The sequence below is a fragment of the Actinomadura scrupuli genome (assembly GCF_050971785.1).
In the GTDB taxonomy this organism is placed as follows: domain Bacteria; phylum Actinomycetota; class Actinomycetes; order Streptosporangiales; family Streptosporangiaceae; genus Actinomadura_E; species Actinomadura_E scrupuli.
Genome location: NZ_JBPCCU010000003.1, coordinates 627890 through 1059025, shown reverse-complemented (window position 1 = coordinate 1059025; position 431136 = coordinate 627890). Strand labels below are relative to the sequence as shown.

Genomic DNA, 431136 nt, shown 5'->3' with positions numbered 1-431136 from the left:
CCGTTGCGCGTCGTCGCCGGGCCGCCCGGTGCCGGGCCCGGACCGCCCGGAGCGGAGCCCGGGCCGGCGGCCGGCGGGGCCGCGACCGCCACCGCCGTCGCTGTGGGGGCCGGGGTGGCGATCGGGGCGGTACCGGCGGCCCCGTGCCGCGGCGCGGCGCCCGCCCGGGCGGGGAGCGCCGTACGGGTGGGCGGTCCCGCGGGGCCGCCGGAGGTCACCATTACGGTGCCGGGCAGCACGACGCGGGCGGTGACGCCGATGAGCGGCGACTCGTGCAGCCATACCTCGATGCCGAGCCGCTGGGCCAGCCGGCCGACGACGTAGTGGCCCAGGGCGCGGGTCGGCGTGACCAGGAAGCTCTGCTCGCCGCGCAGCCGGGCGTTGGCGGTGGCCATCGCCTCCGGTGTCATGCCGACCCCCTGGTCGACGATGGCGATGTGGTACTGCGAGCCGGTGTCGCGCGCCTGGATCTCCACCTCCTGGTCGGGCGGCGAGAACGCCAGGGCGTTCTCGACCAGTTCCGCGAGCAGGTGCGAGATCTCCGCCGCCGCGCCGCCCTGGACGTGGGCGGTGTCGGCCTTGCGCAGGACCACCCGGCGGTAGTCCTCGACCTCGGCGAAGGCCGACCGGAGCACGTCGCCCACCTCGACCGCGCCCGACCAGCGGCGGGGGCTGTGCTCGCCGACCAGCACCAGCAGGCTCTCGGCGTTGCGGCGCATGCGGGTCGCCAGGTGGTCGAGCTCGAACAGGTTGGCCAGCGCGCCCGGGTCGGCCTCCTCGCGTTCCAGCGCGCTGATGAAGCCGAGCTGCCTGCGCACGAGGTTCTGGTTGCGGCGGCCCAGGTTGGCCAGGGACTCGGCGGTGTTGTGCCGGATGACCGCCTGCTCGACCGCCAGCCGGACCGCCGTCTGCTGGAGATGGTCCAGGGCCCCCGCCACCTCGGCGAACTCGTCGTCGCGCTGGACCAGGGTGGACCGTGACGAGTCGAGCACCACCTCGCCCGGCTCCTCCGCGGCCCGGATGCGGGCGACGGCGCCCGGCAGCCGCCGCTCGGCCGCCTCACGCGCCTCACGGGTCAGCATCTTCAACGGCTGCATGATCGACCGGAAGGTGTAGAGCCACAGCAGCAGCGCCAGCACGAGGGTGACGGCGGCTCCCGCGGCGTAGCAGGCCAGCAGCCATCCGGCGTCGCGGTCGATCTGCCGGGCCCGGGCCCGGGCGTCGTCGCCGATGCCGCGCTGGATCTCGCGCAGGTCGTACCCCACCGTGGTCATGGCGGCCGACCACCTCGGCGGGCTGAGGTTCAGCCTCCGCCCGGCGGCGCCGTCCAGCGCGCGCTGCTCGTAGCCGGCGGCGAAGGCCGCCTCGGGGGTCCGCTGGGCGGCGTCCAGCGCCGCCGCCCGCCGGGGTGCCGCCACCCGGCGGAACTCCGCGAGCGCGTCCAGCTTGGCGGCGCGCGTCTGGGTGAACCTGAGGTAGTCGTCCTGGCCGAACCGGCCCTGGGCGAACACGCCGTTGAGCTGGCCGCGTTCGAGCGCGGTGGCCTCCTTGGCCTCCCCGAGGGCGTGCAGGGACTCGAGCGCCCGCCGCAGCACCGCGTCGTCCTGGCCGACGTCGCCGTCGATGGACGCGGTGCTCAGCGCCACGATCGCGTGGGTGTAGAAGTCCAGCATGGCCGGCCTGGCCAGCCGCCGGCCGTCGACGGAACGGCGCACCGACTCCAGCGGATCCAGGTTCCGCAGGGCGCCGCGGACCGCCCGCGCACTCGGGCTGTCGTTGCCGGCCAGCCGCCGGCCGAGGATCGCCCGGTTCTGGTCCGACGCGCGGCGCTGCGCCTCCAGCTGCGCGCGGTACTGGTCCGCGCCCCCCAGGACCCCGCTGGTGAGGTCGCGTTCGCGCTGGAAGGAGTGGATGAGGTCCTGGGCGGACAGCACCAGCTCGACGTTGCCCGCGGCGGCGGTCGCGTCGCCGGAGACGCGGTACTGACCGGCCACCCCGAGACAGGCGAGCGCCACCAGCAGGATCGTGGGCACGCAGAGGACGAGGGCCAGCCGTGCGCGGATCGTGCGCATCCGCGCGAAGCGGCGCCGCCGCCCACCCGGGTGGTAGACGATGCCGGGGTCGGGCAGGGGAGCCGGCACGCCGGGACCGCCGGTGTCCTCCGCGGCCGGACCGCGCCCTGACCCGCGGTGGCGTGCGCTCACGCTCGCCCCTCGACGCGTGACCCGCACGCACGCTCACCGGACGGCCTTACCGACCGTTTCGTGGGATTCACGTGTTTCTTCCCAGGCTCAACGCTCATGCGTGGTTCCTTCGTCGTCCGTGCCGCGTCCGACGACCGTGGAAAAGAATCCGGTGCACCGGGAAAGGCCGGTCCCGGTAATCCAAGGCGAGGCTAGGGGTGTCGCATTGCGTCCATGTTTCCGGCAAATGATGGCCGTGTGGCGGAGCATTTCCATTGGGACGAAAGGCGACATCGCGCAGCCCGGACGGATCGCCGGCGCCCGCGGCCGGGGCGTGCCGTCCGCTCATCGTTTGAGGGCCTCGACGAAACGCGGGTCGATCAGCCTGTCCAGGCTCGGCTCGAACTGGGTCAGCCGGTTGTCGAGCAGGAAAGCCGAGAGGGCCGTGGCCTGGTAGGGGAGATGGGCCGTACCGCGGCCCGGCGCGAACGCCCGCAGGTTGTCGTCGAGGGAGAAGATCGTGGTCCCCGCGTCGTAGGTCCGGTACTCGGCCTCGGTCACCCCGGCCCGCCTGGCCATGATCCGCACCGCCTCCGCCTTGTGGGCGGCGATCCAGGCGAGGGTGTCGAACCAGGTCTTGACCAGGGCCTGTACGGATCCGGGCTGCTGGTCCAGGAAGGCCCCGGAGACCACCAGAAGGTCCGGGATCGCGCCGGGGAAGTCCCGGGAGGTCGTCAGCGCCCGGCTGCCGGGCCGCTTGAGGGCCGCGGTGGTGAACGGCGCGAACACCCCGACGGCGTCGACCTTCCCGGCGACCAGCGCGTCGGCCGCGGCGTCGGTCGCCAGCGGCTCGAAGGTCACGTCCCTGCCCGACAGCCCCGCCTTCTTCAGCGCCAGCATCAGCAGGTAGTGGTCGACGGTCCCCTCCTCGGCGGCCACCCTCTTGCCCTTGAGGCCGGCGACGGACGTGATGCCGGGCCGGGCGATGATCTGGTCGTTGCCGGTGGAGTTGTCGTTGACCAGGACGATCGTCTCCCGGGAGCCGTCCGTCACCGAGGAGAGGGTGTCGTTGAGCGTCTGGCTGTTGGCCTGGATGTCGCCGTTGGTGAGCGCCGTCAGGCTGTCGGTGTAGTTGCCGTAGTAGCGCAGGTCGACGTCGAGGCCGTTCCGCTCGAACAGCCCCTCCTCCTCGGCCACCTGCCAGGGGAACCAGCCCGGCCAGGCGCTGAACCCGAGGGTGATGGCCCTGCCCGGCGCCGGGGCGTCCCGGCCCGGGAGCGCGCAGGCGGCGACCGGCGTCAGCCCGACAAGGAGGACGCAGAGCAGCCGGAAAGTCCTGATCATCCGGCGGATTATCGTGGATATGTGTGACCTCACGGTAAACAGTGAGTTCGGCCGATGTCTCATTTTCATGATGTGGTGCCGCACCGGGTGCCGTTATGGGAATGCCGGTGAGGCGATGTTCACACAATGGTTACATCATCGAATTGAGTGCGGTACCGGTCCTTACTTCAATGATCGGCGACTCACAACGTGAGGCGCGCCTAGGGTTCCGCCGCATCGCCTGCCCGGCGAACGCGGGTCTGGTCCGAGAGGCGAGGCGGACGCCCCCGCGGCGGCCGTTCCACGGCGGGATAAAAGCCCGGGAGGTCAGCGAAGCCTGGCTTCCGGCTGGACCGGGCACCGTCATGGAGGCTCCATGCATTACCACCCCAAGCATCTTCCGGAGGAGTTCAACCCGGAGGAACTGCACGGCGACTACGGTCCCGAGGCCCGCTACGCCGTCGCGGCGGAGCGGGTTCTGCCGACCACCCGCCACCAGGAGGAGATCGCCCGTGGCCTGGAACTCGGCCTCCAGGGCGCCGACTCCATCGTCGACCGCTCCATCCCGACGTTCTCGCGGGGCGAGCTGCCGCACTTCGCGGGGATCAACACCTTCCTGAAGGCGCCGTACGTCGAGGACGTCCGGCGCTGCGGCGAGTACGACGTGGCGGTGCTGGGGGCGCCGTTCGACGGTGGCACGACGTACCGCTCCGGCACGAGGTTCGGCCCGCAGGGGATCCGCAAGATCTCCGCGCTGTACGGGCCGTACAGCTTCGAACTCGGCGTGGACCTGCGGGAGAGCATCACCATCGCCGACCTCGGGGACATCTTCACCATCCCCGGCAACATCGAGAAGACCTTCGACCAGATCAGCAAGGCCGTCTCGCACGTCTACGCGTCGGGCGCCCTGCCCGTCGTGCTCGGCGGCGACCACTCCATCGGCTACCCGACCGTGCGCGGCGTGGCCGAGCATCTGTCCGGCAACCTCGGCATCATCCACTTCGACCGGCACGTCGACACCCAGGAGACCGACCTCGACGAGCGGATGCACACCACGCCGTGGTTCCACGCCACGGACATCCCGAACGTCCCGGCGGAGAACCTCGTCCAGATCGGCATCGGCGGCTGGCAGGCCCCCCGCCCCGGCGTGAAGGTCGGCCGGGAGCGCGGCACCACGATCATGACGGTCACCGACTGCGTCGAGATGGGGATCGAGGCCGCCGCGGAGAAGGCGCTCGAGGTGGCGTGGCGCAACGCCGAGGCGGTCTGGCTGAGCTTCGACGTCGACTGCCTCGACGCCGCGTTCGTGCCGGGCACCGGCTGGCCCGAGCCCGGCGGATTCCTGCCCCGCGAGGTGCTGAAGTTCATCCAGATCATCGCCGACTCCGCCCCGCTCGCCGGGATCGAGATCGTCGAATGCTCACCCCCCTATGACAACGCGGAGATCACGTCGCTGATCGCGACGCGGGTCATCTGCGACACCCTCGGCTGTCTCGTCCGCTCCGGGCACCTTCCCAGCAGGGCCGCCGCGCGATGAGACCCCAAGAAGGAGACTGCGCGATGAGAACCCCTCTCGCCCGAGTGGCCGTCACCCGGTTGCTGCTCGCCCTCGTCCTGACCGCCGTACCCGCACTGGCCGCGTGCGGCGGCGGCTCCGCGAAGTCCGGGGCGTCCGGCGGCGCCTCCGGAAGCAAGGTCACCCTCGGGTTCAGCGCCTGGCCCGGCTGGTTCCCCTGGCAGGTCGCGCACGACCAGGGGCTGTTCGCCAAGAACGGCGTCGACGTCGAGCTGAAGTACTTCGACAGCTACACCGACAGCCTCACCGCGCTCGCCAACGGCTCGATCGACGCCAACAGCCAGACGCTCAACGACACCGTCTCGTCGGTGGCCGGCGGGGCCAAGGAGACGATCGTCCTCACCAACGACAACTCCACCGGCAACGACCAGATCATCGCCCGGCCCGGCATCGGCTCCGTCGCCGACCTCAAGGGCAGGACGGTCGCCGCCGAGCAGGGCACGGTCGACCACTACCTGCTGCTGCTCGCGCTGAAGAAGGCCGGGCTCACCGAGAAGGACATCACGTTCAAGCCGCTGCTCACCGACGCCGCGGCCGCCGCCTTCGCGGCGGGCAAGGTCGACGCGGTCGGGGTGTTCGCGCCGTTCACCGACACGGCCCTCAAGCGGCCCGGCAGCAAGGCGATCAGCACCTCCAAGGACTTTCCCGGTGCCATCCCCGACCACCTGGCCGTCGCCTCCAGCCTGGTGAAGAAGGAGCCGAAGACGGTCCAGGCGCTGGTGCAGACCTGGTTCGACACCCTGGCCTGGATCAAGGCCAACAAGGCCAAGGCGATCGAGATCATGGCCAAGCGCGGCGGAGTGAGCGTCACCGACTACCAGGCCTACGACGGCGGCACCACGATCTTCTCGCTCGACGACAACGTCAAGGCGTTCACACCGGGCACCACCGACGCCAACCTGGACTTCCAGGCCAAGAAGATCTCCGACTTCCTCGTCGGCACCAAGCTGGTGGACAAGGCGCCGTCGCTGGACGGGCTGCTGGACCCGACCTTCGTCAAACAGGCGAGCGGCGCGCCATGAGCGCCGTGGACGGCCTGACGTCGGCGGCGGCCGCGCCGGGCGCCGCCGGCGCGGCGGGGGCAGGGGCGGGCCGCGCGGACTGGCCCGACCTGCCACGGCGCACGCCGCGCAGGAGCCGCACCGGCTGGCTCCAGCCGGGCCGGGAGATCTCGCAGACCTCCCGCTGGGCGCTGCGGGCGCTCTCGCTGCTGGCGCCGCTGGCGGCCTGGATCGGGCTGAGCACCAGCGGCGCGGTGCAGCCCGAGTTCCTGCCCACGCCCGCCGCCACCTGGAGGGCCGGGCTGGAGATGGCCCGCTCCGGTGACCTGCTGACCGACACCGTGGCCAGCGTACGGCGGGTGCTGCTCGGCTTCGGGCTGGCACTGCTGATCTCGGTGCCGCTGGGCTTCGCGATGGGCACCTGGCGGTGGGCGCTGGCGCTGCTGGAGCCGGTGATCGGCCTGGTCCGGTACATGCCCGCGAGCGCCTTCATCCCGCTGCTGATCATCTGGCTGGGGCTGGGCGAGCCGCCGAAGCTGGCCGTCCTGGTGCTCGGCGTGGTGTTCTTCAACATCCTCATGGTCGCCGACACGGTCCGGCAGGTGCCCCGCAGGCTGCTGGAGGCCTCGATGACCCTGGGCGCCACCCCCGGGGTGCTGGTCCGCAAGGTGATCCTGCCGCACTCGCTGCCGGGCATCATCGACGCGGCCCGGGTCAACGCCGCGGCGGCCTGGAACTTCGTGGTGATCGCCGAGCTGTACGCGGCGACCGAGGGACTGGGCTACCGCATCGTGCGCTCGGCGCGTTTCCTGCAGAGCGACCGCATCTTCGCGGTGCTCATCGTCATCGGCGTCATCGGCATCGCCCTGGACGTGACGCTCCGGCTGCTGCGCGACCGGGTCGGGAGGTGGACGCCATGAGCCGCGGGCTGGAGCTGACCGGCGTCGTGAAGGACTTCGCCGCCGGCAGGGAGCGCAAGCGGGTGCTGGACGGCATCGACCTGCACGTCGCCCCCGGGGAGTTCGTGTGCATCGTCGGCGCCAGCGGATCGGGCAAGTCCACGCTGCTCGACCTGATCGCCGGGCTCAAGACCCCCACCGGCGGCGCGATCGGCTGGGACGGGCAGCCGGTGACCGGCCCCGGGTCCGATCGCGGGCTGGTCTGCCAGACCGGCGAGCTGTTCCCCTGGCGGACCGTCGCGGCCAACGTGGCCTTCGGGCTGGAACTGCTGCCGATCTCGCGGGCGGAACGCGCCCGGCGGGTCGCCTGGTATCTCGAGGAGGTCGGGCTCACCGCCTTCGCCGGCACCCTGCCCGGCCGGCTGTCCGGTGGCCAGCGGCAGCGGGTCGCGATCGCCCGCGCGCTCGCGTGCGAGCCGTACGTCCTGCTGCTCGACGAGCCGTTCGGCGCGCTGGACGTGCAGACCAAGCAGGACATGCAGGTGTTCCTGCGCCAGGTGTGGCGGGACACCGGCACGACGGTGGTCATGGTCACCCACGACGTGGAGGAGTCGGTCTTCCTCGGGCAGCGGGTGGTGGTGCTGGCCAGCGACCCCGGGCGGGTGGCCGCCGAGATCCCGGTGGACCTGCCGGCGGAACGCACGATGGGCACCCGGCGCACGCCGGAGTTCCTGGCACTGCGCGGCCGGATCGAGGACCTGGTGCGGGCCCACCACCGGCGGGACACCACGGCTTGAGACGGGCTCCGGCGCCCCGCGGCACGGCGATGCCCGGTGCCGCCCGGGCATCAGGGCGGGCTCCGGGGTTCCGGCGCCGGGGGGCGCCGGAACCCCGGCGCTCCCCCCACGTTCCCGCGCCCGGCGGCAGAATGCACCTGTGACCACCGAGCCGCCGCACGGGCCGCCCCCGGACGCCGCCGACTATCTGACCGGGGTCCTGCGCCGTCAGGCACTGCATCTGGAGCGGGTGCTGCACGCCGACGCGGGCCGCCTCGAGGAGGTGCACCTGCCGGCCTGGCTGCGCTCCACCCCCGGTGAGCAGCGGCTGCCGGTGATGGCGGTGGTGCTGATAGCGATCGCCCTCCAGATCGGGCTGCCCGGCCGGTTCGCGCTGCAGCCCCACCTGCTGCTGCCCGGCCTGGAGGTCGCGCTGGCGGCCGGGCTGGTGGCGGCCAACCCCACCCGGATCGACCGGGAGTCACGGCTGCTGCGGGCCCTCAGCGTGAGCCTGATCGCCGCCATCAGCGTCGCCAACATCATCTCGGCGCTCATGCTCGTCTACGAGCTGCTGCACGGCACCGCCGGTGACGACGCCCCGGCCCTGCTGGCCACCGGCGCGGCCATCTGGGGGACCAATGTGATCGCGTTCGGGCTGTGGTACTGGGAACTCGACCGGGGCGGCCCGGTCGCCCGCGCGCACGCGCGCCGGGCCTATCCGGACTTCCTCTTCGTCCAGATGCAGGCGCCCGAGGTCGCACCGCCCGACTGGGAGCCGACCTTCGTGGACTACCTCTACCTGTCGTTCACCAACGCGACCGCCTTCAGCCCGACCGACGTGATGCCGCTCAGCCGGTGGGCCAAGATGATGATGCTCGTGCAGTCGGCCGTGTCGATCGTGGCCATCGTGCTGGTCGTCGCCCGGGCCGTGAACATCCTGAAATGACCGCGGTGACGGCTCAGGGGGCCGCCGCCTCGAACCAGGCGAGGAACTCGTCGTGGCCGAACATCCGCGCGGTCTCGACGGCCGACGGCCGGCCCGCGCGCGGATCGGCACCGGCCTCCAGCAGCGCCCGGACCACGTCCGGCTCGTTCTTGAACACCGCTCCGGCGAGCGGCCGCTGTCCCCGGTCGTTGGTCCGCTCCGGGTCGGCTCCCCGGCCCAGCAGCGCGCGCACCGCCCCGGCGTGCCCGTGGTACGCGGCGAGCATCAGCAGGCTGTCGCCCTTGTCGTTGGTCAGGTTCACGGGCACGCCGGCGTCGACGTAGGCGACGAGGTCGTCCGACGCGCCGGCCCGGGCCAGCCCGAACACCTTCGTCGCGAGCTCCACCAGCTCCGGGTCGACCTCGTTCACATCTGTTACTCCCCGTATTCGATGCGAGTTTTCCCACCCTACGCCGGTGTTCTGCATACATGCTTGGCTCGGGGGGACAAGTGCCGCATCCAGAGCGGACACCCCGGAGACAGCAGTCGCGTCCGGAAGCGGATGTGACACGGAAGGGAACGCCACTGTGCCATTGCTGGCCAGAACACCGTCCTCGTCGAAGGCGAAGACGAAGACGAGGACCAAGAGCAGGACGAAGACCGACCGTAAGACCTCGTGGTATTTCACTCCGCTACGGGTGGCCGCCATCCTCATCGCTCTGGGCGCCCTCGGCGTGTTCTCCGTGTGGGCCTACCGGCTCACCCTCACCCCGGTCCACGACCACGGGCAGGCGGTCGGCAACACCCAGCCCGGCCGCACCCTGCGGTTCTACCTCGACCGGCCCAGCATCAAGGAGGCCGTGCAGCAGATCGGCGGCAACCTCGCGCTGCTCGCCCCGCTCGGCGTCCTGCTGCCCGTGGTGTTCACCCGGCTGCGCGGCCCGCTGCGGCTCGCGCTCGTGAGCGGGGTCATCTCACTGACGATCGAGACCCTGCAGGGCAACCTGATCACCGGGCGGGCGTTCGACTCCGACGACGTCATCCTCAACGTCGTCGGCGTGGTCCTGGCCTACCTGCTCATCGGCCGCAAACTCTCCCGCCTGATCCGCGGCCCCCGCTGACCACCCCCTCCCTTCCGTGATCACGGAGGGGAGGAGGCCATGGGCGGGCCCAGGGCGGGCGCTCGGGCGCCGGTGCTCAGGCGCCGGTGTCGAGGGGCACGGGTGGTCGGGTGCACGGGTGTTCGGGCGCACGGTGTTCAGTCGGTGTTGAGGCGCACCGGGGTTCAGGTGTCCGTGCCGAACCGGACTCGCAGTGCGGTGGCGCCACGGGCGGTGGCGACGTGACCGGCCTCCTCCTCCACCGCGGCACGGAGGGGGGCGGCCGGCGGAGCGAACCCGGTGACCGTGACCTCCAGCGTGCCCCGGCCGGCCAGCCGGGACCGCCAGACTCCGGCGATCTCGCCGTCCACCAGGAGCGCGCCGGGCTTGGCCAGGATCCGCCAGACGGCCTTCTGGCGTTCCCTGTCCGGGACCAGCAGGTCCCGGTCGCGGGCCTGCAGAAACGGGTCCGACGGGGGGAGCAGCCGGACCATCGGCGGCGGGGAGGCCGAACGCAGTGCCTCCAGCCGGTCGGCGGGCAGCCAGGCACGGCGTCCCTCCACCCGTACCTCGGCCAGGTCCCGCGGCCACACCCGCCGGATCCCGGCCGGGGAGGTGCCCAGGAACTTCGCGACCTCGCCGGGGCCGGCGGGGCCGAGCGACCGGAGGTAGGCGGTCACCAGCGCGGTGGGGTCCCCGGGCCGCCCGGGGACCTCCGGGCGGTCATCGAGCGGTACGAGCACGGCGGGGGAGGTACCGGGCGCGAGCCGTACCCCGGCGGGCAGACCCACCTGCTGGAACAGGCTGCCGGAGATGTGCCGCGCCTCGCAGGCCGTGCACCGGTAGGTCAGTGACCGCGGGATCCGGGCGCTCACCGCCGTGCTCACCTCTCCCCGGGGCACCGGGCCGGTGACGACCTCGCGCATCGCCCGCGCCGCGGCGGCGAACGCCTCGAGCCCGAGCCGGGCGCCCTCCTTGATCTGTCCGCCGGCGATCCGGGCCGTGGCGTCGGCGTCGCTCATCGGCCACAGTGCCGCGGCCAGCCCCGGCAGATCGGCCCAGCGGTGCAGGTGCGGCGCGCCGCGCACCGTCCACAGCAGCGCCAGCCCGTCCTCGGCGGGGGCGACCGTCGTACGCGCCGCCAGGGACTGCCGCGCGGAGCCGGACGGCGTGTCCTGCACGCCGAGGTCGAGTACCGCCAGATCCTCGGGCCGGCGGCCGGGCGGGCGGTCCAGTTCCTGCGCGGTCATCCGGTAGGCCAGCACCCGCGCGCGATCGACCTCCGGGGCGGTTCCGCCATCGCTGCTCACGCGACCATGGTGGACCACGAACCTGTCAGTTCCCGTCAGGATCCGCTCGCGCTCTCGTGGGGAGGGGTCAGTCGAGGGCGTCGACGAAGCGCTCCGCCTCGCTCTGGGTCATGCCCGTCTCGGCGCGTACCAGCGCGACGGCGGAGGCCGGGTCCCCGGCCGCCTTGAACGAGCGCACCCGCTCCGACAGCGGGCTCCGGCCCGGTGCCCCGCCCCACGGCGCCGCGGCGATCCGGCCCGCCGCCATCGCCTCGACGTAGTCCTTGGCCTCCTTGAGGCCCATCCGGGTCTCCTCCCGGACCAGCTTGATCGCATTGATCTTCTGGCCTCGCGACATCAGCGCGCGTACCCGCTCCGCTGCCGGCTCGGACAGTATGCCCGGCCCGCCCTGGTAGGGCACGGCCTGGTGGGGCACGGGGCTCACCGGCGGGCCGAAGGGGTCCGTCGGTGGCATCTGGTCCATCGGGTTCGCACGGCCGCCGCGCGAGCCACTGGCCACGCCGATGGCCACCACCAGCAGCCCGCCGCCGACGATGACCGCCACGGCCACCGCGATCACTAGTCCCGTCATGCGGACAGCTTAGGGGCGCGCGGGCGTTTCGGGAGAGGGGCTCGGATCAGGCCGCCGGGTGATCCGCCAGTCCTGTCCGTCCCGGCTGTCGGCACCCAGCCACGGCCCGGCGATCGCCAGTAACACGAAGATCAAGGTGAAGATGATCAGGGGGAGCATGATGCCACCTCATCCGGCGGGCAGTCCATTGATCGATCCAATTCGGAGGCGCACTTGCGTCGTCGGCTCCATTCTCGAATGATTGGATCGATATTTACAGTGCCAATGGGGGTGGAAGTGGACCGCTCTGACGTCGTGACCATCGACGCGCCCAAGCTGGCCGAGCTGCTGGGCGACTGGGTCACCGGAAGCGGGCCGCTCTATCGCAAGCTCGCCGCCGCCGTCCGCACGGCCATCGAGGAGGGCTCGCTGCCGGCGGGCGCGCTGCTGCCGGCCGAGCGGCGTCTGGCCGGGCTGCTGAGCGTCAGCCGGGCGACCGTCGTCGCCGCCTACGACCGGCTGCGCGAGGAGGCCCTGCTGGAGAGCCGCCGGGGCAGTGGCACCCGGATCGCCGCCGGCCTGGCCGTCCCTCCCGTCGTCGACGACGGGAGGGTACGGGGCGGCGGAGCCACGGCCATCTACCAGCGCCTGGTCGACGGGCCGGGCGAGGTGATCTCACTGACCCGCGCCGCCGGGGCCGGGGTGCCGGCCGTCACCACGGCCCTGCGGGAGGTCATGGAGTCCGACCTCGACGCGCTGCTGGCCACCGACGGCTACTACGCGGTCGGCCTGCCCGCTCTGCGCGAGGCGATCGCGGAGCACTTCACCGTCACCGGCCTGCCCACCGTCCCCGACCAGGTCCTGGTCACCACCGGCGCCCATCAGGCGCTGGGGCTGGTCAGCGAGCTCTACCTGCGCCGGGGCGGGAGCGTGCTGATCGAGACGCCCAGCTTTCCCGGGTGCACCGACGTCTTCCGGGACCACGGCGCGCAGGTGCTGTCGGCCACGCTCGACGACGAGGGCATCGACGCCGGCGAGGTGGCCGCCGTGCTGGACCGGCACCGGCCGACGCTGCTGTACGTGATGCCGACCTACCAGAACCCCACCGGGACGCTCATGTCCGCGGAGCGCCGCCGCACGATCACCGCCCTGGCCGCCCGCCATCAGGTGCCGATCGTGGAGGACTCGGCCTTCGACGCCTTCCGGTCCCTGCCCGAGCCACCGCCGCTGGCGGCCTTCGCGCCGCCCGGCGCCGACGTGCTCACCGTCGGCTCGCTGGGCAAGACGGTGTGGTCCGGGCTGCGGACCGGCTGGGTCCGCGGTCCCGCGACGATCATCGAGCGGCTCGCGCGCCGCAAGGTGCTGGCGGACCTCGGCAGCCCCGTGCTGGACCAGGCCGTCGCGGCGCGGCTGCTGCCCCGGCTGGAGGAGCTGCGGGCCGCCCGTGACGCGGAGCTGCGCGCCAGGCTCGGCCTGATGGAGGAGCTGCTGCGCGTCCATCTGCCGTCGTGGCGGTGGCGCCGCCCGGACGGCGGCCTGTCGCTGTGGGTGGAGGTGCCGGGGGTGGACACCGCCGCCTACGCCCAGGTGACGCTCCGCCATGGCGTCGAGATCGTGCCGGGCCGGGCGATGGACGGCACCGGCCGGTTCCGCGGCTTCTTCCGGCTCCCGTTCGCCTTCCCCGAGCCGGTGATCGAGGACATCGTGCTGCGGCTCGCCGCCGCCCACGCCGATCTGACCCGCCACGGGCCGGTGGAGACCTCGCCCGTGCGCGTCATCGTCTGACCGCGCGGGCGGCCCGGGCGAACGCCCCGGCCCGGGCCGGCCCGGACGGGCACCGGTGCGGCTCTCACCAGCCGCGCGACCACCACTCGGGAATGCTGGGGCGCTCCCGGCCGAGGGTCGAGTCCTTGCCGTGGCCGGGGTAGAACCAGGTCTTGTCGGGCAGCCGGTCGAAGACGCGCTCGGTGAGGTCGGTCATGAGCTGCCTGAAGTTGTTGGGGTCCCCGAAGGTGTTGCCGGCGCCCCCGGGGAACAGGCTGTCGCCGGTGAACAGGTGCGGGGTGGCGCTCAGCTCGCCGCCGGCGTCGTACAGCAGTGCGATCGAGCCGGGGGTGTGCCCGCGCAGGTGGATGACCTCGAGCGTCGCCTGCCCGACCCGTACGGTGGCACCGTCCTCCACGGGCTCGGCCACCGGCACCGGCAGCGCGGCGGCGTCGAAGGGGTGGGCCACGACGGCGGCGTTGGTGGCCTTGACCACCTCACCGAGCGCCTGCCAGTGATCCTGGTGGCGGTGGGTCGTGACGACGCGGCCGAGCGGCCCGTCGCCGACGAGCTCCAGCAGCCGCTCCGGCTCGTTGGCGGCGTCGATGAGCACCTGCTCACCGGTGACGGCGCAGCGCAGCAGGTAGGCGTTGTTGTCGTACGGCCCCACGGCCACCTTGGTGACCGTGAGCCCGGGCAGCTCCCGCACGTCGGGCCTGCCGCCCACCTGCACATCTCCGTTGTAACTCAAGCCTGCCTCCGGCCGGTAGCGGGTCCCTGTGGCCAGGGCGGTGGCGCGGGCGGCGCCGCCCCCCTCGTGATCGACAAATTCGTGCCGTCTGTACGACCCGTCAGCCAGCCCAGGAGTTCCCGTGCGGGCCCGCTGATCTCCGGACCGTCGCCGAGCCGCACCTCGAGGCCGGCGTCGGTGACGCGCACCCGCCCGGCGGCCAGCCCGCCGTGCTCGGCGAGCCAGGCGAAGGTCTCCTCGAGCTCCCAGTGCACGTAGGAGTCCGGCCAGTCGGCGTGGGAGTAGCCCGCGTCCAGGTCGGCGTGGTGCACCTCGACCTCGCGCCACCGCCGGAAGACAGTGAACCACGCGGGGTGCTCCCAGCCGTGGAACGCGCGCACGGTCGCGTGCCATGCGGGGCCGGGCAGCGTCCGGGCCTGCCGGTCGAGGCGGGCGGCGGAGTCGCGCAGATCGCGGAGCAGCTCGGTGGCCGGGAGCCCGGCGCCCAGGGCGATGCCGTCGTCACGGTGCCGGGCGCTCGCGTACTGCGGTATCTCCCGGCCGGTGCGGGCCCACTCCAGCAGGTTCCAGCACGAGTCGGCGTTGCGCGCCAGGTGGGCGACCACGTGCCCCCGGCTCCAGCCGGGCAGCAGTGACGGGCCGCGCAGGTCCTGATCGGACAGCCGGGCGGCCGTGCCGTGCAACCGCTCGGTGGCGGTGTGGAGCTCCGCGATCGCCGCGTCCCGATCTTCCACCCGATGCTCCTCCCGACGGCTCCGGCACCCATCTTGACGTACCGGGTGCGGGCCGCGCGCAGCTGCCCCGCCGATGAGGGGAGCCGTGCCCGGCCGGGCTCACCGGGCGGCGATCCCGTCCGGGCGGGGCAGGCTGAGGACCTTGGCCTCCGGGGTGAGCGGCAGGTGTGATCCGGGCGGCCGGGGCACGCCCTGCCGGGGGACGAGCGCCGCCCGCGCGCGTCCCGCGGGAACGTAGGTGTACCCCTGGTACGCCGTGCCCTTCACCTTGATGCGCAGTGCCTGGAAGCGTTCCGGGTCCAGCGCGCAGAACCCGGTCCTGACCACGTCCTGGTAGAGCGAGGCGGAGATGACCAGCGCGAGGTCCAGGTCCTGCCGCCGGGCGAGGTGGGCGCGCACCGGCCTGGCGTCGAGCAGCCGGCTGACGACGATCGGGGCGTCACCGGCGGGACCGAACGGCCCGGCGGTGAGCGTTCCGTGGTGCAGCGCCAGCCGCACCCTCAGCCGCGGCCGCTGCGGCTGCCCGAGGTTGAGCGCGCCGATCGCCCGCCCCAGTTCGCGGGTGAAGCCGCCGATGACCTGGGAGGCGTCCACGCCCTCCGGGAGGACCGAGAGCTCGCCGTCCCCGCGCACCTCCCGCTCCCAGAGCCGCCGGTCCAGGCCCGCGCGCAGGGCGGCGGTGTCGAGGGCGCGGCACAGATCGGTCTGCACGAGGAACTGCTCCCGGGCACCTCGCATGCTGTACTTCTCGATGTCCACGGCCAGCAGGAGACGGTAGATCAGACGTCCGTCGGTGCCGGCCGCCGGGCCGCTCGTCATCGGCTCGCCCACCGCTGTCGCGTCGGGTGAGGTGGTACTTCGCATGGCTGCCTCCGAGATCAGGAGCGGGCCTGCGCCCGCGTCGCCCCAAACTGGAGAGAGTGCGCTGTCGTCGAAGACCGCCACGTGCTCGGTGCTCATCGGTCCCACAAGCGGGACGCCTTCTCCGCCGCCCCCCGTTCCCCTCGGTTTTCCGGACGTGCCTTTGACGGCGGACTCCCGGCACCGGTTCGGGAGGTAAGACCAAGCTGGCCTGCAGGAAAGCCAAACTGACCTCAAGGAAAGACCGAGGCCGGCCGGATCCCGCCGCCGTAGCCGGGTGTGCGCGCACGGTGAGCCACTCGATAACGATGGTGACTCCACGCGAACGCGCAGATCACAAAAGAACGTTTAGGGCCTACCTTGGACACATGGCCACATCTGGTGTCACCGTCCTCCCTGCTGACCCCGACGGCTCCCGGACATGCCCATGTGGCGATCCAGCCGACTTCGTGGTCCAGACCCTCTGGTTCCGCGGCCGCCGCTCCAATGACGCGGTCTGCGACTACCACCTGCAGGCGGTGGTCGGCGGCATCAAGTCGGAGCTGGCCAAGCGCAACGGCGGCTAGCCCTCAGCCGACCTTGATCGAGCTCGAGGTCGCGCTGGTGAGCACGTTGCCGAGCGGGTCGGTGACCCGGATCCGGTAGGTGTGGCTGGAGCCGGTGGTGAGCCCCGTGTCGGTGAAGCTCACCGTGTGCACCCTCGCCGCCCAAAACGCCGACCACAGCGAGGTCGAGTAGACGGGGGTCTGGCCGCCGTCGCGCAGCACCTCGTAGGTCAGCTTCTCGTTGTCCTGGTCCCAGGTGGTCTTCCAGGTGACCTTGACCGTGCGGGCCGCGGGCGTCGTGAGCACCGGGGTCACCTCGGCGGAGGGCGTGGGCCCCACCTTGTTGGGCGCGAGGGACTTGACGGCGAACCGCACCAGGCCCTGCTGGCTCTTGCCGTTCACGCTGGGGAACTCCCCGCCCAGGGCGATGTAGCTGCTGTTGCCGGTGACCGTCCAGGCGGCCTGGTACTGCCCGGTGTAGCTGCCCATGGTGACCGTGGGGAACCAGTGAAGCAGGGTGGGGACGGCCGGGTGGGAGTAGTTGCTGTTGGACCCCGGGGCGGTCTTGTCCGTCCCCGTCTTGTACGTCGTCTCGGCGAGCGTCCGGTGCCACGTCTGGGGGACGGTCTCGGGGAAGGCGCCGAGCGAGGAGCAGTCGTGGGCGTGGCCGACGCTGTAGAGGGCCTTGCCGACGACCTGCACGCCGTAGGTGGCGCCGTAGCAGTTGTCCAGCCAGACGAGCGCGCCGGTGGAGAGCGTGGCCGCGAACCGGCCGTCGAACCACTTGCCGCCCTCGCCGTCGGCGGACCCGTAGACCGTCGTGCCGTCGGTCGTCAGGTTGCTGACGTAGGAGTAGCGCTCACCGACCCTGGTGGGGATCGGCTTGCTGTACCAGGTGGCGATCGCGCCGTTGGTGCCGTTCACCGCTCCGATGCCGACGTGGGTGGCGCCGTTGAGCTTCTGGAACCGGCCACCGACGATCACCCGCTTCCCGTCGGGGGACACCAGCAGCGCGAAGACCTCGTCGTCGTCGGCGACCGGCTTCCAGGTGGCCGACAGGGCGCCGTTGCTCTTGGCCGCCGCGGCCAGCCTGGTGCGCTTGGCGCCGTTGACGGAGAAGAAGTTGCCGCCGAAGTAGACCGTGGAGTTGGTGGCGGCGATGGCCCGCACCTTGCCGGAGACCGACGGCTTGAAGGCGGGGTCGAGGGCGCCGGTGGCGGTGTTGAACGCGGCGATGTGGTTACGGGTCTGCCCGTCCACGGTGGTGAACTCGCCGCCGACGTAGACCCGCGAACCGTCGGGGGAGGCGGCGATCCGCAGTCCCTGCCCGTTGAGGGAGTGGTTGAACGAGGTGATCAGCGCGCCGGTCCGGATGTCGAAGGCCAGCAGGTTGTTGCGGGTGACCTCCTTGGCGTTGCCGGGTGCGGTGCCCGGCGGCCGGGCCTTGGTGAACTTGCCGGTCGCGTAGACGGTGTTGCCCACGGTCACCGCGCTCCACACCACCCCGTTGACCTGCCAGGTCGGGAGCGGATCGGCGCTCACCGTGGGGGGTTTCGTCCCCGAGGGGACCGTGTCGGCCTGTACCGGGCCTGCCAGCGCGAGCGCGGCCAGCGTGACCGAGGTCACGGGCAGGATGGCGGGGTGGCGCAGGTCGAACCTCACGAAAGCCCTCGTTCCACATCGGCGTCGTACGGACTGCGAGAAAGCGGTCATCACCCTATTTGGTGTGAGGAGCTCGATAGGGCCGTACCGACCTCAATGATGTTGATCCGTTATCTGATCGTGGGAAGTGACACTGAGTGACCGGGGCCGCCGCGCGGAGGGTGGTGGCCCTCCCGGCCGCGGCCCCGGCTCCGGCAGGTGGTACGGCGCCGGGGCCCGGATCCGGCGGGCTCGCGGCCGTGCGGCCGGGCCTGGTGCTCCGCCGTCGCCGGCCCCCGTGGCATGGCGCGGCCGTACGGGCCATTCATCCGTATCGCGCGCGAGGTGACCGCCCTCAGGGGGTGGGAATTTCCGTTAATAAGCCGTGAATTCCACGATAATTGGCTATGTTCCGGGCCTTTTTCCGGGACCCGGCGGGACGCGCCCGGGGGTGCCGCGATCCCGGATTCCCCAGTCGGCCGCAGGACGTACGCTGGAGTGCGCAGACCCCCGTGGCGGACGCCTGCGGAGTCACCGCCGGGCTCCCGGACGTACCCCCGATTCAGGGGGTGCCCGGCTTCGAACACGTGTACGGTCTGTGCTTGGCGAGGTGGGGGTGCCGCTGTTGTGAGCGATTCTGTCGTACCCCCTCGCTAGCCTGACAGAGGTATGTCTTGCCCAGGCCCAAGGGGAACCGGAATACACCGTGCATGACCGACTCATCGTTCGTGGAGCGCGCGAACACAACCTGAAGGACGTCTCGCTCGACCTGCCGCGGGACGCCCTGATCGTGTTCACCGGGCTGTCCGGATCCGGCAAGTCCAGCCTGGCGTTCGACACGATCTTCGCCGAGGGGCAGCGGCGCTACGTCGAGTCGCTGTCGTCCTATGCCAGGCAGTTCCTGGGCCAGATGGACAAGCCCGACGTCGACTTCATCGAGGGACTGTCCCCGGCGGTCTCCATCGACCAGAAGTCCACGAGCAAGAACCCGCGGTCCACGGTGGGCACGATCACCGAGGTCTACGACTACCTGCGCCTGCTGTACGCCCGGATCGGCCACCCGCACTGCCCGGTCTGCGGCCGGGCGATCAGCAAGCAGGCCCCCCAGCAGATCGTGGACCGGGTGCTGGAGCTGGAGGAGGGCACCCGGTTCCAGGTGCTGGCCCCGGTGGTCCGCGGTCGCAAGGGCGAATACCTCGAGCTGTTCAGGGAGCTGCAGAGCAAGGGCTTCTCCCGGGCGCTCGTCGACGGCGTGGCCATCCGGCTGGACGAGCCGCCCACGCTCAAGAAGCAGGAGAAGCACGACATCTCCGTCGTGGTCGACCGGCTCGCGGTGAAGGACGGCGCACAGCGCCGGCTGGCCGACTCGGTCGAGACGGCGCTGGGGCTGGCCGGCGGCACCATCGTGCTGGACTTCGTGGACCTGCCCGACGACCACGAGCACCGGCTGCGGATGTACTCCGAGCACCTCTACTGCCCGTACGACGACCTGTCCTTCGACGAGATGGAGCCGCGCTCCTTCTCGTTCAACTCGCCGTACGGCGCCTGCCCCGACTGCACCGGGCTCGGCACCCGCATGGAGGTCGACCCCGAGCTGCTCATCCCGGACGGCGACAAGACCCTCAACGAGGGCGCGGTCGCGCCGTGGTCCAACGGCCACATCAGCGACTACTTCCTGCGCCTGCTCGGCGCGCTCGGCGACGCCATGGGCTTCGACCTGGACACGCCCTTCGACAAGCTGCCCGCCAAGGCCCGCAAGGCCATCGTGCAGGGCCATGACACCCAGGTGCACGTCAGCTACCGCAACCGCTACGGCAGGCAGCGCTCGTACTACACCAGCTACGAGGGCGTGGTCCCGTACGTGCAGCGGCGGCACTCGGAGTCGGAGAGCGACGCCACCCGGGAGCGCTTCGAGGGCTACATGCGGGAGATCCCCTGCCCGACCTGCCACGGCGCCCGGCTCAAGCCCGTGGTGCTGGCCGTCACGGTCGGCGGCAGGTCGATCGCGGACGTGGCGGGCATGCCGATCGGGGAGTGCGCCAAGTTCCTGCTCGCGCTGGAGCTCGACGAACGCGAGACGCACATCGCCGAGCGGGTGCTCAAGGAGGTCAACGCCCGGCTGGGCTTCCTGCTCGACGTCGGCCTGGACTACCTGAGCCTCGATCGCGCCTCCGCGACGCTGGCCGGCGGCGAGGCCCAGCGGATCCGGCTGGCCACCCAGATCGGTTCCGGGCTGGTGGGCGTGCTCTACGTCCTGGACGAGCCGTCGATCGGGCTGCACCAGCGCGACAACCACCGGCTGCTGGAGACCCTCGTCCGGCTCCGCGACATCGGCAACACGCTGATCGTCGTCGAGCACGACGAGGACACCATCCACGCCGCCGACTGGGTGGTCGACATCGGCCCCGGCGCGGGCGAGCACGGCGGCAAGGTCGTGGTGTCCGGCACGGTCGCCGACCTGCTGGAGTCACCGGACTCGATGACCGGGGCCTACCTCTCCGGGCGGCGCTCCATCCCGATCCCGGCCGTCCGCCGGGTGCCCGTGAAGGGCCGCGAGATCGTGGTGAAGGGCGCGCAGGAGCACAACCTGCGGGGCGTCGACGTCGCCTTCCCGCTGGGCGTCTTCACCGCGGTCACCGGGGTCTCCGGCTCGGGCAAGTCCACGCTGGTCAACGACATCCTCTACAGCGCGCTGGCCAAGCAGCTGAACGGTGCCCGGACCGTCCCCGGCAGGCACAAGCGGGTCACCGGCGTCGACCAGCTCGACAAGGTCGTGCACGTCGACCAGTCACCGATCGGGCGGACCCCCAGGTCCAACCCGGCCACCTACACCGGTGTCTTCGACCATGTCCGGAAGCTCTTCGCGCAGACCACCGAGGCGAAGATCCGCGGTTACATGCCGGGCCGCTTCTCCTTCAACGTCAAGGGCGGCCGCTGCGAGAACTGCTCCGGAGACGGCACCATCAAGATCGAGATGAACTTCCTGCCGGACGTCTACGTCCCCTGCGAGGTCTGTCACGGCGCCCGCTACAACCGGGAGACGCTCGAGGTCCACTACAAGGGCAAGACGATCTCCGAGATCCTCGACATGCCCATCGAGGAGGCGGCGGAGTTCTTCGAGAACATCCCGGCCATCCACCGGCACCTGCGGACCCTCAACGACGTCGGCCTGGGCTACGTCCGGCTGGGCCAGCCCGCGCCCACCCTGTCCGGCGGCGAGGCGCAGCGGGTCAAGCTCGCCTCCGAGCTGCAGAAGCGCTCCACCGGGCGGACGATCTACGTGCTGGACGAGCCGACCACCGGCCTGCACTTCGAGGACATCCGCAAGCTTCTCGGCGTGCTCGGCCGGCTCGTGGACGGTGGCAACACCGTCATCGTCATCGAGCACAACCTCGACGTGATCAAGACCGCCGACTGGATCATCGACATGGGCCCCGAGGGCGGATCCCGGGGCGGCACCCTGGTCGCGGCCGGCACGCCCGAGGACATCGCGAAGGTCGAGGAGAGCCACACCGGCGTCTTCCTGGCCAAGCTGCTCGGCTGAGCGGGATCCGGCCGGTCGGGGGCCCGGCCGGCATCCCGTTCACCGGCCGGTCGTTGAACCGGCCGCCGTCACCTGCCGTACCTCCCGGTAAGCGTCCACAACCCGCTCATGCCGGGCGGGTACGAGACAGAAGGAGGTCGTGCATGCGACAGGAGTCCGCACCGGATGAAGAGCGTTCCGCGCCCGCGTCCGCGCAGGACGGCTCGGGCCAGGTATCGCCGGTGGAGGGGAACAGCCGGCGGGGACTCCTCATGGGAGTGGGACTCGTCGGGGCGGCCGGAGTCCTCTCCGCCTGCGGAGGCTCCGAGGCCTCGGGAAGTGCCGACGGCGGCGCCGGGTCCGCCACCGAAGGCGCCCAGTCGCCGGGCGACGGCACGCAACCGGCCAAGGCCCCCGCGGCCGTGGCGCTGGGCAAGACCAGCTCCATCCCGGTCGGCGGCGGCAGGATCTTCAAGCGCAAGAAGATCGTGGTGACCCAGCCCGCGAAGGGCGTGTTCAAGGCCTTCAGCGCCGTCTGCACCCACCGGGGGTGCTCGGTCGGCTCGGTCTCCGGCGGCACCATCAACTGTCCTTGCCACGGCAGCAAGTTCAAGATCAGTGATGCCTCGGTGACGGCCGGCCCCGCCAAGGAACCCCTCGCCGCCAAGAAGATCAAGGTCAAGGGCGGCGAGATCCACCTGGCCTGACGCCCGGCGCGGCCGGACCGCGGCCGGGGCCTCGGGGGCTCCGGCGGCAGGTCCGGCGCCGCCGGGCCGGACGGCGGGTTCGTGGCGCGTGGACTGTCCGATGGCGGCACTACTCTGGTTGGTGTGGCAGATCCGGCGAGTTACCGGCCCGCACCCGGGTCGATCCCAGAATCGCCCGGCGTCTACCGGTTTCGCGATGAGCACGGCCGGGTGATCTACGTCGGCAAGGCCAAGAGCCTGCGTTCCCGGCTGAACTCCTACTTCGCCGACTTCGCGGGCCTGCATCCCCGGACCCAGTCGATGCTGCAGACGGCCGCGAGCGTCGACTGGACCGTGGTGGGCACCGAGGTGGAGGCCCTCCAGCTCGAATACTCCTGGATCAAGGAGTTCGACCCGCGGTTCAACGTCCGTTACCGCGACGACAAGTCCTACCCCTACCTTGCCGTCACGGTCAACGACGAGTATCCGCGGGTGATGGTCATGCGGGGGGCCAAGCGCAAGGGCGTCCGCTACTTCGGGCCGTACTCCCATGCCTGGGCCATCCGCGAGACGGTCGACCTGCTGCTGCGCGTCTTCCCGGTCCGGACCTGCTCGGCGGGCGTGTTCAAGCGGGCCGAGCAGATCGGCCGGCCCTGCCTGCTGGGCTACATCGGCAAGTGCTCGGCGCCCTGTGTCGGCCGGGTCGGCAAGGAAGAGCACCAGCTGCTCGCCGAGGACTTCTGCGACTTCATGGCCGGCAACGCGACCCGGTTCATCAAGCGGATCGAACGCGACATGCTGGCGGCCGCCAAGGTCGAGGAGTACGAGCGCGCCGCCCGGCTCCGCGACGACATCCGGGCCCTGCAGCGGGCGCTGGAGAAGCAGGCCGTCGTGCTCCCCGACGCCACCGAGTGCGACGTGATCGCGCTCGCCGAGGACCAGCTCGAAGCCGCCGTCCAGGTGTTCTACGTGCGCGGCGGCCGGATCCGCGGCCAGCGCGGATGGGTCGTCGACAAGGTCGAGGACGTCAGCACCAGCGACCTTGTCGAGCACTTCCTCATCCAGGCCTACAGCGAGAGCGAGTCGGTGCCGCGCGAGGTGCTGGTGCCCGAGGAGCCTCCGGAGCCGGTGGCGATGGCCGAGCTGCTGTCCGAGCACCGCGGCGCGCCCGTACGCCTGCGGGTGCCGCAGCGCGGCGACAAGAAGACGCTGATGGAGACGGTCGCGCGCAACGCGCACGAGGCGCTCAAGCAGCACAAGACCCGCCGCGCCAGCGACCTGACGACCCGCAGCAAGGCGCTGCAGGAGATCCAGGAGTCCCTGGAGCTGGACCAGGCGCCGCTGCGCATCGAGTGCTACGACGTGTCCAACCTGCAGGGCACCAACGTCGTCGCCTCCATGGTGGTCTTCGAGGACGGGCTGGCGCGCAAGAGCGAGTACCGGCGCTTCAGCATCCGCTGGGTCGAGGGCCAGGACGACGTCCGCTCCATCCACGAGGTGATCTCCCGCCGGTTCCGGCGCTATCTCGACGAACGCGACCGGGTCACCGAGCCCCGCCCCGACGACGCCGCCGACGAGGCCGGTGACCGCGCCGCCGCCGGCCAGGTGCTCAGTGCGTACGGGTTCGGCGATCACGACGAGGGCCGGGCGCAGCCGATCGACCCGGAGACCGGCAAGCCGCGCAAGTTCGCCTACCCGCCCAACCTGGTCGTCATCGACGGCGGCCCGCCCCAGGTGGCCGCCGCCCAGCGCGCCCTGGACGAGCTGGGCCTCGACGACATCGCGGTGTGCGGGCTGGCCAAGCGGCTCGAGGAGGTCTGGCTTCCCGCCGACGAGGACCCGGTGATCCTGCCGCGCGCCAGCGAGGGGCTGTACCTGCTGCAGCGGGTCCGGGACGAGGCGCACCGGTTCGCGATCACGTTCCACCGGGCCAAGCGCTCCAAGAGCATGACGGCCAGCGAACTCGATAACGTTCCTGGTCTCGGCCAGGCGCGGCGCACGGCGTTGCTGAAACACTTCGGGTCGGTGCAGCGGCTGCGGCAGGCGACGCCCGACCAGATCGCCGAGGTCCCCGGCATCGGGCGCCGCATCGCTGAGACGATCACGGCGGCACTGAACGCCCAGGAGACGGGCGGACGAGCGGGGGGAGCAGGATGAGCGAGGCACACGGCAAACAGATCCCGGACATCGTCATCATCACCGGCATGTCGGGTGCGGGACGCAGCACCGCGGCCAAGTCGCTGGAGGACCTCGACTGGTTCGTGGTCGACAACCTCCCGCCGGGCCTGCTCGCCACCATGGCCGACCTCGGCGGGCGGGTGCAGGGCGCCGTCCCGCGGATCGCCGCCGTGGTCGACGTGCGCAGCCGCGCCTTCACCACCGACCTGCACACCTCGATCGAGGAGCTGGAGGCGCGCGGCGTGCACCCCCGGGTGGTGTTCCTGGAGGCCAGCGACGGCGAGCTGGTGCGGCGCTTCGAGAACGTACGCCGGCCGCATCCGCTGCAGGAGGACGGGCGGCTGGTCGACGGCATCGCCCGGGAGCGGGAGCGGCTGCTCGAGGTCCGCGCCGAGGCCGACCTGGTGCTCGACACCACCGGGCTCAACGTGCACGAGCTCCGCGCCAAGATCGTGGGCTTCTTCGGCGACGACACCGGGGAGTCCAGCCTGCGCGCGACCGTCGTCTCCTTCGGCTACAAGTACGGGCTACCCGTCGACGCCGACCTGGTCGTCGACTGCCGCTTCCTGCCCAACCCGCACTGGGTGCCCGAGCTCCGCGCGCAGAACGGCCGCGACCAGGCCGTCCGCGACTACGTGCTGGGCCAGCGCGGCGCCAAGGAGTTCCTGGACGCCTACACCGAGGTGCTGCGCCTGCTCACCGACGGCTACGAGCGCGAGGGCAAGCACTACGTCACGCTCGCCGTGGGCTGCACCGGCGGAAAACACCGTAGTGTGGCGATGACCGAGCAGCTCGCCGCCCGGCTGCGGGACGAGGGGCTCGACGTGCAGATCGCCCACCGCGATCTCGGCCGGGAATAGGCCTGTCGTTGTCGGGCCGTGGCCGCCGTTGACGGTGGTCAGGGAGCACTGCGGGACCGCGGGCGACCGCGGGGGCATAAGGAGACGGGCCACCAGGTGAGCGGATCCCCCAAGGTCGTGGCGTTCGGCGGTGGCCATGGCCTCTACGCTTCGCTGTCCGCGCTGCGCCGGGTCACCGACCGGCTCACCGCCGTGGTGACGGTGGCCGACGACGGCGGCTCCAGCGGGCGGCTGCGCCGCGAGCTCGGCGTGCTGCCCCCCGGCGACCTGCGGATGGCGCTGGCCGCGCTGTGCGGTGACGACGAGTGGGGCCAGACCTGGAGCCGGCTGGTCCAGCACCGGTTCCGCAGCCAGGGAGACCTCCACGACCACGCGGTCGGCAACCTGCTCATCGTCGCCCTCTGGGAACTCCTCGACGACCCCGTGGGCGGCCTCGACTGGGTCGGCCGGCTGCTCGGCGCGCAGGGCAGGGTCCTGCCCATGTCCACGGTCCCGCTCGACATCGTCGCGGAGGTCGAGGGGGCCGACCCCGCCGCGCCGTACGACCTCAGCCAGGTCCGCGGGCAGGTCGCGTGCGCGATGACCCCCGGCAAGGTGCGCAGCGTCTCGCTGGTGCCGCCGGATCCGCCCGCCTGCCCCGAGGCGCTGGCCGCGATCGCGGAGGCCGACTGGCTGGTGTTCGGGCCCGGATCATGGTTCACCAGCGTGCTGCCGCACCTGAAGGTGCCCGAGCTCGCGCAGGCGCTGGTGCGCACCCGGGCACGGCGGGTGCTCACCCTCAACCTGGCGCCGCAGCCGGGGGAGACCGACGACTTCTCCCCGCAGAACCACCTGGAGGTGCTGCAGGCGCACGCGCCGGGCCTGCGCATCGACGTGGTCCTCGCCGACGCGGGCCTGGTGGAGGACGCGGGCGCGCTGGAGAAGGCCGTGCAGGCCCTCGGCGGCACCCTGCTGCTCGCCGAGGTGGCCGCCGACGACGGATCTCCCCGGCATGATCCCGCCCGGCTGGCCCAAGCCCTCGCCCAGATCTTTGCAGCTCCGCAAGGTTAAGGCCGGGCAGCCGAGGCCGCGATGCGGAAGACTGGCTGTAGCGTGTGTGTCAACTGGGGGAGGGGTTACATCTATGGCGATGACCGGCGTGGTGAAGGACGAGCTGAGCAGGCTGTCCATCATGAAGCCGTGCTGTCGCAAGGCCGAGGTGTCGACGCTGCTGAGGTTCGCCGGGGGGCTGCACCTCGTCAGTGGCCGCATCGTGATCGAGGCCGAGATCGACACCGGATCGGCGGCACGCCGGCTGCGCAAGGACATCGCGGAGGTGTTCGGGCACACCTCTGACGTGGTCGTGCTGGCACCGAGTGGACTGCGCAAGGGCAACCGCTACGTCGTGCGGGTCTTCCGCGACGGGGAGTCACTGGCACGGCAGACGGGTCTGATCGACAACAACGGCCGGCCGGTGCGGGGCCTGCCGCGGCACGTGGTCTCCGGGGCGGCCTGCGACGCGGAGTCCGCCTGGCGGGGCGCTTTCCTGGCGCACGGCTCGCTGACCGAGCCGGGCCGGTCGATGTCGATGGAGGTCACCTGCCCGGGGCCGGAGGCCGCGCTCGCACTGGTCGGCGCCGCCCGGCGGCTCAAGATCCATGCGAAGGCGCGGGAGGTGCGCGGCGTCGACCGGGTCGTGGTCCGTGACGGCGACGCGATCAGCGCGCTGCTGACCCGGCTCGGGGCGCACGACAGCATGATGGCCTGGGAAGAGCGGCGGATGCGCCGGGAGGTGCGGGCCACCGCCAACCGGCTCGCCAACTTCGACGACGCGAACCTGCGGCGCTCGGCCCGTGCGGCGGTCGCGGCGGGCGCGCGGGTGGCGCGGGCCCTGGAGATCCTCGCGGACGAGGCGCCGGAGCATCTGGTCGCCGCCGGGCGGCTGCGGCTGGAGCACAAGCAGGCGTCGCTGGAGGAGCTCGGCCAGCTCGCCGACCCGCCGCTCACCAAGGACGCCATCGCCGGGCGCATCAGGCGGCTGCTGGCGATGGCCGACAAGCGCGCGGGCGACCAGGGCATTCCGGGCACGGAGGCCAACCTGACGGCCGACATGCTCTCTTCCTGAGGGCGTGTCCACGTCCACGGCTTCCTGAGGGCTGCCACTGCCACTGCCACGGCGCCGGCGCCACCATGCCGCAACGGCCCGGTGGGGCCGGCGCCGCGGCCGTCCGGCGGCCGGTCGGGGCGGTTGCTCTACAGAGCGTAGTACTACAAGCGGTAGTCATCCGCGTACGGCCTCGGCGCGACGTCCGCTCGCCGGGGATGGTCTAGACCACACTGGTATAGACCAATAGGATGGGCCGCGGCCACTCGGCCGGGTGGCGGGCCCTGTGGCCAGGCCGCCCGGCGACGGCCGGTATCCCCTGCCAGGGTGAGGCCGACTCACCCCTGGTCTCACCCGGCGTCGTGTCGGGAACTGCGGTGCCGGTTAGATAGGGTCGCCTCAGGGATAAACCCCTGCTGTCAGGTTGTGAGAGGACGCCGGGCCGCTCAGCAGAGCGTCCGGGCGGAAGACGACGTACGAGGAGATCGGTGCCGTGACCATCCGGGTAGGCGTCAACGGCTTCGGCCGTATCGGCCGTAACTTCTACCGTGCCGTGAAGGCCAGCGGGGCAGACATCGAGATCGTGGCGGTCAACGACCTGACCGACAACGCCACGCTCGCCCACCTGCTCAAGTACGACAGCATCCTCGGCCGCCTCGGCGAGGACGTGCATGCCACCGAGGACGAGATCGTCGTGGGCGGCAAGGCGATCAAGGCCTTCGCCGAGCGCGATCCGGCCGCCCTCAAGTGGGGCGACCTGGGCGTCGACGTCGTCATCGAGTCGACCGGATTCTTCACCGACGCGAACAAGGCCCGGGTGCACGCCGACAACGGCGCCAAGAAGGTGATCATCTCCGCGCCGGCCAAGAACGAGGACGTCACCATCGTCATGGGCGTCAACGACGGCACCTACGACCCGGCCGCGCACACGGTGATCTCCAACGCCTCCTGCACGACCAACTGCCTCGCGCCGATGGCGAAGGTCCTGCACGACACGTTCGTCATCGAGAAGGGCCTGATGACGACGATCCACGCGTACACCCAGGACCAGAACCTGCAGGACGCGCCGCACAAGGACCTGCGCCGGGCGCGGGCCGCCGCGATCAACGTCGTGCCGACCTCGACGGGCGCGGCCAAGGCCATCAGCCTGGTGCTGCCGGAGCTCAAGGGCAAGCTCGACGGCTATGCCCTGCGGGTGCCGATCCCCACCGGCTCCGCCACCGACCTGACCGTCACCGTCGGCCGCGACACCACGGTCGAGGAGGTCAACGCGGCGATGAAGGCGGCGGCCGAGGGGCCGCTGAAGGGCTACCTCAGCTACACCGAGGACCCGATCGTGTCCTCCGACATCGTCACCGACCCGGCCTCCTGCATCTTCGACGCCGGCCTCACCAAGGTGATCGGCGACCAGATCAAGGTCGTGGGCTGGTACGACAACGAGTGGGGCTACTCCAACCGCCTCGGCGACCTCGTCACCCTGGTCGGCTCGCAGCTCTGACCCCATAGCCCGTCCCGCTGCCGTGATCATGCAATCGATCGACGATCGATTGCATGATCACGGCGGTGTTTGAGCCAGTGTTCAAGTCAGAAGGAGTCCGATGCGGACGATTGACGATCTCGACGTGAGCGGGAAGCGGGTGCTGGTCCGTTCCGACCTCAATGTGCCTCTCGAGGACGGCGCGATCACCGACGACGGGCGGATCCGGGCGAGCGTGCCGACGATCAAGGCGCTCGCCGGGCGCGGCGCCAAGGTGATCGTCTGCGCGCACCTGGGGCGTCCCAAGGGCGAGGTGAAGCCCGAGTTCTCGCTCGCCCCCGTGGCCGCGCGGCTCGGGGAGCTGCTCGGCACGGAGGTGGTCTTCGCCTCCGACACCGCGGGCCCCTCCGCGACGGCGATCAGCGCGGCGCTGGGCGACGGCCAGGTGGCGCTGCTGGAGAACCTGCGCTTCGAGGCCGGGGAGACCAGCAAGGACGACGCGGAGCGGGGCGCGTTCGCCGACCGGCTGGCGGCGCTCGCCGAGCTCTACGTGGGCGACGGCTTCGGAGCCGTGCACCGTAAGCACGCCAGCGTCTACGACGTGCCCCAGCGCCTCCCGCACGCCGCCGGCGGCCTCATCGCCACCGAGGTCGGCGTGCTGCGGCGGCTCACCGAGGACGTGGCGCGGCCGTACGCGGTGGTGCTGGGCGGCGCCAAGGTCTCCGACAAGCTCGCCGTCATCGACAACCTGCTGGACAAGGCCGACCGGATCCTGGTCGGCGGCGGCATGGTGTTCACCTTCCTCAAGGCCCAGGGCCACGAGGTCGGCAAGAGCCTGCTCGAGCAGGACCAGCTCGACACCGTCCGCTCCTACCTGAGCAGGGCCGAGGCCAAGGGCGTGGAGTTCGTGCTGCCCGTCGACATCGTCGCGGCCACCGCGTTCTCCGCCGACGCCGACCACGACGTGGTCGCCGCGGACGCCATCCCGGCCGACCGGCTCGGCCTGGACATCGGCCCCGAGTCGGGCAAGCTGTTCGCCGCCAGGCTCGCCGACGCGCGGACGGTGTTCTGGAACGGCCCGATGGGCGTGTTCGAGATGGAGCCCTACTCGCACGGCACCCGAGCCGTCGCCCAGGGCCTGCTCGACTCGCCGGCCTTCACCGTCGTCGGCGGCGGCGACTCGGCCGCGGCCGTGCGCACGCTCGGCTTCGACGAGACCGGATTCGGTCACATCTCCACCGGCGGCGGCGCCAGCCTGGAATACCTCGAGGGCAAGAGCCTGCCCGGTCTCGAAGCGTTGGAGGACTGAGCACGATGGCGCAACCCGCGAAGAAGCCCGTCTCCGGACGCCGCCCGCTGATGGCCGGCAACTGGAAGATGAACACCAACCACCTCGAGGCGATCGCCCTCGCCCAGAAGATCGCCTTCGGGCTCAAGGACCCCGACTTCGACGCCGTCGACGTCGCGGTGCTGCCGCCCTTCACCGCCATCCGCTCCGTGCAGACCCTGGTCGACGCGGACCGGCTGCGGATCGTCTACGGCTCGCAGGACGTCTCGGCGCATTCCGCCGGCGCCTACACCGGGGAGATCTCCGGGTCGATGCTGGCCAAGCTGGGCTGCACGTACGCCACCGTCGGCCACTCCGAGCGCCGGCAGTACCACCACGAGGACGACGCCGTCGTCAACGCCAAGGTGAAGGCCGCCTTCGCCGCGGACCTCGTCCCGATCATGTGCGTGGGGGAGGGGCTGGAGATCCGCAAGGCGGGCGAGCACGTCTCGCACACCCTGTCCCAGGTCGAGGCCGGTCTGGAGAAGGTCCCGGCCGACCAGGCCCGCAGGATCGTCATCGCCTACGAGCCGGTCTGGGCGATCGGCACGGGCGAGGTGGCCACTCCGGACGACGCCCAGGAGGTCTGCGGCGCCATCCGGACCCGGCTCGCCGAGCTCTACGACGGTGGCCTGGCCGATCAGGTGCGTATTCTGTATGGAGGATCGGTCAAGGCCGCCAACATCACCGGCATCATGGCGCAGCCGGACGTGGACGGTGCCTTGGTCGGGGGTGCCAGCCTGGACCCGGTCGAGTTCGTCAAGATCTGCCGTTATCGTGATCTGCCGGGCTGACATGGGTGTTCCTGCTGAAGCAGCCGGTCATTCGTCGTACCCTTCTTGTTGAACGGGTAAACCGAACGGCTTGATCCGCCGTCCTGAATACGAGAACACACCCCGCGCCCGCGGGGTCGGCCCAGAAAAGGCGCTGAACTACAGTGATCATCACAATGTCCATCGTGCTCGTCGTCACGAGCGCGCTCATGGTGCTGCTCGTTCTGCTGCACAAGGGCAAGGGCGGCGGCCTGTCGGACCTGTTCGGCGGAGGGATCTCGTCCTCCCTCGGCGGATCGTCCGTGGTCGAGCGCAACCTTGACCGGTTGACGATCGCGACCGGGGTCATCTGGTTCGCCTCGATCGTGGTGCTGGGCCTGCTGTTCAAGGGCAAGGGTGTCGGCTGAGCCGGACCCGGACCACAGACACGATAGATCGCCGTACACCGACCTGTTCGGTGTCGGCAGAAGCCAACGAGGAGTAGTCCGTGGGTAGTGGCAGCGCGATTCGGGGTAGCCGCGTCGGTGCGGGTCCGATGGGAGAGGCCGAGCGCGGGGAGGCGGCTCCTCGGGTGTGGGTCACCTTCTACTGCGCCAACCGGCACGAGATCCGGCCGAGTTTCGCCAGCGACGTGGCCGTGCCCGAGCAGTGGGATTGCCCCCGCTGCGGGTTTCCGGCCGGCAAGGACTCGGCGAACCCGCCGGCTCCGCACAAGACCGAGCCGTACAAGACGCACCTCGCCTACGTGAAGGAGCGGCGCAGCGACGCCGACGGTGAGGCCATCCTCGAGGAGGCTCTGACCAAGCTCCGCGAGAAGCGCGCGGCGGTGAAGGCCGCCATGGCGGCGGCCGCCCGCGGCTGACCTGCTCTTCCGACAGGCCCGTTCCCTCCGGGGGAGCGGGCCTGTCGCGCGTGTACGGGTCCCGCGACGCGGTCGTTCGTGTCACGTAGACCTGCCGCCGGGATCGTGTGCACCCTCGTCAGCCGCTGAGCGTGCCGTCAGGCTCCACCGTCGCCGCTCGTGTTGCCGCGTGCCTCGCGTCGCTGGGTGATCCACTCCCGGAGTTCGTTCTCCCCGACCTCTTCCATGCGGCTCTTGAGCGCTTCCCTGGCCGCCTGGTCCCGTTGTTCCTCGGGGAGCAGCCGGTAGTGGTTGACGGCGCGCCAGAGGATCACCCATCCGCTGGCCGCGAGTTCCCAGCGCCCCGCCGGGTTGAACACCTGCCTGATCCCGTTGGTGAGCAGCGTGACGCTGGCCGCGAGGGCCGTGACCAGTGCGGGCGCGCCCAGTCCGGCGGCCATCACCGTCGCCGACGCGGAGAGCAGCGCGGTCACCTCGGTGATGTAGTGCGAACGACGGGCCGCGTTACGGGTCCGCTCGTAGAAGGCCAGATCACGCAGGGCCAGGGCCAGCAGGGGATCCGGCTCCTTGGTCCACGAGTCGGGGTCGTCAGATGCGGGGCGAAGAGGCACGCACCCATCGTGACCTCGTCAGCCGGCCAGGGCAGGCGATTTCCCGAAACACGGGCATCCGCTCCGCCGCGCGGCCCGCGCCGCACGCATCGTGCGCTGCCCGCCGTCCCCGTCGCCGGCGGTCGGCTCCACGCGCGGTCGGGTCCCTCAGGCGCCGTGGACCCGCTCGCCCTCCACGAAGGTCTGCAGCACGCGGGTCGCCGCGATCTCCTCGGCCGGCCCGGCGAAGGGGTCCCGGTCGAGCACGGCGAGGTCGGCCAGCTTGCCCACCTCGATGGAGCCGGTCTCCTGGTCCAGGTGGTTCACATACGCCGAGCCCATCGTGTAGGCGTGCAGCGCGGTGGCCAGGTCCAGCCGCTGGTCCGGCAGGAAGGCCGGGCCGGTGGTGCCGGGCTCGGCCCGGTTGACCGCGACGTGGATGCCCTCCAGCGGGTTCGCGCTGCTGACCGACCAGTCGCTGCCCGCCGCGAGCCGGGCGCCGGAGGCCCGCAGATCCGCCCAGGGGTACTGCCACGACGCCCGCTCGGGGCCGAGAAAGGGGATCGTCAGCTCGTCCATCTGGGGTTCGTGGGTGGCCCACAGCGGCTGCATGTTGGCGGTCACCCCCAGCTCGGCGAAGCGGGGCACGTCGTCGGGGTGGACGACCTGCAGATGCGCGATGTGGTGGCGATGTCCGTTCCGGCCGTTCGCGGCGACGGCGGCCGCCACCGCGTCCAGCGACTCCCGGACCGCCCGGTCGCCGATGGCGTGGAAGTGCAGCTGGAAGCCGTGCGCGTCGAGTTCGGCGGCGTACTCCCGGAGCGCGCCGGGGTCGACGTAGGACAGGCCGCTGCGCGCGGTCCGGCAGCCACAGCCGTCGAAGTACGGGTCGATCATCCCGGCGGTGAAGTTCTCCGCCACCCCGTCCTGCATGATCTTGACGGTGGTGGCCCGGAACCGGCCGGCCGTGCCGTTCGCGCGGCGTTCGAGCAGGCCGTCGATCTGGGTGCCGTCGCGTTCCCGGTCCCACCACAACGCGCCCACGACGCGCGCGGTGAGGGTGCCCTCCCGCGCCGCGGTGAGGTAGACGTCGTAGGGATCGACGTTGCCCAGGTAGTCACCGATGATCGCGTCCTGCCAGGCGGTGATCCCCAGCGCGTGCAGGTGCGCCTGGCCCGCCAGCAGGCCGGCCAGCCGCTCCTGGAAGGTCGGCTGCGGCGTCACCCGGGTCACCAGCAGCGCCGCGCCCTCGTGCAGGGTGCCCTGCGGGTCGCCGTCGGCGGTCCGCTCGATCCGCCCGTCGGCGGGGTCGGGCGTGTGCCGGTCCACTCCCGCCAGCCGCAGCGCCGCCGAGTTGGCCCAGGATCCGTGCACGTCGCGGTTGGTGAAGTAGGCGGGCCGGTCCGGCACCACGCCGTCGAGCAGTTCCTTGCCGGGGGTGCCGCCGGGGAACCACTCCATGTACCACCCGCCGCCGATGATCCATTCCGCGTCCGGGTGCGCGGCGGCGTACGCGGCGATGAGCGAGAGCGCCTCCTCGGCGCTCCCGGCGGCGGACAGGTCGCAGCCGAGCAGGGCCACCCCGGCGAAGGCGGGGTGCACGTGCGCGTCCTGGAACCCGGGGATGAGCGCGCCGCCGCGCAGGTCCACCACCTCGGTGCGGGGCCCGGTCAGCTCGGTGACACCCTGGTCCACCGCGACGATGCGCCCGTTGCGTACGGCCACGGCCGACGCGCGGGGGTGCCGCGGATCGACGGTGTGCACGGCGCCACCGGTGAAGACGAGGTCGGCATGGTCCACGATGGGCCTCCCTTTGCGCGGATGACGACGCTATCGGGACGACGGTGAGTTCGGCACTTACACGGCGTCACCCGCCCGACGGATCTTCTGTCACTGTGTCATACGCGGCCGCGCGCGCATCCGGTCAGCGGCCCGCCGCGCGCCGGAAGACGGTGATCATGCGCCAGGCGTCCGGGGCGTCGAGCGGGACGTCGCCGCCGAAGTCGCCGTACCGGGCGGCCACCTCCAGCGCTCCGGACAACCGGACGGCGGCGTCCAGCTCGGTGGCGCTCCAGAAGCGATAGGGCACGACGCCCTGGATCACCTGGGTCTCGCCGTCGCGCTGCACGGTGATGGTGACGTGGTCGTCGACGATCTGGGTGATCGGGTCCAGCCTGTCCTCGGGCTCGCCCCAGCGGACCGCGCCGCGGACCTCGTCCCGCTGGAACGTCCAGCTCGTGCTGACCCGATGGTCGTCGGTGAGCCGGTCGGCGGGATGGCTCATCTCCAGGACGTAGAGCCCGCCGTCCGCCAGATGCGCGGCGGCCCGGTCCAGATGGGCGACGAAGGCGTCCAGCGTCATCAGGTGGGCCGTGGAGTCGAGCATCGTCACCACCAGGTCGAACCGGCGGCCGAGGTCGAAGTCGGTCATGTCCGCCTCGACGACCTCCAGCTCGACCCCGGTGTCCCCGGCCCGCTGCGCGGCGTAGCGGCACATCGCGGGGCTCAGGTCGAGAGCGGTCGCGGCGATGCCCCGCCGGGCGAACTCCCGGGCGTGCTCGGCGGGACCGGCGGCCAGCTCCAGCACGGTGCGCACCGGTTCCGGGGCCTTCCGGTGCCGGGCGCACCAGCCGAGCAGCGCGTCGACCTCGTCGGGGACGATCCGGAAGTCGCACGCGAGCTCGTACGCCCAGGGATTGTCGTAGATGCCGCTCACCGCACCATGGTCCCAGGCGGCCGCTCCCCGGGCACATCGGCCGGCCGGCGATGGGGTGCCGATCGGGGCCCTGGTCCGCGGATGTCCCCTCAGAACGGGCTCATGTGGTTACGCTGCAAGAGCATGGCTGCCTATTCTTCCTATGAGATTCGCCCGCCGCTCCTTGGAACGTGCCATCAACGTGCCGCGGAACGAGGCACCACCGCCACCGCGGCCGACCTTCCGTCGGGCCGCAGCTTGACCTCGATGACCCCGGGATCCCCGGTCCGCCGGACCCGGCCGCCGTAGGAGGTCAGCAGCCGCCGCATCCGCGCGTTCTCGCTGAGCAAGGTGGCCCGCAGTTCGACCAGGCCGCGTTCCCGCGCCAGCACGAGCAGCAGCTCGGTCAGCGCCCGGCCCAGGCCACGGCCCTGCCAGGCGTCCTCGACCAGGAAGGCCGGCTCCGCGACCCCCGGATCGAGCACGTGCACCAGGTGGGCCAGCGCCAGGATCGAGCCGTCCGGGCCCTCGGCGACCAGCGTCAGGCCGCGCGAGCGCTCGGTGAAGCCGTCCAGGACACGCTGCGGCAGGGAGGGCTTGACGCTGAAGTACCGCAGCCGCCGGCTCTCCATCGAGCAGCGCTCGTGCATCGCGCGTACCGCCTCGTGGTCGCGGCCCTCCAGCGGCCGCACCACGATCTCCGTGCCGTCCCGCAGCTGCACCGCGCGCGAGGTCGGGGCCACGCCGCAGTGGGGGAGCGCCGCCCGGACGAGGGCGTCGGCGCGCGCGGCCTCGGTGGCGGTGAAGGGCAGCCCGTCGCGGCGCAGCCGTACGGCCCGCAGCTGGCCGACGGGCACGGTGAGCAGGCCCGCGGGCTCCTCGGCCGCCTCGGGGCCGGACACCCAGGTCGCCTCGTCGGCCCGCAGCAGCTCGGCGAGGGTCTCCGGGAGCGCGCGGGGATCGGCGCGCAGCCTGGCGAGCAGGCTGAGCGCCCGGGTCGGCTCGTCGGTGAGGTCCTGGGGGCGGGCGGGCACGACGGCCGTCCGGGCCCCGCCCGCGACCTCCAGCGCCGCGCCGAGTGCGGAGGGCTCGGTGTGCGGGGGACAGTCGACGACGAACTCGTCCACGATGCCCTCGGTGTCGACCTGCACCGACAGGTCGAGGATGTTCGCCCCCCGCGCGGCCAGCGCCGCCGTCAGGACGGCGAGCCGGCCGGGCCGGTCCTCGATCTCCGTGCGAATGCGCAACAGCACCATGGGCCCCCTCGATCTCGTGCCCGGGACCGGCCTCCGGTGAGGCCGGTCACCACCCGCGGCGTCGGAGCAGACCCTTCCGTGGGACTGTTACGAAACCGCTACGCCGCCGTGAGCGCCCCGTTTCGGCTGATTCGCCTGGTGGTAAGTCCCGACTTCACTCCTGGTGACCGAGGTCTCCCTCCGAGGCCCAGGGACCCCTGATGTGCTCCGCCACTTCATCGCATAACGTGCCGTAGGTGATTGACGATGACCTCGATCCTCCCGGCGAAGACCTACCGACCCGGCTGCCGCTGCTGCGTCCGGACCTCCTCAGCGTGGAGCAGCGCGAGGTCTACGACGCGATCGTGGGCGGCCCGCGCGCGCAGCGGCCGCCGCTGTTCCGCATCGCCGACGAGCATGGGCGGCTGCTCGGGCCGTTCAACGCGATGCTCCACAGCCCGGTGGTGGGCCGCCCGCTGCAGGAGCTCGGCGCCGCCCTCCGGTTCCGGGTCAGCCTGACCAGGAGAGAGCGCGAGATCGCGACCCTCGTCGTCGCCGCGCACTGGCGCTCCGACTACGAGTGGTACGCCCACGAGCGGCTCGGCGGCAAGGCCGGGCTGACCGGCAAGGAGATCGCCGCGCTGAAGACCGGCCGCGATCCGGTCCTTCCCGTGCTGCGCGAGCGGATCGTCCACGAGGTGGCCCGGTCCATGGCCGCCGACCAGGATCTCAGCGACGCCCTCTACAACGAGGCGGTCGCCACCCTGGGACGGCCCGCGGTGGTCGAGCTGGTCACCCTCGTGGGCTACTACGGCGCGCTGGCCCTGCAACTGCGGGTCTTCCGGATGACCGTGCCGAAGGGAGAACCGGACGTGGACTGGGAGGATCCGTGAGCGACACCGGCGAGCTTCGGACCCAGCGGCTGGCCCTGCAGCCGCTCAACATGAGCGATCACGCGGTGCTGCTGACCCACTGGACCGGGCGGCTCGTCCGCCGGTTCCTGTTCGACGACTACGTCCTGACAACGGCGGAGGTCACCGAGACGATCGTGACCAGCCAGCGGTCCTTCGCCATGGCCGGGTTCGGGCTCTGGGCGCTGCGGCCGGCGCCCCGCCACGCGGTCCTCGACTCGAGCATGCTCGGCACCGCGCTGCTGGGCACCGCCGGGCTGCGCCCGCTGGACGACTCCGAGGACCCCGAGATCGAGATCGTCTACAGCCTGGAGCCCGATCGCTGGGGGCACGGCTACGCCGCCGAGGCCGCCGCCGCCATCCTGGACTACGCCTTCGGGACCGTCGGGCTGACCCGGGTCATCGCCGAGATCGACCGCGGCAACGCGGCCTCCGAGGCCGTGGTGCGCCGGCTCGGGATGCGGCCCGTCCAGACGGCCGCCGAGCCGCCCGAGCCGCCCGGCCCGATGATCCACGTCGCCGTCGACCGAGCCGGATGGCTCGGATCCCGTCGTTAGACGACGGATTGACAACAGATTCGTTGCCCATAGTGCGTACTTGCAACGGATCTAGCAGTATGGGCGCATGACCGCCCCCTCTTCGCCCGCCGCGCTGGCCGACGGGTTCGTCAACGGCCGGGTGTCGCACTGGTTCGACCAGATCGGCCTGCCCGAGCCCGGCGCCCGGCTGCCGGGCTCCCGCGACGCCGACGTGTGCATCGTCGGCGCCGGCTACACCGGCCTCTGGACCGCCTACTACCTCAAGCGCGAGCGGCCCGACCTGCGCATCGTGGTGCTGGAGAAGGAGTTCGCCGGGTTCGGCGCCTCGGGGCGCAACGGCGGCTGGATCGTGGGCGAGCTGGCCGGCTCCCGGGAGCACTACGCGCGGCGCCACGGCCGCGACGCCACCGTCGCCCTCCAGCGGGAGATGTTCGAAACCGTCGACGAGGTCGTCCGCACCGCCGCGGCGGAGGGCATCGACGCCGACGTGACCAAGGGCGGGGTGCTGACCGTCGCCACCAACCGGGCCCAGCTCGGCCGGCTGCACGCGATGGTCGCGCACGACGCCGAGTGGGGCTGGGGCGCCGGCGACCTGCGGCTGCTGGACCAGGCCGAGCGCGAGGACCGGGTGCGGATCGACGGCGCGCTCGGCGCCGCCTGGAGCCCGCACTGCGCACGCGTCCAGCCGGCCAAGCTCGCCCGTGGCCTGGCGCGGGTGGTCAGCGGCCTCGGCGTGGAGATCTTCGAGCAGACCCCGGTGACGGAGATCCGCCCCCGTACCGGCGCGGCCCCGGCCGCCGCCACGACCCCGTACGGCACGGTGTCGGCCGAGTACGTCATCCGGGCCACCGAGGGCTTCACGGCGGGCCTGGCCGGGCACCACCGCGACTGGCTGCCGATGAACAGCTCGATGATCGTCACGACTCCGCTGCCGCCTGAGGTGTGGGACCGCATCGGCTGGTCCCGCTCGGAACTGCTCGGCGACATGGCCCACTACTACATGTACGCCCAGCGGACGGCGGACGGCAGGATCGCCTTCGGGGGCCGGGGAAAGCCCTACCGGTACGGCTCGAAGGTCGACGACGCGGGCCGGACCCAGGACTGGACCGTCGACACGCTCTGGCACATGCTCGTCCGGATGTTCCCGGCCGTGGCGTCGGCGGGGCAGGTCGCGCACGCGTGGTCCGGGGTGCTCGGCGTGCCCCGGGACTGGTGCTCGGCCGCCGTCCTCGACCACACGACCGGCCTGGGGCACGCCGGCGGCTACACCGGCCACGGCGTCGCCACCACCAACCTGGCCGGCCGCACGCTGCGCGACCTCGTGCTGCGCCGGGACACGTCGCTGACGGCGCTGCCCTGGGTCGGCTGGAAGGTCCGCCGCTGGGAACCCGAGCCGCTGCGCTGGCTCGGCGTGCAGACGATGTACGCGCTCTACCAGTCCGCCGACGCCGCCGAGTCCCGGGGCCGGCCGGGCACCTCGCCGATCGCCCGGTTCGCCGACCGGCTCTCCGGGCGCTGAGCACGCGGGCGGACCGGGCCGACGCCCACCGGGGCCCGCCGGGTCTCCGGGCCCGGCGGCGCCTTGTTCACTCCAGGCCGCGGTACTCGAACCAGTCGAAGTCGGCGATGCCGCTGCTCGGCCGCCCGTCGCTGCTCGCGTACATGCCGAGGTAGGCGCCGATGAAGCCGCCCGCCACCTGGGTGCTCAGTACGCTGCCGTCGACCGCGGCCCCGATCGGCCGCCAGACGCCGGTCGCGTCGGCGTACCGGAACCGGTACTCCTGATCGTGGGCCTCGACCGCCAGCCGGACGCGTCCCTCCGGCACGGCCTCCTCGGCGAGCGGCTCGTCGGTCCCGGCGGCCCTCCGGATCAGCCTGACGACCCGGTGACCGTCGCTCAGGGTGACCACGCACCGGAGCTGGAAGTCGTCGTTCTGCATCAGGACCAGGCCCGCGCACTCGTTCCCGGCCCGGGGGGCGAAGTCGAGCGCGGTGTGCGCGACGAAGCGGTGATCGCGCTGCCTGCGGGCGACCAGGCTCGGGCAGGCGCGGTCCGCGAGGGTCTCGGGCCGCAGCCGCAGCCGCAGATGGCCGGGCCGCTCGGCCAGGTCCCAGAACCGCTCGCGCGGCGTGCGCAGCATGTTCCAGTGCGGGGCGAGCACGGGGTCCTCGAAGTTGTCGCAGGCGGGCTCGGCCGGCCACCGGTGCTCGGGCAGGTTCGGCCGGGTCCCCTCGGACTCCACCCGGCCCGCGCCGGGGGCGATGAGCGGCCAGCCCTCCTCCCAGGTGACCGGCGCCAGGAAGGTCTCCCTGCCGAGGTTGCCCTGGTGACCGCCGGACGGCCGGGTCGCGAGCAGCACCGCCCACCACTCGCCCGCCGTGGTCACCACCAGATCGGCGTGCCCGGTCCCGACGATGGGATGACCGGCGCCGAGGTGACGGTGGGTCAGTAGCGGATTGCGTGGGTTGCCCTCGTACGGGCCGGTGACCCGTCGCGCGCGGGCCACGGTGACCGCATGGTCGAGTGCGGTGCCCCCTTCGGCGACCACGAGGTAGTAGAAGTCCCCGATCCGGTACAGGTGCGGTGCCTCCACCCAGACGGCACCCCGCAGCGCGCCGTCCCACAGCACGTGCTCCGGGCCGGTCAGCGTCGGCCCGGCCGGGTCGAACTCGCGCAGCCAGATCTCGGTGTGCCCGTCGGCGTCGGTGGGGCGGGTCGCGTGGAACCAGGCCCGCCCGTCGGTGTCGAAGAACAGCGAGGGGTCGAAACTCCCGGTCTCGCCCAGCCAGTGCGGCGCCGACCACGGGCCGGCCGGGTCGGTGGCCGTCACCACGAAGTTGCCCTCGGCGCCGGTGCCGTCGACCAGGGTGCACACGACGTAGAAGGTGCGGCCGGAGTGCCGGATGGTCGGCGCGTACAGCCCTCCCGACGGGCGGATCCCGTCGAGCGGCAGCCGGTCCGGCCGGTCCAGGACGTGCCCGAGCGGCCGCCAGTGCACCAGGTCGCGGCTGTGGAAGACCGGCAGCCCGGGAAACCACTCGAAGGTCGAGGTCACCAGGTAGTAGTCCGGCCCCACCCGGCAGATGGACGGGTCGGGGTGCGATCCCGGCAGGATCGGGTTGCGGAAGCCCGTGCCGCTCAGCACGGGACGACCCTGGCGGGCACGGTCAGCACCCGCTCCCGGCCGGGGGCCCGGACCGGCCCGTCCAGGACGAACGAGCCGCGCAGCGGAGGGTCCTGGCTGGACGGGCCCACCTCCACCTCGATCGTCCCGGGCTCCACGATGCGCCGGAGGTCCGGGCCGGTGAACGAGGTGCGGTCGGCGTGCACGGTGAACTCCACCCGCGCGGCCTGCCCGGGGCCGAGCGGGACCCGGGCCCACCCGGCCAGCCATCGCACCGGCCGGACCACGGAGGCCACCGGGTCGCGGAGATAGAGCTGCACGACCTCGGTGCCGGGCCGCTCGCCGGTGTTGCGCACCGTGAGACCGACCTCCGCGGCGCCGTCGGTGCCCACCACCGGGGTCACCTCCAGGTCCGTGTAGCCGAAGCTGGTCCAGGTCAGTCCATGGCCGAAGGGGAACAGCGGGGTCGGGTCCGCGGCGCTCCAGCGCGAGTTCAGGCCGGTCAGCGGCTGGAGGTAGGTGCCCGGCTGACCCCCCGGGTCCCGCGGCACACCGACCGGCAGCCGGCCCGAGGGCTCGACCCGCCCGGACAGGACCCCCGCGATCGCGGCGGCGCCCTCCTCGCCCGGGAAGAACGCCTGCACCACCGCCGCGGCGCGGTCGGCGATGCCGCCCAGGGCGTAGGGCCGGCCGGTCATCAGCACCAGGACCACGGGGGTCCCGGTGGCCAGCACGGCGTCGGCGAGTTCGGCCTGGCGGCCGGGGAGGGCGAGGGTGGCCACGTCGCAGCCCTCGCCCGAGGTGCCCCGGCCGAACAGCCCGGAGCGGTCGCCGAGGGCCAGCACGCAGATCCGCGCGGCGCGGGCCGCCGCCACCGCCGCTTCGATGCAGGTGTCGGTGACCTCGAAGCCCGGCCCGGCCGTCACGGTGAGGTCCGCCTCGGGCAGCTCGGCCCGCAGGGCGTCCGCCAGCGTGGGGATCTCCACGCCGAGCGGCAGGCCGGGGTACCGGGTGGCGACATGGCTGGGAAAGGTGTAGCAGCCGAGCATGGCGAGGGGATCGTCCGCGAGGGGCCCGGTGAGGGCGAGCCGGAGACCCTGGTGCCGCGGCGTGCCGTCGCCGGGGTCGCGCAGCGGGAGCAGCCCGTCGTTGGCCAGCAGCACGACCGACTCCTCGGCGAGCCGGCGGGCCAGCGACCGGTCGCCCGGCGCGTCGAGATCGCCGGGCGCCTCGCCGTCCCCGGCGGCCGGCGGGTCGCCGTCCAGCAGGCCGAGCTGGCACTTGACGGTCAGCACCCGCCGTACGGCCCGGTCGAGATGCTCCACGGGCACGGCCCCGGTGCGCACCATGGCGGCCAGCGGCGCACCGTAGCAGCGGGCCGTGGGCAGCTCCACGTCGACGCCCGCGCGCAGCGCCAGCGCCGCGGCCTCGCCCCGCGACCCGGCGACCGCGTGCATGGACTCCAGGAAGGAGATCCCGAAATAGTCGGCGACCACCATGCCGGTGAAGCCGAGCTCGTCGCGGAGCAGGCTGGTGAGCAGCTGCTCGTCGGCCGCGGCCGGCATGCCGTCTACATCGGCGTAGGAGTGCATGACCGCCCGGGCCCCGCCCTCGCGGAGCGCCAGCACGAAGGGCTCGACGACGAGGTCGGCGAACTCGCGCGGGCCCAGCGCGGCCGGTGCCATGTTGCGGCCCGCGCGGGACGCGGCATAGCCGGCGAAGTGCTTGACCGTGGCGACCACTCCGGACCGTTCCAGTCCCCGGACGTAGGCGGTGCCGAGGACACCGACGAGGTAGGGATCCTCTCCGATGGACTCTTCGGTGCGGCCCCACCGGTAGTCGCGGACCACGTCGAGGACCGGTGCCAGGCCCTGGTGCACGCCCAGCAGCCGCATGCTCGTGCCGATGGCCGCGGACATCTCCTCCACCAGGCCCGGATCGAAGGTCGCGCCCCAGGCCAGCGGGCAGGGGAAGACCGTCGCCGTCCACGTCATGAGGCCGGTCAGGCACTCCTCGTGCGCGATCGCGGGGATGCCGAACCGGTTGCCGGCCGCCACCCGCTCCTGGAGCTCGCGCAACCGTGCGATCCCCTCCGCGGGGGAGACGGGGGCGGTGCCGAAGACGCGGGTGAGCTGGCCGAGCCCGTCGGCCAGGAGCGTCGCCAGCGGCGGCGGCTCGCCGAAGTCGTCCGGTGCCGGTGCCATCTCGGCCCCGGCCCGCCCGGACTCGGCCCAGAACCCGGTGAGCTGGCCGGCCTTCTCCTCGATGGTCATCAGGCCGATCAGATCGTCGACCCGTTCGCCGACCGGCCGGGCGGAGTCTCGCCATGCGCTGGTCGCCCAGTCGCGGGATGCGGCACGCCGGAGTGCTTCGGCCATGAGGGGTCCCGTCTGTCGAGGTGGGGGAAGGGCCACGGCCCGCTAGACCGGAGGCGCGCCGGTGGAGAGCCGGATCCGCAGCTCGGTGGCGAGCTCGACCCTGGGGCTGACCAGGGGCTCGCCGTCCAGCTGCTGGAACAGCGTCCGGGCCGCGATCCGCCCCATCTCCTCCAGCGGCTGGCGGACCGTGGTCAGCGGCGGCGACAGCCACTGGCAGAGCGGCAGGTCGTCGAACCCGACGACGCTGAGGTCGGCCGGGATGCCGAGACCGGCCTGGCGGGCCGCCTCGTAGACCCCCATGGCCTGCTCGTCGCTGCCGGCGAAGATGGCGGTGGGACGATCGGCCAGCTCCAGGAGCCGGCGGGCCGCGCGGAAACCGGCCTCGTGCTTGAAATCGCCGTACTGGATCAGGGCGCGATCGGCCTCCAGCCCGCCGCGCTCCAGCGCGGCCCGGTAGCCGTCGATGCGGGCTTGGGAGCACAGCATCTCCTGGGGGCCGCCGATCACCGCGATCCGCCGGTGCCCCAGCGAGATCAGGTGCTCCGTCGCGGCGAGGCCGCCGGCCCAGTTGGTCGCGCCGACGCTCACCAGGTCGGAGTCGGGCAGGTCGACGGGGTCGATGACCACCATGGCCACGCCCGCCCGCTGGATCTGCGCGCGTTGCTGCGGGGTGATCCGGGAGGTCACCAGGATCACGCCGTCGCTGTGGTGCTGGACGGTCAGCGAGGCCCAGCTGGGCGGCCGGGCGTCGTCGTCGCGCACCAGGGAGACGACCGTACCGGCCCCGCGTTCGGCGCACTCGGCCTCCACGCCGCGCAGGATCTCCACCGCCCAGGGGCTGTCCAGGCCGCCGATGACGAGGTCGACCAGCCCCGAGCGGCGGGCCCGCCGGCCGCCCGGCGCGAGGTAGTTGTGGGTCTTCAGCAACTCGGTGATGCGTTCCCGGGTGGTGGCCGCGACATCGGTCCGGCCGTTGAGCACCTTGGACACGGTGGCGGCGGAGACACCCGCCTCCGTGGCGATGTCCGCGAGAGTGGGGCGGGCCCGCCGGCCGGGTAGCGGTTCGGTCGTCGTGGCGACTCGGCGTCCCACAGGTGGCGCTCCTTTGCTGGTTCTGCCGTCTCTGAGCCTGGCGATTTCGAAGACTAGCGCAACTTTTCGAAAGGTCATAGTGCCGGGTTGGACGGCTCAAACCCTCTGGTTCAGGGGCCTGTAAGAAAACTGACCGCCGGGGGTTGACCTTTGTTATGGCACGTTCTTAAGGTACGGCCACGGATGAATTCCGATACTTTTCGAAAACTATCGACGCGCCATCATCACCGTTCATCTCTGCCACCCCCACTTCAAGGAGATCACGATGGGCGATCAGCATCTCTCGCGCCGCAGCTTCCTGTCCGCGGCGGCCGTGGCGGGTCTCGGCGCACCCCTCCTCGGCGCCTGCGGGGGCGGGAGCAAGGACGCGTCCGGATCCAAGAAGCTCACCCTCGAGTGGTGGAACATCATGACCACCGAGCCGGCGAAGTCGGAATGGGTGGCGCGTGCCAAGGAGTACAGCACCTTGCACCCGGACGTGACGATCAAGCCCGTGGCGATGGAGAACGAGGCGTACAAGGCGAAGATGACGGCGGTCGCGGCGTCCGGGAAGCTGCCCGACATCTTCCACACCTGGGGCGGGGGCGTGCTGCAGCAGCAGGTCGACGCGGGACTGGTGAAGGACCTCACCTCGGACATCTCCGGCTGGTCCGGCAACCTGACGCCGATCTCCATGCAGCCCTACCAGCTCGGCGGGAAGACCTACGCCGTCCCGTTCGACATCGGCATGGTGGGCTTCTGGTACAACAAGGCGCTGTTCACCAAGGCCGGGATCACGGCACCGCCGGCCACCTGGGCGGCGCTCCTCGACGACGTCAAGAAGCTCAAGGCGGCCGGGATCACCCCGATAGCGCTGGCCGGCAAGGAGAAGTGGCCCGGCCACTACTACTGGGCCTACCTCGCCATGCGCGTCGGCGGCCTGTCCGCGCTGAAGCAGGCCGCCGTCACCAAGGACTTCAACGGCCCCGCCTTCGTCGAGGCGGGCCGGCACCTCAAGGAGCTCGTCGACCTGGCCCCCTTCCAGCAGGGCTTCCTGGGCGCCGGCTTCGACACGCCCAACGGGCAGGCCGCGACGATGGGCAACGGCAAGGCGGCCATGGAGCTGATGGGGCAGTGGGCGCCCAGCGTGGAGAAGTCCTCGGGCAAGGGCATCGGCGCGAATCTCGGCTTCTTCCCCTTCCCCGTCGTCGAGGGCGGCCAGGGCGTGGTCACGGAGGTCTTCGGCGGCGGCGGCGCCAACGCCCTCCGCAAGGACGCGCCCGCCGCGGCGCTCGAGTTCCTCAAGTGGTTCGCCCAGGTCGACACCGACCGCAAGATCGTCGCGACGGGGGCGGTCATGCCGGTCGTCAAGGGGGCCGAGAACGCGCTCACCGACCCGAACCTCACCGTCGTGTCCAAGACGCTGGCCGGGGCGACCGGCTTCCAGCTCTACATCGACCAGGCCTTCCCGCCGGCCGTCGGCCAGGAGGTCAACGACAACGTGGCCGCGCTCATCGCCGGCCAGAAGACGCCCCAGCAGGTCACGCAATCGATCACCCGGACGGCCAAGAGCCAGTAGTCGACCGACGGTGACGGGAGCGAACGCGATGACCGTGACGACCACCGAGGACAGAACGCCCGGCGATGCCGCCCCCGCGGTCACCCGGGCGGCAGGGGCCGGTGGCGGACCGGCGTTCCGCCGCCGCCTGCGGGGCTGGACGACCATCGCCTTCTTCCTGACGCCGGCGCTGGTGCTGTTCGGCCTCCTGGTCCTGCTCCCGATCGCCCTCGCCCTCTACACCAGCGTGTTCAAGTGGGGCGGTTTCGGCGCACCGTCCGACTTCGTGGGGCTGGGCAACTTCACCGCGCTGTTCGCCGACGGCGTCTTCCTCGGCGATCTCTGGCGGGGCCTGGTCCTGATCCTCTTGACGATCACGCTCCAGCTGCCGTTCGCGCTCGGCATGGCCGTGCTGCTCAACCAGCGGCTGCGTGGCCGGGCGGTCTACCGGATGCTGTTCTTCGCGCCGTACGTCCTCTCCGAGGTGGTCACCGGTGTGCTCTTCAACATGATCTTCTCGCCGGGGCAGGGACTCGCCGACCACGCGCTCGGGTCGGTCGGGCTCGGGGGCCTGGGCGGTGGCTGGTTCTCCGACCCGTCGACCGTCCTGGTCACGCTGTTCCTGGTCATGACCTGGAAGTACTTCGGCTTCCACATGATGCTCTACCTGGCCGGGCTGCAGGGCATCCCGGCGGAGGTGCTGGAGGCCGCGTCGATCGACGGCGCCGGAGCCTGGCAGAGGTTCCGGCACGTCACCCTGCCGCTGCTCGCACCGACCCTCCGGATCAGCGTGTTCCTGTCCATCATCGGGGCGGTCCAGCTGTTCGACCTGGTCTGGGTGACCACCTCGGGCGGGCCGATCCACTCGTCCGAGACCATGGCCGTCACGATGTTCCAGTTCGGCTTCAAACGCTACGAGGTCGGTTACGCCAGCGCGATCAGCGTGGTCATGTTCGGCATCAGCCTCGTGTTCGCACTCGCCTACCAGCGGTTCGTCATGCGCCGCGACGTCCAGGGAGCCCTCACCGTCATGCGAGGCCGGCGATGATCCCGCGGTGGCTGCGGGGCCTTTCCCTGCACGCGATCATCTGGGTGATCGGGGCGTTCATCGTCATCCCGCTGCTCTACGGTCTGCTCTCCGGATTCAAGAGCACCGATCAGCTGTCGGGCCACCCCTTCGGCCTGCCCTCTCCGTGGGTCACGTCGAACTACACCGACATCCTCGGCTCTGGCACGTTCTGGCGGCAGATCGGCAACAGCACGCTGATCGCGGTGGCGACCGCACTCCTCACGGTCGGCGTGTCCGCGCTCGCGGCCTTCGTGTTCGCCCGCTTCGCCTTCCGGGGCCGGGAGACGCTGTTCACGCTGTTCACGATGGGGCTGATGTTCCCGTTCGCGGTGGCGATCCTGCCGCTGTTCGTCCTGCTGCGGACCTTCGGCCTGCTGGACAACCCGCTCGGGGTGATCCTGCCGCAGGCCGCCTTCGGCCTGCCCATGACGATCATCATTCTGCGCGGCTTCTTCCGGACCATCCCCGGGGAGCTCGAGGAGGCCGCGACGATCGACGGCTGCAGCGCGTTCGGCTTCTTCTGGCGCATCCTGCTGCCCATGGCCCGGCCGGCGCTGGGCACGGTGTCCGTGCTGGCGATCGTGACCAGCTGGAACAACTTCTTCCTGCCGCTGCTGGTCTTCACCGATCCCTCCTGGTGGACGATCCCGGTGGGAGTCCAGCAGTTCCAGGGCCAGTACGCGGCCGACATCGCCCGCATCCTCGCCTACGTCGTCGTCGCGATGGTGCCGGCGCTCGGCTTCTACGCCGTCGCCGAACGCCAGCTGATCGGCGGGCTCACCGCCGGCGCGACCAAGGGCTGACCCGCTCAGGGTGAGGCGATGCGCTCCATGCCGTGCGGCAGCCGGGACGCCGCCGCCCGGTCGAGCAGGAACAGCGTGCTCTGCCGGCCGCGGGCACCGGAGGCCGGCACCTGGACGGGCCCGGCGTCGGACAGCGCGAGCCGTACGGCCGTGGCCTTGGACTCACCGGCCGCCATGATCCAGACCTCCCGGGCCGTGCGGATCGCGGGCAGCGTGAGGGTCAGCCGGGTCGGCGGCGGCTTGGGGGCGCCGTGCACGGCGACCACCGGCCGCTCGTCGTACAGCGCCGGCATCCCGGGGAACAGCGAGGCCACGTGCGCGTCCGGGCCCAGGCCAAGCATCAGCACGTCGAACGACGGCACCGGGCCGTGGTCCTCGGGCCGGGTCGCGGCCCGCAGCCAGCCGGCGTAGCGCTCCGCGGCCGCCTCCGGTCTGTCGCCGTCCGGCCCGTCCGGCCCGGGCATGGTGTGCACCCGGGCCGGATCGACGCCGACGTGGTCGAGCAGGGCCTCGCGGGCGCCGGTCTCGTTGCGCTCGGGATGACCGGTGGGCAGGAAACGCTCGTCGCCCCACCAGATGTCGAGGTGGCGCCAGTCGATGGCGTCGCGCGCCCCGGTGGCGGCGACCTCGGCGAGCACCGCCGTGCCGACGCCACCGCCGGTGAGGACCACCGAGGCGCTGCCGCGGGCCGCCTGGACGTCGACCAGGCGGGTGACCAGCCGGGCCGCCGCCGCCTTGGCCAGCAGCGGCTGGTCCCGGTGGATCAGCACCGTGGGGGTGCTCATGACGCGGCCGGCTTGCGCCGGGAACGCCGGACCGGTTCCGCGGCCCCGGCCGCCGGCTCCTGCCCGGCCATCCGCATGTCCTTGGCGAACCGGGTCACCGCGTCCTCGTAGACGTCGTCGGGGTCCAGCCGGCGCAGCTCCTCGGCGAGCAGCTCCGGCATCGGGCGGCGGTGCAGCGCCACCTGGCGGTCCGGCTGCCCGGGTCGGGACAGCGAGGCCACCCGGCCGTCCGGGCGGGTGACCGCGAGGTCGCCCTCGGCCGTGGCCAGCCGCACCGCGGTCACTCCCGGGCCGCTGGAGTCGCGCCGCTCGACCGGGACGCCGAGCCGCACCGACAGCCAGGAGGCCAGCAGCTCGGCGCTCGGGCTGTCGGCCTCGGCCTCGACGATCCCGGACACGATGTCGCCGTGCGGCTGGTCGAGCGAGGCCGCCAGCAGGGTGCGCCACGGGGTGAGCCTGGTCCAGGCGAAGTCGGTGTCACCGGGCTGGTACACCTCGCCGAGCCGGACGAGGGTGCCCAGCCGGTCCCTGGCCGCGTAGGAGTCGGTCACCCGGCGCTGGGCCAGCTGGCCCAGCGCGTCCTCGCTGGGCGACTTCGGGGCCTTCCCCGGCCACCAGGTCACCACCGGGGTGTCCTGGACCAGCAGGGGGATGACGACGGTGTCGGCGTGCTCGGCGACCGGCCCGTACATGCGCAGCAGGACCGTCTCGCCCGGCCCGGTCTCGCCCATCCGGATCTCCGCGTCGAGCCGGGAGGAGGCGCCGCGGGCGTCCCGGGAGATCACGATGATCACCCGGCAGGGGTGCTCGCGGGCGGCCTCGGTGGCCGCGCGGGCCGCGTCGTACTGCGCCGACTCGTCGGTGACGATCACCAGGGTCAGCACCATGCCGACGGCCGGGCCGCCCATCAGGTGACGGGCCTGCCGCAGCGACTTCTGGATCTGCCTGGTGGTGGTGTCCGCAAGGTCGATGTTCATGTCAGAGCCTTCTCCAGGCGCGGCCCTCGCGGGCCATCATCAGGTCCGCCGAGGCGGGACCATAGCCACCGGAACGGTACTGCTCCGGGTGGCCGTGCGCGGCCCAGTACTCCTCGATCGGGTCGAGGATCTCCCAGGAGAGCTCGACCTCCTCCTGGCGGGGGAACAGCGGGGGGTCACCGATGAGGACGTCCAGCAGCAGCCGCTCGTAGGCCTCCGGGGAGGACTCGGTGAAGGACTCGCCGTAGGCGAAGTCCATGTTCACGTCACGGACCTCCATCGAGGTCCCCGGCACCTTGGAGCCGAACCGCACCGTGATGCCCTCGTCCGGCTGGACCCGGATCACCAGCGCGTTCTGGCCTAGCTCCTCGGTGTCGGTCTGCGAGAACGGCAGGTGCGGGGCGCGCTGGAACTGGACCGCCACCTCGGTCGACCGCCGGGCCAGCCGCTTGCCGGTGCGCAGGTAGAACGGGACCCCGGCCCACCGCCGGGAGTCGATCTCCAGCTTGATGGCGGCGTAGGTCTCGGTGATCGAACCGCTGGGGATGCCGTCCTCTTCGAGGTACCCCTTCACCTTCATGCCGCCCTGCCAGCCGGCGGCGTACTGGCCGCGGGCGGTGACCAGCCCCAGGTCGCCGTGGGACTGCACCGCCGACAGCACCTTCGCCTTCTCCATCCGCACGGCCTGCGCGCCGAAGGAGGTGGGCTCCTCCATCGCGGTCAGCGCCAGCAGCTGCAGCAGGTGATTCTGGATGACGTCCCGCGCCGCGCCGATGCCGTCGTAGTAGCCGGCCCGGCCGCCGATGCCGATGTCCTCGGCCATGGTGATCTGGACGTGGTCGACGTACGAGCGGTTCCAGATGGGCTCGAACATGGAGTTGGCGAAGCGCAGCGCCAGGATGTTCTGCACCGTCTCCTTGCCGAGGTAGTGGTCGATCCGGAAGATTGACTCCTCGGGGAAGACCTTGTGCACGATGTTGTTGAGCTCCTGTGCGCTGGCCAGGTCGTGACCGAACGGCTTCTCGATGACCACCCGGCGCCAGGACTTCTCGTCGTGCTCGGCCAGCCCGGAACGCTGCAGCTGCTCGACGACCTGGGGGAACGCCTTGGGCGGGATCGACAGGTAGAAGGCGTAGTTGCCGCCGGTGCCGCGGCTCTCGTCGAGCTCCTTGACCGCCATCGCCAGCGCGTCGAAGGCGCCCGGGTCGCCGAACTCGCCCGGCACGAAGTGCATGCCCTCCGACAGGTGGGTCCAGACCTCCTCCCGGAACGGCGTGCGCGCGTGCTCCTTGACCGCCTCGTAGGCGACCTGCCGGAAGTCCTGGTTCTCCCAGTCGCGGCGGGCGAAGCCCACCAGCGAGAAACCGGGCGGCAGCAGCCCCCGGTTGGCCAGGTCGTAGATGGCGGGGAGCAGTTTCTTGCGGGAAAGGTCACCGGTCACGCCGAACAGCACGAGCACGCACGGCCCGGCCACCCGGGGGATGCGCTTGTCCCGCGGATCGCGCAGCGGGTTGTTGGATGAGATGTCTGAAGCGGGCGGCCTCATGCCCGTCCTTTCTGGGCGGCTTCCAGCCGTCGGGCGTCGCCCGCCCATCGGTTGTCGGGACATTGGCGGGGGGCGGGTCCACGCTGCCTGCGCGGCGCGCGGGCCGCCCCCGGCGTCCGGGTGGTGCGCCGCGGCCGGCCCGGCGACGGATCGTCCCCGGATCGGCCGTCACGATCGGTGATGTCTTGGGTGACGTTCCCGGTCACCATCGGCTTCACGCCCTTCTCCGGACCGTCGTTCGGAATGCCGGTCAACGGGATCGGCGGTCGAACGTCGCCGGGCGTACGCTGCGGACGGTCACGCTCTGTCCCCCCGCGCCGCACCCCCGTGCCTGTCTTCCTCCCACCCTATCCCGGCCCGGAAATCACATGATCGGCATATGTGGGGTTTCCGGCGCGGACGCGTGCGGGGCGGGCGCTCACGGCGCCTCCCGGACGGCCTGCGCGAGCCGGCCGGACCCCTCCACGGGGTCGCGCAGGTGCAGCCAGACCACGGGCAGGCCCCGGCGGCGCAGGGCCCGCACGTCGGCCAGGGCCCGTGCCTGCTGGAGCTTGCCCAGGGTGTACGGCCTGCCGGGGACCGCCCGGTCGGTCAGCACGCTGCCGGTCACCACCAGGAACACCCCGCCGCCCGGCCCCTGCTTGTGGAAGGTGCCGGTGCCGTGCAGGTAGCCCGGTCCCGGGCCGTAGGTCACCGGCCGCTGGGTCCGCCGGGCCAGGCTCGGCGCGAGATAGCGGCCGGAGAAGTCACCGGACAGGTAGGTCATGATCGAGAGGTACCCCAGCGGCGGGATGCCGCGGGTGAGGGCGCCCACCACCCCGGCGAGGGTCAGGGCGCCGTACGGCCCGGACGCGGGGGACAGGTCGGTGTAGACCGCGATCCCGTCGTCGACGAACGACGGCTCGCCCGCCGGCAGCGGCCCGTCGCCGGACTCGTGCAGGAGCCGGGCGGCGTCGGTCTCGACCTCGCGGGTCATGTCGGCGGAGGTCTCGAAGGGGTTGACCCCCATCAGCCAGCCGGCCACGGCGGTGGCGTACTCCCAGATCACGAACTGCGCGCCCAGCGGCGCCCACAGCGAGGTGTCGGCGTCGGGGTTGGGGGAGCTGGCCGGGTTGAGCGTCACGCCGTGCACGTCCGCGGACGAGCCCGCGGGCGGCCGGCCCGCCGGATCGAAGGGCAGGATGCCCCGCTCCTGCTTGCCGGTGGCGGTGGCGACCAGCTGGGTGATCCAGCCGGAGAGCGCGGTGGCCCCGCCGGTCTCGCGCAGGACGAACTTGTCCCGGACGGTGCCGTCGCGGTCGTGGTTGGCACAGCCGCCGAGGATCGAGCCGAGCAGCAGGCCCGGGTTGTCCTCCGAGCGGGTCAGGGAGGGCAGCGCGGCCGCGGCCTGGTCCAGGACGGCGCCCACGTCGGCGCCGGCCAGCGCGGCGGGCACGACGCCGTACGCCGACAGCGCGCCGAAGTGGCCCGGCAGGAAGGGGTCGGTCAGGCCGAGGCGGTAGCCGCACTCGCGGGCGAAGTCGTCCAGCGGGCTGTCGTGGTCGGTGATGACGAGGAACCGGCCGGCGATCTCCCGCTCCGGCAGGCCGTGCTCGCGGAAGGCCTGCTCGAAGATCCGCCGGTAGGCGTCGCCCTCGATCGAGACGCCCTGCTTGCAGGACAGCACCACCAGGGTCCGGTCGAGCTTGGTGAGGGCCATGCCCAGCGCGGCCGAGTCGGCACCGTCGAGGACGGTCAGCGCCACCGAGGCGCTGCTGGCGATCGACTGCGCCGCCAGGCCGTCGGCGCCCACGGCGACCAGCACGATGTGGTCGAGTCCCGCCTGGCGGACCTCGGCGATCAGGCCCTCGAGCCGGTCGAGGAGCTCCCGGGAGGCGCTGGGCAGGTCCAGCCAGCCCAGCCTGTTGTGGTCGACCGCCCGCCTTCCCCACAGCCGGGGGTCCTTGGCGGCGAGCGCCGCGGGCACACCGCACGTCACCAGGTAGTCCCGGGCCTGCAGGGCAGACTCCAGCACATCGCCCCGGGTCAGTACATCGACACCGTTCACCACATGCCTCCTCGCCCCAATCGTTCCAGGGGAAAGGGGTCTGGCGCGACCTTCTGCACCATCTTCTGACATATCGAGATCTACCGGTGTTCGTTTGGGTGGCCGAACGCGAGGCGCCGCACGATCCCGGATCGTGCGGCGCCTCGGCCGTGCCGGGTCAATGTTTCAGGGCCGTCAGCAGCTGGGCCAGTCCCTCGGCCCGGTGGCGCAGGTGGACGCGCACCGCCGGGCGCCCCCGCGAGCGCAGCGCCCGCAGGTCACCGAAGGCCTGGGCCAGCTGGAGCGCCTTGAGCGTGTACGGCCTGCCCGGCACCGGGACGTCCTGGCGGACGTCCCCGGTGAGCTGCACGAACACGCCGTTCTGCGGGCCGCCCTTGTGGTACTGGCCGGTCGAGTGCAGAAACCGCGGCCCCCAGCCGAACGTCACCGGGGCGGCGACCCTGCGCACGTCCGCGGCGCGGGCGGCCAGCAGTGGCCGCAGCCCCTCCGCGGCGGACTCCCCGACCCGGTCCAGGTAGGCCATGATCGCGAGATAGCCGCGCTCCGGCACCGCCGACAGCAGGATGTCGAAGACCTCGCCCAGGTCCTTGGCGCCCTTGAGCAGGTCACCGGCCGCGTGCACCTCGACCGCCCCCTCGGCGAAGGCGGGCGAGCCCGCGATCACCGTGGGGGACTGGCCGTCCTCGACGCCGCGCAGCAGCGACGCGGTGTTGTCCTTCGACTCCTGCACGTTGGGCTGGTCGAACGGGTTGACGCCGATCACCCGCCCGGCCACCGCCGTGGCGTACTCCCAGAGCAGGAACTGGGCGCCGAGCGGCCCGGACACGCTGAGCCCGGGGTCGCGGCCGGGGGCCGGCTCGTCCGGGCGTGAGCCGAGCATGACCCGCCGGACGTCCTCGGTGGCCGCGAAGCCGGGGGCGTCCACGCCCTCGACCACCACCGGCAGCATGCCCTTGCCCTCCTTGCCGGTCGACTCGGCGATCAGCTGCTCGGCCCAGTCGCCGAAGCCGATGATCCCCGAGCCGTGGTCGGCGATGACGAGCTTGTCCCGCCCGGTCAGCACCGACGCGCCGAGCGCGGCGCCGAGTGCCAGCGCCGGGTTGTCGTAGGGCTGGCGCAGCGCCGGGGACAGGTCCGCCGCCTCGTCCAGCAGCCGGGAGACGTCCGCCCCGGCCAGCGCGCTCGGCACCATCCCGAACGCGGTGAGCGCGCTGTAGCGGCCGCCCACGTCCGGGTCGGCCAGCACCACCCGGTAGCCGGCCGCACGCGCGGCCGACTCCAGCGGCGAGCCGGGATCGGTGACCACGATGATCCGCCCGGCCGGGTCGATCCCGGCGTCCCGGAACGCCCGCTCGTAGATCCGCCGGTGGCTGTCGGTCTCGACGGTGCCGCCGCTCTTGCTCGACACCACCAGGACCGTGCGCTCGAGCCGGTCCCCGAGGACCCGCGTCACCTGACGCGGGTCCGTGGTGTCCAGCACGGTGAGCTCGACGCCCTCCGTGCGGGTGATCACCTCGGGGGCCAGCGACGAGCCGCCCATGCCGGACAGCACCACATGGTCCAGGCCCTCCGGGCGCAGCCCGGCGAGCTCGGGGAGCAGCGCACGGGAGCCGTCCGGCGCGTTGAGCCAGCCCAGGCGCCGGGACGCCGTGGAGACCGCGTCCGGCCCCCACAGGTGCGTGCTGCCGTTGGTCAGTGCGGCGGGCACCCCGTCGGAGACGAGGCGGTCGAGCACCGACTGGGCCTCCTCGACGACATCGCGCGTGGTGACCGAGACTCCGCCCGCCGTCACCACCGAGGTCATCGGGCCTTGTCCTCCAGCTCCTTCTTGACCGTGGCGAGCAGCTCGTTCCAGGAGGTCTCGAACTTCTCGACGCCCTCCTCCTCGAGGACCCGGACCACGTCGTCGTAGTCCACGCCGAGGTCCTTGAGCCGGCCGAACAGCTCCCGGGCCTCGTCGTAGGTGCCCGCGACGGCGTCGCCGCGCAGCCGGCCGTGGTCGGCCACCGCGTCGAGGGTCGCCTCCGGCATGGTGTTGACCGTGCCCGGCGCGACCAGCTCGTCGACGTACATCGTGTCGGGGTAGGCCGGGTCCTTGACCCCCGTGGAGGCCCACAGCGGCTTCTGCGGCCGGGCCCCGGCCGCGGCCAGTGCCTTCCAGCGGTCCGAGGCGGACTTCTCCTCGTACAGCGCGTAGGCGAGCCGGGCGTTGGCGATGCCCGCCTTGCCCTTGAGCGCCTCGGCCTCGTCCGAGCCGATCTTGCCGAGGCGCTTGTCGATCTCGCTGTCGACCCGGCTGACGAAGAAGGACGCCACCGAGGCGATCTTCGACAGGTCGTGGCCGTTGGCCCGGGCCTGCTCGAGCCCGGCGAAGAAGGCCTCGATGACCTGGCCGTAGCGCTCGAGGGAGAAGATCAGCGTCACGTTCACGCTGATGCCCTGGGCCAGCACCGCGGTGATGGCGGGCAGGCCGGCCAGCGTCGCCGGGATCTTGATGAACACGTTGGGCCGGTCGACCATCCACCACAGCGCGCGCGCCTCGGCGACGGTCGGGTCGGTCTTGAGGGCCAGCCGGGGGTCGACCTCGATCGACACCCGGCCGTCCTGGCCCTCGGTGCGGTCGTAGACGGGCCGCAGCACGTCCGCGGCCCACCGGATGTCGTAGGTGGTGATGGCCCGGGAGGCCTCGCCCACGTCGACGCCGCGGACGGCCAGGTCGTGCACCTGCTCGTCATAGGCGGAGCCCTTGCTCAGCGCCTTGGCGAAGATCGTCGGGTTGGAGGTCACCCCGGTGACGTTCTTCTTCCGGAGCAGCTGCTCGAGGTTGCCGCTCTGCAGCCGTTCACGGCTGATGTCGTCCAGCCAGATGGATACGCCCTCGGCAGAGAGCTTGTTCAGGATGTCGCTCACGAGTCTCTCCTCAGTTGCCGGTGGTCGAGCCGTGCCCGGTCTGCCCGGCCTTGGTGAGGCTGGCCCGGGCGGCGATGGCCACGTTGTCGGCGGTGAAACCGAACTGCTGGTACAGGGTCTTGTAGTCGGCCGAGGCGCCGAAGTGCTCCAGGCTGACCGACTCGCCGAGGTCGCCGACGTAGGTGCGCCAGCCCAGCGCGACGCCGGCCTCCACCGAGACGCGGGCGCGCACCGAGGGCGGCAGCACCTGCTGCTTGTACGCCTCGTCCTGCGCCTCGAACCACTCGACGCACGGCATGGACACCACGCGGGTGGGCACCCCGTCGGCCTCCAGCGCCTCGCGGGCGGCGACGGCGATCTCCACCTCGCTGCCGGTGCCGATGAGGATCACCTGCGGCTGGCCGTCGGAGGCGTCCAGCAGGACGTATCCGCCCTTGGCCGTGCCCTCGGCCCCGGCGGTCTCGGAGCGGTCGAAGACCGGCAGCTTCTGCCGGGTCAGGCAGAGGCCGGCCGGCCGGTCGGTGTGCTCCAGGATGGTGCGCCAGGCGACCGCGGTCTCGTTGGCGTCCGCGGGGCGTACGACGTCCAGACCGGGGATCGCCCGCAGCGCCCACAGGTGCTCCACCGGCTGGTGGGTGGGGCCGTCCTCGCCCAGGCCGATCGAGTCGTGCGTCCACACGTAGGTGACCGGCAGCTTCATCAGCGCGGCCAGCCGTACCGCCGGGCGCATGTAGTCGCTGAAGACCAGGAAGGTGCCGCCGTAGGGCCGCGTGCCGCCGTGCAGCGCGATGCCGTTGAGGATGGCGCCCATCCCGTGCTCGCGGATGCCGAAGTGCAGGGTCCGGCCGTACCGGTCGCCCGGGAACTCCTTGGTCTGGAACTCCTCGGGGATGAAGGACGGCTCGCCCTTCATCGTGGTGTTGTTGCTCTCCGCCAGGTCGGCCGAGCCGCCCCACAGCTCGGGCAGCACCGGGCCGATCGCGGTGAGCACCTCACCGGAGGCCGCGCGGGTGGCGAGGCTCTTGCCCGGTTCGAACTCGGGCAGCTTGGCCTGCCAGCCGTCGGGCAGCCGCCGCGCCGCGATCCGGTCGTACTCGGCGGCCCGCTCGGCGTGCGCGGCGCGCCAGGCCTGGTAGCCGGTGTCCCACTCGGCCCGCAGGTCCCGGCCGCGCCGTACGACCTCGCGGGCGTGCGCCAGCAGCTCCTCGGGGACGTCGAAGCTCTTCGCCGGGTCCTGGCCGAGGATCTCCTTGGTGGCGGCCACCTCGTCGGCGCCCAGCGCCGAGCCGTGCGCCTTGCCGGTGTTCTGCTTGTTCGGCGCGGGCCAGCCGATGATCGTGCGCAGTGCGATGAACGAGGGGCGGCCGGTCTCCGCCTTGGCCGCCTCCAGCGCGCGGGCGAGCGCCTCGACGTCCTCGTGGTAGTCGTCGCCGTCGGTCCAGTCCACCCGCTGGACGTGCCAGCCGTACGCCTCGTACCGCTTGGCCACGTCCTCGGAGAAGGCGATCTTGGTGTCGTCCTCGATCGAGATGTGGTTGTCGTCCCACAGCGCCACCAGGTTGCCCAGCCGCTGGTGGGCCGCGATGGCGCTGGTCTCGTGGCTGACGCCCTCCTCGAGGTCACCGTCGGAGACGATCGTCCAGATCGTGTGGTCGAACGGGGACTCGCCGGGAGGGGCGTCGGGGTCGAACAGGCCGCGCTCGCGGCGGGCCGCCATCGCCATGCCGACCGCGTTGCCCAGCCCCTGGCCGAGCGGCCCGGTGGTGGTCTCCACCCCGATGGTGTGCCCGTGCTCGGGGTGGCCGGGGGTCAGGCTGCCCCACGTGCGCAGCGCCTCCAGGTCCTCCAGCGTCAGCCCGTACCCGGACAGGTAGAGCTGGATGTACAAGGTCAGGCTCGAGTGCCCGGCGGACAGCACGAAGCGGTCCCGGCCCGGCCAGCCGGGGTCGGTCGGGTCATGACGGAGGAACCGCTGGAAGAGCAGGTAGGCGGCGGGCGCGAGGCTCATCGCCGTGCCCGGGTGACCCGAGCCCGCCTTCTCGACCGCGTCCATGGCGAGCGCGCGGATCACGTCCACGGTCCGCCGGTCCTGGTCTGACCATTCGAATGTATTGATCTCGGACTGCGTAGCCACCGGAAGCCTCAGGCTCCTCTCCAACCGAAAATTTTCACGTAGCACGATCATGTGCTGGTGGGTCATGAAACAGGTGCTCACCGTGCGGACCGCCGGGAGCGGTCTCAACCTGGTCGTCCAATGTCGGCGGCCCGTCTCGTCACCTGCGGGGGATCACGTTCCGCCGGTCCCAGCCTACTCAGAAGAAGGCCGCACCGACGGCACGCGGTGCCTGCCCCGAAGTCGCACTCCCACACTTGCCCGATCGGTTCCGCGGCTAACCCCCCACCTGGGTGATCTTCGGGGTGAGCCGAGGTCACCCGCCGGAACGGCGTGCCCGGCGACCCGGTGCTCGATCCGGTGAAGGTGCGGACTACAGTGAGTGCGCGGTCACCGCCGCTGCTGCGATTGCCGGCCGGTGGCCACGATGACGAGAGGCAGGCTCTCCAGCGACCTGCCCTGTCGCCCGGCCTCTCCCGGCCTTGGACGGGCGAGAATCGCAACGACATAAACAGGTGGACGTGGACCCGCTGTGACGGTGCTCAGTAACAAGCTCAGCAATGAGCACGCAGAAGAGGTGCCCCCGCAGGCGCCACCGGAGCCGGTCCCCGGCGACCGGCCCCTCGGCGCGCTCGTCCGCGCCTACGTGGCACTGACCAAGCCGCGGGTCATCGAGCTGCTCTTGATCACGACGCTGCCGGTGATGTTCCTGGCGGCCGGGGGGCTGCCGCCGCTCGGCACGGCGCTGGCGACGCTGGTCTTCGGCACCCTGTCGGCCGGCGCGGCCAACGCCATCAACTGCTACATCGACCGGGACATCGACGCCAAGATGCGCCGGACCCGGCGCCGGCCGCTGGCCCGCGCCCAGGTCAGCCCCCGGGAAGCGCTGATCTTCGGGGTCACGCTGGCGGTGCTGTCGACGGCCGGCTTCCTGCTCACGGTGAACGTGCTCGCCGCCGCGCTGTCGGCGTCCGCGATCCTGTTCTACATCTTCGTCTACTCGCTGCTGCTCAAGCGCCGGACCTCGCAGAACGTCGTGTGGGGCGGGATCGCCGGGTGCATGCCGGTCCTCATTGGCTGGTCCGCGATCACCGGTGGCCTGGCCTGGACCCCGTTCGTGCTGTTCGGGGTGGTGTTCCTCTGGACGCCGCCGCACACCTGGACCCTCGCGATGCGCTACCGCGAGGACTACCGGATCGCCGGGGTCCCGATGCTCCCGGTGGTCGCCACCGAGCGCCAGGTGATCGTGCAGAGCGTGCTGTACACCTGGGCCACCGTCCTGTGCTCGCTGGCCCTGTGGCCGGTCGCCGGCATGAGCGTCGTCTACGGGGCCGTCGCCGCCGTGCTCGGCGTGGTCGTGCTGGCGGAGGTGCACCGGCTGCTCGCCCACGTCCGGGCGGGGGCCACCGGGGTGGCGCTGCGCCCGATGCGGTTCTTCCACCTCTCCAACGTCTACCTGGCGCTGCTGTTCGCCGCGGTCGCCATCGATCCGCTCTTCCGCTGAAACACGGCTGACACAGACGGCCCGGGACGGTTGGACTACGCTCGCGCCCATGGCGCGTGTTGACCCGAAGGCTGTGCTGGCGGGGCGGGTCCCCGGACGTCCCCCGATCGGCCTGATGACCGGCCTCGCGATCACTTCCGCCTGCGCGCTCGTCGCGCTCGGGCTGTACGCGCTGACCGGAGGGGCCGCCGGGTTCGCCGTCGGCGTGATCATGGCGGTGCTGCCGGTGCCGCTGCTGGTCTCCCTGGTGCTGCTGCTGGACCGGCTGGAGCCCGAACCCTGGCGCGACCTGGTCTTCGCGTTCATGTGGGGCGCCGGGGTGGCGGTGCTGGGCGCGCTGATCCTCAACACCTACGGGTACGAATACCTCACCCAGCCGCGGTTCGGCACCGAGCAGGGCCATTTCCTCACCGCCACCGTGGGGGCGCCGATCATCGAGGAGTCGTTCAAGGGCGCGGTGCTGTTCGGGTTGCTGTGGTTCCGCCGCACCGAGATCGACAACCTCACCGACGGGATCATCTACGCGGCGATGGTCGCGCTCGGCTTCGCGATGATGGAGAACGTCGCCTACTACATGAAGGCCTTCGACGCCGGGGGCGGCCACCAGCTCGAGGCGGTCTTCATCCTGCGCAGCGTGCTCGCCCCCTTCGGGCACCCGCTGTTCACCGCGATGACCGGGCTGGGCGTGGCGTACGCCGCGACGGGCAGGCGCACCGTGGGGCGGTGGCTCGCCCCGATCGGCGGCCTGCTCGCCGCCATGGTCCTGCACGGGCTGTGGAACGGGTCCACCACCTTCGGCTACCGGGGCCTCATCGTGGTCTACCTCTTCGACCTGTGCATCCTGGCCCTGCTCGTGGGCGTGGTCATCTGGGAGCGGCGCCACATGGTCCGGCTCATCGGCACCTACCTGCCGAGGTACGGCGGCACCGGCCTGGTCAGCCCGCTGGACGTGCAGATGCTCGGCCGGCTGCCGGCCCGCAAGGACGCCCGGCGCTGGGCCCGCCAGGTCGGCGGCGCGGCGGGCCGGCGGGACATGGCCAACTACCAGCTGGCCGCCACCGAGCTCGCGCTGCTGCACCAGCGCGCCGACCGGGGCCTGGCCGAACAGGGCTGGTTCGAGCAGCGGCAGCGCGCCCTGCTGGAGCTGATGCGGGACGCGCTGGACCGGTTCCGCCGCGACGTGCCCCCGCCGCGGCGCCCGCAGGTGCCGCCCTGGGCGCACGGCGGCCCGACCGCCTTCCGGCCGGTGCCGCCCGCCCGGCCGTACGGCCCCCCGCTCTCCCCCTAGCGTCACCCGCGAGGACACGCCCCCGGCCCGGACCGTGCCCACTGTCACCCCGAACTCCTAGACTCCGGGCCATGGCGCGGGCTAACGACGAGGTTGCGGACCTTCTCCAGGAACTGGCCGATCTGCTGTCCATCACGGGGGGTGAGGCGTACAAGATCCGGGCGTACGAAAAGGCCGTACGGGCGATCGCCGGCTATCCCGAGGACGTCTCCCGGCTGAGCCTCGGCCAGCTCAAGAAGATCCCGACCGTGGGCGACGCGATCGCCAAGAAGATCCTGGACTACAACGCCACCGGCACGATCAGGCAGGTCGAGGACCTGCGCGCCCAGATCCCGGCCGGGGTGCGCGCCCTCACCGCGATCCCCACGCTGGGGCCCAGGAAGGCGCTGGCGCTCTACGAGGAGCTCGGCGTCTCCTCGGTGCCCGAGCTGGCGGAGGCGATCACGGCCGGCCGGCTGCGCGACCTGAAGGGCTTCGGCGCCAAGTCGGAGGACAACATCCTGCGCGGCATCGAGCTGATGAAGCAGGCGGGCGGCCGGGTGCTCATCGACCAGGCGACGGAGCTCGCCGAGGAGATCGTCGCCGCCCTCGCCCCCCTCGCCGAGCGCTGCGCCTACGCCGGCTCGCTGCGCCGGATGCGGGAGACCATCGGCGACATCGACATCCTCGCCGCCGCGCCGTCCTCGGCCGAGCTGATGGAGACCTTCGCGACGCTGCCCTACGTCAGCGAGGTGATCGTCCGGGGCGAGAAGAAGACCTCCGTCCGGACCGGGGCACGGGGCCAGGGCCTCCAGGTCGACCTGCGGGTCGTGCCGCTGGAGTCCTGGGGGGCCGCGCTGCAGTACTTCACCGGCAGCAAGGAGCACAACGTCCGCACCCGGGAGATCGCGGTGCGGGCCGGTCTCAAGCTGTCGGAGTACGGGCTCTACGAGGTGGAGTCGGGCGCCCTGGTCGTGTCGGCCACCGAGGAGGAGGTCTACCAGCGGCTGGGCCTGCCGTGGATCCCGCCGACCCTGCGCGAGGACGGCGGGGAGATCCAGGCGGCCCTGGCGGGGGAACTGCCGCGGCTGGTCGAGGTCGGCGACCTGCGGGGCGACCTGCACACCCACACCGACCTCACCGACGGGACCGCCTCGCTACAGGACATGGTCGCCGCGGCCGCCGGTCTCGGCCACGAGTACTACGCGATCACCGATCACGCGCCCAACCTGTACATGCAGCGCATGACCGACGAGAAGATGCTCGCGCAGCGGGAGGCGGTGCGGGCCCTGCAGGAGCGTTTCCCGGACCTGACGCTGCTGCACGGCACGGAGCTCAACATCGACCCCGCCGGGGAGGTCGACTGGGACGCCGGCTTCCTGGCCGGGTTCGACCTGTGCGTGGCCTCGGTGCACTCCGCCTTCACCCAGGACCCCGAGGAGATGACCCGGCGGTTCGTCACCGCCTGCGAGAACCCCTACGTCAACGTCATCGGGCACCCCACGGCCCGGCTGATCGGCCGCCGCCCCCCGGTGGACGCCGACTGGGACGAGGTCTTCAGGGCCTGCGCCGCCACCGGCACCGCGCTGGAGATCGACGCCTTCCCGGACCGCCTGGACCTGCCCGCCGGCCTGATCCGCCGGGCCCTGCGGCACGGCGTGAAGTTCTCGATCGACAGTGACGCGCACGCCGTCGGGCACCTGGGCAACCTGCGCTACGGCGTCGGCACCGCCCAGCGCGGCTGGCTCACCCCCGACGACGTCATCAACACCTGGCCCCTGGACCGGCTCCGCGCCTTCCTCCGCAAGGGCCGCTGACCCCTGCCCCCTCTTCCCTGCGTGACCGCCCACCTCGCTGTGTGATCACGGAGGGTGTGGGGTCAGGTGGTGGTGATGGGGGAGTCCTCGGCGGCCGGCGAGGGGTCTGGAGACGGCGGGGTGGGGTGCGGGGATGGCGGGGCGGGGACCGGGCCGCGCTCGCGGAGGGCGAAGAGGACCCGGAGGGCGGCGATCCAGACCAGCGCGGCGCCGAGCATGTGCGCGCCGACCAGGACCGGCGGCACGTTGGTCCAGTACTGGATGTAGCCGATCGCGCCCTGGGACAGCTCCACCAGCAGCAGCACCAGGGCCCACGTCTGGGCCCGGGCGGGCGCTCCGGTGAGCCGCAGCCCGAGCAGCAGCGCGAACGTCAGGCCGACTGTCAGCCACACCGCGTCGGCGTGCAACTGGGCCACGTGCTCGATGTCGAAGCCGTACCGCCGGGCCTCGTCGTCGCCGGCGTGCGGCCCGGTGCCCGTCACGATGGTGCCGAGGAGCAGCAGGACCGCCACCACCCCGAGGAGCCCCCGGCCCAGCCAGACCAGCTCGCCGCGCACCAGCGGCCGCGGGGCCCGGTCGCCCTCGGTGGTCCGCACGTAGAGCCAGACCGCGGCGGCCAGCAGCGCGATCGACATCAGGAAGTGCGCCGAGACCGTGGCCGGGTGCAGCTTGGTGAGCACCGTGATCGCGCCCATGATCGCCTGGGCGATGACGCTGAGCGGCTGGATCGCCGCCAGCCGCAGGACGTCGCGGCGGCGCGGCAGCAGGCGCAGCGCGGCGACGAAGACCAGCACGCCCACGGCCAGCACCAGGAAGGTGAGCAGCCGGTTGCCGAACTCGATGGCCTGGTTGAGCCCCGCGTGCGCGTTGTGCGAGGTCGGGACCAGGCTGTCGCCCGTGCACTTGGGCCAGGTGGGGCAGCCGAGCCCGGACTTGGTGAGCCGCACCGCCCCGCCGGTGACGATGATGCCGGTGTTGACGATCACTCCGAGCGCGGCCAGCAGCCGCATGGACGCGGGGGTGGGACGCCACACCGCGTCACGGGTCTTGATCAGCGGGGTTTCGGATCGCTCAGGCACGTCCACATCGTATGAGCGGCCCGCCGGTGCGCGGATCCGGGTCAGGTTCCGGCGCCGGATCCGGGTCAGGGTCAGGCGTCGAGGCTCCGCGTACCGCCGGAGCGGGTCGCGCCGACACAGGCCAGGATGACGCAGCCGACGGCCACCCACTCGCGGGCGTCGAGCACCTCGCCCAGTACCACCAGGCCCACCAGGGCGGCCACCGCGGGCTCGAGGCTCATCAGGACGCCGAAGACCTGGGCGGGCATCCGGCGCAGCGCCTCCAGCTCCAGGGTGTAGGGGATCACCGAGGACAGCAGCCCGACGCCCGCGCCGATGAGCAGCAGCTCGGGGTTGAGCAGCGCCGTGCCGCCCTGGGCGACGCCGAGGGGCAGCATCACCGCCGCGCCGACCAGGCTGGCCAGGGCGAGCCCGGTGGAGCCGGCGAACCGGCGGCCGGTCGACGCGCTCAGCACGATGTAGGCGGCCCAGCACGCCCCGGCCAGCAGCGCGAACCCGATGCCGACCGGATCGACGTGGCCTCCGCCGCGCGCCAGCAGCAGGACCCCGCAGCAGGCCAGCGCGGCCCACAGCAGGTCGCGCGGGCGCCGGGAGGCCATGATCGAGATGGCCAGCGGGCCGAGGAACTCGATCGTCACCGCGATGCCCAGGGGGATCCGGGAGAACGACTGGTAGATCGAGAAGTTCATCAGCGCCAGCGTCAGCCCGAACCCGGCCGCCACGGCCAGATCCCGCCAGGTGTGCGAGCGCAGGATGCCGGGCAGCGCCCTGCGGGCCACCAGGCACAGCACGATCGCGGAGCTGAGCAGCCGCATGAACACCACGGCGTCGGGCGGCAGCCGGTCGAACAGATGCTTGGCCAGGCCCGCGCCGACCTGCACCGAGACCACGCCCAGCAGCACCAGCGCCGGCGGCGGCACGGCGCCCAGCGAGAACGCCCGGCGCGCCCCGCGCGGGCCGAACGGCCGCTGGTAGGACCGGGGGGCGTCGGCGAGCGCCATCACGTGCCTCTTTCAGTCAGGTGCGATCGTGACCACCGGGAGAGCCGCCCCGGGACGGCCGCTATTCCCAGCGGAAGAACCGCGCGGCCAGCAGCAGCCCGGCGACCGCCCAGCAGGCCAGCACCAGCAGGTCCCTGCCCGGCAGGACCGCGCCGTGCTGGAGGACCTGGCGCAGCCCGTCGGCCAGGGCCGAGATCGGCAGCAGCTCCAGTACGGTGCGTACCCCCGAGGGGAACTGGGTCAGCGGGAACACCACCCCGCCCAGCATCAGCAGCAGCAGGTAGATCAGGTTGGCGCCGGCCAGCGTCGCCTCGGCGCGCAGCGTCCCGGCCATCAGCAGGCCGAAGCCGCTGAACGCGGCCGTGCCCAGCAGCAGGAGCAGCGCCACGGTGGCCGGGTCGCCGTGCGGGTGCCAGCCCAGCGCGAACGCCACCGCGGCGATCACCATGGCCTGCAGGACCTCCACCACGATCACGGTGATGGTCTTGGCGGCGATCAGCCCGGACCGGGGGAGCGGGGTGGCGCCCAGGCGCTTGAGCACGCCGTAGCGGCGCTCGAAGCCGGTGCCGATGGCCTGGCCGGTGAACGCGGTGGACATGACCGCCAGCGCCAGGATGCCGGGCGTGAGGAAGTCCACCCGGTGGCCGGTGCCCAGGTCGAGCAGCGAGGTGACGCTGAACAGCACCAGCAGCACCACCGGGATGATCAGGGTCAGCAGGAGCTGCTCGCCGTTGCGCAGCAGCGCCCGGATCTCGTACCGGGTCTGCGCGGCGACCATCGCGGGCAGCGGTGCCGCCCCGGGCGCGGGGGCGAAGGTCGTCACGGGCGGTCCTTCCGGGCGGGCCGTCATGAGCGCAGCTCCCGTCCGGTGAGCTCCAGGAAGACGTCCTCCAGGGTGCGGCGTTCGATCCGCAGATCCTCGGTCATGACCCCGTGGGAGGCGCACCAGGCCGTCACCGTGGCCAGCAGCTCGGGCTGCAGGTCGCCCTCGATCAGGTAGTGGCCCGCGGGGGACTCCTTGGCGGCACTGCCGATCGGCAGCGCCGACAGCAGCTCGTCCAGCCCCAGGCCGGGCCGGGCCCGGAAGCGGAGCTGGCGCTCGGCGCCGGTCAGCTCGGCGGGGGAACCGCTGGCGACCACCCGGCCGTGGTCGACGACGAAGACCTGGTCGGCCAGCCGCTCGGCCTCGTCCATGTGGTGCGTGGTGAGCACGGTGGCGACGCCGGCCTCCCGCAGCTCCTCGACCAGCTCCCAGGTGACGTGCCGCGCCTGCGGGTCGAGCCCGGCGGTGGGCTCGTCCAGGAACACCAGCTCGGGCCGGCCGACCAGCGCGGCGGCCAGCGAGAGCCGCTGCTGCTGGCCGCCCGACAGCCGTTTGTACGGGGTGCGGGCGTGCCCGGTCAGCCCCAGCCGGTCCAGGAGCACGGCGGGGTCGACCGGATGGGCGTGGAAGGCCGCGACCAGCCGCAGGAACTCCCCGGCCCGGGCGGTCGTGGGCACCCCGCCGGACTGCGGCATCACGCCGATCCGGGGCCTGAGCTCCCGGGCGTCGCGGGCCGGATCGAGCCCCAGCACCCGTACGGTGCCCGCGTCGGCCCGCCGGAAGCCCTCGCAGATCTCGATCGCCGTGGTCTTGCCGGCGCCGTTGGGCCCGAGCAACGCGGTGACCCGCCCCCGCTCGGCGGTCAGCGACAGCCCGTCGACCGCGGTCGTCGCGCCGTAGCGCTTGACCAGCATGGCCATCTCGACGGCGGTCATCGCGCGACTCGCGGGCCGGGGGGTGTCATGCCAAGGAGTCTAAGCGGGACCGCGGCCTGATCAGGGGCCGACCTGCCCGTTGCCGTCGCCTCCGTGTCGCCGTGCCGGGGGAGACGCCGACGGCAGGAGGCGCCGCCGGGAGGAGACGCGCCCGGGATCCGAGCGTTCTTGATCGGCATGAGTTTCACCGGCGTTCCCGGCGGGAACCGCAACTCCTGTCGCCGGCCCGGGGGCAGGGGCTTCGGGACGCGGCCGGCGACCGTCACACGATCAGTCACCACCATCAGCGCGGCCGGGGCCGGGGCCGCGAGCTCGGCACACCACACCAGGACGGCCACGAACCGCCGCGCCGGGAGCCGACGACGCCGTACGGGGGAACGGGCACATGCGGGTAGTGATCGCATTGGGGGAGGACGCGCTGCTCGGGCGCGGCCAGCGGCCCGACGTGGACGTCCAGCGGACCAACGTCACGCGGGCGGTCCGGTCGCTGGCGCCGCTCGCCGACCGGCACGAGCTGCTGATCACGCATGGGAACGCCCCCCAGGTCGGGGTGCTGGCGGTGCAGAGCGCCAACGACCTCGGGCTGACCCGGCCCTACCCGCTCGACACCCTCGGCGCGCAGACCCAGGGCATGATCGGTTACTGGATCCTGCAGGCCCTGCAGAACGCCCTGCCGGGCCGGCAGGTCGCGGCGATGATCAACCAGACGCTGGTGTCGGCGTTCGACCCGGCCTTCGCCGACCCGGCCACCTTCGTCGGGCCGGTCTACGAGCAGGCCGAGGCGGAGAAGCTCGCCCACGAGAACGGCTGGACGGTCAAGCCCGACGGGCAGTACTGGCGGCGGGTGGTGCCCTCGCCCAGGCCGCAGCGGGTGATCGAGATCAGGCTGATCCGCCGGCTGCTGCGGACCGGCACCGTCGTGGTGTGCGCGGGCGGGGGCGGCATCCCGGTCGTGCGCAACGACACCGGCAGGCTCGAGGGCGTCGAGGCCGTCCTGGACGAGTACCTCGGCGGGGCCGCGCTGGCCGAGGCCGTCGAGGCGGACGCCTTCCTGATCCTCACCGCGGCCTCCGGGCTCCTGCGCCGCTCCGGCACGCCCGGACGGCAGCGCATCGGGCACGCGACGCCGTACGAGCTGCGCGGCGCGCTCGTCCCGGACGGCACGGCGGAGCCGGCGATCGAGGCGTTGTGCGGGTTCGTGGAGCGCACCGGGGGCATGGCCGCGATCGGGCGCCTGGACGAGTGCGAGCACCTGCTGGCGGGCACGGCGGGCACCATCGTCACCCCGAACGCCACCTGGCCGCTGGCCAGCACCCTGTAGGACCACCGGACCCCGGCGGGGGCGCTGCGCACGACGCGTGTCCTCGCCGGCCGACCTCCCCCCGGCCGTCCTCCCCGGACGCCCTCCATGCGCCGCCCGCCGCCCGCATGGAGGCGGCACGGCGGGAGCACAGGGGACCACCGGCGACCAGGGAAGGGACGGGCGCGATGATCGGCTCACGGATCCTCGCCGGTTACCAGCCGGATCACAGCGGCGAGGACGCCCTGGCCCTGGCCGGGGTGGTCCTGCGGCACACCCTGGGATCGCTCACCGTGGCGAGCGTGCGCCCGCTCGCCGGCGCGGCCGGGCACACCGAGAGCGGCGCGGACGCCGAGTGGCAGGCCTACCTCGACGGCCAGGCCCGGGCGGCCCTCGACGGGGCCGCGGGCGTGCTGGAACAGGCCGGGCTCCCCGAGGGCACCTCGGTGGACTACGTCGTGGGGGCCAACCGGGGCAGCGGCCGTGGCCTGTCGGCCCTCGCCCGCAGGACCAGGTCCGATCTGATCGTCATCGGGTCCGCTCCGGCCGGTCCCCGCCACGGGATCTCCCTCGGGAGCACGGCCGACCAGCTGCTGCACGGCTCGACGGTCCCGGTCCTGGTGGCGCCGAAGAACTACGCCGGGCGCCGGCTGGCCGGCTTCGACCGGATCACCGTCGCCTACCTGCGGCGGCCCGGCAGCGCGGAGGCGGTGGGCTTCGCCGCCCGGATCGCCGCCGCCCGGGGGGTCCCGCTGCGGCTGCTGACCGTCGCCGTGGAGCACGCCGCGACCGGCCGCGCCGCCCGGCTGGCCGAGGAGCAGCACCGCCGGATGGTGGACCGCTACGAGTCGGAGCTGGCCCTGGCGGCCCAGGAGGCGGCCGACGGCAGCGCCCTGAGCCCGGAGCAGATCCAGACCGAGGTCGTCCAGGGGCCCGACGTGGCCCGGGCGATCGCCGCCACCGGCTGGTCGCCGGGCGACGCGCTGGTCGTCGCCTCCAGCGAGGGCGCTCCGTTGCGTAAGGTGTTCATGGGGGACATGTCACTGAAGATCCTGCGTGCCGTGCCCTGCCCGGCCGTGGTGCTCCCGCGGCTGATCCCGCGCTGACCCGGTAACGATCTCCCGCCGGAGCCGGAGCCGGAGCCGGACCGGAGCGAGGTAAGGCTTGCCTGAGTGAGTGACAACACCTTGCTTCGTTTGTGCGCGGGGAAGGAATTAGGCCACACTGATGTTGTGAAAAACGTGAGGGAGACGACGACGCAGGTACCGGCCACCGCGCCGGCCTCCGGCGTGCCCTCGCCGGCGGTGCCGCACGGCGGCCACGCCGAACGCGACACCCGCGCCCGGGTGGCGCGCCTGATTCTCGAGCACGGCCCGGTCACCGCCTCGAACCTGGGTGAACGGCTCGGGCTGACCCCCGCGGCGGTGCGCCGGCACCTCGACGCGCTGCTCGCCGAGGAGCTCATCGAGATCAGGCGGGCACGGCCGCAGGCCCACCGGGGCCGGGGCCGGCCGGCGAAGCTGTTCGCCATCACCGACGCCGGGCGCAGCACCTTCGTCCACGCCTACGATGACCTGGCGACCAGCGCGCTTCGGTTCCTCGCCGAGACGGCGGGGGAGGAGGCCGTGGCGGAGTTCGCCCGGCGGCAGATCTCCGACCTCGAACGCCGGCTGGAGCCGGTGGTGCACGCGGCGACCCCGCAGCAGCGGGTCCGGGTGCTGGCCGAGGCGCTGTCCGGGGACGGTTACGCGGCCTCGGCGAGCCAGGCGCCCGGCAGGGGGCCGCTGGCCGGCGGCCAGCAGCTCTGCCAGCAGCACTGCCCGGTCGAGCACGTCGCCGCGGAGTTCCCGCAGCTGTGCGAGGCCGAGACCGAGGCCTTCGGCCGGCTGCTGGGCACTCCGGTGCAGAGACTTGCGACCATCGCGCACGGCGACGGGGTCTGCACGACCCACGTCAGCCCGAGCGCGCCGGCCGATCCCCCGGTCCCTGGGCCGGCGGGTGGTGCGGAGGGTGATCCCTCCGCATCGGAACCACACGATCACGAGGAGTCCGGGAGGACCTCCCTATGACCACGACAGCCCACCCCGAGCTGGACGGGCTTGGAAATTACAAGTTCGGCTGGTCCGACTCCGACACGGCCGGCGCCTCCGCGCGCCGTGGCCTGTCCGAGGACGTCGTCCGCGACATCTCGGCCAAGAAGAACGAGCCCGAGTGGATGCTGGACCTGCGCCTCAAGGGGCTCCGGCTGTTCGGGAAGAAGCCGATGCCGACCTGGGGCTCCGACCTCAGCGACATCCACTTCGACAACATCAAGTACTTCGTCCGCTCCACCGAGAAGCAGGCCGAGTCCTGGGAGGACCTGCCCGAGGACATCAAGAACACCTACGACAAGCTGGGCATCCCCGAGGCGGAGAAGCAGCGCCTGGTGGCCGGCGTGGCCGCGCAGTACGAGAGCGAGGTCGTGTACCACCAGATCCGCGAGGACCTGGCGGAGAAGGGTGTCATCTTCCTCGACACCGACACGGCCCTCCGCGAGCACCCGGAGATCTTCCAGGAGTACTTCGGCACGGTCATCCCGGTGGGCGACAACAAGTTCGCCGCGCTGAACTCCTCGGTCTGGTCGGGTGGCTCGTTCATCTACGTGCCGCCGGGCGTGAACGTCGAGATCCCGCTGCAGGCCTACTTCCGGATCAACACCGAGAACATGGGCCAGTTCGAGCGGACGCTGATCATCGTCGACGAGGGCGCCTACGTGCACTACGTCGAGGGCTGCACGGCGCCGATCTACAAGTCGGACTCGCTGCACTCGGCGGTCGTCGAGATCATCGTCAAGAAGGACGCCCGCTGCCGGTACACGACCATCCAGAACTGGTCGAACAACGTGTACAACCTGGTGACCAAGCGCGCCGTCTGCTACGAGGGCGCCACCATGGAGTGGGTCGACGGCAACATCGGCTCCAAGGTCACCATGAAGTACCCGGCGGTCTACCTGCTCGGTGAGCACGCCAAGGGCGAGACCCTGTCGATCGCGTTCGCCGGCGAGGGCCAGCACCAGGACGCGGGCGCCAAGATGGTGCACGCCGCCCCCAACACCTCTTCGACGATCGTGTCGAAGTCGGTGGCCCGCGGCGGCGGCCGCACCTCCTACCGCGGTCTGGTCCAGATCCAGGAGGGCGCCACGCACTCCAAGTCCACGGTCCGCTGTGACGCGCTGCTCGTCGACCAGATCAGCCGGTCCGACACCTACCCCTACGTCGACGTCCGCGAGGACGACGTCGAGATGGGGCACGAGGCGACCGTCTCCAAGGTCTCGGAGAGCCAGCTGTTCTACCTCATGAGCCGCGGCATGACCGAGGAAGAGGCGATGGCGATGATCGTGCGCGGCTTCGTGGAGCCGATCGCCCGTGAACTGCCGATGGAATACGCGCTCGAGCTCAACCGGCTGATCGAGCTTCAGATGGAAGGAGCCGTCGGCTGATGGGGCTCGATGTCAAGCCGCTGTCGACGCTGCACGAGCACGCGTCGTACGACGTCGCGGACTTCGTGGTGCCGACCGGCCGCGAGGAGGAGTGGCGGTTCACCCCGCTGCGCCGCCTGCGCGGCCTGCACGACGGGAAGGCCTCGCCGGACGGCAAGCTGCTGGTGGAGGCCGACGCCGCGCCCGAGGTGACGGTGGAGACCGTCGGCCGTGAGGACCCCCGGATCGGCCGGTCCTACGTCCCGGCCGACCGGGTCAGCGCGCAGGCGTACTCCTCCTTCACCGAGGCGACCGTGGTCACGGTGCCGCAGGAGGCCATCGCCTCCGCGCCGACCGTGCTGCGGCTGCGCGGCGAGGACGCGAGCGGGGCCGTGTACGGCCACATCACCGTGATCGTCGAGCCGCTGGCCCAGGCCACGGTGGTGCTCGACCACGCCGGTTCGGCGACGTACGCCGGCAACGTCGAGTTCGCCGTCGGCGAGGGCGCCTCGCTGTCGGTGATCAGCCTGCAGAACTGGGCCGACGACAGCGTGCATCTCACCCACCACCACGCCCGCCTGGCCAAGGACGCCACCTTCACCAGCTACACCATCACCCTCGGCGGCGACCTGGTCCGGATCGTCCCCTCGATCTCCTACGCCGGCCCGGGCGGCAACGCCGAGCTGTACGGCGTGTACTTCACCGACGCCGGCCAGCACCTGGAGCACCGGCTGTTCGTGGACCACCAGCTGCCCAACTGCCGCAGCCGGGTCGACTACCGCGGTGCCCTGCAGGGCCAGGACGCCCACGCGGTCTGGATCGGCGACGTGCTGATCCGCGCCGAGGCCGAGGGCACCGACACCTACGAGCTCAACCGCAACCTGGTGCTGAGCGACGGCACCCGCGTCGACTCCGTGCCCAACCTGGAGATCCTCACCGGGGAGATCCAGGGCGCCGGGCACGCCAGCACCAGCGGCCGGCTGGACGACGAGCACACCTTCTATCTGCAGGCCCGCGGCATCCCCTATGACCAGGCACGGCGCATGGTCGTGCGCGGCTTCCTCGGCCAGCTCATCGAGCGCATCGAGGTCCCGGAGATCCGCGAGCAGGTCGAGGCCGCCGTGGAGGCCGAGCTGGACAAGGGCAAGGGGCTGGAGCAGGAGCGGGTCCGATGAGCCGGGACACCGGGCACGGGGAGACGGCCGCCCAGGACGACTTCGTCGAGGCCTGCCCGCTCAGCGAGGTCCCCGACGAGGGCGCCCTCGGCGTGGAGATCGGCGACACCCCGGTCGCGCTGGTCCGCACCGGCGACGAGGTGTTCGCGCTCCGCGACGTCTGCTCGCACGCGGAGGTCCCGCTCTCCGAGGGCGAGATCTTCGACCACACCATCGAGTGCTGGCTGCACGGGTCCTGCTTCGACCTGCGGACCGGCAAGCCCACCAACCCGCCGGCCACCCAGCCGGTGCCCACCTACCGAGTGAAGATCGAGGACGACACGGTGTACGTCTCGCTCACACCCCCGTCCGAGTTCAGGGAGTCATAGATGGCCACGCTTGAGATCCGCGACCTGCACGTCTCCGTCGACGGCGGCACCGACGGCGCCAAGGAGATCCTGCGCGGCGTCGACCTCACCGTCCGGGCCGGCGAGACCCACGCGCTGATGGGGCCCAACGGCTCCGGCAAGTCCACGCTCGCCTACGCGATCGCCGGTCACCCGAAGTACACCGTGACCAGCGGTTCGGTCACGCTCGACGGCGAGGACGTCCTCGCGATGAGCGTCGACGAGCGGGCCCGGGCCGGGCTGTTCCTCGCGATGCAGTACCCCGTGGAGGTCCCGGGGGTGTCGGTGTCGAACTTCCTGCGCACCGCCATGACGGCCGTCCGGGGAGAGGCTCCCAAGCTGCGGGACTTCGCCAAGGAGATGAAGGGGGCGATGTCGCAGCTGCAGATCGACCCCGCCTTCGCCCAGCGCAACCTCAACGAGGGCTTCTCCGGTGGCGAGAAGAAGCGCCACGAGATCCTCCAGCTCGAACTGCTCAAACCCAAGATCGCGGTGCTCGACGAGACCGACTCCGGTCTGGACGTCGACGCGCTGAAGGTCGTCTCCGAGGGCGTCAACCGGTTCGGCTCGGCGGGTGACACCGGGGTGCTGCTGATCACTCACTACACCCGCATCCTGCGCTACGTGAAGCCGGACTTCGTGCACGTCTTCGCGGCCGGCCGCATCGTGGCGGAGGGCGGCTCCGAGCTCGCCGATCTGCTGGAGAACGAGGGGTACGAGAAGTTCACGAAGGCAGGCGCATCGCAGTGACCTCTGTTGTCGGCCGGCCCCTGGACGGTGGCCCGCTCAGCGCTCTTCTTCCCGAGGAGCTCAAGAAGGACTTCCCGCTGCTGTCCCGTACCGTCCGGGGCGGGCGCCCGCTGGTCTACCTCGACTCCGGGGCGACCTCGCAGAAGCCCCGCCAGGTGCTGGACGCCGAGCGCGAGTTCTACGAGGTCCGCAACGCCGCCGTGCACCGGGGCGCGCACCAGCTCGCCGAGGAGGCCACCGACGCCTTCGAGGACGCCCGGGCCACCGTGGCGCGGTTCATCGGCGCGGACCCGGGCGAGGTGGTCTTCACCAAGAACACCACCGAGTCGATCAACCTCGTCGCCTACGCGCTGAGCAACGCGGCGACCGCCGGCCCCGAGGCGGCCCGGTTCGTCGTGGGCCCCGGTGACGAGGTGCTCGTCAGCGAGATGGAGCACCACGCCAACCTGGTGCCGTGGCAGCAGCTGTGCCTGCGGACCGGCGCCACGCTGCGCTGGTTCGGGATCACCGACGACGGCCGGCTGGACCTGTCCGAGCTGGACACGCTGCTCAACGAGCGCACCAAGATCGTCGCGCTGACCCACCAGTCCAACGTGCTGGGCACGGTCAACCCGATGGAGGCGATCACCGAGCGGGCCCACCGGTTCGGCGCCCTGGTGCTCCTGGACGCCGCCCAGTCGGTGCCGCACCAGCCGGTGGACGTGGCCACGCTGGACGTCGACTTCCTCGCGTTCTCCGGCCACAAGATGCTCGGCCCGTCCGGCATCGGCGTGCTGTGGGGCCGTCGCGAGCTGCTCGAGACCATGCCGCCGTTCCTCACCGGCGGGTCGATGATCGAGCTCGTGCACATGGAACAGTCCACGTTCATGCCGCCGCCCCAGCGGTTCGAGGCGGGGGTGCCGATGACCGCGCAGGCCGTGGGCCTGGCCGCGGCCTGCGACTACCTCACCGAGCTGGGCATGGACCGGGTGGCCGCGCACGAGCACGCCCTGACCGAGTACGGACTCGGGCGCCTGGCGGAGAACCCCGGGGTCCGGATCATCGGCCCGGTCACCGCCGAGGCGCGCGGCGGCACCCTGTCGTTCGCCGTCGAGGACATCCACCCGCACGACGTGGGACAGGTGCTCGACGACCTCGGCATCGCGGTGCGGGTCGGGCACCACTGCGCCTGGCCGCTGTGCCGCCGTTTCGGGGTGCCGGCGACCACCCGGGCCTCCCTGTACGTCTACAACACCCTCGAGGATCTCGACGCCCTCGCCGACGGGGTACGCGAAGCCCAGAAATTCTTCCGTACCGTCTGACGTTCGGCATTGAGTAGAACCTCCACCAGAGGAAGGGCCCATGCAGCTCGAGTCGATGTACCAGGAGATCATCCTGGATCACTACCGCAACCCCCACCACAAGGGGTTGCGGGAGCCGTACGACACCGAGGTGCACCACATCAACCCCACCTGCGGTGACGAGGTGACGCTCCGGGTACGGCTGGAGGGCTCCGACGACGGCGCCACCGTCACCGACGTGTCCTACGACTCGATGGGGTGCTCCATCAGCCAGGCGAGCGCCTCGGTGATGAGCGATCTGGTCATCGGCCGGACGGTCAAGGAGGCCATGGCGGTCGGCGACGAGTTCCTCGCGCTGATGCAGTCACGTGGTGCGCTCGAGCCGGACGAGGACCTGCTCGAGGACGCCGTCGCCTTCACCGGCGTATCGAAGTACCCCGCCCGTATCAAGTGCGCCCTGCTCGGCTGGATGGCCTGGAAGGACGCGACTTCCCGCGCTTTGGAGAGCCATGAGTGAGACCGTGCACGACACCCACGCCGCCGCACCGGAGGCCGCGCCGGCCCCGGAGGCCGCCGCGCTGGACTCCGCCGCGGTCGCCACCGGCACCGTGCCCGACGAGGAGATCCTCGAGGCCCTGAAGGACGTCGTCGACCCCGAGCTCGGGATCAACGTCGTCGACCTGGGGCTGATCTACGGGATCACCGTCGCCGACGGCGTCGCCGTCCTGGACATGACGCTGACCAGTGCGGCGTGCCCGCTCACCGACGTGATCGAGGACCAGGCGCACAGCGCCCTGGCCGACCTGGTCGACGACGTCAAGATCAACTGGGTCTGGATGCCGCCGTGGGGCCCGGACAAGATCACCGACGAGGGCCGCGAGCAGCTGCGCGCCCTCGGCTTCAACGTCTAGGGCCGGTCACCCCGGTCGCCTCGCCGTACGCGTGTACCGTGCGCCCCCACCGGAGGGTGGGGGCGCACGCGTCTCCGGGACGGCTCAGGGCGACAGCGACCGGATGAGGTCGCCGACCCTGACGATGCCCAGGCAGCGGCCGATCTCGTCGATGACCACCAGGTCGTCGTAGACCCGCTCGCTCTCCTTGCCGGCCGCCCGCAGCGCGGCGATGGCCGGGACCGTCTTGGGCACCAGCCGGGGCGCGTCCGCCAACCGGGAGGCGGGCTTGTGCGCGTGCAGCGCGTGCCCGTACGCGCCCGAGATCCTCAGCAGGAACCGGGTGCGGTCCACCGTGAACCGGGGGCGCTGCTGCTCGTCGACCAGGACGACGCTGGTGGCGCCGGGCGTGTCGTTGAGCGCGTTGAGGACCTGGTCGGCGGTCGCCGTCAGCTCCATCGTCACCGCGGGCATGGTGAACTCCGACACTCTCCGGCCGAGGTCCTGGTCGCGGTGCGACGCGGCGGAGGGGCCCGCCCGTTCCACCAGGACCGGGACGGTGACCCGCATGCCGGGCCGCCAGTCGTCGCCGGCCAGCAGTGGCCCCTGCATCATGCGCACGCCGAGCGCGCGCAGATGGACCAGCTGGTCCTCGGTGGCCACCCCGGGCGCGAGCACGTGCGTGCCGAGCCGGTGGGCGACCCCGACGAGAGCCTCCACGAGCGTGGACTTGCGGGGGTCCGAGACGGCGTGGCGGGCCAGCTCGGGGTCGAGCTTGACCAGGTACGGGGCCCCGTCCACCAGCAGGTCCAGCGGGGAGTGCACGGTTCCGAACCCGGCGAAACCGATCAGGTAGCCGGCGCGGCGCAGGCCGAGCAGCGCCGCCGAGACCACCGGGCGCTGGGCGGGGGCGAAGCCGCCCGTCATGCACACGAGCACCTCCTGCGGGCGGCGGCCGGTGTCGAGCAGGCCCTGGTGCAGCATGGTGAGCGGAACCTGCCCCTGGGCCAGGGTCTCGGTGCGCAGGAGCAGTTGGAGGGGCAGCTGGGTGCCGGCCTCGGTGGTGGCGCGGGCGGCGCGCAGCGCACGGCGTACGTCGTCCTCGGCGGGGTCGACGCGGGCCTGGGGCCCGGTCGCAGGATCGAGTTCACGCGACGGCCGGAGCGGCGGCGGCGTCGCCCCGGCGGTCCCCGGGTGCGTCTCCACGGCGATGACACTGCCCGTGTCGAGGTCGACGAGCGGGCAGAAGCTCACTCGGGCCGGGAGGAGAACATCTGTGACGGACACCGGCCGATCGTCTCTCCTGTTCGGCACGAAATCGCCGGATGTGAGGAGATGTTCACCGACTATTCGGCCTGGTGGCACGGCAGATACCTGTCCGCCGCCAAGGGGTGGCGGTGCGTGCTCGGCGCGGGCCCGCCGGGGTCGCTACATGCCCCCGCCCGCCACCGTCACCGACAGCGCGTAGGTGACGCCGGCGATGCCGGCGAGCCAGGCGTACGGGCCGATCGGCGCGTTCCGCAGGACCTGGATGATCACTGCGCAGACGATCGCCGCGATCAGCACGTCGCCGGTCATGGCGGCGGCCTTGAGATGGCCGCGGGCCCGGTGGCCGGTGCCGAACGACTCACTGATCGCCAGGCCGCCCTCTCCTCGGCGGTAGGCCAGGTGCGCGGCATAGCCGATCAGCACCGCCAGGGCGATGAGCCCGGCCGAGGTGTGCCCGCGCAGGGCGGCGGTGATCGCGACGGCCAGGCCGACGCAGGCGGCCAGGGCGGGCACCAGCCAGTGCCTGAGGCCGTGACGCTCGGGTGCGATCCACATGTGGCACATCTTCCCCCGATCGACCTCGAGATCAACGTATTCGGCGGCACCGATCCTGCGAGTCGCGGCCCGGACGCGGGCCTGGCCGGGCGGGCCCGCCGCCGGGGGCCGGGGGAGCGCGGCGGGGGACGCATAGGGTGCGGGCGTGAGCAAGGGGTGGCCCGCGAGCGGCGGCGGGCGATGGCTGGAGGTGGCGCCGGAGCGGATCGCCCGGTGGCTGGCCGGTTTCGGCGAGCGGCACGGCGGGGTGACCGGCGTCGCGCGCGGCCCGCGGACCGTCCGGTTCACCGCGGCAGACACCGCCACGGCGGAGTGCCACGTGCCCTTCCCGCCGCTGGCCCCCCGCTCCCCGGGCGAGACGGGCCCGGCCGGTTCGGCGGGCGAGGCGGACGAGGCGGGCGAGGCGGTGCGGGCGCTCGCCGGGCACGCCTGCCGTGACCGCCTGGTCGGCGTCCTGCTGGTCCGGCTCGGCGGCCACGCGGCCGGGGTGTTCGACGGGGAGCGGCTGGTCGCCTCCAAGGTGGGCGCGCGGCCGGTCCACGGGCGCAGCGCCGCGGGCGGCTGGTCGCAGCACCGGTTCGCCCGGCGCCGCGGCAACCAGGTACGGGAGGCGCTCGCGGACGCCGCGAACTCGGCCGTGCGCGTGCTGGAGCCCCACCTGGTCGGGCTGGAGGCGGTCGTGCTGGGAGGGGACCGCCGCGCGCTCGACGAGCTGCGCGCCGAGCCCCGGCTGCGGCCCGTGTTCGCGCTGGCGTCGGGGCCCGTGCTGACGGTGCCGGACCCCAGGCTGGCCGTGCTCCGGGAGACGCCCCGCAGCTTCCGGAGCGTACGGATCCGGCTCGACGAACCACCGGCCTGAGCGGGGTTCACGGCCGGGCGGCCGTCTCCGGCGCTGAGCGGCCCGTGGGGTGATCGACGATCGTGACAGGGCGCCCGTCCTCCCGGTTCCCTGCCGGGCCCGCTACGGGCCGCTCAGGTTCGCGCAGGCGGTCACCTCGGTGGCGAAGACCCGGGCAGGCCCGGCCGGCAAGGGGTTCTGTGAATCCGGGCGTGTCATCCGTCCCGTAGACTGGCCGCATGCTCCCGAGCTGACAGGTCATCTGAGCGCGCGCCGCCGCGGTAGAACGCGAACCGGGCGCGCTCTTTCGTGCCGTCGGCCTGTCCCACCACTTCCCACGCGGAGCCCCACGCTGTGATCACTGCCACTGACATCGAGCTGCGCGCCGGCTCACGCCTGCTCATCGAGAGCACCACCTTCCGGGTCAACCCGGGCGACCGGGTGGGGCTCGTCGGCCGCAACGGTGCCGGCAAGACCACGCTGACCAAGGTGCTGGCCGGCGAGGCGCTGCCGGCCGGCGGTTCGGTGACCCGTTCGGGCACCGTCGGCTACCTGCCCCAGGACGCCCGGGTCGGTGACCTCGAGGTGCCTGCGGGTGAGCGCATCCTGTCCGCCAGGGGGCTGGACGAGGTCCTGCGGGAGATGCGGGCGGCCGAGGAGCTCATGGCGACCGTGACCGGCCAGGAGCGGGACAAGGCGGTGCGCAAGTACGGGCGCATGGAGGACCGGCTGCACGTGCTCGGCGGCTACGCGGCCGAGGCCGAGGCGGCGCAGATCTCCTCCAACCTCGGGCTCCCGGACCGGGTCCTCACCCAGCCGCTGCGGACGCTCTCCGGAGGGCAGCGCCGCCGGGTGGAGCTGGCCCGGATCCTGTTCTCCGGCGCCGACACCCTCCTGCTGGACGAGCCCACCAACCACCTCGACGCCGACTCGATCGGCTGGCTGCGCGACTTCCTCAAGTCCCACCGCGGCGGCCTGGTCGTCATCAGCCACGACGTGGAGCTGCTCGAGGCGGTGGTCAACCGGGTGTTCCACCTGGACGCCAACCGCTGCGTCATCGACGTCTACAACGTCGGCTGGAAGCCGTACCTGGACCAGCGGGAGACCGACGAGCGGCGGCGCAAGCGCGAGCTGTCCAACGCCACCCGCCAGGCCTCCCAGCTGCAGTCCCAGGCGGACAAAATGCGGGCCAAGGCCACCAAGGCGAAGGCGGCCCAGCAGATGCTGCGCCGGGCCGAGCAGCTGCTGTCCGGGGTGGAGGGCGAGCGGCAGGGCGACAAGATCGCCAAAATCCGCTTTCCCGAGCCCGCTCCCTGCGGCCGTACCCCCCTCACGGCGGAGGGTTTGTCGAAGTCGTACGGTTCCTTGGAGATCTTCACAGATGTCGACCTCGCGATCGACCGCGGCAGCAGGGTCGTGATCCTGGGTCTCAACGGGGCCGGCAAGACCACGCTGCTGCGCATTCTGGGCGGGGTCGACGAGGCCGACACCGGCAAGGTGATCGCCGGCCACGGACTGCGCCTCGGCTACTACGCGCAGGAGCACGAGACGCTCGACAACGACCGGTCGGTGCTGGAGAACATGCGGTCCGCGGCCCCCGACCTGGTCGAGGTCGAAGTACGCAAGATCCTGGGCTCTTTCCTGTTCTCCGGGGACGACGTCGACAAGCCCGCGGGGGTGCTCTCCGGCGGCGAGAAGACCCGGCTGGCGCTGGCCACCCTGGTCGTCTCCAGCGCGAACGTCCTGCTCCTGGACGAGCCCACCAACAACCTCGATCCGGCCAGCAGGGAGGAGATCCTGCGGGCCCTGCGGACCTACGCCGGCGCCATCGTCCTGGTGACCCACGATGAGGGTGCGGTGGACGCTCTGCAGCCGGAAAGAGTGATTTTGCTGCCCGATGGTGTTGAAGACATCTGGAGTGACGAGTTTTCCGATCTGGTGGCACTTGCCTGACCTGCAGCGCAAGGAAGCAGATCTTTTCTGGCGTAGTGGGTAGCCGATCCGGCGGGAATGACTGATCATGGGCGGGGATAACGCAGCGGTCACCACATCACTACGGGAGGTACTCGTGGCCGAGACCCTTAAGAAGGGCACCCGCGTGACCGGTGCCGAGCGCGACAAGCTGGCGTCGGAGCTGAAGAAGCGCTACGACTCCGGCGAGAGCATCCGCGCGCTCGCCGCCGCCACAGGGCGCTCCTATGGATTCATCCACCGCATCCTGACCGAATCCGGCGTGAACCTGCGCGGGCGCGGTGGGGCGACCCGAGGCAAAAAGTCCTGACTATCCACCCCCGCAAGAGCGCATACCACCTGAACCGCCGCTGCGGCCGACCAAGTAATGTCGGGCGCGGCGGCGGGCCGGGCCACTGATCCGGACCGCCGTGACGCACGCACTATCACCCCCTGGGGAGGGAGCGTCATGACGGACCAGGCAGTGGGCGCTGCAGTGGATGCTGAGGGCCCGACGGCCGAGGACCTGTCGAAGGCGGGTCTTCGGCTCGGCGTCGAAGGCGGCGTGGCCACGGTCACGCTGAACCGTCCTGAGCGTCGTAACGCGCAGACGCCCAGGATGTGGCAGACCCTTGCCCGTATCGGCGCGACGCTGCCGGAGGAGGTACGCGTCGTGGTGCTGCGCGGCGAGGGGCCGTCCTTCTCCGCCGGGCTGGATCTGCGCGCCTTCACCCCCGAGGGGATCCCCGGTGAGAAGCCGGCGTTCTCCTCCAGCGCCGGGCCGGACGAGCTCGACAAGAACCTCGCCGGTTTCCAGGAGGGCTTCACCTGGCTGCGCCGGCCCGACATCGTCTCCATCGCGGCCGTGCACGGCCACGCCGTCGGCGCGGCGTTCCAGCTGGCACTCGCCTGTGACCTGCGGATCGTGGCCGACGACGTCAAGTTCTGCATGAAGGAGCCGGCGCTGGGGCTGGTCCCCGACCTGACCGGCACCAAGCCGCTGGTCGACATCGTCGGGCTGCCGCGGGCGATCGAGCTCTGCCTCACCGCCCGCACCATCCTGGCGGAGGAGGCCCGCGAGCTCGGCATCGCCCAGCGGGTCGTGCCCGCCGAGCAACTGGACGCCGCGGTCCAGGAGCTGATCGACGCGCTGCTCAAGATCGACGCGGGCGCCGCGACGGCCACCAAGCGGCTGTTGCAGGAGGCCCCGGGCAACACGCTCGACGAGCAGCTGGCCGCCGAGCGGCGCGAGCAGGTCGGCCGCTTCCTCAGCATCCGCGGTGCCCGCCCGGCGTGACCCGTCCCTGACCCGTCCCCGCCCTGTCCCCGCCCTCGCCGGAGGGCCGATCCGGAGGTGGACCGGCGATCCGGTCTCCAGTGGCCCGGAAAGCGGGCCGAGCCGAGGAATAGGCTCGGCACTTACATGATTACACCTGTGGAGGGCCTCTTGTGGCCATGCCCTCCACCCCCCGCGGGACAGATATCTGGAGAACATCATGGACATGCCGGGCAACGGCTTTCAGATGATGGCGTCGTTCCGCCGGGACAGCTCCGTCACCCAGGAGAAGCTGAAGCCCGGCACGGTGAAGCGGATCACCGGTTACGCCCGGCCGTACATCCGGGACCTGGTGCTCTTCCTGATCCTCAACGCGGTGGCCGCGGTGATCGTGATCGCCGGGCCGCTGCTGATGCAGGCCATCATCGACAAGGGCATCCTGCGCAAGGACACCAGCCTGGTGATCTGGCTGGCGGCCGGGGTGGCGGCACTGGCCCTGCTGGAGGCGGTGCTGTCGCTCCTCCAGCGCTGGTACTCCGCCCGGATCGGCGAGGGCCTGATCTACGACCTGCGCACGCAGGTCTTCGACCACGTCCAGCGCATGCCGGTGGCGTTCTTCATGCGGGCCCAGACCGGCTCACTGGTCAGCCGGCTCAACGGTGACGTGATCGGTGCGCAGCGGGCGCTCACGACGACCCTGTCGTCGGTGGTCTCCAACGTGATCAGCCTGGTACTGGTGCTGGGCGCCATGCTCTGGCTGTCCTGGCAGGTCACCCTGATCGCCCTGGTCCTGCTGCCCATCTTCGTGATCCCCGCCAAGCTGGTCGGGCGGCGGCTGTCGGCCATCAGCCGCGAGCAGATGCAGCTGGACGCCGAGATGAGCTCGCTGATGACCGAGCGCTTCAACGTCGCCGGCGCCATGCTGGCCAAGCTCTACGGCCGCCCCGGCGACGAGTCGGAGATGTTCTCCGGCCGGGCCGGGCGGGTCCGTGACATCGGCGTCATCTCGGCGATGTACGGCCGGATCTTCTTCACCGCGCTGACGCTGGTCGCCGCACTGGCCACGGCGATGGTCTACGGGGTCGGCGGCGTCCTGGCCGTCGACGGCACCCTCCAGCTCGGCACGCTCGTCGCCCTGGCGACCCTGCTCACCCGGCTGTACGGCCCGCTGACCGCGCTGTCCAACGTCCACGTCGACGTGATGACGGCCCTGGTCAGCTTCGACCGCGTCTTCGAGGTGCTCGATCTCAAGCCGATGATCGACGAGGCTCCCGACGCGAAGCCGCTGCGGGCCCACGGCAACGCCGTCGCCGACGGGCACTCCGCCCCGCAGGTCGAGTTCGACCACGTCACCTTCCGGTACCCGGCGGCCGAGGAGGTCTCGCTGGCCTCGCTGGAGTCGATCGCCCGCGCCGACGTCTCGCCGGCCAAGACCGTGCTGCGCGGAGTCACCTTCACCGCCGCTCCCGGCCAGCTCGTCGCCCTGGTGGGCCCCTCGGGGGCGGGCAAGACGACGATCACCCAGCTCGTCTCGCGGCTCTACGACGTGAGCGGCGGCGCGGTGCGGGTCGGCGGCCAGGACGTGCGCGAGGTCACGCTCGAATCGCTGCGCGGCACCATCGGCGTCGTCCCGCAGGACGCGCACCTCTACCACGACTCGATCCGCAACAACCTGCTCTACGCCAGGCCGGACGCCACCGAGGAGGAGTTGTTCGAGGCCCTGCGGGCCGCCCAGCTCCACGACCTGGTCAGCGACATGTCCGAGGGGCTGGACACCATCGTCGGTGACCGCGGCTACCGGATGTCCGGCGGGGAGAAGCAGCGCCTGGCCATCGCCAGGCTGCTGCTCAAGGGCCCCTCCGTGGTCGTGCTGGACGAGGCGACCGCGCACCTCGACTCCGAGTCCGAGGCGGCCGTGCAGCGGGCCCTGAAGACCGCGCTGGCGGGCCGTACGTCGCTGGTCATCGCCCACCGGCTCTCCACCATCAGGGAGGCGGACCAGATCCTGGTGATCGACGACGGGCGCATCGTCCAGCGCGGCCGGCACGAGGAGCTGCTCCTGGCCGGCGGGCTGTACGCCGAGCTCTATCACACCCAGTTCGCGCGGCAGGAGAGCGCTCCCGAGGTCCAGGTGACCACGTCCGGATGAGCGGCCCGCGGGCCGGGGCCGCCGCCGGGCGGGGCCGTCGCGGTGCGCAGTGGGTCTCTTTCGGATTGTTGCCGTCACGAGGTGTAGCGACCCGTGCGTGCGGGGTAAGGCCTGCAAGGTGACTGCTGGCACGAGTTCGCGCGCGCGGTGGCCATGGGTCGTCCTGGCGGCAGGGTGCCTGGCGGCCCTGCTGCTGGCCGCCGCCCTGACGACCGGTCCGCGCGCACCGGTCGCCCACACGGTGGCCTTCCGGGCCAACCCGGTGCTGGTCTCGCCCGGCACGGCCGCCGGGTCCCGCTATGCCGGCCGGGCGCAGGTCTTCGGGCTCGTCACCCCGGGGCCGGACACGGCCCAGGTGCTCTTCGCGCCCGCCCGCCGGATGCAGCCGGGAGCTCCGGAGACCGTGTACCCCGGGGACGTGCAGCCCTACCGCCCGCTGCGGGTCGCCCCCGACGCCCAGATCCGGGTGACGGCGCCGATCGCGCTCGGCGACCTGCCGGACTACATCCGTGGCATCACGGTGACTCCCGAACGGTTCTCCCAGCTCTACCGCGAAGCCGATCAGCGGTACGGCCCGTTCCTCGATCGCGGGCACATGTTCGAGGTGGGATTCGACGGCACGGGGCGCGTGGTGCGCATGCAGCAGATCTTCAGCCCCTGACGCCCGCCCGCGGCCGTCGCCCCGGCCCCGCCGTGACCCGGTGGAGCGTCAGAGCGCGGTGGGCCGGCCCGAGAGCTGCTCGGAGGTCTGCCGGATCAGGTCCGCCAGCCCCGCGGTGAGGTCGGGGCGGTGCCGCAGCAGGTCCTCGAGGCGCACCCGCCAGATGCCCGCCTCGACATGGATCGCGTCCGGCCGCACGTCCGCCAGCAGCAGGGCCCGGGTCTCGGCGAGCTGCCGCCGGCAGTCGCCGCCGAGCAGGCGGCCGACCTCCGCGCTGAGCCAGGGGTAGTAGTTCGACAGGGTGGCCGCGACGAACACGCGAGCCCCGTCCCACGCCACACGTGGCTGATGAATGATCGTCTGGGTCATGGCGGGCTCCCGGGGATCTGAGATGTGCGTCCATGGTCGATCACGCGCTCCCGCCGGGCAAGGGGAACGCGCGAAAAGCCCGGCGGGCGGCGCCGTCCGCGGACCTGCCGGGTGCGCTTCGCCGGACGGCGGCGTCCCGGCAACCGGGGCGTCACCCGGCGGCGGGACGCTGCGTAGACGGCCGTGCGGCCACGCGCGGCCGCGAGGAGGTGAGAACAGTGCACCTGTCCGTCAAGCGCGGCTTCGGCCGCTACACCGCGCTCTTCGTCGGGCTCGGGGCCGCCGGCCTGGCCATCGGCTGGATCGGGCCCGACGTCACCGCGGCGTTCGCCGCCCAGCGCCCGCAGTAGCCCCGCCCGCCCCGCCCCCGTCCACGCTCGCCTGCGCGTACTCGTCTCGGCGGGGAGTGAACCGCCGCGCATCGGGTAGCAAGCGGCCACCTACGAGGGAGGCTGGATGGGCGTGCGTGAGGCGTGGAGCCGGGTCGGGGGCAGGCGCCGGCTGCGCCGGGTGGCCGGCGACGTGTTCGGCTGGCAGGACCTGCGGCCGGGCCAGCTGGAGGCGATGCAGCACCTCCTGCAGGGCCGGGACGTGCTGGTGGTCATGCCCACCGGCAGTGGCAAGTCGGCGGTCTACCAGATCCCGGCTCAGCTGCTCGACGGCCCGACGGTGGTGATCTCGCCGTTGATCGCGCTGCAGCGGGACCAGGTGGCCTCGCTGACCGGCCGGGACGCCGGGGGAGCGGTGGTGGTCAACTCCGCGCAGTCCGACGGGGCCAGCGAGGCCTCGCTGGACCAGATCCGGGCGGGAAAGGCCGAGTACGTCTTCCTCTCGCCGGAACAGCTCGCCAAGCCGGAGCTCGTCGACCGGCTGGCCGCCGCCCGGCCCTCGCTCATCGCCATCGACGAGGCGCACTGCGTCTCGGCGTGGGGGCACGACTTCCGCCCGGACTACCTCCAGCTCGGCCGGGTCATCGAGCGGCTCGGCCACCCGCCGGTGATCGCGCTGACCGCCACCGCGTCGCCGCCCGTACGCGATGACATCGTGGCCGCGCTCGGGCTCACCGACGTCCGGCAGATCATCCGCGGGTTCGACCGGCCCAACCTGTCCCTGCAGGTGCGCCGGTACGTGGAGGAGGCCGACAAGCGGCGGGCGCTGGTCGAGGACGCCGCCGCGCGCGACGGCCTCGGGCTGGTGTACGTCGCCACCCGGCGCGACGCCGAGAGCTACGCCGCGGACCTGCGGGAGGCGGGCCAGGAGTCCGCCTTCTACCACGCCGGGATGAAGGCGGCCGACCGCGAGCGGGTGCACGAGATGTTCCAGAACGACAAGGTCGGCGTGGTCGTCGCCACCTCGGCGTTCGGGATGGGCATCGACAAGCCCGACGTCCGCTACGTCCTGCACGCGGCCCCGCCCGACTCACCCGACTCCTACTACCAGGAGATCGGCCGGGCCGGCCGGGACGGTGAGCCGGCCGAGGCCGTGCTGTTCTACCGCTCGGAGGACCTGGGGCTGCGGCGGTTCTTCGCCGGCGGCAGGCCGGACGAGGAGAAGCTGCTGACGGCGGCGACGCTCGTGCACGGGCACGGCGGCACCGTGCGCGCCCGTGACCTGCGCACCACCATGGAGATCGGCGCCTCCAAGCTGACCGGACTGGTCAACCTGCTGGAGCGCGCCGGGGCCATCGTGGTGACCGGACGCGGGGATCTGCGCTACGCCGGGGACGGCCCCGCCCCGGAGCAGGCGGTGGCCCGCGCCATGGAACTCGACGAGAGCCGCCGCAACGTGGACGCCTCCCGCATCGACATGATGCGCGGGTACGCCGAGACCACGGGCTGCCGGCGCCGTTTCCTGCTGGAGTACTTCGGGGAGCCCTTCGAGGGCACGTGCGGGAACTGCGACACCTGCCGTGCCGGCACCCCCGAGCGGACCGAGAGCGACACCGACGGCCCGTTCCCCGTGCACGCCAAGGTGGTGCACCCCCGCTGGGGCAACGGCATGGTCATGCGGACCGAGCCCGACCGCGTCACCGTGCTGTTCGACGAGACCGGCTACAAGACGCTGTCGCTGGAGGCGATCCGGCGCGAGGATCTGCTCACCCTGGCCGAGGGACCCGGCCGGGAGCAGGCGGGCCCGCGCTGACGCGGGGGCCGGGCCGGACGGGGTCAGGCGGGCCCGGACGGGGGCCGGTCAGGCGGGCCCGGACGGGGGCCGGTCAGGCGGGCCCGGACGGGGGCCGGTCAGGCGGGGCCGGGGGCGCTCAGCGGATATCCCAGGCGGGCGAGTTCGCGCCCGGCGATGCGCTCGACCTGCTGGGCCTGCTTGCCGCTGAGGCGGGTCCGCCAGGAGCCGACGGCGCGGTCGCGGTGCTCCCGGTCCACCATGCGGACCAGGCCGGACAGCGTGACCTTGGAGACCTGGGCGCCGAGAAAGGCCGACAGGTCCGGGGCGACGCGGCCGGGCCGGCTGACCAGATCCTCGTAGCGCACCGTGAACAGCTGCTCGTCCGGGGTCTGGGCGCGCAGCCGGGCGCTCAGCCGGACGGCGCCGCGCCAGCGCAGCGCGCATTTCACCGCCAGGGACGCGCCGGACCAGCGGTGCCGCTCGGTCTCGTCCTCGACCCCGAGGAAGGGGTTGGGGAAGACCTCGTCGAGGTTGGCGAAGCCCGGCTTGAACCACGCCAGGCACCGCTCGTCGCCGAGCATGTCCCCGACGACGTCCCGCCCGTCCCGGATGATCTGGAGCAGCAGCGCGTCGGGGAAGGCGTCCAGCAGCACGTCCGCGCTGTAGAGCAGGTCGGGCGAGGCATCGGCGAAGCGCTGCACGCCCCGCTCCTGCACGCACGGTCCCGGGCCCGGGACGCCGCTCATGTCCCGGCATTCGGCCGGGCATTCGGCGCAGGCCTGCGGGGAGATGCGCCACGCGTCGGCGTAGGCGTCGCGCAGCACCCGGGCGGCCCCGCGTTCGCGGTCGGCGGCGATGGCCGGCCGCCGTGCGAAGGCGTACGTCACGCGCAGCACGTCGGGCCGCCCGGCCGTCAGGTGGAAACCGGTGGAGCGCTTGAGCGCGCGCGCCAGGAGGTCCGTGCCGGAGTGGGGGGCGCCCAGGACGAACACCGGCTGGCTGACCTTGGTGCCATTAATCACCAGGATGTGCGACGTGGACCTCATAGTTGTCACCAAGTGTGGCACCTCACAGGGCCTGGTGTGGCACTGCGCGAGCATCCCCGCCGGTGCCTAGGCTGGACGACCATGGAGACCCTCCGCACCTGGCTCCCGCGGGCGACGGCGATCACGGTGCTCACCGGTGCGGGCGTCAGCACCGACAGCGGCATCCCCGACTTCCGCGGCCCGCAGGGCCTGTGGACCAGGGACCCCTCGGCCGCGGCGCTCTCGTCCCTCGACAGCTACCTCGCCGACCCCGACGTACGCCGCCGGGCGTGGCGGGCCCGGCGCGACCATCCGGCCTGGCACGCCCGGGCCAACCGCGGCCACGCGGCCCTGGTGGACCTGGAGCGGGCGGGCCGCCTTCGCGCGATCGTGACGCAGAACATCGACGGGCTGCACCAGGCCGCCGGGTCGAGTCCCGAGCGCGTCATCGAGATCCACGGCACGATGCGCGAGGCCGAATGCCTGACCTGCGGGCTGCGCACCCCGATGCCCGAGGTGCTGGCGCGCGTCGACGCGGGGGAGCAGGACCCGCCGTGCCCGGACTGCGGCGGCATCCAGAAGTCCGCCACGATCTCGTTCGGCCAGGCGCTGCGGACCGAGGTGCTGGAAGCGGCGATCGCGGCGGCGCGCTCCTGCGACCTGTTCCTCGCGGTCGGGACCTCGCTCACCGTCCAGCCCGCGGCCGGGCTCTGCCTGGAGGCGGTCGATCAGGGCGCGCGGCTAGTGATCATCAACGCCCAGCCGACCCCGTACGACGAGGTCGCGGACGCGGTGCTGCGCGCCCCCATCGGCGAGAGCCTGCCCACGCTCGTGGACCTCGTCGTCAACAACCTCTAGCAAAATGCATTGATATGTGATCATCTGACATTATGGCGGCGAAATCGGCTGGCGCGGTGTGAGAACAGAGGTCTTCCGTTACGGAGGTTTCTCCTGACAAGCTCTACTCCGTCGCGTATCAAGGAGGGGTCGATGGGCGGGGGCGCTCACGGCGGAGACCGCCCCGAGAAGGGCTCCGCAGAGCTTCGGGTGCGCCGGCCGGCGCACCCGATCACGGCGGCTGGTGCGTCATGACCCAGCCCCACCCCGAGGACGGCGCGCTCGACTCGCTGGTCGTGCTGGTCGCGGAGAGCCTCGGTTACTCCTGCCGCAGAGTGCCCGGGGACGTCATGCTGCTCGAGGGCGCCAACCGGCTGCACGTGAGCATGCGCAACCTCCGCCAGCTGGCCCGGCTGGTGCCCCGTGACGACTGGCCGGCGCTGGTGTCGGACCACGTCTCGACGATCGTGACGGCGATCGAGGAGCCCCTCGACCTCAGCAACTTCGACCTCGCCCAGCATCTGCTGCGCACCCGCATCTATCCCGCCGAGGCCGACAACGGGGTGCTCGCGGCCAGGCCCTTCGCCCCCGGCCTGATCGAGGCGGTGGTGGTCGACACGCCGACCACCGTCCGCACGGTGACCCTCGAGGAGGCACGGTCCTGGCCGGTGTCGCTGGAGTCGCTGTTCGTCCTCGGCCGCGCCAACGTCCGCTCCGACGGCCCGCTCCAGTGCGACGAACACGAGGCCGGTGAGGTCCGGTTCTCCGTCCTGCACGGCTGGACGTTCTACGCCGCCACCCACGCGGCGTGGCTGGAGGAGTACCTCGACCTCGGGCACTACGGAGCGCTGGTCGTGGTGCCCAGCCGGAGCATGATCGCCGCCTATCCGATCCAGGGCCCCGTCGCGGCGGAGCCGTGGGCGGCCCGCCCGGGCGGGTACGGCCCGGTGGTGCTGGCGGCGGCGGAGCTGCAGGCCCAGGCGCAGCAGGCCTACGAGGAGGGCCCTGGTTCGCTGAGCCCGCATCTGTTCTGGTGGCGGGCGGGCGACCTGACACTGCTGGAGACCCGGTACGACGGCGACTCGGTGGTGCTGCCGGAGGACTTCCTGGCCGTGCTGAGCACGCTCACCGCCGAGCCCGGCTCGTCCTAGCGGTCCCCGATCGGCGCCCACGGGCCGTCGTGCCCGTCGAGGTCGTAGGCGGTGCGGATCAGGGGGACGTGGCTGAAGGCCTGCGGGAAGTTGCCCACCTGCCGGCGCAGCCGCGGGTCGTACTCCTCCGCGAGCAGGCCGACGTCGTTGCGCAGGCCGAGCAGCTTCTCGAACATCACCATCGCCTCGTCCTCCCGGCCGATCAGGCGAAGGGCGTCCGCCATCCAGAACGAGCACGCGAGGAAGGCGCCCTCCTCCCCGACGAGCCCGTCGGCCGACACTCCCTCGGTGGTCGGGTAGCGCTTGATGAACCCGTTGTCCCTGAGTTCGCGGCCCACCGTCTCGACGGTGCCGATCACCCGGGGGTCGTCGGGAGGCAGGAACCCGACCTGCGGGATGAGCAGCAGCGCCGCGTCGACCTCGGTCGAGCCGTAGGACTGGGTGAAGGTCATGCGCACCGGGTCGTAGCCCTTCTCACACACTTCCTGGTGGATCTGGTCGCGGATCCGCCGCCAGTGGTCGACCGGGCCGGGCCTGCCGAACTCCTCGACCATCCGCACCCCGCGGTCGAAGGCCACCCAGCACATCACCTTGGAGTGCACGAAGTGCCGGCTGACCCCGCGGACCTCCCACAGCCCCTCGTCCGGCTGGGACCAGCGGGGTTCCAGGTACTTGAGCAGGGCGGTCATCATGGCCCAGACGTGCGTCGCCGGCTCGAGACCGGCGCGCGCCGACAGGTACATCGAGTCCATCACCTCGCCGGGCACGTCCAGCTGGAGCTGGCCGAAGGCGCCGTTGCCGACCCGTACGGGCTTGGAGTCCTCGTATCCGGGCAGCCAGTCGACCTCCCATTCGGCCAGCCTGCGCTCGCCCGCGACGCCGTACATGATCTGGATGTCGTCGGGGCTACCGGCCACCGCCCGCAGCAGCCACTGCCGCCAGGCCTCGGCCTCCCCGGTGTAACCGCTGCGCAGCAGCGCCTCCAGCGTCATGGTGGCATCGCGCAGCCAGCAGTAGCGGTAGTCCCAGTTGCGGATGCCGCCGACCGTCTCCGGCAGGGAGGTGGTGGCGGCGGCCACGATGCCCCCGGTCGGCGCGTAGGTGAGCGCCTTGAGGGTGATCAGCGAGCGGATGACCGCGTCCCGCCACTTGCCGTCGTAGGTGAACGACGCCACCCACTCCAGCCAGAGATGCTCGGTCTCGACCAGGGCGAGCAGCGGATCGACCGGCTCGGGCGGGGGCAGGTGAGAGGGGTGCCAGGTGAGCACGAAGGGGATCTGCTGGCCGGCGGTCACCGTGAACTCGGCGGTGTGGGCGAAGTCGTGGCCCTCGAGGTCGAGCGGGGAGCGCAGCCAGATGGAGTCCGGTCCGGCGATGCCGGCGATCACGCCCTGCTCGACGTTGCGCATCCACGGCATGATGTGGCCGTAGTCGAAGCGCAGCCGGAGCTCCAGCGTCATCGGCACCGTGCCGGTGATCCCCTCGACGATGCGCACCACGTCGGGGGCCTCGCCGCGGTGCGGCATGAAGTCGGTGATCCGCACGATGCCGGTGGGGGTCTCCCACTCGGTCTCCAGGATGAGCGTGTCGTCGCGGTACCGCCGGCGGGAGGACATCGGATCCACGTTGGAGGGGGCGATCCGCCAGTGCCCGTTCTCCTCGTCCCCGAGCAGCGCGGCGAAGAAGGCGGCGGAGTCGAAGCGCGGCAGGCACAGCCAGTCGATGGAACCGTCGCGGCAGACCAGCGCCGCGCTCTGCATGTCACCGATCAGCGCGTAGTCCTCGATGCGTCCCGGCATGGGTTCCCCTCGTGTGAACTGGACATGGATGGGCGTGACCTGGCCCTGGCGGATGGGGATGTAGGTACCGTAACGCGGCCGGACCGGCACCGCTCCGGTGGTCCACTGACCGGGGATACGACCCCGCGATGACGGAAAACAACGTTCGTCACCAACATCCCGATATGAGCTAACCGCCTTTGGACCGTTCTGACCGATATAGGAGATCTATACATGGGCAGAAACTTGCAAAGCCTTGCCTTGGTATCTGTTCGTCACGGGTCAGACGTGCGACCTTGGCAGGACAGAGCCTGCTCTTGGCGACGCGGCGACCTTGGAGCGTGATGCATGCGGATTCGTGACATTCTGCGGGGCAAAGGGGATGCGGTGGCGACAGTGCGTCCCGACAGCACGGTCCGCGAGCTCCTCGCCACGCTGGCCGAGCACAACATCGGTGCCGTCGTGGTCTCCGCGGACGGCGATGCGATCGACGGTATCGCCTCGGAGCGGGATGTCGTACGGCGCATGCACGAACGCGGAGCCGAGCTGCTCACCGGGCAGGTCTCGGAGATCATGACCACGACGGTCCGCACCTGCGGCCTGAACGACATGGTCGCCGACCTCCGGCGGATCATGACCGAGCACCGCATCCGGCACCTGCCGGTCGTGGCGGACGGCAAGCTGGTCGGCATCGTCAGTATCGGCGACGTCGTCAAGAGCGCCATCGACGAGCTCGAGACCGAGCGCGAGCAGCTGGTCGGCTACATCCAGAGCTGATCGCGGCCGGTCCGGCAGCCAGAGCGCCTCGGGCGCGGGACGCCGCTGAGACGCGCTGCTCAGACAGCTCGTTCAGACGTAGGTGGGCAGCAGCCGGGCCGGCGGGGCGCTCTCGAGGTCCTGGTAGGCGGCGCCGAGCCGTCCGACGGCGTCCCGCAGCACCGCGGGCGGCAGCACGAACGGCAGCCGCACGTAGTCGTCGAGCACCCCGTCGGTGCCGAACGCGGGGCCGGGCACGATCCGCACCCCCCGCCGGAGCGCCGTCTCGGCGAGCGGGACCGCGACCGGCGCGGGCAGCCGCGCCCACAGCGACATCCCGCCCTGCGGCAGCCTGAACCCCCAGTCCGGCAGGGTCGCGCGCAGCGCCCCGGCCAGCGCGTCACGGCTCTCCGCGAGCTGCCGCGAGCGCTCCGCCCGGACCTCGCCGACCCGCTCCAGCAGCTCTCGCACGATCAGCTGATCGAGCACCGGGCTGGCGATGTCGATGGACTCCCGGGCGATGGTCAGCCGGCGGGCGATCGGCGACGTGGTCCGGATCCAGCCGATCCGCAGCCCGCCCCAGAACAGCTTGCCCGCGGAGCCGACGCTGATCACCCGCCCGCCGGTGTCGTAGGCGGCCAGCGGCGGGGGGACCTCGGGCGGGTCGATGGCCAGCTCGGCGAAGGTCTCGTCGGCCACGACGTAGCAGTCCGCGCCGCGGGCGGCGGCGACCAGGGCGGCGCGGTCGGCGGCGCTCATGAGGTGGCCGGTCGGGTTCTGGAAATCGGGGATGGTGTAGGCCAGCCGGACGGCGGCCTGCCGCAGGCTGCTGGCCACCAGCTCGATGTCCCAGCCGGCGTTGACCCCGGCGGGGACCAGGCGGGCGCCCCGGCGGCGGACGGCGTCGAGGGCGTGCGGGTAGGTCGGTGACTCCAGCAGCACCGCGTCGCCGGGGTTCACCAGGGTCTGCGTCAGCAGGGTGAGCGCGTGCTGGCCGCCCGTGGTGACCACGATCTGGTCGGGCCGCGTGGGCAGGCCGCGCTCGGTGTAGCGCCCGGCGATGGACTCGCGCAGCGGGACCAGCCCGGCGGGCTCGTATCCGGGGCCTGAGCTGTAGCGGGGCAGCTCGGCGACCGCCGCGGCGACGGCCTCCTCGAAGATCTGCGGAGCGCCCGGGGCGGCACAGCCGAGGTCGATGTCCTGCGGCCCGGTGAGCGCGTGCGCCGTTCCGAACCGGCCGGCGTCCGGCGCGGTCATGGGGCTCGGCGGGAGCGTGGTCCAGCTGCCCGCGCCCTGCCGGCTCTCGATGAAGCCCTCCGCCCGCAGTGCGTCGTACACGGCGGTGACGGTGGTCCGGCTGACGCCCAGCACCGCGGCCAGGTCGCGCTCGGCGGGCAGCCGGACCCGCAGCGGCAGCCGCCCCTCCAGCACCAGCCCGCGCACCGCCCTGGCCAGCGCCGCGTAGTAGGGACGCTCGGCCGGGACGTCCTGGAGGAGCCGGCCCAGCTGAGGACCACTGATGTGTCGTGCGGTCATGAAAGCCACTTTTCCAGATTGGCTATACAACTTCAAGGCCACTTTCGGGCTATATAGAGGGGTCTGGTGGGCTTCGCCGTGAGGCTCGGCAGACGACAACGCGAGAGGACGCCGCAATGGCCCTGTTGGTGCGCCGGTTGGTGCAGCTCTACACCGGACTGGCCCTGTACGGACTGGGCATCGCGCTCCAGGTGTCATCGACCCTGGGCAACGACCCCTGGGACGTCTTCCACCAGGGGCTGTCGCGGCGGTTCGGGCTGTCGATCGGCACCTGGATCGTCATCGTGGGCGTCCTGGCCATGCTGCTGTGGATCCCGCTGCGCCAGCGGCCGGGGGTCGGCACGATCAGCAACGCCCTGCTGGTGGGGGTGTTCGCCGACGTCTTCCTGGCCGTGCTGCCGCATCCGGCCGGCCTGCCGCTGCGCTGGGGTTACCTGGTCGCCGCGATCCTGGTCGGCGGGTTCGCCACCGGGCTGTACATTGGCGCCGGGCTCGGCCCGGGCCCGCGGGACGGGCTGATGACGGGGCTGGCGGCCCGGGGGCACTCGATCAGGGTGGTGCGCACCGGCATCGAGCTCACGGTGCTCGTCGCGGGCTGGCTGCTCGGTGGCACGGTCGGGGTGGGCACCCTGCTGTACGCCGTGGCCATCGGCCCGCTGTCGCACTTCTTCATCCCGCTCCTGGCGATCAAGCGGCCGGCGCCAGCCCCGAGACCGGAGCCCGAGCTGGAACCGGCCGTCCCCTAGCGGTGGCGCCGGCCCGTGGGCGCCGCGGCCGTGAGCCGGCCGGTGCTGGCTCCGTGCCGCCGGGAACGCCGGCCCTGCCGCGGATCAGGTGCCCTCGGGGGCGTCGTGGGGGTCGCCGGTCGCCGAGATCTGCGCGGCGGCCTCCGGCTCGATGCCCTCCGCGGCGGGCGAGACCGGGGGACGCCCCTCCTCCCGGCGCCACGCCTCGAACGCCGCCGTGGTGGCCAGCACGATCGCCGCGCCCAGGATCCAGCCGGCGACCACGTCGCTGAGGTAGTGCACGCCGAGGGCCACCCGGCAGGCCCCCGCCACGAGGGTGATCACCGTGGCGGCCCCCCAGGCCAGCCATCGGCGAGCGCCGGGCAGCAGCGGGAGCAGGATCAGCACGATCATGGCGCAGCCCAGCGCGGCCGTCATCGCGTGACCGGAGGGGAAGGACCCGCCGGGGGCGTGCGCGATGGCGTCCAGGAGCCTGGGCCGGGACCGGCCGACGAGCACCTTGACGGCGAGGCCGATGAGGCCGCCGGCGACGACGGTGCTGGCCGCCCACAAAGCCAGCCGCCGGGCGCCGCGGTAGGCCAGCCATCCGGCCATCGCCAGGATGACCCCCCGGAACAGCCAGGGGTGGAAGAGGTAGGACGAGGCCCGCAGGGGACTCACCAGGCCGGGGTGCTGCAGCACGTAGGAGTGCAGTGACGCGGTGGCGTCGTCGTCCAGGCGGCGCAGCGGCTCCCAGTGGGTGTCGACGAGGGCCAGCAGCGCCGTGAAGGGCACCGCGACGATGAACACCGCCGCGGAGGCCAGGCCCAGCCGCATGCCCAGCTTGCCGTCGCGGCCGAATCGGGGAAGGGACAGGGAGGACATGCAGGCCCCCCTACCCGCCGACATCGGGTTCTACCGTTGTGTAGTACATCACGTCCGCTCACCCCTCGGCGGCCGCCTCCGGCGTCGGCTCGGCGACGCGCTCGGCCGGGGACGGGGCCCGGTCCAGCACCTGCCGCAACCCGGGCCTCCCGGCGTCGAGCTGGAAGGAGGCCCGGGTGAAGACCGGGGCGCCGGGGAGACTGACGTAGGGGACCACGCGGAAGTCGGCCCTCAGATGGTCCGGCGTCACCGTGCACCGGACGTAGCCGCGGTGGTTGTCGAAGAACCTCAGATGCGGGTTCTGCGCGAGGATGATCTCGGTGTCGGTGTGCGTGTCGGAGCCGTTGCCGCCGCTGCTGATCGACGTGCCCACCAGCTCCGCGCCGACGGTCGCCGACTCGGGGTCGCCGAAGTCGGACTTCAGGTCGGCCGCCCAGTTGGAGTGGACGTCCCCGGTGAGCACGACCGGGCGGATGCGCCGCTCCGCGAGGGTCCTCAGCAGCCGGGCGCGGTTGGCCGGGTAGCCGTCCCAGGAGTCGAGCTGCACCTGGTCCGCGGGAGGAAAGGCCCGCGGGGAGAAGAAGACCTGCTGGGCGATGATCTGCCAGCGTGCCCGCGACCGGGTGAGCCCGTCGGCCAGCCAGTTCTCCTGCACGTCACCGAGGATGGAACGGGCCGGGTCGTGCCGTTCCGGCCCGGGGACCGTGGCGCCGCCGGGGACCGGCGGCGCGTTGCGGTACTGACGGGTGTCCAGCACGTGCAGGTCCATCAGGTCCCCGTAGCCCAGCCGGCGGAACAGCCGCATCTGCGGCCCCCGTGGCAGCGCCGACGCCCGCAGCGGCAGGTGTTCGTAGTAGGCCTGGTAGGCGGCGGCCCGCCGGGCCGCGAAGCCCACCGGGTCGCCGCGGTCGAGGTAGTTGTTGGCGACGTCGTGGTCGTCCCAGGTCACGATCCACGGCGCGGCGGCGTGGGCCGCCTGCAGGTCCGGGTCGAGGCGGTACAGCGCGTGCCGCAGCCGGTAGCCGGTCAGGTCCACCGCCGGTCCCTGGCCGTGGCCGCGGGCGTCCCCGCCGAGCGCGGGCGGATGTTCGGCGGCGCCGTACTCGTAGATGTAGTCGCCCAGATGCAGGACGACGTCGAGGTCCTCGGCGGCCAGGTGCCGGTAGGCGGTGAAGAACCCGTGCTCGTACATCTGGCAGGAGACGAAGGCGTACCGCACCTGCTGCACGGACCGCTCCGGAGCGGTCCGGGTGCGGCCCACCGCGCTGACGTCGCCGCCGGTCAGGAACCGGTAGAAGTAGTCGCGGCCGGGCCGCAGCCCGCCGACCTCCACGTGCACGCTGTGGGCGAGCTCGGGCCGGGCGATCGTCTCGCCCCGCCGGACGACCTCACCGAACCTCTCGTCCGCCGCGACCTCCCAGCGCACCGGGACCGCCTGCGGTGCCATGCCTCCCGGGGCCGCCGGGTCCGGATGGAGCGGCATGGGCGCCAGCCTGGTCCACAGCACGACCCCGTCCGGCGTCGGGTCACCGGAGGCCACCCCGAGCTGGAAGGGGTGGGCGGGGAAGCGCGCGAGGCGCGCCGGCCGGGACAGGTACGGTCCCGTACCCATGATCAGACCGGTGCCGGAGAGACTGGAGAGAAAGGTCCTGCGATCCACAGGAGACGACACTGGCGTCCGCGCTCGCCGTCGCGGAGGCGGACACGGGAGAGCGGAGCCGGGCTTTGGTCATCCTTAACCGAAAGGCGACCGGAGAGGCGCGGAATGCGCGCCGGACGCAGGGTCTGAGATGTCCCGGTAGGTTACGCTCGCGTAATGTCCCTCCGCCGGAAAGGCGGTTCCGCGAGAGACAGGGAGATGGTTCGGCGTGCCGGACAACGAGTGGATGCAGGGTGGCCCGGACGAAGAGGCGCCGGTGGCGGGCATCGACATCTCCACGCCGAGCTTCGCCCGCGTCTACGACTACTTCCTCGGCGGCAAGGACAATTTCGCCGTCGACCGGCAGGTGGCCGACATGGTGCTGCAACTCGTGCCCGAGGCGTCCGTGGTCGCGCGCGGCAACCGCACGGCCATCGAGCGCGCGGTGCGTTACCTGGCCGGCGAGCTCGGCATCCGGCAGTTCATCGACCTCGGCTCGGGCCTGCCCACCTCCAGCAACGTCCACCAGTTCGCCAAGGACTCGATCGCGGACGCCCGGGTGGTCTACGTGGACAACGACCCGATCGTCCTGGCGCACGGCCGGGCGCTGCTCGCCGAGGAGGGGGTCGCCGCCGTCATCCAGGCCGACCTCTACGAGCCGGAGAAGATCTTCTCCGAGTCGGTGCTCACCGAGTTGATCGACCTCTCCGAGCCGGTCGGGGTCATCCTCGCCGCGATCATCCACCACGTGCCGGACGAGCGGGATCCGCGCGGCGTCGTCCAGAGCCTGCACGAGTTCGTGGCCCCCGGCAGCCACTTCATGCTCACCCACCTGCACGACTCCGGCGACGACCCGCGGGTGGAGGAGGCCAAGAAGATCCTCCAGCAGGGTCTCGGCGGCTCCTACTTCCGCAGCGTCGCCGAGATCGAGGGCTTCATGGCCGGGCTGACGGTCCTGGAGCCCGGGGTGGCGCATGTGACCGCCTGGCGTCCCGACGCGCCCGCGGGGCCGCTGGAGCATCCGCTGCACAGCCAGATGGTCGCGGTGATGGGGCGCAAGGACTGATCACGTCAGCCGGGCGGCCCCGGTGTAGACGTTCATCGACGTGCCCCGCAGGAATCCCACCAGCGTCAGCCCGGACTCCGCGGCCAGGTCCACCGCCAGCGACGACGGCGCCGACACCGCGCACAGCGCGGGGATCCCGGCGATCACCGCCTTCTGGACCAGCTCGAACGACGCCCGTCCGCTGACCATGAGCACCTTCCCGGTCAGCGGCAGCAGGTCCTCGCGCAGCGCCCAGCCCACGATCTTGTCGACGGCGTTGTGCCGCCCGACGTCCTCGCGCACCGCCAGCAGCGCGCCCTGGTCGTCGAACAGCCCCGCCGCGTGCAGCCCGCCGGTCCGGTCGAACACCCGCTGTGCCTCGCGGAGCGTGTCCGGCAGGCCCGCCAGCACCTTCGGATCGAGCCGTACGCGGTCGGCCTGCAGGTCGTAGGGGGCGCGGTGCCGGAGCGCGTCGATGCTCGTCTTGCCGCAGACGCCGCAGGCGCTGGTGGTGTAGAAGGCGCGCTCCGCCGAGCCGTCCGGGGGCGCGACCCCGTCGGCCAGGGACACGTCCACGACGTTGTAGGTGGGCTCGCTGGCCTCCCCGGTGTCCGCGCAGACCCGCATGGCGGTGAGGTCCGCGGCGGCGCCGACGACGCCCTCCGCAGTGAGGAAGCCCGCCACGAGGTCGAAGTCGTTGCCCGGGGTGCGCATGGTGACCGTCAGCGGGCGCCCGGCGACCCGGATCTCCAGCGGCTCCTCCGCCGCCAGCGTGTCCGGCCGTTCGTTCCGCCGCGCGGTCCCGTCGATGCGCAGCACCCGCCGCCGTACAGTCACCCTGCCCATGGCCCGAGCTTATGCCGCCCGGATCGGCATCCGGGCGTGCCGCCGCACCGCCTGCCCCCGGCCCGCCGCGGGGACCCCGGGATCAGTACGGGTCGTACCCGCCGGCGATGGCCGCCGGTGAGGTCATCAGGTAGTCGAGGGCCTTCTGGGTGGAGAGCACCTTCGACGGGTGGTGGCCGGGCCTGAGATAGATCGGCGCCTCGCCGAGCAGCATCCGGAAGACCCCGGGCACATGGCCCTTGCGGACCGACCTGCGGTATTCGCGCAGGAACCGCAGCTTGGTCATCTTGCCCTTGATCGTGCTGTCCTGGGTGACCAGGTAGTAGCCGCCGCCGAGCAGCGCCCAGTAGAGGAAGAACAGCGAGACCCCCCAGGCCACGACCCGCGTGGGGTAACGGCCGCCGAGGTGCTGGTAGACGTCGAAGACGACCGAGCGGTGCTCGACCTCCTCGGCGCCGTGCCAGCGCAGCAGGTCCAGCATGGTCGGGTCCACGCCGGCCGCATCGAGGTCCTTCGCCCCCATGATCCACTCACCGAGCACCGCCGTGTAGTGCTCGATGGAGGCGACCGCCGCCAGTTCGAACATCAGCAGCCGGCGGGCCTTGCGGGGCGACATCTTCGCGCGCTGGCCGGGGCGCTCGTCGTTGCCCTTGTTCATCTGGTCGGTGATCTTGCGGGTGTCGATCCCGTTGGTCTCCAGCAGGTTGTCCAGGACCCCCTGGTGGGAGCGGGCGTGCACCATCTCCTGGCCGATGAAGCCCTTGATCTCCTCCCTCAGCTTCGGGTCGGTGACCTCGGGCAGGGCGTCCTTGACGCACTGGATGAACCACCGTTCGCCCGCGGGCAGCACGATGTGGAAAGAGTTGATCAGATGGGTGCCCACCGGGTCCCCGGGAATCCAGTGCAGCGGAGTCTTCTCCCAGTCGAACGAGACCCGGCGCGCCTTGATCGGCGGATGCCGCTCGTCGATGTCGAGTACCCGCCCGTCCTGCGTCTGCCCCTCGTCCATCGATCTCCCTCGGATCCGTGTCGCCATGTGCCGCAGGGGCCGACCGATGTCAGCCGTGTCCCAGCAGGCACTATGGCGTGCCAAGGCCCCTCAAAATAGAGTATTTCCCAACAACTTCTGACCTCGATTGGCCGTTCGTCTCATAACTCCGCCGTGTGCTCTGCCAGCGGGCCCGACGTCCCGGCCGCTGTCCTCTTGTGGCCGGGACGGTTGCCACTGGTGCCCGGGACGAGAGCCGGCGGAGCATCGGGGCATATCACGACAGGCAACGACCCCCCGCCCTCAAGCGATCCGCTCTGGGACCCGGCGGTGGGCCCGGCCGTGTGCTCCGAGGGGAAGAACGACATGTGGAAGATCATTTTGGTGCCCGCCGCGCTCACGCTGGCGCTGGCGACCGGCTGCAGTTTCAGCGTCGGGGACAAGAGCGTCGACAAGGGCAAGGTCGAGCAGACGATCAGCGACAAGCTGGGCCCGCAGCTCGGCGGCGCGCCGCAGTCCGTCAGCTGCCCCGGAGACCTGAAGGGCGAGGACGGCGCCACGATGGAGTGCACGATGGTGACCGCCGGCGGCGCCTCCCGCAAGGTCGTGGTGGAGGTGACCTCGATCAGCGGTGACACGGTCAACTTCAAGCTGAAGACGGTCTGACCGGGACCCAGGGTCCCGGAGATCTTGCCACGTCCTGCGGCGGGCGGACGGTCCAGGCTGCGGTGGAGACCGCGAAATACAAACAAGAGAAAGGGGTGTCGCATGAAAGCGCTCCCCACCTGGACGCGACTCGTCGCAGACGGGACGACGACGGTCCTCGTCAACTTCGTGTCCATGTTGATGCCGCCGTTCCGCAGCGGTGTGGTGACTCACGAATTCATCCGGAAGGAGCTGGAGAGTCACCTCTCCTCTCCCGCGGTGAAAGTCGCCAAGAGGTTCGTGAGCGTCGCTTCACAGGACGACCTGCTGCCCTGTCACACCGTCCTCGTCGCGACGGACACCTCGCTGCGCCTTGAGGTGTACGCCAAGATGGCCTACTTGCGGACGTGGGTTGCTCGGGCGGCGGCTCTGATCCTGCTCTATCCCTGCGGTACCTACGCTGTCGCAGAGAATGGACCGGTGGAGGGCGCAAGGATCATCTGGGTCGAATTCCCGAAATGACGGGCTGAATCACCTGCGCCTCGGCTCTTGACCGGAGCCGATGGATGAACGCCGGGACCGGCTTCCGCTCTCTTCGAGAGCGGGGGCCGGTCTCCTTCGCCGGACCGCCTGCCGGTCGTGGCCCGTATTTGCCGCGACGTGAGCCTGTTTTGACCTGGTATCAGACCATGCTGGGAAGAGCTCATGACGTTCTTTCCCTGAGGTCGGGTGCCCAGCATGAATCAGTCTTTACGGGTCCGGATCGCGTTGCTGGCCGGCACCTTCGCCGCGCTGTTCTGCCTCGTCGTGAGCGTGTTCGTGGTGGTCGCCGTGCGCGACGGCAACTCCCGTCACGGACAGAACCAGATCATGGCGGCCATGGACCAGGTGCAGTACCACTTCAAGCAGGGCGCGCTCCCCAGCACGCTGGTGCGGAGCGGTGACGAGGCGGTCCAGGTGCTGAACCCCCAGGGAAGGGTCGTCTCGGCGACCCCGCAGCTCGCCGGCAGGCCGCCGATGGCGACCTTCGTACCGGCCCCGACGCAGGTGCGCGCCAAGCGGACCCTGTGCCCGCCCGCCGGTCTCGAGGGCTGCATGGCCGTCCTGGCGTACAAGCTCTTCCGGCCGGACGGGCCCTGGCTGATGTACGCCGCGATTCCGGTGAACCCCTGGTACGCCAACTCCACCCTGGCGTTCTCCCTGGCCGCCGGGTCGTTGCTGCTCATCGTGCTGATGTCGGTGGGCGGCTATCACGTGGTCGGCAGGACGCTGGCGCCGGTGAACGCCATCCGGGCCCAGATGGACGAGATCACGGTCGCCGGCCTGGCCGGCCGCCGGGTCGTCCCGGTGCCCAGGAACCGGGATGAGATCAGGATGCTGGCGACGAGCGTCAACGCCGCGCTGGACCGGCTGGCGGCCGCCTGCAGCCAGCTACGGCGCTTCACCTCCGATGCCTCACACGAGGTCCGCAGCCCGCTCACCGCCATGCGGGCCCAGGTGGAGGAGGCGCTGATGTACCCGGACGACACCGACTGGCCCGAGGTGGGGCAGGCGGTGCTCGCGGCCGTGGACCGGCTTCAGTTGCTCGTCACCGAGCTGCTGTTCCTCGCCCGGCTGGACGCGGGCCCCTCGCTCACCACCGAACGGACCGACCTGGCCCGGCTGGTGGAGTCCGATCTGGATCGCCGTTCCTCCCCGGTGAACGTCGTCAGGCGGCTGCAGAAGGGGGTGTTCGCCCAGTGCGACCCGCTGCGCATGAGCCGTCTGCTGGCCAACCTGATGGACAACGCCGAACGCCATGCCCGCTCGCAGATCATGGTCTCGGTGCGCGCCGACGGATCGTCGGCGATCATGGAGGTGGCCGACGACGGCCCCGGGATCGCCCCCGAGGCACGAAAGGTGGTCTTCGAGCGCTTCACCCGGCTCGACACCGCCCGTGACCGGGAGGCCGGGGGCTTCGGGCTGGGATTGGCCATCGCCCGGGAGATCGCCGAAGTGCACCGCGGCACGCTGACCATTGAGGACAGCGAGCGGGGAGCCCGCTTCGTCCTGCGCCTGCCCCGGTGCGACGTGCCCTCGGCCGGCGACGGCGCAGCGCCTTGCGGGCCGGCCGTAGAGCACGATCTTCAAAAGGCCGATCGCTCGCCGGAAGGGTGACCGCGGGCGGCGCCTCCCGCGAGGCCGTGGTGACCGTCACCTCGGGCGGTGGCCCTCCTCGAGCAAGGGCGGCGCCGGAGCCCGATGTTCTAGCCTGCCCGCATGTACCCCTACAGGCTCGAGGGCCTCGATCCAGAGTCCGGGCAATGGGTCCTCATCGCCAAGAAGTACGGCCGGTTCACCGCATACGCCGGCTTCTCCAAGGCGGTGAAGTCGGGGCGGTGGAAGGCCGTCAGGGTGATCGTGGTCTTCAGGTTCTGGCGCGCCTGACCGATGCGCCGGCATCGGGTCCCCCTCAGTCCCTGATGCCGCGGGGGCGGGGGGTCCGCCAGTCGTAGCGCATGGCCAGCATCCGCAGCACGAACGTCAGCAGCACCGCGCCGGAGGTGACCAGCGGGCCGTGCGCCTCCAGCGCCCCCGCCGTGGCGATGGTCGCGCAGCCGATCATCGCCGGAAGCGCGTACCACTGCCGGTCGTAGAGCACCGACGGGATCTGCCCGCTCAGCATGTCGCGCAGGATGCCGCCGCCGACCGCCGTGCAGACCCCGAGCATCGCCGCGTGCACGGGCGACAGCCCGTAGGACAGTGCCTTGAGCGTCCCGGTGACCCCGAACAGGCCCAGCCCCGCCGCGTCGAACACCATCATCGCCGGCAGGATCCGGGTCACCTGGGGGTGCCAGAAGAAGACGATGGCGGTGGCGAGCAGCGGCACGAGCACGTACGGCAGGCTGGTGAAGGCGGTCGGCGGCACCGCTCCGATCACCAGGTCGCGCAGGATGCCGCCGCCCAGCGCTGTCGTCTCGGCCAGCACCACCATGCCGACCACGTCGAGCCGTTTGCGCACGGCGGCCAGCGCCCCCGACACCGCGAAGACGAAGATGCCCGTCAGATCGAGGACGTCCGGGAACAGATCTCCCGACACCGTCATGGAACCCCCATGCCCGCACTCTGGCAGGCCGCGGGCCCTCCGGCGTACCGGCGCGCGGGCAGGTGCCGCTGACGAGATCTCATTGCCTCGGCGGCCTGTGCACGGACGGTGCTGGTTGCAGGCACACAAACCAGATCTGACGAAAGGAATCTCGCATGGACGAGATCCGAAAGCCGACACTGCCGGACGGTGTCAGCGAGGAAGAGCACCAGGAGGCCGTGGCGGCCGGTATCGGGCGCTACCTCGAGGGACGGGCGGCCGGTGCCTCCCACGCCGAACTCGTGGAAGCTCATGCGGCGGACTGCAACATGGGGCGCTACGTCATGGCGCGGAGCTTCGGCATCCCGCATGCCGAATCCCTGGAGGTCTGCGCGGAGGGCATCCGGATCCGCGTTTACCTCGAGACGATCGAGGCCGGCGCCTCGCACGCCGAACTCATGGAAGCCCGGCGGGCACAGGGCGTCTGGGACGACGTCTATCTCGATGCGCTCAAGGCCGGTGTCTCGCACGCCGAGATCATGGAGGCCGTTCGGGCCGGACTGTTGAACAATCGCCTGAACCTCTACGTGGAGGCCCGGGAGAGCGGTGCCTCGCACCTCGAGGTGATGGAAGCCGTTGCCAGGGATTGCCTCCTGGGTTCCTACGCAAGGGCGCGTGCGGAAGGCACGAGCCACGCGGAGGCTCTGGCGAAGTCCCTGCGGGACTGAGGTACTGAACACGTGGACCGGCTCCCCCGCGGGGGCCGGTCCATTTCGGTTCGGCCGGTCGCGGGCCCGAGCGCTTCTCCTCAGCTGAAGTGCGAGTGCGGGCGCTCCTGCAGGACGCCGTCCACGTAGATGTCGACCTTCTCGTTGTAGAAGGCGACCAGCCCGGCCACCTTCTGGCTCTCCGCCAGCGGCGCCCGGTACGACCAGGCCAGGTCGGGATGGAGCTGGTCACCGGCCCGGATCGCCCAGGTCTCGGCCGTGCCCTTGTACGGGCAGTGCGTGACCGTGTCGGTGGGCTCCAGCAGGTCCATGCGCACGTGCGGCTTGGGCAGGTAGTAGCGGACCGGCAAACCGGTCTCGAACAGCAGCCGCGGGCTGCCGGACTCCGCGACCGTCACCCCGTCGACCTCCACCCGCACCCGCCGCGAGGAGGCCAGCACGTCCACCCGCTTGTACGGGTCGCGCGGGTGGACGAAGACCTCCTCGTCCTCCTCGAACCAGCCGTCGAAGGCCTCCCACTCCAGGCGGAACAGCCCGCGCAGCTCCTCGATGGGGGAGTCGTGGTAGCGCAGCGCGGCCCCGCGGACCTCCTTGCCACCGGCCTTCACGGTGTAGAGGGCGCCGTCGCCCCGGCTCGGCGAGTGCTTGGCCTCGCCGTCGGGGGTGAACAGATCCTCCCGGACGTCCGCGGCGGGGAAGTAGTACGCCGGGTAGTAGGGGATCTCCCACACCAGGACCGGGGCGGTGGTGTCGGCGACCACCTCGCCGCCGAGATAGACCCTGACTCGCTTGGCGCTGGGTTCCAGCCGGACGCTGCCGCGGTTCGCGCTCATGTACGAACCAACGTCTCCGCCCGTACGGCTATTTCACGGCTCCGTGATCATGCAGTCGTTCGTCGATTGATTGCATGATCACGGAAGGGGTGGGAGGGGGCTTGAGTCAGCGGGACTTGAGCTGGTCGGTGAAGCGGCGGAAGGCCTCCCGGGAGAACAGCAGCGCGCCGCCGCCGGGGTCCTTGCTGTCGCGTACGGCCACGGTCCCCACCAGCGAGGCGACCTCCACGCAGTCACCGCCGTTGTCGGCGCTGCGGCTGGACTTGCGCCACACCGCCGCGACCTCCACGCAGTCGCCGCCGTTGTCGCCGCTGTGGCTGGACTTGCGCCAGTTCAGGTCCATCGTTTCTCCGCCGTCCTCGCGATGAGTTCGAGTGACTGGTCCACGGGCAACGCCCGCGACCGGAGCGCCTCGAACCGTTCGGTGAGGGTCGCCAGATCCTGGGGCTCTCCGGTGGTGATCCCGCGAGCGGCCGTCTCCACATACGCTACCTCGGAGCGATCCTGAAGTGTCGCCAGCACGAAGGAACCCGCGACTCCCCGGTGCCTGCGGGACGGGATCACGTGGATGCTGATCCGCTCGGAGGCCACCGTGACCAGATGGTCGAGCTGGGCGTGCATCACCTCCGGGCCGCCGACCTCGCGCCACAGCACGCTCTCGTCGAGCACGCAGATCACCAGCGGCGGGTCCTCGCCCCGGAGGATCTCCTGGCGGGCCAGCCGCCCCGCGACCGCCGTCTCGTCGCCGTACAGCAGGTCGCGGGCGTAGTCCTCGGTCTGCAGCAGGCCATAGATCACCGCCAGCTGGAAGGTCCGCAGCACGGAGGCATCGATCTCGTGCAGGCGCCAGTCGAACCAGGACGGGTAGACGCTGGGCTTGAGCAGGCCGTCCCAGAGCCGGGTCAGCGCGTCGCCGGTCTCCAGCGCCGGGTCCATCTTCAGCGCGAACTCGCGGCGCGGCATCTCCTGTGCCCGCTCCACCGCGCCGACGAACGACCCGGCGTAGTTGGTCCGGGCACCTAACTGTTCCTGGGACAGCCCGGCGCGCTCCCGGTAGGTGCGCAGCTCGGAGCCGAACAGCGCGAGGGGAGAGGAGGTCGGATCGAGGGGGTGGGGACGTCTGGGCATGGGTCGCGCTCCATGGGCGAGGGTTCGGGGGGAGGGTTGGCAAGCTCCGGCAAGCCCGCGGGGGCGGTTCACCGGTCTCTCGCAGTGCGTAGGCGATTCGTGACTCTGAGTATGGATCGTCGGACACGCTGACGTCACGGCAATCACGACTTCCCAGGACGGGGGCGAGACTCCGGTGGCCGATGGCGATCCGAACGACCTGTACGACGGCGGTTTCCCGGCGTGGGCGCTGCCACCGGACGAGACCGGTGCGAGGTTCGCGCGCTCGGTGGTGAAGGCGGTGTTCGGCGCGCTCGGCCTGCCGCCCGGCGTCACCTACGATACCGCCGTCGCCCTGTCCGAGCTGGCCACCAACGTCCACCGCCACGCCCGGCAGGCGGCCCCGCCGCACGCCCCCCGGCAGGCGGTGGCCCTGCCGGACGCCGCCCGGGACGCGGCGAAGCCGCCCGCCGGAGGGCCAGAGCTGTGGGCGTACCTGCGCGGGGGCACGTGCCCCGAGGTCGTGCTCAAGATGTACGACTCCGCGCCCTGGCGGGGGTCGCCCGGGCCGCTGCGCCCGCCGCCCGGCGCGGAGGGCGGGCGCGGCCTCGAGGTGGTGGCCGCGCTGACCGCCGAGCACGGCGGCCGGTGGGGGGTCCACCGGACCCGCTCGCGGCTGGGCGGCGGGGCGGTGCCGGGCAAGGCGGTGTACGTCGCGCTGCCGCTCCCGGCGGGCCGCGCGCTCCCCGCGCCGAAGCCGTACCGCGTGGTGGCCGGCGAGCTGCACGACCTGCTGGCGGCGCGGGGCCTGGGCAGGATGCACCGGTCGTGCGGCTACGGCATGGCGGTGATCTGCGTACGGGCCGGGGTGCACCTGTGGATCCGCGCGGACTCCCTGTCCTACTGCGCCCCCGGCCAGGGCACCCGCCGGTACCCGCCGGCCGACACCGTCGAGGTGGCCGAGCAGGTCGTCCGGTGCTGCGAGGACCTCGACGCGGGGCTGCCGTGCTGACGGCGTACGGGCGCGGAGCTACGGGCGGGCGGGGCGGCGCGGGGTCAGCCGAGGCGGCGGTGCCGCGGCTCGCCCACGGCCTCCAGCGCGAGGTGCCAGGGGTAGGCCTCGATCCGCTGCGCGCCGGTGCCGGGCTGGTGCGGCTCGAACTGCCCCCGGCCGACGAGCACCCGCACGCCCAGCAGCTGCAGCTCGGCGATACTGCGGGCCAGCACCGGGTTGGCGGCCAGCGCCGCGTTGAGGAACGGCAGCACGGCGGTCGGGACGCCGAGCGGCACCAGCTCGGCGAGCAGGCCGAGGGCGTAGTTGTCCGCGCTGCCGTGCGCCCACTTGTTGATGGTGTTGTACGTGGCCGGGGCGACCACGATCGCGTCGGCGCGCGGGAAGGTGCCGGGCTCGCCGAACTGGCGGTGCCGGCTGCGCGCGGGATGGCCGCTGAGCTCCTCCACCGCGAGCACGTCGAGGAACTCCACCGCCGCCGGGGTCGGGACCACCCACACGTCCCAGCCGCGTTCCTGCGCGGCCCGGATGAGCCGGTGCACGTGCCGCGCGGGCCCGGCGGCGCACACGATGGCGTACAGGACGGGACGGCGCTCGGACGGGATCACACCGGTAAGTCCAGCGCCGGACCGGCGTTTCGGCAAGGGGACCGGCACCGGGGACAGGCCTTTGTGGCCGGTCGGTCGTCCCCGGTGCCGGGCCTCGTCACCGGCTCTGCAACACCGGCTCCCGGGGCGGCGCGGGAGCGGGGTCGTCGTCGGGCGGGTCCACCGACAGGTGCGGGAGGGCGCGGTCCAGCCACCGGGGCAGCCACCAGTTGGCCCGGCCGAGCAGGTGCATCACGGCGGGCACCAGCACGGTCCGCAGGATGAAGGCGTCCAGGGCGACCGCGACCGCCAGGCCGATGCCGAACTCGGCGACGGCACGCTCACCACCACCGAAGGAGAAGGCGAAGAACACCGCGATCATGATGGTGGCGGCCGCGGTGATGACCCGGCCGGTCTGGGCCTGGCCCACCCGGATCGCCCGCGCGTTGTCCCCGGTGTGCGTCCACTCCTCGTGCATCCGGCTGACCAGGAACACCTGGTAGTCCATCGACAGGCCGAACAGGATGGAAACCATGATCACCGGCAGGAACGCCTCGATCGGCCCGGCGGCACTCATGCCCAGCGGCTCGGATCCCCAGCCGAACTGGAAGAAGGCGACCACGACGCCGAACGAGGCGCCCGCGGCCAGCAGGTTCATCACCGCCGCGGTGAGCGGCACCAGCAGGCTGCGGAAGGCGACGAGCAGCAGCACGAAGCCGAGGGCGACGATCACGGTGATGAACAGCGGCAGCTTGCCGCCGAGTACGTCGGCGAAGTCGTCGAAGATGGCCGTCGTGCCGCCGACGTGGACCCGCAGGGTGGTGCCGCGCTCCGCCGCCGGGACGAGATCGTGGCGCAGATGCCCGATCAGGTCCGAGGTGGCCTTCGACTGCGGTGAGGAGGATGGGATCACCTGCACGATGCCGACCGTGGCGCCGGGGTTCATCGGCAGCGCGGTCACCCGGGCCACCCCCTTCGTCGCGGTGACCTGCCGTACCAGCGTGTTCAGCGCCTCCCGGTCGGCGGCGGCGGGCGCCTCCGCGACGAGCTGGAGCGGGCCGTTGAAACCCGGCCCGAACCCGTCGGCGAGCAGGTCGTAGGCCTGCCGGGTCGTCGTCGAGGACGGGTTGTTGCCCGCGTCGGACGAGCCCAGCCGCAGCGACGCCACCGGCACGGCCAGCGCCGCGATGAGCACCAATGCCGCCACCGACAGCAGCTTCGGACGGTGCTCGACCACCGTCGCCCAGCGCTCCCAGACGCCGGCCCGCTCGGCCGCCGCTCCGCCCGCTGCCAGCCGGCGGCGCTCCCGGCGGCTGAGCGTGCGCAGGCCGAGGAAGCCGAGCATGGCGGGCAGCAGGGTGATCGCCGCGAGCACGGTGCACAGCACGGTGACCGAGGACGCGATGGCCAGGCCGTTGAGGAAGCTCATGCCGAGCACGAACAGGCCGAGCAGCGCGATCACCACGGTGGCGCCGGCGAACAGCACCGCGCGGCCGGAGGTGTCGATCGCCTTGACGACCGACGCCTCGACGCTCAGGCCCGCCTTCAGGCCGGTGCGGTGCCGGGTGACGATGAACAGCGCGTAGTCGATGCCGACGCCCAGGCCGATGAGAGCGCCGAGGATGGGCCCGATCTGGCCGATGGTGAGGACATGGGTGAGCAGGCCCACCGTCATGAGCCCGGAGCCCAGCCCGGCGATCGCCGTCAGGATCGGCAGCAGCATGGCGAAGAAGGAGCCGAACGCCACGAGCAGCACGATCGCGGCCGCGACGACCCCGATCAGCTCGCTGCTGGAGGGCGGGGTCCGTTCCAGCCTGCTGATCGTGTTGCCGCCCAGCTCGACCCGCAGACCGCCGGTCCGGGCCTTCTCGGCGGTGTCGACGACGCGCTGGACGTCGGCCTTGGGCAGCTTCGGGTCCTGCAGCGCGAAGGCGACCTGGGCGTAGGCCGTCCGGCCGTCCGCGCTGACCTGCCGGGCGCCGTGCGGCGTGTACGGGCTGGTCACCGAGGCCACCGACGGCAGCTTGGAGATCTCCGCCAGGGTCGCGGTCATCGGCTGCCGGACGGCGGGGTCCGTCACGGTGCCGCCTGCACCGGCCTGCCAGACCACGGTGGCGACGGCGCCCGACTGGGCGGGCAGCGACTTCTGGAGCAGCTCCAGGGCCTTGGTGGACTCGGTACCGGGCAGCGAGAGGCTGTCGTTGTAGGAGGAGCCGAGGGCGGTCGAGGTGACCCCCAGCCCGGCGAGGACACCCAGCCACAGCAGGACCACGGTGAGCCGATGCCGGTAACACCAGCGTGCGAGCGCGGACACGACAAGACCTCCAGGGGGAATGGTGCGCGGTTGCCGGGTGGGGCGCCCCGGGAATCGGCCCGGGCCACGGGGTGGCCCGGCCGGGACCGGCCGAGCAGGTGGACCGCCGATCCGAGTTCCAGCATGGTGCCCGCGCCGGGCGCGGAAGTCGGCCTGAGGGACGGTCTTGGCACTACCGCGTACGCAGTAGGGGCCCGCGCGGCTACTGCGGTCAGGGGCCGCCCGGCGTCACCAGGCCGGTCTCGTAGGCGATCATGACGAGCTGGGCCCGGTCGTGCGCGCCCAGCTTGCCCATCGCCCGGTTCACGTGGGTCTTGGCCGTGAACGGGCTGATCCGCAGCCGCCCGGCGATCTCGTCGTTGGTCAGCCCCGCCGCCACCATGATCATGATTTCGCGCTCCCGGTCGGTGAGCCCCGACAGCCGTTCTCGCGCGTGGTCCGTCGCCTCGGCGGGGCCGCTCAGGAAGCGGGCGATGAGGCCCCGGGTTGCGGCGGGGGAGAGCAGCGCGTCGCCCCTGGCCACGACCCGGATCGCCTCCTGGAGCTCCTCGGCCTCCACCCCCTTGCCGAGGAATCCGCTGGCCCCGGCCCGGAGCGCCGCGAACACGTACTCGTCGATCTCGAACGTCGTCAGCACCAGCACCCGGACGTCCGCCATGCCGCCGTCGGTGGTGATCTCCCTGGTGGCGGCGAGCCCGTCCATGTCGGGCATCCGGATGTCCATGAGCACGACGTCGGCCCGGGCGGCCCGGGCGAGGTCGACCGCCTCCCGGCCGTTCGCCGCCTCGCCCACCACCTCCAGGTCGGGGGCGGAGTCGACCAGGACCTTGAAGCCGGCTCGCACCAGGCCCTGGTCGTCGGCGAGCACGATGCGGATCGTCACGCGCACGGCCCCCGGCCGCCCCGGGCGGGTACCGGCAGCGGCAGCAGGGTCCGGATCCGGAAGCCGCCGGCGGGGCCGGGGCCCGCGGCGAAGGTCCCGCCGACGGCGAGGGCCCGCTCGCGCATGCCCAGCAGGCCGTGCCCGGTGCCCTCGGCGGCGATGTCGCCGCCGACTCCGTCGTCGCTGACCTCGACCGACAGCCCGCCCGGCCGGTAGCCGAGGCGCAGCACGGCCGAGGCGCCCCCGGAGTGCTTGCGCACGTTGGTCAGCGCCTCCTGGACCACCCGGTAGGCGGTCAGGTCCACGGTGGCCGGCAGTTCGCGGGGCTCCCCGTCGACGTGCTGCTCCACCGGCAGGCCGCTGGCCTCGAAGGAGGCGATCAGCTGGGGCAGCCGCTCCAGCCCGGGGGCCGGCTCGGTGGCCAGGTCCTCCGCGGCGTTCGGCTGGCGCAGCAGGCCCACGGTGGTGCGCAGCTCGTCCAGCGCGGCCCGGCCCGCCCCTCTGATGTGGCCGAGAGCCTGCCTGGCCTGGCCCGGATCGGTCTCCAGGACGTGCGCCGCGACGCCCGCCTGCACGTTGATCAAGGCGATGTGGTGGGCGAGGACGTCGTGCAGGTCCCGGGCGATCCGCAGGCGCTCCTCCATGACGCGGCGCCGGGCCTCGTCCTCCCGGGTCTGCTCCGCCCGCACCGCGCGCTCCTTGATGGCCCGGACATAGGCGGTACGGCTCCGTACCGCGTCTCCGACCGCGGCGGCGAGCGCGCTCTGGGCGGCCAGCCCCACGATCTCGGGGCTGCTCCAGGACTTGGCGCCGAACAGGATGCCCGCCACGGACAGCACCAGCGCGACCAGGACCGCGACGCGCACGGTGACCCGGCGGGAGCTGCCCAGGGCCACGGTGTAGACGGCGAGCATCGTCGCCAGCATGAGCGGGCTGCGCAGCCCGCCGAGCATGATGTACGCGACCATCCCGGCGGTGGCCGCCACCAGCACCGTGCGAGGCCACCACCGGCGGAACACCAGGGCGCCGCAGATCACCGCGCCCAGCAGCGCGTTCGTCGTGGTAGGCGGCTCCGACCCGGTCTCTGGATGGATCAGGGGCCCGAAGACCGCCATCAGGTACACGGCGGCGGCGATCAGCCCGTCCAGCAACAGGGAGTGCGAGAGGGCGGCCCACCGCGGCCCGGTCGGACGGCTCACGCCATCACGGTAGCCGCCGGTCGGGGACGCGCCCTCGTCCGCAGGTACGGGCGTCCGCTACTGCGATCGCGGTACGCCGCCGGATGTGGGATCAGTCCGGCCCCACGGCCAGGATGACGAGCGCCACGATGTGCGTGATGACCACGAAGCAGAGCACGAAGGCGAAGACCAGCGCGGCCGGGCGGTGCTCGACGTACTTGCCGGACTTCAGTGGCGCCCGCCCCTGCTGGTGCGCCGCGATGCGCTCCTCGAGCGGCGGACGGTTGAACATCAGTGGTGCTGCTCGGCGAGGACCACGTCGCTCATGATGTCGACCACCAGGGCGAGCACACCGCCGAGCACGACGATCCCCGCGCCGACCCAGAACATCGGCCAGCTCGGCCCCATCGGAAGCGACAGGCCGGCGACGGCGAATCCGATGAAGATCACGGCGACCGCGACCCACGATGACGGCCGTCCGGCGTGGCCAGTGCTCGACATTCGTTCAACCTCCGGTGAAGACTCGGTAGGTCTTCATTGTATGGACCTCCCGGCGGGCCCGGTCCCCGGCCCCCACCTGCGGCGCGTCCCCACCTGCGGAGCCGGGCGCCCGGGGTCCGGCGGCCCCGACCAATGGACTTTCGGCCCTGCCCGGGCGGTGGGCGGCCATGGTGGGCTGGGGAGGGTCCGGAGGGGGCCGGGATGAACCTCGACAGGGCCGGTGACGGCGGCGGAAACGCCATCGCGGTGACGGGTGAGGTCGCGCGGTACGCGATCGAGGCGGCGGCGTGCTCCCCGTCGGTGCGCGACGCCCGGCCCTGGTGCTTCGACACGTGCTCGTCGGGGACCTGCGCGGACGTGGCGGTGCGGCTGTGCGAGGACGCCGGCGCGCGGCGGCGTCCGGCCGATCCCGAGGGCCGGGGCATGCTCATCGGCTGCGGTGCGGCGCTGTGCACCCTGCGGCTCGCGGTGCTGCGGTGCGGACGCGAACCCCAGGTGCGGGTGCTGCCGGATCCCGGCAGGCCGGGCCTGCTGGCGGAGGTACGGCTCGGCGGCCCGGTGACGGTGACCGGGGAGGTGTGCGAACTGTGCGGGCAGATCCGCCGCCGGGCCGGGCCGCCGGGCCCGTTCCCGGACGGGCGGCAGGGCGCCCTGGCGCTGTCGGGGCTGCGGGACGAGGCGCGCCGGGAGGGCGCCGCCCTGCACGTCGTCTCCCCGGGGGTCCGGCTGGCGCTGGCGGCACTGGCGGAGGCGGGGGAACGGGAGGGCGGGCCGGATTCGCGCGACGCCACGGACCCGGCCGGCTGCGACGTCGGCTGGCGGCGGGACGGCGGAACGGGCGTGGTCGCGGTGCTCACCACCGAGGGCGACGAACGCCGGGACTGGCTGGCGGCCGGTCAGGCGCTTCAGCGGGTGCTGCTGCGGGCCGGTACGGCGGGGCTGGCGGCCGCCTTCCACCTGCGGACGCTCGCGGCCCCCGAGCTCCGGCAGTTCATCGGCTGCCGGCTCTTCGACGGCGCGCACCCGCAGATCATGATGCGGCTCGGCGCCGCCCGCACCGGGCACGGCCCCTGATCGGATCAGGTCAGAGTCGCCATGACGCGGGCGATGAGGTCGCGGGTCGGGTTCCGGGCCAGGGTCTCCGCCCCGATCCGGTCGAACCGCAGCCCGAACGCCCGCACCTCCGCGGGGTCACGGATGAGCCTTCCCGCGCCGCAGGTCTCGACGTACACCACGTCGCCCTCCTCGACCGAGAGGATCTTGAACGGGCCCTCCATGCCGACGTGGGCGCCGGCGCTCTTGGGAACGACCCGGACGGTCACCTGGGGCAGCTCGGTGACCTCCAGCAACCGGGCCAGTTGGGCCCGCATCATGGCCGGGCCTCCCACCGGGCGGTCCAGGGCGGCCTCGTCCAGGTGAGCCCAGATCTCCGGGGGAGTGTCACGGGTCAGGACCGCCTGGCGGGCCATCCGGTCTTCCAGGCCGGCCGGCACGTCCGGCCTTCGTGCCGCCAGGAGGAGGGCCCGGGCGTAGTCGGGGGTCTGGAAGAGCCCGGGGACGAACATGTTCTCGGAGATCTTCATCGTCGTCGCGCGGGCCTCGTAGCCGAGGTGTTCCCGGGCCCAGTCCGGGTCATGGTCGTTTCGGGCATATCTAACAAGTCGCGCGAAGTGTCCGTTCAGGTTCCATTGTTCGTCGAGCTTTGCCGCCTGCCCCTCATTGAGTTTATGACCCGGCCGGGCGGCCTCGATGTTCGATACAGAGCCCCGGGTGAGATTGACCAATTGACCGACCTCGGCCAGTGACATGCCCTCCCTGGTCCGCCAGAAATGCAGGTCAACCGCTATCCAATGACGGATCGACGAATCAGGGTCCAGTAACTCTCGGGCACGCACCTTTGACGCTCCGATGTATGGGCTGTATGGGGCATATGCCCACACGCGCCAGGCTAGATGGCGTCCGCCAATGTGGGTAGGGGAATGGCAGAAGAGGACCTGCCAAGGACGGTTCCACTGTGACCACGGAACAGATGACGACGGACGAACTGCGCTTGAACGTGCTCGCCTCGCCGGCCGCTGTCGGGGTCGTCCGGGACTGCTTCGAGCGCTGCCTCATGAGGTGGGAGGTGGCGGCGCCGCTCCGCGACGATGTGATCCTGGCCGCCTCGGAGCTTCTGACCAACGCCGTCGAGGCCGCCCCCAGCAGGGAGGTCCACGCCCGGCTGTCTCGGGACGACTGCGGGGTCCTGCTGGAGATCTGGGATCCCAGCAACGCCATGCCGAGACCCGAGCCGGTGGTCGAGCTCACCCTCCGTGACCTCGATCTCACGGAGGAGCGGTTCGACGCCAACGGCGGCTGGGGCCTGCCGCTCGTGGCCGCGCTGGCCGCCGGGTACGGCTGCAGGCCGTACCCGCCGAACGGCGGGAAGACGATCTGGGCCCGCTTCGGGGCGGCGGCCTCCCGCGCATCCGCCCCCGCACCGCGCCGCCCATAGCCAAGTCCCCGCCGGTCGCCGGTCGCCGGTCGCCGGTCACCCAGTCGCCCGGTCGACGGGCTCGACGGGGTCGCCGGTCGGCTTTCGACGCAGGTGCGGCCGCCGTGCACCGAGCCGGCGCTCCCCGCTGTGATCCGCGTTCCCCTTCATGATCACGGAGGTTGGAGGGCATTGACAAAATAGAATTTTACGTACAGGGTGATTTTTGCGATGAGAGACGTCCTGTACCTGGAAGAGATCGAGCAGGCCGAGACCCTGCTCAAGCCGCAGCGCATCGAGGTGCTGCGGCAACTGGCCGAGCCCCGCACCTGCACCGAGGTCGGAGCGCGGCTCGGCCAGACCCCGCAGCGGGTCTACTACCACATCAAACGCCTGGTGGAGGCGGGCCTGGTCGAGCAGGTGTCCGAGCGCAAGGTGCGCGGGATCCACGAGGGCATCTACCAGGCCGGCGCCCGCTCCTACTGGCTCTCGCCCCGCCTGGTCGGCCGGATCGGGCTGCGCAAGGCGCAGGACGAGCTGAGCCTGGGCTACCTGCTGGACCTCATGGAAGAGGTCCAGGCCGACATCGCCGGGCTCGACCGGACCGCGCCGGAGCTGCCCTCGGTCGGGGTGTCCGGCGAGATACGGGTGCCCCCGGAGCGTCGCCAGGAGTTCCTGGACGACCTGCAGACCCTGCTGCAAGACCTGTTCACCCGCTACGGCGGCGCCGAAGGCGACGCCTTCAAGCTCGCCGTGGCCTGCTATCCCAAGGGAGAAGAACATGAGTGAGCCGATGACCGTCCGCGTCCGCGTGCGAGCGCCGCTCGAGGACGTCCGCCATGCCCTGACCGACCCCGAGGCGCTGCGCGTATGGCTGGCCGAGCACGCCGAGGTCGACCTGCCGGACCGGTTCGCGTTCTGGGGCCGGTACACCCCCGAGGGCGACGCACCCCACCAGCGGCTTCTGCACGCCGACGACGACACGCTGCGCTTCTCCTGGCTGCTCGACGGCGAGGACACCACCGTCGAGTTCCGGCTGGAGCGGGAGAGCGACGACACGACCGTCATCGTGCTGTCCCAGAGCCACTTCAACTTCCAGGAGGCCCTCTCCGGCACCACCATCCGGGGCGTGCTGCAGACCTTCTGGGCGCTGGCCCTGGCGAACCTGGTCGACCATGTGGAAGGCCGCGAGATCACCGCCCGATGCGACTACACCTCCTCCAACCTGCGCGAGCAGGTCCTCATCGACGCCCCGGTGGAGGAGGTGTACGACTCGCTGATCGACTCCGACAAGGCCAGCCGGTGGTTCGGCATCCGGATCGACATCGAGCCGCACGTCGGCGGGCGTTTCGCGATGGGCGGCCTGGACGCCAACCCCGCGCCGGCGAAGATCATCGACCTGGAGCCCGGCCGGAGGATGTCCATCGACTGGGCCGAACCCGGCGTCATGACCTGGGAACTGGAGGGTTCCGGCGGCAAGACCCGGCTCACCCTGGTGCAGAGCGGGTTCGACACCGGGCGGCCGCCCTACGCCGCGTGGAGCGGCACCCTCGCCGGCATCGCCGAGCTGCGCCGCTTCCACGAGCTGCCCGGCTGGCAGCCGATGTGGATCAGCGTCGAGCTGCCCGGCATGAGCGCCATAGGCGGCTGACCGCGCCCGCCGGCCGGTCTCACACCTGGATGCCGATCTCGCGGGCCAGCCGCGCCAGCGGCACACTGGGCGCGGTGCCCCGCGGATGGCTGCGGACGAGCTCGGTGACGAGCGTCTGGGTGAGGGGCCGGCAGCGGACCTCCTCCTGGGCCAGTGAGTCGGCTTCCAGCACGAGGGCGACGGCCTCGTCGCGCCGCCCCCACTGGCCGTAGCCCCGGGCCACGTCGAGGAGGTGGTTGGCGCGGCGTTCGCGCGGCAGGCGGGACAGCTGCTCGGCGCCGAGCTCCCCGGCCCGTTCGACGGCCCGGCCGCCCTCGTGCAGCTCCGCCAGCGCGGTGACCCGGTGCACGCCGACGTTGGTCGGGCCGAAGGCGCTCCAGTGCTCGTTGCGGTCCCCGCCCAGCAGCCGGGCGGCGGTGGCCGCCTCGGCGTTGAGGTCGCGGGCGGTCCCGGCCTCTCCCAGCCGGGCGGCCGCGATGGAGCCCTTGAGGAACAACATGCCGTAGGCGGACAGATAGCCGGGCGAGGCGGCGCCGAGCCCGGGCTCCATCCGGGCCGCCGTGGCGCGCACGAGGTCGATCGCGCGCCGGCGGCCCGCCGCGTCGGAGCCCGCCATCATGGCGTGCACCAGCCGGCGGGTGGTGGCCCCGACGAGCGTCAGGTCCGCGGTCCACTCGGCCACCGTGATGCCGCGGTCCGCGGCGATCCAGCCCAGCTCCATCCGGCCGAACTTGAAGGAGACCTCGGCCGCCAGCCAGTACGCCTGGACCAGCAGCTCGGCCGCCGTCCACTGGGGATCGCCGTCGAGCGCGCGGTAGGCCTGCTGCAGGTTCACCAGGAGGTCGGGCAGCAGGCGGGTGACGATCTGGTAGTTCGAGGCCTGGAACGACAGCCAGCCGTAGTGCACGTCCCGGCGCAGGCGGGCGAGGTCCCGCTCGCCGTCCCCGGGATCACCGCACAGCCCGTCGTAGCGCTGCAGCGCGGCGCGGAGCTCGGCGATCTCGACCTCGTCCGCGCACTGCCCGGCGCGATCCGCCTCGTCCAGGTCGATCAGGCCGTGCAGCGGCACCCCCAGCACGTCCGCGATCTGCTCCAGCACCGAGAGCCGGTCGAGCTGGCGGTCCCCGCTCTTGACCTTGTCGACCCAGCTCACGGACCGGCCCATGCGGTCGGCGAAGATGCGGCGGGTCAGCCCTCGCCGCCGCATCCAGTACTCCACCCGCGCGGCGATCTCGCGGCGTCGGGCGGCGGCTGCGTCGGCATCGGCCTCGGGGGGTTCGACCGTACGATCACATCCCGGATCACGGGGCGGCAGGGCTAGACAAACTGTACTGCTCCTCCCGCTATCCGGCTCTAGCGTTGCGTTCTGGTTGTTGACCTCAGAGCGAACGCCCCGACCTGACCTCCCTGTCGGCCTGGAGGGCGCTCGCCCGACCGGAGACGCCCGATCCGGCGAGACGGCTCCGCAGGGAGGGCCTTCCGCCGGGCGGGCCCATCGACAGGAGAGGCACCGTGCGCAAGGGCCCTGTTCCGTACCCGGCCCCGCCCGGGAGGCAGGGGGAGCGGGTCGAGGCGCCGGACCTGACTCCTTTCGGGGAGCCGATCATGACGCAGGAGTGGTCCTTGTCCACGGTGCTGGAGCTGGGGGCGCTGCCCACGGCCACACCGTGCGCCCGGCTGCACGCCAGGATGATGCTGATGGAGTGGGGCCTGGGCGGGCTGGTCGAGACCGCGGAGCTGCTGGTCTCCGAGCTGGTGACCAACGCCGTCAACGCCACCGCGCCGCTGGCCGGCCCGGTGCGCCCGCCCGTCCGCCTGCGCCTGTCCACCGACCGGGCGCAGGTGCTGATCGAGGTGTGGGACCCGAGTGACCGGCCGCCGGTCCCGGTCGAGCCGGCGCCGACCGCCGAGAGCGGCCGCGGGCTGGTCCTGATCGGAGCGCTGAGCGACAGGTGGGACTGGTATCTCACGCCGCGGTGGGGCGGCAAGGTGGTGTGGTGCGAGGTGGGCGGGCCGGTCAGGCCCGCTTGAGGATCGCGGCGAGGATCTCGGTGGTCCTGGTGGCGGGCTCGGCCTCGACGCACAGCCGGTCCATGACCTCCATGTACGGCGTCGTCTCGTCGCGTTTCTCGAGGTAGATGGCGCTGGTCAGCTGCTCCATGTAGACCACGTCGGGCAGCTCCGGCTCGGCGAACCGCAAGATGGTGAAGGGCCCGCCCGCCGCGGAGTGGCCACCCGCCCGCAGCGGCACGATCTGCAGGGTGACGTTGGGCAGCTCGGAGATCTCGATCAGGCGCTGGAGCTGGTGGCGCATCGCGTCCCGCCCGCCGAGGGGGCGCAACAGGGCCGCCTCGTCCACGACGGCCCACAGCCGTGGCGCGCCGGGTTTGGTGAGGAGGGTCTGGCGCTTGATCCGCAGGTCGACCCTGCGCTCGATCTCGGTGGCGGACGCGGCGCCGTGGCCGAGCAGGATGACCGCGCGGGCGTAGTCCTCGGTCTGGAACAGGCCCGGCACGAACTGCACCTCGTAGGTACGGATGACCGAGGTGGCCTCCTCCAGGCCGATGTAGACCTCGAACCAGCTGGGCAGCAGATCGCTGTAGTTGTGCCACCAGCCGGGCGTGTTGGCCTGCAGGGCGAGTGACAGCAGGGCCTCACGGTCGGCCTCGTCGACGCCGTACAGGGCGAGGAGATCGGCCACGTCCCGTCGCTTGAAGCCGGTCCGCCCCAGCTCCAGGCGGCTGATCTTGGAATCGGACGAGCGGATCTCGGCGCCGGCCTCTTCACGGCTGAGACCCGAGGCGATCCGCAGCCGGCGCAACTGGGCGCCCAGCAGCATCCGCAGCACGGTGGGGCCGCCCTGGCGCAGGTCCAGCATGGAGCCGTCGACCGGATCCGTCGGCGCCGAGGCTGCCGTCATGCGCGCTCCCAAGAAGACCGAGAAATGGGCCCGGCTCACCAGGCACAACGCCCAGTGTTGCACTACCGGTGCACCGCCTGCCACTCACACCGCAGGTCAGGAAGCCGCACATCACCGGTCAACGCGGCCGGCCGGGCCGGGGCGGCGCTCTCGGGGCCGGGCCGGGAAGGCGGGCTACCCCGCGAGGAACTCCACGATCGACGCCGCGAAGCGGGGCTCCGGCACCGCGGTGAGATGGTCGCCGGGCACGAGTGCGAGCCGGGCGCCGGGGATGGCGGCGGCCAGCACCTCGGGGCGCGCGGCGAGCGGGTCGGCGTCGCCCGCCAGGACCAGGGTGGGGGCGCTGATGGCGGCGAGCGGGATGTCCAGCGGCCGGACCGCCGCGGCGTGCGCGGCCAGTGCCGCCCGGTCGGCTCCCGTCCCGTCGGCCAGCGCCCGGAACCCCGCGGCGCCGGGGTCGTCGAGGGCGGAGGGCTCGTCCGCGGTGAGCGCGGCGATGACCGCGCCGAGCGGCATCGCCCGCGTGTCCACCCCGCCGACCTCGACGATCCCCGCTCCGACGCCGCCCACGACGAGCCGCGTGATCCGCGGGTCGCGGGACGCGGCGACCAGCGAGACGACCGCGCCCATCGAGTAGCCCACCAGGTGGACCTCCGGGGCACCGAGGACGTCGAGGAGCAGCACCAGGTCCCGGGCCATGGTCTCCTCGCCGTACCGCTGCGGGTCGTGCGGCTTGCCGGAGGCGCCGTGGCCGCGGGCGTCCAGGCCGACGACGGTCCGGCCGGCCGCGCGCAGGGCGTCGACGATCCCGGTGATCACCCAGTTGACCTCGGTGTCGACCACGAACCCGTGGTGCAGGACCACGGGCGGCAGGGCGGAGTCGCCGTCCCACACCCGGTAGGCGAGGGACGTGCCGTCGAACGAGCTGAGCCGGTTCATCCGGGCGGTCTCCTAGAGATCGAGGACGAGGCGTGGGCCGCGGGCGCGGGAGACACAGATCATCATGAACTCACGGGTGTCGCGCTCCTCGCCGGTGAGGACGGAGTCGCGGTGCTCCGGCACGCCTTCCAGGACGGTGGTCTCGCAGGTGCCGCAGGTCCCCTCACGGCACGAGGACAGCACGGCGACGCCCGCCTCCTCGACGGCCCGCAGCACCGAGGTGCCCGGGGCGACGGTGACGGTCAGCCCGCTGCGGGCGAGCACGACCTCGAAACCCTGGCCGGTCTCGCGGCCGGCCTCGGGCGGCCTGGGCGCGAAGCGCTCCAGGTGCAGTGCCCCGGGCGGCCACCCGGCGCAGCGCTCCTCCACGGCGGCCAGCAGCGGCTCCGGGCCGCAGCAGTACACCGCGGTGCCGTCCCGGGGCTCGCCGAGCGGCCCGTCGAGGTCGAGGAGTCCCGTCTCGTCCTGCGGGCGGACGGCGACCCGGTCGCCCAGTGCGGCGAGCTCGCCGAGGAAGGCCATCGACCGGCGGTGGCGCCCGCCGTACAGCAGGTGCCAATCCGCGCCCGCGGCGCGGGCCGCCGCCACCATCGGCAGGATCGGGGTGATGCCGATGCCGCCCGCGATGAACTGGTAGCGCGCGGCGGGCACCAGCGGGAAGTGGTTGCGCGGGCCGCGGGCGGTCAGGAGGGCGCCGGGCCGCAGGCCGTGCACCCGGGCGGAGCCGCCCCGGCCGCCGGGCTCCAGGAGCACCGCCACCCGCCACGCGTGCCGGTCGGCCGGATCACCGCACAGCGAGTACTGCCGTTCCAGCCCGGACTCCAGCAGCAGGTCGAGGTGCGCGCCTGGTTCCCAGGCCGGCAGCGGGCCTCCGCCGGGGTCGCGCAGGGTCAGGCCCGCCACCCCGTCGGCGAGGGTGTCCCTGGCCGCCACCACCACGGTGGTCTCGGCGTCCGGCGAGGTCACGGGCTCTTCCCGTCGTGTTCGGGATGGGCCAGCAGCCACCGCCACAGCTCCGCGGGGTCCTCGGCCGTGTGCTCGGCGCCGCAGTGGCAGATCCCCAGCAGCAGATCGCTGCCGGGGCTCCAGACGACCCGGTAGCGGCTCATGTCCGCTCGGTCATCCGCCGCAGGATCCGGCGGGCGGCGAGCGCGCCGGTGTCGATGTTGATGCTGAGCTCCTGGTAGCCCTCGGGCTCGGCGGCGATCACCCGCTCCAGGATGTTGAGCGCGGTGACGTCCTGCAGCACGACGGTGCGGTTGCTGTCGGCCAGGAACCGGGAGACCTCCTCGTCGTCCAGGGCGAAGTCGCGGGCGACCATCCAGAAGTCGTGCGTGGTGGTGGCGGTCTCCGGGGTGAGCGCGTAGACGATCTCGGCGTGGCAGGCCGCGCGGTCGTCCCCGTCCGGTCCCGGCTCGACGCCCGTGGGGGCGATCCGGCTGTGCAGCAGGTACAGGCACGGCGCGTGGTACTCGATGTCCTGCCAGCGGTCGATGCGTCCCTCGATGCCCGTCGACCTCGCGTAGAAGGGCGGGCACTCCACGTCCTTCATACGGCGGCTGACGTGCACCACGCCCGCCTCCTCGTCGACCTCCGTGGTGATCGGGGTCGCGGCCACCTCGGGCGTGCCGATGTACCCGGCGTGCAGGTACGTCTCGTGCGAGAGGTCGAGCAGGTTGTCGGCGAGCAGGGCGTGGCGGGCGGCGAGCGGCTCCATGCCGCGCACGCTGACCCAGCCGGGCGCGTCCAGCCACGGCGCGCGCGGGATCGACGCCGGGTCGGCGGGCGGGCCGTCGCCGATCCACACCCACACCAGGGAGTCCTGCTCGACCACCTGGTAGGCGGGCACCCGGGCGGTGCGCGGGATCCGCTGCTGCCCGGGCACGGCCACGCAGGCGCCGGTGGAGTCGTAGGTGAAACCGTGGTAGCCGCAGACGATCCGGTCGCCGTCGCGGTTGCTCTCCGACAGCGGGAAGCGGCGGTGCACGCACCGGTCGGCGAGTGCGACGGCCGTTCCGGCGGAGGTCCGGTAGAACACGATCGGCTCGCCGCAGATGGTGCGGGCGAGCAGTTCCTCACCCACCTCGCCGGTGTAGGCGGCGACGTACCACTGGTCGCGGGGGAAGGGGCCGGTGCTCATGGGCGCTCATCCTTCGTGACTGGCTGCCGTGGGGCGGCCGGACGGCCGCCGTCCGAGGATGGCGCGGCCGCCGCGGAGGCGTCAGCGAGGTTTCCGGCCAACGGAAAGGATCATCCGGACGAGGCGCTCGGCCACCGCGTGCTCGGCGCGCCGAGGGCACGCGAGACCCCGCGCGCCGCCGCCCGCACGGCCGGCACGTACATCTGGGGATTCCGGCCCCGCGCGGGGACGACGACCGACAGGGCCGCCACGACCGTGTCGTCCCGGCCGCGCACGGGGGCGGCGACGGACAGCGCGACGAGCTCCACCTGTCCGTCGCTGACGGCCACGCCGGTCCGGCGCACCTCCGCGAGGGCACGGCGCAGCTCCGCGCCCCCGGTGATCGTCTTGTCGGTGAACCGCCGCAGCGGACCGGCGACCGCCCGCTCCTGCACCTCGCGGGAGGCGTGCGCCAGCAGGACGAGGCCCACGCCCGTGGCGTGCGCGGGGAACCGCCCGCCGACCCGGGTGAGGACGTTGACGGCGTCCCGGCCGGCGATCCGCTCCAGGAAGACCACGTCCAGCCCGTCGAGCACGGCGAGCTGCACGTTCTGGCGGGTCGCCTCGTACAGGTCCCCCATGAAGGGCATCGCGCTCTCGCGCAGCCCGAGGCCGCGCGGCGCCAGCGCGGCCACCTCCCACAGCCGCAGGCCGACCCGGTACACCCCGTGCGCGTCGCGTTCCAGCGCGCCCCACCGGGTCAGCTCGCCGGTGAGGCGGTGCGCGGTGGCGACGGGCAGGCCGGTGCGCCGGCTGATCTCAGACAGGTTCATCGCCGGGTTGTCGGGCGTGAACGCGGCCAGGATCCCGAGCACCCGCTCGGTGACCGACGGGCGGGCCGCCCAGCCGTCCATCAGGACCTCCTCTTCCATGCCGCCTCAGCCGTAGTAGCGGTACACCGCCTCGGCGACACAGACGGGTCTGTCGGCCCGGTCGCAGTGCACGACCAGGTCGGCCAGGACCTGCACGCCGCCCGGGACGTCGGAGACCTCCATGAGCGTGGCGCCGAGCCTGATCCGCGACCCCGACGGTACCGGGGCGGGGAAGCGCACCCGGTTGAGACCGTGGCTGACGGCCATCTCGATGCCCTGGACGTCCAGGACGTCGTTCCACAGCGGGATCAGCAGCGAGAGGGTCAGGTGACCGTGCGCGACGGTGCCCCCGAAGGGCCCGTCCTTGGCGCGGTCGGGGTCGACGTGGATCCACTGGTGGTCACCGGTGGCGTCGGCGAACGCGTCGATGCGCTCCTGGCCGACCTCCAGCCAGGAGCTGGAGCCGAGGTCGCGCCCGGCGAGGGGCTTGATCTCCGCCAGCCCGGTCACGGTGGTGGTCACGAGCTTCCTCCTCAGTGGTCGGGGCGGGGGCCGGGACGGTGGTCGGGGCGGGGGCCGGGATCGGCGCCGTGGCGCAGGCGCTGCTTGAGCACCTTCCCGGCGGCGTTGCGGGGGAGCGCCGCGGTGAACTCGACGGTCTTGGGGATCTTGTATCCGGCCAGCCGGCCCCGGAGCGAGGAGAGCAGCTCCGCCGCGTCGACCGCGACGTCCTGGCGGGGCACCACGACGGCCTTGCCGACCTCGCCCCAGGTCTCGTCGGGCACGCCGATCACGGCGCACTCGGCGACCCCGGGGTGCTCGTAGAGGGCGGCCTCGACCTCGGCGGGGTAGATGTTCTCGCCACCGGAGATGATCAGGTCCTTGATGCGGTCGTGGATGCGGAAGAACCCCTCGTCGTCGACGAGGGCCGCGTCGCCGGAGCGGAACCAGCCGTCCCCGGCGAAGGCCGCCCGGGTGGCGTCGGGCCGGTTCCAGTAGCCCTTCATCACATTGGGGCCGTGGATCTGGATCTCGCCGGGCACGCCCGGGGGAGGGGCGGTGCCGTCCGGGCCGGCCAGCCGGACGTCGGTGAAGAACGAGGGCTTGCCCGCCGAGCCGATCCGGTCCGCCGCCTCGGGGCCGAGGAAGAGCGCGCCGGGCGCGGTCTCGGTCATGCCGTAGCCCTGCACGAAGGTCAGGCCGCGGGCCTGGTAGGCGCGGATCAGCGGCTCGGGCACCGGCGCGCCGCCGCACTCCAGGATGCGGACCGACGACAGGTCCGCCCCCGGCCACCGGGGGGACCGCAGCATCGCCTGGAACATCGCGGGGACCCCGAACATCCACGTCACCCGGTGCTCCTCGATGAGGTCGAAGGCGGCGTCCGGGCTGAAGGACGGCATGACGACCGCGGTCGCCCCCTTGAGGAACGTCGGCAGGCAGGTCATGTTGAGCGCGGCGGCGTGGAACATCGGGGCGCTGACCAGGGTGACCTCGTCCCGGGTGAGGTCCACGTCGAGCAGGACGTTCACGCAGTTCCACGTGATGTTGCCGTGGCTGAGCACCGCGCCCTTCGGCGTGCCGGTGGTGCCCGAGGTGTACATGATCATGCAGGTGTCGGTGAGCTCCACCGGTTCGTCCAGCGGGTCCGGTGCCGCCCCGGCCAGCAGGTCCTCGTAGTCGTCGGCCAGCGCGATCAGCCGCCGTCCGCCCCAGGGCAGTGCCGCCACCACGTCCGCGTGCTCGGGCGCGTAGATGAGCACCTCCGCGCCGGAGTCGTCGAGGACGAACCGCAGCTCCGGGCCGGTCAGCCGGAAGTTCAGCGGTACGAAGATCGCCCCGGCGGCGCCCGCGGCGAACAGCGTCTCGAGGAACGCCGGGTGGTTGGGGCCGAGGTAGGCGACTCGGCCGCCGGGGGCCAGGCCCCGGGCGCGCAGGCCCCGGGCGAGCCGGTTGACCCGGTCGTCGAGCTCCGCGTAGCTCCGGCCGCCCTTCCGGAAGATCACCGCGGTCCGGCCGGGCGAGAGACGGGCCCGGCGGGCCGGCCACGACCCGATGCCCTGGTTGCGCATGGGCTGCTCTCTCCTTCCGGCGGCTCCCGCCCGGCGCGGCCCGGGTGCTCGGGGGGCCGGCGGCCGGGCCGCGTTCGCTCGGCGGTGAGCCACCCGACCTCCGTTCCGGTGGCGGGTCCGGTGACGTCGGTGAGCTGAAATTAGGCGTATTGTCGACGACAGTCAATAGTCTGCCTAATATCGAGCGCCTTCCCGGAAACCTGGGTATGACGGTCCTCGGCGGGCGCTACGGAGGGTGCATGGACGGGGAAGAGCGGCCGGGTGCCGATCCCGAGGCGCAACCGGCGGCGCTGCGCCCGCAGACGGTGATGTTCACCTTCCTCGGCAACTACGTGCTCGGCCAGGACGTGTGCGTGTTCTCCGGCAGCTACATCGACGTCATGGCCCGGGTGGGCGTCTCCGAGCACGCCACCCGCTCGACCCTGACGCGCATGGTCAACCGCGGGCTGCTGTGCAGGCGGCGCCAGGGTCGCCGCATGTACTTCGGGCTCACGCCGCGCTCGGAGATGATCCTCAAGGACGGTGAGGCGCGGGTCTGGGGGCCGGGCGCGGTCAACGCGGAGTCCGGCGAGCCCTGGACCCTGGTCGGCTTCTCCCTGCCGGAGGCCTGGCAGCGGGCCCGGCACGACCTCAGGTCCCGGCTCGTCTGGGCCGGCTTCGGCATGCTGCACAGCGGCCTGTGGATCGCCCCGTCCCGGGTCGACGTCACCGGGATCCTCGGCGAGCTCGGCCTGGAGGGCTACGTCAAGGTCTTCACCGCCCAGCCCGTCCACCCCGCCGACCTCGGCCCGCTGATCCGCGACGCCTATGACCTGGACGGGCTCGCCGGCAGGTACGAGACGTACCTGCGGCGCTGGGACCGCCCCGATCCGCTGCCCGGGGTGCCCGATCCGCTGGCCCGCAAGCTGCTGCTGATGGCCGAATGGCTGGAGATCATCCGCGGCGACCCCCGGCTGCCCCTGCACCTGCTGCCCGCGGACTGGCCGGCGCCGCGTGCCCAGCGGCTCGTCCGGGAACTGCACGCCCGGCTGGAGAAGCCGGCCGGGCTGATCGCCGGGCGGCTGCTGGAGACGGTCCCCGCCGGGTGAGCCACGGGGCCGCGCCGCGCCGCGCCGCGGCGCGGCCCCGGCCGGGCTCAGCCCCAGATCTCCCGCGCCGTCTCGGTGATGAGGCGCAGCTTGGCCGCCTGCTCCTCGTGCGTGAGCACGTTGCCCTCGACGGTGGAGGAGAAGCCGCACTGCGGCGAGAGGCAGAGCTGCTCCAGCGGCACGAACTTGGCGGCCTCGTCCACCCGGCGCTTGAGGTCGTCCTTGGACTCCAGCTCGCCGCGCTTGGTGGTCACCAGGCCGAGCACCACCATCTTGCCCGCCGGGACGTACCGCAGCGGCTCGAACCCGCCCGAGCGCGCGTCGTCGAACTCCAGGAAGAAGCCGTCCACGTTCAGCTCGCCGAACAGCGCCTCCGCGACGAAGTCGTACCCGCCCTCCGCGGTCCAGGACGAGCGGAAGTTGCCGCGGCACATGTGCGTGGTGACGGCCATGCCGTCCGGCTTGTGCGCGAGCGCGGCGTTGATCTGGCGGATGTAGCGCAGATGCAGGTTGTCGGGGTCGTCGCCGCGCTCAGCGATCATCGCTCGCTGGGCCGGGTCGTTGAGGTAGGCCAGGCTGGTGTCGTCGAACTGGAGGTACCGGCAGCCCAGCTCCCCCATCCGGCGGACCTGCTCCGCGTACGCGGAGGACAGGTCGGACCAGAACTCCTCGATGTCGGGGTAGACCTTCGGGTCGATCGACGCCGGCCCGCCGCGGTAGTGGACCATGTTCGGGGACGGGATCGTCAGCTTCGGCGTCGCCGTGGTCGTCAGGCCCTGCAGAAAGCGGAAATCGTCGGCGAAGATCGTGTGCTCGAGCCGTACCTTGTCGTGCACCCGCAGCGCGGCGGTGGTGAAGTCCAGGTCACCGGACTCGTTGTGGAACTGCACCTTGATCTTCTCGTCGGCCGGGGTGATCCCGCCGAGCTGGTAGATGAAGTCCATGTGCCAGGAGGTCCGGCGGAACTCACCGTCGGTCGCGGACCGCAGCCCGGCCTCCCGCTGCATCTCCACCACCGCGCGGATCGCGGTGTCCTCGGCCTCGCGCAGCTCCGCGGCGGAGATGCGGCCCCGCGCGTGGTCGTCGCGCGCGGTCAGCAGCTCCGGGGGGCGCAGCAGGCTGCCGACATGGTCGGCGCGGAAGGGCGGCACTGTTCGAGCGGGCATGAGGTTCCCTTCGTCCGGGGGTCCCGGCGCGAGGGCATCGAGCCCGCCGCGTGCCGGGCACAGGTCCCAGAACTTAGGCATTTCCCTGGCCTCGGTCAACTTCCCGCCGAATTTCGGCCCCCGGCCCCCGGCCTGCGGCGCCCGGGGCACGCGGCCCGGCCCGGCTACTCCCACTCGTAGAAGCCGTGCCCGGTCTTCTTGCCGAGCCTGCCCTCGCCGACCAGGCGGACCAGGATGGCGGGCGGCGCGAACCGCGGCCCCAGCGAGCCCTCCAGGTGCCGGGCGATGTCCAGCCGTACGTCCAGGCCCACCAGGTCGGTGAGGCGCAGCGGGCCCATCGGATGGCGGTAGCCCAGCTCCATCGCCTTGTCGATGTCGGCGGCCTCGGCCACGCCCTCCTCCAGCATGCGCATGGCCTCCAGCCCGATCGCGACGCCGAGCCGGCTGGTGGCGAAGCCGGGGGCGTCGCGCACCACGATGGACTCCTTGCCGAACGCGGCGACCAGCGCGCGGGCGGCGTCCACGGTCTCCGCGGCCGTGTGCTCCCCGACGACGATCTCGACCAGCGGCATCGACCACACCGGATTGAAGAAGTGCAGGCCGAGGAAGCGGCCGGGCCGGTCGAGCGCGCCCGCCAGCCCGGTCACCGGAAGGCCCGAGGTGTTGGTCGCCAGCAGCCCGGGCTCCAGCCTCTCCATGGCCGACAGCACCTGGCGCTTCAGCCCGGCCCGCTCCGGCACCGCCTCGACGGCGACCTCGGGGCCCGGCGGCGCGGCCTCGAGCGCGGGCACGACGGTGATCCTGGCCGGCAGCTCCGCTGCGGCCGCCGGGTCGAGCCGGCCCCGGCCGGCGGCCTTGCGGGCGGCGCCGCCGATCGCCGCGACCGCTGCGGCGGCCCGTTCGCCGTCCGGCTCCACCAGCGTGACGGGGTGGCCGGCCAGGGCCAGGACGTAGGCGATGCCGGTGCCCATGGTGCCGCCGCCGACGACCAGGGTGTGTCGCGGCGCGGCGCTCATGCGGTCTCCCACGGCGTGGTGACGCCCTGCCGGGCGCCGATGGGCTGGTCAAGGGGGTGGTCGGCGGACATCCGCGTCAGCTCCCCGCGGCCGGGCCGTCCGTGCCGAGCACGTCGGCGGAGGCGATGTTGGCCAGCCGGACCTCGCCGCGGGCGATGTCACGGCCCGCCTCGTCGGTGATGTTCACCTGCCACAGCTGCTGGGTGCGGCCGCGGTGGACCGGTGTGGCCGTGGCGGTGAGCGTTCCCGAGCGCGCGGCGCGCAGGAAGTTGGTGTGGTTGGCGACGCCGACGACGTTGCCCCGGTCGCCGAACCACACCGCGGCGCCGATGCTGGCCGCCGTCTCGACGATCGAGCAGTGCACCCCGCCGTGCACGATCCCGTACGGCTGGAGCAGCTCGGGGGTGATCTCGCAGGTCACGACGGTGCGGTCGGCGCCGAGCTCGATGAACTCGAGGCCGAGGGCCTTGTTGAATCCGCCGGTGACCTGGTCGGGCAGTCGCATGGTTCTCCTCAGCGTCGCCGGTCGGCGACGGGTCGTCCGGATCGGCGGCCGGTGGCCCCCGGGGGCCGTGGCCCGCGTCGCGTCACCGGGTTCGTCCATCGTTGTGCCGCCGTCACCGCCTCCTGGCGCGTACGGCCGGCGCCGTCATCCTCTCCTATCGCCCGCCGGCGCCCGGCGGGCGGGTCGGCCCAGGCGGGAGGCCCTCCGGCGCCACCCGCCGGCCCCGGCGCTCAGGTCGTCGCGGCGAGGGCCCGCCAGTGCCGGTCGGCGGCCGGCCGCCACCCGTCGTGCCGGTCCGCGAACACGGTGACCGCCCGGCTGCCGCCCCACTGCCGCGGCAGCAGCTCCGGAGGCAGGCCGGGGTCGAGGAAGGGGAAGCGCCGCCACTCCTGCACCAGCCGGATCTGGGCGGCGAACATCTCCGCGCCGTTCGCGGGGCGCAGCAGGCGCACCTGGTCGAGGAAGTCCTCGTAGGCCAGCTCGATGCCGGCGAGGTCCCAGGCCCGGCGGGCCACCCGCCGGGCCTCGCCCAGATCGCCGAGGCCACCGACGAAGATCGTGGCGGTGCCGGCCACACCGACCTGGTCGAGCACCTCGGCCACCTCGGCGCGCCGGCCGGGATGCGGGCTCACCCAGACGCCCGGGGACAGGTTGCCCAGCCCGCTCCAGGCCAGGCGGGAGCGGAGCAGGTGCCGCAGCCGCCGGCTGGTCTCCGGCACGCTGGCCAGCACGATGAGCCACTGCTGGTCCCACGCGGTCACGGGCGCGCCGAAACCGTAGATGCGCTCGGCGCCCTCGGTGAGCAGGCGGCGGCCGGCCGGGGTCAGCTCCCAGGCGGTGCGCCGTCCGTGGCGCCGTGCCTCCAGCCATCCCTCGGTCGCGCTGCGGGCCAGGGCCTGCCGGACCGCCTTCTCCTCGACGCCGACCAGCGCGAGCGCGTCCAGGAACGCGGAGGTCCATACCGGACCGCCCGCGGGCAGCACGAACTCGCCCAGGAGGGTCAGCAGCAGCGAGCGGGCGCTGGCCGCGCCGATCTCGCGGCGCCGGCGGAACTCCGGCTCGGGTGCCGTGGCGCTCTCCACGGGCACGCCGGTCGGTCCGGGCATGTGCGGCTCCTCGGCTCGGACGGCGGGCGGGCCGGCCCCGGCATCGCCGGGCGGCCCGTCCTCGATACTCCACAAGAGTATTGACGAGCGTCTCGTCCATGTAGAACATGGGGCCAAGGTTCGGTCAAGGCGTGCCGCGGAACGGAGACTGCGCATGACGGCCCAGGTCGCGTCCGGAACACCACGCGAAGCGGAGGCCGAACCGCCGGTCGTCGACTTCGACACCCACCCGGGCCGCTACCGGCACTGGCGGCTCGAGACCGCGGGCGCGTCCGCCCGGCTGGTCCTCGACGTCGACGAGGACGGCGGGCTGGTGCCCGGCTACGGGCTGAAGCTCAACAGCTACGACCTGGGCGTGGACATCGAGTTGCACGACGCGGTCCAGCGGCTGCGGTTCGAGCACCCCGAGGTCCGTGCCGTGGTGGTCACCAGCGCCAAGGACCGGGTCTTCTGCGCCGGTGCGAACATCCCGATGCTCGCCCGGTCGCCGCACCCCTGGAAGGTGAACTTCTGCAAGTTCACCAACGAGACCCGCAACGGGCTGGAGGACGCCAGCGCCCACTCCGGCAAGCGGTGGATCGCCGCCCTCAACGGCACCACCGCCGGCGGCGGCTACGAGCTCGCGCTGGCCTGCGACGAGATCATCCTGATCGACGACGGCTCCTCGGCCGTGTCGCTGCCGGAGGTGCCCCTGCTGGGCGTGCTGCCCGGCACCGGCGGGCTGACCCGGCTGGTGGACAAACGGCACGTCCGCCGCGACCTCGCCGACGTCTTCGCCACCCGCGCCGAGGGCGTACGCGGCGCGACCGCGGTCGGCTGGGGCCTGGTCGACGCGACGGTGCCGCCCCGGCGCTTCGACGAGGCGATCGAGGCCAGGGTCGCCGAGATCCTCGCCGAGGCCGGCCCGCGGCGCGACGTCCGGGGGATCGAGCTGACCGCGCTGGACCGGACCACCGGACCCGGCGGTCTCGCCTACCCCCACGTGACCTGCCGGATCGACCGGGCGACCGGGACGGCGTCCATCACCGTGCGGGGGCCGGCGGACGTGCCCGCCGACCTCGCCGAGGTGCACCGGCAGGGCGCGGGCTTCTGGCCGCTCGCCGTGACCAGGGAGCTGGACGACCTGATCCTGCGGCTGCGCACCAACGAGCCGGAGGTCGGCACCTGGGTATTCGCGACTCGGGGCGACGGCGCCACCGCCGCCCGCTTCGACGCGTTCCTGCTGGCGCACCGCGACGACTGGCTGGTCGAGGAGACGCTGCACTACTACAAGCGCACCCTCAAGCGGTTGGACGTCTCCTCCCGGTCGGTCTTCGCGGTGATCGAGCCGGGCTCGTGCTTCACCGGGACGCTGGCGGAGCTCGCCCTCGCCGCCGACCGGTCGTACATGCTCGACGGGCCGCGCGAGGGCCACGACGCGGTGGCGACGCTGACGCTCACCGCGATGAACCTCGGGCCGCTGCCGATGGGCAACGGGCTCACCCGGCTGGCCGCCCGCTTCCACGGCAGGGACCACGCCCACGCGACCGCCGCCGAGCTGGCCGGCACCCCGCTGACCGCCTGCGAGGCCGCCGACGCCGGCCTGGTCACCTTCATCCCCGACGAGCTCGACTGGGACGACGAACTGCGGCTGGCCCTCGAGGAGCGCGCGGCGTTCAGCCCCGACGCGCTCACCGGGCTGGAGGCCAGTCTCCGGTTCGCCGGGCCGGAGACCCTCGAGACCAAGATCTTCGCCCGGCTGACCGCCTGGCAGAACTGGATCTTCCAGCGGCCCAACGCCGCCGGACCCGAAGGCGCCCTGTGCCGGTACGGGACCGGGCAGCGGGCCGTCTTCGACCGGAAGCGAGTGTGACCATGACCACCTCGACCGACTACAGCGGCAAGATCCCGAACAACGTCGACCTGGACACCGACCGGCGGCTCCAGCGGGCGCTGGAGTCCTGGCAGCCGAACTTCCTGAACTGGTGGCGTGACCTGGGCCCGGCCGTGTTCAAGGAGAACGACATCTACCTGCGCACCGCGGTCGCCGTCGGCCGTGAGGGGTGGGCGCACTTCGACTACGTGAAGATGCCGGAGTACCGGTGGGGCATCTTCCTGGCCGAGCGCGACGGCGAGCGGCTCATCAGCCACGGCGAGCACCGGGGCGAGCCCGCCTGGCAGTCCGTCCCCGGCGAGTACCGCGCCGACCTGCGGCGGCTCATCGTCGTGCAGGGCGACACCGAACCGGCCAGCGTCGAGCAGCAGCGGCACCTGGGCCGCACCGCGCCCAGCCTCTACGACCTGCGCAACCTCTTCCAGGTCAACGTGGAGGAGGGCCGCCACCTGTGGGCCATGGTGTACCTGCTGCACGCCCACTTCGGCCGTGACGGCCGCGACGAGGCCGAGATGCTGCTGCAGCGCAACAGCGGCGACGCCGACTCCCCGCGGATCCTCGGCGCCTTCAACGAGCAGACGCCGGACTGGCTGGCGTTCTTCATGTTCACCTACTTCACCGACCGGGACGGCAAGTTCCAGCTCGGCACCCTCAAGGAGAGCGCCTTCGACCCGCTGGCCCGTACCTGCGAGTTCATGCTCAAGGAGGAGGCCCACCACATGTTCGTGGGCACCACCGGCGTGCAGCGGATCGTGGAGCGCACCGCGGCCCTCATGAAGGAGCACGACACCGACGACGTCCTCCCGCACGGCGGCATCCCGCTGGCCATCGTCCAGAAGTACCTCAACTTCCACTTCTCGGTGTCGATGGACCTGTTCGGCTCCGAGACCAGCACCAACGCCGCCAACTACTTCTCCGGTGGGGTGAAGGGCCGCTGGATGGAGCGGCGCCGCAAGGACGACCACCGGCTGCTGGAGGACGTCGCCGAGGTGGGCTCGGTGCGGGACGGCCGGTTCGTCACCGACGAGGTCCCCGCGCTCTCGGCGCTCAACCTCGACCTGCGCAACGAGTACGTGCGCGACTGCACCAACGGCGTCAAGCGCTGGAACCGCGCGCTGGAGGAGGCCGGGGTGGCGCAGCGCCTCCACGTGCCGCACGAGGGCTTCAACCGGCGGGTCGGCGTCTACGCCGGGGTGCACGTCGGTCCCGGGGGCGAGGTGCTCGACGAGGCCACCTGGGCGGCCCGTGCCGTCCACTGGCTGCCCAGTGCGCAGGACCGGGCCGACGTGGCCGCGCTCATGCGGCCCGTGTACGAGCCCGGCAGGTTCGCGTCCTGGATCGGCCCGCCGGCCGTCGGCATCGACGACCGGCCCGTCGACTTCTCCTACGTCCGGATCGGCTGAGCGGAGGCGCCATGCCCGAGACCTTCAACGCCAGCGCCCATCTGCTGGACGCGCGGCTGGACGAGGGCGCCGGTGACCGCCTCGCGCTCACCGGCCCCGGCGGCGACCTCACCTACGCGCAGCTCACCGCGTACGTCTGCGACCTCGCCGCCGGGCTGCGCGCCTGGGACGTCCGCCCGGAGGAGCGGGTCGTGCTGTTCATGGCCGACGGGCCCGCGATGGCGGCGGCCATCCTCGCCGTGATGCGCCTGGGGGCGGTCGCGGTGCCGGTCTCCACCATGCTGACCGGCCGGGAGCTCACCGATCTGCTGTGCGACACCCGCGCCCGGGTGCTCGCCGTCAGCGACCGGTTCGCGCTCGCCGCCCGGACGGCCGTCGCCGGAGCGCCGGAGCTGCGGTACGTCGTCGTCGACGGCGACGAGAGGTTCGCGGTGCCCGCCGGCGTATCCCTGCGCGGCCTGGACGAGGTGACCGGCGCCGGGGCCGCCCAGGCCGGGGGAGTGCTCGACCCCTACGACACCTGGGAGGACTCGCCCGCACTCTGGCTCTACACCTCCGGCACCACCGGCGTCCCCAAGGGGGCCATGCACCGGCACGCCAACATCCGCCACGTCGGCGAGACCTTCGGCGCCCAGGTGCTCGGCATCACCGCGGCCGACCGCTGCTTCTCGGTGGCCAAGCTGTTCTTCGCCTACGGCATCGGCAACTCGCTGTTCTTCCCGCTCGCCGCCGGCGCCACCACGATCCTCGACCCGGCCCGGCCCACCCCCGCCTCGGTCACCGAACGGCTGCTCGCCGACCGTCCGACGCTCTTCTTCGCCGTCCCGACCTTCTACGCCGCGCTGCTGGCCGCCGAGGTGCCCCGCGAGGCGTTCGCCTCGGTACGGCTCGGGGTGTCGGCCGGCGAGCCGCTCCCCGCCGAGCTCTACCGGCGCTTCACCGAGCGGTACGGAGTGGAGCTGATCGACGGCATCGGCACCACCGAGGCGCTGCACATCTTCATCTCCAACCGGCCCGGCCAGGTCCGTCCCGGCACCACCGGCCGGCCCGTCCCCGGCTACCGGCTCCGGCTCGTCGACGGCGCGGGACAGGATGTCCCCACCGGCAGCCCCGGCTCGCTGCTGGTGAAGGGGGAGTCCATCGCGACCGGCTACTGGTGCCGCACCGACACCACCCGCCGGGTCTTCGAGGGTGAGTGGCTGCGCACCGGCGACACCTACGTCGCCGACGACGAGGACTACTACACCTGCCTGGGCCGCACCAACGACATGATCAAGGCGGGCGGGATCTGGGTCTCGCCCACCGAGGTCGAGGCCCGGCTGCTGGAGCACCCGGCCGTCGTACTGGCCGCCGTCGTCGGCCTGCCCGACGGGGACGGCCTGGACAAGCCCATCGCGTGCGTCGTCCTGCGGGACGGCTCCGGCGCGACCCCTGCCGAGCTCATCGAGTTCTGCCGGGCCGGGCTGGCCGCCTTCAAACGGCCCCGCGACGTCCTGATCGTCGACAAGCTGCCCACCACCGCCACCGGCAAGCTGCGGCGTTTCGCCGTCCGCGAGTTCGCCGCGGGGCTGCTGACGCCCCAGGGGTCCGGTGAGGATCAGCGGTAACCCCGGCGGGAGTCACCGCCGGGTATCGAGAGCCATGCGGGCAACGCCTCTCGTGCGGCGAACCGCCAAGGGGCCAGAGGCACCGCGGCCTCGTCGAGCAGCAGGGGACGGTTCTCCAGGGCGAAGAACTGAGCGCCGGTCAGTTGTAGATCAGGTGGATGACGAACCAGGAGGCGAGCGCGCAGATCCCGACGATCCCGATCGGCCGCCACCAGCGGCGCGGTCGGATGCCCAGCAGCACCCGGAGCCGCTCGCTGATCGTGTCGCCCTTCTTGCGGGTCGCGATCGCCGCGACCTCCACGGCGACGACGGCCACCGCGAGGGTGGACAGCAGCCAGGCCGGAACCTCGGTCATGGACCCTCCGAACTCGCGCCCCGGTGGATCCCGGCGGTCACTGGACCGAACATCCGCCACAAAACGGGCCAATGTCAACGGATCTCGTGGTGAGAACGGGCTTGCCACTGCCGTCACGTACGCGCGGCCGGCCCGGCCGCAGGAGCGGCCCGGGCCGCGCAGGGGGCGGTTCGCGGGACCGGTCAGCCCGTGAGCGCCGACTCCAGTTTGGCGAGCTGCTCGTCGTAGATGCGGCGCAGGCCGCCCGGGGCGAAGGTGCGCTCGAAGAAGCCGCCGATGCCGCCCGCGCCCTTCCAGGTGGTCTCGACCCGCACCCGCGAGCCGTCGCCCTCCGGCGCGACGGTCCAGGTGGTCACCATGGTGGAGTTGGCGTCGCGCTCCTCGAGCGTGCCGTCCCGGGGGACGCTGACCGAGATGAGGCAGTCGCGCACCCGCTTGCTGGTCGCGGCGAGCTTCCAGTGCACGACCGTGCCGGCGCCCTGCCCTCCCTCGCGGACCTCGTATTCGCTGTAGTGCCCGGTCAGCAGCTTCGGCCGGGTCTCGTCGTAGTCGCCGAGCGCCGCGAGCACCCGCTCCGGGGACGCGCCGATCGTTCTGTCTGCGGTTGCCGTGACGTGAGTCATGCACGCCATTGTGGTGGATGGGACGGGAGCGCGTGGGGTGACGGCAATCCGTGCCTGCGGCGTGCGCCGGGCCGCCGGGCACGGCGATGCCTTGCCGGTGGGGAGCGGGGAGCCGATAATCCGGGTGTTCGCCTTGAGGGGCCTGAGCGCGGCGAGGTCGGCCGCGCACCAGGGCCTCCGTGCCGGAGCGCGGAGCGCGGTGGGGGGGGTGGGGTGGGGAGGCCCGGGCTGCTGACGGCGATGCTGGCCGGGATGGTCTGCTGCGGTATCGCCCTGCCGGTCGCCCAGGGGTGGACCGGGACCGGCGAGCGGCTCGGAGCCCGGGTCAGCGACTGCGGAGTGTGGCTTTCCGACGCCGGCGTCCTCCGGTGCGACTACCAGTGGGGCATGGGCGGGGAGCGCTTTTCCAGCCGGTTGCGGGGCGCGGACTGGCCGGACGGCCATCGCACCGACCTGTGGGTGGACCCGGACGACCCCGCCCACGCGGATCCCGGCAAGGCAGTGGTGCCACCGCTGGTCCTGCTCGCCTCGTCCGCCCTGGGCCTGCTGGTGGTCACCGTACGGCTGTTCCGGTGGACCTCCGGCCCCGGTGGCCCGGCGGCCGACGCGCCGTCGCCGTCCCGGGCACACCCTGTCCGGGGCCTGCCGCGCCGTGCCGCCGGCTTCACGGCCGTCCTCGGCGGCCTGGCCGTTGCCGCCGTCCCGGCGGGGGCGCTCGTCTCGGAGGCCGCCCACCGGCCCGTCCCCTACGCGGCCCCGCCCGCCGTCCTTCCCGCGCCTCGGAGCCCGGTCCTGCTGGACGCCTCGCAGCTCCCCGCCGACGGCGTTCACGACAGCTGTTCCGCGGTCGTCGGCGGCGCCGACGACCGGAGCGCCATCGTCGATACCAGTACCGCCACCGGCACGAGCACGCTCCGCGTGCGGGAGACGGCCACCGAACGCGACGTCACGCTCACCGTCCCGGCCATCGTCTCGTCGGCGGCCGTCGCCCCCGGCGGCGGGACCGTGGCCGCCGGCGACACCGGCGGCACCGTCCGCCTGCTCGACGTGGCGAGCGGGCGGGTCACCGCCACCCTCTCCGGGTCGCGCTGGGTCGACTCGGTGGCCTTCAGCCCTGACGGCACGACCGTCGCCGTCGCCGCCGGCGTCACCGTCCGGCTGTGGGACGTCGCCTCCCTGCGCGCCACCGCGACGCTGTTCGCCCGTGGGTTCGGCGTCTCCCTGGTGGCCTTCGGCCGTGACGGGACGACCCTGACCGTCTGCGAGGACGACGGGTTCCTCCGGCGCTGGGCGATCTGACCGGCGAGTCGTCGAGGGGGAGGAGCGAGGTGAGCGCGGGCGGTGTCGCGGCGGGGGTCCTGCTGTTGCTGGTGTTCGCTCCGTGCTGCCTGGTGCTGCACCGCGGTCACCGGTGCCGGTGGCGGGTCGCCGCGGACACCCCCGTGGTGACGTGCGGGCGGTTGCGGGAGGATTCCCCGCCCCGCGTGGCGCTGGCGGCGCGGACCACCGCGAGCGAGGTCGTGCGCGCACCGGTGTCGGGCGAGGAGTGCGTCTGCTACTGGACCGAGTTTCGCTCGGGCACCTACCGGGAGTCGGACAACCAGGACACCTGGCTCGTCGAGCGCCGCGAGGTCGTGGGACAGATCGTGGTCGAGGACGACACCGGCGAGGCGATCATCACCCCGGAACTGGCGAAACGCTCGCTCACCGGGAGACGCGACCGCGTGGTGACCACCGCCCGCACCCGCTCGACGGTCCGCCACACCTACGACTCGGACCATGACGTCTCCGAGACCAGGGAGTGGAGGGTCCGGCCGGGTGTCGCGGTGTTCGTGATCGGCGTGCCGGCCTGGGACGGCGCGGGCACCCCCGTCCTGGGCGGCTCCGACCACCCCGACGGGGAGGGCGCGACCCTCCGCTCCGGCCCCGAGGCCGTGGACCATCTCGCCGCCCGGGCCGCCCGCTGGGCCCTCTGGACCCGTGCCTGCGCGGTCACGGGATTCGTGACGACCAACGTGAGTCTCGCGCTGATCCTCTTGGGGATTGGTTAGCCCGTGCCCGGGGACGCCCGCCGGTGCTGCCGTCCCACCGGATCCGGGTCCATGTCAGGGCGCCGCCCCGGGGCGCCGGGCGTCGCGAGTCAGCCGTTCCACGGTCCTGGTGTGCAGGGCCAGCGACAGCTCGACGGCATCGTCGACGACCGCGTCGAGATCGTCTCCCAGCCGTCCGTCCGCCCACTGCTGGGCCAGTTCGCTCATGGCGCCGGCGAACATGGTCGCGGCGATGAGCGCCGGTAGCGCCGGAGCGGCTTCCTCGCTCCCGGGCAGGCTCGCCAGGATCAGGTCGTCCAGCAGGGCGGTCTGTGCCGCTCTGCGCCGTGCGGCCAGGACCTCGTTGCCGCGGGCCTCGGCGAACAGCACGCGCCCGCGGCGGGGATCGTCGGTGATGAACCGCAGCACGCTGCGGATACCGGCGCGGGTACGGGTCCCGGGGGCGGCGCCCGCCTGGTGCAGGGCGTCGGTGAGCCGTGCAGACAGCGCCACCGCCTGCTGATCGTAGACGGCGGCCAGCAGTTCGCCAGTGTCGGCGAAGTTCTCGTAGAAGTAGCGGGTATGGAGCTCGGCCGCCCGGCACACCGCGCGCACCGACAGCCCGGCCTCCCCTTCGGCGCCGAACAGCTCGAACGCGGCGTTCACCAGCAGATCGCGCCGCTCGTCCTTGCGCCGGGCCGCGGGGATCCCCGCCCATCGGGTGGTCGTGGCCGTTCGAACCCTCGCCATGGCGCTCACGATACCAAGTCTGGACACGGCCGTGCCCAGATGGCTAATCTGGATACAGCCGTGACCAGAATGAGCTGATCGGGAGCGCCGGATGCCGCTGCAAGCCAACGTCCTCGCGAGACGATTCGACCACTTCTTCGACACGGAGGTCCGGTCCAGGTACTTCAAGGGGATCGACTTCAGCGGACCGGACGGCGACCCCGGCTGGTTCGGCCCTGGCAGCGCGGTCTGGTACGTGCATTCGCACCTTCCGACGCTGCTGCTCGGGCTGATCGGCGCGGCCTACATCGAGGGGCTGGACCCGAGCATCAGCTGGATGGGTTACGACCACTCGCGCCTGGCCGAACGGGTCGACGGCGTCCCCACCGGCAACATCGATCTCGACGGAGCCTCGGTGCGGCTCGGGCACTCGATCTCGTTCTTCATCGGCACCGCCTACGGCTCCACCGCGAGCGCGGAGCGGCTGGCCCGCACCGTCCGCGCCATGCACCACACGGTGAAGGGCACCCGCCCCGACGGGCTGCCCTACGACGCCGACGACCCGGACTGGCTGCGGTGGAACTACGCGACCGTCGTGTGGGGACTGGCGACCGCGCACGAGCGCTACCACCGCCGTCCGCTGCGCGGGCCGGACCTGGAGCGGTACTACCGCGAGTTCGTACGCGTCGGTGAGTCCCTCGGCGGAACCGACCTGCCCGCCACCAAGGCCGAAGTGGCCGACTGCCTCGAGTCGTACCTGCCGCGCCTGGCCGTCACCCCCATCAAGGCGTTCGGCACCGGGCCCAACCTGCGCGGGAACAAGCTCCCGCCCTGGTCGCCCGGCAGTTCCTTCATGGACTGGGCGGCCCGCGACATGCTCCCCGAGTGGGGCCGGAAACTCGCCCTCTACCAGCCGCCCAACCCGATCAGGCTCCGCGCCCGCCGCGCCGCGCTGTGGCTGGCGCTCAACGGGCTGCACGACGCCACCGGCCCGCTGCGGGAGTTCCGCGAGGCCCAGGCCCGGGTGCGCCCCGGCGCGACGAGCCCGGTCGTCTCCACCGCCCCGACCGCCCCCGACCCGGTGCTGACCCGCGAGGAGGTCGAAGCCACCGCCTGATCTCGGTGGGACGGCGTGCCGCCCGAGCTGCCGGCGAGGTCCCGGCGATCGCGGCCGGAGCTTGACCCGCCATGGCTTCCCGCGAGGAGCGCTGGGTCGATGACGCGGCGGGACCTCTTGTCCGCCCCTACGCCCTCACGCGCGGCCGTACCCGATCGAGCGGTGAACGGCTCGACATCGTGTCCATCCTCGTCGGCTCGGGGCGACCCGTACCGGACCGACCACGTACGCCTGTCGCCCGAGCAGCAGCGGCTGCTGGTGGCGGCGGTGAGCGAGATCCGCCCCCTGCACACCGAGGAGGTCCTGACAGAGGCCGGCACCGCTGTGGACGACCTGGACCGGATCGAGGGCAAGGCCACCACCACCGTGGCGATGGACTTCGGCCGGATCACGCTCAGCCGTGGTACCGCCCTCTACCTGTTCGGCACCCCGGGCCAGGACCGCTTCTGGTTCATGTGGGAGGAGCTCTCCCGGGGCGCCCTCGGCGCGGTGGTCCTGGTCGACACCCGGCGTCTGGAGTCGAGCTTCGCCGCGATCGACTACCAGGCCGTGAGCTGAACTAGGGCCTCCGCACTCAGGCACGCACCGGTCCGGTGCCGAGGCGCGCGGAAGGGCCGTTGGTCCCTGGGCACGGCTCATCACCCCTGCTAGACAGGAGGCGGGAGATGTGACATATGACTCGCTACCTGGGAAGGGACCGTTTGGCGGTGGTGGCCGGGGTGCTGGCCCCGCTCGCCCTGTCGGCGGTCCTCCTGCCGTTTCGTACGGGCTCCGCGAACACCAATGTGGCCTTGGCGTTGGTGGTGGTGGTCGTCGCGGTGGCCGTCAACGGGCACCGCGTCGCCGGTGCGCTCGCGGCGCTGTCGGCGGCAGTCTGGTTCGACTTCTTCTTCACCCAGCCTTACCAGCGCTTCACCATCGCCAAAGCCGAAGACGTCCAGACCGCCGTCCTGCTGCTCCTCGTCGGACTGGTGGTCTCACAGCTGGCCGCCCGCGCCCGCCGCCTGAAGACGATCGTCGTCACCGATGCCGGCTACCTGTCCCAGCTTCACCAGACCGCCGAGCTCACCCAATCCGCCAGGTCGCCCAGCACGGTCGTCGACCATGTGAACAGGCAGCTCACCGACCTGCTGGGCCTGCGTGGATGCCGGTTCGAGTACGGGTCGCTGCTCGGCCATCCGCCCCGCCTCGAACAGGACGGCACCGTGGTCGTGGGCCACAAGCACTGGGACGTCGACCGGCACGGGCTCCCCCCTGAGGAGGTCGAACTGCGCACGTTCGGCAACGGGCACTACTACGGCCGGTTCATGCTCCAGCCCACGCCCGGGACCATCCCGTCCCTGCAGGCACGCCTTGTCGCGGTGACCCTCGCCGACCAGGTCGGGCGCGCACTCGACACCGCCGAGCACTCACGGTAACGACTGGCCACCCGTGGCCGGGGAGGGCCGCGAGCGCAGCCGGAGCGGGCCGCGCGGCCGTTCCGCAGAGGTCGCGGTACCCGTCCCCGGCGGTGCCCGGGTGGACCGCACTCGCCCGTGGCTCCTCCTGGTGCCGTGCCACTCGTTCGGCGCAGAGTGTGAGCGAGAGCCGTCAGCTCGGGACTGCCGCGATCCGGCCTTTCGAAGCCGGGGTGCGAGGCGATCGAAGGTCAAGAACGCCGGCCAGGCCAGGCGGGCGCGACACGCTCCCATTCGCGATCGATCTCCGAGGCGGCCCGACGCGCGCTCCGGACCCGGCGGGCCGCGCGAGCCCCGCAAACGCCGAGCAGCATCGCCGCGGCGCAGGCGCCACCGGCCAGTGCCGCGGTGAGCAGAGCCTTACCGCGTCCAGGTTGCGCCCGCGTGATGACACCCGAGGAGTCCGCCCACACGCTGATGTGCGTGCCCGCCGGCCGGTTCGGCGGTACCGGCGCCGCTCCGACATGGCGTACACCGTCCTGCCCGTCCCAGGCGATCTGCACGCGGAGCCCGTTGCCGGCCACTCGCTCGCCTGCGCTCCCCCAGGGGACCGAGACCGCGGGGGATCCGCTCGCTTGCAGGAGGACGGCCTCGACCCGGTGCACGCCGGTGCGCCGGTGCTCTTGGTCCAACTGGGCGGAGTAGACCTGGGAACCGGCCAGCAGCGTGATCAACATGGCGACCATCGGCAGTGTCGCCCACGGAGGCATCGCCACCAGTCCCGCCGGTAACCTCATCGGGCCGTCCTTCCCCTCGATCAGAGGCCAGACAACACCGTCGAATGTCGGCACCGCACGATATTCATGGGTTCCATACGCCGAGTGGCCGCTTCTTAACGGCGCCGTTGCGGTCACGCCCGCCGATCGGTGACCGGGCGGGTGGCTTGAGGAGCGCCGCGAGCTTCCGGCCGGGGCCGTCGTTGAGGGCGGCCGTACGGGACCGTGACAGCACCCCAGCAGGTCAGTGCTGATCCACTCCATCAGCGCGGAGGCGGGCCACGACCGTCAAGACGGCGTCAGATATGGCCGCTCCGCCGTAATGACCCCGTAACAGCGTCCGTGAACGGCCCCTGGCGGACTTAGCGTGAGCCCGGCAATCGGTCTGTGAACAGGAGCAGCAAACCATGGAGGATGCGCAACCACTGCTGATCCAGGACTGCGTCGAGCGCAACCGTGTGCCCAAGGTCCACGCATACCCCGACCACGTGTTCGTCGTCCTGCACGCCCCCGAACGGGACGAGCGCGGCCAGCGGGTCACCGGCAGCGCCAGGGCTGCACTCGGGAGATGAACAACACGACGGGCGGGATGAGCCGCTTGCGGGATGAGCGCTCAAGAGCGCAGGAGCCCGTGAGCCCTCGGATGGTTGTTGTGATAACAAAGGGCGAGTAACTATCTGTGCTGCGAGTCACGGCTGAGCGAGATTGGTGCGGGTCGCCGGGGTATGAAGGTTGCCGTCCCTGATGACAGGCAAACGAAGTTCTCTTCCCCGAGCACTCTAAAAGGGTCAGGTGCACAACGAAATGCTTCTTCAACTTGATTCGAGTCCCCATGCCGGCGCGGCCGTCTACGCGCGGAGGGCAGGCTTTGCGGCGCTCGTGATCTTGGCATCAGGGGCCATCGCGTCGCCACATGCGATCGCGACTGAGGTGGCGCACCGTCAGGATTCCAGGGCGGCCGCCATCACCGGCGATGATAACGGCAGTGCTGGTCCTGTCAGTCTGCGGAGCGGAAACGGCAAGTTCAACAGGAACAACTCGACAGTGCTCAGCCCCACTATCAACCGTGGCCTGCAGCAAGTGTCGAATACTAACGTTAGCGGAAAGTCGATTACTCAGGTCGCTTTCTGTAAGAAGAGACATCGCATCTGCAAAAACTCCCAGAAGCTCTGGAACTACCACTAACTTCCGGAACGCTGCGGCCCCTGACCCCGTGCGCCTATCGCGGACGCGGTCATGAGAGTTCGACCAGACGCGATGTCCATGCCGGTCACCCGTGGTGCTCCCGGTGTCAGGACTGGTCGGCTGTTCAATACAGTGAATTCGGCCGCCCCCGCCGAGCCGGCCGCCCCCGCCGAGCCGGCCGCCCCCGCGGAGCCGGCCTCCCGCCACGATAGGACCAAGACCGTGACTCGCGAAGAGATCAAGCCCCTCCCCGACCCAGGCCGCGAGCCGTGGCGCGAGTTCCCCGGGAACCAGCCGACATCGCTTCGCCTCTGCACCAAGGTGGCCGCCCTCCGACGCGCTGAAGGAGCCAGGGCATGATGCTCGTGTTCGGCCTCTTCCTGCTGATGGTCGGGACCTTCTCCTTCCAGCTGAACACCCGCTCCATCAGGAGACGCACTGCTATCGCTCTTGCCCGGAACTTCGAGGCGAGCGGAGACGACGTCGAGATGGCGTTCCTGCGGGAGATCGCTGAGGCGCAGCAAGAGAATCGCTGCGGGAAAAGGTTCCTCAGCCGCCTGCGGGCCAGACGCGCAGCTCGAATGATGGCCATAGTCAGGCGGGATCTGGGCAAGAGCCCGTGAGCGTGGGCCGCGTGTCATTGAGCCGCACCGCCTGTGCAGGCGACCACGGGTTGAAGCGGCCGGGGACCCATCACCCTACGACGAGCGCGATCACCGGCCGCTCGATGTCCGGATCAGAGTCTTCGCAGGTGGCGGAGGTGTACGGGGATCGAACCCGCCGGCCCGAGATCCTCGGGCCCATCGGTACCCCGCCGTATCCCATCCCGTATCCGCTGCCGCTTCCGTAGCCGCCGGCTCCGCGGAATCCGCCGGTGCGGGCTCGGCGGGCCAGTGGTGGGAGAGCTTGCGGATGGCGGGTTGGGGGTGGTCTGCTGAACCTATGGGGGCCGCGTTTTCGCAGCCTGCGGGCCGGGCTGATCTTGGGGGGTTGTCGCGGCGCGGCTGGCGTGGCCGCGCGCAAGAGTGGAGTGTCGTCACCGATCTGCTGCGGGCGGCTCAGGCGGGCCAGGGCGGGGTGTTGCTGATCGAGGGCCCCTCCGGCATCGGCAAGAACCGGCTTCTTGCGGAAGCCGCCAACGCCGCTGTGGCGCGGGGGATCGTGGTCGCGCAGGGTAGAGCGGATGAGCTGCGGCGGCTGGCTCCTCTGGTACCGCTGCTGGCGGCGCTCGGGGAGACCATGCAGACGCTGGGGGTGCCTGAAGGGCTCCCGTACTCGGTTGTCGGGGACCTGAGGCTGTGGCTGGTAGATCGGCTACGGGCACACCTGGAGGAGCGGCTGGCGCGGGGTCCGATGCTGATCACGCTGGTCGACCTGCAGTGGGCCGATCCGACGACCTTGTTCGCGTTGCGGACGCTGCAGCCGGAGCTGGCCTCCTACCCGCTGGTGTGGATACTCGCTCGTACCAGCGGCGCGGGCGATCCCGCCGTCGTACGGCTGTTCGAGGCGCTGGAGCGAGAGGGCGCCGGCCGGATGCTGCTGGAGCCGTTGGACGACGACGCGGTGAGTGAGGTCGCCGTCGACGTCCTCGGCGCGAAACCGGAGGCCGATGTGCTCGCGCTGGCCGGCGGTGCGGGCGGCAACCCGTTCCTGCTCGTCGAGCTGCTCGGCGGGCTCCGCGATGAAGCCGCCATCGAGCTCAAGGGCGGCCGCGCGCATCTGGTGTCCGCGCGGTTGCCGCAGCTGCCGCAGCGCGTTCATGCGCTCGCCCGGACGCGGTTGGACCGGCTGTCCCGAGAAACCCGCCATCTCCTTCAGGTCGCGGCGGTCCTCGGTCGCACCTTCTCCGTCGACGAGCTGGCTGCCATGCTCGGCGAGCCCAGCAGCCGGCTGCTGCCCCCGTTGGAGGAAGCGCTGACCGCACAGATCATTCTGGCCACCGACGACGCACTGGCATTCCGGCACGACCTGCTGTGGCAAGCCGTCACCGACAGCCTTCCCACCTCCTTGCGGCGGGCCCTGCATCTGCAGGCCGGTCATGTGCTGCTCGACCGTGGCGGCTCCGCCGTCCCAGCAGCCGCACACTTCGTCTCCTCGGCCCGGCCCGGTGATACACGCGCGCTCGCCGGACTCGACCGGGCGGCCCGCGAAGTCCTGCTGACTTCGCCACAGACCGCCGCGGAACTCGCCGTACGAGCCCTCGAACTCACCGACCCGGCCGACGCCGACCGCTTCCACCGCACTGTGGCGGCCGTCGTAGCCCTTACCGCCGCCGGACGGCTGTCTGAGGCGGCCGAGTTCGCCCGTGCCGGACTCGGCCAGGCGCCGCCAGACAAGGCGGCTCGCTTGCGCAACGAACTGGCGCGCATTCAGCTGTTGTGGGGGCGGCCGGACGAAGGAGTGTCCGAGGCCGAAGACGTGCTGGCTCAGCAGGATCTCCCCGACGACCTCCGCGACGCCGCGGAGCTGACGTGGTTCTGGGGGCTGATCGCGGCGCAGGACTTCGAGCGAGGCCGTCGGCGGGCGGAGGCCATCGTGGCGGGCCGTGGTCGGCGCAGCGATACCGCCAAGGTCGGAGCGCTCATGCTGCTCCTGCACATCGCCTGGGTGGACGGGCGGGTCGCGGACGGGTTCGACCACATCCGAGAGGCGGTACGGATCGCCGCCCGCGGATCGGTCGCGTTGCACGGCATGATGCCGCCACGTCTGTACCTGGCGCTGTGCCTGCAGAACGTACGCGAATTCGACGAGGCCGAGGCCGTCCTTCAGGCCGCCGACGAGGAGATCGAGGCGCGAGGGAACATCGTGCAGGCCGTTGGCGCCATGTTCGTGCGCGCCTACCTTCGAGCGGGCGTCGGCCGGCTCGACGACGCCGTCGCCGAGGCCGAGGCGGGACTGCATTTCGCCGAGGGTACGCATGTGTTCGCCCTCTTCGGGGCCGCCGTACTCGCCTACGTCGCGGTGCTGCGCGGGGACCTGAACGCGGCCGCAGCACACATTGAGCCATACCATGCTCAGGCAGCCCAGGTGACGTTCCCCGCGGGCTGGGGCAGGTGGGCCACACTGCTGGTTGCCGAGGCCCGAGGCGGCCCGGAACGGGCGAAAGCCATCTTCGACGCAGGCGACGCCGAGCCCCGGAGCTGGAACTGGCGCCTCGTCACCGAGCTCAACCTGGCGGCGTGGGAGACCCGGGTCGCGCTGGCCGCCGGAGACCGCGCGTTCGCGGAAACCGTCACCGCCCGGGCACAGCAACTTGCGCAGAACAACCCAGACTTTCCCGCCCTCGCCCACGCCGCCGCCCACGCCCGCGGACTCGTGCACAAGGACGCCACCGCCCTGGCCGACGCTGCCGCCGGATGCCGGACCCCGTGGGCAGGTGCCTCAGCCGCCGAAGACCTCGGCATCCTGCTCGCCGCCACCGACCACCAAAGCGCCGTCCACAGCCTGGACCAGGCACTCGACGGCTACCAACGGATCGGCGCCCTGCGGGACGCGGCACGCGTCCGCGCCCGGCTCCGGAAGCTGGGCGTGCGACGCCGCCACTGGACCCTGGCCGAACGCCCGGTGTCCGGATGGGACAGCCTCACCCAGACCGAACGCAACATCGCGGCACACGTCGCCCAGGGACTGACCAACCGCCAGGTCGCCAACCGGATGTTCGTCTCCTCCCATACCGTGGCCTTCCATCTCCGCAACATCTTCCGCAAACTCGACATCAACTCGCGTGTCGAACTCGCCCGAATCGCCGCAGAGCAGCCTCCCGAGAGCCCGTAACGAACGACCCGACCACCCTGACCGGGCTGATCCCACCCCTCTCAAAGTACCTACACGGACATGCGGTATGGACTACCTCCCCATGGGGGCAATGTGAACGTGCCGGTATCTCCCACAGGGCCAGGTGATGGCCGGCGGCGGCACCGCGATGGCCGCGGCTGCGGCTGCGCGACACACGTGCCTCTGACGGAGGGTCAGGATCATGTACTTCTACAGCGGAGAGGCGACCGGATGGAACGGGCTGGCCTCGCCGTCCGGCATTGTCGGATGCGTAGTGATCCTCAGCATGGTCCTGCCGGTATGGCTGGGCAGGTCCTCCACCACCCGCCGAAGACCGCGCACCGACGAGGAGGAAAGGCTCTTCAAGAGGTTCGCGCGCGGTGAGATCGACGATGACGAGTACCGGCGGCGCCGCGAAGTCCTCGCGGGCAGCCACACCCCACGCTCGACTCACGAGCGAGTCTCGACCGTGCGCCTACCGTCTCCACGCCTCCGTCTGCGCGGCCAGGTCACCGTCTTCGTGATTTTTATGGCGGTGATGCAGCTGATCCTGATGGGAGCGTGCGACGGCACGCCGGCCGGCAAGGCCGCCGCCGAGCCGACACCCGGCTCACACGTGGTCTACGCGGGCGCATCGTCCTCGAGCGTGATCTTCGATCGCCTTTCCCCAGTGCATTTAACCGTCCAGGTGGCCGTCCTGGTCCTCTTGGCGACCTGGGTCACACGAAGGACCACCGGCCGCATGCTACGACGGGTGAACGAGATCCGCGCCGAACTGGCCGCCATCAACCTCAACGACCTGAGCACCCGGGTCCCCGAACCATCCGGCAACGGTGAGATCGCCCGCCTCGCCGGCACCATCAACAACACGCTCCAGCGGCTGGAAAACGCCCAAAAGCAGTTACAGCGATCACTCGAACAGCAGCGTCAATTCGCATCCGACGCCTCCCATGAGCTGCGCACCCCGCTCGCCGGGCTGCGCACGCAGCTTGAGGAGGCCCAGCTGCACCCCGATGACACCGACCTTCGCGATCTGCTCGACCGCACACTGAACGATGTCGACCGGCTGCAGGCCATCATCACCGACCTGCTGCTCCTCGCCAGGATCGATGGAAAGGCGCCCATGGTGCCCGAGGAGATAGACCTGGCAGAACTCGTCCGCACCGATCTCCTGCGACGAGTGGGCGACCCTCATCCGGTACGGACCCAGCTCGAATCCAACGTACGGGTCGTCGCCGTCCGAGCCCAGATCAGCCGGGTCCTGGCCAACCTGCTCGACAACGCCCAGCGCCACGCCACGCACACCGTACGGATCCAGCTACGCCGCAACGGCACGAGCGCCGAGTTGACCACAACCGACGATGGCGAGGGCATCGCCGAAAGCGACCGGGAACGCGTCTTCCAACGCTTCGCCCGGCTCGATGCCGCCCGCACCCGCGACCAGGGAGGCACCGGCCTCGGCCTGGCCCTCGCCCGCGACATCGCCCACTCCCATAACGGCACCCTCCACGCCGAAGATCCCCCACACGGCGGGGCCCACTTCGTCCTCCGGCTTCCCCTCTCGCCACGTCGCGATGCGCCGAGCACAGGACCTGAATCCTCGGTGTAATGGAGCCATCGCGGCCCGATCCGAGCCGCCCGGGCATCCGGTCCGATCGGGACCCGGCTGGCGGGGAAACACGACCTCTGCTGAAGTCCAAGACCTGGGCTGTGGGTGCTGGTCAACTGGTCGGTGTGGTCTGGCGGGAGCGGGCCAGAGCCAGCGTGCCCAGGGCTGCGCCGATGAGTCCGACCGCGATGGCGACGTAGGCTCCGGCTCGGCCGTTGCCGGTGCCGATGCCGCCGGTGGAGGTGGCCAGGTGCAGCCAGCCGAGGGCAACGCCGGTGAGCGAGACCGCCACGGCCGTGATGGATCGCCTGGTGGCGTTGGAACGACCGGAGCGGACCAGTGCGAGGCCTGCGATCACCGTGCCGATCAGCGCCACGACGCCAGCGATGATGGCGCCGGCTCTGTTGTTGCCGGTGCCGAAGTCGCCGGCGAGGTCCATGATCAGGGCTGCCGATGAGCTCATGTCGTTCTCCTGTTCTGGGTGTGGTCGGGACTGATTCTGCGTGGGTGTGATGGTGCCGGTCGTCCTCCTGGCGCAGGCACTTTCGCGGTACCGCTCCTGGCGTATCCGGCTACCGCAGACGCGGCAGGGGCGGTGGGAGTACTGCGTGTGCGGTAACCGGTGTTCGTGTTCCGGCTCGATCCGCTGGGGGTGGTGTCTGTTTAGGGTGCGGATATGCGGATTGTGCGGCGCGGTGTTCCGGCTGGTCTCGGGGACTGGGCGATCGCGGCCGGGGTAGCGGGGGTGCAGCTGTCAGCTGGGCTGTCTGGGCAGGGCCCCAACGCCGGTTTCGGCCGGTTCGGGTACGGCGCGGTGCGGGCGGGCCGTCATGTCGTCACGGCCGCGGGGTCGGTGGTTCTGCTGGCTGTTCTCCTGGTCACCGCGCTGGTCGTGGATGACGGGTCGGCGCGTGAGCTGGTCAAGGACATCCAGCCTGAGGACCTGCTGCACGCGGTGCGCGTCGCCGCGCGCGGCGACGCCCTGCTCGCACCGTCGATCACCCGCAGGCTGATCGAACGGTACGTGAGCCAGCCGCCCGCCCACCTCGCGCCCGGCACAGGCCTCCACGAGCTGACCAACCGCGAACGCGAGGCCGTCGCCCTGCTCGCGCGGGGCCTGTCGAACGACCAGATCGCCGACCACATGGTCATCAGCCCGCTGACCGCGAAAACCCACCTCAACCGGGCCATGACCAAACTCCACGCCCGCGACCGCGCCCAGCTCGTCGTCCTCGCCTACGAGTCCGGCCTCATGACCCCGCCCGCCCCGGACACCGGCGGCCTCAACCGACACCCGGATGCGTCGCGGAGGCGCGTTATCCGGTGACCGGCACGCCGAGGAGCACGGCGAGCGCGCCCAACAGGCCCTTGCCGGTCTGAATTTCCTCCTTGATCGTCATCTGCGGCCAGCGACCTTGACCAGCGCCGACAGCGGTACCGGGTGGGGACAGTAGCAGCGGTAGACGCCAGCTCACTGCCGTTAAAACGTGATCACAGCGGGGTTTCCCTCGCTCCAAACGCTAATGATCTTGCGGTGGGTGAACCGCCAGCCGTCCGGAGTTCGGCGCAGCCGGTCGTCGTAGCGACCCCCGCCAAGGAACTTGTCACCATCGGGCAGGCCAAGGCGGACATGCTGGGCCTGGTAGTAGCACGTGTGCTCAGCCTCGTCACCGTGCACCACGGCGACATGGTTGCCGTTGAGATGATGGGTGGCGTCGAATCGCTCCACGCTGGTGCTGATCCTGGCAACGATCGCGTCCGGCCCGCAGAGCCGTTCTCCCGAACCGCTGTACTCCCAGCAAGCGTCGTTGGTGAACAGCGCGCCCAGCCTCTGCCAGTCCCTGGTGTCCACGGCCGTCGCGTACGCGATGACAGCGTCCACGATCGCGGTGCGGTCTGCGAGTTCCTGAAGCATTGAGCCGCCTTCCGATGGTGCACGATTTGATACCGAGCACATGATTGGTGACTGTCGAGCCCGGCGGAAGAAGGCACTTTCATGTCCCAGAGTCACATCGATGTGTCAGCCCTGGCCAGCGAGGCGTGCCCGGTCTCGGAGGTCCTCGATCACGTCTCCGGGAAGTGGAGCATCGGCATCCTGGTAGCCGCCGCGCAGGGGCCGGTTCGGTTCACGGAACTGGAACGCTCGATCAAAGGAATCAGCAGGCGCATGCTCACGCTCAAGCTGCGCAAGCTGGAGCGGGACGGCTTGCTCATCCGCACCGTCCATCCGGTCGTTCCGCCCAAGGTCGAGTACACGCTGACGGAGATGGCCCAGGAACTCCACAAGTCGCTGCTGGAGCTCACCGACTGGGCAAAACGGCACCGCGGCACCGTCGCTGCCGCCCAGGCCGCCTACGACCGTGAACACACGGCTAACGTGAACACAACGGCTAACCAGGCCCGCGCACCCGGCGCAGCAACGCAAGGATGAACGTCCGCCCGCTGACCATCCCCTTGCGCGTGCCGCGAGTTCTCCTCGTCTCCTACTGAAGCCCGCCGCGGATGGACGTGATGCGCTGGGTGTTGAAGCCGAGCCAGTGCATCCGGCCCGCGTAGCGCGCGTGCTCGATCTTGAGGCAGCGGTCCATGATCACTTTCGCGCCGCCGTCCTCCGCGATCTGCGCGCCCTCCTCGTTGATAACGCCGAACTGGCACCAGAGGGCGCCGGCGTGGATCGCCGCGGTTTCCCGTGCGATCCCGGGCAGCGCATCCGGCGCGCGGAAGACGTTCACGATGTCCACTGGCACGGTCACGTCCAGCAGGCTCGCGTAGCACGTCTCGCCGAGGATCTGTGTCTCACGGGGATTCACGGGGATCACGCGGTAGCCGTGCCGCTTGAGGTAGTAGCCGACGAAGTAGCTGGCTCGCAGCTCGTTGTTCGACAGGCCCACGATCGCGATGGTCCTTGCGGTGTGGAGCACGCGTTGGATCGTCAACGGGTCCTGGTAGTGCCCCAGATCGGTCATGCTCCCGCTACCTTTCCCGCTGTCGCGGTGACGTGCGCGAAACCTTGCTCCAGGTCCCAGATCAGATCCTCGACGGACTCGGTGCCGACCGACAGCCGCACCGTTCCCGGTGCCACGCCGGCTGCCCGGAGTTCGTCGTCGCTCAGCTGGCGGTGTGTCGTGCTGGCGGGGTGGATGATCAGGCTCTTCGCGTTGCCGACGTTGGCCAGGTGGGACCAGAGCGTCACGCCACGGATGAGGTCCTGTCCGCCGGCTCGGCCACCGGCGCAGTCGAACGAGAACACCGCGCCGGCACCACGTGGCAGGTACTTCTCCACGAGCGCCCGGTACCTGCTCGCCGGCAGGCCGGGGTAGGTGACATTCGCCGCCAGCTCGTGCGACTCGAGGAATGCCGCGACCGCCCGTGCGTTCTCGACGTGGCGTTCCATCCGCAGCGACAGCGTCTCGAGCCCTTGCAGGAACAAGAACGCGTTGAGCGGCGCGAGCGTCGCGCCGAGATCGCGAAGGGTCTCGGCGCGCAGCTTCATCAGATAGCCGTAGGCCCCGAACGTCTCGTGGAACTGCAGCGGGTGACCGCAGCCGATTCCTTCCGGTACTGATCCGCCAGGCCCCAACTGCCAAGGGCGGTGCCAACGCACAGGAGTGGCGGTTCATGGTCTTGCGGTCGCCAGAGTCGCGGGCCGTCGTCGCGAAGGCGGCGGATCAGGCGCTGCGGGTGATCGAACCGGTCTACGGGATGACCCGTCCGGATGATCAAGATGACAGTCGTCGCGCCCGATCCGATCGGGCGACGTACGAGTTGCATGATCGTGCGGGTGAGTTCACGTCCGTGCTGTTGGATGCTCGCCGGGCACATCGTCGTGGGCTGGCCTCGGGGCAACCATGGTCCGGTCCGCCGCCGTCCCGTCGCGAAGGTCGTCTACCTGGACCATTGGGGAGAGCAGGCGGGCCTTTCCATTGGGGCCGGGGCTCCCACGTTGTGAGGCTGGTGGAAGCCGGCCGAGCTGGACTCGGCGACCTGACACCCGAGCCTCGCGCGCGGCGACTCTGACCCATCTTCACCCCGGCACCGAAGACGCCGGGGTCCCCGGCCCTCGCGGTAATGGGGGCCGGGGACCCCGGTGCGTCTGCCTGCCGCGAGCTCAACCGGGTGAGGGGGCCGAGGGCCTCCAGGGCGGCTTCGGCGCGGCGCATCGACTCGGCATGGTCGGCGTGCAGACCGCCGACCTCGGGGTCGAAGTTGAGGTCGACGAAGACCTCCGTGGAGGCCCTGTTCGCCGAGTGGGCGCAGATCGGCGTGGATCTTCCAGCCGGCCAGTTCATGGTCGGCTGGCCCGCCGCTTGCCCGTCTCGACCTGGCCTTCATCCCCTCCAGCCGCCTGCTTTGACGGCGTTCCTCGCCGCGTAGCCGCTGACGTGGCACCGCATCTGGCACGCTGAAGGCCTGAGCGGCAATCCCGTCCGTAGCCGCGGTGGCCGGCCGGTCGCGGCCGTCCCGCAGCAGGACACAAGTCCGGCAATAGGAGAAAGACGCGTGCGACCCGTCATGCTCCCGGCCAACATGCCGCGTTCGTTCTATCGCGGCGCGGGCCGCATCAACCGATTCCGGGGTACGGCTGCGCCCGCCGATCCGTACTACCCCGAAGACTGGATCGGATCGGCCACGGCACGCCATGGAGCGGAGCCCGACGGGTTGACAAGGCTTGCCGACGGGCGCCTGCTCGCCACGGCCATCGCTGATGAGCCGGAGCGCTGGCTCGGGCCCGAGCACGTGGCCAGGTACGGAGCCGATCCCGCGATCCTGGTCAAGTTGCTCGACGCCGGCGAGCGGCTTCCGCTCCATGTTCATCCTGACCGGCGCTTCGCGCGGTCGCACCTGGCGTCGCCGTACGGCAAGACCGAGGCATGGGTCATCGTGGAAGCCGTGTCCGGCGCCGTCGTCCACCTGGGGTTTCAGCGGGACGTCGACGCGGGCGAACTGGCGCGCTGGGTCACCGGGCAGCAGATCGCGGACATGCTGGCCGCGACGAACCGGATACCCGTGCGTCCGGGCGACGCGATCGTCTGCCCGGCCGGCCTTCCGCATGCCATCGGCGAGGGCATCATGCTCGTGGAGATCCAGGAGCCGACGGACTTTTCGGTGCTGCTCGAGTGGGACGGGTACGACATCGACCCTTCAGCCGGTCAGCTCGGGCTCGGCTTCGACCAGGCCCTGGCATGCGTCGACCGGCAATCCTGGGACCAACGGCGAGTCGGTGACCTGCGCCGGGCCCGCCTCCACGCGCAGGGGATCCGTCCGGGCACTGACCGGCTCTTTCCCGAGGTCGCGGACGCCTTCTTCGCCGCCGAACGCATCCGGCCCGCTCCGGTCGCCGTCCTGGACCCCGCCTTCTCGATCGTCGTGGTCGTCACCGGGGCCGGAGTGCTGGACACCCAGCACTCCGGCACGATCGATGTCCGCTCCGGCCAGACGATCCTCGTCCCGCACGCCGCCGGAGGCTGCACGCTGCGCGGCGATCTCATGGCGATCCGCTGCCGGCCGCCGTCGGGCTCCGCCTGCCGATCGCCGCACAGCACGAGAGTGTGATCACGTGGTGCGCTCGTGCTCGATGTGCAGCAGGACGAGTGCTGCGGCGGTGATCCTTCCCGTGCGCCACGGACGGCCGCGATAGCGGCGCAGGACTTGTAGGAGGTCTTCAACAAGGAGTTCGCGCGGTCACCGAGGCAGCGAAACGCGCCATGGACGGCGTTGAACGCCTGCTGGTCAACGGTCAGTCGGCCACGCTTGGGCTTCTTGAACGGCACCTTGAAGATGTCCGGTTCACCTTCGTAGCCCAGGTCAGCCAGGCTCATCTGCCCGTCACTGACCCACTCGGCGATCCGGCGCGGCAGATCTGGGTCGGCCCGGGCCGCGGTCAGGTCGTGCTCCCGTCCCGGCCGCACGTCGGAGGTCCACGGCGGCCATCCGTCAGGAGCGGACACCGCCTGGATGTTCCCGCCGTGGTGCTCGTGCTTGCCCGACCGACCGGCTGATCTCGTTGTCCGTGGCCAGAGCGCGGATGGGACCCGGTTCGGTGTGTCGCGCTACACCTCGTACGCCTCGCCGTCGGTGCTGGCGACCACGACCGTGTAGCCGTCGGGGTCCTTGAGCCAGATCTCGCGGTGGCCCGGCCCGTTGCCTTGGCCCTGCGGGGGGTTGCGGTGCGGGGGGCGGACCACCGTGGCCCCGAGGTCGGCCGCGCGCTGGAGCACGCCGTCGAAGTCGGTGACTTCCCCGAACCACACCAGGACGCCGTTTCCGACATCGCTGCCGTCGTCGGTGAACAGGCCGTGGTGGTGCTCGACGCGCCGCTGGTGGAGCTGAAGCACCAGGACGCCGTCGGCGAGCAGGCGCTCGTACTCCGGCCCGCCGTGGTCGCTGCGCAGACCGAGGAGCTGCTGGTACCAGCGGCTGGATGCCTCGACGTCGCGGACGCCGAGCAGCGTCTGGGCCTGGGCGGTGCGGGCCGGCGCGACGACGCCGATCCGGTTGCCCGCGGGGTCGTCGATCTCAGCCAGCCAACGTTCACCGCCGTCCGGCCGGGGGCGTCCGCGAACCCGGCCACCGGCGGCCTGCACCCGTTGCAGCGCGGGATACAGCTGGTCGACCCAGACCCAGACGACAGGCCCGGCATCGCGGGCCGGTGCCAGATCGGTGGTCCACTGGCCGATCATCCCGGGTGCTTCGAAGTCGCCGTGCTCGCCGTCGGTGGACCAGCCGAAGGCCGCCTGGTAGAAGGCCGCGGAGCGCGCCACGTCGGTGGCGGGCAATTGCAGGTAGGCGATGCCGCCTTCGGGCGGGTACTGACCCATGGCGCGAGTGCGTCGGCTCACGTCGTTCTCCTTCGGTGGCGGACGGATCCGGGGGTGTCGTGGATGAGCAGCCGACGGACGGAGCGGGCGAACCAGTCCTGGTAGCGCTCGACCGTCCAGCCACGGTGACGGACCAGGCGGTCGAACAGCGCGGGGTCCATCAGGATCCACACGGTGTCAATGGCGTCCTGCCTTCCCAGGCCGGCGGGCAGGGCGGCCTGGGCGGTCAGTTCGTCAACGACCCAGCCGGCAGTGACCTCCCGCTGCTCGATCATCTGCTCAGCGACCTCGGCCAGCCCGGAATCGGCTGTCGATCCCTCGAACACCGCCAGGACCAGGCCGGCGGAACGCGCCTGGGCCGAGCCGATCACACCGGCGACGACATCAAGGAACTCCTCCCCGCTGCCGGCGTTCAGCGCCGCCACCGTCCAGTCGCGTTCCAGCACCGGGACCGGCTCATCGTCACCGGCGATCGCGACATCGATGGCGTCCTTGAGCAGGCGCGCCTTGGTGCCGAACAGCAGCTCGACGGTCGGCACCGAGACACCGGCCGCCGCCGCTACGGCGCGCATCGTGGTGCCGGCATATCCCTGCGCCACGAACACTGAGGTCGCGGCCTCGATCACCCGTCGCCTGGTGCGGCGTGCCTGCTCCTCCCGGCGGCTCGAACGATACGAACGCGCCGGTGCCTGCTCGCCAGGTGCTGGTCCCACAGACGACAGAATTGACTATGGCTGCCCCATAGTCAATCGTTGATGCCGAGCGGCATCGACATCCCGGTCCCGGACGGGCGGTATCCGCGTGAAGGCTCTCTGGACGATCAACCGCGCCCGTACGTCGATCCGGTCGGGATCGAACAGCTTGTTGCACGTGGCGCAGACCCCTCATGCGCATGACCGATCGCGGACATGGGTGTACTCCTGAAAGGCGGCCCATGGGGGTGGGATCGGCCCACACGGCCGGGTCCGCGACCTCATCCGCCACGCAGGGGACGGAGTGCACGTCGCTGAGCGGCCATGACGGCACGGTCGCATTCTGGTCGCATCGGCGCCGAATTGACGAGCGCGATCACCGGCCGCTCGATGTCCAGATCAGGGTCTTCGCAGGTGGCGGAGGCGTACGGGGATCGAACCCGCCGGCCCGAGATCCTCGGGCCCATCGGTGTTGAAGACCGCGGAGACCACCAGGTGCTCACCCGCCTCCGCCCATGACCCTAGACCCTGGTCACCGGCGCCACGCTCATGATCGCTCAGGTGTAGAGGGCCTCGATCGCGTCGGTGTACTTGCCGTGCACCACCCGCCGCTTGAGCTTCAGGGTCGGGGTGAGCTCCTCGCTCTCCGCGGTCCACTCGGCCGGCAGCAGCCGCCACCTCTTGACCTGCTGGACCCGCGCCAGCCGGGTGTTGGCGTCCTCGATGGCCTTGCCGACCTCCTCGAGCACGAGCGGATGCTCGGCGAGGGCCGCCAGGTCGGTGGTGTCGAGGCCGTGCGCCGCCGCCCAGCCGGGCGCGACCTCGCCGTCCAGGGTGATCAGCGCGACGACGTACGGGCGCCCGTCTCCGTAGGCGAGGGCCTGGCCGATGAGCGGGTGCTCCTTGAGGTGGTTCTCGATGAGCGAGGGGGCGATGTTCTCGCCGCCCGCGGTGATGATGAGCTCCTTCTTGCGGTCGACGACCCTGAGGAAGCCGTCGTCGTCGAGCGCGCCGACGTCACCGGTGTGCACCCAGCCGCCGGAGTCGAGCAGCTCGGCGGTCGCCTCCGGCCGGTTCAGGTAACTGGAGGTGCAGGTGGGCGAGCGGACCAGGATCTCGCCGTCCTCGGCGAGCCGCAGCTCCACGCCGGGGAACGGGCGGCCCACGGTGCCGAGCCTGAACTGGTCGTTGGTGTTGGCGGTGACCGCGCCCGTGGTCTCGGTCATGCCGTACACGTCGAGGATCCGCAGGCCCAGCCCGGCGAAGAACCTGGCCACCTCCACGGGCAGCGGAGCCGCCGCGCTGAGGGCGTGCATCACCCGGTCGAGCCCGAGCAGCCCGCGCATCACCGACAGCACGGCCGCGTCGGCCTGCTCGAAGGCGGCGGTCAGCTCCGGCGAGGTCGTCCCGCCGAACTCGAGGCTCGCCACGTACGCGCGCCCGGTCTCCATGGCGCCGGCCACCGCCGCCCGCTTGGCCTCGTCGGTCTCCATGCCGAGCACCGCCTGGATGCCCGCCATGATCTTCTCCCAGACCCGCGGCACCCCGAAGAACGCGTTCGGCCGCACCTCCCGCAGCACAGTGGTGAGCTGCGCGGGATCGGGGCAGAAGTGGATGTGCGCGGCCCGGCCGACCGGTAGATAGATGCTCAGCACCCGGTCGGCGATGTGCGCGAAGGGCAGGTAGGAGACGCCGACGTTGTGCTCGGGCAGTCCCGCGGTCTCGTCCGACACCGCGGCCTCGTACAGCGCCATGGAGTGAGTGATGATCACGCCCTTCGGGTCGCCGGTCGTGCCCGAGGTGTAGAGCACCGTGAGGGTGTCGCCGGACGTGACCGCCTGCCAGCGGCGGTCGATGCCGGCGGCGTCGGCGGCCAGCCGCTCACGGCCGAGCGCCAGGAAGGCGTCCCAGGTCAGGTACGGCTCGTCCGCGGGGCAGGCCTCCGCGTCCAGCACGACGATCTTCCGGAGCGACGGGAGCCGGTCCAGGACGGGCTGCCAGCGGCCGAGCTGGTCCGCGCCGTCCAGCACGGCGACGACGGCACCGCAGTTGGCGGCCACGAAGGCCACCTGGTCCGGTGCCAGCGTCGCGTACACCGTGGTGGGGATCGCGCCGGCGTGCACCGCGCCCAGGTCGGCGAGGACGTGCTCGCTGCGGTTGGGCATCATCAGCGCCACGACCTCGCCCGGCTCGACGCCGAGGGCGACGAAGCCGGCGGCCGCCTCGAGGGTCCGCTGCCGGGTCTGGCTCCAGGTGAGGGTCTGCCAGGTGTCGCCGGTCCGGTCCGAGTAGGCGGGGAGGTCCCCGTACCGGGCGGCCGTGTCCGCCAGCCGGGTGCACAAGGTCTGACCCGCGATCCCCGCCATGAACCGCGCCCGCTCGTCCAGGATCTCCGCCGTCTGGCCCAGCGCTGCCGTCATCTCGCGCACCTCTCCGTAAACGATCTTTGTCAGTGTTCACTTGCAGAGGTGCATCGCACCATGTAGAACCAGGTTCGGACAACCCACTTCGGGGGGATTGTGACCTGAAACCGGTCGGAGCGGCCCCCCGAGGCCCCCGCAGCTCTTGATCATCGACGTCGGGAAGGGTTGGATCTCGGCTGTGAAGCCTGTCACCGCACGCGTGCGCCTGACCCAGTACGCCCATGGCGGCGGGTGCGCCTGCAAGATCCCGCCCGGGGAGCTGGAGGCGATCGTCTCCGGCCTCCTCGGCCCCCGGACCGGGCGCCCGCTCCTCGGCCTGGAGGAGGCGGACGACGCCGCCGTCATGAAGATCGACAAAGACCGGGCGATCGTCTCGACCGCGGACTTCTTCACCCCCGTGGTCGACGACGCCTACGACTGGGGGCGGATCGCCGCCACCAACGCGCTGTCCGACGTGTACGCCGTCGGCGGCGAGCCGCTCATGGCCCTCAACCTGCTCGGCTGGCCGCGCGACACCCTGCCCATGGAGCTGGCCCGGGAGGTGCTGCGCGGCGGGCTCGACGTGGCCCGCCTGGCGGGGTGCCAGGTCGCGGGCGGGCACAGCATCGACGACCCCGAGCCCAAGTACGGCATGGCGGTCACCGGCATCGCCGACCCCGCGCGCCTGCTCCGCCTGGACGCGGGCCGGGCGGGCCTGCCCCTGTCGCTGACCAAGCCACTGGGGATCGGCGTGCTCAACACCCGGCACAAGGCCACCGGCGAGGAGTTCCCGCAGGCCGTCGAGGCGATGACGACGCTCAACGCCGAGGCCGCCCGGCTGGCGCTGGAGCGCGGCGTCGACTCCGCCACCGACGTGACCGGGTTCGGGCTGCTCGGCCACCTCTACAAACTGGCCCGCGCCAGCGGGGTCACGGCGGTGGTCGACTCCGCCGCGGTGCCGTACCTCGACGGCGCCCGGACGGCCGTACGGGACGGGTTCGTCTCCGGCGGGACCCAGCGCAACCTGGCGTGGGTCAGCCCGCACGCCGAGTTCCGCGGGGTCGCCGAGGAGGAGCGGCTGCTGCTGGCCGACGCGCAGACCTCGGGCGGGCTGCTGGTGGTGGGGGAGATCCCCGGCGCCCCGGTCATCGGCGAGCTGGTCGGCAGGGACGGGCCGGTCCTGCGCGTCCGCTGACGGCGCCGCGCGGCGGCCCACGGCCCGCCGGCGCCGGCGGTTGCCTCAGACGATCGGCGCGGCGGCGAAGACGGCGTCGAACCGCTTGCACCAGATCACGACGCTCTTGTAGCCGCTCAGATCCGTGCCGCCCGGGATGGCGTAGTTGGAGCTGCCCTCGTTGCCCTTGAGGGTGCCCAGCGTGAGGTAGCCGGGCGCCAGGCTGCCCTGGGCGTCGTGCGGCCGCGCCGACAGCACGACCTTCACGTCCGGCCCATTGGAGGTGTGCAGGCCCTCCAGGCGCAGCACCTGGGATCCGTTCGCGAGCCGGAAGACCCGCACGGTCCCCGTGGTCTCGCCGTGCGAGTACGACCGCCAGGTGCGGCCTTCGAACAGCGTCCGGGCGGCCGGCGCCGCGGTGGCCGTGCCGGCGGCGGCCGGAGCGGTCGCCACCCCGGGCGGGGCGGCCTCGTCGGACTTCTGGTCGACCCACAGCTTCCAGGGCTGGAAGGCCGCCAGCCCGGCGACGGCCAGCAACCCGACCACCACCACCGCCGCCGCCAGTACTCCCGTGCGTCGCATCGTCGTTCTCCCCGTGCCCGCCCGGCCTGCCGCGGCCGGATGACGCTTGCCACCACCCAACAGCACGGCGCCGCGGAGCAGGCGGCTCCCCGGGTTACAAGGTTCTTACGGCCGTCCGGTGCGGCGGCGGTAAACCACGGGTCAAGGTGCTCACCGGGTTCGTGTGACCCCTGCGCACCGTGGGTAGGCGCTCTGTAACGGCCCTGCCACACCGCGGGTCCTAATCACGGAGGGATCCGCATGACCATCGGGGGCATCTTCACCGCCATCATCTTCGGCGCCATCATCGGCGCGATCGGCCGGCTGCTGGTTCCCGGCAAGCAGAACATGCCGATCTGGCTGACCATCGTGGTCGGCATCGTGGCGGCGTTCATCGGCTCCTGGCTGGCCCGGGGGGTGTTCCACTGGACCACCAAGGGATTCAACTTCGGCGAGACGCTGCTGCAGATCGCCCTCGCGGTGATCGGCGTGCTGATCGTCACCATGCTGTGGCCCCGGAAACACGAGGTCTAACCACCGGCCGGCGCCTCCGGCGGCCGCAGGATCGCACGTAGCTCCTCCAGCACCGCCGGGTCCTCGATCGTCGCCGGCACCGGCACGTCCAGGCCGTCCGCGATGCCGCGCATGGCGCCCCGCAGGATCTTCCCGGACCGGGTCTTGGGCAGCGCCGGCACGATGGCCACCTCCCTGAACGACGCGACCGGCCCGATCTGGTCGCGGATCGCCCGTACGAGCTCGTCCCGCACCCGGCGGGGGTCGGCCGCCTGATCCGCGGGGCCGCTCTTGAGCACGACCAGGCCGCGCGGCACCTGTCCCTTGAGCTCGTCGTGCACCCCGATGACGGCGCACTCGGCCACCGCCGGGTGCGCCGCGAGGACCTCCTCCATCGTGCCGGTCGACAGCCGGTGCCCGGCCACGTTGATGACGTCGTCGGTGCGGCCCATCACCCACACGTAGCCGTCCTCGTCGACGTGACCGCCGTCCCCGGTCAGGTAGTGGCCGGGATGACGGGTGAGGTAGGACTCGACGAAGCGCTCGTCGTCCTGCCAGAGCGTGGGCAGGGTGCCCGGGGGCAGCGGGAGCCGGAGCACGATGTCGCCGTCCTCGCCCGGATCGGCCTCGGAGCCGCCGGGGCGCAGCACGCGCAGCTCGTAGCCGGGCACGGCGACCGTCGGGGATCCGGCCCGCACCGGCATCGGCTCCAGCCCGCGCGGGTTCGCCACGATCGGCCAGCCGGTCTCGGTCTGCCACCAGTGGTCGATCACCGGACGTCCCAGCGTGCGCTCCGCCCACCGGCAGGTGTCGGGATCGAGTCGTTCCCCGGCCAGGAACAGCGCGTCCAGCGCGGACAGGTCGTAACGGGCCGGCAGCCGGCCCTGCGGATCCTCCTTCCGGATGGCCCTGATCGCGGTGGGCGCCGCGAAGATGGTCTTGACCCGGTGCTCGGCCGCCACCCGCCAGAACGCCCCGGCGTCCGGGGTGCCGACCGGTTTGCCCTCGTAGAGCACGGTCGTGCAGCCGGTGAGCAACGGCCCGTACACGATGTAGGAGTGCCCGACCACCCAGCCGACGTCAGACGCCGCCCAGAAGACGTCGCCCGGCCCGGCGCCGTAGACGTTGCGCATCGACCACCGCAGCGCGACCGCGTGACCGCCGTTGTCGCGGACGACGCCCTTGGGGCGTCCGGTGGTGCCCGAGGTGTAGAGGATGTACAGCGGATCGGTCGCCGCGACCGGCACGCAGTCGGCCGGCCGGGCGCCCTCCAGCGCCTCGTCCCACTCCAGGTCCCGGGGGCGCACCAGGTCGGCGCGGGCCTGCGGGCGCTGCAGGATCACGCACCGCTCGACCTTGTGGGCGGCCAGCTCCAGCGCCCGGTCCAGCAGCGGCTTGTAGGCCACCACCCGGGTCCCCTCGATGCCGCAGGAGGCCGAGACGATGACCTTCGGGCGGGCGTCGTCGACCCGTACCGCCAGTTCCCTCGCCGCGAACCCGCCGAACACCACCGAGTGCACCGCGCCGATCCGCGCGCAGGCCAGCATGGAGATCACGGCCTCGGGCACCATCGGCAGATAGATCACCACCCGGTCGCCGCGCTCGACTCCCAGGGCGCGCAGCGCGCCGGCGAACAGCGCCGTCCGGTCGCGGAGCTCGCGATAGGTGTAGGTCCGGGTGGTCCCGGTCACCGGGCTGTCGTAGATCAGCGCCGGCTGCTCGCCGCGTCCCTCCGCGACATGCCGGTCGAGCGCGTTGTCACAGGTGTTGAGCTCGCCGCCGGTGAACCAGCGGTAGAACGGCGGGGCACCGTCGTCGAGCACCCGGTCGGGCGGCGTCAGCCAGCGGATGTCCCGGGCGGCGAGCCCCCAGAACCGGGTCGGGTCGGTGATGCTCCGCTCGTACGCGGACGCGTAAGCACCCATGCGTGGGCTCCTCCGGACGTGCCGCCACCCCCTGAGCCGGGGTGCACCTCCCTTTGGGGCGCACCCCTATAGGGCGTGTTCCGGACCCCGTTCGTCAAGAGGGGTTCTCGGTCGCCCGCGAGCAAGCCCCGCGAGTGCCCCTGACGCGCCGCAGTCCCCGGCGGCCGTGGCGGGCGGATGCCGGGGACTTGGAGCGTCGTGGCGCGGCGGGTCAGGCCGTCTCCAGCGCCTCCACCGGGTGGGTGCCGGGCGCGGGCCGGTGCCGGAGACCGTGCACGGCCGCGACGACCGCCGCCAGGGCGGCCCCGCAGGCGACGACGACGAAGCACAGCACGTACGAGTGCAGCGTCGGGGTCGTGGTGCCCGCGATGGTGCCACCGGTGAGCAGCGCGGCGGTCGCCGCGCCCGCGACACTGCCGCCGGCGGTGCGCACCAGCGAGTTGATGCCGCTGGCGATGCCGCTCTGGTCCATCGGGACGTGCTGGACGGCGAGGGTCCCGAGCGCGGCGTAGGCGATGCCGAACCCGACGCCCTGGATGGCGCCGAAGATCAGGAAGTCGGATCCGTGGCCGTTGGACACGACCAGCCAGAGGTAGCTGAGCGCGGCGAACACCGATCCGATGGCCATCGTGAAGGCCGCGCCGATCCGGCCGGCGATGCGCCCCGCGAACGACGAGGCGACCAGCATGGTGACGGTGCTGGGGAGCGAGTAGAGGCCGACGGCCAGCACCGAGCCGCCGAGCCCGTAGCCGACCGAGGTGGGCGTCTGCACGAAGCCGGAGATCAGCGTGAAGGCGGCGAACATCGAGAAGCCCAGGAGCATCGAGGCGAGGTTGGCCGAGAGCGACTGGGCGCCGACGAGCAGGCCGAGCCGCACCAGCGGCTCGCGGACCTTCGTCTCCACCCACACCCAGACGCCGCACAGCACCAGCGCGGCGGCGAACAGGCCGATCACGCCACCGGAGGTCCAGCCCCAGGAGTTGCCCTGGCTGATGGCCAGCAGCAGGCAGACCAGCCAGCCGCCGAGGAAGAGCGCTCCTGCGAGGTCGGGCCTGCCCCCGGCCCGGGTGCCCGAGTCGGGCGCGATCACCGCGATCAGCACCAGTGCCACGGCCGAGAGCACGGCGGTGATCCAGAACACCGGGTGATGGCTGGTCGTGCGGTCGGCGATCAGACCGGTCACGATCATGCCCAGCGTGCCGCCGACGCCCATCGTCGCGCTGACGATCCCGATGGCGGTGGTCACCCGCTCCCTGGGGAAGACGTCCCGGATCATGCCGATGGCCAGCGGGATCAGCGCCGACGAGGTGCCCTGCAGCGCCCGGCCGGCGACCAGCAGGGGGAGCGAGCCCGACACCGCGCAGATCAGCGAGCCGACGAGCAGCAGGCCCACCGCGACCAGGATCAGGCGCTTCTTGCCGTACATGTCGCCGAACCGCGACAGCAGGGGCGTGGCCACCGCACCGGCCAGCAACGAGGCGGTGAAGACCCAGGTCACCTCGGTGACCGAGACGTGGAAGGCCGTCATCAGCCGGGGCAGGAGCGGGATCACCAGCGTCTGCTGCACCGACACGACCATCCCGGCCACCGCGAGCGCCAGCAGGGTCAGCCCGGTGTGCGCCGGGACGGCCGCCCGTTCCGCCGTGCCCGGTGCCGTGCCGACGGCGCTGCCTGTCATGGGGTCCTCCTCGCGATGCCGTGCCGCAGTGCTGCCGGGCACGATAGTACTTACTTAACTTAAGTAACTACCTTGTAAGATAATTCACATGCCGCTCGACGAGCACGCCGAGGAGTCCCGCGACGCCGTGCCCGAGGACGTCGTCGAGCTCGAACGGGCGCTCACCCGGATCTCCCACCTGCTCACCCGGGCCCGGCGGCACGACCGCACGGTCGCCGAGGCGGGGGTCAACGTCGATCGCGCCGGGGTGCCCTTGCTGCGGCTGCTCGCCGACGAGGGGGAGCCGATGCGGCCCGGCGAGCTCGCCGCCCGGCTCGCGGTCGAGGCGCCCCATGTGACCCGTCAGGTGCAGCGGCTGGAGCGGGCCGGCTTCGTCGAGCGGGTCGCCGACCCCGACGACCGGCGCTGCCAGCGGGTACGGCTCAGCCCGGCCGGCCGCGAGGCCACCGACGCCATCCGCGCCGTGGGCCGCCGCTGGATGAGCGAGGCGCTGTCCGGCTGGGAGCCGGAGGACCGGCGGACTCTCGCGCTGCTGTTCCACCGGATGGTCGACGACTTCCTCGCGCAGGCCGAGCGGCGCAACCGGTCCTTCGAGCCGCCCGACCGCCGCTGAGCAGGCCGCGCCGGTACCGGGGCGCGGCCGGGCGGGCCGGACCGGGCGGCGTGGCCCGGTCGCGGGTCAACCGATCGGTGGATGGCCGCATCGGCCGAGGTCGCCACCGGCTCTGGCCGGCCGGGCGATTCGCCGCCCGGGCCGCAGCGGCGATGCTCGGTGGGTGTCCACGCGGACACGGACCGAGGAGGCGGGACATGGCGATCATCGAGGTGGAGAACCTCACCAAGCGGTACGGCGGGCGCCCGGTACTCGACGGGGTGTCCTTCACCGTGGAGGAGGGGGAGATCTTCGGAATCCTGGGTCCCAACGGGGCGGGGAAGACCACCGCGGTCGAGTGCGTGGAGGGGTTGCGGCGGCCCGACTCGGGCACCGTACGGGTGCTGGGGCTCGACCCGCGGGCCGACGGGCCCCGCCTGCGCCGGCGGATCGGGGTGCAGCTCCAGCAGACGGGGCTGCCCGAGCAGATCAAGGTGCGCGAGGCCCTGGAGCTGTACGCGTCGTTCTACGACGCTCCCAGGGAGGAGGGGGAGCTGCTCCGCCAGTGGGGACTGGCGGGTAAGGCCGGGGAACGGTTCGGGCGCCTGTCCGGCGGCCAGCGGCAGCGGCTGTTCATCGCCCTCGCCCTGGTGGGCGGTCCCCGGGTGGTCTTCCTGGACGAGCTCACCGGCGGCCTGGACCCGCAGGCCCGCCGGGCCACCTGGAGCCTGATCAAGGACATCCGGGCGGGCGGCGTCACCGTGGTGCTGGTCAGCCACTTCATGGACGAGGTCGAGGAGCTGTGCGACCGGGTGGCGATCTTCGACGAGGGGCGCATCGTGGCCGTGGACACCCCCGGAGGCCTGATCGACGGCGCCGCCGCTGAGCACCGGTTGCGGTTCCGCCTGGTGAGCTCGCTCGACGTCGGCCTGCTGGCGGAGTTGCCCGGGGTCATCGAGGTGGCCCGGGCCGGAGACCAGATCGTCGTCACCGGGACCGGCGACTTCGCCCCCGCCGTGACCGCCGCCCTCGCCCGCGACCACGTGCTCGTCGCCGATCTGCGTCTGGAGCGGCGCACCCTCGACGACGCCTACCTCGCCCTGACCGGCCGCACCTTCGAGCTGTGAGGAGTCCTCCGATGCACGCGTTCACCCGGATCGTCGCCGTCGAGTTCAAGTTGCGCATGCGCGAGAAGATGACCCCCTTCTTCACCATCGCGCTGCCGCTCGGCCTGCTCTTCGCCTTCGGGCTGCTGCCCGGCGCCGACAGACCGGACGAGCATCTGGGCGGTCAGAGCGGCGCCGAGTACATCGCGGCGATCGCCATGGGCGTCACCATCGCGGTGCTCGGCCTCATGATGCTGCCCGGCGTGCTCGCCGACTACCGCGACAAGGGCGTGCTGCGCCGGATGCGGGCCACTCCGGTCCGCCCGGCGTTCCTGCTGCTCGCGCAGGTGGTCATCAACGCCGTGGCCGCCCTGGTGGCGATCGTCGTCCTCATCGTCGTCGGCTCCCTCGCCCTCGGCACGCCGGTGCCGCAGCGGCCGGCCGCCTTCGCGCAGGCCGCGGCGCTCACCGTCGCCTCGATGTTCGCCCTCGGGCTGCTGGTCGCCGCGGTCGCGCCGGACGCCCGCGCGGCGACCGGCATCGCCATGCTGACCTTCTTCCCCAGCATGTTCCTGGCCGGCGTCTACGTCCCCCGCGAGCAGCTTCCCCCGGTGCTGCGCGACATCGGCGACCTCACCCCGCTGGGCGCCGGCCTGCGGGCGATGCGGGACGCCTGGACGGGAGCCGCGCTGCAGCCGGCGCATCTGGCGATAATGGCCGGGTACGCGGTCGTCGCCGGGCTGGCGGCGGCCAGGCTGTTCCGATGGGAGTAGGGACCGTGACCGCTGCGGAGCGGGACGACGAGCTCGAATCCTGGCAGCGGCGCGAGGGCTTCGCCTACCGTGTCCTGCCGCCGCTGCTGCTGGCGATCTCCGTCGTCGTGACCCTGCTGCAGGCGATGCCCGGCGGGTCGCTGCCCATCGTCCTCGGCCTCGCCGTGCTCGCGGCCGGGTGGACCGGGTGGGTGGCCCTCGTGCTGCCGGCGTATGCCGATCGCCCGGCGCCCATGACCGTCTTCTTCACCGGGCTGACGATCCTCTCCGCGCTGCTGGTGATCCGTGCCCCGTGGTTCGGGATCTTCGCCTGGAGCGGCTACCTGTACGCGGTCCGCCTCCCCGGGAGGGCGAAGATCGCGGGAGTGGCGGCGACGGCGGCCGTCATGGGCACCTCACAGCTCGGCGGTCTCCCGGACCTCACCCTGCCGGCCATCGCGACCTGGGCGGTCATCGTCGTCATCAACATGCTGCTGGCCGGGGCGCTCACCTACTTCGCGTGGGCGGGCGACCAGCAGGCCCAGCGGCGCCGGCGGACGATCGACGCGCTGGCGGAGGCGAACGCCAGGCTGGAGACGATGATGGCGGAGAACACCGCGCTGCACGCCCGGCTGGTCACCCAGGCCCGTGCGGCCGGAGTGGCCGAGGAACGCGAGCGGATGGCCCGGGAGATCCACGACACCCTCGCCCAGGGACTCGCCGGCGTGATCACCCAGGTGCAGGCGGCCAAGCAGGCCCGGGACCGGCCGGCCGACCAGGAGCGGCATCTGGACACCGCGGCACAACTGGCCAGGGACAGCCTCTCCGAGGCGCGCCGGTCGGTGCGCGCCCTCGCCCCGGAACCGCTGGAGAACTCCCGGCTGCCCGACGCGCTCGCCGACGTCGCGGCGGGCTGGAGCGCCACCAGCGGGATCGTCGCGGAGATCACCACCACGGGGAACGCCCGGCCGCTGCACCCCGAGGTCGAGGTGACCCTGCTGCGCGCCGCCCAGGAGGCGCTGGCGAACGTGGCCAAGCACGCTGGCGCGACCAGGGTCGGCCTCACGCTGTCGTACATGGAGGACGTGGTGACCCTTGACGTCCGCGACGACGGCGGCGGTTTCGCCCCGGCGCTCGCCAGGACCGGCGACGGTGACGGAGGCTACGGGCTGACCGCCATGCGCCAGCGCGTACGCCGCCTCGCCGGCACGCTGGAGATCGAGTCCGAACCCGGCGGCGGCACCGCGGTCTGCGCCAGCGTCCCCGCGATACCCCGGCAGCCGCGGCGATGACCGGCCCGATCAGGCTGCTGATCGTCGACGACCACCCGGTCGTGCGGGACGGGCTGCGCGGCATGTTCACCGGCGAGCCGGGGTTCGAGGTGCTCGGCGCGGCCGGGGACGGCGCGGAGGCCGTGGCGCTCGCCGGGGCACTGCGGCCCGACGTGATCCTGATGGACCTGCGCATGCCCGGCACCGACGGCGTCACCGCCATCAGGCGGCTGACCGAGCGGGGGATACCGGCCCGGGTGCTCGTGCTCACCACCTACGACACCGACAGCGACGTGCTGCCCGCGATCGAGGCGGGGGCCACCGGTTATCTGCTCAAGGACGCGCAGCAGGACGAGCTCTTCCGCGCCGTCCGGGCCGCCGCCCGCGGGGAGGCGGTGCTCTCGCCCTCGGTCGCCACCCGCCTGCTCGGCCAGGTCCGCGGCCCGAGCAGGGAGCCGCTGAGCCCCCGCGAGCTCGAGGTGCTCACGCTGGTCGCACGGGGAGCGACCAACCGAGAGGCGGCCGCCCGGCTGTTCATCAGCGAGGCCACCGTCAAGACCCACCTGCTGCACATCTACGCCAAGCTCGAGGTCAAGGACCGGGCCGCGGCCGTCGGGGCGGCCTTCGAACGCGGCCTGCTCACGCCCCGAGATCGCAGGTAGTTTCCCGCAGACACGTGCAGGCCGTGGAAAAGCAACGTGGTCCGGCTCGCGGTGAACGGTTCCGCGCCGCCCGCCGGGGAAACTTCCCACAGAGCCCGCGGGGTGCTTAGGGTTACCTGGGTGGACATCCGGCGACACGTCCCCCGAACCGACGCCGTGCTGGCCGACCCCCGACTCCGTACCGCCGAGGAACGTCTCGGCCGTGCGATCGTGAAGACGGCGGTCGCCGGCGCGCAGCGGCGCGCCCGCGACGGTGAGATCGCGCCGCACACGGTGGCGGACGCGGCCGTGGCCGCGCTGCCGGCCTCCGCCGCGAGCCTGCGGCCGGTCCTCAACGCGACCGGCGTGCTGCTGCACACCAACCTCGGCCGGGCGCCGTTGTCGGCCGCCGCCCGGGAGGCCGTCCGCGCGGCGTCGGGCTGCACCGACGTCGAGTACGACCTCGCCACCGGGCTGCGGGGGTCGCGCGGCCGGGGCGCGGTGGAGGCGCTGCTGGCGGCCTGCCCGCCCGCCGAGGCCGCGCACGTGGTCAACAACAACGCCGCCGCGCTCGTCCTGGCCGCCACCGTCCTGGCCGCCGGCCGTGAGATCGTCATCAGCAGGGGCGAGATGGTGGAGATCGGCGACGGCTTCCGCCTCCCCGACCTGCTCGTCTCCACCGGAGCGCGGCTCCGTGAGGTCGGCACCACCAACCGGACCACCGCGGCCGACTACGCCGCCGCGACCGGACCGGACACCGGCTTCATCCTGAAGATCCATCCGTCGAACTTCGTGATCTCGGGGTTCACCGCCGCCGCGGGCATCGCCGAGCTCACCTCGCTGGGCGTCCCCGTCGTCGCCGACATCGGCTCGGGGCTGCTCGCCCCCGAGCCGCTGCTGCCCGCCGAGCCCGACGCCGCCACCGCCCTGCGGCAGGGCGCGGCGCTGGTGACGGCCAGCGGGGACAAGCTCCTCGGCGGCCCGCAGGCGGGGCTGCTCCTGGGCGCCGCCGGCCTCGTCGAGCGGCTGCGCCGGCACCCGCTGGCCCGTGCGCTCAGAGTCGGCAAGATGACCCTCGCCGCCCTGGAGGCCACCGTGCGGGGTCCCGAGCCGCCCGCGGTCCGTCAGCTGCGCGCCGACGTCGCCGGGTTGCGCCGCCGGGCCGAGCGGCTGGCCAAGGAGCTCGCCGAGTACGCCGTCGACGCCCTCGCCGTGGACTCGGTCACCACCGTCGGCGGCGGTGGGGCACCCGGGGTGGAGCTGCCCGGTGCCGCGGTCAGCCTGCCGGAGTCCTACGAGCCCCTGCTCCGGGCGCAGGACGTCGTCGGGCGGATCACGGCCGGCCGGCTGCTGCTCGACCTGCGGGCGGTGGAGCCCGGCGACGATGCCCGTCTGCGGGACGCCGTGCTCGCCGCGGGGCATCATGTCTCCCGCGGGGGGATCGCCTCCCGCATTCCCGGAGAAGAGACCTAGATGCAGGTCGTCGCCACGGCCGGGCACGTGGACCACGGAAAGTCCACGCTGGTGCGCGCGCTCACCGGCATGGAACCCGACCGGTGGGCCGAGGAGCGGCGGCGGGGCATGACCATCGACCTCGGGTTCGCGTGGCGGACGATGCCCTCCGGCCGCCGGCTCGCCTTCGTCGACGTCCCCGGCCACGAGCGCTTCGTCACCAACATGCTCGCCGGAGTGGGCCCGGTCCCTGCGGTCATGATCGTCGTGGCCGCCGACGAGGGCTGGAAGCCGCAGTCCGCCGAGCACCTCGCGGCCGTCGACGCGCTCGGCGTCCGGCACGGCGTGCTCGTGGTGACCCGCTCCGACCTGGCCGATCCGGGCCCGGCGCTGCGCCAGGCGCGCGCCCAGATCGACCGCAGCGGCCTGCGCAACGTCGAGAGCGTCACGGTGAGCGCCACCACGGGGGAGGGGCTCGACCGGCTGGTCGCCGCCCTCGACCGGCTGGCCGTCCGGCTGCCCGTCCCCGATCCCGCCGCCGCGGTGCGGCTCTGGATCGACCGGTCGTTCACCGTCACCGGCAGCGGCACCGTCGTCACCGGCACGCTGCCCGCCGGCACCCTGCGGGAGGGCGACGAGCTGCTGCTCGGAGCGCGGCCGGTCCGGGTCCGCGCCCTGGAGTCGCTCAAGCAGGGCGCCGCAGCCGTCTCGGGCGTGGCCCGCGTGGCGGTCAACCTGCGCGGCGTCGACCGCGCCGACGCCGGGCGGGGGATGGCCCTGGTCACCCCCGGCCGCTGGACGGTCACCGGCTGCGTCGACGTGCGGATCGGCTCGGCCGAGTCGTCGGGCCGGCTCGCCCGCGAGATGATCCTGCACCTCGGGTCGGCGGCCGTGCCGGTGCGGCTGCGGCCGCTCGGGCCCGACACCGCCCGGCTCACCCTCAACACCCCGCTGCCCCTGCACGTGGGCGACCGGGCGCTGCTGCGCGACCCGGGCCGCCGGGTCGTCGCCGGGGTCAGCGTGCTGGACGTACGGCCGCCGCCGCTGACCCGCCGCGGCGCGGGTGCCGCGCGGGCCCGGGAGCTGGCCTCCTGGCCGGACCGGCCGGGCGGCGAGCTGCTGCTGCGCCGCCACGGCGTGCTGCGCCCCGCGGACCTGGAGGTGATGGGCTGCGCGGTGCCCCCCGGAGCCGTACGCCTGGCCGCCGGCTGGGTCGCCGACCCGCGGCACTGGGAGTCGCTGCGCGAACGGCTCACCGCCGAGCTCGCCCGGCACGCCGCCGCCCACCCGCTGGCCCCCGGCATCCCGCTCGAGGCGGCTCGGCTCCGGCTCGGCCTGCCCGCCCGGCAGCTCGTCGCCGAGCTGGCACAGCCGCCGCTGTGGCTGGCGGAGGGCAGGGTCCATGGGCCGTCCGCCGAGCCCGGGCTGCCCGGGCCGGTCGCCGAGGCCCTGAGCCGGCTCCGCCTGCACCTGAGCGCGAAGCCGTTCGCCGCCCCCGACGCCGACCATCTCGCCGAGCTGGGCCTCACCGGGCGGCTGCTGGCCGCCGCGGTCAAGGCCGGGGCGGTGCTCCAGCCCGCGGAGGGCATCGTGCTGCTGCCCGGCGCGGACCGGGAGGCCGCGGCGATCCTCGCGACCCTGCCGCAGCCGTTCACCGCCAGCCAGGCGCGCACCGCGCTGAACACCTCCCGCCGGGTCGTCATCCCGCTGCTCGAGCACCTCGACAGCTGCGGCTTCACCGAGCGCGTCAACGAGCACCGCACCGTGCGCTGAGCCGCACGGCGGGCGAAAATGGGTTGAAGCGGGCAGGCGGTCTCTGGCCTTATAGATCACACGAACTCACCCCGGTGGCGCAGAGGGCCACCGGATCGGGATCTTGGCGGAGAGGAGCTGCAGATGCCGTACGAGACCTTGCGGGGCGGCCGCGTTCCGATCCGCATGTGGACGGACCCGGCGGACGTCGAGGACGTCGCGCTCGACCAGCTGCGCAATGTGGCGAACCTGCCGTGGGTGCAGGGCCTGGCCGTCATGCCCGACGTGCACTACGGCAAGGGCGCCACGGTCGGCTCGGTGATCGCGATGCGCGACGCCGTGTCGCCGGCGGCCGTCGGCGTGGACATCGGCTGCGGCATGACCGCGGTCCGGTCCACCCTCACGGTCGAGGACATGCCGGACGACCTCGGCGGGCTGCGCGGCCGGCTGGAGAAGGCCATTCCGGTGGGCCGCGGCTCGCACAAGTCGGCGATCGACCCCGACGGGCTGCCCGGCCTCAAGGAACGCGGCTGGTACGAGTTCTGGAAGGGCTTCGACGAGCTCGTCCCCTCGGTGCACGGACGGTTCGGCCGGGCACGCGCGCAGATGGGCACGCTCGGCGGCGGCAACCACTTCCTGGAGCTGTGCGCGGACGACGACGGCGCGATCTGGATCGTGCTGCACTCCGGTTCGCGCAACATCGGCAACGAGCTCGCCGAGCACCACGTCGAGGCCGCCCGGAAGCTGCCGCACAACCAGGACCTGCCCGACCGGGATCTGGCGGTGTTCCTCACCGGCACCGCCGCGATGGAGCGCTACCGCCGGGACCTGTTCTGGGCGCAGGAGTACGCGCGGCGCAACCGCGCCGTCATGCTCGCGCTGGCCCAGAACGTGCTGACCAACCGGTTCGGCCCGCGGCGGTGCCGCTGGGACGAGCTGATCTCCTGTCACCACAACTACGTGGCGGAGGAGATCTACGACGGGGTCGAGCTGCTGGTCACCCGCAAGGGCGCCATCCGCGCGGGCGCGGGCGACCTGGGCATCATCCCGGGCTCGATGGCGACCGGGACCTACGTCGTCCGGGGCCTGGGCAACCCCAGGGCCTACAACTCGGCCTCGCACGGGGCCGGGCGGAAGATGAGCCGCACCAAGGCCCGCAGGACCTTCACCGTCGACGACCTCGTGGCACAGACCCGCGGCGTCGAGTGCCGCAAGGACACCGGCGTCATCGACGAGATCCCGGGGGCCTACAAGGACCTGGACGCGGTGATCGAGGCCCAGTCGGACCTGGTCGAGGTGGTCGCCCACCTCCGCCAGCTGATCTGTGTGAAGGGCTGAGGGACATGCGCAGGCGGCAGCGGCCCGGGACCGCCCGGGCCGCCGCCGACGGCATGAAGCTGCATCGCCGGGTCGTCCGGCTGGACGGCCACGACCACACGGTCGTCGGCCTGCGGCCCGGCACGACGGCCCGGTACAGCACCAACCGGTTCCACGAGACCTGGCACGTGCTGTCCGACCGGCACGGCGCCCGGCTGCTGGGCCGGCTCCTGTGGGGGCTGTCCTACCAGTCCAGGCCGGGCACGCTCGTACTGATCGACCGGCCGTTCCTGACCCCCACGCCCTTCGACGCCGACCCGGCCGACCCGATCGTGCTCGTCCCCGGCTGGCACACCCCGCTCGGCGACCGGGCGGCCCGCGACCTCAGGGGCCGGCTGCCGTTCACCACGGCCCCGGCGGGCACCGTCCGCTGGCGGACCTTCGGCCTGGACCACGCGCTGGCCGACGTCCGCGCCTGGCATCAGGACCACGCCCGGGACCGGCCGGCCGCGGACCGCTGGACCGATTCCGGGGCCGTGGACCGCCGGGGCGGGGTGCTCCACCTGCGCCCGGCGTCCCCATGGGAGGCCCGCCGCTGGGCGGTACGCGCCGCCGCGATGGAGCCGGACGGCCCCTACCGGACCACCCACGAGTACTTCGGTGTCTGGGACCACGGTCAGGAGGGCGAGGTCCAGCTCTTCGCCGACTTCCGGCGCCGGGTGGGCGTCGCGCGGCGGGCCCGCGCCGAGGTGCTGGCCGGTCCGGACGCCCCCGCGGACCCCGGCTCGCTGCGGGCCGCGGTCTGGCACCGCGGCGCCGTCCTGTCCGGGGAGGCGGCCCTGCGGGTCCGCGACGGCCGTGAGCTCGGCGCCTGCGCGGCGCGGTGGCTGGCGGTGGCGGGCGTCCACACGCTCGACGAGCTCGCCGAGATCGGACCGGTGACGGCCTACCGGCGGCTGCGGGAGGCGAAGCTGCCGGGTCTCACCCTGAAGATGCTCTGGGCGATGGAGGCCGCGCTCACCTACCGGGACTGGCGGACCGTCCCGGCCCACCGCAAGGCCCTGCTGCTCGCCGAGCTGGATCGGTCCCCGGGCCGGGCCACCCCCGCCTGAGCGGCGGCCGGTGCTCGCCGGGCGGTCGTGTCGTCGTACTCCTCTCTTTCCCCGACCTCCCCGATGGCCGCGCGCAGCATCTCGGCAGGTTGCGGGCGGTCTCCTCGGTCACCGCCGCGCGCCTGGCGGCATCGCGCGGGAGAACCCGGCCGAGGGCGGGCTCGGACGGGCGCCCCCGGAAGTCGCCCGGCGCGGGTGTGCGCCGGGGGAGGACGGGAAGGGATGTCCCGACGCCGGCCGGCGAGAGGACGAGGAGGTGCTCTCCGCATGGACGTGTTGATCGTGGGCGCGGGCCCGGCGGGGCTGATGCTCGCCGGTGACCTGGCCGCGGCCGGGGTCACCTGCGCGGTGCTCGAGCGGCGCGAGGGGGAGTCCAACCTCACCCGCGCCTTCGCCGTGCACGCCCGCACGCTGGAGCAGCTGGACGCGCGGGGCGTCGCCGACGAGCTCAACCGGACCGGCATCCGGCTGGGCAGGCTGCGGTTCCTGGGCGGCGCCCGGCTCGACCTGACCCGGCTGCCGAGCCGGTTCAACCACGTGCTGATAACCCCGCAGTACGAGACCGAACGGGTGCTGGGCGAGCGCGCCCGGGCCCTCGGCGCCGAGATCCGTACCGGCATCGAAGTGATCGGGCTCCGCCAGGACCCGGCCGGCGTCGACGTGGCGGTGCGCCACCGGGACGGCACCACCCGCACGGAGCGCGCGGCCTACGTCGTGGGCGCCGACGGGGTGCGCAGCACCGTGCGGCGGGCGCTGGGCCTGCCGTTCCCGGGCCGGTCGGCGGTGCGGTCGGTGATGCTGGCCGACGTGCGGCTGTCCGACCCGCCGTCCGACGTGCTGACCGCCAACGCGGTCGGGGACGCCTTCGCCTTCCTGGTGCCCTTCGGTGACGGCTGGTATCGCGTCATCGCCTGGAACCGCCGGCATCAGGTGCCCGATGACGCGCCGCTCGACCTGGAGGAGATCCGCGAGGTGGTCCGGCGGGCGCTGGGCACCGACCACGGCATGCACGACCCGCGGTGGATGTCGCGGTTCCACAGCGACGAGCGGCAGGTGCCGCGCTACCAGGTCGGCCGGGTGTTCCTGGTGGGCGATGCCGCGCACGTGCACTCACCGGCCGGGGGCATGGGCATGAACACCAGCATCCAGGACTCGGCCAACCTCGGCTGGAAACTCGCGGCCACGCTCGGCGGCCACGCCCCCGAGGGGCTGCTGGAGACCTACCACACCGAACGCCACCCGGTCGGCCGCCAGGTGCTGCGCACCAGCGGCACCCTGCTGCGCGCCGTCCTGACCGCACCCCGGGTGCTGCGCGCCGCCCGCAACCTCGGCGCCCGCACGGTGACCCGGCTGCGGCCGGTGACCCGGCGCGTCACCGGGGCGATCTCCGGTCTCGACATCGCCTACCCCGCGCGGGACGGCGCGCATCGGCTGGCCGGCCGGCGGGCGCCGGATGTTCCGCTGGGCGATGGGCGGCGGTTGTACGAGGCGTTGCGGACCCGGCGGTTCGTGCTGGTGATGCCCGAGGGCGCGGCCGTGCCGGACTCGGTGCCGGCGGGGTGGGCGGACCGGGTGGAGTGCGCGATGCTGTCCGGTCCCTCCCGCAGCACGGTGCTGGTCCGGCCGGACGCCTACATCGCCTGGGCCACCGACGAACCGCACCCGCAGGCCCGCGCCGACGCCATCGAGGGGGCGCTGAACGCCTGGTGCGGCGCGCCCGCGCAGACCACCACGCCCCAGCCCGCCACCGGGCGGTGACGAGCGGCGCGTCCTACCGGCGGTGCCGTAGCGCCTCCTTCGCCCGCGCGGCCCAGGCCTCCCACCCATGGGCGGCCGGGGCCCGCCGGGCACCGCCCCGGACGGGGGCCGGACCACCCGGCGGCAGCTCCACCGCGATCTCCCCGCCGAGCCGGGCGCCGCCTGCCAGCTCGAGATCGTCGCCGCTCCAGAACCTGCCGGGGTCGTACCAGTTGACCCGGCGCCCGGGAGGCAGCAGCCCCATCGCCTCGTAGGTGACGGCCATGACCTCCGCGCAGTACGCCGTCTCCAGGTCGCCCTCCCGCGGGCCCCTCCGGAACGCGGGCACCCGCCCGCGCAGCCACCGTGAGGCGAGCCGGCTCGTCGAGGGGAAGGGAGTGCCGTCCAGCCGGGCGATGGTGCGCAGGACGGCGTCCTCCATCTCCCGGGTGACCGGGCGGTCGAGCTGGCGCAGCCACCCCCGCTGGCCGTAGCGGGTGCCCCACACGACGACCGCCTCGCGCAGGTCGTGCAGCTGGACGCCGCGCTGGTGGGTGCCCGACCACAGGTCCGGGAGGGACCGGCCGAGCTCCGCGTGCCACATCAGCGGCGGCAGGTCGTCGATGACGACGGACATGCCGACGTGGTTGACCGGGCTGTTGGTGGTCATCTGAATGGCCCGGTCGGCCGCCGAGCGGCCGCGGAACAGCCAGACGTCGCCGGTACGTGTCAGATCCGTGGCCTCGTCGAGGCTGATGCTCTTGCCCGCCATCGCTATAGCCTAGGCACATGCGCTGGTGGAAAATACTCGGTCTCGCGGGCTTCCTCGGTGTCGCCGCCACGGGCGTGGTGATCGCCCGGTCGGAGCGGCGCCGTCGCGCCTACACCCCCGACGAGATCCGGGCGCGGCTGCACACCCGGCTCGCCGAGGCCGCCGGCCCCCCGGATTGACGGGGTCCGGGCCGGCCGTCAGAAGGCGAAGCCGCCGGGCCGGTCGTTGCGGTCGGCGAGCAGCCCCGCCAGGGTCGCGATGGCGATCTCCGGTGGCGTGCGGGAGCCGATGTTGAGCCCCACCGGCCGGTGCACCCGGGCGATGTCGGCGGCGGGGACGCCCAGCTCGGTGAGCGCCGCCACGTGCGGGCCGGGATGGCGCGGGTTGCCCATGACACCGATCCACCGGGCCGGGCGGGTGAGCACCTGCCGCAGCACGCCGCCGAGCTCGGGCCGGTGGTGGTCGGTGACCACGACGTCCGCGCTGCCGTCGAGGTCGGCGGGCGGCTCACCGACGACCAGCACGCCGGGCCGCCGGGCCGCGGCGGCCCGCTCGGCGTCGGGCTCCACCAGCACCCCGCGGAAACCGAGATCGGCGCCGTAGCGCAGCAGGTGGTCGGCCACCGGTGAGGCGAACACCGCCACCAGCGTGCGGTCGCCGGTGCCGGGCGTCACCTCCCCGTGCGCGACCGCGCAGGCCGGGTCGTGTTCCTCCGGAGCGGTCATGGGCACATTCTCCCACCAGCGGCCGTCCCGGACGCGGCCCATCCCGCCGGAACGGAACGGGCCGGGTCCGGGTGGGCGGGTCAGGGCAGGGCGCGGTCGACGAAGGCCAGAACGTCGCCGATGACGACGTCCTGGTCGGTCTCGTTGAAGATCTCGTGCTCGGCGCCCGGGTAGATCCGCTCGGTCAGGTCCCGGCCGCGGATGGTCTCGATGCCGGTCCGGGTGTCGGCCAGCGGGACGAGCCGGTCGTTCTCGCCGTGGATCCAGAGGGTGGGCACGTCGATCGTGCCGCCCGACTCGATGGCCCGCAGGCAGGCGAGGATCGCGGTGACGGTGACGCGCTTGAACGGGCCGTGCCAGACCAGGGGATCGGCGGCGTAGGCCTTGCCGACCTCGGGATCACGGGACAGGGTGCCGGGGTCGATGGGGATGTCGGGCATCGGGTCCAGCGTCACCAGCAGGCCGAGCGCCTCGGACCTGCCGAGGATCGGGCCGGACAGCACCAGCGCGGACAGCTCCGAGCCGTACCGCTGCGCGTAGCGGGCGGCGATCATCCCGCCCATCGAGTGCCCGATGAGCACCACCGGCACGCCGGGATGGTCGCCCTCGGCCCGGGCGACGACGGTACGGAGATCGGTGACGACGTCCTCGAAGTCCTCGATCAGGACCCGCTCACCGGCCGACTCCCCGTGCCCCAGGTGGTCCGGCCCGTACACCGCCGCGCCGTGGCGGTCCAGCGCCTCGGCGACGTGCTGGTAGCGGCCGATGTGCTCGCCGTAGCCGTGGGACAGCACCGCCAGGAAGCGGGGCGCCCCGCGCGGCCACTCCTGGGCGACGATCGTGCCCCGGGTGCCGGGAAAGCGCCATTGATGTGGTCGGGCCATCGAGATCTCCTCCATCGGCGACGATGCATGCCCACCGTGGCCCGGCCGCCCCGGAGAGTCAAGAAGATCCCCGTACGCCCGATCCGGGCGGGCCGGACAGGCCGTACCGTGCCGGATCCGCATAGGCTGGGCGGCATAGGCGGCGGTGTGCAGGCTTTCCTGCGGGGTTCACCAGAGCGGGTGCATCCGAGCAGGGTTCATCAGGAGGAGGACGCCCGTGCTGGTCGATGGCTTCGGGCGGGTGGCGACGGACCTGCGGGTCTCCCTCACCGACAAGTGCAATCTGCGCTGCACCTACTGCATGCCGGCCGAGGGGCTGGACTGGCTGCCGAAACCGCAGCTGCTCACAGACGACGAGGTCGTACGCCTGGTCCGGATCGGAGTGGAGCGGCTCGGGATCACCGAGGTCCGCTACACCGGCGGCGAGCCCCTGCTGCGCCGGGGCCTCGCCGGGATCGTGCGGGCCACGACCGCGCTGCGGCCGCGCCCGCAGGTCTCGCTCACCACCAACGGCATCGGCCTGGACCGGTTGGCGGGCACCCTGCACGAGGCGGGGCTGGACCGGGTCAACGTCTCGCTCGACACGCTGGACCACGAGACCTTCCGTACGCTCTCGCACCGGGACCGGCTCGCCGACGTGCTCACCGGCCTCGACGCGGCCCAGCGGGCCGGGCTGGCCCCCGTCAAGGTCAACACCGTGCTCATGCGCGGGGTGAACGAGCACGAGGCCGTCCCGCTGCTGCGGTACTGCCTCGACCGCGGCTACCAGCTGCGGTTCATCGAGCAGATGCCGCTGGACGCCCAGCACGGCTGGCGCCGCGACACCATGGTGACCGCCGACGAGATCCTCGGCTGGCTGAAGGAGGCCTACGAGCTGGTCCCGGAGGAGCCGGAGGCCCGCGGCAGCGCGCCCGCCGAGGCCTTCCTGGTCGACGGCGGCCCGGCCGTGGTCGGCGTGATCGGCTCCGTCACCCGCCCCTTCTGCGGCGCGTGCGACCGGGTCCGGCTCACCGCCGACGGCCAGATCCGCAACTGCCTGTTCGCGCAGGACGAGTCGAACCTGCGGGACGCGATGCGGGCCGGGGCGGGCGACGACGAGCTGGCGGAGCGATGGCGTGCCGCCGTGCGGGTGAAACGGGCCGGTCACGGCATCGACGACCCGTCCTTCCTGCAGCCCAGCCGCCCAATGTCCGCTATCGGCGGGTGACGGACAGCGTGTTCCGGCCTGAACGCCCGCCGAAGACGGTGAGAATGGGATCGTGAACGACGAGCCCATGGAACACCGGGTCGAGATGACGGTGACGCCCGACGTCGAGGTCGGCGCGTACGCCGCCTTCGTGTCCGTGTGGCGCACACAGGACTGTTTCGTCCTGGACTTCGCCACCGAGGTGCGCCCGCCCGAGGTGACCCAGGACACCGAGGCGGACTCGCTCTACGTGCACGTGCCCGCGCGGGTGGTCTCCCGGGTGCGGATCCCGCCGAGCCAGGTCTGGGAGCTCATGAAGACCCTGGAGCAGAACCTCAGCGCCTACGAGCGGGAGACCGGCAAGAGCGGGCATGTCCAGGAGTGAGCCGGGGCCTTCCCCGGCCGGCACCCGCTATGACGCCGTGGTGCTGGCGGGCGGCGCGGCCCGGCGGCTCGGCGGTGCCGACAAGCCGGGCGCCCTGGTGGGCGGCCGGTCGCTGATCGCGCGGGTGGCCGCCGCCGCGGCGGCCGCGGAGCGCCTGATCATCGTGGGCCCGGCACGGCCCGAGCTGCCGCACGCGCTGGTCGTCCGGGAGGACCCTCCCGGCGCCGGCCCGGTGCCGGCGTTGCGCGCGGGCATGGCAGCGGTCCGGGCTCCGTGGACGGCCCTGCTCGCCGCCGACCTGCCGTTCCTGCGCCCGGCCGACCTCACCGGCCTGTTCGAGGCCGCCCGCGGGCACGCCGGGGCGGTCCTGACCGACACCGGAGGCCACCGGCAGTGGCTGGCCGGAGTGTGGCGCAGTGACGTGCTCAGCACTGCGCTGCGGGACTATGAGGGCGGTTCCCTGCGGGGTCTGCTCGGCCCGCTCGAACCGGCACTGGTGGCGCCCGTCCCAGGTGAGTCCACGGGCGAGTCCACGGAGGAGCCCGTGGGGGAGCCGCCCGCCTGGTTCGACTGTGACACGCCCGCGGACCTCGACCTGGCCGGCCGGCTCGGCGCCCCCGGACGCACGACCGGGGGCCCGGGGACCGGCCGCGGCGTGCGGTAGGCATTCCCCGTCCCGCGGGACGGGCAGCAAGTCGGATACGCGGCCGTCCGGCCGCGAGGGCGGAGGAAGTGGATGCTGGAGGAGTGGCTGGACGTCGTCTGCCTGGAGCTGGACCTGGACCGGGCCTGCGTGGATCGCGACCTGGTGCTGGACCTGGCCCGGGACGTGGCGCACGGAGTGGCCCGTCCCGGAGCGCCGCTGACGGCCTTCCTGCTCGGGCTGGCGGTCGGGCGGGGCGCCGACCCCGGCCCCGCCGCCGCCCGGCTCAGCGAGCTGGCCATGGGCTGGCAGGGGGAGCGGCGGCCGCCCGCGCATCCCGAGTGAGACCCGGCGGCCCGCCCGCGCCGCACCGGCTCCCGAGCGCACGGGCGGTCACAGCGCTCCGCGTTCCGCCGCGTCGAGGTCGCCGAACGGGACCACGTCGCGCAGGAACCCGCGGAGGTCGAGGAAGGCCGACAGGTGCTCGCGGTGGTCGTCGCAGGCCAGCCAGATCTTGCGCCGCTCCGGGGTGTGCACTTTGGGGTTGTTCCAGCGCAGCGCCCAGGTGGCGTCGGCGCGGCAGCCCTTGAAGGAGCACTGCGGAGTCTCTGCAGGTGTATCGGTCACGGGAAGCCAGTCTGGCACCCCCCGGCCCCAGTCCCGCCGCACGCCCGGCGCGCGCCGGCGCCGAAGGCACGACGCCTGCCCCACTCCTCCCGTGATCATGCAGTCAATCGACGATTGATTGCATGATCATGAAGGGGTGGGGTGGTGGGGCCATTGCGTGGCACGGAGGCGGGCGGGTGGGTGGCGGTCACGGCGGTGGCGGGGTCGGCGGGCGGCGGTCACGGGTGGGGCGCGCCTGGGGGCCGGTGGTGGCCGGGGTGGCGGGGCCGGGGGTGGCGTGGCGGATGGTCCGGGCCCGGCCGGCCGCCAGGCCGGGGAGGACCTCCAGGGCGGCGAGGGCGACGGCGATGGCGGCCGGAACGTTCCACGCCCCGCTGACGTCGTGCAGCATGCCGAAGGCGAACGGGCCGGTCGCCGCGATGAGGTAACCGCCGCCCTGGACCATGCCCGACAGCCGCGCGGCGACCTGCGCGTCACCGGCGCGCAGCCCGATGAACGCCAGCGCGAGCGCGAACCCCGCCCCCTGGCCCAGGCCCAGCACGACGGCCGACCCCCAGATCAGGCCGGCGGGCGCCCAGGCGACCCCGGCGAACCCGGCGGCGGTGAGCACCCCGACCGCGACGACGAGCGGGCGCTGGTCGCGCAGCCGCCGGTCGACCGCCGGCACGATCAGGGATCCGATGGCCTGCACGAAACTGGACACCGCCAGGACGAGCCCCGCGTCGGCCTCGCTCAGGCCCCGGTCCTGGCAGATGGTCGGGAGCCAGCCGAAGACCACGTAGGCCAGCAGCGACTGGAGCCCCATGAACGCGGTCACCTGCCAGGCCAGCCGGTCACGCCACAACGGCAGCGGTGTGCCCGTCTCGGCGGGCGGCCGGCCCGCCGCGCGCAGGGCACGCGGCACCCAGGCCAGGCCCGCCAGCACCGCGGGGACGGCCAGCAGCCCGAGGGGGAGCCGCCAGCCGCCGCCGGTCGTGTCCTCAATGGGCACCGCGATCCCGGACGCGATGGCCGCGCCGACGGTGAGGGCGGTGGAGTAGAGGGCCGTGACGAACGTGACGTGACGGGGATGGTCGCGCTTGATGACGGCGGGCAGGGTCACGTTGCAGACGCTGATCGCGATCCCGGCGAGCAGGGTGCCGCCGAACAGCGCGACCAGCGACGGCACGGTGCGCACCAGCAGCCCGGCGGTGAGCAGGGCCATGCCGGCGACCAGCAGCACCTCCCCGCGGAACCGGTGCCGCAGGGCCGGGGCCAGCAGCCCGAAGACGCCGAAGCACAGCACCGGCAGGGTGGTGAGCGCCCCGGCGGTCGCACTGGACAGGCCCAGGCCGGAGCGGATGTCGGTGAGCAGCGGTCCCACGGCGGTGATGGCCGGCCGCAGGTTGAGCGCGACCAGCACGATCAGCCCGAGGGACCAGAGGCCGGTGCGCCGTCGCCCGGCGTTCATGCGTCCCGGTCGCACCGCATCAGGCCTGCTCCCGCCGGACGTCGCTCGCGGCGTCCCTCTTGACGCCGACGCCGCCCAGGAACCAGAAGCGGCTGGAGTCCTCGGGGACGTCGCCCGGCGAGTCGGGGCGCCAGAGCGGGCCGTACTGCAGGCCGGGCTCGACGAACTCGAACCCGTCGAAGAACCGGGCGATCTCCTCGCGGGAGCGTACCTGGGCCTGCCCCTGGGCCACGGCGCGCTGGTAGACCTTCGTCACCGCCGCGGTGGTCGTCTGATGGTCCTGGTGGGTGCCGTGGCTGATCACCAGGTGGCTGCCGGGGGCCAGGGGCGCGCGCAGCCGGTCGGTGATCAGCTCGGGGTGCTGCGCGTCGGGGATGAAGTGCAGGACGGCGACCAGGAGGAGCCCGACGGGGCGATCGAAATCGATCATCTGCTGGACGGTCGGGTGCCCGAGGATCTCGTCCGGCTCGGTGAGGTCCGCCTGGACCACCGCGGCGTTCGGGTTGCCGGCGAGGATGGCGTTGCTGTGCGCGACGGCGACCGGATCGTGATCGACGTAGACCACCCGCGACTCCGGGGCGTACCGCTGGACGATCTCGTGCACGTTGCCCTGCGTCGGGATCCCGGAGCCGACGTCGATGAACTGCCGGATGCCCGCCTCCTCCACCAGGAAGCGGGTCGCCCGGCCCAGGAAGGCGCGGTTGGCCTGCGCGATGGCGCGGGCCTGCGGTTCGATCGCCTCCAGGGTCCGTACGACGTCCCGGTCGGTGGAGAAGTTGTGCGTGCCGCCGAGCAGGTAGTCGTAGATCCGGGCCACACTGGCCTTCGTCGGATCGACTCCGGACGACCAATCGGAGCTGTCCATCCGTTCACCCTCCCAGTAGGTCTGCGATCATGCGACACCGCCCGGGGCCGCATGGGCCCGCGCCAGCATCACCGTGGCGTCGTCCTCGTTCGGGCCGGCGAGCATCTCCTCGACCACGCTGCCGCAGGTGGCGTCGAGCGAGTCCGGGGCGCCGGTCAGCGCCGACAGCAGGGCGCCGATGCCAGCGTCGAGATCGCGGTCGCGCGACTCCACGAGCCCGTCGGTGTACAGCGCCAGCGTCGCCCCGTCGGGGATCGTCACCCGGGTGGACTGGAACCGGGCGTCCCCGAGCCCCAGCGGCAGGCCGGGCGGCCCCTCCAGCAGCTCGCAGCCGCCGCCGGCGTGGATGAGGATCGGCGGCGGATGCCCGGCACGGCTGAAGGTGCACATCCGCTCCGACGGGTCGTAGAGCGCGCACAGGCAGGTCGCGAACTGCACCGGCCCGAGGTTGGGCGCGATCCGGTCCAGCCAGGTGAGCACCTCGGCCGGCCCCAGGCCGAGCGTGGCGAGCGTCCGCGCGGACGCCCGCAGCTGCACCATGGCGGCCGCGGCCTCCGAGCCGTGTCCCATCGCGTCACCGATGATGAGCACGGCGCGCTCCTCAGTGAGCGGGATCACGTCGTACCAGTCGCCGCCGACCAGGCTGGTGCTGCCGGCGGGCAGATACCGGTGGGCGATCTCCAGCCCCGGCACGGCGTCCAGCGCCCCGGGGAGCAGGCTGGCCTGCAGCGCCCGCGCGGCGGCCCGTTCCCGCCCGTACAGCCGGGCGTTGTCGAGGCAGCGGGCCGCGTGGGCGGCGATCTCTCCCGCGAGCCGCACCTCGCCGCCGGAGAACGGCTCGGAACGCCGGCCGCGCGCGAACGTCACGAACCCCAGCCCCGTGGTGCCGACCATGAGCGGGACGACCACGAAGTCGGTGAGATCTCGAAGCCGCCGCAGGGCCTCCGACCCGCCGGCATGACCGATCCGCTCGAGGTCGCGCTGCCCCAGCGCGCTGAACCGCTGCGGGGCGCCGGTGTTCACGCAGACGGCGTACGGGCTGTCGGCCGCGATCACGACCACCTCACCGGTGGCCAGCCAGGCCTCGAGGTCCACGCCGGACGCGCCCACCGCGATCCGGCGGGCCTCGATCGACCTGCCGTCGGCCGGCGGGGGCACCTCCTCGCCGAGGATCAGGTGCTCCACCAGGTACACGCCGACTGCGTCGGCGAACCGCCGGAGCGCCACCTCGACCAGGTGACGGGCCACCTGCCGCATGTCCAGGGTGGCGGCCATCAGCGTGCCGGCCTCGTGCAGCAGAGCCAGCCGCGCGTCCCCGGCCGCGGTCGGCCGGTGCGCGCCACCGCCCGGACCATCGTCCTCGAGGTCGGGCAGCACCGTTCACTCTCCTACCGGGACGTGGCACGGGTCGGAAGGCCGGGGGACGGCTCGGTACAGCCGCGGATCAAGATCTTGCTACGCACCCATCCTGGACGCAACCGCAGCAAGCTTCGGCAAATCGGTCCTCAGGCTATCTCGCGCGACCGCCCCAAGGTGGGGACGATGCGATGATCGATCTTCTACGCTTCAGGTATTTGATCTCGGTTCGTACTGATGACAACCGTTTGCATGAGGAGAAACCGCGTGGACGACTTCCGGCCGGCGACCACCGCCGAGCATCTGTTGTGGCTGCTCGGCGAGCACGGGGTCGAGCATCTGTTCCTCAACCCCGGCACGGACTCGGCCCCGCTCCAGGAGGCGGCCGCCGTGCTCACCGACGCCAAGGTCACCATCCCCCGGATCATCATCTGCTCGTTCGAGTCGGTCGCGCTGGCCGCCGCCCACGGGTACTACCAGGTGACCCGGCGGCCGCAGTGCGTCTTCGTGCACGTCGACGTGGGCACCCAGAACCTCGGCGCCATGATGCACAACGTGATGCGCGACCGCGCCGGGGTGATCGTCATCGCCGGCAAGACGCCGTACGGCGAGGATCCGGACTCCGTTGGAGGCCGTTCGCACACCATCCACTGGCAGCAGGACGTGCCCGACCAGGCGGGGATCGTCCGCGGTTACGCCAAGTGGGTGATGGAGATCACCCGGGCGGACATGCTGCCCAGGGCCATCGGCCGGGCGGTGCAGGTGGCCACCGGCGGCCGGCCGGGCGCGGCCTACCTCATGGTCTCCCGCGACGTCCTGATGGACCCGCCGGCCCGCGACCTCGGCCGTACGACCGGGTACGCGGTGGCGCGCCCGCCGGCCGCCGACGCCGAGACGGTGCGCTGGATCGCCGATCGGCTGACCGCGGCCGAGCGCCCGCTGCTCATCACCTCGAAGGTGGGACGCCGGCCGGAGGGCTTCGCCGCCGTGACACGGCTGGCCGACCTCGCCGGCGTCCGCGTCATCGACACCGCCGAGAGCGGCTGCGTGAACATCGCCTCCTCCCATCCGATGCGCGCGGGGTCGGCCGCGGAGGCACAGCGGCTCGTCCGGGACTCCGACGTGATCCTCGTCGCCGACTGCGACGTGCCCTGGATCCCGAAGTTCACCCGGCCCGCGGACGACGCCACGGTCATCCACCTCGACGCCGACCCGCTGAGGACCGACATGCCGTTGTGGACCTTCCCGGTCGACCTGGCGGTGACCGCGGACGGGGCGACGGCGCTCGGCCAGCTGGTGCGGCATCTGGAGGAGTCCGGAGCCGAGCGCCCGGAGCGTCCCCCGGTGCCCCGCACGGCTCCCGCCGCTCCCGCCGCCGGGGCGGAGGGGCCGATCACCGCCCTGGAGGCGGTCGAGGCGCTGAACTCGCTCCTGGGCCAGGACGACATCGTGGTGGAGGAGGCGGTCACCAGCGCCGGTGCGCTCCATCAGGCCCTGGAGCGCGGCCTGCCGGGCACGCTGTACGGCACGGGCAGCCCGGGCCTGGGCTGGGGCCTCGGCGGCGCCGTCGGTGTCAGCCTGGCGTCGCCGGGGCGCCGGGTGGTGACCGTGGTGGGCGACGGCAGCTTCATGTTCGGCGTCCCCACGGCGGCGCTGTGCCTGGCCGCCGAGGTGGACGCGCCGATCCTGGCGGTCGTGCTGAACAACGACGGTTACCGGGCGAGCAGGCTCCCGGTCTTCGAGCTCTTTCCCGAGGGGCTGTCGGCCGCGCAGGGCGACGCGGTGGGCACGCGGTTCAGCCGGCCGCCCGACTTCGCCGCGGTGGCCCGCGCCTGCCACGCCGACGGCGAGCGGGTACGCGATCGCGCCGAGCTGATCCCGGCCCTGCGGCGCGGTCTGGAGGCCGTCGACGCCGGGCGGTCGGCGGTCGTCGACGTGCACATCACGCGGAGCGGCCCACCCGCCGGCGGCCCGCGGAACCGCGGGCCGCCGGGAGCGATCCTGCCTGACGTCCCGCGCCGGTCGTCAGGCCGGTCACCGGTCCCCCCGGTGAGGTCGTCTGGCCCGCCTCGTCGGGCGGGATGTCCGTGGTGCCGTCACGGATGAAGCCGGGGGAGCGCGGCACGAAGGGCGCCAGCAGCCCGATGACCCGGGTGGCCGCCCCGGCCGGGTCGCCGCAGGGCGCGAGCGGCGTGCCCGACGAGCAACCGAACCAGGGCTCGGTGACCCCGGGGCCGGGCATCACGCTGACGCTCTCCCCGACGCCCGGCAGTGCCGGGTGCCATACGCGCAGCCGCGGCAGGCCGCCGTCGCCGCGCCGTGCGCACTCGAAGCCGGCGCCGCGCAGGGGCCCGGCCAGCCGGTCGAGATCGGCGGTGGCATCGGCTCGCACCGGCTCCGCCACGGTCCCCGCCGGACGCGGCGACCGTGCCGTCAGGTGCCGGTCCGCGCCGTCGCCCCGGGGGCGGCCCTGTTCCGTCATGGGCGGGCGCGGGGGCCGTTGTGATCACGCGGCTGGTTCAGGCCGGCCACCATGGCGCCGGCCACGTGCCCGTCCATCTTGACCAGCACGGCGGGGCGGCCCGCCGGATCGACATAGGGCGAGATCGTGCAGGTGCCGTCCACCCCGCGCTGGCCGAGCCACTGATGGATCGCCTTCTCCAGGTCACCGGCGAGCTGGAGGGCCTGCCGGTCACTGTCCCTGAGATAGCGCATGCCGACCTTTCCCCTGGTCAGATCCCAGCGGTGCATGGAGCCGCGTGGCTCGTGCGATGCCCGCGGATGTAACTGTCGACGAGCACGGGCGGCCCAGAGTGCAGCGGCTGGCGGCTGGGGTGTGGCCGCGTGCTGATCCCGGGGTGATGGAGCCAATCGCTCGGACCGGTTCCATGAGCACCATCTTGTGTTGTCGCGCTCTCAAGCGCAAGCTCATTTGATAAGCCAAATGAAAGAACAATCAACTGCACGAACAAATGCACGTGCAGGAGCTATCGTGAACTGGCCTGACCGGCGCCGGTAGCAGCACCGGTGCCGGCACCGACACGAGGAGAGAGGGCCGATGTCGCACCCCTACAACGGCATGCCCGCCTCACGGCTGCGGGGGGCCGTCTGGCACAAGAGCGGCCACAGCAATCCGAACGGGAGCTGCCTGGAGGTGGCGGAACTGCAGGACGGAGTGGTCGCCGTCCGTAACTCGCGCGATCCCGGTGGCCCGGCGCTCATCTACACCCCGGCCGAGATCACGGCTTTCCTCCGGGGCGCGAAGGACGGTGAGTTCGACTATCTGATCCGCTAGGTTCCCGATCGGTGCTGTAGCACACAGTGCTCGCCCGTACGCCTGCGAGTGCAGATGTGATATCAACAGCACTATCGGGACGACAGTGCGCCATGGGACACCGGGCAGAATCGTCCGGTTGCCCGGCGCGGGGCGGGAACGCACGACCGCGCACGGGGCGTGAGCCCGGCGGCTGGCCGTGCGGTGGAGACCGGAGAGTGGGAGACGTGAGCGGGTCTACCGCGGGGCCTGACCGGCCCGACGACGCATTCCAGAACGCTGATCGGCCGGGAGAGGGCGCTCCGGCCATGGGGACCGGCGGCCCCCGGGGCGGGCCCACGGCGCTGCGGATCATGCTGGGCGCACAGATGCGCAGGCTCCGCGAGACCAGGCGGCTCACCCGTGAGGAGGCCGCGGACGCGATCCGCGCCACCCACTCCAAGATCAGCCGGCTGGAGCTGGGGCGCAGCGGCTTCAAGCAGCGCGACGTCGCCGATCTGCTGACGCTGTACGGCATCACCGGCGAGGAGGAGCGCGAGGCGCTCCTGGCGCTCGCCCGGCAGGCCAGCACCCCGGGCTGGTGGCACCAGTACGGCGACATCCTGCCCGCCTGGTTCGAGGTCTACGTCGGGCTGGAGGCGGCCGCCTCGGTCATCCGCAGCTACGAGATGCAGTTCGTGCACGGGCTGATGCAGACCGAGGACTACGCCCGTGCCGTCATCATGATCGCGAACTCGCACGCTCCGGCCGAGGAGATCGACCGCCGCGTCGACCTGCGGATGAGGCGCCGTCAGCTGCTCACCCAGCCGGGCGGCCCCAAGCTGTGGGCGGTGCTGGACGAGGCGGCGCTGCGGCGGTCGCCGGGCGGGCGCGAGGTGCTCCGCGGTCAGCTGAAGCACCTGCTCGAGCTCACCGCGCTGCAGAACGTCACCCTCCAGATCGTCCCGTTCCACGCCGGTGCCCACGCGGCGGCCGGCGGCCCCTTCACCATCCTGCGGTTCGCCGAGCCGGACCTGCCCGACGTGGTCTACCTCGAGCAGCTCAACAGCGCCCTCTACCTCGACAAGCGCGAGCAGCTCAACGACTACATGAGCACCATGGACCGGCTGTGCGTGCAGGCGGAGAACACCGCAGGCACCAGGCGCATGCTCGGCACGCTGCTCGACGAGCTCTGACGGCCGCCGATGACCAGGGTGTCGCGGTGGGCGCACGTGGGCTATCTCGGTGCCTGCGAGGCCGCCCTGCAGTCCTTCGGCGTGGAGATCGCGGCGGTCGACGCCGGCGACGAGGGCCTGCGGACGGGGTCCATCGAGGCGCTGGTGCTCGGGAGCCGGGGCCGCGTCGAGCTGCTGGACCTGGGCTGGACCGAGGAGCACGGCTGGGGTTACTCCCGCAAGGCCGAGGACTTCCCCGCGGCCGAGACCTACACCCACGGCCAGTTCGGCGGCGAGGTGCTGCCCGAGCCCGACCGGTTCGCCGGGCTCGTCGTGCGGATCGCCGCGGGGGAGGAGCTCGCCGACCACGTCCCCGGCGAGCCGCTGCGCTACCGCTCGGCGGCCGACGACGACGGCTTCGCCGAGGGGCTGCTGGCCTACGACCCCGCGGGTACGGACCGGGCCGGCCGTTGACCTCCGGGGCGCCTCTCCCGCTAGCCTCGGCGCCATGGAACAGATCGTCACCTATCTCGAGATGACCGGCCCCGACGAGCTGAACCCCGCCCGGCCGGTTCCCGAGGTCACCCTCGACCGCGTCGACCGGTCCTCGCCGCTGATCGCGGCGACGCAGGCCCGGATCGGGGCTCCGTACAAGTGGCGGAGCGCCACCCGGTCGGACGAGGAGTGGGCGCGGTGGCTGGCCCATCCCCTTCGCGGGTATTGGCTCATCCGGTACGGCTCCGAGGTCGCCGGCATCGCCGACATCGAGCCGCAGCCCCGCGGCCAGGTGGAGATCACCACGTTCGGGCTGCTCCCGGAGTACGTCGGCAGGGGGCTGGGCGGGCACGCGCTGACCCTGACCGTCCGGCAGGCATGGGCTGCCGAGCCGGCCGACGGCGAGCCGGTGAGCCGGGTATGGCTGCACACCTCGAGCGTCGACCATCCCAACGCCCTGCCGAACTACCGGAGGCGGGGCTTCCGCCCCTTCCGGACCCGGACCGAACAGCTGCCGGACACGCCCTGACGGCGGCGGGGGGCGGCGATCGTCCTTCCCGCCGGACCCGGTTAGGCTGCTCCCGGAATTCGTCATGACCCCGTGCAGGGAGCACTCCTGACATCCCCGACGCCCGTACCGCCCCCTGCCGTCGAGTCGCCGCAGGTCTCGGCGATCCACCGGCCGTCCACCCCCGACCTGGTGGTCCTCGCGGTCGCCCTGTGCGCGGTCGGCGCCTCCGGCCCGCTGATCGCGGCCACCGCCGCCCCGGCACTGGCGATCGCGTTCTGGCGCAACGTGATCGGCGCCGGGGCGCTCGCCCCCTTCGCGTTCTGGCGGCACCTGGGCGAGTTCCGCTCGCTGCGCCGCGCGGAGTGGCTGGCCGCACTGGCCGCGGGGCTCGCCCTGGGCGGGCACTTCGCGGCCTGGACCTCGAGCCTGACGATGACCTCGGTCGCCTCGGCGACCGCCTTCGCCGCCGCCCAGCCGATCTTCGCCGCGTTCATCGCGAGAGCCCGCGGCGACCGGGTCTCCGCGCGCGCCTGGGCGGGCATCGTGGTCGCCACCGTCGGTGTCGTCGCTCTGTCCAGCGCCGACCTGCACGTGTCGGGCCGGGCGTTCGCCGGGGACCTGGTCGCGCTGCTGGCGGGCGCGCTCGCCGCGGTGTACATGACCTTCGGTGCCAGGGTCCGCCAGACGGTGTCCCTCACGCCCTACGCGGTGATCTGCTACGGCACCGCGGCGCTGGTGCTCGGGCTCGCCGCGCTCGCCACCGGGCAGCGCCTGACCGGGCTGTCCGGCGACGCCTGGATCAAGATCCTCGTCCTGACGGCGACGGCGCAGCTGCTCGGCCACACGTTGTTCAACCGGGTGCTGAAGACCACCAGCGCCACCGTGGTGTCCGCGGCCATCCTGCTGGAGGTCCCGGTGGCGGCGCTGATCGCCGCGCTCTGGCTCGGGCAGGTGCCGTCGTGGACGGCGATCCCCGGCGCGCTGCTCATCCTCGCCGGGCTGGAGGTGGTGGCCACCAGCAACGGGCGGGCACGCCCGCGGCGGCGCCGTTAGCGCGGTGCCGTCACGGTACGGACGTCACGGGCCCGGGCCGGGAGGATGCGTCCGGCCGGGTGACGGTCACGATGGTGAGGAGGTCCTCGAGTCCCTGGAAGTCGTCGGGGTTGGTGGTGTAAAGCGGCAGCCGCTCGGCGATCGCGATGGAGGCGATCATCAGGTCGGCGACCCTGCGCCGCGGCTTGCGGCCGGTGGCGACGACGGCGGCGCAGACTCTGCCGAAGATGCGCGCGGCCTCCGCGTCGAACGGGATGGGGTCGAACTCGTTCTCGGCCCGCTGGAGGACGTCCAGGCGCCGTGCGCGTTCGGCGTGCTCGTCATAGTCGCCCTGCTCCTCGTTGCGGCGGACCTCGTGCGGTCCGGCCGAGAGCTCAGCGAGGGTCACCGCGCTGATCGCCATCTCGGCGGGCAGCTCGGCGGGGTCCAGCCGGGCGCGCAGGATCATGATGTTGGTGTCGAGCAGCCCCTGTGCCCGGCGCTCATCGGTCATAGGGATCGCTCAGATCCTGGTCGGCGGCCGCGTCCTGGTCGGCGCGGAACGCGGCGAGATCGATCGCGGGCGCGTTGGCCGACATGGCGGCGAACTCGGCTCGGGGGACGAACCGGCGGCGACGGCGGAGCGGGACCAGCTCACCGATCTTGTGGCCGTCGCGGGTGACGGTGAACGTCTGCCCGTTCTCGACAGCGTCCATGATCTCCTTGGAGCGGCTGCGCAGGTCCCGCTGGGTGATCTCCGGCTGAGCGGTCATACCGTCCATGTTAACCGGGGGTGGCACGGCGTGCTACGCGGTGCCGCGCCCGCAGGCAGGCGCCATGCGGACACCGTGCGGACACCGCGTGCGGGGCTGCCGGCGAGCGGGCGCGAAAGGGCACGGCCGGGGCGGGCCAGGGTCATCGCAGCGTCTGGAAAGTTGAAAGCGACGCCGGGTGGATACGGGGGCAATCCACCCGGCGTCGCATCATCGGTGTTCCGACGGGGGCCCGGAACACCGGCACGGGCGCCCCGACGGGGGACCGGAGCGCCGGTACAAATCGTACACCGAAACCCCCCATAGTTAGTCAAGGGAAAGTCACGACCGGATTTGCGGACCGGGGCCGGAAATCTGCTTACGGACCGGCTCGTCCCACGTTCCGGCGCGCACCGGATGGCTCTTCTCGGGTTCCCGGCCGCCGTTGGCGAAGACCACGCTCACGTAAGGGAGGACGATCGCGCCGGAGAGTGGGATCATCAATGCCCAGAGCGGCACATGGCCGGCAAGGAACACGGCGACCAGGATGCACACCGTGCGGATCCCCATCGACAGCAGGTACCGCCGCTGGCGGTAACGGATGTCCTCCGAGAGAGGCCGGTGAGCTTCGGTGACCGTGTAGACATCTGCTGCCTTGCGGCGGGGAATGAACCTCACCACTCCACGGTAGCCCCACATCAATCGGATCTACATAGCAGGAGGTAGCCCCAATGACCGAGCGCACCTATCGGGTGACGGAGATCGTCGGCACATCGCCGGAGGGCGTCGAGGCGGCCATCCGCAGCGGCGTCCGCAGGGCCGGGCAGACCCTTCGTCACCTCGACTGGTTCGAGGTCACCGAGGTGCGCGGGCAGATCGTGGACGGCGAGGTCGCCCACTTCCAGGTCGGCATGAAGGTGGGCTTCCGCCTCGAGGACAGCTGACGGGCCGGGCCGGAACCCCTGGCGGCCGGAACCGGACACCTGCCGGCCCTTGACCGGCAGGTGTCCGTACGCGGGGGTGAGCGTGCGCGAACGACCCCGGCTCAGGAGGCCTGGCTGACCGTCGACATGTTGAAGTCGCTCACCCGGATCGGCGGCATGGCGGTCCGGGTGAAGTAGTCCGACCATTCCCGGGGCAGCGTCTGCACCGACGCGCCGACCTCGGTCAGCCGCTGGAGCAGGCCCACCGGGCTCTCGTTGAACCGGAAGTTGTTGACCTGGCCGACGACCTCGCCGTCCTCGACCAGATAGACCCCGTCGCGGGTGAGACCGGTGAGCAGCAGGTTCTGCGGGTCGACCTCGCGGATGTACCACAGGCAGGTCAGCAGCAGCCCCCGCCCGGTCCGCGCGACCATCTCGTCGAGCGAGGCCGTACTCCCCTCCGGGCCCGCCATGAGCAGGTTGTCGACGCCGGGCGTCAGCGGCAGCCCGGTCAGCCGGGCCGAGTGCCGGGTCTGGATCAGCGCGGACAGCCTGCCCTCGGAGATCCAGTCGGTGGGGTGCAGCGCCAGCCCGTTGTCGAAGACCGAGGAGTCGCCGCCGGAGGCGTGCGCGATGACGAACGGCGCGCACTCCAGGCCCGCCGCCCGCGGGTCGCTCCACAGCCGCACCGGGACGTCGGCGAGGCGATCCCCGACCCGGGTGCCCCCGCCGGGCCTGCTGAAGACCGTGCGGCCGTCGTGGGCGTCGCGTGCCCCCGCCGACCAGTAGAGGTAGGTCATGAGGTCGGCCACGGCACTGGGCGGCAGCAGCGTCTCGTACCGGCCCGCGGGAAGGTCGATCCGGCGCAGGCCCCAGTCGAGCCGGCGGTCGAGCTCGGCGGTCATGCCCGCGACGTCGACCCCGCGGAAGTCGCGGGTGTTCACCCCGGTCCACGCGGAGCCGGTCAGGTCGCCGGTCTTGGCGTTGAGCTCGACCTTGCCGGTGGGCTGGTCGTGGCGCAGCCGCAGGCCCGACGAGGTGCCCACGAAGGTGGAGGTCATCTCGTGGTGGGCGAAGCCGTACAGCCTGCGCCCGGAGGCCGCGGCCGCGTCGAACGCCTCGCCCAGCGCCGGGGCGAAGCCCTCGAAGACGCCGATCGCGGTCTCGGCGGGCTCGTCGTCCCAGCCGGGGGAGACCTGCGCCGGGCCGGTCAGGGGAGCGGCGTCCTCGGCCGGCTCGTTGCCCGCGGCGACCGCCTCCGCGGCCCGGACGACGGCCTCGATGCCGTCCGGCGTCACACCGGCCCGGGAGACGACCCCGGCCGCGACCCCGTCGCCCTTCTTGCGCAGGGCGATGACCGTGAGCCGCCGGGACCGGGTGACCCCGTTGGTGGTCAGCGTGTTGCCGGCCCAGCGCAGGTTGGCGCCGCTGGCCTCGTCGGCGAGCACGACGCAGTCGTCGGCCGTGGACAGCTCCAGGGCCCGCTCGATGGACTCCTGGGGGGTCACTGGCCGCCCTCCTGTAGTGCGTTGAGGATGTTGACGCCGCGGAACAGCGCGGACGGACTGCCGTGGCTGACCGGGGCGACCTGGCCGGGCTGGCCCTTGCCGCAGTTGAACGCCCCGCCCAGCACGTAGGTCTGCGGGCCGCCCACCGCCTCCATGGAGTTCCAGAAGTCGGTGGTGACGGACTGGTAGGCCACGTCGCGCAGCTGGCCCGCCAGCCGCCCGTTCTCGATCCTGGTGAACCGTTGGCCGGTGAACTGGAAGTTGTGGCGCTGCATGTCGATGGACCAGCTCTTGTCGCCCTCGATGTAGATCCCGCGCTCGACCCCGGCGATGAGCTCCTCGGTGGAGGGGCCGTCCGCGGCGGGCTGCAGCGACACGTTCGCCATCCGCTGGAGCGGCATGTTGCCGGGAGAGTCGGCGAACGCGCAGCCGTTGGAGCGGGGCTGCCCGGTGAGCCGGGCGATCCGCCGGTCCAGCTGGTAGCCGACGAACAGCCCGCCGGAGACGATGTCCCACCGCTGGGCCTCGACGCCCTCGTCGTCGTAGCCGACGGTGGACAGCCCGTGCTCGGCGGTGCGGTCGCCGGTGATGTTCATGACCTTCGAGCCGTACTGGAGGTTCCCCAGCTTGTCGGGGGTCGCGAAGGAGGTCCCGGCGTACGCGGCCTCGTAGCCGAGGGCCCGGTCCAGCTCGGTGGCGTGCCCGATCGACTCGTGGATGGTCAGCCACAGGTTGGACGGGTCGATCACCACGTCGTACGACCCCGCCTCGACCGAGGGGGCGGCGAGCTTCTCGGCCAGCAGCTCCGGGATCCGGGCCAGCTCGGCGTCGAAGTCCCAGCCGGTGCCGGTGAGGTACTCGTACCCGCGCCCGGCCGGCGGCGCCAGGGTGCGCATGGTGTCGAAGGCGCCGTCGGCGATCCCGACGGCGTTGAGCACCGGATGCAGCCGGACCCGCTGCTGGGTGGTGACGGTCCCCGCCGCGTCGGCGTAGAACTTGTTCTCCTTGACCTGCAGGAGCGCGGCGTCCACGTGGTCGACCCCGCCCGCCAGCAGCTGGCGGCTCCAGTCGGCCAGCAGCGCCACCTTCTCGCCGGTCGGGACGGTGAACGGGTCCACCTCGTAGGAGGAGACCCAGGTCCGCTCGCCGTGCACCGGCTCGGCGGCCAGCTCGATCGGCTCCCGGTTGATGGCCCGGGAGACCTGCGCGACCGTGACCGCCCGCTCGGCGGCCGCGGCCGCCGACTCGGTGGTCAGGTCGATTCCGGAGGCGAAGCCCCAGGTGCCGTCCTTGATGACCCGCACGGCCAGGCCGACGTCGTCGGCGTCCAGCGCGGTCTCGAGGGCGGCGTCCTTGAGGCGGAGGGTCTGGCTGCTGATGCGCTCCAGGCGGAAGTCGACATGCTCGGCGCCGAGTTCCCGGGCGCGCGTCAGCGCGGCGTCGGCGAGCGCCCGCAACGGCAGGGCGGTGAAGGCCGGATCGATCTCATGCACCTGCGCAACTTACCGTGCCCGGGCCGGCCGCGTGGGGCGTGGCACCGGTACGCGAGGCCTCACGGGCCGCGCCGGCGGGCCGTCCCGGCGGGGTTCCGACAAGCCTGGGCGCCGGAAGTTGTCGCCGGGCGACATCTCCTTCCAGGAGGTGGACCGCTACGCTCGGTCGCTGGTGTGATGTTCCTTACGGAGGTTTGCTGATGAGTCGCTCAGTCCTTGTGACCGGGGGCAACAGGGGTATCGGCCTGGCCATCGCCCGGGAGCTGGCCGCGGCCGGTGACGCGGTGGCCGTCACCTACAGGTCAGGGGAGCCGCCCGAGGGCCTGTTCGGCGTGAAGTGCGACGTCACCAGCTGGGAGGACGTCGACGCCGCCTTCGGCAAGATCGAGGCGGAGCAGGGCCCGGTCGAGGTCGTGGTGGCCAACGCCGGGGTGACCAAGGACAACCTGCTGGCCCTGATGAGCGAGGACGCCTTCAGCTCGGTGGTCGACACCAACCTGACCGGCGCCTTCCGGGTCTCCAAGCGGGCCGTCAAGGGCATGATGCGCATGCGCAAGGGCCGGATCATCCTCATCTCCTCGGTGGTGGGGCTGCTCGGCTCCGCCGGCCAGGCCAACTACGCCGCCTCCAAGGCCGGCCTGGTCGGGCTCGCGCGGTCCCTCGCCCGTGAGCTGGGCTCCCGCAACATCACCACCAACGTGGTCGCGCCGGGCTTCGTCGACACCGACATGACGGCCGTGCTCGACGACAAGCAGCAGGCCGCGATCAAGAACGTGATCCCGCTCGGCCGCGTGGCTGCCCCCGAGGAGATCGCCAAGGTCGTACGGTTCCTGGCGAGCGACGATGCCGCCTACATCACCGGAGCGGTGATCCCGGTCGACGGCGGACTCGGCATGGGGCACTGAACACGACCGATCCGCCGAGCGCGCGGAGCCCCCTGAGCGTTCGGGGCGCGGACAGGACATCGCGGCGCAGCCGCACGAAGTGGAGCAGGGTATGGGAATTCTCGAAGGAAAGCGGATCCTGGTCACCGGAGTCCTGACGGACTCCTCGATCGGATTCCATGTGGCGAAGATGGCGCAGCAGGAGGGCGCGCAGATCGTGCTGACCGGTTTCGGCCGGATGAGCCTGGTGGAGCGCATCGCCAAGCGGCTGCCCTCCGGCCTGGAGGGCGCGCCGCCCCCGGTCCTGGAGCTGGACGTGACCGACACCGAGCAGCTCGGCACGCTGTCGGACCGGGTGCGCGAGCACCTCGACGGTCTCGACGGCGTCGTGCACTCGATCGGCTTCGCGCCGCAGAGCGCGATGGGCGGCAACTTCCTGGAGACCTCCTGGGAGGACGTCGCCACCGCGGTGCAGATCTCCACGTACTCGCTGAAGTCCCTCACGATGGCGTGCCTGCCGCTGATGAAGGAGGGCGGGTCGGTGGTCGGCCTCACCTTCGACGCCAGCGTGTCCTGGCCGATCTACGACTGGATGGGCGTGGCCAAGGCCGGGCTGGAGTCCTGCTCCCGCTACCTCGCCCGCTATCTCGGCCCGCACGGGGTCCGGGTCAACCTGGTCGCGGCCGGCCCGCTGAGCACCATGGCGGCCAAGAGCATTCCCGGTGTCGACGCGCTGTCCAACGAGTGGCCCGAGCGCGCACCGCTCGGCTGGGACGTCTCCGACGCGGGGCCCACCGCACGCGCCTGCGCGGCGCTGCTGTCGGACTGGTTCCCGGCGACGACCGGCGAGATCGTGCACGTGGACGGCGGCGTCCACGCGATGGGCGCCTGAGCGCGCCGTTCCCGGCGGGCCCGCCGGTGCGCGCACGGCGAAAGGCCCGGTCTCTTCAGGACCGGGCCTTCGCACGTCGTGTCCGGCTCGCGCCCACCCGGCGCGCGCTCACCTGACGCGGAGCCGCCGGTGCCGGCGGGCCAGGCTCAGGTTGAGCGCGCCCACGGCGCCCGCCATGCCCGCCGCGCCGGCGATCCACACCGGCGAGGCCGGGGGCTGCCGCTCGGTCTGGGCGACCGGTGCCACCAGGTGCGTCTCGGTGATCGGGCCGGCCGGCTGCTGCTCGGCCACCTGCGGCTGTTCCGGCAGCAGGCCGGGCAGCTGCGGCGTGGTGCCCTGGGGGGTGTAGGGCCGCACCGAGCCCGGGTTGTTCAGCGGGGTCGCCCCGCCGCCCCCGCCGCCCGCGGCGCCCTGCGGGACCGCCGGGGCGGCCTGCGTCCGCTTGACGGGCTTCTTCGCCGGAGTCATCTTCACGGGCGGCTTCTTGACGGGCGTCTTCACCGGCGGGGGAGCCTTGTGGGTGAGCTGGTCGATCACCTTCTGGATGGCCTGGCCCGTCTCCTTGAGCTGGCACTCGATGCTCTTGACCGTGGTGGCGGGGTCGTGCCCCATGGCGCACTTGGTCGTCGCCGCGTCGGCGGGGCTCGCGCCCCCGATCAGAAGCGCGAACGCGCCCACCGTTACCGCCGCCGAGGTGACTCCGAGGCGCCGAAAGCGTCGCTGGTCGGGCATCTCACTCCCCTGTGTCTGCGTTGGACACCCTGTCTAACGCATAGGGAGATCAAAAGTCACGTGCTGCTCGCCAGATACCCCAGAAACCGGCATATCACCTGACATCTCGGCGCGCGGGCGGCCGCTACAGCCCCTGCAGCAGCCCGGGGAGCCGGGTCCGCCGGGGCGGCAGGTGGACGTCGCGGACGGCATGGGCCAGCGCGGGACCCGCCGCGTGCACCACCGACACGTGGCACCGGGCCCGGCTCACGGCGGTGAGCACCAGCGCCCGCGACAGCAGCGGGCCCGCCTCGGCGGGCAGGACCGCGACCACGGCCGGCCAGTGCGTCCCCTGCGACATCTGGACCGTGATGGCCCAGCCGTGCCGCAGCCGGGACACCAGCGCGGCGGGCACCACCGCCGGGCCGGCCGGGAAGGCGACCTCCAGCCCGGCGTCGCCCGCTCCGGTCACTGTCCCGGTCTCCCCGGCGGGGGCGCCCGGCAACGCCCCCGTCACCACCACCCGGTCACCGACGTCGAAGCCCGCGTACGCACCCGGGCCGGGGTTCAGCCGTGCCTTCAGCGCGGCGTTGAGGGCGACGGCGCCCGCGTCGCCCCGCTGTGCGGGGGTGACCACCTGGATGTCGCCGCCCGCCACCCCGAGCGCCCGCGGGATCGAGTCGGCCACGAGCTGGGCCGTGCGGTGCACCGCCTCGCGCGGGTCGCCGGCCGGCACGATCACGACCTCCCGGTCCGGTGCGTCGACCCGGGGCAGCTCGCCGAGGCGTACGGCCGCGGTCAGCGCGCCGATCGGCCCGGACGGGACGCCCGGCTCCCGTACCCGGGTGACCGGCACCGTGCCGGAGGCCGCCACGTCGGCGAAGACCTGCCCGGCGGCCGCGGGCGGCAGCCCCGCCGGGTCGCCCGCCAGCACCAGGTGGGTGCCGTCCGCGCACGCCTCGACCAGCGCCGCCGCGAGCTCCACGTCGAGGGCCGGAGCCTCCATGACGACCACGAGCCGCGCGTCCAGGGGCCGCTGCTCACCGCGGGCGAACGCGATGCCGCCCGGTGCCTCGTGCGCCTCCAGGAGCCGGTGCAGCGACAGCACGGTGACGCCCCTGGGGCCGTCCGTGCCCTCCGTGCCGTCCGTGCCGGGGAGCAGGGCGGCCAGATCGGCCGCGGACCGGTCCGTGGCGGTGACGACGGCCACCGCGAGCCCGCCCGCCGCGGCGCACAGCGCGCGGGCGGCGGACTCGTGGCCGGGGCCGGAGACGACGCTCACGCCGTGGCCGAACGCCGCCGCGGTCGCGGGGGAGTCCTCCAGGCCGTCCAGCGGGAACGGCTCCGCGGTGGCGGTCAGCCGCATGACGCCCTCGGCGACCGCCTCCTCGGCCGTCGCGTAGCGTTCGAGGGAGAGGAACTCCTCGGGCTCGGGCAGGTCGTCGTCGAGGTCGTCGGGCTCGTCCGGCTCGACCGCGAACCCCATCACCCGTGCCTCGTCCAGTGCGCCCATCACGGCGCGCACGGGCTCGGCGACCTTCAGCTCGGCCAGCGCCGCGATCACCTCCGGCACGGGCACCGACGTGTCGCCCTCCCGGGCGGCGCGCAGCATCAGGTGCGTGACCAGGGCGGCGCCGCGGCGCGGGTCCGCCGGATCGGCCTGCTCCCCGAGCAGCCGCCGGGCGAAGTGGTCGGCCTGCCGGGGCCCGACCCCGGGCACCAGCAGCAGCTGCCACGGATCCGAGCGCAGCACCTCGGCGGCGCGGTCGCCGAGCGCGGCCGCGGCGGGTGCCACGTACGCCCCCGGGACCCCCGCCGCGCTCAGCAGCTCGGTGAGCGGGGCGTGGTCAGATGTCGGATACGTCATCGAGGGCGTCACGGATCTCCTGCGGCAAGATGAGGTCCTCGGCCTGGAGTATGGCCAGGAGTTGTCCAGAGGTGCGGGCTCCCACGATGGGAGCCACCACGCCGGGCTGGTCGCGTACCCAGCTGAGCGCCACGGCCAGCGGCGAGACGCCCAGCCCCTCGGCGGCCGTGGTCACCGACTCCACGATCCGCCGGCTCTGCTCGCCCAGGTACGGGCGGACGAACTCGGCCAGGTGCGGGGTCGCGCCACGGGAGTCGGCGGGGATCCCGGTGCGGTACTTCCCGGTGAGCACGCCGCGGCCGAGCGGGGACCACGGCAGCAGGCCCACCCCGGCGTCCAGCGCGGCGGGCACCACCTCCCGTTCGATGTCCCGGCTCAGCAGGGAGTACTCCAGCTGGGCCGACACGATCGGGGTGCGGCCAGGCCAGGATCGCTGCCAGGTGGCGGCGGTGGCAAGCTGCCATGCCGCGTAGTTCGCCACTCCGGCGTAGCGGGCCCGGCCGGAGCGGACCGCCTCGTCCACCGCGGTCAGCGTCTCCTCCAGCGGTGTCGCCGGATCGTAGGTGTGCAGCTGCCAGAGGTCGACGTGGTCGATCCCGAGCCGGTCCAGCGAGGCGTCGAGGGAGCTCAGCAGGTGGCGGCGGGACGCGTCGTAGCGGCCGTCCGGGGTGATGGCGGACTTCGTGGCGATGACCAGGTCGTCGCGGTGCACCACCTCGCGCAGGAGATGGCCGAGCAGGCGCTCGCTGTCGCCCTCGCAGTAGACGTCGGCGGTGTCGACGAGGGTGCCGCCCGCGCGGACGAACGCGGTCAGCTGTGCCGTCGCCTCGTCGGCGTCGGTGTCCTGGCCCCACGTCATGGTGCCCAGGCCCAGGCGTGACACCGTGAGCCCGCTCCGCCCAAGGTGGCGCTGCTTCATAGGCGGGCAGATTACCGTGCCTCATCGGGGAAACGCCGCGTCGGCACGGTGGGCCCCGGCCTGCGGGTATGGTAAGGCCGATCATCGACATGTATGTAGAAATACGTTCTCCGGAACCGGGCGAACGCCCGGTGCCTGGGCACTAGGCTGCCGCGTTGGGGATCATCATCAGCTCTGGGCCGCTCTACCCGTGAGGGGAATCACCGCTTGTGAACGTCGTTGAAGCCACCGTGCTCGGCATCGTCCAGGGACTCACGGAGTTCCTGCCGATCTCCAGTTCGGCCCATCTGCTCATCGTGCCGAGCGTCGCCTACGACCTCGGGCTCAAGAGCTGGGAACGCGACCCCGGTGCGGCGTTCACGGCGATCATCCAGCTCGGCACCATGGCGGCGGTGCTCATCTACTTCTGGAAGGACATCTACCGGATCACGATGACGTGGACGCAGAGCCTGTGGAAGAAGGAGCTGCGCGGCGAGCTGGACGCCCGGATGGGCTGGTACATCATCTGGGGCACGGTGCCGGTCAGCGTGTTCGGCCTGGCGTTCAAGGACTTCATCGAGAAGCCCGCCCGCAACCTGTGGCTGAACGCCTCGATGCTCATCGTCATGGGCCTGCTGCTGATGGTGGCGGAATGGGCCGGCCGGCAGCAGCGCCAGGTCTCCGACCTGAACCTGCGCGACGGCCTCATCATCGGCGGCTTCCAGGCGCTGGCCCTCATCCCGGGCTCCTCCCGCTCGGGCTCCACGATCACCGGCGGGCTGTTCCTCGGGTACACCCGGGAGGCCGCGGCCCGCTACTCCTTCCTGCTCTCGGTTCCCGCGGTGGTGCTGTCCGGGCTGTTCGAGCTGCGCAAGGTGGGCGACGGGAACATCGACGTCACCGGCACGGTGATCGCCACGGTGGTGTCCTTCGTGGTGGGATACGCCTCGATCGCGTGGCTGCTCAAGTACCTGGTCAAGCACTCGACGCTGCTGTTCGTCTACTACCGGGTCGCGGTCGGCGGGATCCTGCTCGGGCTGCTCGCCGCCGGCGCGATCCAGGCCACGGGCGGCTGACGCTCACCGGCCGGCGGGCAATCACCAACCGTTGTCCTCTTCGGCCGGCGGCGCTGTAACGTACTGCCCCATGGCGTTCCCGCAGTCCTCCGAGCCGCCGCCGGATTCCGCCGGGTGGCAGGGGCCGTCCGGTGGACCGCTGTTCGGCACCGGGCCCGAGGCCGACCGGGGATACCTGGCCTCGCTGCGCGGGGGCCCGCCGACCATGCTGCGCCAGCTGCGGGCGACCATGCTGACACTGGTCGTCACACCGCTGGCGATCTCGGCGATCGTCCCGTTCGTGGTGCGGGACGGCAAGAGCAGGTTCGGCGACCTGCCCGGCTGGGTGTTCGTCCCGCTGCTGCTGGCGTTCGTGGTGGCCGTCGTGGTGGGAGTCAGGTCGCCGCGGGCGCTGCCGTTGACGCCCGGCCCGGCGGCGGAGCCGCGGCGGACCGCGGAACTGGCCGCGGTGGCGTTCCGGCAGGCGCTGTTCCTGCGGTTCGCGCTCGGCGACGCGGTGATCCTGCTGGGCCTGGCGCTCGCGGTGATCAGCCACAGCGAGGTGCCGTTCGCCGCCGGATTCGTGCTCGGCTACCCGCTGCTCCTCGCCCTGGCGCTGCCGACGAGGGGCACCGTGGAACGGATGCGCCGGCGCCTGGAGGCCGCGGGGACCCCCTCCCACCTGTGGGCCGTCCTGCTCGGCCCGCCGCCCGCGCCGGCCGCCTTCCAGCGCGCGGCGGCCGCGGGTGCGGACGAGGACCGGGCCCACCCGCCCGGGCCGGGGCCCGGCGGGTTCTGACCCGGGCCGCGGCTCACACACCCTCGCGCGGCCCGCGCGTCACCCCCCTATACGGTCGAGCCGCTCGACCGCGTCCGCGGGCAGGTCGAGGGCGGCCGCGGCGACGTTCTCGCGGAGATGCGCGACCGATGACGTCCCCGGGATGAGCAGGATCGTCGGCGAGCGCCGCAGCAGCCAGGCGAGCGCCACCTGCCGGGGTGTCGCGCCCAGCCCGGAGGCGACGTCGTCGAGCACGCCGGACTTCAGCGGCGAGAAGCCGCCGAGCGGGAAGAACGGCGTGTAGGCGATGCCCAGCTCGGCACACCGGGCGACGAGCGCGTCGTCGTCACGGTGGGCGAGGTTGTAGTAGTTCTGCACGCACACGACGGGCGCGATCGACCGGGCCTCGGCCAGCTGCTCGGCGGAGACGCCGCTCACCCCCAGGTGCCGGATCAGGCCCTTCTCCCGCAGCCCGGCGAGCGCGGCGAACGGCTCCGCGATCGACCCTGGCGTCGGGCCCTCCGGCGCGCCGACCCGCAGGTTGACGACGTCGAGCACGTCGAGCCCGAGGTGCTCGAGGTTCTCGTGCACGGCGGTGACGAGCTCGCCGGGCGCCAGGGCGGCCGGCCACGACCGGTCCGGCGCGCGCCGCGCTCCGACCTTCGTGACGATGTGCAGCGTGTCGGGGTAGGGGTGCAGCGCCTCGCGGATGACCTCGTTGACGGTGAACGGGCCGTAGAAGTCGCTGGTGTCGATGTGCGTGACGCCGAGGTCGACGGCTTCGCGCAGCACGGCCACCGCCTCCGCGCGGTCGGCCGGCGGGCCCCATACGCCGGGACCGGCCAGCTGCATCGCGCCGTAGCCCATCCGGCTCAGCCGGAGGTCGTCCGCGAGCGTCAGGTGGCCACCGGGGATCGTGTCGGACATGTGCTTCCTCTCGTCGACTCCTCGGACGCCCGGCCGGCGCCCGATGGGGACGGCTCCCATGGTGTCCCCGGACCGGCGGTTCTCCCGAGGCCCCGCCCATCCCAGGACCGGCACGGCCACCCTCGCCGGACGCGCCCCTGGCGGCGCGGCTACAACCAGCCGCTCTTCTTGAACCGGCGGTACAGCAGCACGCAGGCGGCGGCGATGACGATCATGACGGCCGGATAGCCCCAGGGCGAGGTCAGCTCGGGCATGTGCGTGAAGTTCATCCCGTAGATGCCGGCGATCATCGTGGGGATGGCCAGGATCGCCGCCCACGAGGAGATCTTGCGCATGTCCTCGTTCTGTTGCATCCCCACCAGGGCCAGGTGCGCGTTCAGGACGTTGGTGAGCAGCTCGTTGGTGGCGTCGACGGCCTGGTCCACCCGCAGCAGGTGGTCGAGCACGTCGCGGAACTCCTCCAGCGTCTTGGAACAGACCTCTACACGGCCCTTGACGATGTCCTGCAGCACCGGGATGAGCGGGTCCTCGGCGGTACGGAACTCCAGCACCTCGCGCTTGAGGGTGTAGATGTCCTCGGTGACGTCACCGCGCCGGGCCGAGAACACCCGCTTCTCCAGCTCCATGATGTCGGCCTCGATCTCGTGCGCCACCAGACCGTAGACGTCGACGACCTGGTCGCACACGGCGTACAGCACCGCGGAGGGGCCGGCGGCGAGAAGTTCCGGGTCGCGCTCGAGCCGCCGGCGCACCGGGGCGAGCGGGCTGCCCTGCCCGTGCCTGACGACGATGACGAAGTCGGCGCCGACGAACAGCATGATCTCGCCGATCTCGACGTCCGAGGTCGCCTCGATGTAGTGCGCGGTCTTGAGCACGATGAAGACCGAGTCGCCGTACCGCTCCAGCTTGGGCCGCTGGTGGGCGTTGACGGCGTCCTCCACGGCCAGGGGGTGGAGCTTGAGCTCCTCCCTGACCAGGTCGAACTCCTCCTGGGTGGGTTCGAACAGCCCGATCCACAGGAAGCAGTCACCGTGCTCCCGCGCCGCGTCGAGGGCATCGCTGATGTCCCCGTCGACGGTCTGGCGCTGGCCGGAGCGGTAGATGGCGCAGTCGACGATCATGAGGCACCATTTTCCACCACGGTTGCCGGGCCTTGGGTAAAACCAGTGTCTATCCCATCATCTCGTAGAGTGCAGATCGTGACGACGCTTCTGCTGGTGCGGCACGGGCTGACCAAGCTGACCGGCCCGGTGCTGGCCGGCTGGACCCCCGACCTGTCCCTGGACGAGCGAGGACGCGCGCAGGCGCGCGCGCTGGGCGAACGGCTCGCCGCGGTGCCGCTGGACGCCCTGGTCTCCAGCCCGCTCGACCGGTGCCTGGAGACCGCCGAGGCCGTCGGGGCCGCCGCCCGCGCGGCGGGCACCGCGGTCCCGGCCAAGCTGGACGTCGACGAGCGGTTCGGCGAGGTGCACTACGGCGACTGGACCGGGCGGCCCCTCGCCGAGCTGGCCAAGGACCCGCTGTGGCCGGTGGTGCAGGCGCACCCGAGCGCCGTCCGGTTCCCCGGGGAGGAGGGCGAGACCCTCGCCGGCGCCCAGCACCGGGCGGTGACCGCGGTACGGGAGTGGAACGAGCGGCTGGGCCCGGACGCGACCTACCTGGTCTGCAGCCACGGCGACATCATCAAGGCCGTCGTCGCCGACGCGCTCGGCCTGCACCTTGATCAGTTCCAGCGGATCCACGCCGATCCGGCCTCACTCACCGTGGTGACCTACACCTCGCTGCGCCCCTTCGTGGTAAGGCTCAACGACACCGGCGGGGACGTCACGGGCCTGCTGCCCAAGCCCGCCGCGGACGGTGCCGGAGCCGGTGCGGGGGACGCCGGCGGCGGCACGGGCGCGGACAGTGACGCAGCGGTCGGCGGCGGGGCGTAGGGTCATCTCTATGCCGGTCATCTCCTATGACATGCCGGACAGGTTCGTCGTCGGCGCCGTTGGGCAGCCGGGCGAGCGCGCGTTCTTCCTGCAGGCCCGTGCGGGCCGCCGGATCACCAGCGTGGGCCTGGAGAAGTTCCAGGTCACGTTGCTGGCCGAGCGGCTCGAGGAGCTGCTGGACGAAGTGTTGCGCCGCAGCGGCGACGCGTCCGTGCCCGCCCTCGCCCCCGTCGACCTGCAAGACGGCGGACCGCTCGAACAGCCGGTCGAGGAGGAGTTCCGGGTCGGCACGATGGCGCTCGCTTGGGATCCCGAGGACGAGCGCATCGTGATCGAGGCGCAGGAGGTCAGCGAGGAGGACGACGTCGAGGTCGGGGACGAGGATCCCGCGATCGCGGTGCTCCGCGTCCGGATCACCGCCGCCCAGGCCCGCGCGTTCGCCGACCGGGCGCTCAAGGTCGTCGCGGCGGGCCGCCCGCCCTGCCCGCTCTGCAGCCTGCCCCTGGACGCCGAGGGGCATGTCTGTCCCCGGCAGAACGGTCACCTTGGATGATCCCAGGGATAATGAGCGCATGAGCCAGCCCTCCCGGGATCGTTCGCCCTCCGCCGGCCGGAGAGGGGACGGCTCGGTCGACCCCGCCGACGCCGAGACCGCCGAGCTGCTGCTGCGAAACGGGCGGATCAACATCGAGGGGCGGCTGGTCGCCGCGTCCAACGCCACGCTCTACTGCTCGATCGAGTGGGAGGGCCTGGCCGGCACCTGCGTCTACAAGCCGGTGGCGGGCGAACGCCCGCTGTGGGACTTCCCCGACGGCACCCTGGCCGGCCGCGAGGTGGCCGCCTACGCGGTCTCCGAGGCGATGGGCTGGCGGATCGTGCCCCCCACCGTGCACCGGGACGGGCCGTACGGCCCGGGCATGGTGCAGCTGTGGGTGGAACCCGACGAGGACGTCGACCTGGTCGCCCTGTCCCGCAGCGACGACCCCGCCATCCGCCGGATGGCGGTCTTCGACGCGGTGATCAACAACGCCGACCGCAAGATCGGCCACCTGCTGCCGCCGGGCGAGGCGGGCGAGCCGGGGCACGTCTACGGCTGCGACCACGGGGTCAGCTTCTCGGTGGAGTACAAGCTGCGCACCGTGCTGTGGCAGTGGCGCGGCAAGCGCCTGCAGGAGGACTCGGTCCAGGCGCTGCGCCGCCTGCTCGGCGAGATGGACACCCCGGCGTTCCGCCGGCGGCTGGCGGCCCTGCTGACCGAGGCCGAGGTGGACGCCACCCGGCGCCGGGTCGAGCTGATGCTCAAGCACCGCATCCACCCCTACCCGCCCGAGGACTGGCCGGCCGTTCCGTGGCCCCCGGTGTAACGATTCACCGCCCTGGGTGCTGAAATACCGCCATGTGCACGGCTGTGGTGAGTTTCGAGCCAGGTTCGCGGTTCCCGGTGCTGCTCGTCGGCGTGCGCGACGAGTTCGCCTCGCGTCCCTGGGAGCCTCCCGGCCGGCACTGGGCCGACCGGCCCGCGCTGGTCGGCGGACGCGACCTGCTCGCGGGCGGCACCTGGCTGGCCGTCGACCCGGCCGTCCCGCGCGCCGCGTGCATCCTCAACGGGCACGGCCGGCTCGCCCCGGAGGGCATCCGAGCCTCCCGCGGCGAGCTGCCGCTCCGCCTGGCCGGCGACGGCGGTCTCGGCGACCTGGAGACCAAGCGGTACGACCCGTTCCACCTGCTGGGCGCGGATCCGGACGCAGTGCGCATGTGGAGCTGGGACGGGGACGAGCTCACTGAGCGGTCCCTGGAGCCGGGTCTGCACCTCGTGGTCAACAGCGGGCTCGAAGGGCGGGGCGACCCGGCCGCGGGCCCCGGGGCGGCGGAGATGGCGGCCCGCATCGCCTACTTCCGGCCGCTGCTGGCCGCGGCCCCACGCCCCGAGCCGGGCCGCGGCCCGACGGCGGAGGCGTGGGATCGGTGGCTGCCGCTGGTCGACGGCGCCGGCCTGGACGTCGGTGATCCCCGGGCGCTCGTGATCTCCCGGGACTTCGGCGACGGGCGGATCTGGGGCACCGGCTCGATCAGCCTGGTGGCGCTGGCCCGGGACGGGCTGCGCTACGACTTCACCGCCACGCCCGGCGATCCGCGGGGCTGGCGCACCGTTCTGCCGGCCTGATCGCGGAATGTCCGCAATGCGACCGAATGGGATTCGGTCCTGCTACGGTGCGACGGACAAGGGATCGCGCACCGCCGCCGAGGAGGCCCGTCCATGGCGCTCGCCACCGCTCAGCACGCCGCCGACGACCCGGACGGGCTCGCCCTGTGCGACCAGCGGGCCGAACTGACCTGGGCCCGGGCGGACGACCTGCTCAACCGGGCGGTCAACGGGCTGCTGGCGCTGGACCTGGGACCGGAGCGGCGGGTGGCGGTGTTCGCGGAGAACTCCGTGGAGACCGTGCTCGCCCACGTCGCCGGGCTGTTCGCGGGCGCCTCGGTGGTGCCGGTCAACTTCCACCTGACCGCCGACGAGGCGGCGTACATCCTGGAGAACTCGCGCGCCACCGTCGTCTTCACCGGGCCGGAGAACGCCGGCCGCGCCGCCGAGGCCGCCGCCCTGGCGGGAATCGACCGGGTCATCGGCTGGCGCGGTGACGGCGGCTGGGAGGAGTTCCTCGCCGCCGCCCCGGCCACCGAGCCGCCCGCCGACCTGACACCGCTGCCCAACCTGCTCTACACCTCCGGCACCACGGGGGTGCCGAAGGGCACCCCACTGGCGCCCAACATGTTCGCGGGCGGCGCCACCGTCGCCGAGCACGTCGAGGCGCTCAAGGGGCAGCCGCTGACGATGTTCGGCCCGCATCTGGCGGTCGGCCCGCTGTACCACACCGGTCCCCTGTTCGGGGTGCGCGCCTTCGCCGCCGGATGCGCTCTCGCCGTGCTCGGCCGCTTCGAGCCCGAGGAGGTCCTCGCCGCCGTCGAGCGCTGGAAGATCCAGGTCTCGGTGATGGTGCCGACCCACTTCATCCGCCTGCTCGAGCTGCCGGAGGAGGTCAGGGCGAAGTACGACCTGTCCAGCATGGCGCTGATCGTGCACACCGGCTCGGCCTGCCCGATCGACGTCAAACGGCGCATGATCGAGTGGTGGGGGCCGGTTCTGGTCGAGGCGTACGGCGGCAGCGAGGCCGGCACCGTCACCGTCATCGACTCCCATGAGTGGCTGCGGCGGCCGGGCTCGGTCGGCCGGGCCATCCCGCCGTTCGAGGCCCTGGTGGTCGACGCGGCGGGGGAGCCGGTGCCGCCCGGGACCGAGGGCCGGCTGTACTTCCGGGACGCCACCGGGCGCGGCGTGCTCTACCACGACGACCCGGTCAAGACCCGCTCCGCGCACCTGGAGCCGGGGGTCTTCACCCTCGGCGAGATCGGCTACGTCGACGACGAGGGCTACGTCTACATCACCGACCGGTTCTCCGACATGGTCGTCTCCGGCGGGGTGAACCTGTATCCGGCCGAGGCGGAGAAGGTGCTCTTCGAGCACCCGGCGGTGATCGACGCCGCCTGCGTCGGGGTCCCGCACCCGGAGATGGTCGAGGAGCTCAAGGCGCTGGTGGTCAGCCGGGACCCCTCGCTCACGGAGGAGGAACTGATCGCCTTCTGCCGGGAACGGCTCAGCCACTACAAGTGCCCGCGCAGCGTCGAGTTCCTGGCCGGGCTGCCGCGCACGGCCATGGGCAAGCTCAACAAGCGCGAGCTGCGCGCCCCGTACTGGCAGGACCAGGCCTGATCGCCGCGGGCGGTCCCGGACCCGTATGCTGGTCGCCGGTGTCCCCGTCGATGGCCCGCGTACGCCGCCAAGTGCGCCCTGTGATGACCCTGTTCCGTGAAGGGGGCCTGACCGCCCCCGGGCGGTGAGCGCCGCCGGGCGCCCCGCCGCCCCCGCCATCCGCGTCCGGCCGCGCCGGGAACTGCGCCGTGACCGCCGCCGCCGTCCCCACTCCTGCGGGGACCACCTGATCGCGGCTCCGCTGTGGCCGCTGCACAACGCCAACCTGGGGACGCTGCTGCGCACCTGCGACGCGGTGGGCGCCTGCCTCGCGGTGCCCGCCTGGCCGTGGGTGCGCGAGGCCGTCGACCGCGGCAACACCCTGCGCCGGCCGTCCTGCGTGCACTGGGTGCGGGGGGAGCCGCGGGCCTGGCTGGCCGGCCGGCGGGCCGCCGGCAGCCGCATCGTGGGCGTGGAGCTCGCCGAGGAGGCCGTGCGGCTGGCGGACCTGCCGGCGGCGCGGAGCCCGACGATCGCCGTCCTCGGCCACGAGCAGTCCGGGATCCCGGCCGAGGCCCTCGACCTGCTGGACTTGGCGGTCGAGATCCCCATGGTGGGCACCGGCCAGAGTCTCAACGTGGCGGTCGCCGGTTCGCTGGTCCTGTACAAACTGGCGGGGCTGCTGTGAGCCCCTTTACCTGTTGATGGGTAATTTCCCCAGGTCGAGCGCATATAACGACAAAGGGGACAAAGTCTGAAGCGCGGCCGAGCGCTCGGGGGGCGGGTGTGCATGCCCATGCCGGACGGCATGGTGTACCGCTCGGCGTATCACGCATGGTGATAGTTTGGTCGCTCAGTGTGCTCGCACGGCTCCAGGCCCCCTGAACACCGGATGAGCCCGCTTCGGACAGACGACGGCACGGCGGGCCGGAGGGGGAGCATAGATGAAACGCAACACCTGGGGGCTGCGGGCCGCCGCCGTGCTCGGCGCGCTCACCCTGGGCGCCGCCGCGTGCGGCGGTGGCGGCGGTGGCGGGGGCGTCGAGGGCGGGACGCTCAAGGTGGTCGGCTCCTCCGACGTCGATCACCTCGACACCGCCAGCGGTTACACGCTGGTCAGCGTGCTGCTGACCCGGCAGTACGCGCGCACCCTGTTCAACGTCAAGGGCGCCGCCGACGACTTCACGGCCGCCACCCGGATCCGGGCCGACGTCGCCACCGAGCTGCCGACCACCGCCAACGGCGGGATCAGCGCGGACGGCAGGACCTACACGATCAAGCTCCGCACCGGCGTCAGGTGGAACACCCCGGTGCCGCGCGAGGTGACGGCGGCCGACTTCATCCGCGGGATCAAGCGGCTGTGCAATCCCGCCCAGCCCTCGGGCGGCATCGGCTACTACACCGCCACCATCGAGGGGATGGACACCTTCTGCGCGGGCTTCGGGAAGGTGGACGCCAAGGACGCCGCCGCCGTCGCCGGCTACCAGAACGGCCACCAGATCTCCGGGCTGCGCGCCAGGGACGACAAGACCCTGGTGGTCCGGCTCAAGCGGCCGGCCAGCGACTTCACCAACATCATGGGCATGCAGTTCTCCGCCGCCGCGCCGGTGGAGTACGACGCCTACCTGCCCGACAGCCCCGCCTACCGGACGCACACGATCTCCGACGGGCCGTACCAGATCACCGCCTACACGCCCAACAAGAGCTACGTGCTCGCCAGGAACCCCACCTGGCGGCAGGACACCGACCCGCTGCGGGCGCAGAACCCCGGGCGGATCCAGGTCACCATGGGCCAGGACTCGCCCGACGTGGTCCAGCAGCAGATGGAGGTGGGCACCGCCGACCTGTCCTGGGACCAGCCCGTGCCGACCTCCCGGATCCCCGGCCTGAGGTCCAATCCGAACTTCAGGATCCAGGACGGGTCCACCAACAACCCCTACCTGGACTTCAACACCCTCAGCCCGAACAACGGCGGGGCGCTGGGCAAGGTCGCCGTCCGGCGGGCGATCCAGTACGCCATCGACAAGGCCGCGCTGGTCCAGATCTACGGCGGCCCCCGGGTCAGCACCGTGCTCAACCAGGTCATCCCGCCGGGCAGCGTCGGCCACCAGCGGTTCAACCTCTACCCGACGCCCGCCGACTCCGGGGATCCGGCCAGGTGCCGGCAGCTGCTGTCCGCGGCCGGCTACCCCCGCGGGCTGACGCTCCAGTTCCCGTACCGGACCAACAGCAACCACCCGAAGGTGGCGCAGTCGGTCCAGGCCAACCTCCGGGCCTGCGGCATCACCGCCACCCTCACGCCCGACACCAACGGCAACTTCTACGGCAAGACACTGGTGAACCCGGCCGATGCCAAGCAGGGCAAGTGGGACATCGCCGCGCCGGGCTGGATACCGGACTGGTACGGCAACAACGGCCGCACCAACATCGTGCCGCTGTTCGACGGCCGGACCTACGGCCCGAACTCCACCGACTACGGCGGCTACAACAACCCCGCCGTCAACGCGCTCATCGACCAGGCGCTGGAGGCCAAGAGCCTCGGCGAGGCGGCGAGGATCTGGGCCCGGGCCGACCGGCTCATCATGCAGGACGCCGCGATCGTGCCCCTGCAGAACCAGAGGTACCCGATCTTCCACTCGTCCCGGGTGAAGAACGCCCTGTACCTGCCCACCTCACAGGCCTACGACCTCAACCAGGTCGAGCTCTCGTGAGCCGCGCCGCGGGTCCCTCGTGCCGGGAGGTGAAGGCGAGCCCATGAGCCTGCTCGAGGTGACCGATCTGAAGGTCTCCTTCCGGACCCCGGACGGCGTCGTGCAGGCGGTACGGGGCATGTCCTTCAGCGTCGACCGGGGCGGGACCCTCGGCATCGTGGGGGAGTCGGGGTCCGGCAAGAGCGTCAGCACCCAGACGCTGATGCGCCTGACGCCGGGTGCCCGGATCAGCGGCACCGCCCTGTTCGAGGGCCGGGACCTGCTCACCATGGACGACCGGGAGATGCGCGCGCTGCGCGGCTCCCAGATCTCGATGATCTTCCAGGATCCGCTGTCGAGCCTGCACCCGCTCTACAAGGTGGGCTGGCAGATCGTGGAGCTGATCCGCACCCACGAGCCCGGCATGTCCGCCCGGCAGGCGCGCGCCCGCGCGGTGGAGATGCTGGGGCTGGTGGGGATCCCGCAGCCGGAGCGGCGCGCCGACGACTACCCCCACCAGTTCTCGGGGGGCATGCGGCAGCGCGCCATGATCGCGATGGCGCTCGCGCTGAACCCGAAGCTGATCATCGCGGACGAGCCGACCACGGCCCTGGACGCGACCGTGCAGGCCCAGATCCTCGATCTCATGCGCCGGCTGCAGCGCGAGTTCCACACCGCGCTGATCATGATCACGCACGATCTCGGGGTGATCGCCGATCTCGCCGACGACGTGCTGGTGATGTACGCCGGCAAGCCGGTCGAGTACGCCCCCCGGCGGACGCTGTACTACCTGCCGCACCATCCCTACACCAAGGGGCTGCTGGAGTCGGTGCCCGGCTCGTCCGGGGCGCGGGACCGGCTCAAGCCCATCGCCGGGCAGCCGCCCAGCCTGATCAACCTGCCGTCGGGCTGCACCTTCCATCCGCGCTGCGAGTACGTCATGGACCGCTGCCGGGTGGACGAGCCCCCGCTGCTGCCGGTCGGGGAGCCGGGTGCGGCGGGGAGCGGATCCCACCGGTCGGCGTGCTGGCTGCCGCCCGCCGCGCTCGGGATGGGCGCGGCGGCGGAGCTCATCCGGGGGCGGGCGGTGGCCGAGGGCCGGACGGGCGGCCCCACCTCCCCGCGGCCCGGCGGCGAGGACGGGGAGGGTCCCGATGAGCGGTCCTGAGCCCGACGTGCTCGTGCGGGTCGAGGGCGTCTACAAGCACTTCCCGATCCGGCAGGGGATCGTGTTCAAGAAGGAGGTCGCCCGGGTCCACGCGGTCGACGGGGTGGACCTGCTGGTGCGCCGGGGCGAGACGCTGGGCGTGGTGGGCGAGAGCGGCTGCGGCAAGTCCACGCTGGCCCGCTGCATCACCGGCCTGCACCAGGTGAGCGCGGGCCGGATCCTGTTCGAGGACGCCGACATCACCCGGTTGTCCAAGGCCGGGATGAAGGCGTTCCGCCGGGACGCCCAGATGATCTTCCAGGATCCGTACGGCTCGCTGAACCCGCGGCGCCGGGTCGGCTCGATCATCGGGGACCCGTTCGCGATCCACGGCATCGCGGACGGCGCGGACCGCAAGCGCAGGGTGCAGGGCCTGATGGAGCTGGTGGGGCTCAACCCCGAGCACTACAACCGGTTCCCCGCCGAGTTCTCCGGCGGGCAGCGGCAGCGCATCGGGGTGGCCCGGGCGCTGGCGCTGCGCCCGAAGCTGATCGTCTGCGACGAGCCGGTGTCCGCGCTGGACGTGTCGATCCAGGCGCAGGTCATCAACCTGCTCGCCGACCTGCAGAAGGAGCTCGGGCTCACCTACGTGTTCATCGCCCACGACCTGTCGATCGTCCGGCACGTGAGCGACCGGGTCGCGGTGATGTACCTCGGCAGGCTCGCCGAGCAGGCCGCCGCGGAGGAGCTCTACGGCCGGCCCCGCCATCCGTACACCAACGCGCTGCTGTCGGCGGCGTCGGTGGCCGATCCGGATCTGGCCGAGGAGCGGCAGCGCATCGTGCTCACCGGCGACGTGCCCTCCCCGATCGACCCGCCAACGGGCTGCCGGTTCCATCCGCGCTGCCCCAAGGCCCAGCCGGTGTGCGTCCGGGAGGAGCCATGGCTGGTCAGCCGCGAGGACGACCCGCCGGACCATCTCACCGCGTGCCACTTCCCGGTCGAGCCCGGGGAGGAGCTGGCCCGGGAGCACGCCGCCATCGAGCAGGAATCCACCGAACCGGCACTCCCGGAGGCCGAGCCATGACCGTCTTCACCGACCTCGACGCCGAGAGCGTCCCGCCCGATCCCGGCAGTACGGGCACCGAGCCGGCGCGGGTGCGGGGAAAGTCGCCCGTTCAGCTCGCCTGGGCGCGGTTCCGGCGCGACCGGCTGGCCGTGGCCTCGATCGTGGTGCTGGCCCTGATCGCGGCGTTCGCGCTGGCCGCGCCGCTGCTGGCCACCTGGACCGGGCACGCCTACGACGCCACCTATCCCCGGACCGGCCTCGACGTCGACGGGCTGCCGCGGGGACCCGGCGGGCAGTTCTGGCTGGGCGCCGACCAGCTCGGCCGGGACGTGCTGGTGCGCGCCGCGTACGGGGCCCGCATCTCGCTGGTCGTGGGGATCTCCGCCTCGCTGCTGGCCACCTTCTTCGGCGTGGTCTTCGGCGTGCTGTCCGGGTTCGCCGGCGGGGCGACCGACACGATCCTGGCGCGGTTCATGGACATCACCCTGGCGCTGCCCTACCTCCTGGTCGCGATCGTGCTGGCCACCACCTTCCAGGTGACCTCGGTCGTGGCGAGCCTGTCGATGACCATCCTGGTGATCGCGTTCTTCTCGTTCGCCGCCACCGGCCGCATCCTGCGCGGCCAGGTCATCTCCATCAAGGAGAAGGAGTTCGTCGAGGCGGCGCGCTCGCTGGGCGCGGGCAGGCTGCGGATCATGTTCGTCGACCTGCTGCCCAACCTCATCGCGCAGATCACCGTCCTGGCCTCGCTGCTGATCCCCACCGCGATCGTGTTCGAGGCGACCCTGTCGTTCCTCGGCGTCGGGGTCAGGGCGCCGATGCCGAGCTGGGGCAGCATGCTCGGGGAGGGCAGTGACGTGTTCGAGACCGCGTGGTGGCTGCTCGCCGTGCCCGGGGTGCTGCTGCTGCTCACCACGCTGTCGTTCAACCTGCTCGGCGACGGCATCCGCGACGCCCTCGACCCCCGCGGCGACCGGCTCCCCGGGGGGAGATAGCGATGCTGCGCTTCGTCGTCCGCCGGGTGCTCTACGCGGTGCTGGTGCTGTGGCTGGTCTCCACGGCGGTCTTCGCGCTGCTCCAGATCTCCCCGGTGCCGGTCGAGCGCGTCATCGGCGGGCCGCGGGCGACCACCGAGACCCTCCAGCAGATCCGGCACAACCTCGGGCTCGACCAGCCCGTGCCGGTGCAGTACTGGGACTTCCTGGCCCGGCTCGTGCGCGGCGACCTCGGCTACTCCTACATCAACCAGACGCCGGTCACCGAGCTGATCGGCGACCGGCTGCCCACCACGCTCTGGCTGGTGGCGGGGGCCGGGATCATCTGGTTCGTGGGGGGCGTCGCCACCGGGGTGCTCAGCGCCACCCGGGTCAGGAGCTGGCTCGACCGGGTCTCCACCGCCTTCGTGCTGGTCGGGCTGTCCACCCCGCCGTTCGTCATGGCGCTGGTGCTGCTGTTCGTCTTCTCCACCGCGCTGGGCAAGCTGGGCGTGCGGTTCTTCGAGGCCGGGCCGCCGCTGCAGGAGCACTTCCTGCAGCGGATGATCCTGCCCTGGTTCGGGCTGGCGTACCTCATGGTCGCCGCCTACACCCGGCTGACCCGGGGCTCGATGCTGGACGTGCTGGGGGAGGACTACATCCGGACCGCGCGCGCCAAGGGACTCTCCGAGCGGCGGGTGGTCTACCGGCACGGGCTGCGGTCGGCGCTCACCCCGGTGATCACCCAGTTCGGCATCGACATCGGCGTCCTGATCGGCTCCACGATCGTCACCGAGAAGGTCTTCGGGCTGCAGGGCATCGGCCAGCTGGTCTACCAGTCCATCTCGGTCGGGGACACCCCGGTCATCGTGGGCGTCACGCTGCTGGTCTCCTTCTTCGTCATCCTCGCCAACCTGCTGGTCGACCTGGGGTACTCGTTCCTGGATCCCCGGGTGCGGCTGAGCTGACCCGGCGGGCTCTTATTGGCGCATCGCCAATAGGTCTTGCCGTGCGGTCCGGACTGCGCAAGTATCGGCTTACCGCCGAGGGCGCGGTTCCCCCCGAGGAGACCCAGATGGAGACCACCGAGACCACCGGCACGGCGCCCCGGGACCGATCGGTGCTCCGGCTCGTCGGCACCGAGCCGGCCCTCCTGCTCGGCGCCGGCCGGGCGCTGATGCTCCAGGTCGCCCACCCCAAGGTCGCCCAGGGCGTCGCCGACCACAGCGACTTCCGCGAGCGGCCGCTGCCCCGGCTGTTCGGCACCCTGGACTTCCTCACCATCGTGACGCTGGGCACCGACGAGGAGGCCGACCGGCTCGGCGCCGTCATCCGCCGCGTGCACGAGGGGATCACCGGTCCCGGCTACTCCGGCAACGACCCCGAGCTCCAGGTCTGGGTCAACGCCACCCTCATCGACGCCGCCCTCTACGTCTACGAGGAGATCCTGCGCCGGCCGAGCGGAGACCTCGCCGAGGAGTACGTCCGCCAGGCCGCGCGGGTGGCCGACGTGCTCGGCTGCCCGCCCGGCACGCAGCCCGCGGACCTGGCCTCCTTCCGCGCCTACATGGACCGCATGATCGCCACGCTGGAGGTGTCCGACGCCGGCCGCGACGTGGCCGGCGCCGTGCTCGCGGGCCGCGGGCTGTGGTACCTGTGGCCCGCCGTGTCGCTCAACCGGCTGATCACCACCGGGCTGCTGCCCGAGCCGCTGCGCGCGCAGTTCGGGCTGGAGTGGAGCCCGGCCCGCGAGCGCACGCTCCGCTACCTGCTGCGCACCGGCGCGTTCTGCTACCTGCTGGTGCCCGGGCGGCTGCGGCGCTCGCCCCAGCACCTGGCCCTGCGCCTGTCCCGCCGCCGCGTGGCCCGCCGCGCGGCCGCCCACCGCTGACCGCCACACTGGTGGGGTGAGGCGGGGGACGTCCCCGCACGGAGGGGGACCGGCTGCCATGCCCGATCGGAGGCCGCGCGTGCGGCCGGTGGAGGACCGCGACCTCCCGCAGGTGGCCGGCATCGCGGCCGCCAACGGCGAGCGGGGCCCGTCCTCGGCCGCCGGTGCCGGATACGTCGGGCACCTGAGGCGGCACGGCGCGTTCCTGGTCGCGGAGCTGGACGGCGCGGTGGCCGGCTACTGCGCCACCCGCCCGGTCGGCGCCGCCACCATGCTGTGCGACCTGTTCATCGACCCGGCCCGCCAGGGCGCGGGCGTCGGGCGCACCCTGCTCGACCGGGCCCTGGACGGCCTCGCGGAGATCTTCACCTTCAGCTCACGCGACCCCCGGGCGATGCCGCTCTACGTGCGGTACGGCCTGGTGCCGCGCTGGCCGCTGCTCTACCTGGAGGGACCGCCCCCGGCCCCCGGGCCGCCGGGGCTGCGCGCCCGTACGGTGCCCGCCGGCCGGGCCGCGGGCACCGAGCGCGCGCTGACCGGCGCCGACCGGGACCCCGACCACGCGTTCTGGGCGACGATGCCGGGCGCCGCCGCGCTGGTCGTGGAGCGGGACGGCGAGCCCGTCGCGGCCGGTGCCGGGGAGGTCACCCCGGGCTCGGGGGCGCTGCTGCACCTCGCGGTCGCCGCCGGAGCCGACGCGGCGCAGGCCACGGCGGCCGCCCTCACCGGCCTCGGCTCCGCGCGCCTACAGGCCTGCCTGCCCGGCCCGCATCCCGCGCTGCGCGGCCTGCTGGCGGCCGGCTGGCGGATCGGGGAGCACGACCACCACATGTCCACCCGGGACGGGCTCGTCGATCCCCGGCAGGTGCTGTCCCCGGCGCTGGCCTGACCCGCCGCTCCCGCGGGCGCGGCGGCCGGGCCCCTGGCTCAGAGGGCCACGCCCAGCAGGGCGTCCGCCAGGGCGCGGACCTGGCCCGGGGCCAGGGCGTCGTCGCCCGCACCGGCCAGCGCCCGACCGGCCCACCGGTCCACCGCGGCCAGCGCCCCGGGGGCGTCCAGGTCGTCGGCCAGCCGGTGCCGGACCTCGTCGAGCAGCGGCGCGGCGGGAGGCCCGGCGGACAGGTGCGCCGCCTCGCGCCAGCGGCCCAGCCGGGCCTCGGCGGTGGCCAGCTCGGGAGCGGTCCATTCCCAGTCCGAGCGGTAGTGGTGGGCCAGCAGCGCCAGCCGGATCGCCATCGGGTCTGTGCCCGCGCCGCGCAACCGGGACACGAACACCAGGTTGCCCTTGGACTTCGACATCTTCTCGCCGTCCAGGGCGACCATGCCCGCGTGCACGTAGGCCTGGGCGTGCGGACGCTCGCCGGTGCCCACCTGGGCGTGCGAGGCGCCCATCTCGTGGTGCGGGAAGGCCAGGTCTGATCCGCCGCCCTCGATGTCGAAGGCCATGCCCAGGTGCTCGAGGGAGATGGCGCAGCACTCGATGTGCCAGCCGGGGCGGCCGCGGCCCATCGGCGAGTCCCAGGCGGGCTCGCCGGGCCGCTCGGCCTGCCAGAGCATCGGGTCGAGCGGGTCCTTCTTGCCGCGCCGCTCCGGGTCGCCGCCGCGCTCGGCGAACAGCGGCGCCATCTGCGCCACGGTCAGCCCGCTGACCTGGCCGAAGCCGGGGTCGGAGCTGATCGGGAAGTAGACGTCGCCGTCCACCTCGTAGGCGGCCCCCTTGGCCCGCAGCCGCTCGATGAACTCGACGATCAAGGGGATCGACTCGACGGCGCCGACGTAGTGGTCGGGCGGCAGGATGCGCAGCGCGGTCATGTCGTCGCGGAACAGCCCGATCTCCCGCTCGGCCAGCTCCCGCCAGTCCTGCCCGGTCTCCTCGGCCCGCACCAGCAGGGGGTCGTCGACGTCGGTGACGTTCTGGACGTAGTGGACGCGGTGCCCGGCGTCCCGCCAGACCCGGTTGACCAGGTCGAAGGCGAGATAGGTCGCGGCGTGCCCGATATGGGTGGCGTCGTAGGGGGTGATGCCGCAGACGTACATCCGCGCGGTGGCACCGGGCACGGTCGGTCGTACCGAGGCCGTGCCGGTGTCGTACACGTGTAGTTGCAAGCCCGTTCCGGGCAGTCCGCTGTCCGCCAGGGGGGGCACCTCGGGTGCGGGCCACGATCGCATGCGGAGAAGCCTATCCGTGCTCCATATGTGTCCTCGCGGGCAGATCGCCCTTTGGCGTCCGGGGGCCGCGGATCGCCGCGGGCCAGGGTCCCGGGGCGGCCCGGCCCGGGACCCTGGCGCAGGTCATCCGGCGATGCGGTGCTGGGTCCAGAACGCCGTGAGGTCGGTCGGCGTGGCCGCCTGCGCGGCGGCCTTGAACTCCGCGGTCGTCGACACGCCGTACCAGTGGCCCTGGGCGTAGGCGCGCAGCAGCGTGGTCATGGCGGAGTCGCCGATCAGCCGCCGCAGGTCGTGCAGCGCGCATTTGCCGTAGCCGTAGACGACGGTGGAGTACCGGGAGGAGTGCGCGTCCCAGTACGCCATCGAATTGGTGATGTTCTCGGCGGAGGAGGCCCAGGAGACGCTGTTCCAGCATCCGGAGCCGGTCCTGCCGAAGTAGAGGTCGGTCGCGTAGTCGGCGAACGACTCGTCCAGCCAGGGGCTGGTGTACTCGTCGTCGCCCACGATGCCGTACCACCACTGGTGGGCGAACTCGTGCGCGAGGGCGGTGGAGCTGACCAGGTCGAGCACGAAGCCCGGGTACTCCATGCCGCCGAACCAGAAGTTGTTGTCCAGCACCACGTCGGCCTCGGCGTAGGGGTAGGCGCCGAACCGCTGGGCGTGCGCGTCGAGCGCGCCGGTGGCGGTGGACAGCATGGACTGGGCGGAGGAGGCGCTGATGGCGCTGACCCGGTAGACGCCGACCCTGACCCCGGAGGCCGAGGTGCCGGTGATCTTCTGGAACGGCCCGGCCGCCCAGGCGAAGTCCCTGACCTTGGCGGCGGTCGCCGTGGTGACGGTGCGGCCGGCGGTGCCCGGGGTGTCGGTGGACGTGCCGGTGGCGGGGACGCTCAGGGAGGCCGGGTGGTCCAGCGTCACCGTGAAGTCGCTCGCCAGCGAGTAGAACGACTCCCCGTTGTTGGTGTACGGGTCCAGGTGCCATCCCGCGGCGTCGCGGATCGCCAGGAGGGGCAGCGCGTTGCCGATGAAGCTGTACGCGCCGTCCCGGCCGAAGCGGTCGGCGCCGCTCGGCACGGCCACGCTCAGGTCGAAGCCGATCGTCGCGCTGTGCCCCTGGCTGAGCGGCGCCGGCAGGGTGATCTTCAGTGCGGTGCAGCCCACGGTGAGGGCCCCCGCGGTGCCGCCGGTCACCTGGGAGACCGTGATCGGAGTGTTAGACGGGCAGGTGCCGTGGTAGTTGTCCCACAGCCGCAGGTAGACCTCCGGCAGCGGGGTGGCCGAGGCGTTGGTGAAGGTGACGCTCTCGTGCCCGGTCCAGGTCGCGCCGGTGGCGTCGCTGCTGAGGTTCACCGTGTACGAGGGCGTCGCGGGCGTCCGGACCGGGTCGGCGGCCGGGGCCCCGCCGGAGACGTCCAGGGCCACGTCGTCGAGCACGAAGGAGGTCTGCAGGCTGGAGTCCTCGGTGCCGGTGAAGGCCAGCGTCACGGTCTGGCCGGCGAACGCCGAGACGTCGATCGTCTTCTGGGCGTACCCGGTGTTCCTGTCGAGGTTGGAGTAGGTGGCGAGCGTGGTGCCGCCGATCTTCGCGGTGAGCGTGTCGTAGGCGATGCCGGTCGTGGTCTCGGCGGTGCCGACGTGCAGCCAGAAGGTGAGCGAGGCGGCGGAGCACCCGGCGGGCAGCGTCACCGTCTGCGTGAGCGTGTCGGTGTGGGTGCCGCCGGTGCCGTCCAGGCGGGCGAAGCGGCCGCCGGAGTGGGCGGTCTGCCCGCCGCCGGTGAAGATGACGCCGGTGGAGGCGGTCCAGGGCGTGGTGCCGGTCTCGAACCCGCCGTTGCCGACCACCTGGGCGGGGGTGCAGGCGGCGGCGGCGTGCGAGGCGGCGGCGGGGGCGGCGGCCAGGCTCGCCGCGGCGGCCGCGGCGGCCGCGATGATCGCGATGAGTCTTCTCATGATTCCTCTCGGGAGGAAGGGCCCCGGGCGCGGCGGCGGGGTGCCGCGCCCGGGGCCGGGAGGGACGGCCGGTCAGGACGTGGTCAGTGCCACGTCGTCGATGACGAAGCTGGTCTGCAGCCCGGAGTCCTCGACGCCGCTGAAGGTGAGCGTCACGGTCTGCCCCGCGAACGAGGAGACGTCGAAGCTCTTCTGCGCGTACCCGGACGCGGAGTTGAGGTTGGAGTACGTCGCGAGAGTGGTGCCGCCGGCCTTCACGGTGAGCTTGTCGTAGGCGATGGTGCTCGTGGTCTCGGAGGTGTCGATGTGCAGCCAGTAGGTGAGCGTGCCCCGGCAGCCCGAGGGGATCGTCACCGACTGGGACGCGGTGTCGGTGTGGGTGGTCCCGTAGCCGTCCAGCCAGGCGAAGTGGGTCCCGGTGCGGGCGGTCTCACCGCTGCCGTTGGCCGAGACCACCCCGGAGGTCGTCGTCCAGGGGGCGGTGCCGCTCTCGAACCCGCCGTTGACGACCTTGTCGCCGGGGGAGGGGCACCCGCCGCCGACCGGGTTGATCGTCCAGGTGAACGTGGCCGCGCCGGTGAGGTTGGAGGTGTTCCTGGCGGTGACCGTCACCGTGGAGGTGCCGGCCGTGGTGGGCGTGCCGGAGATCAGGCCGGTGGAGGCGTTGATCGACAGCCCGGCGGGCAGCCCGGTGGCGCTGTAGGTGAGCGTCTGGCCGCCCGGGTCGGTGGCGTTGATCTGCAGGCTCGTGGCGGTGCCGACCGTGCCGGTCTGGTTGCCCGGGGAGGTCACCGCCGGGCTGCCCGGCTGCCCGGGACAGGTGCCGGGGACCGGGTCGGAGCCGGTCACGCTGACCGCCGCCCAGGCCGCGTTGACGGTGTTGTACTCGGTGCAGTGGGTGCCGTACAGGTCGGCCGCCGCCTTGAGCGAGTCGGTGCGCGCCGCGGCGTAGTTCTCGTTGCTGTTGGCGTAGGACGCCAGGGCCTTGAACCAGATCTTCGCGGCCTTGTCGTTGCCGATGCCGGTGACCGTGGAGCCGTTGCACGTCGGGCTGTTGCCGTAGCCGTGGTCGCCGCTGCCGACGGCGGTCAGGAAGAACCAGTGGTTGAGCGGGCCCATCGAGTAGTGCGGGTCCAGGCCGCCGTTGCCGCTGGTCCAGCAGTTGGGGGACCTGCCGTCGAGCGAGGGGTTGTACATGTACCGCAGCGGCGTGTTGTTGCCGTTGATGTTGATCAGCTCGCCCATCGTGTAGTCGGGCGTGTCATTGGCGTTGCCGGCGTAGAACTCCACCATCGTGCCGAAGATGTCGCTGGTGCCCTCGTTCATGCCGCCGGTCTCGCCGTTCTCGCCCCAGCCGACCAGTTCCCCGCTGACGCCGTGGCTCATCTCGTGCCCGGCGACGTCGAGCTCGGTGAGCGGCCGGGCGTTGCCCGAGCCGTCGCCGTAGGTCATCTGGCTGCCGTCCCAGAAGGCGTTGACGTAGGCGTTGCCGTAGTGGGTGCGCGAGGGCACCCCGGCGCCGTTGCCGAAGATGCCGTTGCGGCCGTGCACGTTCTTGAAGTAGTCGAACGTCCTGGCCGCCCCGTAGTAGGCGTCCACGCCCGCCGACGCCGGGTCGCTGTTGGTGCCGTTCCCGAAGGTGCCGGTGGTGTTGCTGAAGATCGTGCCGGTGCCGCTGGTGGCGTGGTTGAGATTGGTGGCGGTGTTGTTGCCGTGCGAGGGGTCCCGCATCGACCAGGTGCCGCCGGAGACGGTGAGGTCGATCGGCACCGTCCCGCTGTAGAGGGAGTTGCCGGTGCCGGCGGTGAGGGCCGTGGCCGCCGGGGGCGCGGCGTTCGTCCGGCCGGCGGGCAGGAAGGAGGAGACCTCGTCCCGGACGCCCACGACCTGGCCCTTGCGGGCGTCGACGAGGACGTGCAGCCGGCTCGGCGTCTGGTCCGCGCGGACGCCGCCGACGACGGTCTCCCAGACCAGCGCGGCCGAGCGGCCCGCCGCCCGCACCGCGAGGCGCGGGGCGGAGACCGAGGTGACCGTGCCGCGCAGCCTGCTCCGCGACACCGCCGCCGCCCGGGAGGCGGGCACGGACGGGGTGGTGGAGACCGCGCCCACGGCCGGGGTGGCCGGGTCGAGCGAGGCGTACGACCCGTCGGCCCGCAGGTGCACGACGAGATCGCCGCCGTACACCGGCAGGCCCTTGTACCTGCGGTCGAACCGGACGTCGGCGGTGCCGTCACGGTCGACGACCACGGACCGGGCGGCGAACGTGTGGCCGGTCGCGGTGCGCGCCTGCCGGGGATGCCCGGAGATGGCCTTCTCCGCGTTCGCGATCGCGCGCTTGCGGGCGGCGGGCGGCGGGTCGGTGGTGAAGGAGCCGGAGGTGAAGGCGGCGGGCCCGGCGGGCTGCCGGGCGGGCGCGGCGGGCGGTGCCGCTCCGGCCGGGGAGCCGGCCACGGCGCCGCCGGCCGCGCAGAGCAGTGCCAGGACCGGCACCATCGCGATTCGTCGTCGGTTCACGGAGGCATTTCCTTTCGCCTCGAGGGCGGGGAGGCCCGCACGGGGCGGGCGGGCGGGAACGCACGAGGACGAGAGCGGCGCGCGGAGGTCCCCCTCTCCTGTGGCAAAGCGGGGCGATTGCCGCTTCCCAGACAGAAGGGAGTCTCCGCAGGCGAGACGCGCGCGAGAAGGGTCAGCGGGCACCGATAGGGATATCCCTACGGGCGGGCGGGGCCGGTCCCGCGCCGGAGGGACGGCTCAGTCGGCCGGGCCGGCCGCCTCGCGCCGGACCACGGCGATCCGCGCGACGTCCACCCGGGAGCGCACGCCCAGCTTGCGGAACGTGCGGGTCAGCGCGGCCTCGACGGTCTTGACGCTGACGAACATCCGGGAGGCGATCTCGCGGTTGGTCGCGCCCTCCGCGACGAGTGCGGCGACCCTGCGCTCCACCACGCTGAGGGTGCCGAGCAGCTCGATCTCGGCGACCGGCGCGGCCGGCGGCACGTCCAGCCGGTCCAGCTCGGCGGTCACCAGGCCCAGCCAGGGACGTGCCTCCGCCCGGGCGAAGATCTGGCGGGCCTGCCGGAGCGGTGCGCGGGCCGCGCCGGGGTCGGCGACGCGGATCCGGAGCCGGCCCAGGGCGAGCAGGGTACGGCCCTCCTCCAGCGGATACGGCAGCCCCGCGAGCGTCCCGGCGGCCCGCTCCAGCCCCCACGCCGCCGCGTCCAGGTCACCGCGGGCCTGCGCCACCAGCGCCGACGCCCGCTCCAGCGCGGCCAGCAGCCCGCGCCGCCCCAGCGCGGACGCCCGGGCCCGGGTCTGCGCGACGAGATCGGCGGCCTCGTCCGCGCAGCCGGTGGCGGCCAGCGCCTCGGCCAGGTCGGGCTGCCAGCGGCGGATCGCCGGATCTCCGAGGCCCTGCCCGGTCTCCAGCCGGCGGACCGCGCGCAACGCGGTGGCGGCCTGGGCGGCCTCACCCCTCATCAGCCGGACGTGCCCCACCGCGTGCAGGGTCCGGGGCAGGAAGAGCTGGTCGCTGTCGTCCTCGCTGTGCCGCTGGGCCCGCTCCGCGGCGGCGAGGGCCCGGTCGGGGCAGCCGCCGGCCGCCTCGGCCAGCGCGACGGCGTACCAGGCCGGTCCCTGGCTCAGCCCGGTGTCCTCGGCCAGCCGCAGGCACTGCCCGGCCAGGTCGAGGGCGCGCGCGCAGCGCCCGCGGTGCACCTCGACCTGGGCGAGGCTGTGCAGGCACATGCACAGGCTCTCCACGGCGCCGCGCTGGCGGACCGCGTAGGTCAGGGCCCGCAGCTCGGTCCGCGCGTCCTCCAGGCGGTCCTGGAGGAGGTGGTGGCGGTGCTTGAGATAGGCCGGGCCGTTGTGGTCGAAGACGACCCGCGGGTCCTGCGGCTCGGCCAGGGCCAGCGCCAGGGTCCGCTCCGCGTCGGGGTATCCCAGGTACAGCTCGGTGTGCGCCTGCTTGGTGAGCGCGAGCAGCTCGGTGCGCCGGTCCCCGGCCTGCGCCGCGAGGGCCGCCGACCGGGCCGCCTGCGCGTGCGCGTCCGGGGCCGAGCCCTTGACCATCCACGCCCGCCAGGCGAGCCGGTAGTGCAGCTTCGCCAGCAGGCCGGGGTCCCCGCACGCGTCGGTGAGGGCGAGCGAGAACACGTCGTCGACCTCGGCCAGCGCCTGGCCGCAGGAGTCGATGACGATGATCCAGGCGCGGACGCGCTCGGCCGGGGTGCCCGAGCAGGCCAGCACCTCGTGCGCGATCCGGCGGGCCAGCGCGAACTCCCCGGCGGCCACCGCGTCCTCGGCCGCGGTGAGCCGCCGGTCGGCCTCACCCGACGGGTCCCCGGCCGGCGTCCGGTCCGCGGCGAGCTGGCCGAGGCGGGCGGCCGTCGCCGGTGCCCCGCGGCGCCGGGCCGCGGTGGCCGCCTCGCTCAGCGTCGCGGCGACCTGCGCGTCCCGCTCGGGCGTCACCAGGGCCAGGTGACGGGCACGTTCCACCGGGTCGTGGACGGCGTCGGCGAGCGCCGCGTGGGCGCGCAGCCGGTTCTCCGCGGGCGACTCCGCGTACAGCACCGCCGACAGCAGCGGATGGGTGAACCGCACCGCGTCGCCGGTGCCGGGCTGCACGATGCCGTCGCGCTCGGCCTCGTGGACGTCGCCGGCGGCGCGCCGGCGCCCGGCGGCCTTCAGCAGCCGGATCGTGGGGCGGGCCGCGGCGCTGGCCGTCAGCAGCGTCTGCTGCGCGCCGGGCGACAGCGCCCGGAGCCGACCGAGCATGAGGGTGCGCAGGCTGCCGGGGACCGGCAGCGGCGCCGCGGGGTCCAGCGGCTCCGCGCTCTCCCCGAGCGCCCGGCCCAGCTCGAGGGCGAAGAACGGGTTGCCGCCGCTGGCCCTGTGGATCTTCGCCAGCACCGGCCGGGGCAGGTCCAGCCCGATGTGGTCGCCGAGCAGCGCGGAGATCTCCGCGGCCGTCATCGGCGGCACCCGCAGCGACAGCAGCGGGGGAGGGCCGAAGGCGGGGTGGGCGGGCGGCCCCGCGCTCTCCGCGCGCACGGCGGCCACCGCGCTGAGCGGCAGGTCCCCGGCCCGCCGGGCGACGAAGGCGAGCAGCTCCGCGCTCGGGCCGTCCAGCCACTGGGCGTCGTCGATGACGACGAGCACCGGGCGGCTCTCGCACAGCACCCGGAACGCCGACAGCACGGCCACCCGCAGGGAGAGGCCGTCCCGCTCGCCGGCCGGGCCGTTGCGCCGCAGCAGCGCCGACTCCAGCACGGTCCGTTCGTGCGCGGGCAGGATCCGCAGCACCTCGTCACCGGTCTCGGCGAGCAGGTCGATGAGGCCCAGGAAGGGCAGATGGCGTTCGGTCTCGGACGGCGAGCACCGCAGGACCCCGTGCCCGGCCCCGGCGAACTCGGCGGTCAGCACGGACAGCAGGGTCGACTTGCCGATGCCCGCGGGCCCGGCGAGCAGCACGCTGCCACCGGCGCCGAGATGCGCCCGCGCACGCACCAGCAGCGGGTTCATGCGGATCACGGCCTGCGCACGGCGTCCCCGGTGGGCATGCCGGTGCCCCACCGGGGGCGGCTGGATCGCTCCGCCGCCGCCGCTGATTCCCCCGTTCGGCCCAGAAGCGACTGCCATGGCGCGGGTCCTCCGCACGCTGTTCGGGTCCAGCGGGTGAGTTCCGGCGCGAAGGTAACTCCGGTGCGATCATCCCGTCAACGCCCGGGTAGGTGATCGACCGGATCCGGCCCGTGAGCGGTGCCCGTGCCGGGCACGCCGCCGGACGGTACGGGGCCGGAGACGGCGGAGGTGCCGGAGACGGGCGGAGGTGCCGGAGGCGGCCCGGCTCAGACGGGGGGACCGGCGCTGCCGGGCCCGCGGCGGCGCAGGTAGCGCTCGAACTCCCGGGCGATCGCCTCACCGGAGGCCTCGGGGAGCTCGGCGGCGTCCTTCTGCTCCTCCAGCGCCCGCACGTACTCGGCCACCTCGGTGTCCTGCTCGGCCAGCTCGTTGACGCCGTTCTCCCAGGCGCGGGACTGCTCGGGCAGGTCACCGAGCGGCACGGTCACGTCGAGGAGGTCCTCGACGCGGTGCAGCAGCGCGAGGGTCGCCTTGGGCGAGGGCGGCTGGGCGACGTAGTGCGGCACCGCGGCCCACAGCGACATGGTGCTGAGGTCGGCGCGGGAACAGGCGTCCTGCAGGACCCCCAGGATGCCGGTGGGCCCCTCGTAGCGGGCGGGCTCGAGGTTGAGCAGGGTGGACAGGCCCAGATCGGAGGAGGAGCCGGTCACCGGGACCGGCCGGGTGTGCGGCGCGTCGGCCAGCAGCGCGCCCAGCAGCACGACGGTGGCGGCCTCCAGCTCCAGCATCAGGCCCACCAGCTCACGGCTGAACGACTTCCACCGCATGTTCGGCTCGATGCCGCGGATGAGGATCACGTCGCGGTCGGAGTCGGGCACCCGCGCCCAGGAGATCCGGGTGGTCGGCCAGTTGATCCGGCGGGTGTCGCCGTCGAGCTCCACCGTCGGCCGGGTCACCTGGAAGTCGTAGTAGTCCTCCGGGTCGAGCTCGGCGATCGGGGTCGCGTCCCAGGCCTCCTCCAGATGCTGGATGACCCCGCTGGCCGCCTCTCCCGCGTCGTTCCAGCCTTCGAAGGCCGCGATCACCACCGGATCGACGAGCTCCGGTACGTCCTCGAGCTCGATCACGTGCAGCCTCCCTCCCGAACATCGGCCGCACCAGCCCCCGGGCACCCGCCCAAGATCGGCCACTACAACCCTATGTCCTCACAGGGCCGTACCCGGCCGCGCCCGGTTCGATCGCCCCCTGACCGGCACCGCCCCGGCCCCCGCCCCCGCCCCCACCCCTCCCGGCCCATCCCTCCCTGACCACCTCCGTGATCACGCAATCAATCGTCGAACGATTGCATGATCACGAAGCGGGGGCATGATCACGGCAGGGGAGGTGATCACGGAGGGAGGGGTAGGGCGGGGGGCGTGGCCGCGAGGGCGCTCCTACTTGCCGTCGGTGGTGTGCACGATCAGCACGTCGCAGGGGGAGCGGTGGGAGAGGTTCGCCGGGACCGAGCCGAGCAGCCGGCCGGCCAGGCTGTTCAGGCCGCGGTTTCCGATGACGACCAGATCCGCCTTGCGCTCGGTGGCGATCCGGGTGATGACGTCCACGGCGTCGCCCTCGACGGCCACCTGGTCGATGTCCCGCGCGCCCGCGGCGACCGCCCGCTCCCGGGCGGCGCGCAGCGCGTCGTCGGCGGGGGTGGAGCCCTGCACCTTGTACGCGAGGTCGCCCAGCCGGTCGGCGGCGCTGAGCCGCTCCTTCTCCGCCATCGGGTGGTAGGCCGAGGCGAGAAGCAGGGTCGCGCCGGTGGCGGCGGCCAGTCCCGCGGCCTTCTCGACCGCGAGGAACGAGGACGACGAGCCGTCGGTGCCGACCAGAATGGTGCTGTACGCGCTCATGGCCGCTCCTTACCAGTGAGTAGTGTGCAGAGGGGAACCGTAGCGTCATCTGCCCGGCTCGTACACGGATTGAACGCTATTCGGTGGTGACTCCGGTCGCAGTCCTGCCCCCGTCCGCCACGTGTCTGCCATATGGACGTCAGGGCGGGTGCCGCCGGGCTCCCGATAGGCTGTCGTCCTATGAGTGCATCACCGGAATCCCTGCGTCAGGCCCTCCGTGAACGTGTCGTCGTGGCCGACGGAGCGATGGGGACGATGCTCCAGGCCCAGGACCCCTCACTCGAGGACTTCCAGGGCTTCGAGGGCTGCAACGAGGTCCTCAACGTCACCCGGCCCGACATCGTCCGGTCGGTCCACCAGGCCTACTTCGACGTGGGCGTCGACTGCGTCGAGACCAACACCTTCGGCGCCAACCTCGCCAACCTCGGCGAGTACGACATCGCCGAGCGGATCGAGGAGCTGTCCGAGGCGGGCGCCCGCATCGCCCGCGAGGTCGCCGACGCCTACTCCACCCCGGACCGGCCGCGCTGGGTGATCGGCTCGATCGGCCCCGGCACCAAGCTGCCCACCCTCGGGCACGTGCCCTTCGCCGACCTCCGCGACGCCTACGAGCGCAACGCGGCCGGGCTGCTGGCCGGCGGCGTGCACGCCATCCTGGTGGAGACCTGCCAGGACCTCCTCCAGGTCAAGGCCGCGGTCATCGGCACCAAGCGGGCCATCGCCAAGGCCGGCGCGGACACCGTCCTCATCGCCCAGGTCACCATCGAGCAGAACGGCGCCATGCTGCTCGGCTCGGAGATCGGCTCCGCGCTCACCGCGATCGAGCCCCTCGAGGTCGACCTGATCGGCCTCAACTGCGCCACCGGCCCGGCCGAGATGAGCGAGCACCTGCGCTACCTCGCCCGGCACTCCCGCCTCGGGCTGTCGGCCATGCCCAACGCCGGCCTGCCCCAGCTCACCTCCGACGGCTCCTACTACCCGCTGACCCCCGGCGAGCTCGCCGACGCGCACGACACCTTCACCCGCGACTACGGGCTGTCCCTGGTCGGCGGCTGCTGCGGCACCACCCCCGAGCACCTCCGGCAGGTCGTCGAGCGGGTGCGGGGCCGGGAGCTCGCCGCCCGCAAGCCCCGCCCCGAGGCCGGCGCCTCCTCGCTCTACCAGCACGTGCCGTTCCGCCAGGACACCTCCTACCTCGCGATCGGCGAGCGCACCAACGCCAACGGCTCCAAGGTCTTCCGCGAGGCCATGCTGGCCGAGCAGTGGGACGAGTGCGTCAGGATCGCCCGCGACCAGGCCCGCGACGGCGCGCACCTGCTCGACGTCTGCGTCGACTACGTCGGCCGGGACGGCGTCCGCGACATGAAGGAGATCGCGTTCAGGTTCGCGACCGCCTCCACGCTGCCCATCGTGCTCGACTCCACCGAGGCGCCCGTCATCCAGGCCGGCCTGGAGATGCTCGGCGGCCGCTCGGTCATCAACTCGGTCAACTACGAGGACGGAGCCGGCCCCGACTCCCGCATCGGCCGGCTGATGCCGGTGATCAAGGAGCACGGTGCCGCCGTCATCGCCCTGACCATCGACGAGGAGGGCCAGGCGCGCACCGCGGAATGGAAGGTACGAGTCGCGGTCCGGCTGATCGAGGACCTCACCCGCACCTACGGCATGCGGCTCGAGGACATCATCATCGACGCCCTCACCTTCCCCATCGCGACCGGCCAGGAGGAGACCCGCCGGGACGGCGTCGAGACCATCGAGGCGATCAGGGAGATCAAGCGGCGCTACCCGGCCGTGCAGACCACGCTGGGCCTGTCCAACGTGTCGTTCGGCTTGAACCCCGCCGCCCGGATGGTGCTCAACTCCGTCTTCCTCAACGAGTGCGTCAACGCCGGCCTGGACTCCGCCATCGTGCACGCGTCCAAGATCCTGCCGATGGCCCGGATCCCCGACGAGCAGCGTCAGGTAGCCCTCGACATGGTCTACGACCGCCGCAGGGAGGGCTACGACCCGCTGCAGAAGTTCATGGACCTCTTCGAGGGCGTGGACGCCGCCGCCATGCGGGCCACCCGCTCGGAGGAGCTCGCCGCGCTGCCGCTGTGGGAGCGGCTCAAGCGGCGCATCATCGACGGCGAGATCCAGGGCCTGGAGCCCGACCTGGACGAGGCGCTCTCGCAGCGGCCCGCGCTGGAGATCATCAACGACGTGCTGCTGGACGGCATGCGGGTCGTCGGCGAGCTGTTCGGCTCCGGCGAGATGCAGCTGCCGTTCGTCCTGCAGAGCGCCGAGGTCATGAAGTCCGCGGTCGCCTACCTCGAGCCGCACATGGAGAAGGCCGACGACGGCGGCAAGGGCCGCATCGTGCTCGCCACCGTCAAGGGCGACGTCCACGACATCGGCAAGAACCTCGTCGACATCATCCTGTCCAACAACGGCTACGAGGTCGTCAACCTCGGCATCAAGCAGCCGATGTCGGCGATCCTCGAGGCCGCCAAGGAGCAGCGCGCCGACGTGATCGGCATGTCCGGGCTGCTCGTCAAGTCGACCGTGATCATGAAGGAGAACCTCGAGGAGCTCAACTCCCGGGGCCTCGCGAGCACGTGGCCGGTGGTGCTCGGCGGCGCCGCGCTGACCCGTGCCTACGTCGAGCAGGACCTCGCCGAGCTGTACCACGGGGAGGTCCGCTACGCCCGGGACGCCTTCGAGGGCCTGCGCCTGATGGACGCCTTCATGGCAGTCAAACGCGGCGAGGCGGGCGCCCAGCTGCCTCCGCTGCGCGAGCGCCGGGTCCGGAAGGGCGGCGCGCAGCTCAAGGTCACCGAAGCCGAGGACATGCCCGCCCGGTCCGACGTCGCCACCGACAACAAGGTGCCCGACGCGCCCTTCTACGGCGACCGGGTCGTCAAGGGCATCGCCATGGCCGACTACACCGCCTTCCTGGACGAGCGGGCCACGTTCATGGGCCAGTGGGGCCTCAAGCCCTCGCGCGGCGGCGACGGGCCGTCCTACGAGGAGCTCGTCGAGACCGAGGGCCGGCCGCGGATGCGCATGTGGCTGGAGCGGATCCAGGCCGAGGGGCTGGTCGAGGCGGGGGTCGTCTACGGTTACTTCCCCGCGGTGAGCGAGGGCGACGATCTGGTCGTCCTGCACGAGGACGGCTCGGAGCGCACCCGGTTCACCTTCCCGCGCCAGCGCCGTGACCGGCACCTGTGCCTGGCCGACTTCTTCCGGCCGAAGGAGTCGGGCGAGCTCGACGTGGTCGGCTTCCAGCTCGTCACCGTCGGATCGAGGATCAGCGAGGTCACCGCCGAGCTGTTCGCGAACAACTCCTACCGCGACTACCTGGAGCTGCACGGCCTGTCGGTCCAGCTCGCCGAGGCGCTCGCCGAGTACTGGCACACCCGCGTCCGCTCGGAGCTCGGCTTCGGCGCCGAGGACTCCGAGGACGTCGAGGACTTCTTCAAGCTCGGCTACCGGGGCGCCCGCTTCTCCCTCGGCTACGGCGCCTGCCCCGACCTGGAGGACCGGGCGAAGATCGTCGAGCTGCTGAAGCCGGACCGGATCGGGGTCGAGCTCTCCGAGGAGTTCCAGCTCGCCCCGGAGCAGTCCACCGACGCGATCGTGGTCCACCACCCGGAGGCCAAGTACTTCAACACCTGATCCCCGTGCCCCGGCCGGCGCCGCGGCTCGTCCGCGGCGTGCGCCGTGGGGCGGTGCTCGCGGCGCGTGCGCCGGGGAGGGGTCCGGTGCGGGGCGAGAGGGGGATACGGGCGTGACACGGGGACTGCAGGCCGTCCTGTTCGACATGGACGGGTTGCTGGTGGACTCCGAGCGGCTCTGGCTGGAGGTCGAGTACGACGTGGCGGCCTGGCTGGGCATCGCCTGGGGGCCGGAACACCAGGAGGCCACGGTCGGCGGCTCGCTGGACCGCACGGTCGCGTACATGCTGCGGATCGGCGGGCCGGTCGCGCCGCCGCAGGAGGTCGGCCGGCGGCTGCTGGACGGCATGGCCGGGCTGCTGAGCGCCCAGGTGCCGCTGATGCCCGGCGCCAAGGACCTGCTGACCCAGGTCCAGGCCGCCGGGCTGCCCGCGGCGCTGGTCACCTCGACCCATCGCCGGCTGCTCGAGCACGCCCTCGACGGCATCGGCCGGGAGTTCTTCGCCGTCACGGTGGCCGGTGACGAGGTGGCCCGGACCAAGCCGGCCCCCGACCCGTACCTCACGGCGGCGCGGCTGCTGGAGGTCCTCCCGGCGCGCTGCGTGGCCCTGGAGGACTCACCGACCGGGGTCGCCGCCGCCGAGGCCGCGGGCTGCGTCACGGTGGCCGTGCCGAGCGTCGTCGCGGTGCCGCCCGCCCCGGGGCGCACCGTCGTGGGCTCGCTGACCGAGCTCGATCTGCCGAGGCTGCGGGAGCTGATCCCCTAGGGGACGCCTACGGCCGGGGGAGGAGGCGGCGGCGTACGGAACCGTTCGCCTGGATGAGTCGTTGTCCCGGTGCGGCGTGCGACGATGGCAGAAGTCGTACGTGACAGGCATGGGGGCCGGTATGAGCGACGTCTTTCTCTTCGTGATCAGCTTGGCGATCACCGGGCTCGGCCTGGCCGGCAGCTGGACGGCCTTCCAGCGCAGGGGCCTGGCCTCGGGCATGCGCGGCACCGCGTGGTCGCTGGTGCCGATGGCGGCCTACCTCACCGGGCTCACCAAGTGGATGACCGATCTGGTGCTGAGCCCCGTCAAGTGGGCGGGCCTGCTGCTGCTGGGCGTGTCCGTCCTGCTGTACGTGACCTCCGGCGTGATGCTGCGCCGCGGCGTGGCCGGTGCCGAGGGCCGGGCGGCCGCTCCGGCCGGCAAGAAGACCAAGCCCGGCCGGGCCGTCGAGCAGGGCGGTTCCGGGGCCGGTGTCGACCCGGACCTGGCCGACATCGAGGCGATCCTGCGCAACCGCGGGATCAGCTGACCCGATCGTTCCCGGCCCCGGGCGGGCCGTCGCGCCGGTCCGCATGAGGCCGCCGGCGCCCGTGCCGACGTCACGATTTGTAAACTAAGTCACGTCCCCATGCGTACCGTCCGTGGTCATGACTAGGCGGTCATTGGGATAACCTACGGCACTTTCTTCCCATCAGCGGACAATCGGTCTCAAAAAAGACTCGGAACGGTAAAGCTTCCCGTGAATCTGGGTTCAGGACTTGCACAGCAGGGGTGTGCGCAAAGTATGTTCTGGGCGATTCGTCAACCGTGACGTCAAGCTCGCGTATGCCCATGGACACGGCCGGGTCACAATCCGGCCACGGGGGCTAGCGCGATCTTGGCTCACGCAGGACAGTCCTGACTGGAGAGTAAGTCTCCCTTTCAGTAGAGGTGGGCGTGGGGGGTTCCGGGTCGGCGCATGCGCTGGTCGAGGTGGCTCCGCGCTTCCAGGCAGCGTGGCCGATTGGGAGGTATGTGGCGTGACCGCGCCCATCGAGGTGTCCGGCTCACAGGCCGAGGCACAGCCGGAATCCGTCCTCGCGGGCGTTGACCGGAAGGCGATCGAGGGCCGCTCGCTCGGGCAGATCGCCTGGCTGCGCCTCAAACGGGACAAGGTCGCCCTGGGCGGCGGGGTCGTCATCGTCCTGCTGATCCTCATCGCGATCATCGGGCCCTTCCTGCTGCCCTCGCCGTACGAGTACCACCAGGATCTGATCGACGTCACCTACAACCGCCCCAACAGCGGGATCTGGCACACCGGCATCAGCGCGAGCCACCCGCTGGGCGTGGAGCCCGGCACGGGCCGCGACATGCTGAGCCGGATCGTCAAGGGAGCGCGGATCTCCCTGCTGATCGCCTTCCTGGCGACGCTGCTGTCGGTCGTGATCGGGGTCTTCCTCGGCGTCATCGCCGGCTACTTCGGCGGCTGGGTCGACACCCTGCTCAGCCGGGCCATGGACGTGTTCCTCGCCTTCCCGCTGCTGCTGTTCGCGATCGCGCTGGTCGGCGTCGTGCCGGACAAGGCCTTCGGGCTCCAGGGCAACGGGCTGCGCGAGCTGGTCCTGATCTTCGTGATCGGCTTCTTCAGCTGGCCGTACATCGCGCGCATCATCCGCGGGCAGACCCTGTCGCTGCGGGAGCGGGAGTTCGTCGACGCGGCCCGCAGCCTGGGCGCGCGCAGCCCGTACATCCTGTTCAAAGAACTGCTGCCGAACCTGGTCGCGCCGATCCTGGTCTACTCGACGCTGCTGATCCCGACCAACATCCTGTTCGAGGCGGCGCTGTCCTTCCTCGGCGTGGGCGTCAACCCCCCGGAACCGTCCTGGGGAGGCATGCTCACGCTCGCGGTGCCGATCTATCAGTCTGACCCGATGTACATGGTCATTCCCGGCATGGCCATCTTCATCACTGTCATGGCCTTCAACCTGCTCGGCGACGGGCTGCGTGACGCCCTCGACCCCCGAGCGAAGTGATCTTCCGTCCCGGACGATCAGCCCCCCACCTATGAAGGAGTGCGCCAGCACATGAACAAGATGAAACCGCTTGCGATCCTCGCCTTGGGCGCGGCGCTGAGCACCGGGCTCGTCGCCTGCGGCGGCGACTCGGATGACGGCGGCGGCTCGAGCAGCGGAGGCGGCGCCGCTTACAACGGCGCGGTCGAGAACGTCATCAATGTGTCGAACACCAAGGGCGGCACGCTCCGCCTCGGTGACTCCGACGACTTCGACTCGCCGGACCCGGGCGACACCTACTACGCCTGGGTGCAGAACTTCGCCCGGCTGTACTCCCGTGCGCTGACGACGTTCAAGCCGTCCGCCGGCAACGACAGCCTCACGGTCGTCCCGGACCTCGCCGAGTCGCTGGGTACCACGAACGACGGTGGCAAGACCTGGACGTTCAAGATCCGTAAGGGCGTCAAGTTCGACGACGGCACGGTCGTGACGTCCAAGGACGTGAAGTACGCGATCGAGCGCAGCAACTTCAGCGACGAGCTGCAGCTGGGGCCGAAGTACTTCAAGGCCTACCTGGTCGACAACAAGCCGCCCTACAAGGGTCCGTACAAGGACAAGAGCCCCGAGGGCCTGAAGTCCATCGAGACCCCGGACGACAACACCATCACCTTCCATCTGATCCAGAAGTTCGCGGACTTCAACTACCTGGTTCAGATGTCGGAGAGCGCCCCGGTCCCGCAGGCCAAGGACACCGGCCTGAAGTACCGCAACAGCATCGTCTCGTCCGGGCCGTACAAGATCGAGTCCTACAGCCAGGGCAAGCAGATGAACCTGGTGCGCAACCCGAACTGGGACCCGGCCACCGACCCGATCCGTAAGGCGCTTCCGGACCGCATCGAGCTCCAGCTCAAGCAGGACGCCAACGACATCGACAACCGCCTGCTGTCGGGCGCGCTCGACATGGACGTCACCGGCGTCGGTGTCCAGAGCGGCACCCAGCCCAAGGTCCTGCAGGCCGCGGCGAAGAAGAACACCGACAACCCGATCCAGGGCTTCCTGCGGTTCATGTCGATCAACCAGCACGTCAAGCCGTTCGACAACATCCACTGCCGGATCGCGGTCCAGTACGCGACCGACAAGGTCGCGGCGCAGAGCGCCTACGGCGGCCCGGTCTTCGGCGGCGACGTGGCCACCACGCTCATCCCGCCGACGGTCAACGGCTACCGCAAGTTCGACCTGTACCCGAGCGGCCCGGACGGCCACGGCGACCTCGCCAAGGCCAAGCAGGAGCTCGCCGCCTGCGGCCAGCCCAACGGCTTCAAGACCAAGCTGACGGCCCGTTCCGACCGGCCGAAGGAAGTCGCGATGGCCCAGGGCATCCAGCAGGGTCTGGCCAAGGTCGGCATCACCGCCGAGATCAAGACCTTCCCCGCCGGTGACTACTTCAACAAGTACGTCGGCGCGCCCAGGTACGTGCACGACAACGGCATCGGCCTCATGCTGATGGCGTGGGCGGCCGACTGGCCGACCGGCTTCGGTTTCCTCCAGCAGATCGTCGACGGCCGGGCCATCAAGCCCTCCGGTGGCAACAACCTGCCCGAGGAGAACAACCCCGCGGTCAACGCCGCGTTCGACGCCGGCATCGCCAACACCGACGACGCCGCCCGCACCAAGGCGTGGGGCGACATCGACGAGATGGTCATGAAGGACGCCGTGAACGTCCCGCTGATCTACGCCAAGGCGGTGCTGTACCGCCCGCCGAACGTCAAGAACGTGGGCATCACGTTCGGTTACGGCGGCATGTACGACTACCTCAACATGGGCGTGAAGTAGTCCGTCACTCCCGTTAGTTCATCAGAAGGCAGGTGAAGGCATTGGTCGCCGGCCGGCCCGGGTGGGGACACCCGGGCCGGCCGGCGGCCGGGGCCGCACGTTTTGGTCGCATACATCATCCGGCGCTTGATCGGGGCCGTGCTGTTGCTGCTGGTGGTCACGGCCGTGACCTTCGGGATCTTCTTCGAGATCCCCAAGCTGGCCGGCCAGACCACCGATCAGCTCGCGGCCTCGTACGTGGGTAAGGCGCCGACAGCCGAAGCCATCCATGACACCAAGGTGCGGCTCGGCCTCGACAAGCCGGTCGTCGTCCAGTACGGCAACTTCCTCAAGGGCATCGTGGCGGGCCAGAGTTTCAACAACGGCCCGGACAAGGAGTGGTGCCCCGCTCCGTGCCTCGGCTACTCCTTCCGGAGCAGCGAGCCCGTCCTTCCCCAACTGCTCGACAGGGCACCGGCCACGATCTCGCTCACCGCAGGGGCCTCGGTCATCTGGCTGGTGTTCGGAGTCGGTACCGGGATCATCTCGGCCTTGCGCCGGGGGAGCATCCTCGACCGGACCTTCATGAGCGTGGCCCTCGCGGGCGTGTCCCTGCCCATCTTCTTCACCGGCCTGGTGTCGATGGCGATCGTGGCCTACGGATGGGGCTGGGCCGAGACCGGCGGCGGCACGTACCCGCTGGTCGGCGGCCTGTCCTCGATCACCAACGATCCGGCCAAGTGGTTCCAGTCGCTGATCCTGCCCTGGATCACCCTGGCCTTCCTCTACGCCGCGCTCTACGCGCGGCTCACCAGGGCGGGCATGCTGGACACCCTCAACGAGGACTACATCCGCACCGCCCGGGCCAAGGGACTGCCGGAACGCACGGTCATCACCAAGCACGCCCTGCGCGCCACCCTCACCCCGATCCTCACGATCTTCGGGCTGGACATCGGGCTGCTGCTGGGCGGGGCGGTGCTCACCGAGTCGACCTTCAGCATCCCGGGCATCGGCCAGCTGGCGATCCAGTCGATCGGCACCGGAGACCTCCCGATGGTCCTGGGCGTGACACTGCTGGCGGCGATCTTCATCGTGATCGCCAACCTGGTCGTCGACGTTCTCTACGCAGTCATCGACCCGAGGGTGAGGCTCAGCTGATGGGGCGCATGTGGAACCGCGCCGAGGAGATCGGCGGTTCGCCGGCCACGCCGGCCGAGACCTCCCCTCCGCCGACGGCGTTCCTGGAGGTGCGCGACCTGCGCATCCACTTCCCGACCGACGACGGGCTGGTCAAGTCCGTCGACGGCCTGTCGTTCCAGCTGGAGCGCGGCCGTACGCTCGGCATCGTCGGGGAGTCGGGCTCCGGGAAGAGCGTCACCAGCCTGGGCATCCTCGGCCTGCACAACCGCGACAACGCCGAGGTCTCCGGTGAGATCTGGCTGGACGGGCAGGAGCTGGTCGGCGCCACGCAGGACCAGGTCCGCCGGCTGCGCGGCCGCAACATGGCGATGATCTTCCAGGATCCGCTGTCCTCGATGCACCCGTTCTACACGATCGGGAACCAGATCATCGAGGCGTACCGGATCCACAACGACGTCTCCAAGAAGGTGGCCCGCAAGCACGCGATCGACATGCTGGGCCGGGTCGGGATCCCGCAGCCGGACCGGCGCGTCGACTCCTACCCGCACGAGTTCTCCGGCGGCATGCGGCAGCGGGCCATGATCGCCATGGCGCTGTCGTGCGACCCGGAGCTGCTCATCGCCGACGAGCCCACCACGGCGCTCGACGTCACCGTGCAGGCGCAGATCCTGGACCTGCTCCGCGACCTGCAGCAGGAGTTCAACTCCGCGATCATCATGATCACGCACGACCTGGGCGTCGTCGCCGAGCTGTCCGACGACATCCTGGTGATGTACGGGGGCCGGTGCGCGGAGTACGGCGACGTCGAGGACGTGTTCCACCGGCCCGAGCACCCCTACACCTGGGGCCTGCTCGGCTCGATGCCGCGGCTGGACCGCGACCGCACCGAGCGGCTGATGCCGATCAAGGGCACGCCGCCGAGCCTGATCAACGTCCCGGCCGGCTGTGCCTTCAACCCCCGCTGCGCCTACTGCGAGCTCACGGGGGGCAAGAGCCTGACCGAGCGGCCGGAGTTGCGGGAGACCGCTGCCGGGCACAAGGTGGCCTGTCATCTGCCGGTGGACCAGCGCCGGGAGATCTGGGAATCCGAGATCCTGCCGAAGCTGTGAACCTGGGGGAGAACGTGAGTACGTCGGAGAGCACCGCCGGACCGGAGGACACCGTGTCCGCCGGGGCGGCCGTGGAGACGCGGGCGGAGGCGGTCGCCACCCCGCCCGTGCCCGCCGGGGAGCCGCTGCTGGAGGTCACGGATCTGCGCAAGCACTTCCCGGTGACCTCCGGGATCCTGTTCAAACGGCAGGTCGCCGCGGTCAAGGCCGTGGACGGGGTGTCCTTCTCGGTGCGCAAGGGGGAGACCCTGGGCCTGGTGGGGGAGTCGGGCTGCGGCAAGACCACCACCGGCCGGATGATCATGCACCTGCTGGAGCCCAGCTCGGGGAAGATCGTCTTCGAGGGGCATGACATCACCAAGATGTCCCAGTCGCAGATGCGGCCGCTCCGCCGCGACATCCAGATGATCTTCCAGGACCCGTACTCGTCGCTGAACCCGCGCAAGACGGTCGGCTCCATCATCGGCGCCGCGTACCGGCTCCAGAAGATCGAGACCGAGAACGGCGTCAAGAAGGCCGTGCAGGACCTGCTGCAGCTGGTCGGCCTCAACCCCGAGCACTACAACCGGTACCCGCACGAGTTCTCCGGCGGCCAGCGGCAGCGCATCGGGGTGGCCCGCACCCTTGCGCTGCGCCCGAAGCTGATCGTCGCCGACGAGCCCGTCTCGGCGCTGGACGTGTCCATCCAGGCACAGGTCATCAACCTGCTGGAGGACCTGCAGGACGAGCTCGACCTCACCTACGTGGTGATCGCGCACGACCTGTCGGTGGTCCGGCACATCGCCGACCGGGTCGCGGTCATGTACCTCGGCAAGATGGTGGAGCTGGCCGACCGGACCAGCCTCTACGAGTCGCCGATGCACCCCTACACGCACGCGCTGCTGTCGGCGGTTCCGATCCCGGACCCGGCCAAGCGCAAGGGCCGCGAGCGCATCCGGCTGCAGGGCGACGTGCCGAGCCCGCTGAACCCGCCGCCGGCCTGCCGCTTCCACACCCGCTGCTGGAAGGCCCAGGAGATCTGCAGGACGGTCGAGCCGCCGATGATCGAGCTCAAGCCCGGTCACGAGGCGGCCTGCCACTTCCCGGAGAACGCTCCGCCGCCCGACACCTCCGGCCTGGTCGCCCAGGCCTGAGCGCGCCTCCCGCGCGCAGGACCCCGTCTCCCGGCCACCACCGGGAGGCGGGGTCCGGTCTTTTCCGGGACCGTCCTCGTACCCGCCCGCGGCGCGGCCCCCTGTAGTGCGAGGCCCCTGGCAGTGCGAGGCCCCTGGCAGCGCGACGCCCCGTACGGTCCGGGGACCGTACGGGGCGTCGTGTGCTCGCGCTCAGCCGGGTGTCACTCGGCGCCGATGGCCTTCAGCACGTCCATCCGGCCGGCCCGCCACGCGGGCCACAGGGCGGCGAGGACCCCGATGATCCCGGCCACGATGACGTAGACCACCAGCGTGCCGAACGGGATGTTCAGCACCTGCAGGCCGTCGTCGGCGGCGCCGCGCTGGATGGCGGTCCCGAAGGCGATGCCGAGCCCGATGCCGAGCAGGGCACCGAAGACCGCGATCACGATCGACTCGAGCCGGATCATCCTGCGCAGCTGGCGGCGGCTGATGCCGACGGCCCGCAGCAGGCCGATCTCCCTGGTGCGCTCGATCACCGACAGCGCCAGGGTGTTGACCACCCCGACCGCCGCGATGAAGATCGACAGGGTCAGCATCACGCTGAGGAAGACGGTGAGGCCGTCGATCTCCTTCTGGGCGTCCTTCTTGACGTCGGACTGATCCTGGACCGTGAGGTTCGGGTAGTCCTTGAGCGACTGCAGGATCGCGGTCTTGGTGGCCGGGCTCGGCTTGGCGGCGTCGACGAGGATCCCGTCGGCCAGCTGGCCGCTGGTGTGCGCCTGGAAGGCCGCCAGCGACAGCACCCGCGGGGCCAGGAAGTCGCTCTTGGCGTAGACCCCCTTGACGGTGAGCCGCTGCTCGGTGCCGTTGGGGAACTTCGCCTGCACCACGGTGCCGGGCTTCCAGCCCTTGTCCTTGGCGACGTCCTCGTTGATGAGCATCCCGTCGGCGCCGAGGTCGGTGCCTCCGGACAGCATCTTGACGTTGGCGCCGTCGATCAGGTCGGCGGTCGCACCGGTGGTGTAGCTGCCGCTCTTGCCGTCGACGGACAGGCGACCGCTGTAGATCGGCGTGGCCTTGCTGACGCCGGACGCGGTGGCCACGTCCGTGGCGGCCGCCGGGCTGAAACCGCCGCCGTTCTCGGCTCCGACGAAGTAGTCGACGCCGAACTGCTGGTCGACCGTCTGGCCGATGGAGGCGCTGAGCGAGGAGCCCATCACGTTGACCGTCGTCACCAGCGACAGGCCGATCATCAGCGCCGCCGCCGTCGAGGCGGTGCGGCGCGGGTCGCGCATCGCGTTCTGCTGGGCCAGCCTGCCGGGCAGCCCGAACAGCCTGGGGTAGGCCGCGCCGAGCACCCGCACCACCGGCTTGCTGATCACTGGGGCCAGCATCGCCACGCCGAGGAAGACCAGGAGCGCGCCGACGCCGAGCAGGAGGAGCGGCTGGGAGCCGACCCCCCCGACGCCCATGCCGAGCAGCGCCGCGCCCGCGGCCGTCATGACCGCCCCGATGACGATCCGGATGCGCAGCGAGCGCTGCGGCAGGGCGACGTCGTCGCGCATCGCGGCGACCGGCGGGATCTTCGCCGCCCGGCGCGCCGGGAAGTACGCCGAGACCATCGTGACGATGATGCCGACCGTGTACGCCCAGATGACCGGGGTCGCGGTGAAGACCAGCCCGCCCTTGAGGTCCAGGCCCTGCCCCTTGAAGAAGGCCTGGAGCACCGTGGCGATGCCCGCTCCGAGGGCGAGGCCCAGGGTCGAGCCGACCACTCCGACGCCGAAGGCCTCACCCATCACCGCCCGGGTGACCTGCCGGCGGGACGCGCCGACGGCGCGCAGCAGCGCCAGTTCCCGGGTGCGCTGCGCCACCAGCATCGAGAAGGTGTTGAAGATGATGAACGCGCCGACGAAGATCGAGATGAGCGCGAACACCAGCAGGAACGTCCGGAAGATCGACATGATCTGGTCGAGGTCGCTCTTGGCGTCCTTGCGCATCTGGGTGCCGGTGATCGCGTCGTATCCGGCGGGCAGCACCCGCTTGACCTCGGCGAGCACCTTCTGCTCGTCCGCCCCGCCCTGTGGCGCCAGCGTGACGTCGGAGAAGTAGCCGGGCTTGTACAGCAGTCTCTGGGCGGTGGCGGTGTCGAAGACGGTGAAGGTGGCGCCGTTCAGGTGGCCGGTGTCGACGATCCCCACGATGGTGACGGGCAGGGGCTTCTCGCGGGACAGCACCTTGGCCTGGTCGCCGACCCGGTAGCCGGCCTTCTTCGCGGTCTCCGCGTCGACCGCGACCTCGGCGGGGCCCTGCGGCGCCCGCCCTGTGGCGATCTTGTCGTCGCCGCCGTCGGTCCAGTTGGCGCCGAACTGCGGAGGCCCGCCGCCGCCGACGACCTTGCCGTCCTTGCCGATCAGGGCGGCGTACCCCTGGACGTGCCCGGTGGCGCTCCTGACCCCGGGCACCTTGGCCAGCGTGCCGACCAGGGCCTGCGGGACCGGTGCCCGCTGGGACTCGTCGTCGTCGTCGCCGCTGACGATCTCCTTGCCCTTGACCTGGACGGCGACGCCCTTGCCGACGCGGTCGAAGATGTCGTCGAACGACTTGGTCATCGTGTCGGTGAAGATGAGCGTGCCCGCGACGAACGCGACGCCCAGGATGACCGACAGCGCGGTGAGCGCCAGCCGCAGCTTGTGCGCGGCCAGGTTGCGGAGGGTGACCTTGGCCATCATGAGGTGGTCACTCCGGGCAGCTCGAAGCCCTTCATGCGCTCGAGGACCTTCTCGGCGGTCGGCTCGGGCATCTGGTCGACGATCCGGCCGTCGGTGAGGAACAGCACCAGGTCGGAGTAGGCGGCCGCGGCGGGGTCATGGGTGACCATGACGATCGTCTGCCCCATCTCCTGCACCGAGTTGCGCAGGAACGACAGCACCTCGGCGCCCGAGCGGGAGTCGAGGTTGCCGGTCGGCTCGTCGGCGAAGATGATGTCGGGCCGGCTGGCGAGCGCCCGGGCGCACGCCACCCGCTGCTGCTGGCCGCCGGACAGCTCGCTCGGGCGGTGCTTGAGCCGCGAGCGCAGCCCCACGGTGTCGATGACGGTGTCCAGCCACTGACGGTCCGGCTTGCGGCCGGCGATGTCGATGGGCAGCGTGATGTTCTCCAGCGCGGTCAGCGTCGGGACCAGGTTGAACGACTGGAAGATGAAGCCGACCTTGTCGCGGCGCAGCCGGGTCAGGCGCTTGTCGTCCAGCCGCGACAGCTCCACGTCCCCGATGAAGACGTTGCCGGAGGACACCGAGTCCAGCCCGGCCATGCAGTGCATCAGGGTGGACTTGCCGGAGCCCGACGGGCCCATGATCGCGCTGAACCTGCTGCGCGGGATGCCCACGGTCACGTCGTCCAACGCGATCACCTGGGCATCGCCGGTGCCGTAGACCTTGGCCACGCGTTCGGCGCGCGCGGCGAACGCGCCCGTGCCCGGCTCGTGGAGCCCCTCGGCGGTCGTGGGGGCGGTGTTCGTCACGTGGAAACTCCCTGTCGGAATGCTCGGAGAAAGCGTCGGGGGTGCTGAAGGGGGGTCGCTCGCCCGGAGACGGGCCGGGCGGTGATCCGTGCCTACAACGCTAGAGGTCCGGGGCGCGGCGGACCTCGGCCGACGGAAGGTAATCGGGTCTCCGTCCAACGGTGGAGTGCCCGGGATCCCCTACTCCTTCAGGAGTAGGGGTCACCACGAGGTCAGCCCTGACCCGGCTGCGACATCCCGGTCTCGTAGGCGTACACCACGGCCTGCACCCGGTCCCGCAGGCCGAGCTTGGCCAGCACGTTCCCGACATGGGTCTTGATGGTCGTCTCGCTGACCACCAGCTCCGCGGCGATCTCCGCGTTGGACAGCCCGCGCGCCACGTGGCTGAGCACCTCGCGCTCCCGCGCGGTGAGCGTCTCCAGCCCCGGCGGGGGTCCCACGTTGCGCACGGCGGGCAGCCGGGTGGCGAACCGGTCCAGCAGCCGGCGGGTCACGCTGGGCGCCACGATCGCGTCGCCGCCCGCGACGATACGGATGGCGGTGACCAGTTCCTCCGGCGGGGAGTCCTTGAGCAGGAACCCGCTCGCCCCGGCCCGGACCGCCTCGATGACGTACTCGTCGAGGTCGAAGGTGGTGAGGATCAGCACGCGGGGGTCGTGGGTGGCGGCCTGCTCGCGCACGATCCGCCGGGTGGCCTCGATGCCGTCCATCCCCGGCATCCGGATGTCCATCAGGACCACGTCGGGCATCATCGAACGGGTCAACTCCACCGCGGCCGCCCCGTCCCCGGCCTCGCCCACCACCGTGATGTCGGCCTCGGCCTCCAGGATCAGCTTGAACCCGGTCCGCAGCAGCGGCTGGTCGTCGACGAGCAAGACCCTGACAGTCACACCGAGCTCCAACGTTCTAGTCCAAGCGTTCCAGGCCAACGTTCAATTCAACGATCAGTCCAGGGGGAACCGGGCCCGGACTTCGAAACCACCGCCGCTACGTGGCCCGATCCTCAGCTCGCCACCATAGAGGGCGACGCGCTCCCGCATGCCCACCAGCCCGTGACCCGGGCCGTCCCCGTTGTCGGCCAGCGCCGCGGCGACCCCGCGGCCGTCGTCCTCGATCTCCACCATCAGCTCCCGCGGGCCGTAGTGGATCCGGACCCACGCGCGGGCCTGCGGCCCGGCGTGCTTGAGCGAGTTGGTCAGCGCCTCCTGGATGAGACGGTACGCGGCCAGGTTGACCCCCGTCGACAGCGGACGGGGCTCGCCCTCCATCCACAGCTGGACCGACAGGCCCGTCTCCCGCACATGATCGACCAGGGCGCCGACCTCCTGGACGCCCGGCTGGGGGGACAGCTCCGGCCCGGCCGCCCTGGTGTCGCGCTCGGTGCGCAGCACCCCGACGATCCGGCGCATCTCGTCCAGGGTGGTCCGGCCGACCTCCTCGATCGTGGTCATCGCCTCGCGGGCGCTGTCGGGGTCCTTGTCCAGGATCCGGCGGGCCGCGCCGGCCTGCACGGTCATCACGCTCACATGGTGGGCGACCACGTCGTGCAGCTCGCGGGCGATCCGGGACCGCTCCTCGACCCGCGCCGTCCGCGCGTCGGAGTCGCGCGCCCGCTCCAGCCGCTCCGCCCGGTACTCCAGCTCGGCGAGGTAGGCGCGCCGCAGCCGCAGGCTCCGCCCCAGCCACCACACGCCCGCGATCAGCGCCGCGTTGGTGACCACGGCGACGGAGCTCATGTCGCCGGGGCTCGCCAGCTCCATCACGGTGAAGGACACCAGCGCCAGCGCGCCGCAGATCGAGCTGACCGCCAGGGCACGGTGCGCGGCGATGGTGTACACCGCGATCACGAACGCCAGCACCTCGGCCACGGTCGGGCCGTAGCGCAGGGCGGTGATCAGGACGTTGCCGCCCACCACGACGAGCAGCACGGCCACCGGGAACCGCTGCCGGAACGCCAGCGCCATCATCACCACGGCGACGATCGCGACCATCGTGGCGTCGGGCTTGCTGAAGCCCGCTCCGGGGGAGCGGGCCGACAGCAGCTGCGGCAGCGCCACCACGAACAGCGCCAGTGCCACCAGGCCGTCCAAGACGGTCAGATGGCTCCTGGACCAGCAGTGCAGGTGCGCGATTCGGGGTGACACACCTTCAAAGTACGGCGTCATCCCTGGTCGCTGCCCCTCCGCGACGGTGATCCGCCCTCCTCCCTGCGAAGGATGCGGTCCCGCCGAACGGGTGGACTCTACGCGCCGGTACGGCGCCCGGGCCAGCGCATGAGGTTCTGGAACAGCTCCGCCTGCTCCACCGCGTCGTCCAGCGCGTTGTGGGTGTGCCGCCGCTTCGACAGCAGCTCACGCGGCATCTGGCCCTTGGTCGACCGGCGGATCTGGGCCCTCGCCCGCGCCGCGTACAGCGTCTTCATGTCGACGCACCGGGAGTGCCCGAACGGCGAGCCGCCCTCGGCGAAACGCACGAAGTACCAGTACATGAACATCCAGTCGAAGCCCAGCGGGTAGGCGGCGAACACCGCCAAGCCCTTCTCCGCCCGCGCCACCTCCCGGATCCACCCGGCTGCGGCCGTCATCGCGGCCGCCGGCTCCTGGCCGTCCCGGGTCAGCCGCTCCCGGTCGAGACCCGACACCGCGAGCGCCTCCGGCACGTACTCGTCGCTGATCGGCCTCAGCTCCGCGTAGTAGGTCCGGGCGAACGGATGGTGCGGCTTGAACGTCTCCCCGTCGTAGGTGCCCGCCACCGACAGCCCGAAGCTGATCATCGAGTACGGGCCCGGTATCGGGCCGTCGGCCTCGATGTCGCACGAGAAGTAGACGTCGGCGGAGGACATGGCGGGCACGCTACCGGCCGCCCGCGGCCCCGGTCACCCGGTTTTCGGCGCGCCGCTACACGTCGTCGGAGAAGTCCGGGCCCGGGACGGGCGCCACGGCCGCCGCGGGCACCTCCGGCAGCGGCGGCGGCGTGCCCCCGAACGACGGGCACAGCTCCTTGTGGTCGCACCAGTCGCACAGCCGGCTCTTGCGCGGCCGCCACTCGCCGGTGTCCATCGCCCGGCGGATCGCCCGCCACAGCGCCTCCACCTTGCGCTCGGTGGCGAGCAGATCCGCCTCGTCGGGCGCGTACCGCAGGATCTCCCCGTTGCCGAGGTACATCAGCTGCAGCAACCGGGGCACCCGGCCGTGCAGCCGCCACAGCACCAGGGCGTAGAACTTCATCTGGAACAGCGCCCGCGCCTCGAAGTCCGCCCGCGGCGCCGTGCCCGTCTTGTAGTCCACCACCCGGACGTCACCGCTGGGGGCCACGTCCACCCGGTCGATGTAACCGCGCAGCTTCAGCCCCGACTCCAGCACGGTCTCCACGAACAGCTCACGGTCGGCCGGCTCCAGCCGCCGCGGGTCCTCCAGGGTGAAATAGCGCTCGACCATCTCACGGGCCTGCCCGAGCCACTCCGCCTCGCCCTGCCCGTCCGTGGCCTGCCCGCCCTCGCCGCCCGCCCCGTCCCCGCCCTCGCCCGCCCCGTCCTCGCCCGGCTGCCCGAACATGGTGGCCAGCGCGGGCTCGTCGGCGAGCAGCCGCTCCCACTGCGGGCCGAGCAGCGCCAGCGCGGCCGGCGCCGTCCGCTCCGCCGCGGGCAGGTCGAACAGCCGCTCCAGCACCGCGTGCACCAGCGTGCCCCGCACCGCCGCCGGGCTCGGCCGCTCCGGGAGCCGGTCGATCACCCGGAAGCGGTACAGCAGCGGGCAGGTCATGAAGTCGCCGGCCCGCGAGGGCGAGAGAGAACCGATCACCGGGATGGGGGAACTGGGGTCCGCGGCAGCCTCGGTCGTCGTCATGCCGAGCAGCGTAGGCGACGCCCCCGACGGAAATCACGGCTATCGCGCCCGCCGTGCCCGGCGGCATGCGGCGGCCATCGCCAGGGCGCATACGATCAGGACGTGGCAGACAGCGCACCCCGCACCCGACAGACCGAGCCCGACAAGGCCGAGCGGCAGGCCGGGCGCAATCCGCCCGGGCTGCTCATGGGCCGGCCGTTCGGCATCCCGGTGTACGTCTCGCCGTCCTGGTTCGTCGTCGCGGCCATCATCACCTTCTGGTTCGGCGGCCAGATCCCCGACCACATCGCCGTCCCGCCGGTGAGCTACCTGGTCGCCTTCGTCTACGCGGTGCTGCTGTACGGCTCGGTGTTCGTCCACGAGCTCAGCCACGCCCTGGTCGCCCGGTCGTTCCGGCTGCCGGTCCGCTCCGTCACCCTGCACATCCTGGGCGGGGAGACCGCCATCGAGCAGGAGCCGGCCACCCCGGGCCGGGAGTTCCTCATCGCCTTCGCGGGCCCGCTGGTCAACCTCGTCCTGGCCGGGGCGGGCCTGCTCACCGGCGTCCTGTTGCCGCTGCCGCCCGTCGGTGACCTGCTGCTGCAGGCGCTGACCTTCGCCAACCTCGCCGTCGGCGTGTTCAACCTGCTGCCCGGCACCCCGCTCGACGGCGGGCGCCTGGTCCGCGCCCTCATCTGGAAGGTGACCGGCCGGCCACGGACCGGCACCGTCATCGTCGCCTGGTTCGGCCGCGGCGTCGCCGTCCTCCTCCTGATCGCCGGCACGTTCGCCGCGGTGTTCCCCGCCGAGCCGCGCGGCGGCGGCGGCATCGGCGCCGACGGCTGGCTCATGGTGCTGTGGGCCGCACTGATCTCCTCGTTCATGTGGGTCGGCGCCACCCAGACCCTGCGGGACGTGCGGATCCGGGACCGGATCCCGCACCTGCGGGCCCGGCTGCTGGCCCGGCCCGCCACCCTCGTCACCGCGAACGTGCCGCTGGCCGAGGCCGTACGCCGCGCCAACCAGGACGGCTCGGGCGCCCTGGTGATCGTCGACTACGAGGGCCGCCCCACCGGGCTGGTCAACGAGCGGGCGGTGCTGGCCACCCCGCACAACCGGCGCCCCTGGATCGAGGTCGGGGACCTCTCCCGCGGCCTGGACGGCGACCTCACGCTCTCCGCGGACCTCGCCGGCGAGGAGCTGATCTCGGCGGTCCGGAAGGCCCCCGCCAGCGAGTACCTCCTCGTCGAGCCGACCGGCCAAGTGTACGGCGTGCTCGCCGCCGACGACGTCAACCGGGTCTTCTCCGGCATCTGAGCGCCACCGCACCGCACCGCCCGGGGCGGGCCCGCCGCGACCGCGCCGGGCGGCCGCCGTGCGCGCCGGGGCAGCCCTCCGCGGCCGATAGCCTTGCGGGCATGAGCGAACCCACCGACGTCACCGTCAGAACCCCGCACGGCCCGTTCCGGGCCGGTGACCAGGTGCAGCTCACCGACCCCAAGGGCCGCATCAACACCATCACCCTCCAGCCCGGCAAGCAGTTCCACAGCCACAAGGGCTGGGTCGAGCACAACGAGATCATCGGCCGGCCCGAGGGCATCGTGCTGCGCTCCTCCGGCGGGATCGACTTCCTGGCCTTCCGGCCGCTCCTGCACGACCACACGCTGCGGATGCCGCGCGGCGCGGCCGTCGTCTACCCCAAGGACGCCGGGCAGATCGTCGCCATGGCCGACATCTTCCCCGGTGCCCGGGTGGTGGAGGCGGGCGCCGGATCCGGCGCGCTCACCTGCTTCCTGCTGCGCGCGGTCGGCGAGCACGGCACGGTCTCCTCCTACGAACGCCGCGCCGACTTCGCCGAGGTCGCCAGGACCAACGTCGAAAGGATCTTCGGAGGGCCGCACCCGTCGTGGCGGCTCACCGTCGGCTCCCTCGAGGACGCCATCACCGAGACCGAGGTGGACCGCGTCATCCTCGACATGCTCGCCCCCTGGGAGTGCGTCGACGCGGTCGCCAAGGCCCTCATCCCGGGCGGGCTGGTCTGCGCCTACGTGGCCACCACCACCCAGATGTCGCGGGTGGTCGAGGAACTGCGCGGGCACGGCGCCTTCGCCGAGCCGTACGCCTTCGAGACGCTCGTCCGCTCCTGGCACGTCGAAGGGCTGGCGGTCCGCCCCGACCACCGGATGGTCGGGCACACCGGCTTCCTGGTGACCGCCCGGCGGATGGCCGACGGGGTCGAGCCGCCCCGGCGCCGGCGCCGCCCGGCCAAGGGCGCCCACCCCGGGGAGCACGCGGAGGGCGGGGCGGCCGGCCAGACCGGCGACCCGGCCGCGCAGGCCGCTCCCGGGGCCACCCCGGCGCCGCCCGCCGGCGACCCGGGCCGGGTCGCCGACCACGGAGGGTGAGCGGCACGCGCGGACACCAAGTGTGCTGTAGGTCACTGCGTTACGCGGGGTGACTTGGTTTACACCAAATTCACAAATGCCGCCAACGGCCCGAAGCGGCCACGAGGTGGGGTCGGAACACGAAGAATCTGCACGATTACCGGCTCCATGCCGCCTTTTTCGCGGTCTTTGCGGTTCCCTGACGGAGGTCGTCCCTGCGGAGGGGTGACAATCGCCACGCCCTGTGATCGGACCGCAACCACATGAGTACCGATCAGGCAGGTTACGGAACCGCTCCGGATAGGTAGGGTCTGAGTAGGTCGTCGGCTTCTTCAGTGGGAGGTGACGGGGCGTGGCCGCTCGTGACGATGCTGGGGCGCGTAAGGCGCAGCACGACAAAGAGGTTCGTGACCTCCAAACGCAGCTCTCTTTCCTCGAGGAAGAGATCTCGGTGCTGCGCAGAAAGCTCGCGGAATCCCCCCGACAAGCACGTGTGCTCGAAGAGCGCATCCAAGAGGTACAAGCCAACCTGGCCGCCGTGACGGGCCAGAACGAGCGTCTCGTGGCGACGCTCAAGGAGGCGCGAGAGCAGATCATCGCACTCAAGGAGGAGGTCGACCGGCTGGCGCAGCCGCCGTCCGGCTTCGGCGTCTTCCTCGAAGCCCGAGACGATGGAACGGTCGATATCTTCACCGGCGGGCGCAAGCTGCGGGTGAACGTGAGCCCGGCCATCGAGGTGGAGGACCTGCAGCGTGGCCAGGAGGTCATGCTCAACGAGGCCCTCAACGTCGTGGCGGCGCTCGACTTCGAAGAGCAGGGCGAAGTCGTGGGGCTCAAGGAGGTGTTCGCCGACGGCGAGCGCGCCCTGGTCATCGCGCACGCCGACGAGGAACGGGTCATCAAGCTCGCCGAGCCGCTGCGGGGCGTCCCGCTCCGGCCGGGCGACTCACTGCTGCTCGAGCCTCGCTCCGGTTACGCCTACGAAAAGATCCACAAGGCCGAAGTGGAGGAACTGGTCCTCGAAGAGGTCCCCGACATCTCCTACGAGGAGATCGGCGGCCTGTCGTCCCAGATCGAGATGATCCGCGACGCCGTGGAGCTCCCGTACTTGCACGCGGACCTGTTCCGTGAGCACCAGCTCCGGCCGCCCAAGGGCGTCCTGCTCTACGGCCCGCCCGGCTGCGGCAAGACGCTCATCGCCAAGGCGGTCGCCAACTCGCTCGCCAAGAAGGTGGCCGAGAAGACCGGCAAGGAGGGGAAGAGCTTCTTCCTCAACATCAAGGGCCCGGAGCTGCTCAACAAGTACGTCGGCGAGACCGAGCGGCACATCCGGCTGGTGTTCCAGCGGGCCCGGGAGAAGGCCACGGCCGGCACCCCGGTCATCGTGTTCTTCGACGAGATGGACTCCATCTTCAGGACCCGCGGGTCCGGTGTCTCCTCCGACGTGGAGAACACCATCGTCCCGCAGCTGCTGTCGGAGATCGACGGCGTCGAGGGCCTGGAGAACGTCATCGTCATCGGCGCCTCCAACCGCGAGGACATGATCGACCCCGCGATCCTCCGGCCCGGCCGGCTGGACGTGAAGATCAAGATCGAGCGGCCCGACGCCGAGGCGGCCAGGGACATCTTCTCCAAGTACATCCTCACCGGACTGCCGCTCCACCCGGACGACATGAAGGAACACGGCAACTCCACCGAGGCCACCGTGGACGCGATGATCCAGCGGGTCGTCGAGCGGATGTACACCGAGACCGAGGAGAACCGCTTCCTCGAGGTGACCTACGCCAACGGCGACAAGGAAGTCCTGTACTTCAAGGACTTCAACTCCGGCGCGATGATCCAGAACATCGTCGACCGGGCCAAGAAGATGGCCATCAAGCAGTTCCTCGACACCGGGCAGAAGGGCCTGCGGGTCGCGCACCTCATGGCCGCCTGCGTGGACGAGTTCCACGAGAACGAGGACCTGCCCAACACCACCAACCCCGACGACTGGGCGCGCATCTCCGGCAAGAAGGGCGAGCGGATCGTCTACATCCGCACGCTCGTCTCCGGCAAGCAGGGCACCGAGGCCGGCCGGTCGATCGACACGGTCGCCAACACCGGCCAGTACCTCTAGCACCCCGGCACGCACGCGGACGCGGCGGTCACCCTCACGGGCGGCCGCCGCTTCGCATGCCACGGCCCGTACCCCCACCCGCGTGATCACCCAGCGGAAGCGGGCCCTCACTCCCCGGGCAACGATTTCGGACAATTTTTGCCCGGCCGGGTCCCGCCCCGGCCCTCCCGTAGATCGTCCGCCGCCCGCCCCGCCGCTCCCGCCGCCCCGCCCCGGTCACCGCGCTGACCAGCGCCGACGATCCTCCTCCCGCGGCCCCTCCCGGCCGTCCCGGCCCCGCCCCCTCGGCCCGCCGGAACCGCCCCGCCGGAGGCCATTCCTGTCACGATCACGTCGTGCCTCTCGGGACATCGGCGAAAGCGCACTAGGCTCGGCCGTATGAGTGTTCGGCGGGTGATGGGGATCGAGACCGAGTACGGAATCTCCGTACCAGGTCAGCCGGGGGCCAACGCGATGGTGACCTCCTCGCAGGTCGTCAACGCGTACCTCGCGGCGTCCGCGGCACGGGCCAGGCGGGCCCGGTGGGACTTCGAGGAGGAGAACCCGCTGCGCGACGCGCGCGGCTTCGACCTGGCCAGAGAGGTCGCCGACTCCAGCCAGCTCACCGACGAGGACCTCGGGCTGGCCAACGTCATCCTCACCAACGGCGCCCGGCTCTACGTCGACCACGCGCACCCCGAGTACTCCGCGCCCGAGTGCACCAACCCCCGCGACGCGGTCATCTGGGACAAGGCGGGGGAGCGGGTCATGGCCGACGCCGCCCGCCGCGCCGCCATGGTGCCCGGCACCCAGCCGATCCAGCTGTACAAGAACAACACCGACAACAAGGGCGCCTCGTACGGCTGCCACGAGAACTACCTGATGCGCCGCGAGACGCCCTTCTCCGACATCGTCCGCCACCTCACGCCGTTCTTCGTCTCCCGCCAGGTCGTCTGCGGGGCCGGCCGGGTCGGCATCGGGGTCGACGGCCGCGGCGACGGCTTCCAGATCAGCCAGCGCGCCGACTTCTTCGAGGTCGAGGTGGGCCTGGAGACCACCCTGAAGCGGCCGATCATCAACACCCGCGACGAACCCCACGCGGACCCGGAGAAGTACCGCCGGCTGCACGTGATCATCGGTGACGCCAACATGAGCGAGGTCTCCACCTACCTCAAGCTCGGCACCACCGCCCTGGTCCTCGCCATGATCGAGGATTCCTTCCTCACCGTCGACCTGTCGGTGGAGATGCCCGTGGCGGGCCTGCGGGCCGTCTCCCACGACCCCAGCTGCAAGCACCTGCTCACCCTGCGGGACGGCCGCAAGATGACCGCCGTGCAACTGCAGATGGAGTACCTCGAGCAGTCCCGCAAGTACGTCGAGGACCGCTACGGCGCCGACGTCGACGAGGACACCAAGGACGTGCTGAACCGCTGGGAGTCGGTGCTGCACCGCCTGGGCGACGATCCCATGCAGCTGTCGCGCGAGCTCGACTGGGTCGCCAAGCTCGAGGTGCTCGAGGGCTACCGCACGCGTGACTCCCTCGACTGGTCCCACCCGCGGCTGCAGCTGGTCGACCTGCAGTACACCGACGTACGGCCCGACCGGGGCCTCTACAACCGGCTTCAGTCCCGGGGCCGGGTCGAGCGGATCGTCTCCGAGGCCGAGGTCCAGAAGGCCATCGAGGACCCGCCGGAGGACACCCGCGCCTACTTCCGGGGCCGGTGCCTGCGCCAGTACGCCGACTCGGTCGCCGCGGCCTCCTGGGACTCGGTCATCTTCGACGTCCCCGGCCGGGAGTCGCTGCAGCGCGTCCCGACCTTGGAGCCGCTGCGCGGCACCAAGGAGCACGTGGGCGACCTCTTCGACCGCTGCCGCACGGCCGCCGAGCTCGTCGCCGCGCTCACCGGCACCTGATCCCGGCTCCCCGGACGGACGGGCAGGTGGGCGGCGGTTGCCCTCCGCCCGGCCCTGTGGGCGCCGTGCGGGCCGCGGGCGGCTCGTCCGGCCCCACCGGGTGCCCCCGGCCGGCCGGGCGGTCACCGGCCCGTTACAGGCCGCCGCGCCGGGGTCGGCAGGGGTCCCCCAATATCTGTGACCGGTTTGCCCGTTTCAGGGATTGTCACACGGGCGATAACCCCGGCAGGGCCCCAGACCGTCGGCGGCGGGCGGAAGAGATCATGGCTTCCGCTGGATTCGTGTCACTGACGGTAGGGTCGGGGGTACCCAGCACGAGCGTGGAGGATGACATGGCCACCAAGGACACCGGCGGACAGCGGCAGACGACCAGGCGGACCGACGAGGTCGACGAGACCCAGACCGCGACCGGCGAGGACGTTCAGGAGCGCCAGGAGAAGCTCAGCGACGACGTCGACGCGATTCTGGACGAGATCGACGAAGTCCTCGAAGAGAACGCCGAGGAATTTGTCCGATCTTACGTACAAAAGGGAGGTCAGTGATAAATCGGACATCAATCTGGCTGGACAGCCAGGTTTGCATGGCCGATTCATTCATCGACCACATGACCTTCGGATATGGATACTCTAATGGTCCATGTCCGATGGTCATAAATCCCCGGTCAAGAAGTGTCCCGATTGTGGCGAGACGAAGCCTGTCGCAGAATTCGGTCTAAATAAGCGCCTGTCCGATGGATACGCCCGGTATTGCAAGGCGTGCTTCGGGGTGCGCTCCAGGGCCAGCTACCGTAAGCGCCGGGCGGAGCAGGGCAAGCAGGTTCGAGAGGCTCGGGTCGTCCCGGCAGGTTCCAAGTACTGTCCGGGCTGTACGGAGATCAAGGCTCTCGAGGAGTTCGGCCGTAACCGGGCGGCCCATGACGGCCTGACGGATTACTGCAAGCCGTGTCATAACTCGATCATGGCCGAGATCAGGCGGCGGAAGCACGGCAGCGCTCGCAATTACCACCTGAAGCGGAGATACGGCATCACCGCCGATGAGGTGAAAGAGCTACTCGCAACGCAAGGCGGAATCTGCCTGAGAGCGCCCGCCGTCCATGTGGATCACAACCATGAGACCGGCCTGTTCCGCGGGCTGTTGTGCTTCAGCTGCAACGGTGCTCTCGGCCAGTTCGACGACGAGTCCTGGCGCTTGCGCCTGGCCGCGGACTATCTCGAGAGCGGCGTCGGGTAGTTCCCCCTCATTGAGCGCGAACGGGGAGCCGCGGCGCTGGACGATCCTTCCCGCCCGGCCGAGCGCACGAAGGCGAAGAAGGCCAGAACCTCGCGCCACTACCGGCTGCGCGACCGCTACGGCATCAGCGGTGCCGACGAGCAGGCGATGATCTCGGAGCAGCGGGGCCTGTGCGCCGTCTGCTGGACCGCGAAGGCCGAGCACGTTGATCATGATCACCTGACGGGCCGGGTGCGCGGCATGCTCTGCCCGGAGTGCAACACCGGGATGGGGCAGCTCAAGGACGATCCCGCTGCGTTGCGGCGGGCGGCCGACTACGTGAGCGGCACCCTGGTGCGGACCACGCGGACGGCGGCCGGCGGGACCCGGCTGTCGTTCACCGTCCCCGACGTGGATCCGGCCGCCGTCCCGCCGGACGGCTGGGAGGCCGTACCGCACGAGGGACGGCCGGGCCCGCAGGGCCATCGGGGAGCTGCGGGAGAGCGCCGTCTTCCTGCGCCACCAGCGGCTGGAGATCGCGGAGACCTATCCGCACGCGCCCGCGCCGGCCTGACAGAGCCCCCGGGCCCGGGGCGAGCTCACGAGATCTTGATGGGGCCGGTGTCGGAGCGGCCGGTCTCCCGGGGCGGAGCCGCGTCCTCCTCCTCGTCTCCGGGCGGCTCTCCGGGCGGCTCTCCGGGCGGGCCGGCGGAGCCGTCCGCGGCGCGGGGGCCCGGTACGGATGCGGGCGGTTCGTCCAGGACTGCGGCGAAGGCCGCGGGGACGCGGAAGCCGTCCGGGGGGACGGGGATGCTCTTCGCCAGCCGGCACCAGGCGAAGTCCAGCGCGGCGGTGGCGCTGAGCACGTCGAGGGCGACGGAGGCGTTGGCGGGCCGCAGGGACTCCGGCATCGTCCCCCGCACCGGCCAGAGCGCCCGCAGCGGATGGTCCGGCTGTTCCAGGACCGACAGCAGCAGGGCGCGCAGTTCCGGATCGAGCCAGGTGCCGACGAGCCCGGCGAGGTCGGGGCGGTAACCGGCCATGTCGGCGGCGATCAGGGCGATCGCGGCGTGCCGGGGTTCGAGGAAGGCGGTGCCGTCGGGGTCGCCGCACAGCGGGGTGACGGCCACGGCCAGGTCGTAGAAGGCGAACTGGAAGCACTCGCCGGGCGCGGTGTCGCCGAAGACGGCCGACAGCAGCGGGGCGGGGCAGCGTTTGATCCATTCGCGTTCGACGGCCTGCTCGCCGTAGCCGAGGACGTGGTGGTCGACGGCGGGGTTGAGCTGGATGGGCTCCAGCATGGCGAGCAGGGCGGTGGCGCGCACTTGGAAGCGGGGGTCGTCGCGCAGGGCCTGGGCGGTCATGGCCATGCAGCGGGCGATCTGCCCGGCGGCGTCGGGCCGGCCGGCGTGCAGGCGTTCGGCGTAGAGCCCGATGGTGGTGCGCAGCAGCGGTGAGACCAGCCAGCGCAGCCTGCCGTTGTCGGCGAGGGGCTCGGCGAGGTAGGGCTTCCACAGGTCGAGCAGGGGAGCGTCGACGTGCGGGTCGAACAGCGGCACGGCGGCGCACCAGAGCATGGTGCTCCAGGTGGCGGCGACGGTGCTGGGGGTGCCGTGCAGGAAGTGGCTCCAGCCGAGCGGGTAGTCCGCGGGCGGGGCGAGGGCGGCCTCGGTGATGATCTGCCGGAGGCGGTAGACGGCGGCCCCGGACACGGGGGTCCCGGCGACGGCGAGCGGGAGGCCGAGGTCGTGGGTGAAGTCGGGGCCGGTGGGCAGTAGTTCCGCGGGGATGGCGGGCGGCACGAAGCCCTGGTGGGGGGAGAAGGCGCTGCGCCGGGTGGTGGTCGCCTGCGGGGGCGGGCAGGGGAACCAGCGGCCGTCGGCGGGGTGCCGGCGGTACCAGTGGGCCCAGGCGCCGTACATCCACCAGGTGTGGTCGGGAAGGCCGAGGAGGCGGGGTGCGAGGGCCTGCTGGCGGTGGACGGGGGCGGCGTGCGGCCACCAGGGTGCGGCGACGGTGGCGCGGGTGTCGCGTTCGGCCTGCTCGAAGGGGTCGGTGAAGTGGTCGCGGTCGGTGCCCGGCGGGTCGGGGGGCGGCGGGGTGAGCCGCGGGGGCGGCGGGGTGCTCGGCCAGGTGGGCTGGGCGTGCGGGTTCGGCCAGCCCGGTCCCGGGGGCCCGCCCGGCCCTGGAGTCGCGCCCGGGGGCGGTCCCGGGCGGCCTGGAGGTCCCCACACCACGCCGTCATCGTAGTGCTCGGGCGGCGGCGGGGTGGCCGTACCGACCACTGCGTGTGCGTTTCGGGTGGTCCGGTGGTGGCTGACGGGTTCGCCCTGGGCGGATACGGCTGGGGATCACGCAGCCGCCCATGTGCGTTGCCGGGACAGTAGGGTCTAAGGAGATTTCAAGGTCACGTCGGGCCGGCCAGCGGGTTCCGGGCGGTCCGGCCGCGTGAGTGGAGGGAAGGAGTCGCGTGGCGTCCCACGATTCGCAGTACGGGCGTCTCCCGGGGATCTTCATGGACCCCGGGTCGTCGTCTTTCACGGATTTCCTGTCGTCGTACTCCCCTGACCTGCTGCCCGCGCGGCGTACGCCGCCGGCTTCGCCGGTGGGGGACGAGCTCCCGCACGGCACGACCATCGTGGCGGTCACGTTCCCGGGCGGCGTCGTGATGGCGGGTGACCGGCGGGCGACCGCGGGCAACGTGATCGCGCAGCGGGACATCGAGAAGGTCTTCCGCGCCGACGAGTTCTCGGCGATCGCCATCGCGGGCACCGCGGGGCTGGGGCTGGAGCTGGTGCGGCTGTTCCAGGTGGAGCTGGAGCACTACGAGAAGATGGAGGGCCGCACGCTCTCCCTCGAGGGCAAGGCCAACCGGCTGGCCACGATGATCCGCGGGAATCTGGGGATGGCGATGCAGGGCCTGGTGGTCGTGCCGCTGTTCGCGGGCTTCGACGAGGATCGCGGGTCCGGCCGGATCTTCAGTTATGACGCGGCGGGCGGGAAGTACGAGGAGCACGATCACCACTCGATCGGCTCCGGGTCGGTGTTCGCGCGGGGTTCGCTGAAGAAGCTGTACCGCGAGGGGCTGTCGGAGGAGGACGCGGCGCTGGTGTGCGTGCACGCGCTCTATGACGCCGCCGACGACGACTCCGCCACGGGGGGCCCGGATCTGATCCGGCGGATCTTCCCGGTCGTGTCGTCGGTGACGGCCGACGGTTACCGCCGGCTCGCCGACGAGCAGGTGGGCGGGCTCGCGCAGGCTGTCGTCGATGGGCGTTACAACGCTCCGGGCGGTCCTGCCGCCCCGCTGCGGTAGAAGGGGGATCGACCGATGTCCATGCCGTTCTATGTGGCTCCCGAGCAGCAGGCGAAGGACAAGGCGGACTACGCGCGTAAGGGCATCGCGCGGGGCCGGAGTGTGGTCGTGCTGCAGTACGACCAGGGCATCCTGTTCGTGGCGGACAACCCGTCACGGGCACTGCACAAGATCAGCGAGATCTACGACCGCATCGCGTTCGCCGCGGTCGGCAAGTACAACGAGTTCGAGAACCTGCGGCTGGCGGGGGTCCGGTACGCCGATGTGACGGGCTACCAGTACGACCGCCAGGACGTGACGGCGCGGGGGCTGGCGAACGCGTACGCCCAGACGCTGGGCACGATCTTCACCGAGCAGTACAAGCCGTACGAGGTGGAGCTCGTGGTCGCGCAGGTGGGCGAGGACGCGGCGACGGACCAGATGTACCGGCTGACGTTCGACGGGTCGGTCGCCGACGAGCACGGGTTCGTGGCGATGGGCGGCAAGGCGGAGGCGGTGGCGGCGTCGCTGAAGGAGGCCTACGCCGAGGACATGTCGCTGGCGGCGGCCCTGAAGGCGGCGGTGCACGCGCTGGAGCAGCAGGACGCGGACCGGCATCTGGAGGCCAAGTCGCTGGAGGCGGCGGTGCTGGACCGCAACCGGGCGCACCGGCTGTTCCGGCGGCTGCCCCCGGCGCGGATCGACGCGTTGCTGAGTGAGGCCGCCGGTGGTGCCGCGGCGGCGGACGTGGACGTGGAGGCGCCGGCCGAGGACGGTGGCGCCTGACCTCCCTCCGGTGATCGTGCGCGGACCGTGCGCCCGGTCGTGGCGCAGGTTGTGATCTACAACGTAAAGGCGATGGCCCTGTTCGGTGGAACGGGGCCATCGCCGTTCCCGCGGGCGCCCCGGAGCGCCTGGGGACGCGGCGGGAGCGCCTTTCGCGCGGGGCCGGCGGCCCGGCGCATTCGGGCAAGATCGTGCAGGTGAGGGGCCGGTCCCGCATGTCCCAGGGAACCCGGGCGGCTCAGACAGTGCCATGACGCGGTGCGGCCGCATAGGCTCACGGTGTGGACAGGCGCATCTTCGGGTTGGAGAACGAGTACGGCGTGACATGCACCTTCCGCGGTCAGCGGCGGTTGTCACCGGATGAGGTGGCCCGCTATCTGTTCCGCAGGGTGGTCTCGTGGGGTCGTTCCAGCAATGTGTTCCTTCGAAACGGCGCACGGCTCTACCTCGACGTGGGGAGCCATCCGGAGTACGCGACGCCGGAGTGCGACAGCGTCGTCGATCTGGTGACGCACGACAAGGCGGGGGAGCGGATCCTCGAGGGTCTGCTCGTCGACGCCGAGCGGCGCCTCCGTGAGGAGGGCATCGCCGGTGACATCTATCTGTTCAAGAACAACACCGACTCGGCCGGCAACTCCTACGGCTGTCACGAGAACTACCTCGTAGGCCGGCACGGGGAGTTCGGCCGGCTGGCGGACGTGCTCATCCCGTACCTCGTGACCCGGCAGATCATCTGCGGGGCGGGCAAGGTGCTGCAGACCCCGCGCGGGGCGGTCTACTGCGTGTCGCAGCGGGCCGAGCACATCTGGGAGGGCGTCTCCAGCGCCACGACCCGCAGCAGGCCCATCATCAACACGCGGGACGAGCCGCACGCGGACGCGGAGCGCTTCCGCAGGCTGCACGTCATCGTCGGCGACTCCAACATGAGCGAGACCACGATGCTGCTCAAGGTCGGCGCCACCGACCTGGTGCTGCGCATGATCGAGGCGGGCGTGGTCATGCGGGACCTCACCCTGGAGAACCCCATCCGGGCCATCCGCGAGGTCAGCCACGACATGACGGGCCGGCGCAAGGTGCGGCTGGCCAACGGCCGGGAGGCGAGCTCGCTGGACATCCAGCGGGAGTACTTCTCCAAGGCCAAGGACTTCGTCGACAAGCACGGCGGCGACGTGACCGTCAAGCGGGTCCTCGACCTGTGGGAGCGGACGCTGCGGGCGGTGGAGACCGGTGATCTGGACACCGTCGCCCGCGAGATCGACTGGGTGACGAAGTACCAGGTCATCGAGCGGTACCGGCGTAAGTACGACCTGCCGCTCAGCTCGCCGCGGGTGGCCCAGCTGGATCTGGCCTACCACGACGTGCATCGTGGCCGCGGGCTCTACTACCTGCTGGAGAAGCGCGGGGCGGTCGAGCGGGTCTCGCGCGACCTCGACATCTTCGAGGCCAAGTCGGTGCCGCCGCAGACCACCAGGGCCAGGCTGCGCGGCGAGTTCATCCGCAAGGCGCAGGAGAAGCGGCGCGACTTCACCGTCGACTGGGTGCACCTGAAGCTCAACGACCAGGCGCAGCGGACGGTGCTGTGCAAGGACCCGTTCAAGTCGGTCGACGAGAGGGTGGACAAGCTCATCGCCGGTATGTGAGTCGTGAGCCTCCAGGAGGCCCCCAGGCGGTAATGTGAGCGCTCCGCTGCTCACCAGCCGCTCCCGGGGGGGATCCTTCATGCGCCGAGACGCACGTCTGGCCGCCGTGCTGTGCACGCCGTTGTTGTTGCTGCCGTCGGCGTGCGGTGGGGGCGACGGGCCCGGCGTGAAGGTGGAGGGGGAGTTCGGGCGGCGGCCGACCGTCACCATCCCCTCGTCCAAGCCGGACGGCAAGTTCGCCAGCCGCACCGTGATCAAGGGCAAGGGCCCGCAGGTGCACAAGGGCGACCTAGTGATCGCCGACTACGCGGGCTACTCCTGGAACGACTCGGCGAACAAGCTGATCGCCTCCAGCTACGCCGGCGGGGACACCCCGGCGGCGTTCCCCTCCTGGCAGCTGGTGCCCGGCCTGGAGAAGGCCATGATCGGCGCTAAGGTCGGGAGCCGGGTCGTCACGGTCATCCCGCCGAAGGACGGCTACGGCGACAAGGGCGCCCCGCAGCTGCAGATCACCGGGCGGGACTCGCTGGTGTACGTCCTGGACCTGGTGGCCACCTTCCCCAAGGAGTCGGGGGTCAAGGGGACGACCCGGCCGCTCAACGACGCCCGGCTGCCCCAGGTGGGCGCGGCTCGGGCGGGGCAGGCCCCGCCGGTGACGGTGCCGAAGATCGCGCCGCCCGCGCGGCTGCAGGTGCGGACCGTGATCCAGGGCACCGGAGCGCCGGTGAAGCGCGGGCAGGTGCTGGCCCTGCAGTACGCCGGCTACCTCTGGCGGGACGGCCGGTCCTTCGACTCCTCCTACGCCGCCGGGCATCCGTTCTCCACCGTGATCGGGGCCAGGCAGGTCCTGCAGGGCTGGGACCAGGGCCTCATCGGGCAGAAGGTGGGCAGCCGCGCGCTGCTCGTCGTGCCGCCCGCGCAGGGGTACGGGGCCAAGGGCCTCAAGCAGTCGGGCATCAAGGGCAGCGACACCCTCGTCTACGTCGTCGACATCCTCGGCGCGTACTGACCTCGGGCCCGCGTCCCCGGGCCGGGTGCACGGCCCGGGACCTGCACGGCCCGGGATCTGCACGGCCCCGGGACGTGTGCCTCCCGGGCCTACGGGCCGAGCAGGGCGGCGGTGTGCCGTCCGGCGGCCGCGGCGGTGAGGAAGTACGGCAGGTCCTGGTCGAGCCCGCGTCCCATCGTGGACAGCCGGACCCCCCACTGCTTCTCGGTGTCCCTGAGGGTGTCCTCGAGGCCGTCGACCGGGATCGGGACCAGCGTGTGGCGTTCGCCGAGCGCCGCTGCCTGCTCGCGGACCCGGGCGCCGAACGGGCCGGGCAGCTCGGGCAGCACGACGTCGGCGCGGGCCAGCGCGACCCTGCCGTAGGCGGTCAGGTTGTGGTGGGAGACGCCGACGTGCCGGTCGCGCAGGTCGCCCTCGCTGACCCGCAGGGACGCCACCGGCCGGCCGGAGAGCACGGCGGCCGCGTTGATCGCCTCACCGGCCGCGACCCCGGAGAACCCCCACCGGGTGCCGGTGCCGAGATTGCCCGGGCCCTGGGCCAGCACCACGACCTCGGCGTCCAGGACGAGCCGGGCCGCCAGCAGCCCGGTGTGCACGGTCACCGTCTCCAGGTCGCCGCCGAACGCCTGCCCCGTGGTGACCGTGGCGCCCAGCACGCCGGCCTCGGTGAGCCGGGCGATGGACATGGAGAACCAGGCCGGCAGCGCGCCGCCGTCGGGCATGACGTAGACCACCCGGGTGCCGGGGCGGGCCGCGAGCAGCCCGGCCAGGATGGGCGGCAGCGCCGAGTGCAGGTCGGCGACGATGACGGGCAGGCCGTCCAGGGTGTCGGCGTCGGCCAGCAGCGCGTGGTGCGGCGAGTCCTGCTCGTCGGCGCCGAGTACGGTGGCCTGCAGCGGCGTGTAGCGGGCCTTCACCAGGTGGCCGGGCCCGGACGGGTCCGGCGGCAGCCGGTCCGGCACCGCCACGACCATGGCGTAGCCGCCGGTGCCCAGGCCCATCGCCAGGGCGGTGGTGTTGAGCAGCACGGTGTCGCCGGGCTCGGGGCGGCCGACGAGCGCCGGGTAGGCGAGCGCCCTGGCCGGGGAGCCGTCGATCACCACGTCGAGCTCGACCGCCCCTGGCCACTCACGGCGGACGCCTTCTACGCTGCCTTTGCGCCATCGGATCACCCGATAACGGTAGCGTCGTGGCGGGACGGATCGGCGGAGCTCGCCACATCCCGTTCGAAGGAGAGGTGGTGGCGTCGTGTCGCGCCGCAAGACCGAGAGACTGCTGAACCTGGTGGTCTGCCTGCTCGCGACCCGGCGTTTCCTCACGGCCGGGCAGATCCGCCGGGCGGTGCCCGGATATCCGGACTCCGACGAGGCGTTCAAGCGCATGTTCGAGCGTGACAAGGAGGAGCTGCGCGAGCTCGGCATCCCCCTGGAGATCGGCGCGGACGAGGCCGACGAGCCGGGTTACCGCATCCCCCGGCAGGCCTACGAGCTGCCCGAGCTGCACCTGACGCCCGACGAGGCCGCGGTGCTGGGGCTGGCGGCGCGGGTCTGGCAGCAGGCCAGCCTGGCCGAGGCGGCCTCCGGGGCACTGCTCAAGCTGAGCGCGGCGGGCGTCGACACCGACGCCCGCGACCAGGGCGCCGCCGTGGGCATCGAGCCGCGGGTGGACGCCGACGACCCGGCCTTTCCCGCGCTGTGGAAGGCCGTCCGCGACCACCGGCCGGTGGCCTTCGGCTACCAGGGGGTGGGCCGGACCGGGGCGTCGCGGCGTCATCTGGAGCCGTGGGGCGTGGTGAGCCGGCGGGGCCGCTGGTACGTCGTCGGCCATGACCGGGACCGCGACGCGGTGCGGGTCTTCCGGCTCAGCCGCATCATCGGGGACGTCGCCGGCGACGGCCCGGCCGGCACGGTCGTCGTGCCGGACGGCGTGGACGTGCGGGCGATCGCCTTCGACTGGGGCGAGCCGCCGGCCGAGCCGCGGACCGCGTCGGTACGGCTCCGCCGGGGCGCCGCGCACGGGCTGCGGCGCTGGGCCTCCGGGGTCCGGCCCCTCGACGGGACCTGGGAGGCCGCCGACCTGTCGTTCAGCGACGTGGAGTGGTTCGCCCCCTACCTCGCGCGCTTCGCCGACGACGTGGTCGTGCTCGGGCCGCCCGACCTCCGGGAGGCCGTCATCCAGCAGCTGAAGCAGGTTCTGGCATGAGTTCCACCTCGACGGACCGGCTGTCACGGCTGCTGGCCCTGGTCCCGTACGTCGTGAGCCGCGAGTCCGTGGGGCTGGCCGAGGCCGCCGCGGCCTTCCGGATCAGCGAGAAGCAGCTGATCGACGACCTCAATCTGCTGTGGTGCGTGGAGTTGCGCGCGCCCGACCCGTACTGCCCGATCGACCTGTCCTACGAGGGCGGTGAGATCACCGTCACCGAGGCCGAGTCGATCGCACGGCCGCTGCGGCTGGGCGTGGACGAGGCCAGCGCGCTGCTGGTGGCACTGCGGATGCTCGCCGAGATCCCCGACCTGCAGGACCGGGACGCGCTCAGCAGGGTGATCGCCAAGCTGGAGAACGCCGCGGGGACCGCCGTGGCCGCGGTCAGCAGCCAGGTGTCGGTGCAGGTGGACGCCCGCGGTGACGCGCTGGCGCGGGTACGGGAGGCGCTCACCCGGGGGCGCCGGCTGCACCTGACCTACTACGTGCCCGGCCGGGACGAGAACACCGAGCGCGATGTCGACCCGATGCGGCTGCTGTTCGTGGACGGGCAGGCCTACCTGGAGGGGTGGTGCCGGCGGGCCGAGGCCGTCCGGGTGTTCCGGCTCGACCGGATCGTGGACCTGGCGATCCTGGACGTGGCCGCGCAGGTGCCCGACGAGGCCGAGCCCGTCGACGTCGACGGTGGCCTGTTCCGGCCGTCGCCGGAGGACGTCCGGGTCACCGTGGAGCTGTCCCCGGCCGGCCGCTGGGTCTCCGACCACTACCCGTGCGAGAGCGTCGAGGAGCTGGGGGAGGGGCGGCTGCGGGTGGTGTTGCGCACCCGGGACACCCGCTGGCTGCGGGGGCTGGCGCTGCGGCTGGGCGACCAGGGGCGGGTGACCGATCCGCCCGGCCTGGCGGCGGAGATCCGGTCCGACGCCGAGCGGGCACTGGCACTTTACGAAACCGTGTGAACCGCGGGCGAGGGGAGCGGCCCGGTCCGCTACCGTGGGGCACGTGGACTGGGTTCTGGCATCGGTGGGCATCGCCTTCATGGGGCTGCTGGCGCTCGCGTACTGCACGTTCCGGGTGTTCGTCGCCGTGACCAGGCTCGGACGTGAACTGGAGCGGACCCGGCGGCGGCTCGAGCCGAAACAGGCGGCGCTCACAGATGAACTCCAGGCCCTACAACGGATCCGCGACTAGGGCATATGCTCGTGAGGCGTACCATCGAGCTGAGAAGTTCCCCAGCTGAAGAGGACCGATATGCCTGATCTTGGCGTTTGGGAAATCCTGATCATTGCCGTGGTGGTTCTGGTGCTGTTCGGCTCCAAGAAGCTTCCGGACTCCGCCCGTTCCCTCGGCCGCTCGTTGCGGATCTTCAAGTCCGAGACCAAGGGCCTGATGGACGAGGACCAGCCGAAGCAGGCCCAGGAGGCCAAGCTCCGCGACGAGGCCGCGAAGCTGCGTGAGCAGGCCGCCGCCCTGGAGGCGCAGGCACAGGCCCCGAAGGCGAACCCGCAGGGGCTGCCGGCCGGTGACGGCGGTGCCATCAACGGCGTGCCGCTGCCGAAGGCCGACCAGGCCAACAGGACCTCCTGAGCCCGACGACCCCCCGGACACGCCGACGATGAAGCTCACGAGCCCGCGACAGTCCGCCGATCCCGACGGCCGGATGCCGCTGATGGAGCACATCCGGGAGCTTCGCAGGCGGGTCCTGCGGGCCGGGCTCGGCCTGGTCCTGGGGATGGCCGTCGGCTGGCTGGTCTTCAACCCCGTCTGGGACGTCCTGCAGGAGCCGTACAAACGGCTGCCGTCCCAGCACTGCCTGGGCGGGGAGTGCAATCTGGTCGTGCACGGGATCTTCGACGGATTCTTCGTGCACATCAAGATCGCCTTCATCATCGGGACGCTGCTGTCCTCGCCGATCTGGCTCTACCAGCTCTGGGCGTTCGTGGCCCCCGGGCTGTACCGCAGGGAGCGGCGCTGGACCTACATCTTCCTGGCCGCGGCGGTGCCGCTGTTCTGCGCCGGCGGCGCGCTGGCGTACTTCACCCTCGACAAGGGCCTGCAGATCTTCGTCGGGCTGGCGCCGGGCGACACGACCGTGCTGGTCGGCGTCCAGGACTACCTCGGCTACGCCACCGCCATGTTGATGATCTTCGGGTTGACGTTCGAGCTGCCGCTGTTCGTCATCATCCTCAACATGGCCGGCGTGCTGACCCACGCGCGGATCAGGAAGTCCCGGCGGTCGCTGGTCTTCGGCATCTTCGTGTTCGCCGCCATCGCCACCCCCAGCCAGGACCCCTTCACCATGCTGGCCCTGGCGCTGCCCACCGTCGTCCTGTTCGAGGTGGCCGAGATCATCGCCTGGATCCACGACAAGAGACTGGCGGCGCGCCCCGACCCGTACGCCGGGCTCGACGACGACGAGGTCTCCCCGCTGGACCTGGACGACACCGACCGGGACGCTCCGGAGGTCGAGAAGAGCGGGATCGAGACCCGCTGACCGGCTATCCGAGTAGGAATCGGTCGGTACCAAACCGTAGGCTCGTTTCATGAGCTCCCCTGGGATCACGCCGGCCGAGCGTTACGCCGCCCACCGCAGGAGGGCAGATGGCACCGGGCCCGCGTTGCGGGACTTCCAGGGCCTGTACGACTTCGAGCTGGATCCGTTCCAGCTCGACGCGTGCCGGGCCCTCGAAGCCGGAGACGGAGTCCTCGTCGCGGCCCCCACCGGCTCCGGCAAGACGGTGGTGGGGGAGTTCGCCGTCCACCTGGCGCTGGCCCGCGGGCAGAAGTGCTTCTACACGACGCCCATCAAGGCGCTGTCCAACCAGAAGTACACCGACCTGGTGCGCCGCTACGGCACGGACCGGGTAGGGCTGCTCACCGGCGACAACAGCGTCAACGGTGAGGCCCCGATCGTCGTCATGACGACCGAGGTGCTGCGCAACATGCTCTACGCCGGCTCCCCGACCCTCAGCGGGCTGGCCTACGTCGTCATGGACGAGGTGCACTACCTCGCCGACCGGTTTCGCGGCGCGGTCTGGGAGGAGGTCATCATCCACGTCCCCGACAGCGTGCGCATCGTCGCGCTGTCGGCCACGGTCAGCAACGCCGAGGAGTTCGGCGAGTGGCTGCGGACGGTCCGCGGCGGCGACACCGGCAACGACACCACCGTGATCGTCGACGAGCACCGGCCGGTGCCGCTCTGGCAGCACATGCTGGTCGGCACCCGGCTGTACGACCTGTTCATCGACGACGACCACAACAAGGTCAACCCCGAGCTGCGGCGCATCGCGCTGGACGAGGTCCGCCGGGTGAAGGTCAACCAGGGCAGGCGCACCGGTCACCGGCGGCAGAGCCGGCCCGTCCGCTTCCGGCCGCCGGCTCGGCCCGAGGTGATCGAGCGGCTCGACCGGGCGGGGCTGCTGCCCGCGATCACGTTCATCTTCAGCCGCGCGGCCTGTGACGCCGCCGTCGGCCAGTGCCTGTACGCCGGCATCCGGCTGACCTCCAAGGAGGAGGCCGAGGAGATCCGCGCCTACGTCGAGCAGCGGACCGCCGACATCGCCGAGGAGGACCTGCGGATCCTCGGCTACGACGAGTGGCTGGCCGGGCTGGAACGCGGCCTCGCCGCCCACCACGCCGGCATGCTGCCGAGCTTCAAGGAGATCGTCGAGGACCTGTTCGTACGGGGCCTGATCAAGGCGGTCTTCGCCACCGAGACGCTCGCCCTCGGCATCAACATGCCCGCCCGCTCGGTGGTGATCGAGAAGCTCGACAAGTGGAACGGCGAGGCGCACACCGACCTGACCCCGGGCGAGTACACCCAGCTCATCGGCCGGGCCGGGCGGCGCGGCATCGACATCGAGGGGCACGCCGTCGTGGTGTGGTCGCCGGGCGTCGACCCGGGCTCGGTCGCGGGGCTCGCCTCCACCCGCACCTACCCGCTCAACTCCAGCTTCAGCCCGTCCTACAACATGGCGGTGAACCTCGTCGGCGCGGTCGGCGTCGAACGCGCACGGACCCTCCTGGAGGAGTCGTTCGCGCAGTTCCAGGCCGACCGGGCGGTGGTCGGGCTGGCCCGCCAGGTGCACAAGAACGAAGAGGCCCTCGACGGCTACGCCGAGGCCGCGACCTGCCACCTCGGCGACTTCATGGAGTACTCCGCGCTGCGCCGGGCCCTGTCGGACCGCGAGTCGCAGCTGTCGAGGGAACGTTCCTTCGCCCGCCGCGCGGAGGCGGCCAGGTCCCTGGAGCGGCTGCGTCCCGGCGACGTCATCGTGGTGCCCGCCGGGCGCCGCACCAGCGTCGGCGTGGTCATCGACCCCGGCCTGGCCAAGCGGTCGGACGGCCCCGCTCCGCTGGTGCTCAGCGTCAACGGCCAGGTCAAGCGGCTGACCATCCTGGACTTCCCCGCGCCGGTCGAGCCGGTCGAGCGGATCCGCATCCCCAAGTGGTTCAGCGCCCGCACCCCGCAGCACCGCCGCGACCTCGCCACCACCCTGCGCGAGAAGTACGGCGAGAACGGCCACGCCCCCAAGCGCGGCCGGGACGGCGGCGGCCAGGACGAGGACGCCGAGATCGCCCGCCTGCGCAAGGAGCTCCGGCAGCACCCCTGTCACGGCTGTGACAAGCGCGAGGACCACGCCCGGTGGGCGGAGCGCTACCACCGGCTGGAGCGCGAGACCATCGGGCTGCGGCGCCGGGTGGAGAGCCGCTCCCAGGTCATCGCGCGCACCTTCGACCGGGTCTGCGCCGTGCTGGAACAGCTCGGCTACCTCCGGGGCGGCACCGTCACTGAGGAGGGGCGGCTGCTCGGCCGGATCTACAACGAGCTCGACCTGCTGACCGCCGAGTCGCTGCGCGCCGGGATCTGGGAGGAGCTGACGCCCCCCGAGCTCGCCGCCTGCGTGTCGGCACTGGTCTTCGAGTCCCGCCAGCCCGACGACGCCACCCCGCCAAAGACGCCGTCCGGCCGGGTCCAGGAGGCGCTCGCGGCCATGGTCCGGATCTGGGGCGAGCTCGACGAGGTGGAGAAGGACAACCGGGTGTCGTTCCTGCGGGAGCCCGATCTCGGCTTCGCGTGGGCGGCGTACCGGTGGGCGCGCGGCCATCAGCTCGACGCGGTCCTCAGCGAGACCGGCATGACCGCCGGTGACTTCGTCCGGGCCGTCAAGCAGCTGCTGGACCTGCTCGGCCAGGTCGCCGACGCGGCCCCCCGCGGCAGCCGGATCCGCGCCACCGCCGGGCAGGCGATGGACGCCATGCGCCGGGGCATCATCGCCTACTCCTCGGTCGCCTGAGCCGGCTCCCCCCCGCTCGCCCGAGCCGGCGCCTGCCGGTCGCCCGAGCGGGGGACCGGCCGCGGCCGCGGGCGGGTGTCCGCCCAGGCCGGGCGGGCGGTCACTACCATCCGTGATGACATATTGACCCAGTAGGAAAACTCGACAATGGTGGAGGTGTCCCGCCCCTCCGACGACGAAAGGCATCTCATGAGCGTGACGGACGAACTGCTGGCCAATGCCGGGCGATACGCGGCGAGCTTCGACAAGGGCGGCCTGCCGCTGCCGCCCGCCAGAGGGGTGGCGGTGCTGGCCTGCATGGACGCCCGGCTCAACCTGTACGGCCTGCTCGGGCTCGGCGAGGGGGACGCGCACGTCATCCGGAACGCCGGCGGGGTCGTCACGGCCGACGCGCGCCGCAGCCTGGCGATCAGCCAGCGGCTGCTCGGCACCCAGGAGATCATCCTGATCCATCACAACGACTGCGGGATGCTCACCTTCACCGACGACGGGTTCAAGGCGCAGATCCAGCGCGAGACCGGTCTCAAGCCCGACTGGTCCGCCGAGGCGTTCGGCGACCTCGAGGAGGACGTCCGGCAGTCGATCGCCCGGATCCTCGCCGACCCCTTCATCCCGGTGAAAGGGTCGGTCCGGGGATTCGTCTACGAGGTCGAGACCGGCCGGTTGCGGGAGATCAAACCGTGACCCGCTCGCGTTCTCCGAGTTCAGGCCGCAACTTACACCGTAAAGGGGCTGTCCTTTCGATTTCCGCCGTTTGAACCGTTGATCTCCGGAGACTCCCTATACGCGCCACGACGTGGCGCGCGCAACTGATCCGGAGGTAACAACGATGTTCGCTCTCATCGCGGCAATCGTCTTCGCCATCGCCCTCGTGGCGGACCTGGCGAATATTTCGTCCGACCTGTTCAACAACGGCACCCTGACCGTGCTCGGCCTGTTCTTCGTGGCGCTGCACCTGGCCGGGTTCGGCACCAGCACCAACTGGCGCGGCGGCTGGTCCCGTGGCCGTGCCCGTGCCCGCCGCTGACCCGCCGCGGCGGGGTGGTCAGGCGATCGCCGTGCCGGTGACCGCATGACCACCGGGGGACCAGGCCGGATCGCCGCCGGCCGGGGGCCCGCCGGTCACCTCCGGTGGCCGGCGGGCGGCCCGGCGCCCTCGTCGCCCGGCTCGGCTCCGCGTTCGGCGCGGAGCCGGTCGGCGTGGCGCTGCAGCCCCGGCAGATCCATGACGGTGATCTTCCGCCGGCCCGTCTGTACCAGGCCGAGGTCGCGCAGGTCCTTGAAGGCCCGGGCCGCGGTCTCCCGGGAGGCGTCCACCCAGCTGCCCAGCTCGGCCTGGGACAGCTGCGGGTGGATCAGGATGCCGCCGTCGGAGCCGGGCGGGTCGTGCTGCTCGTAGTGCTCGGACAGCTCGGCCAGGTAGATGAGCAGATCGGCGATCCGCAGCGCGCCGCCGCCCGTGGCGTGGGCCTGCGCCCGCCGGTCCGCGTCGTCGAGGCGGTTGACGACGGTCCCGGTCACCATCCGGGAGACCCGGGGGTGGCCGTCCAGGAACGTGGTGAACCGGCCCGCGGGCACCACCAGGGTGTTGAGCGGGCCGAGCGAGGTGACCGTCGCCGAGCGGCTGCGGTCCCCGAACATCGCCCCTTCGCAGACGAGGTCGCTGGGGCCCCGGACGGCCAGGAAGACGTCGTGGCCCTCGCTGGTGGAGGAGGTCACCTTCACCCAGCCGGTCATGATGATGACCACGTGATCGGATCCGTCGCCCTGCGAGCAGAGGGGGATCTTCGCGGGGTAGGTGCGGGGGCGGCCGTAGGCGCGCAGGGTGCTGCGCTCGGACTCGGTCAGGTCGTTCCAGAAGCGGCGGCGGATGAATGGCTGGTGAGTGGTCCCTTCGAGCACCGAGGATCCGTTTCCGTGCGGCCCCGTCCGGACGACGGGGGTGCGGGGTCCGTAGGCTCCAATTCACACCTCTCGCAGCGGTCCTGACAACCCCTGACGTCAGGGGTTGTCAGGGGACCGGCACCCGGGACAGAGGGGGAGTGGGGCGCTGAACCCGGTGTCACGGGTGCCGGCGATCAACCCCCCGTGAGCAGCGCCGTCAGCAGGCTCCACGCCAGGAAGGCCACGCCCGCGGCGTAGGCCCAGTTCAGTGCGGCGTGCGCCAGCGCCTCCCGGCGTCGTACGGCGGCGGTCAGCATGATCAGCCGGTCCAGCGCCTCCATGGACTCCAGCTCCTCGGCGCTCGCCGGCCCGGACGGGGCGGCCGCGCCGGGGACGGGTGGTTCGCCGGCGGCGGCCCCCGTGGACGGGCCGGGCTCGTCCCGCCACGCGCCGCCGACGACCGCCTGCGCACCCGCACGTCCCGCCAGGACCAGGAGCACGGTCACGCGCGCTGCCAGGGCCAGCACCGGCAGCAGCGCGGCCAGCAGCACGATCGAGGCGGAACCGGCCGACCAGGCCGTGCGGGCCTGGAAGACCAGCCCGAGGCCGATGGTCGTCACCGTCCAGGAGGCGAAGGCCGTCGCGTGGTTGGATCGTCGCAGCGCGGTCAGCACCGCCGCCAGGGCAGGGACGGGCTCGTCCCACCGGGCGCCGGGCTCCGGGCCGCCGTACATCGACACGGTGAACTCCGGTGGTGCGGGCGCCCCGTGCCTCTCGTCCTGATGGAAACCCGCCATAGATCGAGATGCTGGTCCACGGCGCGCGGGTCGGCTGTGTCAGCTGACACACAGCCGCGGATCAGGGGGCGAGCGCGGCCAGCAGGCGGTTCACCGGGCTGCCGAGATTCCACCGGTCGGCGAGTTCCACCAGCCGTTCCGGGTCACGGGGGGTACGGGGGAGCCGGTCGTCGATCTCGGGCAGCTCGATGTCGGTCACCACCTGGACCACGGTCCGGGCCGCGGCGAGGTAGTCCAGGGCGGCGGCGAGCTTGAGGCGGCTCCCGGCCGGGAAGCCGTCGGTGGTCCCGGACTCCAGGGCCGCGAGGATCCCCGGCACGGAGCCGAACCGGGTCACCAGGGCGGCCGCCGTCTTGTCCCCGACGCCGGGCACGCCCGGCAGCCCGTCGCTGGGGTCGCCGCGCAGCGTCGCGAAGTCCGCGTAACCGCGGCCGGGGATGCCGTACTTCGCGGCCACCTCCTTCTCGCCGAGCACCTCGAGGTTCTTGATCCCGCGGGCGATGTACAGCACCTGGACGGGGCCGTCCTCGTCGACCAGCTGGAACAGGTCGCGGTCGCCGGTCACGATGTCCACCGGCCCCTCCGCCCGGACCGCCAGGGTGCCGATCACGTCGTCCGCCTCGTAGCCCGGGGCGCCGAGCCGGGTCAGCCCGACGGCGTCCAGCACCGCCTCGATGACGGGCAGCTGCGCGTCCAGCGAGGAGGGGACCTGGTCGCCGCCGTCCGGTGCGACCCGGTGCGTCTTGTACGACGGCAGGGCCGCCACCCGGAAGGCCGGCCGCCAGTCGGCGTCCATGGTGGCGACCAGGCGCTCGGGGGAGCGGTCCCGTACCAGCCGGGCGATCATGTCGATCAGGCCGCGCACGGCGTTGACCGGTGTCCCGTCCGGAGCCTTCACGGACTCGGGCACGCCGTAGAAGGCGCGGAAGTACAGCGACGGGGTATCCAGCAGCATCAGTCCAGGCACAGGGCCATCGTCGCACCAAGACGCCCGTACCGCCACGAGGCGGTGCCCCCGGGGCCGGGACGGCGGCTGCCTCCGGGCCCCGCCGGGCCGGACCTGGGGTGCGGGCGCCGCCCGGTCCGCCCTGGTGAGGTTAGATGGAGGACTGTGAAGACGGATGTGACGACGGAGTTGTATCCACCCGGGCGGCTCGCCCAGGTGCAGAAGGCCACCGCGGAGCACGGCCTGGGCGCGGTCCTGCTGACTCCCGGGCCCGACCTGCGGTACACCACCGGCTATGACGCGATCCAGCTGGAGCGGCTGACGTGCCTGGTGGTGCCCGCGGCCGATGACCCGTTCCTGGTGGTGCCCCGGCTGGAACTGCCCGCGGCGCAGGCCTCCCCGGCGGGCGCGCTCGGCATCGAGCTCGTCGCGTGGGACGAGACCGACGACCCGTTCGCGCTGGTGGCCTCCCGGCTGCCCCGCGACCTGGCCTCGGTGGGCGTCGCCGACCGGATGTGGGCCGTGATGGCCCTGCGGTTCCGGGACGCGCTGCCGGCCGCCGCCCAGGTGCCGGCCGGCCGGGTCCTGCGCGGGCTGCGGATGCGTAAGAGCGCCGCCGAGGTGGCGGCGCTGCGCGAGGCGGGGGCGGCCATCGACCGCGTCCACCGGCTCGTTCCGGCGCTACTGCGGCCGGGCCGCACCGAACGCGAGGTCGGCAGGGACATCGCCGAGGCCATCATCGCGGAGGGCCATGCCGTGGTCGACTTCGTGATCGTCGGCTCCGGTCCGAACGGCGCCAGCCCGCACCACGAGCTGTCGGACCGGGTCATCGAGGCCGGCGACCCGGTCGTGGTCGACATCGGCGGCACCATGCCCAGCGGCTACTGCTCCGACGAGACCCGGGTCTACAGCGTGGGTGACCCGCCGCCGGGCTTCCTGGCCTACTACGAGGTGCTGCAGGCCGCCCAGCAGGCCGCGTGCGACGCCGTACGGCCCGGGGTGACCCCGGAGGCCGTGGACGCCGCCGCGCGCGATCTCATCGCCCAGGCCGGGTACGGGGAGTTCTTCGTGCACCGCACCGGGCACGGCATCGGGCTGGAGACGCACGAGGAGCCGTACATCGTCTCGGGCAACGCCGAGCCCCTCGAACCCGGCATGGCGTTCTCGATCGAGCCGGGGATCTACCCCGGGGCGCACGGCGCCCGGATCGAGGACATCGTGGTGTGCACCGAGGACGGCTACGAGCGGATGAACCTCGTCGACCGCGGCCTGGTGGTCGTCGGGCACTGAGCGCGCCCGCCGGGCCGCGCTGCGGAATCCCCGCCGTTCCCGTCCTTTGGATCGTTTCAGAGGCGAGGATACGGCGGGGATTTGTCATGTCCGTGCATATCGGCCGTTGGGTGATTACGTAACGATCTCTTCACGAACCGTGCGCCAGGCGTTGCGTGAGTGATCGCATGGGCAGTACGACGGGTGTTCGTGTCCCCCGGATTGCCGTCAGGTTGCCTTGGGATTGCCGATGTGCCCGTAAATCGAGGAGATGCCGTGGCTGAGGTCGTGCTTGAGGGTGTGGGCAAGGTCTATCTCGATGGCACCCGGGCCGTGACCGACCTGAACCTGCGTATCGCCGATGGTGAGTTCCTGGTCCTGGTAGGTCCCTCCGGGTGCGGAAAGACGACGGCGCTGCGGATGGTCGCGGGTCTGGAGGAGATCTCCGAGGGTGTGGTGAACATCGGCGGCCGGGTGGTCAACCGGGTGCCGTCACGCGACCGGGACGTGGCGATGGTCTTCCAGAGCTACGCGCTGTACCCGCACCTGTCGGTGCGCGACAACATCGGCTTCGGGCTGTCACTGCGCAAGGTGGCCAAGGCGGAGATCCGCAAGAAGGTGGACGAGGTCGCGGAGGTCCTGGGCCTGACCGACCACCTGGACCGCAAGCCGCGGAACCTGTCGGGCGGCCAGCGGCAGCGGGTCGCGATGGGACGCGCCATCGTCCGGGACCCACAGGCGTTCCTGATGGACGAGCCGCTGTCGAACCTGGACGCCAAGCTGCGCGTGCAGATGCGGGCGGAGATCGCCCGCATCCAGCGTGACCTCGGGGTGACCACGATCTACGTCACGCACGACCAGACCGAGGCGATGACGCTGGGCGACCGGGTCGCGGTGATGAAGAAGGGTGAGCTGCAGCAGGTCGCGCCGCCGCAGGAGCTCTACGAGCGGCCCGCGAACCTGTTCGTGGCCGGATTCATCGGCTCGCCCGCGATGAACCTGCTGCAGGGCACGCTGACGGGGACGGCGGGCGACCTGCACGTAGAGATCGGCGGCCAGAGCCTGACGCTGGCCGCCGAGGTGCTGGAGAACCGGCCCGCGCTGGAGGAGCACATCGGCCGGCAGGTGATCGTCGGGATCCGGCCGGAGGACATGGAGGACGCCGCGCTGGTCGAGGTCCGCGACGGGGCCCTGCTCACCTCGACGGCGGACCTGGTCGAGGCGATGGGCTCGGACGTGCTCGTCCACTTCGGCGTGGACGCCGCGCAGGTCGTCACCGAGGACACCAAGGAGCTCGCCCGCGACGCGGGCACCGACGTGCTGGGAGCGCTGGAGGCGTCGCGGACCGACATGGTCGCGCGGTTCTCCCCCCGCACCGCCGTGAAGGTGGGCGATCCGGTGCGGGCGCACGTCGACACCGGGCGTCTGCACTTCTTCGATCTCGAGTCCGGTGCGTCGATCTGGGGGTCCCCCCAGGTGGCCGAGCCGGCAGGACAGGAAGGTTAGAGATGCGCAATCACCTTAAATGGACCGCCGTCGGGGCGGCTTTGCTGCTCGCGGCCACCGCGTGCGGCGGCGGCAAGAAGGACGACGCGCAGCCATCGGGCGGTACCGCCCTCAAGGGCGTGACGCTCGACATCTACGCGGTGTGGACCGGGCAGGAGCAGGCCAACTTCAAGAAGGTGCTGGACGCCTTCAAGGCCAAGACCGGCGCCACCGTGCGGTACACCTCGACGGGCGACAACCTCGCCACCGTGCTGGGGTCGAAGATCGCCGGTGGCCAGGCGCCGGACGTGGCGATGATCCCGCAGCAGGGCGTGCTGGTGGAGTACGTCAAGAAGGGCTGGGTCAAGCCGCTGGGCCCGGACGTGGTCACGGCGATGGGCCAGAACTACTCCAAGATCTGGCAGGACCTCGGCTCGGTGGACGGCAAGCTCTACGGCGTCTACTTCAAGGCCGCGAACAAGTCCACGGTGTGGTACCGGTCCCAGGCGTTCACCGACGCCGGGATCACCACGCCTCCCGCGACCTGGCCGGACCTCGTCAAGGCGGCCGGGACGCTGGCGGACTCGGGCACGCCTCCCTTCGCGGTCGGCGGCGCCGACGGATGGACGCTGACGGACTGGTTCGAGAACGTCTACCTCTCGCAGGCCGGCGCCGACAACTACGACAAGCTGTCCAAGCACGAGATGAAGTGGACCGACCCCACGGTGAAGACGGCGCTGAAGACGCTGGCCGAGATCTGGGGCAAGCCGAACTACATCGCCGGTGGCCCGTCGGGCGCGCTGCAGACCGACTTCCCCAAGTCGGTGACCAACACCTTCGGTGCTCCTCCCAAGGCCGCGATGGTCTACGAGGGCGACTTCGTGGCGGTCAACATCGGCAAGGACACCAAGGCCAAGGTCGGCACGGACGCGAAGGTGTTCCCGTTCCCGAAGGTCGGCGCGCAGCCCCCGGTGGTGGGCGGCGGTGACGCGGCCGCGGTGCTGAAGGACTCGCCCGGCGCCCAGCAGCTGGTGGCGTTCCTGGCCTCCAAGGAGGCGGCGACGATCGAGGCGAAGGCGGGTGGTTTCACCTCCCCGAACAAGAGCGTCGACGTGAGCTCCTACCCCGATGACACCCAGCGGACGATCGCGAAGGCACTGGTGGACGTCGGAGACGGATTCCGGTTCGACATGTCCGACCTGGCGCCGGCGGCGTTCGGCGGCACCAAGGGCGCGGGCGAGTGGAAGGCCCTGCAGGACTTCCTGACCAAGCCCACCGACGTCGACGGCGCGGCGGCCAAGCTCGAGGCCGAAGCGGCCAAGGCCTTCAAGAACTGACCGGAGAACCCATGGCATCGAACCCCGAACCACCCCCGGACGAGCCCACCGCCGGCCCAGCCGCCGGTGCCGCCGTCTCCGTCGGGGCCGATGCCCCGGCCCAGCCGCCCCTCGCGCCCTCCGAAGGCGGGAGCGGGCGGCTGGGCCCACCGCCGGCGCTGTCGGCCGGCTTCCTGTTCCCGGCGCTGCTGCTGCTGGGCCTGCTGGTGGTCTACCCGATCTGCTACACGCTGTGGCGGAGCCTCTACGACGCCGACGGGTCCGGCTTCGTCGGCCTGGACAACTACGTCACGATGTTCACCGACTCGGCGACGTTCACCGCGATCAAGAACAACGTGATCTGGGTGCTGGTCGCCCCGGCACTGGTCACCTCGCTGGGCCTGATCTTCGCGGTGGTGACCGAGCGGGTCCGGTGGGCGGTCGCCTTCCGGCTGGTGGTGTTCATGCCGATGGCCATCTCGATGGTCGCCGCCGGTGTGATCTTCACGCTGGTCTACGACCACGACCCCGACCAGGGCGTGCTGAACGCGGTCGTGGTCGGGGTGCACGACAGCTTCACCGAGTCCTCCGCCTACCCGGGCGCCCATCCCCGTGACGGCGGCCCGCTCAAGAGCGTGCCGGGCGGGGCGTTCGAGACCACCGCGCAGGTGCGACCGGGGCAGAGCGTGCTGCTGCCGCTGGTCGCGGTCCCGCCGGAGCGGCAGGCGAAGCTGGGACGGGCCCGCGCGGCCACCCCCGCGCCGGGCACCATCACCGGCACCACGTGGCTGGACTTCACCCCCGGCGGCAAGGGCGCGCCCAACCAGATCGACGCCAACGAGAAGAGCCTGCCCAAGCTGCGGCTCGAGGCGGTCTCCGGCGGCAAGGTCGCGGCCCGCGCGACCTCGCGGGCGGACGGCACGTTCACGTTCAAGGACCTGCCCGCCGGGTCGTACACCGTGCGGGTGGCGGCCTCCAACTTCGCGCCCCCCTACGGCGGGGTGACGTGGCTGGGACCGTCGCTGGTGACCCCGTCGATCATCGTGGCCTACATCTGGATGTGGGCGGGCTTCGCGATGGTGCTGATCGGCGCCGGTCTGGCCGCGATCCCCCGGGACGCGCTGGAGGCGGCGCGGGTCGACGGCGCGACCGAGTGGCAGGTGTTCCGGCGGGTCACCATCCCGCTGCTGGCGCCGGTGCTGCTGGTGGTGCTGGTCACCCTGGTGATCAACGTGTTGAAGATCTTCGACCTGGTGTACATCATCGCGCCGGGGGCGTCGCAGCAGAACGCGAACGTGCTGGCCCTGCAGATGTACCTCAAGTCCTTCACCGGCGGCAGCAGCGACCAGGGGCTGGGCAGCGCGATCGCGATCGTGCTGTTCCTGCTCGTGCTGCCCGCGATGATCTTCAACATCCGGCGATTCCGGCAGGAGCAGGCATGAGCGAGCACGCGGTGAGCGACGTGGCCGTGGCGGACCCGGCCGCCAAGGAGCAGGCGACCGGCATGGGCGCGCCGCACCGGGGGCTGGCCTCCCGGCTGGTCAACCGCCTCGGCGGCGGGTTCGCGCAGACCGTTCTGATCGTGGTGGCGCTGATCTGGCTGGTGCCGACCATCGGCCTGTTCATCGCCTCGCTGCGCTCCTCGACCGACAACTCCGCCGGCGGGTGGTGGACGGTGTTCACCAAACCGGCCCAGCTCACCCTCGGCAACTACGACACGCTCCTGCACAACGACACCATGACGCAGAGCTTCGTCAACACCATCCTGATCACGGTGCCGACCACCGTGCTGGTGGTGGTCGTGGCGTCGCTGGCCGCCTACGCGTTCGCCTGGATCGAGTTCCCCGGCCGCGACTGGCTGTTCCTGGTCGTCATCGGCCTGCTCGTGGTCCCGGTCCAGGTCGGGCTGATCCCGGTCGCCAAGCTCTACGGGAGCCTGCACCTGTTCGGGATCCCGGGGGTCGTGCTGTTCCACACCGCGTTCGGCCTGCCGTTCGCGATCTTCCTGCTGCGCAACTACTTCGCCGGCATCCCCCGCGACCTCCTGGAAGCCGCCCGCATGGACGGCGGCACGGAGTGGACCATCTTCCGCAGAGTGATCATGCCGCTCGGCGGACCGGCGATCGCCTCCCTCGGGATCTTCCAGTTCCTGTGGGTCTGGAACGACCTGCTCGTCGCCCTGATCTTCGCCGACCGCGGCTCCCAGCCGCTGACCGTCGCGATCCAGCAGCAGACCCGTCAGTTCGGCACCAACCTCGACGTCATCGCGCCGGGTTCGTTCCTGTCGCTGATCGTCCCCCTGATCGTCTTCTTCGCCTTCCAGCGCTACTTCGTCCAAGGGGTGCTCGCGGGCTCCGTCAAGTGAGGCCCGCGGCGCCGTGACCTCGCGGCGGGCGCCCGTCCCGCCGCGAGCGCACAGCCGGGCGCACTCGTCCACAGCCTGTGGACAACACTGTGGGTGACCTGTGCGTCTCACTCCCCGCCGCGCCCGGTCCCGCCGCGCCACCAGGCCACATGCCCGCAGGGGCGTCCACAGGCCGCCCGCGGGAACGGCCGACGCCCCCGCCGGTACGGCCCGGCGGGGGCGTCGGTGACGAGCGGGCGGATCAGGCCTCGGCGCCGGCCTCGGCCTCGGTCTTGGCGGCGAAGTCCGGGTGGCCGATGGCCAGTCCGCTCACCGGGTCGAAGAAGTGCAGGCTGGCGGTGTCGATGGCCACCTCGATCTCCTGGCCGGGGCGGACGTGGGAGCGGGCGTTGACCCGGGCGGTCCACAGCGCCTTGTTGTCGATCAGGGGGATCGCGGTGTCCTCCTCCTCGCCCTCGGTGGCGTCCTGGGCCAGGGCGAGGGTGTCCTGGTGCTGCACCGGCGGCGCGTCGATCGTGAAGATGACGTTGATCTCGCTGCCGAGCTCCTCGGTGACGGTGGAGGTCACCCGGATCAGGGCCCAGTCGGGCTTGGCGTGCGCGGCGTCCTCGAAGTCCGACGGGCGGATGCCGAGGATCAGCTTGGTGCCGATGTAACCGTCCAGGCCCGGCTTGGCGGCGAAGACGTCCGCGGGGACGGGAAGCTTGAAACCGGCGAACTCCACATGGGCGGTGTCGCCGTCGCGGGTCAGCGCCGCGTCGACGAAGTTCATCGACGGCGAGCCGATGAAGCCCGCCACGAACAGGTTCACCGGGCTGTCGAACAGCCGCTGCGGCGTGTCGACCTGCTGCAGCTTGCCGTCGCGCAGCACGCAGACCCGGTCGCCGAGGGTCATGGCCTCGACCTGGTCGTGGGTGACGTACACGGTGGTGACGCCCAGCCGCTCGTGCAGCTGGTTGAGCGACGCGCGCATCGAGACGCGCAGCTTGGCGTCCAGGTTGGACAGCGGCTCGTCCATGAGGAAGGCCTGCGGCTCCCGGACGATCGCCCGGCCCATCGCGACGCGCTGCCGCTGGCCGCCGGAGAGGGCGGCGGGCTTGCGCTTGAGGTACGGCTCCAGGCCCAGCATCTTGGCGGCCACGGCGACCCGCTTCTTGATCTCCGGCTTGGGGGTGCCGCGCAGCTGCAGGCCGAACGCCAGGTTCGCCTCGACCGTCATGTGGGGGTACAGCGCGTAGTTCTGGAAGACCATCGCGATGTCGCGGTCCTTGGGGGCCAGGTCGTTGACGACCCGGTCACCGATGCTGATCTCACCGCCGCTGATGTCCTCCAGACCGGCGATCATGCGCAGCGCCGTCGACTTGCCACAGCCGGACGGGCCGACGAGCACCATGAACTCGCCGTCGCGGATCTCCAGGCTCAGCGCGTCCACCGCCTTGACGCCACCGGTGTAGATCTTGTCGACGCTGTCCAGCACGATCTGGGCCATCGGGAAACCCCCTCCATGAATACGTTTCCAACGAACTTCATCAGGAGCACTATGTCCTGTCAAGAGGCGATCCATCAGCTTTCCGGGTGATGCCGCAGGCCGGGGCCGTACCGCACGAGCCCCCAAGGGCGGGGAACCGGGTGGAACGGATGCATAATGGAATCGTTTCCACAACGGGACCACCTGGGAAGATGATCCCATCCGATGGGGGAGGTGAGCGGTGCCGATCAGCCGCCGAGCGGTGACGATCAAGGATGTCGCCGCCACCGCCGGAGTCGGTGTCGCGACCGTCTCGCGGGTGCTGTCGGGCACCGGGTCGGTCAGCGCGGCCACCCGGGACCGCGTCCTCACCGCCGCCCGCCAGCTCGACTACCGCCCCAGCGCCCTGGGCCGCAGCCTCAAACTGCAGCGGACCGGCAGCATCGGGCTGCTGATCCCCGACATCACCGACCCGTTCTGCGCCCAGCTCACCGCGGGCGTGCTGGACTGCGCGCGGAGCCTGGGGGAGTACGTCATCATCGACGTCGCCCACGACGACCCCGCGCGCGAGGCCGAGATCATCGACCGGTTCGTCGAGCAGCGGGTGGACGGCATCATCGCCATCCCCGGCAGCGGCGACGTCGCGACCTGGGAGGCGGTCGCCCGGATCGGGGTCGCCGCGGTCTTCGCCGGCCGCACCGTCGAAGGGCTGTCCGGGGTCCCCTCGGTGGTGGCCGACGAGCGCGCCGGGGTGCGCTCGGTCGTGGAGTACCTCGTCGGGCTCGGCCACCGCCGCATCGGCTTCCTCGGCGGCCGGCTGTCGGTGACGACCGGCCGCGACCGCGAGGAGGCCTTCCGCGGCACCCTCACCGACCTCGGGGTGCCGGTGGAAGAGGACCTCATCGTGCGGGCCCGGCCCACGGCCGACAGCGCCTACGCGGCCGCGGCCAGCCTCTTCCAGCGCCGCTCGGACGTGACAGCGGTGCTGGCCGCCGGTCATCTGCTCGGCGAGGCCGCGGTGCTGGCCGCCCGGGAGCTGACGCTCCGGGTACCGGCGGACGTGTCGATCGCGATGGTCGACGACGTGCCCTGGGCGGAGCTGTGCGAGCCGCCGCTGACCGTGGTGGCCCGCCCCGCCCACGACCTGGGGTATCGCGCCGCCGAACTGCTGCTCCGCGACCCCGCCCGCAGGGAGCGCGGCCGGCCGGTGGTGCTGCCCACCGAGCTGGTCGTCAGGGGCAGTTGTGGTCCCCCGGCCGGAATGCCCGGTAGCTCCGCGCGATCGTCTCGTACACGGTAAGTTCACCACTTGTGGAGGAGATGGATCGTCAGATCATGTCGTTGCTGGCCCAGGACGGCCGCATGAGCTTCACCGATCTGGCCAAGGAGACGGGCCTGTCGGTGTCGGCGGTGCACCAGCGGGTGCGGCGGCTGCAGAAGCGCGGGGTGATCCGGGGCTTCGCCGCGCTGCTGGACCCGGACGAGATCGGCCTGCCGATGACCGCCTTCATCTCGATCAAACCGATCGATCCGTCGGCGCCCGACGACTGCCCGGACCGGCTCGCGCACCTGCAGGAGATCGAGGCCTGCCACTCGGTGGCCGGCGACGAGAACTACATCCTCAAGGTCAGGGTCGCCTCCCCGGGCGCGCTGGAGGACCTGCTCCAGCAGATCCGGACCGCCGCCAACGTCTCCACCCGCACGACCGTCGTGCTGAGCACCCCCTACGAGGGCCGCGCCCCGAGGCTGTGACCCGCCCGGGACGGGCAGGGCTCGGGATCCAGGTTCGGGCGGCCCGCCCGCCCGCGGCCCCTTCAGTGTCCTTCGGGCACGAAGTACGTCCAGGTCTCGACGGTGCGGAAGCCGAGCGACTCGTACAGCGAGTAGCCCTCGTCGCTGGCCTGGAGGAAGGCGGAGCGGGCGCCCGCGGCGAACCCGTCCCGCAGGATCGCCTCCGTCACGGCCCGGCCGTACCCCCGCCGCCGGTGCCGGGGCGGCGTCGCGATGTTGAAGACGCCGATGTGCTCCCCGGCGCGCGCTCCGAAGCCGGTGGCGACCGGCTCCCCCTCGTTCCGTACGAGGTAGGCGGCCGCCCAGGGAGCCTCCAGTATCGCCGGGCTCGCGAACGCGGCCATCACGTCCACGGGCGCCTCGAAGCCGGCCGCCAGAGTCTCGGCGTAGACCTGACGATCGCCGTCACCGACCCTGTGGACCGGGTACGGCCCCGGGGCGGGCACCGGCCGGGCGGCCGTCCGCACCATGAGGGGCAGCACGTGCCGCCGGACCAGCCCGTGGCCGGCGGCGATCCCGGCCACCGCGGGACCCGGCTCGCCGCGGACCTGGATGCACCAGGGCAGATCCCCGCCCGTCATCGACCGGGCGAACTCCGCCACCTCATCGGCGTCCGGCTCCGTGCCACCGGCGAAGACGCCGTTCAGCGTGGCCACCGGCAGGCCGGTCGCCAGCAGCCTGGTGGAGTGCCTCCCCGTCCGGCTCCGCCCGCCGGGCATCAGCGTGACCAGCCCCTCGACGGCGGTGAAGAAGGCGTGCGCCGCCTCGGTCGCGGACCCGGCGGAATCTCTGGTGATACTCATGATGGAGCAACTTAATACAAAGGGTGACCAGGTCGGATGTTCCACCCAGCGGCAGCGGTGACGATCGCCCGGTGGGCGTACCCGGGCCGGCGCGGGAAGGCCACGAACTCGCCGCTGTATCCGCCGAAGAGGATCGCCCAGTCCGGGTGCCGGGCGGCCAGGGCGGCCACGACCTCGTCAGGATGCCGCATCGTGGTCCTCGCGCGGCTTGGGGCCGAGCCTTACCCAGACGACCTTGCCGATCCCGCCCGTACCGGGACGACACCCCCACGCGTTGGACCTCGCCCGCACGATGAGCAGTCCGCGGCCCGACTCGGCCTCCAGGTCCTCCGGTCGCGCCCGGGGGAGGCCCGGGCCGTCGTCCCACACCGCGACCTCGACCTCCTGGGTGCCGGAATGGAACGCGATGAGGAATGCCAGCTTCGATCCTCGTCCGAACGCGTTCGTCACCAACTCGGAGACCACGAGTGCGACATCGTCCTGGAGGGCGGGCATTCCCCACGCGTCCAGGGCCGAGGCGGCGATGGCCCGTGCGGTACGGGGCGCGAGCCGATCGCATTCGACCATGGCGGACCGGTGTGGTGAATGGTCCGGAGGTGCTATGGGAAACCACGTCATAGGGCTGCTCCATCGGGGTTGTTCGGAGATGCCCTCAACGGTGACTCTCTGTGGTTAGGCTGGTCCATACGGTTTTCTCGATGCCCCGCGACCGGCGAAAACGAGGCAGACATATGGGACGGCCCCCCAAGCCCATAAATCCCACGGAGTCGTTGACCGCCTTTTATGGGTGGAAAGTCAGGACGCTTCGCGAAGAGCGGGGGGGGTGGACTCAGGTCGATCTGGGAAAGAAGATCGCGCTCGGCGATGACGCGGTCTCCAAGCTGGAGCTCGGCAAGTCTGCACCCGACGACCGGACGGGCGAGTTACTCGACACGACCTTCGACACGGGCACGTACTTCACCGAACTCGCCCCTCTGGTTCGCAAGGAACGCATCCCCGGGCCCGCTCGCAGCCTCGCCCAGAGTGAAGCGGTCGCCAACATCATCCGGATCTACGAACCTTCGCTCATCACCGGACTCTTCCAGACCGAGGCCTACATCCGGGCGAAGGCCGAGACCGGCCCGTACGCAGACGACGTGGACGAGATCGTCGCCCAGCGACTCCGAAGGCAGGAGATCCTGAAGCGGAAGGACCCGCCCCGCATTGTGTTGATCACTGATGAAGTGGCTCTTCGGCGCGGGATCGGAGGGCCGGAGGCGTTCAAGGCTCAGCTCGAACATCTCGAAGAAGCGACTCGGCAGAGGAACATCACCATTCAAGTCGTCCCGGTGACGACCACGGCCTACGCAGGCCTCGCCGGAGCCTTTACCATCATGTCCTTTATCGAAGACCCTGATGTGGCCTTCGTGGATGGAGCCAACAGCAACGGGCAGTTCATCGATCGGCCCGATATGGTGGCCGGGCTCATGGAGACGTACGATCTGATCAGAAGCGCCGCTTTGCCTGCCGCGCAGTCGGCGCATTTGATCAAGGAAATCCGGGAGTCCCTGTGACCGATTTTTCGCGGGCCGTTTGGCGCAAGAGCAGCCACAGCAGCGATGACTACGGTCAGTGCGTCGAGCTGGCCGCCGTAGCGGGTGTGATCGGCGTGCGGGACAGCAAGCAGGGTGACGGCGGCCCCGTCCTGGAGTTCAGCCGGGTCGAGCTGTCCGCGTTCCTGCACGCCGTGAAGGGCGCCCGGCGCGCCTGGTGAACCCGCGGGGTGCGCGGCGGGCGCCGGTTCAGGCGTTGTAGCCGCCGTGGGCGTCCAGCACCGCGCCCGTGACGTACGACGCGGCGGGGCTCGCCAGGAAGGCGATCGCCGCGGCGATCTCCCCGGGGTGGCCCATGCGCTGCAGGGACAGTGAGCCGAGCAGGGCCTTGAGGGTCTCGGGGTCCGGCGGTTCCATGCCGCTCTCCATCAGCCCGGCCTCCACGACGTTGGCCGTGATGCCCCGGGGCCCGAGGTCCCGGGCGACGCCCATGGTGTACCTCTCGACCCCCGACTTGGTCGCGGAGTAGTCGGCCAGGCCGGGGAGGCCGACCCGGGAGCCCAGCCCGGAACTCACCGTGATGATGCGGCCGTCCGCGCGCAGCACCCGGGAGGCGGCCCGGATGACGGCGATCACGCCGAGGTAGTTGGTGGCGTGCATCCGGTCGAGCGCGGCGGTGTCGGCGTCCGGGTCGTCCACCGTGCGGCCCTGCTCCACGCTGATCGCCGCGTTGTTGACGAGGATGTCCAGTCCGCCGAAGTGCGCGACCACGTCGTCGATCAGCGCCGGCGCCCGGCTCATGTCCGCCTGATCGGATCTGAAGGCGGCGGCCTTCGCCCCCGTGCCGCGCACCTCGGCGACGACGGCCCGCGCCTGCTCCTCGGAGCTGACATAGGTGAACGCGACGTCGGCGCCCTGCTCGGCCAGCAGCCGTACGGTCGCGGCTCCCAGTCCGCGGGACCCTCCGGTGACCAGGGCGACCTTGCCCGTGAGCGGCTTGTCCATCATTCCCACCTCGCTGATCGATCCTTGTGTTCCGACAGTCGCAACAGTATTTGTTACGACTGGTGATCGCAACCTTTGCTGTTACGACTGTGCGGTCGTAACATGGAGCGTTGCGACCGAGCGGAGGGGTTCATGAGCGCCAACAGCAGGCTGACCATCGCCGCCCACGCGCTGGCCTGGATCGGCCTCTACCAGCGCCAGGGCCATGAGGTCGCCACCTCCGAGCAGATCGCGACCAGCGCGAACACCAATCCCGTGGTGATCAGGCGGCTGCTCGGCGAGCTGCGCAGGGCGGGGCTCGTGGAGTCCCGGCGGGGCGTGGGCGCGGGCTGGTCGCTGGTGCGCGAGCTCGGGTCGATGACGCTGCTCGACGTGTACGAGGCGGTGGAGCCGGGCCCGCTGTTCGCGATGCACCGCGCCACCCCGGATCAGGGGTGCGTGGTAGGTTACGGCATCCAGCCGGCGATGCAGGGCATCTACGAGGACATCGAGGAGACCCTGAGGCGCCAGTTGGCCCGCGTCACGCTGGAGGACGTCCTCCAGGACGCCCTCGCGGCCCCTCGCTAGGGGCGGGTCTCTGGCGAGAAAAGCACGAACCCAGGGGTCTCCACGGTGCTTTCCCGCCAGAGAACGACATGCACCGGCATCACTGACCACCGGTCGGCACCGCCGCCGGCCTTTGGGGCCGTACGGCTAGGCGGACGGGGCGAAGGCCACCAGGGCGTCCTCGGCGCGGCGCATCGAGACCTCGGGATCGGCGTGCGGGCCGCCGACCTCCGGGTCGAAGTTGAGGTCGAGGAAGGTCTCGGTCACGCCCTGCTCCCCGAGGGCCCCCAGGTCGTCGCGGATCTTGGCGTACGACCCGGTGAGCGGGCGCTGCTCGCCTGCGGGCGCAGCGGGTGTGCCGCTCTCGCCCCGCACCCGTACGACGCCGCGGCAGATGAAGCGCAGCGCCTCCGGATCGCGGCCCGCCTCGGCCGCGACGTTCTTGATCAGCGTGATCGACTCGCCGATGGCACCGAGGTCGGCCCTGCTGGAGCTGATCCAGCCGTCGGCCAACCGGCCGGCGCGGCGCAGCGCGGGCTCGGACGTGCCGCCGAGCAGCAACGGCGGGTGCGGCGACTGCAGGGGCTTGGGATCCATCACCACGGGCGGGATGTCGTAGAACTCACCGTGGAACTCGGTGACCGGCTGGGTCCACAGGGCCCGCAGCGCCCCCAGGAACTCCTCGGCGCGGGCGCCCCGGCGTTCGTAGGGCACGCCGACCGCGGCGAACTCCTCCGGCATCCAGCCCAGCCCCAGCCCGAGGTCCAGCCGCCCGCCCGAGACGTGGTCGAGGGTGGTGGCCTGCTTGGCGAGCAGCGGCGGGGACACGAAGGGCAGGTTGACGATCGCCACGCCGAGCCGGATCCGGCTGGTCCGCCCGGCCAGGTAGGCCAGCGTGATCAGCGGATCGGGCACGTTGCGGTAGGTCTCGTCGGCCGAGTCCGCGGGGTTGACCAGCCGTTGCAGGGTCCACAGCGAGTGGTAGCCGAGCTCCTCGGCGCGTCCGGCGATCTGCAGCTGGTGGGCGGGCAGTGCCCAGGATCCCGTGTCCGGGACCGCGAATCCGATCTTCATCTGAGCGACCCTACCCACTGGGCCGGCCGGGATGCGGGGAAGCCGCGGCTGCCGCGGGGAGGCGGCCGTTACCCTGGCGGTACCGGCCGGAGGAGGCCCGGAAGTCCGCGGGAAGGGTGGTGGGCGGGGTGCGGGAGTCGGCGATGGAGCGCGCCGGTGAGCTGGCGCAGGCGGTCAAGCCGAGGCTGCGGGGCTGGCTGCATGCCGGGACGTTCCCGCTGGCGCTGGTGGCCGGCACGGTGCTCGTCGCGCTCGGTCCCACCCTCGCGGCCAGGTTGTCGGCGGCGGTGTACTCGCTGACCTCGGCGCTGCTGTTCGGGGTCTCGGCGGCCTACCACCGCGGGCAGTGGTCGCCCCGGGTGGACGGCCTGCTCCGGCGGTTCGACCACGCCAACATCTACTTGATCATCGCGGGCACGTACACGCCGTTCGCGCTGCTCATCCTGCGCGGCGACGTCCGGATCCTGGTGCTGGCGGTCGTCTGGACCGGGGCGATCGCCGGGGTGGCCTTCCGGGTGCTGTGGGTGCACGCGCCGCGCTGGCTCTACACCGCCCTGTACCTCGGGCTGGGCTGGGTCGCGACGCTGTTCATCCCGCAGTTCCTGCGGGGCACCGGGGTGGTGGTCGCCGTACTGGTGATCATGGGCGGCGTGCTCTACAGCGCCGGGGGGCTGGTCTACGGGCTGCGCCGGCCGGACCCCTCACCGCGGTGGTTCGGGTTCCACGAGGTCTTCCACGCGCTCACGGTCGCCGCGTACGTCCTGCAGTACATCGCGGTCTCCTTCGTGGTCTACCGCGCCGGCGCCGTCTGACCGCTTCGGCGCATACACCCCGCTCTGACGGGGACTCGCCTGGAAGCCGCTCCGCCCCTGGTCGGAGGGGGGTACGGCGGGTTCGCGGCGGGCCACGATTGACTTCACGGACCCCTCGCCAGAAGGTCCCTGCATGGGTTCGCGAGTACAACGTGGTGAGGCCTCCGGGCCCGCCGAATGGCTGTTGGTCTTCCTCCAGGCGCGTGACATGCCGCCCCGGGCCCGGACCGGGCTCGCGGTGGGTCCCGCCGAGTGGCTGCTGGCGTTCCTGGACGCCGCCCGCGCCACCGCCATCACCGTGCGCGACAGCGCGCAGACGCAGTCCGGCCTGCCCTTTCCGGCGCAGGCACCATCCGAGTCCGAGGGGGTTCTACTGGACCGTTTCGCTGTGCAGGGAGCATAAATGATCATCCAACTTCTCTGCGCCGCCGTGCTGGGCGGCGGGATCGGGGGCGCCGAGCTGGTGGCCCGCTACCGGGACAAGCCGGCCTCCGCGGTGCTGTCGCCGTCCGGCCTGCTCTACGTCTTCGTCAACGCGGCCGCCTCGGTGATCGCGCTGGTGGCGATCGAGGCGGCGGGCTGGCAGTTCGGGCTGCCGGCCGGGGTGCCGCCGATCAGCGGCTACGTCGTGCAGGTGATGGTGGCGGGGATCGGGGCGGCGGCGCTGTTCCGCACCTCGTTCACCCTCGCCCAGGACAGGGGGATCAGCCTCGGCCCGATCCTGCTGCTGCACGGCATGCTCAAGATCGCCGATGGGGCGCTGGAGCGCAAGCGGGCGCTGAGCCGGCTGTCCCACAACGATCTCGCCGGGCTGTCCTTCGTCCGCGACCACGCGGCACTGGCCGAGCTGTGCTGTCACGCGCTGCAGCACTACGAGCTGCCCGAGGCGCAGCGGCTGGGCGAGCTCGCCGCCGATCTCGGCTCCCGCGACGACCTGACCGACGCGGACAAGCTCGACTGCTTCGGGCTGGAGCTGTCCCGGCTGGTGGGGGAGCGGGCGCTGCGCAAGGCGGCCGACCGGCTGCGGGACCGCCCGCGCGACACCGAGGAGACGCCGGCGGAGGCCGAGCACCGCGAGCGCGGTGAGGCGGACCAGCGGCCCTCGGTGGTGGCGGGGCGGCCGGATCACCAGGAGCGCGACGACGAGCTCGTCGGCTCCTCGCGGCTGGGGGGACCGGCGGTGACCGGGCGGCTGACCCGCCGTTCGTTCCGGGACTCCTACCGGGACTCCTAGCCCGCGGGCCGGCCCGGCCGGTCCCGCCCTCCGTCCCCGTCTCAGCACACGAGCGTCGCCCAGGTACGTCCCGCATTTGCATGCGGGACGTACCTTTTTTATGTCTTCCCAGGTCAGGGCCATTGGTCTAGGTCGCGACATGGGGTGATCTGGAGTGGCTCCCCGAGCGCGGATGGTAATTCCCGGTCACGGGTTGGTTGCGAAGGCCTGAAGCGGGGTTGACGGGCGGGGGGTCTGGTTTCTAGATTCCGGGCATTAATTAGGACAGTTTCCTAATAGTTGATCGCAAGGTCGCCTGACGGTCACCGAGCCACGAGCCACCGGGAGGAGGGGCATGCCGGCCACACAGCCCGTACCGGGCACGCCGAGCCTGATGCGGGCCATCAACGACCGCGCCGCGCTGCAGGCGCTCCTCCAGCACGGCCCGATCACGCGGCCGGAGCTCTCGGGCCTCACCGGGCTGTCGAAGCCGACCGCCTCCCAGCTGCTGGGCCGGCTGAAGGACGCCGGGCTGGTCATCCTGGACGGCCGCCGCGAGGGGCTGCCCGGCCGCACGGCCGAGACGTACCGGATCAATCCGCGGCTGGCTCTCATCTGCGCGCTCGACGTCACCGGCGCCCGGATCGAGGCCCTGGTCTCCGGGATCACCGGTGAGGTGATGGGGAGGTTCCTGCTGCCCACGCCGGGCCGGTCCGGCGGAGACGCCGTGTCGCGGGTGCGGGCGGCGGTGGCCGGCGCCTGCGCGGACGCCGGCATCTCCCCGGGCGAGCTCAGCCGGGTGACCATCGGGATCCAGGGCGCCATCGACCCCGGCACCCGCCGTCTCTGGTACGCGGCGCACATCCGCGGCTGGCAGGTCCCCGACCTCATCGGAGTCCTCGAGGACGGCCTCGGCATGACGGTCGAGGTGGAGAACGACGTCAACCTCGTCGCGCTGGCCGAGCACGCGCACGGCGCCGCCCGCGGTCACCAGGACTTCGTGCTGCTGTGGGGCGGCCGGGGCCTGGGGGTAGCGCTGGTCCTCGGCGGCCGGCTGCACCGGGGCGCCACCGGCGGCGCGGGCGAGGTCGGCTTCATGCCCATGCCCGGCGTGCCCACCGCCCGGGAGGCCGGCCGGTACGCCATCCACGGGCTCCAGGCCCTGGCCGGCGGGCGGGCGCTGCACTCGGTGCTGCGCTCGCACGGCTTCCGGGGCACCACCGCGGGCGGGGCGCTGCGTGCCGCCGTGCTCGCCCGCAGCGGCGGCGACCCGGCGGCGGCGGCCCGCGCGGCGGACGCGCTCCAGGAGGTGGCGGCGCGCGTCGCGACCGGGCTGGCCGCCATCACCGCCCTCATCGACCCCGAGGTCGTCGTGCTCACCGGCGAGGTGCTCCTCGCCGGCGGCGACGAGCTGCGGGGGCTGGTCGAAACCGAACTCCACACCATGACCATTCCGCAGCCCCGGCTGCGGATGTCCGCCGTCGAGGGCAATCCCGTCCTCGCCGGTGCCCTCGAGCACGCTCTCAGCGCGACCCGCGACGAGCTGCTCGGAGCAGCGCTCACCCACTGACCCCGACCGAAACCGCTCTACCTCTATCCCCGAGAGGAACCACTCAATGTCACAGATCCCCGTTCCGTCGAACGGCATCGACCGGCGGACGATGCTCCAGCGTGTCGGCCTCACCGCACTGATCGCGGGCCCAGGCATCTCCATGCTGAGCTCCTGCGCCACCAGTGGCAGTTCCAGCGACAAGGCCACCGCGAAGGCCAACTCGGCGGACCCGAAGAACCCCTTCGGGGTGAAGGCGGGCGCGCCGCTCGACGTCGTCATCTTCAAGGGCGGCTTCAGCGACGACTACGCCACCCAGGTGCACGAGCCGCAGTACGTCACGGCCTTCCCGGGCGCCAAGATCAAGCACGAGGGCGTCGTCGCGATCGGCAAGACCCTGCAGCCGCGCTTCACCGGTGGCACCGACATCCCGGACGTGGTCGACAACTCCGGTACCGACCTGATGGACCAGGGCGCCCTGGTCACCGCCGGCCAGATGCAGGACCTCACCAACTTCTGGGACGCCCCGTCCGTGGACGACCCGGCCAAGAAGGTCCGCGACACCGTGCTCGCCGGTTCGGTCGAGTACGGACTGATCCAGGGCAAGCCGTACATCATGCCGTACGCGGCCTCGACCTTCGGCCTCTGGTACAACGCCAGCCTGTTCCAGAAGAACGGCTGGACCCCGCCGAAGACGTTCGACGAGTTCAAGGCGGTCTGCGAGAAGATCAAGGCCGCCGGCATCACGCCGTTCGCCTACGCCGGCAAGAACGCCTCGTACTACATGTACTGGATGATCCTGATCTCCGCCGCCAAGATCGGCGGCAACCAGGTGCTGCTCGACATCGACAACCTCAAGGACGGCGCCTGGACGGCCGAGCCGGTCAAGCAGGCCGCCGCCGCGTGGGCCGAGATCGGTCAGAAGTACTCCGACAAGCCCTACCTCGGCCTGATCCACACCGAGGTGCAGACCCGGCAGAACCAGGACAAGGTCGCCTTCTACCCCTCCGGCGACTGGCTGGAGAACGAGCAGAAGAAGTCGACCCCGGCAACCTTCAAGTACGCCCTCACCCCGACCCCGAGCGTGACCGCCGCCGACAAGCTCCCCTTCGAGGCGATCCGCGTCGCGCCGGGTGAGAACTTCTTCGTCGCAGCCAAGGGCGCCAACCCCGCCGGCGGCATGGAGTACCTGCGGCAGATGCTGAGCAAGTCGGCCGCGCAGGGCTTCTACAAGAAGGCCGGCGCCATGACGATCGTCAAGGGCGCCCTGGAGGGGCTGACCCTGTCCCCGGGCGCGCAGAGCGTCGTGGACGCGCAGAAGGCCGCGGGCAGCAACATCGTCACCTACAGCCAGTTCGAGTCGTGGTACAAGGAGCTCGAGACCGAGCTGCGCAACCAGACCAACAAGCTGATCTACGGTGGCGGCACCGCGGACGCCTTCTGCGCGGCCATGCAGAAGGCCGCCGACAAGACCAAGAGCGACTCCTCCATCACCAAGCAGCCCCCCAGGACCAGCTGAACCGGGCGTCGGGGCACACAGAGACGGAGTAACGCGACCATGCGGCAGGGCAAGTACCGATTCATCATCGGGTTCCTGGCGGCGCCGGTGACCCTCTACCTGGTCTTCGTGATCTGGCCGTACATCCAGACGGTCCAGATCTCGCTGACCAACTGGAACGGGTTCTCCGCGCCCACCTATGTCGGACTGGACAACTTCAAGACGTTGTTCCAGGACGACATCTTCTGGGCGGCCGTCCGGCACCACCTGCTGATGCTGCTTGTCCTGCCGCTGGCCACGGTCGTCATCGCCCTGTTCTTCTCCTTCCTGCTCAACGTGGGCGGGAAGCTGGAGGGCGGCCAGCTCAGGGGCGTCCGGGGCTCGGGCGTCTACAAGATCATCTTTTTCCTGCCCCAGGTGCTGGCGGTGGCCATCGTCGGGGTGCTGTTCCAGGCGATCTACCGGCCGGACCGCAGCGGAGTGGTCAACGGCCTGCTCGACAAGGTCGGCATCGCGCCGGTCGGATGGCTCACCAATCCGCACCTGGCGCTGTGGTCGATCATCGGCGTGATGGTCTGGCAGGCGGTCGGGTTCTACGTGGTGCTGTTCTCGGCCGGCATGGCCTCCATCCCCAAGGAGCTGTTCGAGGCGGCGGCACTGGACGGCGCGGGCAGGCTCACGCTGTTCTTCCGGGTCACCCTGCCGCTGCTGCGCGACACCCTCCAGGTCGGCTGGGTCTACCTGGGCATCGCCGCCTTCGACGGGTTCGCGATCGTGCAGGTGCTGTCGGTCGACCGGGGCGGGCCCGAGCACGCCACCACCGTGCTGCCGCTGGAGACCTGGCGCAACGCCTTCACCTTCGCCAAGGACGGGTACGCCTCCGCGATGGGCGTGGTGCTGTTCTTCATGACCCTGACCTTCGCCGCCCTCACGCTGCGCGTCACGCGGCGCGAGAGCATCGAGTACTAGGACCGGAGACATGGCTAGTCACACCGATACGATCCCGGCGGCCGGTCCACGGGCCGCGGCCGCCGCGGCGGGCGCCCGCAAGAGCCGGAAGCGCGAGCGCGCCAACCCGCTGCTGGGCCTGTCCCACGTGGCCCTGGTGCTCTGGGCGCTGCTGGTGATCATCCCGATCGTCTGGACCTTCCTGGCCGCGTTCAAGGACAACGGCGAGATCTTCGGGGATCCGTGGACGCTGCCGCACCACTGGGGCACCGCCTCCTGGACGCGGGCCTGGGGCAAGGCCAACATCGGCCGCTACATGCTCAACACCATCTTCATCGTGGCGGTCAGCACGTTCGGGACGATGCTGCTGGGCTCGATGGCGGCCTACGTCCTGGCGCGGTTCCCGTTCCGCGGCAACCGCTTCATCTACCTGATGTTCGTCTCGGGCATGACCTTCCCGGTCTTCCTGGCCCTGGTGCCGCTGTTCTTCGTGGTGAAGAACCTCGGCATGCTCAACACCTACCAGGGGCTGATCCTGGTCTACATCGCCTACTCGCTGCCGTTCACGGTCTTCTTCATGGCCGCGTTCTTCCGGACGCTGCCGAGCTCGGTGGCCGAGGCGGCGGCGATCGACGGGTGCAGTCACACCAAGACGTTCTTCCGCATCATGCTGCCGATGGCCAAGCCCGGCCTGATCTCCATCGCGATCTTCAACGTGATCGGCCAGTGGAACCAGTACCTGCTGCCGATCGTGCTGCTCAGCGGCGCGCCGGACAAACAGGTGATCACCCAGGGCGTCACCAACATCTCCACCAGCGCGGGCGCAGACGCCGACTGGCCGGGCATGTTCGCCGCCCTGAGCATGGCGATCATCCCGGTGATCATCGTGTACGTCATCTTCCAGCGGCAGATCCAGTCCGGCCTCACCGCCGGAGCGGTCAAGTAGGACGCTCCCGGCTCAGCCGCGGGCCGGGGCGGCCGGCTCGGGCTCCGGGCGCAGGGTGAAGGCCGCCCGGTAGGCGGTGGGGGTGAGCCCCACCTTGCGGAGCAGGTGGGCGCGCAGGGAGTCGGCGGTGCCCAGCCCGCTGAACCGCGCGACCTCGTCGACCGACAGCGACGTCGACTCCAGCAGCTCGCGGGCCCGCTCGACCCGCTGGTGCAGCAGCCACTGCAGCGGGCTCAGCCCGGTCTCGGCCCGGAACCAGCGGGTCAGGGTGCGGACGCTCACCCGGGCCTGGCCGGCCAGCTCGGCGAGCGTGACCGGCCGGTCCAGCCGCTCCAGCGCCCACGCCCGGGTGGCCGCCAGCGACTGGCCGCCCGCCTCCGGGAGCGGGGTGTCGATGAACTGCGCCTGCCCGCCGGGCCGTACGGGGGAGACCACGACGTAGCGGGCGACCTCGTTGGCGACGGCGGCGCCGAAGTCGCGCCGGATCAGGTGCAGGCACAGGTCGATGCCCGCGGCCAGCCCCGCCGAGCTGAGCACCGCGCCGTCGTCAACGAACAGCACCCGGGGATCGAGCAGCACGGCGGGGTAACGCTCGGCGAACTGCTCCGCGCGCTTCCAGTGGGTGGTGGCGCGGTGCCCGTCCAGCAGCCCGGCGGCGGCCAGCACGAACGCCCCGGTGCAGATCGACACCAGGCGGCGGCCGCCGGCGCGGGCGTCCCGCAGCGCCGCGAGCACGGCGGGGTCGACGCCCTCGCGGGCGTGCGTGCCCGGCACGATCACCGTGTCGGCGCGGGCCAGCTCGTCCAGGCCGTGCGAGACCAGCAGCGCCAGGTCGCCGGTGGTCTCGACCGGGCCGGGCACGGCGGTGCACACCCGCACGTCGTAGAGCGGCCGGCCGGCCCGTTCGGCGGCGCCCAGCACCAGGCCGGGGATCGTCAGGTCGAAACCCACGACCGGCGGCACGGCGAGGACCGCGACCCGGTGGACGTCGAACGTCATGGCCAGAACCTCCGGAACAATGGCATTCCAGCCACTTTCGCATGATCGGGGGTGTCGGGCAAAGTGGCCGGGTCGTCGCAGCCCCCGTCCCCGAGGAAGTGCCCATGCTCCGCAGGCCGCATCGTGCCTGGATCGTCGCCGGGGTGGCGTTCGTCGCCCTCGTCGGGGCCGCGGGCTTCCGCGCCACCCCCGGGGTGCTGATGGTGCCGCTGCAGGACGAGTTCGGCTGGTCCCGGGCGACCACCTCGCTCGCGGTCTCGGTCAACCTGGTGCTGTTCGGGCTGACGGCGCCGTTCGCCGCCGCGCTGATGGACCGGTTCGGCATCCGCCGGATCACCGCCTCGGCTCTCGTGCTGGTCGCGGCGGGCAGCGGGCTGACGGTCTTCATGAACGCGAGCTGGCAGCTCGTGCTGTGCTGGGGAGTGCTGGTCGGGCTCGGCACCGGCTCGATGGCGATGGTCTTCGCCGCCACCGTGGCCGGGCGCTGGTTCACCCGGCACCGCGGCCTGGTGGTCGGGGTGCTCACCGCGGGCGGCGCCGCCGGCCAGCTGGTGTTCCTGCCGCTGATGGCCTGGCTGGCCGAGCGCCACGGCTGGCGCAGCGCGGCGCTGGTGGTGGCGGGCGCCGCCCTCGCCGTGGTGCCGCTGGTGGTGCTGGTGATGCGCGAGCGCCCCGCGGACGTCGGGCTGCTGCCGTACGGCGCGACCCGCGCGGAGCCGGCCGCCCCGCCGGCCGGGGACGCGGCCCGGGTGGCCCTGCGCACGCTGCGCGCGGCGGCACGCAGGAAGGAGTTCTGGCTGCTGGCGGGCGGTTTCTTCATCTGCGGGGCCAGCACCAACGGGCTCGTCGGCACGCATTTCATCCCCGCCGCCCACGACCACGGGATGCCCGAGACGACCGCCGCCGGCCTGCTCGCCCTGGTGGGGCTCTTCGACGTCGTGGGCACGATCGCGTCGGGCTGGCTGACCGACCGGCTCGACAGCCGGCTGCTGCTCGGCTGGTACTACGCGCTGAGAGGGCTGTCCCTGCTGGCGCTGCCGATGCTGTTCGCGGCCTCACCGCACCCCAGCATGCTCGTCTTCATCATCTTCTACGGGCTCGACTGGGTGGCGACGGTGCCGCCGACCGTGGCACTGGCCCGTGAGGTGTTCGGCCCGGTGCAGGGCACGATCGTCTTCGGCTGGGTGTTCGCCTCGCACCAGCTGGGGGCGGCCGCGGCCGCCGCGGTGGCCGGCGCGCTGCGCACCTCGCTCGGCACCTACACCCTCGCCTGGTGGGGCGCCGGAGTGCTCTGCCTGTTCGCCGCGGGCATGTCGCTGTCCATCGGGCGGGGGGCCTCGGTGACCCTGCCGGCGCCCCGGCCTCAGGCCGAGGTGGGCGCCCAGCCGTAGCTGCGGGTGAAGCCCTCCGGGGTGACCCCCGGGCTCTCCATGTGCCAGACGAAGCCGTTGTCGTCCCACTGGTAGCCGTCGCGGCCGTGGTCGCCGGCGTGGCCGGCCGGCGACCCGCAGACCAGGCGCAGCCCGGAGCTGTGCTCGATGGTGTTCCGGCAGGAGGCGTCGGCCCGTTTCTGCATGCGCTCCGGTGCTCTCGTCGTGCGGCTGAGGAGAAGGGGACCGGGGAGGTGCCACCGGCCCGGTCCCCATCCAACCAGCCCGCCGCCGTGCCAGGGGGGCGAACCACGCGTGGCGGACGATGATCGGGCCCACCCGGCCGGGACGAACCGGATGGGCCCGGCGGAAGCGGTCAGGACCGGTAGGCGGCGCGCAGCGTGGCGTACGCCTCGGCCGGGGCGCCCACGTGGTCCAGGCCCAGCAGGGCGGCCCCCAGGATCGGGGGAGCGCCGGCGACCAGCAGCTCGGCCAGCGGCGCCACCGCCGCGTAGCGCCGCTCGATCGCCGCCATCAGCACCGGGTGCCGCGCCGTCAGCACGCCGCCGCCGAGGACCACCTCCACGGGCGTGCGGAGCAGCCCGAGGCGGCGCAGCGCGACGGCGCCGAGGGCCGCGACCTCCTCGGCCAGCCGGTCGGTGACCTCCAGCGCGCAGGGGTCGCCCGTGCCCGCCGCCGCCAGCAGCACCGGGGCGAGCTCCAGCAGCCGGTCGGGGGCGAACTCGCCCGTGTGCACGCCCAGGCCCACGTCCAGTGCGCTGTCCGCACCGAAGTGGGAGGCGACCGCCCCGCTGAGCGCGGTCCGGGGGCCGCGGCCGTCCTCGCCCCGCACGGCGTGCCACAGCGCCAGCTCACCCAGCTGTACCCCGCCGCCCCAGTCGCCGGTGATCGCACCGAGCGCCGGGAAGCGGGCCGTGCTCCCGTCCGGCCCGACGCCGACGCAGTTGATCCCGGCCCCGCAGACCACCGCGACCCCCCAGCCCGCGGAGGCGCCCGCCCGCAGCAGCGCGAAGGTGTCGTTGCCGACCGTGGCGGTCCGCGCCCAGCCGCGCGCGAGCAGCGCCTTGGTGATCGACTCCTCCTCGTCCGGCAGGTCGGCGTTGGCGAGGTAGGCCGCGACGTGGCTCAGCGTGGCACCGGTCGCGCCGGCCCGCTCCAGGGCGGTGGCCACGGTCACGGCCAGCGCCTCGACCGCCGCCTCCTCCCCGGCCTCGTACGGGCGGAAGCCGCCGCCGCGGGCCCCGGCGAGCACACCGCCGTCCTCGCCCACCACCGCCACGTCGGTCTTGCTGTTGCCCGCGTCGACGGCCAGGAGCAGTGGTGCGCTCACGCCCACCCCAGGTGGGCGCGGTTCGCCTCGACCAGGTCGCGGGCCAGCCGGCCGGCCGGCTCGAGCTGGCCGATCAGCGGATGGGCCAGCAGCGCGGTGGCGACCCGCTCGACGCCGCCGTACAGCGCCGCCTCGACCGCCAGCTCCTCGTAGGCGGCGACGTGCGCGACCAGCCCGGCCAGGAGCGGGCCGAGCGGCGCGGCCGGCAACGGTAGCGCGCCGCGCGCGGTGATGGTGGCGGGCACCTCGATGACCGCCTCGTCGGGCAGGAACGGCAGGGTGCCGGAGTTGCGCACGTTCACCACCTGGACGTCGCCCCGGTCGCCCAGCAGCGAGGTCACCAGGTCGACGGCGGCCTCGGAGTAGAACGCGCCGCCGCGTTCCTCCAGGAGCCGGGGCTTGGTGTCGAGCGCCGGGTCGGCGTACAGCTCCAGCAGCTCGCGTTCGATCGCCGAGACCTGCTCGGCCCGCGACGGGGCGCTGCGCTGCTCCTCCACCACCAGGTCGTGCTGGTAGAAGTAGCGCAGGTAATAGGAAGGGACGGCGCCCAGCCGGCGGATCAGCTCGACGGGCATCCCGAGCTCCCCGGCCACCCGCTCGCCGTGCTCGGCGAGCAGCCGCGGCAGCACGTCCTGGCCGTCCAGGCGGACGGCCCGTTCCCAGGTCAGGTGGTTGAGGCCCACGTGGTCCAGGCTGATCCGCGCCGGCTCCACGCCCAGCAGCCCGGCGAACCGGCGCTGGAACCCGATGGCGACGTTGCACAGCCCGATCGCCCGGTGCCCGGCGTCCAGCAGGGCGCGGGTGACGATGCCCACCGGGTTGGTGAAGTCGATGATCCAGGCGTCCGGGGCCAGCTCCGCCACCCGCCCGGCGATGTCGAGCACCACCGGCACGGTGCGCAGCGCCTTGGCCAGGCCGCCGGCCCCGGTGGTCTCCTGGCCGACGCAGCCGCACTCCAGCGGGAGCGTCTCGTCGACCTGCCGGGCCGCCTGGCCGCCGACGCGCAGCTGCAGGAGCACCGCGTCGGCGCCCTCGACGCCGGAGTCCAGCTCTGAGGTCCAGCGGACCCTCCCCGGGTGGCCCGCGCGGGCGAACATCCGCCGGGCCAGGCCGCCGACCAGCTCGAGCCGGTCGGCGGCGGGGTCGATGAGGACCAGTTCCTCGACCGGAAGAGTCTCACGCAGCCGCGCGAACCCGTCCACCAGCTCGGGGGTGTAGGTGGACCCTCCTCCGACAACGGCCAGTTTCAACCCTTGACTCCCGTCGACTTGATGGTGATGCCCTGCAGGAACGCCCGCTGGGCCAGGAAGAAGATGATGATCACCGGGGTCACCGTGACGAGCGTCGCCGCCATGGTGAGGTTCCACTCCACGTGGTGCTGGGCGCGGAAGGAGGCCAGCCCGATCGCGAGCGTCCAGTTGTCGGGGTTCTGGCTGGCGTAGACCAGCGGCCCGTAGTAGTCGTTCCAGGCGTAGAAGAATTGGAACAGCGCCACCGCGGCGATGGCCGGCTTGGCCATCGGCAGGATGATCCGCATCATCGTGCGGAACTCCCCGCAGCCGTCGACCTTGGCGGCGTCGGCGTAGTCCCGGGGGATGCCGATGAGGAACTGCCGCAGCAGGAAGATCGAGAACGCGTCGCCGAACAGCAGCGGCAGGATGACCGGCCACAGCGTCCCGGTCAGGTGGAACCGCGACCAGACGAGGTAGAGCGGCACCACCGTGACCTGCGGCGGCAGCATCATCGTGCTGATGACCAGCACGAAGGCGAGCTTGCGGCCGCGGAAGCGGAAACGCGCCAGGGCGTAGGCGACCGGCACGCTCGACACCAGCATGAACACCGTCGCCAGCACCGCGTACATCGTGGTGTTGCGGATCCAGGTCCACATCTCGCCGCTGAAGACGTCCGCGAAGTTGGACCACTCCCAGCGGTCCGGCCAGAGCCTGCCGGTCAGCGCGTCGCCGTCGCTCATCACCGCGGTGAGGAGCATGAACGCCAGCGGCGCCAGGAACATGATCGCCAACGCGATGGCGATGGCGTGCTGGGCGATCCAGTAGAGCGTCCGCCGGACCCGCGGCCCGCCGCGGCGGGCGGCCGGGCGGGCCGGCCGGGCCGGGGAGGGGCCCCGCGCCGGGACGGCGGCGCGCACGGCCCCGCCGGCCGGCCGGGGGCTGGTCACCTCGCTCATGCGGCCTCCTCGTCAAAGGCGCGGAAACTGCGCAGCAGGAACATCGTGAAGAACATCGAGACGGCGAACAGCAGCAGCGAGAGCACGCAGGCGTAGCCCATGTTGAACTGCCGGAAGCCCTCGTCGAACAGCCACTGCGGGAACGTCAGCGTCGACCCGTTCGGGTAGCCGGGCAGCAGCGTCTGGCCGGGCAGGTCCGTCTGGCCGCTGGCGACCTTGCCCGCGACCATCGCCTGGGTGAAGTACTGCAGGGTCTGGATCACCCCCGTGACGGCGGCGAACATCAGCACCGGCGAGATGGTGGGCAGCGTGATGCGCCGGAACTGCTGCCAGGCGCCCGCGCCGTCGATCGCGGCCGCCTCGTACAGCGACTTCGGCACGTCGAGCAGCGACGCCAGCAAGATGATCATGACGTCGCCGACTCCCCACAGGGCGAGCGTGGTCAGTCCCGGCTTGGCCCAGGTCGGGTCGTTGAACCAGTCCGGGGCGTGCAGGTGGCTGCCGAACACCCAGTTGACGGGGTCGAGGAGGATCCCGTCGATCATCGAGTTGATCGGGCCGGTCGCCGGGTTGAGCAGGAAGACGAAGGCGACCGAACCGGCGACGGGGGGCAGCAGGTACGGCAGGTAGAAGATCGCCCGGAGCAGGTTGCCGCCCCGCTTGATCCTGGTCAGCAGCTGGGCGATGCCCAGGCCGAACAGCACCCGCAACGGCACCATGACCGCGACCAGCCACAGCGTGTTGCGCATGGCCTGCCAGGCGTCGTGGTCCTGGAGCAGGAACCGGTAGTTCGTCAGTCCCACCCACTGCAGGTTGAACAGGTCGTAGCGGGTGAAGGAGAAGTAGAGCGTGGCGGCCAGGGGGTAGGCGAAGAAGATCCCGAACCCGATGAGCCACGGGGACATGTACACGAGGACCCGGAGGCGGTGGCGGCGCCGCTCACGCGACGCCGCCGTCCTCCGCACCCGCGTGAGCGTGGTGGCGGTCATGGCCGGGTCACCCTCCGGCGAGCTGGATCGCCTTGTCGACCTTGGTGGCCAGGTCGCGCAACGCCTTGTCGAGGTCGGTCACCTTGCCGGGCTCCCACTGCTCGGCCAGGAACTTCTGGGTGTCGGTGATGTAGGTGTTGGAGTTGATCGTGGGCGGGCTGCTCTTGCTGTGCGGGTTCTTGAAGATCTGGGTGAAGGTCTGGAACTGCGGCGGCAGCTTCAGGTCGGGGGAGGCCGCCGAGGCGTAGGTGCTGGGCACGTTGCCGAGCGCGTTGGCGAAGCCGACCAGCGAGCCGGTGTCGGTCGTGAGGTACTTGACGTACTCCCAGGCGGCCTGGGCGTGCGGGGAGCCCTTGGGGATGCCGATGAGCGTGCCGCTCAGGAAGCCGCTGCCGTAGAGGTCGGTCTTGTCGTCCGCGGTGACCACCGGGGCGGTGCCGTAGTCGAGCTTGGGCGCCTCCTCGGCGATGAACTTGGTACGCCACTCACCGTCGATGGCCATCGCGACCTTGCCGACCTCGAACGGGTTGTTCTTCTCGAACTCCTGGCCGAGGCCGTGCAGGAACTTCTGCAGCTTGGCGTGGCCGTAGAAGTCGACCAGGTCCTTGTCCCACTTGGCGAAGGCCTTGAACGCGGGGTCGGTGCCCAGGCTGGACTTGCCGTCCGGGCCGAACCAGGTGATGCCGAAGGTCGGCCCGAGCCGGTCCGGGATCATCTCGTAGTACGCCGCCGACGGGATGAACCCGGCCACCTTGATCGACCCGTCCGGGTTGAACGTCGTGAGCTTCTTGGCCAGCGCCGTCAGCTCGCTCGCGGTCTTGGGCACCGGGTTGTTCCCGAGCAGGGTCTTGTTGTAGTAGAGCCCGTAGGTGTCGGCGAGCAGCGGCATCGCGCACCGGGTGCCCTTGTACGCGGTGTAGTTCTGGATGGCCGTGGGGAACTGCCCGAGGTCGACGTTGTCCTTCTTGAGCCATGGGCCGAGGTCCTGCCAGGCGCCGCTGTGGCACCAGGCGCCGAGGCTGTCGGTGGTGAAGGAGGAGACCACGTCCGGAGGGTTGCCGCCCCGGATCGCCTGCGTGATCTTGTCGTCCTGGATGCCCTTGACCAGCTTGACGGTGATGTTGGGATGCGCGGCGTGGAAGGCCGCGGTGGCGTCGGTGATCGCCTTGACCTCGTGGTCGGCGGTCCAGCCGTGCCAGACCGTGATGGTCTGCGGCGCGTCCGCCTTGGGCCCGGCGCCGGTGCTCGCCGAGCCGCCGCCGGCGGTACACGCCGAGGTCAGTGCCAGTCCCGCGGCGGCCGTGGCCAGCGCGATCCGGTGCAGTGATGTACGCACTCCGGTTCTCCTTCGGGGGGATTACGTGACGGTGCTGGAGAAGACTTCGTCGCGGGTCTGGGCCAGGGCGAGATGCAGTGCCCCGGCCAGCACCGGGTTGCCGTCGACCGAGCTGAGCCGTAGCCGGGGCCGGGGGACGGTCATGGTGTGCAGCCGGCGTTCGATGAGCGAGCGCAACGCCTCCCCGCCGGCGAGCAGGACGTCGCCGGACAGGACGATCAGTTCGGGGTCGACCACCGCGACCACGTTGGCCAGCGCGGTGCCGAGCCGGCCGGCCAGCTCGGTCAGCGCGGCCGTGGCCCGGCCGGCCTCCTCCGCGGCCCGGCCCTGGGTGCGGCTCGCCACCGGCCCCGGGCCGTCTGCGGCACGGCTCCCGTCCACCGGCCTGCGGCCCGCCGCCGTACGGCCCCCGTCCGCCCGCGTACGGCCCGCCGCGGAGGGCGTGCGGCCGGCCGCGCCGGGGGGTGCGGCGGCCAGTGCGGCCGCGGCCCGGCCGACGGCCCTGACGGCACCGGTGCCGCGGAACCCGTGCTCGCGCATCAGCTTGAGGATCGCGGTGTTCCCGGCCGCCTGCTGCATGCCGCCGGTGTGGGCCCACCGGCCGCCGGGCGCGAGGGGGGCTCCGGCCAGCGGCATGTACGCCACCTCGCCCGCGCCGCCGTGGGCTCCCCGGTGCAGCGTGCGGCCGAGGACCACCGCCAGGCCGATGCCGTCGCTGACCCACAGCAGGACGAAGTCGCGGACCTCGGTGGCCTGCCCGCGGTCGAGCTCGGCGAGCGCGGCCAGGTTGACGTCGTTCTCGATGGACACCGGCAGGCCCAGCCCCGTGCGCAGCCGGCCGGTGAGGTCGGGCACGTGCCAGCCGGGCAGGTGGGCGGCGTAGGCCAGCCGCCCGGTCGAGGGATCGACCGCGCCCTGGATCCCGATGACGACCCGGTGCAGGTCCGTGAACGCGACGCCCGCCGCCCGTGCGGCGCCCTCGGCGGCCTCCCGGGTGCGGGCCACGACGTCCACCTTGGAGCGGCCCGGGGTGCGCAGCTCGTGCTCGCCGACGACCGTGCCGGTGAGGTCGGCGACGGCGGCGCGGATCCGGGCCGGCGAGACGTCCAGGCCCGCCACGTGGGCCGCCGCGGGGTTGATCCGGTAGACCTCGGCGGAGCGGCCCGTCGCGCCCTCCCGGGTCCCGTCCTGGACCACCAGCCCGGCCTGTTCGAGCCGGGACAGCAGCTGGGACGCGGTGGGCTTGGACAGGCCGGTCAGGCCCCCCAGCTCGGGCCGGGTGAGCGGCCCGTGGGCCAGCAGCATCTCCAGCGCCGACCGGTCGTTGATGGCCCGCAGCAGGCTCGGGGTGCCCGGCACCGGAGTGGCCAACCCCGCCTCCTTCGCAGGTCGGGCACCGTGCGCGCCCGTCAGGGTTAAGAAAGTTTCCTAACCTTGCGAGGAATGTAAAGGTCCCTACCAAACGCGTCAAGGGCGTATATCGGATCGTTGTCTGGCCGTCTCCGTCGTCTCCGTCGGCTCCGCGGTCTCGGCCGTCCGGGAGCGCCGCGGGTACGGGGCCGCGCCGGTCCCGGGCGGGGGAACGCAAGCGGTGGGGGGCCGCGCGGTGCGAGCCCCGCGCGGGCGGGGTCAGTGCGACGCGACGATGAAGGTGAGGTTGCCGAAGCCGATCTCGTCGCCCGGGCGGACCGCCGCCGGGCCGGTCAGCCGCCAGCCGTTGACCCGGGTGCCGTTCATCGAGCCCAGGTCGGAGATCATCCAGCCGTTCTCTCCGCGGTAGAGCTCGGCGTGAAACCGGGAGACGGTCAGGTCGGTGAGCACGAACTGGCAGGCGGGGGCGCGGCCGATGAGGATGCGGCTCAGCCCGGCGGGCGGCAGCGCGAACCGGGGAAGGCGCGGCGCCCGCCATGCCGACTCGACCCGGGCGGTCACCGAGGAGAACGAGGACACCAGCCCGGTCAGCCGGTTGACGATGCGGCTGCGCGGCGGCAGATCATGGACGATGTCGGCGAGTTCGACCTGGCTGCGCGCCCGCAGGACCTGGTCGACCCGGCGTTCGAACGTGTCGGTCGACATGCGGCCCTCGGCCACGCGATCGCGCAGGACCTCGAGAGCATGATCGCGTTCGACGTCGGAAGCCCGCAGCGGATATGAGGGCTGGCCGTCCATGACTGCGAGTATTCATATCGATTGCCCGGCTGTCCAGCGCAAGCCGCCGGACGGGGCCGGTGCTCTCGCCGGCGGCCCGGCCCGGACCGCCGGTCCCCGGGCCCCGGGCGGGGACGCCCCTTCGGGGCCGTACCGCTCCCGGCCCGGACACGGTCACCGGGCCGCAATGGGAGCGTGGTCATCCGCCCGCCCGGCCGCGGCCTGGGATCGGACGGTGTCCGGGACATGTTTTGATTGAGATATGGCAAACCCGGCGATCCTGACCATTGACGACGATCCGGCCGTCTCGCGGGCGGTGGCCCGGGACGTCCGGCGCCGTTACGGGGAGCGCTACCGGGTCGTCCGCGCGGACTCCGGGCAGGCCGCGCTGGAGGCGCTGCGGGAGATCAAACTCCGCGGCGAGCAGGTCGCCCTGATGCTCGCCGACTACCGGATGCCGCGCATGAACGGCATCCAGTTCCTCGAGGCCGCGATGGACCTGTTCCCGCTGGCCCGCCGGGTGCTGCTGACCGCCTACGCCGACACCGAGGCCGCCATCGACGCGATCAACGTCGTCGACCTCGACCACTATCTGCTCAAGCCCTGGAACCCGCCGGAGGAGAACCTCTATCCGGTGGTCGACTCGCTGCTGGAGGTGTGGCTGTCCACCTCCGATCCGGCGATCACCGAGACCCGGGTCGTCGGGCACCGCTGGTCCGCGCCCTCGTTCGCGGTCCGCGACTTCCTGGCCCGCAACCTGGTGCCGTTCCGGTGGCTGCTGGCCGACGAGCCCGAGGGAGGACGCCTGCTGGCGGCCGCGGGCCTGACGCCCGAGGAGGTGCCGCTGGTCGTCACCTCCGACGGCAAGTCGCTGGCCAACCCCTCCGAGGCGGATCTCGCCCGGCACGTCGGGCTCACCACCACCCCCGCCGCGGACTTCTACGACCTGGTGGTCGTCGGCGCCGGGCCGGCCGGGCTGGGCGCGGCGGTCTACGGGGCCTCGGAGGGCCTGCGGACCGTCCTGGTGGAGCAGCGCGCGACCGGCGGGCAGGCCGGTCAGAGCTCCCGGATCGAGAACTACCTCGGCTTCCCCGACGGCGTCTCGGGCGCCCAGCTCACCGAACGCGCCCGCCGACAGGCCCTGAAGTTCGGCGCCGAGCTGCTCAGCGCCCGGGAGGTCGTCGGCCTCGAGTGCGCGGGATCGGCCCGCCTGCTGCGGTTCGCCGGGGGTTCCCAGATCGCCTCGCACGTGGTGGTGCTGGCGACCGGGGTGTCCTACCGCATGCTGGACGCCCCGGGCCTGTCGGAGCTGACCGGCCGTGGCGTGTTCTACGGCTCTGCCTCGACCGAGGCGCCCGGCTGCGCGGGCGAGGAGGTCTACATCGTCGGGGGCGCCAACTCCGCCGGGCAGGCGGCGGTGCACTTCGCCCGCTATGCCCGGCGTGTGCACATGCTCATCCGGGGCGGTGACCTGGAGCGCTCGATGTCGCACTACCTGATCGAGCAGATCGAGGCCATCGACAACATCGAGGTCCATCCCCACACCGAGGTCGCCGCCGGTGAGGGCCAGGAGCACCTGGAACGGCTGATCCTGCGTGATCCTCGCTCGGGGGAGACCCGTACGGTGGACACCTCATGGCTGTTCATCTTCATCGGCGCCGAGCCGCAGACCGACTGGCTCGACGGGGTGGTGGCCCGCGACGAGCGCGGCTTCGTGCTCACCGGGCCGGACCTGGTGACCGAGGGCCGGCGGCCGCCGGGGTGGGCGCTGCCCCGTGACCCCTACCACCTGGAGTGCAGCCTGCCGGGCGTCTTCGCCGCCGGTGACGTGCGGGCCGACTCGGTCAAGCGCGTCGCGTCCGCCGTCGGTGAGGGCGCGATGGCGGTATCGCTGGCGCACCGCTATCTGGAGGCACAATGACCGGACGAAGGTGGCGGCATGACCGGCACGAGTGAACAGCAGACCCCGCCGCCTCCCGCCGAGGAGCGGCTGACCCCCCGGGAACTGCGCACGCTCTTCCTGTTCGAGTCCCTCACCGACGAGCAACTGGACGTGCTGGCCGAGCACGGCCAGGTGGAACGCTGGGCGGGCGGCACCGAGGTCTTCCGCGAGGGGGACCCGGCGACCTGCTTCTTCGTGCTGCTCAGCGGCGCCCTCGCGCTCAGCAAGCGCATCCACGGTGACGAGGTGGAGATCGTCCGCACCGAGCAGCGCGGGGCGTACGCCGGGATCACCCAGGCCTACCTCGTGGAGCGGGCCGAGCACGACGAGCAGGTCTACCCCAACACCATGCACGCCGTCACCGACGTGGAGCTGTTCCAGCTTCCCGCCGATCTGTTCGCCGGCTCGATCCGCACGTGGTTCCCGCTGGCGATGCACCTGCTGGAGGGCCTGTTCCTCAGCATGCGCAAGAACCAGACGATCATCGGCGAGCGGGAGCGGCTGATCGCGCTCGGGTCGCTGTCGGCGGGCCTGACGCACGAGCTGAACAACCCGGCGGCCGCCGCCGTACGGGCCACCGCCGTGCTGCGCGAGCGGGTCGCCGGCATGCGCCACAAGCTCGCCATGATCGCCGACGGCAGGCTCGACGGCACCCAGCTGCACGACCTGGTGGAACTGCAGGACGCGGCCGTCAAACGGATCGCGACCGCGCCGCCCCTGGGGGCCCTGGCGACCTCCGACGCCGAGGACGTCCTCGGCGACTGGCTGGAGGACCACGACGTGGTGGGCGGCTGGGACCTGGCCCCGACCCTCGTCGCCGGTGGCGTCGACACGCCCTGGCTGGACCGGATCGCCGGTGCGGTCGGGGAGGACAACCTCGAGTCGGCGATCCGCTGGCTCACCTACACGATCGACACCGAGCTGCTCATGGGGGAGATCGACGACGCGGTGACCCGCATCTCCACGCTGGTCGGGGCCGCCAAGCAGTACTCCCAGATCGACCGGGCCCCGCATCAGACCATCGACGTGCACGAACTGCTCGACGCCACGCTGGTGATGCTGCAGGCGAAGATCCCCGCCGGGATACGGACGGTCAAGGACTACGACCGGACACTGCCGTCCATCCCCGCGTACGCGGCGGAGCTCAACCAGGTGTGGACCAACCTCATCGACAACGCGGTGGGGGCGATGGGCCAGGCCGGGACCCTCACCCTGCACACCGAACGCGATCACGACCGGCTGGTGGTCGAGGTGCACGACACCGGGTCCGGCATCGCACCGGAGATCAGGCCGCGGATCTTCGAGCCGTTCTTCACCACCAAGCCGGTCGGTGAGGGCACCGGCCTCGGCCTGGACATCTCCTACCGCATCGTGGTCAACAAGCACCACGGCGACATCCGGGTGGAGTCCACGCCGGGCGACACCAGCTTCCGGGTGTACCTCCCGCTCACCTCCGACAGCACATGACCCCGGGCCGGGGGCGGAGGGCGGCTGACAGGCCCCGCCCGCCGCGACCTGGAGTCGGGTCCGAAAGGGGGCCATCATGGCGGTCATGGAGCGGCCCCGGAGCGTGACCGGCAAGGTCATGGCGATCCTGGACGCCTTCGCGCCCGGCGACCTCGGCCTCACCCTGGCCGAGATCTGCCGGCACGCCGAGCTGCCACCGGCCACCGGCCACCGGCTCGTCGGTGAACTGGCCGCCGGGGGCTTCCTGCGGCGCCGGGCCGACGGCACCTACGAGATCGGCATCCGGCTGTGGCGGATCGGCGCCCAGGCCTCCGCCGCCGCCGGACTGCGCGAGCTCGCCCTGCCGCACATGGAGGACCTCTACGAGGCGACGCACGAGAACGTGCAGCTCGCCCTGCTGCGCGACGGCAAGGCCCTCTATCTCGAACGCCTGCGCGGGCCCCGCTCGGTGCCCATCGTGACCCGGGTGGGCGCCGAGCTGTCCCTGCACGCCACCGGGGTCGGCAAGGTGCTGCTGGCCTTCGCCCCCGAGGACGTCGCGGAGAAGGCCATCGCCCAGGGGCTGGTCGCCCACACGCCGCACACCATCACCGACGCCGGGCGGCTGCGCGCCCATCTGCGCGAGATACGCCGCACCGGCTTCGCCGTCACCCGCGAGGAGATGACGCTCGGCTCCTGCTCGGTGGCCGCCCCCGTCCGGGACGCCGACCAGCGGGTCGCCGCCGCGCTGTCCGTCGTCGCCCGCAACAGCACGGCCGATCCGCGCCGGCTGGCACCCGCCGTCGTCACCGCCGCCCGGGCGCTGTCCCGCGACGTGGCCGCCCATTGGGGCACCACCGGCTGAGCCGCCGACGGAGTTTCCCGGCCGCGGCACCCAGCAGGCCCGTGGGCCACCCCGGAGGGAGGAGGAGCCGTGTCCCGCGCGAGGGCCGCGATCTCGGGGGTCCGCCAGGGGCCGCGCTACCCGCGCGTCTCGAGACGGAACAACGGGATCCTCCGGCCCGACCGGCGTTCATAGCCGCGTGCCCGCGGCCAGCGCGCGAAGGCCTCCTGGCGGGCGGCGCGGTAGTCCTCGCCGGCCAGTTCGCGGGCGATGATCCGGACACCGCGCCGCTCCCTGGGCAGCCACACCGCCGCGGCCGGATCGGCCCGCAGATTGGCGATCCAGTCGACCCGGGCCAGCCCGCCGGCGCCGCCGCCGACGAACAGGGCCCCGTCCGCGCCCTGCCAGTACGCCACCGGCGTGCGGCGGGTGCGGCCGGTCCGGCGGCCCGTGGTCTCCAGCACCAGCACCTGTGTCCGCCCGAGCAGCGCGATCACGCTCGTGCCGAGGTGACGCAGCGACGCCGACTCGACCCGGTTCGACATCCGCCACAGCAGCCGGGGCCCCATGGACCGAGGCTACGGTGTCTCCCGGGCGCGGGACCGGCGGCGGTCGTATCCTCGCCATCATGGCGCAAGAGGTCTGGTCCGCCGGCGACGCGTACGAGGCGTACGTGGGCCGGTGGAGCCGCCCGGTCGCGGAGGTCTTCCTGCACTGGCTGGAGGTGCCCGCGGGCCGGAGCTGGCTGGATGTGGGGTGCGGCACCGGGGCGCTGACCGGCACGGTGCTCGCCCTGGCCGATCCCGCCCGGGTCGTCGGCGTGGACACCTCCGAGGGATTCCTGGCCGGCGCCCGCGCTCGGATCACCGACCCGCGGTCGGCCTTCCACGCCGGGGACGCGCGGTCGCTGCCGTTTCCCGACCGGAGTTTCGACGCCGTGGTCAGCGGGCTGGCGCTCAACTTCGTCCCCGGGCCGGGCGACGCCGCGGCCGAGCTCGCCCGGGTGACCGCGCCGGGCGGAGTGGCCGCCGCCTACGTGTGGGACTACGCCGAGGGCATGGCGATGCTGCGGTACTTCTGGGATGCCGCCGTCGCACTCGATCCCGCCGCGGCCGAGCGGGACGAGGGCCGCCGGTTCCCGATGTGCCGGCCGGAGGCCCTGGGCGGGCTGTGGGCCGATGCCGGCCTGGAGCACGTGACGGTCCGGGCCATCGAGGTCCCGACCGTGTTCGCGGATTTCGACGACTACTGGAGGCCCTTCCTGGGCGGCCAGGGTCCGGCGCCCGGGTACCTGACGTCCCTGACCGAAGACCACCGGCGCGGGCTCCGTAACCTGCTGGGGGACCGCCTGCCCTCCGGCCCGGACGGCTCCGTCCCGCTCACCGCCAGAGCGTGGGCGGTACGGGGCGTGGCCGGCGAGGCGTGAACCGCCCGGCTCCGGCGATCCACGACGCGTGGGCACCGCCGCCGGGAGCCGGTGTGGGGGTGACGGTGCGTATGCCCTCTTGGCCGGTTCATGACGGCGGTCGCGGCCCTTGGATCCCCTTTCCATCCGTTCGGGGGGACGGGTGGGGTTTCGCGTCGGGTGACACACCAGGGTGCCGGAGTTCGGAGCAGGCTCGTGCACGGGAGGGAACGCCGGTGCGGATGCGGGACCTGACACGGCAGGAACGACGGGTGTGGGAGGCGTTCGGCACCGGCCGGCGGGTGGTGCTCGGGGCGGAGAACGCCGAGCACGGGGCCAGCTGGGGGGCCGGCCGGGTGATCCGGGCGGAGGTGATCAGGGCGCTCCTGGTCAGCGTGCGAGCCGCCACCGACGGTGGGGTACCGGCGGTGCGGCTGGTGGGGGCGCGGATCGCCGGGCGGCTCGATCTCAGGTTCGCCACCGTGCACCATCCGCTGAGCCTGCGGTCCTGCTACTTCGACTCGAAGGTCGACCTGCACGGTGTCCATTGCCGGGAGATCGACCTGGGCGGCTCTCACCTGCACGAGGGGCTGCGGGCCTCGACGGCCGAGATCGACGGTCACCTCCTGCTGGAAGACGCCCGGATCAGCAAGTCGGTCAGGCTGATCGCCACGCACGTCGCGGGCGCGCTCTTCCTGGACGGCGCGCGCCTGCTCGGTGGCGAGACACGGGCGACCGCCCCGGCGTTCGAGGCCGACGGGCTCCGGGTGGACGCCGACATGCTGTGCAGGAGCGGTTTCCGGGCCATCGGGGAGGTCAGGCTCCCCGGGGCGACGATCGGTGACACGCTCTACCTCGACGACGCGCGGCTCGGCAACGGAGACGACTGCGCGCTGAACCTCGCCCGGATCACCGTGGGCGGGGACCTCCTGTGCCGTGGCTCTTTCTCGGCCGAAGGCGAGCTCAATCTCGAGGGCGCCGAGATACAGGGGAAGCTCAGCCTCGAAGGGGCGCGGATCCTGCGGCCCGGGAGCCACGCCCTCGCCGCCGCGGGGCTCATCGTGCGCGGCGAGCTGTGCTGCGCCCGGCTCCGCACCGACGGCGGGCTCCGGCTCCTCAACGCCCGGATCGGCGGCCCCGTCGTCCTCGACACGGCCGACATCCGGCATGCCGGTGACGTGGCCGTCCACGCCAGCGGCCTGACCGCCGACGGCATGTACTGCCGCATGGGTTTCACCGCCCACGGCGAGATCCGGCTCTCGGGGGCGCGCATCACCGGCCCGCTCGACTTCCGCGGCGCGGCACTGTCGGACGGCGGCGGCCTGAGTCTCGGCTGCTGGTACCTGACCGCGCGTGAGCTGATCCTGCTGCTCGCCAGGCCCGTCGACGGCTGCATCGACCTCAGATATGCCGACCTGGGCCTGTTCAACTACGCTCCCACGGCGCTTCCCGCCCAGCTGCGGCTCGACGGGCTCACCTACGACGCGATCGCACCCGCCGACGACGTCAGGGCCGGGATCGACCTTCTCGGCCGCGAGCCGTCCGGGTTCCGCCCGCAGCCCTACGAGCAGCTGGCGAAGACCTACCGGCTGATGGGCCACGACGCCTTCGGCCGCGAGGTGCTGCTGGCCAAGCAACGCCGTCGTCGCGCTGTGCTCCCGTGGCCGGCCAGGGCGTGGGGCTTCCTGCAGGACGCCGTCGTCGGCTACGGATACAAACCGCGCCGTTCCGCGGGATGGCTCGCCGCCTTGATCGTCGTCGGGACCGTGCTGTTCCAGCTGTCCCCGCCGCGGGCGATAGACCCCAGCCGGGCCCCGGCCTTCAGCTCCCTCGTCTACACCATCGACCTCCTCGTCCCCGTCGTCGACCTCGGCCAGCGCAAGGCCTACCTGCCATCGAACGGCTGGCAGCAGGCCCTCACCTACTCCCTCGTCACTCTCGGCTGGGTCCTGGCCACGACGATCGCCGCGGGCCTCACCCGGGCGTTGCGGCGCCAGTAGCCCAAGGCGCGACACGGTACCCACGAGCGGCTGATGGCACACCCGGGTACCTGCCGGGATCTCTGCCGCCCGCAGGCGGCCGGTCACCGACCCCACGCGGTCACGAGTCCGCCGGGGACCCGGTGAGCGTCCGCGCGGTGCCCTTCCGCCCGGCCTGGGGCTCAGCGGGAGAGCAGGTCCCGGGCGATGTGGGTGATCTGCAGTTCGTCGGTGCCGGCGTAGATCTGGAAGGCCTTGGCGTCGCGGGCGAGCTGCTCGACCCGGTACTCCGCCATGTAGCCGTTGCCCCCGAACAACTGCACCGCCTCCATGGCCACCTCGGAGGCGGCCTGCGCGGAGTAGAGCTTCATCGCGGAGGCCTCGGCCAGCGTGGGCGTACGGCCCGCCTTCTCCATCTCCACGTGCCGGAACACCAGGTTCTGCACGTTGAGCCGGGCGACCTCCATCTTGGCCAGCTTCAGCTGGATGAGCTGGTAGTCACCGATCGGCCTGCTCCAGGCGATCCGGGTCTTGGCGTACTCGACCGACAGCCGCAGGCACTCCTCGATCACGCCGAGGGCCATCGCGGCGACCCCGGCCCGTTCGGTGACGAAGTTCTGCTTGGCCGACTCGCGGCCGCTGCCGCCGCCGGAGTTCAGCAGCCGGTCCGGACCGGCCTTGACGTCGGTGAGGAACAGCTCGCCGGTGGGGGAGGAGTGACAGCCCATCTTGCGCAGCGGCCTGCTCTGCTCCAGGCCGGGCATGCCGCGGTCGAGCACGAAGGTGAGGATCTCGCGGTCCCGGGCGTCCCGGCCGTCGTCGAGCTTGGCGTAGAACACGATCGTGTCGGCGTCCGGGCCGTTGGTGATGAAGGTCTTGGAACCGTTGAGGACGTAGCCGTCCCCGTCGGGGCGGGCGGTGGACTTCATGCCGCCGAACGCGTCCGAGCCCGAGTCCGGCTCGGTGATCGCCCAGGCGCCGATCTTGTCGAAGGTCAGCAGGTCCAGCGCCCAGCGTTCCTTCTGCTCGGTGGTGCCGCGTTTCATGATGGTGCCGGCAGCCAGGCCCAGGCTGACGCCCATGGCGGTGACCAGGCCGGGGGAGACCCGGCACAGCTCGACGATCGGCAGCATCCGGAAGGCCGCGCCGGCGTCGCCCGCCCGGCCCGCCGCCGCGCCGTCGCCCGCGCCGTCCGTGTGCCGCGCGGCCGGGCCGGCCTTCTCCTTCTCGATCCGGGCGCGGAACGACGAGCGCGCCAGCTCGTCCATGCCGAACGTGGAGTACAGGCCGCGGATGATCCCGTACGGCGGCAGCTCGCCCGAGTCGAGGGCGTCCAGATGCGGGCGGACCTCCTTGCCGATCCAGTCCCGGACCGCGTCCCGCACCATCAGTTCTTCGTCGGACCACTCGATCACGGCGTACCCCACCTCTGGACGACCCTCGACAACCGCCTGTTGACAGTTCATCCAACCAGAGGGGGAAAGTGGACGCTTATCCGGGCCCGGTCCCGAAAAAATCTACAATGTAAAGGCGCCGGGCGGGGTGCGAGCCGGCTCGTCGGGCAGCTTGACGATGTCGGCCAGGACGCCGCCGTACGGGGTGTGCCGCTCGGCCGCGGGGCTGTCGTAGACGACCAGCAGCCGGGTTCCCGGGCCGCCGGCCGCCGCGGGCACGGCGATGCCCTCGGCGTGATCGTCGCCGTCGCCGTACGGCAGGTCGCCCAGGACCTCCAGCGCGTCGGCGTGCACGATCCCCGGGGCGTCGACGGTGGCCGCCCCCCGCCAGCGCACCACCCGCACCGGTCCGTCCAGGTCCATGCTCGGCCCGGTCAGGATGAGCAGGTCGTCGCCGTCCGGGCACAGATCCCGTACGCCCAGGCCGCCGAGGTCCAGGAAGTGCGTGCGGTAGTGGGCGGAGCCGTCCAGACGGCGCAACCGGAGCCGCTCCGGGTGGTCCGGGTGGGTCTCCGGCCGGATCTCGATGACCACCGCCCAGCCGCGCAGCACGGGGCCGCGCAGCCCGAGGTAGAGCCGGTCTCCGTGCGCGGCGATGCCCTCGACGTCCACGCCGTTGTCCTTGCCGGGCAGCGCCAGGAACGGTGCCAGGTGGGGGTCGTCCTCGAGCAGGTCGGTGATGGAGTCCCCGTGGCCGCCGAGGATGGCCGCGGTGCGGTCACCGTCGCGCCGGACGATCTCGGGCAGCCCGTCCGGGCCCGTCACCAGGGGGAGCCGGGCGAGGACGAAGCGGTTCTCCTCCCGGATCACCGAAGCCAGCCGCCTGCGGGCCTTGGCGTCCGGCTGGCCCGCCTTGACGCGCCGGCGTTTGAGGCTGTGCGAGCCGACGGCCCACAGCCACCCGCCGATGCGGGCCAGCCCCTCGATGTCGGCCTCCTCGTCGGGGCCCGCGGGCAGCTCCACCAGGTCGGCCAGCGCGAAGCTGCGCTGCCCGTCGTAGCAGGTGACGTCGCCCGCCGCGTCGGTGCTCGCGGTGAGCCGCTCGATGGTGGCGGTCTCGTCGCCCGCCACCCACAGGCAGGCCCCGTCCTGCCGGACGGCGGACAGGTTGGTGTGCGTCTCGGCGTCCCGGCTTCGGTGGTCGAAGCGCAGCTCGACCCGGCGTTCCACGATCACCGCCTGATGGTGTCACACGAGCCGTCCCGCCCGGGCGGGACGAGCGTCACCTTCTGCCCGGGCAGGTGTCCCGATCCGGCGCGGCCTCGGTGTTTCGGCGTCGGAGCCCCTCCTGGTGAGGCACGATGCGCAGGAGACATGAGCGTGGCCCCGACCCCCCGGCGGCGTGGGGGAGACGGCCGGACCCCCCGAGGAGCACTCCCCTTGCCCAGCATCATCGAGTCCCTGCGCACGCGCGACCCGCAGGAGCGCCAGACCCAGCTCGTCGAGGTCCTCGTCGAGGCGTTCTCCGCGCTGATGGCCGCCAACCCGGCCGCCTTCCGCCGGCGTTTCCGCAAGATGGCCGCCGACCCGTTCGCCTTCTACCGCGGCAGCGCCTGCATCTTCTACGCCGACGTCATCGGCGACGACGACCCGTGGGCCGACGACCGTACCGGCCGGGTGTGGATCCAGGGCGACCTGCACGCCCAGAACTTCGGCACCTACATGGACGACGACGGCAAGTTCGTGTTCGACGTCAACGACTTCGACGAGGCCTACGTCGGCCACTTCACCTGGGACATCAAGCGGCTGGCCGCCAGCGTCGCGCTGCTGGCCTGGGCCAAGGCGCTGTCGGACGCCGACATCCGGCGCCTGATCGAGACCTACGTGCGCGCCTACGCCGACCAGGTCCGCTACTTCGTCGGCAGCTCGCACGACGACGAGTGGGCGCTCACCCTCGACACCACCGACGGCCACGTGCACGGCGTCCTGCTCCGGGCGCTGGCCTCCACCCGGATCGGGCTGCTCGACGAGCTGACCCTGGTGGAGCGGTTCGAGCGGCGGTTCCAGCTCGTGCCCGGGGTGCGCCGGCTCGACGAGGCCGAGCGGGCCAAGGTCGAGGAGGCGTTCCAGGGCTACCTGTCGACCATCCCCCGGGAGAAGCGGTTCAGCAGCCTCACCTACCGGATCAAGGACGTCGTGGCCAGCTCCGGGTTCGGGATCGGCTCCGCCGGGCTGTCGGCCTACACGATCCTGGTCGAGGGCCGCACGCAGGCTCTGGAGAACGACGTCATCCTGTCGATGAAGCAGGGCAACGTGGCCGCGCCCAGCCGGGTGGTGGCCGACCCGGAGATCCGCGCCTTCTTCCAGCACCACGGTCACCGTACCGCCGTGTCGCGGCGGGCGCTGCAGGCCAACACCGACCCGTGGCTCGGCCACACCGAGATCGACGGGCTCGGCTACGTCGTGCAGGAGCTGTCGCCCTACGAGGCGGACCTGGACTGGTCGTCGCTCACCGAGCCGGCGGAGATGCTGCCCGTGCTCGGCTACCTCGGCCGGGCCACCGCTAAGATCCACTGTGTCTCCGACAGCGACTCCGGCCACGCGCTGGTGGGCTTCCAGGTGGAGGAGGCCATCAACGCGGTCATCGGAGCGGACGAGAGCGCGTTCGTCGAGGCGATGGTCGGCTTCGGCATGGACTACGCCAAGGTCGTCAGGGACGACCACCGGCTGTTCGTGGACGCCTTCCGCGGCGGCCTCATCCCCGGGCTGCAGCCCTCCGACCAGGCCGACGGCGCGCGGTGAGCGGGGCCCGGTCCCGGCCATCCGGGGCGGGACCGGTGCCGGGTGTGACCCCTGTGACCGGCGTGATTTCCGGGCCGTGTACGATCATGATGCTGACCTGGCGGTATACGGAGTCCGTGCAGCACATGACGGTATTGACAACATTTGGGAACTCGGTAGGTTGGCACGCAGTCCAGCACAGGACTGACCTGATCAACCGGCTGAGGCCCCGCCGGACGTTGCGCCCGCGACGGGCAGACCCGCGATCGATCGCGTGACCGTCCACACCAGGCGCGGGGTTCTGGCGCCGTCTCCCGGCGACGCCGCCGGCCGTGAGCCCTCCGAGACGGAGGGTGGCCGGCACGGCGCGATCGGGTGGGGGGTTGGACCACGGGAAGGGTCCGGGCATCCAGTAGACAACGGAGTTCTGCGCTCACCGCCTGTGAGACGAATCCGGCCCCACCGATGTCCGGGCCCTCTTCCGTCCCTCCACGCCGCCACCGCTGTCGCACCGCGCCGGTGGTCGGCGCACCCTTCCCGGACCGATAGCGTTCCCGCGAGGGATTCCTCGGCCTAGGAGCAGGTGTGGTGCAGGAGATCGTCGCCGGTGATCAGCCCAGTGACATGACGGCGGGCCCGGCGCCGGTGCGCGGCCGGAGCCGGCTCCGTGCGGGCGGCACCGCCGGATGGGGCCGGATCGCCGCCGCGGTGGCGGCCGGCCTGCTGATGTTCCTGGCCTTCCCGCCCGACATGTTCTCCCGTACCGCCGGGCCGACCGGGATGTGGCCGCTGGCACCGGCCGGCGTCGCGGTGTTCACCCTGGCCGTCCGGGGGGTACGGGCCCGTACCGGCGCCTGGCTCGGCCTGCTCACCGGCCTGGCGTTCTTCCTGGTGCTGCTGGACTGGGTGCGTGTCATCGGCCCGGACGCGCTGGCGGGGCTGAGCCTCGTCGAGGCGCTCTACTTCGCCCCGCTCGGCGCCGGGGTCGCTCTCGTGGGCCGGCTGCGCGCCTGGCCGCTGTGGACCGCGGCGCTCTGGGTGACCGAGGAGTTCGTCCGGGGCCGCTGGCCGTTCGGGGGGCTGCCCTGGGGGCGGCTGGCCTTCAGCCAGACCACCGGCCCGCTGACCCCGTACGCGGCACTCGGCGGCGCGCCCCTGGTCACCTTCGTCACCGCGCTCATCGGCGGCCTGCTCGCCCTGGCGCTGCTGCGCGTCCCGCTCCCGGCCGCGCTCACCCGGCGGACCGCCGCCGGGCCGGGCGGCCGCGGGGGAGCGGGGGCGCGGACGGCGGCGGTGGCGCTGGCCGCGGGGGCGGTGCTCACCGCCGGCGGGCTGCTGGTGCCGGTGCCCACGAGCGGCCGCCAGGTCACCGTGGCGGTGGTCCAGGGCAACGTGCCACGGCTGGGGCTGGACTTCCTGGGCCAGCGCAAGGCCGTCCTGGACAACCACGTCCAGCGCACCCGGGAGCTTGCCGCGCGGGTCCGGGCCGGCACGGTGCCGCGGCCGGAGCTGGTGGTCTGGCCGGAGAACTCCAGCGACCTCGACCCCTACGTCGACGAGGACGCCCGGCGGTCGATCGACGAGGTCGTCAAGGAGCTCGGGGTGCCCGTGCTCGTCGGCGCGGTCGTCACGGCGCCCGACGGCCACAACGTGGAGAACCGGGGCATCGTGTGGGACCCCCGCACCGGGCCCGGCAGCTACTACATCAAGCGGCACCCGGTGCCGTTCGGCGAGTACGTGCCGTTCCGCAGCGTCCTGCAGAGGCTCATCACCCGCTTCGACCGGGTGCCCAGCGACTTCCTGCCCGGCAGCCGGCGCGGCCTGCTGCCGCTCGGCCCCGTCCAGGTGGGCGACGTGATCTGTTTCGAGGTCGCCTACGACGGCATCGTGCGGGACGTCGCGGGCGCCCAGATGCTCGTCGTGCAGACCAACAACGCCACCTACGGCCGCACCAGCCTGCCCTGGCAGCAGCTGGCCATGTCCCGGCTGCGCGCCGTCGAGCACGGCCGGACCGTGCTGGTGGCGGCCACCAGCGGCATCTCGGCCATCGTGGAGCCGGACGGCCGGATCCGGGCCCAGTCGGCGGAGTTCGTCCCGGACGTCGAGGTGGCGCGGGTCCCCGCGCGCACGGCTGCGACGATCGCCGACCGGCTGGGGCCGTCGCCGGAGTGGGTGCTGGCATTGCTGGGGCTGGGAGCCGTCGCGATGGCCCTGCGCGCCGGCCGGCGCGCGGGCCGTGCGGCGGAACCCCGCGCGAGCCGTGCCGCGGAACCATCAGGGACGTGATGGCGTTGACGTTGGTGTAGACGTCGCCACTCGCACGTGATGATGGGTCCCATGCTGCCGATCGTTTTGTTCCTCGCCTTTCTGGTCCTGCCGGTCCTGGAGATCTACGTGATCATCCAGGTGGGGACCGTCATCGGCGGCTGGCCCACCGTGGCGCTGCTGCTCGTAGAGAGCCTGCTGGGCGCCTGGATCGTCCGCAGGGAGGGCCGGCGGGCCTGGCGGGCGCTGCGCGAGGCCTTCTCCGGCGGGGAGATGCCCGACCGGGAGCTGGCCGACGCCGGGCTGGTCCTGATCGGCGGAGCGCTGCTGCTCACGCCCGGCTTCATCACCGACGTGGCCGGCTTCATGTTCGTGCTGCCCTTCACCCGCCCGCTGGTGCGCCGGGCGCTGGTCCGCTACGTCGGCCGCCGGGTGCGGATCACCCAGGAGCGGATGGTCGAGCGGATGAGCGCCACGGTGGCCGGGGGCGTCTTCCCGCCCGGCGGTCCCGCCCACCGCCCCGGCGGCCACCCTGGCGGCCAGGACGGGCCGGTCATCCGGGGTGAGGTCGTCCGCGAGGACCGCCCGGAGCCCTGACCGGGCCGCCCGGTGATCCCCGGCCCGGCCGGTGCGGGGCATCTGAGGAGTCAAGACGGGTTCAAGGGCTGCGGCCGTGGACGAGCGACGGGGCCGCTCATGCCACCGGGCCGCACCGCCGGTGTGGCGGTACGGCCCGGTTCGTCTGAGACGGGCACGCGGTCAGGCGCTCTTGCGCCTCCCCGCTCGCAGGATCGCCAGGCGTTCGGCGAGGACCTCTTCGAGATCCTCGACCGTCCGGCGCTCCAGCAGCATGTCCCAGTGCGTACGCGGTGGCTTGCCTCGCTTGGGCTGAGGCATCTCACCGTCGACACGGAGCGCCGTGATGCCGCAGTTGCGGCATTCCCAGGTCATCGGCACCTCGGCCTCTGCGGCGAGTGTTACGGTGAACAGGTGGCCCCGTTGGCAGGTGTAGTCGATTTCCTGGCGTGGAGCCAGGTCGGTATTGCGGTCGTTCTCGTAGCTCGTGGCTCCGAGACGAGTCCCGCGTAGTGCGCGCTCTGCCATCGTGACGTGCCTCCCCAGACGGCTTGCGGTCCTGTAATGACCAACGCTGGATACCGTGACAAGATTCCCGCCCTGCACCCGGTCCAACCCTGCTGTTTCCGTGACGTCGCAAGGCGACACGCCGGGCCGTTCAGGACCCCACGCGCTCGGTGCTGTCGATCACGTGGTCGACGAAGCCGTACTCCCTGGCCTGGGCGGCGGTGAACCACCGGTCGCGGTCGGCGTCGCGTTCGATCTCCTCGACGGGCCGGCCGGTGTGGAAGGCGGTCCGCTCGGCCAGGATCCGCTTCAGGTAGAGCGACTGCTCCGCCTGGATGCGGATGTCGGACGCGGTGCCCCGGATGCCGCCCGAGGGCTGGTGCATCATCACCCGGGCGTGCCGCAGGGCGTAGCGCTTGCCGGGCGTGCCGGCGCACAGCAGCGACTGCCCCATGGAGGCGGCCAGGCCCAGGGCGACGGTCGCCACGTCGCCCGGCAGGTACTGCATCACGTCGTAGATGGCCATGCCCGCGTCGACCGATCCGCCCGGGCTGTTGATGTAGAGGGTGACGTCCCGCTGGGCGTCCTGGGCGGACAGCAGCAGAAGCTGGCCGCAGACGCGGTTGGCGAGCTCGTCGTCGATCTCGGTGCCGATGAAGACGATGCGCTGGGCCAGCAGCCGCTGCGACAGCTGTTCCTGCAGCAGGTCCGGGGTCAGGATCTGGGCGCGGCTGCGCGGGGCGTACGTCTCCGGCCGGGAACCGTCGGATGTGCTGTGCACGGGCCTCTCCTCTGCTTCGTCGCACGCGTCGAAGCGTACGTTCTGTACAATTTAGCAGGAACGTACAGACTGGTAACATGGTTCGGGTGGCTGGTGAAGAGGTTCCGGTGACGGAAGCGCGGAAGGACCTGGCGGAGCTGGTCAACCGGGTCGCCTACGGCGGGGAGCGCATCCCGCTCAGCCGGCACGGCAAGGTCGTGGCGGCCATCGTGTCCGCGGCGGACCTCGACCTGCTCGAGCGCCTCGGCGGGCGGCGGGCGGACCTCACCGATGCGGGTGCCGGGCCCGGCGCCGAGGCATCGCGCCCGCGCCCGGCCGACCCGCTGCGGATCGCCGCGGAGTATCGCCCCGAGGGGCCGCCGCGGCCACCCGGCTTCCGGGGCTCCCCGTGACCGGAGGGGGACGGTGCGCGTCACGGACCGGCAGGGGCCTTACTACGTAAAGGCGGCGGGCTCAGATCGTCGTGGGTGAGCCGCTGTGCCACATGCCGCGGGCCTCCAGCGCCGCCCGCAGCGCCAGGAGATCGTCGGTGAAGATCCCGTCCACGCCGAGGTCGAGCAGCCGCTCCATCTCGGCCGGCTTGTTGACGGTCCAGACGTGCACCTTGAGGCCGAGGATGTGCGCCTGCTCGACGAAGGTCCTGGTCACGAACGGCACGGGGCCCAGCCCGTGCGGGACCTGGGCGCAGGCGATGCCGGTGTCGGCCAGCCGGACCAGCTTGCTGACGGGGCCGCCGCAGGACCTGGCGCGCAGCGCCATCACGCCGCGCGGGCCGAGCGACATGCACACGTCCTCGTCGGTGAACCGGGGCAGCAGGGCGCGCAGCCGGGTGAGGCGCCGGGTCGAGAAGGACGTGACGCACACCCGGCGCCAGGACTTGGTCCGGTGCAGGGTCTCCACGAGCGGGGCGATCGCCGGCTCGTCCTTGACGTCGATGTTGACGCGGGCGTCCGGCCAGGCGCCGAGGATGTCCTCGAGGCGGGGGATCGGCTCGGTGCCGCCGATGCGCGCCCGCTCCACCTGGGCGTAGGGCAGGCCGGCGATGCGGCCGCCCTGGTCGGTCACCCGGTCGAGGGTGCGGTCGTGGAAGGCGACCAGGACCCCGTCGGCGGTGGCGTGGACGTCGGTCTCGAGATACCGGTAGCCCAGGTCGACGGCGCGCTGGAAGGCGGGCATCGAGTTCTCCGGGTAGCCCTTGGCGCCACCGCGGTGCGCGAAGGGGATGGGCCCCGGGTGATCGAGGAATTCATGCGAGCTCGGCACCTTCCCGAGTATGGCGGTTGACCCGGCGCCGCGCGATCCCCCGCACCCGCGGTTACCTTACAACGTCAAGGCGCCGGGCGATGTATCCCATGAGCCCGGTACGGGCGCACCGCCCACGGCGAGGGTGCTAGGTTCCTCTGGCCCGGAAGGTCGTGGATTCGAAAGGTGGCGTGACATGGCGGATGCGAGCGAGTACAAGGCGACGTTCGAGCTGGTGGACATCGACGGTGACGGGTTCATCTCGCCGGTCGAGCTGAAGAGCCTGATGGCCGCGCTGGGTCAGCAGATCACCGACGCGCGGGCGGTGGAGGTGGTCGTGCAGGCGGACCAGAACGGCGACGGCAAGATCTCCCTGGAGGAGTTCGCCGCGTTCATGGCCGCGAACGCCGCCGGCTAGTGGGGTGACCACGAACGTTCACCGGGTCGGATGGCGAGCGGCTCCGGATGCGAGGCACCGGGTTGGTGGGCTGCCCCGGCGCATTTGACCGCGCAGGTGTCAAGGCTGCAGGCTGGCCCGCATGATCTTCACACAGGCGGAACTCGACCATCTGACCAGCCAGCCCATCGGTCGCCTGGCCACCGTCTCTCCGGCTGGTCAGGTGCAGAACAACCCCGTGAACTTCTTTGTGGACGCCGCCGCGGGCACGATCACGATCGGCGGGGGCGCGCTGGGAGCGTCCAAGAAGTTCAGGAACGTCCAGGAGGGCAGCACCGTGTCGTTCGTCGTGGACGACCTGGCCTCGGTGGACCCGTGGGTGCCGCGCGGCATCGAGATCCGGGGTTCGGCGGTGGCTCTGACGGATCACGAGCCGCCGGTGCCGGGCTTGTCTCGGGAGATCATCACGATCACGCCCAGCCAGATCATTGCCTGGGGATTGGGCGGGCCCAGGTTGAGCCGCAAGGTGTGAAGCGCGTGGCCCCTGTGGTCACTGGCCGTGCGGCGCCGCCCATTCGCGGCGGCGGGTCTCGGCCAGCGCGACGGCGGTGGCCACCGCGACGTTGAGCGAGCCGACGCGGCCGATCTGCGGGATGTAGGCGACCGCGTCGGCGGCCGCCAGCAGGGCGGGGGAGCAGCCGTGGTCCTCCCCGCCGACGGCGAGGCAGACGTCGCCCTCCAGGGGCGCCTCGTGCAGCGGCACCGCGTCGGTGGTGAGCTCGATCGCCACCACCCGGAAACCGGCGGCGTGCGCGGCGCGCACGGCCTCCGCGGGGGTCCCGGCGTGATCCCAGGGCACCAGCCGCTCCGTGCCGAGCGCGGTCTTGCGGACGTTCTGGTGGGTCAGCGGAGTGGCGTTGCCGGCCAGCCACAGGTGCTCGACGCCGAAGACCGCGGCGGAACGCACGATCGACCCGATGTTGAACGGCTGGGTCACCGATTCCACCAGCAGCCCGAGGCGGGCCTCGGTGCGCCGCCGCCAGGTGCGGTTGAGCCGCTTCACGTCGGTGGCCCGCAGCTGCCGTCGTTCCTGGGCGCCGGGGTCGGTGCCGGCCGGGGTCTCGGGCGAGCTCATGGAGCGGTGTCCTCTGTGCTGGGAGGTGTGCTGGCAGGGTGGTCCGTGCCGGCGGTGCCGGCCGGGGTGGGGAGGGTACGGGCGGAGACGGCGAGGACGCGGTAGGACGAGCGGGAGGCGACGCGCTCGGTGGCCCAGCCCTGGGCGGTCAGCCATCGCTGCAGGGAGTCGGAGCCGAGGTGCTTCTGGACCACGAGGTGCGCGCGGCCCCCGGGGGTGAGGCGGTCCAGCCAGGTGGTGAGGAGCTCGTGCAGGGCGGCCTTGCCGATGCGGATCGGCGGATTCGACCAGATGGCGGTGAACCGGAGCGCCGGGTCGAGCTCTCCGCTCAAGCTGAACCTTACATTGTCAAGGCCCGCGGCGGTGGCGTTGCGCTCGGCGAGCGCGAGAGCGCGGCCGTTGACGTCCACCCCATAAACCTTCGCCTGGGGGGAGCGGCTGGCCATGGTCAGCGCGATGGGGCCGTACCCGCAGCCGAGGTCGAGGAGGTCGCCGGTGGGCGGGGGAGGGGGGACGGTCTCCAGCAGGATCCGGGTGCCCAGGTCGACGCGGTCGGGGGAGAACATGCCCCGGTCGGTCTCCAGGCGCAGGTGCAGGTCGGGCAGCACCAGGTCGACGCTGCCCGGCCGGCTCGCGGCCGTCGGCTGTTCCGCGAAATAGTGCTCCCCCACGTCGGCCGACCGTACCAGTGATCGGCACCGGGTTCTGAACCGTGCCGGTCCGGGGCGGCGATCCGCCCGGTTCACGCGTGTGATCACTCACGGTGGGCGCCGGGCGAGGCTTGGGGCGGCCGGTCAGGGGAGCCGGGAGAACCAGACCAGCGAGGCGCCGCCGGCGGCGAGGCTCAGCAGCAGGGCCAGGCCGATGAACCGGGACGACACGTCGCGGTGCTCGGTCTTCCAGCCGAGGGAGCTGCCGATGTTCTTGTAGACCTCCGACAGCTGGCCCCCGTCGGCCGCCTCGAAGGGCTTGCCCTTGGTGCCTTCGGCGAGGGTGCGCAGGGTCTGCTTGTTGACCTCGACCGGGGTGGTCTCGCCCTCGATGGTGACGGTGCCGTAGGGGGTGCCGAAGGCGATCGTGGAGACGGGCACGTGCGCGGCCATGGCGGCGTCGATGGCCTCGTTGACGCTGCGGCCGGTGGTGTTGTCCCCGTCCGACAGCAGCACGATGTGCGCGGGCGGCGGGTCGGCGTTGGCCTGGGCGTCGAAGGACCGGACGGCCTGCAGGCAGGTGAAGACGGCCTCGCCGATCGCGGTCCGCCGGTCGAGCTGGAGCTGGTCGATGGAGGCGATCGCCGACTCGCGCTCGGTGGAGGGCGGTGCGATGACGCTGGCGTTGCCCGCGAAGCCGACGACCCCGACGTTGAACCGCGAGGGCAGGTCCTGGATGAACTTCTTGGCGGCGGACTTGGCGGCCTCGAACCTGCTCGGTGCCACGTCGGTGGCCTCCATCGACAGTGACACGTCGATGGCGACCATCACGGTGGCGCGGTCGCGCGGCACCTTGACGGTGGAGGCGGGCCGGGCGAATCCCACCACCAGGATGCCGATCATCATCAGGAACAGGCCGGCCGCGACGTGCCGCCGCCAGCCCGGGCGGCGGGGGGCGACCTGGCTGAGCAGTGCCAGGTTGGTGAAGCGCACGACGTACTTCCTGCGGCGCCGCTGGAGCAGGACGTACACGAGGATCAGCAGCGGGATCACCGCCAGCAGCCCGAGCCTGCCGGGGGACAGGAAGGTCATGCGCCCACTCCGCTCCTGGTGCGGCCGGCCACCCGGCGTTGCCTCAGCGCGAAGCGGGCGACGTCGGTGACCCAGTCCTGGTCGGTGCGCAGCACCAGATGGGAGGCGCCGCAGCGGCGCAGCGCCTGGCGGGTACGTTCGCGTTGCGCGGTGGCCGCCTGCGCGTAGGCCTCGCGTACCCGCGGGGAGAGCATGACCTCGTGCACGGCGCCGGTCTCGGGGTCGGCGAGCTCCACCAGGCCGACGGCGGGCAGGTCGAGCTCGCGCGGATCGAGGATCTCGACGGCGAGGACCTGGTGGCGGGCGGCGAGGCGGCGCAGCGGCCGTTCCCAGGCGGGCCGGTCGCCGGTGAGGTCGGCGGGGTCGATGAAGTCGGAGATGACGACCCGCAGGCCGCGCCGCTTCTGGCCGTGGGCCAGCTCGGTGATGGCGGCGGCGAGCGTCGGGCCGGTCGTCCGGGCGGGGGTGCGCTCGGCGTCCAGGATCGACTGCAGCAGCGCGTACATCGCCGCCCGGCCGGTGCGGGCGGGGACGCGCCGGACCTTGCCGTGGTGCAGGACGTAGGCGCCGACGCGGTCGCCGAGCCGTACGGTCAGGAACCCCACGGCGGCGAGGGCCGCGACGGCCAGGTCGCGTTTCTCGAGTTCGGTGGTGCCGAAGTCCATGCTGGCCGACAGGTCGACCAGGGCCCAGGCCTCGAGTTCATGGTCGGCGATGAGGTCTCGTACGTGGGGGGAGGTGGTGCGGGCGGTGACGGACCAGTCCATGTGGCGGACGTCGTCCTCGCCGGGCTGGTAGAGGCGCGCCTCGGCGAGTTCGGTGCCGGGGCCGGGCAGGAGGCCGAGGTGCTCGCCGTGCAGCAGGCCGTCGAGGCGGCGGGTGACCTTGAGCTCGAGACGCCGCAGTGATCGCTCGGGGGCGAGGCGGGCCAGCCTGCGGTCGGGGTTCACGCGCGCGGGCCCTGGCCTTGGCTCCACACGACGCGGGGCGGTGGCACGGCGGCGAGGAGCTGGGCGACGACCTGGTGGGTGTCGACGCCGTCGGCGAGGGCGTCGAAGGTCAGCATGATCCGGTGGGACATCACCTCGTGGGCGACGTCGCGTACGTCCTCGGGCAGGACGTAGTCGCGGCCGCGCAGGAGGGCGAGGGCGCGGGCCGAGGAGACCAGGCCGAGGGTGGCGCGGGGGCTGGCGCCGATCTCGATGCTGGTGCGCAGGTCGGGGAGGTTGTACTGGGCGGGTTCGCGGGTGGCCATGACGAGCCGGACGATGTAGTCGGCGACGAGCTCGTGCACCGAGACCTCGGCGGCGGCCCGCTGCAGGGAGATGAGCTGCTCGGGGTCGAGGATCTGGGCGGCCTCGGGCGGGTCGACGCTCATCCGCTGCAGGATCTGCAGCTCCTCGTGGGCTCCGGGGTAGGCGACGTCGACCTTCATCAGGAACCGGTCGCGTTGTGCCTCCGGGAGGGGGTAGACGCCTTCGGACTCGATGGGGTTCTGGGTGGCCAGCACGACGAAGGGCGCGGGCAGCGGGAAGGTGCGGCCGGCCAGGGAGACCTGGCGCTCGGCCATGACCTCCAGCAGCGCGGACTGCACCTTGGCGGGGGCCCGGTTGATCTCGTCGGCGAGCACGAAGTTGACGAACACGGGCCCGAGCTCGACGTCGAACTGCTCGGTGGAGGGGTGGTAGATGCGGGTGCCGACGATGTCGGAGGGCACCAGGTCGGGGGTGAACTGGAGGCGGGCGAAGGAGCCGCCGACGACCTTGGCGAGGGTGCCCACGGCGAGGGTCTTGGCGACGCCCGGTACGCCTTCGAGGAGGCAGTGGCCGCCCGCGAGCAGCGCGATGACGAGCCGCTCCACCATGTGTTCCTGGCCGACGATGACCTTCTTCACCTCGGCGACCGTACGCTGGAGGAGCGCGGCGGCCTGTTCGGTGTCGTGGGCGACGGCGGTCATCGAGAGCCCTCACTGTCGTGCGGAAGAGTGCGTGCGCTTTCCAGACCCTATGCGACGGGATCGGCTCGGCCTGCCGCGACACGGGCCCGGCGGGCGGACCCGCCGTGGACTCACCGTGGAGGCGCCGTGCGGTGGCCGGGGGAGGTGAAGTACTAGGGTGACGCGCATGTCGAGGCCGTTGCCGCCCGGGGACCCCTCTCAGCTTGGACCTTTCCGCTTGTCGGCACGGCTGAGCGAGTCGCCGGCCGGGATCGTATACGAGGGTGTGGATCCGCATGGGCGGCCGGTGAGCGTCGCCGTGCTCAACCGGGGTGCCGCGTCGGACCCCGCGGCGCGGGACCGGTTCCGGGCGGCGATCACCGGGGAGCTGGACGCGGTGGCGGGGGCCCAGCCGGACGGCCCGGCCCCCTGGGTGGCGACGCTGCGGGAGCCCGGCCGGCCGGGGGCCGGGCGGTTCCTGGACGCGGTGGTGCTGGAGGGGCGCCTGCTCGGCCGGTGGGGCCGCCGGGGCCCTCAGTTCCAGCCGTACTGGGCGGGGTCGCATGAGCCGGCCCTGGCGACGCCGGAGCCGGTGGGCGTGCCGGGTGCGCCGGCGGCGGCCCCGGTGGGGCGGGGCCTGGCCGGGACGGTGCTGTTCCTGGCGGGTGTGCTGGCCCTGCTGGCGTTGCTGCTGACGGTGCTGTTCGCGTGCCGGCCGTCGACGCCGTTCCCCAAGCCGGCGCCCCCCTCTGACGTGCCGTCGCGGACGCTCGTGCCGAGCCCGCTGCCGAGCTCGGGGCCGGGGTCACCGTCCCCGACGCCGTCTCCGGGGAGCGGCTCGCCGAGCCGGTCGCCGCGCTCGCCCACCCCCGGCGACGGGGACGGCCCGGGCGGCGGCGGCCCGCTGTAGGGGCCTGCCGGCCCTGTCGGGGCGGGGAAACGCGTTGCGCCCGTGGCGGGGGCGGATCCAGCATGGGGGGATGCTGCAGAGTCTCCTGGCGTTCGTGGGCGCCGCCGTCGTCATCGCCCTGGTCCCCGGTCCGAGCACGGTGATGGTGCTGCGCCAGTCCCTGCGGGAGGGGCGCCGGTCGGGTGTGGCGAGCGTGCTCGGCAACGAGGCCGGTGTGCTGCTGTGGGGGCTGGCGGCGGCGTTCGGGCTGTCGGCGCTGCTGGTGGCCTCGCGGCTCGCCTATGACGGGATCCGGCTGGCGGGCGCCGGGGTCCTGGTGTGGTTCGGGGTGCACGCGCTGTGGCAGGCGCGGCGCGGCCCGGCGCGAGAGGGCGCGGCGGCCGGGCCGGTGGCGGCGGGTTCGGTCGGGCGGTCCTTCCGGCTGGGGGTGGTCACCAGCCTGGCCAACCCGAAGGCGGGGGTGTTCGCGGTGTCGTTCCTGCCGCAGTTCGTGCCGGACGGCGCGCCGGTGCTGCCGACGCTGGTGCTGTTCTCGGTGCTGTGGGCGCTGATCGACACGGTGTGGTATCTCGGGATCGTGTGGCTGGTCGGCCGGGTGAAGGGGTTGCTGGAGCGGCCGGGGGTGCGGCGCCGCCTGGAGCAGGTCTCGGGAGTGGTGCTGGTCGGCCTCGGCGTGCGGCTGGCGGCCGAGACGCGCTGAGCCGTTCCTTCGCGGGCCGGGGACTTCCCGGGCATTTCCCCTCGAAGCGGTGGCGGCCGACGCAACGCTTACCTGTCGTGCCTGGTTCTTGAACCAATCGAGGCCATAGAGGGTGTCCAGTAGCCCTTGGATCTTCAGTAGGGTCAGCCGGACGACCGACGATGGGGGAGACGTGCGTTCTGATACCGGGGGTGCCGTGCCGGACGCGACCCAGGCGGGGTCCGGCTCGGAGGAGGCCGCGAAAGGCAAGAGCAAGGGCTCCTTCTGGCGGGAGCTGCCCGTGCTGATCGGTATCGCCGTGGTGCTGGCCTTGGTGATCAAGGCGTTCGCGGTACAGGCGTTCTACATCCCGTCGGGGTCGATGGAGAACACCCTCGAGGTCGGCGACCGGATCCTGGTCAACAAGATCGTTTACCATACGCGGGATGTGCGGCGCGGCGACGTCGTGGTGTTCGACGGGCCCGCGTCGTGGAACCCGGAGGGCAACTTCGTCCAGCCGTCCAACCCGGTCTCCAAGGTGCTGAACGTCGTCGGGCGGGCCTTCGGGGTGGCGCCCGGTGAGAAGGACTTCATCAAGCGGGTCATCGGCGTCGGCGGCGACCGGGTGCAGTGCTGCGACAAGCAGGGCCGCCTCATGGTCAACGGGCATCCGCTGGAGGAGCAGGTCTACCTCTACACCGATCCCGACACCGGCGAGCAGGACGTGCCCTCGGAGCAGAAGTTCGACGTCACCGTGCCCAAGGGCCGGCTGTGGGTGATGGGCGACCACCGCTCGGACTCCGCGGACTCGCGCTACCACCTCACCGAGGAGGGCGGCGGCATGGTCCCGGTGGACCGGGTGATCGGCCGGGCCTTCGTGGTGCTGTGGCCGGTCGGCCGGTGGAAGACGCTGCCGATCCCGGCCGCTTTCGGGGGGTCCGCGGCGTCCGGGGCGGTTCTGCCGGCGGTCCCGCCGGCGCTCGGTCTCGCCGGGGCGGTGCCGATCGTGTGGATTAGGCGCCGGCGCCGCGGATCTGCCGCCTAGGCCGTACCCGCAGCACGTACGGTGGGTGCATGACGGCCCTGGACGATCTCGCTGACCGGTATGTCGAGGATTTCGCAGGGCACGACCCGTGCCGGGCGGCGATGATGGGCATCGCCGGGTACGAAGGGCGGCTCACCGACTACGGTCCCGGCGGGTTCGCCGCCCGCGACGAGCTCACCCGCCGTACCCTCGCCGAGCTCGGCGCGACGGCCGCCGAGGGCGAGCAGGACCGGATCGCCGCCGCGGTGCTGCGCGAGCGCCTGGAGGTGGAGCTGGCGCTGAGCGAGGCGGGGATGTCGGACGCCGCCCTCAACGGGCTGGACGGGCCGCTGCAGCGGCTGCGGCAGGCCATCGAGCTCCTCGACCAGAGGCCGGCCACCCCGTGGGCCGACGTGAGCGCCCGGATCGCCGCGCTGCCCGCGGCGCTGGCGGGGCTCACCGAGACGCTCGGCCTGGCCCGGCGCGACGGCCGGGTCTCCGCCGTCCGGCAGATCCTGATCTGCGCCCGCCAGTGCGAGCAGACCGCCGGTTACCTGACCACCCTGGTGCGGGGGTACGGGGACGGGCCGCTGCGCCGGGAGCTGGAGGGGGCCGCGCGTTCGGCCGCCGGGGCCCTGGAGGCGTTCGGCGGCTTCCTGACCGGTGAGCTGGCGCCGCACGCCCCGCGGCGGGACGCCGTCGGCCGGGACCGCTACGCGCTGCAGGTCCGCAACTTCCTGGGCACCCGGCTGGACCTGGAGGAGACCTACGCGTGGGGGTGGGAGGAGCTGGCCCGCATCGAGTCGGAGATGCGGGTGACGGCCGCGCGGCTGGCGCCCGGTGACCCCCTGGAGGCGGTGTTCGCCGCGCTGGACGCCGACCCGGCGCACCGCATCCTGGGGGCCGGGGACTTCCGGGACTGGATCCAGGAGCTGGCGGACGAGGCCATCGCCGCGCTGGACGGTGTGCACTTCGACATCCCCGACGAGCTGCGCCGGATCGAGTGCCGGATCCCGCCCACCGACAGCGGCGGCATCTACTACCTGGCCCCGGCGGAGGACCTGAGCCGGCCGGGCCAGGTCTGGTGGACCGTTCCGGCGGGGACCGAGGAGGTCGTGACCTGGTCGGTGCCGGCGACGATGTTCCACGAGGGCGTGCCCGGCCACCACCTGCAGCTCGGCATGACGGTGCTGAACGCCGCCAAGCTCAACCGGTTCCAGCGGGTGTCGGCGGAGCTGTTCCCCGGCCACTGCGAGGGCTGGGCGCTGTACGCGGAGCGGCTGATGGCCGAGCTCGGCTACTACGCCGATCCGGCGCACTACCTGGGCATGCTGGCCGGTGGGCAGCAGCTGCGGGCGGCCCGGGTGATCCTCGACATCGGCCTGCACCTGGAGCTGGAGATCCCCAAGGGCACCGGGTTCCACGAGGGGGAGCGGTGGAACCGCGAGCTGGGCGCGGAGTTCCTGGGGCTGCACTGCGGGCCGGAGAGCGAGTTCTTCGTCAACTTCGAGGTCGACCGGTATCTCGGGCTGCCCGGCCAGGCGATCGCGTACAAGGTCGGGGAACGGGTGTGGCTGGAGGCCCGGGAGGCGGCGCGGCGCCGCCAGGGCGCGGCCTTCGATCTGCGGGCCTTCCACCGCGACGCCCTGGACCTCGGGCCGATGGGCCTGGACCTGCTGCGCGCCGAGCTGGTCCGCTGAGCCCCGGCGGGCCGGTCCGGACGGCCCGGGTGAGGCCGGGCCCGGCTCAGTCCCACCAGAACGACCAGGCGTTCTTGCCGACGATCTGCTCGGCGTAGCCGATGAGGGTGCCGGGGCCCTGGGCGATGTTGTCGGGGCAGAAGGTCCAGTGCTCGGCGGCGACATGGACGGCGTGGTCCAGGGTGCGCGGGGGCGCGGCGACGCTGAGGTCCAGGGTGTTGAAACCCATCCGGACGACCCGTGCCCCGAACCGGTCCTCCCAGCTGCGCACCACGGCCGCCAGGGGCGCGGTCCACTCGTTGTGGTTGAGGGCCCCCTGCCAGCCCATCACGGCCAGGGTGTCGGCGCCGCGGCCCACCGCGGCCAGGCCGAGCGGGGTGGTGCCGTCGGCGAGGAGGCGGGCGTGCCAGTCGGCGACGGTGCCGGGGTCTGCCATCGGCTCCCCCGGCTCGGCCAGACCCGGGCAGTGCCGGTAGAACGGGGCGAGGTCCTCGAAGTCGTCGTCCTGCGGTTCGACCCAGTCGGCCCACACCTCGGCCATGAACGCGGTGGCGTCGTACCCGTCGATGTCGGCCGCCGGTTCGGGAGCGACCTGCCCGGCCGCCCACGGCTGGGTGGAGTCGTCGAGCAGGACGGGCCACAGGCCCGATCGCTGGTGCTCGGCGCGGAGCCGGGCCCACAGCTCACCGGTGACCGGCTCGCCGGTGAGCCAGAACGCGGGACGGACCGCCGGCTGGCGCTGCGGGCAGTCGGGGTCGGGCCAGACCACGCCGCCGGCGGGAAGCGGGGTCGCCAGAGTCCGCCCTGCGCCGCCGTCGGCGAAGAGCTGACGCAGCCCCGCAGGCAGCCGCTGCCGCCGCCCATGATCGTCCATCTCGTTCTCTCCGTGCTGACCACGCCGAACAGGATCTTGGCGCTGCGGCGATGGTAGTGCCCGTGGCGTCGCTCGTGGCAACGGGCCGAGGTGCACGGGAGCGTAACGTGCACGCTACCTCCTGGTAACGAGGACACCGAAACATGGCAGGTGTGCGATCACGTGAAGGGACACCTGCCGTGAATCCTGGCGCCCACGATCTGGGGGGCGTGTACGCGTTCCAGGGGAGGGGACTGCACGAGCCGTTCGCGGTGGACGCGGGCCTGCGTTACACCGTGCCGGGCGGCAGCGTCGCGCGGGCGGTGCGCTTCCATGTCGTCAACCGCAGTGACGACCTGATCTGTGTCGTGCTGGTGCGCGACGGCAGCCCGCTGCGCTACTTCCCCGTCGCGGCCCAGCAGGAGGCCGACATCCCCGCGCACGCGGTCGAGGACCTGCGCGGTGGCAGCACCCTGGAGCTGCAGGTCGCGGCGCCCAAGGGCCGCGCCGGATCGCTCACCGTCGCGCTCGGCCTGGCCGTGTCGGCGGCGTAGGGCCGGCGGTACGGCGTCGGCACCCAGGGCCACCCGTGCGCGCGCAGGCGGCCGCGCACGGGCCGGGGCCGCCTACCGTGGAGGCATGACCGCGCTGATCCCACGGCCCCGGGCGCAGATCGTGCCGGGGGCCGTTCACGTCCCGGGCTGGCTGGGCGCCGACGAGCAGCGGCGGCTGGTCGAGGCGTGCCGGGAGTGGGCGCGCCCCCCGGCCGGGATGCGCCGGACCCGGCTGCCCGGCGGCGGGGTGATGTCGGTGCGCACGGTCTGCCTGGGCCTGCAGTGGGTGCCCTACCGCTACGTCCCGGCGGTGGACGGTGAGCCGGTGAAGCCGTTCCCGGCCTGGCTGGGCGAGCTGGGCCGACGCGCCGTCGCGGAGGCGTACGGGGAGCCCGGCGCCTACCGCCCCGACGTCGCGCTGGTCAACTTCTACGACGCCGCCGCCAGGATGGGGCTGCACCAGGACCGGGACGAGCGCAGCCGCGCCCCGGTGGTCTCGCTGAGCCTCGGGGACACGTGCGTGTTCCGGTTCGGCAACACCCGCGACCGCAACCGGCCGTGGACCGACGTGGAGCTGGAGTCCGGGGACCTGTTCGTGTTCGGCGGCCCGGCGCGCCTGGCGTTCCACGGGGTGCCCCGGATCCTGCCCGGCACCGGCGACCCCGCGCTCGGGATGAGCGGCGGCCGCCTCAACATCACCCTGCGCGAGTCCTGATCACGCCGCCCTGACCTACGATCACCATCAGGCATGACCGGGCGCGCTCGGGCGCGTCCGCGGCGGCGAGGAGGACCCCATGGGCAGGGAACCCGACTACCTGGCGTTCATGCGCAGGGTGGCGGCGCTCCCGCCGTCGCGGGGGCTGTCCATCGCGGAGCTCCGCCGCCGGCACGCCGACGCGCTGGCAGGGGTGCCCCGCCCGCACGTCGCGCACGTCGAGGACCTCACCGTGGACGGCCCGGCCGGGCCGCTGCGGGCGCGCCTCTACCGGCCCGCCGCGGACGCTTCCGGGCGGGACGCCGGCCCGGCCCTGGTGTACTTCCACGGCGGCGGCTGGGTGATGGGCGACGTGGAGGCCTACGACCCGGTCGTGCGGGCGCTCACCGCCGCGGCGCGGGTCGCCTTCGTGTCGGTGGACTACCGGCGCCCGCCCGAGGACCCCTACCCCGCCGCCGTCGACGACGGCGCGGCCGCCGTCCGCTGGGTCGCCGCGCACGCTCCCGCCCTGGGCGTCGACCCGGCGCGGATCGGCGTCGGCGGCGACAGCGCGGGCGGTCAGATCGCCGCCGCCACGGCGCTGCGGTTGCGCGGCTCGGTCCCGCTGGCCCTGCAGCTGCTGGTGTACCCGGCACTGGACCTGCGCGGGGTCCCCCCGATGCCGCCCGACCCCGACGGCCTGCGGTTCTCCGAGGGCGGTACCGAGCGGGTCCTGGAGCTGTACCTGGGCGAGACCGACCGCACGCTCCCGGAGGTCTCCCCGCTGCTGGCCCCCGTCCTGGCGGGGCTGCCCCCGGCGGTCATCGCGACCGCCGAGTACGACCGGCTGCGCCCGCAGGGCGAGGCGTACGCCCGGCGGCTGGCCGGCGCGGGCGTACGGGCCGACCTCTACGGCGGCGACGGCCTCGACCACGGCTACCTGGGCTGGGGGTCCTTCGCCCGCCGCCCCGCCGAGGCGATCCGCGACATCGGGGCCCTCGTCCGCGCCGCCCTGCAGGGCTGAGCCGGAGCCGGCGACCGGAGGGCGGGCCCGCCCGGCAGGCCCTATCCTGGCGGTCTCATGCCTGAAGGTCACACCATCCACCGCCTGGCCGCCGAGCACCGGCGGATGTTCGGCGGCACGCCGGTGCGGGCGCACAGCCCGCAGGGGCGGTTCGCCGCCGGGGCCCTGCGGATCGACGGGCAGGTGCTGCTGGAGGCCCAGGCGCACGGCAAGCACCTGCTGCTCGAGTTCGGCACCGACCAGTGGCTCCACGTCCACCTCGGCATCTACGGCGGCTTCACCTTGGGCCCGCCCCCGGCGCCCGCGCCGACCGGGGCCGTGCGGCTGCGGCTGGAGGGCGCCGGCGGGTACGCCGACCTGCGCGGCCCCGCCGCCTGCGAGCTGATGGACCCGGGGGACAAGAAGGCCCTGCACGACCGGCTCGGCGCCGACCCGCTCCGCCCGGACGCCGACCCGGACCGGGCCTGGCGCCGGATCGGCGCGAGCCGTACCCCGATCGCGGTCCTGCTGATGGACCAGTCCGTCGTCGCGGGGCCGGGCAACATCTACCGCGCCGAGGTGCTCTACCGGCAGGGCATCGACCCGAACCTGCCCGGCCAGGGCCTGACGCCCGCCCAGTGGGCGGCCGTCTGGGCGGACCTGGTGCTCCTGATGGCCGAAGGGGTGCGGACCGGGCGGATCGACACCGTACGCCCGGAGCACACCCCGGAGGCGATGGGCCGCCCGCCGCGCAAGGACGACCACGGCGGTGAGGTCTACGTCTACCGCCGGGCCGGCCTGCCGTGCCTGGTGTGCCGCACCGAGGTCCGCACCACGCCGCTGGCCGGCCGCAACCTCTTCTGGTGCCCCGGCTGCCAGCCCGCCGCCACCTGATCATCCTTTACCGCCGGGCCGGCCTGCCGTGCCTGGTGTGCCGCACCGAGGTCCGCACCACGCCGCTGGCCGGCCGCAACCTCTTCTGGTGCCCCGGCTGCCAGCCCGCCGCCACCTGATCATCCTTGCCCTCGGCCGGGGTGGCGCGGCCCCGCAGGGCCCGCGGGGCGGCAGCAGGGGCCCGGCGCCCGGCCGGCGGGGCATGCGGGCAGGTCGCCGGGGGTACGGGTGGCGAGCCGGGCGTTTCACCACGGCGAACCTCGGGAATCGTGAAGGCCTACCGCGGCTCGCCCGCCCGCCCGAAAGTCCGTGGCCCGCCGCCGATACCATCGGCTCGTTTGCCCGCACCACGACCAGGGAGCATTTCGTGCGAGACATCGCCGTTTTCAGCGGCAGCGCCCACCCGGAGCTGGCGGCCGAGATCTGCTCCCACCTCGGGGTGCCACTGCATCCGGTCCGCATCCAGCGATTCGCCAACGACTGCGTCGAGGTCCAGCTGCAGGCCAACTGCCGCGAACGCGACGTGTTCCTGATCCAGCCGCTGGTCCCGCCCGTCCAGGAGAACCTCGTCGAGCTGCTGCTCATGCTGGACGCCGCGCGGGGCGCGTCGGCGGCGCGGACCACCGTGGTCATGCCGCACTACGCCTACGCCCGGTCCGACAAGAAGGACACCCCGCGGATCTCCATCGGGGGGCGGCTGGTCGCCGACCTGCTGGTGACCGCGGGAGCCAACCGGGTGCTGGCGATGACCCTGCACTCACCCCAGGTGCACGGCTTCTTCTCCATCCCCGTCGACCATCTGCACGCGCTGCGCGAGCTGGCCGCGCACTTCCGGCAGTTCGACCTGTCCAACGCCACGGTCGTCTCACCCGACCTGGGCAACGCCAAGGAGGCCGCGGCGTTCGCCCGCCTGCTCGGGGTGCCCGTCGCGGCCGGCGCCAAGCAGCGTTTCGCCGACGACCGGGTCACCATCAGCGCAGTGATCGGTGACGTCGCCGGCCGTGACGTCATCGTCCTCGACGACGAGATCGCCAAGGGCAGCACCGTCATCGAGCTGCTGGACCGCCTCCGTGAGATGAAGGCGGGCACGATCCGCGTCGCCTGCACCCACGGCCTGTTCGCCAGTGGCGCCCTCAAGCGCATCGGTGACCAGCCGGACGTCCTGGAGATCGTCTGCACCAACACCGTGCCCATCGCCAAGGGGGAGCGGGTGCCCAAGCTCAAGATCCTCTCGATCGCGCCCGCCCTGGCCGAGGCGATGAGCCGCATCCACGACGGCGAATCGGTCAGCGCCCTCTTCGACGCCCCCTGACCCGCCGGCGGCCGTCCCCGCACTGGCGCGGCGGACCGGACGGCCGTGCCCGCCGGGCGATACCCGGCGGGGAATGGCCCGCCCGGGGCCGGGTCGGCTAGAACTGGCTGGTGAGCATGAGCGGGCAGCCGAACCGATTCGCCGGCGAGCTGAAGCGCTGGCGCAACGCCCGGCGGGTGAGCCAGCTGGAGCTGGCCATCCGCGCGGGCACCACCCAGCGGCATCTGAGTTTCATCGAGCGCGGCCGTTCCACGCCGGGCCGGGCGATCGTGGTCCGGCTGGCCGAGTCGCTCGGGCTGTCCCTGCGCGAGCGCAACGCCCTGCTGCTGGCCGCCGGGTACGCGCCGCTGTTCCGCGAGTCGTCGCTGGACGAGCCTCTGCTGCGTCCCGTCCGGGACGCCCTCGGCAGCATCCTCGACGGTCACCTGCCGTACCCGGCGCTGGTCGTCAGGCCCTACGGGGAGGTGGTGGCCGCCAACAGCGCCCTCGGGGTGCTGACCGAGGGCGCCTCGCCCGAGCTGCTCGCACCTCCGGTCAACATGCTGCGCCTCGCCCTGCACCCGGACGGCATGGCGCCCCGGGTGGACAACCTCGGCGACTGGGGCCGGCACATCATCGAGAACCTGCGCGCCCAGTTGGTCAGGAGCCCCGATCCCAGGCTGGAGGAGTTCCTCGCCGAGCTGGAGGGGTACGTGCCGGCGGCGGTGCCGGGGCCCGGCCATCTCGGTTTCGCCGTGCCGCTGCGGCTGCGCTGCGGCGAGGGCGAGCTGCGGCTGCTCACCACGCTGACCTCGTTCGCCACCGCCGTCGACGTCACCCTGGCCGAGCTGCATCTGGAGGCGTTCCTGCCGGCCGACGACGCCACCGCCGAGATCCTGCGCACCCGCGCGGGCCAGGGCCGCACCCGGCCCGGCTGAGCCACCGGCGGGCACGGGCCGGTCAGCGCGGCCCGCGGGCGACGGCGTCCTCCAGCTCGGCGACCAGCTGCGCGGCGCACCGGGTCAGCAGGCCGAGGAAGACACCCGCCGGGCGGGCGGGGGCACGGCCGCGGGCGGTCGCCGCGTAGACGGCCCGCAGCGGCAGCTCGTCGTCGTACAGCCCGGCCAGGACCACGTCGCCGCGCACTCCGCCGGCCGCGAGGGCGGGCACCAGGGTGACGCCGAGCCCGGCGGCGACCAGGCCGAGCTTGGCGGTCCACTCCTGGGCCACGTAGCGGATGTGCGGGCGGAAACCGGTGTGCAGGCCGGTGGCGATCAGTGTCTCCTCGGGGCTGGTGCTCCCGGCGATCCAGTGCTCGCCGGCGAGCTCGGCCAGCCGGAGCCGGCGGCGCCCCGCCAGCGGATGGGCGGGGTGCAGGGCGAGCAGGATCGGCTCGTCCAGCAGGGGACGCAGGTCGACCTGGCCGTCGTCCAGGGCGGGCCCGGCCGTGGAGCTGACGACCGCCACATCGGTCTCTCCCTCGCGTACGCGCTCCAGCTGGCCGCGGCTGGTGCCCTCGACCAGCTCCACGGCCACCCGGGGGTGGGCCGCGGTGAAGGCGGCCAGCGCCCGGGGCACGAGCGTGACCTCCGCGGTCGGGAAGGCCCCGACGGTGAGCCGCCCCGCGGTCAGCGCGTCGAGCGCCTTCAGGTCCCGGCGGGCCAGGTCCAGCCGGTCCAGCACCGCGTCGGCGTGCGCGAGCAGCGACCGGCCCTGCGCGGTCGGGCGCACACCGCGGGGCAGCCGGTCGAACAGCGTGGCGCCGACCTCGTGCTCCAGCGCGGAGATCTGCCGGGAGATCGCAGACTGGGTGAAGCCGAGCCGCTCGGCCGCCGCGGTGAACGATCCGGTCCGGGCGACCTCCTGGAAGACCCGCAGCCACCTGAGGTCCATCCGCCCCCCTTCAGCCGTCATGCGCATCCCGCATGGAGTCAGTGCCGAAGCGTCGCTTGTCGCATGTCTCCCGGGATCCTAGCCTCGACGAGGCACCGCGGCCCGTCCCAGGCCTGGCCGGACGCGCTCCGACCGGCGCCGGACGACGCGTTCCGCCCGGCCGCACCCGCACACCGATCAGCTCCGGAGAACCCCGCATGACCATCCTGACCTTCGACAACCCCGGCACCGCGCCCGCTCCGGCCGGCCCGTACTCCAACGTCGCCCGCGTCGACCTCGGCGGCGCGACACTGCTCGTCCTGGCCGGCCAGATCGCCCTCGACGAGCACGGCACGCTGGTCGGCGAGGGCGACGTCGCCGCGCAGAGCCACCGCATCTTCGCCACCATCGGGGCGCTGCTGGCGGCGCACGGCGCGGCCTTCGGCGACGTCGTCCACATCCGGACCTTCCTCACCGACCTCGGCCTGCTCCGCGCCTACGGCCAGGTGCGCGCGACGTACCTGACCGGGCCCCCGCCGGCCAGCACGACCGTCGAGGTGTCCGGGCTCTTCCGCCCGGGGGCGCTGCTGGAGGTCGAGGTGATGGCGGCCCTGCGGCCCTGAGACAAGTGCCGCGCTCACGGCGTCCGGGACGGCGGGCCGACCGGCACCGCACCCGCGGCCGGTCAGGCCTCCGCGGCCCGCGCCGAGGCCGCCGGCGCCTGATCGCCCTGTGACCGGGCCGCGCGGCGGACCACGAAGTGCTCCACCACGTTGAGGCCCACCGCGACCACCGCCAGCGCGCACAGCCCGCCCAGCGCCGTGGCCAGGTGGGCGAACGGCAGCAACGCCAGGACGACCCCGGCCGCGGACAGCCGGGTCGTCGACCACTTGCCGAACATCTGCCAGCGGGTGTACCCGAACGTCGCGAAGTACAGCGCACAGCCGCCGAACAGCAGTCCCGCCACCCCGCCGTGCAGCCGCTCACCCGGATGCGCCACCGCCTCGGCCATGCCGACCGCCACCGCGATGATCGCGGCGATGAAGGACAGATGCCCGTACGACAGGACCCGCCGTACGACGTCCGCCCGTACCCGCGAGGTCTCCAGCGCGTGCCGTACGGCATCGGCGGCGAACGCGAAGTACACCCACCACAGCGCGCAGGCCAGCACGAACGCCGCGGCGACGGCGACCACCACCGCCGCGGCCAGGTCGTGGCCGGCCGCCGCAGGGCCGCCGATCGCGACGATCGACTCACCCAGCGCGATGATCAAAAGCAGTCCGAAGCGCTCCGGCAGGTGCTCCGGATGGAACCGCACCCGCAGCAGCCACCGCCGGGTCAGCGCCGGGGTGGCCAGATCCGACAACGCGGCGATCGCCCAGACCGTCACCCGCGCCGGGCCGTGCAGGAAACCCCCCAGGAGCAGCAGCGGGCCACTGACGAACAGCGCGATGCTGACCGGGCTGAGCACCAGGCGGCGATCGCGGAACACCAGCACCGCCAGCAGTATCCGGGCGGCGAAGTAGGAGGCACCGAACAGCACCCCCCGCGACTCGTACACCCCGGGTGCCGCCAGCGCCATGAACAGGCTGCACAACCCGATGGAGAAGATACCCAGCCGGTCCACGGCATCGTCGACGTCACGGGTGTCGGCCAGCACGGACGTGCCGACCCACGCCCAGTAGATCGGCACGAAGATGACCAGCGCCCGGCCGGTGCCCGCCCACGAGTGGTCGTGGTGCAGCAGCGCGGAGACCTCGGTGACGGCGAACACGAACACCAGGTCGAAGAACAGCTCGGCCCAGGTGACCCGTTTGGGGGGCAGCCGTTCCGCGGTCGCCTGCGGGTCGGTCACACGCTCACGCACCTCTCCGGTCGGCGCACACCCGCGTACGGGGGGCGGCTCGCATCGTCACGCCACCGCACCGTAACGCGTCCCGGCCGCCGCCCGTCACCCCGGGCGGCGGCCGGGACCCGGGAGCCCGCCGCGGTCAGCGGTTGAGCCCCCGCATGCCGTCGGCCGCGTACCGCTCACCGGCGACCGCGTCCCGCGGCGCGGCCTTCTCCAGCGCCGCCAGGTCCTCCTCGGTCAGCCGCAGGTCCACCGCGGCCACGTTCTGCTCCAGGTAGGCGCGGCGCTTGGTGCCGGGGATCGGCACGATGTCGTCGCCCTGGGCGAGCACCCACGCCAGCGCGAGCTGGGCGGGGGTGACCTGCCTGGCCGCGGCCAGCTCACGGACGGCCTCGGCCAGGGCCAGGTTGCGATCGAAGTTCTCGCCCTGGAAACGCGGGTTGGCGCGCCGGAAGTCGTCGTCGGCCAGCGCGTCGACCTCGGTGATCGCCCCGGTCAGGAAACCGCGGCCCAGCGGGCTGTAGGCGACCAGGCCGATGCCCAGCTCCCGGAACGTGCCGAGCAGCTCGTCCTCGGGGTCCCGGCTGAACAGGGAGTACTCGTACTGCCCGGCGGTGACCGGGTGCACCGCGTGCGCCCGGCGCACGGTCGACGGCGCGGCCTCCGACAGCCCCAGATGCCGGACCTTCCCCGCCCGCACCAGCTCCGCCAGCGCCCCCCAGGTGTCCTCGATCGGCACCGACGGGTCGATCCGGTGCTGGTAGTACAGATCGATGTGGTCGACGCCCAGCCGCAGCAGCGACGCGTCGCAGGCCGACCGTACGTACTCGGGCCGGCCGTTGACCCCCACCCGGGTGCCGTCGGGCAGCCGCTCGATCCCGAACTTGGTGGCCAGCACCACCTCGTCACGGCGCCCGGCGATCGCCCTGCCGACCAGCCGCTCGTTGGTGAACGGCCCGTACATGTCAGAGGTGTCCAGGAACGTCACCCCCAGATCGAGGGCCCGGTGAATCGTCGCCACCGACTCGGCGTCGTCGCCGGGACCGTAGAACTCGCTCATTCCCATACAGCCCAGGCCGAGCTCCGAAGTGGTCAGGCCCTGGCCGAGTGCACGCTGTCGCATGCCGCACGTCCCTTCTGCGGATCAGGTGTTTCCAGTGACGATCAGGCGGGGGAGCAGACCACCGGCGGCCCGGCCACCACGGCATGGCGCTTCTCGAGCTCCCCGTACGACTCGATCTTGTAGTCGATGAGGGCGAGATCCTCCTGGAGCCGCGCGATGCGCGCCACCAGCCCGGCGCGGTGCTCGGCCAGCAGCCGCCTGCGCTCGGCGGCGGTGCCCTCACCCGCCCGGACGAGTTCGAAGTAGCGGCGCACGTCCGCGATCGACATGCCGGTCTCCCGCAGCCGGGTCAGCAACCGGATCCGTTCCATGTCCCCCGCGGTGTACCGGCGGTGGCCGTTGCCGCCGCGCTGCGGCGGCACCAGCAGGCCCGCCCGCTCGTAGTAGCGCAGGGTGTGGGCGGTCAGCCCGGTGGTCGCCGCGACCTCAGCGATGGTCAAGCCCTCGTCCATGCCCACAGCTTCCCTCTTAGAGCGCGCTCTAAGTCAAATCCGCGGGCGGGATTCACGACCGGGTGGCAGATCCCTGCGAGTCCGTCACCGCGCCGGCCGCCTCGCCGCCGAGCCGGCCGCCCGAGTCCTCGACGACGGGGGTGTGCAGCCGGCGCAGATGCCGTACGCCCTCGACCAGCGCGGTGACGGCCAGCGCGAGCCCGATGCCGAACAGCACCCCCCTGACCGGATGCCCCTGGAACGCCACCCCGCCCAGATATCCGATCAGTGACGAGGCCAAAGCCCAGCTCAGCGTGCCGATGCCGTCGAAGAAGGAGAACGAGCGCATCGGGTAGCCGACCGCGCCCATCGTCAGCGTGGCCGCGTTCCGGCCACCGGCGATGTAACGGGCGACCACCAGGATCAGGCCGCCGCGGGCGGCCAGCGTCCGGCCCGCCCACTCCAGCAGGTTGCCGCGCCTGGTGCCCGCGGGCATCCACCGGCCCAGCCGCCCGCCCGAGAACCGGCCGATCAGGTACGCGACGTGGTCACCGGCGGCCGCCCCCGCGGCCCCCAGCAGGACGACCAGGAAGATATTCGGCTGCCCGCCCGCCGCGTACATGCCGGCCGTGATGAGCAGGCTTTCCGCGGGCAGAACGGGCAGGACACCGTCGAGCAGGGCGATCGCGAACAACAGCGGATAGACCCAGGGAGAGGTGACCGCTCCACTGAGCAGGTCGAGGACGGCGTCAATCACCCCTGAATTGTCGCGCTTCGGGGGTGTAAGTACTTCCTGCGGGGGGAGGACCCACGGTCCTCTCTGAGGAGGACACCACCTCTGACCTCCTGCACCGGCTCCTCCGGCCGCCCTAGGCCACACGGATGAGGCCCCCGCGCACGCGCCGCAGGTCCGCGGAACAGGTGACCGCTACTCAACCGCCCGGAGCGGGCCGGGCACCCGGTGAGAGCGGCCCTTCCGCGGTCACCTCGTGAGCCGGGCGGTTTCTGAGGGCGAAGTCGATGGTCTCCAGCGCCCAGGACCAGGAGGCGTCGGCTGCGCGCGGAGTGTGGCGGAAGGCGCCCGCCATCTCCAGGCTCACGTACCCGTGGAACATGCTGCCCAGGAAGCGCACCGCGTCGGTCTGGTCGGGCTCGGGAAGGTCGTAGCCGCGCAGGATCGCCCGCGTCATCTCCGCGTGCCGGGGCCCGGCGCTGGCGGCCGCGGTCTCCGGATCGAGCTCGAACCGCGCCGCGGCGTACCGACCGGGATGTCTCGCGGCGTAGGCGCGGTAGGCGTCGGCGAACGCCACCAGCGCGTCCTTGCCCGCGCGTCCGGCCAGCGCGACGGCGACCTGGTCGGCCAGCTCCTCCAGGGCCAGCAGCGCCACCCGCACCTTCAGCTCCCGCGCGTTCTCGATGTACGCGTACAGGCTCGGGTCCCTGACCCCGAGCCTGCGCGCGACCGCCGAGACCGTCACCTTGTCGAAGCCGATCTCGTCGGCCAGCTCCGCCGCCGTCCGGGTGAGGCGTTCGGCGGTGATGCCCGCGCGAGCCATGGGACCTCCCGATTAACCTAGACAAATAAGTTGTTTGCCTAATTGTATTAGTTGAGCTAGCCTCGCCGAACATGAGACCGATCACTGAGAGTGACATCCGCAGCTCGTTCGTCAACTGCTCCAAGGGAGAGGCCAAGCGCCTGGGCGTCCCCACAGACCTCCAGGAGCGTCCCTGGGACGACCTCGACTTCCTCGGCTGGCGAGATCCCGGCGCCCCCGAACGCGCCTACCTGGTCGCCGAGCACGACGGCCGCCTCCTCGGCCTCGCACTGCGGGCGGTGACCGCGACCACCCGCGGCTTCACCTCGCGCGGCATGTGCTCGCTGTGCCTGACCACGCGAACCAGCGGTGGTGTGGCGCTGATGAGCGCGCGCCGCACCGGTGCGGCCGGACGCCAGGGCAACACGGTCGGGCACTACCTCTGCGCCGACCTGGCCTGCTCACTCCTCATCCGGGGCAAGAAGCAGACGTCGACCGGGGGAGACCTCGACGAGACCCTCTCCGTCGACCAGCGCATCGCCCGCACTCAGCGCAACCTGACCGCCTTCCTCGACAAGGTGATCAAGTGACCTCCTGAAGCCGGCCGGAGCCGGGCTCAGGAGCCGGGGCCGCGCAACAGCGGATGAACGCGCATCGCCGCCTCCAGCTCGCCGGGAAGGTCGTCGCGGTAGCGCCCGAGCGTCGACAGGTCCGCATGGCCCAGCACCCGCCGCACGGCGTCCATGTCGGTGGCCGCCGCCAGCAGATGCGTGGCCGTGGTGTGCCGCAGACCGTGCGGCGTGACACCGCGACGGCGCTCCGGCTCCACCCGGGCCAGAACGCGGTCGATCACGCCCTGCAGGTCACCGCGGACCAGGCGCTTCCCCCGCCACGACAACAACAACGCCTTGGGCTCGGCTCCCCGATCGAGGCGGGGCCGTCCCTCGGCCAGATAGGCGTCCAGCATCTGGGTGACCGCCTGGGGGAGCGGGACATCCCGGGTGCGTCCTCCCTTGCCGAAGATCCGCCAGTAACGCACGCCGCCGTTGACGAAGAAGTCCTCGATGTTGGCCCGGGTCAGCTCGGACACCCGCGGGCCCACCGCGGTCAGCAGCAGCACGATGAGGGCGTCCCGCAGCTCCGTGCGCTGATCGCGGCGCCCGCCGGCCTCGTCCGCGGCGGCGGCCGCCCGCCCCGCCGCCCCCACCAGGCCCTCGGCCTGTTCCAGGGTGAGGGCCCGGCGCTCGGCCCGCAGGCCGCCGCGCTCACGCGCGGACACCGTCGCGGCCCGCATCGGATTGAGCTGCACCCACCCGGCGACCGTGGCGTGCCGGAAGAAGGCCGACACCGACCTGCGGAACCTCGCCTGCGACGCCGCGCTCTGCGACGCCCCCGCCTCACCCGTGCGCCCGGCCGCCCTGCCCTGGCCGTCCGGCCGCCTGCGCCCGTCGGGCCGCCGGGCGAAACCGAGCAGGATCGCGTCGATGTCGTCACCGGCCAGGTCGTCGAGCACCCGGTCCGCGCCCGCGAGCTCCGCGAACGTGGCCACATCCCGGGTGTAGACCTCCGCGGTGCCGGGGGAGAACTGCCCCATCACGGCCTTGGCCCGCACCATCTCGGCGTAGGCGTCGACCGCCTCTTGAACGGTGACGTGCTGAAGGTCCGCGGGGCGCATGAGCCGGACCCTAGCGCCGGGCCACGACATAACCAGCGCTCCAGGCGGCCGGGGCAGGTTCGCGGTACGGCCCGTGGTCGAGCCTCGCCGGTCAGCGCGGCTTGGCCACGGTCAGCAGAACCGTGGAGTCCTCCAGCGCCTCGAGGCTGTGACGGGAGTCGGGCACGATGAGCAGATCCCCGGTCCGGCCGTCCCAGGACTCCTGTCCGGCCGACAACCGCACCCGCCCGCGCAGCACCTGCACAGTCGCCTCACCCGGATTGCCGTGCTCGCCCAGCACGGCGCCCTCGATCAAGGCGATGACCGTCTGCCGCAGCACGTGTTCGTGCCCGCCGTAGACGGTGTCGGAGCTGCGGCTGCCGTCGGCGGTGGCGGCCTGCTCGAGCAGCCGGCGGCTCAGCGCCTCGAGGGAGAGTTTCTGCATGTCACCGGTCCTTCCTCGGGAACGTGAAACCGCCGGGGCAGGGGAGAGAGGGGACACCGTCCCGTCAGCTCAGCCAGGCCCCGCACTGTGCGTCCTACCCGTCCCGCCAGTCTCCGAGTCCCAGAGATCACGTCTCCGTAGCCTTATTGATCTACAATGTAAAGGTACGGGGCTGAGAGCGAAACCACCAGCACCTGAAAACCAAAAACAAAGCATCTGGGGGAGCACTCACCGAGTCCCGCCGGTGCCGTCACGCCCCGGCCCCTCTCGCGCTTGCCGGTCCGGCAACAAGGTTTGTCAGCCGTAGCGGGGCGGGCGCACGATCTTCCCCAGATGGAGGTGCGACTTCGCATGGACGAACGAAGAGAACAGACCATGACCGCCACACCGGCGGGGGAGCGGAGCCATGACGTCGTGGTCGTCGGTGGCGGCGCCGCCGGACTGAGCGGGGCCCTGACTCTGGCCCGGGCACGCCGGTCGGTATTGGTGATCGATGCGGGCAGGCCGCGCAATGCCCCGGCCGCCCACGTCCACGGCTACCTGGGACGCGAAGGGGTGACGCCCGCGCGGCTACTGGCCACCGGCCGCGAAGAGGTGACCGGCTATGGCGGCGAGATCGTGGAAGGCGAGGTCGTCGCGGTCGAGCGGCTGGACGCCGGGGGTTTCCGCGTCGTACTGCAAGACGGGTCCGCCGTCGTGGCGGCCCGGTTGCTGGTGACCACCGGCCTGGCCGACGAGCTGCCCCCGGTGCCCGGCATCGCGCAGCGTTGGGGACGCGACGTGCTGCACTGCCCGTACTGCCACGGCTGGGAGGTACGCGACCAGGCGATCGGCGTCCTGGCCACCGGGTCGCTGGCGGTGCACCAGGCCCTGCTGTGGCGGCAGTGGAGCCGCAACGTGACCCTGTTCCTGCACACCGCCCCTGAGCCCGGGGACGACGAGTACGAGCGACTGGCCGCCCGCGACATCGCCGTGGTGGACGGGGAGGTGACGAACCTGGAGGTGACGGGGGACCGGCTCACCGGCGTGACCCTGGCCGGCGGCCGGGTGATCGCCTGCCAGGCCCTGGCGGTCCAGCCGGGACTGACCGCCCGCGCCGACGTCCTCGCCGGCCTGGGCCTCAAGACGACCGAGCAGGAGATGGGCGGTCACGTGTTCGGCAGCAACGTGGCCGCCGATCCGTCCGGCGCGACCGACGTCCCCGGGGTGTGGGTGGCCGGCAATGTTACCGGCCTGACCGACCAGGTCATCGCGGCCGCCGCCGCGGGCGTGCGCGCCGCCGCGGCGATCAATGCCGACCTGATCGCCGCGGACACCGAGCGCGCCGTCACCGCCCGCCGCGAGGAGACGGCGATGACCCCTGATGTCAACGCCATGTCGGACACGCCGGGCATCCCGCGTGGGAACACGACCACGATCCGAGCGTGAGCCTCCCGACGCCGGAAGAGGTCCTCGGCTCCCTCGACCCCCGGACGGGCAGTGGAAAGTGCAGCCCGGTCCGCGCCGCCGGCGGCCGTACGGGTGGGTGGTGGGGGAGCGGTGCGGTGGGGGAGCCGCGCCCGCCCAGCCACCCGCTTCCGTTGCCGCTGTGCCCGGCGGGCGACCTCCATCTCGGCCGCCGCACCGCCACGGGGCGGCCGGCGGGCGCTGGGGGAGCGTCTCGTCGAGGTCAACTGGTCGCGGTGGCGGGGTAGCCGGTCAGGGGTTGGGGGGTTCTGGAGCTGGTGAGGCGCTCTGCTGCCGCCATGACCCGCATCAGCGGTAGTCGGACCAGGGTGTCGCGCATGATGCGGCCGGTACGGGTCCTGGGCACCATGAGGCGGATGTTGGGGCCGATCTGCTGCCTCTGCTTCACCAGTTCGCGGTGGCGCTGCTGGTATCGGCGGAAGGCGAGTTCGTGGTCGCCATCGGCGGCCGCGAGTTCGCCGGCCAGTCGATAGGCGCCGATCAGGGCGAGTTCCGCGCCGGCGCCCGACGCCGGTGAGGCGCAGTAGGCCGCGTCTCCCACGAGGGCCACCCGGCCCGACGACCAGGACTCCATCTGGACCTGGCTGAGCGCGTCGAAGTAGAAGTCGGGGTCGGCGAGCGCCGTGTCCAGCAGCTCGCTGATCCGCCACGACGGCTCGGCGGCGAAGGCGTCGCTGATCAGGCGTTTTTGCTGCTCGACGTCGTGGTGGTCGTAGGTGATCTGCTCCTTGCTGCGGAAGATGAAGTACGCCTTGGCCTCGGCGTGGTTGCCCGAGCGGTAGATCCCGGCCATCTTGCCGGGCAGGTTGTACATCGTCACCCAGCGGTCTTCGCCCAGTGCCGCGTCGGTGCCGGCGAAGGCGAAGTAGTGGTCCTTGTGCCGCAGGAACTGCGATTCCTGTCCGAAGGCGAGGCGGCGGACGTGGGAATGCAGACCGTCTGCGCCGATGACCAGGTCGAACCGGCGGGCGGGGCCGTGCTCGAAGGTGACCTCGACGCCGTCGCCATCCTGCTCCAGCGTCGCGATGGAGTCTCTGAAGATGTACTCGACGTCGTCTCCGGCCGCCCGGTGGAGGAACGCCACCAGGTCGCCGCGCATGATCTCCACCCCGCCATCGCCCTGGGTGTCGATGCGCGCCATGGCGCGGTCCGCGGCGTTGACGAACTTCATCCCCATGACGTCGGTCGCGGCGGCGTGGACCTGCTCCATGATGCCCATCCGCTCGGCCACCTCGATCGCCTGGTCCCGTAGGTCGACTCCGTTGCCGCCGGCGCGCAGCGCGGGTGCGCGCTCGATGACGGTGGGCTGGAAGCCGTGCCGGGCCAGCCAGTACGCCAGGGTCAGCCCGGCGATGCTCGCCCCAGAGATCAGGATCCGGTTGTTCGTCCGCATGCTCTCTCCTACACTTAAGTGAAATGCTTGTTTCATTTAGACGATATGGAAGGGCCGTTTCAGATGTCAACACCCAATCCGCGACTCCGAGCGGACGCCGCCCGTAACCGGGAGCGCACGCTGGACGCGGCCAAGGCCCTGCTGGCCGACCCGGACGCCGCCATCACCGTCGAGGCCATCGCCGCAACGGCGGGGGTGAGCCCGGCGACCGTGGTCCGCGCCTTCGGCAACAAGGAGGCGCTCATCGACGCCGCCGTGTCCGGTCTGCTCGCGCCCCTCGTCCAGCGTGCGCGGGACCTGCTGTCCAGCACGGCCCCCGAAGAGACGCTACGCACCTTCCTCATCGAACTGATCGCGTTCCAAGCGGCCCATCACGCCATGAACGCCCAGCTCGACACGCTGAACCTGCCCGCCACCGAGGCCGAACGGGCCAAGCTGAACGAGGTCGTCCTCGACATGGTCGTCCAGGCCCGCGCGAGCGGTGCGATCCGTACCGACCTCGACCCGGCCGTCACCATGACACTGATCGGCGAGTGCACCTACGCGATCGCCAGGGCACGCGCCACCTCACCAGAACTGCCCGGCAGCTACGTCACGGTGCTCATGGACGGCCTACGCCCGCGATCACCCGGTTACGGTGCAGGGTCCCCGCTGCCGTAGGGGCGGGTGAGGATCTCCATGCTGTGGCCGACCGGATCCAGGAAGTACAGGCCGCGCCCGCCGTCGTTGTGGTTGATCTGCCCCGCCCTCTGGCAGGCCGGATCGGCGTAGTAGGTGATGCCGGCCTGCTGGATCCGCTCGAAGATGGCGTCGAATTCCGGCTCGGACACCAGGAAGGCGTAGTGCTGGGGAGCGATCGTGTCCTGGTCGCTGTCGGCGTAGTCCAGGGTGACGCTGTTGCTGGTGTTGATGGGCAGGAACGGCCCCCATTGCGCACCGACCTTCAGGCCCAGGAGGGTGGCCAGGAACTCGGCGGAGGCCTGCTTGTCCCGGGCGAGGACGATGGTGTGGTTCAACTCGACCGACATTGTGGAACGCCTCCAGATATGTCATCCGCGGGTGCGCGGCGAGGTGGATGACCGCGGTGCGGCCGACGCGAGGCCATCGCACGCCGGGCATGCGACCTCGGCGGGCACGCGCGCGACGAGCCGTCGGCAGCCGGCCTGCTCGTCGGATGAGGAAGAACTCGCGTGCGGCGGCGGTGTTCTCAGTACAGGCCGCGCACCGGAAGGCTGTCAAGGCACCCGCCAGCGATCTTGAACAAACCATGGTGATGAGGGGACCGGGCGGTATGCCGTTCGAGACGAGTGGCGAGCCGGTGAAGCGTCAGGTGACAGAGATTCCCTGAGAGACGAAACCATACAGAATGACGTTTCTGTATGGTTTGGCAGTTAATGTCCTATTCGGGACCTTAACGCGGCCGAACGGCGGCGGGCGGCCCGGCGGGCATTGCCGGTCGCCTGGAAGGCCTCCGATACTTGTCCGAGCCGCCTATCCGGGCGGTTATTGCGAGCGCTGCTTCCAGGGCTCGAGACGATCAGAAACGATCTTGAACGCCAGGCGGACCGGTCATCACGATCGATCGCCTTCGAGCCTGGTGATGTTCCGACGCCGACCCGGTCCGGTGGCGTGAGGCCGGGCTCGAGTCAATGCGAGCGGACACCGGCGTGTCGCCCCGCTCAACCCCCCGTTTCATGCATAATCGCACTTATGCATGACATGCTGGAGAGGTCTTTGTCCGGGTTCGCCGGGGGCCGGTCGTGACGGATGAGACGCCGGCGGCGGAGTGGCGGCTGCTGGAGGCCATCGACGAGTTCATCATCTCTCGCAAGCCGGCGAAGCCGTCGAAGCACACGATCAGTGCTTACCGCAGCGATCTGCGCATTATCGCTGAGATGCTGGCGGACCGGTCGGGCACGCAGGTCGGCGCGTTGCCCGTACGCGCGGTGAACGGCCGGCTGCTGCGCGCCTGTTTCGCGGACTTCTCCGATGAGCGGGCGGCGGCCAGCATTCTGCGGGCGTGGAGCGCGTGGAACCAGTTCCTGACGTTCTGTGTGGCCGAGGGGGCACTGGAGGGCAATCCGATGCCGGCGGTCCCCCGCCCGAAGCAGCCGTCAAAGCGGCCGAAGCCGTTCCTGGGCGACGGGTCGACGGCGCAGACGCTGCTGGAGCGGATCGCGGCGGGTGCGCGCAAGGCCCGGGATCCGTGGATCGAACGTGACCTGCTGGCGCTGGCCCTTCCCCTGGTCACGGGGATGCGTACGGCGGAGCTGCTCGGTGTGACGCTCGGTTCCATCGGCGGCTCCCCCGGTCAGCGGCGCATCCAGGTGACCGGCAAGGGCGGTAAGACGCGCTCGTTGCCGATCGAGGAGCCGATCGAGCGGCTGATCGAGGAGTATCTGCTGAGCCGGATGCGGCGTTTCGAGCTGAGGTCGCTCCCCCGCGATGCGGCGCTGCTGGTCGACAACCGGGGAGAGCCGCTGCAGCGGGGTGGCCTGCAGTATCTGGTGAAACAGTGCTACCGGCACGCCGGGATTCACGACCGCGTGCAGAAGGGCACGTTGCTGCACGCGCTGCGGCATGAGTTCGCGACGCGGACGGCGGAGGGCGGTGCGTCGGCGCATGCGCTGATGGTGCTGCTCGGTCACGCCTCGATCGTGACGGGCCAGAACTATGTCGAGGCGAGTGCCCGGGAGGTCCGGCACGCGGTGCAGGGCAATCCGGCCTACGGGGTGCTCGATCGGCTCCTCCCCCCGGACGGCGCCTGACGGGCGGCCGCCCGGGCGCCATGTCGGGTGAGCTGCGCAGGAGCGCGGCCGACCCGAGTGTCCCGCGGCTTTTTTCTGTCGTTTTGTGACATAGTCCGATCAACTGACCAGGCGGGGGCCGACAGAAGGACAGGGTTGGTGACAGTTTTCGCACGGGGTGGCCGTTTCGGCCGTTTGATCGTGACGATGTCGTTGGTGGCCGCGGCCACGGTGGTGGTGCCCGGTGTCCCTGGCGGGGTGGCGCGGGCGGACACCGATCCGCCGGCGGGGACGCCGCCGACGGTGAGCGTGGATCCGTTGCCGACCTGGCAGGTCAACGGGGTGGTGTGGAGCCAGGTGGTGGTGGGCAACACGGTGTACGCCACCGGCAGTTTCACCAAGGCGCGCCCGCCCGGCACGAGCACGGGCAGCCCGCAGGAGGTGAACCGCGGCAACCTCCTGGCCTATGACATCACCACGGGGAACCTGATCACCTCGTTCAGCCATTCGCTCAATGCGCAGGGCCTGCGGGTGGTGGCCTCGCCGGACGGTTCGCGGGTGTACGTGGGCGGTGACTTCACGACCGTCGACGGGGTGGCGCGCAACCATCTGGCGGCGTTCGACACCGCGACGGGTGCGCTGGTCACGGGTTTCGCGCCGTCGGTGTCGGCCCGGGTGCGGGCGATCGCGGCGACCAACTCGACGGTGTACTTCGGCGGCAACTTCTTCAACGTCGGCGGGTCGGCGCGGACCCGGCTGGCCGCGGTGACGGCCGCCACCGGGGCGAACATCTCGACGTGGCGGCCTACCGCCGACGACGACGAGGTGTTCGCGATGGCGTTGTCACCGGACGGGACGCGGGTCGTCATCGGCGGCCGGTTCCAGATGCTCAACGGTGCCGCGCATGTCGGGGTGGGGGCGGTGAACGCCTCGACCGGTGTGTCGGTGACGTGGAACAGCACGCCGGTGCCGGCGCGGATCGGCTCGAGTTACTCCTACCCCACCGATTTCCAGGTGGCGGGCACGACCTTGTACGCCTCGGAGGACGGTGAGGGCGGGCACTGGTTCGACGGCAGGTGGGCGGCCAACGTCGACACCGGGGATCTGATCTGGCTGGACAACTGTTACGGCGCGACCTACAGCGTCGCGCCGGTCGGTCAGGTGCTCTACAGCGTCTCGCACGCGCACGACTGCACGTCGCTGGGCGCGTTCCCGGACGTCGGCGGTGTGTGGCATCGGGCGCTGGCGGAGACGACCTATCCCACCGGCGTCGACCAGACTCCCCCGGGCTCCAACAGCACGATCTCCCACCAGCCCGTCCCGAGTCTGCTGCACTGGTTCCCGACGCTGGCCTCCGGTTCCTACACCGGGCAGTACCAGGCCGCGTGGTCGGTGGTCGGCACCGCCGACTACGTCGCGCTGGGTGGTGAGTTCCCCCAGGTGGAGGGCAAGGCTCAGCAGGGTCTGACCCGTTTCGCGGTGAAGGCGCTGGCGCCGAAGAAGATCGGCCCGGTCTCGTCCGGGGTGTCGGCTCCGGCGGCGACCGCGGTGGGCGGCGGCAAGGTCCGGGTGGCGTGGCAGACGACCTGGGACCATGACAACGTCAAGCTGACGTACGAGGTGCTGCGCGATGGGGGGTCCGCCCCGGTGTACACCACGACCGCGGACTCCACGTTCTGGAACCTGCCGTCCATCGGTTTCTTCGATGCCGGGCTGGCGCCGGGTTCCTCGCACACCTACCGGGTGCGGGTGAGCGACCCGGCCGGCAACTCCGTCACCAGTGCCACCTCCGCTCCGGTGACGGCCGGGAGCGGGACGGCGAGCGGGTACGAGAGCGCGGTCGTCGCCGATGGCGCCTCCGACCTGTGGCGTCTCGGTGAGGCGAGCGGCACGACCGCCTACGACCACGCGGGGTTCAACGACCTGACGACCGGGCCGGGGGTGAGCCGCGGCGCCGCGGGTGCGCTCGACGGTGACTCCGACACGGCGTCGGTGTTCGACGGGACCGACAGCGGGACGGCGGCGAGCAAGGCGGCGCCGACGCCGGGCGGTTTCAGTGTCGAGGCGTGGGTGAAGACCAGCAGCACCTCCGGCGGCAAGATCGTCGGGTATGGGAACCAGACGACGGGCGGGAGTTCGAACTACGACCGTCATCTGTACCTGACCAATGACGGGCGGGTGGTGTTCGGGGTCTACCCGGGGGGTGTCCGTACCCTGCAGAGCGGCACCGGGTTCAACGACGGTCAGTGGCACCATGTCGTCGGGACCCTCGATGCGGCGGCGGGCATGAAGCTGTACGTGGACGGGGCCCTGATCGGCGGGGACGCGGGCACCACGTCCGCGCAGGGGTACTCGGGTTACTGGCGGGTCGGCGGGGACAACCTGAACGGCTGGCCGTCGCAGCCGTCGAGCAACGACCTGAGCGGGGCGATCGACGAGGTCGCCGTCTACCCGGCGGCGCTGACGGCGGCCCAGGTCGCCGAGCACCATGGGGTGGGCGTGGGCACGGTGACGCCGAACCAGCCGCCGTCGGCGGCGTTCGCGTCGTCGTGCACGCTGCTGGAGTGCACGTTCGACGCCTCCGGTTCCGCGGACGGGGACGGTTCGGTGAGCAGTTACGCGTGGGACTTCGGGGACGGCTCGACCGGCTCCGGGGTGAACGTGTCGCACACCTATGCGGCGGCGGGCGACCGTGCGGTGACGTTGACGGTCACCGACAACGATGGGGCCACCGACGAGGTGACGCACACGGTGTCGCCGTCGGCTCCGCCGTCGCCGGCGCTGGCCGGTGACACGTTCACGCGTACGGTGAGCGGTGGGTTCGGGACGGCCGACACCGGCGGGGCGTGGACGACCACCGGGACGGCGGCCAATCTGTCGGTCGGCGGGGGTGCCGCCACGATTGCGTTGCCGACGGTGAGTGCGGGGCCCGGCGCGTATCTCAACGGGGTCTCCACCACGGACGCCGATGTGGCCGCCACGGTCGCCAGTGACAAGGTCGGTACCGGTAACGGGGTGTACTTCTGGCTGGCGGGCCGCAGGGTCGCTGGTGCGGGTGAGTACCGGGCCCGGATCCGGTTGCGTCCGTCCGGGGTGGTCTCCCTGCAGGTGAGCCGGACCGACGCGGCCAACGCCGAGACGGCGATCGGCGCGGAGCAGACGGTGTCGGGGCTGACCTATGCGGCGGGGACGGTGCTGCGGATGCGGGTGCAGGTCGTGGGCGCCTCCCCCACGGCGTTGCAGGCCAAGGTGTGGGCGGACGGGACGGCCGAGCCTGCGTCGTGGCAGGTCACGGGCACCGATTCCACCGCCGGGCTGCAGGTGGCGGGGAGTGTGGGAGTGCGCACGTATCTGTCCGGTAGTGCCACCAACGCTCCCGTCACCCTGACGCTGGACGACTTCACGGCGGTCAGGACGAACCCCTAGGGCCGGCGCGGGGAGCGTGCAGGAGGGTGGTGGCGGGTCGTCGCCGGTCGTTAGTGGCCCGGGCTGTGCAGCAGGGGGTACAGCTCCCGGGGTGCGTCGACCAGTGAGGGCCCGTACCAGGTCAGGTGGCGGCCGCTGACCAGGGCGGTGCCGATGCCGGGGAAGCTCTCGGGTCCGTCGTCGGCGGTGAAGCGGTACGGCTCGTCGGGCAGGACGACCAGGTCGGGGCGGGCGGCGCGGATCTGGTCGAGGGGCATTTTGGGGTAGCGCTCGGGGTGGCCGGCGAAGACGTTGTCCACGCCGAGCCTGGCCAGGACGTCGCCGGTGAAGGTGTCGCGGCCGACGACCATCCAGGGCCGCCGCCAGATCGGGATGGCCGCGGTGCGGCGGCGGGCGGGTGCGGGGCGGGCCCAGGCTCGTTCGGCGTCGTCGAGCCAGCCGGGGGCGGGCACGTGGCAGGCGTCGGTGAGCATGCGGCGCAGGGACAGCAGTGCCTCGTCCACGGTGCGGATCACCGTCAGCCAGACCGCGATCCCGTCGGCCCGGAGTTGGTCGAGGTCGGGGGTCCTGTTCTCTTCGATGTTGGCGAGGACGACGTCGGGGCGCAGTGCCCGGATGCGGTCCAGGTCGGGGTTCTTGGTGCCGCGGACCCGGGTGACGTCGAGCCCTGCCGGGTGGCTGCACCAGTCGGTCGCCCCGACGAGCAGCCCGGGTGCGGTCATCGCGACGGTCTCGGTCAGTGAGGGGACCAGCGAGACGATCCGGCGCACCCGCTCCGGGAGGGGGACCGGCGCTCCGGTGTCGTCGTGCGGAACCGTCATGGGACCACCGTAGACAACGAACGCCGGGTCGAGCCGTGGCAGAGTCGGAGCATGGACTACCTCCCCCATTTCCACCGTGAGATCCAGGGTTTCCTGGCCGCCGCCCGTCAGGCGGCCGGCGCGGGCACGACGGCCCTGGTGCCGTCCTGCCCCGGCTGGTCGGTGTCGGATCTGGTGCTGCACCTGGGCGGGGTGCACAGGTATCTCACCCCTGTGCTCCGGGACCGGCTCTTGAAGCCGCCGGACCCTGCCGATCTCACCGTCCTGGACCTGCCCGCGGACCGTGCGGGCTGGCCCGTGCCGGAGCAGGCCCCCAACCGTGGGCCGATGCCCCCCGGCATGATCGACTGGTTCGCCGAGGGGGCGTCCGCCCTGGAGGCGCAGTTCCGCGGCGGTGACCCGGGCGAGCGGGTGTGGACCTGGTCACGAGAGCAGACCGCCGGGTTCTGGCTGCGGATGCAGACGATCGAGGCGGCCGTGCACCGCTGGGACGCCGAGAGCGCGGTCGGGGAGCCGCAGCCGGTGGAGGCGGAACTCGCGGCGGACGCCGTCGGCCAGACCTTCGAGGTCATGGCTCCGGCGCGGCGCGCCTGGAGGCAGGCACCGCCGGGGGCGGGTGAGCGGTTCCGGTTCCGGCAGACCGACGGTTCCGGCAGTTGGACGGTGCATTTCGACGGTGACCAGGTCCTGCTCACCGACGGCGACCTGCCGTGTGAGGCCGAGCTGGCGGGTACGGCCTCGGACCTGATGCTGTTCCTGTGGCGGCGGATCCCGGCGGACGGGCTGGAGGTGCGGGGCGGCGAGGGTGTGTCCGATCGCTACTTCGTCCTCGTCCCGCCGGTGTGAGCGGGACCGTGCGTTATTTGAGGAGCTGGCGGGCCATGACGACGCGCTGGATCTGGTTGGTGCCCTCGTAGATCTGGGTGATCTTGGCGTCCCGCATCATCCGCTCCACCGGGAAATCACGCGTATAGCCGTAACCACCCAGCAACTGCACCGCGTCCGTCGTGACGTCCATCGCCACATCCGAGGCCAGGCACTTGCACGCCGACGACACGAACGTCAGGTCGGGAACCTTCTCCCCCAGCATCGCCCGCTCCGACTTCACCGCCGCGTGATAGGTGAGCTGGCGGGCCGCCTCCAACCGCATCGCCATGTCGGCGACCATGAACTGCACGCCCTGAAAATCCGACACCGGCCGGCCGAACTGACGGCGCTCCCTCACATACCCGATCGCATAGTCCAAAGCGCCCTGCGCGATGCCCAACGCCTGCGCCGCGATCGTGATCCGCGTGTGGTCCAAGGTCGCCAGCGCGGTCTTGAAACCCGTGCCCTCCGCCCCGATCAGCCGATCCCCCGGGACCCGCACGTTCTCCAGGACCACCTGGCGGGTCGGGGACCCCTTGATGCCCAGCTTGCGCTCCTTCGGCCCGAACGAGACCCCCGGGTCGTCCTTCTCCACGACGAACGCCGAGATCCCCCGGGCGCCGGCGGCCGGGTCGGTGACGGCCATCACCGTGTAGAACTCCGACACCCCGGCGTTGGTGATCCACGCTTTGGTGCCGTTGAGCACCCAGCCGTCGCCGTCGCGCACCGCCCGGGTCTTCATCGCGGCGGCGTCCGACCCCGCCTCCGGCTCCGACAGGGCGTAGGAGAACATCGCCTCACCCCGCGCCACCGGCGCCAGGAACCGCTTCTTCAGCTCCTCCGACCCCGACAACAGAATCGGCACCGTACCGAGCTTGTTCACCGCCGGGATCAACGACGACGACGCGCACGCCCGCGCCACCTCCTCGATCACCACCACCGTCGCGAGGGCGTCTGCTCCCGCGCCCCCGTAGGCCTCGGGGATGTGGACGGCGTGCAGGTCGTTCTGCACGAGTGCGTCCAGGGAGTGCTGGGGGAACTCGGCCGTCTCGTCGACCTCCGCGGCGCGGGGGGCGATGGTGGCGGTGGCGAGCTCGCGGACCGTCCGGCGGAGCAGTTCGTGCTCCTCCGAGGGCGCGTACGCGGGGAAGTCGTCACTCACGGGTGGGGTTTCCTTTCCGGGGTTGCCGTCGGTTCAGACGTTGCGGCGGTACTGGCCGCCGACTTCGAAGAACGCTTCGGTGATCTGCTGGAGGCTGCACACCCGGGCGGCGTCCATGAGCTCGGCGAAGACGTTGCCGTCGGTGCGCGCGGTGTCCTTGAGCCGGGCCAGGGCGGTGTGCGCGGATTCGCGGTTGCGGTCCTGGAAGTCGCGGACGCGGCGGAGCTGGGAGCGTTTCTCCTCTTCGGTGCCGCGGGCGAGTTCCACGGTGGCCGGGGCGGTCTCGTCGGCGCGGGGGTTGCGGAAGGTGTTGACACCGATGAGGGGCAGGGTCCCGTCGTGCTTGCGGTGCTCGTAGAGCATGGACTCGTCCTGGATGCGGCCGCGCTGGTAGCCGGTCTCCATGGCGCCCAGCACTCCGCCGCGTTCGCTGATCCGGTCGAACTCGGTCAGGACCGCCTCTTCGACCAGGCGGGTGAGCTCGTCGACGATGTAGGAGCCCTGGAGGGGGTTCTCGTTCATCGCCAGTCCCCATTCGCGGTTGATGATGAGCTGGATGGCCAGGGCGCGGCGTACGGAGTCCTCGCTGGGGGTGGTGACGGCCTCGTCGTAGGCGTTGGTGTGCAGGCTGTTGCAGTTGTCGTAGATCGCGGTGAGGGCCTGCAGGGTGGTGCGGATGTCGTTGAAGGCCATCTCCTGGGCGTGCAGGGACCGGCCGGAGGTCTGGACGTGGTACTTGAGCTTCTGTGACCGCTCGTTGGCTCCGTACCGGTCCCGCATCGCGACCGCCCAGACGCGGCGGGCGACGCGGCCCAGGACGGTGTATTCGGGGTCCATGCCGTTGGAGAAGAAGAACGACAGGTTGGGGGCGAAGTCGTCGATGTTCATGCCGCGGGCGAGGTAGGACTCGACGTAGGTGAAGCCGTTGGCGAGGGTGAAGGCGAGCTGGCTGATCGGGTTGGCCCCGGCTTCGGCGATGTGGTAGCCGGAGATCGACACCGAGTAGAAGTTGCGTACCTGCTGGGCGATGAACCATTCCTGGATGTCGGCCATCATCCGCAGGGAGAACTCGGTGGAGAAGATGCAGGTGTTCTGGCCCTGGTCCTCCTTGAGGATGTCGGCCTGTACGGTGCCGCGCACGGTGGCCAGGGTCCGGGCCCGTACCTCGGTGGCCTCGGCGGGGGTCGGCTCGCGGCCGTGGGCGGCGCGGAAGGCGTCCAGGCCCTGGTCGATGGCGGTGTTGAGGAAGAACGCCAGGATCGTGGGGGCCGGTCCGTTGATGGTCATCGACACCGACGTGGCGGGGTCGCTGAGGTCGAAGCCGTCGTAGAGGGCCTTCATGTCGTCCAGGGTCGCGATGGACACCCCGGAGGTGCCGACCTTGCCGTAGACGTCGGGGCGTTCGCCGGGGTCGCGGCCGTAGAGGGTGACGGAGTCGAACGCGGTCGAGAGCCGGGTCGCCGGGCTGTCGGCCGACAGCAGCTTGAAGCGGCGGTTGGTGCGGAACGGGTCGCCTTCGCCGGCGAACATCCGTGCGGGGTCCTCGCCGTCGCGTTTGAAGGGGAACACGCCGGCGGTGAACGGGAAGTGGCCGGGCAGGTTCTCCTCGCGCAGGAAGCGCAGCAGTTCGCCGTGGTCGGTGTAGCGCGGCAGTGCCACCCGCGGGATGGTGCTGCCCGACAGTGATTCCCGGGTGAGGGCGGTGTAGAGCTCCTTGTCGCGGATCCGTACGACCTGCTCGTCGCCGGAGTAGGCCTCCACCACGGCGGGCCAGCGGTCGAGGAGGCCGGTGCTGTCGGGGGTGAGGTCGTGGCGGGCCTGGTCGAGCAGTTCGGTGACGGCGTCCGCGGGTGCTCCGGTGAGTTCGTCGCGGACGGCGGCCAGCCGTTGCGCGCGCTGCGCCGCGGCGACCTGGCGGGCGGTCTCGGCGTGGTAGCCGCGGACCGTCTCGGCGATCTCCGCGAGGTAGCGGACGCGGGAGGGCGGGACGATGTGCGCGGCGCCGGTGGAGGCGCGGGTGGTGACCGGCGGGAGGACTCCGGGCTGCAGCGGCAGGCCGTGCCCGGCGAGCAGCCCGGCCAGGTGCTGGTAGAGGGCGGTGACGCCGTCGTCGTTGAAGGTGGCGGCGCTGGTGCCGAAGACCGGCATGTCGGCGGGCTTGGCGCCGAACGCCTCCCGGTTGCGGACCAGTTGCCGTGCCACGTCGCGCATGGCGTCCTCGGCGCCGCGCCGCTCGAACTTGTTGATCGCGACGACGTCGGCGAAGTCCAGCATGTCGATCTTCTCGAGCTGGGAGGCGGCGCCGAACTCGGGTGTCATGACGTACAGCGAGACGTCGACGACGGGCACGATGGCGGCGTCGCCCTGCCCGATGCCGGGGGTCTCGAGGATGACCAGGTCGTAGCCGGCGGCCTTGCACGCCTCGATGACGGTGTCGATGCCGTCGGGGAGTTCGCGGCCGGCTCCGCGGGTGGCCAGGGACCGGAAGAACACGTGCTCGCCGTCGAGGGCGTTCATGCGGATCCGGTCGCCGAGGAGGGCGCCGCCGCCGCGGCGGCGGGTGGGGTCGACCGCCAGGACCGCGACCCGGAGCTTGTCCTGCTGGTCGTTGCGCAGGCGCCGGATGAGTTCGTCGGTGAGTGAGGACTTGCCGGAGCCGCCGGTGCCGGTGATGCCCAGCACGGGGACGTTGCGGGCGGACGCGGCCGCGGCGAGGGTGCGGCGGTCGGGGTCGGGGAGCCGGCCGGCCTGCAGGCAGGTGATGGTGCGGGCCAGTGCGGGCCGCTCCCCCGCCAGCACCGCCTCGACCGGTGCGGGCCGGCGGGTCAGGTCGACGTCGCAGTCGCGCACCAGTTCGTTGATCATGGCGGGGAGGCCGAGGCGCTGGCCGTCCTCGGGTGAGAAGATCCGCACTCCGGCGTTGGAGAGCCGGGTGATCTCCTCGGGCACGATGACTCCGCCGCCGCCGCCGTAGATCTTGACGTGGCCGGCGCCGGCTTCGTTGAGCAGTTCGGCCAGGTATTCGAAGTACTCGACGTGGCCGCCCTGGTAGGAGCTGACGGCGACGCCCTGGACGTCCTCCTCGAGTACGGCGTCGACGACCTCGCTGACCGAGCGGTTGTGGCCGAGGTGGACGACTTCGGCGCCCTGTGACTGCAGGATCCGCCGCATGATGTTGATCGCGGCGTCGTGGCCGTCGAACAGGGCCGAGGCCGTGATGAAGCGCACCGGATGCTCCGGGGTGTGGAGTGGGCGGTCATCGCCAGGGCGCGTCACAGGGATCCTCCCGAGCACTCTTGGACGTTAAATATTTTGAAGTTAAAGTAATCAGTGTAGTCGAACCCGTCAAGAGCGGCGGGCCGCCCCCGGCCCCCGGAGAGGTGGTGAGGTCCGCCATGGCCCCGCGCGTCCCCGCGGACGGCATCGCCTCCCCGGCCCAGGTCACGTACGGTGGGCCGGTGCCCAGTCCAGAGACCTTCGATCCCATCGCCGAAGCGCACCGCCAGTGGAGCTCCCGCTGGCCGCAGCACGCCGACCACATGGCGGCCGTCACGTCGGTGATGCGGGTGCAGCAGCTGCTGCTCAGCCGGATCGAGGACGCTCTCAAGCCGTACGGGCTGACCTTCGCCTCCTACGAGGCCCTGCGCCTGCTGGCCTTCTCCCGGGCCGGCGCGCTGCCCATGGGCAAGATGGGCGAGCGCCTCATGGTGCACCCCGCGTCGGTGACCAACGCGATCGGCAGGCTGCAGCAGCGCGGGCTCGTCGAGCGCCACCCCTCCACCGACGACCGGCGCGTCGTCCTCGCCAAGATCACCCCGGAGGGGCGGGCGCTCGCCGAGGAGGCGACGACGGCGCTCAACCAGGCGGCCTTCGGGCTGCCCGATCTCGGCCGGGCCCAGGCCGCCGAGGTCACCGTCCTGCTGCGCGCCCTCCGGGTGTCCATGGGCGACGTGGCCGCCGAGTAGGACCCGGCCCTGCCGGAGGGACCGGTACGGCTGGTTCGGCTCAGCCGGTGAAGATCGAGGGCTGGCGGTCCTTCCACGGCACCGCCTGCTCCAGCTGCGCCGCGACCCGCAGCAGCAGGTCCTCCCTGCCGTGGGCGGCGATGAGCTGCACCCCGATCGGCAGCCCCTGCCGGCTCTCCCCCAGCGGCAGGCTGATCGCCGGGTTGCCGGAGACGTTGAACGGCGCGGTGAACGGCCCGTACTCGAACATGCGGCGCAGCCAGGAGCGCGGCGTGTGCTCGGGGTCGTCGTAGTCGAGGGTGCCGTGCGGTGCCGGGAGCCGCCCGAGCGTCGGCGTCACCAGCAGGTCGTGGCCGGTGAAGAACAGGCCGATGGGGCGGGTCACCCGGTGCTGGGCGTCGATCCCCGCCATGACGTCGAGCGCGGTGCACGCCTCGGTCTCGGCCAGGACCCGCCGGGAGACGGCCTCGAGCAGCGACCGGTCGATCCGGCGGGGCGCCCGCAGCAGCGCGGCGCCGGTCGCGGTCACCACGAGCATCGACGCCTCGACGACCGCGTCGGCGTCGACGGGCGGGCTCGCCTCGGTCACGGTGTGCCCGATCCACTCCAGCACCCGGCCCGCGGTGACGGTGACCTCGGCGACCTGCGCGTCGACCGGGGTGCCCGACCAGGCGGCGGTGGTGATCGCGATCCGCAGGCGGCCGGGATCGGCGCGCAGCTCCTCGGGGTAGGGGCGGGCCGGTGGCGGCGCGGTGTACTTCTCACCCGCCACCGGGGCGGTGACGGCCTGCAGCAGGTGCGCCGCGTCGCGGACGGTGCGGGTGAGGGCGAACTCGGCGATGTGCCCGAACCCGCTCTCGCCGACCATCGGCCCGCAGGGGGTGCGGCCGCGGCTCGGCTTCAGGCCGACGACCCCGCAGCAGGACGCCGGCACGCGCAGTGAACCGGCCCCGTCGTTGCCGTGCGCGAGCGGCACCGCCCCGGCGGCGACGAGCGCGGCCGACCCGCCGCTCGACCCGCCGACGCCCCGGTCCAGCGCCCACGGGTTGCGGGTCGGACCGTACCTGACCGGCTCGGTGGAGAAGCTCAGCCCCAGCTCCGGGGCGGTGCTCTGGCCGAGCGTGACCAGGCCGGCGGCGCGGAACCGGGTCATGAGGTCGGCGTCGGCCATAGCGACCGCACCGCGGAGGGCGCGGCTGCCGAGCGCGAACGGCACACCGCGCGCGAACGGGCCACTGTCCTTGATCACGAACGGTACGCCGGCCAGCGGACCGCCGGGATCATGGTCGAGCGCCTCCTCGAACGGCGGCATCGTCAGCGCGTTGAGGTCGGCGTGGGCACGGGCGAGCGCGCGGCGGGCGACCTCCTCGACCTCGGCCGCGCTCACCTCACCGGCCCGGATCAGCGCGCTCAGGCCGACCGCGTCCAGGCTCGCGTACTCATGCGGTTCCAGTGGTCCGGCTCCTCGGCTGCTCGGCTCGTGGCGGTGCCCAGCCTGGCGCACGCCCCGGCCCGGGCACCACCGTATTTACCGGCCACCGGAGCCCCCCAGAGCCGCCAAGGCCGGGCGCACGCCGGGCCGGGGCTCAGCCCATGACCGGCAGCAAACAGTAAATAAAGTTTTCTGTTAGTTTGTTCCGGTGGACCGGCAGGTGGTGAGACGTGGCCGGATCGCGGTGGCCGCGGCGTTCGCGGTGCACGGGGCGGTCACCGGCAGCTTCGCCACCCGCATCCCCTGGCTCCAGGAGCATCTGCACGCCGGCCCCGGCGAGCTCGGGCTGGCGCTGCTCGCGCCGGCGGTCGGCTCGATCGTGGCGATGCCGATGGCCGGGCGCCTCGTCCACCGGCTCGGCGGCCGGGCCGCGACCCGGTGGCTGCTGGGCCTGTGGGCGGTGATGCTGGCGTTCCCGGCGCTCGCGCCCGACCTGCCCGTGCTGTGGGTGACCCTGCTGGTGTACGGGGCGGTGGCCGGCATGGGCGACGTGGCGATGAACGCCCAGGGTGTGGTGGTCGAGCAGCGGATCGGCCGTTCGATCATGTCGGGGCTGCACGGCATGTGGAGCGTCGGAGGCCTGGTGGGCGGCGCGGTGGGGATGCTCGCCGCGCAGGCGCGCATCGACGCCCGCATCCACCTGGGGGCCATGGCGGTGGTGCTGCTCGTGGTCAGCGTCGTCACCGGCCGCCGGCTGCTGGACACCCGCGCCGACGAGGAACAGCCCGCGCCGCCCCGGTTCGTCCTGCCCTCCAGGAGCGTGCTCGTCATCGGGCTGGTCGGCTTCTGCGCGGTGTTCGGCGAGGCGGCGGCCCAGGACTGGTGCGCGGTCTACCTCAAGCAGATCACCGGGGCCTCCCCGGGCGTGGCGGCCGGCAGCTTCACCGCGTTCGCGTTCACCATGGCCGCCGGGCGGCTGTGCGGCGACCTGGTGGTGCGCCGGCTCGGTGCCGTGCTCACCGTGCGGATCAGCGGGGCGCTCGCCGCGCTCGGCGGGGTCCTGGTCGTGCTCTCCCGCACTCCCGTGCCGGCGATCGCCGGGTTCATGCTGATCGGCCTGGGCGTGGCGGTGGTCGTGCCGCTGGTGTTCGCCGCCGCGGGCAACGCCGCCGCGACCCCGAGCGAAGGTGTCGCCGGTGTGGCGACGATCAGTTACACCTCGGGGTTCATCGCGCCGAGCGCGATCGGCGGCATCGCCGCCGCGACCAGCCTGTCGGTGTCGTTCGCCCTGGTCGCGGCGCTGTCGGCCGCCACGATGCTGGGCGCCGGCGCGCTGGTGAGGCGGCCGGAGGCCACCGGCTGAGCGCGGCGCCCCGGCGTCACGGCACCACGGTCACGGGCCAGCGGCCCGCCCGCACCAGCCGTACCGCGACCGAGCCGATCAGGCGGTGCCCGGCCTGCGCGGAGGCGCCCACCACCACGGCGTCGGCCTTGACCTCGTCGGCGACGCGGGCCAGCGCCGCGAAGGCGTCACCGCGCTCGTCACGGAACTCGTAGCGGACCGGGCTGTGCGCGGCGGCCTGCTTCGCCTCGGCCCGCAGCTCGTCGGCGACCTGCTGGTCGGCCTCGCGCATCGCCACGGCACCGCCCGGGGTCGCCGCGCCCAGCCCGCCGACCCCGGCGACGTGGACCAGGACCAGGCGGGCGTCCTGGCGGCGGGCCAGGCCCCACGCGTACGCGGCGGCCCGCAACGAGGTCTCCGACCCGTCCACCCCCGTCACGATCACCTTGGGCCCGTCGGTGCCCAGCTCGAAGAACGCCTCGGCTGCCATCACCCCTCCCCTCTCTTCACACTAGGTCGCCGCGCGGAGCCTCAGCCGCGGGGCGGCTGGCCGTAGACGCGGTCGACGTGCAGGCGCAGCACCAGCCGCCGGTCCCGCACCATCGCGGCCCGGTAGTCGTTCCAGTCGGGGTGCTCGCCCTGCAGGGTGCGGTAGAGCCCGATCAGCTCCTCCACGGTGGCGTCGCCGGGGTCTTCGGCGACCGGGCTGAGCTCGGCGGTGCCCTCGGCGACGACGTACGCCCAGAAGTCGTCGGTGGTGACGTGGAAGGCGGCGCGCGGGTCGCGGCGCAGGTTGCGGGTCTTGACCCGGTCGTCGGTGATCGAGACCCGCAGCAGCCGGGCGTCGTCGTCGTAGGCGTAGACGACGTTCGACAGCTGCGGCCTGCCATCACCGTGCAGCGTCACCAGCACCCCGCGCCTCCCCTCGCCGAGCAGCTTCCGCAGGGCGTCCTGATCGGCCATGGGCTCTCCCTCCCGCATGTGGTCGTTCCTCGATCCTGCCTCACCCGGGCGCCCAACGCGCCGGACCGACCAGTCGGTATGTTATGCAGGGAACCGACAGCCCCCTTCGTCGCCCCTACGGAGACCCGATGGTGAGCACACCTCCCGTGGACGCGGCGGCCCTCGGCCGCCGCGTCGAAGACTTCCTGGCCGCCCACGATCCGGCCGCCACCGGGCGGCTGGAGTTCCTGCGCGCCCGGTTCGACGCCGGGCTCGCCTGGGTGCATTTCCCGGCCGGGCTCGGCGGGCTCGGCGCTCCCCGGTCCCTGCAGCAGCGGGTGGACGAGCGGTTCGCGGCGGCGGGCGCGCCCGACAACCAGCCGCGCCGCATCGGGATCGGGCTGGGCATGGCGGCCCCCACCATCCTGGGGTTCGGCACCGAGGAGCAGAAGGCGCGCTGGCTGCGGCCGCTGTGGACCGGTGAGGAGGTGTGGTGCCAGCTGTTCAGCGAGCCCGGTGCCGGATCGGACCTGGCGGCGCTGGGCACCCGGGCGGTCCGCGACGGCGACGACTGGGTGGTGACCGGCCAGAAGGTGTGGACGTCGATGGCGCACGAGGCGCGCTGGGCGATCCTGGTCACCCGCACCGACCCCGACGTTCCCAAGCACCGCGGCATGACCTACTTCGCCTGTGACATGACCGCCCCGGGGGTGGAGGTGCGGCCGCTGCGGCAGCTCACCGGCGAGGCCGAGTTCAACGAGGTCTTCCTCACCGAGGTCCGCATCCCCGACGCCCACCGGCTCGGCGAGGTCGGCGACGGCTGGCGGGTCGCGCAGACCACGCTGATGAACGAGCGGGTCGCCATCGGCGGCGGCTCGGTGCCCCGCGAGTACGCGATGATCGGCATCGTCTCCGGCACCTGGCGGGAGCGGCCCGAGCTGCGCACCCCCGGCCTGCACGAGCGGCTGCTGGGGCTGTGGGTGGAGTCCGAGGCGGCCCGCCTGACCGGGCTGCGGCTGGGCCAGCAGCTCGCCGCCGGGCAGCCCGGCCCGGAGGGGTCCGCGGCCAAGTACGCCTTCGCCAAGCTCAACCAGGAGATCTCCGGGTTCGAGCTGGAGCTGCTCGGCGAGGACGCGCTGCGCTACGACGACTGGACGATGCGCCGCCCCGACACCGTGGACTTCGTGGGCCGCAGCGCCGGCTACCGCTACCTGCGGGCCAAGGGCAACTCCATCGAGGGCGGCACTTCGGAGATCCTGCGCAACATCATCGCCGAGCGGGTGCTCGGCCTGCCGGGTGAGATCCGGGTCGACAAGAACGTCGCGTGGAAGGACCTGCCCAAGTGACCGATCTGCTCTACGGCGACGACGAGAACGACCTGCGCTCGGCGGCACGCGCCCTGCTCGAGGACCGGGCCCCCTGGCCGTCGGTGCTCGCCCGCACCGAGACCGACGAGCCCTACGATCCGAAGCTGTGGCGCTCCCTCGCCACCGAGCTCGGCTGCGCGGGGCTGGCGGTGCCCGAGGAACTCGGCGGGGCCGGCGCCTCCTGGCGGGAGGCCGCCGTGGTGGCCGAGGAACTCGGGCGCGCGGTCGCCCCCGTGCCGTTCCTCGGCAGCGCCGTGATCGCCACCGCCGCGCTGCTCGCCGCCGGCGACCCGGACCTGACCGGCGAGCTCGCCGCCGGTGCCCGCACCGCGGCGCTGGCGGTGCCGTTCTCCACCGACCCGCACGCCCCCTACCCGGCCACCGTCACCGCGGAGGGGGACGTGCTCACCGGCACCGTGCGCAGCGTCGCCGACGCGCTGCCCGCCGACGTGCTGCTGGTCCCGGCCGGCGGCGACCTGTACGCGGTCGAGGCGTCCGCCGTGACCCGCACCCCGGTGGTGTCGCTGGACATGACCCGCAGGCTGTGCGACCTGCGGTTCACCGCGGCCCCGGCACGGCCGGTGGCCCGCGGTGAGACGGCGGTGCGCGCGGGCCTGCTGACCGGCGCGGCCGTGCTCGCCTCCGAGCAGCTGGGCCTGGCCGAACGCTGCCTGGAGATCACGGTCGAGTACCTCAAGACCCGCTACCAGTTCGGCCGGCCCATCGGCTCCTACCAGGGGCTCAAGCACCGGCTCGCGGACCTGTGGGTGGCGATCACCCAGGCGCGTGCGGTGGCCCGGTACGCCGCCGCCTGCGCCGCCGACGGCGACCCCGACACCCCGGTCGCGGTCGCCGTCGCGCAGGCGCACTGCTCGGCCGTCGCCGTCCGGGCCGCCGAGGAGTGCGTGCAGATGCACGGCGGTATCGGCTTCACCTGGGAGCACCCCGCGCACCTGTTCCTCAAGCGGGCCAAGAGCACGGCCATCGCGCTCGGCACCCCCGACCGGCACCGGGCCGCCCTCGCGGGCCTGGTGGACCTGCCCGGCTGAGCCGCCCGCCCGGGGGGCATCGCCCCCCGGGGGCGGGTCTCAGTACGCCACGGCGACCAGCGCCCGGTGGTGGGCGGGGGTCTCGATCTCGTCGATGAGGGCGACCGCGAGGTCGGCGTAGGAGAACACCGCCCCCTCCCCCGCGGGCAGCACCTGCCGCCCGCCGGTCCGGTACCGGCCGGTGCGCGGGGCCTGGTCGTCCAGCACGGTCGGCGGCGGGGCCACCACCACCCAGTCGACCCCCGGGCCCGCGGCATTCAGCACCTCCAGCTCGGCCGCGTGCCCGAGGGAGAACGCGCGTGCCTCCGCCGGGAAGCCGGGCGCGTCCAGCACCCGCACACCGGGCGCCGTCTCCAGCGTGGTGCCGATGCCGATCGCCAGCAGCCGCCCGACGCCCGCCCGCTCCAGCCCCTCCAGCAGGGCCCGCGTGGCGGCCGTGTAGAACTCCCGCGACGGCACGTCCAGCCGGGCGGCGGCGTTGATCGCCGCGTCGTGCCCGGCGGCGGCCGCGGCGACACCGCCGGCGTCGGTGACGTCACCGGCGACGACGTCCACCCCGGCACCGGCCAGGTCCGGGTGCCGGGCCGGGTCACGCACGACCGCCGTGACCTGGTGCCCGCGGGCGGCGGCCTCGGCGACGGCACGGCGGCCCGCCCGCCCTCCCGCGCCGAAAATAACGATCTTGCTCATGGTGGGGACTCCGTCCGGCCCGGGCCCGCGGTGATCGCGGGCCGATGGCGCGGACGCTAGTCGGCGAGGTCCTGGTTTCCGCAACGATAGTTACGTACCTTGGCGAGAGTGAGTCGGCCACTGGACCCTGAGATGTTCGCCGGATGCGCGCCCGGCCCCGCCCCGATCCGGATCGGCGGCAAATGGACCGCCAAGATCATTTCCTGTCTGCGGGAGGGGCCACGGCGTTTCACCGAGCTCCAGGTGCCCCTGCGCGGCATCACCCCCAAGGTGCTCACCGAATCGCTGCGGGCCATGGAACGCGACGGGCTGATCACGCGCTCGGCCTACGCAGAGATCCCGCCCCGGGTCGAGTACGAGCTGACCCCGCTCGGCCGCACCCTGCTGGAGCCCATGGCCGCCTGCTGCGCCTGGTCGCGCAGTCACCTGCCCGAGCTCCTCGACGCCCGCGACGCCTACCACGACCGCGCCCCGGCCGGCCCGTGGCCGGACCGCTGAGCCGGCACCCGGCGCGGCCCGCGGCGGCGGGCACCGGCGCCCCGGCCGGGCTCAGCACCGGGCGGCGCGGCGGGCCCGCCCGTTCCCGCCCCGGCGGCGGCTGAGGACGCCGGTGACCGGCACGCCGCGGGAGCGGGCGTTCGTCCGCGCGCACACCCGCCTGACCCGGGTGCCGTACGTGCCCGAACTGCGCCTGCACCTCGCCGCCGGAACGGGCAGTGGGACAGGCGGCGCGACGGGCGACGAGGTGTACGGGCTGTGGGAACAGGCCGGGCGGCTGCCGTTCTGGGCGTTCGCCTGGGCCGGCGGGCTGGCGCTGGCCCGCCACGTCCTCGACCACCCCGCCCTCGTACGGGACCGTACCGTCCTCGACCTGGCCTCGGGCTCCGGTCTCGTCGCGATCGCGGCGGCGCTGGCCGGCGCCGCGGCCGTCACCGCCGCGGAGGTCGACCCGCTCGCCGCCGCGGCCATCGCCCTCAACGCCGCCGCCAACCGTGCCGCCGTCGGCGTCACCCTGCAGGACCTGCTCGACGGGGACGGCGGCGACGCCGAGGTGGTGCTCGCCGGGGACGTGTTCTACGAGGAGCCCATGGCGCGCAGGGTGCTGCCCTTCCTCCGGCGGGCCCGGGCCCGGGGCGCGCGGGTCCTGGTCGGCGACCCGGGCCGCGCCTACCTCCCGCGGGAGTGCTTCACCCCCGTGGCGTGCCAGACGGTGCCGACCTCGCGGTGCCTGGAGGACGCCGAGGTCAAACAGGTGACGATCTGGCGGGTCTGAAACCCGTGGTCGCCGGTGTGAGCGGTACCTTCACTGCCCATGTCCTTCGATCCGACCCAGCCCGACGCCGCCTACCTGGCCTTCTGGCACGAATACCACCTGTGCTCGCTCACCACCCAGCGGCCCGACGGCACCCCGCACGTCGTCCCGGTCGGCGTCACCTACGACCCCGCGGCCGGACTCGCCCGGATCATCGCGCACCGGGCCAGCCGCAAGGTCCGCAACATCACCGCCGCCGGACCGGGCGGCATGCGGGTGGCCGTCTGCCAGGTCGACCGCGCCCGCTGGGCCACCCTCGAGGGCGTCGCCACCGTCTCCGACGACCCCGCCGCCGTGGCCGAGGCGGTCCGCCGCTACGCCGACCGTTACCGGCAGCCGAAACCGAACCCCGAACGCGTCGTCATCGAGATCGCCCTCGACCGCGCCATGGGCCACGGCTGACGGCCGGGACGCGGCCGGCCCAGATGAACCGGCGCCTGACATATTGTGGATCTTGCATCTCAGTGCCACGAACCTGACCTGGCCGACGAAAGGACCACCCCATGACAGCGCCGGACAACTGGAACCAGAAGATCATCGAGGAGTTCCGGGCGAACGCGGGCAAGGTCGGCGGCCCGTTCGAGGGAGCGGACCTGGTGCTGCTGACCACCACCGGCGCCCGGACCGGCAAGCGCCACACCGTACCGCTGATGTCCCTGCGCGACGGCGACCGGATCATCGTCGCCGCCTCCGCCGCGGGTGCCCCCTCCCACCCCGCCTGGTACCACAACATGCTGGCCGACCCGCAGGTCACCGTGGAGACCGGCACGAGCACGCTGCAGGCCACCGCGGCGGTGATCGAGGGCGAGGAACGCGACCGCCTCTACGCCAGCTTCGTCGAGATCGCCCCCGGATTCGGCGACTACCAGGCCAAGACGTCCCGGGTCATCCCCGTGGTCGCGCTGCACACCTGACCGGCGCGGCCGGCCCCCTTCCCGACCGCGCCGGCCGGGCCGCCGCCCGCCCGCACCCCCCGGGCGACGGCCCCGCCGCGGAGCCCCGTCAGGGGCCGTCCCGCAGAGCGTCCTCCCGCTCGGCCTGCTCGGCCAGTTGCGTGCGCAGGTCGCCGTGGAAGCCCATGGGCAGGGTGCGGGCGAGACCGGCGTCGATCTCGGTGTCGGTCAGCATCCGGCGGCGGGTGGCCATCAGCGCGCGCGGCTCGCCGTCGCCGCCGCGCGAGCACCACAGATGCCACTCGGGGAACTCCTCCGCGAGCGCCCGCCACTCGGCGGCGCCCCGCCCCGCCACGAACCGATCATCGTCACCAGACGTCGCCTTGCCCACGTGCTCACCTCAGCGAATCGGGATCTTTAGGGGGTCTAAAGTCGCTGTTAGGTGAGCATAGGGACACGCTCCGTGCATGCGCAATAGTGGGGCTAAACTTCGCCAAATGAGGACCGGAGCAGCGAGCACGTGGACCTGAGAACACTGCGGGACATCTCCGCCATCGCCGATCCGATCGAGCGGGCGCGGGCCGTCAGCCACGCCATGACCCAGCAACAGGGACTCACCGAGGAGGCGGCCCGCATCCGGCGCGGCGCGATCGCCGAGGCGCGCGAGGCCGGGCACGGCCTCGAAGAGATCGCCCGCGCCCTCGGCGTCACCCCCGGCCGGATCTCCCAGATGCGCCGGGGCCCCGCCGCCAAGGCACCGGAGCAGCCGGTCAGCCAGAGCCCCAAGGTGATCGTGCAGCGGGCGCTGCCGACCGACCCGGCCACCCGCGGGAGCGTGAGCCTGTTCCTGGTCGAGGCCGAGCGGCAGGGCATCCGCCCCGACCGCAGGATGCTCTACGTCGGCCTCGAGGCCGCCAGCGAGCACGTGGCCGCCTGCCTGCGCGTCCAGCCCGGCGACGAGATCGTGGCACGCCGCAAGATGATGACCGCCAACGAGACACCCGTGCGGATCGCGACCTCGTACTTCCGCGCCGACCTGTTCGGCGGCACCCGCATCGCCGAGCCGGAGTTCGTCACCCCGTCACTGCAGGCGGCGATCACCGCGCTCGGCTACGCCTTCGGTCACGCCGAGGAGACCCTGACCTGCCGCCCGGCCACCCGGTTCGAGGCCGACACCCTAGAGCTCGACCCCGGCGAATGGGTCGTGCAGGTGCTGCGCGCCTCCTACTCCTCCGAGGGCACCCCGGTGCACATCCTCGAGACCATCTGCGCCGCGACCCGCCACATCTTCCCCATCGGCCAGGTCGGCGGGCTCGACGAGTTCTGACCCCCGCCCTGCCCGCGGCGGACCCGCCGCCCCGCAGGGTGCACCCGGTCATCACCCGCACCCCCGGGATGCCGGCCGAGGTGGGCGCGCTCGCTGCCACCTCCTCCCGGCGGCCGCCTGCCGCCGGGAGGAGGCCCTCAGCCGGCCGCCGGGGACTCGAGCAGGTCGCGGACCTCCCCGGCGGTGGTCTCCTGGAGCTCCTGCCCGACCAGCAGCCAGCGGGTGATCCCGACAGTCTCCAGGAAGGACAGGTCGTGGCTGGCGATCACGAGCGCGCCCTGGTAGGAGCCGAGCGCGCTCGTCAGCTGCCGCACGGCGGCCAGGTCGAGGTTGTTGGTCGGCTCGTCCAGCATCAGCAGCTGCGGGGCCGGTGCGGCGAGCATCGTCGCCGCGAGGGCCGCGCGGAAGCGTTCCCCGCCCGACAGGGTGCCCGCCGGCTGTTCGGCGCGTGCCCCCTTGAACAGGAACCGCGCGAGCTGGGCGCGGATGTGGTTGTCGGTGACCCCGGGAGCCAGCCGGGCCACGTTCGCGGCGACGCTCAGCTCCTCGTCCAGCACGTCCAGGCGCTGCGGGAGGAACCGCAGCGGCACGAACGTCCTCGCCTCGCCGGACAGCGGTGCCAGCTCCCCGGTGAGGGTGCGCAGCAGCGTGGTCTTACCGGCTCCGTTGCGCCCGACCAGCGCGAGGCGTTCGGGCCCCCGCACCTGGAGGTCGGCTTCGCGCAGCCTGCCGAAGCGGGGGCGCAGGCCGTGCAGGCTCAGGACGGTGCGGCCCGCGGGCACGGCGGTGCCGGGCAGGCTCACCCGGATCTCGGCGTCGTCGCGGATCGCCTCCGCGGCCTCCTCGCGCCGTTCGCGCGCCCCCTCGAGCCGGTCCTCCTGCAGGCCGCGGAGCTTGTCCGCCGACTCCTGCGCGGAGCGCTTGCGTTCGCCGGCGACGATCCTCGGGGCCCGCCGCTGCGCGTCCATCTTCTTGTTGTGCCGCTGCCGGCGGGCCAGCTTGATGTGGGTCTCCTCGAGTTCGCGCTTCTGGCGGCGCACGTCCGCCTCGGCGGCCCGCAGCATCCGCCCGGCCGCCTCCTGCTGGGTGGCCACGGCCTCCTCGTAGGCGGACCAGCCGCCCCCGTACCAGCTCACCGATCCCGAGCGCAGCTCGGCGATGCGGTCCACCCGCTCCAGCAGGTCACGGTCGTGGCTGACCACGACCAGCGCCCCCGAGCGCCACGAGCCGACGGCCTCATAGAGGCGGCGGCGCGCGAACAGGTCGAGGTTGTTGGTCGGCTCGTCGAGCAGCAGGACCTCGGGGCGCTCCAGCAGCAGCGCGGCCAGGCGCAGCAGGACGGTCTCCCCGCCCGACAGTTCACCCACCGTGCGGTCCAGCCCGACGTCGCCGAGCCCCAGGGAGCCCAGCGTCGCGAGCGCCCGCTCCTCGACGTCCCAGTCGTCGCCGATCGTCTCGTAGTGCTCCTCGCTCACCTCACCGGCCTCGATGGCGCGCAGCGCGGCACGCCGCCCGGCGATGCCCAGCGCCCGGTCGACGCGCAGGGCCGTGTCGAGGGTGATGTTCTGCGGAAGGTAGGCGAGGGTGCCGGCGACGGTCACCGACCCCTGGGAGGGGCGCAGCCGGCCGGCCAGCAGCCGCAGCAGGGTGGACTTGCCGGTGCCGTTGGCGCCGACGAGGCCGGTGCGGCCCCGGCCGATACTGACGGAGAGCCCGTCGAAGACGGTCGTGCCGTCCGGCCACTGGAAGGACAGGTCCGAGCAGGTCACGGAGGCACTGGGGGTGAGGGGATGGGACATGTGGATTCTCGCAGTCGCAAGCGCGGTGGTCAGGGCTTCGTATGCGAGCACCACGCGGCGACCAGGCCGGGACGGGGGGTGCGGCCCTCCGGAGGTGAAGGACGGCTCGGGCACCGAGGTCGCATCTACGCGGGGTCACGGGCGGCGGGAAGGCCGGCTGCGGCGTGACGGGCGTACGGCCGATGCCGTACCGCGCGATGTTCGCGGACCTCAGATGCGCAACGTCCACCTCAATCGGAGACGACAGGACCCTCGAACTCTACCTCAACCGCTCGCGCCGGTGCTCCCCGCACCCGGAGCGCGCCGCACGCTGACCGGGTTCGCCCGGCTCGGGTGAGACCGGCGGCCGGTTCGCCGCGGCACCGGAGGGGCATGGGAGTGCCGAGGAGGTCGTGCGGATGGGAGCCATCGGCCACGCGCTGGCCATCGCCGGTTCGATGACCTGGGAGATCCTGTGGGCGCTGATCCTGGGGTTCACGCTGTCGGCGGTGGTGCAGGCGATCGTCCCCCGGTCCACCGTCGTGGGGCTGCTCGGCGACGACCGCCCCCGGACCCTGACCCTGGCCGCCGGGCTCGGCGCCGCGTCGTCCTCGTGCTCCTACGCCGCGGTCGCGCTGGCCCGCTCACTGTTCCGCAAGGGCGCGGGCTTCACCGCGGCCATGGCGTTCGAGATCGGCTCCACCAACCTCGTCGCCGAGCTCGGCATCATCCTGGCCCTGCTGATGGGCTGGCAGTTCACCGCCGCCGAGTTCGTCGGCGGCCCGATCATGATCGTGGTGCTGGCGGTGCTGTTCCGGCTGTTCCTGCGCGAACGGCTGCTGCGCGAGGCACGCGACCAGGCCGGGCGCGGCCTGGCCGGGTCGATGGAGGGGCACGCCGCCATGGACATGTCCGTGCGGCGCGCCGGTTCGCTTCCGCGGCGCCTGTTCTCCGGCGAGGCGCTCACGTCGATCTCGCACGTGTTCGTCATGGAATGGGCCGCGATCTTGGGGGACCTGGTCGTCGGCCTGCTCATCGCCGGCGCGATCGCCGCCTGGGTGCCCGCCTCGTTCTGGCAGGCGTTCTTCCTGACCGGCCACCCCGTCGCCGCCGCGATCTGGGGTCCCCTGGTCGGCCCGCTCGTCGCGGTGGCCGCCTTCGTCTGCTCCATCGGCAACGTGCCGCTGGCCGCGGTGCTGTGGAACGGCGGCATCAGCTTCGGCGGGGTCGTGGCGTTCATCTTCGCCGACCTGATCATCCTGCCGATCATCAACATCTACCGGAAGTACTACGGCCCGCGCATGGCGCTGTTCATCACCGTCACCTTCTACACGGCCATGGTGATCGCCGGCTACCTGGTCGAACTGATCTTCGGTGCGGCCGGCCTGATCCCGGCCCACCGCCACGCGACGGTGATGGAGTCCCACCTGTCCTGGAACTACACCACCTGGCTCAACATCGCCTTCCTGCTGCTCGCCGCCGTGCTGGTGCTGCGGTTCGTCCGCACCGGCGGGGTGCGCATGCTCGCCATGATGGGCGGCCCGCCCGACGACCACCATGACCACGGTGCGGGCTGAGTCCCGCCGCCGGTACGGCGCCGCACCGGGGAAGCGATCCGCTCAGGCCCCTGGCCCGAGCTCCCGCAGGATGGCCTGCCCCGCCGCGCGGTGCCCGGCGGCCGCGGGCGGATCCGTCCCGTCGAGCACGGCCGCGATTCCCTCGTGGGCCAGCGCCTCCGCGTACCGGTATCCCAGTTCCGGGGCCAGCTCCAGCGCTTGCCGGTGGAGCCGCAGGGCCTCCTCGGGCAGGCCCGCAAGCCGGCAGGTCTCGGCGTAGCCGTTGAGGAAATGGATCTTCCAGTGTTCCTCGAACAGCTCGTCCAGCAGCGCGAACGCCTGCCGGTGGGCGGCGAGCGCCTCCTCGTACCGGCCCATCCGCCGCAGGGCGACGCCCAGGCAGTTGAGGCACCACGCCTCGTTGTGCTTGTGCCCGTCCTCGCGGGCCAGCGCGAGCGCCTGCTCCAGGTGCTCCATCGCCGCGTCGGGTTCCTCGTGGGCGATGGCCACGCCGAGGGTGATCCGGGCCGTCAGCGTGGGGGGCCAGGCGGGGTCGGGGTGCGGGATCTCCAGCGCCTCCCGGGCCAGCCGCGCCGCCTGCTCGTGGTGTCCCAGCTGCAGCATCGCCCAGGCCTCGTACGCCGTCGCATGGGCCGCGCCCGTCGGGCAGCCGGCGTCCGCGTACAGCCTGCCCGCCCGCCGGAAGAGCTCGAGCGGCTCCTCGACATGCCCCTGATCCCACCCGAGGTAGCCGCGGCGCATGGTCAGCTCCGCCGCTGACCGGGTGTCGCCCACGTGGGACACCAGCGGTGCCGCCGCCTCGTAGGCGGCACCGGCCTCCGCCATCCGGCCCGCGTTGTAGCGGGCGAAGCCCAGGTCGCTGTGCGCCTCGGCCAGCTGCTGCGGATCGCCCAGGCGCTGGGCGGCGACCAGCGAGCGCTCGAAGAGGACGTTGAGGTGCGTCGTGCCGCAGCGCCGCGCGAAGAAGGCCCGCATGAACCGCGGCAGCTCGCACACGTGCGCGTCGGCTCCGGCGGCGACCGCCGCCTCGAAGACGGCCATCAGGTTGGTGTACTCCGTACCGAACCAGAAGAGCGCCGCGTGCTTGTCGGTGAACTCCGGCAGCTCGGCCGGCGGCGGGCCCGCGGAGACCTCCAGGCTGGGAGACAGGTACGACATCGCGGCGTCGGCGGCGGCCGCCGCGTGCACGTAGTAGTCGAGCACCCGGCCCAGCGCCTGCTCCAGCTCCGCCGGTGAGTCCTGCTCGGTGGCGGCCCGGCGCGCGTGCTGGCGCACCAGGTCGTGCAACCGGTAGCGGCCGGCCGCCGGCTGCTGGACGAGGTGCGCATCGAGCAGGTCCTCCAGCATCGCCCGGGCGCCGCGCAGCGGTATGTCCTCCAGCGCCGCCGCCACGTACTCGTCGAAGGTCGAGCCGGGCAGCAGGCCCAGCAACCGGAAGAAGCGGCGCTGCGCCCGGTCCAGTTGCCGTACGGACATCGCGAACGCGGTGTCGAACTCGGTGGCGCCCTCGGCCATCCGCTCGACGAGGATGCCCACGGTCCAGCCCGGCCGGTGCCGCAGCCGCGCCGCCGCCAGCCGCAGGGCCAGCGGCAGATGGCCGCACAGCCGCAGCACCTCGGCGGCGGATTCGGGGTCGCGGGCCAGCCGGCCGTCCGACCCGCCCGGGTCGCCGCTGGCGCGCGCCAGCAGCTGCGCGCTCTCCTGCGGGGTCAGCACGTCCAGCGAGACCGGGGGCACCTCGTCCAGGCCCAGCAGCCGGTTGCGGCTGGTGATCAGGGCGACGGAGGGGCCGGCGCCGGGCAGCAGCGGGCGGACCTGGTCGGCGTCGGCGGCGTTGTCGAGGACCACGACGGCCCGCCGGTGGGCCAGCTCCGACCGCCAGCAGGCGGCCAGCGGCTCGATGCCGCCCTCCTGCGGGATCTTCTCTGACGGCACGTCGAGGGCGGCGAGCAACGTCCGCAGCGCGGGGTCGGGATCGAGCGGTTCCCGCCCGGCGGTGAACCCGTGCAGGTCCACATAGAGCTGGGCGTCGGGGTAGCCGGCGGTGAGCCGGTGCGCGGCGTGCACCGCCAGGCAGGTCTTGCCGACGCCCGCCATGCCGTCGACGGCGACCACCCGGCTGCCGTCCACCGCGGCGAGCACGGCGGCGAGCTCGGCCTCGCGTCCGGTGAAGTCGGGCGCGTCGCGCGGCAGATCGTTGCGGGGCGGGCGCGGCGCCCCGGCGGGCGGCGACGGGGGCTGGACCTGGCGGCTGGTCCTCGGGGGCGCCGGCAAAGGATTGGAGGCCCGTTCCCACAGGGGGCGCAGCGGGCGGGGGTCGCGCTTGACGAGACGGCACAGCGCGATCACCGCGGGCCAGGGCGGTACCGTCTGGCCGCTGAGATAGCGCGACAGTGACGATGAGCTGAGGCCGGTGTCCCGCGCCAGGGCCCGTACGCCGCGCCCGGACAGTTCCTGGACCAGGCGCAGCCGGGCCGCCAGCTCCTCCTGCGGGCCGGCCTTGCCGCTCAGCTGCCGCACATCCACCGTTCCCCGCCTCCCTGTCCCGGCCCGGCGGAAGTTCTCCGGGCCGGGTCGCCGCTGTTCAGGGCCGTTTCGACTGTCCCAGGGTGTCCCGGCGCCGTCGTCATGGTAGGCCCCTCCGGCTGAGATGGAGGCACGCCCCCGAGAGAAGGGGGCGCCGCCCCGGAGAAGGAGAACCGAAATGCAGTCTCGTATGCAGAACCCCGCCGTCGTCCTGTCCGGCGCGATGCAGCCCATCCAGGAGATCTTCAAGGCCGTGCACTCCGGTGGGGTGAGCGGGGAGATCCTGGAGCTGGTGCACCTGCGGGTCAGCCAGATCAACGGCTGCAGCGCCTGCGTGGACGGCGGCGCCAAGACCGCCCGTAAGGCCGGAGTGAGCGAGGAGCGGCTGGCCACGGTCGTCACCTGGCGGGAGACCCCGTACTTCACCGAGCAGGAGCGGGCGGCGCTCGCGCTGGCCGAGGCCGCGACGCGGCTCGCCGACCGCGCCGACGCCGTGAGCGACGAGATCTGGGACACCGCCGCCACCCACTTCGACGAGAAGCAGCTGGCCGCGATCGTCCTGATGATCGGCGTCACCAACATGTTCAACCGGCTCAACGCCACCACCCGGCAGATCGCCGGCGCATGGGGGTAAGGCGTGCGGGTCCCGGGCGGCGCGCACGAACCCGCGGCCCGGGACCCCCGCCTCATCGGCCCCCCGGATCTTCCGGCGAAGCCGCCGCCCCTTACCAAGATCCACGGACAAGGAGACCGCCACCATGAACGCGACGCCGAAGGCCACCAGGAGCACCACCGCGGCCGGCACGAAGTTCGACGGGTTCACCGACGAAGAACGAGCCGCGATGAAAGAGCACGCCCAGGAGCTGAAGACGGCCGCGCGCCGCGGCCCGGGCAAGGCCAAGGCGGACGGGGAGCGCGACGTGCTCGCGAAGATCGCCGAGATGACGGAGGCGGACCGGGTCATCGCCGAACGGCTGCACGAGATCATCAAGGCCGCCGCACCGGCCCTCGCGCCCAGGCTCTGGTACGGGATGCCCGCCTACGCCAAGGACGGCAGGGTGCTCTGCTTCTTCCAGAGCGCGCAGAAGTTCAAGTCGAGGTACGCGACCCTCGGCTTCAACGATGTGGCGAGCCTCGACGACGGCGCCATGTGGCCGACCGCCTTCGCCCTGACGGAGCTGACCGCCGGCAACGAGGCGAGGATCGGCGCACTGGTCAGGCGAGCGGCGAGCTGACCGCTCCACCTGCCGTGACCATGGCCGTCTCCGCCGGTCGGGTGCCCGGGGGTCCGATTCCCCGGGCCGCCCGACCCTTCAGGGTCAGGTTCCTGGACGGCGAGACCCGGCTGACCGTCGGCGCCGTCACCGCCCGCGGTCACGCCCGATATCGAAGCTTTGTCGGGTCTTGGCGTGGGCTTGGCCGGTACCGGAGCAGATGATGCGGGATGCTTTCGGTGGGAGGTGGCGTGTTACGGACTCGATGGTCGCTCCCGGTGCGGAAGGCATCGATGATCGGCGGGCTCGCCGCTCTGGTATGCCTGGGGATCAGCGTCCTGATCCTCGTCAGCGCGTATGACAGGGCCGTCGTCGCCGGCACCGATCGCATCTCCAAGGCCGCCGAACGTGCCGTGGTGCTGGCCAAGGCCGATCGCCTGCCCGCCGTCGTACCGGCGGAGGGCGCCACGGCCATCCAGGTGCTGGACGCTCACCGGCAGGTCGTCGCGGCCACCCGGCAGCTCACCGGCAACGCACCGATGGCCCCCTTTCCGGCCGAGAAGGACACCCTGCGCGCCGTGCACGAACTGTGCCCTCCGGCCGGCCTGCGGGGCTGCATGACCGTCGTCTCCATCCGGTTCTCCAAGGCGGACGGCCCCTGGGTGGCCTACGCCGCCGGGCCGGCGCCGGCCGTGTACGGGAGCGCCGCGCTGCTCTGGTCGCTGGCCGGGGTGACGGTGCTGGTGGCGTCGCTGGCGGCCGCCGGGACCTACCGGTCGGTCCACCGGGTGCTGGCGCCTTTCGAGACCATCCGGGCCGAGCTGGCCGACATCATCACCTCCGGCCTCGATCGCCGGGTCACGGTGCCCGCGACGGACCAGGAGGTCAGGAGGCTGGCCGAGACCATGAACCACGCGCTGGCCCGGCTCGAGGGTGCGCTCGAGCGATTACGGCGGCACAACCTCGACGTGTCCCATGACCTGCGCACCCCGATCACCGCGATCCGCCTCCATCTGGAGGAGGCGCTGATGTATCCCGACGAGGCCCAGTGGTCGCGCACGGCGGCCAAGGTGATGGAGGAGGTCGCGCGCCTGCAGCCGGTGCTGCACGACCTCGCCGACCTGGACGCGAACCGGCCGCGGCCCACCCGGCCCCGCTGACCCCCAGATCCTGGAAGTCGCCGGCGGCCGAGGGGGACAATGGGGTCATGTGCCGCAGCATCAAGACCCTTCGCCCACCGTTCGAAGACGACGTCACCGACGAGGACGTGCACGCCGCGGCGTTGCAGTACGTCCGCAAGGTGTCGGGGTTCCGCTCCCCCGCCGCGCACAACGCCGCGGCGTTCGAGCGCGCCGTCGCCGAGGTCGCGGCGGCCACCGCCGAGCTCCTGGCGACCATCCAGGTACGCGGCGCCGCCCGATAGGGCCTCGCGCAGGCCGTGGCGACACCGGGTCCTTGCGGGAGACGGCGATGACGATGTTCGCCAGGTTCACCCCGCCCCCGCCAGGCCGCGCCGGCCCGGCGGGGGCACGGCGAGTGTCAGCCGCCGCTCCGCACGCAGATGCAGAAGGGGTGGCCGGCCGGGTCGGCCAGCACCCGCCACCGGTCGGCGCCGGGCTGGAACTGCGGCCTCGTGGCGCCCAGCTCGGCCAGCGCGGACTCGGCCTTGTCCAGGTCGTCGACGTAGAAGTCCAGATGGGACTGCTGCGGGACCGCCGGGTCGGGCCAGGTCGGCGGCCGGTGGCCGTCGGCGCGCTGGAAGTAGAGCGTCATCCCGCCCGCCAGCTCCGTGGCGGCGGAGCCCTCCTCGCTGTAGGTGATCTCACCGCCGCCCAGCCGCTGGTAGAACGCCGCGAGCCGCTGCGGATCGTCGCAGTCCAGGTTGACGGCGATGAACTGGCCTATGGCAGACATTCGTTGCTCCTTCGCTCGGTCGGGCCGCTCCGGCCACGAACCCCATGGTGGGGACCCCTGCCTGCCATCCCCTGTCAGGTACGGGCGAGGGCCGGTGGCGGCTAAGGTGCGCAGGTGCCTACTAATCCCTCCGCATATCTCGAGGAGCTGTTCTCCCTCACCGGCCGGGTGGCCGTGGTGACCGGCGGCAGCTCCGGCATCGGCCGCGGCATGGCGCAGGCCCTCGGCCGGGCCGGTGCCGCCGTCGTCCTGATCGCCCGCCGGGAGGAGGAGCTCGCCGCGACGGCGCGCGAACTGGAGTCCCACGGCTGCCGCGTCGCCTGGGTGAGCGCAGATCTGAGCTCCCGTGACGCCGTGCGCGCGGGGGCGGAGGAGGCGGTGAAGCCGTTCGGGGAGCCGGACATCCTGGTCAACTGCGCGGGCATCAACCTGCGCCCGCCACTGGGCGAGCTGACCGAGCCCCAGTGGGACCAGACCATGGCGGTCAACCTCGACGCCCCGTTCCTGCTGGGCCAGCGGTTCGGCCCGGCGATGGCCGCGCGCGGCTGGGGGCGGATCATCAACGTCGCCTCGCAGCAGTCCTTCCGCGCCTTCCTCAACAGCGGCGCGTACGGGGCGTCGAAGGCCGCCCTGGTCGCGCTCTCGCGGTCCCAGGCCGAGGCCTGGTCGCCGCACGGGGTGTGCTGCAACGCCGTCGTTCCCGGCTTCGTGCTCACTCCGCTGAACGCGCACGTCTCCGCCGACCCCGAGCGGGTCGCGGCGCTGGCCGGCCGCACCATGGTCGGCCGCAACGGCCTGCCCCGCGACTTCGCCGGGGCCACGGTCTTCCTGGCCTCCGCGGCCGCGGAGTACGTCACCGGCCAGGCGATCTTCGTGGACGGCGGCTTCTCGGCGCACTGATTCCGTCGGCGCCGAGAGCAGGGCCGCAACGGGGCCCGCGAGCACCGGTATACCCCGGGGGGTATGCTGGGCGAGGAGGTGGTGCGGATGGAGATGGACGCGACGGTGCTGGCCGATGCGCTCACCCGGCTCAAGCGTGCCCATGGCCAGCTGGGCGGGGTGATCGCGATGATCGAGAACGCCGAGGACTGCGAGCGGGTGCTCACCCAGCTGGCGGCGGTGTCCAAGGCTCTGGACCGCGCCGGATTCAAGATCATATCGACGGGGTTGCAGCAGTGCCAAGCGGCGCGGGAGCGGGGAGAGACCCCCCCGATCAGTCCCGAGCGGCTGGAGAAGCTGTTCCTGGCCCTGTCCTGACCGGGTGATGGCGGGCGTTCCCGCGTGCCGGGCCGGCACCCGGGACCCGTCCATGAGCAGGGCATCCGTTCGTCCTCCGTATACCCCCCGGGGTATGCCCAGGATCGCGGTGGGGACCGCGGGCCGGGAGGTGGTTCGGCCCGAAGGACCGGTACCTAACGACCCGGATGCCGGTAGGTGAACGAGAGCGAAGGCGGGCAGACGATGAACACGATGAACACGATCCACGTCGAGGTGGTGGAGACCTCGTCCCTGGGCGACCGGTCCTATCTGGCCCATGACGGGCGGGTGGCGGTGGTGGTCGATCCGCAGCGCGACATCGACCGGGTCCTGGCGCTGGCCGGTCGGCTGGGGGTGCGGATCACTCACGTGGCCGAGACCCACATGCACAACGACTACGTTTCCGGCGGGCTGGCGCTGGCCCGGGTGAGCGGTGCGGCCTACCTGGTGGCCGGGGCCGACGAGACCGGCTTCGACCGGCTGGCGGTGGCCGACGGCGACACCGTCACGGTGTCGGAGGGCATGCGCCTGGCGGTGCTGGCCACTCCCGGGCACACGTTCCATCACCTGTCCTACGTGCTGGAAGGCGCCGAGGGGCCGGTGGGGGTGTTCACCGGCGGGTCGCTGCTGTTCGGCACCACCGGCCGTACCGACCTGCTCGGTCAAGAGCACGCCCACACCCTGGCCCGCCACCAGCACGCCTCGGCCCGCCGCCTGGCCGACCTGCTGCCCGACGGCGCGCAGATCTGGCCCACCCACGGGTTCGGCAGCTTCTGCTCGGCCACCCAGTCCGACGCGCCGGCCTCCACCATCGGCCGCGAGCGCACCGCCAACCCCGTGCTGCGGCTGGAGGCCGGCGACTTCGTCACCGAGACCCTGGCCGGGCTTGACGCCTACCCCGCCTACTACGCCCACATGGGCGCACGCAACACAGCCGGCGCCGACCTGATAGACCTCACCCCGGTCCAGAGCGCCGACGCCGCCGCGCTGCGGGCGCGGATCGAGGCCGGCGAGTGGGTGGTGGACCTGCGCTCGCGCAAGGCCTTCGCCCAGCGGCATCTGGCCGGCACGCTCAGCTTCGGCCTGGACGGGCCGATGTCGACCTGGCTGGGCTGGATGGCCCCCTGGGGAGCGCCCATCACCCTGCTCGGCGACAGCGCGGAGCAGGTGGCCGACGCTCAGCGCGAGCTGGCCCGCATCGGCATCGACCGCCCCGCCGCCGCCGCGGCCGGCAGCCCCGCCGAGTGGGCAGGCGGCGACCAGGACCGCCTGGGCGAGCTGGAGACCGCCGGCTTCACCGACCTTGCCGCCGCCCGCAGCGGGCACGCCCCGCACGGCCTGCCCGCCCCCGACGTCGTGCTGGACGTGCGGATGACCAACGAATGGAAGGCCGGGCACCTGGCCGGCGCGGTCCACATCCCGCTGCCCGACCTGCCCCAGCGCATGTCCGAGGTGCCGGCCGGGACGGTGTGGGTGCACTGCGGGTCCGGCTACCGGGCCGCGGCCGCCACCAGCCTCCTGGTCCGCGCCGGACGCCGGGTGGTGCACATCGACGGCGCCTACGCCGATGCCGCCGCCGCCGGCCTGACCATCACCCGCCCGCAGGACTGACCGGCCCGCCGGGACCCGAACCCCCCGGCCCGGCATCCACCGCCGCCGCCACTTCGAGGAGATCGTATGAGCATCGCCGACACCCCCACCGGCCCAGCGGGCCTGGACACCGCCGCGCTGCGGCACCTGCTGGACTCGGGTGCCGGGCCCCGTCTGATCGACGTGCGCACCCCCGGCGAGTTCGAGGCCGCCCACATCCCCGGCTCCCACAACGTGCCGCTGGACCTGCTGCGCGAGCACCGCGCCGAGCTGCGCGCGCACCTGGACGAGCAGGTCGTGCTGATCTGCCGCTCCGGGCAGCGCGCCGGGCTGGCCGAGCAGGCCCTGGCGGGTGCGGGCCTGGCCAACCTGCGGATCCTCACCGGCGGCATCACCGCCTGGCAGGCCGCCGGCGCCACGGTCACCGCAGGCAGGCCGCGCTGGGACCTGGAACGCCAGGTGCGCCTGGTAGCCGGGTCGATCGTGGCGGCCTCGATCCTGGCCAGCGTCTTCTTCCCCGCCGCCAAATGGGTCGCCGGCCTCATCGGCGCCGGCCTGACCTTCGCCGCCCTGACCAACACCTGCGCCATGGGCATGGCACTGGCCAAGCTCCCCTACAACCAAGGCCCGCGCACCGACCTCGACGCCGTCGTGGCGGCCCTGGCCGGAGAACGCCCGTGAACCGCCCCCGCACCCCCGCCGGCCCGTCCGGGCCGATGGGGTGAGCCGGGCGGCGCACCCGGCGGCCGTGCCGACGGAAGGAGGCCGGCGATGTTGACCGCCGTGCTGCTGGGAGCGGTGATCGGGGTCCTGCTCGGGCTGCTGGGCGGCGGCGGCTCCATCCTGGCCGTGCCCGCCCTCGTCTACGGCGCGGGCCTGACCCTGTCAGCAGCGATCCCGACCTCCCTGCTGGTGGTGGGCATCTCCGCGGCCACCGCCGTCCTGCCCCGCATCCGCGCCCAGCAGGTGCGCTGGCGAATGGCCGCCGTCGTCGGCGGCGCCGGTGCCGTCACCGCGTTCGGCGGCGCCGCCCTCAACAGGCTGCTGCCCGCACCCGCCGTCATGATCGGATTCGCCGCGGTCATGGTGGTGGCCGGCTGGCGGATGCTGGCCGAGAACGCCCCCGCGGGCGGGGCGTGCGCGCTGCCCGGCGGCGGCGTCGACTGGCGCGGCTGCCTGCCCAAAGCCATCACCGCCGGAGCCGCCGTCGGGCTGCTGACCGGCCTGTTCGGTGTCGGCGGCGGCTTCCTCATCATCCCCGCCCTCGTCCTGGGCCTCGGCCTGCCCATGACCGTGGCGGTTGGCACCTCCCTGCTCATCGTCATCACCAACGCCGCCGCAGGATTCGCCGCCCACGCCGGCGACGCCACCCTCGACTGGACGGTCGCCATCGCGTTCACCACCGCTGCGGTGGCAGGATCGCTGACCGCCGCCCGGCTCGGCCGCCATCTGGACGCCGCACGCCTGCGCCGCTGGTTCGCCTACCTGGTCTTCGCAGTGGCCGCCTTCATCATCCTCCAGGCACTGACCGATCCCGCCGCCCTGACCGGCTGAACCCGCCCACCGGAACAGACCGGTCAGCGCGGACGGCCGCCCGGCGCCGGCAAGCCGGTCTCGTACCTCATCACGCCTCCATCACGGCGAGAAATTATGAGCCGGGTCACATCTGACCCTTGACGTTCCCACTTGTATGGGCGTAAACAAAGGGAAACAAACTCGAAACGGGAGCTAAACCACATGTACGTGGAGGAGCGGCAGCAGGAGATCCTGCGTCGGGCCCGCGCCGAGGGCCGCGTCGACGTCATGCGGCTCGCCGAGGAGCTGTCGGTGACCAGCGAGACGATCCGGCGGGACCTGACGGCCCTGGAACGTGCCGGCGTGGTCCGCCGGGTACATGGCGGGGCGATCCCGGTCGAGCGCCTGGGTTTCGAGCCCGCGCTGGCCGCCCGGGACGCGGTGATGACGGTGGAGAAGGAGCGCATCGCCAAGGCGGCCCTGGCCGAGCTGCCGGACGAGGGCGCCATCATCATCGACGCCGGTTCCACGACGGAGCGGCTCGCCGCCGCGCTTCCGATGGACCGGGAGCTGACCGTCGTGGTCAACGCGCCGCCGCTGGCGGTCTCCCTGGCCCCCCGCCCCAACCTCACCGTGATCATGCTGGGCGGGCGGGTACGCCGCCGCACGCTGGCCACCGTCGACGACTGGAATCTGCAGATGCTGTCGCGGATCCACGTGGACGTGGCGTTCATGGGCACCAACGGCCTCTCCGGCGAGTGCGGGTTCACCACCCCCGATCCCGCCGAGGCCGCGGTGAAGAGGTCGATGATCGCGGCCGCCCGGCGCGCCGTGGTGCTGGCCGACCACACCAAGATCGGCAACGACTACTTCGCCCGGTTCGCGGAGATCTCCCAGATCGACACCCTGATCACCGACAGCGGGCTCGACAGTGAGCTGCTGTCCGACTTCGAGCAGGCCGGTCTGCGGGTGATCTGCACGTGATCGTCACGCTGACCCTCAACCCCAGCCTCGACCGGGCCATCGAGGTCGACCGGCTCGTCCGCGGGGCGATGATCCGCACGCGATCCGCGCGGCTGGACCCGGGCGGCAAGGGAGTGAACGTCTCCCGGGCACTGCTGGCCAACGACGTGCCCTCACGTGCGATCGTCACCGCGGGCGGCTCCGACGGCGACCAGTTCATCCAGCTGCTGGAGGCCGAGCGCATCGCGGTCCGGGCGGTGCGCGTCACCGGCAGGACCCGGTCGAACGTGACCATCGTCGAGCCGCAAGGGGTGATCACCAAGCTCAACGAGCCCGGCGGGGCGCTGTCCCGCCCGGAGCTCGACCAGATCATCGACGCGGTGCTCGCCGAGGCCGGCACCGCGAGCTGGGTGGTGGCCTGCGGCAGCCTGCCGCCCGGTGTGCCGGACGAGATCTACGCCGAGCTGTGCGGGTCCTTCGCCGCCGGCAGCACCCGGGTGGCCGTGGACACCAGCGGCCCGCCGCTGCTCGCCGCGGTCGCGGCCGGCGCCGTGCTGATCAAGCCGAACCGGGAGGAACTCGCCGAAGCGGTGGGCCGGCCGCTGAACCGGCTCACCGACGTGGTGCGGGCCGCCGAGGAGCTGCGCGATCGCGGCGCCGGCAAGGTCCTGGCCAGCCTCGGCGCCAGCGGCGCGGTGCTCGTGGACGACGACGGCGTGACCGTGGGCGAGGCGCACGTCGCCGCCCCGCAGAGCACCGTCGGTGCGGGGGACGCGCTGCTGGCCGGATTCCTCGCCGCCGGCGCCCGGGGCGCCGAGGCACTCGCCGAGGGCCTGGCATGGGGAGCCGCCGCCGTGCGGCTTCCCGCCAGCCGGATGCCGCGCCCGCACGACATCCGGCGCGACATCGTCCAGATCCATCCCCGACCGGACCTGAGCCGGTCCCTGATCAGGTAACCCCCCTCTGCCCCTGAGGAGCGCACATGGCCACTACCTACACCCCCGAATTCACCGAGGGCGGGATCAAGGCGCGGATCCAGCGCGTCGGCGGCCATCTGGCCGGCATGGTGATGCCCAACATCGGGGCGTTCATCGCCTGGGGACTCATCACCGCGCTGTTCATCCCGACCGGCTGGCTGCCCAACGCCAAGTTCGCCGCCCTCGTCGACCCGATCATCTTGTTCGCGCTGCCGATCCTGATCGGCTACACCGGCGGGCGCATGGTGCACGGCCAGCGCGGCGCGGTGGTGGGCGCGATCGCCACCATCGGCGTCGCCGTCGGCTCGAAGATCCCGATGTTCCTCGGCGCGATGATCATCGGCCCGCTCGCCGCGTACCTGCTCAAGCGGATCGACAAGTTCACCGAGAACCGGATCCGGGCCGGCTTCGAGATGCTGGTGGAGAACTTCACCGCGGGCATCGTCGGCGCCGCCATGGCCGTGCTCGGAGTGTGGGGCATCGCGCCCATCGTCCGTAACATCACCAACACCGCGGGCGACGGCGTCGAATGGCTGGTCCACCACCACCTGCTGCCGTTCGCCTCGATCCTGGTCGAACCCGCCAAGGTGCTGTTCCTCAACAACGCCATCAACCACGGGGTGCTCGGCCCGCTCGGCGTCGCGGAGTCACTCAAGCACGGCAAGTCGATCCTGTTCATGCTGGAGTCCAACCCCGGGCCCGGCCTCGGCGTCCTGCTCGCGTACATGTTCTTCGGGCCGCGGGCGCTGCGGCCGAGCGTGCCTGCCGCGATCGTCATCCAGTTCCTCGGCGGCATCCACGAGATCTACTTCCCCTACGTGCTGATGAAGCCGCGGATGATCCTGGCCGCGATCGCCGGCGGCGCCGCGGGAATCCTGGTCTTCATCGTCACCGGCGCCGGCCTGGTCGCCACCCCGTCGCCCGGCAGCATCTTCGCCTACGCCGCCGAGACTCCCAAGGGCGGCTGGTTCGGGGTGTTCGCCGGAGTCATCGTCGCCACCGGCGTCTCGTTCGCCGTGGGCGCGGCACTGCTCGGCTTCGGCCGCCTCGCCGAACCCAAAACCGCCGACGCGGCACCCGCCGGGACCGAAGCCGACCCGGCGGCCGAGCCCGCCGCCGACGCCGGCGTGACCGGGCAGCCGGCCGCCCGCACCGACGCGCCGCCGCAGCACCGTCCCCTGGAGGCATGACCATGACCACCATCAACGGAAACGACATCCACAAGCTCGTCATCGCCTGCGACGCGGGCATGGGCAGCAGCGTCATGCTCGCGGGCCAGCTGCGCAAGCAGCTCAAGCAGTACGCCGTCGAGGTCGCGCACACCCCGGTGAACGCCATCCCCGCCGACGCCGACGTGGTGGTCTGCCACGCGGGCCTGGCCGCCCGCGCCCGCGGCGGGGCACCCGGCACCGTCATCGTCCCGTTCCAGGTCTTCATCGGCGACCCGGCCGTCACCCACCTGGTCTCGGTCATCAAGAACGGCGGGGTGCTGGATGGGTGAGACGGCCGCGCGGCTGCTCGATCCCCGCGCGATCGACCTGCACGCCCACGCCGACGACCAGGAGAGCGCGATCCGCCTGTGCGGGCAGGCGCTGGTCGGCATCGGCGCGGTGGGTCCCGACTACATCCCGGCCATGCTGGCGCGGGAGTCCTCCATCTCGACCTACCTGGGAGAGGGGGTCGCCATCCCCCACGGGACCGTGGCCGGCAAGGACGCCGTGCACCACGACGCCCTCGCGGTGCTGCGGTTCCCCGACGGAGTGGACTGGGCCGGCGAGCCGGTCACACTCTGCATCGCCATCGCGGCCCGCGGCGACGCCCACATCGGCATCCTCACCGAGCTGGCGGAGATCCTGCTCGACCCGGACCGGGCCAGGGCGCTCCGCGCGGCCACCACGGCCGACGAACTGACCGGCCTGCTCCAACCGCAAAGGGAGACCACATGAGGGTCGCACGCTTCTACGCCCCCGGTGACATCCGGCTCGAGGACGCCCCCGAGCCCGTCGCGGGCCCCGGCGAACTCAAGATCCGCGTGCGGAACTGCTCGACCTGCGGAACCGACGTCAAGATCTCCCGGTTCGGGCATCACCACATCGTCCCGCCCCGGGTGATGGGCCACGAGGTCGCCGGCGAGATCGCCGACGTCGGGGCCGGTGTCACCGCCTGGGCGGCCGGCGACCGGGTCCAGGTGATCGCCGCCATCCCCTGCGGCCACTGCCCGGACTGCCTGCGCGGCCGGATGACGGTCTGCCCCCACCAGGAGTCGATCGGCTACCACTACGACGGCGGGTTCGCCGAGTACATGATCGTCCCCGCCAAGGTGCTCGCCGTCGGCGGCGTGAACCGCGTCCCCGCGGGCCTCTCCTTCGCCGAGGCGTCGGTGACCGAGCCCCTGGCCTGCGTCCTCAACGGTCAGGAACTCGCACGCGTCGGCGACGGCGACGACGTGGTCGTGATCGGGTCTGGGCCGATCGGCTGCCTGCACGTGCGGATGGCCCGCGCCCACGGCGCCGCCCGGGTCTTCATGATCGAGCTCAACGCCGCGCGGCTCGCCCAGGCCGCCGAGCTGGTCGAACCCGACGCCGCGATCAGCGCCGACGGCGTGGACGTCGTCGCGGCGGTCCTCGATCTGACCGGCGGCCGCGGAGCCGACGTGGTCATCACCGCCGCCGCGTCCGGCAAGGCCCAGGAGCAGGCGCTGGCGATGGCCGCGCGGCAGGGCCGGATCAGCTTCTTCGGCGGGCTGCCCAAGGACGACCCGGTCATCGCCTGCGACTCCAACCTGGTGCACTACCGGGAACTCACCATCGTGGGCGCCAACGGCTCCAGCCCCGCCCACAACGCCCGCGCGCTGGACCTCATCGCCTCCGGCCGGGTTCCGGTCGACGACCTCATCACGCACCGGCTGCCGCTGGAGGCGGCCCTCGACGCCCTCGGCATCGTCGCCCGGGGCGAAGCCGTCAAGGTCACCATCCAGCCCTGAACCCCCACCCGCGTATCCCACCCTGCTGGAAAGGACGCTCAGATGGCCGAACGCAGAGTGATCATCGGCTCTTCCGGTGGCCTGCACGCGCGCCCGGCGAAGCTCTTCGTCGAGGCGGCCGCACGGCAGCCCGTCGCGGTCACCATCGCCGTCGGCGACCGGCGGCCGGTCCCCGCGCACAGCATGCTGTCGGTGCTCTCCCTCGGAGCCGTGCACGGCAGCGAGGTCACCCTGCGCGCCGAGGACGCCGACGCGGCGGGCGCCGAGCGCGCGCTCGACGCCCTGGCCGACCTGCTCGCCCGTGACCTGGACGGCCAGGAGCCCGGCGACGGCCGGCCGGCGCAGGAGCCCGCCGGTGCCTGAGCTGCTGTACGGCATCGGCGTGAGCCCGGGACTGGCGGCGGGCCCCGTCCTGGTGATGGGACCGGCGCCGGTGCTGCCCCCCGTACGCCCGGTCACCGATCCCGAGGACGAGATCGCCGTTGCTGAGAACGCCCTCAAGACCGTCGAGGCGGACCTGCGCACCCGCGCCGAGGCGGCCACCACCAGCGCCGGCCGGGAGGTGCTGCAGGCCCAGGCCATGCTCGCCTCCGATCCCGTCCTGCTGGACGACGTCACCGCCAGGATCCAGCGCGGGCAGGACGCGCCGCGCGCCCTGCGCGCCACGTTCGACCAGCACCGCAGCCTCCTGAGCTCCGCCGGCGGCCAGTTCGCCGAGCGGGCCGCCGATCTGGACGACATCGCGCACCGGGCGCTCGCCGCCGCCCTCGGGCAGCCGATGCCCGGCGTGCCCGCGCCGGGCCACCCGTTCATCCTGGTCGCCGATGACCTGTCTCCGGCCGACACCGCGACGCTGGACCCGGCGATCGTCCTGGGGCTGGTGACCCGGCGCGGCGGCCCGACCAGCCACACCGCGATCCTCGCCCGCTCCCTGGGCCTGCCCGCCGTGGTGGGCTGCGGCGGCGTGCCGGCCGCGCCGGAGTCCCTGCTGGCCACCGTCGACGGTACGACCGGTCAGGTGCGCATCGGGGTCCGCGAGGACGAGGTGGCCGACTACCGAGACCGGGCCGCCGCGCAGCGGGAACTGCTCTCCGCGGGCCGGGGGCCCGGGCGGACCGCCGACGGGCACGCGGTCGACCTCATGCTCAACATCGGCTCCGCGGCCGACCTGGCCGGGGTGGACCTGGCCGACGTGGGCGGCGTGGGGCTGTTCCGCACCGAGTTCCTCTTCCTGGGCCGCCACGAGGAACCCGGCGTCGACGAGCAGGTGGCCGCCTACGCCGAGGTCTTCGGCGCCTTCGACCACGGCACCGTCGTCGTGCGCACCCTCGACGCCGGGGCCGACAAGCCCCTGCCCTTCCTCGGCCTCCCCGACGAGCCCAACCCCGCCCTCGGCCTGCGCGGCCTGCGCGTGGACCGGCGCCGCCCGGACATCCTCGACACCCAGCTGCGGGCCATCGCGCTGGCCGCCGCCCGGACGCGCACCGAAGTGTGGGTGATGGCCCCCATGGTCTCGACACCGAAGGAGGCCGCCGGGTTCGTCGAGCGCGCCCACGACCACGGCCTCGCCACCGCCGGCGTCATGGTCGAGGTTCCGGCGGCCGCGCTGCTGGCGGACCGGTTCCTGCGGGTCGCGGACTTCCTCAGCATCGGGACCAACGACCTCAGCCAGTACACACTGGCCGCGGACCGGCAGACCGGTGACCTCGCCGACCTGCTCGATCCCTGGCAGCCCGCGCTGCTCCAGCTCGTCGAGCGCTGTGCGGCGGCCGGCAAGGACAGCGGGAAGCCGGTCGGTGTCTGCGGGGAGGCCGCGGCCGACCCGCTGCTCGCCCCCGTCCTGGTCGGCCTGGGCATCAGCAGGCTGTCCATGGCGGCTGCCGCCCTGCCGGCCGTGCGCGCACAGCTCGCCCGCCACAGCCTGCCCGCGTGCGGGCGTCTTGCCCGGCGGGTCCTGGACGCCGACGACGCCACCGGCGCGCGCGCCGCGGCTCGCGGGGACTGACCCCCAAGCGACCGGTCCACCGGATCACCGCGTTGGGAGCGAAGAAGATTCTGCCCGGCGAGAGACGCTCCAGCGGACGCTCACCGATCTGATCGACCTCGGCCCCTGCCCGATACCGGCCGGCTACGGGGTGACCGCCGCCGCGCGCGACCGGTCGGCGGCGATGCGCAGCGCGAGCCCCGCCAGCACCGTGCCCATCACGTAACGCTGCGCGCGCAGCCACGCCGGCCGGTCGCCCAGGAACGCGGCGACCGAACCGGCGCCCAGCACGATCAGCGCGTTGACCGTCAGGGCGATGACGATCTGGGTGAGCCCCAGCGTGAGGCTCTGCACGGCGACGTGGCCGCGCGCCGGATCCACGAACTGCGGGAGCAGCGACACGTACAAGATGGCGATCTTCGGGTTCAGCAGGTTGGTGACCAGCCCCATCGTGAACAGCCTGCGCGGCGGGTCGTCCGGCAGCGGCCTGGGCGCGAAGACCGAGTCGCCGCCCGGCCGCACCGCCTTCCACGCCAGCCAGAGCAGGTACACCGCGCCGCCGAGTTTGATCGCCATGTAGACGGCGGGCACCAGGGCGAACAGCGTCGCGATGCCCGCGGCCGCCGCGACGAGGTAGACCAGGAACCCGGCCGCGACCCCGGTCAGCGAGACCAGCCCGGCCCGGCGGCCCTGCACCACCGACCGCGACACCAGGTAGATCATGTTGGGGCCGGGGGTGAGGACCAACCCGAGCGCCACCGCCGCGATGCCCACGAACGCACTGATGCTGACCACGGCCCTCCGCCTCCCCTGACACGACCTGACGCACACCGGCACAACGCACATCGGCACAACGCACCGGCACAACGCACCGGCACAACGCACCGGCACGACGCACCGGCACGACCAAGGAAGAGCCTACGGCCCGACGATCACCGCAGGCAGCCCGGTACGGGTCCGATGCCCGATCCGGCGATGTGCCCGACGGCCCGCACCCCCGGCAGCCGATCCGCGGGCCTCACCGCAGCGGATCGGTGGACCTGCCCAGATAGGTGAGGGGCCCCGGGTCGGTCACCGGCAGTTCGCGAAACCCCAGCCGGTCGTAGAACAGGCGGGCGCCGCGGTTGGCCGTCACCATCCCCAGGTGCACGCGCGGCGCCCCGGCCTCGCGCAACGCCGCCAGCAGGGTCGCCATGAGGGCCCGGCCGTGGCCGGCGCGCTGGTACCGCGGAAGCAGGTCGATGTGCAGGTGCGCCGGGTAGTCGGCAAGCTCCGGCAGCACCATCCGCTCCGGGGTGTACATGAGCTCGATCATCTGCTCGTCCGGGGTGGCCGGGGCCTGCGCCCGCGGGTAGCGCCCGCCGACCTCGGGCAGCCACAGCCGGCGGTACGCCGCGGCGAACGCGGCCGTGTCCGCGGTGCCGATCACGTAGCCGACCACCCGCTCGCCGTCGTCCAGGACGAACGCCAGCCGCGGCTCCAGACGCAGGTACGGGCCCGCGAAGATGTCCGGCATCAGGTCCGGATCCCGGTAGATCCCCCGGGCGTCACCGCCCTCGTGCGCGGTGCGCACGCAGACGTCGTACACCTCGGGCAGGTCCTCGGCGCGGTACGGCCGGATGACCGCCTGCGGCCGGGGCCGTACGGTCGGATCGTCCATGCGTGCCCCCCGTCACTCCACCATGTCGATGAGGTCCGCGACCGAGTCCACGATCTGCGACGGCCGGAAGGGATACCGGTCCACCTCGGTACGCCGGGTGACGCCCGACAGCACCAGGATGGTGTGCAGCCCGGCCTCCATCCCCGCCACGACGTCGGTGTCCATCCTGTCGCCGATCATCGCGGTGGTCTCGCTGTGGCCCTGCACGGCGTTGAGCCCGCTGCGCATCATCAGCGGGTTGGGCTTGCCGACGAAGTAGGGGTCCACCCCGGTCGCCTTGGTGATCATCGCGGCGACGGCGCCGCAGGCCGGCAGTGACCCCTCGGTCGACGGGCCGACCGGGTCGGGGTTGGTCGCGATGAAGCGGGCTCCGCTGTCGATGAGCCGGATCGCCTTGGTGATCTGCTCGAAGCTGTAGTTGCGGGTCTCCCCCAGCACCACGTAGTCGGGACTGAGGTCGGTGAGGACGTAGCCGGCCTCGTGCATCGCCGTCGTCAGCCCCGACTCCCCGATGACGAAGGCCGAGCCCTCCGGCCGCTGGTCGTTGAGGAACTTCGCGGTCGCCAGCGCCGACGTCCAGATGGCCTCGACCGGGACCACCAGCCCCACGGCGCGCAGCCGGGCGGCCAGGTCCCGCGGGGTGTAGATCGAGTTGTTGGTCAGCACCAGGAACCGCCGGCCCGAGGCGGTCAGCCGGCGGATGAACTCGTCCGCCCCGGGAACGGGCAGGCCCTCGTGGATCAGGACACCGTCCATGTCGGACAGCCAGCACTCGATCTTCCGTTCTCGCATGCGGTCATTCTCCCAGGTCGTGATCCCACAAAGGCCGGTCTGCCCCAAGTGCCGGATTACCGGCGAAATGCCGGGCATGCAGGTCTTTCCGCGCCCGCTTTCCGGCCGCCACGAACCGCTCCGATCCGGCTCTGACGATCTTCTCTGGAACGTGCCCGGACATGCGATAGTGGCACGATGAGCGACGTGAGCGCCGTTCCAGGCCTCTCCTCACCTTTTGCCCTGACCCGCCTCGGCCTGCTGCTCGCCCGTGACCCCTACGCCGGATTGCGGCGCATGTACGACAAGAACGGGCCGGTCTCCGGGTTCGGATTCGGCCCGGTGAAATACGTCCTCATGCTCGGCCCCGAGGCCAACGCCTTCGTGTTCGCCAACTCCGGCCTGTTCACCTGGCGGGAGGCGTTCGACGTGCTCGTGCCGGTCAACGGCGCGACCTCGCTCATCGTCAGTGACGGCGAGGAGCACCGCCGCCGCCGCAAGCTCGTGCAGCCCGCCTTCCACCGCCGCAGGATCGACGGGTACGTCACCCGGATGGCCGCCAACGCCGACGAGCTCATCGACACCTGGCGGCCCGGGCAGCGCGTCGACGTCTACGCCGCGCTCCGCGACCTCGTACGGCGCAGCACCGTGGAACTGCTGTTCGGCCCGCGCCTGGCCGCGGACGCCGACGTCCTCGGCCGCAGGCTCCAGCACGCGCTGAACGCGATCGACCGGCCCTACAGCATGCTCGTCCTGATGCGCGCACTGCCCAACCCGGCCTGGCGGCGGGTGCTCAGCGCCCGCGCCGCCGTCGTGTCCCGGGTCATGCGGGAGATCGCCGAGCGCGAGGACGACCCGGAGCCGTACGACGACGTGCTCGCGATGCTCATGCAGTCCCGCGACGAGGACGGCGGCGGCCTCACCGACGTCGAGCTCCAGGACCAGGTCATCAGCCTGATCGCCGCCGGGTACGAGACCACCAGCGCGGCACTGGCCTGGGCGGTCCAGGCCGTCCTCGGCGACGACGCCGTACGCGAACGCGCCCGGCACGAGGTGCGCACGGTGCTGGACGGCGGCCCGCTCACCGCCGACGCGCTCCAGCGGCTCACCTATCTCGACAACGTCGTCAGCGAGACGCTGCGGCTCTACCCGCCCGCCGTCATGAGCGCGCGCAAGGTCGCCGCGGAGTTCACCTTCGAGGGGCGGCGCATCCCCCGGGGGACCATGGTCCTCTACAGCCCGTACGTCACGCACCGGCTGCCGGAGGTGTGGCCCGAACCCGAGCGGTTCCGGCCGGAGCGCTGGGACCCGGCCGACCCCGGCCACCGGCCCCCCACCCCCGCGACGTTCCTGCCTTTCGGCGGGGGCCCGCACCGCTGCATCGGCGCCGGGTTCGCCACCACCGGGATCAAGGTGGTGCTCGCCCGGCTGCTGTACCGCGTCGAGGCGGAGCTGACCGGCGGGCCCGCGCGGCCGACCAGCATCACCGCGATGCGGCCCCGCCACGGCATCCAGGTGGAGATCACCGAGGTGCGCGCACCCCTGCCGGCGTGAGCGGGCGGGCACGGCTCATCCCGTGACCCGGCGGGCGGCTCCCAGCGCGCCCGCGAAGGCCTCCAGGGCCGCGGGGTAGGCGTGCTCGGATGCGGCGGCATAGCCGACGAGAACACCCTGCGCGTCACCGTGCAGACCCCCGTGCAGGTCACCGTTCAGGTGGCTGCGCAGGTCGGCATGCGCGTCGGCGCGGTCATGCCAGAGCTCCGACAGGCCGCGCAGCGCGATCCCCCGCCGCTCGCACTCGGCCAGCACCTCCGGCTCGGCGGGGCCGTCATCCGGCAGGGTGATCAGCGTGTGCAGTCCGGCGGCGACGCCGTGCAGCACCAGGCCGGGCAGAGGCTGCCGCGGGCCCGGACCCAGCCGCCGCACGAGCAGGTCGCGGCGGCGCCGGTAGCGCAGCCGGCCGGCGCGGATGTGCCGGTCGTAGTCGTGGCGGGTGATCAGGTCGGCGAGGACGAGCTGGCCGAGCGCCCCGGTGTGCAGGTCGGCCTGGAACTTCGCCTCCACGACCGGGCCGACCAGGTCGGACGGCAGCGCCATCCAGCCCAGGCGCAGTCCCGGCCCGAGACTCTTCGACGCCGAGCCGCAGTAGACGACCCGGTCGGGGGCGATGCCCTGCAGGGCGCCGACGGGCCGGCGGTCGTAGCGGTACTCCCCGTCGTAGTCGTCCTCGATGACCAGGCCGCCGGACGCGCGCGCCCAGGCGCACAGCTCGTGCCGGCGCCGTGGATGCAGCGGCGCCCCGGTCGGGTACTGGTGCGCGGGGGTGACGACCACCGCCCCGGGCGCGCCCGACCCCCGGCCGGCCAGGACGCCGGTCAGCGCGTCGGCACGGGCCCCGTGCCGGTCGACGGGCAGGGGCAGGACGGTGAGGCCGGCCCGCCGGACGACCTCGCGGTAGGCCTCGTGGCCGGGATCCTCCATCGCGACGGCGGTCGTGCCGGACTCGGCCAGCACGCGGGCCAGCAGGCCGAAGGACTGGTACGAACCCGAAGTGATCACGATGCGGTCCGGGCCGGTCAGCACTCCCCTGGTGCGTCCGAGGTAGCCCGCGAGCGCGGTGCGCAGCTCGGCACGCCCCTGCGGGTCACTGAGGCCGTGGATGTCGGCGGGCGCGGTGGTCAGCACCCGGCGGGTCGAACGCGACCAGGCGGCCGCGGGGAAGGCGGCCACATCGGGCCGGCCGGGACGCAGATCGTGCTGGGGCGCCGCCGTCCCCGGGGCGGGCCGGGCCGGGGCGGGGACCGGTGCGGGCAGGTCGGCGACCCTGGTGACCGCGCCCTGGCGCGCGGTCAGATACCCCTCGGCGGCAAGCTGGTCGTAGGCGGCCGTCACCGTACCGCGGGAGAGCCCCAGCTCCCCGGCCAGCTCTCGCGTCGAGGGCAGCGGGGAGCCCGGCGCCAGGCGCCCGTCCCGGACGGCCTCGCGCAGGGCGCGCTCCAGCCCGGCCCGCCGCCCGCCCGCGGTGTCGACCTCGAGGTGCAGGTCCAGGCCTCGACTGGACCAATTTCCCGGCATGGCACTGGATCTTATGTTCGGTCCGGTCGGTCCGTAGGTTCGCGGTGCGGGGCCACGGGGCGTGCCCGGACGGCCATCGCGTTCACGACCCGGCACCGAGATCAGAAGGAGGCGCGACGATAATGATCGTTTTCGCTCACCTCAGTGACACCCACCTCGACGGCACGCCGCGCAGCACCGCACGGACGACAGCGGTCATGGACTACCTGAACGGGCTGCCCTACGACCTCGACGCGGTGCTGGTCACCGGTGACGTCACCGACCACGGCCTGCCCGCGGAGTACGAGCAGGCCCGCACGATGCTCGCCTCCCGGCATCCGGTGCTCGCCTGCCCCGGCAACCACGACGTCCGCACGGCGTTCCGCCAGGTGCTGCTCGGTGAGCCCGCCGGTGACGGCCCGGTCAACCGGGTGCACCGCACGGACGCCGGGGTCTTCGCGCTCTGTGACTCCTCGATCCCCGGGCGCGACGACGGCCACCTCGCCGACGAGACCCTCACCTGGCTGGAGACGGTCCTCGACGGCACACCTCGCGACCTGCCGGTGATCGTCGCCTTCCACCACCCGCCCGTCGTCCTGCACAGCCCGCCGCTGGACGCCATCCGCCAGTTCGGCGAGCACCGGCTCGCCGGGCTCATCGGCCACCACCCCAACGTCGTGGCGCTGCTGTGCGGGCACGCCCACAGTCCCGCGGCCACCACCTTCGCCGGCCGGCCCCTGCTGGTGGCGCCCGGCGTGGTCTCCACGCTGACCTTGCCCTGGGAACGGCCCGCCGACGGGGTCGTCGACCACCGGCTCCCACCGGCACTCGCCTTCCACGTGCTCGACGACGACCGGCGGCTCACTACGCACTACCGGGTCGTCGCCTGAGCGGGGTCACCCGTGCGCCTCCGGCACGACACGGCCTCCGTCACGCGGGACGACCAGGCCGTTCTCGTAGGCGAAGACGACGAGCTGCGCGCGGTCCCGGGCACCCATCTTGGTCATGGCCCGGCTGACATGGGTCTTGGCGGTGATGGGGCTGATCACCAGCCGGGCGGCGATCTCGTCGTTGGACAGGCCGCGGGCGACCAGCGCCACCACCTCGCGTTCCCGGTTGGTGAGCACGTCGAAGCCCGCCGCCAGGCTCACCGACGGCGGCCGGGAGACGAACTCGCCGATCAGCTTGCGGGTGATGGCCGGTGAGAGTAGCGCGTCCCCCCGCGCCGCGACCCGTACGCCGTGCAGCAGGTCCTCGGGCTCGGTGTCCTTGACCAGGAAGCCGCTCGCGCCCGCCCGCAACGCCTTGTAGACGTACTCGTCGAGGCCGTAGTTGGTCAGGATCACGACGTGGACGCCGGCCAGGCGCGGGTGGGCGGCGATCTGCCGGGTCGTCTCGATTCCGTCCATCACCGGCATCTGGACGTCGACCAGGGCGACGTCGGGCAGGTGCCGGGTGGCCAGCGCGATGGCCTGCCGTCCGTCACCGGCCTCGGCCACCACCTCGATGTCGTCCTCGGCCTGCAGCAGCGCACGGAAGCCCGCGCGGATGAGCGTGTGGTCATCGACGATCAGCACCCGGATCACGAGAGATCCCCCACCGGCAGCTCGGCGCGGACCGAGAAGCCGCCCCCGGTCCTGGGCTCGGCCCGCAACCGGCCGCCGAGCGCGGCGACCCGCTCGCGCATGCCGACCAGCCCCACCCCGGGCGCCGCGGTCCCCTCCGCCGGGCCCCGCCCGTCGTCGTCCACCTGCACGGTCAGCTCGTCGGCGCCGTAGCGAATGTGCACCGACGCCGACGCCGGACCGGCATGCCGGGAGACGTTGGTCAGCGCCTCCTGGACGATCCGGAAGGCGGCCCGGTCGACGGCGGCCGGCAGGGCCCGCCGGCTGCCGCTGACCGTCACGGTGGCGGGCAGGCCCGCCGACCGCGCCCGCTCCACCAGATCGTCGAGCCGGTCGAGCCCGCTGCCGGTCGTCTCGTCCTCGGGCCCGCGCAGGACCTCCAGGGTCGCCCGCAGCTCCCGCATCGCCTCCCGGCTGGCCTCCTGCACGGCGAGCAGCGTCTCGGGCACCTCCTCGCCCCGCTTGCGGGCGAGATGGATGGCCACCCCGGTCTGCACCTTGATGATCGAAATGCTGTGGGTGAGCGAGTCGTGGAGCTCCCGCGCGATCCGCAGCCGCTCCTCCCCCGCCCGGCGGCGCGCGGCCTCCTCGCGGGTGCGCTCGGCCTCGGCCGCACGCTGCTCGGCCTGGTCGACGTAGGCCGCCCACTGCCGGAACGCCTCCCCCAGCACCCCGCTCGCCACCAGCCACCCGGCCAGCAGCACCCGGTCCTGGAACACCTGGCGGGCGGCCTGCCCGTGCACCAGCGTCAGATCGGTCAGCACGACCGCGACGAGGGCCGCGCCCGGCACCGCCACGATCCGCCGGTGGCCGCTCCTGACCGCGGTGAACAGGGCGACCATCACCGGGACCGCGGCACCCACGCCCGGGTAACCGCGCAGCAGGTAACCGAGCACGCAGCCCGTCGTGACCAGCAGCACCGCGATCGGCGCACGCCGGCGAGCCGCCAGGACCAGCCCGCCGACCGCCAGGAGCACATAACCGAGCGGATCGATCTGCGTACGGCCGGGCGGCGCGGCCCCGGCACCGGCGACCACGCCACCGGCGATGACGACCGCCAGCGCCGCGTCCCGTGCGTACGCCCGCCATGCCCGCTGGGTACTCATGTGCGCACCCTAAACCGGGCACCGGCCGCCTCACCTCCGGCCCGGTGAGGAGATCGGCACTGCTTCCCGCGTAGTACCCGCCGGCCGCCTGCGTCCCCCGAGGCAGCCGCAACAGCCTCCCCACGTGCGACGACGCCGCGCCGCCCGGCCCGCGAGGATCGGCCCATGACCACCCAGGACCACCAGGCGAACCGCCGAGGGAGACCCATGAGGACCTACCACCACACACATGAGCACGCGGCCGCCGCACGGGCACTGCGCGGTGCCTTCACCGGGGGCGTTCATCTGCCCGGCGACGAGCCGTACGACCGCGGACGGCTGCCGTGGAACCGCAGGTTCGACCCGCGCCCGGTGATCGTCGCCGAGGCGGCCGGCCCGGCGGACGTCCGCGCCGCGGTCCTCACCGCACGCGAGCACGGCCTGCCGTTCGCCGTCCAGGCCACCGGGCACGGCACCGTGACACCGGCCGACGGCGGCCTGCTGCTGAAGACCTCCCGGATGGCGTCGGTGCGGGTCGACCCCCGGCGCCGCACCGCCACGGCCGGGCCCGGGGCCCTGTGGTCGGACGTCATCACGGCCGCCGCCCCCTTCGGGCTGGCGCCGCTGTCCGGTACGCCGTCGATCGGGGTGACCGGCTACACCCTGGGCGGGGGGACCGGATGGCTCTCGCGCAAGTACGGCTTCGCCGCCGACAGCCTGGTGCGTGCGGAGGTCGTGACCAGTGCGGGCGAGCCGCTCACGGTGGGACCCGGCAGCCATCCCGACCTGTTCTGGGCGCTGCGCGGCGGCAGCGGCAACTTCGCGGTCGTGACCGCCCTGGAGTTCCGGCTGTATCCGGTCACCCAGGTCTACGCGGGCATGTCGCTGTACCCGATCGAACGGGCCGCCGAGGCCCTCGCGTGCTACCGCGACCGGGCCCCGCAGGAGCCGGACGAGCTGAACACCGCGGTCATGCTGCTGCGGATGCCCGCGGACCCGCAGGTGCCCGAGCCGATGCGCGGCCGGGCGCTGCTGGCCATCCGCGTGTTCCACCTGGGATCGGCCGAGGACGCCGAACGGCGGCTCGCCCCGCTGCTGGAGACCGCCGGGCCCGCACTGGTGGACGGCTTCGCGTCGAGGGACTTCGCGGCCGCGGGCACGGCGATCGCCGGTCCACCGCCGCCTCCCATGGCGTCCGGACAGCACATCGACCTGTTCCGGGAGCTGCCCGACGGCCTGCTCGCCACGCTGGTCGAGACGGCGGGCGCCGGGGCGGACGCACCGGCGGGCGCCGTCGAGCTGCGCCACTGGGGCGGCGCGATGGGCCGGCCGGCCCCGGACGCCGGCCCGGCGGGCCACCGCGACGTGCCCTTCTCCGTCATCGCGACGGCCTCCTTCGATGGCGCTCCTCGGGGGGAGGCCGTCCAGGCCCACCTGGACGGCCTGGCCGCCCGGATGCGGCCCTACGCCACCGGCGGCTCGTTCCTGAACTTCCTGAGCGACCCCGCCCGGACCCCGACCGCCTACACCGAGCAGAACTACGCGCGTCTGGCGCAGGTGAAGCGGACCTGGGACCCGGACAACGTCTTCCACGGCAACCACAACATCCCGCCCGCCTGATCAGATCGGAGCCCGGCAGATGCCCACCCCCTTCCGCTATGTCAGCCCGGTGACGACAGAGCGGGCCACCGGCCAGGTCGCCGGCGTCTACGCCCAGCTGGCCGCCGACTTCGGCCTGGCCCGCATGCCGCTGTTCATGACGCTGTCTCCGGAGCCCGGCGTGCTCGCCGCCACCTGGGCGCTGTTGCGTGAGTCGCTGCTGGCCGGCCGCGCGCCGCGTACCGGCAAGGAGGTCGTCGCCACCGGAGTCTCACTGGCCAACCGGTGCCCGTTCTGCGTCGACGCGCACACGGTCCTGCTGCACGCCACCGGCGCCCATCGGCTGGCCGAGACGCTCGCACGCGGGCAGGCCCCGGCCGACCCGGAGCAGGCGAGACTGCTCGCCTGGGCGACGGCCACCCGTACGCCGGGGGCGCCGGAGCTGGCGGCACCGCCGTTCCCGGACGGGCTCGCCCCCGAGTACATCGGGACCGCGCTGGCCTTCCACTTCATCAACCGCATGGCCTCGGCGCTGCTGACCGACAACCTGCTGCCCGGCAACCTGCAGCGCTCCCGGCTGGTCCGCAGCCTGAGCGGACGAACCCTCGGGCGCGCCGTGCGCAGGCGGCTGCCCGCCGGGGACAGCCTGCCGCTGCTGGCCGGCCTGCCCACCGGACCGGCACCCGCCTGGGCGGCCGGCGCGCCGGTCGGGACGGCCTTCGCGGCGCTGCGTGCCACGGCGACGACCGGTGGGGCGTTGCTGGGCGAACCGGCGCGCGCCACGGTGCTGAGCACGGTCACCGGCTGGGAGGGGGGCGCCCATCCGCCGCTGGCGGACGGGCGGCTGGACCGGCCGCTCGCCGCGTTGCCGGCCCCTGACCGGCCCGGCGCCAGGCTCGCGCTGCTCACCGCGCTCGCGCCATACCGGATCACCGATGCCGACGTCACCGGCTGGCGCGGGACCGGCCGCACCGACGCCGAGCTGGTGCGGCTGCTCGCCTTCGGCGCCCTCGCCGCCGTCGAGCGCGCGGAGCGGGCCATCACCGGCACGCCGGTGGAAGCGGGCGTGCCGGACCGCTGAGCCGCGTGACCGGATCACGGGCCACCCATTCTCAGCGTTGACTTATATAAACAGGCGGTGCGATGGTGACGCTGTGCATGCGTTCGACGTTCTCGGCGATCCGGTCCGCCGCCGCATCCTGGAGCTGCTCGCCGAGGGCGAACGATCCTCCGGCGAGGTCAGCGCGGTCGTCCAGGAGGAGTTCGGGATCTCCCAGCCGGGAGTGTCACAGCATCTGCGGGTGCTGCGAGAGAACGGTTTCGCGACCGTACGGGCCGAAGGCACCCGCCGCCTCTACGCCGTCGACCCCGGGCCGCTGCGGGAGATCGACCAGTGGCTGGAGCGCTACCGCCGGTTCTGGGCCCAGCCGCTGGACGCCCTCGCCACCGAGCTCGCACGCGGACGGCGACGCGCCAGGGCCGGGGACGACGTCCCCGGCCCCGACCACGGGCGGGAGCAGCCGTGACCGGGCCGGTGCTAGATCGGCGCACCGCGCATGCTCGCCCACCTCCCGTTTCCACGCTCCCAGGGGTCGACGCGCTCAGCCCTCGGCGGACGATGACCGCCGGCCGGCCGCGCCGCGCGGACGAGGGCGACCGGTGGTGGTTTGGTCGTCAGGCGCCCGCTCTGACACCATGGGCAAGCGGAACTATGTTCCGTTAGGGAGATTCCGCTTGCGGGCTCGGTGGCGGAGGGAGCGGCGCGGTGAACGACGGCGAGGACGGCGCAGGGCAGGCGGCCCGGTCCAAGCGGGCGGACGCCCGGCGTAACGAGGAGACTCTGCTCGACGCGGCCGCCGCGATCTTCGTGACGTCAGGCGTGGAAGCGCCGGTACGCGACATCGCGGCCAAGGCCGGCGTCGGGACGGGCACGATCTACCGCCACTTCCCGACCCGGGCGGATCTCATCATCGCCGTCTACCGGCACCAGGTCGAGGCCTGCGCCGAGGCCGGTCCGGCCCTGCTGGCGAGCAGCCCAAGCCCGCATGCCGCACTGGGGCGATGGATCAATCTCTTCGTGGACTTCCTGGTCACCAAGCACGGACTCGCTGCCGTGCTGCAGTCCGACAACGCCGGCTTCGACACGCTGCACGCCTACTTCCTCGACCGCCTCGTGCCCGTGTGCGCTCAGCTCCTCGACGCCGCAGCCGTCGCCGGCGAGATCCGCTCCGACCTGGATGCCTACGAACTCATGCGCGGCGTCGGGAACCTCTGCATCGGCGCCGACCACGACCCCCGCTACGACGCACGCCGCATGGTCGAACTGCTCATCGCGGGACTGCTTCGATCGCGCCCGGCCTGATCCCGGCGCAGGCCGGTGCCGTCACCCGGGCGTGGTGCGCCGGTGCCGCCCGTAGAGCTGGGCGAGGCGCCCGACCGGCGAGGTGCGGAGCTTGTGGCGATGCGCGTCGTAGCCGTCGCGGGTGGTGCGCGGGTCGGCGTGGCCGAGCAGGTCCTGCACCTTGTGCAGGGGGACGTCGTCGCCCAGCAGCACGGTGGCCACCGTGCGGCGGCCGGTGTGCGGGGTGATGGTGTCGGCGGAGGGCAGGCCGGCCTGCCGGGCCAGGGCCCGCAACGTGTTGGAGACATCGCGCTGGGTCAGCGGCTTGCCACCGGGTTTGCTCTGGTCGTAGGGGTGCGGCGTGGTGAGCAGCAGCCGCCCGGTCACCGCGGTGACGGCCACGTGCTCCCGGGCGGCGCGCAGGGTGAGGTAGTGGTTCAGCGGGGCCAGCACCTCGGGCTCCAGCCGGACGAAGTCGGGCTCGTCGCCCTTCTTGGTGAAGCGCAGGATCGGGTAGCCGGCCTCGTGGTCGAGGTCGTGCACCTGCGCGCGGTAGGCGACGCTGACCCGTACCCCGGTGTGGAACAGCAGCGCCAGCAGTGCGGCGTCGCGCCAGGCCGCCTCGCTGCCGAGCCGGGCGGCCCGCCCCTCGGCGTGGTCGAGCAGCGCGGCGGTCGCCGCCTCGTCCAGCGCGGGCAGCGCCACCGACCGGCCGGTCCGCGGCCGGGTCACGGCGCCGACCGGGTTGCGCTCGGTCACCTCGTTGGACTGCAGGTAGGCGTACCAGCTCGAGACCGCCGCGAGCCGGCGGGCGAGGGTGGCCGCCGAGGCGGCGCGGACCTGGCCGTGCGGGCCCGGGCCGGTGACGGTGAGCTGGTCCTTCCAGTCGTCGGCGTCCGCGCGCCGCGCTTTGAGGGGGTCCAGCCCGGTGCGCGCGCAGTAGGCAAGCCAGGACGCCAGGTCCCCGAAATAGGCCCGGCGGGTGTGATGGCTGTTCTTGGCCAGCAGCCACGAAGCCGTCAGCTTCGCGAGCCCGTACCGGTCACCGGGGTCGGGGGCGGGCAGAGCGGGCAGCCGCAGCACCGCCGAGACGACGAGCGCGCGCAGCGCCGCCGGATCCTGCGGGGCCTCGGACGGCAGCGCCGGCTCCTCCGGCCGGGCGGGCGTCGGCGGCCGCGAGGTCCCGTCCATGGTCATGGCCCCTCCGGATCCCTTCCGCATCCCTGCTGCGTGGCCTCCCACCGTATGCCCGGCCCACCCGGCCGGAGCGCAGGGACCCGGCCGACATCGCCGGTCCGCGAACGCACCGGTGCCGCCGGCGCCCGAGGGGCCGGTCACGGACCGGTCGTGAGCTCCGTCAGCCGCCGGGTGAGGTAGCGGCGTTCGGCGTCGGTGCTCGCCAGCGTGAGCGCTTCGCGGTAGGCGGTGGCGGCCTCGGCGCGGCGGTCGAGGCGGCGCAGCAGGTCGGCGCGGGTGGCGGGCAGCAGGTGGTAGCCCGCGAGCCTCCCCGACGCTTCCAGTGCCGCCACCAGGGCCAGGCCCGCCGCGGGCCCGTCGGCCATGCCCACGGCCACCGCCCGGTTCAGCTCCACCACCGCGGAGGGCACCAGCCGGGCGAGCCGGCCGTAGAGCGCCGCGATCTGAGCCCAGTCGGTGTCGGCCGCCTCGGCCGCCGTCGCGTGACAGGCGGCGATCGCCGCCTGCACCTGGTACGGGCCCGGGACCCCCCGGCGCAGCGCCTCGTCCAGCAGTTCGACGCCCTCACTGATCTCGTCGGCGTTCCAGCGGGAGCGATCCTGGTGCTCCAGGGTCACCAGGTCACCCGCGTCGTCGAACCGGGTGGCGCGCCGCGCGTCGTGCAGCAGCATCAGTGCGAGCAGGCCGCCCGCCTCCGGCTCCCCCGGCATCAGCCGGGCGAGGACGCGAGCCAGCCGGATGGCCTCCGCGCACAGTCCCTCCCGTACCAGTCCGGCGCCCATGGTGGCGGCGTACCCCTCGTTGAACAGCAGATACAGCACCCCGAGCACGGCCGCCGTGCGTTCGGGCAGCAGGTGCGCCGGAGGGACCCGGTACGGGATGCCCGCGTTGCGGATCTTGTGCTTGGCCCGGACCAGCCGCTTGGACATCGTCTGTTCCGGGACCAGGAACGCCCGGGCGATCTCGGCGGTGGTCAGCCCCGCCAGGGTCCGGAGCGTGAGCGCGACCCGTGCCTCGAAGGCCAGCGCCGGGTGGCAGCAGGTGAACATCAGCCGCAGCCGATCGTCGCGGACACCGCTCACCGCCCCGCCGTCGCCGCCGGGCTCGTCCGGGACCGACATGACGGCCGCCTCCCGCAGCTTGGCGGCGCCGACGGCCTCGCGACGCAGCCGGTCGGTGGCGCGGTTGCGCGCGGTGGTGGTCAGCCAGGCGCCGGGGCGCCGGGGTACGCCGTCGCGCGGCCAGCGCTGCAGCGCGGCGGCGAACGCCTCCTGCGCACACTCCTCGGCGAGGTCCCAGTCACCGGTCATCCGGATCAGGGTGGCGACGATCTGCCCCCACTCCTCCCGGAAGACGCCCGCGACCACGGCCTTGACGTCGGCCGTCACCCCTCCCAGACCGGCCTGATCTCGATCTGCCCGACCTCGGCCCACGGATGCCGGGAGACCACTTCGATGGCCTCGTCGAGATCCGCGCACTCGATCAGGCTGAACCCGCCCATCTGATCCTTCGTCTCGGCGAACGGCCCGTCGGCCAGCAGGACCTCGTCGCCGCGCACGCGCACCGTCGTGGCGTCGGTGCTCGGCTGCAGGCCCGCGGCCGCCTGTAGGACCCCGCACTTCCTCATCTCCTCGTCCCAGCCTCCGCATCCGGCCATGGCCGCCTCCTGCGCGGCCCCTGGCCGGCCGGTCTCGTCGCTGCACAGCAGCAGCATGTATCGCACGGCTCCTCCTCGGGTTGCCCGTCACCGGTAGGAGGCACGGTATGCCCGCACACGGACAGCCGGCTCTCCGCCTCACGGCTGCTCCACGGGATCGTCCATCAGCCGCCGTACCTCCACCGGATCGAACCTGGCCTCCGGGACCCGGGTGGCGATCTCCGTCGCCCGGTCGATGCTCTCGCAGTCGACCAGGTAGTAGCCCGCCAGCACCTCCTTGGCCTCGGTGAACGGGCCGTCGGTCACCGCCGGCACGCCGTCGCGCACCTGTACGGTCCGGGCGTCCACCGTGGTCAGCCCCACCGACGCGACCAGCTCACCCGACTCGGTGAGCTCCTCGATCAGCTTCCCGTGGGCTCGGACGACCGCCCGGTACTCCTCGTCGGTGGACGCGTCCCAGGCCTCCTGGTTGCCGTAGATCAGCAGCATGTACTTCATCGTGTCGCCTCTCGCGGTTCCGGCGCCCGCGGTGGACGCCTCTGCGGGGAACGTCGCGGCCGGCCGGACGTTCTCGACATCCCGTGACCGGTCTTCGCGGCTCCACGCCGTCACGTGCAGGACATCCCTGCCCATGGTCCCGCACCGGCCAGGCCTCCACCCTCCGTGATCACGCAATCGATCGACGAACGACTGCGTGATCACGGAGGGTGGGCGGCGCGGGGCGTCTCACCGGGGCCGGTCATGGTAGGACGTGTCATGGACTTGGCGACGGAGGGCTGATGGACGACGCGCATGTGGACGCCTACCTGACCCGGATCGGTGCCGTACGGCCGGAGCGCCCGGACGCGGAGGCACTGCGCGTGCTGCAACTGGCGCATCTGACCACGGTGCCCTTCGAGAACCTCAGCATCCATCTCGGTGAGCCCATCGTGCTCGACGAGCGGGCCCTGGTGGAGAAGATCGTCGATCGGCGGCGGGGCGGGTTCTGCTACGAGCTCAACGGCGCCTTCGCGGCGCTGCTCACCGCGCTCGGCTACCGGGTGACGCTGCTGTCCGCCCGGGTCTTCGGCGGCGGTCGGGTGGGCCCGCCGTTCGACCATCTGGCGCTTCGGGTCGACCTGGCGGAGCCCTGGTTGGTCGACGTCGGATTCGGCGCGTTCTCCCATCACCCGCTGCGCCTGGACGACCGGGCGGACCAGTCCGACCCCGCCGGGGTGTTCCGGCTGTCCGAAGGCGAGAGCGGGTACGGGGACCTCGACGTCACGCTCGACGCGAAGCCCCAGTACCGGTTCGGGCCGCGGCCGTACGAGCTGACCGACTTCGTGCCGACCTGCTGGTGGCAGCAGACCTCGCCGCAGTCCCACTTCACCCGGTCGCTGACGTGCTCCGTGCTCACCGGGTCCGGCCGGGTCACCCTCAGCGGGAACAGGCTCATCCACACCGAGCAGGGCGAGCGCCGCGAACGCCTCCTCGACGACACCGAGGTGCTCGCCGCCTACCGCGACTACTTCCACATCACCTTGGACAGGGTGCCCGCCGTCACCGCGCCGCGGGTCCCGCAGCCCCGCGCATAGCGGGCATGTCGCGAAAAAAAGCTTGGGCCGGCATGTCGATCCGGCCGGTCCTCGGTCGACGCGCAGGTAGAGGCAGGAGCAGATCCGGGCGGACCGGCCCGGAGACGGCTCCGAAACAGAAGAGAGGGACAACGATGCGATTCATCCTGCTGCTCAAGACCGAGGAGAACTCCGCGGCGGGCGCTCCCCCGCAGGCGCTCATGGACGCCATCGCCCAGCGCGGCGAGGAGATGGCCAAGGCCGGTGTGCTGCTCGACACCGGAGGCCTCGCGCCCAGCGCCACCGGCGCCCGGGTACGGCTGGCCGGGGGCAAGGTGACCGTGACCGACGGGCCCTTCACCGAGGCCAAGGAACTGATCGCCAGTTACGCGATGATCGACGTGCCGTCGCGGGACGAGGCGATCGAGATGGCCAGGGCCTTCATGGACCTGCACAGGGAGCACTGGGCGGGCTGGGAGGGCGAGTCCGAGGTGCGTCAGGTCTTCGGGCCGCAGGACTTCGCCCCGGGGCAGTGACCGTCCCCCCAGGGGGCTGACCTGCGTCCGGCGGGATCACTCGGTCCGGGGCGGCCGTGCCCGGCGCCGTCTCACAGTCCCTGAGCTGTGAGACGGCGCCCCGTACCCCGCACCGCCGCCCGCCGCCCAGATCGTGCTCGCCGTGCCTGCCGCGCCCGCCGGAAAATGACATGACACGCCGGCACCGGCACGCGCAGACTCGGGTGGCGACGACGCCGCTCACTCTCGACGCGCGAGGTTCCCATGACCGACGTGGACGCCGCCGGGCCGCGCCTGCTGCCCGGGCACATGACGCCGGTGCCCGACGAGATCGATGCCGTCGATCTCCCCGTCACCGGCACGCTGCCGCCCGAGCTGACCGGCCGGTACTTCCGCAACGGCCCCAATCCGCTGCCCGGCCAGGACATCGGCCATCTGTTCATCGGACCCGGCATGCTGCACGGCGTACGGCTGCGCGACGGCCGCGCCGAGTGGTACCGCAACCGGTGGACACGCACCGGCGCGTTCGACGGCCGGCCGTTCGTCCGCCCCGACGGCACGCTCGACCTGACCGCGACCTCCGCCAACACCCATGTGCTGCGTCATGCCCGGCGCATCCTCGCGCTGGTGGAGGTCGGGCTTCCCTACGAGGTCACGCCCGAGCTGGAGACGGTCGGCCCGTGCGACTTCGACGGGCGGCTGACCACCGCGATGACCGCCCATCCCAGGTGCGACCCCGCGACGGGTGAGCTGCACTTCTTCGGCTACGGCGCGCGCCCGCCGTACCTGACCTATCACCGGCTGGACGCCGACGGGCGGCTCGCGCACAGCCGGGAGATCGCCGTGCCGGCCGGCACGATGATGCACGACTTCGCGATCACCGAGCACCACGTCGTCTGGCTCGACCTGCCGGTCACCTTCCAGCACCGCCTGATCGGCACGGCGATGCCGTACCGCTGGGACGACCGGTACGGCGCGCGCCTGGGCGTCATGCGTCACGACCGGGCCGACGCCCCGGTGCGCTGGTTCGACATCGAACCCTGCTACGTCTTCCACGTCGGCAACGCCTGCGAGGACGCCGCCGGGCGGATCGTCCTGGACGCCGTCCGTTACACGGCCGCCGATTTCACCGCCCTGTGGGGGCTGGTCTCCGGGACCACCGACCCCGCCGCCACGGCGGCCGGCACCTTCGCCGCCCGGCTGCACCGGTGGACGCTCGACCCGGCCACCGGCACGGCCGCCGAGCAGGCACTGGACGATCGCGGGGTGGAGTTCCCGACCGTGGACGACGCCCAGGTGGGCCGGGCCGGCCGCTACCTCTACGCCGTCGCCGGCACCGAGCCGAAGACCACCTCCAAAAGCGCGATCATCAAGTACGACACCGTCGGCGGCACGGTCCGCGGCTACGAGCTGGACGCCGACACGACGGTCGGGGAGGCGGTCTTCGTACCGGCCGCCTCCGGCCCGCGCGACGAGGACGAAGGCTGGCTGATCTCCATCGCGACGCGCCGCGACGGCAGCGCCTCACAGTTGCTGGTGCTCGCCGCCTCGGACGTCACCGCCGGGCCCGTTGCCACGGTCGACCTGCCGCGTGGCGTCCCGACCGGCTTCCACGGCTCCTGGCTGCCCGACCTCGACCGGTCCTGACGGCGTCACGGCGACGGCCACCGCTGGTCACCTCCAGGTCGAAAAGTGGGTACGGCCGACGAAGCGGGCACTGCCCGGCGAGGTCGGTGAGCCGTCAGGCCCCCCGGCGAGCCACCAGACGATCGTGGAGGACGCATGACACAGCTGAAGGGCAAGGCCGCCGTGGTCACCGGCGGATCGCGAGGCATCGGACGGGCGATCGTGGAGCGTCTCGCCCGCGACGGGGCGGCTGTGGTGTTCAACCACGCGCGCAGCACCGAGAGCGCGGCAGAGGTCGTCCGGGCGGTCGAGGAGGCGGGCGGCAGCGCCCGGGGCGTCCAGCTGGATCTGGCCGAGCCGGATGCGGCCCAGCGGCTGATGGAGTTCGCCGAGGACCACCTGGGCGGCCTGGACATCCTGGTCAACAACGCCGCGAAGGACTTCGCCGTGACCCCCATCGCGGAGACCGACGAGGACCTGTTCGACGGCGTCATGGCCGTCAACACCAGGTCCACCTTCCTGACCATCCGCCATGCGGCCCGGCACATGCGCGACGACGGGCGCATCATCAACATCTCCACTCTCAACACCCTCCGGCCGGCACCCGGCAACGCCCCCTACGCCGCCAGCAAGGGCGCGATCGAGCAGCTGACCGCCGTGGCGGCACAGGAACTCGGGGCGCGCGGCATCACCGTCAACACCGTCTCCCCCGGCGCGACCGACACCGACCTGCTCCGCGGGACCAACCCCGCCGAGAACCTCGCGATGATCGTCGCGATCACCCCGCTCGGCCGGCTCGGGCAGCCGTCCGACGTGGCCGACGTCGTCGCCTTCCTGGCGGGTCCGGACGGCCGCTGGATCACCGGCCAGAACATTCGTGCCACCGGAGGCCTCGCCTGACGCAGCCGGCCAGTCGTCCGCCGCGTCGCCGCGGGGGCAGGTGTCCCGCCCGGCACGTGCTGCGCGAGCTCGGCAGCCCGGGGACCGGCCTCATCCGGGTCACGGGCGGGGCGGGTTCACGGCGACGGCCTTGAAGAACGTGTAGGAGAAGGTCCCGCCGTCGTCCGCGGTCCGGCGCAGGTCGGCGATCCCCCGGTCCCAGTCGGCCGGGGTGGTGAGGCCCGCCGCCAGCGCCTCGTCCCGCACGGATTCGATCATGGCGATGAACGTGTTGCGGGTGAAGCCGTCGACCAGCGCGGGCCGCGTCCGGTCGGCGTAGACGGTCCGGGGACCGACCATGACGTCGTGGTAGCCGGCGTCGGCCAGCAGCGGCTGCAGGCGGCGGCCGAGCAACGCGTCCCCGCCGGCGGCCGACTGCAGCCGGACCTGGCAGCCGATCGCCGCGCGGGCGTGGGCGCTGTCGGGGTGAAAGAACGCCGACCCGTGATCCCCCTCGATCACGGTGATGGTGCCTCCCGGCCGCAGCACCCGCCGCAGTCCGGCCAGCGCCCCGCACGGGTCCGGCAGGTGCTCCAGGACGAAGCACACGAACAGGTGGTCGAAGGATTCCGCGCCGAAGGGCAGGTCGTGCAGGTCGGCGTGGCACCACTCGACGCGCCGCTCCGCCCCCGGGGCCGCCAGGGCCGCCACCCGGGCGCGGGCCTGGGCGAGGGAATCCGCGGACACGTCGACCGCGACGATGTGCGCCCCCGGGCCGGCGGCGACCAGGTGCACCGTCTGCGCGCCGACCCCGCAGCCGACCTCCAGCACCCGGCTGCCGGCCGGGTACGCGGTGCCGGCGTGCAGCAGCGCCGCCAGGGTGTCGGCCTGGTCGCCCAACCGGCGGGCCTCGTAGTCGGAGTACCCGTGCACGTAGCCGGCCGCCGTCACCGTCCGCCCTCCCGTCCGTCGCGCCCGTCCCTGGCGGCGCCCGGCGCCGCGTACCCGTCGCTCGCGCGCGGTGTCGTCATCGTCTCCATGCCGTCAGCCTCCCGCCATAATGGCCTGGTGCACAGGTCCGATGGAGATGCCTCTGACCGGTCCATAACCTCGGGTTCGGACTTCCTTCAGCTCAACCCCGGCGACGCTCCGGCGGGCGGGCTGTCCGACTGGCTGGCCCGGCGGCTCCGGCTCGCGATATCGGACGGGCGCCTTCCGGTGGGCAGCAGGCTGCCGGCCACCCGGGTCCTGGCCGCGGACCTCCGGGTGTCTCGTGGCGTCGTGACCGAGGCGTACCAGCGCCTGACCGAGGACGGGCACGTCGCCGGGCGCGGCCGGGGCGGAACGGTCGTCGTCGCCGCCCCCGTGGTGGCGGCACCGGTCGCGGCCCGGCCGCCCGCGCCCGCCAGCCCGCCGACGGCGAGCGCGCTGTTCACCGCCGAGCCGGGCGCGGACGTCTTCGACTCGCTGCGAGCGGTCCACGCGCGGATCGATCTGTCACCCGGTGTGCCCGACCTGGCCGCCTTTCCGCGAACGGCCTGGCTGCGAGCCGAACGCTCGGTGCTCAACGACCTCTCGGCGTCCGACTTCGGCTACGGAGACCCTCGCGGCACCCCGGCGTTGCGGCTCGCCGTGGCCGACTGGCTGGCCCGCAATCGCGGGATCCGGGTGGACCCGAGCGAGGTGATCATCGTCGCCGGGGTCGCGCAGGCGCTCGGGCTGCTCGCGCAGCTGCTCCGGCAGGACGGGATCACCGAGGTCGCGGTGGAGGACCCCGGATCGCTCGGGGCCTGCCAGCATCTGCGCAACTGGCGGCTCGCCACCCCGCCGATCCCCGTCGACTCGGGGGGCCTGCGCGTCGACGAGCTGCGCGTCAGTGGCGCTCCGGCCGTGCTGGTCACCCCGGCACATCAGTTCCCGACCGGGGTGGTGCTCGACGGCGAGCGACGCCGCGAGCTGATGCGCTGGGCAGGTGACGGCGGGCTGGTCATCGAGGACGACTACGACGCCGAGCACCGCTACGACCGGCCTCCGGTCCCGGCCCTGCGCTCGATGCTCGCCGAGCACGTCTGTTACGCCGGGAGCGTGTCCAAGTGGCTCGCCCCCGCCCTCCGGGTGGGATGGGTCCTCGCGCCGCCCCACTACCGTGACGCCTTCGTGGACGCCAAGCGGAACGCGGACCTCGGCAACGCCGTGCTGCCGCAGCTGGTCCTGGCCCGGCTGATGGAGTCGGGCGAGATGGAACGCCACCTGCGCTTCGTCCGCAGACGCCACCGCCGGCGGCGGGACGCGATGATCGACGCCATGAGAGCGCACCTTCCGCGGGCGGTCGTGCACGGGGCCGCGGCGGGCCTGCACCTCACGGTCACCTTCGACGCCGGTGTCGCCGATGTCGACCTCGCCGCGGCGGCGCTCGCAGGCGGCGTCAAGGTGCAGCCGCTGTCGTGGCACAGCCAGCGCCCGAGCCTGCCGGGCCTCGTCCTGGGCTATGCCGCGAGCACCCCGGCCGACATCGCCGAGGGGGTCGCCACCCTCGGCAGCGTGCTGCGGCGGCTGCGCTGAGGAGCTCCCGGCCGGTGGCCGCCGCGGCCGGCCAGGGCCTTCGTGACCTGCCGCTCCGTAGGCCTGGGGGGCACCGGCCTATGCGGGCGCGTCGTCCGGTCTCCTCCGGGGCCGTGCGCGCAGGTGCGCGCGCTCACCCTGCCTGCCGAACAGGCAGAGGAACTCGACGGGTTCGCCGCCGACGCTGCCGGACCAGTGCGGTACACGGGTGTCGAACTCGGCCGCCTCACCGGGTGAGAGCACCAGGTCCTGTTCGCCTAGTACGAGCCGCAGCCGTCCGTTGAGGACGTACAGCCACTCATAGCCCTCGTGCACCTGAGGATCCGGTGTCTGGGGGTGCGGGCTGGCGGGAATGACCTGCTTGAAGGCCTGAAGACCGCCGGCCCGCCGCGTCAGGGGCACCACCGTCATCCCGTGGTGGGTGGTCGGGCGCAGGTGGATGCGCGGATCCCCGGTGGGCGGCGCGCCGACGAGTTCGTCGAGCGGCACTCCATGGGCCTTGGCCAGCGGCAGGAGCAGTTCGAGATTGGGCCGGCGGCGGCCGGACTCCAGCCGGGACAGGGTGCTGACGGAGATGCCGGTCGCCGCGGACAGCTCGGCCAGCGTGGTCTCGCGCTGCTGCCGGAGCGCGCGCAACCGGGGCCCCACCGCCGCGAGGACCTGGTCCAGATCATCGTCCATACTCCTGAGTTTGCCAGATCCGCAACGACGTTTGCCACAACGGTCCGACTCCGCTGGTCCGCGACCGGCCGGCCGCGCCGCTGCCGGCATCCACGGACTTCTGATCCGTGGATAAGCGTGGCATGGACCCGCCTGCCGCAGTTTGCGACTCTGACTTCGACCGAAAAGCTACGCTGACCAGGGAAGTTGCCATGAAGGACGTATCCGTACCAGATCTCACCGGAAGGCTCGCCGTCGTGACCGGCGCGAGCGACGGTATCGGCCTCGGCCTGGCCGTGCGCCTGGCCCAGGCGGGCGCCGACCTCGTACTGCCGGTCCGCAACCCCGCCAAGGGGCGCGCCGCCGTCACCCGTGTCCTCGCCGCGGCGCCCGGCGCCACGGTCTCCGTCGGAGAGCTCGACCTCGCCTCGCTGGAGTCGGTGGCGGCGTTCGCGGGCAAGCTGAACGCCGAGGGCCGCCCGGTCGACATCCTGATCAACAACGCGGGCGTCATGGCCCCGGCCACCCGGCACACCACGTCCGACGGCCTGGAGCTGCAGTTCGGCACCAACCACATCGGCCACCTGGCGCTGGTGGGAGGGATCCTGCCGCTGCTGCGCGCCGGCCAGGCCCGGGTCACCACCATGTCGAGCAGCGCCGCCCGCACCGGCAAGATCGACTGGGACGATCTCCAGAGCGAGCGCAAGTACTCGCCGATACGTTCGTACGGCCAGTCGAAACTGGCCAACCTGATGTTCGGCCTCGAGCTCGACCGGCGCAGCCGGGCCGGCGGCTGGGGTCTCGTCAGCAACGTCGCCCACCCCGGCACGACCTACACCAACCTGTACGCCTCCGGCCCCAACCTCGGCCGCGAGCGCCCGTCGCGCCATGACTCGATCGTGAAGCGGCTCGCCCGCTGGGGGGTATTCGTGCAGACCGTCGACAGGGGGGTGCTCCCCGCCTTGTACGCTGCTACCAGCCCAGATGCGCAGGGCGGCCGGTTCTACGGCCCCGACGGCATCGGCCAGTTCACCGGTGACGCGACCGAGCTGACCGTCTACAAGACGGCTCGGAACGAGGCCGACGCGGCTCGCCTCTGGGGCGTCTCCGAGCGCCTGGCCGGGGTCGAGTACGGCGCCTGACGGCACCGAGGGGGGAGATTCGTCTCATGGACCGGGCCCATCTCGCCGACTTCCTGCGCACCCGGCGGGAGGCACTGCAGCCCGAGGACGTCGGGCTGCCCCGCGGGCAGCGCCGCCGCACCGGCGGGCTGCGCCGCGAGGAGGTCGCCGCGCTGTGCGGCATGTCCGCCGACTACTACAGCCGGATCGAGCAGCAGCGCGGGCCCAACCCGTCCGAGCAGATGCTCGCCGCGATCGCCCGCGGCCTGCACCTCTCGCTCGAGGAGCGCGACCATCTGTTCCGCCTCGCCGGTCACGCCACCCCCCGGCGGGTCTTCCGCGGCGACCACATCAATCCCGGCATGATGCGCATCCTCGACCGGCTGGAGGACACCCCCGCGCAGGTGATGAGCCATCTCGGCGAGACGCTCAAGCAGACCCGGCTCGCGGTGGCGCTGATGGGCGACGACAGCGTCCACACCGGCCCGGCCCGCAGCCGGCACTACCGCTGGTTCACCGACCCGGCCTCGCGACTGATCTATCCCGAGGACGACCACCCGATGCACTCCCGCCTCTTCGTGGCCCACCTGCACGAGGCGTACACCCGGGACGGCAAGGGCTCGCGTGCGGCCGCGCTGGTCGACGCGCTGCTGGCGGCCAGCCCGGAGTTCGCCGCGCTCTGGCGCGAGCACCCCGTCCTGGGCCCGTACTGCGGGCCCAAGCGCGTCCTGCACCCGCGGCTCGGCCTGCTCGAACTGCACTGCCAGACCCTGGTCGACCCCGACCAGTCCCAGCTACTGCAGGTCTTCACCGCCGTACCGGGCAGCGAGAGCCACGAGAAGCTCGAGCTGCTCTCGGTGATCGGCGACCAGCGCATCTGAGGTTCAGCTCTCCTGGATCTCGTACCAGTACCAAGGGCCCTCCAGGTGCCCGTACTCGACGGACTCCACCTCCGCTGCCCGATAGCCGGCCGGCACGCCGCCAGGTGCGTAGAGAAACCCGCACTCGGTGAAGACGAAACCGGCGTTCCGGACCGGCAGCCTGACCGGACCGTTCGCCACCACGGGCTTGCCGAGCCGGTAGATCCCGGCCCGTCCAGGTTCCCCCGTCTCGACGTGGCGAGCAAGATCACTCTTGGAGACCTGAAACCCCGCCCAGAGCGGCAAACCCGTCCACATCAGTGCGAACGTGGCGACGGCCAGAACAGGCGGTGTGGCCAGGACCAGGCTTCTCCCCCGGGTGAACAGCAAGATCAGCCACGCGACGCCCGCCGCGGCCCAGGACACCGAGGCCAGAAGAAGGAGGTCGAACGTCCCGCCCGGAATGGCCTTGTAGTAAAGAGCGATCACCGAGGCCGCCGACGCCACCACGATGGACAGGATGCTCGGCAGAGATTTCGCACGCATCGGGGCAAGCTAGCGACCCTTGGCACGAGCCGCATCGGCCAGGAGGCGGAGAGGCCGCCCCGCTGCCGCGCGAGCCCGAGCGGTTCCAGCGGGCCTGCCCTCCTGGCCCGCAGGCCGCCGGCCCGGCCGTCCTCACCGCGGGCGGATGAGCCGGGTCTCGTAGGCGAAGACCACCGCCTGCACCCGGTCGCGTAGTTCCAGTTTCGGCAGGATCCGGCTCAGGTGGGTTTTCACGGTGGCCTCCGCGAGGTGCAGAGCCGCGGCGATCTCGGTGTTGGACAGGCCGCGGGCCACCTCGACGAGCACTTCGCGCTCGCGTGCCGTCAGCCGTTCCAGGCGCTCGTCCTCCACCTGCCCGCGGTCGGCGGGGAGGTGCTGAGCGAAGGTCTCCAGCAGGCGGCGGGTGATCCGCGGGGAGACCACCGCGTCGCCCGCGGCGACGCTTCGGATCGCCGCGAGCAGCTCCTCGGGCAGCGCGTTCTTCAGCAGGAAACCCGACGCCCCGGCCTTGAGCCCGGCGAAGGCGTATTCGTCGAGGTCGAAGGTGGTCAGGATGAGCACCCGGGTCTGCGGGCAGTCCCGGACGATCCGGCCGGTCGCCTCGATTCCGTCGACACCCGGCATACGGACGTCCATGAGGACGACATCAGGGCACAGCCGCCGCGCCAGCCGTACCGCTTCGGTGCCGTCCCCGGCCTCGCCGACCGGCTCCAGGTCCGGCTGGCCTTCCAGGACCATCGTGAACGCCATGCGCAGCAGCGGTTCGTCGTCGGCGATCAGGACGCGGATCGTCACGCGGCACCCGTCCCCGCCGGGCGCAGGTCGAGGTGGGCCGAGACCTGCCAGCCGCCGTCCGGGACCGGGCCCGCCACCAGGGTCCCGCCGTAGGCGGCCACGCGCTCGCGCATGCCGGGGATGCCATGGCCGTGCCCCCGGCCGGGAGCCCGCGCGGTGCGGCTGTCGCCGTCGTCGGTGACCTCGATGTCGATGGCGCCAGGGAGGCAGCGCACCCGCACCTCCGCCCGGGTGCCGGGAGCGGTGTGCTTGAGAGCGTTGGTCAAGGCTTCCTGTGCCAGGCGGTAGACGGTGAGCTGCGCGGCGGGAGGGACGGCGGAGTCATCGCCCTCCAGCCGGAGCCGGGCCGGCAGCCCGGCCGCGCGCACCTGGTCGATGAGTGCGCCGAGCTGCGCGAGGCCGGGCATCGGGTGACGCAGGGCGTCCGGTTCGTCGGCCCGCAGGACCCCGAGGAACCGCCGCATGTCGGTCAGTGCCTGCCGCCCGGTGCCGGAGATCTGCCGCATGGCGGCGGTCGTCTTGTCCGGGCTGCGGTACTGCGCGAAGACCGCGGCGTCGGCGAGTGCGACCATCACCGACAGGTTGTGGCTGACGATGTCGTGCATCTCCCGGGCGATACGGCCCCGTTCCTCGGCCACCGCGAGCTGGGCCCGCTGGTCGCGCTCCCGCTCCAGGCGTACCGCCCGGTCCTCCACCGACGCGAGATAGGCACGCCTGGTCCGGGTGTTGGTGCCGATGACGGCGGAGGCGGTGGCCATGGCGGTCAGCCCCACGACCGACCCGAGGTACTTCCCCTCCGATGACCAGGCCACCGAGGCCATCAGGATCCCCGCTTCGAGAACGGCACCGGCGAGCAGCAGGCGGCCGCGTCCGCAGTGTGCGGCGACCGTGTAAAGGGCGACCAGCAGCGCGACGTCACCCGGAAGCTGGACGTCGGCCAGCCACTGGGCGAAGGCCGCGGCGGCCACCGCGGCGAACACCGCCAAGGGCGCCCGCCGCCGCCAGACCAGAGGCAGCAGCAGGGCGACCTGAAGGGCCAGATGCCAGGGATGGTCCCGCAGGCCGAGGCGGACGGCGAAGGTGGTGGGGACGAACAGTGCGGCCACCAGCAATGCGTCCAGAGCCACCGGCCACAGCCGGACGCGCGCCCGCTGCGACCGGACGCACCCGATCAGGGTGCGCCACGGCCCATCCGGCGTCGTGACGGGCGCGGTCGCCGTCATCGGATGCCCGGCCCGGGACCGGCCGCCGCCCCCTCGGCCACTATGCGTCCCGTCGTCTCAGCACCAGCGCGGCGCCCGCGAGGGCTCCGGCCGCGTACAGGCAGAACACCGTGAATCCGGTCCACGGCGGCAACGTATGCCGATCCGGGTGAAGGACGGCGATCGCGTGCCCCGCGTTGCTCGGCAGGTACGGGCCGACCCGGCCGGACCAGGAGGACGGGAGAGCGTTCACGAGCTCCGGCAGCACCAGCAGCAGCCCGAAGACGGTGGCCGTACCGCCCGCCGTGTTGCGGATCATCGCGCCGATCCCGACGCTCAGCAGCGCCACGACGGTCAGATACAGGCCGGTACCGAGGACGGCGCGGGTGACGCCCGGGTCGCCCAGCGACGCCCCGGCGTCCGTGGCGGACATCAGCGCCTGGCCGGCCAGGAACGCCGCCAGGGACGCGCCGGTCATCAGCGCCCAGGTCACCACCCCGTACACGGCCGCCTTCGCCCACAGGACCGGCAACCGGCGCGGCACGGCCGAGAAGCTCGCACGGATCATGCCGGTCGAGTACTCGCCGGTGACCACGAGCACCCCCAGGACCCCGACCGCGAGCTGGGCCAGGAAGAACCCGATCAGGCTCAGCGCGGTCGGGTCGAGTGCCGCCCGCTCGGCCGCGCTCATGGCGGACCAGCGATCGGCCGTGACGGCCGAGAAGAGCGGGCCCAACCCGATCATCATGACGGCGGCGGCGAGCAGCGTGGCGAACGTCGAGCGCAGCGTGCGGAGCTTGATCCACTCCGAGTGCAGCACCCTGGCCTGGGTGACGTGGCCGCGTGCGGCGGCGGGGCGGGCAAGGGCATCGGTGGTCATGCCGCACGCCCGTCCGCGGCCGCGCCGGCCGGAAGCCGGTCCGGGGTCTGGTACTCGACGGCGCCGCGGGTCAGCTCCATGAACGCCTCCTCCAGCGACGCCCGCCGCGGGGTCAGCTCGGCGAGCGCGATCCGGTTGTCGGCGGCGATCCGGCCGATCCGGCAGCTGCTCAGACCCGTGACCTCCAACGTGCCAGGCTCCTGTGACACCACGGCCACCTCCGGCCCGGCCAGGGCCCGGCGCAGACGTTCCGCTTCGTCGGTGCGTACGAGCACCGAATCACCCGCCGCGCGCCGCGTGAACTCCTCGACCGAGGTGTCGGCGATCAGCCGGCCACGGCCGATCACGATGAGGTGCTCGGCGGTGAGCGCCATCTCGCTCATCAGATGCGAGGAGACCAGCACCGTGCGCCCTTCCGCGGCCAGATCCTTGAGCAGATGGCGGATCCACAGGACGCCCTCGGGATCCAGGCCGTTCACCGGCTCGTCGAGGACGACCGTGGCCGGGTCGCCGAGCAGGGCGCTGGCGATGCCGAGCCGCTGGCTCATGCCCAGCGAGAAGCCACCGGCCCGCTTCCCGGCCACCTGCCGCAGCCCGACGAGGTCGACCACCTCCTCCACCCGGCTGCGCGGTATGCCCGTGGTGATCGCCAGCGACAGCAGATGGTGGAAGGCCGAACGGCCGGTATGGATGGCGCGGGCCTCCAGCATCGCCCCGACCTCGTGCAGCGGAGCGCGGTGCGCGGCGTAGTGCTTGCCGTTGACCGTGACCCGCCCGGCGGTGGGAGCGTCCAGCCCCAGGATCATCCGCATCGTGGTGGACTTCCCCGCACCGTTCGGCCCGAGGAACCCGGTGACCAGACCGGGCCGGACGGTGAAACTGAGATCCGCGACGGCGGTCTTCCTCCCGTAGCACTTGGTGAGCGCGTGAGCTTCGATCATGGCTTGTCTCTCTCGGGGGTGACGGTCGGCCGGAGACCAGTCTGGGTCCGCCCGCCCGCCCGGCACATGAGCCGCCCGGCTGACCTCGCCGGATGAGCCGTGCATCCCTGGGGGGAACCCCCTCCACCCATCGGTGTACGCGACGGTGCCGTCCCCGGTGATGTGCCCCCGCGGGGACGGCGTCGCACATCGCCCAGGAGCAGCCGGAACTCGTCGCCGATCTCGGGTACGTCAGCCGCCGGCGGTGTCCATGAGCCGGTTCTCCCAGGCCCACGCGGCGACCTCCACCCGGTTGCGGAGCCCCAGTTTCAGCTGGACGTTGGCCAGGTGGCTCTTGACCGTGCTGAGGGAGATGAACAGCTCGGCGGCGATCTCATGGTTGGTACGGCCCTTGGCGATGCACAGGATCACCTCGGTCTCCCGCTCGGAGATCGGCACCTCGGGCGCGGTGACGGCCGGGGTCTTGGCGGGCGCGAGGTGGCGCAGCAGCCGGAGGGTGATCGACGGTGAGATCAGGGCGTCTCCGGTGCTGGCGGCCCGGACGGCCTCGGCGAGCAGGGCGGGCCCCGAGTCTTTGAGGATGAATCCGACGGCCCCGGCCCGCAGAGCGCCGTAGACGTACTCGTCGAGGTCGAAAGTCGTGACGACCACCACCCGGAGCGGGTCGGGGACGCCGGGGCCGGCCAGGGCGCGGGTGACCTCGATGCCGTCCAGGCGGGGCATCCGGATGTCGACGAGGCAGACGTCGGGGCGGAGGCGCCGCGCCAGGCCGACGGCTTCGGCGCCGTCCACGGCCTCCGCGACCACCGTGATGTCCGGCTGGTCCTCGAGGATGAGACGCAGCCCGCTGCGGATCATCGCCTGGTCGTCGGCGAGCAGGACCCGGATGGTCATGGCCTGCCCGGGGCGGGCAGGGTGGCGCGCACCGACCAGCCGGTCACGGGGCCCGGACCGGCGCTGAGGGTTCCGCCGAGGGCCTCGAGGCGCTCGCGCATGCCGACCAGACCGTATCCGCTGGTGTGCGGGAACCGGGGCGAGCCGGCCGACGGAGCGTCGTCGGTGATCTCCACGACGATGGCCCGCGCGTTGTGGGTGAGGGTCACGCTCACCTCGCGGGCGCCGGGGGCGTGCCGGGTGATGTTGGTGAGGGCCTCGGAGACGACTCGGTGGACGGTGGTGGTCACCTCGGGTGGCCAGGTCGGATCGGCGGGACCGTCCGGCAGGCTGAGCCGTACGGCGAGGCCGCGCCGGGCGAAACGTTCGACGAGGTCGGTGAGCCGTTCGGGGCCAGGGGTGAGTCCGCCGCCCTCGTCGGCGTCCCGGAGCAGGCCGATGACCTGGCGCATCGAGGTCAGCGCGTCGGTGCCGACGGACTCGATGCCGGCCAGGGCGCTGTCGAGCGTGTCGGCGTGCCTCCTGGCCGCGATCCGGGCGGCCTGTGCCTGGATCACGATGCCGGTGATGTGGTGGGCGGTGGCATCGTGCAGCTCTCTGGCCAGCTCCAGGCGCTCGTCACGCCGTACCGTCTCGATGGCCGCCGCACGGCGGCAGATGGCGGTCCTGCGGCGCCAGTCGCGGTAGCGCAGCAGCAGTCCGGCGCCGAGGGCGAGAGCCCACACCCCCACCTCGACACGCCCCGGCGCGGCCGCGGAGCCCGGGGAGATCGTGATCCCCAGGCCGGCCACCACCGCGACCCCGGCGGCCCAGATGGCCGCGGCCTGCGCGACCGGCAGCACCCGGACCGCGGCGGCGCCGAGCACGAACAGCGCGAGGGCCGAGGCGCCGACATCCGGGTGGGGGCGGCCGGGCAGGTGCCTGGCGGCCAGGTCCGCGGCCGTGAAGATGGCGAGGCCGATGGCGGCCGCCCACGCGGGGTTCCGCCGCCGCAGCAGGGCGACCGCGCACAACGCCGTCCCGACGGCGCAGTCGAACGCCCAGTTGCCACCGGTATGGGCGAGCGCGATGCCCTGCAGGACGAGCACCGCCGCGAACACGACCCCGAGCCCGGCATCGGCGGCGATCCCGCTCCGTTCGGCGAGGCGATCCAGGAGGTCGGCCAGGCGATCCAGCAGGTTCATGCCGTTCAGGCTACGTAGCGGCCCCGGGCGCGCACAGCGGCCGAAAGTACGACCGGCCGCGCTCGAACCGTACTTCCGGCCGGTGCGGGTGCCAGGCGGGGACCCGCACAGTGAGCGGCATGCTTTTCCGGCCGATCACCCAGGAGGACATGGCATGACCGCCGTTCTGCGGGCCCAGGGACTGGGCAAAAGGTACCGGCGGCGCTGGGCGCTGTCAGAGTGCACCCTCGAGATCCCGGCCGGGCGGGTCGTGGGGCTGGTCGGCCCCAACGGGGCCGGGAAGACCACCCTGCTGAGCCTGGCCGCCGGTCTGCTGGCACCGACGGCGGGCACGATCGAGGTGTGCGGCGGGCGTCCCGCCGGGGGCCGGGCGCAGCTGGCCAAGGTCGGCTTCGTCGCCCAGGACACGCCCACCTACGCCCGGCTGACCGTCGCCGAGCATCTCGAGCTCGGCGCCAGGCTCAGCCCGGGCTGGGACGACACCCTGGCACGGGCCCGCATCGAGCGGCTCGGCCTGGCGCCCGGCCGGCGGGCCGGGAACCTGTCCGGCGGCCAGCGCGCCCAGCTCGCCCTCACTCTCGCCATCGCCAAACGGCCCGAGCTGCTGATCCTCGACGAGCCGGTCGCCAGCCTCGACCCGCTCGCCCGGCGGGAGTTCCTGCGGGACCTGAGCGACGCCACCGCCGGGCGGGAACTCAGCGTCGTGCACTCCTCCCACCTGGTCTCCGACGTGGAACGGGTCTGCGACTACCTCATCGTGCTGGTCGCCTCCCGCGTGCGGGTGGCCGGTGACGTCACCGGCCTGCTGGCCACACACCACCTGCTCACCGCGCCGCGTCTCGACCCGGACGCCCTGCCCGCCGGGGTGGAGGTCGTCTCGGCCCACCGCACCGACCGGCAGACCACCATGCTCGTCCGCGCGGACACCGCGCCCGACGGCCCCGCCTGGACGGTCGGCCCGGTCGGCCTGGAAGACCTCGTCCTGGCCTACATGAGCATGTCCGCTTCCGCACTGGAGGTTCACCCATGATCTGGCTGACCTGGCGCCAGTTCCGTACCCAGGCCGCGGTGGTCTACGGCGCGATCGCCGTCTTCGCCGTCGCCCTCGCGGCCACCGGCCCCCGGCTGGCGCACCAGTACCGCACCAGGGGGAACGACTTCCTCCGAGAGATCAGCGGCACCTGCACCGGCCTGTACGTCGCCGGCGTCCTGGCCGTGCTCGCCCTGCCGTTCATCATCGGCCTGTTCTGGGGAGCCCCGCTGGTCACCCGCGAGCTGGACGCCGGAACCCACCGGCTGGCCTGGACCCAGACCACCCGCACCCGCTGGCTGGTCACCAAGCTCGGCCTCACCGGCCTGGCCGCCATGGCCGCCGCCGGGCTGCTCAGCCTCGCGGTGACCTGGTGGGCCGGCCCCATCGACGAGGCCATCGGCAACGTCACCGGCATGCCCGGCCCCGGGCTCCTGATCTTCCCCCGGCTGTCACCCGAGATATTCGACGCACGCGGGCTCGTCCCCGTCGGCCACGCGGCGCTCGCCTTCGTCCTCGGCGTCACCATCGGGGTCATCGTCCGCCGCACCCTGCCGGCCATGGCCATCGTGCTGGCCGTCTTCGCCGTCGTCCAGGTCACCATGTCCGTCGGGGTCCGGCCCCACCTCGTCGCCCCCGAGCACCTCACCACGACGGTCACCAACGCCAACCTGATGAACCTCAACATGTTCAACAACCTGACCGTGACCATCGACAAGCCCGGCGCCTGGGTCATCTCCCAGCACACCGTCAATGCGGCCGGACACCCGGCCCCGGTGCCCTCCTGGATGCTCAGCTGCCCACCGGGCTCGGGGTCCGGGCCGGCGAGCCGGGAATGCCTCGCCAGGTTCACCCGCCTGGGCTACCGGCAGCAGGTGACCTACCAGCCCGCCGGCCGTTTCTGGGCCCTGCAGCTGTACGAAACCGTGATCTACCTCGTCCTCGCCGGGCTCCTGGGCGGGCTCTGCACCTGGTGGATCCGCCACCGCCTGTCGTGAACCGGCCTCGGGGATCAATCGAACCGTGGGTATCGGTGAGATTGATCATGGCCTCGGGGGTCGATATCACGGAAGGGATCTTCCTCGCAGGGGTTCGAAGGACGGCTCACTGATCGGGCGGAGGCCCCGCTAGCCTGGCCACGTGCCGGTTGAGTTCTTAACTGATGAGCAGGCCGAGGCGTACGGGAAGTTCAGGGATGAGCCCACCGACCCAGCCTGGCAGTAGAAGCTGACCGACGCCGGCAAACGCGGTCCTTCGCCTCTGCTCTGGTCCAGCGCCAACCTCTACGGCACGATCGACATTGACATGGACCGCCGCCTCGACCTCGGCCTCGGCGCCTGAGCACCCATTGATAGGAACCTGCCACCAGTCGTTATGTGTGGTGTTGTCGCTGGTCAGTGGCGTTTACAACCTGCTCTGAGGGCTCGGGGAGGCGCGTGGTGGGACAGCGGTCCGCCGCAGTTATTAATTCGGCGGTCAGGATGGCTGGACTTCGTCGAAGACGGCGAGGGCTTGAGTTGGGTCCGGACTCACGAGGCGTTCCAGACCGGCTGTCGTGATTTTCGCCCATCTGCCGGCCCGTGCCCACATCTGCTCCTCGAAGGCGCGGACGGCCTCGTCCAGATCTCCAGGGCCGGGGGCGGCGGCGATGGACTCGGCGAGTTCGGCGCCTTCCAGCATCGCGAGGTTCGCACCCGCCCCCAATGGGGGCATCAGGTGGGCGGCGTCACCCAGCAGCGTCACCCCGGGGACGTGGGCCCAGGTGTGGGACACGGGCAGGACGTAGAGGGGGCGGTGGACGAAAGCGGTGCCGTGGCGGAGGAGGTCGAGGACGGGAGCGGCCCAGCCGTCGAAGAGAGCCAGCAGGCTTGATCGCACGGCCTCGGCGTCGGCCAGTTCCAGGTCCAGGTCCGTGTGCCAGTCCAGCGGCGCGCGGAACTGGGCGCCCACCTTGACGTGGCCGCCGCTGTTGCGCTGGGCGACGAGGTTGCGGTTCACGCCGTACACAGCCACGGAACCGTCGCCGATCAACCGGGCGAGGTCAGGGTGGCGGGTGTCGATGTCGTCCAGGGAGGTCTCGACCCGGGTGACGCCGGTGTAGTGCGGCATCGCGGACGAGATCGCCGGGCGGACTCTGGACCAGGCGCCGTCCGCGCCGATCACGAGGTCGAACGTCTCCTGTCGCCCGTCCGCGAAATGGACGAGCACGCCTGCATGGGTCTGCGGCACTACCTCCGTCACGCGCCGCCCCCATTGGACGTCGAGGGGGCCGATTAGCAGGTCGCGGAGTTGCCCGCGGTCGATCTCGGGATTGGCCCGTTCACCCGGACGGGGTTTCCAGTCGCGAAGGACGGTCCCGTTCGTGTCCAGGATGCGCATGGCCTGCCCCTCGGGACGCGACAGCGCCTGGAACTCCGCCAGCAGCCCCGCCTTCTCCAGTGCGAGCTGGCCCATTCCTTCGTGCAGGTCCAGGGTGCCGCCTGGCGAACGGGCGTCGGGGGCAGGATCGCGCTCGAGAACGGTGACGGGGTGACCATGGCGGTGCAGGACACGGGCGAAGGCAAGGCCGCCGGGGCCGCTCCCGATCACGGCAATACGGTGTCTCATGTCGATACACTGTATCTCCATGACGATGTATCGCAACAGGACGGTGTGACCATGACTGTGTGGGACCGGCCGGAGCCGCCGACTCGCCCCGCGCCGCTCGACCGGGAGCGGATCGTCGCCGCCGCCATCACGCTGGCCGACGAGGGCGGGCTGGAGGCGGTGTCGTTGCGCAAGGTCGCCGCCCGGCTGGACGCCGGCCCGATGCGGCTGTATAGATACATCTCCACCAAGGAGGAGTTGTTCGACCTCATGGTGGACGAGGTCTACGCCGAGATCCTCCCCGAGGAGCAGCCCGGTGACTGGCGGGAGGTGCTGCGCGTCCGCGCCCACCGCACCAGGCAGGCCACCCTCCGTCACGAATGGCTGGCCGACCTGCTCGGCGGCCGTCCGACCCTGGGCCCCAACGCCCTCTCCGTGACCGAGGCCACGCTGGCCGCGCTCGACGGCCTCACCGACCTCGACACCGTCATGCGCGCCGTGGAGACCGTCAGCGCCTACGTCACTGGCGCGATCAGACGCGAGATCGCAAACCTGCGGGCCGAGCGCGCCACGGGCCTGTCCAAGCGCGACTGGCAGCGCGCCTCCGGCCCGCATCTGAGGAAGATGCTGGCCACGGGCCGCTTCCCGGCGCTGACCAAGGCCGTGTACGACGGCACGGAGGTGGACGCCGAAGCGTCCTTCGCGACCGGCCTGGACTGGGTCCTCGACGCCGTGGCCGCCAAACTCGCCCGGCCGCCGACGTGACACTCAAGATTTAAACGTGCTCGGCCGCTACAGTTTCCGCGCCTCCACCCCAGCCGGATGGGGCCTGCGGCCCCTGCGCGACCCAGCGGCCGGCGACGACGAGGAGAGCGAGGACTGATCCGCGGCCGGGAACATCGGAAACCGGTGCTTGTTCAGTGGCCGATGCTGTCCAGTTCGGCCACATCCTCGTCGGAGAGGGACAGTCCGGCACCCGCGGTGTTCTCGCGCAGGTGGGCGGTGGACGAGGTGCCGGGGATGAGCAGGATGTTCGGCGAGCGCCGCATCAGCCAGGCCAGCGCGACCGACATCGGCGTCGCCTCCAGCCGACTCGCGACTTGCGAGAGGGCTTGCGACTGGAGGGGCGTGAAACCGCCCAGGGGGAAGAACGGCACGTAGGCAATGCCGTCAGCGGCGAGCTGGTCGACGAGGTCGTCGTCGTGGCGGTGGGCGAGGTTGTACATGTTCAGGGCCATCCTCGACGGCCTGCGCCGCACCGGCAGCAGCGAGGCGCTGCGCGCCGCCATCGCCGAACGCCATGCCGCCCTGACTCGGACGGCCGCCGCCATGCTGGAGGGCACGTCCCACCTGCACCACTACATCACCAGCGGCATCCCGGGATGAAGCCGTCCTGGCTCACCGGAGCTGGGGTCCAAGCCCGCCCCCAGCGCCTTTGTTGTTCAAGCCAGTGCACGTAGCGCGGAGAGGCGCCGCGGAGGTCGATGCTGAGGGGGTAGGGGTCGTACTCGTCCAGGAGCAGCCCGCGGAGGAATTCGACCATGCCCACGGAAAGAGAGTGAAGTCGTCTTTGGCGTGTCGGCCACAGACCACAGGACGGGCCAGTCGTCGGGGTCGGGGTCGGTGGTCAGCCAGCACAGGATGTCGGGGCCTGAGGTGATGCCCCAGGCGAGGATGTGCTTCGGGTCGATGCCGAGGCCTTCTTGGCCGCCCAGCATCTCCCAGGTGTCCCGGGCGTTCTCCGTCTCCTCCTCGAAGGTTCCGGGGTCCCACTGGATGTGCTCCTTGGGCAACGGCAGGAGGATGCCGACCTCGGCGAAGGAGCCGGCGCCGTAGATGGACGCGCCCTGCGGTGCGGCGCGCACCGCCGTGTGGCCTCGATCACACTCGGTCATAGAATGTCGTCTGTAACAGATGTGCGCCAACCGCATCAGCCGCACGTGAGGAGGCGGTTGCCCGATGGCGAAGCTACTTTTCGTGATGACCGGGGCGGCGTACTGGACGCTCAAGGACGGCACCAGGTACGCGACGGGTTACTGGGCCGAGGAGTTCGCGGCCCCCTACAAGGCGCTCACCGAGGCCGGCCACCAGGTCGTGGTCGCGACGCCCCACGGGGTGATCCCGACCGTGGACATGATGAGCCTGCGCCCCGAGATGGCCGGCAGCGCTCAGATCGCCCTCGAACTCGAGGCCATCATCCGCTCCGCAGAGGTGATGCGAAGGCCACTCCAGTTGGCGAACGCCCGCCTGGAGGACTACGACGCCGTCTACCTCCCCGGCGGCCACGGCCCCATGGAAGACCTGTGCGTCGACGCGGACGCCGGCCGGTTGGTGACCGCGGCGCTCGCCTCCGGCAAGCCCCTCGCCATCGTCTGCCACGCCCCGGCGGCGATGCTGGCGACCAGGATCCACGGCGTATCGCCCTTCGCCGGCTACCGGATCACCGCGTTCACCAACGAGGAGGAGAACGCCGTGGGGATCGGCCCGAAGGCCCGCTGGCTTTTGGAGGACGAACTCATCGGCCTGGGCGTCGACTTCACCAAGGGCGAGGCGTGGAAGCCCTACACGGTGGTCGACCGCAA

General features: G+C 72.3%; 416 protein-coding genes, 1 tRNA gene, 5 pseudogenes and 1 riboswitch (1 of these 423 running past the window's edge). Of the genes and pseudogenes, 239 read left to right on the top strand and 183 right to left on the bottom strand.

What is annotated here, in order from left to right; all coding sequences use genetic code 11:
* Nucleotides 1-2204, bottom strand: a 2204-nt coding sequence (locus ACRYCC_RS19245) for a sensor histidine kinase (protein WP_433813878.1), incomplete at its 3' end; no start/stop codon positions are given.
* Nucleotides 2205-2528: 324 nt separating this feature from the next.
* Nucleotides 2529-3527: an ABC transporter substrate-binding protein gene (locus ACRYCC_RS19240; RefSeq protein WP_433813876.1), complete on the bottom strand. Its 999-nt coding sequence runs from the start codon at nt 3525-3527 to the stop codon at nt 2529-2531.
* A 189-nt stretch (nt 3528-3716) separates the two neighbouring features.
* Nucleotides 3717-3834, top strand: a riboswitch (guanidine-I (ykkC/yxkD leader).
* Nucleotides 3835-3882: 48 nt separating this feature from the next.
* Between ACRYCC_RS19240 and ACRYCC_RS19235 the strand changes: the two genes are divergently transcribed.
* The 5 genes from ACRYCC_RS19235 (at nt 3883) to ACRYCC_RS19215 (ending at nt 8704) form a co-directional block, all read left to right on the top strand.
* Nucleotides 3883-5043, top strand: a complete 1161-nt coding sequence (locus ACRYCC_RS19235; RefSeq protein WP_433813874.1) for an agmatinase family protein — start codon at nt 3883-3885, stop codon at nt 5041-5043.
* A gap of 23 nt (nt 5044-5066) precedes the next feature.
* Entirely contained in the window at nt 5067-6104 is a 1038-nt protein-coding gene (locus tag ACRYCC_RS19230; RefSeq protein WP_433813872.1) for an aliphatic sulfonate ABC transporter substrate-binding protein, read from the top strand.
* Nucleotides 6101-7003, top strand: a complete 903-nt coding sequence (locus ACRYCC_RS19225; RefSeq protein WP_433813870.1) for an ABC transporter permease — start codon at nt 6101-6103, stop codon at nt 7001-7003. Before ACRYCC_RS19230 ends, ACRYCC_RS19225 begins: the two co-directional genes overlap by 4 nt.
* A complete protein-coding gene (locus tag ACRYCC_RS19220; protein ID WP_433813868.1) occupies nt 7000-7779 on the top strand; it encodes an ABC transporter ATP-binding protein in 780 nt (259 codons plus the stop codon). Before ACRYCC_RS19225 ends, ACRYCC_RS19220 begins: the two co-directional genes overlap by 4 nt.
* Nucleotides 7780-7918: 139 nt before the next feature.
* A complete protein-coding gene (locus ACRYCC_RS19215) occupies nt 7919-8704 on the top strand; it encodes a hypothetical protein (RefSeq protein ID WP_433813866.1) in 786 nt (261 codons plus the stop codon).
* A gap of 13 nt (nt 8705-8717) precedes the next feature.
* Here the strand turns inward: ACRYCC_RS19215 and ACRYCC_RS19210 are convergent, their stop codons facing one another.
* Nucleotides 8718-9113, bottom strand: a complete 396-nt coding sequence (locus ACRYCC_RS19210; RefSeq protein ID WP_433813864.1) for an ankyrin repeat domain-containing protein — start codon at nt 9111-9113, stop codon at nt 8718-8720.
* Nucleotides 9114-9270: 157 nt separating this feature from the next.
* Here ACRYCC_RS19210 and ACRYCC_RS19205 point away from each other — a divergent pair, with 157 nt between their 5' ends.
* Nucleotides 9271-9804 carry a VanZ family protein gene (locus tag ACRYCC_RS19205; RefSeq protein ID WP_433813862.1) on the top strand — a complete coding sequence of 178 codons (534 nt, stop codon included), beginning with the start codon at nt 9271-9273 and terminating at the stop codon, nt 9802-9804.
* A gap of 164 nt (nt 9805-9968) precedes the next feature.
* On the opposite strand, the gene ACRYCC_RS19200 is transcribed toward ACRYCC_RS19205, so the two are convergent.
* The 3 genes from ACRYCC_RS19200 to ACRYCC_RS19190 form a co-directional block, all read right to left on the bottom strand.
* On the bottom strand, nt 9969-11093 hold the full coding sequence (locus ACRYCC_RS19200) for a DNA glycosylase AlkZ-like family protein (protein ID WP_433813860.1): 1125 nt from the start codon (nt 11091-11093) through the stop codon (nt 9969-9971).
* Between the two features lie 67 nt (nt 11094-11160).
* Nucleotides 11161-11664 carry a ribosomal protein L7/L12 gene (locus ACRYCC_RS19195; RefSeq protein WP_433813858.1) on the bottom strand — a complete coding sequence of 168 codons (504 nt, stop codon included), beginning with the start codon at nt 11662-11664 and terminating at the stop codon, nt 11161-11163.
* Nucleotides 11665-11673: 9 nt separating this feature from the next.
* Nucleotides 11674-11823, bottom strand: coding sequence for a hypothetical protein (locus tag ACRYCC_RS19190; protein ID WP_433813857.1), 150 nt, complete (start codon nt 11821-11823; stop codon nt 11674-11676).
* Nucleotides 11824-11940: 117 nt separating this feature from the next.
* Between ACRYCC_RS19190 and ACRYCC_RS19185 the strand changes: the two genes are divergently transcribed.
* A complete protein-coding gene (locus ACRYCC_RS19185) occupies nt 11941-13428 on the top strand; it encodes an aminotransferase-like domain-containing protein (protein WP_433813855.1) in 1488 nt (495 codons plus the stop codon).
* A 64-nt stretch (nt 13429-13492) separates the two neighbouring features.
* Here the strand turns inward: ACRYCC_RS19185 and ACRYCC_RS19180 are convergent, their stop codons facing one another.
* From ACRYCC_RS19180 to ACRYCC_RS19170, 3 genes are all read right to left on the bottom strand, one after another.
* A complete protein-coding gene (locus tag ACRYCC_RS19180) occupies nt 13493-14158 on the bottom strand; it encodes an MBL fold metallo-hydrolase (RefSeq protein ID WP_433813853.1) in 666 nt (221 codons plus the stop codon).
* Entirely contained in the window at nt 14155-14892 is a 738-nt protein-coding gene (locus tag ACRYCC_RS19175) for a maleylpyruvate isomerase family mycothiol-dependent enzyme (protein WP_433813851.1), read from the bottom strand. The genes ACRYCC_RS19180 and ACRYCC_RS19175 overlap by 4 nt, the downstream gene beginning before the upstream one ends.
* A 99-nt stretch (nt 14893-14991) precedes the next feature.
* Nucleotides 14992-15756, bottom strand: coding sequence for a nucleotidyl cyclase domain-containing protein (locus ACRYCC_RS19170; RefSeq protein WP_433813850.1), 765 nt, complete (start codon nt 15754-15756; stop codon nt 14992-14994).
* A 365-nt stretch (nt 15757-16121) separates the two neighbouring features.
* On the opposite strand from ACRYCC_RS19170, the gene ACRYCC_RS19165 reads away from it, so the two are divergent.
* Complete coding sequence (locus tag ACRYCC_RS19165; protein WP_433813848.1) at nt 16122-16319, top strand: hypothetical protein; 198 nt, start codon at nt 16122-16124, stop codon at nt 16317-16319.
* Nucleotides 16320-16322: 3 nt separating this feature from the next.
* On the opposite strand, the gene ACRYCC_RS19160 is transcribed toward ACRYCC_RS19165, so the two are convergent.
* The gene (locus ACRYCC_RS19160) at nt 16323-17960 is read right to left on the bottom strand and encodes a hypothetical protein (RefSeq protein WP_433813847.1); all 1638 of its coding nucleotides are present in this window, start codon (nt 17958-17960) and stop codon (nt 16323-16325) included.
* Between the two features lie 685 nt (nt 17961-18645).
* Between ACRYCC_RS19160 and uvrA the strand changes: the two genes are divergently transcribed.
* The 11 genes from uvrA (at nt 18646) to ACRYCC_RS19105 (ending at nt 31708) form a co-directional block, all read left to right on the top strand.
* Nucleotides 18646-21483: an excinuclease ABC subunit UvrA gene (gene uvrA / locus ACRYCC_RS19155; protein ID WP_433813845.1), complete on the top strand. Its 2838-nt coding sequence runs from the start codon at nt 18646-18648 to the stop codon at nt 21481-21483.
* 143 nt (nt 21484-21626) lie between these two features.
* Nucleotides 21627-22169: a Rieske (2Fe-2S) protein gene (locus tag ACRYCC_RS19150; RefSeq protein WP_433813843.1), complete on the top strand. Its 543-nt coding sequence runs from the start codon at nt 21627-21629 to the stop codon at nt 22167-22169.
* A gap of 123 nt (nt 22170-22292) precedes the next feature.
* A complete protein-coding gene (uvrC, locus tag ACRYCC_RS19145) occupies nt 22293-24305 on the top strand; it encodes an excinuclease ABC subunit UvrC (RefSeq protein WP_433813842.1) in 2013 nt (670 codons plus the stop codon).
* Nucleotides 24302-25186, top strand: a complete 885-nt coding sequence (gene rapZ / locus ACRYCC_RS19140) for an RNase adapter RapZ (RefSeq protein ID WP_433813840.1) — start codon at nt 24302-24304, stop codon at nt 25184-25186. The genes uvrC and rapZ overlap by 4 nt, the downstream gene beginning before the upstream one ends.
* 96 nt (nt 25187-25282) lie before the next feature.
* Nucleotides 25283-26236: a gluconeogenesis factor YvcK family protein gene (locus tag ACRYCC_RS19135; protein WP_433813838.1), complete on the top strand. Its 954-nt coding sequence runs from the start codon at nt 25283-25285 to the stop codon at nt 26234-26236.
* A 73-nt stretch (nt 26237-26309) separates the two neighbouring features.
* Nucleotides 26310-27290, top strand: coding sequence for a DNA-binding protein WhiA (gene whiA, locus ACRYCC_RS19130; RefSeq protein WP_433813837.1), 981 nt, complete (start codon nt 26310-26312; stop codon nt 27288-27290).
* Nucleotides 27291-27762: 472 nt separating this feature from the next.
* Nucleotides 27763-28767: a type I glyceraldehyde-3-phosphate dehydrogenase gene (gene gap, locus ACRYCC_RS19125; protein ID WP_433813835.1), complete on the top strand. Its 1005-nt coding sequence runs from the start codon at nt 27763-27765 to the stop codon at nt 28765-28767.
* Between the two features lie 100 nt (nt 28768-28867).
* Nucleotides 28868-30055, top strand: a complete 1188-nt coding sequence (locus ACRYCC_RS19120) for a phosphoglycerate kinase (protein WP_433813833.1) — start codon at nt 28868-28870, stop codon at nt 30053-30055.
* A 5-nt stretch (nt 30056-30060) separates the two neighbouring features.
* Nucleotides 30061-30867 (top strand): triose-phosphate isomerase, encoded by an 807-nt coding sequence (tpiA, locus tag ACRYCC_RS19115; protein WP_433813831.1) that lies wholly within the window; start codon nt 30061-30063, stop codon nt 30865-30867.
* A gap of 143 nt (nt 30868-31010) precedes the next feature.
* Nucleotides 31011-31253 (top strand): preprotein translocase subunit SecG, encoded by a 243-nt coding sequence (gene secG, locus ACRYCC_RS19110; RefSeq protein WP_433813829.1) that lies wholly within the window; start codon nt 31011-31013, stop codon nt 31251-31253.
* Between the two features lie 80 nt (nt 31254-31333).
* Nucleotides 31334-31708 carry an RNA polymerase-binding protein RbpA gene (locus tag ACRYCC_RS19105; RefSeq protein ID WP_433813827.1) on the top strand — a complete coding sequence of 125 codons (375 nt, stop codon included), beginning with the start codon at nt 31334-31336 and terminating at the stop codon, nt 31706-31708.
* Between the two features lie 137 nt (nt 31709-31845).
* Here ACRYCC_RS19105 and ACRYCC_RS19100 read toward each other — a convergent pair whose 3' ends face one another.
* The 4 genes from ACRYCC_RS19100 to ACRYCC_RS19085 all read right to left on the bottom strand — a co-directional run bounded on the left by ACRYCC_RS19100 (nt 31846) and on the right by ACRYCC_RS19085 (nt 36249).
* Nucleotides 31846-32319 (bottom strand): hypothetical protein, encoded by a 474-nt coding sequence (locus ACRYCC_RS19100; RefSeq protein ID WP_433813826.1) that lies wholly within the window; start codon nt 32317-32319, stop codon nt 31846-31848.
* Between the two features lie 147 nt (nt 32320-32466).
* Nucleotides 32467-34098 (bottom strand): amidohydrolase, encoded by a 1632-nt coding sequence (locus ACRYCC_RS19095; RefSeq protein WP_433813824.1) that lies wholly within the window; start codon nt 34096-34098, stop codon nt 32467-32469.
* 124 nt (nt 34099-34222) lie between these two features.
* Nucleotides 34223-35014, bottom strand: coding sequence for a class I SAM-dependent methyltransferase (locus ACRYCC_RS19090; RefSeq protein WP_433813823.1), 792 nt, complete (start codon nt 35012-35014; stop codon nt 34223-34225).
* A 176-nt stretch (nt 35015-35190) separates the two neighbouring features.
* Nucleotides 35191-36249: a GNAT family N-acetyltransferase gene (locus ACRYCC_RS19085; RefSeq protein WP_433813821.1), complete on the bottom strand. Its 1059-nt coding sequence runs from the start codon at nt 36247-36249 to the stop codon at nt 35191-35193.
* Between the two features lie 236 nt (nt 36250-36485).
* On the opposite strand from ACRYCC_RS19085, the gene ACRYCC_RS19080 reads away from it, so the two are divergent.
* The 3 genes from ACRYCC_RS19080 (at nt 36486) to ACRYCC_RS19070 (ending at nt 39197) form a co-directional block, all read left to right on the top strand.
* Nucleotides 36486-37121, top strand: coding sequence for a carboxymuconolactone decarboxylase family protein (locus tag ACRYCC_RS19080; RefSeq protein WP_433813819.1), 636 nt, complete (start codon nt 36486-36488; stop codon nt 37119-37121).
* Nucleotides 37118-37696, top strand: a complete 579-nt coding sequence (locus ACRYCC_RS19075; protein WP_433813817.1) for a GNAT family N-acetyltransferase — start codon at nt 37118-37120, stop codon at nt 37694-37696. Before ACRYCC_RS19080 ends, ACRYCC_RS19075 begins: the two co-directional genes overlap by 4 nt.
* 67 nt (nt 37697-37763) lie before the next feature.
* On the top strand, nt 37764-39197 hold the full coding sequence (locus tag ACRYCC_RS19070) for an NAD(P)/FAD-dependent oxidoreductase (protein WP_433813816.1): 1434 nt from the start codon (nt 37764-37766) through the stop codon (nt 39195-39197).
* Between the two features lie 67 nt (nt 39198-39264).
* Here ACRYCC_RS19070 and ACRYCC_RS19065 read toward each other — a convergent pair whose 3' ends face one another.
* The 3 genes from ACRYCC_RS19065 to ACRYCC_RS19055 are packed head-to-tail and all read right to left on the bottom strand — an operon-like array spanning nt 39265 to nt 44273.
* Entirely contained in the window at nt 39265-40824 is a 1560-nt protein-coding gene (locus ACRYCC_RS19065) for a glycoside hydrolase family 43 protein (protein WP_433813814.1), read from the bottom strand.
* Nucleotides 40818-43181: a glycoside hydrolase family 3 N-terminal domain-containing protein gene (locus ACRYCC_RS19060; RefSeq protein WP_433813812.1), complete on the bottom strand. Its 2364-nt coding sequence runs from the start codon at nt 43179-43181 to the stop codon at nt 40818-40820. Before ACRYCC_RS19060 ends, ACRYCC_RS19065 begins: the two co-directional genes overlap by 7 nt.
* A gap of 42 nt (nt 43182-43223) precedes the next feature.
* Nucleotides 43224-44273: a LacI family DNA-binding transcriptional regulator gene (locus tag ACRYCC_RS19055; RefSeq protein ID WP_433813810.1), complete on the bottom strand. Its 1050-nt coding sequence runs from the start codon at nt 44271-44273 to the stop codon at nt 43224-43226.
* A 265-nt stretch (nt 44274-44538) separates the two neighbouring features.
* On the opposite strand from ACRYCC_RS19055, the gene ACRYCC_RS19050 reads away from it, so the two are divergent.
* Genes ACRYCC_RS19050 through ACRYCC_RS19040 form a run of 3 tightly spaced genes read left to right on the top strand, consistent with a single transcriptional unit; the run spans nt 44539 to nt 47682 of the window.
* Nucleotides 44539-45831, top strand: a complete 1293-nt coding sequence (locus tag ACRYCC_RS19050) for an extracellular solute-binding protein (protein ID WP_433813808.1) — start codon at nt 44539-44541, stop codon at nt 45829-45831.
* A gap of 28 nt (nt 45832-45859) precedes the next feature.
* Nucleotides 45860-46858, top strand: coding sequence for a carbohydrate ABC transporter permease (locus ACRYCC_RS19045; RefSeq protein WP_433813807.1), 999 nt, complete (start codon nt 45860-45862; stop codon nt 46856-46858).
* Nucleotides 46855-47682: a carbohydrate ABC transporter permease gene (locus ACRYCC_RS19040; protein WP_433813805.1), complete on the top strand. Its 828-nt coding sequence runs from the start codon at nt 46855-46857 to the stop codon at nt 47680-47682. The genes ACRYCC_RS19045 and ACRYCC_RS19040 overlap by 4 nt, the downstream gene beginning before the upstream one ends.
* A 5-nt stretch (nt 47683-47687) precedes the next feature.
* On the opposite strand, the gene pgl is transcribed toward ACRYCC_RS19040, so the two are convergent.
* The 7 genes from pgl to tkt all read right to left on the bottom strand — a co-directional run bounded on the left by pgl (nt 47688) and on the right by tkt (nt 58000).
* Entirely contained in the window at nt 47688-48467 is a 780-nt protein-coding gene (pgl, locus tag ACRYCC_RS19035; RefSeq protein ID WP_433813802.1) for a 6-phosphogluconolactonase, read from the bottom strand.
* Complete coding sequence (locus ACRYCC_RS19030; protein ID WP_433813800.1) at nt 48464-49444, bottom strand: glucose-6-phosphate dehydrogenase assembly protein OpcA; 981 nt, start codon at nt 49442-49444, stop codon at nt 48464-48466. The genes pgl and ACRYCC_RS19030 overlap by 4 nt, the downstream gene beginning before the upstream one ends.
* 1 nt (nt 49445) lies before the next feature.
* Nucleotides 49446-50990: a glucose-6-phosphate dehydrogenase gene (gene zwf, locus ACRYCC_RS19025; protein ID WP_433813799.1), complete on the bottom strand. Its 1545-nt coding sequence runs from the start codon at nt 50988-50990 to the stop codon at nt 49446-49448.
* A gap of 418 nt (nt 50991-51408) precedes the next feature.
* Nucleotides 51409-53037, bottom strand: coding sequence for a phosphoheptose isomerase (locus tag ACRYCC_RS19020; protein WP_433813797.1), 1629 nt, complete (start codon nt 53035-53037; stop codon nt 51409-51411).
* Nucleotides 53038-53194: 157 nt separating this feature from the next.
* Entirely contained in the window at nt 53195-54841 is a 1647-nt protein-coding gene (locus tag ACRYCC_RS19015) for a phosphoglucose isomerase-related protein (RefSeq protein ID WP_433813796.1), read from the bottom strand.
* Nucleotides 54838-55947, bottom strand: coding sequence for a transaldolase (gene tal, locus ACRYCC_RS19010; protein WP_433813795.1), 1110 nt, complete (start codon nt 55945-55947; stop codon nt 54838-54840). Before tal ends, ACRYCC_RS19015 begins: the two co-directional genes overlap by 4 nt.
* Nucleotides 55948-55957: 10 nt before the next feature.
* On the bottom strand, nt 55958-58000 hold the full coding sequence (tkt, locus tag ACRYCC_RS19005; RefSeq protein WP_433813929.1) for a transketolase: 2043 nt from the start codon (nt 57998-58000) through the stop codon (nt 55958-55960).
* Between the two features lie 637 nt (nt 58001-58637).
* On the opposite strand from tkt, the gene ACRYCC_RS19000 reads away from it, so the two are divergent.
* The 3 genes from ACRYCC_RS19000 to polX all read left to right on the top strand — a co-directional run bounded on the left by ACRYCC_RS19000 (nt 58638) and on the right by polX (nt 62648).
* Complete coding sequence (locus ACRYCC_RS19000; protein ID WP_433813927.1) at nt 58638-59564, top strand: heme o synthase; 927 nt, start codon at nt 58638-58640, stop codon at nt 59562-59564.
* Nucleotides 59565-59613: 49 nt separating this feature from the next.
* Nucleotides 59614-60852, top strand: coding sequence for a PrsW family intramembrane metalloprotease (locus ACRYCC_RS18995; RefSeq protein ID WP_433813793.1), 1239 nt, complete (start codon nt 59614-59616; stop codon nt 60850-60852).
* A gap of 71 nt (nt 60853-60923) precedes the next feature.
* The gene (gene polX, locus ACRYCC_RS18990) at nt 60924-62648 is read left to right on the top strand and encodes a DNA polymerase/3'-5' exonuclease PolX (protein WP_433813791.1); all 1725 of its coding nucleotides are present in this window, start codon (nt 60924-60926) and stop codon (nt 62646-62648) included.
* A 62-nt stretch (nt 62649-62710) separates the two neighbouring features.
* On the opposite strand, the gene ACRYCC_RS18985 is transcribed toward polX, so the two are convergent.
* The 4 genes from ACRYCC_RS18985 to ACRYCC_RS18970 all read right to left on the bottom strand — a co-directional run bounded on the left by ACRYCC_RS18985 (nt 62711) and on the right by ACRYCC_RS18970 (nt 66486).
* Nucleotides 62711-63727 (bottom strand): COX15/CtaA family protein, encoded by a 1017-nt coding sequence (locus tag ACRYCC_RS18985; protein WP_433813789.1) that lies wholly within the window; start codon nt 63725-63727, stop codon nt 62711-62713.
* 71 nt (nt 63728-63798) lie between these two features.
* Nucleotides 63799-64728 carry an EamA family transporter gene (locus ACRYCC_RS18980; protein ID WP_433813787.1) on the bottom strand — a complete coding sequence of 310 codons (930 nt, stop codon included), beginning with the start codon at nt 64726-64728 and terminating at the stop codon, nt 63799-63801.
* A 61-nt stretch (nt 64729-64789) separates the two neighbouring features.
* Nucleotides 64790-65578 (bottom strand): ABC transporter permease, encoded by a 789-nt coding sequence (locus ACRYCC_RS18975; protein WP_433813786.1) that lies wholly within the window; start codon nt 65576-65578, stop codon nt 64790-64792.
* On the bottom strand, nt 65575-66486 hold the full coding sequence (locus tag ACRYCC_RS18970) for an ABC transporter ATP-binding protein (RefSeq protein ID WP_433813784.1): 912 nt from the start codon (nt 66484-66486) through the stop codon (nt 65575-65577). Before ACRYCC_RS18970 ends, ACRYCC_RS18975 begins: the two co-directional genes overlap by 4 nt.
* A gap of 385 nt (nt 66487-66871) precedes the next feature.
* Here ACRYCC_RS18970 and ACRYCC_RS18965 point away from each other — a divergent pair, with 385 nt between their 5' ends.
* From ACRYCC_RS18965 to ACRYCC_RS18920, 10 genes are all read left to right on the top strand, one after another.
* The gene (locus tag ACRYCC_RS18965) at nt 66872-67807 is read left to right on the top strand and encodes a carbamate kinase (protein ID WP_433813782.1); all 936 of its coding nucleotides are present in this window, start codon (nt 66872-66874) and stop codon (nt 67805-67807) included.
* 167 nt (nt 67808-67974) lie between these two features.
* Complete coding sequence (locus ACRYCC_RS18960) at nt 67975-68892, top strand: universal stress protein (RefSeq protein WP_433813781.1); 918 nt, start codon at nt 67975-67977, stop codon at nt 68890-68892.
* Between the two features lie 126 nt (nt 68893-69018).
* Entirely contained in the window at nt 69019-69855 is an 837-nt protein-coding gene (locus ACRYCC_RS18955) for a helix-turn-helix transcriptional regulator (protein ID WP_433813779.1), read from the top strand.
* Nucleotides 69852-71264 (top strand): Fe-S cluster assembly protein SufB, encoded by a 1413-nt coding sequence (sufB, locus tag ACRYCC_RS18950; RefSeq protein WP_433813777.1) that lies wholly within the window; start codon nt 69852-69854, stop codon nt 71262-71264. Before ACRYCC_RS18955 ends, sufB begins: the two co-directional genes overlap by 4 nt.
* Nucleotides 71264-72418, top strand: coding sequence for a Fe-S cluster assembly protein SufD (gene sufD / locus ACRYCC_RS18945; protein WP_433813775.1), 1155 nt, complete (start codon nt 71264-71266; stop codon nt 72416-72418). Before sufB ends, sufD begins: the two co-directional genes overlap by 1 nt.
* On the top strand, nt 72415-72786 hold the full coding sequence (locus tag ACRYCC_RS18940; protein ID WP_433813773.1) for a non-heme iron oxygenase ferredoxin subunit: 372 nt from the start codon (nt 72415-72417) through the stop codon (nt 72784-72786). Before sufD ends, ACRYCC_RS18940 begins: the two co-directional genes overlap by 4 nt.
* Entirely contained in the window at nt 72787-73554 is a 768-nt protein-coding gene (gene sufC, locus ACRYCC_RS18935) for a Fe-S cluster assembly ATPase SufC (RefSeq protein WP_433813772.1), read from the top strand.
* Nucleotides 73555-73574: 20 nt separating this feature from the next.
* Complete coding sequence (locus ACRYCC_RS18930) at nt 73575-74855, top strand: cysteine desulfurase (RefSeq protein WP_433813925.1); 1281 nt, start codon at nt 73575-73577, stop codon at nt 74853-74855.
* 40 nt (nt 74856-74895) lie between these two features.
* Nucleotides 74896-75351 (top strand): Fe-S cluster assembly sulfur transfer protein SufU, encoded by a 456-nt coding sequence (sufU, locus tag ACRYCC_RS18925; RefSeq protein WP_433813771.1) that lies wholly within the window; start codon nt 74896-74898, stop codon nt 75349-75351.
* The gene (locus ACRYCC_RS18920) at nt 75344-75745 is read left to right on the top strand and encodes a metal-sulfur cluster assembly factor (protein ID WP_433813770.1); all 402 of its coding nucleotides are present in this window, start codon (nt 75344-75346) and stop codon (nt 75743-75745) included. The genes sufU and ACRYCC_RS18920 overlap by 8 nt, the downstream gene beginning before the upstream one ends.
* Nucleotides 75746-75829: 84 nt before the next feature.
* Here ACRYCC_RS18920 and ACRYCC_RS18915 read toward each other — a convergent pair whose 3' ends face one another.
* Both ACRYCC_RS18915 and ACRYCC_RS18910 read right to left on the bottom strand, forming a co-directional pair.
* Nucleotides 75830-77011, bottom strand: a complete 1182-nt coding sequence (locus ACRYCC_RS18915; RefSeq protein ID WP_433813769.1) for an EAL domain-containing protein — start codon at nt 77009-77011, stop codon at nt 75830-75832.
* A 141-nt stretch (nt 77012-77152) separates the two neighbouring features.
* Nucleotides 77153-77548, bottom strand: coding sequence for an ABC transporter permease (locus ACRYCC_RS18910; RefSeq protein WP_433813768.1), 396 nt, complete (start codon nt 77546-77548; stop codon nt 77153-77155).
* 145 nt (nt 77549-77693) lie between these two features.
* Here ACRYCC_RS18910 and ACRYCC_RS18905 point away from each other — a divergent pair, with 145 nt between their 5' ends.
* The 6 genes from ACRYCC_RS18905 to ACRYCC_RS18880 all read left to right on the top strand — a co-directional run bounded on the left by ACRYCC_RS18905 (nt 77694) and on the right by ACRYCC_RS18880 (nt 84422).
* Nucleotides 77694-78407, top strand: a complete 714-nt coding sequence (locus ACRYCC_RS18905) for an acVLRF1 family peptidyl-tRNA hydrolase (protein ID WP_433813767.1) — start codon at nt 77694-77696, stop codon at nt 78405-78407.
* 333 nt (nt 78408-78740) lie between these two features.
* Nucleotides 78741-80339: a ribosomal protection-like ABC-F family protein gene (gene abc-f, locus ACRYCC_RS18900; RefSeq protein WP_433813766.1), complete on the top strand. Its 1599-nt coding sequence runs from the start codon at nt 78741-78743 to the stop codon at nt 80337-80339.
* Nucleotides 80340-80454: 115 nt separating this feature from the next.
* Complete coding sequence (locus tag ACRYCC_RS18895) at nt 80455-80667, top strand: helix-turn-helix domain-containing protein (protein WP_433813765.1); 213 nt, start codon at nt 80455-80457, stop codon at nt 80665-80667.
* Nucleotides 80668-80805: 138 nt separating this feature from the next.
* Entirely contained in the window at nt 80806-81633 is an 828-nt protein-coding gene (locus ACRYCC_RS18890; RefSeq protein WP_433813764.1) for an enoyl-CoA hydratase/isomerase family protein, read from the top strand.
* A 205-nt stretch (nt 81634-81838) separates the two neighbouring features.
* Complete coding sequence (locus ACRYCC_RS18885; RefSeq protein WP_433813924.1) at nt 81839-83761, top strand: ABC transporter ATP-binding protein; 1923 nt, start codon at nt 81839-81841, stop codon at nt 83759-83761.
* A 118-nt stretch (nt 83762-83879) separates the two neighbouring features.
* A complete protein-coding gene (locus tag ACRYCC_RS18880; RefSeq protein WP_433813762.1) occupies nt 83880-84422 on the top strand; it encodes a hypothetical protein in 543 nt (180 codons plus the stop codon).
* Nucleotides 84423-84470: 48 nt separating this feature from the next.
* Here the strand turns inward: ACRYCC_RS18880 and ACRYCC_RS18875 are convergent, their stop codons facing one another.
* Nucleotides 84471-84791, bottom strand: coding sequence for a hypothetical protein (locus ACRYCC_RS18875; RefSeq protein ID WP_433813760.1), 321 nt, complete (start codon nt 84789-84791; stop codon nt 84471-84473).
* 209 nt (nt 84792-85000) lie between these two features.
* Between ACRYCC_RS18875 and ACRYCC_RS18870 the strand changes: the two genes are divergently transcribed.
* Nucleotides 85001-85141 carry a hypothetical protein gene (locus ACRYCC_RS18870; RefSeq protein ID WP_433813758.1) on the top strand — a complete coding sequence of 47 codons (141 nt, stop codon included), beginning with the start codon at nt 85001-85003 and terminating at the stop codon, nt 85139-85141.
* Between the two features lie 106 nt (nt 85142-85247).
* A complete protein-coding gene (locus tag ACRYCC_RS18865) occupies nt 85248-86933 on the top strand; it encodes a RecQ family ATP-dependent DNA helicase (RefSeq protein ID WP_433813756.1) in 1686 nt (561 codons plus the stop codon).
* 98 nt (nt 86934-87031) lie between these two features.
* On the opposite strand, the gene ACRYCC_RS18860 is transcribed toward ACRYCC_RS18865, so the two are convergent.
* Nucleotides 87032-87961 (bottom strand): sulfotransferase family protein, encoded by a 930-nt coding sequence (locus ACRYCC_RS18860; RefSeq protein WP_433813754.1) that lies wholly within the window; start codon nt 87959-87961, stop codon nt 87032-87034.
* Nucleotides 87962-88042: 81 nt separating this feature from the next.
* Here ACRYCC_RS18860 and ACRYCC_RS18855 point away from each other — a divergent pair, with 81 nt between their 5' ends.
* Together ACRYCC_RS18855 and ACRYCC_RS18850 are read left to right on the top strand one after the other, a co-directional pair.
* On the top strand, nt 88043-88798 hold the full coding sequence (locus tag ACRYCC_RS18855; RefSeq protein WP_433813752.1) for an SIR2 family NAD-dependent protein deacylase: 756 nt from the start codon (nt 88043-88045) through the stop codon (nt 88796-88798).
* 230 nt (nt 88799-89028) lie between these two features.
* On the top strand, nt 89029-89928 hold the full coding sequence (locus tag ACRYCC_RS18850) for a DUF1444 domain-containing protein (protein WP_433813750.1): 900 nt from the start codon (nt 89029-89031) through the stop codon (nt 89926-89928).
* Here ACRYCC_RS18850 and ACRYCC_RS18845 read toward each other — a convergent pair.
* Nucleotides 89925-91727 (bottom strand): glycoside hydrolase family 15 protein, encoded by a 1803-nt coding sequence (locus ACRYCC_RS18845; RefSeq protein ID WP_433813748.1) that lies wholly within the window; start codon nt 91725-91727, stop codon nt 89925-89927. The genes ACRYCC_RS18850 and ACRYCC_RS18845 overlap by 4 nt on opposite strands.
* A gap of 327 nt (nt 91728-92054) precedes the next feature.
* Here ACRYCC_RS18845 and ACRYCC_RS18840 point away from each other — a divergent pair, with 327 nt between their 5' ends.
* Nucleotides 92055-92483, top strand: a complete 429-nt coding sequence (locus ACRYCC_RS18840; RefSeq protein ID WP_433813746.1) for a CBS domain-containing protein — start codon at nt 92055-92057, stop codon at nt 92481-92483.
* Nucleotides 92484-92555: 72 nt separating this feature from the next.
* Here the strand turns inward: ACRYCC_RS18840 and yczR are convergent, their stop codons facing one another.
* Nucleotides 92556-93998 carry a MocR-like transcription factor YczR gene (yczR, locus tag ACRYCC_RS18835; RefSeq protein ID WP_433813744.1) on the bottom strand — a complete coding sequence of 481 codons (1443 nt, stop codon included), beginning with the start codon at nt 93996-93998 and terminating at the stop codon, nt 92556-92558.
* A 116-nt stretch (nt 93999-94114) separates the two neighbouring features.
* Between yczR and yczE the strand changes: the two genes are divergently transcribed.
* On the top strand, nt 94115-94744 hold the full coding sequence (gene yczE / locus ACRYCC_RS18830) for a membrane protein YczE (protein WP_433813742.1): 630 nt from the start codon (nt 94115-94117) through the stop codon (nt 94742-94744).
* Between the two features lie 84 nt (nt 94745-94828).
* On the opposite strand, the gene ACRYCC_RS18825 is transcribed toward yczE, so the two are convergent.
* Entirely contained in the window at nt 94829-95608 is a 780-nt protein-coding gene (locus ACRYCC_RS18825; RefSeq protein WP_433813740.1) for a phosphatase PAP2 family protein, read from the bottom strand.
* Nucleotides 95609-95666: 58 nt separating this feature from the next.
* Nucleotides 95667-97220: an alkaline phosphatase D family protein gene (locus ACRYCC_RS18820; RefSeq protein ID WP_433813738.1), complete on the bottom strand. Its 1554-nt coding sequence runs from the start codon at nt 97218-97220 to the stop codon at nt 95667-95669.
* 256 nt (nt 97221-97476) lie between these two features.
* Here ACRYCC_RS18820 and ACRYCC_RS18815 point away from each other — a divergent pair, with 256 nt between their 5' ends.
* Complete coding sequence (locus ACRYCC_RS18815) at nt 97477-98313, top strand: SAM-dependent methyltransferase (protein WP_433813736.1); 837 nt, start codon at nt 97477-97479, stop codon at nt 98311-98313.
* Here the strand turns inward: ACRYCC_RS18815 and fdhD are convergent, their stop codons facing one another.
* Both fdhD and ACRYCC_RS18805 read right to left on the bottom strand, forming a co-directional pair.
* Complete coding sequence (fdhD, locus tag ACRYCC_RS18810; protein WP_433813734.1) at nt 98314-99138, bottom strand: formate dehydrogenase accessory sulfurtransferase FdhD; 825 nt, start codon at nt 99136-99138, stop codon at nt 98314-98316. It lies immediately after the preceding gene.
* Nucleotides 99139-99220: 82 nt separating this feature from the next.
* Entirely contained in the window at nt 99221-100147 is a 927-nt protein-coding gene (locus ACRYCC_RS18805; RefSeq protein ID WP_433813732.1) for a metal-dependent hydrolase, read from the bottom strand.
* Between the two features lie 345 nt (nt 100148-100492).
* Here ACRYCC_RS18805 and ACRYCC_RS18800 point away from each other — a divergent pair, with 345 nt between their 5' ends.
* The 4 genes from ACRYCC_RS18800 (at nt 100493) to ACRYCC_RS18785 (ending at nt 103198) form a co-directional block, all read left to right on the top strand.
* Entirely contained in the window at nt 100493-100792 is a 300-nt protein-coding gene (locus ACRYCC_RS18800) for a DUF4333 domain-containing protein (protein WP_433813730.1), read from the top strand.
* 102 nt (nt 100793-100894) lie between these two features.
* A complete protein-coding gene (locus tag ACRYCC_RS18795) occupies nt 100895-101293 on the top strand; it encodes a hypothetical protein (RefSeq protein WP_433813728.1) in 399 nt (132 codons plus the stop codon).
* Nucleotides 101294-101509: 216 nt separating this feature from the next.
* Nucleotides 101510-102928, top strand: a complete 1419-nt coding sequence (locus tag ACRYCC_RS18790) for a sensor histidine kinase (RefSeq protein ID WP_433813726.1) — start codon at nt 101510-101512, stop codon at nt 102926-102928.
* A 102-nt stretch (nt 102929-103030) separates the two neighbouring features.
* Nucleotides 103031-103198 carry a hypothetical protein gene (locus tag ACRYCC_RS18785; protein ID WP_433813724.1) on the top strand — a complete coding sequence of 56 codons (168 nt, stop codon included), beginning with the start codon at nt 103031-103033 and terminating at the stop codon, nt 103196-103198.
* 25 nt (nt 103199-103223) lie between these two features.
* Here ACRYCC_RS18785 and ACRYCC_RS18780 read toward each other — a convergent pair whose 3' ends face one another.
* A complete protein-coding gene (locus tag ACRYCC_RS18780; RefSeq protein WP_433813722.1) occupies nt 103224-103856 on the bottom strand; it encodes a trimeric intracellular cation channel family protein in 633 nt (210 codons plus the stop codon).
* 155 nt (nt 103857-104011) lie between these two features.
* Here ACRYCC_RS18780 and ACRYCC_RS18775 point away from each other — a divergent pair, with 155 nt between their 5' ends.
* Nucleotides 104012-104563 carry a hypothetical protein gene (locus ACRYCC_RS18775; RefSeq protein WP_433813720.1) on the top strand — a complete coding sequence of 184 codons (552 nt, stop codon included), beginning with the start codon at nt 104012-104014 and terminating at the stop codon, nt 104561-104563.
* 80 nt (nt 104564-104643) lie between these two features.
* On the opposite strand, the gene ACRYCC_RS18770 is transcribed toward ACRYCC_RS18775, so the two are convergent.
* The 3 genes from ACRYCC_RS18770 to ACRYCC_RS18760 form a co-directional block, all read right to left on the bottom strand.
* Complete coding sequence (locus tag ACRYCC_RS18770; RefSeq protein WP_433813718.1) at nt 104644-105396, bottom strand: DUF427 domain-containing protein; 753 nt, start codon at nt 105394-105396, stop codon at nt 104644-104646.
* 106 nt (nt 105397-105502) lie between these two features.
* Nucleotides 105503-105739 carry a DUF397 domain-containing protein gene (locus tag ACRYCC_RS18765; RefSeq protein WP_433813716.1) on the bottom strand — a complete coding sequence of 79 codons (237 nt, stop codon included), beginning with the start codon at nt 105737-105739 and terminating at the stop codon, nt 105503-105505.
* A complete protein-coding gene (locus ACRYCC_RS18760; protein ID WP_433813714.1) occupies nt 105730-106524 on the bottom strand; it encodes a helix-turn-helix domain-containing protein in 795 nt (264 codons plus the stop codon). Before ACRYCC_RS18760 ends, ACRYCC_RS18765 begins: the two co-directional genes overlap by 10 nt.
* A 175-nt stretch (nt 106525-106699) precedes the next feature.
* Between ACRYCC_RS18760 and ACRYCC_RS18755 the strand changes: the two genes are divergently transcribed.
* A complete protein-coding gene (locus tag ACRYCC_RS18755) occupies nt 106700-107515 on the top strand; it encodes an ATP-binding protein (RefSeq protein ID WP_433813712.1) in 816 nt (271 codons plus the stop codon).
* Nucleotides 107516-107559: 44 nt separating this feature from the next.
* On the opposite strand, the gene ACRYCC_RS18750 is transcribed toward ACRYCC_RS18755, so the two are convergent.
* The 6 genes from ACRYCC_RS18750 to ACRYCC_RS18725 all read right to left on the bottom strand — a co-directional run bounded on the left by ACRYCC_RS18750 (nt 107560) and on the right by ACRYCC_RS18725 (nt 112978).
* Nucleotides 107560-108123: a flavoprotein gene (locus tag ACRYCC_RS18750; protein WP_433813710.1), complete on the bottom strand. Its 564-nt coding sequence runs from the start codon at nt 108121-108123 to the stop codon at nt 107560-107562.
* A 97-nt stretch (nt 108124-108220) separates the two neighbouring features.
* Nucleotides 108221-110416, bottom strand: a complete 2196-nt coding sequence (locus ACRYCC_RS18745; protein WP_433813708.1) for an MMPL family transporter — start codon at nt 110414-110416, stop codon at nt 108221-108223.
* A 211-nt stretch (nt 110417-110627) separates the two neighbouring features.
* Nucleotides 110628-111299 (bottom strand): response regulator, encoded by a 672-nt coding sequence (locus ACRYCC_RS18740; RefSeq protein ID WP_433813706.1) that lies wholly within the window; start codon nt 111297-111299, stop codon nt 110628-110630.
* Nucleotides 111296-112498, bottom strand: coding sequence for a sensor histidine kinase (locus ACRYCC_RS18735; RefSeq protein WP_433813704.1), 1203 nt, complete (start codon nt 112496-112498; stop codon nt 111296-111298). Before ACRYCC_RS18735 ends, ACRYCC_RS18740 begins: the two co-directional genes overlap by 4 nt.
* Before the next feature lie 91 nt (nt 112499-112589).
* On the bottom strand, nt 112590-112769 hold the full coding sequence (locus tag ACRYCC_RS18730; protein WP_433813703.1) for a hypothetical protein: 180 nt from the start codon (nt 112767-112769) through the stop codon (nt 112590-112592).
* Nucleotides 112769-112978, bottom strand: coding sequence for an HGxxPAAW family protein (locus tag ACRYCC_RS18725; protein ID WP_433813701.1), 210 nt, complete (start codon nt 112976-112978; stop codon nt 112769-112771). The genes ACRYCC_RS18730 and ACRYCC_RS18725 overlap by 1 nt, the downstream gene beginning before the upstream one ends.
* 201 nt (nt 112979-113179) lie before the next feature.
* Here ACRYCC_RS18725 and ACRYCC_RS18720 point away from each other — a divergent pair, with 201 nt between their 5' ends.
* The gene (locus ACRYCC_RS18720; protein WP_433813699.1) at nt 113180-114052 is read left to right on the top strand and encodes a nitroreductase family protein; all 873 of its coding nucleotides are present in this window, start codon (nt 113180-113182) and stop codon (nt 114050-114052) included.
* Between the two features lie 5 nt (nt 114053-114057).
* On the opposite strand, the gene ACRYCC_RS18715 is transcribed toward ACRYCC_RS18720, so the two are convergent.
* Complete coding sequence (locus tag ACRYCC_RS18715) at nt 114058-114786, bottom strand: DUF5753 domain-containing protein (RefSeq protein ID WP_433813697.1); 729 nt, start codon at nt 114784-114786, stop codon at nt 114058-114060.
* Between the two features lie 206 nt (nt 114787-114992).
* Here ACRYCC_RS18715 and ACRYCC_RS18710 point away from each other — a divergent pair, with 206 nt between their 5' ends.
* The 3 genes from ACRYCC_RS18710 to ACRYCC_RS18700 all read left to right on the top strand — a co-directional run bounded on the left by ACRYCC_RS18710 (nt 114993) and on the right by ACRYCC_RS18700 (nt 117102).
* Nucleotides 114993-115472 (top strand): ATP-binding protein, encoded by a 480-nt coding sequence (locus tag ACRYCC_RS18710; RefSeq protein ID WP_433813696.1) that lies wholly within the window; start codon nt 114993-114995, stop codon nt 115470-115472.
* 210 nt (nt 115473-115682) lie between these two features.
* Nucleotides 115683-116240 (top strand): helix-turn-helix domain-containing protein, encoded by a 558-nt coding sequence (locus ACRYCC_RS18705; protein WP_433813694.1) that lies wholly within the window; start codon nt 115683-115685, stop codon nt 116238-116240.
* Nucleotides 116233-117102 (top strand): SRPBCC domain-containing protein, encoded by an 870-nt coding sequence (locus ACRYCC_RS18700; RefSeq protein ID WP_433813693.1) that lies wholly within the window; start codon nt 116233-116235, stop codon nt 117100-117102. Before ACRYCC_RS18705 ends, ACRYCC_RS18700 begins: the two co-directional genes overlap by 8 nt.
* Before the next feature lie 19 nt (nt 117103-117121).
* Here the strand turns inward: ACRYCC_RS18700 and ACRYCC_RS18695 are convergent, their stop codons facing one another.
* Complete coding sequence (locus ACRYCC_RS18695) at nt 117122-118321, bottom strand: helix-turn-helix domain-containing protein (protein ID WP_433813691.1); 1200 nt, start codon at nt 118319-118321, stop codon at nt 117122-117124.
* A 386-nt stretch (nt 118322-118707) separates the two neighbouring features.
* Here ACRYCC_RS18695 and ACRYCC_RS18690 point away from each other — a divergent pair, with 386 nt between their 5' ends.
* On the top strand, nt 118708-119133 hold the full coding sequence (locus ACRYCC_RS18690; RefSeq protein ID WP_433813689.1) for an ATP-binding protein: 426 nt from the start codon (nt 118708-118710) through the stop codon (nt 119131-119133).
* Here the strand turns inward: ACRYCC_RS18690 and ACRYCC_RS18685 are convergent.
* The 8 genes from ACRYCC_RS18685 to ACRYCC_RS18650 all read right to left on the bottom strand — a co-directional run bounded on the left by ACRYCC_RS18685 (nt 119120) and on the right by ACRYCC_RS18650 (nt 126021).
* Entirely contained in the window at nt 119120-120022 is a 903-nt protein-coding gene (locus ACRYCC_RS18685; protein WP_433813687.1) for a Sco1979 family transcriptional regulator, read from the bottom strand. The genes ACRYCC_RS18690 and ACRYCC_RS18685 overlap by 14 nt on opposite strands.
* 174 nt (nt 120023-120196) lie before the next feature.
* Nucleotides 120197-120961, bottom strand: a complete 765-nt coding sequence (locus ACRYCC_RS18680) for an alpha/beta fold hydrolase (RefSeq protein ID WP_433813685.1) — start codon at nt 120959-120961, stop codon at nt 120197-120199.
* 12 nt (nt 120962-120973) lie between these two features.
* Nucleotides 120974-121927: a PDR/VanB family oxidoreductase gene (locus ACRYCC_RS18675; protein ID WP_433813683.1), complete on the bottom strand. Its 954-nt coding sequence runs from the start codon at nt 121925-121927 to the stop codon at nt 120974-120976.
* A complete protein-coding gene (locus ACRYCC_RS18670; protein WP_433813681.1) occupies nt 121924-122070 on the bottom strand; it encodes a hypothetical protein in 147 nt (48 codons plus the stop codon). Before ACRYCC_RS18670 ends, ACRYCC_RS18675 begins: the two co-directional genes overlap by 4 nt.
* Complete coding sequence (locus tag ACRYCC_RS18665) at nt 122067-123101, bottom strand: Rieske 2Fe-2S domain-containing protein (protein ID WP_433813679.1); 1035 nt, start codon at nt 123099-123101, stop codon at nt 122067-122069. The genes ACRYCC_RS18670 and ACRYCC_RS18665 overlap by 4 nt, the downstream gene beginning before the upstream one ends.
* Before the next feature lie 110 nt (nt 123102-123211).
* The gene (locus ACRYCC_RS18660) at nt 123212-124012 is read right to left on the bottom strand and encodes an IclR family transcriptional regulator (RefSeq protein WP_433813677.1); all 801 of its coding nucleotides are present in this window, start codon (nt 124010-124012) and stop codon (nt 123212-123214) included.
* Nucleotides 124013-124018: 6 nt separating this feature from the next.
* A complete protein-coding gene (locus tag ACRYCC_RS18655; protein ID WP_433813676.1) occupies nt 124019-124474 on the bottom strand; it encodes a MaoC family dehydratase in 456 nt (151 codons plus the stop codon).
* Nucleotides 124475-124485: 11 nt separating this feature from the next.
* Entirely contained in the window at nt 124486-126021 is a 1536-nt protein-coding gene (locus tag ACRYCC_RS18650) for an acyl-CoA synthetase (RefSeq protein ID WP_433813674.1), read from the bottom strand.
* A 239-nt stretch (nt 126022-126260) separates the two neighbouring features.
* Here ACRYCC_RS18650 and ACRYCC_RS18645 point away from each other — a divergent pair, with 239 nt between their 5' ends.
* Nucleotides 126261-127109: a PaaX family transcriptional regulator gene (locus ACRYCC_RS18645; protein WP_433813672.1), complete on the top strand. Its 849-nt coding sequence runs from the start codon at nt 126261-126263 to the stop codon at nt 127107-127109.
* A gap of 47 nt (nt 127110-127156) precedes the next feature.
* On the opposite strand, the gene ACRYCC_RS18640 is transcribed toward ACRYCC_RS18645, so the two are convergent.
* From ACRYCC_RS18640 to ACRYCC_RS18625, 4 genes are all read right to left on the bottom strand, one after another.
* Entirely contained in the window at nt 127157-128275 is a 1119-nt protein-coding gene (locus ACRYCC_RS18640; protein ID WP_433813671.1) for a 5-methyltetrahydropteroyltriglutamate--homocysteine S-methyltransferase, read from the bottom strand.
* 164 nt (nt 128276-128439) lie between these two features.
* A complete protein-coding gene (locus tag ACRYCC_RS18635; RefSeq protein WP_433813669.1) occupies nt 128440-129291 on the bottom strand; it encodes a 3-hydroxyacyl-CoA dehydrogenase family protein in 852 nt (283 codons plus the stop codon).
* A 76-nt stretch (nt 129292-129367) separates the two neighbouring features.
* Complete coding sequence (locus tag ACRYCC_RS18630) at nt 129368-129796, bottom strand: PaaI family thioesterase (protein WP_433813667.1); 429 nt, start codon at nt 129794-129796, stop codon at nt 129368-129370.
* Between the two features lie 230 nt (nt 129797-130026).
* Nucleotides 130027-130902: a PaaX family transcriptional regulator gene (locus tag ACRYCC_RS18625; protein WP_433813665.1), complete on the bottom strand. Its 876-nt coding sequence runs from the start codon at nt 130900-130902 to the stop codon at nt 130027-130029.
* Nucleotides 130903-131056: 154 nt separating this feature from the next.
* On the opposite strand from ACRYCC_RS18625, the gene boxC reads away from it, so the two are divergent.
* Genes boxC through ACRYCC_RS18610 form a run of 3 tightly spaced genes read left to right on the top strand, consistent with a single transcriptional unit; the run spans nt 131057 to nt 135785 of the window.
* The gene (gene boxC / locus ACRYCC_RS18620; RefSeq protein ID WP_433813663.1) at nt 131057-132754 is read left to right on the top strand and encodes a 2,3-epoxybenzoyl-CoA dihydrolase; all 1698 of its coding nucleotides are present in this window, start codon (nt 131057-131059) and stop codon (nt 132752-132754) included.
* A gap of 2 nt (nt 132755-132756) precedes the next feature.
* Nucleotides 132757-134178, top strand: a complete 1422-nt coding sequence (boxB, locus tag ACRYCC_RS18615; RefSeq protein ID WP_433813661.1) for a benzoyl-CoA 2,3-epoxidase subunit BoxB — start codon at nt 132757-132759, stop codon at nt 134176-134178.
* An 11-nt stretch (nt 134179-134189) separates the two neighbouring features.
* The gene (locus ACRYCC_RS18610) at nt 134190-135785 is read left to right on the top strand and encodes a benzoate-CoA ligase family protein (RefSeq protein ID WP_433813659.1); all 1596 of its coding nucleotides are present in this window, start codon (nt 134190-134192) and stop codon (nt 135783-135785) included.
* A 139-nt stretch (nt 135786-135924) separates the two neighbouring features.
* On the opposite strand, the gene ACRYCC_RS18605 is transcribed toward ACRYCC_RS18610, so the two are convergent.
* Together ACRYCC_RS18605 and ACRYCC_RS18600 are read right to left on the bottom strand one after the other, a co-directional pair.
* A complete protein-coding gene (locus ACRYCC_RS18605) occupies nt 135925-136140 on the bottom strand; it encodes a hypothetical protein (protein WP_433813657.1) in 216 nt (71 codons plus the stop codon).
* Between the two features lie 182 nt (nt 136141-136322).
* A complete protein-coding gene (locus ACRYCC_RS18600; RefSeq protein WP_433813655.1) occupies nt 136323-136763 on the bottom strand; it encodes an SRPBCC family protein in 441 nt (146 codons plus the stop codon).
* A gap of 213 nt (nt 136764-136976) precedes the next feature.
* On the opposite strand from ACRYCC_RS18600, the gene ACRYCC_RS18595 reads away from it, so the two are divergent.
* Together ACRYCC_RS18595 and ACRYCC_RS18590 are read left to right on the top strand one after the other, a co-directional pair.
* Nucleotides 136977-138062 carry a WD40 repeat domain-containing protein gene (locus ACRYCC_RS18595; protein WP_433813653.1) on the top strand — a complete coding sequence of 362 codons (1086 nt, stop codon included), beginning with the start codon at nt 136977-136979 and terminating at the stop codon, nt 138060-138062.
* Between the two features lie 29 nt (nt 138063-138091).
* Entirely contained in the window at nt 138092-138814 is a 723-nt protein-coding gene (locus tag ACRYCC_RS18590) for a hypothetical protein (RefSeq protein ID WP_433813652.1), read from the top strand.
* Nucleotides 138815-138868: 54 nt separating this feature from the next.
* Here ACRYCC_RS18590 and ACRYCC_RS18585 read toward each other — a convergent pair whose 3' ends face one another.
* Nucleotides 138869-139543: a TetR/AcrR family transcriptional regulator gene (locus ACRYCC_RS18585; RefSeq protein WP_433813651.1), complete on the bottom strand. Its 675-nt coding sequence runs from the start codon at nt 139541-139543 to the stop codon at nt 138869-138871.
* 91 nt (nt 139544-139634) lie between these two features.
* Here ACRYCC_RS18585 and ACRYCC_RS18580 point away from each other — a divergent pair, with 91 nt between their 5' ends.
* The 3 genes and pseudogenes from ACRYCC_RS18580 (at nt 139635) to ACRYCC_RS18570 (ending at nt 142057) form a co-directional block, all read left to right on the top strand.
* A complete protein-coding gene (locus ACRYCC_RS18580) occupies nt 139635-140639 on the top strand; it encodes an oxygenase MpaB family protein (protein WP_433813650.1) in 1005 nt (334 codons plus the stop codon).
* A 231-nt stretch (nt 140640-140870) separates the two neighbouring features.
* Nucleotides 140871-141182: pseudogene (locus tag ACRYCC_RS18575) on the top strand (GTP-binding protein); the annotation flags it as partial.
* Between the two features lie 131 nt (nt 141183-141313).
* Nucleotides 141314-142057, top strand: a complete 744-nt coding sequence (locus tag ACRYCC_RS18570; protein WP_433813649.1) for a DUF4118 domain-containing protein — start codon at nt 141314-141316, stop codon at nt 142055-142057.
* A gap of 230 nt (nt 142058-142287) precedes the next feature.
* On the opposite strand, the gene ACRYCC_RS18565 is transcribed toward ACRYCC_RS18570, so the two are convergent.
* Nucleotides 142288-142833 carry an Rv1733c family protein gene (locus ACRYCC_RS18565; protein WP_433813647.1) on the bottom strand — a complete coding sequence of 182 codons (546 nt, stop codon included), beginning with the start codon at nt 142831-142833 and terminating at the stop codon, nt 142288-142290.
* A gap of 386 nt (nt 142834-143219) precedes the next feature.
* Here ACRYCC_RS18565 and ACRYCC_RS18560 point away from each other — a divergent pair, with 386 nt between their 5' ends.
* From ACRYCC_RS18560 to ACRYCC_RS18545, 4 genes are all read left to right on the top strand, one after another.
* Nucleotides 143220-143384 (top strand): hypothetical protein, encoded by a 165-nt coding sequence (locus ACRYCC_RS18560; RefSeq protein WP_433813645.1) that lies wholly within the window; start codon nt 143220-143222, stop codon nt 143382-143384.
* 969 nt (nt 143385-144353) lie between these two features.
* Nucleotides 144354-144620 (top strand): hypothetical protein, encoded by a 267-nt coding sequence (locus ACRYCC_RS18555; protein WP_433813643.1) that lies wholly within the window; start codon nt 144354-144356, stop codon nt 144618-144620.
* A 367-nt stretch (nt 144621-144987) separates the two neighbouring features.
* A complete protein-coding gene (locus ACRYCC_RS18550; protein ID WP_433813641.1) occupies nt 144988-147771 on the top strand; it encodes a helix-turn-helix transcriptional regulator in 2784 nt (927 codons plus the stop codon).
* Nucleotides 147772-147973: 202 nt separating this feature from the next.
* Nucleotides 147974-149380 (top strand): ATP-binding protein, encoded by a 1407-nt coding sequence (locus ACRYCC_RS18545; protein WP_433813639.1) that lies wholly within the window; start codon nt 147974-147976, stop codon nt 149378-149380.
* Between the two features lie 112 nt (nt 149381-149492).
* On the opposite strand, the gene ACRYCC_RS18540 is transcribed toward ACRYCC_RS18545, so the two are convergent.
* Nucleotides 149493-149843, bottom strand: a complete 351-nt coding sequence (locus tag ACRYCC_RS18540) for a DUF6223 family protein (protein WP_433813637.1) — start codon at nt 149841-149843, stop codon at nt 149493-149495.
* A gap of 282 nt (nt 149844-150125) precedes the next feature.
* On the opposite strand from ACRYCC_RS18540, the gene ACRYCC_RS18535 reads away from it, so the two are divergent.
* Nucleotides 150126-150707, top strand: coding sequence for a response regulator transcription factor (locus ACRYCC_RS18535; RefSeq protein ID WP_433813636.1), 582 nt, complete (start codon nt 150126-150128; stop codon nt 150705-150707).
* A gap of 153 nt (nt 150708-150860) precedes the next feature.
* Here the strand turns inward: ACRYCC_RS18535 and ACRYCC_RS18530 are convergent, their stop codons facing one another.
* Nucleotides 150861-151295, bottom strand: coding sequence for a nuclear transport factor 2 family protein (locus ACRYCC_RS18530; protein WP_433813634.1), 435 nt, complete (start codon nt 151293-151295; stop codon nt 150861-150863).
* An 81-nt stretch (nt 151296-151376) separates the two neighbouring features.
* Between ACRYCC_RS18530 and ACRYCC_RS18525 the strand changes: the two genes are divergently transcribed.
* Entirely contained in the window at nt 151377-151811 is a 435-nt protein-coding gene (locus ACRYCC_RS18525; protein ID WP_433813633.1) for a winged helix-turn-helix transcriptional regulator, read from the top strand.
* Nucleotides 151812-151863: 52 nt separating this feature from the next.
* Here the strand turns inward: ACRYCC_RS18525 and ACRYCC_RS18520 are convergent, their stop codons facing one another.
* Both ACRYCC_RS18520 and ACRYCC_RS18515 read right to left on the bottom strand, forming a co-directional pair.
* Nucleotides 151864-152346: a CoA-binding protein gene (locus ACRYCC_RS18520; protein WP_433813632.1), complete on the bottom strand. Its 483-nt coding sequence runs from the start codon at nt 152344-152346 to the stop codon at nt 151864-151866.
* A complete protein-coding gene (locus ACRYCC_RS18515; RefSeq protein ID WP_433813630.1) occupies nt 152343-152873 on the bottom strand; it encodes a PLP-dependent transferase in 531 nt (176 codons plus the stop codon). Before ACRYCC_RS18515 ends, ACRYCC_RS18520 begins: the two co-directional genes overlap by 4 nt.
* Nucleotides 152874-153880: 1007 nt before the next feature.
* Here ACRYCC_RS18515 and ACRYCC_RS18510 point away from each other — a divergent pair.
* Nucleotides 153881-154933, top strand: coding sequence for a class I mannose-6-phosphate isomerase (locus tag ACRYCC_RS18510; protein WP_433813935.1), 1053 nt, complete (start codon nt 153881-153883; stop codon nt 154931-154933).
* Nucleotides 154934-155082: 149 nt separating this feature from the next.
* Here ACRYCC_RS18510 and ACRYCC_RS18505 read toward each other — a convergent pair.
* The 5 genes and pseudogenes from ACRYCC_RS18505 to ACRYCC_RS18485 all read right to left on the bottom strand — a co-directional run.
* Nucleotides 155083-155328 (bottom strand): annotated as a pseudogene (locus ACRYCC_RS18505) (transposase family protein); the annotation flags it as partial.
* A 102-nt stretch (nt 155329-155430) separates the two neighbouring features.
* On the bottom strand, nt 155431-156219 hold the full coding sequence (locus ACRYCC_RS18500; protein WP_433813628.1) for a VOC family protein: 789 nt from the start codon (nt 156217-156219) through the stop codon (nt 155431-155433).
* Nucleotides 156216-156911 (bottom strand): TetR/AcrR family transcriptional regulator, encoded by a 696-nt coding sequence (locus ACRYCC_RS18495; RefSeq protein ID WP_433813626.1) that lies wholly within the window; start codon nt 156909-156911, stop codon nt 156216-156218. The genes ACRYCC_RS18500 and ACRYCC_RS18495 overlap by 4 nt, the downstream gene beginning before the upstream one ends.
* Nucleotides 156912-157305: 394 nt before the next feature.
* Nucleotides 157306-157401: transfer RNA gene (locus tag ACRYCC_RS18490), tRNA-Sec, on the bottom strand.
* Between the two features lie 46 nt (nt 157402-157447).
* A complete protein-coding gene (locus tag ACRYCC_RS18485) occupies nt 157448-159310 on the bottom strand; it encodes an AMP-dependent synthetase/ligase (protein WP_433813624.1) in 1863 nt (620 codons plus the stop codon).
* Nucleotides 159311-159512: 202 nt separating this feature from the next.
* Here ACRYCC_RS18485 and selD point away from each other — a divergent pair.
* Nucleotides 159513-160537, top strand: a pseudogene (gene selD / locus ACRYCC_RS18480) (selenide, water dikinase SelD); the annotation flags it as partial.
* Here selD and ACRYCC_RS18475 read toward each other — a convergent pair.
* Nucleotides 160533-161048 carry a DM13 domain-containing protein gene (locus ACRYCC_RS18475; protein WP_433813623.1) on the bottom strand — a complete coding sequence of 172 codons (516 nt, stop codon included), beginning with the start codon at nt 161046-161048 and terminating at the stop codon, nt 160533-160535. The pseudogene selD and the gene ACRYCC_RS18475 overlap by 5 nt on opposite strands.
* Before the next feature lie 240 nt (nt 161049-161288).
* Here ACRYCC_RS18475 and ACRYCC_RS18470 point away from each other — a divergent pair, with 240 nt between their 5' ends.
* On the top strand, nt 161289-161561 hold the full coding sequence (locus ACRYCC_RS18470) for a GlsB/YeaQ/YmgE family stress response membrane protein (RefSeq protein ID WP_433813622.1): 273 nt from the start codon (nt 161289-161291) through the stop codon (nt 161559-161561).
* On the opposite strand, the gene ACRYCC_RS18465 is transcribed toward ACRYCC_RS18470, so the two are convergent.
* Together ACRYCC_RS18465 and ACRYCC_RS18460 are read right to left on the bottom strand one after the other, a co-directional pair.
* Nucleotides 161558-163465, bottom strand: coding sequence for a propionyl-CoA synthetase (locus ACRYCC_RS18465; RefSeq protein ID WP_433813620.1), 1908 nt, complete (start codon nt 163463-163465; stop codon nt 161558-161560). The genes ACRYCC_RS18470 and ACRYCC_RS18465 overlap by 4 nt on opposite strands.
* Nucleotides 163466-163676: 211 nt before the next feature.
* Nucleotides 163677-165143, bottom strand: coding sequence for an MFS transporter (locus tag ACRYCC_RS18460; protein WP_433813618.1), 1467 nt, complete (start codon nt 165141-165143; stop codon nt 163677-163679).
* Nucleotides 165144-165231: 88 nt separating this feature from the next.
* Here ACRYCC_RS18460 and ACRYCC_RS18455 point away from each other — a divergent pair, with 88 nt between their 5' ends.
* The 10 genes from ACRYCC_RS18455 (at nt 165232) to ACRYCC_RS18410 (ending at nt 176896) form a co-directional block, all read left to right on the top strand.
* Nucleotides 165232-165756 (top strand): MarR family winged helix-turn-helix transcriptional regulator, encoded by a 525-nt coding sequence (locus tag ACRYCC_RS18455; RefSeq protein WP_433813616.1) that lies wholly within the window; start codon nt 165232-165234, stop codon nt 165754-165756.
* 197 nt (nt 165757-165953) lie between these two features.
* Nucleotides 165954-166862 carry an ABC transporter ATP-binding protein gene (locus tag ACRYCC_RS18450; protein ID WP_433813614.1) on the top strand — a complete coding sequence of 303 codons (909 nt, stop codon included), beginning with the start codon at nt 165954-165956 and terminating at the stop codon, nt 166860-166862.
* An 11-nt stretch (nt 166863-166873) separates the two neighbouring features.
* Nucleotides 166874-167614, top strand: a complete 741-nt coding sequence (locus ACRYCC_RS18445) for an ABC transporter permease (protein WP_433813612.1) — start codon at nt 166874-166876, stop codon at nt 167612-167614.
* A 5-nt stretch (nt 167615-167619) separates the two neighbouring features.
* Nucleotides 167620-168885: a sensor histidine kinase gene (locus ACRYCC_RS18440; protein ID WP_433813610.1), complete on the top strand. Its 1266-nt coding sequence runs from the start codon at nt 167620-167622 to the stop codon at nt 168883-168885.
* On the top strand, nt 168882-169526 hold the full coding sequence (locus ACRYCC_RS18435) for a response regulator (RefSeq protein WP_433813609.1): 645 nt from the start codon (nt 168882-168884) through the stop codon (nt 169524-169526). Before ACRYCC_RS18440 ends, ACRYCC_RS18435 begins: the two co-directional genes overlap by 4 nt.
* 120 nt (nt 169527-169646) lie before the next feature.
* Nucleotides 169647-170978, top strand: coding sequence for an L-seryl-tRNA(Sec) selenium transferase (selA, locus tag ACRYCC_RS18430; RefSeq protein ID WP_433813607.1), 1332 nt, complete (start codon nt 169647-169649; stop codon nt 170976-170978).
* Nucleotides 170979-172730, top strand: coding sequence for a selenocysteine-specific translation elongation factor (gene selB, locus ACRYCC_RS18425; protein ID WP_433813605.1), 1752 nt, complete (start codon nt 170979-170981; stop codon nt 172728-172730).
* Nucleotides 172731-172853: 123 nt separating this feature from the next.
* The gene (locus ACRYCC_RS18420) at nt 172854-174047 is read left to right on the top strand and encodes an RtcB family protein (protein WP_433813603.1); all 1194 of its coding nucleotides are present in this window, start codon (nt 172854-172856) and stop codon (nt 174045-174047) included.
* A 5-nt stretch (nt 174048-174052) separates the two neighbouring features.
* Nucleotides 174053-175138, top strand: coding sequence for a TfoX/Sxy family DNA transformation protein (locus ACRYCC_RS18415; RefSeq protein ID WP_433813601.1), 1086 nt, complete (start codon nt 174053-174055; stop codon nt 175136-175138).
* A 267-nt stretch (nt 175139-175405) separates the two neighbouring features.
* Nucleotides 175406-176896 carry an FAD-dependent monooxygenase gene (locus ACRYCC_RS18410; RefSeq protein WP_433813600.1) on the top strand — a complete coding sequence of 497 codons (1491 nt, stop codon included), beginning with the start codon at nt 175406-175408 and terminating at the stop codon, nt 176894-176896.
* 121 nt (nt 176897-177017) lie between these two features.
* On the opposite strand, the pseudogene ACRYCC_RS18405 reads toward ACRYCC_RS18410, so the two are convergent.
* Nucleotides 177018-177647 (bottom strand): annotated as a pseudogene (locus tag ACRYCC_RS18405) (hypothetical protein); the annotation flags it as partial.
* Nucleotides 177648-177664: 17 nt separating this feature from the next.
* Between ACRYCC_RS18405 and ACRYCC_RS18400 the strand changes: the two are divergent.
* Entirely contained in the window at nt 177665-177826 is a 162-nt protein-coding gene (locus tag ACRYCC_RS18400; protein WP_433813598.1) for a hypothetical protein, read from the top strand.
* An 18-nt stretch (nt 177827-177844) separates the two neighbouring features.
* Here ACRYCC_RS18400 and ACRYCC_RS18395 read toward each other — a convergent pair whose 3' ends face one another.
* Both ACRYCC_RS18395 and ACRYCC_RS18390 read right to left on the bottom strand, forming a co-directional pair.
* Nucleotides 177845-178372 (bottom strand): XdhC family protein, encoded by a 528-nt coding sequence (locus tag ACRYCC_RS18395; RefSeq protein WP_433813596.1) that lies wholly within the window; start codon nt 178370-178372, stop codon nt 177845-177847.
* Between the two features lie 80 nt (nt 178373-178452).
* Nucleotides 178453-179256, bottom strand: a complete 804-nt coding sequence (locus ACRYCC_RS18390; RefSeq protein WP_433813594.1) for an alpha/beta hydrolase — start codon at nt 179254-179256, stop codon at nt 178453-178455.
* A gap of 217 nt (nt 179257-179473) precedes the next feature.
* Between ACRYCC_RS18390 and moaA the strand changes: the two genes are divergently transcribed.
* From moaA to ACRYCC_RS18370, 4 genes are all read left to right on the top strand, one after another.
* Nucleotides 179474-180463, top strand: a complete 990-nt coding sequence (moaA, locus tag ACRYCC_RS18385; RefSeq protein ID WP_433813593.1) for a GTP 3',8-cyclase MoaA — start codon at nt 179474-179476, stop codon at nt 180461-180463.
* Between the two features lie 52 nt (nt 180464-180515).
* Nucleotides 180516-180827: a DUF3467 domain-containing protein gene (locus ACRYCC_RS18380; RefSeq protein ID WP_433813591.1), complete on the top strand. Its 312-nt coding sequence runs from the start codon at nt 180516-180518 to the stop codon at nt 180825-180827.
* The gene (gene mobA / locus ACRYCC_RS18375) at nt 180814-181491 is read left to right on the top strand and encodes a molybdenum cofactor guanylyltransferase (RefSeq protein WP_433813589.1); all 678 of its coding nucleotides are present in this window, start codon (nt 180814-180816) and stop codon (nt 181489-181491) included. The genes ACRYCC_RS18380 and mobA overlap by 14 nt, the downstream gene beginning before the upstream one ends.
* A gap of 72 nt (nt 181492-181563) precedes the next feature.
* Nucleotides 181564-181815 (top strand): DUF6457 domain-containing protein, encoded by a 252-nt coding sequence (locus ACRYCC_RS18370; RefSeq protein ID WP_433813587.1) that lies wholly within the window; start codon nt 181564-181566, stop codon nt 181813-181815.
* 48 nt (nt 181816-181863) lie between these two features.
* Here the strand turns inward: ACRYCC_RS18370 and ACRYCC_RS18365 are convergent, their stop codons facing one another.
* From ACRYCC_RS18365 to ACRYCC_RS18350, 4 genes are all read right to left on the bottom strand, one after another.
* Entirely contained in the window at nt 181864-182097 is a 234-nt protein-coding gene (locus ACRYCC_RS18365) for a hypothetical protein (protein WP_433813586.1), read from the bottom strand.
* 187 nt (nt 182098-182284) lie between these two features.
* Nucleotides 182285-183547 (bottom strand): CynX/NimT family MFS transporter, encoded by a 1263-nt coding sequence (locus ACRYCC_RS18360; RefSeq protein ID WP_433813584.1) that lies wholly within the window; start codon nt 183545-183547, stop codon nt 182285-182287.
* 19 nt (nt 183548-183566) lie between these two features.
* Nucleotides 183567-184412 (bottom strand): SAM-dependent methyltransferase, encoded by an 846-nt coding sequence (locus tag ACRYCC_RS18355; RefSeq protein WP_433813582.1) that lies wholly within the window; start codon nt 184410-184412, stop codon nt 183567-183569.
* Nucleotides 184413-184439: 27 nt separating this feature from the next.
* Entirely contained in the window at nt 184440-185789 is a 1350-nt protein-coding gene (locus tag ACRYCC_RS18350) for a PP2C family protein-serine/threonine phosphatase (protein ID WP_433813581.1), read from the bottom strand.
* A gap of 246 nt (nt 185790-186035) precedes the next feature.
* Here ACRYCC_RS18350 and ACRYCC_RS18345 point away from each other — a divergent pair, with 246 nt between their 5' ends.
* Nucleotides 186036-187874, top strand: a complete 1839-nt coding sequence (locus ACRYCC_RS18345) for a thiamine pyrophosphate-requiring protein (protein WP_433813580.1) — start codon at nt 186036-186038, stop codon at nt 187872-187874.
* A 372-nt stretch (nt 187875-188246) separates the two neighbouring features.
* Here the strand turns inward: ACRYCC_RS18345 and ACRYCC_RS18340 are convergent, their stop codons facing one another.
* Nucleotides 188247-188483, bottom strand: coding sequence for a hypothetical protein (locus ACRYCC_RS18340; protein WP_433813578.1), 237 nt, complete (start codon nt 188481-188483; stop codon nt 188247-188249).
* A gap of 343 nt (nt 188484-188826) precedes the next feature.
* Between ACRYCC_RS18340 and ACRYCC_RS18335 the strand changes: the two genes are divergently transcribed.
* From ACRYCC_RS18335 to ACRYCC_RS18315, 5 genes are all read left to right on the top strand, one after another.
* Nucleotides 188827-189063: a DUF397 domain-containing protein gene (locus ACRYCC_RS18335; RefSeq protein WP_433813576.1), complete on the top strand. Its 237-nt coding sequence runs from the start codon at nt 188827-188829 to the stop codon at nt 189061-189063.
* Between the two features lie 287 nt (nt 189064-189350).
* Nucleotides 189351-190217 carry a Sco1979 family transcriptional regulator gene (locus ACRYCC_RS18330; protein ID WP_433813922.1) on the top strand — a complete coding sequence of 289 codons (867 nt, stop codon included), beginning with the start codon at nt 189351-189353 and terminating at the stop codon, nt 190215-190217.
* Nucleotides 190218-190226: 9 nt separating this feature from the next.
* Nucleotides 190227-190670 carry a hypothetical protein gene (locus tag ACRYCC_RS18325; RefSeq protein WP_433813574.1) on the top strand — a complete coding sequence of 148 codons (444 nt, stop codon included), beginning with the start codon at nt 190227-190229 and terminating at the stop codon, nt 190668-190670.
* Between the two features lie 34 nt (nt 190671-190704).
* The gene (locus ACRYCC_RS18320) at nt 190705-191220 is read left to right on the top strand and encodes a GNAT family N-acetyltransferase (protein ID WP_433813572.1); all 516 of its coding nucleotides are present in this window, start codon (nt 190705-190707) and stop codon (nt 191218-191220) included.
* A 72-nt stretch (nt 191221-191292) separates the two neighbouring features.
* The gene (locus tag ACRYCC_RS18315; RefSeq protein ID WP_433813570.1) at nt 191293-192255 is read left to right on the top strand and encodes a DMT family transporter; all 963 of its coding nucleotides are present in this window, start codon (nt 191293-191295) and stop codon (nt 192253-192255) included.
* A 10-nt stretch (nt 192256-192265) separates the two neighbouring features.
* Here the strand turns inward: ACRYCC_RS18315 and ACRYCC_RS18310 are convergent, their stop codons facing one another.
* The 3 genes from ACRYCC_RS18310 to ACRYCC_RS18300 all read right to left on the bottom strand — a co-directional run bounded on the left by ACRYCC_RS18310 (nt 192266) and on the right by ACRYCC_RS18300 (nt 193664).
* The gene (locus ACRYCC_RS18310) at nt 192266-192748 is read right to left on the bottom strand and encodes a type II toxin-antitoxin system VapC family toxin (protein ID WP_433813568.1); all 483 of its coding nucleotides are present in this window, start codon (nt 192746-192748) and stop codon (nt 192266-192268) included.
* Nucleotides 192738-193007: a prevent-host-death protein gene (locus ACRYCC_RS18305; RefSeq protein WP_433813567.1), complete on the bottom strand. Its 270-nt coding sequence runs from the start codon at nt 193005-193007 to the stop codon at nt 192738-192740. Before ACRYCC_RS18305 ends, ACRYCC_RS18310 begins: the two co-directional genes overlap by 11 nt.
* Nucleotides 193008-193328: 321 nt before the next feature.
* Nucleotides 193329-193664: a DUF3099 domain-containing protein gene (locus ACRYCC_RS18300; protein ID WP_433813566.1), complete on the bottom strand. Its 336-nt coding sequence runs from the start codon at nt 193662-193664 to the stop codon at nt 193329-193331.
* A 53-nt stretch (nt 193665-193717) separates the two neighbouring features.
* Between ACRYCC_RS18300 and ACRYCC_RS18295 the strand changes: the two genes are divergently transcribed.
* Nucleotides 193718-193930 (top strand): dodecin, encoded by a 213-nt coding sequence (locus tag ACRYCC_RS18295; RefSeq protein WP_433813565.1) that lies wholly within the window; start codon nt 193718-193720, stop codon nt 193928-193930.
* A gap of 101 nt (nt 193931-194031) precedes the next feature.
* Here the strand turns inward: ACRYCC_RS18295 and ACRYCC_RS18290 are convergent, their stop codons facing one another.
* Both ACRYCC_RS18290 and ACRYCC_RS18285 read right to left on the bottom strand, forming a co-directional pair.
* Nucleotides 194032-195417, bottom strand: a complete 1386-nt coding sequence (locus ACRYCC_RS18290) for a metallopeptidase TldD-related protein (protein ID WP_433813564.1) — start codon at nt 195415-195417, stop codon at nt 194032-194034.
* A complete protein-coding gene (locus tag ACRYCC_RS18285) occupies nt 195414-196910 on the bottom strand; it encodes a TldD/PmbA family protein (RefSeq protein WP_433813562.1) in 1497 nt (498 codons plus the stop codon). The genes ACRYCC_RS18290 and ACRYCC_RS18285 overlap by 4 nt, the downstream gene beginning before the upstream one ends.
* A gap of 200 nt (nt 196911-197110) precedes the next feature.
* Here ACRYCC_RS18285 and ACRYCC_RS18280 point away from each other — a divergent pair, with 200 nt between their 5' ends.
* Together ACRYCC_RS18280 and fabI are read left to right on the top strand one after the other, a co-directional pair.
* Entirely contained in the window at nt 197111-197815 is a 705-nt protein-coding gene (locus ACRYCC_RS18280) for a beta-ketoacyl-ACP reductase (RefSeq protein ID WP_433813561.1), read from the top strand.
* Between the two features lie 91 nt (nt 197816-197906).
* Nucleotides 197907-198686, top strand: a complete 780-nt coding sequence (gene fabI / locus ACRYCC_RS18275; RefSeq protein WP_433813560.1) for an enoyl-ACP reductase FabI — start codon at nt 197907-197909, stop codon at nt 198684-198686.
* A 108-nt stretch (nt 198687-198794) separates the two neighbouring features.
* Here fabI and ACRYCC_RS18270 read toward each other — a convergent pair whose 3' ends face one another.
* The 3 genes from ACRYCC_RS18270 to ACRYCC_RS18260 form a co-directional block, all read right to left on the bottom strand.
* Nucleotides 198795-199418, bottom strand: a complete 624-nt coding sequence (locus ACRYCC_RS18270) for a hypothetical protein (protein ID WP_433813558.1) — start codon at nt 199416-199418, stop codon at nt 198795-198797.
* A gap of 124 nt (nt 199419-199542) precedes the next feature.
* On the bottom strand, nt 199543-201276 hold the full coding sequence (locus ACRYCC_RS18265; RefSeq protein WP_433813556.1) for a helix-hairpin-helix domain-containing protein: 1734 nt from the start codon (nt 201274-201276) through the stop codon (nt 199543-199545).
* Nucleotides 201245-202183, bottom strand: a complete 939-nt coding sequence (locus ACRYCC_RS18260) for an aldo/keto reductase (RefSeq protein ID WP_433813554.1) — start codon at nt 202181-202183, stop codon at nt 201245-201247. The genes ACRYCC_RS18265 and ACRYCC_RS18260 overlap by 32 nt, the downstream gene beginning before the upstream one ends.
* A gap of 209 nt (nt 202184-202392) precedes the next feature.
* Here ACRYCC_RS18260 and ACRYCC_RS18255 point away from each other — a divergent pair, with 209 nt between their 5' ends.
* Nucleotides 202393-203238, top strand: coding sequence for an undecaprenyl-diphosphate phosphatase (locus ACRYCC_RS18255; protein WP_433813553.1), 846 nt, complete (start codon nt 202393-202395; stop codon nt 203236-203238).
* Between the two features lie 70 nt (nt 203239-203308).
* Nucleotides 203309-204016, top strand: coding sequence for a hypothetical protein (locus ACRYCC_RS18250; RefSeq protein ID WP_433813552.1), 708 nt, complete (start codon nt 203309-203311; stop codon nt 204014-204016).
* A 39-nt stretch (nt 204017-204055) separates the two neighbouring features.
* Here ACRYCC_RS18250 and ACRYCC_RS18245 read toward each other — a convergent pair whose 3' ends face one another.
* Nucleotides 204056-204922, bottom strand: coding sequence for an oxidoreductase (locus ACRYCC_RS18245; protein WP_433813550.1), 867 nt, complete (start codon nt 204920-204922; stop codon nt 204056-204058).
* Between the two features lie 149 nt (nt 204923-205071).
* Complete coding sequence (corA, locus tag ACRYCC_RS18240) at nt 205072-206043, bottom strand: magnesium/cobalt transporter CorA (RefSeq protein WP_433813548.1); 972 nt, start codon at nt 206041-206043, stop codon at nt 205072-205074.
* Nucleotides 206044-206121: 78 nt separating this feature from the next.
* Here corA and ACRYCC_RS18235 point away from each other — a divergent pair, with 78 nt between their 5' ends.
* The 13 genes from ACRYCC_RS18235 (at nt 206122) to ACRYCC_RS18175 (ending at nt 219264) form a co-directional block, all read left to right on the top strand.
* Nucleotides 206122-206856: an MSMEG_4193 family putative phosphomutase gene (locus tag ACRYCC_RS18235; RefSeq protein ID WP_433813546.1), complete on the top strand. Its 735-nt coding sequence runs from the start codon at nt 206122-206124 to the stop codon at nt 206854-206856.
* Nucleotides 206857-206866: 10 nt separating this feature from the next.
* Entirely contained in the window at nt 206867-207409 is a 543-nt protein-coding gene (locus ACRYCC_RS18230; RefSeq protein WP_433813544.1) for a DUF3090 domain-containing protein, read from the top strand.
* A gap of 19 nt (nt 207410-207428) precedes the next feature.
* Nucleotides 207429-208220, top strand: a complete 792-nt coding sequence (locus tag ACRYCC_RS18225; RefSeq protein ID WP_433813543.1) for an SCO1664 family protein — start codon at nt 207429-207431, stop codon at nt 208218-208220.
* A gap of 44 nt (nt 208221-208264) precedes the next feature.
* Nucleotides 208265-209020, top strand: coding sequence for an NRDE family protein (locus ACRYCC_RS18220; RefSeq protein WP_433813542.1), 756 nt, complete (start codon nt 208265-208267; stop codon nt 209018-209020).
* 93 nt (nt 209021-209113) lie between these two features.
* The gene (locus tag ACRYCC_RS18215; protein ID WP_433813540.1) at nt 209114-210625 is read left to right on the top strand and encodes an AMP-binding protein; all 1512 of its coding nucleotides are present in this window, start codon (nt 209114-209116) and stop codon (nt 210623-210625) included.
* A 124-nt stretch (nt 210626-210749) separates the two neighbouring features.
* Nucleotides 210750-211292 (top strand): TrmH family RNA methyltransferase, encoded by a 543-nt coding sequence (locus ACRYCC_RS18210; protein WP_433813538.1) that lies wholly within the window; start codon nt 210750-210752, stop codon nt 211290-211292.
* Between the two features lie 256 nt (nt 211293-211548).
* A complete protein-coding gene (locus tag ACRYCC_RS18205; RefSeq protein ID WP_433813536.1) occupies nt 211549-213315 on the top strand; it encodes an ABC transporter substrate-binding protein in 1767 nt (588 codons plus the stop codon).
* 43 nt (nt 213316-213358) lie between these two features.
* A complete protein-coding gene (locus ACRYCC_RS18200; protein WP_433813535.1) occupies nt 213359-214462 on the top strand; it encodes an ABC transporter ATP-binding protein in 1104 nt (367 codons plus the stop codon).
* Nucleotides 214449-215528 carry an ABC transporter ATP-binding protein gene (locus ACRYCC_RS18195; RefSeq protein WP_433813533.1) on the top strand — a complete coding sequence of 360 codons (1080 nt, stop codon included), beginning with the start codon at nt 214449-214451 and terminating at the stop codon, nt 215526-215528. Before ACRYCC_RS18200 ends, ACRYCC_RS18195 begins: the two co-directional genes overlap by 14 nt.
* On the top strand, nt 215525-216505 hold the full coding sequence (locus tag ACRYCC_RS18190) for an ABC transporter permease (RefSeq protein WP_433813531.1): 981 nt from the start codon (nt 215525-215527) through the stop codon (nt 216503-216505). The genes ACRYCC_RS18195 and ACRYCC_RS18190 overlap by 4 nt, the downstream gene beginning before the upstream one ends.
* 2 nt (nt 216506-216507) lie before the next feature.
* Nucleotides 216508-217452, top strand: coding sequence for an ABC transporter permease (locus ACRYCC_RS18185; RefSeq protein ID WP_433813530.1), 945 nt, complete (start codon nt 216508-216510; stop codon nt 217450-217452).
* 107 nt (nt 217453-217559) lie between these two features.
* Complete coding sequence (locus ACRYCC_RS18180; protein ID WP_433813528.1) at nt 217560-218375, top strand: oxygenase MpaB family protein; 816 nt, start codon at nt 217560-217562, stop codon at nt 218373-218375.
* A 58-nt stretch (nt 218376-218433) separates the two neighbouring features.
* Nucleotides 218434-219264 (top strand): GNAT family N-acetyltransferase, encoded by an 831-nt coding sequence (locus tag ACRYCC_RS18175; RefSeq protein WP_433813527.1) that lies wholly within the window; start codon nt 218434-218436, stop codon nt 219262-219264.
* 38 nt (nt 219265-219302) lie between these two features.
* Here ACRYCC_RS18175 and mshC read toward each other — a convergent pair whose 3' ends face one another.
* From mshC to ACRYCC_RS18145, 6 genes are all read right to left on the bottom strand, one after another.
* Complete coding sequence (mshC, locus tag ACRYCC_RS18170) at nt 219303-220544, bottom strand: cysteine--1-D-myo-inosityl 2-amino-2-deoxy-alpha-D-glucopyranoside ligase (protein WP_433813526.1); 1242 nt, start codon at nt 220542-220544, stop codon at nt 219303-219305.
* A gap of 123 nt (nt 220545-220667) precedes the next feature.
* Nucleotides 220668-222494, bottom strand: coding sequence for a M1 family metallopeptidase (locus ACRYCC_RS18165; RefSeq protein WP_433813525.1), 1827 nt, complete (start codon nt 222492-222494; stop codon nt 220668-220670).
* 72 nt (nt 222495-222566) lie between these two features.
* On the bottom strand, nt 222567-225008 hold the full coding sequence (locus tag ACRYCC_RS18160) for a M4 family metallopeptidase (protein ID WP_433813523.1): 2442 nt from the start codon (nt 225006-225008) through the stop codon (nt 222567-222569).
* A 237-nt stretch (nt 225009-225245) separates the two neighbouring features.
* A complete protein-coding gene (locus ACRYCC_RS18155; RefSeq protein WP_433813521.1) occupies nt 225246-228134 on the bottom strand; it encodes a helix-turn-helix transcriptional regulator in 2889 nt (962 codons plus the stop codon).
* Nucleotides 228135-228343: 209 nt separating this feature from the next.
* A complete protein-coding gene (locus ACRYCC_RS18150; RefSeq protein WP_433813519.1) occupies nt 228344-229204 on the bottom strand; it encodes a PAC2 family protein in 861 nt (286 codons plus the stop codon).
* A 306-nt stretch (nt 229205-229510) separates the two neighbouring features.
* Entirely contained in the window at nt 229511-229969 is a 459-nt protein-coding gene (locus tag ACRYCC_RS18145) for a universal stress protein (RefSeq protein WP_433813517.1), read from the bottom strand.
* Between the two features lie 180 nt (nt 229970-230149).
* On the opposite strand from ACRYCC_RS18145, the gene metH reads away from it, so the two are divergent.
* The 8 genes from metH (at nt 230150) to ACRYCC_RS18105 (ending at nt 241580) form a co-directional block, all read left to right on the top strand.
* On the top strand, nt 230150-233626 hold the full coding sequence (gene metH / locus ACRYCC_RS18140; RefSeq protein ID WP_433813516.1) for a methionine synthase: 3477 nt from the start codon (nt 230150-230152) through the stop codon (nt 233624-233626).
* Between the two features lie 112 nt (nt 233627-233738).
* Entirely contained in the window at nt 233739-234392 is a 654-nt protein-coding gene (locus tag ACRYCC_RS18135; protein WP_433813515.1) for an HAD family hydrolase, read from the top strand.
* 121 nt (nt 234393-234513) lie between these two features.
* Nucleotides 234514-234924 carry a hypothetical protein gene (locus tag ACRYCC_RS18130; protein ID WP_433813513.1) on the top strand — a complete coding sequence of 137 codons (411 nt, stop codon included), beginning with the start codon at nt 234514-234516 and terminating at the stop codon, nt 234922-234924.
* A 490-nt stretch (nt 234925-235414) separates the two neighbouring features.
* The gene (locus ACRYCC_RS18125; RefSeq protein ID WP_433813511.1) at nt 235415-236407 is read left to right on the top strand and encodes an ABC transporter permease; all 993 of its coding nucleotides are present in this window, start codon (nt 235415-235417) and stop codon (nt 236405-236407) included.
* A 51-nt stretch (nt 236408-236458) separates the two neighbouring features.
* Entirely contained in the window at nt 236459-238219 is a 1761-nt protein-coding gene (locus ACRYCC_RS18120; protein WP_433813509.1) for an ABC transporter substrate-binding protein, read from the top strand.
* 102 nt (nt 238220-238321) lie between these two features.
* Nucleotides 238322-239356 (top strand): ABC transporter permease, encoded by a 1035-nt coding sequence (locus tag ACRYCC_RS18115; protein ID WP_433813507.1) that lies wholly within the window; start codon nt 238322-238324, stop codon nt 239354-239356.
* Between the two features lie 8 nt (nt 239357-239364).
* On the top strand, nt 239365-240447 hold the full coding sequence (locus ACRYCC_RS18110) for an ABC transporter ATP-binding protein (RefSeq protein ID WP_433813921.1): 1083 nt from the start codon (nt 239365-239367) through the stop codon (nt 240445-240447).
* Nucleotides 240448-240518: 71 nt separating this feature from the next.
* On the top strand, nt 240519-241580 hold the full coding sequence (locus tag ACRYCC_RS18105) for an ABC transporter ATP-binding protein (protein WP_433813919.1): 1062 nt from the start codon (nt 240519-240521) through the stop codon (nt 241578-241580).
* Between the two features lie 203 nt (nt 241581-241783).
* Here ACRYCC_RS18105 and ACRYCC_RS18100 read toward each other — a convergent pair whose 3' ends face one another.
* From ACRYCC_RS18100 to ACRYCC_RS18075, 6 genes are all read right to left on the bottom strand, one after another.
* Nucleotides 241784-244294, bottom strand: a complete 2511-nt coding sequence (locus tag ACRYCC_RS18100) for an ABC transporter permease (RefSeq protein ID WP_433813505.1) — start codon at nt 244292-244294, stop codon at nt 241784-241786.
* Entirely contained in the window at nt 244291-245085 is a 795-nt protein-coding gene (locus ACRYCC_RS18095; RefSeq protein ID WP_433813503.1) for an ABC transporter ATP-binding protein, read from the bottom strand. The genes ACRYCC_RS18100 and ACRYCC_RS18095 overlap by 4 nt, the downstream gene beginning before the upstream one ends.
* A 212-nt stretch (nt 245086-245297) precedes the next feature.
* A complete protein-coding gene (locus ACRYCC_RS18090) occupies nt 245298-245975 on the bottom strand; it encodes a response regulator (RefSeq protein ID WP_433813501.1) in 678 nt (225 codons plus the stop codon).
* Nucleotides 245976-246029: 54 nt separating this feature from the next.
* Entirely contained in the window at nt 246030-247229 is a 1200-nt protein-coding gene (locus tag ACRYCC_RS18085; protein WP_433813499.1) for a sensor histidine kinase, read from the bottom strand.
* A gap of 98 nt (nt 247230-247327) precedes the next feature.
* Complete coding sequence (locus tag ACRYCC_RS18080; protein ID WP_433813497.1) at nt 247328-247927, bottom strand: 3'-5' exonuclease family protein; 600 nt, start codon at nt 247925-247927, stop codon at nt 247328-247330.
* A 55-nt stretch (nt 247928-247982) separates the two neighbouring features.
* Entirely contained in the window at nt 247983-248930 is a 948-nt protein-coding gene (locus ACRYCC_RS18075) for a RecB family exonuclease (RefSeq protein ID WP_433813495.1), read from the bottom strand.
* Nucleotides 248931-249032: 102 nt separating this feature from the next.
* Between ACRYCC_RS18075 and ACRYCC_RS18070 the strand changes: the two genes are divergently transcribed.
* The 7 genes and pseudogenes from ACRYCC_RS18070 to ACRYCC_RS18040 form a co-directional block, all read left to right on the top strand.
* Nucleotides 249033-250226 carry a site-2 protease family protein gene (locus tag ACRYCC_RS18070; protein WP_433813493.1) on the top strand — a complete coding sequence of 398 codons (1194 nt, stop codon included), beginning with the start codon at nt 249033-249035 and terminating at the stop codon, nt 250224-250226.
* A 101-nt stretch (nt 250227-250327) separates the two neighbouring features.
* The gene (locus ACRYCC_RS18065) at nt 250328-251314 is read left to right on the top strand and encodes a tRNA (adenine-N1)-methyltransferase (protein WP_433813492.1); all 987 of its coding nucleotides are present in this window, start codon (nt 250328-250330) and stop codon (nt 251312-251314) included.
* Between the two features lie 331 nt (nt 251315-251645).
* Entirely contained in the window at nt 251646-253409 is a 1764-nt protein-coding gene (gene arc / locus ACRYCC_RS18060) for a proteasome ATPase (RefSeq protein ID WP_433813490.1), read from the top strand.
* Nucleotides 253410-253787: 378 nt separating this feature from the next.
* Nucleotides 253788-255302: a depupylase/deamidase Dop gene (dop, locus tag ACRYCC_RS18055; protein WP_433813489.1), complete on the top strand. Its 1515-nt coding sequence runs from the start codon at nt 253788-253790 to the stop codon at nt 255300-255302.
* A 332-nt stretch (nt 255303-255634) separates the two neighbouring features.
* Entirely contained in the window at nt 255635-255844 is a 210-nt protein-coding gene (locus ACRYCC_RS18050) for a ubiquitin-like protein Pup (protein ID WP_433813487.1), read from the top strand.
* Between the two features lie 94 nt (nt 255845-255938).
* Nucleotides 255939-256532: an endonuclease VII domain-containing protein gene (locus ACRYCC_RS18045; protein WP_433813486.1), complete on the top strand. Its 594-nt coding sequence runs from the start codon at nt 255939-255941 to the stop codon at nt 256530-256532.
* Between the two features lie 147 nt (nt 256533-256679).
* A pseudogene (locus ACRYCC_RS18040) lies at nt 256680-256796 on the top strand (endonuclease domain-containing protein); the annotation flags it as partial.
* A 314-nt stretch (nt 256797-257110) separates the two neighbouring features.
* Here the strand turns inward: ACRYCC_RS18040 and ACRYCC_RS18035 are convergent.
* Nucleotides 257111-258796 carry a hypothetical protein gene (locus tag ACRYCC_RS18035; protein ID WP_433813484.1) on the bottom strand — a complete coding sequence of 562 codons (1686 nt, stop codon included), beginning with the start codon at nt 258794-258796 and terminating at the stop codon, nt 257111-257113.
* A gap of 230 nt (nt 258797-259026) precedes the next feature.
* On the opposite strand from ACRYCC_RS18035, the gene prcB reads away from it, so the two are divergent.
* The 4 genes from prcB to ACRYCC_RS18015 all read left to right on the top strand — a co-directional run bounded on the left by prcB (nt 259027) and on the right by ACRYCC_RS18015 (nt 263241).
* Nucleotides 259027-259827, top strand: a complete 801-nt coding sequence (gene prcB, locus ACRYCC_RS18030; protein ID WP_433813917.1) for a proteasome subunit beta — start codon at nt 259027-259029, stop codon at nt 259825-259827.
* Nucleotides 259828-259842: 15 nt separating this feature from the next.
* The gene (prcA, locus tag ACRYCC_RS18025; protein WP_433813482.1) at nt 259843-260592 is read left to right on the top strand and encodes a proteasome subunit alpha; all 750 of its coding nucleotides are present in this window, start codon (nt 259843-259845) and stop codon (nt 260590-260592) included.
* A gap of 281 nt (nt 260593-260873) precedes the next feature.
* Nucleotides 260874-262232 carry a Pup--protein ligase gene (gene pafA, locus ACRYCC_RS18020; protein WP_433813480.1) on the top strand — a complete coding sequence of 453 codons (1359 nt, stop codon included), beginning with the start codon at nt 260874-260876 and terminating at the stop codon, nt 262230-262232.
* A 79-nt stretch (nt 262233-262311) separates the two neighbouring features.
* Complete coding sequence (locus ACRYCC_RS18015; RefSeq protein ID WP_433813478.1) at nt 262312-263241, top strand: FKBP-type peptidyl-prolyl cis-trans isomerase; 930 nt, start codon at nt 262312-262314, stop codon at nt 263239-263241.
* A gap of 89 nt (nt 263242-263330) precedes the next feature.
* On the opposite strand, the gene ACRYCC_RS18010 is transcribed toward ACRYCC_RS18015, so the two are convergent.
* A complete protein-coding gene (locus ACRYCC_RS18010) occupies nt 263331-264413 on the bottom strand; it encodes a DUF3866 family protein (protein WP_433813477.1) in 1083 nt (360 codons plus the stop codon).
* A 76-nt stretch (nt 264414-264489) separates the two neighbouring features.
* Here ACRYCC_RS18010 and ACRYCC_RS18005 point away from each other — a divergent pair, with 76 nt between their 5' ends.
* The 8 genes from ACRYCC_RS18005 (at nt 264490) to ACRYCC_RS17970 (ending at nt 271764) form a co-directional block, all read left to right on the top strand.
* A complete protein-coding gene (locus tag ACRYCC_RS18005) occupies nt 264490-265443 on the top strand; it encodes a helix-turn-helix transcriptional regulator (protein ID WP_433813475.1) in 954 nt (317 codons plus the stop codon).
* Nucleotides 265440-266399, top strand: coding sequence for a helix-turn-helix transcriptional regulator (locus ACRYCC_RS18000; RefSeq protein WP_433813473.1), 960 nt, complete (start codon nt 265440-265442; stop codon nt 266397-266399). The genes ACRYCC_RS18005 and ACRYCC_RS18000 overlap by 4 nt, the downstream gene beginning before the upstream one ends.
* A gap of 43 nt (nt 266400-266442) precedes the next feature.
* Nucleotides 266443-266631, top strand: a complete 189-nt coding sequence (locus tag ACRYCC_RS17995; RefSeq protein ID WP_433813472.1) for a hypothetical protein — start codon at nt 266443-266445, stop codon at nt 266629-266631.
* A gap of 102 nt (nt 266632-266733) precedes the next feature.
* Nucleotides 266734-267027 carry a Sec-independent protein translocase subunit TatA gene (gene tatA, locus ACRYCC_RS17990; protein ID WP_433813470.1) on the top strand — a complete coding sequence of 98 codons (294 nt, stop codon included), beginning with the start codon at nt 266734-266736 and terminating at the stop codon, nt 267025-267027.
* Nucleotides 267028-267055: 28 nt separating this feature from the next.
* Entirely contained in the window at nt 267056-267934 is an 879-nt protein-coding gene (tatC, locus tag ACRYCC_RS17985; protein WP_433813469.1) for a twin-arginine translocase subunit TatC, read from the top strand.
* A 49-nt stretch (nt 267935-267983) separates the two neighbouring features.
* Nucleotides 267984-270737, top strand: coding sequence for a DEAD/DEAH box helicase (locus ACRYCC_RS17980; RefSeq protein WP_433813468.1), 2754 nt, complete (start codon nt 267984-267986; stop codon nt 270735-270737).
* 189 nt (nt 270738-270926) lie between these two features.
* Entirely contained in the window at nt 270927-271421 is a 495-nt protein-coding gene (locus ACRYCC_RS17975; protein WP_433813466.1) for a beta-class carbonic anhydrase, read from the top strand.
* 145 nt (nt 271422-271566) lie between these two features.
* On the top strand, nt 271567-271764 hold the full coding sequence (locus ACRYCC_RS17970; protein ID WP_433813465.1) for a hypothetical protein: 198 nt from the start codon (nt 271567-271569) through the stop codon (nt 271762-271764).
* 95 nt (nt 271765-271859) lie between these two features.
* Here the strand turns inward: ACRYCC_RS17970 and ACRYCC_RS17965 are convergent, their stop codons facing one another.
* The 3 genes from ACRYCC_RS17965 to ACRYCC_RS17955 all read right to left on the bottom strand — a co-directional run bounded on the left by ACRYCC_RS17965 (nt 271860) and on the right by ACRYCC_RS17955 (nt 274385).
* Nucleotides 271860-272639 (bottom strand): Crp/Fnr family transcriptional regulator, encoded by a 780-nt coding sequence (locus tag ACRYCC_RS17965; protein WP_433813463.1) that lies wholly within the window; start codon nt 272637-272639, stop codon nt 271860-271862.
* A 176-nt stretch (nt 272640-272815) separates the two neighbouring features.
* Nucleotides 272816-273418, bottom strand: coding sequence for a hypothetical protein (locus ACRYCC_RS17960; protein ID WP_433813462.1), 603 nt, complete (start codon nt 273416-273418; stop codon nt 272816-272818).
* Between the two features lie 61 nt (nt 273419-273479).
* Complete coding sequence (locus tag ACRYCC_RS17955) at nt 273480-274385, bottom strand: 5'-3' exonuclease (protein WP_433813460.1); 906 nt, start codon at nt 274383-274385, stop codon at nt 273480-273482.
* Between the two features lie 144 nt (nt 274386-274529).
* Here ACRYCC_RS17955 and ACRYCC_RS17950 point away from each other — a divergent pair, with 144 nt between their 5' ends.
* The 5 genes from ACRYCC_RS17950 to ACRYCC_RS17930 all read left to right on the top strand — a co-directional run bounded on the left by ACRYCC_RS17950 (nt 274530) and on the right by ACRYCC_RS17930 (nt 280799).
* A complete protein-coding gene (locus ACRYCC_RS17950) occupies nt 274530-275654 on the top strand; it encodes a M24 family metallopeptidase (RefSeq protein ID WP_433813459.1) in 1125 nt (374 codons plus the stop codon).
* Nucleotides 275655-275909: 255 nt separating this feature from the next.
* Entirely contained in the window at nt 275910-277139 is a 1230-nt protein-coding gene (locus ACRYCC_RS17945; RefSeq protein ID WP_433813457.1) for an ABC transporter ATP-binding protein, read from the top strand.
* Nucleotides 277140-277141: 2 nt separating this feature from the next.
* Nucleotides 277142-278455 (top strand): ABC transporter substrate-binding protein, encoded by a 1314-nt coding sequence (locus tag ACRYCC_RS17940; protein WP_433813455.1) that lies wholly within the window; start codon nt 277142-277144, stop codon nt 278453-278455.
* Nucleotides 278456-278466: 11 nt separating this feature from the next.
* A complete protein-coding gene (locus ACRYCC_RS17935) occupies nt 278467-279876 on the top strand; it encodes an ABC transporter permease subunit (RefSeq protein ID WP_433813454.1) in 1410 nt (469 codons plus the stop codon).
* Nucleotides 279873-280799: a carbohydrate ABC transporter permease gene (locus ACRYCC_RS17930; protein WP_433813453.1), complete on the top strand. Its 927-nt coding sequence runs from the start codon at nt 279873-279875 to the stop codon at nt 280797-280799. Before ACRYCC_RS17935 ends, ACRYCC_RS17930 begins: the two co-directional genes overlap by 4 nt.
* A gap of 241 nt (nt 280800-281040) precedes the next feature.
* Here the strand turns inward: ACRYCC_RS17930 and ACRYCC_RS17925 are convergent, their stop codons facing one another.
* Nucleotides 281041-282288, bottom strand: coding sequence for an ABC transporter ATP-binding protein (locus ACRYCC_RS17925; RefSeq protein ID WP_433813452.1), 1248 nt, complete (start codon nt 282286-282288; stop codon nt 281041-281043).
* 220 nt (nt 282289-282508) lie between these two features.
* Here ACRYCC_RS17925 and ACRYCC_RS17920 point away from each other — a divergent pair, with 220 nt between their 5' ends.
* Complete coding sequence (locus tag ACRYCC_RS17920; protein ID WP_433813450.1) at nt 282509-283567, top strand: LacI family DNA-binding transcriptional regulator; 1059 nt, start codon at nt 282509-282511, stop codon at nt 283565-283567.
* Nucleotides 283568-283587: 20 nt separating this feature from the next.
* On the top strand, nt 283588-284019 hold the full coding sequence (locus tag ACRYCC_RS17915) for an Lrp/AsnC family transcriptional regulator (RefSeq protein WP_433813448.1): 432 nt from the start codon (nt 283588-283590) through the stop codon (nt 284017-284019).
* 62 nt (nt 284020-284081) lie between these two features.
* On the opposite strand, the gene ACRYCC_RS17910 is transcribed toward ACRYCC_RS17915, so the two are convergent.
* From ACRYCC_RS17910 to ACRYCC_RS17900, 3 genes are read right to left on the bottom strand one after another with little or no spacing between them, the layout of a single operon-like run.
* Nucleotides 284082-284861 (bottom strand): GNAT family N-acetyltransferase, encoded by a 780-nt coding sequence (locus ACRYCC_RS17910; RefSeq protein ID WP_433813446.1) that lies wholly within the window; start codon nt 284859-284861, stop codon nt 284082-284084.
* A gap of 11 nt (nt 284862-284872) precedes the next feature.
* Nucleotides 284873-285052, bottom strand: coding sequence for a hypothetical protein (locus tag ACRYCC_RS17905; RefSeq protein WP_433813444.1), 180 nt, complete (start codon nt 285050-285052; stop codon nt 284873-284875).
* Nucleotides 285039-285428, bottom strand: a complete 390-nt coding sequence (locus tag ACRYCC_RS17900; RefSeq protein WP_433813442.1) for an ATP-binding protein — start codon at nt 285426-285428, stop codon at nt 285039-285041. The genes ACRYCC_RS17905 and ACRYCC_RS17900 overlap by 14 nt, the downstream gene beginning before the upstream one ends.
* Nucleotides 285429-285631: 203 nt before the next feature.
* On the opposite strand from ACRYCC_RS17900, the gene ACRYCC_RS17895 reads away from it, so the two are divergent.
* Both ACRYCC_RS17895 and ACRYCC_RS17890 read left to right on the top strand, forming a co-directional pair.
* Complete coding sequence (locus tag ACRYCC_RS17895) at nt 285632-286414, top strand: helix-turn-helix domain-containing protein (RefSeq protein WP_433813440.1); 783 nt, start codon at nt 285632-285634, stop codon at nt 286412-286414.
* Entirely contained in the window at nt 286411-286614 is a 204-nt protein-coding gene (locus ACRYCC_RS17890; RefSeq protein WP_433813439.1) for a DUF397 domain-containing protein, read from the top strand. The genes ACRYCC_RS17895 and ACRYCC_RS17890 overlap by 4 nt, the downstream gene beginning before the upstream one ends.
* Nucleotides 286615-286642: 28 nt before the next feature.
* On the opposite strand, the gene ACRYCC_RS17885 is transcribed toward ACRYCC_RS17890, so the two are convergent.
* Nucleotides 286643-287398: an SDR family NAD(P)-dependent oxidoreductase gene (locus ACRYCC_RS17885; protein WP_433813437.1), complete on the bottom strand. Its 756-nt coding sequence runs from the start codon at nt 287396-287398 to the stop codon at nt 286643-286645.
* Nucleotides 287399-287530: 132 nt separating this feature from the next.
* On the opposite strand from ACRYCC_RS17885, the gene ACRYCC_RS17880 reads away from it, so the two are divergent.
* On the top strand, nt 287531-287965 hold the full coding sequence (locus ACRYCC_RS17880; RefSeq protein ID WP_433813435.1) for an Rrf2 family transcriptional regulator: 435 nt from the start codon (nt 287531-287533) through the stop codon (nt 287963-287965).
* A 126-nt stretch (nt 287966-288091) separates the two neighbouring features.
* Here ACRYCC_RS17880 and ACRYCC_RS17875 read toward each other — a convergent pair whose 3' ends face one another.
* Entirely contained in the window at nt 288092-289018 is a 927-nt protein-coding gene (locus ACRYCC_RS17875) for a TIGR03619 family F420-dependent LLM class oxidoreductase (RefSeq protein WP_433813433.1), read from the bottom strand.
* A gap of 143 nt (nt 289019-289161) precedes the next feature.
* Between ACRYCC_RS17875 and trhA the strand changes: the two genes are divergently transcribed.
* The 7 genes from trhA to ACRYCC_RS17840 all read left to right on the top strand — a co-directional run bounded on the left by trhA (nt 289162) and on the right by ACRYCC_RS17840 (nt 295984).
* Nucleotides 289162-289830 carry a PAQR family membrane homeostasis protein TrhA gene (gene trhA, locus ACRYCC_RS17870; protein ID WP_433813915.1) on the top strand — a complete coding sequence of 223 codons (669 nt, stop codon included), beginning with the start codon at nt 289162-289164 and terminating at the stop codon, nt 289828-289830.
* Between the two features lie 133 nt (nt 289831-289963).
* On the top strand, nt 289964-290233 hold the full coding sequence (locus ACRYCC_RS17865) for a hypothetical protein (RefSeq protein ID WP_433813431.1): 270 nt from the start codon (nt 289964-289966) through the stop codon (nt 290231-290233).
* Entirely contained in the window at nt 290234-291064 is an 831-nt protein-coding gene (locus ACRYCC_RS17860; RefSeq protein ID WP_433813429.1) for a hypothetical protein, read from the top strand. It abuts the gene before it with no gap.
* A gap of 334 nt (nt 291065-291398) precedes the next feature.
* The gene (locus ACRYCC_RS17855; RefSeq protein WP_433813427.1) at nt 291399-292613 is read left to right on the top strand and encodes an ROK family transcriptional regulator; all 1215 of its coding nucleotides are present in this window, start codon (nt 291399-291401) and stop codon (nt 292611-292613) included.
* Between the two features lie 46 nt (nt 292614-292659).
* Complete coding sequence (ngcE, locus tag ACRYCC_RS17850) at nt 292660-294111, top strand: N-acetylglucosamine/diacetylchitobiose ABC transporter substrate-binding protein (protein ID WP_433813425.1); 1452 nt, start codon at nt 292660-292662, stop codon at nt 294109-294111.
* Nucleotides 294112-294150: 39 nt separating this feature from the next.
* Nucleotides 294151-295059 (top strand): carbohydrate ABC transporter permease, encoded by a 909-nt coding sequence (locus ACRYCC_RS17845; RefSeq protein WP_433813423.1) that lies wholly within the window; start codon nt 294151-294153, stop codon nt 295057-295059.
* 10 nt (nt 295060-295069) lie between these two features.
* Nucleotides 295070-295984 carry a carbohydrate ABC transporter permease gene (locus tag ACRYCC_RS17840; RefSeq protein WP_433813421.1) on the top strand — a complete coding sequence of 305 codons (915 nt, stop codon included), beginning with the start codon at nt 295070-295072 and terminating at the stop codon, nt 295982-295984.
* A 12-nt stretch (nt 295985-295996) separates the two neighbouring features.
* Here the strand turns inward: ACRYCC_RS17840 and ACRYCC_RS17835 are convergent, their stop codons facing one another.
* Nucleotides 295997-296983 carry a GlxA family transcriptional regulator gene (locus tag ACRYCC_RS17835; protein ID WP_433813419.1) on the bottom strand — a complete coding sequence of 329 codons (987 nt, stop codon included), beginning with the start codon at nt 296981-296983 and terminating at the stop codon, nt 295997-295999.
* Between the two features lie 104 nt (nt 296984-297087).
* Between ACRYCC_RS17835 and ACRYCC_RS17830 the strand changes: the two genes are divergently transcribed.
* The gene (locus ACRYCC_RS17830; RefSeq protein WP_433813417.1) at nt 297088-298374 is read left to right on the top strand and encodes an MFS transporter; all 1287 of its coding nucleotides are present in this window, start codon (nt 297088-297090) and stop codon (nt 298372-298374) included.
* Here ACRYCC_RS17830 and ACRYCC_RS17825 read toward each other — a convergent pair.
* The 8 genes from ACRYCC_RS17825 to ACRYCC_RS17790 all read right to left on the bottom strand — a co-directional run bounded on the left by ACRYCC_RS17825 (nt 298347) and on the right by ACRYCC_RS17790 (nt 306386).
* Nucleotides 298347-298559 carry a hypothetical protein gene (locus ACRYCC_RS17825; RefSeq protein WP_433813415.1) on the bottom strand — a complete coding sequence of 71 codons (213 nt, stop codon included), beginning with the start codon at nt 298557-298559 and terminating at the stop codon, nt 298347-298349. The genes ACRYCC_RS17830 and ACRYCC_RS17825 overlap by 28 nt on opposite strands.
* A gap of 170 nt (nt 298560-298729) precedes the next feature.
* The gene (locus tag ACRYCC_RS17820; RefSeq protein WP_433813413.1) at nt 298730-299704 is read right to left on the bottom strand and encodes an N-acetylglucosamine kinase; all 975 of its coding nucleotides are present in this window, start codon (nt 299702-299704) and stop codon (nt 298730-298732) included.
* A complete protein-coding gene (locus ACRYCC_RS17815; RefSeq protein ID WP_433813412.1) occupies nt 299701-300954 on the bottom strand; it encodes a 6-phospho-beta-glucosidase in 1254 nt (417 codons plus the stop codon). The genes ACRYCC_RS17820 and ACRYCC_RS17815 overlap by 4 nt, the downstream gene beginning before the upstream one ends.
* Nucleotides 300951-301892, bottom strand: a complete 942-nt coding sequence (locus tag ACRYCC_RS17810; protein ID WP_433813411.1) for a carbohydrate ABC transporter permease — start codon at nt 301890-301892, stop codon at nt 300951-300953. The genes ACRYCC_RS17815 and ACRYCC_RS17810 overlap by 4 nt, the downstream gene beginning before the upstream one ends.
* Nucleotides 301889-302881 carry a carbohydrate ABC transporter permease gene (locus tag ACRYCC_RS17805; protein WP_433813409.1) on the bottom strand — a complete coding sequence of 331 codons (993 nt, stop codon included), beginning with the start codon at nt 302879-302881 and terminating at the stop codon, nt 301889-301891. Before ACRYCC_RS17805 ends, ACRYCC_RS17810 begins: the two co-directional genes overlap by 4 nt.
* A 7-nt stretch (nt 302882-302888) precedes the next feature.
* Nucleotides 302889-304217: an extracellular solute-binding protein gene (locus ACRYCC_RS17800; protein ID WP_433813407.1), complete on the bottom strand. Its 1329-nt coding sequence runs from the start codon at nt 304215-304217 to the stop codon at nt 302889-302891.
* Nucleotides 304218-304238: 21 nt separating this feature from the next.
* Complete coding sequence (locus ACRYCC_RS17795) at nt 304239-305588, bottom strand: ROK family transcriptional regulator (protein WP_433813406.1); 1350 nt, start codon at nt 305586-305588, stop codon at nt 304239-304241.
* Nucleotides 305589-305846: 258 nt separating this feature from the next.
* Nucleotides 305847-306386 carry an FHA domain-containing protein gene (locus ACRYCC_RS17790; protein WP_433813404.1) on the bottom strand — a complete coding sequence of 180 codons (540 nt, stop codon included), beginning with the start codon at nt 306384-306386 and terminating at the stop codon, nt 305847-305849.
* 241 nt (nt 306387-306627) lie between these two features.
* On the opposite strand from ACRYCC_RS17790, the gene ACRYCC_RS17785 reads away from it, so the two are divergent.
* From ACRYCC_RS17785 to ACRYCC_RS17775, 3 genes are all read left to right on the top strand, one after another.
* Complete coding sequence (locus ACRYCC_RS17785; RefSeq protein ID WP_433813402.1) at nt 306628-308286, top strand: NAD(P)/FAD-dependent oxidoreductase; 1659 nt, start codon at nt 306628-306630, stop codon at nt 308284-308286.
* A gap of 18 nt (nt 308287-308304) precedes the next feature.
* On the top strand, nt 308305-309774 hold the full coding sequence (locus tag ACRYCC_RS17780) for an ATP-binding protein (protein WP_433813401.1): 1470 nt from the start codon (nt 308305-308307) through the stop codon (nt 309772-309774).
* Nucleotides 309775-309850: 76 nt separating this feature from the next.
* The gene (locus ACRYCC_RS17775; RefSeq protein WP_433813399.1) at nt 309851-310618 is read left to right on the top strand and encodes an IclR family transcriptional regulator; all 768 of its coding nucleotides are present in this window, start codon (nt 309851-309853) and stop codon (nt 310616-310618) included.
* 116 nt (nt 310619-310734) lie between these two features.
* Here ACRYCC_RS17775 and ACRYCC_RS17770 read toward each other — a convergent pair whose 3' ends face one another.
* The gene (locus ACRYCC_RS17770; RefSeq protein WP_433813397.1) at nt 310735-311166 is read right to left on the bottom strand and encodes a nitroreductase family deazaflavin-dependent oxidoreductase; all 432 of its coding nucleotides are present in this window, start codon (nt 311164-311166) and stop codon (nt 310735-310737) included.
* A 59-nt stretch (nt 311167-311225) separates the two neighbouring features.
* Between ACRYCC_RS17770 and ACRYCC_RS17765 the strand changes: the two genes are divergently transcribed.
* Both ACRYCC_RS17765 and ACRYCC_RS17760 read left to right on the top strand, forming a co-directional pair.
* Nucleotides 311226-312023 (top strand): class I SAM-dependent methyltransferase, encoded by a 798-nt coding sequence (locus tag ACRYCC_RS17765; RefSeq protein WP_433813396.1) that lies wholly within the window; start codon nt 311226-311228, stop codon nt 312021-312023.
* A 221-nt stretch (nt 312024-312244) separates the two neighbouring features.
* Nucleotides 312245-314002, top strand: a complete 1758-nt coding sequence (locus ACRYCC_RS17760; RefSeq protein WP_433813394.1) for a hypothetical protein — start codon at nt 312245-312247, stop codon at nt 314000-314002.
* A 161-nt stretch (nt 314003-314163) separates the two neighbouring features.
* On the opposite strand, the gene ACRYCC_RS17755 is transcribed toward ACRYCC_RS17760, so the two are convergent.
* Both ACRYCC_RS17755 and ACRYCC_RS17750 read right to left on the bottom strand, forming a co-directional pair.
* Nucleotides 314164-315396 (bottom strand): acyl-CoA dehydrogenase family protein, encoded by a 1233-nt coding sequence (locus ACRYCC_RS17755; RefSeq protein WP_433813392.1) that lies wholly within the window; start codon nt 315394-315396, stop codon nt 314164-314166.
* A gap of 102 nt (nt 315397-315498) precedes the next feature.
* Nucleotides 315499-316611 (bottom strand): DUF3616 domain-containing protein, encoded by a 1113-nt coding sequence (locus ACRYCC_RS17750; RefSeq protein ID WP_433813390.1) that lies wholly within the window; start codon nt 316609-316611, stop codon nt 315499-315501.
* Between the two features lie 204 nt (nt 316612-316815).
* Between ACRYCC_RS17750 and ACRYCC_RS17745 the strand changes: the two genes are divergently transcribed.
* The 3 genes from ACRYCC_RS17745 (at nt 316816) to ACRYCC_RS17735 (ending at nt 321018) form a co-directional block, all read left to right on the top strand.
* The gene (locus tag ACRYCC_RS17745) at nt 316816-318177 is read left to right on the top strand and encodes a DUF2252 domain-containing protein (RefSeq protein WP_433813389.1); all 1362 of its coding nucleotides are present in this window, start codon (nt 316816-316818) and stop codon (nt 318175-318177) included.
* Nucleotides 318178-318741: 564 nt separating this feature from the next.
* Nucleotides 318742-320442, top strand: coding sequence for an apolipoprotein N-acyltransferase (gene lnt, locus ACRYCC_RS17740; RefSeq protein WP_433813388.1), 1701 nt, complete (start codon nt 318742-318744; stop codon nt 320440-320442).
* A gap of 51 nt (nt 320443-320493) precedes the next feature.
* Nucleotides 320494-321018: an FxsA family protein gene (locus ACRYCC_RS17735; RefSeq protein WP_433813386.1), complete on the top strand. Its 525-nt coding sequence runs from the start codon at nt 320494-320496 to the stop codon at nt 321016-321018.
* A 162-nt stretch (nt 321019-321180) separates the two neighbouring features.
* Here ACRYCC_RS17735 and ACRYCC_RS17730 read toward each other — a convergent pair whose 3' ends face one another.
* Both ACRYCC_RS17730 and ACRYCC_RS17725 read right to left on the bottom strand, forming a co-directional pair.
* Nucleotides 321181-321525: an RNA polymerase-binding protein RbpA gene (locus ACRYCC_RS17730; RefSeq protein WP_433813384.1), complete on the bottom strand. Its 345-nt coding sequence runs from the start codon at nt 321523-321525 to the stop codon at nt 321181-321183.
* Nucleotides 321526-321655: 130 nt separating this feature from the next.
* On the bottom strand, nt 321656-322207 hold the full coding sequence (locus tag ACRYCC_RS17725) for a ClpP family protease (RefSeq protein WP_433813913.1): 552 nt from the start codon (nt 322205-322207) through the stop codon (nt 321656-321658).
* Between the two features lie 185 nt (nt 322208-322392).
* Between ACRYCC_RS17725 and ACRYCC_RS17720 the strand changes: the two genes are divergently transcribed.
* The gene (locus ACRYCC_RS17720; protein WP_433813382.1) at nt 322393-322677 is read left to right on the top strand and encodes a type II toxin-antitoxin system Phd/YefM family antitoxin; all 285 of its coding nucleotides are present in this window, start codon (nt 322393-322395) and stop codon (nt 322675-322677) included.
* Between the two features lie 61 nt (nt 322678-322738).
* On the opposite strand, the gene ACRYCC_RS17715 is transcribed toward ACRYCC_RS17720, so the two are convergent.
* On the bottom strand, nt 322739-323548 hold the full coding sequence (locus ACRYCC_RS17715) for a glycerophosphodiester phosphodiesterase family protein (RefSeq protein WP_433813381.1): 810 nt from the start codon (nt 323546-323548) through the stop codon (nt 322739-322741).
* A 175-nt stretch (nt 323549-323723) separates the two neighbouring features.
* On the opposite strand from ACRYCC_RS17715, the gene ACRYCC_RS17710 reads away from it, so the two are divergent.
* Both ACRYCC_RS17710 and ACRYCC_RS17705 read left to right on the top strand, forming a co-directional pair.
* On the top strand, nt 323724-323945 hold the full coding sequence (locus tag ACRYCC_RS17710) for an EF-hand domain-containing protein (RefSeq protein ID WP_433813379.1): 222 nt from the start codon (nt 323724-323726) through the stop codon (nt 323943-323945).
* Between the two features lie 121 nt (nt 323946-324066).
* Nucleotides 324067-324456, top strand: coding sequence for a PPOX class F420-dependent oxidoreductase (locus ACRYCC_RS17705; RefSeq protein ID WP_433813377.1), 390 nt, complete (start codon nt 324067-324069; stop codon nt 324454-324456).
* An 18-nt stretch (nt 324457-324474) separates the two neighbouring features.
* Here ACRYCC_RS17705 and ACRYCC_RS17700 read toward each other — a convergent pair whose 3' ends face one another.
* From ACRYCC_RS17700 to ACRYCC_RS17680, 5 genes are all read right to left on the bottom strand, one after another.
* Nucleotides 324475-325059 carry a TrmH family RNA methyltransferase gene (locus ACRYCC_RS17700; RefSeq protein ID WP_433813375.1) on the bottom strand — a complete coding sequence of 195 codons (585 nt, stop codon included), beginning with the start codon at nt 325057-325059 and terminating at the stop codon, nt 324475-324477.
* On the bottom strand, nt 325056-325730 hold the full coding sequence (locus ACRYCC_RS17695) for a class I SAM-dependent methyltransferase (protein WP_433813373.1): 675 nt from the start codon (nt 325728-325730) through the stop codon (nt 325056-325058). The genes ACRYCC_RS17700 and ACRYCC_RS17695 overlap by 4 nt, the downstream gene beginning before the upstream one ends.
* Nucleotides 325731-325853: 123 nt before the next feature.
* Entirely contained in the window at nt 325854-326801 is a 948-nt protein-coding gene (locus ACRYCC_RS17690) for a VWA domain-containing protein (RefSeq protein WP_433813372.1), read from the bottom strand.
* Nucleotides 326798-327751 carry a DUF58 domain-containing protein gene (locus ACRYCC_RS17685; protein ID WP_433813370.1) on the bottom strand — a complete coding sequence of 318 codons (954 nt, stop codon included), beginning with the start codon at nt 327749-327751 and terminating at the stop codon, nt 326798-326800. The genes ACRYCC_RS17690 and ACRYCC_RS17685 overlap by 4 nt, the downstream gene beginning before the upstream one ends.
* The gene (locus ACRYCC_RS17680; RefSeq protein ID WP_433813368.1) at nt 327748-328758 is read right to left on the bottom strand and encodes an AAA family ATPase; all 1011 of its coding nucleotides are present in this window, start codon (nt 328756-328758) and stop codon (nt 327748-327750) included. Before ACRYCC_RS17680 ends, ACRYCC_RS17685 begins: the two co-directional genes overlap by 4 nt.
* A 286-nt stretch (nt 328759-329044) precedes the next feature.
* On the opposite strand from ACRYCC_RS17680, the gene ACRYCC_RS17675 reads away from it, so the two are divergent.
* The 4 genes from ACRYCC_RS17675 (at nt 329045) to ACRYCC_RS17660 (ending at nt 333050) form a co-directional block, all read left to right on the top strand.
* Nucleotides 329045-329647: a hypothetical protein gene (locus ACRYCC_RS17675; protein ID WP_433813366.1), complete on the top strand. Its 603-nt coding sequence runs from the start codon at nt 329045-329047 to the stop codon at nt 329645-329647.
* Nucleotides 329648-329717: 70 nt separating this feature from the next.
* Nucleotides 329718-330347: a LysE family translocator gene (locus ACRYCC_RS17670; RefSeq protein ID WP_433813365.1), complete on the top strand. Its 630-nt coding sequence runs from the start codon at nt 329718-329720 to the stop codon at nt 330345-330347.
* 172 nt (nt 330348-330519) lie between these two features.
* Nucleotides 330520-331371 (top strand): signal peptidase I, encoded by an 852-nt coding sequence (lepB, locus tag ACRYCC_RS17665; RefSeq protein ID WP_433813364.1) that lies wholly within the window; start codon nt 330520-330522, stop codon nt 331369-331371.
* 29 nt (nt 331372-331400) lie between these two features.
* Complete coding sequence (locus tag ACRYCC_RS17660) at nt 331401-333050, top strand: DUF885 domain-containing protein (protein ID WP_433813362.1); 1650 nt, start codon at nt 331401-331403, stop codon at nt 333048-333050.
* A 46-nt stretch (nt 333051-333096) separates the two neighbouring features.
* Here the strand turns inward: ACRYCC_RS17660 and ACRYCC_RS17655 are convergent, their stop codons facing one another.
* The gene (locus tag ACRYCC_RS17655) at nt 333097-333924 is read right to left on the bottom strand and encodes a DUF4253 domain-containing protein (RefSeq protein WP_433813360.1); all 828 of its coding nucleotides are present in this window, start codon (nt 333922-333924) and stop codon (nt 333097-333099) included.
* A 179-nt stretch (nt 333925-334103) separates the two neighbouring features.
* On the opposite strand from ACRYCC_RS17655, the gene ACRYCC_RS17650 reads away from it, so the two are divergent.
* The 7 genes from ACRYCC_RS17650 to ACRYCC_RS17620 all read left to right on the top strand — a co-directional run bounded on the left by ACRYCC_RS17650 (nt 334104) and on the right by ACRYCC_RS17620 (nt 339277).
* A complete protein-coding gene (locus ACRYCC_RS17650; RefSeq protein ID WP_433813359.1) occupies nt 334104-334457 on the top strand; it encodes a hypothetical protein in 354 nt (117 codons plus the stop codon).
* An 85-nt stretch (nt 334458-334542) separates the two neighbouring features.
* The gene (locus ACRYCC_RS17645; protein ID WP_433813357.1) at nt 334543-335172 is read left to right on the top strand and encodes an alpha-ketoglutarate-dependent dioxygenase AlkB family protein; all 630 of its coding nucleotides are present in this window, start codon (nt 334543-334545) and stop codon (nt 335170-335172) included.
* Nucleotides 335173-335251: 79 nt separating this feature from the next.
* Nucleotides 335252-336175 (top strand): alpha/beta hydrolase, encoded by a 924-nt coding sequence (locus ACRYCC_RS17640; RefSeq protein WP_433813355.1) that lies wholly within the window; start codon nt 335252-335254, stop codon nt 336173-336175.
* 57 nt (nt 336176-336232) lie between these two features.
* A complete protein-coding gene (locus ACRYCC_RS17635; protein ID WP_433813354.1) occupies nt 336233-337048 on the top strand; it encodes an Fpg/Nei family DNA glycosylase in 816 nt (271 codons plus the stop codon).
* Entirely contained in the window at nt 337018-337167 is a 150-nt protein-coding gene (locus ACRYCC_RS17630) for a zinc finger domain-containing protein (RefSeq protein ID WP_433813352.1), read from the top strand. Before ACRYCC_RS17635 ends, ACRYCC_RS17630 begins: the two co-directional genes overlap by 31 nt.
* A 248-nt stretch (nt 337168-337415) precedes the next feature.
* Entirely contained in the window at nt 337416-338360 is a 945-nt protein-coding gene (locus ACRYCC_RS17625; protein ID WP_433813350.1) for a ribose-phosphate diphosphokinase, read from the top strand.
* 116 nt (nt 338361-338476) lie between these two features.
* Nucleotides 338477-339277 (top strand): helix-turn-helix domain-containing protein, encoded by an 801-nt coding sequence (locus tag ACRYCC_RS17620; protein ID WP_433813911.1) that lies wholly within the window; start codon nt 338477-338479, stop codon nt 339275-339277.
* Nucleotides 339278-339299: 22 nt separating this feature from the next.
* Here the strand turns inward: ACRYCC_RS17620 and ACRYCC_RS17615 are convergent, their stop codons facing one another.
* Nucleotides 339300-340232 carry a LysR family transcriptional regulator gene (locus tag ACRYCC_RS17615; protein WP_433813348.1) on the bottom strand — a complete coding sequence of 311 codons (933 nt, stop codon included), beginning with the start codon at nt 340230-340232 and terminating at the stop codon, nt 339300-339302.
* A gap of 197 nt (nt 340233-340429) precedes the next feature.
* Here ACRYCC_RS17615 and ACRYCC_RS17610 point away from each other — a divergent pair, with 197 nt between their 5' ends.
* On the top strand, nt 340430-340834 hold the full coding sequence (locus tag ACRYCC_RS17610; RefSeq protein ID WP_433813346.1) for a RidA family protein: 405 nt from the start codon (nt 340430-340432) through the stop codon (nt 340832-340834).
* A gap of 62 nt (nt 340835-340896) precedes the next feature.
* Here the strand turns inward: ACRYCC_RS17610 and ACRYCC_RS17605 are convergent, their stop codons facing one another.
* The 5 genes from ACRYCC_RS17605 to ACRYCC_RS17585 all read right to left on the bottom strand — a co-directional run bounded on the left by ACRYCC_RS17605 (nt 340897) and on the right by ACRYCC_RS17585 (nt 345173).
* The gene (locus tag ACRYCC_RS17605) at nt 340897-342066 is read right to left on the bottom strand and encodes a low temperature requirement protein A (protein ID WP_433813344.1); all 1170 of its coding nucleotides are present in this window, start codon (nt 342064-342066) and stop codon (nt 340897-340899) included.
* 136 nt (nt 342067-342202) lie between these two features.
* A complete protein-coding gene (locus ACRYCC_RS17600) occupies nt 342203-343186 on the bottom strand; it encodes an aldo/keto reductase (RefSeq protein WP_433813343.1) in 984 nt (327 codons plus the stop codon).
* 41 nt (nt 343187-343227) lie between these two features.
* Complete coding sequence (locus ACRYCC_RS17595) at nt 343228-343638, bottom strand: MerR family transcriptional regulator (protein ID WP_433813341.1); 411 nt, start codon at nt 343636-343638, stop codon at nt 343228-343230.
* A 52-nt stretch (nt 343639-343690) separates the two neighbouring features.
* Complete coding sequence (locus tag ACRYCC_RS17590; protein ID WP_433813340.1) at nt 343691-344374, bottom strand: DedA family protein; 684 nt, start codon at nt 344372-344374, stop codon at nt 343691-343693.
* 175 nt (nt 344375-344549) lie between these two features.
* A complete protein-coding gene (locus ACRYCC_RS17585; protein WP_433813338.1) occupies nt 344550-345173 on the bottom strand; it encodes a TetR/AcrR family transcriptional regulator in 624 nt (207 codons plus the stop codon).
* A gap of 71 nt (nt 345174-345244) precedes the next feature.
* Between ACRYCC_RS17585 and ACRYCC_RS17580 the strand changes: the two genes are divergently transcribed.
* On the top strand, nt 345245-345742 hold the full coding sequence (locus tag ACRYCC_RS17580; RefSeq protein WP_433813336.1) for an FBP domain-containing protein: 498 nt from the start codon (nt 345245-345247) through the stop codon (nt 345740-345742).
* Nucleotides 345743-345768: 26 nt separating this feature from the next.
* Here the strand turns inward: ACRYCC_RS17580 and ACRYCC_RS17575 are convergent, their stop codons facing one another.
* Nucleotides 345769-346827, bottom strand: coding sequence for a tyrosine-type recombinase/integrase (locus ACRYCC_RS17575; RefSeq protein ID WP_433813334.1), 1059 nt, complete (start codon nt 346825-346827; stop codon nt 345769-345771).
* Nucleotides 346828-346918: 91 nt separating this feature from the next.
* Complete coding sequence (locus ACRYCC_RS17570; RefSeq protein ID WP_433813332.1) at nt 346919-347251, bottom strand: cupin domain-containing protein; 333 nt, start codon at nt 347249-347251, stop codon at nt 346919-346921.
* 351 nt (nt 347252-347602) lie between these two features.
* Between ACRYCC_RS17570 and ACRYCC_RS17565 the strand changes: the two genes are divergently transcribed.
* On the top strand, nt 347603-348679 hold the full coding sequence (locus ACRYCC_RS17565; RefSeq protein ID WP_433813331.1) for an NAD(P)/FAD-dependent oxidoreductase: 1077 nt from the start codon (nt 347603-347605) through the stop codon (nt 348677-348679).
* A 241-nt stretch (nt 348680-348920) separates the two neighbouring features.
* Here the strand turns inward: ACRYCC_RS17565 and ACRYCC_RS17560 are convergent, their stop codons facing one another.
* The gene (locus ACRYCC_RS17560) at nt 348921-350111 is read right to left on the bottom strand and encodes an FAD-dependent monooxygenase (RefSeq protein ID WP_433813329.1); all 1191 of its coding nucleotides are present in this window, start codon (nt 350109-350111) and stop codon (nt 348921-348923) included.
* Between the two features lie 63 nt (nt 350112-350174).
* On the opposite strand from ACRYCC_RS17560, the gene ACRYCC_RS17555 reads away from it, so the two are divergent.
* On the top strand, nt 350175-350771 hold the full coding sequence (locus tag ACRYCC_RS17555) for a TetR/AcrR family transcriptional regulator (protein ID WP_433813327.1): 597 nt from the start codon (nt 350175-350177) through the stop codon (nt 350769-350771).
* Here ACRYCC_RS17555 and ACRYCC_RS17550 read toward each other — a convergent pair.
* Complete coding sequence (locus ACRYCC_RS17550; protein ID WP_433813326.1) at nt 350744-351139, bottom strand: VOC family protein; 396 nt, start codon at nt 351137-351139, stop codon at nt 350744-350746. The two genes, ACRYCC_RS17555 and ACRYCC_RS17550, sit on opposite strands and share 28 nt — an antisense overlap.
* Before the next feature lie 146 nt (nt 351140-351285).
* Between ACRYCC_RS17550 and ACRYCC_RS17545 the strand changes: the two genes are divergently transcribed.
* From ACRYCC_RS17545 to ACRYCC_RS17535, 3 genes are all read left to right on the top strand, one after another.
* Nucleotides 351286-351459: a hypothetical protein gene (locus ACRYCC_RS17545; protein ID WP_433813324.1), complete on the top strand. Its 174-nt coding sequence runs from the start codon at nt 351286-351288 to the stop codon at nt 351457-351459.
* 412 nt (nt 351460-351871) lie between these two features.
* Nucleotides 351872-352879, top strand: coding sequence for a tyrosine-type recombinase/integrase (locus ACRYCC_RS17540; protein WP_433813322.1), 1008 nt, complete (start codon nt 351872-351874; stop codon nt 352877-352879).
* A gap of 138 nt (nt 352880-353017) precedes the next feature.
* A complete protein-coding gene (locus tag ACRYCC_RS17535) occupies nt 353018-356284 on the top strand; it encodes a LamG-like jellyroll fold domain-containing protein (protein WP_433813320.1) in 3267 nt (1088 codons plus the stop codon).
* 50 nt (nt 356285-356334) lie between these two features.
* Here ACRYCC_RS17535 and ACRYCC_RS17530 read toward each other — a convergent pair whose 3' ends face one another.
* On the bottom strand, nt 356335-357105 hold the full coding sequence (locus ACRYCC_RS17530; RefSeq protein WP_433813318.1) for a helical backbone metal receptor: 771 nt from the start codon (nt 357103-357105) through the stop codon (nt 356335-356337).
* 51 nt (nt 357106-357156) lie between these two features.
* Here ACRYCC_RS17530 and ACRYCC_RS17525 point away from each other — a divergent pair, with 51 nt between their 5' ends.
* The gene (locus tag ACRYCC_RS17525; RefSeq protein WP_433813316.1) at nt 357157-357951 is read left to right on the top strand and encodes a maleylpyruvate isomerase family mycothiol-dependent enzyme; all 795 of its coding nucleotides are present in this window, start codon (nt 357157-357159) and stop codon (nt 357949-357951) included.
* A 13-nt stretch (nt 357952-357964) separates the two neighbouring features.
* Here ACRYCC_RS17525 and ACRYCC_RS17520 read toward each other — a convergent pair whose 3' ends face one another.
* Nucleotides 357965-359134 carry an acyl-CoA dehydrogenase gene (locus ACRYCC_RS17520; RefSeq protein ID WP_433813314.1) on the bottom strand — a complete coding sequence of 390 codons (1170 nt, stop codon included), beginning with the start codon at nt 359132-359134 and terminating at the stop codon, nt 357965-357967.
* A 33-nt stretch (nt 359135-359167) separates the two neighbouring features.
* Entirely contained in the window at nt 359168-362362 is a 3195-nt protein-coding gene (icmF, locus tag ACRYCC_RS17515) for a fused isobutyryl-CoA mutase/GTPase IcmF (protein WP_433813312.1), read from the bottom strand.
* Between the two features lie 230 nt (nt 362363-362592).
* Between icmF and ACRYCC_RS17510 the strand changes: the two genes are divergently transcribed.
* Complete coding sequence (locus ACRYCC_RS17510; RefSeq protein WP_433813310.1) at nt 362593-363099, top strand: MarR family transcriptional regulator; 507 nt, start codon at nt 362593-362595, stop codon at nt 363097-363099.
* Between the two features lie 40 nt (nt 363100-363139).
* Here the strand turns inward: ACRYCC_RS17510 and ACRYCC_RS17505 are convergent, their stop codons facing one another.
* A complete protein-coding gene (locus ACRYCC_RS17505; RefSeq protein ID WP_433813308.1) occupies nt 363140-364603 on the bottom strand; it encodes an amidase in 1464 nt (487 codons plus the stop codon).
* A gap of 148 nt (nt 364604-364751) precedes the next feature.
* Between ACRYCC_RS17505 and ACRYCC_RS17500 the strand changes: the two genes are divergently transcribed.
* Nucleotides 364752-365894 (top strand): MFS transporter, encoded by a 1143-nt coding sequence (locus ACRYCC_RS17500; protein WP_433813306.1) that lies wholly within the window; start codon nt 364752-364754, stop codon nt 365892-365894.
* A 16-nt stretch (nt 365895-365910) separates the two neighbouring features.
* Here the strand turns inward: ACRYCC_RS17500 and ACRYCC_RS17495 are convergent, their stop codons facing one another.
* Nucleotides 365911-366363, bottom strand: coding sequence for a universal stress protein (locus ACRYCC_RS17495; protein WP_433813305.1), 453 nt, complete (start codon nt 366361-366363; stop codon nt 365911-365913).
* 41 nt (nt 366364-366404) lie between these two features.
* Nucleotides 366405-366836: a PPOX class F420-dependent oxidoreductase gene (locus ACRYCC_RS17490; protein ID WP_433813304.1), complete on the bottom strand. Its 432-nt coding sequence runs from the start codon at nt 366834-366836 to the stop codon at nt 366405-366407.
* 128 nt (nt 366837-366964) lie between these two features.
* On the opposite strand from ACRYCC_RS17490, the gene ACRYCC_RS17485 reads away from it, so the two are divergent.
* Nucleotides 366965-368161, top strand: a complete 1197-nt coding sequence (locus tag ACRYCC_RS17485; RefSeq protein ID WP_433813302.1) for an acyl-CoA dehydrogenase family protein — start codon at nt 366965-366967, stop codon at nt 368159-368161.
* A complete protein-coding gene (locus tag ACRYCC_RS17480; protein ID WP_433813300.1) occupies nt 368158-369231 on the top strand; it encodes an acyl-CoA dehydrogenase family protein in 1074 nt (357 codons plus the stop codon). The genes ACRYCC_RS17485 and ACRYCC_RS17480 overlap by 4 nt, the downstream gene beginning before the upstream one ends.
* Before the next feature lie 39 nt (nt 369232-369270).
* Here ACRYCC_RS17480 and ACRYCC_RS17475 read toward each other — a convergent pair whose 3' ends face one another.
* Nucleotides 369271-369921 (bottom strand): NAD(P)-dependent oxidoreductase, encoded by a 651-nt coding sequence (locus ACRYCC_RS17475; RefSeq protein ID WP_433813299.1) that lies wholly within the window; start codon nt 369919-369921, stop codon nt 369271-369273.
* Between the two features lie 108 nt (nt 369922-370029).
* On the opposite strand from ACRYCC_RS17475, the gene ACRYCC_RS17470 reads away from it, so the two are divergent.
* From ACRYCC_RS17470 to ACRYCC_RS17455, 4 genes are all read left to right on the top strand, one after another.
* Entirely contained in the window at nt 370030-370419 is a 390-nt protein-coding gene (locus ACRYCC_RS17470; RefSeq protein ID WP_433813297.1) for a winged helix-turn-helix transcriptional regulator, read from the top strand.
* A gap of 112 nt (nt 370420-370531) precedes the next feature.
* Nucleotides 370532-371194 carry a class I SAM-dependent methyltransferase gene (locus ACRYCC_RS17465; protein ID WP_433813296.1) on the top strand — a complete coding sequence of 221 codons (663 nt, stop codon included), beginning with the start codon at nt 370532-370534 and terminating at the stop codon, nt 371192-371194.
* A 39-nt stretch (nt 371195-371233) separates the two neighbouring features.
* Nucleotides 371234-371635 (top strand): pyridoxamine 5'-phosphate oxidase family protein, encoded by a 402-nt coding sequence (locus tag ACRYCC_RS17460; RefSeq protein WP_433813294.1) that lies wholly within the window; start codon nt 371234-371236, stop codon nt 371633-371635.
* A 101-nt stretch (nt 371636-371736) separates the two neighbouring features.
* A complete protein-coding gene (locus ACRYCC_RS17455) occupies nt 371737-372147 on the top strand; it encodes a nitroreductase family deazaflavin-dependent oxidoreductase (protein ID WP_433813292.1) in 411 nt (136 codons plus the stop codon).
* Nucleotides 372148-372235: 88 nt separating this feature from the next.
* Here ACRYCC_RS17455 and ACRYCC_RS17450 read toward each other — a convergent pair whose 3' ends face one another.
* Nucleotides 372236-372517: a hypothetical protein gene (locus tag ACRYCC_RS17450; protein WP_433813290.1), complete on the bottom strand. Its 282-nt coding sequence runs from the start codon at nt 372515-372517 to the stop codon at nt 372236-372238.
* 129 nt (nt 372518-372646) lie between these two features.
* Here ACRYCC_RS17450 and ACRYCC_RS17445 point away from each other — a divergent pair, with 129 nt between their 5' ends.
* Nucleotides 372647-373453, top strand: a complete 807-nt coding sequence (locus ACRYCC_RS17445) for a UTRA domain-containing protein (RefSeq protein ID WP_433813289.1) — start codon at nt 372647-372649, stop codon at nt 373451-373453.
* Nucleotides 373454-373590: 137 nt separating this feature from the next.
* On the opposite strand, the gene ACRYCC_RS17440 is transcribed toward ACRYCC_RS17445, so the two are convergent.
* A complete protein-coding gene (locus ACRYCC_RS17440) occupies nt 373591-375252 on the bottom strand; it encodes an ABC-F family ATP-binding cassette domain-containing protein (protein WP_433813287.1) in 1662 nt (553 codons plus the stop codon).
* Between the two features lie 398 nt (nt 375253-375650).
* On the opposite strand from ACRYCC_RS17440, the gene ACRYCC_RS17435 reads away from it, so the two are divergent.
* Entirely contained in the window at nt 375651-376808 is a 1158-nt protein-coding gene (locus ACRYCC_RS17435; protein ID WP_433813285.1) for a permease, read from the top strand.
* Between the two features lie 42 nt (nt 376809-376850).
* Here ACRYCC_RS17435 and ACRYCC_RS17430 read toward each other — a convergent pair whose 3' ends face one another.
* The gene (locus ACRYCC_RS17430; protein ID WP_433813283.1) at nt 376851-379334 is read right to left on the bottom strand and encodes a tetratricopeptide repeat protein; all 2484 of its coding nucleotides are present in this window, start codon (nt 379332-379334) and stop codon (nt 376851-376853) included.
* 178 nt (nt 379335-379512) lie between these two features.
* Here ACRYCC_RS17430 and ACRYCC_RS17425 point away from each other — a divergent pair, with 178 nt between their 5' ends.
* From ACRYCC_RS17425 to ACRYCC_RS17410, 4 genes are all read left to right on the top strand, one after another.
* Nucleotides 379513-379968, top strand: coding sequence for a carboxymuconolactone decarboxylase family protein (locus ACRYCC_RS17425; protein ID WP_433813281.1), 456 nt, complete (start codon nt 379513-379515; stop codon nt 379966-379968).
* A 124-nt stretch (nt 379969-380092) separates the two neighbouring features.
* A complete protein-coding gene (locus ACRYCC_RS17420; RefSeq protein WP_433813279.1) occupies nt 380093-380569 on the top strand; it encodes an iron chaperone in 477 nt (158 codons plus the stop codon).
* Between the two features lie 257 nt (nt 380570-380826).
* Complete coding sequence (locus ACRYCC_RS17415; protein WP_433813277.1) at nt 380827-381708, top strand: histidine kinase dimerization/phospho-acceptor domain-containing protein; 882 nt, start codon at nt 380827-380829, stop codon at nt 381706-381708.
* Between the two features lie 47 nt (nt 381709-381755).
* Entirely contained in the window at nt 381756-381971 is a 216-nt protein-coding gene (locus tag ACRYCC_RS17410; RefSeq protein WP_433813275.1) for a DUF2277 domain-containing protein, read from the top strand.
* Between the two features lie 116 nt (nt 381972-382087).
* Here the strand turns inward: ACRYCC_RS17410 and ACRYCC_RS17405 are convergent, their stop codons facing one another.
* Nucleotides 382088-382462, bottom strand: a complete 375-nt coding sequence (locus tag ACRYCC_RS17405; protein WP_433813273.1) for a VOC family protein — start codon at nt 382460-382462, stop codon at nt 382088-382090.
* A gap of 114 nt (nt 382463-382576) precedes the next feature.
* On the opposite strand from ACRYCC_RS17405, the gene ACRYCC_RS17400 reads away from it, so the two are divergent.
* The 13 genes from ACRYCC_RS17400 (at nt 382577) to ptsP (ending at nt 393752) form a co-directional block, all read left to right on the top strand.
* Entirely contained in the window at nt 382577-383362 is a 786-nt protein-coding gene (locus tag ACRYCC_RS17400; protein WP_433813272.1) for an SDR family NAD(P)-dependent oxidoreductase, read from the top strand.
* A gap of 87 nt (nt 383363-383449) precedes the next feature.
* On the top strand, nt 383450-383719 hold the full coding sequence (locus ACRYCC_RS17395) for a metal-sensitive transcriptional regulator (RefSeq protein WP_433813909.1): 270 nt from the start codon (nt 383450-383452) through the stop codon (nt 383717-383719).
* A gap of 213 nt (nt 383720-383932) precedes the next feature.
* Nucleotides 383933-385330, top strand: coding sequence for an MBL fold metallo-hydrolase (locus ACRYCC_RS17390; protein WP_433813270.1), 1398 nt, complete (start codon nt 383933-383935; stop codon nt 385328-385330).
* Between the two features lie 66 nt (nt 385331-385396).
* Nucleotides 385397-385990 carry a rhodanese-like domain-containing protein gene (locus ACRYCC_RS17385; RefSeq protein WP_433813268.1) on the top strand — a complete coding sequence of 198 codons (594 nt, stop codon included), beginning with the start codon at nt 385397-385399 and terminating at the stop codon, nt 385988-385990.
* 90 nt (nt 385991-386080) lie between these two features.
* Nucleotides 386081-386863: a sulfite exporter TauE/SafE family protein gene (locus tag ACRYCC_RS17380; protein ID WP_433813266.1), complete on the top strand. Its 783-nt coding sequence runs from the start codon at nt 386081-386083 to the stop codon at nt 386861-386863.
* A 183-nt stretch (nt 386864-387046) separates the two neighbouring features.
* Nucleotides 387047-387808 carry a DeoR/GlpR family DNA-binding transcription regulator gene (locus ACRYCC_RS17375; RefSeq protein WP_433813264.1) on the top strand — a complete coding sequence of 254 codons (762 nt, stop codon included), beginning with the start codon at nt 387047-387049 and terminating at the stop codon, nt 387806-387808.
* Nucleotides 387805-388743, top strand: coding sequence for a 1-phosphofructokinase (pfkB, locus tag ACRYCC_RS17370; RefSeq protein ID WP_433813262.1), 939 nt, complete (start codon nt 387805-387807; stop codon nt 388741-388743). The genes ACRYCC_RS17375 and pfkB overlap by 4 nt, the downstream gene beginning before the upstream one ends.
* Nucleotides 388744-388769: 26 nt before the next feature.
* On the top strand, nt 388770-389954 hold the full coding sequence (mtlA, locus tag ACRYCC_RS17365; protein WP_433813260.1) for a mannitol-specific PTS transporter subunit IIC: 1185 nt from the start codon (nt 388770-388772) through the stop codon (nt 389952-389954).
* On the top strand, nt 389951-390265 hold the full coding sequence (locus ACRYCC_RS17360; protein ID WP_433813258.1) for a PTS sugar transporter subunit IIBC family protein: 315 nt from the start codon (nt 389951-389953) through the stop codon (nt 390263-390265). The genes mtlA and ACRYCC_RS17360 overlap by 4 nt, the downstream gene beginning before the upstream one ends.
* Nucleotides 390258-390710 (top strand): PTS mannitol transporter subunit IIA, encoded by a 453-nt coding sequence (locus tag ACRYCC_RS17355; RefSeq protein ID WP_433813256.1) that lies wholly within the window; start codon nt 390258-390260, stop codon nt 390708-390710. Before ACRYCC_RS17360 ends, ACRYCC_RS17355 begins: the two co-directional genes overlap by 8 nt.
* Nucleotides 390707-391747: a zinc-dependent dehydrogenase gene (locus ACRYCC_RS17350; protein WP_433813254.1), complete on the top strand. Its 1041-nt coding sequence runs from the start codon at nt 390707-390709 to the stop codon at nt 391745-391747. The genes ACRYCC_RS17355 and ACRYCC_RS17350 overlap by 4 nt, the downstream gene beginning before the upstream one ends.
* A gap of 42 nt (nt 391748-391789) precedes the next feature.
* Nucleotides 391790-392110: an HPr family phosphocarrier protein gene (locus ACRYCC_RS17345; RefSeq protein ID WP_433813252.1), complete on the top strand. Its 321-nt coding sequence runs from the start codon at nt 391790-391792 to the stop codon at nt 392108-392110.
* Nucleotides 392103-393752, top strand: a complete 1650-nt coding sequence (gene ptsP, locus ACRYCC_RS17340; RefSeq protein ID WP_433813251.1) for a phosphoenolpyruvate--protein phosphotransferase — start codon at nt 392103-392105, stop codon at nt 393750-393752. Before ACRYCC_RS17345 ends, ptsP begins: the two co-directional genes overlap by 8 nt.
* Nucleotides 393753-393875: 123 nt before the next feature.
* Here the strand turns inward: ptsP and ACRYCC_RS17335 are convergent, their stop codons facing one another.
* The 3 genes from ACRYCC_RS17335 to ACRYCC_RS17325 all read right to left on the bottom strand — a co-directional run bounded on the left by ACRYCC_RS17335 (nt 393876) and on the right by ACRYCC_RS17325 (nt 396183).
* Nucleotides 393876-394526, bottom strand: coding sequence for a LysE family translocator (locus tag ACRYCC_RS17335; RefSeq protein ID WP_433813249.1), 651 nt, complete (start codon nt 394524-394526; stop codon nt 393876-393878).
* A 223-nt stretch (nt 394527-394749) separates the two neighbouring features.
* Nucleotides 394750-395391, bottom strand: a complete 642-nt coding sequence (locus tag ACRYCC_RS17330; protein ID WP_433813248.1) for a GNAT family N-acetyltransferase — start codon at nt 395389-395391, stop codon at nt 394750-394752.
* Between the two features lie 12 nt (nt 395392-395403).
* Nucleotides 395404-396183 (bottom strand): HAD-IIA family hydrolase, encoded by a 780-nt coding sequence (locus ACRYCC_RS17325; protein ID WP_433813246.1) that lies wholly within the window; start codon nt 396181-396183, stop codon nt 395404-395406.
* Between the two features lie 177 nt (nt 396184-396360).
* Between ACRYCC_RS17325 and ACRYCC_RS17320 the strand changes: the two genes are divergently transcribed.
* Nucleotides 396361-397716, top strand: a complete 1356-nt coding sequence (locus tag ACRYCC_RS17320; RefSeq protein ID WP_433813245.1) for a cytochrome P450 — start codon at nt 396361-396363, stop codon at nt 397714-397716.
* Nucleotides 397717-397731: 15 nt separating this feature from the next.
* Here ACRYCC_RS17320 and pdxR (ACRYCC_RS17315) read toward each other — a convergent pair whose 3' ends face one another.
* Nucleotides 397732-399237, bottom strand: coding sequence for a MocR-like pyridoxine biosynthesis transcription factor PdxR (pdxR, locus tag ACRYCC_RS17315; RefSeq protein ID WP_433813243.1), 1506 nt, complete (start codon nt 399235-399237; stop codon nt 397732-397734).
* 122 nt (nt 399238-399359) lie between these two features.
* On the opposite strand from pdxR (ACRYCC_RS17315), the gene ACRYCC_RS17310 reads away from it, so the two are divergent.
* Nucleotides 399360-400106 carry a metallophosphoesterase gene (locus tag ACRYCC_RS17310; RefSeq protein WP_433813241.1) on the top strand — a complete coding sequence of 249 codons (747 nt, stop codon included), beginning with the start codon at nt 399360-399362 and terminating at the stop codon, nt 400104-400106.
* A gap of 6 nt (nt 400107-400112) precedes the next feature.
* On the opposite strand, the gene ACRYCC_RS17305 is transcribed toward ACRYCC_RS17310, so the two are convergent.
* Entirely contained in the window at nt 400113-400802 is a 690-nt protein-coding gene (locus ACRYCC_RS17305; protein WP_433813240.1) for a response regulator, read from the bottom strand.
* Nucleotides 400799-401947, bottom strand: coding sequence for a sensor histidine kinase (locus ACRYCC_RS17300; protein WP_433813238.1), 1149 nt, complete (start codon nt 401945-401947; stop codon nt 400799-400801). Before ACRYCC_RS17300 ends, ACRYCC_RS17305 begins: the two co-directional genes overlap by 4 nt.
* 207 nt (nt 401948-402154) lie before the next feature.
* Here ACRYCC_RS17300 and ACRYCC_RS17295 point away from each other — a divergent pair, with 207 nt between their 5' ends.
* From ACRYCC_RS17295 to ACRYCC_RS17280, 4 genes are all read left to right on the top strand, one after another.
* A complete protein-coding gene (locus ACRYCC_RS17295) occupies nt 402155-403546 on the top strand; it encodes an FAD-binding oxidoreductase (RefSeq protein WP_433813237.1) in 1392 nt (463 codons plus the stop codon).
* 19 nt (nt 403547-403565) lie between these two features.
* Nucleotides 403566-404606 carry a carboxymuconolactone decarboxylase family protein gene (locus tag ACRYCC_RS17290; protein ID WP_433813235.1) on the top strand — a complete coding sequence of 347 codons (1041 nt, stop codon included), beginning with the start codon at nt 403566-403568 and terminating at the stop codon, nt 404604-404606.
* A gap of 73 nt (nt 404607-404679) precedes the next feature.
* The gene (locus ACRYCC_RS17285) at nt 404680-405051 is read left to right on the top strand and encodes an ArsR/SmtB family transcription factor (RefSeq protein WP_433813233.1); all 372 of its coding nucleotides are present in this window, start codon (nt 404680-404682) and stop codon (nt 405049-405051) included.
* A 239-nt stretch (nt 405052-405290) separates the two neighbouring features.
* On the top strand, nt 405291-405887 hold the full coding sequence (locus tag ACRYCC_RS17280) for a TetR/AcrR family transcriptional regulator (RefSeq protein ID WP_433813231.1): 597 nt from the start codon (nt 405291-405293) through the stop codon (nt 405885-405887).
* 21 nt (nt 405888-405908) lie between these two features.
* On the opposite strand, the gene ACRYCC_RS17275 is transcribed toward ACRYCC_RS17280, so the two are convergent.
* From ACRYCC_RS17275 to ACRYCC_RS17260, 4 genes are all read right to left on the bottom strand, one after another.
* A complete protein-coding gene (locus ACRYCC_RS17275) occupies nt 405909-407063 on the bottom strand; it encodes a tyrosine-type recombinase/integrase (protein WP_433813229.1) in 1155 nt (384 codons plus the stop codon).
* Between the two features lie 137 nt (nt 407064-407200).
* Complete coding sequence (locus tag ACRYCC_RS17270; RefSeq protein WP_433813227.1) at nt 407201-408451, bottom strand: RNA polymerase sigma factor; 1251 nt, start codon at nt 408449-408451, stop codon at nt 407201-407203.
* Nucleotides 408448-408777: a YciI family protein gene (locus tag ACRYCC_RS17265; RefSeq protein WP_433813907.1), complete on the bottom strand. Its 330-nt coding sequence runs from the start codon at nt 408775-408777 to the stop codon at nt 408448-408450. The genes ACRYCC_RS17270 and ACRYCC_RS17265 overlap by 4 nt, the downstream gene beginning before the upstream one ends.
* Before the next feature lie 81 nt (nt 408778-408858).
* A complete protein-coding gene (locus tag ACRYCC_RS17260) occupies nt 408859-409353 on the bottom strand; it encodes a YciI family protein (RefSeq protein WP_433813225.1) in 495 nt (164 codons plus the stop codon).
* A gap of 146 nt (nt 409354-409499) precedes the next feature.
* On the opposite strand from ACRYCC_RS17260, the gene ACRYCC_RS17255 reads away from it, so the two are divergent.
* The 4 genes from ACRYCC_RS17255 to ACRYCC_RS17240 all read left to right on the top strand — a co-directional run bounded on the left by ACRYCC_RS17255 (nt 409500) and on the right by ACRYCC_RS17240 (nt 413314).
* On the top strand, nt 409500-410294 hold the full coding sequence (locus ACRYCC_RS17255; protein WP_433813223.1) for an arylamine N-acetyltransferase family protein: 795 nt from the start codon (nt 409500-409502) through the stop codon (nt 410292-410294).
* A 134-nt stretch (nt 410295-410428) separates the two neighbouring features.
* Entirely contained in the window at nt 410429-410809 is a 381-nt protein-coding gene (locus tag ACRYCC_RS17250) for a YciI family protein (protein ID WP_433813221.1), read from the top strand.
* A gap of 243 nt (nt 410810-411052) precedes the next feature.
* Entirely contained in the window at nt 411053-412435 is a 1383-nt protein-coding gene (locus ACRYCC_RS17245; RefSeq protein WP_433813219.1) for a carotenoid oxygenase family protein, read from the top strand.
* Between the two features lie 135 nt (nt 412436-412570).
* Entirely contained in the window at nt 412571-413314 is a 744-nt protein-coding gene (locus ACRYCC_RS17240) for a glucose 1-dehydrogenase (protein ID WP_433813218.1), read from the top strand.
* A 99-nt stretch (nt 413315-413413) separates the two neighbouring features.
* Here the strand turns inward: ACRYCC_RS17240 and ACRYCC_RS17235 are convergent, their stop codons facing one another.
* Nucleotides 413414-414244 carry a methyltransferase domain-containing protein gene (locus ACRYCC_RS17235; protein ID WP_433813216.1) on the bottom strand — a complete coding sequence of 277 codons (831 nt, stop codon included), beginning with the start codon at nt 414242-414244 and terminating at the stop codon, nt 413414-413416.
* Nucleotides 414245-414361: 117 nt separating this feature from the next.
* Here ACRYCC_RS17235 and pdxR (ACRYCC_RS17230) point away from each other — a divergent pair, with 117 nt between their 5' ends.
* Nucleotides 414362-415855: a MocR-like pyridoxine biosynthesis transcription factor PdxR gene (gene pdxR / locus ACRYCC_RS17230; RefSeq protein ID WP_433813214.1), complete on the top strand. Its 1494-nt coding sequence runs from the start codon at nt 414362-414364 to the stop codon at nt 415853-415855.
* Nucleotides 415856-415933: 78 nt separating this feature from the next.
* On the opposite strand, the gene ACRYCC_RS17225 is transcribed toward pdxR (ACRYCC_RS17230), so the two are convergent.
* Nucleotides 415934-416536 (bottom strand): helix-turn-helix domain-containing protein, encoded by a 603-nt coding sequence (locus ACRYCC_RS17225; protein ID WP_433813212.1) that lies wholly within the window; start codon nt 416534-416536, stop codon nt 415934-415936.
* Between the two features lie 191 nt (nt 416537-416727).
* On the opposite strand from ACRYCC_RS17225, the gene ACRYCC_RS17220 reads away from it, so the two are divergent.
* Both ACRYCC_RS17220 and ACRYCC_RS17215 read left to right on the top strand, forming a co-directional pair.
* The gene (locus ACRYCC_RS17220) at nt 416728-417657 is read left to right on the top strand and encodes an SDR family oxidoreductase (RefSeq protein WP_433813210.1); all 930 of its coding nucleotides are present in this window, start codon (nt 416728-416730) and stop codon (nt 417655-417657) included.
* 26 nt (nt 417658-417683) lie between these two features.
* Entirely contained in the window at nt 417684-418517 is an 834-nt protein-coding gene (locus ACRYCC_RS17215; RefSeq protein ID WP_433813208.1) for a helix-turn-helix transcriptional regulator, read from the top strand.
* Nucleotides 418518-418520: 3 nt separating this feature from the next.
* Here the strand turns inward: ACRYCC_RS17215 and ACRYCC_RS17210 are convergent, their stop codons facing one another.
* From ACRYCC_RS17210 to ACRYCC_RS17180, 7 genes are all read right to left on the bottom strand, one after another.
* The gene (locus ACRYCC_RS17210) at nt 418521-419042 is read right to left on the bottom strand and encodes a hypothetical protein (protein WP_433813206.1); all 522 of its coding nucleotides are present in this window, start codon (nt 419040-419042) and stop codon (nt 418521-418523) included.
* 132 nt (nt 419043-419174) lie between these two features.
* Nucleotides 419175-419837, bottom strand: a complete 663-nt coding sequence (locus tag ACRYCC_RS17205; RefSeq protein WP_433813204.1) for a response regulator — start codon at nt 419835-419837, stop codon at nt 419175-419177.
* Nucleotides 419834-421060: a sensor histidine kinase gene (locus ACRYCC_RS17200; protein ID WP_433813202.1), complete on the bottom strand. Its 1227-nt coding sequence runs from the start codon at nt 421058-421060 to the stop codon at nt 419834-419836. Before ACRYCC_RS17200 ends, ACRYCC_RS17205 begins: the two co-directional genes overlap by 4 nt.
* 40 nt (nt 421061-421100) lie before the next feature.
* The gene (locus ACRYCC_RS17195) at nt 421101-421919 is read right to left on the bottom strand and encodes an ABC transporter permease subunit (RefSeq protein WP_433813201.1); all 819 of its coding nucleotides are present in this window, start codon (nt 421917-421919) and stop codon (nt 421101-421103) included.
* Nucleotides 421916-422860 (bottom strand): ATP-binding cassette domain-containing protein, encoded by a 945-nt coding sequence (locus tag ACRYCC_RS17190; protein ID WP_433813199.1) that lies wholly within the window; start codon nt 422858-422860, stop codon nt 421916-421918. Before ACRYCC_RS17190 ends, ACRYCC_RS17195 begins: the two co-directional genes overlap by 4 nt.
* A gap of 231 nt (nt 422861-423091) precedes the next feature.
* A complete protein-coding gene (locus ACRYCC_RS17185) occupies nt 423092-423754 on the bottom strand; it encodes a response regulator (protein WP_433813197.1) in 663 nt (220 codons plus the stop codon).
* Nucleotides 423751-424938, bottom strand: coding sequence for a sensor histidine kinase (locus ACRYCC_RS17180; RefSeq protein WP_433813195.1), 1188 nt, complete (start codon nt 424936-424938; stop codon nt 423751-423753). Before ACRYCC_RS17180 ends, ACRYCC_RS17185 begins: the two co-directional genes overlap by 4 nt.
* A 154-nt stretch (nt 424939-425092) precedes the next feature.
* Here ACRYCC_RS17180 and ACRYCC_RS17175 point away from each other — a divergent pair, with 154 nt between their 5' ends.
* Both ACRYCC_RS17175 and ACRYCC_RS17170 read left to right on the top strand, forming a co-directional pair.
* Nucleotides 425093-425968, top strand: coding sequence for an ABC transporter ATP-binding protein (locus tag ACRYCC_RS17175; protein ID WP_433813193.1), 876 nt, complete (start codon nt 425093-425095; stop codon nt 425966-425968).
* Entirely contained in the window at nt 425965-426966 is a 1002-nt protein-coding gene (locus ACRYCC_RS17170; protein ID WP_433813192.1) for an ABC-2 membrane transporter-related protein, read from the top strand. Before ACRYCC_RS17175 ends, ACRYCC_RS17170 begins: the two co-directional genes overlap by 4 nt.
* A gap of 478 nt (nt 426967-427444) precedes the next feature.
* Here the strand turns inward: ACRYCC_RS17170 and ACRYCC_RS17165 are convergent, their stop codons facing one another.
* Nucleotides 427445-428575 carry an FAD-dependent oxidoreductase gene (locus ACRYCC_RS17165; RefSeq protein ID WP_433813190.1) on the bottom strand — a complete coding sequence of 377 codons (1131 nt, stop codon included), beginning with the start codon at nt 428573-428575 and terminating at the stop codon, nt 427445-427447.
* Between the two features lie 51 nt (nt 428576-428626).
* On the opposite strand from ACRYCC_RS17165, the gene ACRYCC_RS17160 reads away from it, so the two are divergent.
* Entirely contained in the window at nt 428627-429319 is a 693-nt protein-coding gene (locus tag ACRYCC_RS17160; protein ID WP_433813189.1) for a TetR/AcrR family transcriptional regulator, read from the top strand.
* A gap of 152 nt (nt 429320-429471) precedes the next feature.
* Here the strand turns inward: ACRYCC_RS17160 and ACRYCC_RS17155 are convergent, their stop codons facing one another.
* The gene (locus ACRYCC_RS17155) at nt 429472-429780 is read right to left on the bottom strand and encodes an aldo/keto reductase (protein WP_433813187.1); all 309 of its coding nucleotides are present in this window, start codon (nt 429778-429780) and stop codon (nt 429472-429474) included.
* Between ACRYCC_RS17155 and ACRYCC_RS17150 the strand changes: the two genes are divergently transcribed.
* Nucleotides 429779-429940, top strand: a complete 162-nt coding sequence (locus ACRYCC_RS17150) for a hypothetical protein (protein ID WP_433813185.1) — start codon at nt 429779-429781, stop codon at nt 429938-429940. The genes ACRYCC_RS17155 and ACRYCC_RS17150 overlap by 2 nt on opposite strands.
* Before the next feature lie 56 nt (nt 429941-429996).
* Here the strand turns inward: ACRYCC_RS17150 and ACRYCC_RS17145 are convergent, their stop codons facing one another.
* Nucleotides 429997-430449 carry a hypothetical protein gene (locus ACRYCC_RS17145; protein ID WP_433813184.1) on the bottom strand — a complete coding sequence of 151 codons (453 nt, stop codon included), beginning with the start codon at nt 430447-430449 and terminating at the stop codon, nt 429997-429999.
* A gap of 64 nt (nt 430450-430513) precedes the next feature.
* Between ACRYCC_RS17145 and ACRYCC_RS17140 the strand changes: the two genes are divergently transcribed.
* On the top strand, nt 430514-431136 hold the 5' portion of the coding sequence (locus ACRYCC_RS17140; protein WP_433813182.1) for a type 1 glutamine amidotransferase domain-containing protein. The gene runs 82 nt beyond the window's last position; 623 of the gene's 705 nt are visible here — the first part of the coding sequence; the start codon lies at nt 430514-430516; its stop codon lies beyond the right edge, outside the window.

Coding starts and splice junctions, on each gene's coding strand:
- ACRYCC_RS19240 (WP_433813876.1), bottom strand. CDS start 3,527: ATGATCAGGACTTTCCGGCTGCTCTGCGTCCTCCTTGTCGGGCTGACG.
- ACRYCC_RS19235 (WP_433813874.1), top strand. CDS start 3,883: ATGCATTACCACCCCAAGCATCTTCCGGAGGAGTTCAACCCGGAGGAA.
- ACRYCC_RS19230 (WP_433813872.1), top strand. CDS start 5,067: ATGAGAACCCCTCTCGCCCGAGTGGCCGTCACCCGGTTGCTGCTCGCC.
- ACRYCC_RS19225 (WP_433813870.1), top strand. CDS start 6,101: ATGAGCGCCGTGGACGGCCTGACGTCGGCGGCGGCCGCGCCGGGCGCC.
- ACRYCC_RS19220 (WP_433813868.1), top strand. CDS start 7,000: ATGAGCCGCGGGCTGGAGCTGACCGGCGTCGTGAAGGACTTCGCCGCC.
- ACRYCC_RS19195 (WP_433813858.1), bottom strand. CDS start 11,664: ATGACGGGACTAGTGATCGCGGTGGCCGTGGCGGTCATCGTCGGCGGC.
- ACRYCC_RS19190 (WP_433813857.1), bottom strand. CDS start 11,823: ATGCTCCCCCTGATCATCTTCACCTTGATCTTCGTGTTACTGGCGATC.
- ACRYCC_RS19170 (WP_433813850.1), bottom strand. CDS start 15,756: ATGCGAAGTACCACCTCACCCGACGCGACAGCGGTGGGCGAGCCGATG.
- ACRYCC_RS19165 (WP_433813848.1), top strand. CDS start 16,122: ATGGCCACATCTGGTGTCACCGTCCTCCCTGCTGACCCCGACGGCTCC.
- ACRYCC_RS19150 (WP_433813843.1), top strand. CDS start 21,627: ATGCGACAGGAGTCCGCACCGGATGAAGAGCGTTCCGCGCCCGCGTCC.
- rapZ (WP_433813840.1), top strand. CDS start 24,302: ATGAGCGAGGCACACGGCAAACAGATCCCGGACATCGTCATCATCACC.
- whiA (WP_433813837.1), top strand. CDS start 26,310: ATGGCGATGACCGGCGTGGTGAAGGACGAGCTGAGCAGGCTGTCCATC.
- ACRYCC_RS19120 (WP_433813833.1), top strand. CDS start 28,868: ATGCGGACGATTGACGATCTCGACGTGAGCGGGAAGCGGGTGCTGGTC.
- tpiA (WP_433813831.1), top strand. CDS start 30,061: ATGGCGCAACCCGCGAAGAAGCCCGTCTCCGGACGCCGCCCGCTGATG.
- ACRYCC_RS19085 (WP_433813821.1), bottom strand. CDS start 36,249: ATGGTGCTGTTGCGCATTCGCACGGAGATCGAGGACCGGCCCGGCCGG.
- ACRYCC_RS19070 (WP_433813816.1), top strand. CDS start 37,764: ATGACCGCCCCCTCTTCGCCCGCCGCGCTGGCCGACGGGTTCGTCAAC.
- ACRYCC_RS19060 (WP_433813812.1), bottom strand. CDS start 43,181: ATGGCCGAAGCACTCCGGCGTGCCGCATCCCGCGACTGGGCGACCAGC.
- ACRYCC_RS19050 (WP_433813808.1), top strand. CDS start 44,539: ATGGGCGATCAGCATCTCTCGCGCCGCAGCTTCCTGTCCGCGGCGGCC.
- ACRYCC_RS19045 (WP_433813807.1), top strand. CDS start 45,860: ATGACCGTGACGACCACCGAGGACAGAACGCCCGGCGATGCCGCCCCC.
- ACRYCC_RS19040 (WP_433813805.1), top strand. CDS start 46,855: ATGATCCCGCGGTGGCTGCGGGGCCTTTCCCTGCACGCGATCATCTGG.
- pgl (WP_433813802.1), bottom strand. CDS start 48,467: ATGAGCACCCCCACGGTGCTGATCCACCGGGACCAGCCGCTGCTGGCC.
- ACRYCC_RS19030 (WP_433813800.1), bottom strand. CDS start 49,444: ATGAACATCGACCTTGCGGACACCACCACCAGGCAGATCCAGAAGTCG.
- zwf (WP_433813799.1), bottom strand. CDS start 50,990: ATGAGGCCGCCCGCTTCAGACATCTCATCCAACAACCCGCTGCGCGAT.
- ACRYCC_RS19015 (WP_433813796.1), bottom strand. CDS start 54,841: ATGACCTCGGTGGTGACGGCGGGCGGAGTCTCGGTCACCACGCGCGAT.
- tkt (WP_433813929.1), bottom strand. CDS start 58,000: ATGGACGCGGTCGAGAAGGCGGGCTCGGGTCACCCGGGCACGGCGATG.
- ACRYCC_RS18995 (WP_433813793.1), top strand. CDS start 59,614: ATGGCGCGTGTTGACCCGAAGGCTGTGCTGGCGGGGCGGGTCCCCGGA.
- polX (WP_433813791.1), top strand. CDS start 60,924: ATGGCGCGGGCTAACGACGAGGTTGCGGACCTTCTCCAGGAACTGGCC.
- ACRYCC_RS18980 (WP_433813787.1), bottom strand. CDS start 64,728: ATGGCGCTCGCCGACGCCCCCCGGTCCTACCAGCGGCCGTTCGGCCCG.
- ACRYCC_RS18975 (WP_433813786.1), bottom strand. CDS start 65,578: ATGACGGCCCGCCCGGAAGGACCGCCCGTGACGACCTTCGCCCCCGCG.
- ACRYCC_RS18970 (WP_433813784.1), bottom strand. CDS start 66,486: ATGACCGCCGTCGAGATGGCCATGCTGGTCAAGCGCTACGGCGCGACG.
- ACRYCC_RS18965 (WP_433813782.1), top strand. CDS start 66,872: ATGCGGGTAGTGATCGCATTGGGGGAGGACGCGCTGCTCGGGCGCGGC.
- ACRYCC_RS18960 (WP_433813781.1), top strand. CDS start 67,975: ATGATCGGCTCACGGATCCTCGCCGGTTACCAGCCGGATCACAGCGGC.
- sufB (WP_433813777.1), top strand. CDS start 69,852: ATGACCACGACAGCCCACCCCGAGCTGGACGGGCTTGGAAATTACAAG.
- sufD (WP_433813775.1), top strand. CDS start 71,264: ATGGGGCTCGATGTCAAGCCGCTGTCGACGCTGCACGAGCACGCGTCG.
- ACRYCC_RS18940 (WP_433813773.1), top strand. CDS start 72,415: ATGAGCCGGGACACCGGGCACGGGGAGACGGCCGCCCAGGACGACTTC.
- sufC (WP_433813772.1), top strand. CDS start 72,787: ATGGCCACGCTTGAGATCCGCGACCTGCACGTCTCCGTCGACGGCGGC.
- sufU (WP_433813771.1), top strand. CDS start 74,896: ATGCAGCTCGAGTCGATGTACCAGGAGATCATCCTGGATCACTACCGC.
- ACRYCC_RS18920 (WP_433813770.1), top strand. CDS start 75,344: ATGAGTGAGACCGTGCACGACACCCACGCCGCCGCACCGGAGGCCGCG.
- ACRYCC_RS18910 (WP_433813768.1), bottom strand. CDS start 77,548: ATGTGGATCGCACCCGAGCGTCACGGCCTCAGGCACTGGCTGGTGCCC.
- ACRYCC_RS18890 (WP_433813764.1), top strand. CDS start 80,806: ATGACGGACCAGGCAGTGGGCGCTGCAGTGGATGCTGAGGGCCCGACG.
- ACRYCC_RS18885 (WP_433813924.1), top strand. CDS start 81,839: ATGCCGGGCAACGGCTTTCAGATGATGGCGTCGTTCCGCCGGGACAGC.
- ACRYCC_RS18875 (WP_433813760.1), bottom strand. CDS start 84,791: ATGACCCAGACGATCATTCATCAGCCACGTGTGGCGTGGGACGGGGCT.
- ACRYCC_RS18865 (WP_433813756.1), top strand. CDS start 85,248: ATGGGCGTGCGTGAGGCGTGGAGCCGGGTCGGGGGCAGGCGCCGGCTG.
- ACRYCC_RS18860 (WP_433813754.1), bottom strand. CDS start 87,961: ATGAGGTCCACGTCGCACATCCTGGTGATTAATGGCACCAAGGTCAGC.
- ACRYCC_RS18855 (WP_433813752.1), top strand. CDS start 88,043: ATGGAGACCCTCCGCACCTGGCTCCCGCGGGCGACGGCGATCACGGTG.
- ACRYCC_RS18850 (WP_433813750.1), top strand. CDS start 89,029: ATGACCCAGCCCCACCCCGAGGACGGCGCGCTCGACTCGCTGGTCGTG.
- ACRYCC_RS18845 (WP_433813748.1), bottom strand. CDS start 91,727: ATGCCGGGACGCATCGAGGACTACGCGCTGATCGGTGACATGCAGAGC.
- ACRYCC_RS18840 (WP_433813746.1), top strand. CDS start 92,055: ATGCGGATTCGTGACATTCTGCGGGGCAAAGGGGATGCGGTGGCGACA.
- yczR (WP_433813744.1), bottom strand. CDS start 93,998: ATGACCGCACGACACATCAGTGGTCCTCAGCTGGGCCGGCTCCTCCAG.
- yczE (WP_433813742.1), top strand. CDS start 94,115: ATGGCCCTGTTGGTGCGCCGGTTGGTGCAGCTCTACACCGGACTGGCC.
- ACRYCC_RS18825 (WP_433813740.1), bottom strand. CDS start 95,608: ATGTCCTCCCTGTCCCTTCCCCGATTCGGCCGCGACGGCAAGCTGGGC.
- ACRYCC_RS18820 (WP_433813738.1), bottom strand. CDS start 97,220: ATGGGTACGGGACCGTACCTGTCCCGGCCGGCGCGCCTCGCGCGCTTC.
- fdhD (WP_433813734.1), bottom strand. CDS start 99,138: ATGGGCAGGGTGACTGTACGGCGGCGGGTGCTGCGCATCGACGGGACC.
- ACRYCC_RS18805 (WP_433813732.1), bottom strand. CDS start 100,147: ATGGACGAGGGGCAGACGCAGGACGGGCGGGTACTCGACATCGACGAG.
- ACRYCC_RS18800 (WP_433813730.1), top strand. CDS start 100,493: ATGTGGAAGATCATTTTGGTGCCCGCCGCGCTCACGCTGGCGCTGGCG.
- ACRYCC_RS18795 (WP_433813728.1), top strand. CDS start 100,895: ATGAAAGCGCTCCCCACCTGGACGCGACTCGTCGCAGACGGGACGACG.
- ACRYCC_RS18790 (WP_433813726.1), top strand. CDS start 101,510: ATGAATCAGTCTTTACGGGTCCGGATCGCGTTGCTGGCCGGCACCTTC.
- ACRYCC_RS18785 (WP_433813724.1), top strand. CDS start 103,031: ATGTACCCCTACAGGCTCGAGGGCCTCGATCCAGAGTCCGGGCAATGG.
- ACRYCC_RS18780 (WP_433813722.1), bottom strand. CDS start 103,856: ATGACGGTGTCGGGAGATCTGTTCCCGGACGTCCTCGATCTGACGGGC.
- ACRYCC_RS18775 (WP_433813720.1), top strand. CDS start 104,012: ATGGACGAGATCCGAAAGCCGACACTGCCGGACGGTGTCAGCGAGGAA.
- ACRYCC_RS18770 (WP_433813718.1), bottom strand. CDS start 105,396: ATGAGCGCGAACCGCGGCAGCGTCCGGCTGGAACCCAGCGCCAAGCGA.
- ACRYCC_RS18765 (WP_433813716.1), bottom strand. CDS start 105,739: ATGGACCTGAACTGGCGCAAGTCCAGCCACAGCGGCGACAACGGCGGC.
- ACRYCC_RS18760 (WP_433813714.1), bottom strand. CDS start 106,524: ATGCCCAGACGTCCCCACCCCCTCGATCCGACCTCCTCTCCCCTCGCG.
- ACRYCC_RS18730 (WP_433813703.1), bottom strand. CDS start 112,769: ATGTTCAACCGTCCGCCGCTCGAGGAGCGCATCGCGGCGCACCAGCAG.
- ACRYCC_RS18725 (WP_433813701.1), bottom strand. CDS start 112,978: ATGTCGAGCACTGGCCACGCCGGACGGCCGTCATCGTGGGTCGCGGTC.
- ACRYCC_RS18720 (WP_433813699.1), top strand. CDS start 113,180: ATGAACCTCGACAGGGCCGGTGACGGCGGCGGAAACGCCATCGCGGTG.
- ACRYCC_RS18715 (WP_433813697.1), bottom strand. CDS start 114,786: ATGTCACTGGCCGAGGTCGGTCAATTGGTCAATCTCACCCGGGGCTCT.
- ACRYCC_RS18705 (WP_433813694.1), top strand. CDS start 115,683: ATGAGAGACGTCCTGTACCTGGAAGAGATCGAGCAGGCCGAGACCCTG.
- ACRYCC_RS18700 (WP_433813693.1), top strand. CDS start 116,233: ATGAGTGAGCCGATGACCGTCCGCGTCCGCGTGCGAGCGCCGCTCGAG.
- ACRYCC_RS18690 (WP_433813689.1), top strand. CDS start 118,708: ATGACGCAGGAGTGGTCCTTGTCCACGGTGCTGGAGCTGGGGGCGCTG.
- ACRYCC_RS18685 (WP_433813687.1), bottom strand. CDS start 120,022: ATGACGGCAGCCTCGGCGCCGACGGATCCGGTCGACGGCTCCATGCTG.
- ACRYCC_RS18680 (WP_433813685.1), bottom strand. CDS start 120,961: ATGAACCGGCTCAGCTCGTTCGACGGCACGTCCCTCGCCTACCGGGTG.
- ACRYCC_RS18670 (WP_433813681.1), bottom strand. CDS start 122,070: ATGAGCCGCTACCGGGTCGTCTGGAGCCCCGGCAGCGATCTGCTGCTG.
- ACRYCC_RS18665 (WP_433813679.1), bottom strand. CDS start 123,101: ATGAGCACCGGCCCCTTCCCCCGCGACCAGTGGTACGTCGCCGCCTAC.
- ACRYCC_RS18660 (WP_433813677.1), bottom strand. CDS start 124,012: ATGGAAGAGGAGGTCCTGATGGACGGCTGGGCGGCCCGCCCGTCGGTC.
- ACRYCC_RS18650 (WP_433813674.1), bottom strand. CDS start 126,021: ATGCGCAACCAGGGCATCGGGTCGTGGCCGGCCCGCCGGGCCCGTCTC.
- ACRYCC_RS18645 (WP_433813672.1), top strand. CDS start 126,261: ATGGACGGGGAAGAGCGGCCGGGTGCCGATCCCGAGGCGCAACCGGCG.
- ACRYCC_RS18640 (WP_433813671.1), bottom strand. CDS start 128,275: ATGCCCGCTCGAACAGTGCCGCCCTTCCGCGCCGACCATGTCGGCAGC.
- ACRYCC_RS18635 (WP_433813669.1), bottom strand. CDS start 129,291: ATGAGCGCCGCGCCGCGACACACCCTGGTCGTCGGCGGCGGCACCATG.
- ACRYCC_RS18630 (WP_433813667.1), bottom strand. CDS start 129,796: ATGCGACTGCCCGACCAGGTCACCGGCGGATTCAACAAGGCCCTCGGC.
- ACRYCC_RS18625 (WP_433813665.1), bottom strand. CDS start 130,902: ATGCCCGGACCGACCGGCGTGCCCGTGGAGAGCGCCACGGCACCCGAG.
- boxC (WP_433813663.1), top strand. CDS start 131,057: ATGACGGCCCAGGTCGCGTCCGGAACACCACGCGAAGCGGAGGCCGAA.
- boxB (WP_433813661.1), top strand. CDS start 132,757: ATGACCACCTCGACCGACTACAGCGGCAAGATCCCGAACAACGTCGAC.
- ACRYCC_RS18610 (WP_433813659.1), top strand. CDS start 134,190: ATGCCCGAGACCTTCAACGCCAGCGCCCATCTGCTGGACGCGCGGCTG.
- ACRYCC_RS18605 (WP_433813657.1), bottom strand. CDS start 136,140: ATGACCGAGGTTCCGGCCTGGCTGCTGTCCACCCTCGCGGTGGCCGTC.
- ACRYCC_RS18600 (WP_433813655.1), bottom strand. CDS start 136,763: ATGACTCACGTCACGGCAACCGCAGACAGAACGATCGGCGCGTCCCCG.
- ACRYCC_RS18585 (WP_433813651.1), bottom strand. CDS start 139,543: ATGGCGAGGGTTCGAACGGCCACGACCACCCGATGGGCGGGGATCCCC.
- ACRYCC_RS18580 (WP_433813650.1), top strand. CDS start 139,635: ATGCCGCTGCAAGCCAACGTCCTCGCGAGACGATTCGACCACTTCTTC.
- ACRYCC_RS18570 (WP_433813649.1), top strand. CDS start 141,314: ATGACTCGCTACCTGGGAAGGGACCGTTTGGCGGTGGTGGCCGGGGTG.
- ACRYCC_RS18565 (WP_433813647.1), bottom strand. CDS start 142,833: ATGAGGTTACCGGCGGGACTGGTGGCGATGCCTCCGTGGGCGACACTG.
- ACRYCC_RS18560 (WP_433813645.1), top strand. CDS start 143,220: ATGGAGGATGCGCAACCACTGCTGATCCAGGACTGCGTCGAGCGCAAC.
- ACRYCC_RS18555 (WP_433813643.1), top strand. CDS start 144,354: ATGATGCTCGTGTTCGGCCTCTTCCTGCTGATGGTCGGGACCTTCTCC.
- ACRYCC_RS18545 (WP_433813639.1), top strand. CDS start 147,974: ATGTACTTCTACAGCGGAGAGGCGACCGGATGGAACGGGCTGGCCTCG.
- ACRYCC_RS18540 (WP_433813637.1), bottom strand. CDS start 149,843: ATGAGCTCATCGGCAGCCCTGATCATGGACCTCGCCGGCGACTTCGGC.
- ACRYCC_RS18530 (WP_433813634.1), bottom strand. CDS start 151,295: ATGCTTCAGGAACTCGCAGACCGCACCGCGATCGTGGACGCTGTCATC.
- ACRYCC_RS18525 (WP_433813633.1), top strand. CDS start 151,377: ATGTCCCAGAGTCACATCGATGTGTCAGCCCTGGCCAGCGAGGCGTGC.
- ACRYCC_RS18520 (WP_433813632.1), bottom strand. CDS start 152,346: ATGACCGATCTGGGGCACTACCAGGACCCGTTGACGATCCAACGCGTG.
- ACRYCC_RS18515 (WP_433813630.1), bottom strand. CDS start 152,873: ATGAAGCTGCGCGCCGAGACCCTTCGCGATCTCGGCGCGACGCTCGCG.
- ACRYCC_RS18485 (WP_433813624.1), bottom strand. CDS start 159,310: ATGACGGCAGCGCTGGGCCAGACGGCGGAGATCCTGGACGAGCGGGCG.
- ACRYCC_RS18475 (WP_433813623.1), bottom strand. CDS start 161,048: ATGCGACGCACGGGAGTACTGGCGGCGGCGGTGGTGGTGGTCGGGTTG.
- ACRYCC_RS18470 (WP_433813622.1), top strand. CDS start 161,289: ATGACCATCGGGGGCATCTTCACCGCCATCATCTTCGGCGCCATCATC.
- ACRYCC_RS18465 (WP_433813620.1), bottom strand. CDS start 163,465: ATGGGTGCTTACGCGTCCGCGTACGAGCGGAGCATCACCGACCCGACC.
- ACRYCC_RS18460 (WP_433813618.1), bottom strand. CDS start 165,143: ATGACAGGCAGCGCCGTCGGCACGGCACCGGGCACGGCGGAACGGGCG.
- ACRYCC_RS18455 (WP_433813616.1), top strand. CDS start 165,232: ATGCCGCTCGACGAGCACGCCGAGGAGTCCCGCGACGCCGTGCCCGAG.
- ACRYCC_RS18450 (WP_433813614.1), top strand. CDS start 165,954: ATGGCGATCATCGAGGTGGAGAACCTCACCAAGCGGTACGGCGGGCGC.
- ACRYCC_RS18445 (WP_433813612.1), top strand. CDS start 166,874: ATGCACGCGTTCACCCGGATCGTCGCCGTCGAGTTCAAGTTGCGCATG.
- ACRYCC_RS18435 (WP_433813609.1), top strand. CDS start 168,882: ATGACCGGCCCGATCAGGCTGCTGATCGTCGACGACCACCCGGTCGTG.
- selB (WP_433813605.1), top strand. CDS start 170,979: ATGCAGGTCGTCGCCACGGCCGGGCACGTGGACCACGGAAAGTCCACG.
- ACRYCC_RS18420 (WP_433813603.1), top strand. CDS start 172,854: ATGCCGTACGAGACCTTGCGGGGCGGCCGCGTTCCGATCCGCATGTGG.
- ACRYCC_RS18415 (WP_433813601.1), top strand. CDS start 174,053: ATGCGCAGGCGGCAGCGGCCCGGGACCGCCCGGGCCGCCGCCGACGGC.
- ACRYCC_RS18410 (WP_433813600.1), top strand. CDS start 175,406: ATGGACGTGTTGATCGTGGGCGCGGGCCCGGCGGGGCTGATGCTCGCC.
- ACRYCC_RS18400 (WP_433813598.1), top strand. CDS start 177,665: ATGCGCTGGTGGAAAATACTCGGTCTCGCGGGCTTCCTCGGTGTCGCC.
- ACRYCC_RS18395 (WP_433813596.1), bottom strand. CDS start 178,372: ATGACCGCTCCGGAGGAACACGACCCGGCCTGCGCGGTCGCGCACGGG.
- ACRYCC_RS18390 (WP_433813594.1), bottom strand. CDS start 179,256: ATGGCCCGACCACATCAATGGCGCTTTCCCGGCACCCGGGGCACGATC.
- mobA (WP_433813589.1), top strand. CDS start 180,814: ATGTCCAGGAGTGAGCCGGGGCCTTCCCCGGCCGGCACCCGCTATGAC.
- ACRYCC_RS18370 (WP_433813587.1), top strand. CDS start 181,564: ATGCTGGAGGAGTGGCTGGACGTCGTCTGCCTGGAGCTGGACCTGGAC.
- ACRYCC_RS18360 (WP_433813584.1), bottom strand. CDS start 183,547: ATGAACGCCGGGCGACGGCGCACCGGCCTCTGGTCCCTCGGGCTGATC.
- ACRYCC_RS18355 (WP_433813582.1), bottom strand. CDS start 184,412: ATGGACAGCTCCGATTGGTCGTCCGGAGTCGATCCGACGAAGGCCAGT.
- ACRYCC_RS18340 (WP_433813578.1), bottom strand. CDS start 188,483: ATGCGCTATCTCAGGGACAGTGACCGGCAGGCCCTCCAGCTCGCCGGT.
- ACRYCC_RS18335 (WP_433813576.1), top strand. CDS start 188,827: ATGTCGCACCCCTACAACGGCATGCCCGCCTCACGGCTGCGGGGGGCC.
- ACRYCC_RS18330 (WP_433813922.1), top strand. CDS start 189,351: ATGGGGACCGGCGGCCCCCGGGGCGGGCCCACGGCGCTGCGGATCATG.
- ACRYCC_RS18325 (WP_433813574.1), top strand. CDS start 190,227: ATGACCAGGGTGTCGCGGTGGGCGCACGTGGGCTATCTCGGTGCCTGC.
- ACRYCC_RS18320 (WP_433813572.1), top strand. CDS start 190,705: ATGGAACAGATCGTCACCTATCTCGAGATGACCGGCCCCGACGAGCTG.
- ACRYCC_RS18310 (WP_433813568.1), bottom strand. CDS start 192,748: ATGACCGATGAGCGCCGGGCACAGGGGCTGCTCGACACCAACATCATG.
- ACRYCC_RS18305 (WP_433813567.1), bottom strand. CDS start 193,007: ATGACCGCTCAGCCGGAGATCACCCAGCGGGACCTGCGCAGCCGCTCC.
- ACRYCC_RS18295 (WP_433813565.1), top strand. CDS start 193,718: ATGACCGAGCGCACCTATCGGGTGACGGAGATCGTCGGCACATCGCCG.
- ACRYCC_RS18280 (WP_433813561.1), top strand. CDS start 197,111: ATGAGTCGCTCAGTCCTTGTGACCGGGGGCAACAGGGGTATCGGCCTG.
- fabI (WP_433813560.1), top strand. CDS start 197,907: ATGGGAATTCTCGAAGGAAAGCGGATCCTGGTCACCGGAGTCCTGACG.
- ACRYCC_RS18270 (WP_433813558.1), bottom strand. CDS start 199,418: ATGCCCGACCAGCGACGCTTTCGGCGCCTCGGAGTCACCTCGGCGGCG.
- ACRYCC_RS18260 (WP_433813554.1), bottom strand. CDS start 202,183: ATGAAGCAGCGCCACCTTGGGCGGAGCGGGCTCACGGTGTCACGCCTG.
- ACRYCC_RS18250 (WP_433813552.1), top strand. CDS start 203,309: ATGGCGTTCCCGCAGTCCTCCGAGCCGCCGCCGGATTCCGCCGGGTGG.
- ACRYCC_RS18245 (WP_433813550.1), bottom strand. CDS start 204,922: ATGTCCGACACGATCCCCGGTGGCCACCTGACGCTCGCGGACGACCTC.
- corA (WP_433813548.1), bottom strand. CDS start 206,043: ATGATCGTCGACTGCGCCATCTACCGCTCCGGCCAGCGCCAGACCGTC.
- ACRYCC_RS18230 (WP_433813544.1), top strand. CDS start 206,867: ATGCCGGTCATCTCCTATGACATGCCGGACAGGTTCGTCGTCGGCGCC.
- ACRYCC_RS18225 (WP_433813543.1), top strand. CDS start 207,429: ATGAGCCAGCCCTCCCGGGATCGTTCGCCCTCCGCCGGCCGGAGAGGG.
- ACRYCC_RS18215 (WP_433813540.1), top strand. CDS start 209,114: ATGGCGCTCGCCACCGCTCAGCACGCCGCCGACGACCCGGACGGGCTC.
- ACRYCC_RS18205 (WP_433813536.1), top strand. CDS start 211,549: ATGAAACGCAACACCTGGGGGCTGCGGGCCGCCGCCGTGCTCGGCGCG.
- ACRYCC_RS18200 (WP_433813535.1), top strand. CDS start 213,359: ATGAGCCTGCTCGAGGTGACCGATCTGAAGGTCTCCTTCCGGACCCCG.
- ACRYCC_RS18195 (WP_433813533.1), top strand. CDS start 214,449: ATGAGCGGTCCTGAGCCCGACGTGCTCGTGCGGGTCGAGGGCGTCTAC.
- ACRYCC_RS18190 (WP_433813531.1), top strand. CDS start 215,525: ATGACCGTCTTCACCGACCTCGACGCCGAGAGCGTCCCGCCCGATCCC.
- ACRYCC_RS18185 (WP_433813530.1), top strand. CDS start 216,508: ATGCTGCGCTTCGTCGTCCGCCGGGTGCTCTACGCGGTGCTGGTGCTG.
- ACRYCC_RS18180 (WP_433813528.1), top strand. CDS start 217,560: ATGGAGACCACCGAGACCACCGGCACGGCGCCCCGGGACCGATCGGTG.
- ACRYCC_RS18175 (WP_433813527.1), top strand. CDS start 218,434: ATGCCCGATCGGAGGCCGCGCGTGCGGCCGGTGGAGGACCGCGACCTC.
- mshC (WP_433813526.1), bottom strand. CDS start 220,544: ATGCGATCGTGGCCCGCACCCGAGGTGCCCCCCCTGGCGGACAGCGGA.
- ACRYCC_RS18165 (WP_433813525.1), bottom strand. CDS start 222,494: ATGAGAAGACTCATCGCGATCATCGCGGCCGCCGCGGCCGCCGCGGCG.
- ACRYCC_RS18155 (WP_433813521.1), bottom strand. CDS start 228,134: ATGGCAGTCGCTTCTGGGCCGAACGGGGGAATCAGCGGCGGCGGCGGA.
- ACRYCC_RS18145 (WP_433813517.1), bottom strand. CDS start 229,969: ATGAGCGCGTACAGCACCATTCTGGTCGGCACCGACGGCTCGTCGTCC.
- metH (WP_433813516.1), top strand. CDS start 230,150: ATGAGTGCATCACCGGAATCCCTGCGTCAGGCCCTCCGTGAACGTGTC.
- ACRYCC_RS18130 (WP_433813513.1), top strand. CDS start 234,514: ATGAGCGACGTCTTTCTCTTCGTGATCAGCTTGGCGATCACCGGGCTC.
- ACRYCC_RS18120 (WP_433813509.1), top strand. CDS start 236,459: ATGAACAAGATGAAACCGCTTGCGATCCTCGCCTTGGGCGCGGCGCTG.
- ACRYCC_RS18110 (WP_433813921.1), top strand. CDS start 239,365: ATGTGGAACCGCGCCGAGGAGATCGGCGGTTCGCCGGCCACGCCGGCC.
- ACRYCC_RS18100 (WP_433813505.1), bottom strand. CDS start 244,294: ATGATGGCCAAGGTCACCCTCCGCAACCTGGCCGCGCACAAGCTGCGG.
- ACRYCC_RS18080 (WP_433813497.1), bottom strand. CDS start 247,927: ATGTCCTCCGCCGACGTCTACTTCTCGTGCGACATCGAGGCCGACGGC.
- ACRYCC_RS18075 (WP_433813495.1), bottom strand. CDS start 248,930: ATGACGACGACCGAGGCTGCCGCGGACCCCAGTTCCCCCATCCCGGTG.
- ACRYCC_RS18065 (WP_433813492.1), top strand. CDS start 250,328: ATGAGCGAACCCACCGACGTCACCGTCAGAACCCCGCACGGCCCGTTC.
- dop (WP_433813489.1), top strand. CDS start 253,788: ATGAGTGTTCGGCGGGTGATGGGGATCGAGACCGAGTACGGAATCTCC.
- ACRYCC_RS18050 (WP_433813487.1), top strand. CDS start 255,635: ATGGCCACCAAGGACACCGGCGGACAGCGGCAGACGACCAGGCGGACC.
- ACRYCC_RS18045 (WP_433813486.1), top strand. CDS start 255,939: ATGTCCGATGGTCATAAATCCCCGGTCAAGAAGTGTCCCGATTGTGGC.
- prcB (WP_433813917.1), top strand. CDS start 259,027: ATGGACCCCGGGTCGTCGTCTTTCACGGATTTCCTGTCGTCGTACTCC.
- prcA (WP_433813482.1), top strand. CDS start 259,843: ATGTCCATGCCGTTCTATGTGGCTCCCGAGCAGCAGGCGAAGGACAAG.
- ACRYCC_RS18015 (WP_433813478.1), top strand. CDS start 262,312: ATGCGCCGAGACGCACGTCTGGCCGCCGTGCTGTGCACGCCGTTGTTG.
- ACRYCC_RS18000 (WP_433813473.1), top strand. CDS start 265,440: ATGAGTTCCACCTCGACGGACCGGCTGTCACGGCTGCTGGCCCTGGTC.
- tatC (WP_433813469.1), top strand. CDS start 267,056: ATGAAGCTCACGAGCCCGCGACAGTCCGCCGATCCCGACGGCCGGATG.
- ACRYCC_RS17980 (WP_433813468.1), top strand. CDS start 267,984: ATGAGCTCCCCTGGGATCACGCCGGCCGAGCGTTACGCCGCCCACCGC.
- ACRYCC_RS17975 (WP_433813466.1), top strand. CDS start 270,927: ATGAGCGTGACGGACGAACTGCTGGCCAATGCCGGGCGATACGCGGCG.
- ACRYCC_RS17970 (WP_433813465.1), top strand. CDS start 271,567: ATGTTCGCTCTCATCGCGGCAATCGTCTTCGCCATCGCCCTCGTGGCG.
- ACRYCC_RS17960 (WP_433813462.1), bottom strand. CDS start 273,418: ATGGCGGGTTTCCATCAGGACGAGAGGCACGGGGCGCCCGCACCACCG.
- ACRYCC_RS17940 (WP_433813455.1), top strand. CDS start 277,142: ATGCGCAATCACCTTAAATGGACCGCCGTCGGGGCGGCTTTGCTGCTC.
- ACRYCC_RS17935 (WP_433813454.1), top strand. CDS start 278,467: ATGGCATCGAACCCCGAACCACCCCCGGACGAGCCCACCGCCGGCCCA.
- ACRYCC_RS17930 (WP_433813453.1), top strand. CDS start 279,873: ATGAGCGAGCACGCGGTGAGCGACGTGGCCGTGGCGGACCCGGCCGCC.
- ACRYCC_RS17925 (WP_433813452.1), bottom strand. CDS start 282,288: ATGGCCCAGATCGTGCTGGACAGCGTCGACAAGATCTACACCGGTGGC.
- ACRYCC_RS17915 (WP_433813448.1), top strand. CDS start 283,588: ATGGATCGTCAGATCATGTCGTTGCTGGCCCAGGACGGCCGCATGAGC.
- ACRYCC_RS17910 (WP_433813446.1), bottom strand. CDS start 284,861: ATGAGTATCACCAGAGATTCCGCCGGGTCCGCGACCGAGGCGGCGCAC.
- ACRYCC_RS17905 (WP_433813444.1), bottom strand. CDS start 285,052: ATGCGGCATCCTGACGAGGTCGTGGCCGCCCTGGCCGCCCGGCACCCG.
- ACRYCC_RS17900 (WP_433813442.1), bottom strand. CDS start 285,428: ATGGTCGAATGCGATCGGCTCGCGCCCCGTACCGCACGGGCCATCGCC.
- ACRYCC_RS17885 (WP_433813437.1), bottom strand. CDS start 287,398: ATGGACAAGCCGCTCACGGGCAAGGTCGCCCTGGTCACCGGAGGGTCC.
- ACRYCC_RS17880 (WP_433813435.1), top strand. CDS start 287,531: ATGAGCGCCAACAGCAGGCTGACCATCGCCGCCCACGCGCTGGCCTGG.
- ACRYCC_RS17875 (WP_433813433.1), bottom strand. CDS start 289,018: ATGAAGATCGGATTCGCGGTCCCGGACACGGGATCCTGGGCACTGCCC.
- trhA (WP_433813915.1), top strand. CDS start 289,162: ATGGAGCGCGCCGGTGAGCTGGCGCAGGCGGTCAAGCCGAGGCTGCGG.
- ACRYCC_RS17865 (WP_433813431.1), top strand. CDS start 289,964: ATGGGTTCGCGAGTACAACGTGGTGAGGCCTCCGGGCCCGCCGAATGG.
- ACRYCC_RS17860 (WP_433813429.1), top strand. CDS start 290,234: ATGATCATCCAACTTCTCTGCGCCGCCGTGCTGGGCGGCGGGATCGGG.
- ACRYCC_RS17855 (WP_433813427.1), top strand. CDS start 291,399: ATGCCGGCCACACAGCCCGTACCGGGCACGCCGAGCCTGATGCGGGCC.
- ngcE (WP_433813425.1), top strand. CDS start 292,660: ATGTCACAGATCCCCGTTCCGTCGAACGGCATCGACCGGCGGACGATG.
- ACRYCC_RS17845 (WP_433813423.1), top strand. CDS start 294,151: ATGCGGCAGGGCAAGTACCGATTCATCATCGGGTTCCTGGCGGCGCCG.
- ACRYCC_RS17840 (WP_433813421.1), top strand. CDS start 295,070: ATGGCTAGTCACACCGATACGATCCCGGCGGCCGGTCCACGGGCCGCG.
- ACRYCC_RS17835 (WP_433813419.1), bottom strand. CDS start 296,983: ATGACGTTCGACGTCCACCGGGTCGCGGTCCTCGCCGTGCCGCCGGTC.
- ACRYCC_RS17830 (WP_433813417.1), top strand. CDS start 297,088: ATGCTCCGCAGGCCGCATCGTGCCTGGATCGTCGCCGGGGTGGCGTTC.
- ACRYCC_RS17825 (WP_433813415.1), bottom strand. CDS start 298,559: ATGCAGAAACGGGCCGACGCCTCCTGCCGGAACACCATCGAGCACAGC.
- ACRYCC_RS17810 (WP_433813411.1), bottom strand. CDS start 301,892: ATGAGCGAGGTGACCAGCCCCCGGCCGGCCGGCGGGGCCGTGCGCGCC.
- ACRYCC_RS17805 (WP_433813409.1), bottom strand. CDS start 302,881: ATGACCGCCACCACGCTCACGCGGGTGCGGAGGACGGCGGCGTCGCGT.
- ACRYCC_RS17790 (WP_433813404.1), bottom strand. CDS start 306,386: ATGGACGGCCAGCCCTCATATCCGCTGCGGGCTTCCGACGTCGAACGC.
- ACRYCC_RS17785 (WP_433813402.1), top strand. CDS start 306,628: ATGGCAAACCCGGCGATCCTGACCATTGACGACGATCCGGCCGTCTCG.
- ACRYCC_RS17780 (WP_433813401.1), top strand. CDS start 308,305: ATGACCGGCACGAGTGAACAGCAGACCCCGCCGCCTCCCGCCGAGGAG.
- ACRYCC_RS17775 (WP_433813399.1), top strand. CDS start 309,851: ATGGCGGTCATGGAGCGGCCCCGGAGCGTGACCGGCAAGGTCATGGCG.
- ACRYCC_RS17770 (WP_433813397.1), bottom strand. CDS start 311,166: ATGGGGCCCCGGCTGCTGTGGCGGATGTCGAACCGGGTCGAGTCGGCG.
- ACRYCC_RS17765 (WP_433813396.1), top strand. CDS start 311,226: ATGGCGCAAGAGGTCTGGTCCGCCGGCGACGCGTACGAGGCGTACGTG.
- ACRYCC_RS17760 (WP_433813394.1), top strand. CDS start 312,245: ATGCGGGACCTGACACGGCAGGAACGACGGGTGTGGGAGGCGTTCGGC.
- ACRYCC_RS17735 (WP_433813386.1), top strand. CDS start 320,494: ATGCTGCCGATCGTTTTGTTCCTCGCCTTTCTGGTCCTGCCGGTCCTG.
- ACRYCC_RS17730 (WP_433813384.1), bottom strand. CDS start 321,525: ATGGCAGAGCGCGCACTACGCGGGACTCGTCTCGGAGCCACGAGCTAC.
- ACRYCC_RS17710 (WP_433813379.1), top strand. CDS start 323,724: ATGGCGGATGCGAGCGAGTACAAGGCGACGTTCGAGCTGGTGGACATC.
- ACRYCC_RS17705 (WP_433813377.1), top strand. CDS start 324,067: ATGATCTTCACACAGGCGGAACTCGACCATCTGACCAGCCAGCCCATC.
- ACRYCC_RS17700 (WP_433813375.1), bottom strand. CDS start 325,059: ATGAGCTCGCCCGAGACCCCGGCCGGCACCGACCCCGGCGCCCAGGAA.
- ACRYCC_RS17690 (WP_433813372.1), bottom strand. CDS start 326,801: ATGACCTTCCTGTCCCCCGGCAGGCTCGGGCTGCTGGCGGTGATCCCG.
- ACRYCC_RS17680 (WP_433813368.1), bottom strand. CDS start 328,758: ATGACCGCCGTCGCCCACGACACCGAACAGGCCGCCGCGCTCCTCCAG.
- ACRYCC_RS17670 (WP_433813365.1), top strand. CDS start 329,718: ATGCTGCAGAGTCTCCTGGCGTTCGTGGGCGCCGCCGTCGTCATCGCC.
- ACRYCC_RS17660 (WP_433813362.1), top strand. CDS start 331,401: ATGACGGCCCTGGACGATCTCGCTGACCGGTATGTCGAGGATTTCGCA.
- ACRYCC_RS17655 (WP_433813360.1), bottom strand. CDS start 333,924: ATGGACGATCATGGGCGGCGGCAGCGGCTGCCTGCGGGGCTGCGTCAG.
- ACRYCC_RS17645 (WP_433813357.1), top strand. CDS start 334,543: ATGACCGCGCTGATCCCACGGCCCCGGGCGCAGATCGTGCCGGGGGCC.
- ACRYCC_RS17640 (WP_433813355.1), top strand. CDS start 335,252: ATGGGCAGGGAACCCGACTACCTGGCGTTCATGCGCAGGGTGGCGGCG.
- ACRYCC_RS17635 (WP_433813354.1), top strand. CDS start 336,233: ATGCCTGAAGGTCACACCATCCACCGCCTGGCCGCCGAGCACCGGCGG.
- ACRYCC_RS17620 (WP_433813911.1), top strand. CDS start 338,477: ATGAGCGGGCAGCCGAACCGATTCGCCGGCGAGCTGAAGCGCTGGCGC.
- ACRYCC_RS17615 (WP_433813348.1), bottom strand. CDS start 340,232: ATGGACCTCAGGTGGCTGCGGGTCTTCCAGGAGGTCGCCCGGACCGGA.
- ACRYCC_RS17610 (WP_433813346.1), top strand. CDS start 340,430: ATGACCATCCTGACCTTCGACAACCCCGGCACCGCGCCCGCTCCGGCC.
- ACRYCC_RS17600 (WP_433813343.1), bottom strand. CDS start 343,186: ATGCGACAGCGTGCACTCGGCCAGGGCCTGACCACTTCGGAGCTCGGC.
- ACRYCC_RS17595 (WP_433813341.1), bottom strand. CDS start 343,638: ATGGACGAGGGCTTGACCATCGCTGAGGTCGCGGCGACCACCGGGCTG.
- ACRYCC_RS17585 (WP_433813338.1), bottom strand. CDS start 345,173: ATGGCTCGCGCGGGCATCACCGCCGAACGCCTCACCCGGACGGCGGCG.
- ACRYCC_RS17580 (WP_433813336.1), top strand. CDS start 345,245: ATGAGACCGATCACTGAGAGTGACATCCGCAGCTCGTTCGTCAACTGC.
- ACRYCC_RS17575 (WP_433813334.1), bottom strand. CDS start 346,827: ATGCGCCCCGCGGACCTTCAGCACGTCACCGTTCAAGAGGCGGTCGAC.
- ACRYCC_RS17570 (WP_433813332.1), bottom strand. CDS start 347,251: ATGCAGAAACTCTCCCTCGAGGCGCTGAGCCGCCGGCTGCTCGAGCAG.
- ACRYCC_RS17565 (WP_433813331.1), top strand. CDS start 347,603: ATGGACGAACGAAGAGAACAGACCATGACCGCCACACCGGCGGGGGAG.
- ACRYCC_RS17560 (WP_433813329.1), bottom strand. CDS start 350,111: ATGCGGACGAACAACCGGATCCTGATCTCTGGGGCGAGCATCGCCGGG.
- ACRYCC_RS17555 (WP_433813327.1), top strand. CDS start 350,175: ATGTCAACACCCAATCCGCGACTCCGAGCGGACGCCGCCCGTAACCGG.
- ACRYCC_RS17550 (WP_433813326.1), bottom strand. CDS start 351,139: ATGTCGGTCGAGTTGAACCACACCATCGTCCTCGCCCGGGACAAGCAG.
- ACRYCC_RS17545 (WP_433813324.1), top strand. CDS start 351,286: ATGAGGAAGAACTCGCGTGCGGCGGCGGTGTTCTCAGTACAGGCCGCG.
- ACRYCC_RS17530 (WP_433813318.1), bottom strand. CDS start 357,105: ATGACGGTTCCGCACGACGACACCGGAGCGCCGGTCCCCCTCCCGGAG.
- ACRYCC_RS17525 (WP_433813316.1), top strand. CDS start 357,157: ATGGACTACCTCCCCCATTTCCACCGTGAGATCCAGGGTTTCCTGGCC.
- ACRYCC_RS17495 (WP_433813305.1), bottom strand. CDS start 366,363: ATGGCAGCCGAGGCGTTCTTCGAGCTGGGCACCGACGGGCCCAAGGTG.
- ACRYCC_RS17490 (WP_433813304.1), bottom strand. CDS start 366,836: ATGGCCGATCAGGACGCCCTGCGGAAGCTGCTCGGCGAGGGGAGGCGC.
- ACRYCC_RS17485 (WP_433813302.1), top strand. CDS start 366,965: ATGGTGAGCACACCTCCCGTGGACGCGGCGGCCCTCGGCCGCCGCGTC.
- ACRYCC_RS17475 (WP_433813299.1), bottom strand. CDS start 369,921: ATGAGCAAGATCGTTATTTTCGGCGCGGGAGGGCGGGCGGGCCGCCGT.
- ACRYCC_RS17460 (WP_433813294.1), top strand. CDS start 371,234: ATGTCCTTCGATCCGACCCAGCCCGACGCCGCCTACCTGGCCTTCTGG.
- ACRYCC_RS17455 (WP_433813292.1), top strand. CDS start 371,737: ATGACAGCGCCGGACAACTGGAACCAGAAGATCATCGAGGAGTTCCGG.
- ACRYCC_RS17440 (WP_433813287.1), bottom strand. CDS start 375,252: ATGTCCCATCCCCTCACCCCCAGTGCCTCCGTGACCTGCTCGGACCTG.
- ACRYCC_RS17435 (WP_433813285.1), top strand. CDS start 375,651: ATGGGAGCCATCGGCCACGCGCTGGCCATCGCCGGTTCGATGACCTGG.
- ACRYCC_RS17425 (WP_433813281.1), top strand. CDS start 379,513: ATGCAGTCTCGTATGCAGAACCCCGCCGTCGTCCTGTCCGGCGCGATG.
- ACRYCC_RS17420 (WP_433813279.1), top strand. CDS start 380,093: ATGAACGCGACGCCGAAGGCCACCAGGAGCACCACCGCGGCCGGCACG.
- ACRYCC_RS17410 (WP_433813275.1), top strand. CDS start 381,756: ATGTGCCGCAGCATCAAGACCCTTCGCCCACCGTTCGAAGACGACGTC.
- ACRYCC_RS17405 (WP_433813273.1), bottom strand. CDS start 382,462: ATGTCTGCCATAGGCCAGTTCATCGCCGTCAACCTGGACTGCGACGAT.
- ACRYCC_RS17395 (WP_433813909.1), top strand. CDS start 383,450: ATGGAGATGGACGCGACGGTGCTGGCCGATGCGCTCACCCGGCTCAAG.
- ACRYCC_RS17390 (WP_433813270.1), top strand. CDS start 383,933: ATGAACACGATCCACGTCGAGGTGGTGGAGACCTCGTCCCTGGGCGAC.
- ACRYCC_RS17385 (WP_433813268.1), top strand. CDS start 385,397: ATGAGCATCGCCGACACCCCCACCGGCCCAGCGGGCCTGGACACCGCC.
- ACRYCC_RS17380 (WP_433813266.1), top strand. CDS start 386,081: ATGTTGACCGCCGTGCTGCTGGGAGCGGTGATCGGGGTCCTGCTCGGG.
- ACRYCC_RS17375 (WP_433813264.1), top strand. CDS start 387,047: ATGTACGTGGAGGAGCGGCAGCAGGAGATCCTGCGTCGGGCCCGCGCC.
- mtlA (WP_433813260.1), top strand. CDS start 388,770: ATGGCCACTACCTACACCCCCGAATTCACCGAGGGCGGGATCAAGGCG.
- ACRYCC_RS17360 (WP_433813258.1), top strand. CDS start 389,951: ATGACCATGACCACCATCAACGGAAACGACATCCACAAGCTCGTCATC.
- ACRYCC_RS17355 (WP_433813256.1), top strand. CDS start 390,258: ATGGGTGAGACGGCCGCGCGGCTGCTCGATCCCCGCGCGATCGACCTG.
- ACRYCC_RS17350 (WP_433813254.1), top strand. CDS start 390,707: ATGAGGGTCGCACGCTTCTACGCCCCCGGTGACATCCGGCTCGAGGAC.
- ACRYCC_RS17345 (WP_433813252.1), top strand. CDS start 391,790: ATGGCCGAACGCAGAGTGATCATCGGCTCTTCCGGTGGCCTGCACGCG.
- ACRYCC_RS17330 (WP_433813248.1), bottom strand. CDS start 395,391: ATGGACGATCCGACCGTACGGCCCCGGCCGCAGGCGGTCATCCGGCCG.
- ACRYCC_RS17325 (WP_433813246.1), bottom strand. CDS start 396,183: ATGCGAGAACGGAAGATCGAGTGCTGGCTGTCCGACATGGACGGTGTC.
- ACRYCC_RS17320 (WP_433813245.1), top strand. CDS start 396,361: ATGAGCGACGTGAGCGCCGTTCCAGGCCTCTCCTCACCTTTTGCCCTG.
- pdxR (WP_433813243.1), bottom strand. CDS start 399,237: ATGCCGGGAAATTGGTCCAGTCGAGGCCTGGACCTGCACCTCGAGGTC.
- ACRYCC_RS17310 (WP_433813241.1), top strand. CDS start 399,360: ATGATCGTTTTCGCTCACCTCAGTGACACCCACCTCGACGGCACGCCG.
- ACRYCC_RS17300 (WP_433813238.1), bottom strand. CDS start 401,947: ATGAGTACCCAGCGGGCATGGCGGGCGTACGCACGGGACGCGGCGCTG.
- ACRYCC_RS17295 (WP_433813237.1), top strand. CDS start 402,155: ATGAGGACCTACCACCACACACATGAGCACGCGGCCGCCGCACGGGCA.
- ACRYCC_RS17290 (WP_433813235.1), top strand. CDS start 403,566: ATGCCCACCCCCTTCCGCTATGTCAGCCCGGTGACGACAGAGCGGGCC.
- ACRYCC_RS17275 (WP_433813229.1), bottom strand. CDS start 407,063: ATGACCATGGACGGGACCTCGCGGCCGCCGACGCCCGCCCGGCCGGAG.
- ACRYCC_RS17265 (WP_433813907.1), bottom strand. CDS start 408,777: ATGCTGCTGCTGTGCAGCGACGAGACCGGCCGGCCAGGGGCCGCGCAG.
- ACRYCC_RS17260 (WP_433813225.1), bottom strand. CDS start 409,353: ATGGGCAGGGATGTCCTGCACGTGACGGCGTGGAGCCGCGAAGACCGG.
- ACRYCC_RS17255 (WP_433813223.1), top strand. CDS start 409,500: ATGGACGACGCGCATGTGGACGCCTACCTGACCCGGATCGGTGCCGTA.
- ACRYCC_RS17250 (WP_433813221.1), top strand. CDS start 410,429: ATGCGATTCATCCTGCTGCTCAAGACCGAGGAGAACTCCGCGGCGGGC.
- ACRYCC_RS17245 (WP_433813219.1), top strand. CDS start 411,053: ATGACCGACGTGGACGCCGCCGGGCCGCGCCTGCTGCCCGGGCACATG.
- ACRYCC_RS17240 (WP_433813218.1), top strand. CDS start 412,571: ATGACACAGCTGAAGGGCAAGGCCGCCGTGGTCACCGGCGGATCGCGA.
- ACRYCC_RS17225 (WP_433813212.1), bottom strand. CDS start 416,536: ATGGACGATGATCTGGACCAGGTCCTCGCGGCGGTGGGGCCCCGGTTG.
- ACRYCC_RS17220 (WP_433813210.1), top strand. CDS start 416,728: ATGAAGGACGTATCCGTACCAGATCTCACCGGAAGGCTCGCCGTCGTG.
- ACRYCC_RS17215 (WP_433813208.1), top strand. CDS start 417,684: ATGGACCGGGCCCATCTCGCCGACTTCCTGCGCACCCGGCGGGAGGCA.
- ACRYCC_RS17210 (WP_433813206.1), bottom strand. CDS start 419,042: ATGCGTGCGAAATCTCTGCCGAGCATCCTGTCCATCGTGGTGGCGTCG.
- ACRYCC_RS17200 (WP_433813202.1), bottom strand. CDS start 421,060: ATGACGGCGACCGCGCCCGTCACGACGCCGGATGGGCCGTGGCGCACC.
- ACRYCC_RS17195 (WP_433813201.1), bottom strand. CDS start 421,919: ATGACCACCGATGCCCTTGCCCGCCCCGCCGCCGCACGCGGCCACGTC.
- ACRYCC_RS17190 (WP_433813199.1), bottom strand. CDS start 422,860: ATGATCGAAGCTCACGCGCTCACCAAGTGCTACGGGAGGAAGACCGCC.
- ACRYCC_RS17185 (WP_433813197.1), bottom strand. CDS start 423,754: ATGACCATCCGGGTCCTGCTCGCCGACGACCAGGCGATGATCCGCAGC.
- ACRYCC_RS17180 (WP_433813195.1), bottom strand. CDS start 424,938: ATGAACCTGCTGGATCGCCTGGCCGACCTCCTGGATCGCCTCGCCGAA.
- ACRYCC_RS17175 (WP_433813193.1), top strand. CDS start 425,093: ATGACCGCCGTTCTGCGGGCCCAGGGACTGGGCAAAAGGTACCGGCGG.
- ACRYCC_RS17170 (WP_433813192.1), top strand. CDS start 425,965: ATGATCTGGCTGACCTGGCGCCAGTTCCGTACCCAGGCCGCGGTGGTC.
- ACRYCC_RS17165 (WP_433813190.1), bottom strand. CDS start 428,575: ATGAGACACCGTATTGCCGTGATCGGGAGCGGCCCCGGCGGCCTTGCC.
- ACRYCC_RS17160 (WP_433813189.1), top strand. CDS start 428,627: ATGACTGTGTGGGACCGGCCGGAGCCGCCGACTCGCCCCGCGCCGCTC.
- ACRYCC_RS17150 (WP_433813185.1), top strand. CDS start 429,779: ATGTTCAGGGCCATCCTCGACGGCCTGCGCCGCACCGGCAGCAGCGAG.
- ACRYCC_RS17155 (WP_433813187.1), bottom strand. CDS start 429,780: ATGTACAACCTCGCCCACCGCCACGACGACGACCTCGTCGACCAGCTC.
- ACRYCC_RS17145 (WP_433813184.1), bottom strand. CDS start 430,449: ATGACCGAGTGTGATCGAGGCCACACGGCGGTGCGCGCCGCACCGCAG.